The organism is Paramesorhizobium deserti (genome assembly GCF_001558695.1).
GTDB classification, from domain to species: domain Bacteria; phylum Pseudomonadota; class Alphaproteobacteria; order Rhizobiales; family Rhizobiaceae; genus Paramesorhizobium; species Paramesorhizobium deserti.
The window spans coordinates 57,672-515,012 of record NZ_LNTU01000012.1 but is presented as its reverse complement, the minus strand read 5'-3'; the positions used below and the strand labels follow the sequence as shown (position 1 = coordinate 515,012).

At 61.3% G+C, this 457,341-nt stretch carries 431 protein-coding genes, 7 tRNA genes, 5 pseudogenes and 1 other annotated feature (2 of these 444 running past the window's edge); of the genes and pseudogenes, 221 read left to right on the top strand and 222 right to left on the bottom strand.

The window, feature by feature from the left end:
• Nucleotides 1-623, top strand: partial view of a replication-associated recombination protein A gene (locus ATN84_RS11555; RefSeq protein WP_068881769.1) — the final stretch only. It extends 688 nt beyond the left edge of the window; only the last 623 of its 1,311 coding nucleotides appear in the window; its start codon lies off the left edge, out of view; its stop codon occupies nt 621-623.
• Between the two features lie 49 nt (nt 624-672).
• On the opposite strand, the gene ATN84_RS11550 is transcribed toward ATN84_RS11555, so the two are convergent.
• On the bottom strand, nt 673-1,461 hold the full coding sequence (locus ATN84_RS11550; protein ID WP_068881768.1) for a phytanoyl-CoA dioxygenase family protein: 789 nt from the start codon (nt 1,459-1,461) through the stop codon (nt 673-675).
• Between the two features lie 267 nt (nt 1,462-1,728).
• Nucleotides 1,729-3,513, bottom strand: coding sequence for a glucan ABC transporter ATP-binding protein/ permease (locus tag ATN84_RS11545; RefSeq protein WP_068881767.1), 1,785 nt, complete (start codon nt 3,511-3,513; stop codon nt 1,729-1,731).
• A gap of 339 nt (nt 3,514-3,852) precedes the next feature.
• On the opposite strand from ATN84_RS11545, the gene ATN84_RS11540 reads away from it, so the two are divergent.
• The 4 genes from ATN84_RS11540 to ATN84_RS27240 all read left to right on the top strand — a co-directional run bounded on the left by ATN84_RS11540 (nt 3,853) and on the right by ATN84_RS27240 (nt 6,559).
• Nucleotides 3,853-4,836, top strand: a complete 984-nt coding sequence (locus ATN84_RS11540) for an RluA family pseudouridine synthase (RefSeq protein ID WP_068881766.1) — start codon at nt 3,853-3,855, stop codon at nt 4,834-4,836.
• Nucleotides 4,836-5,507, top strand: coding sequence for an HAD-IA family hydrolase (locus ATN84_RS11535; protein WP_068881765.1), 672 nt, complete (start codon nt 4,836-4,838; stop codon nt 5,505-5,507). Before ATN84_RS11540 ends, ATN84_RS11535 begins: the two co-directional genes overlap by 1 nt.
• Nucleotides 5,500-6,234, top strand: coding sequence for an ATP12 family chaperone protein (locus tag ATN84_RS11530; protein WP_342027679.1), 735 nt, complete (start codon nt 5,500-5,502; stop codon nt 6,232-6,234). The genes ATN84_RS11535 and ATN84_RS11530 overlap by 8 nt, the downstream gene beginning before the upstream one ends.
• A 172-nt stretch (nt 6,235-6,406) precedes the next feature.
• Nucleotides 6,407-6,559 (top strand): hypothetical protein, encoded by a 153-nt coding sequence (locus ATN84_RS27240; RefSeq protein WP_161939567.1) that lies wholly within the window; start codon nt 6,407-6,409, stop codon nt 6,557-6,559.
• Between the two features lie 100 nt (nt 6,560-6,659).
• Here ATN84_RS27240 and glnA read toward each other — a convergent pair whose 3' ends face one another.
• Both glnA and ATN84_RS11520 read right to left on the bottom strand, forming a co-directional pair.
• A complete protein-coding gene (gene glnA, locus ATN84_RS11525; RefSeq protein WP_068881764.1) occupies nt 6,660-8,069 on the bottom strand; it encodes a type I glutamate--ammonia ligase in 1,410 nt (469 codons plus the stop codon).
• Between the two features lie 53 nt (nt 8,070-8,122).
• A complete protein-coding gene (locus tag ATN84_RS11520; protein ID WP_068881763.1) occupies nt 8,123-8,461 on the bottom strand; it encodes a P-II family nitrogen regulator in 339 nt (112 codons plus the stop codon).
• 290 nt (nt 8,462-8,751) lie between these two features.
• Between ATN84_RS11520 and ATN84_RS11515 the strand changes: the two are divergent.
• Nucleotides 8,752-10,242 (top strand): annotated as a pseudogene (locus tag ATN84_RS11515) (NAD(P)H-hydrate dehydratase); the annotation flags it as partial.
• Between the two features lie 153 nt (nt 10,243-10,395).
• Here ATN84_RS11515 and ATN84_RS11510 read toward each other — a convergent pair.
• A complete protein-coding gene (locus ATN84_RS11510; protein WP_068881762.1) occupies nt 10,396-11,208 on the bottom strand; it encodes a DUF72 domain-containing protein in 813 nt (270 codons plus the stop codon).
• 224 nt (nt 11,209-11,432) lie between these two features.
• Nucleotides 11,433-14,354, bottom strand: a complete 2,922-nt coding sequence (gene uvrA, locus ATN84_RS11505; RefSeq protein WP_068881761.1) for an excinuclease ABC subunit UvrA — start codon at nt 14,352-14,354, stop codon at nt 11,433-11,435.
• Between the two features lie 882 nt (nt 14,355-15,236).
• On the opposite strand from uvrA, the gene ATN84_RS11500 reads away from it, so the two are divergent.
• Nucleotides 15,237-15,743: a single-stranded DNA-binding protein gene (locus tag ATN84_RS11500; protein WP_068881760.1), complete on the top strand. Its 507-nt coding sequence runs from the start codon at nt 15,237-15,239 to the stop codon at nt 15,741-15,743.
• A 387-nt stretch (nt 15,744-16,130) separates the two neighbouring features.
• On the opposite strand, the gene ATN84_RS11495 is transcribed toward ATN84_RS11500, so the two are convergent.
• Nucleotides 16,131-16,760: a MarC family protein gene (locus ATN84_RS11495; RefSeq protein WP_068881759.1), complete on the bottom strand. Its 630-nt coding sequence runs from the start codon at nt 16,758-16,760 to the stop codon at nt 16,131-16,133.
• A 334-nt stretch (nt 16,761-17,094) separates the two neighbouring features.
• On the opposite strand from ATN84_RS11495, the gene gyrA reads away from it, so the two are divergent.
• Entirely contained in the window at nt 17,095-19,890 is a 2,796-nt protein-coding gene (gene gyrA / locus ATN84_RS11490; protein ID WP_068881758.1) for a DNA gyrase subunit A, read from the top strand.
• A gap of 72 nt (nt 19,891-19,962) precedes the next feature.
• Here gyrA and ATN84_RS27465 read toward each other — a convergent pair whose 3' ends face one another.
• The gene (locus tag ATN84_RS27465) at nt 19,963-20,109 is read right to left on the bottom strand and encodes a hypothetical protein (protein ID WP_201026355.1); all 147 of its coding nucleotides are present in this window, start codon (nt 20,107-20,109) and stop codon (nt 19,963-19,965) included.
• A 194-nt stretch (nt 20,110-20,303) separates the two neighbouring features.
• Here ATN84_RS27465 and coaD point away from each other — a divergent pair, with 194 nt between their 5' ends.
• The 5 genes from coaD (at nt 20,304) to tgt (ending at nt 24,396) form a co-directional block, all read left to right on the top strand.
• Nucleotides 20,304-20,798, top strand: coding sequence for a pantetheine-phosphate adenylyltransferase (coaD, locus tag ATN84_RS11485; protein ID WP_068881757.1), 495 nt, complete (start codon nt 20,304-20,306; stop codon nt 20,796-20,798).
• Nucleotides 20,799-20,812: 14 nt separating this feature from the next.
• The gene (locus tag ATN84_RS11480) at nt 20,813-21,403 is read left to right on the top strand and encodes a peptidylprolyl isomerase (RefSeq protein WP_068881756.1); all 591 of its coding nucleotides are present in this window, start codon (nt 20,813-20,815) and stop codon (nt 21,401-21,403) included.
• A gap of 29 nt (nt 21,404-21,432) precedes the next feature.
• On the top strand, nt 21,433-21,945 hold the full coding sequence (locus ATN84_RS11475; protein WP_068881755.1) for a peptidylprolyl isomerase: 513 nt from the start codon (nt 21,433-21,435) through the stop codon (nt 21,943-21,945).
• A 244-nt stretch (nt 21,946-22,189) separates the two neighbouring features.
• The gene (gene queA, locus ATN84_RS11470) at nt 22,190-23,266 is read left to right on the top strand and encodes a tRNA preQ1(34) S-adenosylmethionine ribosyltransferase-isomerase QueA (protein WP_068881754.1); all 1,077 of its coding nucleotides are present in this window, start codon (nt 22,190-22,192) and stop codon (nt 23,264-23,266) included.
• Nucleotides 23,263-24,396 carry a tRNA guanosine(34) transglycosylase Tgt gene (gene tgt, locus ATN84_RS11465; protein ID WP_068881753.1) on the top strand — a complete coding sequence of 378 codons (1,134 nt, stop codon included), beginning with the start codon at nt 23,263-23,265 and terminating at the stop codon, nt 24,394-24,396. The genes queA and tgt overlap by 4 nt, the downstream gene beginning before the upstream one ends.
• A gap of 228 nt (nt 24,397-24,624) precedes the next feature.
• Here the strand turns inward: tgt and ATN84_RS11460 are convergent, their stop codons facing one another.
• Genes ATN84_RS11460 through ATN84_RS11450 form a run of 3 tightly spaced genes read right to left on the bottom strand, consistent with a single transcriptional unit; the run spans nt 24,625 to nt 28,051 of the window.
• The gene (locus ATN84_RS11460) at nt 24,625-26,211 is read right to left on the bottom strand and encodes a 5-guanidino-2-oxopentanoate decarboxylase (protein ID WP_068881752.1); all 1,587 of its coding nucleotides are present in this window, start codon (nt 26,209-26,211) and stop codon (nt 24,625-24,627) included.
• Nucleotides 26,208-27,395 carry a pyridoxal phosphate-dependent aminotransferase gene (locus tag ATN84_RS11455; RefSeq protein WP_068882005.1) on the bottom strand — a complete coding sequence of 396 codons (1,188 nt, stop codon included), beginning with the start codon at nt 27,393-27,395 and terminating at the stop codon, nt 26,208-26,210. The genes ATN84_RS11460 and ATN84_RS11455 overlap by 4 nt, the downstream gene beginning before the upstream one ends.
• The gene (locus tag ATN84_RS11450; protein ID WP_068881751.1) at nt 27,395-28,051 is read right to left on the bottom strand and encodes a TetR/AcrR family transcriptional regulator; all 657 of its coding nucleotides are present in this window, start codon (nt 28,049-28,051) and stop codon (nt 27,395-27,397) included. The genes ATN84_RS11455 and ATN84_RS11450 overlap by 1 nt, the downstream gene beginning before the upstream one ends.
• A 176-nt stretch (nt 28,052-28,227) precedes the next feature.
• Here ATN84_RS11450 and ATN84_RS11445 point away from each other — a divergent pair, with 176 nt between their 5' ends.
• The 4 genes from ATN84_RS11445 to ATN84_RS11430 are packed head-to-tail and all read left to right on the top strand — an operon-like array spanning nt 28,228 to nt 31,427.
• A complete protein-coding gene (locus ATN84_RS11445; protein WP_068881750.1) occupies nt 28,228-29,049 on the top strand; it encodes an ABC transporter ATP-binding protein in 822 nt (273 codons plus the stop codon).
• Between the two features lie 48 nt (nt 29,050-29,097).
• Nucleotides 29,098-29,880 (top strand): transporter substrate-binding domain-containing protein, encoded by a 783-nt coding sequence (locus tag ATN84_RS11440; RefSeq protein WP_068882004.1) that lies wholly within the window; start codon nt 29,098-29,100, stop codon nt 29,878-29,880.
• A 54-nt stretch (nt 29,881-29,934) separates the two neighbouring features.
• On the top strand, nt 29,935-30,597 hold the full coding sequence (locus ATN84_RS11435) for an ABC transporter permease (protein ID WP_201026363.1): 663 nt from the start codon (nt 29,935-29,937) through the stop codon (nt 30,595-30,597).
• Between the two features lie 2 nt (nt 30,598-30,599).
• On the top strand, nt 30,600-31,427 hold the full coding sequence (locus ATN84_RS11430) for an ABC transporter permease (protein ID WP_068881748.1): 828 nt from the start codon (nt 30,600-30,602) through the stop codon (nt 31,425-31,427).
• A gap of 25 nt (nt 31,428-31,452) precedes the next feature.
• Here ATN84_RS11430 and ATN84_RS11425 read toward each other — a convergent pair whose 3' ends face one another.
• The 7 genes from ATN84_RS11425 to ATN84_RS11395 all read right to left on the bottom strand — a co-directional run bounded on the left by ATN84_RS11425 (nt 31,453) and on the right by ATN84_RS11395 (nt 38,963).
• A complete protein-coding gene (locus tag ATN84_RS11425; protein WP_068881747.1) occupies nt 31,453-31,884 on the bottom strand; it encodes a nuclear transport factor 2 family protein in 432 nt (143 codons plus the stop codon).
• A gap of 119 nt (nt 31,885-32,003) precedes the next feature.
• Nucleotides 32,004-32,954 (bottom strand): alpha/beta hydrolase, encoded by a 951-nt coding sequence (locus ATN84_RS11420; protein ID WP_068881746.1) that lies wholly within the window; start codon nt 32,952-32,954, stop codon nt 32,004-32,006.
• A complete protein-coding gene (locus ATN84_RS11415; protein ID WP_068881745.1) occupies nt 32,951-33,733 on the bottom strand; it encodes a carnitinyl-CoA dehydratase in 783 nt (260 codons plus the stop codon). The genes ATN84_RS11420 and ATN84_RS11415 overlap by 4 nt, the downstream gene beginning before the upstream one ends.
• Nucleotides 33,730-35,805: an acetate--CoA ligase family protein gene (locus ATN84_RS11410; RefSeq protein ID WP_068881744.1), complete on the bottom strand. Its 2,076-nt coding sequence runs from the start codon at nt 35,803-35,805 to the stop codon at nt 33,730-33,732. Before ATN84_RS11410 ends, ATN84_RS11415 begins: the two co-directional genes overlap by 4 nt.
• 11 nt (nt 35,806-35,816) lie before the next feature.
• On the bottom strand, nt 35,817-36,980 hold the full coding sequence (locus ATN84_RS11405) for an acyl-CoA dehydrogenase family protein (RefSeq protein ID WP_068881743.1): 1,164 nt from the start codon (nt 36,978-36,980) through the stop codon (nt 35,817-35,819).
• 5 nt (nt 36,981-36,985) lie between these two features.
• Complete coding sequence (locus tag ATN84_RS11400) at nt 36,986-38,050, bottom strand: carnitine 3-dehydrogenase (RefSeq protein ID WP_068881742.1); 1,065 nt, start codon at nt 38,048-38,050, stop codon at nt 36,986-36,988.
• A gap of 7 nt (nt 38,051-38,057) precedes the next feature.
• Nucleotides 38,058-38,963 carry a beta-keto acid cleavage family enzyme gene (locus ATN84_RS11395; protein WP_068881741.1) on the bottom strand — a complete coding sequence of 302 codons (906 nt, stop codon included), beginning with the start codon at nt 38,961-38,963 and terminating at the stop codon, nt 38,058-38,060.
• A gap of 79 nt (nt 38,964-39,042) precedes the next feature.
• On the opposite strand from ATN84_RS11395, the gene ATN84_RS11390 reads away from it, so the two are divergent.
• Both ATN84_RS11390 and ATN84_RS11385 read left to right on the top strand, forming a co-directional pair.
• On the top strand, nt 39,043-40,029 hold the full coding sequence (locus ATN84_RS11390) for a GlxA family transcriptional regulator (protein ID WP_425287393.1): 987 nt from the start codon (nt 39,043-39,045) through the stop codon (nt 40,027-40,029).
• A gap of 30 nt (nt 40,030-40,059) precedes the next feature.
• Nucleotides 40,060-40,539, top strand: a complete 480-nt coding sequence (locus ATN84_RS11385) for a thioesterase family protein (RefSeq protein WP_068881739.1) — start codon at nt 40,060-40,062, stop codon at nt 40,537-40,539.
• Here the strand turns inward: ATN84_RS11385 and ATN84_RS11380 are convergent.
• The gene (locus ATN84_RS11380; RefSeq protein ID WP_082766236.1) at nt 40,526-41,437 is read right to left on the bottom strand and encodes a LysR substrate-binding domain-containing protein; all 912 of its coding nucleotides are present in this window, start codon (nt 41,435-41,437) and stop codon (nt 40,526-40,528) included. The genes ATN84_RS11385 and ATN84_RS11380 overlap by 14 nt on opposite strands.
• Before the next feature lie 158 nt (nt 41,438-41,595).
• Between ATN84_RS11380 and ATN84_RS11375 the strand changes: the two genes are divergently transcribed.
• From ATN84_RS11375 to ATN84_RS11365, 3 genes are all read left to right on the top strand, one after another.
• Nucleotides 41,596-42,825, top strand: a complete 1,230-nt coding sequence (locus tag ATN84_RS11375; protein ID WP_068881738.1) for an aromatic ring-hydroxylating oxygenase subunit alpha — start codon at nt 41,596-41,598, stop codon at nt 42,823-42,825.
• 120 nt (nt 42,826-42,945) lie between these two features.
• The gene (locus ATN84_RS11370) at nt 42,946-45,396 is read left to right on the top strand and encodes a GcvT family protein (RefSeq protein WP_068881737.1); all 2,451 of its coding nucleotides are present in this window, start codon (nt 42,946-42,948) and stop codon (nt 45,394-45,396) included.
• The gene (locus tag ATN84_RS11365) at nt 45,393-47,837 is read left to right on the top strand and encodes a GcvT family protein (RefSeq protein WP_068881736.1); all 2,445 of its coding nucleotides are present in this window, start codon (nt 45,393-45,395) and stop codon (nt 47,835-47,837) included. Before ATN84_RS11370 ends, ATN84_RS11365 begins: the two co-directional genes overlap by 4 nt.
• 304 nt (nt 47,838-48,141) lie before the next feature.
• Here ATN84_RS11365 and ATN84_RS11360 read toward each other — a convergent pair whose 3' ends face one another.
• Nucleotides 48,142-49,101: a LysR family transcriptional regulator gene (locus ATN84_RS11360; protein ID WP_068881735.1), complete on the bottom strand. Its 960-nt coding sequence runs from the start codon at nt 49,099-49,101 to the stop codon at nt 48,142-48,144.
• Nucleotides 49,102-49,221: 120 nt separating this feature from the next.
• Between ATN84_RS11360 and ATN84_RS11355 the strand changes: the two genes are divergently transcribed.
• Genes ATN84_RS11355 through ATN84_RS11315 form a run of 9 tightly spaced genes read left to right on the top strand, consistent with a single transcriptional unit; the run spans nt 49,222 to nt 58,427 of the window.
• Nucleotides 49,222-50,271 carry a class 1 fructose-bisphosphatase gene (locus ATN84_RS11355; protein ID WP_068881734.1) on the top strand — a complete coding sequence of 350 codons (1,050 nt, stop codon included), beginning with the start codon at nt 49,222-49,224 and terminating at the stop codon, nt 50,269-50,271.
• 15 nt (nt 50,272-50,286) lie between these two features.
• Entirely contained in the window at nt 50,287-51,159 is an 873-nt protein-coding gene (locus ATN84_RS11350; RefSeq protein ID WP_068881733.1) for a phosphoribulokinase, read from the top strand.
• Between the two features lie 10 nt (nt 51,160-51,169).
• Nucleotides 51,170-53,182, top strand: coding sequence for a transketolase (gene tkt, locus ATN84_RS11345; RefSeq protein ID WP_068881732.1), 2,013 nt, complete (start codon nt 51,170-51,172; stop codon nt 53,180-53,182).
• A gap of 60 nt (nt 53,183-53,242) precedes the next feature.
• Complete coding sequence (fba, locus tag ATN84_RS11340) at nt 53,243-54,322, top strand: class II fructose-bisphosphate aldolase (protein WP_068881731.1); 1,080 nt, start codon at nt 53,243-53,245, stop codon at nt 54,320-54,322.
• 35 nt (nt 54,323-54,357) lie between these two features.
• The gene (locus ATN84_RS11335; RefSeq protein ID WP_068881730.1) at nt 54,358-55,815 is read left to right on the top strand and encodes a form I ribulose bisphosphate carboxylase large subunit; all 1,458 of its coding nucleotides are present in this window, start codon (nt 54,358-54,360) and stop codon (nt 55,813-55,815) included.
• A gap of 10 nt (nt 55,816-55,825) precedes the next feature.
• Complete coding sequence (locus ATN84_RS11330; protein ID WP_068881729.1) at nt 55,826-56,245, top strand: ribulose bisphosphate carboxylase small subunit; 420 nt, start codon at nt 55,826-55,828, stop codon at nt 56,243-56,245.
• Nucleotides 56,238-57,170, top strand: a complete 933-nt coding sequence (gene cbbX / locus ATN84_RS11325; protein WP_068881728.1) for a CbbX protein — start codon at nt 56,238-56,240, stop codon at nt 57,168-57,170. The genes ATN84_RS11330 and cbbX overlap by 8 nt, the downstream gene beginning before the upstream one ends.
• Nucleotides 57,167-57,850, top strand: a complete 684-nt coding sequence (rpe, locus tag ATN84_RS11320; protein ID WP_068881727.1) for a ribulose-phosphate 3-epimerase — start codon at nt 57,167-57,169, stop codon at nt 57,848-57,850. Before cbbX ends, rpe (ATN84_RS11320) begins: the two co-directional genes overlap by 4 nt.
• Nucleotides 57,851-57,869: 19 nt before the next feature.
• On the top strand, nt 57,870-58,427 hold the full coding sequence (locus ATN84_RS11315) for a thioredoxin family protein (RefSeq protein WP_068881726.1): 558 nt from the start codon (nt 57,870-57,872) through the stop codon (nt 58,425-58,427).
• Nucleotides 58,428-58,501: 74 nt separating this feature from the next.
• On the opposite strand, the gene ATN84_RS11310 is transcribed toward ATN84_RS11315, so the two are convergent.
• Nucleotides 58,502-58,888: a c-type cytochrome gene (locus ATN84_RS11310; RefSeq protein WP_068881725.1), complete on the bottom strand. Its 387-nt coding sequence runs from the start codon at nt 58,886-58,888 to the stop codon at nt 58,502-58,504.
• Nucleotides 58,889-59,257: 369 nt separating this feature from the next.
• Here ATN84_RS11310 and ATN84_RS11305 point away from each other — a divergent pair, with 369 nt between their 5' ends.
• The 6 genes from ATN84_RS11305 (at nt 59,258) to ATN84_RS11280 (ending at nt 63,913) form a co-directional block, all read left to right on the top strand.
• A complete protein-coding gene (locus ATN84_RS11305) occupies nt 59,258-59,467 on the top strand; it encodes a hypothetical protein (RefSeq protein ID WP_068881724.1) in 210 nt (69 codons plus the stop codon).
• Nucleotides 59,468-59,497: 30 nt separating this feature from the next.
• Entirely contained in the window at nt 59,498-60,484 is a 987-nt protein-coding gene (locus ATN84_RS11300; RefSeq protein WP_068881723.1) for an ABC transporter substrate-binding protein, read from the top strand.
• A 56-nt stretch (nt 60,485-60,540) separates the two neighbouring features.
• Complete coding sequence (locus ATN84_RS11295) at nt 60,541-61,287, top strand: ABC transporter permease (protein WP_068882002.1); 747 nt, start codon at nt 60,541-60,543, stop codon at nt 61,285-61,287.
• Nucleotides 61,253-61,999, top strand: coding sequence for an ABC transporter ATP-binding protein (locus ATN84_RS11290; protein ID WP_068881722.1), 747 nt, complete (start codon nt 61,253-61,255; stop codon nt 61,997-61,999). The genes ATN84_RS11295 and ATN84_RS11290 overlap by 35 nt, the downstream gene beginning before the upstream one ends.
• Before the next feature lie 2 nt (nt 62,000-62,001).
• A complete protein-coding gene (locus tag ATN84_RS11285; RefSeq protein WP_068881721.1) occupies nt 62,002-62,967 on the top strand; it encodes a quinoprotein relay system zinc metallohydrolase 2 in 966 nt (321 codons plus the stop codon).
• Nucleotides 62,968-63,049: 82 nt separating this feature from the next.
• A complete protein-coding gene (locus ATN84_RS11280; protein WP_082766256.1) occupies nt 63,050-63,913 on the top strand; it encodes a quinoprotein dehydrogenase-associated SoxYZ-like carrier in 864 nt (287 codons plus the stop codon).
• A 253-nt stretch (nt 63,914-64,166) separates the two neighbouring features.
• Here the strand turns inward: ATN84_RS11280 and ATN84_RS11275 are convergent, their stop codons facing one another.
• Nucleotides 64,167-64,511 (bottom strand): hypothetical protein, encoded by a 345-nt coding sequence (locus tag ATN84_RS11275; protein WP_068881720.1) that lies wholly within the window; start codon nt 64,509-64,511, stop codon nt 64,167-64,169.
• A 454-nt stretch (nt 64,512-64,965) separates the two neighbouring features.
• On the opposite strand from ATN84_RS11275, the gene xoxF5 reads away from it, so the two are divergent.
• The 8 genes from xoxF5 (at nt 64,966) to pqqE (ending at nt 72,373) form a co-directional block, all read left to right on the top strand.
• Complete coding sequence (gene xoxF5, locus ATN84_RS11270; protein WP_068881719.1) at nt 64,966-66,798, top strand: lanthanide-dependent methanol dehydrogenase XoxF5; 1,833 nt, start codon at nt 64,966-64,968, stop codon at nt 66,796-66,798.
• A 189-nt stretch (nt 66,799-66,987) separates the two neighbouring features.
• Nucleotides 66,988-67,500 carry a c-type cytochrome, methanol metabolism-related gene (locus ATN84_RS11265; RefSeq protein ID WP_153020189.1) on the top strand — a complete coding sequence of 171 codons (513 nt, stop codon included), beginning with the start codon at nt 66,988-66,990 and terminating at the stop codon, nt 67,498-67,500.
• A 25-nt stretch (nt 67,501-67,525) separates the two neighbouring features.
• The gene (locus tag ATN84_RS11260) at nt 67,526-68,362 is read left to right on the top strand and encodes a substrate-binding domain-containing protein (RefSeq protein ID WP_153020209.1); all 837 of its coding nucleotides are present in this window, start codon (nt 67,526-67,528) and stop codon (nt 68,360-68,362) included.
• A 25-nt stretch (nt 68,363-68,387) separates the two neighbouring features.
• A complete protein-coding gene (locus tag ATN84_RS11255) occupies nt 68,388-68,942 on the top strand; it encodes a PQQ-dependent catabolism-associated CXXCW motif protein (RefSeq protein WP_068881717.1) in 555 nt (184 codons plus the stop codon).
• A 275-nt stretch (nt 68,943-69,217) separates the two neighbouring features.
• Nucleotides 69,218-70,156 (top strand): pyrroloquinoline quinone biosynthesis protein PqqB, encoded by a 939-nt coding sequence (gene pqqB, locus ATN84_RS11250; protein ID WP_068881716.1) that lies wholly within the window; start codon nt 69,218-69,220, stop codon nt 70,154-70,156.
• Nucleotides 70,153-70,908, top strand: a complete 756-nt coding sequence (pqqC, locus tag ATN84_RS11245) for a pyrroloquinoline-quinone synthase PqqC (protein ID WP_082766234.1) — start codon at nt 70,153-70,155, stop codon at nt 70,906-70,908. Before pqqB ends, pqqC begins: the two co-directional genes overlap by 4 nt.
• Nucleotides 70,908-71,261, top strand: coding sequence for a pyrroloquinoline quinone biosynthesis peptide chaperone PqqD (gene pqqD, locus ATN84_RS11240; RefSeq protein ID WP_068881715.1), 354 nt, complete (start codon nt 70,908-70,910; stop codon nt 71,259-71,261). The genes pqqC and pqqD overlap by 1 nt, the downstream gene beginning before the upstream one ends.
• Entirely contained in the window at nt 71,258-72,373 is a 1,116-nt protein-coding gene (gene pqqE / locus ATN84_RS11235; RefSeq protein ID WP_068881714.1) for a pyrroloquinoline quinone biosynthesis protein PqqE, read from the top strand. The genes pqqD and pqqE overlap by 4 nt, the downstream gene beginning before the upstream one ends.
• Before the next feature lie 106 nt (nt 72,374-72,479).
• On the opposite strand, the gene ATN84_RS11230 is transcribed toward pqqE, so the two are convergent.
• The 6 genes from ATN84_RS11230 to ATN84_RS11205 form a co-directional block, all read right to left on the bottom strand.
• Complete coding sequence (locus ATN84_RS11230) at nt 72,480-73,115, bottom strand: hypothetical protein (protein WP_068881713.1); 636 nt, start codon at nt 73,113-73,115, stop codon at nt 72,480-72,482.
• Nucleotides 73,112-73,981, bottom strand: a complete 870-nt coding sequence (locus ATN84_RS11225) for an ABC transporter permease (protein ID WP_153020188.1) — start codon at nt 73,979-73,981, stop codon at nt 73,112-73,114. The genes ATN84_RS11230 and ATN84_RS11225 overlap by 4 nt, the downstream gene beginning before the upstream one ends.
• Nucleotides 73,978-74,781, bottom strand: a complete 804-nt coding sequence (locus ATN84_RS11220) for an ABC transporter ATP-binding protein (protein WP_244491061.1) — start codon at nt 74,779-74,781, stop codon at nt 73,978-73,980. Before ATN84_RS11220 ends, ATN84_RS11225 begins: the two co-directional genes overlap by 4 nt.
• Before the next feature lie 225 nt (nt 74,782-75,006).
• Nucleotides 75,007-75,492: a cupredoxin domain-containing protein gene (locus tag ATN84_RS11215; RefSeq protein WP_068881712.1), complete on the bottom strand. Its 486-nt coding sequence runs from the start codon at nt 75,490-75,492 to the stop codon at nt 75,007-75,009.
• Nucleotides 75,493-75,522: 30 nt separating this feature from the next.
• On the bottom strand, nt 75,523-76,485 hold the full coding sequence (locus ATN84_RS11210) for a YVTN family beta-propeller repeat protein (RefSeq protein ID WP_153020187.1): 963 nt from the start codon (nt 76,483-76,485) through the stop codon (nt 75,523-75,525).
• A 37-nt stretch (nt 76,486-76,522) separates the two neighbouring features.
• A complete protein-coding gene (locus ATN84_RS11205; RefSeq protein WP_244491060.1) occupies nt 76,523-77,740 on the bottom strand; it encodes an ABC transporter substrate-binding protein in 1,218 nt (405 codons plus the stop codon).
• A gap of 156 nt (nt 77,741-77,896) precedes the next feature.
• Between ATN84_RS11205 and ATN84_RS11200 the strand changes: the two genes are divergently transcribed.
• The 5 genes from ATN84_RS11200 to ATN84_RS11180 are packed head-to-tail and all read left to right on the top strand — an operon-like array spanning nt 77,897 to nt 82,244.
• Entirely contained in the window at nt 77,897-79,087 is a 1,191-nt protein-coding gene (locus ATN84_RS11200; RefSeq protein WP_068881710.1) for a (5-formylfuran-3-yl)methyl phosphate synthase, read from the top strand.
• Nucleotides 79,084-79,725, top strand: a complete 642-nt coding sequence (locus tag ATN84_RS11195; protein WP_068881709.1) for an amino acid kinase family protein — start codon at nt 79,084-79,086, stop codon at nt 79,723-79,725. The genes ATN84_RS11200 and ATN84_RS11195 overlap by 4 nt, the downstream gene beginning before the upstream one ends.
• Entirely contained in the window at nt 79,722-80,273 is a 552-nt protein-coding gene (locus tag ATN84_RS11190) for a flavoprotein (protein ID WP_068881708.1), read from the top strand. The genes ATN84_RS11195 and ATN84_RS11190 overlap by 4 nt, the downstream gene beginning before the upstream one ends.
• Nucleotides 80,266-81,663: a DUF6513 domain-containing protein gene (locus tag ATN84_RS11185; RefSeq protein WP_068881707.1), complete on the top strand. Its 1,398-nt coding sequence runs from the start codon at nt 80,266-80,268 to the stop codon at nt 81,661-81,663. The genes ATN84_RS11190 and ATN84_RS11185 overlap by 8 nt, the downstream gene beginning before the upstream one ends.
• Nucleotides 81,660-82,244, top strand: coding sequence for a DUF447 domain-containing protein (locus ATN84_RS11180; protein ID WP_068881706.1), 585 nt, complete (start codon nt 81,660-81,662; stop codon nt 82,242-82,244). The genes ATN84_RS11185 and ATN84_RS11180 overlap by 4 nt, the downstream gene beginning before the upstream one ends.
• Before the next feature lie 186 nt (nt 82,245-82,430).
• Here ATN84_RS11180 and ATN84_RS11175 read toward each other — a convergent pair whose 3' ends face one another.
• A complete protein-coding gene (locus ATN84_RS11175) occupies nt 82,431-83,492 on the bottom strand; it encodes a hydantoinase/oxoprolinase family protein (RefSeq protein WP_068881995.1) in 1,062 nt (353 codons plus the stop codon).
• A gap of 34 nt (nt 83,493-83,526) precedes the next feature.
• On the opposite strand from ATN84_RS11175, the gene ATN84_RS11170 reads away from it, so the two are divergent.
• Nucleotides 83,527-84,282 carry a HisA/HisF-related TIM barrel protein gene (locus ATN84_RS11170; RefSeq protein WP_082766233.1) on the top strand — a complete coding sequence of 252 codons (756 nt, stop codon included), beginning with the start codon at nt 83,527-83,529 and terminating at the stop codon, nt 84,280-84,282.
• Nucleotides 84,283-84,309: 27 nt separating this feature from the next.
• Here the strand turns inward: ATN84_RS11170 and ATN84_RS11165 are convergent, their stop codons facing one another.
• The 8 genes from ATN84_RS11165 to ATN84_RS11130 all read right to left on the bottom strand — a co-directional run bounded on the left by ATN84_RS11165 (nt 84,310) and on the right by ATN84_RS11130 (nt 91,903).
• Nucleotides 84,310-85,200, bottom strand: a complete 891-nt coding sequence (locus tag ATN84_RS11165; RefSeq protein WP_068881705.1) for an alpha/beta hydrolase — start codon at nt 85,198-85,200, stop codon at nt 84,310-84,312.
• Between the two features lie 270 nt (nt 85,201-85,470).
• Nucleotides 85,471-85,977 (bottom strand): formaldehyde-activating enzyme, encoded by a 507-nt coding sequence (gene fae / locus ATN84_RS11160; protein WP_068881704.1) that lies wholly within the window; start codon nt 85,975-85,977, stop codon nt 85,471-85,473.
• Nucleotides 85,978-86,138: 161 nt separating this feature from the next.
• On the bottom strand, nt 86,139-87,005 hold the full coding sequence (locus tag ATN84_RS11155) for a triphosphoribosyl-dephospho-CoA synthase (RefSeq protein WP_068881703.1): 867 nt from the start codon (nt 87,003-87,005) through the stop codon (nt 86,139-86,141).
• Nucleotides 87,002-87,916 (bottom strand): ATP-grasp domain-containing protein, encoded by a 915-nt coding sequence (locus ATN84_RS11150; RefSeq protein WP_068881702.1) that lies wholly within the window; start codon nt 87,914-87,916, stop codon nt 87,002-87,004. Before ATN84_RS11150 ends, ATN84_RS11155 begins: the two co-directional genes overlap by 4 nt.
• A gap of 1 nt (nt 87,917) precedes the next feature.
• Nucleotides 87,918-88,892, bottom strand: a complete 975-nt coding sequence (gene mch / locus ATN84_RS11145; RefSeq protein ID WP_068881701.1) for a methenyltetrahydromethanopterin cyclohydrolase — start codon at nt 88,890-88,892, stop codon at nt 87,918-87,920.
• Nucleotides 88,889-90,016, bottom strand: a complete 1,128-nt coding sequence (locus ATN84_RS11140) for an ATP-grasp domain-containing protein (RefSeq protein ID WP_068881700.1) — start codon at nt 90,014-90,016, stop codon at nt 88,889-88,891. The genes mch and ATN84_RS11140 overlap by 4 nt, the downstream gene beginning before the upstream one ends.
• Nucleotides 89,994-90,866, bottom strand: coding sequence for an NAD(P)-dependent methylenetetrahydromethanopterin dehydrogenase (locus tag ATN84_RS11135; protein WP_201026362.1), 873 nt, complete (start codon nt 90,864-90,866; stop codon nt 89,994-89,996). The genes ATN84_RS11140 and ATN84_RS11135 overlap by 23 nt, the downstream gene beginning before the upstream one ends.
• 74 nt (nt 90,867-90,940) lie before the next feature.
• Nucleotides 90,941-91,903 (bottom strand): beta-ribofuranosylaminobenzene 5'-phosphate synthase family protein, encoded by a 963-nt coding sequence (locus tag ATN84_RS11130; protein WP_068881698.1) that lies wholly within the window; start codon nt 91,901-91,903, stop codon nt 90,941-90,943.
• 112 nt (nt 91,904-92,015) lie between these two features.
• Between ATN84_RS11130 and ATN84_RS11125 the strand changes: the two genes are divergently transcribed.
• The 5 genes from ATN84_RS11125 to ATN84_RS11105 all read left to right on the top strand — a co-directional run bounded on the left by ATN84_RS11125 (nt 92,016) and on the right by ATN84_RS11105 (nt 96,933).
• Nucleotides 92,016-92,414, top strand: coding sequence for a 4a-hydroxytetrahydrobiopterin dehydratase (locus ATN84_RS11125; RefSeq protein WP_068881697.1), 399 nt, complete (start codon nt 92,016-92,018; stop codon nt 92,412-92,414).
• 196 nt (nt 92,415-92,610) lie between these two features.
• Complete coding sequence (locus ATN84_RS11120) at nt 92,611-93,588, top strand: molybdopterin-binding domain-containing protein (protein WP_068881696.1); 978 nt, start codon at nt 92,611-92,613, stop codon at nt 93,586-93,588.
• Entirely contained in the window at nt 93,582-95,225 is a 1,644-nt protein-coding gene (locus tag ATN84_RS11115) for a formylmethanofuran dehydrogenase subunit A (RefSeq protein WP_068881695.1), read from the top strand. The genes ATN84_RS11120 and ATN84_RS11115 overlap by 7 nt, the downstream gene beginning before the upstream one ends.
• On the top strand, nt 95,213-96,121 hold the full coding sequence (gene fhcD, locus ATN84_RS11110; protein ID WP_068881694.1) for a formylmethanofuran--tetrahydromethanopterin N-formyltransferase: 909 nt from the start codon (nt 95,213-95,215) through the stop codon (nt 96,119-96,121). The genes ATN84_RS11115 and fhcD overlap by 13 nt, the downstream gene beginning before the upstream one ends.
• Complete coding sequence (locus ATN84_RS11105) at nt 96,118-96,933, top strand: formylmethanofuran dehydrogenase subunit C (RefSeq protein ID WP_068881693.1); 816 nt, start codon at nt 96,118-96,120, stop codon at nt 96,931-96,933. Before fhcD ends, ATN84_RS11105 begins: the two co-directional genes overlap by 4 nt.
• Before the next feature lie 106 nt (nt 96,934-97,039).
• Here ATN84_RS11105 and ATN84_RS11100 read toward each other — a convergent pair whose 3' ends face one another.
• The 3 genes from ATN84_RS11100 to ATN84_RS11090 are packed head-to-tail and all read right to left on the bottom strand — an operon-like array spanning nt 97,040 to nt 100,814.
• Nucleotides 97,040-99,331: a xanthine dehydrogenase family protein molybdopterin-binding subunit gene (locus tag ATN84_RS11100; RefSeq protein ID WP_068881692.1), complete on the bottom strand. Its 2,292-nt coding sequence runs from the start codon at nt 99,329-99,331 to the stop codon at nt 97,040-97,042.
• Nucleotides 99,328-100,311, bottom strand: coding sequence for an FAD binding domain-containing protein (locus ATN84_RS11095; RefSeq protein ID WP_068881691.1), 984 nt, complete (start codon nt 100,309-100,311; stop codon nt 99,328-99,330). Before ATN84_RS11095 ends, ATN84_RS11100 begins: the two co-directional genes overlap by 4 nt.
• A 5-nt stretch (nt 100,312-100,316) precedes the next feature.
• Complete coding sequence (locus tag ATN84_RS11090) at nt 100,317-100,814, bottom strand: (2Fe-2S)-binding protein (protein WP_068881690.1); 498 nt, start codon at nt 100,812-100,814, stop codon at nt 100,317-100,319.
• A gap of 272 nt (nt 100,815-101,086) precedes the next feature.
• On the opposite strand from ATN84_RS11090, the gene ATN84_RS11085 reads away from it, so the two are divergent.
• Complete coding sequence (locus tag ATN84_RS11085; protein ID WP_068881689.1) at nt 101,087-101,722, top strand: TetR/AcrR family transcriptional regulator; 636 nt, start codon at nt 101,087-101,089, stop codon at nt 101,720-101,722.
• A 130-nt stretch (nt 101,723-101,852) separates the two neighbouring features.
• On the top strand, nt 101,853-102,209 hold the full coding sequence (locus ATN84_RS11080) for a hypothetical protein (RefSeq protein ID WP_244491059.1): 357 nt from the start codon (nt 101,853-101,855) through the stop codon (nt 102,207-102,209).
• 22 nt (nt 102,210-102,231) lie between these two features.
• On the opposite strand, the gene ATN84_RS11075 is transcribed toward ATN84_RS11080, so the two are convergent.
• Nucleotides 102,232-102,942: an SDR family oxidoreductase gene (locus tag ATN84_RS11075; RefSeq protein ID WP_068881687.1), complete on the bottom strand. Its 711-nt coding sequence runs from the start codon at nt 102,940-102,942 to the stop codon at nt 102,232-102,234.
• Between the two features lie 194 nt (nt 102,943-103,136).
• Here ATN84_RS11075 and ATN84_RS11070 point away from each other — a divergent pair, with 194 nt between their 5' ends.
• From ATN84_RS11070 to alaS, 4 genes are all read left to right on the top strand, one after another.
• A complete protein-coding gene (locus tag ATN84_RS11070) occupies nt 103,137-103,805 on the top strand; it encodes a YiaD family glycine zipper/OmpA-like lipoprotein (RefSeq protein ID WP_068881686.1) in 669 nt (222 codons plus the stop codon).
• A gap of 12 nt (nt 103,806-103,817) precedes the next feature.
• Nucleotides 103,818-104,123, top strand: coding sequence for a hypothetical protein (locus ATN84_RS26835; RefSeq protein WP_153020186.1), 306 nt, complete (start codon nt 103,818-103,820; stop codon nt 104,121-104,123).
• Nucleotides 104,124-104,129: 6 nt separating this feature from the next.
• A complete protein-coding gene (gene recA / locus ATN84_RS11065) occupies nt 104,130-105,221 on the top strand; it encodes a recombinase RecA (protein ID WP_068881685.1) in 1,092 nt (363 codons plus the stop codon).
• A 307-nt stretch (nt 105,222-105,528) separates the two neighbouring features.
• A complete protein-coding gene (alaS, locus tag ATN84_RS11060; RefSeq protein WP_068881994.1) occupies nt 105,529-108,186 on the top strand; it encodes an alanine--tRNA ligase in 2,658 nt (885 codons plus the stop codon).
• A gap of 58 nt (nt 108,187-108,244) precedes the next feature.
• Here the strand turns inward: alaS and ATN84_RS11055 are convergent, their stop codons facing one another.
• Complete coding sequence (locus ATN84_RS11055; protein WP_068881684.1) at nt 108,245-108,682, bottom strand: winged helix-turn-helix transcriptional regulator; 438 nt, start codon at nt 108,680-108,682, stop codon at nt 108,245-108,247.
• A gap of 86 nt (nt 108,683-108,768) precedes the next feature.
• On the opposite strand from ATN84_RS11055, the gene ATN84_RS11050 reads away from it, so the two are divergent.
• Nucleotides 108,769-109,581 carry an oxidoreductase gene (locus ATN84_RS11050; RefSeq protein ID WP_068881683.1) on the top strand — a complete coding sequence of 271 codons (813 nt, stop codon included), beginning with the start codon at nt 108,769-108,771 and terminating at the stop codon, nt 109,579-109,581.
• A 39-nt stretch (nt 109,582-109,620) separates the two neighbouring features.
• Here the strand turns inward: ATN84_RS11050 and ATN84_RS11045 are convergent, their stop codons facing one another.
• Together ATN84_RS11045 and ATN84_RS11040 are read right to left on the bottom strand one after the other, a co-directional pair.
• A complete protein-coding gene (locus ATN84_RS11045; RefSeq protein ID WP_068881682.1) occupies nt 109,621-109,971 on the bottom strand; it encodes an antibiotic biosynthesis monooxygenase family protein in 351 nt (116 codons plus the stop codon).
• Nucleotides 109,968-110,297, bottom strand: coding sequence for an NIPSNAP family protein (locus ATN84_RS11040; protein WP_068881681.1), 330 nt, complete (start codon nt 110,295-110,297; stop codon nt 109,968-109,970). The genes ATN84_RS11045 and ATN84_RS11040 overlap by 4 nt, the downstream gene beginning before the upstream one ends.
• 80 nt (nt 110,298-110,377) lie before the next feature.
• Here ATN84_RS11040 and ATN84_RS11035 point away from each other — a divergent pair, with 80 nt between their 5' ends.
• Entirely contained in the window at nt 110,378-111,055 is a 678-nt protein-coding gene (locus ATN84_RS11035; protein WP_068881680.1) for an ArsR/SmtB family transcription factor, read from the top strand.
• Between the two features lie 12 nt (nt 111,056-111,067).
• Here ATN84_RS11035 and ATN84_RS11030 read toward each other — a convergent pair whose 3' ends face one another.
• The 4 genes from ATN84_RS11030 to ATN84_RS11015 form a co-directional block, all read right to left on the bottom strand.
• Nucleotides 111,068-111,697 carry a glutathione S-transferase family protein gene (locus ATN84_RS11030; protein WP_068881679.1) on the bottom strand — a complete coding sequence of 210 codons (630 nt, stop codon included), beginning with the start codon at nt 111,695-111,697 and terminating at the stop codon, nt 111,068-111,070.
• A gap of 114 nt (nt 111,698-111,811) precedes the next feature.
• Nucleotides 111,812-113,029, bottom strand: coding sequence for an NADP-dependent isocitrate dehydrogenase (locus ATN84_RS11025; protein WP_068881678.1), 1,218 nt, complete (start codon nt 113,027-113,029; stop codon nt 111,812-111,814).
• A gap of 315 nt (nt 113,030-113,344) precedes the next feature.
• The gene (locus tag ATN84_RS11020) at nt 113,345-113,734 is read right to left on the bottom strand and encodes a ribbon-helix-helix domain-containing protein (RefSeq protein ID WP_068881677.1); all 390 of its coding nucleotides are present in this window, start codon (nt 113,732-113,734) and stop codon (nt 113,345-113,347) included.
• Between the two features lie 73 nt (nt 113,735-113,807).
• Nucleotides 113,808-114,416: a DJ-1/PfpI family protein gene (locus tag ATN84_RS11015; RefSeq protein ID WP_068881676.1), complete on the bottom strand. Its 609-nt coding sequence runs from the start codon at nt 114,414-114,416 to the stop codon at nt 113,808-113,810.
• Nucleotides 114,417-114,602: 186 nt separating this feature from the next.
• Here ATN84_RS11015 and ATN84_RS11010 point away from each other — a divergent pair, with 186 nt between their 5' ends.
• Together ATN84_RS11010 and murI are read left to right on the top strand one after the other, a co-directional pair.
• Entirely contained in the window at nt 114,603-115,457 is an 855-nt protein-coding gene (locus tag ATN84_RS11010; RefSeq protein ID WP_068881675.1) for an RNA methyltransferase, read from the top strand.
• Between the two features lie 14 nt (nt 115,458-115,471).
• The gene (murI, locus tag ATN84_RS11005) at nt 115,472-116,323 is read left to right on the top strand and encodes a glutamate racemase (RefSeq protein WP_068881993.1); all 852 of its coding nucleotides are present in this window, start codon (nt 115,472-115,474) and stop codon (nt 116,321-116,323) included.
• A gap of 27 nt (nt 116,324-116,350) precedes the next feature.
• On the opposite strand, the gene ATN84_RS11000 is transcribed toward murI, so the two are convergent.
• On the bottom strand, nt 116,351-117,388 hold the full coding sequence (locus ATN84_RS11000; RefSeq protein WP_068881992.1) for an LLM class flavin-dependent oxidoreductase: 1,038 nt from the start codon (nt 117,386-117,388) through the stop codon (nt 116,351-116,353).
• Nucleotides 117,389-117,734: 346 nt separating this feature from the next.
• Nucleotides 117,735-118,379: an NAD(P)-dependent oxidoreductase gene (locus tag ATN84_RS10995; RefSeq protein WP_068881991.1), complete on the bottom strand. Its 645-nt coding sequence runs from the start codon at nt 118,377-118,379 to the stop codon at nt 117,735-117,737.
• Nucleotides 118,380-118,563: 184 nt separating this feature from the next.
• Here ATN84_RS10995 and ATN84_RS10990 point away from each other — a divergent pair, with 184 nt between their 5' ends.
• The gene (locus ATN84_RS10990; protein ID WP_068881674.1) at nt 118,564-118,974 is read left to right on the top strand and encodes a winged helix-turn-helix transcriptional regulator; all 411 of its coding nucleotides are present in this window, start codon (nt 118,564-118,566) and stop codon (nt 118,972-118,974) included.
• Nucleotides 118,975-118,998: 24 nt separating this feature from the next.
• Here ATN84_RS10990 and bspC read toward each other — a convergent pair whose 3' ends face one another.
• Both bspC and ATN84_RS10980 read right to left on the bottom strand, forming a co-directional pair.
• A complete protein-coding gene (bspC, locus tag ATN84_RS10985) occupies nt 118,999-119,424 on the bottom strand; it encodes a type IV secretion system effector BspC (protein ID WP_068881673.1) in 426 nt (141 codons plus the stop codon).
• Nucleotides 119,425-119,505: 81 nt separating this feature from the next.
• Entirely contained in the window at nt 119,506-120,531 is a 1,026-nt protein-coding gene (locus ATN84_RS10980; protein WP_244491058.1) for an extensin family protein, read from the bottom strand.
• 318 nt (nt 120,532-120,849) lie between these two features.
• Here ATN84_RS10980 and rpsD point away from each other — a divergent pair, with 318 nt between their 5' ends.
• From rpsD to ATN84_RS10960, 4 genes are all read left to right on the top strand, one after another.
• Entirely contained in the window at nt 120,850-121,467 is a 618-nt protein-coding gene (gene rpsD / locus ATN84_RS10975; protein ID WP_068881672.1) for a 30S ribosomal protein S4, read from the top strand.
• A 77-nt stretch (nt 121,468-121,544) separates the two neighbouring features.
• Nucleotides 121,545-122,474 (top strand): glutaminase, encoded by a 930-nt coding sequence (locus tag ATN84_RS10970; RefSeq protein ID WP_068881671.1) that lies wholly within the window; start codon nt 121,545-121,547, stop codon nt 122,472-122,474.
• A 176-nt stretch (nt 122,475-122,650) separates the two neighbouring features.
• Nucleotides 122,651-123,523, top strand: coding sequence for a tRNA 2-thiocytidine(32) synthetase TtcA (gene ttcA / locus ATN84_RS10965; RefSeq protein ID WP_068881989.1), 873 nt, complete (start codon nt 122,651-122,653; stop codon nt 123,521-123,523).
• 6 nt (nt 123,524-123,529) lie between these two features.
• Complete coding sequence (locus tag ATN84_RS10960) at nt 123,530-124,357, top strand: inositol monophosphatase family protein (protein ID WP_068881670.1); 828 nt, start codon at nt 123,530-123,532, stop codon at nt 124,355-124,357.
• Between the two features lie 126 nt (nt 124,358-124,483).
• Here the strand turns inward: ATN84_RS10960 and ATN84_RS10955 are convergent, their stop codons facing one another.
• From ATN84_RS10955 to ATN84_RS10930, 6 genes are all read right to left on the bottom strand, one after another.
• Entirely contained in the window at nt 124,484-125,758 is a 1,275-nt protein-coding gene (locus ATN84_RS10955; RefSeq protein WP_068881669.1) for a multidrug effflux MFS transporter, read from the bottom strand.
• A gap of 236 nt (nt 125,759-125,994) precedes the next feature.
• The gene (gene grxD, locus ATN84_RS10950) at nt 125,995-126,327 is read right to left on the bottom strand and encodes a Grx4 family monothiol glutaredoxin (RefSeq protein WP_068881668.1); all 333 of its coding nucleotides are present in this window, start codon (nt 126,325-126,327) and stop codon (nt 125,995-125,997) included.
• A gap of 218 nt (nt 126,328-126,545) precedes the next feature.
• On the bottom strand, nt 126,546-126,779 hold the full coding sequence (locus tag ATN84_RS10945; RefSeq protein ID WP_068881667.1) for a BolA/IbaG family iron-sulfur metabolism protein: 234 nt from the start codon (nt 126,777-126,779) through the stop codon (nt 126,546-126,548).
• Nucleotides 126,780-126,920: 141 nt separating this feature from the next.
• Complete coding sequence (locus ATN84_RS10940; protein ID WP_068881666.1) at nt 126,921-127,655, bottom strand: hypothetical protein; 735 nt, start codon at nt 127,653-127,655, stop codon at nt 126,921-126,923.
• A gap of 154 nt (nt 127,656-127,809) precedes the next feature.
• Complete coding sequence (purL, locus tag ATN84_RS10935) at nt 127,810-130,026, bottom strand: phosphoribosylformylglycinamidine synthase subunit PurL (protein ID WP_068881665.1); 2,217 nt, start codon at nt 130,024-130,026, stop codon at nt 127,810-127,812.
• A 157-nt stretch (nt 130,027-130,183) separates the two neighbouring features.
• On the bottom strand, nt 130,184-131,602 hold the full coding sequence (locus ATN84_RS10930; protein ID WP_068881664.1) for an aminotransferase-like domain-containing protein: 1,419 nt from the start codon (nt 131,600-131,602) through the stop codon (nt 130,184-130,186).
• Between the two features lie 83 nt (nt 131,603-131,685).
• Here ATN84_RS10930 and ATN84_RS28135 point away from each other — a divergent pair, with 83 nt between their 5' ends.
• Nucleotides 131,686-131,958 carry a DUF1127 domain-containing protein gene (locus ATN84_RS28135; protein WP_068881663.1) on the top strand — a complete coding sequence of 91 codons (273 nt, stop codon included), beginning with the start codon at nt 131,686-131,688 and terminating at the stop codon, nt 131,956-131,958.
• 29 nt (nt 131,959-131,987) lie between these two features.
• Here the strand turns inward: ATN84_RS28135 and ATN84_RS10920 are convergent, their stop codons facing one another.
• The 6 genes from ATN84_RS10920 to purC all read right to left on the bottom strand — a co-directional run bounded on the left by ATN84_RS10920 (nt 131,988) and on the right by purC (nt 135,216).
• Nucleotides 131,988-132,404 (bottom strand): hypothetical protein, encoded by a 417-nt coding sequence (locus ATN84_RS10920; protein ID WP_068881662.1) that lies wholly within the window; start codon nt 132,402-132,404, stop codon nt 131,988-131,990.
• A 40-nt stretch (nt 132,405-132,444) separates the two neighbouring features.
• Nucleotides 132,445-133,098: a glutathione S-transferase family protein gene (locus tag ATN84_RS10915; RefSeq protein ID WP_068881661.1), complete on the bottom strand. Its 654-nt coding sequence runs from the start codon at nt 133,096-133,098 to the stop codon at nt 132,445-132,447.
• A gap of 145 nt (nt 133,099-133,243) precedes the next feature.
• On the bottom strand, nt 133,244-133,912 hold the full coding sequence (gene purQ, locus ATN84_RS10910) for a phosphoribosylformylglycinamidine synthase subunit PurQ (RefSeq protein WP_068881660.1): 669 nt from the start codon (nt 133,910-133,912) through the stop codon (nt 133,244-133,246).
• Nucleotides 133,909-134,112: a hypothetical protein gene (locus ATN84_RS10905; protein ID WP_068881659.1), complete on the bottom strand. Its 204-nt coding sequence runs from the start codon at nt 134,110-134,112 to the stop codon at nt 133,909-133,911. The genes purQ and ATN84_RS10905 overlap by 4 nt, the downstream gene beginning before the upstream one ends.
• A gap of 21 nt (nt 134,113-134,133) precedes the next feature.
• Nucleotides 134,134-134,376 carry a phosphoribosylformylglycinamidine synthase subunit PurS gene (gene purS / locus ATN84_RS10900; RefSeq protein ID WP_068881658.1) on the bottom strand — a complete coding sequence of 81 codons (243 nt, stop codon included), beginning with the start codon at nt 134,374-134,376 and terminating at the stop codon, nt 134,134-134,136.
• Between the two features lie 75 nt (nt 134,377-134,451).
• Nucleotides 134,452-135,216, bottom strand: a complete 765-nt coding sequence (purC, locus tag ATN84_RS10895) for a phosphoribosylaminoimidazolesuccinocarboxamide synthase (RefSeq protein ID WP_068881657.1) — start codon at nt 135,214-135,216, stop codon at nt 134,452-134,454.
• 270 nt (nt 135,217-135,486) lie between these two features.
• Here purC and ATN84_RS10890 point away from each other — a divergent pair, with 270 nt between their 5' ends.
• Together ATN84_RS10890 and ATN84_RS10885 are read left to right on the top strand one after the other, a co-directional pair.
• Nucleotides 135,487-135,810 carry a DUF1476 domain-containing protein gene (locus ATN84_RS10890; RefSeq protein ID WP_201026354.1) on the top strand — a complete coding sequence of 108 codons (324 nt, stop codon included), beginning with the start codon at nt 135,487-135,489 and terminating at the stop codon, nt 135,808-135,810.
• A 115-nt stretch (nt 135,811-135,925) separates the two neighbouring features.
• Nucleotides 135,926-136,687, top strand: coding sequence for an HpcH/HpaI aldolase family protein (locus ATN84_RS10885; protein ID WP_068881656.1), 762 nt, complete (start codon nt 135,926-135,928; stop codon nt 136,685-136,687).
• A 5-nt stretch (nt 136,688-136,692) separates the two neighbouring features.
• Here the strand turns inward: ATN84_RS10885 and ATN84_RS10880 are convergent, their stop codons facing one another.
• Nucleotides 136,693-137,241 carry an RBBP9/YdeN family alpha/beta hydrolase gene (locus ATN84_RS10880; protein WP_068881987.1) on the bottom strand — a complete coding sequence of 183 codons (549 nt, stop codon included), beginning with the start codon at nt 137,239-137,241 and terminating at the stop codon, nt 136,693-136,695.
• A 144-nt stretch (nt 137,242-137,385) separates the two neighbouring features.
• On the opposite strand from ATN84_RS10880, the gene ATN84_RS10875 reads away from it, so the two are divergent.
• Nucleotides 137,386-138,192, top strand: coding sequence for a VOC family protein (locus ATN84_RS10875; protein ID WP_425287392.1), 807 nt, complete (start codon nt 137,386-137,388; stop codon nt 138,190-138,192).
• A gap of 13 nt (nt 138,193-138,205) precedes the next feature.
• Here ATN84_RS10875 and ATN84_RS10870 read toward each other — a convergent pair whose 3' ends face one another.
• From ATN84_RS10870 to rpe (ATN84_RS10855), 4 genes are all read right to left on the bottom strand, one after another.
• Nucleotides 138,206-139,072: an EamA family transporter gene (locus ATN84_RS10870; protein WP_068881654.1), complete on the bottom strand. Its 867-nt coding sequence runs from the start codon at nt 139,070-139,072 to the stop codon at nt 138,206-138,208.
• Nucleotides 139,073-139,087: 15 nt separating this feature from the next.
• On the bottom strand, nt 139,088-140,389 hold the full coding sequence (gene purB, locus ATN84_RS10865; RefSeq protein ID WP_068881653.1) for an adenylosuccinate lyase: 1,302 nt from the start codon (nt 140,387-140,389) through the stop codon (nt 139,088-139,090).
• A 96-nt stretch (nt 140,390-140,485) separates the two neighbouring features.
• Nucleotides 140,486-141,208 carry a DUF2259 domain-containing protein gene (locus tag ATN84_RS10860; RefSeq protein ID WP_068881986.1) on the bottom strand — a complete coding sequence of 241 codons (723 nt, stop codon included), beginning with the start codon at nt 141,206-141,208 and terminating at the stop codon, nt 140,486-140,488.
• Between the two features lie 5 nt (nt 141,209-141,213).
• Nucleotides 141,214-141,894, bottom strand: coding sequence for a ribulose-phosphate 3-epimerase (gene rpe, locus ATN84_RS10855; protein WP_068881652.1), 681 nt, complete (start codon nt 141,892-141,894; stop codon nt 141,214-141,216).
• Between the two features lie 442 nt (nt 141,895-142,336).
• On the opposite strand from rpe (ATN84_RS10855), the gene ATN84_RS10850 reads away from it, so the two are divergent.
• Nucleotides 142,337-143,542 (top strand): multidrug effflux MFS transporter, encoded by a 1,206-nt coding sequence (locus tag ATN84_RS10850; RefSeq protein WP_082766232.1) that lies wholly within the window; start codon nt 142,337-142,339, stop codon nt 143,540-143,542.
• Nucleotides 143,543-143,680: 138 nt separating this feature from the next.
• On the opposite strand, the gene ATN84_RS10845 is transcribed toward ATN84_RS10850, so the two are convergent.
• Nucleotides 143,681-144,688: a P1 family peptidase gene (locus ATN84_RS10845; protein WP_068881651.1), complete on the bottom strand. Its 1,008-nt coding sequence runs from the start codon at nt 144,686-144,688 to the stop codon at nt 143,681-143,683.
• A 5-nt stretch (nt 144,689-144,693) separates the two neighbouring features.
• Entirely contained in the window at nt 144,694-145,791 is a 1,098-nt protein-coding gene (locus tag ATN84_RS10840) for a branched-chain amino acid ABC transporter substrate-binding protein (protein ID WP_068881650.1), read from the bottom strand.
• 237 nt (nt 145,792-146,028) lie between these two features.
• Here ATN84_RS10840 and ATN84_RS10835 point away from each other — a divergent pair, with 237 nt between their 5' ends.
• From ATN84_RS10835 to ATN84_RS10825, 3 genes are all read left to right on the top strand, one after another.
• A complete protein-coding gene (locus ATN84_RS10835) occupies nt 146,029-146,484 on the top strand; it encodes a flavin reductase family protein (RefSeq protein WP_082766254.1) in 456 nt (151 codons plus the stop codon).
• Between the two features lie 71 nt (nt 146,485-146,555).
• A complete protein-coding gene (locus tag ATN84_RS10830; protein ID WP_068881649.1) occupies nt 146,556-147,440 on the top strand; it encodes an alpha/beta hydrolase in 885 nt (294 codons plus the stop codon).
• Nucleotides 147,441-147,607: 167 nt separating this feature from the next.
• Nucleotides 147,608-148,054: a hypothetical protein gene (locus ATN84_RS10825; protein WP_068881648.1), complete on the top strand. Its 447-nt coding sequence runs from the start codon at nt 147,608-147,610 to the stop codon at nt 148,052-148,054.
• A 58-nt stretch (nt 148,055-148,112) separates the two neighbouring features.
• Here ATN84_RS10825 and cobJ read toward each other — a convergent pair whose 3' ends face one another.
• The 4 genes from cobJ to ATN84_RS10805 are packed head-to-tail and all read right to left on the bottom strand — an operon-like array spanning nt 148,113 to nt 152,482.
• Nucleotides 148,113-149,570 (bottom strand): precorrin-3B C(17)-methyltransferase, encoded by a 1,458-nt coding sequence (gene cobJ, locus ATN84_RS10820; RefSeq protein ID WP_068881647.1) that lies wholly within the window; start codon nt 149,568-149,570, stop codon nt 148,113-148,115.
• Nucleotides 149,570-150,301, bottom strand: coding sequence for a precorrin-2 C(20)-methyltransferase (locus ATN84_RS10815; protein ID WP_068881646.1), 732 nt, complete (start codon nt 150,299-150,301; stop codon nt 149,570-149,572). The genes cobJ and ATN84_RS10815 overlap by 1 nt, the downstream gene beginning before the upstream one ends.
• Nucleotides 150,301-150,927: a precorrin-8X methylmutase gene (locus ATN84_RS10810; protein ID WP_068881645.1), complete on the bottom strand. Its 627-nt coding sequence runs from the start codon at nt 150,925-150,927 to the stop codon at nt 150,301-150,303. Before ATN84_RS10810 ends, ATN84_RS10815 begins: the two co-directional genes overlap by 1 nt.
• Nucleotides 150,920-152,482, bottom strand: coding sequence for a hypothetical protein (locus tag ATN84_RS10805; RefSeq protein WP_153020185.1), 1,563 nt, complete (start codon nt 152,480-152,482; stop codon nt 150,920-150,922). The genes ATN84_RS10810 and ATN84_RS10805 overlap by 8 nt, the downstream gene beginning before the upstream one ends.
• A gap of 201 nt (nt 152,483-152,683) precedes the next feature.
• On the opposite strand from ATN84_RS10805, the gene ATN84_RS10800 reads away from it, so the two are divergent.
• From ATN84_RS10800 to ATN84_RS10790, 3 genes are all read left to right on the top strand, one after another.
• The gene (locus ATN84_RS10800; RefSeq protein WP_068881643.1) at nt 152,684-153,895 is read left to right on the top strand and encodes a bifunctional cobalt-precorrin-7 (C(5))-methyltransferase/cobalt-precorrin-6B (C(15))-methyltransferase; all 1,212 of its coding nucleotides are present in this window, start codon (nt 152,684-152,686) and stop codon (nt 153,893-153,895) included.
• Nucleotides 153,896-154,359: 464 nt separating this feature from the next.
• Nucleotides 154,360-155,463, top strand: a complete 1,104-nt coding sequence (locus ATN84_RS10795; RefSeq protein WP_068881642.1) for a siderophore-interacting protein — start codon at nt 154,360-154,362, stop codon at nt 155,461-155,463.
• A gap of 40 nt (nt 155,464-155,503) precedes the next feature.
• Nucleotides 155,504-157,228, top strand: coding sequence for an ABC transporter ATP-binding protein (locus ATN84_RS10790; protein ID WP_068881641.1), 1,725 nt, complete (start codon nt 155,504-155,506; stop codon nt 157,226-157,228).
• A 103-nt stretch (nt 157,229-157,331) separates the two neighbouring features.
• On the opposite strand, the gene ATN84_RS10785 is transcribed toward ATN84_RS10790, so the two are convergent.
• The 8 genes and pseudogenes from ATN84_RS10785 to ATN84_RS10750 form a co-directional block, all read right to left on the bottom strand.
• Nucleotides 157,332-158,096: an ABC transporter ATP-binding protein gene (locus ATN84_RS10785; protein WP_068881640.1), complete on the bottom strand. Its 765-nt coding sequence runs from the start codon at nt 158,094-158,096 to the stop codon at nt 157,332-157,334.
• The gene (locus ATN84_RS10780) at nt 158,093-158,923 is read right to left on the bottom strand and encodes an ABC transporter ATP-binding protein (protein WP_068881639.1); all 831 of its coding nucleotides are present in this window, start codon (nt 158,921-158,923) and stop codon (nt 158,093-158,095) included. The genes ATN84_RS10785 and ATN84_RS10780 overlap by 4 nt, the downstream gene beginning before the upstream one ends.
• Nucleotides 158,920-159,849 (bottom strand): nickel transporter permease, encoded by a 930-nt coding sequence (gene nikC / locus ATN84_RS10775; RefSeq protein ID WP_068881638.1) that lies wholly within the window; start codon nt 159,847-159,849, stop codon nt 158,920-158,922. The genes ATN84_RS10780 and nikC overlap by 4 nt, the downstream gene beginning before the upstream one ends.
• Entirely contained in the window at nt 159,846-160,892 is a 1,047-nt protein-coding gene (locus ATN84_RS10770; protein ID WP_153020204.1) for an ABC transporter permease, read from the bottom strand. The genes nikC and ATN84_RS10770 overlap by 4 nt, the downstream gene beginning before the upstream one ends.
• Nucleotides 160,893-161,218: 326 nt before the next feature.
• On the bottom strand, nt 161,219-162,823 hold the full coding sequence (locus ATN84_RS10765; RefSeq protein WP_425287398.1) for an ABC transporter substrate-binding protein: 1,605 nt from the start codon (nt 162,821-162,823) through the stop codon (nt 161,219-161,221).
• Between the two features lie 106 nt (nt 162,824-162,929).
• A complete protein-coding gene (locus ATN84_RS10760; RefSeq protein WP_068881635.1) occupies nt 162,930-163,985 on the bottom strand; it encodes a dipeptidase in 1,056 nt (351 codons plus the stop codon).
• A 393-nt stretch (nt 163,986-164,378) separates the two neighbouring features.
• Complete coding sequence (locus tag ATN84_RS10755; protein ID WP_068881634.1) at nt 164,379-165,017, bottom strand: outer membrane protein; 639 nt, start codon at nt 165,015-165,017, stop codon at nt 164,379-164,381.
• A 29-nt stretch (nt 165,018-165,046) separates the two neighbouring features.
• Nucleotides 165,047-166,096 (bottom strand): annotated as a pseudogene (locus tag ATN84_RS10750) (SLC13 family permease); the annotation flags it as partial.
• A 213-nt stretch (nt 166,097-166,309) separates the two neighbouring features.
• Here ATN84_RS10750 and ATN84_RS10745 point away from each other — a divergent pair.
• A complete protein-coding gene (locus ATN84_RS10745) occupies nt 166,310-166,831 on the top strand; it encodes a hypothetical protein (RefSeq protein ID WP_068881633.1) in 522 nt (173 codons plus the stop codon).
• Between the two features lie 90 nt (nt 166,832-166,921).
• Here the strand turns inward: ATN84_RS10745 and ATN84_RS10740 are convergent, their stop codons facing one another.
• Together ATN84_RS10740 and ATN84_RS10735 are read right to left on the bottom strand one after the other, a co-directional pair.
• The gene (locus ATN84_RS10740; RefSeq protein ID WP_201026352.1) at nt 166,922-167,131 is read right to left on the bottom strand and encodes a hypothetical protein; all 210 of its coding nucleotides are present in this window, start codon (nt 167,129-167,131) and stop codon (nt 166,922-166,924) included.
• Between the two features lie 408 nt (nt 167,132-167,539).
• On the bottom strand, nt 167,540-167,965 hold the full coding sequence (locus tag ATN84_RS10735; RefSeq protein ID WP_068881632.1) for a MerR family transcriptional regulator: 426 nt from the start codon (nt 167,963-167,965) through the stop codon (nt 167,540-167,542).
• Nucleotides 167,966-168,031: 66 nt separating this feature from the next.
• On the opposite strand from ATN84_RS10735, the gene ATN84_RS10730 reads away from it, so the two are divergent.
• From ATN84_RS10730 to ATN84_RS10720, 3 genes are all read left to right on the top strand, one after another.
• Nucleotides 168,032-168,769 (top strand): cation efflux transmembrane domain-containing protein, encoded by a 738-nt coding sequence (locus tag ATN84_RS10730; RefSeq protein WP_068881631.1) that lies wholly within the window; start codon nt 168,032-168,034, stop codon nt 168,767-168,769.
• Between the two features lie 124 nt (nt 168,770-168,893).
• The gene (locus tag ATN84_RS10725; protein ID WP_068881630.1) at nt 168,894-169,307 is read left to right on the top strand and encodes a hypothetical protein; all 414 of its coding nucleotides are present in this window, start codon (nt 168,894-168,896) and stop codon (nt 169,305-169,307) included.
• Between the two features lie 50 nt (nt 169,308-169,357).
• Nucleotides 169,358-169,413 (top strand) — a sequence feature (sul1 is cis-regulatory element that is thought to sense ions involved in sulfur or methionine metabolism; They are found in Alphaproteobacteria).
• A gap of 62 nt (nt 169,414-169,475) precedes the next feature.
• On the top strand, nt 169,476-170,960 hold the full coding sequence (locus tag ATN84_RS10720) for a SulP family inorganic anion transporter (protein WP_068881629.1): 1,485 nt from the start codon (nt 169,476-169,478) through the stop codon (nt 170,958-170,960).
• Between the two features lie 49 nt (nt 170,961-171,009).
• Here ATN84_RS10720 and ATN84_RS10715 read toward each other — a convergent pair whose 3' ends face one another.
• The 5 genes from ATN84_RS10715 to ATN84_RS10700 all read right to left on the bottom strand — a co-directional run bounded on the left by ATN84_RS10715 (nt 171,010) and on the right by ATN84_RS10700 (nt 176,455).
• Nucleotides 171,010-173,379 (bottom strand): heavy metal translocating P-type ATPase, encoded by a 2,370-nt coding sequence (locus ATN84_RS10715; protein ID WP_068881628.1) that lies wholly within the window; start codon nt 173,377-173,379, stop codon nt 171,010-171,012.
• 190 nt (nt 173,380-173,569) lie between these two features.
• Nucleotides 173,570-173,854: an acylphosphatase gene (locus ATN84_RS10710; RefSeq protein ID WP_068881627.1), complete on the bottom strand. Its 285-nt coding sequence runs from the start codon at nt 173,852-173,854 to the stop codon at nt 173,570-173,572.
• 24 nt (nt 173,855-173,878) lie between these two features.
• Entirely contained in the window at nt 173,879-174,025 is a 147-nt protein-coding gene (locus ATN84_RS25995; protein ID WP_082766228.1) for a DUF2474 domain-containing protein, read from the bottom strand.
• Complete coding sequence (gene cydB, locus ATN84_RS10705) at nt 174,025-175,032, bottom strand: cytochrome d ubiquinol oxidase subunit II (RefSeq protein ID WP_068881626.1); 1,008 nt, start codon at nt 175,030-175,032, stop codon at nt 174,025-174,027. The genes ATN84_RS25995 and cydB overlap by 1 nt, the downstream gene beginning before the upstream one ends.
• A gap of 4 nt (nt 175,033-175,036) precedes the next feature.
• Nucleotides 175,037-176,455, bottom strand: coding sequence for a cytochrome ubiquinol oxidase subunit I (locus ATN84_RS10700; protein WP_068881625.1), 1,419 nt, complete (start codon nt 176,453-176,455; stop codon nt 175,037-175,039).
• Nucleotides 176,456-176,908: 453 nt separating this feature from the next.
• On the opposite strand from ATN84_RS10700, the gene ATN84_RS10690 reads away from it, so the two are divergent.
• On the top strand, nt 176,909-177,451 hold the full coding sequence (locus tag ATN84_RS10690) for a GNAT family N-acetyltransferase (RefSeq protein ID WP_068881623.1): 543 nt from the start codon (nt 176,909-176,911) through the stop codon (nt 177,449-177,451).
• Between the two features lie 11 nt (nt 177,452-177,462).
• Here ATN84_RS10690 and ATN84_RS10685 read toward each other — a convergent pair whose 3' ends face one another.
• From ATN84_RS10685 to ATN84_RS10660, 6 genes are all read right to left on the bottom strand, one after another.
• The gene (locus ATN84_RS10685) at nt 177,463-177,933 is read right to left on the bottom strand and encodes a GNAT family N-acetyltransferase (RefSeq protein ID WP_068881622.1); all 471 of its coding nucleotides are present in this window, start codon (nt 177,931-177,933) and stop codon (nt 177,463-177,465) included.
• On the bottom strand, nt 177,933-179,246 hold the full coding sequence (gene rimO / locus ATN84_RS10680; protein ID WP_068881621.1) for a 30S ribosomal protein S12 methylthiotransferase RimO: 1,314 nt from the start codon (nt 179,244-179,246) through the stop codon (nt 177,933-177,935). The genes ATN84_RS10685 and rimO overlap by 1 nt, the downstream gene beginning before the upstream one ends.
• A 155-nt stretch (nt 179,247-179,401) precedes the next feature.
• The gene (gene bfr / locus ATN84_RS10675) at nt 179,402-179,887 is read right to left on the bottom strand and encodes a bacterioferritin (protein ID WP_068881620.1); all 486 of its coding nucleotides are present in this window, start codon (nt 179,885-179,887) and stop codon (nt 179,402-179,404) included.
• Entirely contained in the window at nt 179,853-180,164 is a 312-nt protein-coding gene (locus ATN84_RS25990; RefSeq protein ID WP_082766227.1) for a (2Fe-2S)-binding protein, read from the bottom strand. The genes bfr and ATN84_RS25990 overlap by 35 nt, the downstream gene beginning before the upstream one ends.
• Nucleotides 180,165-180,643: 479 nt before the next feature.
• Nucleotides 180,644-180,958 carry a heme-degrading protein HmuQ gene (hmuQ, locus tag ATN84_RS10665; protein WP_068881618.1) on the bottom strand — a complete coding sequence of 105 codons (315 nt, stop codon included), beginning with the start codon at nt 180,956-180,958 and terminating at the stop codon, nt 180,644-180,646.
• Nucleotides 180,959-180,971: 13 nt separating this feature from the next.
• Nucleotides 180,972-181,604 carry a hypothetical protein gene (locus ATN84_RS10660; RefSeq protein WP_342027678.1) on the bottom strand — a complete coding sequence of 211 codons (633 nt, stop codon included), beginning with the start codon at nt 181,602-181,604 and terminating at the stop codon, nt 180,972-180,974.
• A 37-nt stretch (nt 181,605-181,641) separates the two neighbouring features.
• Here ATN84_RS10660 and ATN84_RS10655 point away from each other — a divergent pair, with 37 nt between their 5' ends.
• The 6 genes from ATN84_RS10655 (at nt 181,642) to ATN84_RS10630 (ending at nt 188,365) form a co-directional block, all read left to right on the top strand.
• Nucleotides 181,642-183,834: a TonB-dependent hemoglobin/transferrin/lactoferrin family receptor gene (locus ATN84_RS10655; protein WP_068881616.1), complete on the top strand. Its 2,193-nt coding sequence runs from the start codon at nt 181,642-181,644 to the stop codon at nt 183,832-183,834.
• Nucleotides 183,835-184,025: 191 nt separating this feature from the next.
• The gene (hemP, locus tag ATN84_RS10650) at nt 184,026-184,262 is read left to right on the top strand and encodes a hemin uptake protein HemP (RefSeq protein ID WP_068881982.1); all 237 of its coding nucleotides are present in this window, start codon (nt 184,026-184,028) and stop codon (nt 184,260-184,262) included.
• A gap of 10 nt (nt 184,263-184,272) precedes the next feature.
• Nucleotides 184,273-185,331: a hemin-degrading factor gene (locus tag ATN84_RS10645; RefSeq protein ID WP_068881615.1), complete on the top strand. Its 1,059-nt coding sequence runs from the start codon at nt 184,273-184,275 to the stop codon at nt 185,329-185,331.
• A 10-nt stretch (nt 185,332-185,341) separates the two neighbouring features.
• A complete protein-coding gene (locus ATN84_RS10640) occupies nt 185,342-186,250 on the top strand; it encodes a heme/hemin ABC transporter substrate-binding protein (protein ID WP_425287391.1) in 909 nt (302 codons plus the stop codon).
• A 233-nt stretch (nt 186,251-186,483) separates the two neighbouring features.
• Nucleotides 186,484-187,569: a FecCD family ABC transporter permease gene (locus ATN84_RS10635; protein WP_068881980.1), complete on the top strand. Its 1,086-nt coding sequence runs from the start codon at nt 186,484-186,486 to the stop codon at nt 187,567-187,569.
• A 7-nt stretch (nt 187,570-187,576) separates the two neighbouring features.
• Complete coding sequence (locus ATN84_RS10630) at nt 187,577-188,365, top strand: heme ABC transporter ATP-binding protein (protein WP_068881614.1); 789 nt, start codon at nt 187,577-187,579, stop codon at nt 188,363-188,365.
• A gap of 96 nt (nt 188,366-188,461) precedes the next feature.
• On the opposite strand, the gene rirA is transcribed toward ATN84_RS10630, so the two are convergent.
• Complete coding sequence (rirA, locus tag ATN84_RS10625) at nt 188,462-188,923, bottom strand: iron-responsive transcriptional regulator RirA (protein WP_068881613.1); 462 nt, start codon at nt 188,921-188,923, stop codon at nt 188,462-188,464.
• 295 nt (nt 188,924-189,218) lie between these two features.
• Between rirA and ugpB the strand changes: the two genes are divergently transcribed.
• From ugpB to ATN84_RS10605, 4 genes are all read left to right on the top strand, one after another.
• Nucleotides 189,219-190,532, top strand: coding sequence for a sn-glycerol-3-phosphate ABC transporter substrate-binding protein UgpB (ugpB, locus tag ATN84_RS10620; protein ID WP_068881612.1), 1,314 nt, complete (start codon nt 189,219-189,221; stop codon nt 190,530-190,532).
• A gap of 265 nt (nt 190,533-190,797) precedes the next feature.
• Nucleotides 190,798-191,712, top strand: a complete 915-nt coding sequence (ugpA, locus tag ATN84_RS10615; RefSeq protein WP_068881611.1) for a sn-glycerol-3-phosphate ABC transporter permease UgpA — start codon at nt 190,798-190,800, stop codon at nt 191,710-191,712.
• An 11-nt stretch (nt 191,713-191,723) separates the two neighbouring features.
• Nucleotides 191,724-192,572 (top strand): sn-glycerol-3-phosphate ABC transporter permease UgpE, encoded by an 849-nt coding sequence (ugpE, locus tag ATN84_RS10610; RefSeq protein WP_068881610.1) that lies wholly within the window; start codon nt 191,724-191,726, stop codon nt 192,570-192,572.
• Nucleotides 192,572-193,645: a sn-glycerol-3-phosphate import ATP-binding protein UgpC gene (locus tag ATN84_RS10605; protein WP_068881609.1), complete on the top strand. Its 1,074-nt coding sequence runs from the start codon at nt 192,572-192,574 to the stop codon at nt 193,643-193,645. Before ugpE ends, ATN84_RS10605 begins: the two co-directional genes overlap by 1 nt.
• Before the next feature lie 28 nt (nt 193,646-193,673).
• On the opposite strand, the gene ATN84_RS10600 is transcribed toward ATN84_RS10605, so the two are convergent.
• Together ATN84_RS10600 and ATN84_RS28015 are read right to left on the bottom strand one after the other, a co-directional pair.
• A complete protein-coding gene (locus tag ATN84_RS10600; RefSeq protein ID WP_068881979.1) occupies nt 193,674-193,979 on the bottom strand; it encodes a hypothetical protein in 306 nt (101 codons plus the stop codon).
• Between the two features lie 143 nt (nt 193,980-194,122).
• Nucleotides 194,123-194,245 (bottom strand): hypothetical protein, encoded by a 123-nt coding sequence (locus ATN84_RS28015; RefSeq protein WP_280139608.1) that lies wholly within the window; start codon nt 194,243-194,245, stop codon nt 194,123-194,125.
• Nucleotides 194,246-194,525: 280 nt separating this feature from the next.
• Here ATN84_RS28015 and ATN84_RS10595 point away from each other — a divergent pair, with 280 nt between their 5' ends.
• From ATN84_RS10595 to ATN84_RS10570, 6 genes are all read left to right on the top strand, one after another.
• Entirely contained in the window at nt 194,526-195,065 is a 540-nt protein-coding gene (locus ATN84_RS10595; protein ID WP_082766226.1) for a BA14K family protein, read from the top strand.
• 263 nt (nt 195,066-195,328) lie between these two features.
• Nucleotides 195,329-195,404: transfer RNA gene (locus tag ATN84_RS10590), tRNA-Lys, on the top strand.
• Nucleotides 195,405-195,641: 237 nt separating this feature from the next.
• The gene (locus ATN84_RS10585; protein ID WP_425287390.1) at nt 195,642-196,382 is read left to right on the top strand and encodes a cytochrome c biogenesis CcdA family protein; all 741 of its coding nucleotides are present in this window, start codon (nt 195,642-195,644) and stop codon (nt 196,380-196,382) included.
• Between the two features lie 99 nt (nt 196,383-196,481).
• Nucleotides 196,482-197,846, top strand: coding sequence for a bifunctional UDP-N-acetylglucosamine diphosphorylase/glucosamine-1-phosphate N-acetyltransferase GlmU (glmU, locus tag ATN84_RS10580; protein ID WP_068881978.1), 1,365 nt, complete (start codon nt 196,482-196,484; stop codon nt 197,844-197,846).
• Between the two features lie 156 nt (nt 197,847-198,002).
• Nucleotides 198,003-199,826, top strand: a complete 1,824-nt coding sequence (gene glmS / locus ATN84_RS10575; protein WP_068881606.1) for a glutamine--fructose-6-phosphate transaminase (isomerizing) — start codon at nt 198,003-198,005, stop codon at nt 199,824-199,826.
• 186 nt (nt 199,827-200,012) lie between these two features.
• Complete coding sequence (locus ATN84_RS10570) at nt 200,013-200,684, top strand: DUF502 domain-containing protein (RefSeq protein WP_068881605.1); 672 nt, start codon at nt 200,013-200,015, stop codon at nt 200,682-200,684.
• A gap of 1 nt (nt 200,685) precedes the next feature.
• Here ATN84_RS10570 and recG read toward each other — a convergent pair whose 3' ends face one another.
• Nucleotides 200,686-202,797 carry an ATP-dependent DNA helicase RecG gene (recG, locus tag ATN84_RS10565; protein WP_068881977.1) on the bottom strand — a complete coding sequence of 704 codons (2,112 nt, stop codon included), beginning with the start codon at nt 202,795-202,797 and terminating at the stop codon, nt 200,686-200,688.
• Nucleotides 202,798-202,920: 123 nt separating this feature from the next.
• On the opposite strand from recG, the gene ATN84_RS10560 reads away from it, so the two are divergent.
• The gene (locus ATN84_RS10560; RefSeq protein WP_068881604.1) at nt 202,921-203,214 is read left to right on the top strand and encodes an FAD assembly factor SdhE; all 294 of its coding nucleotides are present in this window, start codon (nt 202,921-202,923) and stop codon (nt 203,212-203,214) included.
• A gap of 55 nt (nt 203,215-203,269) precedes the next feature.
• Complete coding sequence (gene mfd, locus ATN84_RS10555) at nt 203,270-206,773, top strand: transcription-repair coupling factor (protein WP_068881603.1); 3,504 nt, start codon at nt 203,270-203,272, stop codon at nt 206,771-206,773.
• A gap of 39 nt (nt 206,774-206,812) precedes the next feature.
• Here mfd and ATN84_RS10550 read toward each other — a convergent pair whose 3' ends face one another.
• Together ATN84_RS10550 and ATN84_RS10545 are read right to left on the bottom strand one after the other, a co-directional pair.
• Nucleotides 206,813-207,487, bottom strand: a complete 675-nt coding sequence (locus ATN84_RS10550; RefSeq protein WP_153020202.1) for a DsbA family oxidoreductase — start codon at nt 207,485-207,487, stop codon at nt 206,813-206,815.
• Nucleotides 207,488-207,524: 37 nt separating this feature from the next.
• Nucleotides 207,525-209,348, bottom strand: coding sequence for an extracellular solute-binding protein (locus ATN84_RS10545; protein ID WP_068881601.1), 1,824 nt, complete (start codon nt 209,346-209,348; stop codon nt 207,525-207,527).
• 323 nt (nt 209,349-209,671) lie between these two features.
• Here ATN84_RS10545 and ATN84_RS10540 point away from each other — a divergent pair, with 323 nt between their 5' ends.
• Entirely contained in the window at nt 209,672-210,286 is a 615-nt protein-coding gene (locus ATN84_RS10540) for an invasion associated locus B family protein (protein WP_068881600.1), read from the top strand.
• A gap of 80 nt (nt 210,287-210,366) precedes the next feature.
• Here the strand turns inward: ATN84_RS10540 and hspQ are convergent, their stop codons facing one another.
• The gene (gene hspQ, locus ATN84_RS10535; protein ID WP_068881976.1) at nt 210,367-210,705 is read right to left on the bottom strand and encodes a heat shock protein HspQ; all 339 of its coding nucleotides are present in this window, start codon (nt 210,703-210,705) and stop codon (nt 210,367-210,369) included.
• Nucleotides 210,706-210,805: 100 nt separating this feature from the next.
• Here hspQ and ATN84_RS10530 point away from each other — a divergent pair, with 100 nt between their 5' ends.
• The gene (locus tag ATN84_RS10530) at nt 210,806-211,774 is read left to right on the top strand and encodes an AEC family transporter (RefSeq protein ID WP_068881599.1); all 969 of its coding nucleotides are present in this window, start codon (nt 210,806-210,808) and stop codon (nt 211,772-211,774) included.
• On the opposite strand, the gene ATN84_RS10525 is transcribed toward ATN84_RS10530, so the two are convergent.
• A complete protein-coding gene (locus ATN84_RS10525; protein ID WP_068881598.1) occupies nt 211,742-212,956 on the bottom strand; it encodes a UbiH/UbiF family hydroxylase in 1,215 nt (404 codons plus the stop codon). The two genes, ATN84_RS10530 and ATN84_RS10525, sit on opposite strands and share 33 nt — an antisense overlap.
• Nucleotides 212,957-213,181: 225 nt before the next feature.
• Here ATN84_RS10525 and pcsA point away from each other — a divergent pair, with 225 nt between their 5' ends.
• The 6 genes from pcsA to ATN84_RS10495 all read left to right on the top strand — a co-directional run bounded on the left by pcsA (nt 213,182) and on the right by ATN84_RS10495 (nt 219,763).
• Nucleotides 213,182-213,949, top strand: coding sequence for a phosphatidylcholine synthase (gene pcsA / locus ATN84_RS10520; RefSeq protein WP_068881597.1), 768 nt, complete (start codon nt 213,182-213,184; stop codon nt 213,947-213,949).
• On the top strand, nt 213,946-214,920 hold the full coding sequence (locus ATN84_RS10515) for a quinone oxidoreductase family protein (protein ID WP_068881596.1): 975 nt from the start codon (nt 213,946-213,948) through the stop codon (nt 214,918-214,920). Before pcsA ends, ATN84_RS10515 begins: the two co-directional genes overlap by 4 nt.
• A 114-nt stretch (nt 214,921-215,034) precedes the next feature.
• Nucleotides 215,035-216,603, top strand: coding sequence for an ABC transporter ATP-binding protein (locus tag ATN84_RS10510; protein WP_068881595.1), 1,569 nt, complete (start codon nt 215,035-215,037; stop codon nt 216,601-216,603).
• A complete protein-coding gene (locus tag ATN84_RS10505) occupies nt 216,603-217,706 on the top strand; it encodes an ABC transporter permease (protein ID WP_068881594.1) in 1,104 nt (367 codons plus the stop codon). The genes ATN84_RS10510 and ATN84_RS10505 overlap by 1 nt, the downstream gene beginning before the upstream one ends.
• A 2-nt stretch (nt 217,707-217,708) precedes the next feature.
• Nucleotides 217,709-218,629: an ABC transporter permease gene (locus tag ATN84_RS10500; protein ID WP_068881593.1), complete on the top strand. Its 921-nt coding sequence runs from the start codon at nt 217,709-217,711 to the stop codon at nt 218,627-218,629.
• Nucleotides 218,630-218,692: 63 nt separating this feature from the next.
• Complete coding sequence (locus ATN84_RS10495) at nt 218,693-219,763, top strand: BMP family ABC transporter substrate-binding protein (protein WP_068881592.1); 1,071 nt, start codon at nt 218,693-218,695, stop codon at nt 219,761-219,763.
• Between the two features lie 286 nt (nt 219,764-220,049).
• Here ATN84_RS10495 and parE read toward each other — a convergent pair whose 3' ends face one another.
• The gene (gene parE, locus ATN84_RS10490) at nt 220,050-222,158 is read right to left on the bottom strand and encodes a DNA topoisomerase IV subunit B (RefSeq protein ID WP_068881591.1); all 2,109 of its coding nucleotides are present in this window, start codon (nt 222,156-222,158) and stop codon (nt 220,050-220,052) included.
• Nucleotides 222,159-222,430: 272 nt separating this feature from the next.
• Between parE and ATN84_RS10485 the strand changes: the two genes are divergently transcribed.
• Together ATN84_RS10485 and ATN84_RS10480 are read left to right on the top strand one after the other, a co-directional pair.
• A complete protein-coding gene (locus tag ATN84_RS10485; RefSeq protein WP_244491057.1) occupies nt 222,431-223,378 on the top strand; it encodes a DMT family transporter in 948 nt (315 codons plus the stop codon).
• Between the two features lie 60 nt (nt 223,379-223,438).
• Nucleotides 223,439-225,448: an acetyl-CoA carboxylase biotin carboxylase subunit gene (locus tag ATN84_RS10480; protein WP_068881590.1), complete on the top strand. Its 2,010-nt coding sequence runs from the start codon at nt 223,439-223,441 to the stop codon at nt 225,446-225,448.
• Here ATN84_RS10480 and lipB read toward each other — a convergent pair whose 3' ends face one another.
• The 5 genes from lipB to folE form a co-directional block, all read right to left on the bottom strand.
• The gene (gene lipB, locus ATN84_RS10475; RefSeq protein ID WP_068881589.1) at nt 225,449-226,276 is read right to left on the bottom strand and encodes a lipoyl(octanoyl) transferase LipB; all 828 of its coding nucleotides are present in this window, start codon (nt 226,274-226,276) and stop codon (nt 225,449-225,451) included.
• 82 nt (nt 226,277-226,358) lie between these two features.
• A tRNA-Leu gene (locus tag ATN84_RS10470) sits at nt 226,359-226,443 on the bottom strand.
• 301 nt (nt 226,444-226,744) lie between these two features.
• Nucleotides 226,745-227,641: a patatin family protein gene (locus tag ATN84_RS10465; protein WP_425287397.1), complete on the bottom strand. Its 897-nt coding sequence runs from the start codon at nt 227,639-227,641 to the stop codon at nt 226,745-226,747.
• Nucleotides 227,642-227,911: 270 nt separating this feature from the next.
• Nucleotides 227,912-228,319: a phosphoribosyl-AMP cyclohydrolase gene (gene hisI, locus ATN84_RS10460; protein ID WP_068881588.1), complete on the bottom strand. Its 408-nt coding sequence runs from the start codon at nt 228,317-228,319 to the stop codon at nt 227,912-227,914.
• Between the two features lie 101 nt (nt 228,320-228,420).
• Nucleotides 228,421-229,047: a GTP cyclohydrolase I FolE gene (gene folE, locus ATN84_RS10455; RefSeq protein ID WP_068881587.1), complete on the bottom strand. Its 627-nt coding sequence runs from the start codon at nt 229,045-229,047 to the stop codon at nt 228,421-228,423.
• Nucleotides 229,048-229,297: 250 nt separating this feature from the next.
• On the opposite strand from folE, the gene ATN84_RS10450 reads away from it, so the two are divergent.
• The 4 genes from ATN84_RS10450 to thrS all read left to right on the top strand — a co-directional run bounded on the left by ATN84_RS10450 (nt 229,298) and on the right by thrS (nt 233,621).
• Entirely contained in the window at nt 229,298-229,741 is a 444-nt protein-coding gene (locus ATN84_RS10450) for an iron-sulfur cluster assembly scaffold protein (RefSeq protein ID WP_068881586.1), read from the top strand.
• Between the two features lie 3 nt (nt 229,742-229,744).
• Entirely contained in the window at nt 229,745-230,110 is a 366-nt protein-coding gene (gene yidD, locus ATN84_RS10445) for a membrane protein insertion efficiency factor YidD (RefSeq protein ID WP_068881585.1), read from the top strand.
• Nucleotides 230,111-230,271: 161 nt separating this feature from the next.
• Entirely contained in the window at nt 230,272-231,480 is a 1,209-nt protein-coding gene (locus ATN84_RS10440; RefSeq protein ID WP_068881584.1) for a D-alanyl-D-alanine carboxypeptidase, read from the top strand.
• Nucleotides 231,481-231,629: 149 nt separating this feature from the next.
• Nucleotides 231,630-233,621: a threonine--tRNA ligase gene (gene thrS, locus ATN84_RS10435; protein ID WP_068881583.1), complete on the top strand. Its 1,992-nt coding sequence runs from the start codon at nt 231,630-231,632 to the stop codon at nt 233,619-233,621.
• Nucleotides 233,622-233,682: 61 nt separating this feature from the next.
• Here the strand turns inward: thrS and ATN84_RS10430 are convergent, their stop codons facing one another.
• Nucleotides 233,683-234,678 carry a hypothetical protein gene (locus tag ATN84_RS10430; protein WP_082766224.1) on the bottom strand — a complete coding sequence of 332 codons (996 nt, stop codon included), beginning with the start codon at nt 234,676-234,678 and terminating at the stop codon, nt 233,683-233,685.
• Nucleotides 234,679-234,805: 127 nt separating this feature from the next.
• Here ATN84_RS10430 and ATN84_RS10425 point away from each other — a divergent pair, with 127 nt between their 5' ends.
• On the top strand, nt 234,806-235,396 hold the full coding sequence (locus tag ATN84_RS10425; RefSeq protein ID WP_068881582.1) for a nitroreductase family protein: 591 nt from the start codon (nt 234,806-234,808) through the stop codon (nt 235,394-235,396).
• A gap of 1 nt (nt 235,397) precedes the next feature.
• The gene (locus ATN84_RS10420) at nt 235,398-236,012 is read left to right on the top strand and encodes a flavin reductase family protein (RefSeq protein WP_068881581.1); all 615 of its coding nucleotides are present in this window, start codon (nt 235,398-235,400) and stop codon (nt 236,010-236,012) included.
• Here ATN84_RS10420 and ATN84_RS10415 read toward each other — a convergent pair.
• Both ATN84_RS10415 and ATN84_RS10410 read right to left on the bottom strand, forming a co-directional pair.
• Nucleotides 236,001-236,867, bottom strand: a complete 867-nt coding sequence (locus ATN84_RS10415) for an HpcH/HpaI aldolase/citrate lyase family protein (RefSeq protein ID WP_068881580.1) — start codon at nt 236,865-236,867, stop codon at nt 236,001-236,003. The genes ATN84_RS10420 and ATN84_RS10415 overlap by 12 nt on opposite strands.
• On the bottom strand, nt 236,867-237,319 hold the full coding sequence (locus ATN84_RS10410) for a MaoC family dehydratase (protein ID WP_068881579.1): 453 nt from the start codon (nt 237,317-237,319) through the stop codon (nt 236,867-236,869). Before ATN84_RS10410 ends, ATN84_RS10415 begins: the two co-directional genes overlap by 1 nt.
• 135 nt (nt 237,320-237,454) lie before the next feature.
• On the opposite strand from ATN84_RS10410, the gene ATN84_RS10405 reads away from it, so the two are divergent.
• Complete coding sequence (locus ATN84_RS10405; protein ID WP_068881578.1) at nt 237,455-238,594, top strand: DUF2336 domain-containing protein; 1,140 nt, start codon at nt 237,455-237,457, stop codon at nt 238,592-238,594.
• Between the two features lie 12 nt (nt 238,595-238,606).
• On the opposite strand, the gene ATN84_RS10400 is transcribed toward ATN84_RS10405, so the two are convergent.
• The 4 genes from ATN84_RS10400 to ATN84_RS10385 form a co-directional block, all read right to left on the bottom strand.
• A complete protein-coding gene (locus ATN84_RS10400; protein WP_068881577.1) occupies nt 238,607-239,305 on the bottom strand; it encodes a polysaccharide deacetylase family protein in 699 nt (232 codons plus the stop codon).
• A 19-nt stretch (nt 239,306-239,324) separates the two neighbouring features.
• The gene (locus tag ATN84_RS10395) at nt 239,325-240,059 is read right to left on the bottom strand and encodes a glycosyltransferase family 25 protein (protein ID WP_068881576.1); all 735 of its coding nucleotides are present in this window, start codon (nt 240,057-240,059) and stop codon (nt 239,325-239,327) included.
• A 132-nt stretch (nt 240,060-240,191) separates the two neighbouring features.
• Nucleotides 240,192-240,545 (bottom strand): VanZ family protein, encoded by a 354-nt coding sequence (locus ATN84_RS10390; protein WP_068881575.1) that lies wholly within the window; start codon nt 240,543-240,545, stop codon nt 240,192-240,194.
• Nucleotides 240,546-240,552: 7 nt separating this feature from the next.
• Nucleotides 240,553-240,903 (bottom strand): hypothetical protein, encoded by a 351-nt coding sequence (locus ATN84_RS10385; protein ID WP_068881574.1) that lies wholly within the window; start codon nt 240,901-240,903, stop codon nt 240,553-240,555.
• A gap of 318 nt (nt 240,904-241,221) precedes the next feature.
• Between ATN84_RS10385 and mgtE the strand changes: the two genes are divergently transcribed.
• Together mgtE and ATN84_RS10375 are read left to right on the top strand one after the other, a co-directional pair.
• Complete coding sequence (mgtE, locus tag ATN84_RS10380) at nt 241,222-242,640, top strand: magnesium transporter (protein WP_068881573.1); 1,419 nt, start codon at nt 241,222-241,224, stop codon at nt 242,638-242,640.
• An 84-nt stretch (nt 242,641-242,724) separates the two neighbouring features.
• Complete coding sequence (locus ATN84_RS10375; RefSeq protein WP_068881572.1) at nt 242,725-243,111, top strand: MerR family transcriptional regulator; 387 nt, start codon at nt 242,725-242,727, stop codon at nt 243,109-243,111.
• A gap of 18 nt (nt 243,112-243,129) precedes the next feature.
• Here ATN84_RS10375 and ATN84_RS10370 read toward each other — a convergent pair whose 3' ends face one another.
• Nucleotides 243,130-244,125, bottom strand: a complete 996-nt coding sequence (locus tag ATN84_RS10370; RefSeq protein ID WP_068881571.1) for a heparan-alpha-glucosaminide N-acetyltransferase — start codon at nt 244,123-244,125, stop codon at nt 243,130-243,132.
• Between the two features lie 221 nt (nt 244,126-244,346).
• Between ATN84_RS10370 and ATN84_RS10365 the strand changes: the two genes are divergently transcribed.
• The 3 genes from ATN84_RS10365 to ATN84_RS10355 all read left to right on the top strand — a co-directional run bounded on the left by ATN84_RS10365 (nt 244,347) and on the right by ATN84_RS10355 (nt 247,632).
• Nucleotides 244,347-245,150: a YdcF family protein gene (locus ATN84_RS10365; protein WP_068881570.1), complete on the top strand. Its 804-nt coding sequence runs from the start codon at nt 244,347-244,349 to the stop codon at nt 245,148-245,150.
• A 555-nt stretch (nt 245,151-245,705) separates the two neighbouring features.
• On the top strand, nt 245,706-247,109 hold the full coding sequence (locus ATN84_RS10360; protein WP_068881569.1) for an L-serine ammonia-lyase: 1,404 nt from the start codon (nt 245,706-245,708) through the stop codon (nt 247,107-247,109).
• Nucleotides 247,110-247,194: 85 nt separating this feature from the next.
• Nucleotides 247,195-247,632 (top strand): DUF1489 family protein, encoded by a 438-nt coding sequence (locus ATN84_RS10355; RefSeq protein ID WP_068881568.1) that lies wholly within the window; start codon nt 247,195-247,197, stop codon nt 247,630-247,632.
• A gap of 35 nt (nt 247,633-247,667) precedes the next feature.
• On the opposite strand, the gene ATN84_RS10350 is transcribed toward ATN84_RS10355, so the two are convergent.
• On the bottom strand, nt 247,668-247,937 hold the full coding sequence (locus ATN84_RS10350) for a hypothetical protein (protein ID WP_068881567.1): 270 nt from the start codon (nt 247,935-247,937) through the stop codon (nt 247,668-247,670).
• A 78-nt stretch (nt 247,938-248,015) separates the two neighbouring features.
• The gene (locus tag ATN84_RS10345; RefSeq protein ID WP_068881566.1) at nt 248,016-249,389 is read right to left on the bottom strand and encodes a D-alanyl-D-alanine carboxypeptidase family protein; all 1,374 of its coding nucleotides are present in this window, start codon (nt 249,387-249,389) and stop codon (nt 248,016-248,018) included.
• 507 nt (nt 249,390-249,896) lie between these two features.
• Here ATN84_RS10345 and clpS point away from each other — a divergent pair.
• From clpS to ATN84_RS10325, 4 genes are all read left to right on the top strand, one after another.
• Nucleotides 249,897-250,250 (top strand): ATP-dependent Clp protease adapter ClpS, encoded by a 354-nt coding sequence (gene clpS, locus ATN84_RS10340; protein WP_068881973.1) that lies wholly within the window; start codon nt 249,897-249,899, stop codon nt 250,248-250,250.
• Between the two features lie 6 nt (nt 250,251-250,256).
• Nucleotides 250,257-252,707, top strand: a complete 2,451-nt coding sequence (gene clpA / locus ATN84_RS10335) for an ATP-dependent Clp protease ATP-binding subunit ClpA (RefSeq protein ID WP_068881565.1) — start codon at nt 250,257-250,259, stop codon at nt 252,705-252,707.
• A 215-nt stretch (nt 252,708-252,922) separates the two neighbouring features.
• Nucleotides 252,923-253,570, top strand: coding sequence for an AzlC family ABC transporter permease (locus tag ATN84_RS10330; RefSeq protein ID WP_068881972.1), 648 nt, complete (start codon nt 252,923-252,925; stop codon nt 253,568-253,570).
• Nucleotides 253,567-253,914, top strand: coding sequence for an AzlD domain-containing protein (locus tag ATN84_RS10325; RefSeq protein ID WP_068881564.1), 348 nt, complete (start codon nt 253,567-253,569; stop codon nt 253,912-253,914). Before ATN84_RS10330 ends, ATN84_RS10325 begins: the two co-directional genes overlap by 4 nt.
• Before the next feature lie 67 nt (nt 253,915-253,981).
• On the opposite strand, the gene ATN84_RS10320 is transcribed toward ATN84_RS10325, so the two are convergent.
• From ATN84_RS10320 to ATN84_RS10305, 4 genes are all read right to left on the bottom strand, one after another.
• Nucleotides 253,982-254,404, bottom strand: coding sequence for an HIT family protein (locus tag ATN84_RS10320; protein WP_068881563.1), 423 nt, complete (start codon nt 254,402-254,404; stop codon nt 253,982-253,984).
• A gap of 62 nt (nt 254,405-254,466) precedes the next feature.
• The gene (locus ATN84_RS10315; protein ID WP_068881562.1) at nt 254,467-255,657 is read right to left on the bottom strand and encodes a GNAT family N-acetyltransferase; all 1,191 of its coding nucleotides are present in this window, start codon (nt 255,655-255,657) and stop codon (nt 254,467-254,469) included.
• A gap of 99 nt (nt 255,658-255,756) precedes the next feature.
• Entirely contained in the window at nt 255,757-256,482 is a 726-nt protein-coding gene (locus ATN84_RS10310) for a glycerophosphodiester phosphodiesterase (RefSeq protein WP_068881561.1), read from the bottom strand.
• Between the two features lie 2 nt (nt 256,483-256,484).
• On the bottom strand, nt 256,485-256,949 hold the full coding sequence (locus ATN84_RS10305) for a RidA family protein (protein ID WP_068881560.1): 465 nt from the start codon (nt 256,947-256,949) through the stop codon (nt 256,485-256,487).
• A 124-nt stretch (nt 256,950-257,073) separates the two neighbouring features.
• Between ATN84_RS10305 and ATN84_RS10300 the strand changes: the two genes are divergently transcribed.
• The 14 genes from ATN84_RS10300 to lpxB all read left to right on the top strand — a co-directional run bounded on the left by ATN84_RS10300 (nt 257,074) and on the right by lpxB (nt 271,410).
• Nucleotides 257,074-257,913 (top strand): cell envelope integrity EipB family protein, encoded by an 840-nt coding sequence (locus tag ATN84_RS10300; protein ID WP_068881559.1) that lies wholly within the window; start codon nt 257,074-257,076, stop codon nt 257,911-257,913.
• A 179-nt stretch (nt 257,914-258,092) separates the two neighbouring features.
• Nucleotides 258,093-258,878 carry a 30S ribosomal protein S2 gene (gene rpsB, locus ATN84_RS10295; protein WP_068881558.1) on the top strand — a complete coding sequence of 262 codons (786 nt, stop codon included), beginning with the start codon at nt 258,093-258,095 and terminating at the stop codon, nt 258,876-258,878.
• Between the two features lie 114 nt (nt 258,879-258,992).
• Entirely contained in the window at nt 258,993-259,916 is a 924-nt protein-coding gene (tsf, locus tag ATN84_RS10290; RefSeq protein WP_068881557.1) for a translation elongation factor Ts, read from the top strand.
• A gap of 203 nt (nt 259,917-260,119) precedes the next feature.
• Complete coding sequence (gene pyrH / locus ATN84_RS10285; protein ID WP_068881556.1) at nt 260,120-260,842, top strand: UMP kinase; 723 nt, start codon at nt 260,120-260,122, stop codon at nt 260,840-260,842.
• Nucleotides 260,843-260,865: 23 nt separating this feature from the next.
• Nucleotides 260,866-261,426: a ribosome recycling factor gene (gene frr, locus ATN84_RS10280; RefSeq protein ID WP_068881555.1), complete on the top strand. Its 561-nt coding sequence runs from the start codon at nt 260,866-260,868 to the stop codon at nt 261,424-261,426.
• A 46-nt stretch (nt 261,427-261,472) separates the two neighbouring features.
• Nucleotides 261,473-262,210 carry an isoprenyl transferase gene (locus ATN84_RS10275; protein ID WP_068881554.1) on the top strand — a complete coding sequence of 246 codons (738 nt, stop codon included), beginning with the start codon at nt 261,473-261,475 and terminating at the stop codon, nt 262,208-262,210.
• Nucleotides 262,211-262,249: 39 nt separating this feature from the next.
• Entirely contained in the window at nt 262,250-263,062 is an 813-nt protein-coding gene (locus ATN84_RS10270) for a phosphatidate cytidylyltransferase (protein ID WP_068881553.1), read from the top strand.
• Nucleotides 263,063-263,092: 30 nt separating this feature from the next.
• On the top strand, nt 263,093-264,259 hold the full coding sequence (gene rseP / locus ATN84_RS10265; protein WP_425287396.1) for an RIP metalloprotease RseP: 1,167 nt from the start codon (nt 263,093-263,095) through the stop codon (nt 264,257-264,259).
• Nucleotides 264,260-264,491: 232 nt separating this feature from the next.
• Nucleotides 264,492-266,876 carry an outer membrane protein assembly factor BamA gene (bamA, locus tag ATN84_RS10260; RefSeq protein ID WP_068881552.1) on the top strand — a complete coding sequence of 795 codons (2,385 nt, stop codon included), beginning with the start codon at nt 264,492-264,494 and terminating at the stop codon, nt 266,874-266,876.
• Nucleotides 266,877-266,926: 50 nt separating this feature from the next.
• Nucleotides 266,927-267,982: a UDP-3-O-(3-hydroxymyristoyl)glucosamine N-acyltransferase gene (lpxD, locus tag ATN84_RS10255; RefSeq protein ID WP_068881551.1), complete on the top strand. Its 1,056-nt coding sequence runs from the start codon at nt 266,927-266,929 to the stop codon at nt 267,980-267,982.
• Nucleotides 267,975-268,451, top strand: coding sequence for a 3-hydroxyacyl-ACP dehydratase FabZ (gene fabZ / locus ATN84_RS10250; protein WP_068881550.1), 477 nt, complete (start codon nt 267,975-267,977; stop codon nt 268,449-268,451). The genes lpxD and fabZ overlap by 8 nt, the downstream gene beginning before the upstream one ends.
• A 7-nt stretch (nt 268,452-268,458) precedes the next feature.
• The gene (gene lpxA / locus ATN84_RS10245; protein WP_068881549.1) at nt 268,459-269,289 is read left to right on the top strand and encodes an acyl-ACP--UDP-N-acetylglucosamine O-acyltransferase; all 831 of its coding nucleotides are present in this window, start codon (nt 268,459-268,461) and stop codon (nt 269,287-269,289) included.
• Nucleotides 269,273-270,154, top strand: coding sequence for an LpxI family protein (locus ATN84_RS10240; RefSeq protein ID WP_068881970.1), 882 nt, complete (start codon nt 269,273-269,275; stop codon nt 270,152-270,154). Before lpxA ends, ATN84_RS10240 begins: the two co-directional genes overlap by 17 nt.
• A 71-nt stretch (nt 270,155-270,225) precedes the next feature.
• Nucleotides 270,226-271,410 carry a lipid-A-disaccharide synthase gene (gene lpxB, locus ATN84_RS10235; RefSeq protein WP_068881548.1) on the top strand — a complete coding sequence of 395 codons (1,185 nt, stop codon included), beginning with the start codon at nt 270,226-270,228 and terminating at the stop codon, nt 271,408-271,410.
• Nucleotides 271,411-271,480: 70 nt separating this feature from the next.
• Here lpxB and gltA read toward each other — a convergent pair whose 3' ends face one another.
• Nucleotides 271,481-272,773, bottom strand: a complete 1,293-nt coding sequence (gene gltA / locus ATN84_RS10230; protein ID WP_068881969.1) for a citrate synthase — start codon at nt 272,771-272,773, stop codon at nt 271,481-271,483.
• A gap of 195 nt (nt 272,774-272,968) precedes the next feature.
• Nucleotides 272,969-274,390, bottom strand: coding sequence for a glutamate--tRNA ligase (gene gltX, locus ATN84_RS10225; RefSeq protein ID WP_068881547.1), 1,422 nt, complete (start codon nt 274,388-274,390; stop codon nt 272,969-272,971).
• Between the two features lie 112 nt (nt 274,391-274,502).
• Between gltX and ATN84_RS10220 the strand changes: the two genes are divergently transcribed.
• Nucleotides 274,503-277,124, top strand: coding sequence for a ComEC/Rec2 family competence protein (locus ATN84_RS10220; RefSeq protein WP_082766223.1), 2,622 nt, complete (start codon nt 274,503-274,505; stop codon nt 277,122-277,124).
• On the opposite strand, the gene lexA is transcribed toward ATN84_RS10220, so the two are convergent.
• From lexA to ATN84_RS10185, 7 genes are all read right to left on the bottom strand, one after another.
• Entirely contained in the window at nt 277,118-277,837 is a 720-nt protein-coding gene (gene lexA / locus ATN84_RS10215; RefSeq protein WP_068881545.1) for a transcriptional repressor LexA, read from the bottom strand. The two genes, ATN84_RS10220 and lexA, sit on opposite strands and share 7 nt — an antisense overlap.
• A gap of 140 nt (nt 277,838-277,977) precedes the next feature.
• Nucleotides 277,978-278,832, bottom strand: coding sequence for a D-amino-acid transaminase (locus ATN84_RS10210; protein ID WP_068881968.1), 855 nt, complete (start codon nt 278,830-278,832; stop codon nt 277,978-277,980).
• A gap of 85 nt (nt 278,833-278,917) precedes the next feature.
• Entirely contained in the window at nt 278,918-280,126 is a 1,209-nt protein-coding gene (locus ATN84_RS10205; RefSeq protein ID WP_068881544.1) for a molybdopterin molybdotransferase MoeA, read from the bottom strand.
• A 3-nt stretch (nt 280,127-280,129) separates the two neighbouring features.
• Nucleotides 280,130-280,624 carry a cyclic pyranopterin monophosphate synthase MoaC gene (moaC, locus tag ATN84_RS10200; RefSeq protein WP_068881543.1) on the bottom strand — a complete coding sequence of 165 codons (495 nt, stop codon included), beginning with the start codon at nt 280,622-280,624 and terminating at the stop codon, nt 280,130-280,132.
• A gap of 5 nt (nt 280,625-280,629) precedes the next feature.
• A complete protein-coding gene (gene trpC, locus ATN84_RS10195) occupies nt 280,630-281,448 on the bottom strand; it encodes an indole-3-glycerol phosphate synthase TrpC (protein WP_068881542.1) in 819 nt (272 codons plus the stop codon).
• A gap of 3 nt (nt 281,449-281,451) precedes the next feature.
• Nucleotides 281,452-282,471: an anthranilate phosphoribosyltransferase gene (gene trpD, locus ATN84_RS10190; RefSeq protein WP_068881541.1), complete on the bottom strand. Its 1,020-nt coding sequence runs from the start codon at nt 282,469-282,471 to the stop codon at nt 281,452-281,454.
• 8 nt (nt 282,472-282,479) lie between these two features.
• On the bottom strand, nt 282,480-284,369 hold the full coding sequence (locus ATN84_RS10185; RefSeq protein ID WP_068881540.1) for a peptidyl-prolyl cis-trans isomerase: 1,890 nt from the start codon (nt 284,367-284,369) through the stop codon (nt 282,480-282,482).
• 170 nt (nt 284,370-284,539) lie between these two features.
• Between ATN84_RS10185 and tpiA the strand changes: the two genes are divergently transcribed.
• The 18 genes from tpiA to ATN84_RS10095 all read left to right on the top strand — a co-directional run bounded on the left by tpiA (nt 284,540) and on the right by ATN84_RS10095 (nt 301,369).
• Nucleotides 284,540-285,304: a triose-phosphate isomerase gene (gene tpiA, locus ATN84_RS10180; RefSeq protein WP_068881539.1), complete on the top strand. Its 765-nt coding sequence runs from the start codon at nt 284,540-284,542 to the stop codon at nt 285,302-285,304.
• Between the two features lie 118 nt (nt 285,305-285,422).
• A complete protein-coding gene (gene secG / locus ATN84_RS10175; protein ID WP_068881538.1) occupies nt 285,423-285,848 on the top strand; it encodes a preprotein translocase subunit SecG in 426 nt (141 codons plus the stop codon).
• 262 nt (nt 285,849-286,110) lie between these two features.
• The gene (locus tag ATN84_RS10170) at nt 286,111-286,803 is read left to right on the top strand and encodes a L,D-transpeptidase (protein ID WP_068881537.1); all 693 of its coding nucleotides are present in this window, start codon (nt 286,111-286,113) and stop codon (nt 286,801-286,803) included.
• A gap of 174 nt (nt 286,804-286,977) precedes the next feature.
• On the top strand, nt 286,978-288,606 hold the full coding sequence (locus tag ATN84_RS10165; protein ID WP_068881536.1) for a CTP synthase: 1,629 nt from the start codon (nt 286,978-286,980) through the stop codon (nt 288,604-288,606).
• Between the two features lie 4 nt (nt 288,607-288,610).
• Nucleotides 288,611-289,504 carry a VOC family protein gene (locus tag ATN84_RS10160; RefSeq protein WP_068881535.1) on the top strand — a complete coding sequence of 298 codons (894 nt, stop codon included), beginning with the start codon at nt 288,611-288,613 and terminating at the stop codon, nt 289,502-289,504.
• 5 nt (nt 289,505-289,509) lie between these two features.
• On the top strand, nt 289,510-290,343 hold the full coding sequence (kdsA, locus tag ATN84_RS10155) for a 3-deoxy-8-phosphooctulonate synthase (RefSeq protein WP_068881534.1): 834 nt from the start codon (nt 289,510-289,512) through the stop codon (nt 290,341-290,343).
• A 91-nt stretch (nt 290,344-290,434) separates the two neighbouring features.
• A complete protein-coding gene (locus tag ATN84_RS10150) occupies nt 290,435-290,797 on the top strand; it encodes a PRC-barrel domain-containing protein (RefSeq protein ID WP_068881533.1) in 363 nt (120 codons plus the stop codon).
• Between the two features lie 218 nt (nt 290,798-291,015).
• Entirely contained in the window at nt 291,016-292,293 is a 1,278-nt protein-coding gene (gene eno, locus ATN84_RS10145; protein ID WP_068881532.1) for a phosphopyruvate hydratase, read from the top strand.
• 150 nt (nt 292,294-292,443) lie between these two features.
• Nucleotides 292,444-292,758 carry an FtsB family cell division protein gene (locus tag ATN84_RS10140; RefSeq protein WP_068881531.1) on the top strand — a complete coding sequence of 105 codons (315 nt, stop codon included), beginning with the start codon at nt 292,444-292,446 and terminating at the stop codon, nt 292,756-292,758.
• Nucleotides 292,759-292,906: 148 nt separating this feature from the next.
• Nucleotides 292,907-293,947 carry a pyruvate dehydrogenase (acetyl-transferring) E1 component subunit alpha gene (gene pdhA, locus ATN84_RS10135; protein ID WP_068881530.1) on the top strand — a complete coding sequence of 347 codons (1,041 nt, stop codon included), beginning with the start codon at nt 292,907-292,909 and terminating at the stop codon, nt 293,945-293,947.
• 14 nt (nt 293,948-293,961) lie between these two features.
• On the top strand, nt 293,962-295,380 hold the full coding sequence (locus ATN84_RS10130; protein ID WP_068881529.1) for a pyruvate dehydrogenase complex E1 component subunit beta: 1,419 nt from the start codon (nt 293,962-293,964) through the stop codon (nt 295,378-295,380).
• A 15-nt stretch (nt 295,381-295,395) separates the two neighbouring features.
• Complete coding sequence (locus ATN84_RS10125; RefSeq protein ID WP_068881528.1) at nt 295,396-296,748, top strand: pyruvate dehydrogenase complex dihydrolipoamide acetyltransferase; 1,353 nt, start codon at nt 295,396-295,398, stop codon at nt 296,746-296,748.
• Nucleotides 296,749-296,764: 16 nt separating this feature from the next.
• Entirely contained in the window at nt 296,765-297,403 is a 639-nt protein-coding gene (locus ATN84_RS10120; protein WP_068881527.1) for an SGNH/GDSL hydrolase family protein, read from the top strand.
• Between the two features lie 2 nt (nt 297,404-297,405).
• On the top strand, nt 297,406-297,987 hold the full coding sequence (locus ATN84_RS10115; protein WP_068881526.1) for a GNAT family N-acetyltransferase: 582 nt from the start codon (nt 297,406-297,408) through the stop codon (nt 297,985-297,987).
• A 15-nt stretch (nt 297,988-298,002) separates the two neighbouring features.
• The gene (lpdA, locus tag ATN84_RS10110; protein ID WP_068881525.1) at nt 298,003-299,448 is read left to right on the top strand and encodes a dihydrolipoyl dehydrogenase; all 1,446 of its coding nucleotides are present in this window, start codon (nt 298,003-298,005) and stop codon (nt 299,446-299,448) included.
• A gap of 154 nt (nt 299,449-299,602) precedes the next feature.
• Nucleotides 299,603-299,842 (top strand): GlsB/YeaQ/YmgE family stress response membrane protein, encoded by a 240-nt coding sequence (locus tag ATN84_RS10105; RefSeq protein WP_068881524.1) that lies wholly within the window; start codon nt 299,603-299,605, stop codon nt 299,840-299,842.
• 81 nt (nt 299,843-299,923) lie between these two features.
• Entirely contained in the window at nt 299,924-300,892 is a 969-nt protein-coding gene (lipA, locus tag ATN84_RS10100; protein WP_068881523.1) for a lipoyl synthase, read from the top strand.
• 6 nt (nt 300,893-300,898) lie between these two features.
• A complete protein-coding gene (locus ATN84_RS10095) occupies nt 300,899-301,369 on the top strand; it encodes a type II toxin-antitoxin system RatA family toxin (RefSeq protein ID WP_068881522.1) in 471 nt (156 codons plus the stop codon).
• A gap of 117 nt (nt 301,370-301,486) precedes the next feature.
• On the opposite strand, the gene ATN84_RS10090 is transcribed toward ATN84_RS10095, so the two are convergent.
• A complete protein-coding gene (locus ATN84_RS10090) occupies nt 301,487-302,020 on the bottom strand; it encodes a CinA family protein (protein ID WP_068881521.1) in 534 nt (177 codons plus the stop codon).
• On the bottom strand, nt 302,017-303,210 hold the full coding sequence (locus ATN84_RS10085) for a bifunctional 2-C-methyl-D-erythritol 4-phosphate cytidylyltransferase/2-C-methyl-D-erythritol 2,4-cyclodiphosphate synthase (RefSeq protein ID WP_068881520.1): 1,194 nt from the start codon (nt 303,208-303,210) through the stop codon (nt 302,017-302,019). The genes ATN84_RS10090 and ATN84_RS10085 overlap by 4 nt, the downstream gene beginning before the upstream one ends.
• A gap of 172 nt (nt 303,211-303,382) precedes the next feature.
• Between ATN84_RS10085 and dusB the strand changes: the two genes are divergently transcribed.
• The 8 genes from dusB (at nt 303,383) to hflX (ending at nt 314,194) form a co-directional block, all read left to right on the top strand.
• The gene (gene dusB, locus ATN84_RS10080; protein WP_068881519.1) at nt 303,383-304,387 is read left to right on the top strand and encodes a tRNA dihydrouridine synthase DusB; all 1,005 of its coding nucleotides are present in this window, start codon (nt 303,383-303,385) and stop codon (nt 304,385-304,387) included.
• Nucleotides 304,388-305,545 carry a two-component system sensor histidine kinase NtrB gene (locus ATN84_RS10075; protein ID WP_068881518.1) on the top strand — a complete coding sequence of 386 codons (1,158 nt, stop codon included), beginning with the start codon at nt 304,388-304,390 and terminating at the stop codon, nt 305,543-305,545.
• On the top strand, nt 305,542-306,996 hold the full coding sequence (gene ntrC / locus ATN84_RS10070) for a nitrogen regulation protein NR(I) (protein ID WP_068881517.1): 1,455 nt from the start codon (nt 305,542-305,544) through the stop codon (nt 306,994-306,996). The genes ATN84_RS10075 and ntrC overlap by 4 nt, the downstream gene beginning before the upstream one ends.
• 54 nt (nt 306,997-307,050) lie before the next feature.
• Nucleotides 307,051-309,348: a sensor histidine kinase NtrY-like gene (locus tag ATN84_RS10065; RefSeq protein WP_068881516.1), complete on the top strand. Its 2,298-nt coding sequence runs from the start codon at nt 307,051-307,053 to the stop codon at nt 309,346-309,348.
• Nucleotides 309,348-310,709 (top strand): nitrogen assimilation response regulator NtrX, encoded by a 1,362-nt coding sequence (gene ntrX / locus ATN84_RS10060; protein ID WP_068881515.1) that lies wholly within the window; start codon nt 309,348-309,350, stop codon nt 310,707-310,709. The genes ATN84_RS10065 and ntrX overlap by 1 nt, the downstream gene beginning before the upstream one ends.
• A gap of 1 nt (nt 310,710) precedes the next feature.
• Entirely contained in the window at nt 310,711-312,087 is a 1,377-nt protein-coding gene (gene trkA / locus ATN84_RS10055) for a Trk system potassium transporter TrkA (RefSeq protein ID WP_068881514.1), read from the top strand.
• Between the two features lie 417 nt (nt 312,088-312,504).
• Complete coding sequence (gene hfq, locus ATN84_RS10050) at nt 312,505-312,744, top strand: RNA chaperone Hfq (protein WP_068881513.1); 240 nt, start codon at nt 312,505-312,507, stop codon at nt 312,742-312,744.
• Between the two features lie 55 nt (nt 312,745-312,799).
• Nucleotides 312,800-314,194 (top strand): GTPase HflX, encoded by a 1,395-nt coding sequence (gene hflX / locus ATN84_RS10045; RefSeq protein ID WP_068881512.1) that lies wholly within the window; start codon nt 312,800-312,802, stop codon nt 314,192-314,194.
• A gap of 5 nt (nt 314,195-314,199) precedes the next feature.
• Here hflX and mazG read toward each other — a convergent pair whose 3' ends face one another.
• Entirely contained in the window at nt 314,200-315,024 is an 825-nt protein-coding gene (gene mazG, locus ATN84_RS10040) for a nucleoside triphosphate pyrophosphohydrolase (protein WP_068881511.1), read from the bottom strand.
• Nucleotides 315,025-315,164: 140 nt separating this feature from the next.
• Between mazG and galE the strand changes: the two genes are divergently transcribed.
• Genes galE through ATN84_RS10025 form a run of 3 tightly spaced genes read left to right on the top strand, consistent with a single transcriptional unit; the run spans nt 315,165 to nt 318,034 of the window.
• Complete coding sequence (galE, locus tag ATN84_RS10035; RefSeq protein ID WP_068881510.1) at nt 315,165-316,172, top strand: UDP-glucose 4-epimerase GalE; 1,008 nt, start codon at nt 315,165-315,167, stop codon at nt 316,170-316,172.
• Nucleotides 316,173-316,201: 29 nt separating this feature from the next.
• A complete protein-coding gene (locus ATN84_RS10030; protein ID WP_068881509.1) occupies nt 316,202-317,197 on the top strand; it encodes a bile acid:sodium symporter family protein in 996 nt (331 codons plus the stop codon).
• 15 nt (nt 317,198-317,212) lie between these two features.
• Complete coding sequence (locus tag ATN84_RS10025) at nt 317,213-318,034, top strand: class I SAM-dependent DNA methyltransferase (protein WP_068881508.1); 822 nt, start codon at nt 317,213-317,215, stop codon at nt 318,032-318,034.
• 7 nt (nt 318,035-318,041) lie between these two features.
• Here ATN84_RS10025 and ATN84_RS10020 read toward each other — a convergent pair whose 3' ends face one another.
• Nucleotides 318,042-318,437 carry a DUF983 domain-containing protein gene (locus tag ATN84_RS10020; protein ID WP_068881507.1) on the bottom strand — a complete coding sequence of 132 codons (396 nt, stop codon included), beginning with the start codon at nt 318,435-318,437 and terminating at the stop codon, nt 318,042-318,044.
• Nucleotides 318,438-318,578: 141 nt separating this feature from the next.
• Here ATN84_RS10020 and ATN84_RS10015 point away from each other — a divergent pair, with 141 nt between their 5' ends.
• The gene (locus ATN84_RS10015) at nt 318,579-319,955 is read left to right on the top strand and encodes an aminotransferase-like domain-containing protein (RefSeq protein ID WP_068881506.1); all 1,377 of its coding nucleotides are present in this window, start codon (nt 318,579-318,581) and stop codon (nt 319,953-319,955) included.
• Nucleotides 319,956-320,008: 53 nt separating this feature from the next.
• Nucleotides 320,009-321,949, top strand: a complete 1,941-nt coding sequence (locus tag ATN84_RS10010; protein ID WP_082766221.1) for a S9 family peptidase — start codon at nt 320,009-320,011, stop codon at nt 321,947-321,949.
• A gap of 28 nt (nt 321,950-321,977) precedes the next feature.
• Here ATN84_RS10010 and ATN84_RS10005 read toward each other — a convergent pair whose 3' ends face one another.
• From ATN84_RS10005 to ATN84_RS09965, 9 genes are all read right to left on the bottom strand, one after another.
• The gene (locus ATN84_RS10005) at nt 321,978-322,898 is read right to left on the bottom strand and encodes a DUF930 domain-containing protein (RefSeq protein ID WP_068881505.1); all 921 of its coding nucleotides are present in this window, start codon (nt 322,896-322,898) and stop codon (nt 321,978-321,980) included.
• Between the two features lie 340 nt (nt 322,899-323,238).
• Nucleotides 323,239-323,538 (bottom strand): DUF3850 domain-containing protein, encoded by a 300-nt coding sequence (locus ATN84_RS10000; protein ID WP_244491069.1) that lies wholly within the window; start codon nt 323,536-323,538, stop codon nt 323,239-323,241.
• A gap of 403 nt (nt 323,539-323,941) precedes the next feature.
• Nucleotides 323,942-324,769, bottom strand: a complete 828-nt coding sequence (locus tag ATN84_RS09995; protein WP_068881503.1) for an MBL fold metallo-hydrolase — start codon at nt 324,767-324,769, stop codon at nt 323,942-323,944.
• The gene (locus ATN84_RS09990; RefSeq protein WP_068881966.1) at nt 324,762-325,559 is read right to left on the bottom strand and encodes a TatD family hydrolase; all 798 of its coding nucleotides are present in this window, start codon (nt 325,557-325,559) and stop codon (nt 324,762-324,764) included. Before ATN84_RS09990 ends, ATN84_RS09995 begins: the two co-directional genes overlap by 8 nt.
• Before the next feature lie 11 nt (nt 325,560-325,570).
• Entirely contained in the window at nt 325,571-327,115 is a 1,545-nt protein-coding gene (metG, locus tag ATN84_RS09985) for a methionine--tRNA ligase (RefSeq protein WP_068881502.1), read from the bottom strand.
• A 100-nt stretch (nt 327,116-327,215) separates the two neighbouring features.
• Nucleotides 327,216-328,289: a DNA polymerase III subunit delta' gene (locus tag ATN84_RS09980; protein WP_068881501.1), complete on the bottom strand. Its 1,074-nt coding sequence runs from the start codon at nt 328,287-328,289 to the stop codon at nt 327,216-327,218.
• Nucleotides 328,286-328,966, bottom strand: coding sequence for a dTMP kinase (gene tmk / locus ATN84_RS09975; RefSeq protein ID WP_068881500.1), 681 nt, complete (start codon nt 328,964-328,966; stop codon nt 328,286-328,288). The genes ATN84_RS09980 and tmk overlap by 4 nt, the downstream gene beginning before the upstream one ends.
• A 110-nt stretch (nt 328,967-329,076) precedes the next feature.
• Nucleotides 329,077-330,249, bottom strand: coding sequence for a D-alanyl-D-alanine carboxypeptidase family protein (locus ATN84_RS09970; protein WP_068881499.1), 1,173 nt, complete (start codon nt 330,247-330,249; stop codon nt 329,077-329,079).
• 178 nt (nt 330,250-330,427) lie between these two features.
• Complete coding sequence (locus ATN84_RS09965) at nt 330,428-331,726, bottom strand: septal ring lytic transglycosylase RlpA family protein (RefSeq protein WP_068881498.1); 1,299 nt, start codon at nt 331,724-331,726, stop codon at nt 330,428-330,430.
• A gap of 347 nt (nt 331,727-332,073) precedes the next feature.
• Here ATN84_RS09965 and ATN84_RS09960 point away from each other — a divergent pair, with 347 nt between their 5' ends.
• The 6 genes from ATN84_RS09960 (at nt 332,074) to ATN84_RS09935 (ending at nt 336,822) form a co-directional block, all read left to right on the top strand.
• Nucleotides 332,074-333,468 (top strand): sensor domain-containing diguanylate cyclase, encoded by a 1,395-nt coding sequence (locus tag ATN84_RS09960; protein WP_068881497.1) that lies wholly within the window; start codon nt 332,074-332,076, stop codon nt 333,466-333,468.
• Between the two features lie 107 nt (nt 333,469-333,575).
• Nucleotides 333,576-333,651, top strand: a tRNA-Thr gene (locus tag ATN84_RS09955).
• A gap of 11 nt (nt 333,652-333,662) precedes the next feature.
• Nucleotides 333,663-333,752, top strand: a tRNA-Ser gene (locus tag ATN84_RS09950).
• Between the two features lie 122 nt (nt 333,753-333,874).
• Complete coding sequence (locus ATN84_RS09945) at nt 333,875-334,648, top strand: NAD kinase (protein WP_068881496.1); 774 nt, start codon at nt 333,875-333,877, stop codon at nt 334,646-334,648.
• A gap of 267 nt (nt 334,649-334,915) precedes the next feature.
• On the top strand, nt 334,916-336,400 hold the full coding sequence (locus tag ATN84_RS09940) for a DEAD/DEAH box helicase (RefSeq protein WP_068881495.1): 1,485 nt from the start codon (nt 334,916-334,918) through the stop codon (nt 336,398-336,400).
• Between the two features lie 14 nt (nt 336,401-336,414).
• Entirely contained in the window at nt 336,415-336,822 is a 408-nt protein-coding gene (locus ATN84_RS09935; RefSeq protein ID WP_068881494.1) for an NUDIX domain-containing protein, read from the top strand.
• A gap of 48 nt (nt 336,823-336,870) precedes the next feature.
• Here the strand turns inward: ATN84_RS09935 and ATN84_RS09930 are convergent, their stop codons facing one another.
• A complete protein-coding gene (locus ATN84_RS09930; protein ID WP_068881493.1) occupies nt 336,871-337,833 on the bottom strand; it encodes an alpha/beta fold hydrolase in 963 nt (320 codons plus the stop codon).
• A 79-nt stretch (nt 337,834-337,912) separates the two neighbouring features.
• On the opposite strand from ATN84_RS09930, the gene ATN84_RS09925 reads away from it, so the two are divergent.
• Nucleotides 337,913-338,551, top strand: coding sequence for a TetR/AcrR family transcriptional regulator (locus ATN84_RS09925; RefSeq protein WP_068881492.1), 639 nt, complete (start codon nt 337,913-337,915; stop codon nt 338,549-338,551).
• Here the strand turns inward: ATN84_RS09925 and ATN84_RS09920 are convergent, their stop codons facing one another.
• The gene (locus tag ATN84_RS09920) at nt 338,552-338,875 is read right to left on the bottom strand and encodes a TfoX/Sxy family protein (RefSeq protein WP_068881491.1); all 324 of its coding nucleotides are present in this window, start codon (nt 338,873-338,875) and stop codon (nt 338,552-338,554) included.
• A gap of 25 nt (nt 338,876-338,900) precedes the next feature.
• The gene (gene sufA, locus ATN84_RS09915; protein ID WP_068881965.1) at nt 338,901-339,281 is read right to left on the bottom strand and encodes a Fe-S cluster assembly scaffold SufA; all 381 of its coding nucleotides are present in this window, start codon (nt 339,279-339,281) and stop codon (nt 338,901-338,903) included.
• Between the two features lie 125 nt (nt 339,282-339,406).
• Between sufA and ATN84_RS09910 the strand changes: the two genes are divergently transcribed.
• Nucleotides 339,407-339,985: a hypothetical protein gene (locus tag ATN84_RS09910; protein ID WP_082766216.1), complete on the top strand. Its 579-nt coding sequence runs from the start codon at nt 339,407-339,409 to the stop codon at nt 339,983-339,985.
• Here ATN84_RS09910 and ATN84_RS09905 read toward each other — a convergent pair whose 3' ends face one another.
• The 6 genes from ATN84_RS09905 to ATN84_RS09880 form a co-directional block, all read right to left on the bottom strand.
• Entirely contained in the window at nt 339,986-340,375 is a 390-nt protein-coding gene (locus ATN84_RS09905) for an SUF system Fe-S cluster assembly protein (protein WP_425287395.1), read from the bottom strand.
• Nucleotides 340,376-340,413: 38 nt separating this feature from the next.
• Nucleotides 340,414-341,658 carry a cysteine desulfurase gene (locus ATN84_RS09900; protein ID WP_068881489.1) on the bottom strand — a complete coding sequence of 415 codons (1,245 nt, stop codon included), beginning with the start codon at nt 341,656-341,658 and terminating at the stop codon, nt 340,414-340,416.
• 135 nt (nt 341,659-341,793) lie between these two features.
• Complete coding sequence (gene sufD, locus ATN84_RS09895; protein ID WP_068881488.1) at nt 341,794-343,065, bottom strand: Fe-S cluster assembly protein SufD; 1,272 nt, start codon at nt 343,063-343,065, stop codon at nt 341,794-341,796.
• Between the two features lie 11 nt (nt 343,066-343,076).
• A complete protein-coding gene (sufC, locus tag ATN84_RS09890; RefSeq protein WP_068881487.1) occupies nt 343,077-343,832 on the bottom strand; it encodes a Fe-S cluster assembly ATPase SufC in 756 nt (251 codons plus the stop codon).
• 83 nt (nt 343,833-343,915) lie between these two features.
• On the bottom strand, nt 343,916-345,454 hold the full coding sequence (sufB, locus tag ATN84_RS09885; protein ID WP_068881486.1) for a Fe-S cluster assembly protein SufB: 1,539 nt from the start codon (nt 345,452-345,454) through the stop codon (nt 343,916-343,918).
• 155 nt (nt 345,455-345,609) lie between these two features.
• On the bottom strand, nt 345,610-346,785 hold the full coding sequence (locus tag ATN84_RS09880) for a cysteine desulfurase family protein (RefSeq protein ID WP_068881485.1): 1,176 nt from the start codon (nt 346,783-346,785) through the stop codon (nt 345,610-345,612).
• 216 nt (nt 346,786-347,001) lie between these two features.
• Between ATN84_RS09880 and ATN84_RS09875 the strand changes: the two genes are divergently transcribed.
• Nucleotides 347,002-347,676: an alpha/beta hydrolase gene (locus ATN84_RS09875; protein WP_068881484.1), complete on the top strand. Its 675-nt coding sequence runs from the start codon at nt 347,002-347,004 to the stop codon at nt 347,674-347,676.
• A 142-nt stretch (nt 347,677-347,818) separates the two neighbouring features.
• Here the strand turns inward: ATN84_RS09875 and ATN84_RS09870 are convergent, their stop codons facing one another.
• Nucleotides 347,819-348,943: an anhydro-N-acetylmuramic acid kinase gene (locus tag ATN84_RS09870; RefSeq protein WP_068881483.1), complete on the bottom strand. Its 1,125-nt coding sequence runs from the start codon at nt 348,941-348,943 to the stop codon at nt 347,819-347,821.
• A gap of 109 nt (nt 348,944-349,052) precedes the next feature.
• On the opposite strand from ATN84_RS09870, the gene tyrS reads away from it, so the two are divergent.
• Nucleotides 349,053-350,306, top strand: coding sequence for a tyrosine--tRNA ligase (gene tyrS / locus ATN84_RS09865; protein ID WP_068881482.1), 1,254 nt, complete (start codon nt 349,053-349,055; stop codon nt 350,304-350,306).
• 240 nt (nt 350,307-350,546) lie between these two features.
• Here the strand turns inward: tyrS and ATN84_RS09860 are convergent, their stop codons facing one another.
• Nucleotides 350,547-353,978 (bottom strand): YhdP family protein, encoded by a 3,432-nt coding sequence (locus ATN84_RS09860; protein WP_068881481.1) that lies wholly within the window; start codon nt 353,976-353,978, stop codon nt 350,547-350,549.
• Between the two features lie 250 nt (nt 353,979-354,228).
• On the opposite strand from ATN84_RS09860, the gene ATN84_RS09855 reads away from it, so the two are divergent.
• The 3 genes from ATN84_RS09855 to ATN84_RS09845 all read left to right on the top strand — a co-directional run bounded on the left by ATN84_RS09855 (nt 354,229) and on the right by ATN84_RS09845 (nt 356,952).
• On the top strand, nt 354,229-354,696 hold the full coding sequence (locus ATN84_RS09855) for a peroxiredoxin (protein ID WP_068881480.1): 468 nt from the start codon (nt 354,229-354,231) through the stop codon (nt 354,694-354,696).
• 5 nt (nt 354,697-354,701) lie between these two features.
• Nucleotides 354,702-355,532, top strand: a complete 831-nt coding sequence (locus ATN84_RS09850; RefSeq protein WP_068881479.1) for a ferritin-like domain-containing protein — start codon at nt 354,702-354,704, stop codon at nt 355,530-355,532.
• Nucleotides 355,533-355,641: 109 nt separating this feature from the next.
• Entirely contained in the window at nt 355,642-356,952 is a 1,311-nt protein-coding gene (locus ATN84_RS09845; RefSeq protein ID WP_244491056.1) for a M23 family metallopeptidase, read from the top strand.
• Between the two features lie 216 nt (nt 356,953-357,168).
• Here ATN84_RS09845 and prfB read toward each other — a convergent pair.
• The 3 genes from prfB to ATN84_RS09830 form a co-directional block, all read right to left on the bottom strand.
• Nucleotides 357,169-358,297, bottom strand: a protein-coding gene (prfB, locus tag ATN84_RS09840) for a peptide chain release factor 2 (protein ID WP_153020184.1) whose coding sequence is annotated in 2 segments (ribosomal slippage) — nt 357,169-358,227 and nt 358,229-358,297 — 1,128 coding nt in all. Because the reading frame shifts where the segments join, the coding sequence is not laid out codon by codon here.
• An 88-nt stretch (nt 358,298-358,385) separates the two neighbouring features.
• On the bottom strand, nt 358,386-360,851 hold the full coding sequence (locus tag ATN84_RS09835) for a penicillin-binding protein 1A (RefSeq protein ID WP_068881477.1): 2,466 nt from the start codon (nt 360,849-360,851) through the stop codon (nt 358,386-358,388).
• Between the two features lie 256 nt (nt 360,852-361,107).
• A complete protein-coding gene (locus ATN84_RS09830) occupies nt 361,108-362,331 on the bottom strand; it encodes an N-acetylmuramoyl-L-alanine amidase (RefSeq protein ID WP_244491055.1) in 1,224 nt (407 codons plus the stop codon).
• Nucleotides 362,332-362,981: 650 nt separating this feature from the next.
• Between ATN84_RS09830 and ATN84_RS09825 the strand changes: the two genes are divergently transcribed.
• Nucleotides 362,982-365,831: an Rne/Rng family ribonuclease gene (locus ATN84_RS09825; protein WP_068881475.1), complete on the top strand. Its 2,850-nt coding sequence runs from the start codon at nt 362,982-362,984 to the stop codon at nt 365,829-365,831.
• Nucleotides 365,832-365,897: 66 nt separating this feature from the next.
• Here the strand turns inward: ATN84_RS09825 and ATN84_RS09820 are convergent, their stop codons facing one another.
• Complete coding sequence (locus ATN84_RS09820) at nt 365,898-367,049, bottom strand: pyridoxal phosphate-dependent aminotransferase (protein ID WP_068881474.1); 1,152 nt, start codon at nt 367,047-367,049, stop codon at nt 365,898-365,900.
• Nucleotides 367,050-367,186: 137 nt separating this feature from the next.
• Here ATN84_RS09820 and ATN84_RS09815 point away from each other — a divergent pair, with 137 nt between their 5' ends.
• The 6 genes and pseudogenes from ATN84_RS09815 to aat all read left to right on the top strand — a co-directional run bounded on the left by ATN84_RS09815 (nt 367,187) and on the right by aat (nt 372,654).
• Nucleotides 367,187-368,587, top strand: coding sequence for a M48 family metalloprotease (locus ATN84_RS09815; RefSeq protein WP_068881473.1), 1,401 nt, complete (start codon nt 367,187-367,189; stop codon nt 368,585-368,587).
• A 152-nt stretch (nt 368,588-368,739) separates the two neighbouring features.
• Complete coding sequence (locus ATN84_RS09810) at nt 368,740-369,540, top strand: DsbA family protein (RefSeq protein WP_068881472.1); 801 nt, start codon at nt 368,740-368,742, stop codon at nt 369,538-369,540.
• Between the two features lie 165 nt (nt 369,541-369,705).
• Nucleotides 369,706-370,177, top strand: a pseudogene (gene aroQ / locus ATN84_RS09805) (type II 3-dehydroquinate dehydratase); the annotation flags it as partial.
• A gap of 6 nt (nt 370,178-370,183) precedes the next feature.
• Nucleotides 370,184-370,654, top strand: coding sequence for an acetyl-CoA carboxylase biotin carboxyl carrier protein (gene accB, locus ATN84_RS09800; RefSeq protein WP_068881470.1), 471 nt, complete (start codon nt 370,184-370,186; stop codon nt 370,652-370,654).
• An 18-nt stretch (nt 370,655-370,672) separates the two neighbouring features.
• The gene (accC, locus tag ATN84_RS09795) at nt 370,673-372,034 is read left to right on the top strand and encodes an acetyl-CoA carboxylase biotin carboxylase subunit (RefSeq protein ID WP_068881469.1); all 1,362 of its coding nucleotides are present in this window, start codon (nt 370,673-370,675) and stop codon (nt 372,032-372,034) included.
• Between the two features lie 5 nt (nt 372,035-372,039).
• The gene (gene aat / locus ATN84_RS09790; protein ID WP_082766214.1) at nt 372,040-372,654 is read left to right on the top strand and encodes a leucyl/phenylalanyl-tRNA--protein transferase; all 615 of its coding nucleotides are present in this window, start codon (nt 372,040-372,042) and stop codon (nt 372,652-372,654) included.
• Nucleotides 372,655-372,666: 12 nt separating this feature from the next.
• On the opposite strand, the gene ATN84_RS09785 is transcribed toward aat, so the two are convergent.
• The 8 genes from ATN84_RS09785 to ATN84_RS09750 form a co-directional block, all read right to left on the bottom strand.
• Nucleotides 372,667-373,104: a DUF2155 domain-containing protein gene (locus tag ATN84_RS09785; protein ID WP_068881962.1), complete on the bottom strand. Its 438-nt coding sequence runs from the start codon at nt 373,102-373,104 to the stop codon at nt 372,667-372,669.
• A gap of 143 nt (nt 373,105-373,247) precedes the next feature.
• Entirely contained in the window at nt 373,248-373,646 is a 399-nt protein-coding gene (locus ATN84_RS09780; RefSeq protein WP_068881468.1) for an NADH:ubiquinone oxidoreductase subunit NDUFA12, read from the bottom strand.
• 130 nt (nt 373,647-373,776) lie between these two features.
• Nucleotides 373,777-374,277, bottom strand: a complete 501-nt coding sequence (locus ATN84_RS09775) for a GNAT family N-acetyltransferase (protein ID WP_068881467.1) — start codon at nt 374,275-374,277, stop codon at nt 373,777-373,779.
• A gap of 59 nt (nt 374,278-374,336) precedes the next feature.
• Entirely contained in the window at nt 374,337-375,839 is a 1,503-nt protein-coding gene (gene gatB, locus ATN84_RS09770) for an Asp-tRNA(Asn)/Glu-tRNA(Gln) amidotransferase subunit GatB (RefSeq protein WP_068881466.1), read from the bottom strand.
• A gap of 190 nt (nt 375,840-376,029) precedes the next feature.
• On the bottom strand, nt 376,030-377,445 hold the full coding sequence (gene tig / locus ATN84_RS09765; RefSeq protein WP_068881465.1) for a trigger factor: 1,416 nt from the start codon (nt 377,443-377,445) through the stop codon (nt 376,030-376,032).
• A gap of 94 nt (nt 377,446-377,539) precedes the next feature.
• Nucleotides 377,540-377,622, bottom strand: a tRNA-Leu gene (locus ATN84_RS09760).
• A 130-nt stretch (nt 377,623-377,752) separates the two neighbouring features.
• On the bottom strand, nt 377,753-378,328 hold the full coding sequence (locus ATN84_RS09755) for a GDYXXLXY domain-containing protein (RefSeq protein ID WP_068881464.1): 576 nt from the start codon (nt 378,326-378,328) through the stop codon (nt 377,753-377,755).
• Nucleotides 378,325-379,440, bottom strand: a complete 1,116-nt coding sequence (locus ATN84_RS09750) for a DUF2157 domain-containing protein (RefSeq protein WP_068881463.1) — start codon at nt 379,438-379,440, stop codon at nt 378,325-378,327. The genes ATN84_RS09755 and ATN84_RS09750 overlap by 4 nt, the downstream gene beginning before the upstream one ends.
• 263 nt (nt 379,441-379,703) lie before the next feature.
• Between ATN84_RS09750 and ATN84_RS25980 the strand changes: the two genes are divergently transcribed.
• Nucleotides 379,704-379,850, top strand: coding sequence for a DUF1127 domain-containing protein (locus ATN84_RS25980; protein WP_082766213.1), 147 nt, complete (start codon nt 379,704-379,706; stop codon nt 379,848-379,850).
• A gap of 413 nt (nt 379,851-380,263) precedes the next feature.
• Here the strand turns inward: ATN84_RS25980 and ATN84_RS09745 are convergent, their stop codons facing one another.
• Nucleotides 380,264-380,692, bottom strand: a complete 429-nt coding sequence (locus tag ATN84_RS09745; RefSeq protein WP_244491053.1) for a hypothetical protein — start codon at nt 380,690-380,692, stop codon at nt 380,264-380,266.
• 221 nt (nt 380,693-380,913) lie between these two features.
• Between ATN84_RS09745 and trmFO the strand changes: the two genes are divergently transcribed.
• Complete coding sequence (trmFO, locus tag ATN84_RS09740) at nt 380,914-382,335, top strand: methylenetetrahydrofolate--tRNA-(uracil(54)-C(5))-methyltransferase (FADH(2)-oxidizing) TrmFO (RefSeq protein WP_068881461.1); 1,422 nt, start codon at nt 380,914-380,916, stop codon at nt 382,333-382,335.
• A gap of 5 nt (nt 382,336-382,340) precedes the next feature.
• Here the strand turns inward: trmFO and ATN84_RS09735 are convergent, their stop codons facing one another.
• The 4 genes from ATN84_RS09735 to yajC form a co-directional block, all read right to left on the bottom strand.
• On the bottom strand, nt 382,341-383,183 hold the full coding sequence (locus tag ATN84_RS09735; RefSeq protein WP_068881460.1) for a phytoene/squalene synthase family protein: 843 nt from the start codon (nt 383,181-383,183) through the stop codon (nt 382,341-382,343).
• A 12-nt stretch (nt 383,184-383,195) separates the two neighbouring features.
• On the bottom strand, nt 383,196-383,585 hold the full coding sequence (locus tag ATN84_RS09730) for an Mth938-like domain-containing protein (protein WP_068881459.1): 390 nt from the start codon (nt 383,583-383,585) through the stop codon (nt 383,196-383,198).
• Nucleotides 383,586-383,588: 3 nt separating this feature from the next.
• Complete coding sequence (locus ATN84_RS09725; RefSeq protein ID WP_068881458.1) at nt 383,589-385,844, bottom strand: protein translocase subunit SecDF; 2,256 nt, start codon at nt 385,842-385,844, stop codon at nt 383,589-383,591.
• An 80-nt stretch (nt 385,845-385,924) separates the two neighbouring features.
• Nucleotides 385,925-386,260: a preprotein translocase subunit YajC gene (gene yajC / locus ATN84_RS09720; protein WP_068881457.1), complete on the bottom strand. Its 336-nt coding sequence runs from the start codon at nt 386,258-386,260 to the stop codon at nt 385,925-385,927.
• Between the two features lie 194 nt (nt 386,261-386,454).
• Here yajC and ATN84_RS09715 point away from each other — a divergent pair, with 194 nt between their 5' ends.
• On the top strand, nt 386,455-387,318 hold the full coding sequence (locus tag ATN84_RS09715) for an ATP-binding protein (protein ID WP_068881961.1): 864 nt from the start codon (nt 386,455-386,457) through the stop codon (nt 387,316-387,318).
• A 20-nt stretch (nt 387,319-387,338) separates the two neighbouring features.
• On the opposite strand, the gene urtE is transcribed toward ATN84_RS09715, so the two are convergent.
• The 5 genes from urtE to urtA all read right to left on the bottom strand — a co-directional run bounded on the left by urtE (nt 387,339) and on the right by urtA (nt 392,976).
• Entirely contained in the window at nt 387,339-388,034 is a 696-nt protein-coding gene (gene urtE, locus ATN84_RS09710; protein WP_068881456.1) for an urea ABC transporter ATP-binding subunit UrtE, read from the bottom strand.
• Between the two features lie 14 nt (nt 388,035-388,048).
• Nucleotides 388,049-388,807: an urea ABC transporter ATP-binding protein UrtD gene (gene urtD, locus ATN84_RS09705; protein ID WP_068881455.1), complete on the bottom strand. Its 759-nt coding sequence runs from the start codon at nt 388,805-388,807 to the stop codon at nt 388,049-388,051.
• Between the two features lie 3 nt (nt 388,808-388,810).
• On the bottom strand, nt 388,811-389,971 hold the full coding sequence (gene urtC, locus ATN84_RS09700) for an urea ABC transporter permease subunit UrtC (RefSeq protein ID WP_068881454.1): 1,161 nt from the start codon (nt 389,969-389,971) through the stop codon (nt 388,811-388,813).
• On the bottom strand, nt 389,968-391,584 hold the full coding sequence (gene urtB, locus ATN84_RS09695) for an urea ABC transporter permease subunit UrtB (RefSeq protein WP_068881453.1): 1,617 nt from the start codon (nt 391,582-391,584) through the stop codon (nt 389,968-389,970). Before urtB ends, urtC begins: the two co-directional genes overlap by 4 nt.
• Before the next feature lie 90 nt (nt 391,585-391,674).
• Nucleotides 391,675-392,976, bottom strand: coding sequence for an urea ABC transporter substrate-binding protein (urtA, locus tag ATN84_RS09690; protein WP_153020182.1), 1,302 nt, complete (start codon nt 392,974-392,976; stop codon nt 391,675-391,677).
• A 350-nt stretch (nt 392,977-393,326) separates the two neighbouring features.
• Here urtA and ATN84_RS09685 point away from each other — a divergent pair, with 350 nt between their 5' ends.
• Nucleotides 393,327-394,097: a GGDEF domain-containing protein gene (locus ATN84_RS09685; protein WP_425287394.1), complete on the top strand. Its 771-nt coding sequence runs from the start codon at nt 393,327-393,329 to the stop codon at nt 394,095-394,097.
• 66 nt (nt 394,098-394,163) lie between these two features.
• Here ATN84_RS09685 and map read toward each other — a convergent pair whose 3' ends face one another.
• The 11 genes from map to ATN84_RS09630 form a co-directional block, all read right to left on the bottom strand.
• On the bottom strand, nt 394,164-394,961 hold the full coding sequence (gene map / locus ATN84_RS09680; RefSeq protein WP_068881450.1) for a type I methionyl aminopeptidase: 798 nt from the start codon (nt 394,959-394,961) through the stop codon (nt 394,164-394,166).
• Nucleotides 394,958-395,170, bottom strand: a complete 213-nt coding sequence (locus tag ATN84_RS09675) for a ParD-like family protein (protein WP_068881960.1) — start codon at nt 395,168-395,170, stop codon at nt 394,958-394,960. The genes map and ATN84_RS09675 overlap by 4 nt, the downstream gene beginning before the upstream one ends.
• Nucleotides 395,171-395,276: 106 nt before the next feature.
• Nucleotides 395,277-395,807 (bottom strand): GNAT family N-acetyltransferase, encoded by a 531-nt coding sequence (locus tag ATN84_RS09670; RefSeq protein ID WP_068881449.1) that lies wholly within the window; start codon nt 395,805-395,807, stop codon nt 395,277-395,279.
• Nucleotides 395,808-395,809: 2 nt separating this feature from the next.
• Nucleotides 395,810-396,664: a 3-mercaptopyruvate sulfurtransferase gene (gene sseA, locus ATN84_RS09665; protein WP_068881448.1), complete on the bottom strand. Its 855-nt coding sequence runs from the start codon at nt 396,662-396,664 to the stop codon at nt 395,810-395,812.
• A 4-nt stretch (nt 396,665-396,668) separates the two neighbouring features.
• Complete coding sequence (locus ATN84_RS09660; protein ID WP_068881447.1) at nt 396,669-397,415, bottom strand: alanyl-tRNA editing protein; 747 nt, start codon at nt 397,413-397,415, stop codon at nt 396,669-396,671.
• Between the two features lie 3 nt (nt 397,416-397,418).
• Nucleotides 397,419-398,450, bottom strand: coding sequence for a cysteine synthase A (locus ATN84_RS09655; RefSeq protein ID WP_068881446.1), 1,032 nt, complete (start codon nt 398,448-398,450; stop codon nt 397,419-397,421).
• Nucleotides 398,451-398,622: 172 nt separating this feature from the next.
• The gene (locus ATN84_RS09650) at nt 398,623-400,023 is read right to left on the bottom strand and encodes a DEAD/DEAH box helicase (RefSeq protein WP_068881445.1); all 1,401 of its coding nucleotides are present in this window, start codon (nt 400,021-400,023) and stop codon (nt 398,623-398,625) included.
• A 388-nt stretch (nt 400,024-400,411) separates the two neighbouring features.
• Nucleotides 400,412-400,951: a DUF1697 domain-containing protein gene (locus ATN84_RS09645; protein WP_068881444.1), complete on the bottom strand. Its 540-nt coding sequence runs from the start codon at nt 400,949-400,951 to the stop codon at nt 400,412-400,414.
• Nucleotides 400,952-400,963: 12 nt separating this feature from the next.
• Nucleotides 400,964-402,220 (bottom strand): threonine ammonia-lyase IlvA, encoded by a 1,257-nt coding sequence (gene ilvA / locus ATN84_RS09640; RefSeq protein ID WP_068881443.1) that lies wholly within the window; start codon nt 402,218-402,220, stop codon nt 400,964-400,966.
• Nucleotides 402,217-403,956 carry an adenine deaminase gene (gene ade, locus ATN84_RS09635; protein WP_153020199.1) on the bottom strand — a complete coding sequence of 580 codons (1,740 nt, stop codon included), beginning with the start codon at nt 403,954-403,956 and terminating at the stop codon, nt 402,217-402,219. Before ade ends, ilvA begins: the two co-directional genes overlap by 4 nt.
• A gap of 817 nt (nt 403,957-404,773) precedes the next feature.
• On the bottom strand, nt 404,774-405,664 hold the full coding sequence (locus ATN84_RS09630) for a LysR family transcriptional regulator (protein ID WP_068881441.1): 891 nt from the start codon (nt 405,662-405,664) through the stop codon (nt 404,774-404,776).
• A gap of 120 nt (nt 405,665-405,784) precedes the next feature.
• Between ATN84_RS09630 and ATN84_RS09625 the strand changes: the two genes are divergently transcribed.
• Together ATN84_RS09625 and ATN84_RS09620 are read left to right on the top strand one after the other, a co-directional pair.
• The gene (locus ATN84_RS09625) at nt 405,785-406,525 is read left to right on the top strand and encodes an SDR family oxidoreductase (protein ID WP_068881959.1); all 741 of its coding nucleotides are present in this window, start codon (nt 405,785-405,787) and stop codon (nt 406,523-406,525) included.
• 42 nt (nt 406,526-406,567) lie between these two features.
• A complete protein-coding gene (locus ATN84_RS09620) occupies nt 406,568-407,470 on the top strand; it encodes an SDR family oxidoreductase (protein ID WP_068881440.1) in 903 nt (300 codons plus the stop codon).
• A gap of 1,186 nt (nt 407,471-408,656) precedes the next feature.
• Here the strand turns inward: ATN84_RS09620 and ATN84_RS09610 are convergent.
• Both ATN84_RS09610 and ATN84_RS09605 read right to left on the bottom strand, forming a co-directional pair.
• Nucleotides 408,657-409,099: pseudogene (locus ATN84_RS09610) on the bottom strand (DoxX family protein).
• A 117-nt stretch (nt 409,100-409,216) separates the two neighbouring features.
• The gene (locus tag ATN84_RS09605; protein WP_068881438.1) at nt 409,217-409,834 is read right to left on the bottom strand and encodes an isochorismatase family protein; all 618 of its coding nucleotides are present in this window, start codon (nt 409,832-409,834) and stop codon (nt 409,217-409,219) included.
• A 212-nt stretch (nt 409,835-410,046) separates the two neighbouring features.
• On the opposite strand from ATN84_RS09605, the gene ATN84_RS09600 reads away from it, so the two are divergent.
• The 5 genes from ATN84_RS09600 to ATN84_RS09580 all read left to right on the top strand — a co-directional run bounded on the left by ATN84_RS09600 (nt 410,047) and on the right by ATN84_RS09580 (nt 415,192).
• A complete protein-coding gene (locus tag ATN84_RS09600) occupies nt 410,047-410,958 on the top strand; it encodes a LysR substrate-binding domain-containing protein (protein WP_068881437.1) in 912 nt (303 codons plus the stop codon).
• Between the two features lie 415 nt (nt 410,959-411,373).
• Nucleotides 411,374-412,009, top strand: coding sequence for an NAD(P)H:quinone oxidoreductase (wrbA, locus tag ATN84_RS09595; RefSeq protein ID WP_068881436.1), 636 nt, complete (start codon nt 411,374-411,376; stop codon nt 412,007-412,009).
• A 37-nt stretch (nt 412,010-412,046) separates the two neighbouring features.
• The gene (locus ATN84_RS09590; RefSeq protein ID WP_068881435.1) at nt 412,047-413,162 is read left to right on the top strand and encodes an NAD(P)-dependent alcohol dehydrogenase; all 1,116 of its coding nucleotides are present in this window, start codon (nt 412,047-412,049) and stop codon (nt 413,160-413,162) included.
• A gap of 172 nt (nt 413,163-413,334) precedes the next feature.
• Nucleotides 413,335-414,213 carry a pirin family protein gene (locus ATN84_RS09585; protein WP_068881434.1) on the top strand — a complete coding sequence of 293 codons (879 nt, stop codon included), beginning with the start codon at nt 413,335-413,337 and terminating at the stop codon, nt 414,211-414,213.
• A gap of 37 nt (nt 414,214-414,250) precedes the next feature.
• On the top strand, nt 414,251-415,192 hold the full coding sequence (locus ATN84_RS09580) for an alpha/beta hydrolase (RefSeq protein ID WP_068881433.1): 942 nt from the start codon (nt 414,251-414,253) through the stop codon (nt 415,190-415,192).
• Nucleotides 415,193-415,267: 75 nt separating this feature from the next.
• Here ATN84_RS09580 and ATN84_RS09575 read toward each other — a convergent pair whose 3' ends face one another.
• Nucleotides 415,268-415,816, bottom strand: coding sequence for a LysR substrate-binding domain-containing protein (locus tag ATN84_RS09575; protein WP_068881432.1), 549 nt, complete (start codon nt 415,814-415,816; stop codon nt 415,268-415,270).
• On the opposite strand from ATN84_RS09575, the gene ATN84_RS09570 reads away from it, so the two are divergent.
• Both ATN84_RS09570 and ATN84_RS25975 read left to right on the top strand, forming a co-directional pair.
• Nucleotides 415,816-416,109 carry an SDR family oxidoreductase gene (locus ATN84_RS09570; protein ID WP_082766211.1) on the top strand — a complete coding sequence of 98 codons (294 nt, stop codon included), beginning with the start codon at nt 415,816-415,818 and terminating at the stop codon, nt 416,107-416,109. The two genes, ATN84_RS09575 and ATN84_RS09570, sit on opposite strands and share 1 nt — an antisense overlap.
• A gap of 62 nt (nt 416,110-416,171) precedes the next feature.
• Entirely contained in the window at nt 416,172-416,627 is a 456-nt protein-coding gene (locus tag ATN84_RS25975) for a LysR family transcriptional regulator (protein ID WP_082766210.1), read from the top strand.
• A gap of 54 nt (nt 416,628-416,681) precedes the next feature.
• On the opposite strand, the gene ATN84_RS09560 is transcribed toward ATN84_RS25975, so the two are convergent.
• Nucleotides 416,682-417,587 carry a LysR family transcriptional regulator gene (locus tag ATN84_RS09560; RefSeq protein ID WP_068881429.1) on the bottom strand — a complete coding sequence of 302 codons (906 nt, stop codon included), beginning with the start codon at nt 417,585-417,587 and terminating at the stop codon, nt 416,682-416,684.
• Between the two features lie 115 nt (nt 417,588-417,702).
• Between ATN84_RS09560 and ATN84_RS09555 the strand changes: the two genes are divergently transcribed.
• The 3 genes from ATN84_RS09555 to ATN84_RS09545 all read left to right on the top strand — a co-directional run bounded on the left by ATN84_RS09555 (nt 417,703) and on the right by ATN84_RS09545 (nt 421,125).
• Complete coding sequence (locus ATN84_RS09555; RefSeq protein WP_068881958.1) at nt 417,703-419,055, top strand: amidohydrolase family protein; 1,353 nt, start codon at nt 417,703-417,705, stop codon at nt 419,053-419,055.
• A gap of 70 nt (nt 419,056-419,125) precedes the next feature.
• Entirely contained in the window at nt 419,126-420,325 is a 1,200-nt protein-coding gene (locus tag ATN84_RS09550; protein WP_082766251.1) for an arabinose transporter, read from the top strand.
• Nucleotides 420,326-420,354: 29 nt separating this feature from the next.
• Nucleotides 420,355-421,125 (top strand): SDR family NAD(P)-dependent oxidoreductase, encoded by a 771-nt coding sequence (locus ATN84_RS09545; RefSeq protein WP_068881427.1) that lies wholly within the window; start codon nt 420,355-420,357, stop codon nt 421,123-421,125.
• Between the two features lie 79 nt (nt 421,126-421,204).
• Here ATN84_RS09545 and ATN84_RS25970 read toward each other — a convergent pair.
• A pseudogene (locus tag ATN84_RS25970) lies at nt 421,205-421,471 on the bottom strand (Arm DNA-binding domain-containing protein); the annotation flags it as partial.
• Nucleotides 421,472-422,314: 843 nt separating this feature from the next.
• Here ATN84_RS25970 and ATN84_RS09530 point away from each other — a divergent pair.
• Together ATN84_RS09530 and ATN84_RS09525 are read left to right on the top strand one after the other, a co-directional pair.
• Nucleotides 422,315-423,031, top strand: a complete 717-nt coding sequence (locus ATN84_RS09530; RefSeq protein WP_068881957.1) for a class I SAM-dependent methyltransferase — start codon at nt 422,315-422,317, stop codon at nt 423,029-423,031.
• 334 nt (nt 423,032-423,365) lie between these two features.
• Nucleotides 423,366-424,469 carry a pentapeptide repeat-containing protein gene (locus ATN84_RS09525; RefSeq protein ID WP_068881424.1) on the top strand — a complete coding sequence of 368 codons (1,104 nt, stop codon included), beginning with the start codon at nt 423,366-423,368 and terminating at the stop codon, nt 424,467-424,469.
• Nucleotides 424,470-424,508: 39 nt separating this feature from the next.
• On the opposite strand, the gene wrbA (ATN84_RS09520) is transcribed toward ATN84_RS09525, so the two are convergent.
• Entirely contained in the window at nt 424,509-425,108 is a 600-nt protein-coding gene (gene wrbA / locus ATN84_RS09520; protein ID WP_068881423.1) for an NAD(P)H:quinone oxidoreductase, read from the bottom strand.
• Between the two features lie 196 nt (nt 425,109-425,304).
• Here wrbA (ATN84_RS09520) and ATN84_RS09515 point away from each other — a divergent pair, with 196 nt between their 5' ends.
• The gene (locus ATN84_RS09515; RefSeq protein ID WP_068881422.1) at nt 425,305-426,066 is read left to right on the top strand and encodes a competence/damage-inducible protein A; all 762 of its coding nucleotides are present in this window, start codon (nt 425,305-425,307) and stop codon (nt 426,064-426,066) included.
• 175 nt (nt 426,067-426,241) lie between these two features.
• On the top strand, nt 426,242-427,084 hold the full coding sequence (locus ATN84_RS09510; RefSeq protein WP_068881421.1) for a universal stress protein: 843 nt from the start codon (nt 426,242-426,244) through the stop codon (nt 427,082-427,084).
• Nucleotides 427,085-427,150: 66 nt separating this feature from the next.
• On the opposite strand, the gene ATN84_RS09505 is transcribed toward ATN84_RS09510, so the two are convergent.
• The 13 genes from ATN84_RS09505 to ATN84_RS09445 all read right to left on the bottom strand — a co-directional run bounded on the left by ATN84_RS09505 (nt 427,151) and on the right by ATN84_RS09445 (nt 441,983).
• The gene (locus ATN84_RS09505) at nt 427,151-428,683 is read right to left on the bottom strand and encodes a peptidoglycan DD-metalloendopeptidase family protein (RefSeq protein WP_082766250.1); all 1,533 of its coding nucleotides are present in this window, start codon (nt 428,681-428,683) and stop codon (nt 427,151-427,153) included.
• Nucleotides 428,684-428,804: 121 nt separating this feature from the next.
• Nucleotides 428,805-429,458, bottom strand: a complete 654-nt coding sequence (locus ATN84_RS09500; protein WP_068881419.1) for a protein-L-isoaspartate(D-aspartate) O-methyltransferase — start codon at nt 429,456-429,458, stop codon at nt 428,805-428,807.
• Nucleotides 429,455-430,225 (bottom strand): 5'/3'-nucleotidase SurE, encoded by a 771-nt coding sequence (gene surE, locus ATN84_RS09495; protein ID WP_068881418.1) that lies wholly within the window; start codon nt 430,223-430,225, stop codon nt 429,455-429,457. Before surE ends, ATN84_RS09500 begins: the two co-directional genes overlap by 4 nt.
• A gap of 34 nt (nt 430,226-430,259) precedes the next feature.
• Complete coding sequence (serS, locus tag ATN84_RS09490) at nt 430,260-431,543, bottom strand: serine--tRNA ligase (protein WP_068881956.1); 1,284 nt, start codon at nt 431,541-431,543, stop codon at nt 430,260-430,262.
• Nucleotides 431,544-431,624: 81 nt separating this feature from the next.
• Nucleotides 431,625-432,452 carry a twin-arginine translocase subunit TatC gene (tatC, locus tag ATN84_RS09485; RefSeq protein ID WP_068881417.1) on the bottom strand — a complete coding sequence of 276 codons (828 nt, stop codon included), beginning with the start codon at nt 432,450-432,452 and terminating at the stop codon, nt 431,625-431,627.
• Nucleotides 432,449-433,000, bottom strand: a complete 552-nt coding sequence (gene tatB, locus ATN84_RS09480; RefSeq protein ID WP_068881416.1) for a Sec-independent protein translocase protein TatB — start codon at nt 432,998-433,000, stop codon at nt 432,449-432,451. The genes tatC and tatB overlap by 4 nt, the downstream gene beginning before the upstream one ends.
• A 59-nt stretch (nt 433,001-433,059) precedes the next feature.
• Nucleotides 433,060-433,281: a twin-arginine translocase TatA/TatE family subunit gene (locus ATN84_RS09475; RefSeq protein ID WP_068881415.1), complete on the bottom strand. Its 222-nt coding sequence runs from the start codon at nt 433,279-433,281 to the stop codon at nt 433,060-433,062.
• Nucleotides 433,282-433,440: 159 nt separating this feature from the next.
• Nucleotides 433,441-434,172: an SMC-Scp complex subunit ScpB gene (gene scpB / locus ATN84_RS09470; protein WP_068881414.1), complete on the bottom strand. Its 732-nt coding sequence runs from the start codon at nt 434,170-434,172 to the stop codon at nt 433,441-433,443.
• Complete coding sequence (locus tag ATN84_RS09465; protein ID WP_068881955.1) at nt 434,165-434,971, bottom strand: segregation and condensation protein A; 807 nt, start codon at nt 434,969-434,971, stop codon at nt 434,165-434,167. The genes scpB and ATN84_RS09465 overlap by 8 nt, the downstream gene beginning before the upstream one ends.
• 70 nt (nt 434,972-435,041) lie before the next feature.
• The gene (nagZ, locus tag ATN84_RS09460) at nt 435,042-436,061 is read right to left on the bottom strand and encodes a beta-N-acetylhexosaminidase (protein ID WP_068881954.1); all 1,020 of its coding nucleotides are present in this window, start codon (nt 436,059-436,061) and stop codon (nt 435,042-435,044) included.
• A 121-nt stretch (nt 436,062-436,182) separates the two neighbouring features.
• A complete protein-coding gene (locus tag ATN84_RS09455; protein ID WP_068881413.1) occupies nt 436,183-438,798 on the bottom strand; it encodes an SPOR domain-containing protein in 2,616 nt (871 codons plus the stop codon).
• 194 nt (nt 438,799-438,992) lie between these two features.
• Entirely contained in the window at nt 438,993-440,750 is a 1,758-nt protein-coding gene (argS, locus tag ATN84_RS09450; protein ID WP_068881412.1) for an arginine--tRNA ligase, read from the bottom strand.
• 30 nt (nt 440,751-440,780) lie between these two features.
• Nucleotides 440,781-441,983: a deoxyguanosinetriphosphate triphosphohydrolase gene (locus ATN84_RS09445; protein ID WP_068881411.1), complete on the bottom strand. Its 1,203-nt coding sequence runs from the start codon at nt 441,981-441,983 to the stop codon at nt 440,781-440,783.
• 145 nt (nt 441,984-442,128) lie between these two features.
• Here ATN84_RS09445 and erpA point away from each other — a divergent pair, with 145 nt between their 5' ends.
• Nucleotides 442,129-442,455 carry an iron-sulfur cluster insertion protein ErpA gene (erpA, locus tag ATN84_RS09440; RefSeq protein ID WP_153020197.1) on the top strand — a complete coding sequence of 109 codons (327 nt, stop codon included), beginning with the start codon at nt 442,129-442,131 and terminating at the stop codon, nt 442,453-442,455.
• A gap of 66 nt (nt 442,456-442,521) precedes the next feature.
• Complete coding sequence (xth, locus tag ATN84_RS09435; RefSeq protein WP_068881952.1) at nt 442,522-443,304, top strand: exodeoxyribonuclease III; 783 nt, start codon at nt 442,522-442,524, stop codon at nt 443,302-443,304.
• Nucleotides 443,305-443,585: 281 nt separating this feature from the next.
• Here xth and ATN84_RS09430 read toward each other — a convergent pair whose 3' ends face one another.
• The 9 genes from ATN84_RS09430 to ATN84_RS09395 all read right to left on the bottom strand — a co-directional run bounded on the left by ATN84_RS09430 (nt 443,586) and on the right by ATN84_RS09395 (nt 453,402).
• The gene (locus ATN84_RS09430) at nt 443,586-444,380 is read right to left on the bottom strand and encodes a tetratricopeptide repeat protein (RefSeq protein WP_068881410.1); all 795 of its coding nucleotides are present in this window, start codon (nt 444,378-444,380) and stop codon (nt 443,586-443,588) included.
• Nucleotides 444,380-444,610: a hypothetical protein gene (locus ATN84_RS26830; RefSeq protein WP_153020181.1), complete on the bottom strand. Its 231-nt coding sequence runs from the start codon at nt 444,608-444,610 to the stop codon at nt 444,380-444,382. The genes ATN84_RS09430 and ATN84_RS26830 overlap by 1 nt, the downstream gene beginning before the upstream one ends.
• A gap of 299 nt (nt 444,611-444,909) precedes the next feature.
• Entirely contained in the window at nt 444,910-446,286 is a 1,377-nt protein-coding gene (locus ATN84_RS09425; RefSeq protein ID WP_425287389.1) for an OmpP1/FadL family transporter, read from the bottom strand.
• Between the two features lie 221 nt (nt 446,287-446,507).
• On the bottom strand, nt 446,508-449,240 hold the full coding sequence (locus ATN84_RS09420) for a valine--tRNA ligase (RefSeq protein WP_068881409.1): 2,733 nt from the start codon (nt 449,238-449,240) through the stop codon (nt 446,508-446,510).
• A gap of 230 nt (nt 449,241-449,470) precedes the next feature.
• Nucleotides 449,471-450,322 carry a PopZ family protein gene (locus tag ATN84_RS28010; RefSeq protein ID WP_425287388.1) on the bottom strand — a complete coding sequence of 284 codons (852 nt, stop codon included), beginning with the start codon at nt 450,320-450,322 and terminating at the stop codon, nt 449,471-449,473.
• Nucleotides 450,323-450,636: 314 nt separating this feature from the next.
• The gene (locus ATN84_RS09410; protein ID WP_068881950.1) at nt 450,637-452,013 is read right to left on the bottom strand and encodes a TolC family outer membrane protein; all 1,377 of its coding nucleotides are present in this window, start codon (nt 452,011-452,013) and stop codon (nt 450,637-450,639) included.
• Nucleotides 452,014-452,159: 146 nt separating this feature from the next.
• A complete protein-coding gene (locus ATN84_RS09405; RefSeq protein ID WP_068881407.1) occupies nt 452,160-452,837 on the bottom strand; it encodes a protein-L-isoaspartate O-methyltransferase family protein in 678 nt (225 codons plus the stop codon).
• Between the two features lie 81 nt (nt 452,838-452,918).
• Nucleotides 452,919-452,992: transfer RNA gene (locus ATN84_RS09400), tRNA-Cys, on the bottom strand.
• A gap of 158 nt (nt 452,993-453,150) precedes the next feature.
• Nucleotides 453,151-453,402 carry a hypothetical protein gene (locus tag ATN84_RS09395; RefSeq protein WP_068881949.1) on the bottom strand — a complete coding sequence of 84 codons (252 nt, stop codon included), beginning with the start codon at nt 453,400-453,402 and terminating at the stop codon, nt 453,151-453,153.
• A 194-nt stretch (nt 453,403-453,596) separates the two neighbouring features.
• Here ATN84_RS09395 and ATN84_RS09390 point away from each other — a divergent pair.
• Together ATN84_RS09390 and ATN84_RS09380 are read left to right on the top strand one after the other, a co-directional pair.
• Nucleotides 453,597-453,671 (top strand) — tRNA-Asn (locus tag ATN84_RS09390).
• A 478-nt stretch (nt 453,672-454,149) separates the two neighbouring features.
• Entirely contained in the window at nt 454,150-454,596 is a 447-nt protein-coding gene (locus tag ATN84_RS09380; protein ID WP_068881405.1) for a hypothetical protein, read from the top strand.
• Between the two features lie 4 nt (nt 454,597-454,600).
• On the opposite strand, the gene ATN84_RS09375 is transcribed toward ATN84_RS09380, so the two are convergent.
• From ATN84_RS09375 to ATN84_RS09360, 4 genes are all read right to left on the bottom strand, one after another.
• A complete protein-coding gene (locus tag ATN84_RS09375) occupies nt 454,601-455,782 on the bottom strand; it encodes a lipase family protein (RefSeq protein WP_068881404.1) in 1,182 nt (393 codons plus the stop codon).
• A 98-nt stretch (nt 455,783-455,880) separates the two neighbouring features.
• A complete protein-coding gene (locus ATN84_RS09370; RefSeq protein WP_068881403.1) occupies nt 455,881-456,198 on the bottom strand; it encodes a GMC family oxidoreductase in 318 nt (105 codons plus the stop codon).
• A gap of 81 nt (nt 456,199-456,279) precedes the next feature.
• Nucleotides 456,280-456,774, bottom strand: a complete 495-nt coding sequence (locus ATN84_RS09365) for a hypothetical protein (RefSeq protein WP_068881402.1) — start codon at nt 456,772-456,774, stop codon at nt 456,280-456,282.
• A gap of 89 nt (nt 456,775-456,863) precedes the next feature.
• Nucleotides 456,864-457,341, bottom strand: partial view of a YciE/YciF ferroxidase family protein gene (locus ATN84_RS09360; RefSeq protein ID WP_068881401.1) — the 3' portion only. Its footprint extends 26 nt past the window's final position; the window shows 478 of its 504 coding nt (coding positions 27-504); its start codon lies beyond the right edge, outside the window; its stop codon occupies nt 456,864-456,866.

The window sequence follows — 457,341 nt, the reverse complement described above, 5'->3', positions numbered from 1 at the left end:
AATTGCAGGAGATCGTGCAGCGCCGCGCGCCGGTCTATGACAAGAGCCAGGACGGCCATTACAATCTGATTTCGGCGCTGCATAAATCCGTGCGCGGATCGGACCCGGATGCAGCGCTCTATTATCTCTGCCGCATGTTCGACGCGGGCGAGGATCCGCTCTATCTCGGCCGCCGGCTGGTGCGCATGGCTTCGGAGGATATCGGCCTTGCCGATCCGCAGGCCCTTGTCATCGCCAATGCCGCCAAGGACGCCTATGATTATCTCGGTTCCCCGGAAGGTGAGCTGGCCCTGGCGGAGGCCTGCGTTTATCTGGCGACAGCGCCGAAATCGAATGCCGTCTACACCGCCTATAAGGCGGCGATGCGCGCGGCCAAGGAAAACGGCTCGCTCGTTCCGCCCAAGCATATCCTCAATGCGCCGACCAAGCTGATGAAAGGTGAGGGCTATGGCGCGGGCTACGCCTATGATCATGACCAGCCCGACGCATTCTCGGGCCAGGACTATTTCCCCGAGGCGATGGGCCGCCAGAACTTCTACGATCCGCCGGAGCGCGGTTTTGAAAGGGAAATCCGCAAACGGCTGGATTATTGGACCAAGCTGCGGCGCGAGCGGCAGGGGTAATCCATAGGGGAGAGCTCGGGGTCGTTTGGCGGCCCCGAACGATATCGGCTTAAAATTTCAGCCCACATGCCCGTCGAATGGCGATCTGCACCGGCGAGGGCGGTAGTGCCGGGTCGAACTCGGCCTTGGGCAAGAGCGGTGGCTGCGCCATGAAGCGGGGTTCTTTTCCACGGTGCGGCTGTGCGGCGTGGACGAGAAATGGATGGCACAGATAGACCGAGCCTGCCGCTCCGGTCGCCAGTTCCACTGCGCAGTCTTCCGTCGAGGCGTAACCATCGGCCGATAGCTGCCGGAGCGTCGCACCCCTCTCGCCGAATGGAAGCAGCTCCCGCGCAATGGTCAAATGCGAGCCTTTCCTTATCCGCGTGGGTGCGTCATCGGTCCCGATGTCGGAGAACAGGAAAAGCATCAGCAAGGCGCGCCCGCTGCTTTTCACATTGACGCGCCATTCCATGAAATCGGGGCTGTCGCCGAAGCTCATATCCACATGCCAGCCATCATCGCCGGGAGCGTCCGGCGAGGGAAAGCGGATAGGGAAGGTGCCAAGGCCCTTGGGCTGAAGCCAGCGCCCCTCGCCAGCGAGCTGATCATAAGCCTTGTGCAGAAGCGGCGTGTTGGCCGCCTCGATGAAGGGCGGGGTAGACATGAAGCCGACCCGGATGACCGGGTCTCTCCAACCCTCAGGCTCGTCCGGGGAAAGCCCGATCTCGCGCCAAAGTTCGTCCCTGCATTGCCTTGCAAGGTCGGCACTGAAGGCATTTTCGATTTTGACGAAACCGGTATCGATGAAATCCTGCACCTGACGGGCGGTCAGGCCATTGTCTTGAATTTTCGGCATTTAAACATTCTCCGCAGCGGCCCACGCATAAGCGCGACCGTGTTGATCTCTCATGGAACAGCTTGAGAAGCCGTTCAGATCAGCGGGAAGAATGTGGACATGAACATCATGGGCGGAAACTACGGCCTGTGCTGAATGAAATCAAGAGCCTGCTGCCGCTATGCGCGCCCATAGGTTCAGCCAATTGGGCGGATATATGAACCTGTCATCTTTACAAAAAGCCCGGCATTGCTGCCGGGCTTTTCCGCATCTCAAGCCGATAGGCGTTTACGCAGCCGCACCTTTGAGCGGGAAGGGCGTGACGTTGCCCTTGTCCTTTTCCGCATCCTCGGCGATGAGGCCGCCGGCCCTGAGAAGGGCTGCAAACCGGCCGTTCTGGCTGGCAAGCTCGTCGAACCTGCCTGATTCAACCAGATGCCCCTTGTCGAGGAACAGGACGAGATCGGCATTGCGCACGGTCGACAGACGGTGAGCGATGATGAAGGTCGTGCGGTTGTCGCTGAGCTCGTCGATCGCATCCTTCACCTGCGCCTCGGTCTCGACGTCGAGCGCGCTCGTTGCCTCGTCGAGAACCAGGATAGGCGCGTTCTTCAGCACCGCGCGGGCGATCGCCAGACGCTGCCTCTCGCCGCCCGAAAGCTGCGATCCGCGTTCGCCGACGACCGTATCGTAACCGGCGCTCTTGGAGAGGATGAAGTCGTGCGCGGCGGCGGCGCGGGCCGCGGCATGCACCTCCTCGTTGGAGGCGTCCGCCCGACCGATGCGGATATTGTCCTCGATCGAGCGGTTGAACATGCCCGCATCCTGGAAGACGGTCGCAATCGCATGACGCAGCGAATGGCGGCTCACTTCGCGCGTATCCACGCCGTCGATGAGGATACGACCATGCTGCGGATCGTAGACGCGCTGCAGGAGATTGATCAGCGTCGTCTTGCCGGCGCCCGTCGGACCGACGATCGCCACAGTCTGGCCGGCCTTCGCCTCGAAGGAAACGTCATAGACGCCCTGGCCGGAATTGGCGAACTCGTAGGTCACGTTGTCGAAGATGATATTGCCCTCGACATGATCGAGCGAGCGGGCGGAAGCCGGCTCCTGGCGTTCGGCGGTCGAATCCTCCATCTGGAAGAATTCTTCCAGCTTGGCGCGCGCCGTCACCGTCTGGTTGACGAAATTGCTGATCTGGTCGAGACGGCCGATCATCAGCTGTGCGAAGCCGATGAAGGCGACCACCTGGCCGACGCGCAACTCGCCCTTGGCGACGAGATAGGCGCCGAGAAGCAGGACGATGACCATGGAAATGGTGGAGGCCATGCGGTTCAGACCGCTCGCCAGCGCCCACCAGTTGAGAACCGGGTTCTGCGCCTGAAGAAGGCGGTCAGCAAATTGCTGCAGCGACTTGGCTTCCTCGCTGATGCGATTGTAACTTTGCAGCACGGCGACATTGCTGATCGAATCGCTGACATGCTCGAAGACCTTGTGGTGGTGGCGCTCGACGGCGGCCTGGCCGCCCTTGGTCTTACGCGTCACCAACTGGCCGATCATCACATAGATGACGCCGAGGATGACGAGAACCAGCGACAGCCGCATATCCATCTGCATCGCGGTCGGCACGAGAATGGCGAGCCCCACCACGGTGGAAAAGTGGTTGCGCAGAAATTCGAGCCAGAGTGTGAAGAGCGATTCCGTCGCACGCAACAGCGTATGCAGCGCGTTCGAGGTGCCGCGCGTATGATGCCAGGAGAGTGGCATGGTGATGACACGCTCGAAAGAGCTTGAGAGCACGCTGAGGCGCAGCTTATGCGCCAGCCTGTCCGCTCCGCGCGCCACCAGCACGACAGCGACGACGTTGAACACGCCGAGACCCGCCCACATCGCCAGCGTCGGCAGGGTCGCGCCCTTGTCGGAGATGGAATCGATCACCCGGCCGAACAGAACGGGTTCAGCAACGGTTACACCCGCCAGCACGATATTCGCCGCGCATAGAAGGATGGTTGACCACTTGTCGGCTCCCAGATATCGCAGTGATCTCCAGTAAATGCTCAGCAAGGACAATTTGCCACTCCAAGGGTTCGAGACATTTCAGACGCCAGCTAGATAGTGCGTGGTGCGTGCGCCGCAATAACCCATGCAGTCAGGTAGTGGCGGTTCCGTGACTATTGAAACCATAATTTGCAACGGCCTGTAACTGGCCGTGATCAAAGAGCTTTTTGCATCTGGATGACACGTTACGTCAATGTTTTTTATATCGCGTGAGGATACGCGCCTTCGCTTTGATAAGCTTGGGCGTTTTTCGAAGGCGGCATGCGTTCCAGTGTGCACCTGCGAATTGTGGCTCGCATGAGAAGCCGGCTGATGGTAGAGCAGGCCAATTCAGAACTGGGTTAAGGAAATATGGCGGGTGTAGAACAAAAAACGGTTGATGCGGGCGAGGCGGGCATGCGGCTCGACCGCTGGTTCAAGGTGCATTATCCCGGTCTCGGCTTCGGCCATCTCCAGAAGCTGCTGCGCTCGGGCCAGGTCCGTGTCGACGGCGGCCGCGCCAAGGCCGATACCCGCGTCCAGCCCGGCCAGACCATCCGCGTTCCGCCGTTGGGCGTCGACGAGAAATCCGCCGGGCCGCTGACCGGCCGCACCATCCGCAACCAGGGCGATGCCGACGTTCTGGCCCAGATGCTGCTTTATGAAGATCCCAAGGTTTATGTCTTCAACAAACCTGCCGGATTGGCTGTGCAGGGCGGATCGGGCGTCTCGCGCCATGTCGACGCCATGCTGGAGGCCTGGCGCAACAAGAAGGGCGAGAAGCCCCGGCTGGTGCATCGTCTCGACCGGGATACGTCAGGCGTACTGGTTGTCGCAAAGACGCGCGGCGCCGCCCAGGCGCTCACCGCCGCCTTCCGCGAGCGCGATACCAAGAAGACCTATTGGGCGCTGGTGAAAGGCGTGCCGCGCAAGCGCGAGGACAAGATTTCCACCTGGCTCGTCAAGGAGGCGACGCCCGATGGCGACAGGATGCGCGTGTGCGAGCATGGCGAGCCGGATTCCGATCACGCAGTTTCCTATTACCGCGTCGTCGAGACGGCCGGCCGCAACCTCGCCTGGCTGGAGATGGAGCCCTATACCGGACGCACCCACCAATTGCGCGTCCACGCCGCCCATATCAGCCACCCCATCATCGGCGATCCCAAATATTTCGAGGCCGACCAGAACTGGGAATTTCCCGGCGGTCTGCAGAAGCGCCTGCATCTCCATGCCCGCCGCATCCGCATTCCCAATCCCGGCGGCGGCATCATCGATGTGACCGCGCCGCTGCCGCCGCATATGGTGCAAAGCTGGAACCTTCTCGGTTTCGACGAGGCGCTGGCGGAGGCGGATTGATGAAACTCGTCCTCTTCGATTGCGACGGCACGCTGGTCGACAGCGCCGGCGTCATCCACCGCTGCATGGCGCGCACCTTTGCCGAGGCCGGCCTGGCCGAGCTTCAAGAAGCGGACACTCGCTCGATCATAGGCCTCTCGCTCGATCATGCGATCGCCAGGCTCTTGAAATGCGAGATCGATGAGGGTGTTCAGAGGCTGGCGCAGCGCTACAAGGATCATTTCATCATGATGCGAGATGAGCCCGATTTTGCCGAACCGGTCTTCCCCGGTATTCCTCAACTCATCGCCGATCTTGGACGCCGCGACGATATCATTATCGGCATGGTCACCGGCAAGTCGCGGCGCGGCGTCCGCCGGGTTCTGGAGACGCATGGCCTGGGCAAACATTTCTTCGTCGTGCGCACCGCCGACGATTGCCCCTCGAAGCCGCATCCGGCCATGGTGCTGGAAGCCTGCGCTGAAACGGGCTTCGATCCGGCTGAGGCCCTTGTCGTCGGCGATGCCATCTACGATATGGAGATGGCGCGGGCGGCCGGCGCGACGGCCGTGGGGGTCTCATGGGGCTATCATACGCCGGAGGCATTGCATGCGAGCGGAGCGGACCATGTGCTCGATGCGCCTGCCGACCTGCTGACGCTGCTTGGAAGAAGTGAATTGCTCGATGCCTGATATGAAGCAGATGAAGACGCCACTGCCGAAAAAATTCTATGAGACCGTCACCGTGGCCGAAGGCGAGAGCGGCTACAGCGTCCATCTCGATGGCAAGCCGGTGCGCACGCCCGGACGGCGCGCGCTTATCCTGCCGACCGCCGCCGCGGCGCAGATCGTTGCCGATGAATTTGCAGACCAGAAGGATGTCATCGACCCCGCCCGCATGCCGGCGACCCGTCTGGCCAACACGGCGATCGACGGTGTCGCGGAGGAGCCCCAGGCAGTGGCGGAGGATCTGCTGCGCTTCGCCGCCTCCGACATGCTGTTCTACCGGGCGGAGGGGCCGGAGGCTCTCGTCCGGCGGCAGACCGATCGCTGGGATCCGCTGATCGACTGGGCGTCGTCCGCGCTCGGTGCACATTTCATCCTGGCCGAAGGGGTGATGCATGTCGCCCAACCGCGCGAGGCGATTGCCGCCTTCGGCGTTCACATATCGGCCATCCGCGAACCGGTCGCGCTCGCCGCGCTCCACACCATGACCACTTTGACCGGCTCCGCCATCTTGGCGCTCGCCATCGCCAAGGGCGAGATCAGTGTGAAGGAAGGCTGGAAGCTCGCCCATCTCGACGAGGACTGGACCATCGAGCACTGGGGCGAGGACGCGGAGGCCAAGGCGCTGCGCGACCATCGCGAGGAAGAGATGATGGCGGCCGCCGCGATGTTTGCCGCAACCAGATCATCGTAACGTCCATATTTTGCCCGTTTTAGTTGCTGATATCGGAGCCGTATAACTTGCAGGCGCATTCCGTGCGTCTTTCAGGAGCGCACAAAGGACGTGTTGTAAGTTATTGAATCTGTGCGTCGTCTTTTCCGAAGATAGATCTCGGTTTTGGTCGACGTGAAGGAGGAATTGTCCGATGTCGCGTCTCTCCATTTATCTGGCGTTGTCCATCGCGATTGTGCTGCTGGTTAGAGCAGCGCATCCCGGTAAGTCTCTGGATGACGAGGAGCTGATTTCCACAACACCCGAAGAAATCACAACAGGCTCGATTTCCCGGGATAAGAATTAAAATGCCAGAGGCGGAAAACGCCTTTCTCCAGGAGATGGGAAGCACCCAAACAAAAACCCCGGCAAAAGCCGGGGTTTTCTTTTCGCAGGGCCGGCCGTGATCAGACCGAGTAGTACATGTCGTATTCGACCGGATGCGGCGTCGTTTCGTAACGCAGCGTCTCGGCCATCTTCAGCTCGATGAAGGCGTCGATCTGGTCGTCGTCGAACACGCCGCCGGCCTTCAGGAAGCCGCGATCCTTGTCGAGGCTCTGCAGCGCTTCACGCAATGAGCCGCAGACGGTCGGGATCTTCTTCAGCTCCTTCGCCGGCAGGTCGTAGAGATCCTTGTCCATGGCCTGGCCCGGATGGATCTTGTTCTTGATGCCGTCGAGGCCGGCCATCAGCAGGGCGGCGAAGCCGAGATAGGGGTTCGCCGACGGATCGGGGAAGCGGATCTCGACGCGCTTCGACTTCGGCGAGGTGCCGAACGGAATGCGGCAGGAAGCCGAGCGGTTGCGCGCGGAATAGGCGAGCAGCACCGGCGCCTCATAGCCCGGGACCAGACGCTTGTAGGCGTTGGTCGACGGGTTGGTGAAGGCGTTGATCGCCTTGGCATGTTTGATGATGCCGCCGATGAAAAACAGGCAGGCTTCGGAAAGGCCGGCATACTCGTTTCCGGCGAAGGTCGGCTTGCCGTCCTTCCAGATCGACATGTGCACGTGCATGCCCGAGCCGTTGTCGCCGAACACCGGCTTCGGCATGAAGGTCGCCGTCTTGCCATAGGCATTGGCCACCTGATGCACGACATACTTGTAGATCTGCATCTTGTCGGCGTTGCGCACCAGCGTGTCGAATTTCAGGCCGAGTTCGTGCTGCGCGGCCGCCACTTCGTGGTGGTGCTTTTCGACCGTCACGCCCATTTCGGTCAGCACGGTGAGCATTTCCGAACGCATGTCCTGGGCGCTGTCGACCGGCGGAACCGGGAAGTAGCCGCCCTTGATGCGCGGACGGTGGCCGAGATTGCCCGTCTCGTAGTCGGTGTCGTCATTCGACGGCAGTTCGGTCGAGTCGAGCTTGAAGCCGGTATTGTACGGATCGGCCTTGTATTTGACGTCGTCGAAGACGAAGAACTCGGCTTCCGGGCCGACGAAGATGGTGTCGCCGATGCCGAGCGACTTGAGGTATGCCTCTGCCTTCTTGGCCGTGCCGCGCGGATCGCGGTTATAGGCCTCGCCGGAGATCGGATCGAGGATGTCGCACATCACGACCATCGTCGACTGAGCGAAGAACGGATCGATATGGGCGGTCTCGACATCGGGCATCAGCACCATGTCGGATTCGTTGATGGCCTTCCAGCCGGCGATCGAGGAACCGTCGAACATCACGCCGTCGGCAAACATGTCTTCGTCGACAACGCCGACGTCCATCGTCACATGTTGCAGCTTGCCCTTCGGATCCGTGAAGCGGAGATCAACGAACTTTACGTCATTGTCCTTGATCTGTTTGAGGATGTCATTTGCAGTCGTCATATTGTTTTTCCCTATTACACGACGATGGATGGTCTGCGTGAGGCGTGGCCAAGTCAGATCGCATCGATACCGGATTCACCGGTACGGATGCGGACGACTTCTTCAATGTTGGAAACAAAGATCTTTCCGTCGCCGATCCGGCCGGTCTGCGCGGCTTTGCGGATGGCTTCGATTGCCTGTTCGACGGATTCGTCGCCCAGGACGACTTCCACCTTCACCTTCGGCAGGAAGTCCACGACATATTCAGCCCCGCGATAAAGTTCCGTATGGCCTTTTTGCCGCCCGAAGCCCTTGGCTTCGGTGACCGTGATGCCCTGAAGCCCGACTTCCTGAAGTGCTTCCTTCACTTCATCGAGCTTGAATGGTTTGATGATGGCTTCGATCTTTTTCATCAGAGAACGGACTCCGCTTTCCCTTAAGGAAACGGACCTCGCGCCCGTTTCGCCCTGTTGTAAGCACGAACCATGCCAAGTCAGGAAGATTTTCCGGGTATGGCGATTTCTCTGTGCCGGAGCCGAAAAACGGGTAGAAATGCGCCATGCCGCCGGGGACACTTCCGGTCCTTAAGCATGTCCTGGAGCGGAGGATAGCGTCAAAATGGGCAAATAATGTGCAAAATGCATAATTAATGATCATTACTGCCGCTCATCTCGGCGGCATCGGCAACAAAAGGCAAGAACGCATGCATGAGCTTCTGACACCGGAGGAAATGGGAGAGGCGGACAGGCTGACCATCGCGGCAGGCCCGTGCGACGGCTACGCCTTGATGAAAAACGCCGGTGCTTCGATCGCCCGCGCCGTTCTCAAGCGTTTTCCGGATGCCGGCCGCATCGCCGTTCTCTGCGGTCCGGGAAACAATGGCGGAGATGGCTATGTCGTCGCACAGCTTCTCGGCGAAGCCGGACTGGCGGTGACCTGTTTCCGCAGCCATGCGCCCCGCGAGGGGAGCGACGCCTTTCTGGCCGAGGCCGATTATCGGGGCCTGGTTCGCCCCCTTGAGGATTTCACCATCGAGGATTGCGACCTCATTGTCGACGCCTTCTATGGCGCCGGTCTGGCGCGCCCGATCGAAGGCATCGAGAAATCAATCATCGAGGCGGTCAATGCGAGTGGCCTGCCGGCGGTGGCCGTCGATCTGCCGAGCGGCGTTTCCGGCGCGAGCGGCGGCGTGTTGGGAGCGGCCTTCGAAGCCACGTTGAGCATCACTTTCTTCCGCAAGAAACCTGGCCATGTCCTGCTGCCGGGCCGGGATCTCTGTGGCGAGATACTGGTGACCGATATCGGCATCAGGGAAGACGTGCTCGACAGAATTGCGCCGCGATGCTTTGAGAATACACCCGATCTCTGGCAGGCGGCATTCCCGCGCCTGTCGGACGATACGCACAAATACCGGCGCGGGCATGCGGTGGTCTTTTCCGGCGGAGCGACGGCGACAGGCGCAGCAAGGCTTTCCGCAAGGGCGGCGGCGCGCATCGGGGCAGGGGCCGTCACCATGCTCTCGCCGCCGGCTGCACTGCTCGTCCATGCTGTGCATCTGACCAGCATCATGCTGCGAAAGACGGAAGATGTTGCCGATGCCGTGGATTTCATCAGGGACCGCAAGGTGTTTTCCGCCGTGCTCGGTCCGGGCTTCGGCAATGCGGCGCGGATTCGCGAACTCGTCCCGGCGCTGCTGGATGAGCGCCGGACCGGGGAGGGCTTCAACGGGCTGGTACTGGACGCCGACGGCTTGACCGCGTTCGAAGACAATCCGGATGAATTATTCGGCGCAACCGGAAAAGCATCCGGTGCGCTGGTGCTGACTCCGCATGAGGGCGAGTTCCATCGCCTGTTCGGTTCGATCGGAGCGGATCGGACACTTTCGAAGCTGGAGAAGGCGAGGGCTGCATCAAAGCGCGCCAATGCGATCGTCATCTACAAGGGGCCGGATACGGTGATTGCCGCGCCCGATGGCCGGGCGGCGATCAACACCAACGGCACCCCGCTACTGGCAACCGCCGGTTCGGGCGACGTGCTGGCCGGCATGGTCGCCGGTTTGTTGGCACAGGGCATGCCGGCGTTCGAAGCCGCAACGGCCGCCGTATGGCTCCACGCGAATGCGGCGAAGCGGTTCGGTCCGGGTCTTATCGCGGAAGATCTGCCCGAGATGCTGCCGGAGGTGTTGGAGAATTTATGCCCGCGCCGTGGAGGGGCATTGGATCCCAGTGCTTGTCACTGGGACCCATGCCTCAACATTTCCACCAACACAACAGGTAAGAAATTACCCGTAAAACAATGGTTTAATCTCATCCTTTGAATCAATTACAGAGAAACTTCGTGCGCGACCTCAACCAGCAGTATCAACCCGCTCCATCAGCGCTCGCGCCGCATTCGGCGCCCGCACCTTGCCCTCGTGGATGAAATAGACGAACACGTCGCGCGGTTCCTTCGGCGCTTTATTCTCCGGATCGGCATAGGACAGATCGTCCGGGCTGCCGCCCTCGGCCCAGAGCCGCGCATGTGAAGCTTGAGTCTCGAGCGCCTCCGCGGGATAGCCGGTCTCGATCTCGTCCTTGCCCTTCTGCAGCCTGGCATAGACGAAATCGGCGGTGATGTCGGCGATTTCAGGATATTCGAAATGCTCGGCATAGGTGATCGCCACGCCATGCTTGCGGGCGAGCGCGATAAATTCCGGCACCGCGAATGAGGGATGGCGGACCTCGACGGTGTGGCGCAGCTTCAGCCCATCCTGCTTCTCCGGCAGAAGCTTGAGGAACGCCTCGAAATCCTCCGGATCGAACTTCTTCGTCGGCGCGAACTGCCAGAGGATCGGCCCGAGATGGGGACCGAGCTCCGTGATGCCCTGCGTCACGAAGCGCTCGATCGATTCCCCCGCTTCCGCCAGCACCCGGCGGTTGGTGACGAAGCGGTTGCCTTTCAGCGAGAAGACGAAGCCCTCCGGTACCTCGGCAGCCCATTTGGCGAAGGTTGCCGGCTTCTGCGAACCGTAATAGGTGCCATTGATCTCGATTGTCGTGAGCTGCCGGCTGGCATATTCAAGCTGCCGCTTCTTGGGCAGGTCGTCCGGATAGAACGTCCCCTCCCAAGGTTCGAAAATCCAGCCGCCGATGCCTGCTCGGATCGTGCCTGCTTTTGTCATGCCGACCGCCTTTCTGTTGTAAGAGCATCTTCTATCATCGTCATCCTCGGGCTTGACCCGAGGATCCACGGCAAGGAGGCATAAACGATACTATCATCCGCAATGGGATTATGAATCCTCCGCCGGATATCCCACGCTGGATTGCGTCGGTGCGACGCAACTGTCAGTGTCCCCTCCGCCGTGGATCCTCGGGTCAAGCCCGAGGATGACGATAGGAGAGCGGGCTATTCCGCTGCTTCCGCCTTGCGCTTCGGCCGCCGCTCCAGGAGCTCTCTCAGGAACTGCCCGGTATAGGAACGCGGCTCCTTCACGATATCCTCCGGCCTGCCGACGGCGACGATCTCGCCGCCGCCATCCCCGCCCTCGGGACCGAGGTCGATCACCCAGTCGGCGGTCTTGATCACTTCGAGGTTGTGCTCGATGACGACAACCGTGTTGCCCTGTTCGACCAGCTCATGCAGCACTTCAAGAAGTTTGGCCACGTCGTGGAAATGCAGGCCGGTTGTCGGCTCGTCGAGGATATAGAGCGTGCGGCCGGTCGCACGGCGCGACAGTTCCTTGGCAAGCTTGACGCGCTGGGCCTCGCCGCCTGAAAGCGTCGTCGCCTGCTGGCCGACCTTGATATAGCCGAGGCCAACCTTGTTGAGCGTTTCCAGCTTGTCGCGCACGGCGGGAACGGCAGAGAAGAACTCAGCGCCTTCCTCCACCGTCATGTCGAGCACGTCGGCGATCGACTTGCCCTTGAACAGCACCTCCAGCGTTTCGCGATTGTAGCGCTTGCCGTGGCAAACGTCGCAGGTCACGTAGACATCCGGCAGGAAGTGCATCTCGATCTTGATGACGCCGTCGCCTTGGCAGGCCTCGCAGCGTCCGCCCTTGACGTTGAAGGAGAAGCGCCCCGGCTGGTAGCCGCGCGCCTTTGCCTCCGGCAGGCCGGCGAACCAGTCGCGGATCGGCGTGAATGCACCGGTATAGGTGGCCGGGTTCGAGCGCGGCGTGCGCCCGATCGGCGACTGGTCGATGTCGATCACCTTGTCGAGATATTCCAGCCCGTCGATCCGGTCGTGCTCGGCCGGGTGCTCGCGCGAACCCATGATGCGGCGCGAGGCCGCCTTGAACAGCGTCTCGATCAGGAAGGTCGACTTGCCGCCGCCCGAAACGCCTGTTACGGCGGTAAAGGTGCCGAGCGGGATTTCGGCCGAGACGTTCTTCAGATTATTGCCGCGCGCGCCGACCACCTTGATGCGCTTCGATTTGGAGATCGGTCGCCGCTCACCCGGAACAGCGACTTCCATCGCGCCCGAGAGATATTGCCCGGTCAGCGATTTCGGGCTGGCCATGACTTCGTCGGGCGTGCCCTCGGCGATGATCTGCCCGCCATGAATGCCGGCAGCCGGGCCGATGTCGACCACATAGTCCGCCGTCAGGATCGCATCCTCGTCATGCTCGACAACGATGACCGTGTTGCCGAGGTCGCGCAGATGGCGCAGCGTATCGAGAAGCCGCGCATTGTCGCGCTGATGCAGGCCGATGGACGGTTCGTCCAGGACATAGAGAACGCCGGTCAGGCCTGAGCCGATCTGCGAGGCAAGCCGGATGCGCTGGCTCTCGCCGCCCGAGAGCGTGCCGGAATTGCGCGAAAGCGTCAGGTAATCGAGGCCGACATCATTGAGAAAGCGCAGGCGCTCGCGGATTTCCTTGAGAATGCGCGCCGCGATTTCCCGATGCTTCTCGTTGAACGTCGCGTCGATGTCGCGATACCACGCATCCGCCTTGCGGATCGACATTTCCGTGATCTGGCCGATATGCAGCCCGCCGATCTTGACGGCGAGCGCCTCGGGTTTCAGCCGGTAGCCGTTGCAGGCGGGGCAGGGCGTCGAGGACATGAAGCGCTCGATCTCCTCGCGCGACCATGCCGAGTCAGTTTCCTTCCAGCGCCGCTCCAGATTGGGGATCACGCCCTCGAAGGTCTTGGTGGTCTTGTAGGAGCGCAGGCCGTCGTCATAGGCGAAGGTGATTTCCTTCGCGCCGGTGCCGTGCAGGATGGCGCGCTGCGCCTCTTCCGACAGGTCGCGCCAGCGGTCGCCGATCTTGAAGCCGTAGGTCGCCCCCAGCGCTTCCAGCGTCTGGTTGTAATAGGGCGACGACGACCGCGCCCATGGCGCGATGGCGCCCTCGCGCAACGTCACGCTCTCGTCCGGGATGATCAGATTGGGGTCGATCGCCTGCTGCGTGCCGAGACCGTCGCAGGTCGGGCAAGCGCCGAAGGGATTGTTGAAGGAGAACAGCCGCGGCTCGATCTCCGAAATCGTGAAACCCGAGACAGGACAGGCGAATTTTTCTGAGAAGAGCAGCCGCTCATGCGTCTCGTTCTTCGATTTGTTGGCGGATTCGCTCGCCGTCTCGCCAGCCGGAAGCGGCTTGTCGGCAAATTCGGCGATCGCCAGCCCATCAGCGAGCCGCAGGCAGGTTTCCAGGCTGTCGGCCAGACGCGAGGCGAGATCGGGCCGCACCACCACGCGGTCAACCACCACGTCGATATCGTGCTTGTATTTCTTGTCGAGCGCCGGCACCTCGCCGATCTCGTAGAAGGTGCCGTCCACCTTGACGCGCTGGAAGCCCTTTTTCTGCAGCTCGGCCAGCTCTTTCTTATATTCGCCCTTGCGCCCGCGCACCATCGGCGCGGTGATGTAGAGCCTTGTGCCTTCCTCAAGCGCCATCACCCGATCCACCATCTGGCTCACCGTCTGGCTCTCGATCGGCAGCCCGGTCGCCGGCGAATAAGGCACGCCGACGCGCGCGAAGAGCAGGCGCATATAGTCGTAGATCTCGGTGACAGTGCCGACCGTCGAGCGCGGATTGCGGCTCGTCGTCTTCTGCTCGATGGAGATGGCGGGGGAAAGCCCGTCGATCTGGTCGACATCGGGCTTCTGCATCATTTCCAGGAACTGGCGCGCATAGGCCGAAAGGCTCTCGACATAGCGGCGCTGTCCCTCGGCATAGATCGTGTCGAAGGCGAGCGACGACTTGCCGGAACCGGACAGGCCCGTCATGACGATGAGCTTGTCGCGGGGCAGGTCGAGATCGACATTCTTCAGATTGTGTTCGCGCGCACCGCGTATGGAGATATATTTCTGATCGCTCATTCGCGCCCTGCCATCCTGTCATCCGCGAAAATCAACCGCAGCATCCGGTCCTGCAAGACCAGCGCCACCATGCATTGAGGCACGATCCGGAAGGCCGGAGAGGCGTTCCTCCCGAAATCATGCATGAGATGTAATTATCGCAACGCCCATATGCCATTCGCACATGGCGTCTTGGTGAAATCGTCTCCCCGAATGAAACCGGCGGCTTCCACTCAGAAGATAGAGCTTTATTAGCACCGGAACAAACATCGAACAACCGTTCGTTCAGATAAGCCATGCGAAATGTGATGACAAGATCGTTGACGAAGCCTCCTGACAAGAGCAGTATTTTCCTGTCGGTCGCAGGCAACGATTGATGATTGTATGGACGAGCAATCATTGAGGAATGTGTCGGGCGGCCGTTCGCAACGCAGACTGACAGGAGGAAGAGGAGATGAGTCCGCCTGATAGTTGCCCCGAGGCTTCGTCCTGAGACGGAGCCACAACCGGTGAGCCTGCGCCATCCGTGACGCGGCGCGAGCCGATTGCCGAAAATCTATTTCATGCAAGGGAAACGGAATGCGAGACGTTTCCTTCAGAGCCTGTCGGTGAATCACTACCGGCAAGAAGGGTGATCCCCAAAATCGAGCCCCGCGCGCCAGAGACAGAGAGCGGCGGGGCTATTTCGTGCGGTTGTTCTGCGGAAAATCGTGCGACTTTTGCCGGAAATCCCGTTATATCCGTCGGAGAACACGATATTCTGCTTGCAATTCAGGTGGTTTTAACTAGAACAAAAAGAGAACGATAACTCTTGTGGATAGTTCCGGCTAATTTCCATACGGTTGGCACTCAAGTGCCTCGCTCCTGTATGGTGTCGGCAACACGGTAATTGGAGTAGGTTTCATGGCAGGTAGCGTCAACAAGGTCATTCTGGTCGGCAATCTCGGGGCGGATCCGGAGATCCGGCGCCTGAACTCCGGCGATCCGGTGGTCAATCTGCGCATCGCCACCTCCGAAACCTGGCGCGACAAGCAGACCGGCGAGCGCAAGGAAAAGACCGAGTGGCACAGCGTCGTCATCTTCAACGACAATCTGGCAAAGGTCGCCGAGCAATATCTGAAGAAGGGCGCCAAGGTTTACATCGAGGGCTCGCTGCAGACCCGCAAATGGCAGGACCAGACCGGCAATGACCGGTATACGACGGAAATCGTGCTGCAGAAGTTCCGTGGCGAATTGCAGATGCTCGATTCCCGCGGTGAAGGCGCTGGCGGCGGCCGTTTCGAGAGCGGCGGACGCGGCAACCAGATGTCCGATTATTCTGACAACAGTTCGGATTTCGGCCGCTCCAGCCCGTCGCAGGGCGGCGGCGGTGGTTTCTCCCGCGACCTGGATGATGAGATCCCGTTCTGAGGCGGCGGATCGCAGCTTCGATTCATCTCGCATTGGACCATCAGCCCCATGTTGAAGATCCGGCTTGCTGGAACGCGCCGACATTTGGCGTAGGGGGTTAGTGCCGCCTTGCCGTGGATCCTCGGGTCAAGCCCGAGGATGACGGTGGGAGGGAGGGTGCCGCTAACCTTCGGCGTATCGCCAGCCATCTGCAAATCAGTCGGCCGCCACGCTTGTGATGTTGGCATTGCCGCATCATCCTACAGCCGTCATCCTCGGGCTTGACCCGAGGATCCACGGCAAGGCGGCAGGAACCCTGCTGTCACCCGCGACGGAATAGTGGTGCGGTGAGGGGGATATCTGGCGACACAGAAGGATTGAAATGGGTACGTAGCGATCGTGCCACACTCACCCCGCCACCAGCGCCTTGACGCCATCCGCCACAAACTGCACCGCCAGCGCCGCTAGGATGACGCCGAGGAGCCTTGTCAGGATGGAGCGGCCGGTTTCGCCGAGGAAGCCGTCGACCCGTTCGGCGAGCAGGAACACCAGATAGGAAAGCACGATACAGGCGAGGATGATCAGGATCAGCACCAGCCGCGACGCCGTATCGTAGAACGAGCCGCCGAGCAGGATCGTCGCCGAAATCGCGCCGGGGCCGGCGATCAGCGGAATTGCCAGCGGAAAGGCCGCGATATTGCGGATATGGTCGCGGGTGATCGCCACCTTCGCGCTTTTTTCATGCCGCTCCTGGCGACGCTCGAAAATCATCTCGAACGCGATCCAGAAGAGCAGGAGGCCGCCGGCGACGCGGAAGGCGCCGATGGTGATGCCGAACACGCCGAGGATCTGCGCGCCGGCGACGGCGAAGAGCGTCAGCACGCCGAATGCGATAATGCTGGAGCGCATCGCCACCTGGCCGCGTTCCTGCCGATCCATGCCGGTCGTCAGCGCCAGGAACAGCGGTGCGAGCCCCGGCGGGTCGATGGTCACGAGCAGCGTGACGAAGGCGCTGAAGAGATTGTCGTAAAAGCCCATCGGATGCGGTTTTCCTGTTCCGGTTGCGTGATTGTAGCCGAAGTCGGCTGCACAATTTCTTAAGACTGGCCTGTTGGGAAATCGTGCAGGAATTGTCGGCGCTGGCGAGGTTCTTGCAGTCGCCACCGCGGAGGTGTTCCACAGGCGACCGTGGTGTGCGTCACGGCAATCGTGGCGCGATTGTGGCCGATGATTCGGCGGCTTCGTTAAGATATTTCTATCACATTGAAATATAAGGGTAATTATCCCCTGTTAAAACACTCGGAAATTGGTGTTTCCAGGCGTTTTCCGCTATAAGGGCAACATCGATTCTCGCATGAAAGACCTTTGAACAGTGTCAGATCAAACTCCGCCGCCCGGTCCGCAGGATCCCAACGGTATCGAGCCGATTTCCATTGTCGAGGAAATGCAGAGCTCCTATCTCGCTTACGCGATGAGCGTGATCGTGAGCCGCGCGCTTCCCGACGTGCGCGATGGCCTCAAGCCGGTTCACCGGCGCATCATGCACGCCATGAACGAGATGGGGCTCGCCTGGAACCGTCCTTATCGCAAGTCCGCCGGTGTCGTCGGCGAGGTGATGGGTAAGTTCCATCCGCATGGCGACGCCTCGATCTATGATGCGCTCGTGCGCATGGCGCAGGACTTCTCGCTGCGTGATCCGCTGGTCGACGGGCAGGGCAATTTCGGTTCCATCGACGGTGATCCGCCGGCGGCCATGCGTTACACCGAGTGCCGCCTGGAAAAGCTTTCCGAGACGTTGCTCGAGGATATCGACAAGGAAACGGTCGATTTCCAGGATAATTATGACGGCCGCGAGCAGGAGCCGACTGTTCTGCCGGCGCGGTTCCCGAACCTTCTGGTCAATGGCTCCGGCGGCATCGCCGTCGGCATGGCGACCAATATTCCGCCGCATAATCTGAGCGAGGTCATCAACGGCTGTATCGCCCTGATCGACAATCCGGCGATCGAGCTGCCGGAGATGATGGAGATCATACCGGGGCCGGACTTCCCGACCGGCGGCATCATTCTCGGCCGTTCCGGCATCCATTCGGCCTATTCGACCGGGCGCGGCTCGATCGTCATGCGCGGCCGTGTCCAGATCGAGAGCATGCGCGGCGACCGCGAGGCCATCGTCATCACCGAGGTGCCTTACCAGGTGAACAAGGCGACGATGATCGAGAAGATGGCCGAGCTGGTGCGCGACAAGCGCATCGAGGGCATTTCCGACCTGCGCGACGAATCCGACCGCGAGGGCTACCGCGTCGTGGTCGAATTGAAGCGCGATACGGTCGCCGATGTCGTGCTCAACCAGCTTTACCGCTATACGCCGCTTCAGAGCTCGTTCGGCGTCAACATGGTGGCGCTCAATGGCGGCAAGCCGGAGCAGATGACGCTGCTCGACATGCTGCGCGCCTTCGTCTCCTTCCGCGAGGAAGTGGTCAGCCGCCGCACCAAATATCTTTTGCGCAAGGCGCGCGAGCGCGCGCATGTGTTGGTCGGCCTGGCGATCGCCGTCGCCAATATCGACGAGGTGATCAACCTGATCCGCCGCGCCCCCGATCCGGCGACCGCGCGCGAGCAGTTAATGGAGCGCCGCTGGCCGGCGATGGACGTGGCGCCGCTGATCGCGCTGATTGACGATCCGCGCCATAAGCTGAATGAGGACAACACCTATTATCTCTCCGAGGAACAGGCGCGCGCCATCCTCGACCTGCGCCTGCAGCGTTTGACCGCGCTCGGACGTGACGAGATCGCCGACGAATTGAACAAGATCGGCGAGGAAATCCGCGATTATCTCGATATTTTGGGATCGCGCATCCGGATTATGAACATCGTCAAGGAAGAGCTCGCCGCCATCCGCGACGAGTTCGGCACGCCCCGCCGCACCGAGTTGGGCGAGGGCGGCCCGGAGATGGACGACGAGGACCTGATCGCCCGCGAGGACATGGTCGTCACCGTCAGCCATGCCGGCTACATCAAGCGCGTGCCGCTTGCCACCTATCGCGCCCAGCGGCGCGGCGGCAAGGGCCGCTCCGGCATGGCGACGCGTGAAGAGGATTTCGTCACGCGGCTGTTCGTGGCCAACACGCACACGCCGGTCCTGTTCTTCTCCTCGCGCGGCATTGTTTATAAGGAAAAGGTCTGGCGCCTGCCCATCGGCACGCCGCAGTCGCGCGGCAAGGCCCTCATCAACATGCTGCCGCTCGAGCAGGGTGAGCGCATCACCACCATCATGCCATTGCCGGAGGACGAGGCAAGCTGGGCGCAGCTCGACGTCATGTTCTCCACGACGCGCGGAACGGTGCGCCGCAACAAGCTCTCCGATTTCGTCCAGGTCAACCGCAACGGCAAGATCGCGATGAAGCTCGAGGAGGAGGGCGACGAGATCCTCTCCGTCGACACATGCACCGAGTTCGATGATGTGTTGCTTACCGCGGCCGGTGGACAGTGCATCCGCTTCCCTGTGACGGATGTGCGCGTCTTCGCCGGGCGCAACTCGATCGGCGTGCGCGGCATCAATCTCGCCGAGGGCGACCGCATCATCTCCATGGCGATCCTTGGTCATGTGGATGCAACGCCCGCCGAGCGCGCTGCCTATCTCAAGCGCTCCATCGCCGAACGGCGCATGCAGGGCGGCGAGGATGCCGAGGATATCACCGTGGTCGGTGAGGAAGTCGGAGCGGAAGCCGAACTGCCGGAAGATCGCTATCAGGAGCTGAAGGCGCGGGAGCAGACGGTTCTGACCGTCAGCGAATATGGCTATGGCAAGCGCTCGTCTTCTTATGAGTTCCGTATTTCCGGCCGCGGCGGCAAGGGCATCCGCGCTACCGATACGTCCAAGACAGACGAGATCGGCAAGCTCGTCTCGCTCTTCCCCGTTGAGCCGAAGGACCAGATCCTGCTGGTTTCGAACGGTGGTCAGCTGATCCGTGTGCCCGTCGACGGCATCCGCATTGCCGGCCGCTCCACCAAGGGCGTGACGATCTTCAACACCGCCGATGGCGAGAAGGTCGTCTCCGTCGAGCGTATCTCCGAATCCGAGAATGAAGAGGTCGGGGAAGAGAACGGGCTTGAGGAAAACGGTCAGATCGACGGCTCGGCGCCTGACGAAACAGCTACCGAAGAATGATCGGAAAATGAAAAGGCGGTGCACGACGGCACCGCCTTTCAGCCTTGCTGGAGGTCAGGCTTGAAACTTGTGTCAGCGGTGGGGCAGGTGGCGCACGCTGTTGATGTTGAAGACCGGCTCCGCAATCCTCTGCCGTGTGGCGTTTTCCTCTACCAGCAGAATGACGGCTGAAACCGCCATGGCGATCATCATGGACAGCGCGAGAAGAAAGATCAGCATCGGTACGTCCTTTCGCTTTCGCAAGTAACTACGCCTGAGCGCCGAAAAGGTTGCGTCGTTTCTGCATACTGTTGGATGCGCGCTGAATTCCTCCTGAAGCCGCCGTTCATCTTGAGTTCATAAAATCTGTCCCATGAATTGCGGCGCCGCTACTTACCATTGAAACCCTCCTTCAAACACGTTACGGCAGACATATGACTATCGCTCTCTATGCCGGATCCTTCGATCCCGTGACCAACGGCCATATCGACGTTCTGAAAGGGGCGCTGCGCCTTGCGGATGAAGTCGTCGTGGCCATCGGCATTCATCCCGGCAAGAAGCCGCTGTTTTCCTTCGAGGAGCGCGTCGAGCTGATCGGCAAGGTCGGCAAGACGATCTTCGGCGCCGATGCGAAGCGCATCAGCGTGGCGTCGTTCGACAGGCTCGTCATCGATGCGGCGAGGGAAAATGGCGCCTCGCTCATGGTTCGCGGCTTGCGCGACGGAACGGATCTCGATTACGAGATGCAGATGGCCGGCATGAACGGCACCATGGCGCCGGAGCTGCAGACGGTGTTCCTGCCGGCGGACCCGGCCGTGCGCACTATCACCGCCACGCTGGTTCGCCAGATCGCGTCGATGGGCGGCGACACCAGTCCTTTCGTTCCGGCTGTCGTTGCCGAGGCGCTGAAATCCAAATTCAAATCCTGAGTGGAGAACCTTCCATGTCTATGTTCCGTACGGCTGTCGCCGTTGCCGCTTTTTTCGCGTTTTCGCTGATGGCGTCCCTTTCCGCCCGCGCCGCCGATCCGGAGAACACGCTGGTCCTGACCTTGAAGGACGGCGATGTGGTGATCGCGCTGCGCCCGGACCTCGCGCCCAAGCATGTCGCGCAGATCAAGGAACTGGTGCGCGAGGGCGCCTATGATCATGTCGCCTTCCACCGCGTCATCGATGGCTTCATGGCGCAGACCGGCGATGTCCAGTACGGCAATTCTGCGAAGGGCTTCGATGCGTCACGCGTCGGCACCGGCGGATCGAGCAAGCCGGACCTGCCCGCCGAGTTCTCGAAGGAACCCTTCGTTCGCGGCACCGTCGGCATGGCCCGTTCGGCCAATCCGAATTCCGCCAATTCGCAGTTCTTCATCATGTTCGGCGACGGCGCGTTCCTGAACGGCCAGTATACCGTGGTCGGTCAGGTCGTCAGCGGCATGGATGTCGTCGACAAGATCAAGAAGGGCGATCAGGCCAGCAACGGCTCGGTCACCGGTCCCGACGAGATCGTCAAGGCCACCATTCAGGCCGACAAGAAATAAAACCCGTACCAACGAGAAGGAGGCCCGAGATGGCTTACAAAGACCCCGAAAACACGCTCGTCCTGGAGACCACCAAGGGCAAGGTCGTCATCGAACTCTATCCCGATCTCGCTCCCGCCCATGTCGCCCGCATCAAGGAGCTGGCCCGCGAGAACGCGTATGACGGCGTCGTCTTCCACCGCGTCATCGACGGCTTCATGGCGCAGACCGGCGACGTGCAGTATGGCAAATCGGGCGGCGAAAGCTTCAATCCGGCCCGCGCCGGCATGGGCGGTTCCGAGAAGCCGGACTTGAAGGCGGAATTCTCCAATGTGAACCACAAGCGCGGCACCTGCTCGATGGCGCGCAGCCAGAACCCGAATTCGGCCAATTCGCAGTTCTTCATCTGCTTTGCCGATGCGCCGTGGCTTGACCGGCAATATTCCGTCTGGGGCCAGGTGATCGAAGGCATGGAGAATGTCGACAACATCAAGAAGGGCGAGCCGGTGCGCGACCCCGATTCGATCGTCTCGGCGCGCGTTGCCGCGGATATCGCGGCTTAACTGGAAAGGCTGGGAGCGCTCCGGGTTAGGCTGTATTGCTACCTCTCCTGTCGTCATCCTCGGGCTCGCCCCGAGGATCCACGGCAAAGCGGCACTGACCTTCCCACCGCTCGGCGCGTTCCAGCGAGCGGAAACGATCAATACTCCACACTGGTGATTATGATCGCGTCGTGGGCAATAGTGTCGTTTTCGCTCCTTTGCGGTGGATCCTCGGGGCGAGCCCGAGGATGACGATAGGAAGAAAATGCGCGTAGACCTCTTCGATTTCGATCTTCCGGAAGAGCGGATCGCGCTCCGTCCCATGGAGCCGCGCGACCATGCGCGGCTTCTGGTCGTCCAGCCCGGTTCGCCATTCGCCGACCGGCGTGTCGATAATCTGCCTGATCTTCTGCAGCCCGGCGACGCGCTCGTTTTCAACGATACGAAGGTCATCCCGGCGCAGTTGGAGGGCATCCGCGAACGCGACGGTACGGTCGCGCAGATCAGCGCCACCTTGCACATGCGCGTTGGGCCGGATCGCTGGAAGGCGTTCCTGCGGCCGGGAAAACGGGTGAAGGAGGGGGAGCGCATCCGCTTCGGCCATGGCGGATCGAGCTGCTTCCTGGGCACGCTCGACGCAACCGTTGCCGAGAAGGGCGAGGCCGGCGAGGCGTTGCTCGTCTTCGATTTGAGCGGCGCCATGCTGGATGAGGCGGTTGCGGCGGCGGGGCACATCCCTCTACCCCCCTATATCGCCTCGAAACGCCCCGATGACCAGCGTGACAGGACCGACTACCAGACCGTCTATGCCCGCGAGGAGGGCGCTGTCGCCGCGCCCACCGCCGGCCTGCACTTCACCCCTTCGCTACTCGAAACGCTGAAACAGCGGGGCATCGAGGAGCATTTCGTCACCCTGCATGTGGGTGCCGGAACGTTCCTGCCGGTCAAGGCCGACGATACGAGCGAGCACAAGATGCATGCCGAGATCGGCCATGTTTCCGAGGAGACGGCACAAGCGCTCAACCGCGTGCGGGAACGCGGCGGACGCATCGTCTGTGTCGGCACGACCTCGCTGCGTCTTCTGGAAAGCGCGGCGGACGAGAATGGCGTGATCCAGCCCTGGTCGGGCGCGACCGATATCTTCATCACACCAGGTTATCGCTTCCGCGCGGTGGACCTGCTGATGACCAATTTCCATCTCCCGCGCTCGACGCTGTTCATGCTCGTCTCGGCCTTCAGCGGCATGGATACCATGCGTGCTGCCTATGAACACGCGATCCGCGAAGACTATCGCTTCTATTCCTATGGCGACGCAAGTCTGCTATTGCGCGCACCATCATGACGAGCACGAATTTCCAATTCAAAGTTCTGGCCACCGACGGCGCGGCAAGGCGCGGTGAGATCACCATGCCTCGCGGTACCGTCCGCACGCCCGCCTTCATGCCGGTCGGCACCGGCGGCACCGTCAAGGCGATGTATATGGACCAGGTGCGCGACCTCGGCTCCGACATCATCCTCGGCAACACCTATCACCTGATGCTGCGGCCAGGGGCGGAGCGCGTGGCAAAGCTCGGCGGCTTGCACGAGTTCGCCCGCTGGCCGGGCCCGATCCTGACCGATTCCGGCGGTTTCCAGGTCATGTCGCTGGCGCAGCTGCGCAAGCTCAATGAAAACGGCGTGACCTTCCAGTCGCATATCGACGGGCGCGCCTATGAGATGACGCCTGAGCGTTCCATCGAAATCCAGGGCCTTCTCGATTCGGATATCCAGATGCAGCTCGACGAATGCGTCGCCCTGCCGTCTGAGGAGCGCGATATCGAGCGGGCGATGGAGCTCTCACTGCGCTGGGCCGAGCGCTGCAAGGCGGCCTTCGGCGATCAACCGGGCAAGGCGATGTACGGCATCGTGCAGGGCGGCGACAATGCCCGCCTGCGCGCGCGTTCGGCGGAAGCGCTGAAGGCGATGGGCTTGAAGGGCTATTCGATCGGCGGTCTGGCCGTGGGCGAACCACAGGAAATCATGCTCGACATGCTGGAGGTGGTCTGCCCGATCCTGCCGACCGAAAAGCCGCGCTATCTCATGGGCGTCGGCACGCCGGACGATATATTGAAATCCGTGGCGCGGGGCGTCGACATGTTTGATTGCGTCATGCCGACTCGCGCCGGCCGTCATGGCCTTGCCTTCACCCGCCATGGCAAGATCAATTTGCGCAACGCTCGCCACGCCGAGGATCACCGGCCTCTGGATGAGGAATCGAACTGCCCCGCCGCCCGCGACTATAGCCGCGCCTATCTGCACCATCTGGTGAAATCGGGCGAGTTTCTGGGCGCCATGCTGCTCACCTGGAACAATCTCGCCTATTATCAAAGCCTGATGCAGGGATGCCGCGACGCCATAGAGGCCGGAAAATTCCAGGATTTTGCCGGTGTGACCCAGGAAAACTGGGCGCGGGGCGATCTTCCGGTGTTGTAGAGCCGTTCACTTTTGATGGAAACGCCGGCGGGACAGTGCCCCCTCTGGGCTGTCTTGAGCATGATGCCAAACCTTGCGAAGCGGTTTTCCGTTTTGACCGTTCAGGAATGGATCCTCGGGCTTAACCCGAGGATCCATTCCAGAGCATCGCCGCTCCACCAGCGGTCGGACATCAAAGCCATTGCTATCTAAAGCAACCCGATTCCGTCAAAACGGAAACCCCAACCATCAACCGACCAGTTCCTCATCGATTTCAATGAGATAGGGCTTGCCGTTTGCCCTTGCCCGCAGGAGGGCGGCGGGGAGTTCATCGAGCTTTGCCAGACGCTCGGCCGGGACACCATAGGCTTCGGCGATCTTGAGATAGTTGGGCGGCGTCGGGCGCACGCCAACGGGATCAACGGCGGCATCGTGCATGGCGCGCTCGATCTCCTGATAGCCGCGATTGTTCCAGACGATGAAGATGACGGGCGCTTTCTCATCCATCGCCGCGCCGAGTTCCCCCAGCACGAACTGAAAGCCGCCATCGCCGGCGATGCAGATGGTGGGGCCGTGCGGCGCACCGAGCGCCGCGCCGATCGCAGCGGGCGGGCCGAAGCCCAGTGCGCCGAAACCAGTGGCGGCATTGAACCAGCCGCCGGGGCGGTCATGATCATAATAGAGATTGCCGGAATAAATGGCCTGGGTGGAATCGCCGACGACCAATGCATTTGGCAGCGTGTCGCGCAGCATGTCGAGAAAGCGCACATGGCTTTGCGTTCTCGGTCCGATTGCCGCCCATGCGGCTTCTCTCGCCGTCCGGGCGCGCTCCGAGCCGGAGCCGGCGTTGCGCCGTTCAGGAAGCCGGGCGGCAAGCGCGGCCACCGCTTCTTTTGCCGATGCCTGGATAGGCAGAAAGGCAGCATGGCGGGCGAGCTGATCCGCATCGATGTCGATGCGGACGAGCCGCTGCAATTCGGGAAAACGGCCATCGCCATACATGTCGTAGTCGGTCGGCCCCATCTCGGTGCCGATCGCGATCACCAGATCGCTTTCGCCAAGCAGCCTGCGCACCGGTTGAAGGCTGGGGCTGGCCGGCACGAGCAGGGGATGCGCGTGCAGGATGCCGCGCGCATTGGTCGTCGCCACCACGGGCGCATCGAGCTTTTCGGCAAGATCCTTCAGATCCGCAGCGGCACCCTTTGCGCCGCCGCCGATCAGGATGACTGGCCGTTCGGCCGTAAGACAGAGCTGCGTCAGTTCCTCCAGTGTTTCCGCCGATAGCCGGGGAGGCGATGCGGTATCCGGCAAGCGGCGTGCATCGGCAAGCGGCTCGCCCATCACGTCGATCGGGATCTCGATATGCACCGGCCCCGGCCGGCTGGAGGCGAAGAGGGCGAACGCCCGCGCCAGAACCGCCGGCAATTCCTCCGCCATCTCGATCCGGTGCGAGAACATGGCGACCGTCCGCAGCATGGCGCGCTGGTCCGGCAATTCGTGCAGGTGGCCCATGCCCCTGCCGAGCGTATCGCGTTCATTGACGCCCGAGATGACCAGCATCGGAACGGAATCGGCGCGCGCCTGGCCCATGGCCGTGATGGTGTTGGCGATGCCTGGTCCGGTGATGACGAAGGCGATGCCCGGCTTTCCCGTGGCGCGGGCATAGCCATCGGCCATGAAGCCCGCGCCCTGCTCATGGCGCGGCGTCACATGCCGGATCTTCGAGGCGGCTAGGCCGCGGTAAAGCTCGATCGTATGGACGCCGGGGATGCCGAAAACGGTATCGACATCATAGGCCTCGAGCAGATGGACGAGGGATTCGCCTGTCGTGGTCATGCGTATTTCCGTGGCTGGAGACGGGATGCGAGGCGGATGATGCCGGCGCAGGCCGCATCGATCTTGTCGTCGGCGACACTCAGGCTGAGACGTAGATAGCCCGACAGATTGTCGCCGAAGGATTCGCCCGGCATCACCGCGACATGCTCCTCTTCGAGCAGCCGCATGGCGAATTCGTCGCCGCTCAAGCCCGTCGAACGGATATCGGCGAGAATGAACATACCCGCCTGCGGCACCTTGCTGACGATGCCTGCCACGCCGTCCAGCCGCTCGGAAATGCGCTCCGCCCGACGCAGATAATTCTCCCGCATGGCGGCGGCGACCGCAGATGGCCGGCCGAGGGCGTAGGCCGTCATGTCTGCGATGAAGGGCTGCACGCCGAACAGCATGGATTCCGAAAGCGGCAGCAGCCGCTGCGTGAATTCTTTCGGACCCACGCACCAGCCGCTGCGGAAACCTGGCGCGGCGTGGGATTTGGAGATCGAGGAGACGACCACCGTGCGCTCGGCCAGATCAGGAAGGTCGAGCGGGGAGGTGAACTTGCCGTCGAAGACCAGAAGCTCGTAGACCTCGTCCGAGACGATCCAGAGATTGTGTTTGCGGCAGACCTCGCCGATCTCAGCCAGTTCCCTTTCGTTGAGCATGGCGCCGGTCGGATTATGCGGGGTGTTGAGCAGCAGGACGCGCGCTTTCGGCGTGATGACCTTTTCGAGATCGGCGGCCTGCATGCGGAAGCCTTTTTCCGGGTGCAGCGGCACGGATACGCGTGTGGCGCCGGTGGCGCGGATCACGCCGTCATAGGTGGCATAAAGGGGATCGCCGGTGATGACCTCGTCACCATCTTCCGCGAGGCCCAGCATGACGACCGACAGGGCCGTCTGCGTTCCGGGAAAACACAGGACGTTCTCGGACGTGATCGGCCGGCCGGTCCGCTCGCCATATTTGGCGGCGAGCGCTGCAAGGACGCCGGGCTCGCCGCGCCCGTTGGAATAGCCGGTTCGGCCGGCGCGCATCGCCTTGTCGGCCACATCGATCATGTCCTGCGGCGTCGGAATATCGGGCTCGCCGATCGTCAGTTCGATGATCTCCGTTCCGGCTTTCCGCATCTGGCGTGCGCGGGTGTGGACGGCCCATTTCTCCGAGCCCAGCCCGGCCAGCCGGCCGGTAACGGACGCATAGCGCATCATACCGCGCCTCCTTCGATTTGCAGTGAGATTCCAAGAACCGCTTCTATGGCAGAAACGCCGGTTTCCGCCAATTCGCCTTCGGCGAACATATCGCCGGCAAGGCAGCCTTCCAGCCACAGGCCGTCGATGATCGCGTTGATGGCGATGGCATGGCGGCGGGTGTGATGCGGTTCGGCCGGTCTGCCGGCGGCAAGCAGCGCCTCGCGAATGAGGATTTCCAGTTCGTCGCGAAAGCCCAGATAGCCGTCGCGATGCGCGGCCGCCATGATGGGATCGGCGTGGACGAGGGCGATGAAACCCGCCCAGAGCGAGAGATTGTTCGGGTCCATGATGGGCTGGCCGAGATTGGCGGTGACGAATGCCGAAAGCCGCGCGCGTGCATCGTCGGGGGCGTTCTCCAGGGCTGCGCCCGCCTGAACCGTCATGCGGTCCATCACGGCGCGATAGGCGGCGCCGATGAGATCGTCCTTCGTGGGAAAATAATAGCGGATAAGGCCGGGCGTCACATCGGCGCGCAGGGCGATCTCGCGCACCGTCGCCCCGGCAAGCCCGCGCTCGGCGACGCATGCAAGCGTCGCGGCGATCAAATCCTCGCGCCGCTTGTCCTCGCCCTCCCGGCGGAAGCTCTTGCGTGTGGCGGTCTGCTCGGTCATGCCGCGTGTGCTCACCCGAAAAAATTACGGTACGCTGTATTTATACGCTTGCATAAATACAGCGCAAGTGTTGTGATGAAGCTAAATTGGGCAGCCAAGACCCATGATGAGAAAAGAGGCGGATCGAGTGACGTCATGATCAGACATGCGCAACCGTTACATATGGATGGCGTGGAATGACGGCGCCCCAAGCGGCAGTCATTGCGAAACCTCCCCATCCGGCAACGGCGGAACGGGCCGAAGCCATCCATATCTGGAACCTGCACAAGCGGTTCGGCGAGCTCGAAGTCCTCAAGGGCGTTTCCCTGACCGCGCGGGACGGCGATGTCGTTGCCCTGATTGGCGGCAGCGGTTCGGGGAAATCCACGTTCCTGCGCTGCATCAACTTCCTCGAAAATCCGACGAGCGGCGTCATCCGCATCAATGGCGAGAACGTGCGGATGGTGAGCGATGGCGAGGGCGGGCAATATCCGGCCGACCGGCGCCAGATCGAGCGCATCCGCAGCCGCCTCGGCATGGTTTTCCAGAATTTCAATCTCTGGCATCACATGACGCTTCTCCAGAACGTCGTCGAGGTGCCGATCCATGTGCTGGGCATGAAGCGCGACGAGGCCGTCGCCCTCGGTGAGCAATTGCTGGAGCGGGTGGGGCTTTCGGAAAAGCGGGATGTCTATCCGGCCTATCTCTCCGGCGGGCAGCAGCAGCGCGGCGCGATCGCCCGGGCGCTCGCTATCCGGCCGCGTGTCATGCTCTTCGACGAACCCACGTCAGCGCTCGATCCCGAGCTAGTCGGCGAAGTGCTCAAGGTCATTGCCGACCTCGCGAAAGAAGGGCGGACGATGCTGCTCGTCACCCATGAGATGAAGTTCGCCCGCGAGGTGGCGAGCCATGTGATCTACCTGCACAACGGCGTCATCGAGGAAGAGGGGCCACCGGAAACGCTGTTCGGCGCGCCGAAATCCAACCGTTTGAAGCAGTTTATTCGCACCGTTTCGTGAAAAAAACCGGGAAAAACCCGAGGGGAACGAAGGGAAATGGAGATGAAAATGAAGGCTTTTCTGAAAACAGCCGTAACCGCCGGTACGCTGATCGTGGCCGCAATGGGAGCCGCGGGCGCCGAAACGATCAAGGTCGGCATCGCCGCTGAACCCTATCCGCCATTCGCCTCCCCCGATGCGTCGGGCAAATGGCAGGGCTGGGAGGTGGAAATGGCCATGGCGATATGCGAGGAGGCGAAGCTCGATTGCGTCATCACGCCGGTCGCCTGGGACGGCATCATCCCGGCGCTCCTGACGAAGAAGATCGACATGATCACGGCGTCCATGTCGATCACCGAGGACCGCAAGAAGACGATCGATTTCTCCGACAAATATTACAACACGCCGACGGTGGTGCTCGGCTCCAGGGATGTGGAAATGGATGCGACGCCGGAGGGCATGAAGGGCAAGGTGCTCGGCGTGCAGGTTTCGACCGTTCATCAGGTCTATGCGAAGAAGCATTTCGCCGATACGGCGGCCGAGATCAAGGAATACCAGACCCAGGACGAAGCCAATCAGGACCTTGCCGCCGGGCGCATCGACGCGACGCAGGCGGATTCGATCGCCATGGAAACCTTTGCCGCCTCGGATACCGGCAAGGCCTGCTGCGAGATCAAGGGGAAGGTGGCGGATGATATCGAGGTCCTCGGGCCGGGTGTCGGCGTCGGCCTTCGCAAGGACGATACCGAGCTGAAGGAAAAGATCAACACCGCCATCAAGGGCATCCGCGAGAACGGCAAATATGACGCGATATCGAAGGAATATTTCAACTTCGACATCTATGGCGGCTGAGGCCGCATGCTGGAGCTCCTATCCCCGGTGCCGCCCGGCTGGGGCGGCAATCTCCTGCGCGGGCTGGCCCATTCCCTGCAGATCGCCTTCGGCGCGTTCAGTCTTGGGCTGGTGATCGGCACGTTCGGCGCCTATGGCAAGCTCTATGGCGGGCCTGTTATCCGCGACATAACGGCGATCTACACCACCATCGTGCGCGCCGTTCCCGAGCTCGTGCTGATCCTGATCATCTATTATGCGGGAACCGATCTCATCAATCACATCCTCGAAGCCATGGGCTATGCGCGGATCGACATAAGCGGCCTTGTCGCGGGCATCGTCGTGCTCGGCTTCGTGCAGGGCGCCTATGCGACGGAGGTGCTGCGCGGCGCGATCAAGTCAATCCCGCAGGGGGAGATCGAGGCCGCGCGCGCCTTCGGCATGTCGCCCGGTGTGATGATGCGGCGCATCACCTTGCCCGCCATGCTTCCTCATGCTTTGCCGGGGCTCGCCAATCTCTGGCTGATCGCGACCAAGGACACGGCGCTCCTCGCCGTCGTCGGCTTCAGCGAACTGACGCTCGAGACAAGGCAGGCGGCAGGCGCGACCAAGGCCTATTTCCTGTTCTATATGGCGGCGGGCTTGCTCTATCTCTTGGTGACCCTCACATCCAGCGCGATCATAGGCCGGGTGGAGCGATGGGCGCGGCGCGGCATGCCTTCGGTGAAGGAGGCGTGAGAATGGCCGAAACGGCGGTTCAGACTTTCCGCATCACGCCGGAAAAGAACGGCGCCACGCAAACCCGCCGTCTGGCGCCGCACCGCATCGTGCTGGCGCTGATCGGTCTCGGTCTCGTCGCCGCCGCGATCTATTTCCTGCGATGGGACTGGTTGCCCGATTATTACGACCTGATCCTGCAGGGCCTGTGGCGCACGATCTGGATCCTCGTGGTGACATGCATCCTCGGCTTCCTGTTGGCGGTGCCGCTCGGCCTGGCGCAGGCGGCGGGGCCGAAGATCGTCGCTGTGCCGGCGCGCATCTTCTGCACCGTCATTCGTGGCACGCCGCTCCTGTTGCAGCTCTGGCTGCTCTATTACGGGCTCGGTTCGCTGTTTCCGCAATATCCCTGGATCCGGGGCTCCGAACTCTGGCCCTATCTGCGCCAGGCGTGGCCCTATGCCGTGCTGGCGCTGACGCTTTCCTATGCCGGATATGAGGGCGAAGTGATGCGGGGCGCCTTTGCCGGCGTGCCGAAGGGGCAGCTGGAGGCGGCGCGCGCCTTCGGCATGCGGCGTTTCACCATTTTCCGCCGCATCTGGCTGCCGCAGGCGATCCACCGCGCCTTGCCAACCCTGGCGGGCGAGGCGGTGCTGCAATTGAAGGCGACGCCGCTCGTCGCCACCATCACGGTGGTCGATCTCTATGCGGTGGCCTCGCGCGTCCGGCAAGATACCTTCATTACCTATGAACCGCTTTTGCTGCTTGCGGCGGGCTATCTCGTCATCACCGGCGTCATTGTCTTCCTCTTCCGCCGCCTGGAAGGTCTCATCCCGTCGAAACTGGGGTAGATGGAAACGTCGGTGCTTCACGGTTCTAGATGATGCCGTGCTTCCTTAGAAGCGCCTGCTCGTCGCCCGATACCCAGCCGAAGACCTTCGGCTCCCCGTCCAACGTCTGAACGAAGTAGTGAACGTCGAAATCTATCGCTATGTCGGGCTGACCCTTGCGGGCATAAATTGCCGTCCAGGCAACATTGGCCACGCAATGATGTTCGTCTATCGGGGAGACGCCGACATTGCGTATCCGCATCTCCTTGGTCCCCATCGCCCGATAGCGCGCATAGCCTTGCACCATGGCCTGCTTCAGTTGATCGTCGTTCTTGCCACTCATGACCCCGGCAGGCGAGGCCGCTATGAAATCGGAGGCATACAGCGATGCCACCTCATCCATATCCATGTTGCCACCGAGGGATTGGTTGAAAAGGGATGCGTATCGCTCAAAGAATTTCCTTACGCTGGTCTCCATCGTTTCGTCTCCAGGCACAGCTTTCGCCGTGCGGGTTCAAAGCGACCGCGCATCGTCTTGCTGCAATGGCGGCAGCGGGTCGAATGTCAAACTGAGACATTACCCGACTTTGGACTTGCTTATAAGGAAACAGGCCAGCCGTTCAGTCCAAGCGCCTGAACCGCCTTGCAGATGCGGCGGAAGCTTGCGCCGGCGCGTCCCACGCTGTGGCGGGCGCGGAGATAGCCGTGCACGAGGCCCGGCTCGTTCCGCCAGGATGCCTTGCCGCCGGCGGCCATGATCCGCTCGCAATAGCACCGTCCGTCATCGGAAAGCGGATCGCATTCGGCCGATATGACGATCGTTGCGGGAAGCGCCGAAAAATCGCTGTCCGAGAGCGGCGCGAAACGCGGATCGCGCGACCAGTCTCGGTCGCCGCTTCTGACCTCGGCATAATAGTGCACGTCGCGGGTGGTGAGCATCGGCGCTCGCGCGTGGATGAGATAGGAGCCTTCGTCCGCCTTGCCGCCCAGCGCGGGATAGATGAGGACCTGACCGATTGGAGCGTGTTCGTGGCCGCGCAGATGATGCGCGATGGCAGCGGCGAGATTGCCGCCGGCGCTGTCGCCGCAGAGAACGATCGGCAGATCGGATGCTTCCGCGATATGCTCGAACACGAAAAGGCAATCCTCGAAGGCAGCGGGATGCGCGTGTTCCGGCGCCAGCCGGTAATCGACCGACATGACGTGAAAGCCGGTCGCCTCGCACAGTTCAGCGCAGACGTCGTCATGGCTGTCGAGGCCTCCGACGACAAAACCGCCGCCATGGAAATAGAGACAGATAGCCTTGGGCTCGCTGCCTTTCTTCAGATAGACCCTGATGGGAATCCGATGCGCATCGGTTTCAATGGACGTATCGGCGGAAGAAATGCCCGCGGGATAGCCGGCGTGAAATGCCCGGCACATGCTGACATACACGTCGCGCTGCTCTTCGATCGTCAGGTCGACCGCATCGGGCGGGTAGAAATCATTGGTGCGCTCGATGAACGTCCAAGTCTGTTTGTCGATCAGCACGGAATAGTCGGTGTTCATCTGCCTTTCCATACGGGATCGCGCTTCTCGGCGAAAGCCCTGAAACCCTCCTGCCCATCCTCCGAGGCGTAGAGGGTGTCCACCGTGCGGAACTTGCGCTTGGTGATCATGTTCATGGCCTGCTGGAAGCTCATGTTCTCCGCCTCCCGCGCCACCTCCTTGATAGCGGCGAAGACCAGCGGTGGGCCGCTCTCGAGCAGGCGGGCGATTTCCCAGACGCGCTCCATCAGTCTCTCCTTCGGCAGGGTCTCGTTGACGAGCCCCCAGCGATGCGCCTCGGCGGCATCCATCCAGCGGCCGGTCAGGAGCAAATCCATGGCGACGTGATATGGGATGCGCTTGGGCAGCTTCACCGTTGCAGCGTCGGCCAGCGTTCCCGCGCGGATCTCCGGCAGGGCGAAGCTGGAATGGTCGGCGGCATAGATTAGATCGCAGGAGAGGGCGAGCTCGAAACCGCCGCCGACGGCCATGCCGTTGACCGCGGCGATCACCGGCTTGTTGAGATCACGCAATTCCTGCAATCCGCCGAAGCCGCCAACGCCATAATCGCCATCGACCGCATCGCCGCCTGCCGCGGCCTTCAAATCCCATCCGGCGCAGAAGAACTTGTCGCCCGCCGTCTGGACGATGGCGACGCGCAAATCCGGATCGTCACGGAAGGCCTGGAAGGTCTCGCCCATCAGCCGGCTCGTCTTGAGATCGATGGCATTGGCCTTGGGCCGGTCCAGCGTGACCTCGAGAATGCCGCCTTCGCGGCGCGTCCTGATCACGTCGCTCATTTCAGCTCTCCTTTCGTGACGAGCAGGGCATCGGCAACCCATGCACCTTTTCCCTCACCGCAGACAAGCAGCGGGTTGATATCCAGTTCGGCAATCCGCCCGGCATGATCCACGGCGAAGGTAGCGATGGCGTAAATGGCGTTGATTGCGGCCTTGAGATCGGCTTTCGGCCGGCCGCGATAGCCGTCGAGTAGCGCAAACATCCTGAGGGAGCGCAGCGCGGCTTCGATATCGTCATGGCTCGCGGGCAGGAGCATGGTCACGCTGTCCTGCAAAAGTTCCACGAGAACACCGCCGGTCCCGAACGTCATGACCGGCCCGAATTGCGGATCGTCGACGATGCCGATCAGCAGCTCGCCGACGGCTCCAGTCACCATGCGTTCGACATAGAGGCCCGATCCGAGATGCGTGAGTTCATCGGCTGCCGATTTGACCGCCCCAGCTTCACTGAGATTAAGACGCACGGCATTCATTTCGGATTTATGAGCAATGCCCAATGCTTTCAGCGCGACGGGATAACCGAGCCTTTCGGCGGCCGCCACGGCTTCATCGGCACAAGTGCAGCGGTTGCCCACTGGTACAGGCAACCCATGCCGGCGTAGAAGGGCTTTCGCCTGCGCTTCGTCCAGTTCGACGATGTCGGCACCAGCCTTTGCCCTGGGGCAGGCGACGGGAGGTGCAAGTGGGGTCTTCCAGGCCTTGCCGATGAAGGCGGCCGCTTCCGCTGCATCGAACGCTTCGGTGATGCCACAGAGGGGGGCGATGCCGCGTGCCATCAGCTCCGCAATGTACTCCTCCGGGATGTTCTCCGGCAGGGAGGCGATCATTGCGCCCTTGGCCTTGTTGGCCTTCAGCGCCGCCTCGAAGCCGTGCACCGTCGTCCACCAGTCGATATCCGAGCAGCGGTCCTTGCGCGGAAAATCGATAACGAGGCAGTTAAGCGAGAAGCCGCCGGAAACCATGGCTGTGAATGTCCGGCTCAGCGCCGGCTCGTCGTTCCAGATGAAGGTGTGGTAGTCGAGCGGGTTGGCGACGGCCACCAGCGGCCCGAGCGTCGATTTGACCTCTGCGCGATGCTCCGGCGTCAGCGGCGGAAACTCCACCGCCCTTCCTTCCGCCGCATCGGCCATGACGGATGCCTCGCCGCCGGAACAGCTCATGGAGGAGAGCGTGTTGCCGTCGAGCGGCCCATGCACATGGAGAAGCTTCAGCGTTTCGAGGAACGACGCGATCGAATTCACGCGGGCGATGCCGAGCCTTTTCAGAAAAGCGTCGGATGCCGCATCCGATCCCGCCAGCGAGGCCGTGTGCGAGACGGTCGCCGCGCGCGCCTGGGCGGAGCGGCCGACCTTCATGGCGACGATGGGCTTTCGCAGTTCGCGCGCGCGCTTTGCCAGTGCCTCGAAACCCGCCGCCGACTGGAACGCCTCGATGTGGAGGCCGAGCGCCGTCACCCGCTCATCCTCGATCAGGGCGATGGCCATGTCGGGCAGGCCGGTCTGCGCCTGATTGCCCGCCGTCATCACATGGGCGATCGGCAGGCCGCGTTTCTGCATCGTCATGTTGATGGCGATGTTGGAGGATTGGGTGATGATGGCGACGCCGCGCTCATCAGGGGCGAGCCGTCGCCCGCCATGCTGGTCGGGCCAGAGCAGGGCGCCGTCACAATAATTGACGAGGCCATAGCAGTTAGGCCCGATGATCGGCATGTCGCCGGCGGCCGCTATCAATTCCTGCTGCAGCCTTGCGCCATCCGCATCGTCGGCGCCGGCTTCCAGGAAGCCCGAGGCATAGCAGACGGCGACACCCGCGCCGGCCTTACGCAGGTCGCGCACGATATCGAGCGTGAGGAAGCGGTTGACGCCGATGAAGGCCGCGTCGGGACTGCCCGGTAGGTCGGCGACGGAGCGATAGGCTTTCAGGCCCTGCACTTCGTCGTGTCTGGGGTGCACGGGCCAGATCTCGCCCGCGAAACCCATTTTCTGCGATTGCCGGATGACCTCGACGGCCTGCAGGCCGCCGAAGACGGCGATGGTTTTCGGGCGAAGCAGCCGGTCGAGCTTGTGGGCCATGCCGTGCCTCGTCATGCACCGAAGGGGCGCAGCAGGGCACGGGAGATGATGTGCCGCTGGATTTCCGACGTGCCTTCCCAGATGCGTTCGACGCGGGCGTCGCGCCAGATGCGCTCCAGCGGCAGATCGTCCATCAGCCCCATGCCGCCATGGATCTGGATCGCCTCATCGGCGACAAAGGCGAGGACTTCCGTCGCCTTGAGCTTGGCCATGGCCATGTCGGCATCGGTCACCGTGCCCTGGTCGAATTTCCAACCGGCCTCGAAGGTCAGAAGGTCGGCGGCCTTCAATTCGGTCGCCATATCGGCCAGTTTGAAGGAAATCCCCTGGAATTTGCCGATCTTCTGCCCGAATTGCTCGCGCTGCGCGGCATATTCGATGGCATGCGACAGTGCACGTTCGGCCCGGCCGAGGCAGGTGGCGGCTACTTGCAGGCGCGTCGCGCCGAGCCAGCTATTGGCCACCTCGAAGCCTTTGTGCACTTCTCCGAGAATGGCCTCATTGGGCAGGCGGCAATCGTCGAACTCGATGATGGCGTTGGAATAGCCGCGATGCGAGACGTTGCGATAGCCTTCACGGATCGTCATCCCGGGATGACCCTTGTCGACGAAGAAGGCGGTGATTTTCTTCTTCTTGCCGCGCGGCGTGTCTTCCTCGCCGGAAGCGACGAAAAGGATGACGAAATCCGCCTCCATCGCATGGCTGATGAAATGCTTGGTGCCGTTGATCACCCAGTCACCGCCCTTTTGGACGGCCGTCGCCTTCATGCCGCGCAGATCGGAGCCGGCGCCGGGCTCGGTCATGGCGAGGCAATCGGATTTCTCGCCGCGAATGCAGGGATGAAGATATTTTTCCTTCTGCGCGTCCGTGCCGGCGAGGAGGATGTTGGAGGGCCGTGCGACGCAGGTCCAGTGCAGCGCGTAATTGGCGCGGCCAAGCTCCTTTTCGTAAAGCAGCCAGGAGACCGTATCGAGCCCCGCGCCGCCGACTGTTTCAGGCATGTTGGCGGCGTAAAGGCCGGCTTCGATGGCCTTCTGCTTGATCTCCTCGACCAGTTCCCTGCGCAGGACGCCGGTGCGCTCGACCTCCGCCTCATGCGGGTAGAGCTCGTTTTCGACAAAGGCCTGCGTCGTCTCGACGATCAGCCTCTGCTCCTCGGTCAGACCGAAATCCATGGGCGTCAGCCTTTCTTTTTCCGGGCTTTGCCGGCCTTGGCCTTTTCGGCCGCTTTCGAGATCGCCGGTTTCTGCGCGAGTTTCGACAGGCGTTTCGTGTAGTCCTTGTAAAGCGCGCCGGCGCCCCAGCCCTTGCCCCTGTTCTGGCGCGACAGCGCTTCCATGATGGCGACCAGATTGTCGTCGCGGATGCGCTCGAGTTCGCGGATGGAGAGGCCATGCGCCTGCTCGTCGGACTGGCTGGCGATCTTGTCCACCAGCTCGTCAGTCAGTTCCGGCACGTCCATCAGCTTGGTCCACGGCCAGGAGAGGCAGGGGCCGAACTGGGCCATGAAATGGCGCATGCCGGCTTCGCCGCCGGCGACGCGATAGACCTGGAACATGCCCATCTGCGCCCAGCGGATGCCGAAGGAATAGCGCATGATATCATCGAGTTCCTCGACCGTGGTGATGTCGTCCTTGATCAGCCACAGCGCCTCGCGCCATACCGCTTCCAGCAGCCGGTCGCCGACGAAGGCCTCGATCTCCTTGCGGATCACCACTGGTTTCATGCCGATAGAAGCATAGAGCGCCCGGGCCTTCTCAACGGCTTCGGCGGAGGTCTGCTTGCCGCCGACGATCTCGACCAGCGGCAGGAGATAGACCGGGTTATAGGGATGGCCGACGACCAGCCGTTCGGGATGCTGCATCGCCGTCTGCATCTCGGACGGGAGGATGCCAGAGGTGGAAGAGCCGACAATCGCATCCGCCGCCGCATGGGCGTCGATTTCGGCCAGCACCTTGTGCTTGAGGTCGAGCCGCTCCGGCACGCTTTCCTGAATGAAATCGGCGCCTGTCACTGCCTCGGCAATGGTTTTGGCGAAGGTGAGTTTTCCTTCCTTAGGTAACCCGTTCGGCAGCATGGCCTTGTAAGCGCGGCGGGCGTTTTTCATCACCTCGCTGACCTTGCGCTCCGCTTCCGGATCGGGGTCGAAGATCGAGACCTCGATGCCGTTGAGGAGAAGCCGGGCGACCCAGCCGGCCCCGATGACCCCGCCGCCTATCGCCGCGGCCTTGCGAATTCTCGTCATGACGGTCTCACCAGCGCTTCGTCAGTTTCATGCGGGCGCGGACCTCGTCCGGTCCAAGGATTTTCGCGCCCATGCCCTCGGCGATCTTGACCGCCCGCTCGACCAGCGGGCCGTTGGTGGCGAGAACGCCCTTGTCGAGCCAGAGATTGTCCTCCAGCCCGACACGGACATTGCCGCCGGCAAGCACGGCCATCGCCACATAGGGCAATTGGTTGCGGCCGATGGAAAAGGCGGAGAACGTCCAATTCGACGGCAGATTGTTGGTCAGCGCCAGGAGCGTTGCCATATCGTCCGGCGCGCCCCAGGGAATGCCCATGCAGAGCTGCACCATAACCGGGTCATCCAGCAGGCCCTGGTCATAGAGCCATTTGGCGAGGAGCAGATGGCCGGTGTCGAAAATCTCGACCTCGGGGCGCACGCCCAATGCCTTAATCTGCGCCGCCATGGCCTTCAGCATGGCGGGCGTGTTGGTCATGACGTAATCGCCTTCGCCGAAATTCATCGTGCCGCAATCGAGCGTGCAGATCTCCGGCAGGAGCTTCGCCACATGCGCCAGCCTTTCAGTAGCGCCTGCCATATCGGTGCCGTCGGGCGAGGGCGGCAGGGGCTTTTCCACATTGCCGAGCGTCAGGTCACCGCCCATGCCGGCGGTGAGGTTCAAGACCATGTCGACGCCGGATGCCTTGATATGCTCGACCACCTCCGCATAGAGCGCCACGTCGCGCGCCGCCTTGCCGGTCTTGGGATCACGGACATGGATATGCGCGATCGCCGCGCCGGCATTGGCGGCGGCTATACATTCATCGGCTATCTGGCGCGGCGTTACCGGAACCTTGTCCGAACGACCGGTCGTATCGCCCGCGCCGGTGACGGCGCAGGTGATGAATACCTCGCGATTGGGGGACAATCCCATTGCGTGTTCTCCCTTTGATTTTTGTTGCGTTGATCATGCCGCGATTGCCAGAAACTGTTTTGCGATATACGAATTGAAATTGATGAATAGCGAAACATCGCCACTCTTTCTCCCTGACCCGAAAGCGCTCGACGTGACCGTGCTGGTCTTCTCGGGCGCCTCATTGATGTGCGTCGCCTCGACCATCGATCCGATGCGCGCGGCCAACCGCGTTTCCGGCAGCACGCTTTTCAAATGGCGGATCGTCTCGCTCGACGGCCAGCCGGCAATCACCACCTGCGGCTTGCCGATCGCCGTTTCAGCTTCGTTCGATGCTTCAGAAAAAGCCGACATGCTGTTGGTTATCGGTGGTTTTGGTGCAGCCGATATCGCGCGCACCACCTTCACCGCCAATCTGCGCCGTGCCGTTCACAATTACCGGATGATCGGCGGCATCGAGGCGGGCTCCTGGCTGCTCGGCCGCGCCGGGCTTCTCTCGGGGCGGCGGGCGACGACCCATTGGGAGGACATGGAGGAATTCACCGCTGCGTTTCCAGATACTGACGTGCGGCCAGACCGCTATGTCATCGACGGGCCGGTCTTCACCAGCGGTGGCGCCTCGCCGACTTTCGACCTGATGCTGCACTTGATCCGCTCGCGCTTCGGCATGTCGGTGGCGCTCGATGTGGCGAGCGTCTTCATCTATGACGAGGCTCATGCCTCCAGCGATGCGCAGCCGCTGGTCTCGCTCGGGCGGCTCGACGACGTGCACCCGAAGCTGGCGGAGGCGATCCGACTGATGGAACGCCATATCGATGCGCCGCTCACCGTTGGAGCCATTGCCAAGCGTTGCGGGCTCAGTGCGCGGAGTCTCGAAAAGATCTTCCTCAAAGCCGTCGGCGAGGGGCCGGGGCGCTATTATCTGCGCCTGCGGCTGAAAGTGGCGCGGCGGCTTGTCACCGATACGCGGTCACCGCTCGCCGATATCGCGGCGAGGACCGGATTTTCCTCCGCTGCCGCCTTCACGCGCACGTTCAGGCATTTCGAGGGCAGACCGCCCAGCGCGATCAGGGCCGCCCATCGCTAGTTCAACGAAAAATCCAACAAGGAGCACAGCATGCCAGAGGGTGAATTGTACCGTTCCGCGCCGATCGCCATAGAGAAGGAATGGATCGACTATAACGGCCATCTGAACATGGCTTATTACAACGTCATCTTCGATCGTGGCGGCGACGAGTTCCTGGCCAAGCTCGGCTTCGGGCCGGCCTATGCGGCTGAACGCAAGCTGACGATCTACACGGCCGAGGTCCACATCTGCTATGTCAGGGAATTGCATCTGGACGACGCCGTGACTGTGACGAGCCAGCTCATCGATTTCGACGAAAAGCGCCTGCACACCTATAACGAGATCATACATCGGGATGGCTGGGTGGCGGCGACGGCGGAGGTCCTGTCGCTGCATGTCGACATGAGCGGACCGAAGGTCGGCCCGTTCCCGGCGGATATTCTGCCTGGGCTGGAACTGTACAAGCAGGCGCATTCCAGATTACCGATGCCGGCGCGCGTCGGCCGGGCGATCGGGATCAAGCGGAAATAGCCGTCTCTGAAAACTGCTCGACCAGCCACCGCTCGAACTGCTTGATCCTCGTCTCGTTGACGCGTTCCTTGCGGCAGATCAGGTACCATGCGCCGGGCTGGGGAACTCTTGAGGCAAAAGGTGCAACCAGCCGGCCGGCCCGCAGATCATCCGCAACGAGAAAATCGGGCGCGACAGCGAGGCCGTGGCCGTCGAGGGCGGCCTGCAGCGCTGCCAGATAGGTGTCGAATTTCAAGGTGATCGACCGGCCAGAATCGGCAGTGCCAGTGCCTTCCAGCCATGTGCTCCAGTCCTCCGGTGCGGTGTAGAGGGCAAGACGCGGCACCTTGGCAAGTGCTGAGGTGCCGGTTTCTCCGCCCATGCGCGCCGCCATCGAGGGGCTGCAGACGGGGAACATGTCTGGTTTGATGAGCAGCCGGTAGTGCAGGTTGAGGCGTTCCGGGCGCGTGGTGTGGATGATCCCGATATCGGACCGGTCGATGTTGAGTTCCCAGTCCAGCTGGCTTGTGCCTATACGGATGGCGAGGTTGGGATTGATGCGTCGGAAATCCGAGAGCCGCGGGATCAGCCAGCGCATGGCGAATGTCGCATAGGTCTCGAGCGCCAGATCGTCCGATGTGCCGATCCTGTTGATCAGCGCAGTGCCTCTTGCGATTTTTTCGAAGGCCTCCTGCATATAGGGATAATACAGCGTACCGGCATCGGTCAGCGATACGCCGCGCGGCAGGCGCTCGAAGAGCTTGACGCCCAGAATGCTCTCCAGTTCGGCGATGCGATGGCTGATGGCCGATTGCGTCACGCCCAATTCCTCGCCGGCGAGGCGGAAGCTCAGGAGCCGGGCCGATGCCTCGAAGGCCCTCAGCGAGCCGAGCGGCGGTATGCGGTGCCTAGACATCATGGGGGCCAAATCCTGCTGATAACATAGGCTTGAGAATAATTCATGCCTTGTTGAATAACCATCGCTTGAATGCGGCAAAATGCGAAATCATTCTCATCTTCGCCGCGGGAGATGAACGATAAGCGGCCGGGAACACACTCTATCAGCAAGAGGCGAGAATGAGAGCGGAACAGGCCTTAGCCGACATCGCACCGGTTCCGGACAGGATCGACCAACTCGTCGCCGTCCATCGTCCGGGTCTCGGGCTTGCCCGGGTTTTCTACACGGATCCCGATATCTATGCCCGTGACATGGAGCGGGTGTTCCGCCGCCACTGGCACTGTATCGGCCATGCGAGCATCATTCCCAATGCAGGCGATTTCGAGCTCTTCAAGATCGACAGCGAGGCGATCATCATCTCGCGCACCGAGGATGGATCGATCCACGCCTTCCTCAATGTCTGCCGGCATCGCGGCGCCGAGGTCTGCACCAAGCAGAAGGGCAATGCCCGCTTCTTCGTTTGCCCCTATCACGCCTGGACCTATGCCAATGACGGCAGGCTGCATGCGGCGCGGCTGATGCCGAAGGAATTCGACCGCAGCGCGCATGGCCTGAAAAAGCTGCATGTACGGGTGGCGGAAGGGCTGATCTTCATCTCTTTCGCCGAGGAGCCGCTTGATTTCTCGACCGTGGAGCAGTCGCTGCGCACCACCTGCGGCCAATATGGCTGGGCCGAGGCGAAGGTGGCGCATCGCGAGACTTATCAGATCGATGCCAACTGGAAGCTCGCCGTCGAAAATTATGTGGAGTGCTATCATTGCGGCCCGGCGCATCCGGAATATTCGCAGACCCATGCGCTGGAACAGCCGCTTGAAAAGATCGCTGAACTGAACGCCAGAATGGAGCAGCGCACCTGCGCGCTCGGCATCGATATCGCCACCGGCGATCATTGGCAGAATTCGGCCGAGGGGCGCGAGGCGATCCACACCTTCCGCTACGCGCTCTATGACGGCGTTTCGAGCGGCAGCGAGGACGGTTCGCCGGTCGCGCCGCTGATGGGCCGGTTCCAGGCGTTCGATGGCGGGGTGACCTCCATTCATTTGGGCGGCACGAGCTTCCTCGTCTGTTACCCCGATCACGGCATGATCTACCGCTTCATCCCGAAGACGGTCGATAGCTGCGAGATGGAGCTGGTCTGGCTGGTGCGCGGAGACTCGGAGGAGGGCAGGGACTATGATCTGGAAAAACTGACCTGGCTGTGGAAGGTCACCACCGCCGAGGACAAGGCCATCATCGAGCACACGGCCCGCGGCGTCCGCTCACACTACTTTGTGCCGGGTCCGATAGCGCCGATGGAGCACAATGAGCTGCGATACATAAAATGGTACCTTGATGAAATCGGCCGGTGATTAAAGCGGCCCGGGCTTGACCCGAGGACCCATTCCGGAACGTTCCAAACGGAAAGCTGCTTCGCAGCGTCTTGAACTGGACCGCTCTAGTTAAAAAAGAAAACATGAGGGGAACTATGAATGTCTGATTTTCCAACGTCGGCGCGCGTCGTCATCATCGGTGGCGGGGCAGTCGGCGTTTCATCGCTTTATCACCTTGCCAAGGCCGGCTGGACGGATTGCGTCCTCATTGAGAAGAACGAGCTGACCTCCGGCTCCACCTGGCATGCGGCCGGCAATGTGCCGACCTTCTCAGCCTCCTGGTCGGTGATGAACATGCAGCGCTATTCGGCCGAGCTCTATCGCAGGCTCGCGGCGGAAGTGGACTACCCCATGAATTATCATGTCACCGGATCGCTGCGGCTTGCCCATGGCAGGGAGCGGATGCGCGAGTTCCAGCGGGTCAAGGGTATGGGCCGTTATCAGGGCATGGAGATCGACGTCCTCGGTGTCGACGAGATCAAGGGCTACTATCCATTTCTCGATACGCATGATCTGATGGGCGCACTTTATGATCCCAATGACGGCGATATCGATCCGGCGCAGTTGACGCAGGCGCTTGCCAAGGGCGCGCGCGACCTGGGCGCCAGGATCATCCGGTTTTGTCCCGTCACCGGCGCACGGCGCGAGAACGGCGAATGGGTGATCTCCACGCCGCAGGGCGAAATCCGCTGCGAATATGTGGTCAACGCTGCTGGATATCGCGCACAGGAAATCGGCAGTCTGTTTGGGCGAACCGTGCCGATGATGGTGATGAGCCATCAATACCTCCTCTTCGAGGACATCCCGGAAATCGCCGCCTGGTCACAGGAACAGGGGCACAAGCTGCCGCTGCTGCGCGATGTCGATTCCTCCTATTATCTCAGGCAGGAAAAGAACGGCATGAATCTCGGCCCCTATGAGCGCAATTGCCGGGCTCATTGGGCGACCGCCGACGATCCGATGCCGGAGGATTTCTCCTTTCAGCTTTTCCCTGACGATCTTGAACGTCTCGAATGGTATCTGAACGATGCCATCGCCCGTGTGCCTGTTCTCGGCACGGCAGGGCTTTCCAAGGTCATCAACGGGCCGATCCCCTATGCGCCCGACGGCAATCCGCTGATCGGGCCGATGCCGGGCGTCCCCAACGCCTTCGAGGCCTGTGTCTTCACCTTCGGCATCGCGCAGGCGGGCGGCGCGGGCAAGGTGCTCGGTGAATGGGTGACGGAAGGGGCGACCGAATGGGACATGTGGTCCTGCGATCCGCGCCGCTTCACCGCCTTTGCCGCGGACCATGATTACTGCGTGGCCAAGGGCATGGAGGTCTATGGCCACGAATATGCCATCCATTTTCCCCGCCACACCTGGCCGACCGGGCGTAACAGGAAGCTTTCGCCTGTTCATGACCGCATCGCGGCGCTCGGTGCGCAGTTTGGTGCCTATAATGGCTGGGAACGGGCCAATTGGTATGCCAAGCTTGGCGACGACATCTCGGAAGAGGCGACGCAGACCTTTTCCCGCAGCGGCCCCTGGTATCAGCGCATCCGCGAGGAGTGCCATGCCGTGCGCGACGCGGTTGGCATTCTCGACCTGCCCGGTTTCTCGCGTTTCCGGGTGGAGGGCGAAGGCGCGCGCGAGTGGCTGGATGGCTTGATCACCGGCATCGTGCCGAAGCCGGGCCGCATCGGCCTTGCCTATTTCGCCGACGGCAAGGGGCGCGTCGTCACTGAGATGTCCATCATGGCGGTCGAGGAGAACCTGTTTTACCTGACCACCGCAGGCGTCGCCGAATGGCACGATCTTGAATGGCTGCGGAAACACCTGCCGGCAGGCGGCGCGATCAGCATCAGCAACGTCACCGACCGGTTCTCATGCCAGATCGTCACCGGTCCCCGGGCGCGGGACCTCTTCCGCGAAATCTGCGATGCCGATCTCGAAAAGCCATGGCTTTCGCACCAGGCAACGCGGATTGCGGGCCGCGATTGCCGGCTGGTGCGGGTGTCCTTTGCCGGGGAGCTCGGCTGGGAGATCCACAGCGCCAATGCCGATACGGCTGATATTTTCGATGCGGTGTGGGCGGCGGGGCAGACATACGGCCTCAAACCCTTCGGCATGTTCGCGCTCGATTCGCTGAGGCTCGAAAAAGGCTATCGCGCCTGGAAGGGCGATCTCTCCACCGACTACACGCCGCTGCAAAGCGGTCTAGAGCGCTTCGTCAAATGGGAAAAGCCTGACTTTCTCGGCAAATCGGCGCTGGAGCGCGAAAAGCAGCAGGGCGTGACGAAGCGTTTCGTCACGCTGACGGTCGAGGCCGGCGATTGCGACGCGCCTTATATGTCGACGCTCTGGCATGAGGGCGACATCGTCGGCGAGACCACATCGGGCGGCTGGGGGCACCGGGTCGACAGGTCGATCGCGCTCGGCATGCTGAAGACGGAGCTGGCGGAACCGGGCATGGAGATCGAGGTCGAGATATTCGGCGAGCGTTTCAAGGCGACGGTGCATCCCGATCAGCCGCTGTGGGACCCGAAGAACGAAAGAATCCGCGCATGATCTCCATTCCGGCAAAAGCCAGGGCCGTCATCATAGGGGGCGGCGTTTCCGGCTGTTCCGTTGCCTATCATCTCGCCAGGCTCGGCTGGACGGATATTGTCCTTCTGGAGCGCAAGCAGCTCACATCAGGCACCACCTGGCACGCGGCGGGGCTGATCGGCCAGCTGCGCGCCTCGCAGAATATGACGCGGCTCGCCAAATATTCCGCCGATCTCTACGTCAAGCTGGAAGCTGAAACCGGTGTCGCCACCGGCATGCGGCAGGTGGGGTCGATCACCGTGGCGCTGACCGAGGAGCGCAAGCACGAGATTTATCGGCAGGCCTCCCTGGCGCGGGCCTTCGATGTCGATGTCAGGGAGATATCGCCTAAAGAAGTCAACGAGATGTACCCGCATCTTGATGTGGATGGTGTAGTCGGCGCCGTGCATCTGCCGCTCGATGGCCAGTGCGACCCCGCCAATATCGCCATGGCCTTGGCGAAAGGTGCGCGCCAGCGCGGCGCGACTATTGCCGAAGGCGTCAAGGTGACGGATGTTCTGAAGAAGAACGGGCGTGTTACGGGGGTTTCCTGGTCGAAAGGCGGGGAGCAAGGCACGATCGAGACGGATGTCGTGGTCAACTGCGCGGGCATGTGGGCACGCGATCTGGCCGCCATGTCGGGTGTCGCGGTGCCGCTACACGCCTGCGAGCATTTCTATCTCGTGACGGAAGCAATCGAGGGGCTCACGCGCCTTCCGGTGCTGCGGGTGCCGGACGAATGCGCATACTACAAGGAGGATGCCGGCAAGATGATGCTCGGCGCCTTCGAGCCGGTGGCCAAGCCCTGGGGCATGAACGGCATTTCCGAGGATTTCTGCTTCGACCAGTTGCCGGAGGATTTCGAGCATTTCGAGCCCATTCTCGAAATGGCGGTCAAGCGTATGCCGATGCTCGCCACCGCCGGCATCCACACCTTCTTCAATGGTCCGGAGAGTTTTACGCCTGACGATCGCTATTATCTCGGCGAAGCGCCTGAGCTCGGCGGCTACTGGGTCGCGGCCGGCTATAATTCCATCGGCATCGTTTCATCCGGCGGCGCCGGCATGGCGCTGGCGCAATGGATTCATGACGGCGAGGCGCCTTTCGATCTTTGGGAGGTCGATATCCGCCGCGCCCAGCCATTCCAGAAGAACCGACTTTATCTCAAGGAGCGCGTCTCCGAGACGCTGGGCCTGCTCTATGCCGATCATTTTCCCTACCGGCAGATGGCGACCTCGCGCAATATCCGCCGCTCGCCGCTGCATGAGCATCTGAAAGCGCGCGGCGCAGTGTTCGGCGAAGTCGCGGGATGGGAACGGGCCAACTGGTTCGCGAAAGAGGAGCAGGAGCGCGAATATCGCTATTCCTGGCAGCGGCAGAACTGGTTCGCCAATCAGCGCGACGAGCATCTTGCCGTGCGCAACGGCCTCGGCCTGTTCGACATGACCTCCTTCGGCAAGATCCGCATCGAGGGGCGCGACGCGGCTTCATTCCTGCAAAAGCTCTGCGCAAACCAGATCGATCTCGAGCCGGGGCGTATCGTCTACACGCAGATGCTGAACTATCGCGGCGGGATCGAGAGCGACCTGACCGTCACGCGCTTGTCGGAAACCGCGTTTCTCGCCGTCGTCCCCGGCGCAACGCTGCAGCGCGATCTCGCCTGGATGCGTCGGCATCTGAGGGATGAATTCGTCGTCATCACCGACGTGACGGCGGCGGAAGCCGTGCTCTGCCTGATGGGGCCGAAATCCCGCGAGCTGATCCGGAAGATCAGCCCGAACGATTTTTCCAACGAGGCGCATCCTTTCGGTACCGTGCGTGAGATCGAAATCGGCATGGGACTGGCGCGGGCGCATCGCGTGACCTATGTCGGTGAGCTCGGCTGGGAGCTCTATGTCTCCACCGACCAGGCGGCGCATGTCTTTGAGACCATCGAGGCCGCGGGACACGATATCGGGCTGAAGCTGTGCGGCCTGCACACGCTCGACTCCTGCCGTATCGAGAAGGCTTTCCGGCATTTCGGTCACGATATTACCGATGAGGATCATGTCCTCGAAGCCGGTCTGGGCTTTGCGGTGAAAACCGACAAGGGCGATTTCATCGGTCGCAACGCGGTGCTGAAGAAGAAGGAAACGGGGCTTGAGCGGCGGCTCGTGCAATTCCGCCTGACCGATCCGGAGCCGCTGCTCTTCCACAATGAAGCGATCGTGCGCGACGGCAGGATCGTCGGGACGATCACGTCGGGCAATTACGGCCATCATCTCGGCGGCGCAATTGGCCTCGGCTACGTGCCTTGCAAGGGAGAAATTGCGGAAGAGGTGCTGGCGTCGGATTATGAGATCGAGATCGCTGGAAACCGGGTGAAGGCAGAGGCTTCGCTGAGGCCGATGTATGATCCGAGGGCCGAGCGGGTGAGGGCGTAGTCGCATCGACGTTGGAGAGATTCTGGTAAAATCGCTGTACGCTGCACCATTCTGCACTGTCGAGACAGCCGGACGGGAGAGGAATGGATCCCAGTGACGAGCACTGGGATGACGGGGTGGAGGTGCTTTCGCCCCCAACAACAACCGTCCCTTCGGGCAGAAACGTTGGAGATTAGCCTCAACAGCCAACCCATCCCAGTGCTCGTCACTGGGATCCATTACTCGATGGTGCCGTCCCCGCTGCGGTTGAAATAGGGCTGTACCGGCAGGATGAGCGTTGTCGCTCCGTCTGAAACAATAAGCCTTATGACGGCGGATGATATGCCATGGCAGCGGATTCGGGATATAGCCTGTCAAAGAAGGGTAGACACTGCGCGCCTTTGACCGTCAGGAATTCCTGAAAAGCTTTCATCGCGGGGGAGATGGTACGATCCGTCCTGATGACGGAGAACCATTGCCGGCGGATCGGCATGCCGGCGACGTCGAGAATGACGAGTCGCCCCATTTCCAGTTCCATCGCGATCGTATGGGCGGAGATGAAGGCGATGCCGAGGCCTGCCATGACCGCCTGCTTGATGGTTTCGTTGGACGACATCTCGGTTCCGAGATCGTCCAGCCTTCCCGGCAGCTCGCTCAGGAATATCTCCAGCGAAATACGGGTGCCTGAACCCGGCTCCCTTACCAGAAAGTGTTCCTGCGCGATGCGTTCCTTGCTGATGTCGCGGCATTTCGCCAGCGGATGGTCGGGCGCGGCGATCATGACCAGCGGGTGGTCGCCGAAGACGGCCGAGCGCAGCGGGATGTCCTTGGGCGGACGCCCCATCAGCGCCATGTCCACCTCGTGGTTCCTGAGGCTTGCGATCGTCTCCGCCCGATTGCCGATGGCAAGCCTGATCTCGATATCGGGATGGTCCTTGCGGAAGGTCGCCATCATCCGCGGCGCGAAATATTTTGCCGTCGAGACGACGCCCAGTCTCAGACTGCCGACCCTCAGTCCCTTGATCGCGTCGATTTCATCGTCAAGCAGGCGCAATCTCTCCTGGATCATCTGGCTCGCATCGACGAAGGCGAGACCCGCCGCCGTCGGCTTCAGGCCTTCATTCGTCCTGTCGAACAAGATGATGCCGGCATCCTCCTCCACCTGTTTCAACTGAAGCGTGACGGCCGGCGGGGTCAGGCCCAGTTCGCTGGCAGCGCCGGCGATGGTGCCGTGCCGCAGGATGGCTTCGGTGGCTCTCAGCTGTCTCAAGGTCAGATTACGCATGCCAGTAGTTTAGGAAAATTTACTGAGTACGTAAATATAATAAATTTTACTTAAAGAACCCCATCTGGTTCCATCCCCTCATAAGGCCCGGCGAGGAAGACGGGCACGGGGAGGACGGAGATGACCACGGCGACTTTAGACGCCTTTCTGGTTTCTTATGCGGGCGATGCGGAAGGTTTGCGGGCAGCGGTCGCTTCGACCATACGGCACCTGTCGATGACCGCCGTCAAGATCCGCAATACGATCAATCAGGGCGCGCTAGGCAGAGCCTTCAACGGCAGCCACAACAGCCGGAACGCCGATGGTGACGCCCAGAAGGATCTCGACGTCTTCGCCGACGACATGTTCCTTGACGCGATGCGGCATGCGCCGCTTGCACTCTACGGTTCGGAGGAGCTGGACCAGCCTGTCGTCCTTGATCCACGCGCGCCGCTCGCCATCGCCATCGACCCTTTGGACGGGTCTTCGAATATCGATACGAATGTCTCGCTAGGGACGATCTTCTCCATCCTCCCAGTGGCTGGAGAACCGGTCGGCGAGCCTGTTGCCTCCTTCTTCCAGGAGGGGCGGCGTCAGCTCGCGGCCGGTTTTTTCATCTACGGGCCGCAGCTCGCGCTGGTGCTGACGGTCGGCAGCGGCACCCACATTTTCGTTTTCTCGACACGGCTCGGCACCTTCGTTCAGGCCTATTCGGGGATCGCCATTGCGCCGAGGACGCAGGAATTCGCTATCAATGCCGCCAACTACCGGCAATGGGACGAGGCGGTCAGGCTCTATATCGACGATTGCATGCAAGGCACCGAAGGCCCGAGAGCCAAGGATTTCAACATGCGTTGGATCGCCTCGCTGGTGGCCGAGGCCTACCGGATCCTGGTGCGCGGCGGCGTGTTTCTCTATCCCGGCGACAAGCGCAAGGGCTACGGTTCGGGCCGGATCAGGCTCGTCTATGAGGCCAATCCGATCGCTTTCCTCATCGAGCAGGCCGGTGGTGCCGCGACCGATACGGTCAACCCCATCCTCGATCTCATCCCGCAGAACATGCATCAGCGCGTTCCCCTGGTCTTCGGTTCGGCACGGGAAGTCCAGCGGATCGGGCGGTACCACACGGAGCCGAGCAATATCGGCGAGCGCGCGCCGCTCTTCAGCAATCGCGGCCTGTTCAGGGCATAAGGGGGAGCGAGCAACATGTCGATAAAGCACCCCATCATTTCGATCACCGGCTCGTCGGGCGCGGGCACGACATCGGTCAAGCGGATATTCGAACAGATTTTCCGGCGTGAGCACATCGAGGCGGCGTTTATCGAGGGCGATGCGTTCCATCGCTATGACCGTGAGGCGATGAAGAAGAAGGTCTCCGAGGAGGAGAAGAACGGCAATCCGAACTTCACGCATTTCCATGTCGATGCCAACGAGCTGGAGACGCTCGATGCTGTCTTCGAGGAATATGGCCGCCGCGGTACGGGAAAAACCCGCACTTATGTTCACGACGAGGAAGAGGCCAGGGAATATGGAGTTCCTCCAGGCTCGTTTTCGCAATGGCGGGAATTTCCGCAGAGCCAGCTCCTGTTCTACGAGGGCCTGCATGGCTGCGCGGTGACGGAGAAGGTCAATCTGGCCCGGCATGCGGATTTGAAGATCGGGGTCGTTCCAGTCATCAATCTCGAATGGATCCAGAAGATCCATCGCGATCGCTCGACGCGGGGCTATTCGACCGAAGCGGTCATGGACGTGATCTTGCGGCGCATGCCGGACTATGTGCGCTACATCACGCCGCAATTCACGCTGACCGACATCAATTTCCAGCGCGTGCCGATCGTCGATACCTCCAACCCTTTTATCGCGCGCTGGATACCAACGCCGGATGAATCGATGCTGGTGATCCGCTTCGCCAGGCCGCGCGGTATCGATTTTCCCTACCTCCTGTCGATGATCCACGACTCCTTCATGTCGCGGGCCAATTCCATTGTCGTGCCGGGCAACAAGCTCGACCTGGCCATGCAGCTCATCCTGACGCCGCTGATCATGCAGTTGATCGAGCGCAAGAACCGTGCCTCGTGAGGAGAAGACGATGAACACGCAAGCCCTGCTGCAAACCGAGACAGATCCGTTGCTGGCCAGCGAGGCAGACATGGCCAATGCCATCCGCGCTCTTGCCATGGATGCCGTGCAGAAGGCCAATTCCGGGCACCCCGGCATGCCGATGGGCATGGCCGATGTCGCGGCGGTCCTCTTCAACCGCTTCATCAAGCTCGACCCCCTGCATCCGCAATGGCCGGACCGCGACCGGTTCGTGCTTTCGGCCGGCCATGGCTCGATGCTGCAATATGCGCTGCATTATCTGATCGGCTATCCCGACATGGGAATCGAGGAGTTGCAGCGTTTCCGCCAGCTCGGCGCGCGGACGGCCGGGCATCCCGAATATGGCCATGCGCAGGGCATCGAGACGACGACGGGCCCGCTGGGGCAGGGGATCGCAACGGCGGTCGGCATGGCGCTTGCCGAACGGCTGCTGCGCGAGCGCTTCGGCAGGGATATCGTCGACCACTTCACCTATGTGATCGCCGGCGACGGTTGCCTGCAGGAGGGCATCAGCCATGAGGCGATCGACTTGGCGGGTCATCTCGGCCTGTCGCGCCTGATCGTGCTGTGGGACGACAATTCCATCTCGATCGACGGGCCGACCTCGCTTTCCACATCGATGAACCAGCCGGCCCGCTTCAGGGCGGCGGGTTTCGATGTCCAGGAGGTTGGCGGCCATGATTTCGAGGCGATCGCCGATGCGATTGAGCGGGCGCGGGAAACGGACAAGCCGTCGCTGATCGCCTGCCGGACGGTCATCGGCAAGGGCGCGCCCAATCTGCAGGGTACCGAAAAGACCCATGGCGCACCGCTCGGCGAGGCGGAGATCGCGGCGGCGCGGGCGACGATCGGATGGCCGCATGCGCCCTTCGAGGTGCCCGAAGCCATCGTGGAAACTTGGCGGAACGTCGCCCGACGCGGCGCGGACCAACGGCGCGATTGGTGCGCCCGGCTAGCGGCATCGCCCGATGCTGATGTCTTCAAGGCGGCGATTGCCAGGGAATTGCCCGAGACGCTCTTTGACGAGCTCAGCGCTTTCCGCCGTGAGCATGTGGAAAAGGCGACCAAGGTCGCCACCCGCAAGGCATCCGAAATGGTGCTTGGCGTCATCAACAAGGCGACGGCGCTTACCGTCGGCGGCTCCGCCGATCTCACCCATTCCAATTTGACGCTGACTGCTGATATGGGCAGCATTTCGGCGCGCAGCTTCAACGGGCGCTACATCCATTACGGCATCCGCGAGCATGCGATGGCGGCGGCGATGAACGGCATCGCGCTGCATGGCGGTTTCATCCCCTATGGCGGCACGTTTCTCGCATTTGCCGACTATGCCAGGGGCGCGATCCGCCTCTCGGCCCTCATGGGCCAGCAGGTGATCTATGTCATGACGCATGACTCGATCGGCCTTGGCGAGGACGGGCCGACGCACCAGCCGATCGAGCATCTGGCTATGCTGCGGGCGACCCCCGGCATCGATGTCTACCGGCCGGCCGATATCATCGAGACGGCTGAATGCTGGGAGCTGGCGCTGAAAAACAGGGACCGGCCCAGCGTCCTCGTCCTGTCGCGTCAGAACCTGCCCATGCTGCGCACGACGCACAGCAATGAGAACCGGTCGGGCCGCGGCGCCTATGTGCTGCGCGAGACCGCCGGACCACGGGCTGTGACGCTGATCGCAACCGGCTCGGAGGTCGAGATCGCCTGTGCCGCCGCCGATATCTTGCGCGCCCAGTACGGTATCGCCGCAGCGGTCGTCTCCATGCCGTGCTGGGAGCTCTTCGAAAGGCAGACGCCGGCCTATCGCCGCTCCATTCTGGCGGCCGCGCCCCGCATCGCCATCGAGGCCGCCGCGCGGCAGGGATGGGACCGCTGGATCGGCGAGAATGGCGATTTCATAGGCATGAACGGTTTCGGCGCCAGCGCGCCGGCGGCAGATCTCTACCGGCATTTCGGCATCACGCCGGAAGCTGTCGTCGAGAGCGCAAGAAAACTGATCGGTTGAGATGAAACGAAACAAAAACAGGGCACTACGACAATTCGCTAAGGGAAAGGAGCATGGATCATGGCTCGCATTACGTTACGTCAGCTGCTCGATCATGCCGCAGAACATGGTTACGGCGTTCCCGCCTTCAACATCAACAATATGGAGCAGGGCCTCGCCGTGATGGAGGCGGCCGTGGCCTGCGATGCGCCGGTCATCCTCCAGGCGTCGCGCGGGGCACGCTCCTATGCCCGCGACATCATGCTGGCGCGGATGATTGACGCGCTTGTCGATCTCTATCCCGGCATTCCCGTCTGCGTGCACCAGGACCACGGCAACAACGAGGCCACATGCCTGACGGCGATCCGCCACGGCTTCACCTCGGTGATGATGGATGGCTCACTCGAGGCGGATGCGAAGACGCCGGCGAGCTATGAGTATAACGTGGCGATCACCGAACGGGTGGCGCGCATGGCACACTGGGTCGGCGCCTCGGTGGAAGGCGAGCTCGGCGTGCTCGGTTCGCTGGAAACGGGGCAGAGCGAGGCCGAGGACGGGCATGGCGCCGAGGGTGTGCTGTCGCATGACCAGCTCCTTACCGACCCTGATCAGGCGGTTGATTTCGTCATGCGGACGAAAGTGGACGCGCTCGCCATCGCCTGCGGCACCTCCCACGGCGCATATAAGTTCACCCGCCAGCCGGACGGCAATATTCTGGCGATGGGAGTGATCGAGGAAATCCATCGCAAGCTGCCCGACACACATCTTGTCATGCACGGCTCCTCGTCCGTGCCGCAGGCGCTGCAGGATGTGATCAACAGGTTCGGCGGTTCGATGCCGCAGACCTATGGCGTCCCTGTCGAGGAAATCGAACGCGGCATCCGCCACGGCGTGCGCAAGGTCAACATCGACACGGATTGCCGGATGGCGATGACCGGACAGTTCCGCCGGATCGCCGTGGAGCATCCCGAGGAATTCGATCCGCGAAAATTCCTGAAACCGGCAATGGACGCGTTGCGCGATCTTTGCCGTGACCGCTTCGAGCGGTTCGGCACGGCCGGCAATGCCTCCAGGATCAAAACCGTCCCTCTGGACGAGATGGCAAGGCGCTATGCCGCCGGCCAGCTCGACCCGCAGACAGCAACAGCCAAGGCCGCCTGACAGGCAAGCGACCGGAATTAGAAAGGACAAGTGTCATGGTTGAAAATATGACAGTCACCGGAGCCGAGCGCTACAAGGCCGGCGTGATGGAATACAGGAAGATGGGCTATTGGGAGCCCGATTACGAGCCGAAGGACACCGACATCATCGCGCTCTTCCGGATCACGCCGCAGGATGGCGTCGACCCGGTTGAGGCGGCGGCGGCGGTCGCGGGCGAGAGCTCGACGGCTACCTGGACGGTGGTCTGGACCGACCGTCTGACGGCTTGCGAGAAATATCGTGCCAAGGCCTACCGGGTCGATCCCGTGCCCAATGCCGAGGGACAGTATTTCGCCTATATCGCCTATGATCTCGACCTGTTCGAACCAGGCTCGATCGCCAATCTCACGGCGTCGATCATCGGCAATGTCTTCGGCTTCAAGCCCCTGAAGGCGCTGAGGCTCGAGGACATGCGGCTTCCTGTTGCTTACGTTAAGACGTTCCAGGGCCCCGCCACGGGCATCGTGGTCGAGCGCGAGAGGCTCGATAAGTTCGGACGGCCGTTGCTCGGCGCGACGGTCAAGCCGAAGCTGGGCCTCTCGGGCCGCAACTATGGCCGCGTCGTCTATGAGGCGCTGAAGGGCGGGCTGGACTTCACCAAGGATGACGAGAATATCAACTCGCAGCCCTTCATGCATTGGCGCGACCGCTTTCTCTACTGCATGGAGGCCGTCAACAAGGCGCAGGCCGAGACGGGCGAGGTGAAGGGCACCTATCTCAACGTCACCGCGGCGACGATGGAGGACATGTATGAGCGGGCGGATCTCGCCAAGGAGCTCGGCTCCAACATCGTCATGATCGACCTGGTGATCGGCTATACGGCCATCCAGTCGATGGCGAAATGGGCGCGCAGGAACGACATGATCCTGCATCTCCATCGCGCCGGCCACTCGACCTATACCAGGCAGAAGAGCCATGGCGTCTCGTTTCGCGTCATCGCCAAATGGATGCGGCTTGCCGGCGTCGACCATATCCATGCGGGCACCGTGGTCGGCAAGCTGGAGGGCGATCCCGCCACGACGAAGGGCTATTACGATGTCTGCCGCGAGGAGTTCAACCCGATGCGGCTGGAGAACGGCATCTTCTTCGATCAGGACTGGGCCTCGCTCAACCGGCTGATGCCGGTCGCCTCGGGCGGCATCCATGCCGGACAGATGCACCAGCTGCTCGATCTTCTGGGTGAGGACGTCGTGCTGCAGTTCGGCGGCGGTACCATCGGCCATCCGATGGGGATCGCCGCCGGCGCCACCGCCAACCGCGTCGCGCTGGAATGCATGGTGCTCGCCCGCAATGAGGGGCGCGATATCGTCCACGAAGGACCGGAGATCCTGCAGGCCGCGGCGCGCCATTGCCAGCCGCTGCAGCAGGCGCTCGATACCTGGAAGGACGTCACCTTCAACTACACCTCGACCGATGCGCCGGACTTCGTTCCGACGGCAACGGCGGCTGAATAGGAGAGAATCCATGCGCATTACCCAGGGAGCATTCTCGTTTCTGCCCGATCTGACCGACGAGCAGATCACCAAACAGGTGCAATATTGCATCGACAATAGCTGGGCGGTGAGCCTGGAGTTCACCGACGACCCACATCCCCGCAACACCTACTGGGAAATGTGGGGGCATCCGATGTTCGACAATCCGGATGCGGCGGCGCTGATGATGGAGTTGAAGGAGTGCCGGAAGGTCTATGGCGACCGCTATATCCGCGTCGTCGCCTTCGACGCGAGTCATGGCTGGGAGTCGGTGAAGCTCTCCTTCATCGTCAACCGTCCGGCGAACGAGCCGGGCTTCCACCTGCAGCGGCAGGAGGCGGCCGGCCGGGTCATCCGCTATACGACGCGGCCCTATGCCGCCGACAAGCCGGCGGGAGAACGCTATGGCTGAGGCTGCAGTCAAGGAGCTTGAAGATGGCGGCGATATCCCCGCCGCCATCGATCTGCGGGCGGAATATGCCGAGTCCGGTGTCAAGGACGTGCTTGAAGAACTCGACCGCGAGCTGATCGGCCTGAAGCCGGTCAAGCAGCGTATCCGCGAAACGGCGGCGCTGCTGCTGGTCGAGCGGGCGCGGCGGCGGCTTGGGCTCGCCCATGAGACGCCGACGCTGCATATGAGCTTCAGCGGCAATCCCGGAACCGGCAAGACGACCGTCGCACTGCGCATGGCGGATTTGCTGCACCGCCTCGGCTATATCCGCAAGGGCCATCTCGTCTCAGTGACGCGGGACGATCTGGTCGGCCAATATATCGGCCATACCGCACCGAAGACCAAGGAGATCCTCAAGAAAGCGATGGGCGGCGTGCTCTTCATCGACGAGGCCTATTATCTCTACCGTCAGGAGAACGAGCGCGATTATGGCCAGGAGGCGATCGAGATCCTGCTCCAGGTGATGGAGAACCAGCGCGACGATCTCGTCGTGATTCTCGCGGGTTACGCTGACAAGATGGAGAAGTTCTTCACCAGCAATCCTGGTTTTCGTTCCCGTATCGCCCATCATATCGATTTTCCGGATTACACGGATGACGAGCTCCTGCAGATTGCCGAAATCATGCTGTCGAAGCAGAACTATCATTTCGACGAGAAGGCGCGTGCGGTGATGGCCGATTATATCGCGACTCGCCGCCGGCAGCCGCATTTCGCCAATGCCCGTTCCATCCGCAACGCGCTCGACAGGGCGCGACTGCGGCAGGCGAACCGGCTGTTCGAAACCGCGCCGGGGCCGGTCGATGCCGAGGCGCTCTCCACGATCGGCGCGGAGGACCTGCGTGTCAGCCGGGTTTTTTCCAAGGCGAAGGAGGAGCAGGCTTCATGACTAGAACAATTATTGCGCCATCTGTACTTTCGGCAGATTTTTCCCGGCTGGGCGAGGAGGTGGAGGCTGTTGTTGCAGCCGGTGCCGACTGGATCCATCTCGACGTGATGGACGGGCATTTCGTGCCGAACATCACCTTCGGCCCGCCGGTGATCAAGGCGATCCGCAATCGAACGAACGCGTTCTTCGATTGCCATCTGATGATCACGCCAGCCGATCCCTATCTCTCAGCCTTTGCGGAGGCCGGCTGCGATCTCATCACCGTGCATGCCGAAGCGGGCCCGCATCTCGACCGTTCGCTGCAGGCCGTCCGCAATCTCGGCAAGAAGGCTGGTGTCTCGCTCAACCCTTCGACGCCTGAAAATGTGATCGAATATGTGCTCGACCGCCTTGACCTCGTCCTCCTGATGACGGTCAATCCGGGTTTCGGCGGCCAGGCGTTTATTCCCTCGGTTGTCGAGAAGGTTCGGCGGATCAAGGCGATGATCGGCGCGCGCCCGATCCATATCGAGATCGATGGCGGCGTGACGCCGGAGACGGCGCCGCTCGTCGCCGCCGCCGGCGCGGATGTGCTGGTCGCCGGCTCGGCGATCTTCAAGGGCGATGGTCAGGCCGTCTATGCCGCGAACATCGCCGCGATACGCGATGCCGCCGATAGTGCGATGCGCAGGGCGGCCTGATAATGAAAGGAGACATGAAATGGCTTCCATGCCGCCGATTTGCGATTTCGGCTGGAAGGCGGTGGATGCGACGCTGATCAGCGTCGACGGCAAACATCATTCCATCCTCGGCGAAGCCGGTCCGCGCGGGCTGGTCGTCGCCTTCATCTGCAATCACTGTCCCTATGTGAAGGCGGTGATCGGGCGCATCGTCCGCGATGCTCGCGATTTGAAGGAGCTTGGCATTGGCTTCGTCGCCATCAATTCCAATGATGCCGGGGCTTATCCCGCCGATTCCTATGAGAATATGAAGGTGTTCGCGCGGGAAAACGCCTTCCCGTTCGCTTATCTCCATGATGCAGACCAGGTGGTGGCACGCGCCTATGGCGCGGCCTGCACGCCGGATTTCTTCGGCTTCAACGCTGACCACGAATTGCAGTATCGTGGCCGCCTCGATGCCTCGCGCAAGGAGGAGGGCGCGACCGACCTGCGTCGCGATCTTTTCGAGGCGATGCGGCAGGTGGCGGAAACCGGGGAGGGGCCTCGCGAGCAGATCGCCTCCATCGGCTGCTCGATCAAATGGCGCGAGCCCGTCTGAACCGTGATCGATGCTAAAAGCGCCGCGTGTCGGGAACACGCGGCGCTATCAGGGGCCTGGGGCTTCTAAATGGCCTATTGGCTGTTCTCTTTGAGATAGGCAAGGAGATTGGTGATGTCCGCGTCGTCCTTCAGCCCGGCAAAGGCCATTTTCGTGCCTTTCACCTTGGCTTTCGGGCTGTGCAGATAATCACGTAGGGAGGCATCGTCCCAGACGAGGCCTTCTTCTCCCGCCTTCACCATCGCCGGCGAATATTTGAAGCCGGGATGCGTGCCGGCCGTCCGGCCGATAATGCCCTGCAGTGATGGGCCGACCTTGTTCTTGTCGGAATCCACGACATGGCAGGCCGTGCATTTCTTGAAAACCGTTGCTCCTGCCGTTGCATCCCCCTCCTGGGCGCGGGCTCCCGCCGCGCCGAGAATTGCAACTGATACACCGACCAGAAGGACTGAATACCGCATGGCATCTCCTCATTTTTCGCCAAGGGTGCCCTGGACGAAGCCGCCGCCGGTTCCATGCGCCGGGGGCCGCTATATTGGATCTTCCAGCAGCAGCCTTTCAGCCGCTAGAGGTCGATCGCCGGAAAAGTTACGTGTTGGGAGCAATAAGTCAATGTTCCCTGGAGGATTTCTATTCAGAGATGTGTGTCGTGACCGTTTCGCGAATGCCGGGACAATTCGGGAATGCCCGGATTGACGTCGTTGACGCGTGATCGTAGGTTTGAAGAACAGTTTCTCATCCGGGCACCTTGAGAAATCCCACGCTGCAACCACCATATCGCCGCTCAATTGATGCGATGTGGATGAAGTCAGCGGATTGAAGGTGCCGACATGGATATTATCGATCTCGTCCTGACCATCTGCCTGATATCGAACCCGTCGAACTGCCGGGAAGAACGGCTGCATTTCCAAAACCGCGGCAGCCTCAACAGCTGCATGTACACCGCCCCGACCGAAATCGCCAAATGGGCGCAGGAGCATCCCAATCTTCGTATCGTGCGCTGGAAATGCGCTTATCCCAGCGAAGAGCGGACGCTTTGAGAGATGATTTGACGTGGTGGGGAGGAGGCTGTGGTTCGTTCGCGAAAATACCGATTGTTGTTGACGCTGGTGATCGCTGCGCTGGCCGGTATTCTGACATCCGCAACCCTAGCCGCGGAAAGGATGCACGTCGGTGTCTTGAAATTCGGCACGGTGAGCTGGGAACTCGATACGATCAAGACGCACGGTTTGGACGAGAAGAACGGCGTCGAGATCGATATTCGCTTTTTCGCCAGCGAGGATGCGACCAATGTGGCGCTGATGGCCGGCGACATCGATGTGATGGTATCTGACTGGCTCTGGGTGTCGCGCCAGCGCAGCGCGGGCGAGGACCTGACCTTCTTTCCCTATTCGACATCGGTCGGCGCCATGATGGTTCCCGCTGCCTCACCGATCAAAAGCCTGACGGACCTGAAGGCCAAGAAGATCGGCGTCGCCGGCGGCCCGCTCGACAAGAGCTGGCTGTTCATCCAGGGGTTGGCGCGGGACAGGTTCGGGATCGATCTTGCGGACGAAAACGAGATCGTCTACGGCGCGCCGCCATTGCTGGCCGAAAAGGCGCGGCAGGGCGAACTCGATGCGGTGCTGAATTTCTGGCACTACTGCGCGCGGCTGGAAGCGGACGGCTTTCGCCGGCTGGTCAGCGCCAATGAGGCGGCGAGGGCGCTCGGCGCTACAGGCGATGTTTCGGCGATCGGCTATATCTTCCACGAGAAATGGGCGCGAAGCCATCCCGAGGCGATAGAAGGTTTCCTCAAGGCGAGCGGTGAAGCCAAGGCGCTGCTGAACCGTTCGGACGAGGAATGGCCGCGGCTGGAACCCGTCGTAAGGGCGGAGGGACGCGAGCTGGACGTCCTGAGGGATCGATATCGCGAGGGCATTCCGAACCGCACCGTCGAAGAGGAGGAAGAGGACGCGGCAAGACTTTATACGGTTCTGATGAGGCTTGGCGGAGAGCGGCTCGTCGGCCCTGGAAAGACCCTGGCGCCCGGAACCTTCTGGAGGGTGCGCGAATGACGCTGATGTCTTCCGATAAGACCGCATCCGGCGGCGCGGCCGAGCAGCGCAAGGTGATGCCGGTCGTCACGGTGCTGTCTTCATTTGCCGCCCTTCTCCTCGTCTGGCAGGTTTCGGCCGGTCTGTGGCCGAGCCGCTCCTTCCCGGCGCCTTTTGCCGTTTTCCAGACCTTCCTTGCCGAATCCGCCAGCGGCGATCTGCCCTATCATCTCGGCATCACGCTCTGGCGCGTCGCTGCCGCTTTCTTCGTTGCCATGATCATCGGCTCGGTGATCGGCATTCTCCTGGGGAGCCGGCAGAATCTCGATCGATTCTTCAATCCGTGGGTGACGCTTTTTCTCAACATCCCGGCCCTTGTCGTCATCGTTCTCGCCTATATCTGGTTCGGCCTCAACGAAGCGGCGGCGATCGGCGCGGTGGCGGTCAACAAGATCCCGAACGTGATCGTCACCATGCGCGAGGGCGCGCGGGCGATCGATCCGCGCTATTCGGAAATGGCCTCCGTCTACCGGTTCGGCGCGCTCGACCGGCTGCGGCATATCCTTTTGCCGCAATTGCAGCCCTATTTCGCCGCCGCCTCGCGCTCCGGCATTTCGCTGATCTGGAAGATCGTCCTCGTCGTTGAACTGCTCGGCCGGTCGAACGGCGTCGGTTTCCAGATCAATCTGTTCTTCCAACTCTTCGATGTCGCGGCGATCCTGGCCTACACGCTGGCTTTCGTCGCGGTGATTCTGCTCATCGAATTTACCGTGGTACAGCCCCTTGAACATGCATCCACACGCTGGCGCCGCCGCGCGGCTTAAGGTCGATATTGCGAGGAAATCGTTCCGCGCGTCGAGCGGCGACGCGCTCGACGTGCTGCGCGATTTGCATTTCGAGGTGGGTGAGAACGAATTCGCCTGCATTCTCGGGCCGTCCGGCTGCGGCAAGACGACCACGCTGCGCATCCTGCTCGGGCTCGATACGGATTATGAGGGATCGTTCCAGTTGCCGGGGCTGGGCAATGGACGACGGATCGGCGCGGTATTCCAGGAGCCGCTGCTTCTGCCCTGGCGCACGGTCGAGCAGAATGTCCGGCAGGCCCTGCCGCACGGCTTGCGCGACCGCAATCTCGACAGCCTCTTCGGCAGCCTCGGCCTGAAGGAGATGCGGAACTTCTATCCCGGGGAATTGTCGCTTGGTCTTGCCCGCCGGGCCGCGATCGCGCGGGCGATCGCCATTGATCCCGATATCCTGCTGCTCGACGAGCCTTTCGTCTCACTGGACGAGCCGACCGCCCAGCAATTGCGGCATCTGCTCCTGGCGGTCTGGTCGGAGCGTCCGACGACGGCGCTGATGGTGACGCACAATCTGCGCGAGGCGATCATGCTCTCGGACAGGATTATCGTTTTGTCGGAGCGGCCGGCCCATGTGATCGGAACGTTCGATATCAAGCTGCCGCGCCAATATCGCAGCGATCAGGTGAAACTGGATCTGCTGCGCTCGTTCAACCGGAAATTCCCGGACCGGATATAGCCATGGCGCAATCCCCCTCACGGCGAACGGTCCTGAAGTGCGGCACGGCACTTGCCGCAGCCGGGCTTTTGCCCATCAGCATTCCGGTGCGGCCTGCATTCGCTGCCGAAGAGGCCTTGCCTGTTGAGGAGATCGCCGACGGAATATTCGCCTTTGCCGGCGTGGACGCGCTGATGACGAAAGCAAATCGCGGCGAGATCTGCAATGTGGGGTTCATCATTGGCGAGGAGGCTGTCGCCGTCGTCGACAGCGGCGGCAGCGTCGCCGAGGGAAGGGCGCTGATCGCCGCGATCCGCGCCGTCACCGATAAACCGATCCGTTATCTCATCAACACCCACATGCATCCCGACCACTGCTTCGGCAATGCCGCCTTCGCTGATACGGGTGCCGTCATCGTCGGGCACCGCAATTTGCCGCGAGCGCTGGTGAGCCGGGGCGAGTTCTATCTCTCCAGCTATCGCGAAAGCATGGGCGAGGCGCTGATGCGGGAGATCAGGATCGTCCCGCCGACAAAGCTGGTCGAGGGCGAGGAAATGCTCGACCTGGGCGGCAGGACCATTCGGCTGAAGGCCTGGAAACCGGCCCATACGGATAATGACCTGACGGCTTTCGACGAAAAAACCGGCGTTCTTTTTACCGGCGACCTCTGTTTTCTCCGCCATCTGCCGACATTGGACGGGTCGCTCACCGGCTGGATAGAGCAGTTGGACGTGTTGAAAGCCGTCAGGGCGAACCGCGCCATTCCCGGACACGGTCCGATCCCGGCCGATTGGCCCGGTGCGCTCGAACCGGAGCAGCGTTATTTCGAGGCGCTGACGCGCGATATCCGCGCGGCGATCGCCGCCGGCGTTCCCCTGGCCGATGCCGTCAAGACCGCGGCGCAGAGCGAGCGCGGCAACTGGCATCTCTTCGACGAGTACAATGCCCGCAACGCCACCGCCGCCTTTGCGGAGCTCGAATGGGAGTAGGCGGTTTGATTTGCCAGGCCATCACGGGCGGTGGTATGATGATTTTTGGCCGGGCACCGCCAATCATATGGTGGAGGCAAAGATGAATCCTCACCCGCATCGAACGCGCAATGCGCGCGATTGCCTGAGTCTGGTCTTGTTCACGGTTCTGCTTGGCGCGTTTCCGATATCGCCTGGTCAGGCGGAGGAGACGAGTGTTCCCGAGAGCGCGACATGGAGCAGCCTCAAGCCCGACGTCTTTGGCAACAGGGGCATAGAGGCCGCGAGCGGCATCATCGCCATCGACGCACCGAAACGCGCCGAAGACGCCGCGATCGTCCCGGTCGATCTTAAATTCAACCCTGGCAAGGCGGCGGGGCGAATCAAGGTCGTCACGCTGATCGTCGACGAAAATCCGTCTCCGGTTGCTGCCGTCTTCAAATTCGGGCCGGATGCCGGTGTGACACATCTGGCCACAAGGCTGCGCGTTAACGCCTATTCCTATGTTCGGGCGATTGCCGAGACGGAGGACGGCAAGCTCCACATGACGCAGACCTTCGTCAAGGCCTCCGGCGGCTGCTCCGCGCCCGCCATGAAGAACCAGGACGAGGCGATGGCCTCGCTCGGCAAGATGAAATTACGGGTGTTTCCGCCGAATGCGCCGGGCACGGAGGCGATGAACCGGGCGACCGAAATGCAGCTGATGATCCGCCATCCCAACAATTCCGGGCTGCAGATGGATCAGCTCACGCGCTATTACATCCCCGCCCATTTCATTCGGGGGCTGACGATCTCGCAGGGCAACCGGCTGATCATGACGATGGAAGGCGGTATCTCGATCTCGGAAGACCCGAATTTCCGATTCGAATTCGATTCAAAACAGGGCGAGGAGATAAAGGTCGAGGCGGTCGATACCGAAGGCATGAAGTTCGAGAACGAATGGCCTTCGGAACCATCGGCACTTTGATTCTGCTGACGATACCCATTGAACCGTTCTGGATCGATGAGGCTGAGGAGAGGGCGCGGAATGGGTGCTCGGGCTTGACCCGAGGATGACGGACTGGAGAGGTTTGCGCCCAGTATCAACGTTGCCGATTAGCGGAAAACATCCCTGTAATGTCATCCTCGGGCTTAACCCGAGGATCCATTCCTCAACGATTCTGCAGTCGCTACGGTGGTGAGATAAGAAGCGCCGCTTCTATCCAGGCGCGAAAAGTTTTCTAAAAACAGCGGACATCCGCTTCGGCCTGGGCGCGCTTCAGGTCGGTTACGGCCGCTTTTGCCGGTGCGCTCTGGCGGAAGATAACGCCCTTTTCTCCGGGAACGAGTCCCATTCCCTTGAAAGTCTCCGCGGTGACATAGCGGTCGTAGGGAAGAACGGAGGCGATCACGTCGATCGAACAGGAACACCGCTGAAGGTTGTCGCGGTTTTCGCCATTGGCTTTCATGCAGCCATAGACATATTCGGCCAATACCTCCGTCGGATAATCCGATGCCGCCTTCGCAGGTGCACAAAAGGCTACCATGGCCGCGGCGGCGAAAACGATCCTCGTAAATCCTGTCATAATCCCCGGCCTCCCTGCCGGTTTACCTGCTTCCGAATACAGTTTTTCAGGTACATAACAAAAATATGTCAATTGGAAGAAGAATTCAGCAGTGGCTGAATAGCTTGGTCCGCTCGGACAAATGTATTTCAAACATTAATCCATGATTAACGCATGTTGCGATGCGAAAATTACAGTGCAATGCAGCATATATTAATTGATAAAGATGCTTGCACAAAGCATTTCAATCTCATATCGTTTATTTGTTTCCGGCTTCAAGGACGTTACCGTCAAGGGAGTGGTGACAGTCTTCGCAGGCCAAGCGGGGTGGGTGGTAACGGTGCCCTCCGCACGCCTTGGCTTCGGTCGTGACACGCTGCCGGAAATACTTCCCCATTTGCATGAGCTGATGGATCGGGATGCTGAGGAGGCATTCCGCCGAGGTTCATCGAGAGGATCTAAGGGAGGATTTCAAATGCGTGTACACAAGCATTGCATAACAGTTGCATTGGCTACGACAGCCTTGTCGCTTTCTCTGGCGGCGGGCGCGGTGGCCAATGACGATCTCCAAAGCATGGCCTCGGATGCTAAAAACTGGGTCATGCCGACGGGCGATTATGCCAACACCCGTTATTCCAAGCTGAACAAGATCAACAAGGACAACGTCAAGAACCTCCAGGTCGCCTGGACGTTCTCGACCGGCGTCCTGCGTGGCCATGAAGGCGGTCCGCTGATCATCGGCGACGTCATGTATGTCCATGCGCCGTTTCCGAACACGGTCTATGCGCTCGATCTGAACAATGACGGCAAGATCCTCTGGAAATATGAACCGAAACAGGATCCAAATGTCATCGGGATCATGTGCTGCGATACGGTTAATCGTGGCGTCGCCTATGGTGACGGCAAGATCTTCCTCTACCAGGCCGACACGACGCTCGTCGCGCTCGATGCCAAGACCGGCGAAGTCGCCTGGTCCGTGAAGAACGGCAGCACGGTGGATGGCAGCACGGGTGAATCGGGAACCTCCGCGCCCATGGTCGTCAAGGACAAGGTCATCGTCGGCATATCCGGCGGCGAGTTCGGCGTCCGCGGTCATCTGACCGCTTACAATGTCTCAGACGGCAAGCAGGCCTGGCGGGCCTATTCCATGGGGTCGGACGAGGAAATGCTGATCGATCCGGAGAAGACGACCCATCTCGGCAAGCCGGTCGGCACTGATTCGAGCACCAAGACCTGGGAAGGCGATCAATGGAAGATCGGCGGCGGAACGACCTGGGGCTGGTATTCCTACGATCCGGAGCTGAACCTGATCTATTACGGCACGGGTAACCCGTCGACGTGGAACCCGAGCCAGCGGCCGGGCGATAATCGCTGGTCCATGACCATCATGGCCCGCGACGCCGATACCGGCATGGCGAAGTGGCTCTACCAGATGACCCCGCATGACGAGTGGGATTATGACGGCGTCAACGAGATGATCCTTGCTGACGGCATCGAGATCGAAGGGCAGCCGCGCGACGTGCTGGTGCATTTCGACCGCAACGGCTTTGCCTATACGCTGGATCGTGACACGGGCGAGCTTCTGGTCGCCAAGAAATATGATCCGGCCGTCAACTGGGCGACGGAAGTCGTCATGGACAAGAACAGCGATCAGTATGGCCGGCCTCAGGTGGTCGACAAATATTCGACCGACAAGAATGGCGAAGACGTGAATACGACGGGCGTATGCCCGGCGGCGCTCGGCACGAAAGATCAGCAACCGGCCGCCTATTCGCCAAAGACCAAGCTCTTCTATGTTCCGACGAACCATGTCTGCATGGATTACGAGCCATACCGGGTCAGCTATACGGCGGGTCAGCTCTATGTCGGCGCGACCTTGTCGATGTATCCGGCGCCGGATAGCCATGGCGGCATGGGCAATTTCATTGCCTGGGATGCGGCCAAGGGTGAGATCGTCTGGTCCAAGCCGGAGCAGTTCTCCGTCTGGTCGGGCGCGCTCGCGACCGATGGCGATATCGTGTTCTACGGTACGCTGGAAGGCTATCTGAAGGCGATCGATAAGGACGGCAATGAACTTTACAAGTTCAAGACGCCATCCGGCATTATCGGCAATGTCACGACCTACGAGCATGACGGCAAGCAGTATGTGGCTGTTCTGTCGGGTGTGGGTGGTTGGGCAGGCATCGGCCTTGCGGCCGGTCTGACTAAGAGCACGGAAGGTCTGGGTGCGGTCGGCGGCTATGCGAGCCTGTCCGATTATACCGCACTTGGCGGCCAGCTGACCGTCTTCACGGTTCCCGACCAATAAGGGAACGAAGCTGGAAGGCTGAGCCTTGCCTTTGCAGGCTTTGATAAGGGAGCCCGGGTCCTGTCGGATGACCGGGCCCGGGCTCCCTTTGCCGTCCACCCCTCATGAACATGAACAACGCCACGGCGGGAGCAGCATGAGTGCATGTTGTTTCGAGTTTGGCATGCGAGGTCATGAATGCCCGTTCGGATGAAAGAACTTTGTGTCGCAATCGTTTTCGGCCTGCTCGCAGGTACGATCAATTCCCATGCCGATGACAAGGAGACGGCCGCCGCTGTTTCCGATGAAGACGGCAAATATTTCGACAAGGATGGAACGCCCACTTTCAATATCAAGGAAGACGGGACTGTGGATTGGTACACCTATAGCGGCTATCGCCGTTTCAATTCGGAATGCCATGTCTGCCATGGCGCCGATGGTGCCGGCTCCACATTTGCCCCCGCTCTCGCCAATTCGCTCAAGACGATGAGCTATGCCGATTTTCTTCAGACTGTTGCGGAAGGCCGGCAAAATGTTGGAAGCGGCAAGGAAAACGTGATGCCGTCCTTCGGCGATAACAAGAACGTCTATTGTTATCTAGACGATATCTACATCTATCTGCGCGCGCGCGCCGTCGGCGACCTGCCGCGCGGCCGTCCGGCGAAAAAGGACGACAAGCCCGAGACGGCAAAAGAGCAGGAAGCCTCCTGCATGGGTGGATGACATGGCAAAGGGCAAGAGAAGGTGGATGGGATTGATGGCGGCGCTGGTCATGGTCGCGCCGCTGGCGCCATCCTCCGCCCTTGCGCAGGGCGCTGGGCTCGGAGCCGCCGGCGAGCTAGTGGATCCGGATGTCCTGCGTGTCTGCGCCGATCCGTCGAACATGCCGTTCTCAGACCAGAATGGCCAGGGTTTCGAGAACAAGCTTGCGGAACTGGTCGCCGCCAAGACGGGGCGCAAATCCGTTTCCTATACCTGGTTTCCAACCGTGACTGGCTTCGTGCGCAATACGCTGGGGGCCAAGCGCTGCGACATCATCATGGGTTATCCGCAGGGTGACGAATTGGTCCAGAACACCAACGCCTATTTCCGTTCGACTCACGTCATGATCTACAAGAAGGGAAGCGGCCTCGACGGGGTCGAAACGATCGAGGACCCCCGGCTGGCGACGAAGAAGATCGGCGTCGTCGCGCGCACGCCGCCGGCCACCAATCTGGCCAATGCCGGCTATATGCACAATGTCAAACCCTATCCGCTGATGGTCGATACGCGTCTTACGCCGTCCATGGCCGAGGTCATGCTGAAGGATCTTCAGAAAGGCGTCATAGATGTCGCACTCCTGTGGGGGCCGATGGGCGGATATTATGTGCATGAAATCGACCCTGATCTCGCCGTCATTCCTCTGGTGAAGGAAAAGACGGGCCGGATGTCCTTCCGCATTACGATGGGCGTCAGGCCCTCCGACCAGGAATGGAAGCGGACGCTGAACAGGGTCATCAAGGAAAACCAGAAGGAGATCAACAGGATATTGCTCGATTATCACGTTCCGCTGATAGACGAGCAGGACAGGCCGATAACGCAGTAGAGGTTGAGGCCGGGAGAAGAAGGAGATGCCGGCAAGCCGGTGGGGTGCAGCAATCGTTTCGGCACTGGTCCTCTGGGCCGTGGCGCAGGCTTTTGCCGGAACCGTTCCGGAACCCGATGATTATCGGATGGAGAATTATCGTGCGGCCGTTCCGGCGACTTTGAAGGGCGCCAGGGTCGTTTTGACCGAGGAGGTCATCGAACTCTGGAAGAACAAGCAGGCCCTTTTCGTCGACGTTCTCCCGTATGATCCGAAACCGAAAAACCTTCCCGCGGGAACCATTTGGAAGGAAAAGATAAGGCAGGATATCCCTGATAGCATCTGGCTGGCGAATGTCGGCTACGGCGTGCTCAACAAGGAAATGGAAACCTATTTTCGCGATGGGCTCAAGTCCCGGCTGGGTGAGGACAGGGATCGTCTGGTATTGTTTTATTGCCAGAAAGACTGCTGGATGTCCTGGAATGCCGCCAAGCGGGCGGTGGAATGGGGATATCGCGCAGTGCTCTGGTACCCGCTGGGCACGGATGGCTGGGTGGCTGCAGGGCAGCCGACGCAACGAAACGTGCCTTTGGGGTTCTGAATCGTACGCGATGAGCGTATGATAAACGAAGATCAGCTATCTGATCTAACGAAAAGGAGACGAGCATGAAGAAGACATGGACCAAGCCGACCATGTGCCAGGTCGCTGCAGGAATGGAAATGTCACGCTATCTTTCCGCAGAACTGAAGGCAAAGAAGTAAAATGGTCGATCCGCTCCGCGCGAATATTCGCGCGGAGCGGATATATCCTTTGATCGAACTGGTGCCGGGCGCAATGCTGCATTGCGCCGCGGGCAGGGTGGGGTTGTGCACGTAATGCATTTGAAGATCATCGGCTCTGCGGCGGGTGGCGGCTTTCCCCAGTGGAACTGCAATTACCGTCTGAGCCGGGCGGTGAGGGAAGACCAGCCGGGTTTCCAGCCGCGCACGCAATCCAGCCTCGCCGCCAGCGCCAATGGTACGGATTGGGTGCTGTTCAACGCATCCCCTGATATACGCCAGCAGATCGCCGCGACGCCGCAATTGCAGCCACGGCCGGATGGCCCGCTGCGCGCGACGCCGATCCGGGCGGTGGTGCTCACCAATGCCGATGTCGATCACATCGTCGGCCTCCTGAGCCTGCGCGAGCGGCAGTCCTTCGCGATCTATGCGACGGACCGGGTGCTGGAGGTTCTCGAAACCAATTCGATTTTCAACGTGCTGGACCGCTCCATCGTCGAGCGGCGCAGGCTTCCCTTGGGCGAGCGCACCGATATCCGGGATGCCGGCGGCAAACCGACGGGCATCACCATCGAGACCTTCGCCGTTCCGGGCAAGGTAGCGCTTTTCCTGGAAGACGAGGCGAAGGCGGCCGAGGGTTTCGGCACTGAGGAGGGCGATACCATCGGCCTGCGCATCGGGTCGGAAAGCACCGCTGAAACGGCGTTCTACATCCCTGGCTGCGCTCGCATCGATACCGCCCTGAAGGAGCGGATATCAGGCGTCGCCTGCCTGTTCTTCGACGGCACGGTCTATCACGACGACGAAATGATACGGGCAGGCGTCGGCGCCAAGACAGGCGCCCGCATGGGGCATCTGCATATCGCAGGTGAGGCGGGATCGATGAAGCTGCTCGGGGACCTTCCCATCGGGCGGCGCATCTATATCCATATCAACAACACCAATCCCATTCTCGACGATGCCTCAGCGGAACATGCCGCGGTCAGGGCTGCGGGATGGGAAGTCGGCTATGACGGAATGGAGATCCGGCTTTGAAAGATTTTGCCAGCGCCGCAAGGGATGGGCTGACACCAGCACAGTTGGAAGGCGTGCTGCGGGAGGTGGGGGCCGCGCGCTACCACAATCTCCATCCCCTCCATCATCAGATGGTGAGCGGCGCGCTGACCAGGACGCAGATGCAGGCCTGGGCGCTCAACCGCTATTGCTACCAGGCGGTCATTCCGCGCAAGGACGCGATGATCCTGGCGCGGGCGGAAGATCCGGCCTTTCGCGCGGAATGGCGCAAGCGCATCGAAGACCATGACGGCGATGACGGTTGGAGCGGCGGCATCGCCCGCTGGCTGAAGCTGGCGACAGGGCTCGGCCTTGACGCCGATGCGGTCAAAAGCGAGCGCCTGGCGCTCCCCGCCACCCGTTTCGCCGTCGGCGCCTATCTCTCTTTCTGCACCAACCGCAGCCTGCTCGAGGCGGTCGCCTCGTCGCTGACGGAGCTGTTCTCGCCCGTCATTATCGGCGAGCGCGTGCCGGCCATGCTGGCAAAATATGATTATGTGACGGAGGACATTCTCGCCTATTTCAAGCCGCGTCCGGTCCAGGCCTCGCGCGACGCCGATTTCGCGCTCGCCTATGTGCTGGAACATGCGACCACGCCCGAAAAACAGCAGGCGGTGATCGATGCGCTAGTTTTCAAATGTGATATCCTCTGGGCCATGCTCGATGCGCTCGATTATGCCTATGGCGGCAAGGGCCATGTGCCGCCCGGCGCTTTTAATCCAGAGGAGAGGTGATGGAAGGCGTCCGCACCCGTGCTATAGTGTCGTCGCGGTCCAGACCGAAGCTGAGGCGACATGCGCGGCTGCAATATGATCCGGTGCGGGATGCATGGGCGCTTCTCTCGCCCGAGCGGATATTCTGGCCCAATGAGGTCAGCCTCGACATCCTGCGGCTTTGCGACGGAACCCACGATGTTGCGGAAATGATCGCAACGCTCGCCGAAGAATACGGCGCGGATGAAGCTGACATAGCCGACGACGTGACGGCATTCCTGCAGGAATGGTCGGACAGATTTCTGGTGACGCTGGAGCAGGTCCAGGAAAAGGACGAAGCAGTTCTCCGTCCGGATTTGCGTGGAGACCAATGACAGAAACCATTCTACCACCCATCGCCATGCTGGCGGAGCTGACGCATCGTTGCCCGCTGCAGTGCGCCTATTGCTCCAACCCGGTCGAGCTTCTGAAAGCCAACCGGGAGATGGGAACGCAAGGCTGGCTCGCGCTTTTCGAAGAGGCGGCGGATCTGGGCGTGTTGCAGGTCCATCTCTCGGGCGGCGAGCCGACGCTGCGCAGTGATCTCGCGGAACTCATTGCCTGTCTGGCCAGACGTGGTGTCTACACCAATCTGATCACCGCCGGTGTCGGCATCGCGGAGGGGCGGATCGAGGCATTCGCCGCGGCAGGGCTCGACCATGTGCAACTGAGCTTCCAGGGCGCAAAGCCCGAGACGACGGAGAAGATCGGCAATCACCGTGGTGCGCATGAGAAAAAGATCGAGACGGCAAGGCGCGTGCGGGAAGCTGGCCTGCCGCTGACGATCAACGCGCCGATCCATCGCCACAACATGCATGAGGTGCCGGATTTCATCGAGATGGCGCTGTCGCTAGGTGCCGAACGGCTGGAAATCGCCAATGTGCAATATGCCGGCTGGGCGCTTCTTAACCGCGACGCGCTGATGCCCGACCGGGAATCGGTCGAGCGCCAGGTGCAGATCGTCGAGGAGGCGCAGGAGCGGCTTACCGGCATCATGACGATCGATTTCGTCGCGCCGGACTATTTCGCCCTTTATCCCAAGCCCTGCATGGGCGGCTGGGCGCGCGATGCCTTCATGGTGGCGCCTGATGGAAGGGTCTTGCCCTGCCATGCCGCGCACACCATCAAATCCCTGCATTTCGAGCAGTTCGGTGACTGGAGCCTTGCCGACATTTGGCGCGATTCCCCGGCTTTCAACGCTTTCCGGGGAACGGGATGGATGGCGGAACCGTGCCGCAGTTGCGAGCGGCAGGAGATCGATTGGGGCGGCTGCCGTTGCCAGGCGATGGCCATCGCCGGCGATGCGGCGGCGACGGACCCTGCTTGCATCAAATCGCCCCTACATGCCCGCATGGGCGCGCTGATCGAAGAAGCGGCGAAGACAGCGGGGAGCGCTGATAGTTTTCAGTATCGGCGGATCGGGAAGGTTGTGGAGCCTGCGTCTTAGATGACGGTTCGGAGCCGTTGGTTTACACCTCCCTCTGGCCGGCAGCCAGAGGGAGGTGAAGAAGCACCACAGCCGAACGCTTCCATTCACCAGAAGCGCACCATCCTCACTCCTTGATCATCGCCTGGCTGATAAGCTGTGCTAGCTTGTAGAGCCGTTGTTCGATGATCGTCGGCACCTCGCAGATATAGGTCAGCGACTGCGTCCGCTCTTCGAAAATGCGGGTTTCCCAGGTCACCCGGTCGTTGAGCCTGGCCAGTTCCGCTTGGTCGGCATCGGGTTTTGCCCGCAGCGTATCGAGTTTCTGCGCTTCCTTGCGAAGATCAGCCGCCATATCGCGCTGCTTGGCCGCATAGCGTGAAATCCCCGACATGACCTGCCCGCGCTCGGCATTGAGCCTGTCGAACAGGCCCTGGAAAACCTGCATCAGTCTGTCGTTGACCGCTTCCCGGGAAATGTTGGCGACATAACCCGCCAGCATCTTCTGCGCCTCCTCGATCGTGTTGCGCCGTGCGGCCATCTCGGTGACGAGCCCGGTTATTTGTGGATCCTTGTCCCAGTCCGCAGCGCTTTCGGGCAAATCGGGCCCGGTCCAAACCTGTGCGATCGAAAGCTGCGGGACCTTGCGCTGGATGCAGGGCCAATCGGGATCGGTATTGGCAGCGGCGAAGACCGGAGCCGGCGATGCGACGGCGAGCAGCAGGGCAGTGAACCCGCGAAATAGAAGCGTTGAGCGTCTCAACTGTTTCCTCCCGTATCCTGTTTGCGGATGATGAGACCTCTTGACGGGTCATAGGCAAGAATGGCGCCGCCGAGAAAGACCAGCGTAAAGGCTGCGACGACGGCGAGCGATGTCCATTCGATCTGGCCGTAAAAGGCAAAACGGATCAGTTCGACCGCATAGGTGAAGGGATTGAGCAGGCAGATCTTGTGCAGAAGCGGGCTCGCCTCCTGGACCCGCCAGAGCGGGTAGAGGGCGGAGGAGGCGAAATACATCGGGAAGATCACGAAATTCATGATCCCGGCGAAATTCTCCAGCTGCTTGATCATCGATGAAAGGAACATGCCGAGCGCGCCGAGCATCAGCCCGGCAAGGAACAATGCCGGCAAAATGAGGAGATAGCCGATGAGTGGCGCCTTGACCTCCCAGAACCAGGCAATGGCGAGAAACACATAGACCTGGATGATCGAGACGGCGACGCCGGCGAGCAGTTTCGATACCAGCAGGAACCAGCGCGGGAAGGGGCTGACGAGCAGCGTGCGCATATTGCCCATCTCCCGGTCATAGACCATGGAGAGGGATGACTGCATGCCGCTGAAAAGAAGGATCATGCCGCAGAGACCGGGCGTGATGTACACCTCGTAAAGCACATAGGTCTGGTAGGGCGGGATGATCGAAACGCCCAGCACCTGCCGAAAGCCGGCGGCGAAGATGAAGAGCCAGAGCAGGGGGCGCACCAGCGAGGAAATAAAGCGCTCCCGCTGGTTGAGATAGCGCAGGCCCTCGCGCACTAGAATACCCTTCAGGCAGATCAGATATTGAGCGAGGCCGAAGCGGCTGCGTCCCGCTATGGCTTCATTGGGGGCAGGGTGGACCATATCCGTCATGGCTGTTCCTCCGGCGGCGGAGGCGGCGGCGAGCCGATGAGATGGGCGAATGCATCGCTGATCGTCCTGGCGCCGGTCGCCGCGACCACATCCTCGACGCCGCCATCGGCCATCAGCTTGCCTTTGTCGAGAATGATCACCTGATCGGCATCGCTTACCTCGTCGATCAGATGCGTCGCCCAGAGAACGCTGATGCCTTCTTCTTCAACGAGCTTGCGGATATCGGCGAGGATGGTGGCGCGGGATTTGACGTCGAGACCGACGGTCGCCTCGTCGAGCAGCAGGAGCGAGGGGCGGTGCAGGAGCGCGCGGATGATCTCGACGCGCCGCATCTGCCCGCCCGAGAGGTTGCGCGCCTTGTCGTTCAGGCGATCGCTCATGTCGATGGATTCCAGGAGAGCTCCAATACGCCGGCGCGTCTCGCGGGGGCCGATGCCATGCAGGGCGGCGTGGTAGGAGAGATTCTGGCGCACGGTGAGGTCGAGGTCGAGCGTACGCGCCTGGAAGACGATGCCGAGGCGGCGCAGGGCATCGCCTGGCTTGCGGCCGATATCGTAACCGAAAATGCGTATCTGGCCGCCGCGCGTTGCAAACAGATGGCTGACGAGCGAGAACAGCGTCGTCTTTCCCGCGCCGTTCAATCCGAGCAGCACGGCGAAGCGCCCGGGCTGAATAGTGAAGGAAACCCCGTCAAGCGCCTTTCGCGCGCCGTAGGTATGGCTGACGGAGATCAGCTCCAGCGCCGGAACCGGCGGCGTTTCCTGCCGCATCTTGATGCTCCGTCCAACATTGAGGTTCATCAGGCTGCCTCCGGGCGATAGCAGTATTGTCGCTCATGAATGCCCCTCATCTGCCTGCCGGCATCTTCTCCCCGCAGGCGGGGGAGAAGAATGAGGCGGGAACGTAGGTGCCTCCTTCTCCCCGCTTGCGGGGAGAGGGTAGGGGTGAGGGGCATTCGTACGAGCGCGCCTGCAGCGATCAGGATAGAGCGGTTTCGGCTTCATGGGTATTGGAAACCGATCGGCCTATTTGATGATGATCTTGCCCGACATACCCTTGTCCGCCAGATCAGGCACGGACCACGTATATTCACCGGGCCTGACGGTGGTGAACCGCACGTTGATCGTGCCTTCGGAATCGAATTCCAGCCATGCCGGCGCGCCGTTCATGTGCACTTCCAGATCGTTGATGACGATCTGGTTCATCCAGACATTGCGGAAGAGATCGGTGACGAATTTATATTCGAGCCCCGCGGCGGAGGTGATTTTCCAGCGGTAGCCCTGGCCGGCGATCAGTTCGAAATCCTTCTGATTGACCGCGAAATTGTCGTCCTTCGACCCGAGGATCAGTTCGGGAACGTTTTGGCTGGAGCGGGTGACCTTCGGTTGCTCCTGCGTTTGCGCCTGTGGTGCATCGTCATCGTCGTCATCATCCGCTTGCGCGAAGGTGGCCGGCGTGGCGACGGCGAGCCCGATGAGTGCGGCAAAGGCGATAAGGCTGAATTTCAGCATGGTTTCCTCCCGTTTGTTGCTTGAGAAAGATCAGTTCGGCGCCACTACGACACCCCAGGGCAGCGCCCCGACCGTCACCGATTTGACCGGTTCGTCCGTCTCCGTGTCGATGAAAGTGATGTCGTTCGACAGACCGTTGGTGCTGATGATGGATTTGCCATCCGGCGTGAAGGCGAGCTGCCACACCCGTTGGCCGACGAGGATATATTTCTCGACCTCATAGGTCTCGGCGTTAACCACCGCCACGCGGTTGGCGGGGCCGAGCGCGACATAGGCCTTTTTGCTGTCGGCGGATATGCGCACGCCGACGGGCTGGATCGCCTCCGACCGCAGCCCCTGGATTTCGAAGGTGATCTTGTGCTTCACCTCGCGCGTCTCGTTGTCGATGACCGAGACGGTGCCGCCGATCTCCGCCGAAATCCAGACTTCCGATCCGTCTGGCTTGAATTCGGCGAAGCGAGGCCGCGAATCCACCAGCACATTGTTGGTGATCTCATGCGTCGATGTATCGATGAAATGCGCCATGTTTGTCGTCTCGGAGGTGTTGACCATGGTCTTGCCATCGGGGCTGATGCCCATGCCCTCCGGCTCGACGCCGACGGGGATTTCCGCAATGACATTCTTCCCCTCCACGTTGATGACGGTGACGAGATTGTCGTCCTCATTGGCGACGTAGAGCGTCTTGCCGTCGGGTGAGAGCACGAAGAGCTCGGGATCGGGGCCGGACGGCAGCGTGCCGACGATCTCGTGTGTGGCCGTATCGATGATTTCGACCGTGTCGTCGTCGCTGGCGCAGACGTAAAGGAATTTTCCGTCATGCGAGATGGTGATACCGCGCGGCCGCTGGCCGACATCGATGGTCTTGACCACCTCCATCGTCCCGGAATCGACGATCGTGACCGTGTTGTCCTTTTCGTTCGAGACATAGACCATATTGGCCCAAGCGGATTGCGCGGCAAATTGCAGTGCCACCGTTACCGCGAGCATACTCATGTGGCTTCGCATTCATGTCCTCCCATTTATTCGATACTTACATCCTGCATTTTCTCTCCGGCCTGTCGATCCCCAGCGTGTCGAGTTCGCTGTGCTGATGCAGAAAGCCCTCCTGCGGCGAGGTGGAGATGACGCCGCGACCGTCGCCAAGCAGAATCGGCTGGCGCAACTGCCAGTTCCAGTCGCGGAAGGTGACTTTCTGGCCCTTGAAGGCGGCAAGCGAGAAATCGTCCGCCTTGATGAAGGCCTCGATCTTGGCGGGATCGTCGCCATTGGTGCGCGTTGCCGCTTCGCCGAGGATGCGCACGGCCGTCCAGGCCTGCATGTCCTTGGAGAGCATCCGGCGCTTGGTCGCCTTGAAGAAGCGGTTCTGGATCTGCGATCCGCCCCATTGCTCGCTTGCCGGATGCCAGCTCGATGCGATGAGGCCGGCAGTGCCTGCGACCGGGCGCGGCGTCCAGGTGCGATAGGGCACATAGCTGCCGAACACCTCGCTTTCATCGGCCACGATGACGACGTCGTGTTCCGGCAGGTTCTGCGTGAAGACCGGCATCTGCTTCTGCACCTGGATGACGCCGCTATCGGTGCGCCGCGCGGTGCCGCGATCCTCGTAAAGACGTTCCTCGACGATATCAGCGCCAAAACGTGTCGCCGCGCGGCGGATCGCATCGGCATAGAGCTGGTCGCGCTCATGCGAGCCGTAGAGCAGCACCCATTTGCGCCATTGCTTCCAGACCAGATATTGGGCGAGTCCGTCAGCCAGCATGCTGCGAGTGGGCGCGGTATGGAAGATATTGGGTCGGCAGTTTTCCTCGCGCAGGCTGTCATCGGTGGCGCCGACATTGAAGATGAGGACGCCGTTGTCCCGCGCGAGATCGGCGATCGACATCAGTTGCGCGGCCGATATGTCGGTCAGGATGAAGCGGTCTCCACGCTCCACCATCTCCTTGAAGGCGGGCACGACATCGGCATCGAATTTCGTCTCTTTGACGTCGAGCGTGAAGCTCTGGCCTAGGAATCGCCCCGTCGTGTTGTTGTCGTTGATGGCGACATCCGCGCCCGCCACGCCTTCGTCGCGCGGCGGAATATCGAGGACCGACAGAGCCAGTTGCGGCTCATAGGCGCGCAAATAGCCGATCCTGATATCGACGGTCGGCTTTCCAGCCTTTTCCGTCGAAGATTGCTGGGCCTGAACTTCGGGTGCGTTGACGCAGAAGAAAAAAAGGCCGAATAAAAACACAAGAGTGTTTGGCACCACGCTCTTCATGATCATACCATATAGACTTGCCGTCACCGATGCGGTGGCGGTTGCATTCAGATCAAAGGTGCCCACTATGGTTTTAAACAACCTGGCTACAATCTCAAGTCAAAAGCTCATCTTTTCCCGGAATGAGCGCCGGGAGGCGCTGTCATGACGAAGATGCTGGCAAGCGTTCGCGACCGCCGGGAAGCGGAAATCGTCCTGAAAGGTGGGGCCGACATCATCGATCTGAAGGATCCCGAAAACGGGGCGCTTGGCGCGGTGGCGCCTGAAACGATCAGGGAAGTGGTTGATTTCGTTGCGGGTGTGAGGCCCGTGAGCGCCGCCTGCGGCGACCTGCCCATGGAGCCGGAAACCATTGAGCGTCAGGTCGAGGCGATCGCCGCGACAGGCGTTGACTATATCAAGATCGGCTTTTTCCCGTCGGATCGTCTGGCTCAGTGCATCGAGGCGCTGGCCGGACTTGCCGAACACAAGAAATTGATCGCCGTTCTCTTTGCCGACCATGCCTATCCCGACGATCTGCCTGCGGCCTTCGCCGCGGCCAGCTTCCATGGCGTCATGATCGATACGGCTGACAAGTCGCGTGGGCGGCTCCTCGATCATCTCGCCCCCGGCCGGATAGGCGATTTCGTCAAGGCCGCGCACGACCAATCGCTGATATCGGGCGTGGCTGGCTCGCTGGAGGCGCCGGATATACCGAGACTGCTGGTTTTTTCGCCCGATTTTCTAGGGTTTCGCGGCGCATTATGCGAAAACCAGAAGCGAAATGCGGAAATCGACGAGGCGGCGACGGTCAGGATCAGGGCGCTCATCCCGGAGGAGGAGATGCCAGATACCGGTGCCTCACGCATCGATTACAAGCTGCTGGCGGCGAGGGGATATTTCCCCAATCCGGAAGATTCCAAGCTCGGTACCGACAAGATCTTCGTGCGCGACTTCGTCCTGCCGGTCCAGATCGGCGCCTATAGTTTCGAGCATGGCAAGGCGCAGAAGGTGCGTTTCGACGTGACCGCCGATGTCCTGCGCGTGACGCCAAACCCCGAGGATATGCGCCACGTTGTTTCTTACGACCTGATCATGGACGGAATCAGGACCATCGTCGCGCGCGGCCATATCGAGTTGGCCGAAACGCTGGCGGAGCAGGTGGCCGCCTTCGTGCTGGAGCATCCCCGCGTCACCCGTGTGGTGGTGCGTGCCGAAAAGCTGGAACTGGGGCCGGGCGGCGTCGGCGTCGAGATCGAGCGCAAGCGGGAGACGCAGAGCGCATCGAAGCCGCGCAGTTCTACAAACCCCGGAACGATAGATGCCCATGGAGGCAGAAAAGGTATCCGGTCATGAAGGCTGCGGTCGTGAAGCTGGGAGGAAGCACGGCTGGGCATGAAGAACTGCAGCGGTGGGTGGATGTTCTTGCAATGGCACGGTTCCCGCTGGTCATCGTGCCGGGCGGTGGGCCTTTTGCCGATAAGGTGCGCGCCTTGCAGGACCCTCTGGCCTATACGGACGATGCAGCCCACGACATGGCGATCCTCGCCATGGACCAGTTCGGTCTTGTGATCGCCGAGCGCCATCAGCGGCTGCGCCCGTGCCGTTCCTGGCCGGCGATCCGGCACACGCTGAAGGTGGGCGGCATCCCCGTCTGGCTGCCGTCCCAGATGACATGGGATGCACCCGACATTCCCCGTTCATGGGACGTCACCTCGGATTCGCTTGCCGCCTGGTTCTGCGGGAAATGGGGTGCGGAGCGGCTGCTTCTCATCAAGCAGACCAATGGTTTTCTACAGCATATCAACCTTGCCGGCCTTGTCAGATCGGGCATTGTCGACCCGCTGCTGCCTGAAATGCTGCGGTCTGAGATTGTTCTCCACATCGCGGGGCCGCAGACGCTTGGCAATATCGCCGGGAATTTGCCTCTGGCGGATATTCCGGGGGTAATCATGCACAACGAAATGGCCGATGAGGGGATATTCGGGCAATGACAAAATTGCAGACGCCGCGCTGGGCGTGGGTTCTGACCGGCTCGGGCCATTTCTTCGTCGAAAGTTTCGAACTGATCCGCACGCTTGAGCATTGCGACATCTTCGTTTCGAAGGCGGCCAATGAAGTGCTGCGCATGTACAAGCTGAAGCTCGATTTTCCCGATACCATGCGCGTTCTGCACGACAAGACGGCGAGCGCCGTGCCGGTCGGCGGCTTCTATCACGGCATCTATCACACGGTGGTCATTGCCCCCGCCACGTCGAACACGGTGGCGAAATGCGTCGTCGGCATCTCCGATACGCTCGCCACCAATGTCTATGCCCAGGCGGGCAAATGCCTGGTGCCCTCCATCGTCTTTGCTTGCGATACGGCGCCGGAGCTTGAAACCATGGCGCCCAGCGGGCTGGTCAAAGTCTATCCCAGGCCGATCGATCTCCAGAATACGGCACGCCTCAAGGAATTCGAGCGGACCCACGTCGTGGAATCTCTGGCGGAGTTGCAGGAAGCGGTGGAGCGGCGGAAGAAGGAGCTTTCGGGCGATGGCTGAGCGGCTCCTCTTCCTGACGGGACATCTCGCCCATGCGCGGCTGCAGCGGGTGCTCGCCGATCTGGGGCAGACATCCTTTTCCCATGAGATTGTCGATATCGGCGTGAAGGTCGCGGCACTGATGACGGAGGAGATCATCGTCCGCCGCCTGAAACAGCCCGTGGCGGCCGACCGGGTCGTGCTGCCAGGCCGCTTCAGGGGCAATCTCGAACGCTTGAGCGGCTTTTTCGGCGTGCCGTTCGAGCGCGGCCCGGACGAACTGGCCGATCTGCCCGTCTATCTAGGGCGGCAGGGAAAGCCCGTAGATCTCTCCCAGCACGAGCTGCGCATCTTCGCGGAGATCGTCGATGCTTCGATGATGAGCGTCGACGCGATCGTCGAACAGGCTTCACAACTCGCTGCCGCCGGCGCTGATGTGATCGATCTCGGCTGCCTGCCGGAAACGCCGTTCCCGCATCTGGCCGATGCCGTCAAGGCGCTGAAGGCGCACGGCCTGGCGGTGAGTGTCGATTCCGCCAATGTCGAGGAGCTCGAAATCGGGGCCAGGACAGGGGCGGATTTTCTCCTGAGCCTCACCGAGGAAACGATCGGCCTTGCCTATGATCACGGCGCCATACCGATCCTGATCCCGGCAAATCCGGGCGACCTCGATTCGCTTGGATGCGCCATCGATGCGGCGCAGGCCGCGGGGATATCGTTTATCGCGGATCCGGTTCTTGACCCGATCCATTTCGGCTTCGCCGCTTCGCTCGGCCGCTTCCTCGAAGCCCGCCGCCGCTGGCCGGAGGTCGAGATGATGATGGGAACTGGCAATCTGACCGAGCTGACGGATGCCGATACGTCGGGGATAACGGCGGTGCTTTCCGGCATCTGCTCCGAGCTCATGATCCGTAACGTGCTGGTGGTCCATGTCAGCCCACATACGGTGCGCACCGTCGAGGAGCATGACATCGCCCGCCGCATCATGTTTGCCGCCAAGCGGGATCACGCATTGCCGCGCGGCTACGATGCCGGGCTCCTGCAGGTGCACGACCGCAAGCCCTATCCCAACAGCAAGGAGGATATCGATGCCCTGGCGCAGGCGGTGCGTGACGCCAATTACCGCATCATGACCGCGCCTGACGGTATCCATATCTTCAATAAGAACGGCCACCGGGTGGCGCAGGATGCGTTCGAGCTTTTTCCCGGCCTCGATGTCGAGAATGACGGCGCGCATGCCTTCTATCTCGGCGCCGAGCTGACCAAGGCCGAACTCGCCTGGAAACTCGGCAAACGGTATATTCAGGACGAGCCGCTCTCCTGGGGCGTGGCGGCGCCCCGGCCGGAGGAGGACAGGACACGGCTTGCGAAAGCCGGGCATACGCTGCGTGCGAAGAAGGATATGTCGTGAGCTATATCAGGGAAACCATCGTGACAACAGTCGATGCCGATGGCCTCGTGCATATCGCGCCGCTCGGCATTATTGAGGAGGGGGAGGGCTGGGTCATCGCGCCGTTCCGCCCTTCGAAGACGCTGGATAATCTCACCGCCGTTCCCTATGCCGTCGCCAATTATACGGACGACATGCTCGTCTTCGCTGGCTGCCTGACCGGGCGAAAGGACTGGCCGGTGGTGCCGGTCGAGGAGTCTCCCGTCCCCCGCCTCAAATCGGCATTGAGCCATTCCCTCCTCAAGGTGATATCCGTCGCGGATGACGGGTTGCGCCCGCGTTTCTCCTGCGAAGTGGTGTCGGAGGGAATGCACGCGCCTTTCACCGGCATGAACCGCGCCAAGGCGGCCGTGCTGGAACTGGCGATCCTAGTGAGCCGGCTCAACATGCTGCCTCAGGAGAAGATCGACGCGGAACTCGCCTATCTCAACATTGCGATGGAAAAGACAGCCGGCCCGGACGAGTGCCTCGCCTGGTCCTGGCTGATGCAGCGCGTTGAGGACCACCGCGATGCCGCTGATATGAAAGGCAAATCTGTATAGAGCGTCTCCTGCTTGACAGAAACGCTTTCTATTTGCCCCTCACCCTTACCCTCTCCCCGTAAAAACGGGGAGAGGGGGCATCGGCGTTGCCGCTTCCTCCTTCTCCCCGCTTGCGGGGAGAAGGTGCCGGCAGGCGGATGAGGGGCATCCAGCTACCCCGGCGCTTCCGATTGAATGTGAATCGCTCTAAACGAGATGCCGGGCGCCGAGCAGCGCTACGGCCGTTGCCGGCGCGGCCTTGCTGGCGTCATTGCGGGCATCCTCGCTAGCCGGGATCAGCGCGCCGAAATCCACATAGGGCCGTTCGAGGCGTTCGGCGAGGCGCCTGATCTGCGGACGGCCGATGCCGGCGCCGACGACAGGTGCTTTCGGGTCCGCTGAGAGCAGCGTCGCCACGCGGAATGCCCCGTCATGGATCATGCGCAGCTGGTGCTCGCTGAACCAGCGGGCGATGTCGATCCATTCCCGCTCATCAAGGTCGCCGCTGTCGCGACCGACCATGCGCGCGATCCGCTCGACCGAGCCCGCAAAAGTCTTGGGGCCATGATCTGCCGCCCTGTACTGGTCGTCGGCCTCGTCGAGCGTACCGAGAATGCGGCCGAGATCGGCTGTGTTGGCGAAATATTCGTTCATCAGCGGCGTCATGCGGCCTCGCACTGGAACGAGCGCCGCGATGCCGATCAGCGCGCTGCGCGCTGCGCCGGTATAGACAAGTTCGCCGGTCAGCAGGCGTTCGGCATCGGAATAACCCTGATGAATGACGGCTCCATCCTTCATGGCCAGAATATCAGTCGTGGTCGAACCCATGTCGACAAAGATGCCGTTGCCCACCAGCCTCGCGCTGAGCGATGCCGTTGCATGCCAGTTGGCCGAGGCTATATCGCCGCCAAGCTGGCGCGCGGCGGCGAGGTCCACCAGCCCCGAGCGGCCGGCATAGATCAGCGTTCCATCCGTGCCGAACGCCTCCTCGATAAGATCGAGAAGGGTGGCGACCCCGACATCGCGCGAGGGGAAGGCGTCGGAGAGCTCGCCCGTCATGGTGAAGACATTACTGCCACCTTCGGCGCGTAGGTCTGCGAGGCTTTTCAGCGCTTCCTTCAGCCGGTCGGTGCCGAGCCACATCGGCGTCATCATAGTGCGGGCCATGAGGACCTCACCGTCCAGGCACCGGGCAAGTTTGAGATGCGCGCCGCCGATGTCCCACCCCGTGACGAGGCTCTTTCCTTCAGTTCCGTTTCGGGCTTTCATGGCGGGCATCATCCTCAAACCTCGGTTTTTCTAAGTGCTTATCATTCCCGTTCTCGACATCAAAGGCGGACTTATCGTGCGTGCCCGCAAGGGCGAACGCGACAGCTACCGACCGATCGAAACGCCGCTCAGCCCAACGGCTGAAATCGGCGATATCGCAGCCGGATTGGAGAGGATTTTTCCGTTCCCCGCCTTCTATGTAGCCGATCTCGACCGGATCGAGGGACGGACGGAAGGCACCGGCGACTTCAATCATTTGACGCCCTTGCTCGCACGATCCTCCGTATGGCTCGATGCCGGGTTCTGCCGAAAGGGCGATCTCGAAGCAGCGCTCGCCCTGGAAGGCGTCGTGCCGGTGCTTGGCTCCGAATCCCAATCCGATACGGCGATGCTGCAGGCGTTTCACGAGCACCCGCAACTCGCCTTGTCGCTGGATTTTCGCGGCGATGATTTTCTGGGGCCATCCGCCATTCTCGCCGATGAGACGCTGTGGCCTTCACGCGTGATCGTCATGACGCTCGCAAGGGTCGGGGCAGGGGCGGGGCCCGATTTCGAACGGCTGGAGGCGATCAAAAAGCGTGCAGGGAACCGCGCGGTCATCGCCGCAGGCGGTGTCCGCCACGACCGCGATCTGGAGCGGCTCGAGGAGATGGGCATAGCCGGCGCGCTGGTGGCGACCGCACTGCATGACGGCACGCTCACGCCGGAGACGGTCGCGGATTTCATAGGGTCATTTGCGGGAGAGGCGGAATCCGACGCTAAGGCTTTGGCCAACGACATTCGTCCGTAAGGTTGACATGTTCTCGGCGAACAGAGCCTATCGTGGCGTCGCCCTACCGAGCACGGCGGTGATGGCCCAGGTTAAGCCGGGGGGAAAGACTTTGCGGTGGTTTTTGCCCGGCACGACCAGAGAGTTGATCGTCAGGCTTTGGTAGCCACGCTGCTGAAGCCGTGACTCGAACGCCCTCATATCGCCAACCATATCTTGGGTATTACCACCACGACCAGGGTCGTAGCGACTGACTTCGTCTCCACCGACAAAGAGCAGGACGTCCGCCTTCAAGTCTCTGTTGGCTTTGGCATAGTCGGCCTCGAACCGTAGAATGGCGTGGTTCGCAAACCAGATGGATGGGCTGCCAAGTATGTAGGTGTGGAAGAGGTCGGGTTCGGTTAGCAGGATGCGCGCGCCCAGAAGCCCCCCATAGGAATGCCCCAAATAGATGCGCCGATCGGGATTGGCGCGATAGCGGCTTTCGACAAAGGGAATCACGGTTCGACGAAGATAGCGCTGATAGGCCTCAGCTCCGCCATAGGCGGTGTCGCCGGGTTTGCGAGGAACGGGGGTGTAGTCGCGCTTGCGGCTCACGTCCAAGTTCTCGCCTTTCGCGTATGACAAGCCTACCAGGACGGGTTCCTCCGCGAGAGTTCCCTTTTCATAAAGCTCCCTGATCTGACAGGCGACAGGCCGTGTCCCGCGATCGCCATCAGCCAGATATATTATGGGATAACGTGTCGATGCATCGTGGTCGTAGCCGGACGGCAGGCTTATCTCGACGTTATAAGACCGCCCCGAAACCGGATCCGGCACGGAGAGGGACTGGATACCGCCGGGATCGCAGTCACTCCACTTGACGCGCTTGGCTTCGGCAGCCCCTGATGCGAACAGTGAAAAAGCAAAGGCGGCAATGGCGACATCAAATAGGTGCATGAAAAGCGATGAATTCCATAGGTTTCTGCGGCAGTCGCGGACTTAATCAAGTGAGCCGCTTTCGTTGGTTAGCTGCCTGCCGGCCAAGTGGAGGGTGAGATGGAGTGGGCCGACGAAGGAGAAAATCCCGGCTCGGCCTATGCTAATACCAAAAGGAGGGATTTCTCCCTCCTTTTCTCATTATCGTTGAAAGCCCAGGAGTTTGGCCAACCGGCGCATCAGGCCATCCGATTTCACAGAGGGCGTGCTCTGTGCGGGGTTGTCTCTTGTCTAGGCTCCGAACGGATGCTTGACCGTGTCGCGCTGGGCGGTTGCCTCGGCGGCGGTCGGCTTGCCCGTCACCGCACGCTCGATCGCTTCCTTCGTCGCGCGATAGTTGAAATCCTGGATCTTGGCGTCGTCCTCGGCTTCCCAGTGGATGAAGACGCCGACGCAGATGAAGAGATCGTCGGCCTCGTCCGCGGGGATGATGCCCTCGGCAACGCTGTCCTGCACCGCTTTCGCAACTCCGTGCTGGGCGGGGCCGAACATCTGGACCGCCTGCTTGGCGCCCTTGATGGTGACCTTGTTGAACATCACCGTGTTCGGCTTGCAGGGCAGATTGGGCGCGATAACCGCGAGGAGGGAAGTGAACCCATCCTTGTTGTTGGTCAAAGCATTGCAGAAAGCGGATTCCACGGCGCTGCCGCGTGGTCCGATGAGAAGATCGATATGGGCAACTTCATTGCCGTCACCGATCAGAGACTCGCCAACCATTACCTTAGTGATTTTCGCCACAGCCTAATTCCTCCCTAAACCGTTTCCAAAAATGCATTTGTCCAAAGATGCCGTCGTCGAGAGACTCGGGTCCTCGATGGACAGCTATCCTTGTTCACAGCACCCTTGAGGCGGGTCGGTTGGCCAGATAGCAGCGGAAGAAAATTCCCGCCGACCAAAATTCAACCACTTACCTCGCGATTATGCAAGACCAAGTTGATGATGTTCTTTGCAAAAAGCGTTGCTACCGTCAGGTCGGCGGAGGTTCCGGGGTTGATGCCATCAGCCTTCAGCCGCGTGTCGAAGGACAGCAGCCGTTTTTCCCGCTCCGTGCCGTCCTCCATGTCCAGAACACGTGCCCGTATCGCCTCCGCCTCGGCCCGCACATTTTCAGCAATCGCTGTGCCATGCTTGCGCACCACATGGCTGTCGGGAAAGCGAGAGAGGAAATCGAGATAGACGAAGACAATAGGCCACATGCCATCTTCACCGCGTGCAAGCGCCGCCGCATGGGCCGAAAGCCCCGTGTCGAAGATATCGGCGAAGCCGGTGACATATTGCCGGGCGATCATGTCGCGATGCGCCGCCTCCTGCATGGCTTCTTTGAGTCCGACCTGCGGCTCTTGCGAAACGTCGTGCTTTTCCGCGGAGCCAAGCCCACCGGGCTGCGCCAGCATGATGGCCGCGAAGACGTCACGCGCGTCGTCGTGGTCGAGCCCGTCGAGCACCCGTGACGTATCGAGGCGGAGATCGGGGCTAGGATATTCTGCCGCCCTGGCGAGCGGCGCTGAGAGAAGCAGGATGCCGAGATTGGTGTTGGTGCCGATATGCGCGCGCGTTGCCGCAACCGCGTCGCGGATCCGTCGTCCGACGCGCAAGGCGGGATCGGTCAGCGGGCCGGCGGAAATTGCCGCGCTGTCGAGGAACTGCGTCGCCGTCATGCGGTGGCCGTCGGCGAAGCGGTGCACATTGCCGGGCTTCAGCGCCTGGATTTCTCCAAGGCAGGCCGCGATATAAGCCTCTCTGATCTGGTCGCGTGTCAGTGTCACGCCGCCGGTCTTTCGCCCAAATGCGGGAAAACGCGGGCGGCAAGCGCTCCAGCAATGCAATCGGCGACGCGCACCGGCACGACCGATTGCAACCCGCTCCAGGCTGGCATGCTGTTGACCTCGAGAACAAGCAGCCCCCCGTCCGCCGCGGGGATGATGTCAATGCCGGCGAAATCGGTGCCGATCGCTTTCGATGCGGCGAGCGCAAGCGCCTCGAGCTTTACCTGTAGCGGGCCGGTGACCGCTTCTGCTTTCGCGCCCTTGGCGATGTTGGTGATCCATCCGTCGGCGCAGCGCGCCATTTGGCCCAGAACCTCGCCGTTCGAGGTGAAGACGCGATAGTCGCGGAAGGGCGGGCCGGCGCGTGCCACGAAACGCTGGAGATAATAGACGTCGTCCACTTCCTCCGTCACCGGCAGGTCCTCCGGCCCGTTGATCAGGCGGATGCCGCGCCCCTGCGATCCGAACAGCGGCTTGAGCACCAGCGACCCCTTGCCGATCTCGCGTTCGACGATCGCCCGCGCATTCTGCAAATTCTCCACCGCGAATGTTTCCGGCGTCGGCAGGCCGGCCTGCGCCAGCAGGAAAGTGGTGGTGGATTTATCAACGCAGCGCTCGATGGCCTTGGCAGAATTCCAGACCGGAATGCCGAGATGGGCGAAGGCGTGCAGGATGCCGAGCCGGCGCGTGATCGCCTCGAACGTGCCTGACGAGACGGAACGCACGACGACAGCTGCGGGCAGGGCGCCCTCGAGGCCGGGAACGGCGATGCCCGAGGGATACCGGCTATCGAAGCCGATATCGGCGAGATGCATCGACAATGTCTTGATGCCGAGCTTGTGGAAGGAAGAGGAGAGCTGCTTCACCTGGCCGTCCGGCCGGTCCGACAAAATCAGTATTACATCAGTCATTTCAGCCAAGGGATTGCTCCAGCATTGCATGATCAGGTCCGCCGCTGCGAAAAGTCTCGCCGCTTTCGACCGCCGTGACGCTCACCTCGGCCGGGCTGAAGAGATGCGGGTCGATGGCGTAGAAATCGCCCTTGAATGCCTTGAAGATGTCGGCGAAGGGCTGGCCGTAATCGCGTGACGTCCGACTGGGGAGCTTTTCGGCAAGCGCGCGCGCATCGCTCGCCGGGCCGCGCACGAAGAGCTGCACCAGTCCGCCATAGATGATGGCGTCGTTTGTCCGGCCCATGGCCTTGAGGAAATCCGGGTGGGGGGCGGGCAGCGGCGCACAGCCGGCGCCGTCGACGATCGCATCGAGCGGGAATTTCAAATCATGCGCCTTGTGCAGCGCCACTTCCAGCACGCGGCCGACGATCTGCACCGAGCCCGTGAGGCTCTGCGTCGGCGCATAGATGAAGGTGAGCGCCTCGGCCCTCAGGCCCGTCGCCCGCGAGACCTTCTCCACCACCTCCGGCGGCGGCGGAGAGGCGGCTTCCAGTACGATCACCGACGATCGCGCATTCGGCTCCTGATAGGGGATTTCCTCGAAGAGCGGCTCGGTACGGGCGAGCGCCCTGACCGGCCCTGAGCCCATGGCGAAATATTTGCCATGAGAGAGGTTCCAGCCGGCATATTGACTGCCAAGACAGGCAAGGACGGGCTGCGACGAGCGAACGTTGATGCCGAGCGGCCATCGTCCGCCGCTCCGGTCGAGTTGCGCGGAAACCGTGCCGAGGCCGCCCATGCAGATCTCGACGACACGTAGGCCGGCATCGATGCCGCCTGGTGCATTCGCCCCCGCATCGATCAGATGCTCCCCCATGCGGCCACGGCTGTGCGCGACGCCGAGCCGTTCGGCGTTCTCGAGCATCTCGTCGACGATACGCTGAGCGTTGCGGTTCAGGAATGCCTGTCCATTCGTTATCTCTGCGGTTCTCATGGGGAACCTTCTTTCCAATGAGCTGCCAGTGCCCTGATACGGCTTTTGACGGCCCGTTCGGCTGATGCGGCCGAGCGGGCGCTGGCAAAGACGGTGCAGACGGGATCACCGGCATCAAGCACGGAGCCTGGAGGCTGGTGATCGGCCGTCATATCGGGCCATTCAATTGGCGGGAAAAGCTGGATGGGATGGGAGGTGTAGGCGATCGCCGAGGCGACCGATCCGGCATAGGCAGGACGCTTCACGGTGGTGCCCCGCACGGCGTTGAGATGCTCGCGTAGCAGTGGCGTTTCCTTGCTGTCAAAGATATCCAGCGTCGCGCCGGGGCGCGGGTTTATCTCGATCAGCCAGAGGCCGGACGGACCGTCGATGAAATCGGCCGAGCATAGCCCGACAAGGCCGGTCCGCGCCGTCAGCATCGTCAGCCATGCGCCGATCTGGGCGCGCTTGCGTTTATGGTAGCGCAGAAGCCGCACCGCGCCGCCATAACGGTAGGGGGAGGTTTCCGACGGTGCCGACCACTGGCGGCTAAAGCCGATGAGACGTACTTCCTTCCCGTCGGCGATGAAGAGCGCGGAAATGTTCCTCCCCTCAACGAAACGTTGGAAATAACGGTCCGGCTTGTCTGCGCCGGCGCCGGCAAGCGTCACATGCGAGCCGCCGGCGCCGCCGGCAAGCTTCATCAGCCAGCCATCGAGGCGTTCAGGCCGGTCCATACGGATTTCCGGGTGCGGGATTCCGAGCGAAGTGCAGAGAGCGGCAAGGCTCGCCGGATCCTTGACGGCGCGCATGGTCCGGGCGCTGTTGCCGGCGACGAAGAAGTGCCGGGCGATCGCGTCCACCATCTCAGGCGTCCGCTCGAAGCCCGAACCATAGATCACGGCCTGCGGAACGTCGCCGTCGGCAAGTGCTGCCAGCCGCTCCACGAGCCCGTCGGGCTCGATGCCCGTCTGCAGGTTGCCCGGCAGTCTGATCGCGCGTTCGGCAAGCCGCAGCGTGTCGGAGTCGTTGAACAAGTCGGCGACAAATGGCCTGAAGCCCGCGCGGCACGCAGCGGCGGCAAGCGAACGGCCGGAGATCGCGGCGATCAGGACCGGGGAATTATTTTGCAAGGTCGCGGGCAAGGGTAAAGGCGTCCCGAAAATCGAAGATAACAGGCTTTTTCGCCTCGATCATGCGGACGAACAGGCCGGATTGCGTCTTGTATTTCACATTACCGATGGAGAGCGGGCCGATGCCGATGGCTTTTGTGCCGTCGAGCTGCTCGCCATTGGCGTTGACCTTCAGCCCCTCGATGCCGGCGGGTGGCACGGCATTGACATCGGCTGCGACCAGAAGATCGGGCGCATTCTGCAACTGCGCCGTGGAGATGACCTGCACGCCGGCTTTTGCTGCGGCCAGCAGCACGTTCGCGCCCTTGACGATCTCGCTCTTCTTTTCCTCGCTCGATCCGTCGACCGGCGTCACCGTCACGCCGAAACGATCCTTGATCGACGCCGCGATCTCCTCGACACGGCGCAACCCGTCATGGCCGACGATCTTCACATCGGCGCCCTCGCTGGCCGCGATCACCGCCGTGCAATAGCCGACGACGCCCGTCGCACCGAAGATCGCCACCGAAACGTCGGCAAGCCTCCGCTCATGGTGCTTGGCAAGGGCCTTCTCCACCTTGGCGACCATCGCCGCGGCGGTGGTGAAGGAACCCGCCGGATCGGCGAAGACCGAGATTTCGAACGGCGGCACCATGGCCTTTTTCGCGGCGTCGAGCATATCGAGCCCCGTCGGGGCGTCCTTGCCTGCGAGGAAAATCCCGGTCGCTACACCGGCGTCGGGTGGGCGCGAGAAGATCGCATCCTGGACGAGATTGCCGACATCTGACAGGCCGACATCGGTATAGGGGACGACCGCGTCATAGCCGGCGTCGATCGCGATGTTCACGTCGAACGGGCTCATCTGCCGCAAGGGCGTCAGCATGTGGAGAATGGTCTTGCGGGTCACGTCTTCCGCTTCCTTTCGATGGTTGTGGCGCCCATCGGTTCTGTTGCCGTTTACATCGAGACGAGGTCGAGGGTGCTGCGGATGATCTCCGCTCCCCCGTTCCTGCCGGGGACGATCCGGATGGAGACCGCATCCGGCTCGCCGATCGCATCGACGATCCGCCTCGCTTCGGCCTGTGACCGTGCGAAGGCAAAGCCGGTCGGTCCCCATGAGCTCTGGCCGATGCCGATCGCACCGGCGGATTTGAGTTTCGCCAGGGTCGCGCCGACCGCCTTGCTGGTGAAGGCGCCGCCCTGGGCGGGGGAGAAATAGGCGCCGATTTCCGTCTGCACGGCCTCGACAGCTTTGCCGAAGGCGGCGATATCCTGTTCGATGAGCGCCGGTATGACCCCCATCAGCACCTGCCGGCAGATCGCGGCGGAACTGGCGTCGGGAAAGGCGGGCAGGGTACGGAAGGCCTCGATCTCCGCCTCGCCGTGAATGCCTTGCGTCCTCTCGTCGAGAACGAGGATGACGCGCCAATCCTCGGGGAAGGGGATGTGGGTGATAACCGTCGGCGGCTGGCTCTGGTGGAACCGGCCGGCATCGACGATCAGCCCGCCTTTTTCAAAGGCCGCGATGCCGATGCCCGATCGGGTGCCGCGGCCGAGCAGCAGCGCGTCGTTGCGGCTGTCGAGCGGCAGCCGGTGCAGGGTGCGCAGCGCCGCGGCGACCGCCAGCGCGATCTGCGTGCCCGAGCCGAGCCCCGCATGACGCGGAATGGTCCTGTGGATGACGATACGATGCTGCCCCCGAAGGCCGAGCTGCTCGCACAGCCGGATGAGGTGATCGGTGACGCGGTCGCGTTCTTCGCCTTCGACCGATGTTTCGCGGGCGCGGGAAATCGTCAGTTCCGTTGCAATATCTTCAAGCGGCAGGCCGATGCTGCCGAAACGGCCGCCATCCTTCCTCGGCATGTCGAGAAAACCAAGATGCAGACGGGCAGGGACTTTTATGGAGACGGAGTCCGACATTCGTTCTCGTATACGTTTGAACGCATTTTTCAGAAATCGGGCCCTGACTTATGATATCGTCTTTCGATCAGGACGCAAGCCGGATGCACAGAATTGCAGGAGGATTTCCGCGATGGCCGATCAGAGCAGCGAGACGAAGCCCAAGGCAAAAACCTATTCGGAGGAGGAGATCGTTGCGCGGCTGCAGAAGGAACTGCCGCACTGGCGTTACGAGAACGGCTGGATCCGCCGCAAATACAAGACGCATGGCTGGAAGGGGACGCTGATGGTCATCAATACGGTGGGCCATCTGGCGGAGGCCGCCTGGCACCACCCCGATTTAAAGGCGTCCTATGCCTGGGTCGAGGTCATTTTGATGTCGCATGATGCGAAGGGCATCACGGACAGGGATTTCGAGCTGGCGCGAAAGATCGAAGAGGTGGTCCAGTGGCAGCCCGGAAAAGAGGGCGCCGCACTCGAGGGTACGCCTGCCACCGACCAGCGCTTCGCCTATGTGAAATATGACGATTAAACGCGCGATATTTCACATGGCAGAGGGTTCACATTTGCCGAAAATTGACTAAGCTTTGTAGCGGCACCAGAAAGTCGCGGGATTTATGTCGGTTGCATGGGTCGGCAGCCAGGTAGTATCTTTATCAGACGCAATTCAGCATGCTGCAAAGCTTCTGGCGTCCAGCCACTGCCCGGTTATTTCATTTGATGCGGATGTGCATGGCACCCGCAGCGTCATTGCTTTGGCCGAAAAGCTTGGCGCAGCCTATGATCACATCAGGGGCAGGGATCTCGTTAACGAGATTACGCTCTTCACCTCTTATGGCGGCATGTTCACCACGCCGGGCGAGGTGCGTCGGCGCGCCGATCTTGTCGTCCTCGTCGGTGATATTCCCGCCGAGCATCACGATCTGATCCTGTCATGGGCGTCCGCGCCGGCCGATCTTGCCGCCAAGGACGCGCGGCGCTGGTTTCATCTGAAGGCAAACCGGCCGGCTCCCGACAATACCGGAATGAATAGCCTCTCCCGAAAGGTCAAGGCAGTCGCCCTTTCCGCTGAAGGGGCTTCGCTCGGCTCGGCCGTGGCGCTGTTGCGTGCCGAACTTGCGGACAGGCCGACTGTCACTTCCCTTACCAATCTCGACAAGCTCAAGAAGGCGCTGGCGGAAGCCGCCTTTCCCGTCTTCGTCTTCTCAGGCAATACCGATGAGCCGATGAGCCTCGCCATGCTGCAGGGCCTGGTTGCCGATCTCAACAAGGCGAAGCGCGCCAGCAGCCTTTTCCTGCCGACGGACGATGCCGCCTGGGGCGCGGTGCTGACCTGCGTCTGGGCGACGGGCTTTCCGCCGCGCACCGGCTTTCCCAACGGCGCGCCGGTTTATGATCCCCGGCGTTGGGATATAGAGCGGATGCTGCGGGAGAAGGAAGCGGATCTGCATCTCTGGATATCGGCGCGCGACAGCGCATCGCCGGCGAGACGGGGCGGGATTCCGTTCATTGCGCTCGTGCGCACCATAAGCCCGGTGCCGGGTGCCGCTGTCACCATTGCGGTCGCCAGGCCCGGTGTCGATCATGACAGCGTGACCTATTCGAGCCGCATCGGGACATTTCGGGCGGAGCGCGCCAGCGCTCCGTCGGACCAGCCGGAAGTCGCCGACATTGTCCGGGAACTGGCGGAGGCGCTGCCATGCTGATCCGGCTGAAAGGCGGCGAGATCATCGATCCCGTCAATGATGCGAGAGGGGGCGCCAGCGCCAGACGGGACCTGTGGATCGAGAATGGCTTCATTATCGAAGCACCGGAGGGCAGGCGCGCCGATCGGACCTATGATGCTTCCGGCTGCATCGTCATGGCGGGCGCGATCGACATCCATTCCCATATCGGCGGCGGCAATGTGAACACCGCCCGGCTGCTCCTGCCGGAGCACCATTCCGCGCATCTGCCGCGCCCCGCAGACACACCGCTCGCCAATGCGGGCTGGTCGACCTTCACTACCGGCTGCCTCTATGCGCAGATGGGTTTCACCACCGTGGTCGAGCCGGCCATGTCCCCCTACAGTGCCCTGCACACCCATCTGGAACTCGCCGATATCCCCATCATCGACAAGGCGACCCTCACCATTCTCGGCAATGACGATTTCCTGCTGTCACTGATCCGCGATGGAAAATCGGCCGATATGGTGGATGATTATGTCGCCTGGACGCTCGCCGCGACGAATTCGCTGGGCGTGAAGGTGATCAATGCCGGGGCGGCCGCCGCCTTCAAGGAGAATGTCCGCTCCTTCTCCTTCGACGACATCGTGCCCGCCTACGGCGTGAGCTCACGCCAGATCGTCAAGACGCTGCAGTCCTCGGTCAACCGGCTCGGCGTGCCGCATCCGCTCCATGTCCACGCGAACAATCTCGGTCTTGCTGGCAGCGCCGACACCGCGTCTGTCACCATTGACGCCACCGAAGGCATGCCGCTGCATCTGGCCCACCTTCAGTTCTATGGCTATGGCACTGAAGGAAAACGGAAATTCTCTTCCGAAGCCGCGCGGCTGGCGGAGCAGGTGAACAGCAATCCCGATGTCACCATCGATGTCGGCCAGGTGATGTTCGGCCAGACGGTGACGATCTCGTCCGACGTCACAAGGCAGTTCCTGGCGATCGGCAATGCCAGCCCGAAAAAGACAATCATCATCGACGGCGACGGCAATGGCGGCGGCATCGTGCCTTATCGTTACAAGGAGAATTATTACGGTTCGCTGCAATGGGCGGTGGGGCTGGAACTCTTTCTGCTGATCAACGATCCCTGGCGCGTGTTCTTCACCACCGACCACCCGAACGGTGCACCTTTCACCGCCTACCCCGATCTGTTCGAGCTTTTGATGAGCCGCGAGGCCCGCGACCGGCAGGTGGCGGAACTCAACGCTGCGGCTCTGGAACTGACAACGCTCCCCTCGATCAGCCGCGAATATACGCTTGAGGAAATCGCCATCATGACGCGCGCCGCGCCGGCAAAGCTGCTGGGGTTGAAGGACCGCGGCCATCTCGGCCCGGGCGCCATCGCCGATATCGCCGTCTACCGCAGGGGCAGGGACATCGCGGCCATGTTCCGCGAGGCGGCCCTTGTCTTCAAGGATGGCGATCTCGTGGTCGAGAACGGCAAGGTCGTCAATTTCCGCTGGGGCAGGGCGCTGCGGCTCAGGCCGGAACCCGACAAGACCATGGTGCGGCGGATGCAGGCCTATCACGAGGAACGTTATGGCCTGTCGCTCGACTGGTTCACCTTTCCCGACAGCGCGCTCAGGCGGGACGAGCCCTTCGCGGAGGTGCCATGCAACCGCTGACCCGCAACGGCATCGTAATCGACGACACGTTTGCCGAGGCTTTCGGCATGCGCGCCACGGCCATCATTATCACCGCGCCGACGCTGAAATGGGCCCGCCAGGCGGCAACGACCATGACCGGCTATGCAACCTCCGTCATCGGCTGCGGCTGCGAGGCGGCGATCGATCTCGATCTGCCGCCGTCGAAGACGCCCGATGGCCGGCCGGGTTGCCGGGTCATGCTCTTCGCCGTCAGCACGGATGAATTGCAGCGCCAGCTCCGGAACCGGGTCGGCCAGTGCGTGCTGACCTCGCCGGGCAGCGCCTGTTTCGCCGGGATGGAGGGTGGAACGCCGCTCAATCTGGGTAGCTCGCTGCGCTATTTCGGCGATGGCTGGCAGATATCGAAGAAATTCGGCGGCAGGCATTACTGGCGCATCCCTGTTATGGACGGGGAGTTCCTCTGCGAGGCGACAACGGGGATGACCAAGGAAGCCGTCGGCGGCGGCAATTTCCTGCTGCTTGCGGCGGATGCTGAAAAGGCGCTCCTTGCGGCCGAGCGCGCCGTGGCGGCCATCGGCAAAATCCCCGGCACTATCATGCCGTTCCCAGGCGGTATCGTGCGCTCCGGGTCGAAAATCGGCGCCAAATACAAGGGAATGACCGCCTCCACCAACGATGCCTTCGCGCCGACGCTGCGCGGCGTGGTGAAGAGCGAACTCAGCCCCGAGATCAATGCCGTGCTGGAGATTGTCATCGACGGGGAGACGAATGAGGCGGTGTCGGCGGCCATGCGTGCCGGGCTGAAGGCCGTGATTGATCTCGGGCCGAAGCGTGGCGCATTGCGCATCAGCGCCGGCAATTATGGCGGCAAGCTCGGCAAGTTCCATTATCACCTGAAGGACCTGCTGCCATGAAAGGGCTGACCTTCACGCTGCGCGCCGAGCCGGAGGAACGGCTCGACCTTTCCGCGCTCACTCCCGACCGGCTCGATGGCATGAGCGTTGCGGAGATCGCGAAGCTGCGCGTCGGCATCAGCCGGCGGCCGGCGCTCGTCGGCGACATCTTCAGGATCACCGGTAAGGACGTCTCGCAAATCGCCTTTGATGGCGGCAGCTCACGCTTCGACGGCATTGGCACCGGCATGAGTGGCGGTACGCTCTACGTCTCGGGCGATGTCGGTGCACAAGCCGGGCGAAAGATGACGGGCGGGACGATCGTCATCGAAGGCAGTTGCGGAATCCATGCCGGTTCTGGAATGATCGGCGGGAAGCTGGAAATTCACGGCCATGCCGGGGATTATCTCGGCGGGCCGCTCGCCGGCGAAATGCTCGGCATGGAGGGCGGCGTGCTGGTCGTGCGCGGCCGGGCGGGGCACTATGCCGGCGACCGGATGCGCCGTGGCGTCATCGCCATTCTCAAAGGCTGCGGCGACTATGCCGGCAGCCGCATGATCGCCGGCAGCATCGCCGTCAAGGGCAGGGTCGGCGCTATGCCGGGCTATATGATGAAGCGCGGCTCGCTGCTCTTCGACCGGCGGCCGGAGACACTCTCACCGACCTTCATCGATTGCGGCCGGGTGGATATCGCCTTTTCCGGCCTCTTCGACCGTTATCTGATCGAGGAGGGGATTCTGGATAAACCGCTTTTGGGCCGGAAGCCTGGAAAATATGGCGGTGATACTGCAGTCCTGGGGAAGGGGGAGATCCTGTTCCGCCTGGGGCGGTGAGTTGATCTGGATTCAGCCGTCGCTTGTGAATTTCACCCCCCTCTGGCCTGCCGGCCAGAGGGGGGTAGAAGTGCTTCGCACTCTCCTCCGTTTTCACGCTCATTTCCTAAATCAGCTTCTCCAGCGTGATCGGCAGATCGCGCACCCGCTTGCCCGTCGCGTGGAAGACGGCGTTGGCGATTGCCGGGGCGACGCCGACGATGCCGACTTCGCCGACACCCTTGCCGCCCAGCACGGAGGCATGCGGGTCGGGTACGCCGACCGAGATCACCTCGATATCGGGAATGTCGGCATTGGTGGCCACGAGATAATCACCGAGATTGTTGTTGACGACGCGGGCGCGGCGCGGATCGATCAGACCTTCCTCGAGAAGCGCCTGGCCGATGCCCATAATGATGCCGCCCTTCCACTGGCTCTCGACCAACTTCGGGTTATAGAGCCGGCCGCAATCGAAGGCCGAGACTACGCGCGAGACACGCACCGTGCCGAAATCCTCATCGACTTTCACCTCGACGAAATGGGCGCACCAGCTGTGCATCGAATAATCGCCATCGGTCGGCGCGCGCATGAGCGACATGGTCGTCCAGGCCTTCATGCGCCCCACGTCATTGGCAAGCGCCTCGGGCAGCGTGTCCCGCTTCACCTCGATCCGGTCGCGGCCGATCCGCGCCATCAGTTCGGCGATGGAGATAGCCGGCCCGTCGCCGCGCGGCGTTGCGATCTGGCCGTTGGCTATCGCCAGCGTGTTAGCGCCGCTCTCCCTGAACGGGGAGTTCGGGTCGTTGAGCGCCAGCGCGATCAGTTCCTCCCGCGCCGCCGATGCCGCCTTGTGGACGGCGCCGGTCATGACGCCGGCGAGCATCGAGCCGCCGGCGACCGCCGCGCCGGGCAATGATGAATCGCCTAACCGCACCTCCACTTGATCGACCGGCACGCCGAGCGCTTCGGCCGCCGTCTGGGCGAGGATCGTATAGGTGCCTTGGCCCATGTCGATCGCGCCGCTGATCACCTCCACCTTGCCGTCCTTGCGGATGGCGATAAGCGCCTCGCCATAGGCGCGGATGACGGGGAAGGTGCCGATCGCCACGCCCCAGCCGATGAGCGTGTGGCCGTCGCGCATGGAGCGCGGCTCGGGGCTGCGCCTTGACCAGCCGAAGGCCTCGGCCCCCGCCGTCAGCGCCTCGCGGAGCTGCCGCGTCGACCAGGGCTTGCCCGATTGCGGATCCCTCTCGGCATGGTTTTTCAGCCTGAGCTCGACCGGGTCGATGCCGAGCGCATGGGCCAGCTCGTCCATGGCGCTTTCGATGCCGAAGGCGCTGGGGTTCTTGCCCGGCGCGCGCAGTGCCCCCGGCGTGACCGTGTTGACCGGCACCAGCCGGTTCTCGGACGAGAAATTCGGGACGGCGTAGAGGAGCGGCGTTGCGGCGCCTGTGTTCTCCACCCAAGTCCCGACCATCGAGGTCTCGTTGGCACCCCGATGGATGAGCGCCTGGAGCATGCCGTCCTCGCTTGCGCCGAGTGCTATCTTCTGGCGCGTCGCCGCGCGGCCGCCATAGGCGGTGAAAGTCTGCGGCCGGGTGATGGCGAGTTTCACCGGGCGGCCGAGCTTCTTCGCCGAAGCGGCGGCGAGCGCGCCGTAGAAGGATGCGGTCGCCTTGGAGCCGAAGCCGCCGCCGATGAAGGGCGAGATCAGCGTCACATTCTCGTAAGGCAGCCCGAACCATTCGGCGTAGGAGCGCGCCATGCCGTGCGTCCACTGGCTCGGCTCGAAGATGGTGAGGCGGTCGCCTTCCCAGGTGGCGGTGAGGCCATGTGGCTCGATCGTCACATGATATTCGCGCGGCGTGCGGTATTCGCCTTCGACCTTGACCGGCACGGCGGCAAGTGCTGCCTCGGCCTCGCCCCAACTCACGGTCAGATTGTCGACAAGATTGCCTTCACCGGCCCTGGGATCGTCGAGGCCGGCGATCGCCTGTGTCTCCTCAGAGGTTACCTTGACAAGGGATGCCGCTGCGGTCGCCTGTTCGAGCGTTTCCGCGATCACCACCGCAACGGCCTGGCCGTTGAAGGTGATCTCGGGAATGAGCGGACGATAGCTGCCCTCGGCGCGATTGCCGAACCAGTCGGAGGCGGTGGCGAGGCCGAGGTCGTCATCGGGCGTGAGCACGAGGAGCACGCCGGGCGCGGCTTCGGCAGCCTTTGTGTCGATCGCCGTCATCCGGCCAGCCGCGATCGTGCTCGGCACCAGCACGGCATAGGTGAGGTTTTCGAGCCGGTGCTCCAGGGCATAGGTGGCTCCGCCGGTGATCTTGAGGCGGCCATCGATGCGCGAATGGCGTCCGCCGACGCCGCTGCCGTCGGAGGCTTCGCCACGCTGTCTGGTCTCGATAACATTCATGCCGCACCTCCTGCATTCAAAATGGCGCGCGCGACGATGCGCGGCGCAAGTTCGATCTTGTAATGATTGCCGCCATGATTGGCCGCGCCTTCGACGGCGAGCAGGCTGGCGCGCCTTACCGCTTCCGGCTCCAGCGCCTTGCCCTTCAGCGCGTCTTCCACGGCGCGGGCGCGCCATGGCTTGGTGGCTACGCCGCCAAGCGCCACGCGCAGGTCGCGGATCGTTCGGCCGTCCGTCTCCAGTTCGATGCCCACTGCGGCACTCGCCGCCGCGAACTCGTAGGATTGCCGGTCGCGCACCTTCAGATAGGTGGAGCGCCGCGCGGCGGGCGAGGCGGGAATGGTGATCGCGGTGATCATCTCGCCCGGCTCGATCGCATGTTCCTTCTCGGGCGTGCCGCCCGGCAGGAGAAAGAAGTCGTCTATCGCTACACTGCGCTCGCCCAGATGGACCATGGCGTCTAAGGCTGTCAGCGCCACGGCGAGATCGCCGGGATAGGTGGCGATGCAGGCGCCGCTGGTGCCGAGGATCGCGTGATTGCGGTTGACACCGCCGATCGCCGAGCAGCCCGAGCCCGGCGCGCGCTTGTTGCAGGCGGGAAAGGTCGCCGGATCGCGGAAATAGGCGCAGCGCGTGCGCTGCATCAGATTGCCGCCAATCGTCGCCATATTGCGGATCTGCTGCGAGGCCGCCTGCCAGAGCGCTTCCGAGACGGCGGGGAATTGGCCGCGGATGCCGGCGTCATCGGCGACATGGCTCATCCGGGCGAGCGCGCCGATATAGGCGCCCTCGGCATCGACGCGAATATCGTCGAGGCCCTTCAGGTGGCTGATATCGATGACCTGCTCAGGCTCCGTCACACCGCATTTGGCGAGGTCGAGAAGGGTAGTGCCGCCGGCAAGCAGCATGGCGGCGGGGAGGGTGGCGGCGCGGCGCGCTTCGTCCGCCGAGCCGGCGCGATGATAGGAAAAGTCTCTCATGATATTTACTCCGCAGCCTGTTTTTGCGCTGTCAGCTCTTCCGCGGCCTGGCGGACGGCGGCGACGATGTGCGGGTAAGCGCCGCAGCGGCAGAGATTGCCCGACATATATTCGCGGATCTCCTCGTCCGATCCGGCATGGCCCTCGCGGATGCAGGCGACGGCGGACATGATCTGACCCGGCGTGCAATAGCCGCACTGGAAAGCGTCATATTCGAGAAAGGCCGCCTGCACCGGGTGCAATTCGCCATTCGGCCCGGCGAGACCCTCGATGGTGGTGACCGCCCGGCCTTCCGCCTGCGCGGCCAGCGTCAGGCAGGCAAGCACGCGCTCGCCGTCGACATGCACCGTGCATGCGCCGCACTGGCCGTGGGCGCAGCCCTTCTTGGTGCCGGTAAGGCCCAGATGCTCGCGTAGCGCGTCGAGCAGCGTGACGCGCGGCTCGATGTCGAGCGCCTCAGCGCGCCCGTTGATTTCCAGATGAACGGTCGTTCGATCAGTCATTTCCGTTCTCTCCATTGGTGGCGTGACGTCCGCCAGGTCCGATGCGGCGGTAAGGCAGAGGGCGTCAGGCCTGTTGTCAAATTTGTCAGGAGGATCGATGCTCGTCGGGGCTGCGGGGCCGGGAAGCCCTTGCAAGCGCAAAAGACATGGCATACTCGATCCCGGATGGAATAGTTGTACGAGGCACTCCAGATAAGTGGAGGAGCCTCCGTTTATGATCTTAGAGGCTTGCCGCTTGCGGTCAAGTCCTAAATTGCTGTTGGAGCTGAATATTGACGACGAAGCCGCCGGCTGGATCCGGAGAAGGCAAGCCTGAAGCGCCGGAAAAGCGCTTGCGGGCCGATGCCCGGCGCAATCGCGACAAGCTTCTGGAAGTCGCCCGCGCGGCCTTTGCCGAGCATGGCGTCGACACCTCGCTTGAAGAGATCGCGCGACGCGCCGGCGTCGGCATCGGCACGCTCTACCGGCATTTTCCCACCAGGGAACATCTGGTCGAGGTGATTTACCGTCGGGAGGTGGAGGCGCTGTGCGCGGCGGCCGGCGATCTGGCGCGGGATTATCCGCCGGATGTTGCGCTGGCGGAGTGGATGCAGCGCTTTGTCGATTATATCGCGACGAAGCGCGGCCTGGCGGGCAGCCTGCGCATCCTGCTGACGACCAATTGCGATCTTTTCTCCGATGTATCCAGTATGATCATGCAGGCGCTGCGCAGCCTGGTCGAGGCCGCGGTCGCCGATGGCTCCATTCGGGACGATGTGGAAAGCTCGGACGTGCTGCTGGCGCTTTCAGGCATCTATTCGGCACCCGATACGCCGGACTGGCGCGACCGCTCCCGCAGGCTGGTCTCGCTGCTGATGGACGGGTTGCGCTGGGGCGCTCCGAAGGCGGAAGCGAAGCGGAAATCCTGAAACCGCGGTTCACGGCCCGATCACCAAAGTTTGTTTGCTGTTCACATTAGTGGTACGGTTGTGTATTTTGTAATATGCAATTTTATGTTGTATTTTTAAAGAGGTTTGACCGGATATGAAATTTTCCCGAATGCACATCCTTATCTCCGGGGCTATTCTGGCCTCAAGCACGGTCTGTGCCGCCGCCGATCAGCTCAAGACGATGGACGAAGTCGGCAAGGCGATCCAAGGCTGCTGGGTTGCGCCCGCCGGCATGGACATGGAGGGGTCCTTCGTTACGCTGAGTTTCAGTTTCCGGCGTGACGGAACGCTGTTCGGGCAGCCAAGGACAACGGCCATTCATGTGAAAGGCGATGACCAGGCGCGCAAGGCGTTCATCGATGCGGCCGTCGGAGCCATCGAGCGTTGCGCGCCGTTCGATTTTGCGCCGACGCTGGCCGCAGGGATCGGCGGGCGGGTATTTACCATACAGTTCACCTTGCCCTGAGCTTGTGGGCGGCGATCCTCGCTCACACGTGCCGCGTGATGCCGCCGTCGACGCGGATGTTCTGCCCGGTGATGTAGCCCGCATCGTCGGAGAGCAGGAAGGCTGCGGTCCTAGCGATCTCCTCAACCGTTCCGACCCGCTTCATCGGCACCGCATCGGCCGTTTCCGGCTTGTGGTCGAGGCTGTCGATATAGCCGGGAAGAAGGGCGTTCATGCGGATGTTGTCGGCGGCATAGCGGTCCGCATAGAGCTTGGTGTAGGCGCCGACCGCAGCGCGATAGGCGCAGGAGACGGGAAATTTCAGCGACGGCTCGAAGGCGGCGAAGGTGGTGATGTTGACCCAGGCGCCCTTGCCTTGCCTGAGCATGAGCGGCGTCACCAGCCGCGCCATGCGCACCACGTTCAGCACCATCATCTCGTTGCCGAGCACCCAGCCTTCGTCGGTGATGTCGAGAAGGTCGCCCTTCGGCGGGTGGCCGGTATGGTTGACCACGGCATCGATTCGGCCATAGCGGCTGACGGCTGCATCGACCAGCGCTTCGAGATCGGCCAGATTCTGCGCCGATCCCTTGAGGCCGACGCCGCCGAGCTCGTCCGCCAGTTCGGCGGCGCTTCCCGAAGGCGACATCAGCGCCAGGCGATAGCCCCGTTCGGCCAGCTCCCTTGCGATTGCAGCGCCCATGCCGCGCCCGCCGCCCGTTATCACCGCCACTGGCTTTTCGTTTTCCGCCATTATCCGCTTCTCCTCTCGCGCCTCATTTTCACGGCGGACGATAGCCAGCCGCGGCGTGCTTGGCCAGAGGGGAGGCGGCGGCATTGCCCGACGGCGGTTGCGGTGAGGCGGAGAGTGCGTTAACCAAGCCTTCACCTTATTGCCGCAATCGCTATTATCATCCGCGACGCATTCCAACCGGGGACCATCATCTCATGATCAAGAAGTTTTCCATTGCTGCCCTGGCGGCGACGTTTCTCGCAGGCTGCACCACCGATCCCTATACCGGGCAGCAGAAGATCTCGAATACGGCCGGCGGAGCGGCCATCGGCGCAGGTCTTGGCGCGCTGGGCGGCCTGGCCGTCGGCGGCTCGAGCCGTGCGCAGCGCAATGCCGTGCTGATCGGCGCGGGCATCGGCGCGCTCACCGGCGGCGCCATCGGCAATTATATGGACCGTCAGGAAGCCGAGCTGCGCGCCCAGCTCCAGGGCACGGGCGTTTCAGTCACCCGCAATGGCGACAACATCGTCCTGAACATGCCGTCGAACATCACCTTCGACACCGATCAGGATGCGGTGAAGAGCCAGTTCTATTCGACGCTCAATTCGGTGGCGATCGTGCTGCGCAAGTTCAACCAGTCGCTGGTCGACATCTACGGCCATACCGATTCGACCGGCAGCGCCAGTTATAACCAGCAGCTTTCGCAGCGTCGCGCCCAGTCGGTCGCCAATTATCTGGGCAGCCAGGGCATCGATCAGCGCCGTTTCGCCGTCATCGGCTATGGCGACACGCAGCCGATTGCTTCGAACTCTAGCGAAGCCGGCCGTGCACAGAACCGCCGCGTCGAGATCCAGATTTCGCCGCTTACCGGCGCTCAGGGGTAAAATCCGCCGGATATGGCAGATGCAGAAGCGCGGTCCTTCGGGGCCGCGCTTTTTTTATTGTCTGTCTTTTCCGATGGGCACGGCATGCCAAATCCAGCGCCCAAGCCGAATCGCATCATGAAGATGCTGGTCCCGGGCAGCGCATGGATCGCCTTTTTCGGGAAGCGAGATTGGCCGTCTACTCAAGAACATAGATGGAACATTTTTGGATTGTCTTTTGATTTCAAAGCGTTGATCGTCTTGCCAAATGAGAACAAAACAGATACAAATAGTTTTCAAGAACGGATCGTCCGGGCTTCATGCACCACACAGGGGTAGTGTAACATGTCTCAGAATTCGTTGCGGCTTGTTGAGGATAATTCAGTGGACAAGACAAAGGCTCTGGACGCGGCGCTGTCTCAGATCGAGCGGGCGTTCGGCAAGGGATCGATCATGCGGCTCGGCCAGAACGAGCAGGTGGTCGAGATAGAAACGGTTTCGACCGGATCGCTTTCACTCGATATCGCGCTTGGCGTGGGCGGTCTGCCCAAGGGGCGCATCATCGAGATCTACGGCCCGGAAAGCTCGGGCAAGACGACGCTGGCGCTGCATACGATCGCCGAGGCGCAGAAGAAGGGCGGCATCTGCGCCTTCGTCGATGCCGAGCATGCGCTCGATCCCGTTTATGCCCGCAAGCTGGGCGTCGATCTTGAAAACCTCCTGATCTCGCAGCCCGATACGGGTGAGCAGGCGCTGGAGATCACGGATACGCTGGTGCGCTCCGGCGCGATCGACGTGCTGGTGGTCGATTCCGTCGCTGCGCTCACGCCGCGCGCCGAGATCGAGGGTGAGATGGGCGATTCCCTGCCGGGCCTGCAGGCACGCCTGATGAGCCAGGCGCTGCGCAAGCTGACGGCATCCATCTCGCGATCCAATTGCATGGTCATCTTCATCAACCAGATCCGCATGAAGATCGGCGTCATGTTCGGCTCGCCGGAGACGACGACGGGCGGCAATGCGCTGAAATTCTATGCCTCCGTCCGCCTCGACATCCGTCGCATCGGCGCGGTCAAGGAGCGTGACGAGGTGGTCGGCAACCAGACCCGCGTGAAGGTGGTCAAGAACAAGCTCGCGCCGCCCTTCAAGCAGGTGGAGTTCGACATCATGTATGGCGCCGGCGTCTCCAAGACGGGCGAATTGGTCGATCTCGGCGTCAAGGCCGGCGTGGTCGAGAAATCAGGCGCATGGTTCTCCTATAATTCGCAGCGTCTGGGGCAGGGGCGCGAGAACGCCAAGCTGTTCCTGAAAGACAATCCGGAAATGGCGCGCGAGATCGAGCTGACACTGCGCCAGAATGCCGGCCTCATCGCCGAGCAATTGCTCGATGACGGCCCGGGCGAGCAGGATGATGACGGTCCTGCCTCGGCGGAGATGTAGAAGAAGCGCTGATTTCCGGAATTCGGTGATCGGCTCATATATTCAGGATGCGGCCCGCGCTTTCCCTCTCATGGAGGAAACAGCGCGGGCTTTTGCTTTTGTCCGGCGACATTCCGGCGGAATTTTCTCGCTGCTTTTCAGCTGCCGGATTATCTGGACAGGGGTGCGCGGCATCGCTAAAAGCGGGCGGTCCGGGCGCTGCCCGAATTTTGCGTCAAGAGCAGATGTCCGGGCTGAGATCAATTCAGAAGGCGAAGCCGGTCGGCCAGCGCATACCCGGCACGGCAAGAGCCCAAAGGTTTGGAACATGAGTGGCGTCAACGAGATACGGTCGATATTTCTCGATTATTTCAAGAAGAACGGACATGAGATCGTGCCGTCGAGCCCGCTCGTGCCGCGCAACGATCCGACATTGATGTTCACCAATGCGGGCATGGTGCAGTTCAAGAATGTCTTCACCGGCCTCGAGCAGCGTTCGTACAGCCGGGCGACCACCTCGCAGAAATGCGTGCGCGCCGGCGGCAAGCACAACGACCTCGACAATGTCGGCTATACCGCGCGCCATCACACCTTTTTCGAGATGCTCGGCAATTTCTCCTTCGGCGATTATTTCAAGGAGGAGGCGATCAGCCTCGCCTGGAACCTGATCACGAAGGAATTCGGCCTGGCGAAGGACAAGCTGCTCGTCACCGTCTACCACACCGATGACGACGCGGCGAATTTCTGGAAGAAGATTGCCGGCCTTTCCGATGACCGCATCATCCGCATCGCGACATCAGACAATTTCTGGGCGATGGGCGATATCGGCCCCTGCGGTCCCTGCTCGGAAATCTTCTATGACCATGGAGAGGATATCTGGGGCGGCCCTCCCGGAAGCGCGGAAGAGGATGGCGACCGTTTCATCGAGATATGGAACCTCGTCTTCATGCAGTTTGAGCAGCTGACGAAGGAGGAGCGCGTCGAACTTCCGCGTCCCTCCATCGACACCGGCATGGGGCTGGAGCGCATCGCGGCCGTTCTGCAGGGTGTCCACGACAATTACGATATCGATCTTTTCAAGGCGCTGATCCGCGCTTCGGAGGAGGCGACCGGCGTCAAGGCAGAGGGCAAGGCCCGCGCCAGCCACCGGGTAATCGCCGATCATTTGCGTGCGTCGAGCTTCCTGATCGCCGATGGCGTGCTGCCCTCCAATGAAGGGCGCGGCTATGTGCTCCGCCGCATCATGCGCCGGGCCATGCGCCATGCTGAGTTGCTTGGCGCGCGCGAACCGCTGATGTGGCGGCTCCTTCCGGCGCTGATCCGCGAGATGGGCCAGGCTTATCCCGAACTGATCCGTGCCGAGGCGCTGATCTCGGAGACGCTGAAGCTTGAGGAAACCCGCTTCCGCAAGACGCTGGAGCGCGGGCTCGGCCTGCTCGGCGAGGCGACGGAGAATCTGGGCGAGGGCGGCCGGCTCGACGGCGAGACGGCCTTCAAGCTCTATGACACCTATGGCTTCCCGCTCGATCTGACGCAGGATGCGCTGCGCCAGCGCGGCATCGGCGTCGATGTCGAGGGTTTCAACGCGGCCATGGAGCGCCAGAAGGCCGAGGCGCGCGCCAATTGGGCGGGCTCGGGCGAGGCGGCGACGGAAACCGTGTGGTTCTCCGTGCATGACAAGGTCGGTGCCACCGAGTTCCTGGGCTACGAGACGGAAGAGGCGGAAGGCATCATCACCGCGCTGGTGCGCGATGGCGCCGTCGTCGACAGCGTCGGGGAGGGCGAGACGGTTGCCGTCGTTGTCAACCAGACGCCGTTCTATGGTGAGTCCGGCGGCCAGGTGGGCGATGCCGGGACGATTTCCGGCGAGGATTTCATCATCGAAATCTCCGACACGCAGAAGAAGGGCGACGGAGTTTTCGTTCATATCGGCCGCGTGACGAAGGGCGAGGCGAAGACCGGCGCTGTCGTGGAGCTTGCCGTAAATTCGGCGCGCCGCACCCGCATCCGTTCCAACCATTCCGCGACCCATCTGCTGCACGAGGCGCTGCGCGAGATGCTCGGCACTCATGTCGCGCAGAAAGGTTCGCTGGTGGCGCCTGACCGCCTGCGTTTCGATTTCTCGCATCCCAAGCCGATTTTGGCGGAGGAATTGAAGCAGATCGAGGATATCGCCAACGCGATCGTGCTGCAGAACGCGCCCGTCACCACGCGGCTGATGGCCGTCGACGACGCCATTGCCGAAGGCGCGATGGCGCTTTTCGGCGAGAAATATGGCGACGAGGTGCGTGTCGTCTCGATGGGCACGGCGACGCAGGGGGCGAAGGCCGGCAAGTCCTATTCCACCGAGCTCTGCGGCGGCACCCATGTGCGCCGGACTGGCGATATCGGGCTTATCCGGGTCGTCTCGGAAGGCGCGGTCGCCGCTGGCGTTCGCCGCATCGAAGCGCTGACGGGCGAGGCGGCGCGGCGCTATCTCGAAGAGCAGGACGAGCGGGTGAAGGCGCTGGCGGCCACGTTGAAGACGACGCCCGCCGAAGCGCTCGACCGCGTCACCAGCCTCCTTGAGGAACGCCGCAAGCTTGAGCGCGAGCTGACCGAGGCACGCAAGAAGCTGGCGCTCGGCGGTGATGGAGCGCAGGCTGCCGCCGAAAACGAAACCGTCAATGGCGTGAATTTCATCGGCAAGGTGGTGTCGGGCGTTTCGCCGCGCGATCTGAAACCGCTTGCCGATGAGGGCAAGAAGCAGCTCGGCTCCGGCGTGGTCGCCTTCATCGGCGTCGGCGAGGATGGCAAGGCGAGCGCCGTCGTCGGCGTCACCGACGATCTGACCGCGCGCATCAGCGCCGTCGATCTCGTCCGTGCGGCTTCGGCCGCGCTCGGCGGTTCGGGTGGTGGTGGCCGTCCCGATATGGCCCAGGCGGGCGGTCCGGAAGGCGCCAAGGCATCGGAGGCGATCGCAGCGGTCAGGGCCGCGCTTCAATAGTCCCGCCAGGAAATAGGTCGATCCGCCTTCATCGCCTTCCGATGAAGGCGGATCGTCGTCATTCCGGCTTAACGATGCGTATCGCGCGCGTCCCAATCCTTGCACCGGTGACGTTATCCACGGCGACAGGCTCGATGTCCGTTCCCGTTTCGGCATCCAGGAAGCGCGTTAACCTGCCGCCGCCGCGATGCTTGCCGCCCCAGGCGCCGATCATGAAGAGCACCGGCAGAAAATCGTGGCCGGCAGCCGTCAGCACATATTCATCACGCGGCGGCCGCTCCGAGTAGCGCCGCTTTTCCAAAAGGCCTTCCTCCGTCAGAACCGCGAGACGACGCGTGAGCATTGTCGGCGCGATGCCGAGATTTTTGCGGAAATCGTCGAAACGCGTGAGGCCGGCATTCGCATCCCGCAATATCAACATGCTCCACGCGTCGCCGAAGAGTGTCAGGCTGCGCGCGATCGGGCATGGCTCGTCGAAAAGATTCTTGTTGTTCATATCATTTTGATAGTGACTTACATTCAAAATGATACTAACTTCCTCGGTGAAGTTAGTCCAGCCTTCAACAGGAGAATTGAGATCAGATGATCAGGACGGATGATCGCGTGGCCGTGGTCACAGGCGCATCCTCGGGCATTGGCCTTGCAACGGCCAAGGCCCTCGGGCGCGCCGGCTATCGTGTGTTTGGAACCAGCAGGAAAGCGGTGGGCGAGGCGGACGGTATCGAGATGCTGGTCTGTGACGTAACCGATGATGCGTCTGTGGAGAAGATGGTGGATGAGGTTCTGCGCAAGGCGGGGCGTATCGATCTGCTTGTCAACAATGCCGGCATAGGGTTGCTTGGCGGCGGCGAGGAATCCTCTGCCGCGCAGGCTCAGGCTTTATTCGACGTGAACGTCTTCGGCGTCCTCCGGGTGACGAATGCGGTATTGCCGATCATGCGGCGGCAGCGGACGGGCAGGATCGTCAACATCAGTTCCATTCTGGGGCTGATCCCGTCTCCCTATAATGCGCTTTACGCATCCACCAAACATGCGGTCGAAGGCTATTCGGAATCACTCGATCACGAACTTCGCACCTTCGGCATTCGGGTGGTTCTCGTTGAGCCGGGCCTCACGCGCACATCGTTTGAAGAAAATACGACGCGTCCCGATCGGCCGCTGCCCATCTACGACCAGATCCGCGCTCAGATGGAGGAGCAGATGCGCAGCGGCGTGCTGGCGGGTGATGCCCCCGAAGTCGTGGCGGAAGCCGTCGTGAAGGCTGCCGCCGAAGCGCAGCCGAAACGACGCTACACCGCCGGGAAACTGGCTGGGCAGGTCCGGTTCATGCGCCGCTTCCTGCCTGAATCCACGGTGGACAGAACTTTGCGGAAATTCAGCAAGTTGCCGGCTTGAGACGCGAACTGGCGGGCGGGAAACTCCCGCCCCCGAGCCTCAGATATCGTGAATTCCCCGGCTGTCTTCCGGCGCCTCGTCGCGGTCGTCGAGCCCGTAATCGCGCAGGACGTGGGCGACGCGCAGCCGGTAATCCTCGAAGACGCTGGCGCGGCCCTTCGCCTGGGCGACTCGGTGTGCCGGCAGGGTGCGCCACGCTTTCACCGCCTCCTCGTCACGCCAGAAGGAAAGCGACAGGAGCTTTCCCGGCTCGTTCAGGCTCTGAAACCGCTCGATGGAGATGAACCCGTCGATCGTCAGCAACTTGTCACGCAAATCGGCGGCGATGTCGAGATATTGCGCCCGGCGCTCCTCATCCGCCGGCCACACTTCGAAGATCACTGCGATCATGGCCGGATCAGCTCCGCATGCGGGGTAGAGACGAGCTTCAGGAACATTCGGTCCTCCTTCAGGATGAAACGCTCGCGCTTGGCGAACTCATAATTGGCGCGCCCCAGCGGATTGTCGGCCAGACGCGCGCGGTAGGCTTCGTAAGCGGCCAGGTTTTCGATATTGTAGACGCCAAAGGCGGTGGTGGCCGAGCCCTCATGCGGCCCGAAATAGCCGATCAGGTCGGCGCCGCAGCGCGGAATGGCCTGGCCCCAGTTGCGCGCATATTCGGCAAAAGCGTCCTTCCTGAACGGGTCGATCTCATAGCGGATGAAGCAGGTGATCATCGGTTCTCCTGAAAAGTCTCGTTTTCGATGAACACAATCTACCGCTTGAACAAAAGTCATGCTTCGGTTAGCATCGAACTATGAAAGACGGTCCTGTCATTGCAAAGATCGCGGCGCTGCTCGGAGATCCGGCACGGGCCAATATGCTGACGGCGTTGATGGACGGCCGCGCGCTGACGGCGAGCGAGCTTGCCGGGCTTGCCGGCGTCACTTTGCAGACGGCGAGCGGGCATCTGGCCAAGCTCAGCGAGGCCAATCTCATCGATGTGGAAAAGCAGGGGCGGCATCGCTATTTCCGCCTGTCCGGGTCGGATGTGGCGGAAGTGCTGGAGCGGCTGATGGGGCTTGCCCAGCGCACAGGCGCGGTGCGCGTCCGCACGGGGCCGAAGGACCAGGCGCTGCGCACGGCGCGCATCTGCTATGATCATCTGGCTGGAGAACGCGGCGTCGAGATGCTCGACGCGGCGCGCCGGCTTCACCTCGTTGCCGAGGACGCCGATCTGGCGCTGACGACCAAGGGCCGGGATTTCTTCATCGGTCTCGGTGTCGATATTGATCGGCTGGAGAAGGGCAAGCGGCCCCTCTGCCGCGCCTGCCTCGACTGGAGCGAGCGGCGCAACCATCTGGGCGGCGCGCTGGGGGCCGCCCTTCTCGACAGTTTTATTGAACGGGGTTGGGCGCGGCGGCTCGAGGGCCGCGTCATTTCTTTTACCCCCACCGGCGCGCAGGCGTTTCGTTCCGCATTTTCGATCGAGTAAGTGCCGCCGCCGTCAGGCGTTTGCCTTTTTCATGCTCTCCGCAGCAGCGTCATCCAGTTGAAAGGCGCGTTTCTGGGCCTCGCGATCCCTTAGCCGGTCCGAATAGGCGGCGAAAGCAGGGCGCGTTGGAAGCGTGCCGAACTGCATGCCCCAGGAGACATGCGAGCCGACATAGACATCGGCGGCGGTGAAACGGTCGCCGGCGATATAGGGGTGACGCGACACGGCTTTCTCCAGCGTATCGACGACGGTCTCGAAGCTGCCGTAGCCGACCATGGTGCTCCGATCTGCCGGCGGCTCCAGCCCCAGCGCATGGTTGGTCAATGCCGCCTCGACCGGGCCGGCGGCGAAGAACATCCAGCGATAATAGTTCGCGCGCTCGTCGGGGCGGGGCGCCAGTCCGGCCTGCGGAAAGGTCTCGGCAAGATAGGCGCAGATCGCGGCCGCCTCGGTCACGACGGACGAGCCATGGCGCAGCGCCGGAACCTTGCCCATGGGGTTGATTGCGCAATAGTCGTCATTCTTCATCGGTGGGCCGAAATCGAGAATTTCCACATCATAGGGCTCGCCGATTTCCTCCAGCATCCAGCGGGCGATGCGGCCGCGCGACATCGGGTTGGTGTAGAGCGTGAGTTCGGCCATGACGGCGCCTCCTTATGCGTTATTCCTCCGGTAGCCGCAGCATGCATCAGCTTCATGAAAAGAAAAACCCGGCCTTGCGGCCGGGTTTGAAATTTATGTGTCTGTAGCGGCCGCTCAGGCGGTAGCCATCGCCTTCTGCAGGTTCTCGTCGATCTTGTCGAGGAAGCCGGTGGTCGAGAGCCAGGGCTGATCCGGGCCGATCAGCAGCGCCAGATCCTTGGTCATGAAGCCCGATTCGACGGTGTCGACGCAGACCTTCTCCAGCGTGTCGGCAAAGCGCTTCAGTTCGGCATTGTCGTCGAGCTTGGCGCGGTGCGCAAGGCCACGCGTCCAGGCGAAGATCGAGGCGATCGAGTTGGTCGAGGTCTCCTGACCCTTCTGGTGCTGGCGGTAGTGGCGGGTGACGGTGCCGTGTGCGGCTTCCGCCTCGACCGTCTTGCCGTCCGGCGTCATCAGAACGGAGGTCATCAGGCCGAGCGAGCCGAAGCCCTGCGCCACGATATCCGACTGCACGTCGCCATCATAGTTCTTGCAGGCCCAGACATAGCCGCCCGACCATTTGAGCGCCGAGGCGACCATGTCGTCGATCAGGCGATGCTCGTACCAGATCTTCTTCTTTTCGAATTCCGCCTTGAACTCGGCCTCGTAGATCTCCTGGAAGATATCCTTGAAGCGGCCGTCATAGGCTTTCAGGATCGTGTTCTTGGTCGAGAGATAGACGGGATAGCCGCGCTGCAGCCCATAATTGAGCGAGGCGCGGGCAAATTCCTTGATCGATTCGTCGAGATTGTACATGGCGAGTGCCACGCCAGAGCCAGGCGCATCATAGACCTCGTGCTCGATCACCTTGCCGTCGTCGCCGACGAACTTGATGGAGAGCTTGCCCTTGCCGGGGAACTTGAAATCGGTCGCCCGGTACTGGTCGCCAAAGGCATGGCGGCCGACGATGATCGGCTGCGTCCAGCCGGGCACCAGGCGCGGCACGTTCTTGCAGATGATCGGCTCGCGGAAGATCACGCCGCCCAGAATGTTGCGGATGGTGCCGTTGGGCGACTTCCACATCTTCTTGAGCTTGAATTCCTCGACGCGGGCCTCGTCCGGCGTGATGGTCGCGCATTTGACGCCGACGCCATGCTCCTTGATCGCATTGGCGGCGTCGATCGTGACCTGATCATTGGTGGCATCGCGGTTCTCGACCGAAAGATCGTAATATTTCAGATCGATATCCAGATAGGGATGGATGAGCTTGTCCTTGATGAACTGCCAGATGATGCGCGTCATCTCGTCGCCATCGAGCTCGACAACCGGGTTCGCAACCTTGATCTTCGCCATTGAAAAAGCCTCTTTCTTGATGGGTCGCGCCCCTATAGCACCGGCTCGCGCCAAGGCAAAGCTCTATGGCGTTTTTCTCTCTAAGGGTTGATGGGAGTGACGCCGTTCTGTGCCGTCGCGCCCGGCTTGGATGGCGAGGCATGGATTCCAGTGACAAGCACTGGAATGACGGAAGTGGAGATGTCTCGCCTTTGCTGAAACGGCCTTGCCGGTGGAGGCGTTAACGATTGGCCGTCAACAGCCAAACTGCCGTCATCCAGTGCTTGTCACTGGGATCCATGCCTCAACGCCCCCCGCTGAACACCTGCTCAACAATCAATGCCTCGCCGCCAAGCCGAAATGGCGCACTTTGCTTCCCGCATAGCGGCGCTCCTCGCGCGCCAGCACGCTATCGGCGTCGAGCGAGGCGATGGCCGTATCCTTGTCCGTGGGAATCGAGCCGTCGAGTTGCAGAGCGAGGTAGCGGCCGCAACAGACACGCAGGAACGAGGCGAAATTGTCGAGATCGTGCCCGGCTTGCAGCGATTCATTATAGAGCCGGCCAATCAGCTGGCTGAGGGTCAGCCGGTCGCGGGCGGCGATATCCTCCAGTGCATACCAGAAGAAGCTCTCGAGCCGCACGCTGGTGACGACGCCATCGATCCGCATGGAACGGGTGACACTTTGCCAGAGCGCCGGATTAGCGCCGATGAAGAGCTTGCACATCGGGTCCTCCCAGCGATGTATTGGCTTCAGTGTCACCCGAAGTCATGATCATTGCAACCGGCAACGTCGCCGCTCAGGCCGCCGATTTGACGCTGCTCGCGCCGTGGCTGATCTCCGTGCCAAGCACCGCAAAGAACTGCGACAGCCAGACCGGATGGGCCGGCCATGCCGGTGCGGTGACGAGGTTCCGGTCGGTGATCGCCTGATCGACGGGTATGTCGGCATAAGAGCCGCCGGCGAGCTCGACTTCCGGCCGGCAGGCGGGATAGGCCGAGCAGGTGCGGTCCTTCAACACTTTGGCGGCGGCGAGCAACTGCGCGCCATGGCAAATGGCGGCAACCGGTTTGTCGGCATCGAAGAAATGGCGGACCATCGAGATGACCGTATCGTTCAGCCGGAGGTATTCCGGCGCCCGGCCGCCGGGAATGACCAGCGCGTCATAGCTCTCCGGCTTGATGTCGGCGAAGCTGGCATTGAGCGTGAAATTATGGCCGCGCTTCTCCGAATAGGTCTGGTCGCCTTCGAAATCGTGGATGGCGGTGGCAATGCTGTCGCCGGCCTTTTTGTCGGGGCAGACGGCATGGACGGTATGGCCGACGGCGAGCAGCGCCTGGAACGGCACCATGGTTTCATAGTCCTCGCCGAAATCGCCGCAGATCATCAGAATGCGTTTTCCTCGCATATCAACCTCCCTGATCAATCATGAACCGGCACAAGCTTGACACAGGATCACGACGCAGGGGTGTTATCCCGCTACTACATAGAGGCGTTATCGGAGCCGCCTTGAACATCACCGCGCCGTAATTCTTTGAGTTTTGGATCGCGTTGTGCCAGTGAGGGCGCATTTCAATCGCATATCGAGAATAGCATGGCAGGAACGGACAGACATCGCCCTTTTATCACGGAAGGACCGGCCATCATCCTGGTCGAGCCGCAATTGCCGGAAAATATCGGCATGGTGGCGCGCGCCATGGCGAATTTCGGCTTGAGCGAATTGCGCCTCGTCAATCCGCGCGAAGAGTTCCCGAACGAAAAGGCGAGGGCTGCGGCGAGCAAGGCCGATCACGTGATCGACGGCGCGAAGGTCTATGACGATCTTCCCTCTGCCATCGAGGATCTCAATTTCGTCTTCGCCACCACGGCGCGCGAGCGCGACGGCTTCAAGAAGGTGGCAGGCCCGGTTGAGGCGGGCAGGGCGCTTCGCCAGCGTTTTTCGGCGGGGCAGAAGACGGGCATTCTCTTCGGCCGCGAGCGCTTCGGCTTGAGCAATGAGGAAGTGAGCCTTGCCGACGAGCTGGTGACATTCCCGGTCAATCCTGCCTTTGCCTCGCTCAATATCGCCCAGGCCGTGCTCCTGATGTCCTATGAATGGATGAAATCCGGCATGGAAAGCGAGACTGACACCGCCTTTCGCGGGCCGGAACTGGCGCCGGCGCGCAAGGAAACGCTTCACGGTTTCTTCAATCATCTGGAGGAAGCTCTGGATGTCCGCGGTTATTTCCGTCCCGCGGCGCGCAAGGAGATCATGGTGCACAATCTGCGCTCCGTCCTGACCCGCGCCAGCTTCGCCGAAGCTGAGGTCAAGCTGTTGCGCGGCATCGTCTCCTCGCTCGATTATTTCACCCGCAAGAACCCGCGTGGCTCCGGCGCGCCGGAGGGCCGTGAAAAGCCGAAGCCCTTGGCCGGCGCGAAGAAGGCGAAAAGCGAAGACGTAGAGGAATGATGCTGGAGGAACCGATGGGGCAGGACGCGGCGGTACTTCTTGAAAGGCAGGAGGCTGACGCGGCGGCGTCCCGTCCCATCCTCGTCTTCGACAGCGGCATCGGCGGGCTGACGGTGCTGCGCGAGGCGCGGGTGCTGATGCCGGATCGCCGCTTCGTCTATATTGCCGACGATGCCGGCTTTCCCTATGGCGGCTGGGATGAGGTCGCACTTCGCGAGCGCATCGTCACGCTTTTCCGTGAATTTCTCACCCAGCACGATCCGGAAATCGCTATCATCGCCTGCAACACGGCATCGACGCTGGTGCTGGACGATCTGCGCGGTGCCTATCCCGGAACGCCCTTTGTCGGCACCGTGCCGGCGATCAAGCCTGCGGCGGAGCGCACGCGCTCCGGCCTCGTCTCGGTATTGGCGACACCAGGCACGGTCAGGCGCGCCTATACGCGCGAATTGATCCAGTCCTTCGCCACGCAATGCCATGTGCGGCTGATCGGCAGCGAAAATCTCGCCCGTATGGCGGAGGCCCATATCCGGGGCGAGACGGTGGACGACGATGCCGTGCGCGCCGAAATCGAACCCTGCTTCATCGAGACTGATCGCGGACGCACGGATATCGTCGTGCTCGCCTGCACGCATTACCCCTTTATGGCCAATGTCTTCCGCCGGCTGGCACCGTGGCCGGTCGACTGGCTCGACCCGGCGGAGGCGATTGCGCGGCGCGCCCGTTCGCTCCTCTCAGGCAGCGACGCGCAGCCGGAACATGGCGACGACATCGCCATCTTCACCTCCGGCCAGCCGGATTTCTCGACAAGGCGGCTGATGCAGGGGTTTGGATTGGGGAATAGTGAGATAGGGAATAAGGAATAGGATTACTATCTCACTATTCCCTATTCCCTACTCACTCCTGAGTGCTTTCCTCACCTCAGGCGCCACGCGTGTCCCGAACAGCTCGATCGTCTTCATCATCTTGTCGTGCGGCAGGTTGCCGAGACCTGATTGCATCAGGAAGCGGTCGTGCTTGAAATAGGAATGTTCGAGCAGGATCTTGTCGATGACTTCCTCAGGGCTTCCTACCAGAAGCGAGCCATGGGGGCCGCGCATGGCGTCGAACTGGGCGCGGGTGGTCGGCGGCCAACCCCGCTCGCGGCCGATCTGGCTCATGACATGGGCGTAGGGCGGGAAGAATTCGTCGGCGGCGGCCTGCGAATCCCCGGCGATGTAGCCATGGGAGTTGATGCCGACGCGTAAGGCGTCCGGCGCATGGCCGCCTTTGGCGCCGGCCTCGCGATAGAGCTCAACCAGCGGCGCGAAACGCTCGGGATCGCCGCCGATGATGGCAATTGCAAGCGGCAGGCCGAGCAGCCCGGCGCGCACCACCGATTGCGGCGTGCCGCCGACTGCGATCCACACCGGCAGCGGGTCCTGCAGAGGGCGCGGATAGATCCCGCGATCGTTGATCGGGGCCCGCAATTCTCCCGACCAGGTGACCCGCTCGCTCTTTCGCAGGGCCAGAAGCAGATCGAGCTTTTCGGCAAAAAGCTTGTCGTAGTCGTTCAAATCATAGCCGAAAAGCGGATAGGATTCGATGAAGGAGCCACGCCCGGCCATGATCTCGGCCCGGCCGCCGGAGATGAGGTCCAGGGTGGAAAAGCTCTGGAATACGCGGATCGGATCGTCGGAGGAGAGCACGGTCACCGCGCTGGTCAGCCGGATATTCTTCGTCCGCGTGGCGGCCGCGGCAAGCACCACGGCGGGAGCGGAGACGGCATATTCCGGGCGGTGATGCTCGCCCACGCCGAAGACGTCGAGCCCGACCTGGTCGGCCAGCTCGATCTCCTCGATGAGGTTCTTGAGCCGCTCAGTGGGCGCCATCGGCCGTCCGGTCTTCGGGTCCGGTCCCATATCCGCGAATGTGTAGATGCCGAGTTCCATGGCCATGAGCCTTTCGGTGAGGAATGATCCCGAAAAGTTGCAGACTTTTCGGACAAGATCATGCGTGGAAAAAGAACGATCCCGGCAGCAGATAAGGTGCGCCCCGTCTGTTGTTAAGGACGCACCTTTTCGTGTTCAAGTCACCCGGAGGAAACCGGGGTGGGCATTTTTCCTGAGTGGTTCACTCCTTGATGGAAACGATGCCTATTTTCTACGATGCAGCCACTGCACCGTAGAGGCATGGATTCCAGTGCTTGTCACTGGGATCCATGCCTCGACCTTTCAATCACTACAACGATTCAGAAGAGAATTTCGCTGAAGCGATTCCATCAACATAAGAGCCGCCTCAATAAGCAGCGGTAAAGCGCTTGCGGATGTGCTTGCCCTGTTCGGCTTCGTCGAGGATGGCGACAGCCAGATCGGCGGCCGAGATCTTGCTCTCGCCCTTGTCGTCGAAGACCGGCTGGTCGCCGCCGAGGCGATATTTGCCGGTGCGCTCGCCGGGCTCCAGATGGATGGCGGGGGATACGAAGGTCCAGTCGAGCCCGTTTTCTGTACGCAGCTCATTGAGCGCATCGCGGGCACCGAGCGCGCCTTCCTTCCACTGGGCGGGAAATTCGGGAGTGTCGACAAGCTGGACGCCGGGGGCGACTTCCAGGCTGCCGGCGCCACCGACGACGATCAGCCGCTTGACGCCGGCTTTCTTCGCCGCCTCATTGATGGAGCGGCTGCCCTTCACATGGGTCGCGCGGATTTCAGGATCGCCCCAGCCCGGATTATAGGCTGATATGACGATATCGTGCCCGGCAAGCTGCTTGGCAAGCGCATCGGTGTCGAGAACGTCGGCCTTGGCGGCGGTAACGTTCGCCAGCTTTTCCACTTTCTCAGGATGACGGACGAGGGCGGTGACGGCATGGCCGCGCGCGGCTGCTTCTTTCAGGAGCTGCGCGCCGACGAAGCCGGTGGCGCCGATGAGGGCGATCTTTGCCATGAGATGCGTTCCTTTCATTTCCGGGATAATTAAGGTATTTTGGGTGATCAGGTTATCAATGATAACTACTTATAAAGCGCATCGCGGTTTGTGAAGAACGCACTTTTTTCTATTCAGGGCACATGGATGTAACCGCGCCCGCGAATGGAAGGAGCGTTCGCCCGGGCTGCAAAGGATTTGGAAGATGACGATTTCGACAAAGCCGCAAGACGGCGCGCCGCTTCTTTCCACATCGCCGGGCTTTGCGTCGGACGGCGATGGAGGCTGCCCGATCCGCGAGGTGCTTGACCGGGTGGGGGATACGTGGAGCATCCTGGTGATATTCAATCTGCAGCAGGGGCCATTGCGCTTCAACGCACTCCGCCGCTCGATCGAGGGCATATCGCAGCGCATGCTGACGGTGACGCTCCGGTCGCTGGAGCGCGATGGGCTGGTGGCGCGGCGGGTCAGGCCTGTCTCGCCGCCGGAAGTCGAATATTCGCTAACCGATCTCGGCCACTCGCTCGCAGGACCGATCGATACGCTCGGCCAGTGGGCGGCCCAAAATCGTGCCGCCCTGCGCGCGGCCCGCGCGGCTTTCGATGCGGAGAACTGAGGAGTTGTTCAGGCGAAACGCGGTTCAATCCGCAGAGGTCTTGATCTCGATCGCCTTGACCTTGCCTTTTTTGCTGATGCCGCAGCGCAGCGTGATATCGGCCCAGTTGGTGGAATCCGTGCGTGGGCGAGCCTCGCCCGAAACGGCGATGACGGTCGACACCTTCGTGTGATCCCTGGCGCTGAACTTGCCAGGTTTCCGATCGACCTTGGCCTTGCCGATATCCTCCTGCGTGAAGCCGAGGCGGTCGAACTTCTTGCTTTTCTTCACGAGATCATAGCCGGTCGCGATGCACTCGGCCATCTCAGGCGAGGCGTGCTGGTCCTTTACCAGCGTTTCGTAATTGCCTCTGAAATCCCGTGATTTCTTCGGCGGCGTCTCGGCATGTGCGGCGCCGGTTGCGATAAGGGATGTGAACATGATCATCATGAATGATTTACAGAATTTCATCACTCTATTTCCTCGTATTTATAGCCGTAATTAAAAGTCATGCTGAAATTCAATTGTTTCTAACTCGTTAAATCCTTTCTTTTACTGGCAAATGCGTGAAGTACAGTTACCGCCATGGCAACCCTGGTCGAGATGAAGATTAGTCTTGTGGGCGGCGTCGCCATCGGGGCCGATGACGGTCATGAACATATCGCAGCTTGTCTTGTGGACGGCGCGCCAGAATTCCTTCTCTTCCGGCGTGCCATCCCAGCCGGTCGCAAGCTCGGTCGTCCGGCCGTTCTTGAGACGGAAGGACATGATGTCCAACGCATTGGCGAAGGCGTGCTCTGAGGTGCGGCCGGAGGAGGCGCCATTGACCTTGCGGCATTGATAGTCCGAGCCGGTGCCGATTGCCTCGATTTCCGAACCGAAGGATTTCAGCGCTGCCGCACGCACGCCCGATGACCATTGAGCCAGCGTGACGGCCATCGCGCAGTTGGTGATGATCGGAGAGGCGAAAGGCAGGGAGGGTTCCTTGCCGATGGCGGTAAGCGACAGCGGCGAGCGTTCTCCGCATATGCCGTCGGACAAAGGCGCGACGAGCTTGCCCTGGACGTCGCCATTCATCAGCGCCGGGCAGGCGGCCTGATAGACGCGTTCATCCTTCTCCTCGACCGTCTTCTCATCATGCGGTGCCGCATCGTCGGTCTTCGCCGGGGGTGTAGCCGGGACAGGCGGCGTTCCCTGCGGTTCGGCTTGGGGTTTTTCCTCCGGCGTGGGAGCAGGTCCTTTCTGCTCCGTCTGGGGCTGCTTCTCCGCCGGTTTCGCTTCTTCCGATCCGGGTTTCGGCTGCGGAACCGGGACCGCGCCCAGGGCCGGGGCGGCCTTGGTCCCGGCGCTTGTGGACGACCTGCGGGGGCGTTGGCTCTGTTTGCGCTGCGCCGTCCGTCTGGTTCGCGTCGTTCTTTTCCGCGTTGTCTTCGGTTTGAAGACATCGAGAATGTTTTCGGCCTTCGCCTGGCCTGAAATGGTTGGCATATCCATGTCGGGAGCAATGAAGAGGCATAGCGCCGCGGCTATTATCGTGAAAAGGCCGTTGCGGCACAGGCGCGGGAGGGATAGGTTCACGGGCAGCCTTTCTGCTGTTTCAGCTTCCCCCATATTGCCACATGGAAGCCACGCATCACGTCACGCTTGGTGACAAAGCGTATCATGCCCGTTCGGCCGATAGCCGTCATTGCGGCTTGACATCCGGCCCCCCTCTGTCTAGAAGCCAGCCAGCGCAGGGCTTTGCGGCCCTGCGTTTCATTTGACGTGTCCCGTGGACGGTTGCCGCAAAGCGTGCGCGCATCGTCCTGTCAGTCCTCGCAAACGGAGGGCAGAGGAGGGCGCGTTTCCTGGATCGAAGTGCTGAGCTTCGATCGTCAACGTTTGAAGGGAAATGCGATGAGCAAGCGCGAATCCGCAAAATACAAGATTGACCGCCGTCTCGGCGAAAATATCTGGGGCCGTCCGAAGTCCCCGGTCAACCGCCGTGAATATGGCCCCGGCCAGCATGGTCAGCGCCGCAAGGGCAAGCTCTCCGATTTCGGCGTGCAGCTGCGCGCCAAGCAGAAGCTCAAGGGCTATTACGGCGATATTTCGGAAAAGCAGTTCCGCAAGGTCTATGAGGAAGCTTCCCGCCGCAAGGGTGATACGGGTGAGCACCTGATCGGCATTCTGGAGTCCCGTCTCGACGCCGTCGTCTACCGCGCCAAGTTCGTCCCGACGATCTTCGCCGCGCGCCAGTTCGTCAATCACGGCCATATCAATGTCAATGGCCGTCGCGTCAACATCCAGTCCTACCGCTGCAAGGCGGGCGACGTGATCGAGGTGCGCGAGAAGTCGAAGCAGCTCGCCCTGGTGCTGGAAGCGACCCAGCTAGCCGAACGCGACGTGCCTGACTATATCGAGGTCGATCACAACAAGATGACCGCCAAGTTCGCCCGTGTCCCGGCCTTCTCCGATGTGCCCTATGCGGTGCAGATGGAACCGAACCTGGTCGTCGAATTCTATTCGCGCTAAGGTTTCCGGCAGTTTAGAGAAAGAGCCGCCCTGGGCATCCCGGGCGGCTTTTTTTATATCCAAGGGCGGAGAGGCGGATGAGCGAATTGCAGGAACTGGTCGACGGCGTCTATCGCGATCTGAAAAGCCATATCGGCGAGGGCAAGGTCGCAGACTATATCCCCGAGCTCGCCAAGGTCGATCCGAAGCAGTTCGGCATCGCTGTGGCCACGCTCGATGGTAGCTTCCATATCGCCGGCGATGCCGACGCGCCTTTCTCCATCCAGAGCATTTCCAAGGTCTTCACCTTGACGCTTGCGCTCGGCATGGCGGGCGATACGCTATGGACGCGCGTCGGGCGCGAACCCTCGGGTACGGCCTTCAATTCCATCGTGCAGCTCGAATATGAGAAGGGGCGGCCGCGCAATCCCTTCATCAATGCCGGCGCCATTGCCGTGGCGGATATGATTCTGGCGGGGCATCAGCCGCGCGAAGCGATTGGCGAGATTGTCCATTTCGTCCGCTTCGTTTCCGGCGATGATAGCATCGCCATCGATCATGAGGTGGCGAAATCGGAGACCGGGACCGGATATCGCAATTTCGCACTCGCCAATTTCATGCGCTCCTTCGGCCGGCTCAATCATCCGGTGGAGCATGTTCTCGGCGTCTATTTCCACCATTGCGCGCTGGCCATGTCCTGCCGCCAGCTTGCAAGGGCTGGGCTCTATCTCGCCGCCGGCGGGCGCAATCCGGTGCTCGACAGCCGCGTCGTCTCGCGGGAGAGGGCGCGGCGCATCAATGCGCTGATGCTGATGTGCGGCCATTATGACGCCTCGGGCGATTTCGCCTATCGGGTCGGCCTGCCGGGCAAGAGCGGTGTCGGCGGCGGCATCCTGGCGGTGGCGCCGGGCAAGGCGTCGATAGCGGTCTGGTCGCCGGGGCTCAACGAGTATGGCAATTCACTGGTCGGCACCGCGGCGCTCGAGCTTCTGGCGCAGCGCACGGGCTGGTCGGTTTTCGGGACCTGACGGCCTTCAGTATGCAACAATACCCCCTCATCCGGCCCTTCGGGCCACCTTCTCCCCGCTGGGGAGAAGAGGGTGGCTCGCGCAGCGAGCCGGGTGAGGGGACTTCCATAGCCGTTATGGGTAGTGGTCCCATTCATGTTTTGCCTTTGTCGCATCTGCCGGATAAAGGAATGGCCATGACCGTTCACGACCCCGACCTTTCCTCTGATGCCGGCGAAGCCGACAGCTGCCATCCGCTGTTCCGCGATGTGCCGTCGTCGGTTGCCTTCAACAAATTGCGCAAGCGCCTCTTGCGCCAGACGCGGCAGGCGATCGAGGAATTCGCCATGGTCCAGCCCGGCGAGCGCTGGCTGGTTGGCCTCTCCGGCGGCAAGGATTCCTACGGGCTCCTGGCGCTGCTGCTCGATTTGAAATGGCGCGGGCTTCTCCCCGTCGAGCTCATCGCCTGCAATCTCGACCAGGGCCAGCCGAACTTTCCCAAGCATATCCTGCCGGAGTTCCTGAAGCTCTACGGCATTCCGCACCGCATCGAATATAAGGACACCTATTCGGTGGTGACCGAGAAGGTGCCTGAGAACCAGACCTATTGCTCGCTCTGCTCGCGGCTCAGGCGCGGCAATCTCTACCGCGTGGCGCGGGAGGAGGGCTGTTCGGCACTGGTGCTCGGCCACCACCGCGAGGATATTCTGGAAACCTTCTTCATGAATCTCTTCCATGGCGGAAGGCTCGCGGCGATGCCGCCGAAGCTCATCAATGACGAGGGCGACGTGATGGTGCTGCGTCCGCTGGCCTATGCGGCGGAGGATGATCTGGAAAAATTCGCCGCCGCCATGCGCTTTCCCATCATCCCCTGCGATCTCTGCGGCAGCCAGGATGGGCTGCAGCGCAATGCGATGAAGGCGATGCTCGCCGATATTGAAAAGCGCATGCCGGGACGCAAGGAAACCATGATCCGGGCGCTCGCCCATGTCAGGCCGAGCCATCTGCTCGATCGCCAGCTGTTCGATTTTGCCGGGCTCAATCTGCCGGCGGAAACCCAGGAAATTTGAGGACCGATGATGTTCGATGAAAAGCATGTGGAATGGCTCGCCGATCTTCTGGCGGAGACGGCGGGAGCGGAAATCATGCCGCGCTTCCGGCGATTGGGCGAGGGCGATATCCGGCAGAAAACCTCGGCCTCCGATCTCGTCACCGAGGCGGATGTCAACGCCGAACGGGTGATCACCAAAGCGCTGCGCGAGCGCTATCCTGATGCGGTGGTAATCGGCGAGGAGGCGTGCAGCGAAAATCCCGCCATCCTCGAAGGGCTTGGCGATGCCCGGCTCGCCTTCGTCATCGATCCGGTCGACGGCACGTATAATTTCGCTTCCGACGTGCCGCTCTTTGGCGTCATGCTCTCCGTCGTGGTCAATGGCGAGACCGTCGCCGGCATCATTCATGATCCCGTCGGCAAGGATTGGCTCATCGGCATGCGCGGCGCGGGGAGCCATATTCGCCGTCCCGACAATTCGCTCGACAAGGTGCGGGTGGCCGATCCGGTTCCCGTCTCCGGCATGACAGGGTCCATCTCCTGGCCCTATCTGCCCGAGCCGGAGCGCTCGCGCCTGGCGCGCAACCATGCCAAGTGCTTGGCGCAGATCGGTTATCGCTGCGCGGCGCACGAATATCGGGTGATCGCCAGCGGCTACGCGCATTTCGCCGTCTTTGGCAAGCTGATGCCGTGGGACCATCTGGCCGGCGTGCTCATCCATACCGAGGCCGGCGGCCACGCCGCGCGTTTCGACGGCAGCGCCTATCTGCCCTCGCATGTCGGCGGTGGCCTGATGGTGGCCCCTGACAAGGAGAGCTGGAAGGAACTGCGCGAAACGCTCTGGGCGGAATAACTCGGGGGTAGTTCGGCTTATATTTATATCCCGCCAGCCATTGATTTAAAGCGACCTGATCACATCAGACCGGGAATCCCGCTATCGGATATCCGTTATCTGATAGCGGATTAACTCAGCGGTAACCTACTCCCCCTGCACCACATGGGGCGCCGGCGCGTTGTGCGGCTGGAACAGCTTGCCGCGCTCGGCGAAGAGCACGCAGACGAGGGCGATGGCGCCGAGCACGAAATAGCCGGCAGCAATGGGCGTCGTTGTTCCGTTGAAGGACTGGCCGATAATGGCCCCGATCGTCGCGCCGATCAGCGTCTGGGTGAAGCCCAGCACCGACGAGGCCGTCCCCGCTACATTGCCGAGCGGCTCCATGGCGAGCGAATTGAAATTCGCGCCGATCGAGCCAAAGCAGAACATGACGGCGGCGAACATCGCCAGGAAAAGCGGGAAGGGCACCGGGCCGCTGCCCCGCATCGACAGTATGAGCCAGATCAGGCTGACGATGATGAAGATCAGCAGCATGGTGTGCGAGATGCGACGCATGCCGAAGCGCCCGACCAGTCGCGAATTGAGGAAGGACGACAGCGACATCGTTGCCGCGACTGCGGCAAAGGCGAGCGGGAACAACTCGTCCAGATGGTAGATGCCGACATAGATCTGCTGGGCCGAATTGATGAAGCCGAAGAGCGAGCCCAGGATGAAGGACGTGGCGAGCGTGTAGCAGAGCGCGGCGCGATTGCCGAGCACGATGCCGAAGCCGCGGGCCACCGAGCCCGCCGTGAAGGGCCGGCGGTTTTCCGGATGCAGCGTCTCGGGCAGGCGGAAGAACGACCACAGCGTGACGGCAAGCGCCATCAGGGCCATGAAGGCGAAGATCAGGTGCCATTCGCCGAACAGCATGATGAGCTGGCCGGTCGCCGGTGCAATCACCGGGATGACCATGAACACCATCATGACGAGCGACATGACTTCGGCCATCTGCCGTCCGCCGAACGTATCGCGCACGATGGAGACGGCGATGACGCGCGTCGCGGCCGCGCCCACGCCCTGCAGGACGCGGAAGCCCAAAAGCATGGCGAAGCTGGGCGATAGCGCGGCGCCGATGGCGGAGAGGACATAGATCAAAAGGCCGATCAGGAGCGGCGCGCGCCGGCCGAAGCGGTCGCTGATCGGTCCATAGGCGAGCTGGGAAAAGCCGAAGCCGAAGAGATAGGCGGAGATGACATATTGCCGGTGGTTTTCCGTCGTCACGCCGAGGCTGGCGCCGATCTCCTGCAATCCGGGCAGCATGATATCGATGGCCAGCGCGTTGATCGCCATCAGTGCCGCGATCAGGGCGATGAATTCGATGCGTCCAAGCTGCGCCTTCGGCTCTTGGAGCTCCTTCGTCTGAAAGTCAGTCGTCATGGTCCGCTTATCGTCTAATAGGACAAGTCCGAAAATGGGACTGGGTTTCCCGGGAAAGCAGAGGTTGCATTCCATCGGACTTGCATAAAAACAAAGGATTGGAGCGAGTTCCCTATTCACAATCGGAAACCGGTCCAGCGATTGAAACAACGAGAAAGGCGTCGGAATGCCGACGCCTTTGGAACAACTTTCAAACAGAACTTCCGAAACGCCTGGAAGTTTCTGAAATATTCCGCTCAGGCAGCCTTGGTGGCGATGCCCTTGCCGGAAAACAGCGCCTGGAGTTCTCCGGCCTGGAACATTTCACGGATGATGTCGCAACCGCCGACGAACTCACCCTTCACATAAAGCTGCGGGATGGTCGGCCAGTTGGAATATTCCTTGATGCCCTGGCGCAGTTCGTCAGAGGAAAGGACGTTGACGCCCTTATAGTCGACGCCGACATAGTCGAGGATCTGCACGACCTGGCCGGAGAAGCCGCATTGCGGAAAGCCGGGCGTGCCCTTCATGAAGAGCACGACGTCGTTGCTCTTGACCTCATTGTCGATGAATTCGTTGATGCCGCTCATTTCGGATCCTTTCCATGCCGCCGGTGTCGAAATTCTGTCGCTACCGGCGATTAACTGCAAATCCCGAGGGAATCTGTTCCGCTACTCCAAGGATTTGCTTGACCTGATTTCATTCTAAAAAGCATGCAATCGGTATCGAAGCAAGTCACGCATGATTGAAAACGGCCGTTTCGCCGAATGATCGCACTGCTTCGACCGGTTTTACAGCTCCGTTTCTTCTATTCGGGAGCGCTCGTCTGGAGCGCCAGTGCATGAAGCACGCCACCCATATTGCCCTTCAGCGCATCATAGACCATCTGATGCTGCTGAACGCGGGATTTGCCCCGAAAGCTCTCGGCGACAACCTCGGCAGCGTAGTGATCGCCATCGCCGGCGAGATCGCGGATCGTCACCTTAGCGTCCGGAATTGCGTCCTCGATCATCTTCTGAATGTCGCGCGCGTCCATCGCCATTTGCAGTCTCCCTGTGCAAGGCGGCTGCCGCATCCTTCCAACACGAATCGTCGAGTCGCGGGATGCCAACCTGTTCCCATTTATATGGAGACAATGCCCGGCAGCGTCAATCGTGACAAGCCGGGGATTGCCCGGCAATCTTCAGGCCGCCAACAGTTTAGGCAGGGAATGTTCTTCCGTAAGGCCCAACCCGGTTTTCTGCGCTTCATTCAGCGGAAAAGGCCGTCCGGCCTTTGCGGCATCCTGCCACCATTGCGGGATATCGTCCGAGCCGAATTCCTTGGATTCACCCGGCTTACGGGACCGGCGGCTTTCCTGGGCATGGAAGAACGCTGCCCGGGTGAGACGCCTGCGCAGCCATGTCTTGAGCGATTGCCGCGAAGCCTTGCTAAAAATGTTCTCATCGAGCCAGATGGAATTCATATCCCTAGCAAGCGACAGGTCCCACCAGGCATAGCCGAGGCTGACCTGATCCCAGATGAGGGGATAGTCCGAACAATAGGCGGCCCATCGGTCAATCAGCTGTTCGGCAGCTTCGCTTTTGCCGAAGAATATCTGGCCACCATAGAAGTTCCAGCCTTCCCGCTTCACCACAGCAAAATCGCTTTGAATGTCGGCTAACTCATGTGGAAGGCGCAGGAGTTCAGCATCGGCATCGACCCAGCAGATAGGCCGCTCCGAGCGCCGCCACACGTCTTTGATGAAATTGGCTTTCACCGCGCAGTTCTCAACCCAGCTCGATCGCGGAAGCCTCGGTTCAATGATCGTGTCCAGCCCCAGCCTCTCGGCGGATTTCCGCAGCTTCGCGGCCAGTACCTCGTAGGTGGTGTTTGCCGTGTAATAGGAGACGATGACGGGCATCGCGGTCTTCGACATGGGGATGGCCTTGTGAGGAGAGCTTGCGGGGATCGGAAGGAGAGATGTGAGAAGAGAACCTGCGTGAAAATGGAGCACAACGGCTACGATCAGCCGTTGTGTTTCAAGCAGGCATTATGGCCGATAAACGTGTCCGCTTTTCGGCCTTTTCTTGTCAATCCAGCACGATGCCGGTCATATAGGCCGGGAACCAGCCCTCATGGGCGTTCGTCAGATCGCCGACCGGAACGCTGAGGACGCCATCCACGACGAGCGACGAGCCGCCGACCGTGCCGAGCGTGCGGAAGGGAACGCCGGCGCCTTCGGCGTTGAGGGTGATGAGCTTGGCCATCTCCGGTTTCGCGGCGACGAGATAGCGGGCCTGGTCCTCGCCGAAAAGCAAGGCATGCCTTGGGCCGTCGCCGATATCGACCGTCGCGCCCTTGCCCGACTTGATGCACATTTCGGCGAGCGCTATCGCCAAGCCGCCATCGGAGAGATCGTGGCAGGCGGTCACCTGCCCGTTGCGGATCGCCGAGCGGACGAAATCGCCATTGCGCTTCTCGATCGCGAGTTCTACCGGCGGCGGCGGGCCGTCGGCGCGGTCGAGCAGATCGCGCATATAGATCGACTGGCCGAGATGCGCGCCGTCGCCGCCAAGCAGCACCAGCACGTCGCCCTCCTGCATGCCGCCGATCTTCGCTGTTGCGTTCCAGTCGGGGATTAGGCCGACGCCGGCGATCGTCGGGGTCGGCAGGATCGCCTCGCCATTGGTCTCGTTATAGAGCGAGACATTGCCCGAGACGATGGGGAAGGAGAGGGCGCGGCAGGCCTCGCCGATGCCGCCGATCGCCTTGACGAGCTGGCCCATGATCTCCGGCTTCTCCGGATTGCCGAAATTGAGATTGTCGGTGGAGGCGAGCGGCTCCGCGCCGACGGCGGTCAGGTTCCGCCAGCATTCGGCGACGGCCTGCTTGCCGCCCTCGAAGGGATCGGCCTCGACATAGCGCGGCGTCACGTCGGAGGAGAAGGCGAGGGCCTTGGTTTCATGGCCTTCGACGCGCACGACGCCGGCATCGCCGCCGGGGATCTGCAGCGAATTGCCCTGGATCAGCGTGTCATACTGCTCATAGACCCAGCGGCGCGACGAGAGATCGGGCGAGCCGACGAGCTTGAGCAGGGCCGCGCCATAATCCTCGACCCCCGGAACATTTTCAGCAGGCAGCGGCGCATGGCGGCCGGGCTCCATCCATGGGCGGTCATATTCCGGCGCCTCGTCGCCCAGTTCCTTGATCGGCAGGTTGGCGACTTCTTCGCCCTGATGCAGGACACGGAAGCGCAGATCGTCGGTGGTCTTGCCGACGATGGCGAAGTCGAGGCCCCATTTGCGGAAGATCGCCTCGGCTTCCGCTTCCTTCTCGGGCTTCAGCACCATGAGCATGCGCTCCTGGCTTTCCGAGAGCATCATCTCATAGGCGCTCATGCGCTCCTCGCGCACCGGCACCTTGTCGAGATCAAGCTCGATGCCGAGATCGCCCTTGGCGCCCATTTCGACGGCCGAGCAGGTGAGGCCGGCCGCACCCATATCCTGAATGGCGATGACAGCGCCCGAAGCCATCAGCTCAAGGCAGGCCTCAAGCAGGCACTTCTCGGTGAAGGGATCGCCGACCTGCACGGTCGGGCGCTTCTCTTCGATCGACTCATCGAATTCGGCCGACGCCATCGTCGCGCCGCCGACGCCGTCGCGGCCCGTCTTGGCGCCGAGATAGACGACCGGCAGGCCGACGCCTTCGGCTTTCGAATAGAAGATGCCGTCGGTTTTCGCGAGGCCCGCCGCAAAGGCGTTGACCAGGATATTGCCGTTATAGCGCTTGTCGAAATTCACTTCGCCGCCGACCGTCGGCACGCCGAAGGAATTGCCGTAGCCGCCGACGCCGGCGACCACGCCGGAAACCAGATGCCGGGTCTTGGGATGCTCGGGCTCGCCGAAGCGCAGCGCGTTCATCGCCGCCACCGGACGGGCGCCCATGGTGAAGACATCGCGCAAAATGCCGCCGACGCCGGTCGCAGCACCCTGATAGGGCTCGATATAGGAGGGGTGGTTGTGGCTCTCCATCTTGAAGACCACGCAGTCGCCATCGCCGATATCGACGACGCCGGCGTTCTCGCCCGGCCCCTGGATCACCTGCGGTCCTGATGTCGGCAGCGTGCGCAGCCATTTCTTCGAGCTCTTGTAGGAGCAGTGCTCGTTCCACATGGCCGAGAAGATGCCGAGCTCGGTAAAGCTCGGCTCGCGGCCGATGAGATCGAGAATGCGCTGATACTCGTCCGGCTTCAGGCCATGAGCGGCGATCAGGTCAGGCGTGATGGCGATGTCGTTGCGAATGGTCATTCTGTCCAATTTCTTTGATTACGGGCGCTGCCGATTATGTCCAGGAGAACCGCATGGATTGTTCACGTGGGCTATAGCCGAATTCCTGCCCGCCAAGAAAGGGAAACGGATGGGATTCCGTGAAAAAATCGCGATTTTTTCGTTTTGCGTTCTGAGCCTATTCCATGCCGTCATAGCCGGCGGAGGCATTGTCGAGAAGCTGGCGCAGCGTTTCGAAGCCGTACCGCACGCCCTTGCGATCCTCGATCGCCGAAAATGCGATGCGCACCCGGTGGCAGACCCGGTCGACCTGCCCGACCTTGAACACATCGGCCTCGTCGATGACGATGCCGCGTTCGAGCGCCGCCTTCTTATATGTGCCGGGAAGCCAGGGATCGGGAAGCTCCAGCCAGATATAGGCGCAGTGCGGATCACTTGCAAAGGTATGGCCGGCCATGACCTCCCGGGCGATCGCCTCGCGGGCGCGGGTCTCCTGCAGGACGGCAGCCTTCAGCCTGGCGGCCTCGCCACTCAGGACAAGACGTGCCGTAGCCTCCGTCATCGCGTATGAGATGCCGCCGGTCATCAGCTTCTTGGCGTTGATGACGCGGCTGGCGAAATTTGGCGGGCAGGAGGCCCAGCCGGCGCGCAGGCCCGCACTCAGCGTCTTCGAGACGCCGCTCAGGTGGAACGTCTGCTCCGGCATGATCGCGGCGAAGGGGGGAGGGACGTCGTCGAGCGCATTGCCGTAGATATTGTCCTCGATGATCCACACATTGTGACGATGCGCGATCTCGGCGATGCGCCTGCGGTTTTCCTCCGGCATCACCGTCATCGTCGGGTTGTTGAGAGTGGGGATCAGGACGAGCGCCTTCGGATGCTCGCGTGCGCAGACATTTTCGAAATCGTCCGGGTCTAGCCCGGCATCGCCGCCGCGCACCTTGATCGAACGACGCCCGATCAGCGTCGCGCCGCGCGCTATGGCGCTGTAGGTCAGTTCCTCGAAGGCGATCTTGTCTCCCGGCGCCGTTATGGCGGCGATCACGCTCCCGATTCCGCTTAGCACCCCGGGAATGGGAACGATGAAATCGAGAGGAGGGCGCCAGCCGCCGGTGGCGAGCCAGGCGCTGCCTGCCTCCCGCCACTCGTCCGATATCGCGCGCGTATAATCGTTGGCGCACCGCGGCTCGTCCGCGAAGACCTCCGCCACCAACTGGCCGATGACCGCCGACTGGCCGACATCGGCGGCGGCGGTCGAATCCATGCGCATCGCATTTGCGATGTGCGAGCCGTCGAGGCTTGCGGCCTTGGTTTCCGCCGCATGCCAGGCCGCCGATTTGGCGCCGATTTCGATGCGGTCCAGCACATAGGTGCCGCGGCCGATCTCGCCGGCGACGAGGCCGCGTTCGGCGGCAAGCGCATAGGCGCGGCTGATTGTCCCGATTGTCACCTTAAGCGCATAGGCCAATTCACGCTGCGGCGGTAGGCGTGCGCCGGGTTTCAGGATGCCGGAACCGACGTCCCTGTCCATCGCATCGGCGATCGCAATGTATTTCGGCGCGTTAAAGTCCGCGAGATCGGGAATCCAATTTGTCATGGTGACAATATTTAGCTTGAAACGAAAATGGAGTCAATGGATGGTGACAATCCGGCGGTTAACGCAGTTGCTGGAGAGATATAATGGATACAATGAGGACAATTGTCCCCCGGATAAGGGCGGAATATCCATCATTGGAGCAGCGTTCGGATCGGCATGAGCGGAAAAGGCCCCCAACCCTGGGGCAGTGGATTGCCTGGATCCTGCAGGGTTTCAAAGTACAGCGTACGCGCAGGGCGCTACGGCAGCTGACGGATGATGAGTTGCGGGATATCGGGCTGCGACCCGACGAGGCGGCACGGGAAGCCAAGCGCCCGATCTGGGACCGGAACACACCCTTTGACCGGTGGGGCTGAAAGGCCAGAAGCCCAGATGATGGGCGCGATCAGCCCGCGCCGCTGCAGCCGCTGCCACCCGCCGACCAGCGGCGGATATCCGATGCGATCCGGTTGCCGCCCGACTGGTGCATCAGCGGCCCGAAGGCTTCGACCTTGGCCGGATGGCCCTCCGCCTGGACGACGAGCAACGGGCGATCTCCCGGATTTCTGGCAGGCACGACAAGAATGCGCGGGCGGCCCGAGAAGGAGTTCAGCTCCGGCGCCAGCCGGTAGGGACGGAAGGTGGGGTCCTTCGACTTGAACCAACATGAATTGGCTGATAGCGCCACGCGCTCCATGGTGGCGAGCGCAGTGTTCTCGCTCGACAGAGCCAGGGCGCCGGGGCCCGGCTTGCTGTCGGATTGACAGGCCACAAGCGGGACAAGCATTGCAAGCGCTGCAATCACGAGAGAGGCTCTTTTCATGCGTGGAACTCCGCAGGGGTGAGGAGAGAAGAGGAAGATTTCAGACCAGATCGGGCTGGAATGCTTTGAGCCCGTCGCTCATTTCATCCCATACCCGCGTGAGCGGAGGATGCTGAACGGCATTGTGTGCATAGGCCTCGAATTTCGGATAGGGATCGAGCAGATCGTCAAGGCCGGTCATCTTGCGCAGCGGATTGAAGATGAAGCGGATCGGCGTCAGCCAGGCATCTGCAAAACTCATTTGCCGGCCAAAGGCGAACGGCCCATTCGACAGCCTTTCCTCAACGATCGAGAGGCCTTGCCTGAGCCTGGCGAGTTCTGCGGCAATCGCCGCCTCATCCCGCTCCGGCCTGCTGTGGAGGATGAAAAGCTCCGTCGCGGGCGTCAATATGTCGAGTTCAGCGATGCGCGCAATGAGGCGCACCCGCGCCCGGTCCTTCGGATCGGCGGGCAGGAGAGGCGGTTCGGGGAAGTGCTCTTCCAGATATTCCGCGATGACGGAGGCTTCGAAGAGCGTCTCGCCCGATCCGGTGATCAGCACCGGAATGCGTTTCGTCGGCGATATCGCGCGAAATTCCTCGGGGATCGGCACGCCGGGCGGCGGGGCGATGAGCTTTACCGGCAGGTCCTTGGCGTAGACGATGCCGCGAATGATGGAGGAATAGGGAGAAAGCGGCCGCGAATAAAGTTTCAAGGCTGCTGCCCTCCCTTAGAGCATTTCCAGCAAAAGTGCGAAGCGGTTTTGCGTCCGGAAATGCGTAAAAACAAACGGATAGAGCGGTTCCATCGTTTCTGTTTCAATCGGAACCGCTCTAGATCAATACCAGAATGCCATTCGATCAAGCCGCGATGCCGAGAACGCCCGAGAAGAGGGCGCGGCCGTCAGTGCCGCCATGCGCGGCCTCGATCAGATTTTCGGGATGCGGCATCATGCCGAGCACATTGCCGCGCTCGCTGACGATGCCGGCGATGTCGTTGATCGAGCCGTTCGGATTGGTGCCCTCGGCATAGCGGAAAGCGACCTGGCCTTCGCCCTCAAGGCGCTTCAGCGTCTCCTCGTCGGCAAAGAAATTGCCGTCATGATGGGCGACCGGGCAGCGGATGATCTGGCCGGGAGCGTAGCCCCGGGTGAAGGCGGTGTTGGCGTTGCTCACTTCGAGCTTCACCTCGCGGCAGACGAATTTGAGCGATGCATTGCGCATCAGCGCGCCGGGCAGCAGGCCAGCCTCGAGCAGAATCTGGAAGCCGTTGCAGACGCCCATGACCATGACGCCCTTTTCCGCCTTCTCGCGGATGGCGTTCATGATTGGCATGCGGGCCGCGATGGCGCCGCAGCGCAGGTAATCACCATAGGAGAAGCCGCCGGGAATGACGATCAGATCGACATCGGGGATTTCCGTGTCGGTCTGCCAGACGGTCTCGGGCGCCTTGCCGGAAATCTTGGTGAGCGCCGCGATCATGTCGCGGTCGCGGTTGAGGCCGGGGAGAAGGACGACAGCTGATTTCATGGGTGCGGTTCAAACCTTGCTTGTGCTTCGGCGAGCGAGAGTTTTTTCAGCTTCTCGATGCGCTCGCGACCTTCGGCTATTTGTCTGTTGGTTTCTTTCGAAGTGGCCACCAGATCATGCATGGAATCCACAAGGACATCCATTCGGCGCTCGAGTTCGAGCAGCTCTTTCAAAAGCCATTCCCGATCGATTTCAGCCATGCATCTCTCCGGTTGCAACCGTTACGCGATCTCCACGCTATAGTCTTCAATCACGGTGTTGGCGAGAAGCTTGTCGCACATCGCCTTGAGATGGCTTTCCGCCTGCGCCTTGTCCTTCGTGTCGAGCTCGACATCGAAGACCTTGCCCTGGCGCACGGAGTTGACGCCCTCGAAGCCGAGGCTGTCGAGCGCGCCGACGATGGCCTTGCCCTGCGGGTCGAGAACGCCGTTTTTCAATGTAACGGTGACGCGTGCCTTGATCACTGTTCTATCCTGCTGGAATCGTGCTGCGATTGAAATTGCTGGCCCCGGATGCATCGGCGTCCGGGGCTCAACGCCTTACTTGACCAGAACCGGCCCGGACGGACGGGGCGGCTCGTTCTCGTTCATGATGCCGAGGCGGCGCGCCACTTCCTGATAGGCCTCGACGAGCCCACCCATGTCGCGGCGGAAGCGGTCCTTGTCCAGCTTGTCATTGGTCTGGATGTCCCACAGGCGCGCGGAGTCCGGTGAAATCTCGTCAGCGACGACAATGCGCATCATGTCGCTTTCCCAGAGCCGGCCGCATTCGATCTTGAAATCGACGAGCTGGATGCCGACGCCGAGGAACAGGCCGGAGAGGAAGTCATTGACGCGGATGGCAAGCGCCATGATGTCGTCGATCTCCTGCGGGCTCGCCCAGCCGAAGGCGGTGATGTGCTCTTCTGACACCATCGGGTCGTCGAGCGCATCGGCCTTGTAGTAGAATTCGATGATCGAGCGCGGCAGGACGGTGCCTTCCTCGATGCCGAGACGCTTGGCGAGCGAGCCGGCGGCGATGTTGCGCACGACGACTTCGAGCGGGATGATCTCGACTTCCTTGATCAGCTGCTCGCGCATGTTCAGGCGACGGATGAAGTGGGTCGGGATGCCCATCCGGTTCAGCTGCGTGAAGATATGCTCGGAAATGCGGTTGTTGAGTACGCCTTTCCCGTCGACCACTTCATGCTTCTTCTTGTTGAAGGCGGTGGCGTCGTCCTTGAAGAACTGGATCAGGGTGCCGGGCTCAGGCCCTTCGTAAAGGATCTTGGCCTTGCCCTCGTAAATACGGCGGCGACGATTCATGGATTTTCCCAGATGTCTGACTTGATCGATCGGTCTTCCTGACCGCAGTGTTCGCGCGCTACCTATAGCAAACGGTCGCTTTTCACAATCATGCTTTGTGCCGCTCCCTTCGTTTTTCGTTCGCAAGCCCCAATTCGCAAGCCCCAAATGGACTCTGAGTCGCCCTTGCGGCATTCTCCGATTGATCTTGCGCGCCTCTTTTGATTTAGACAAGGCGACACCATATCGAACGCGGATTCGCGAACGAGAAACACCAGCGCTTGGAGTTAGATGATGACCGGGATGGACGATCGCAAGGACGCTTTCGAAAAGAAATTCGCCCACGATGCGGAATTGAAGTTCAAGGCGGAGGCGCGTCGCAACAAGCTGCTCGGCCTGTGGGCTGCGGAAAAACTGGGCAAAACCGGCGAAGATGCCGATGCCTATGCCAAGGAAGTGGTTGTGGCCGATTTTGAGGAAGCGGGCGACGAGGACGTGTTCCGCAAGATCCGCGCCGATTTCGATGCGGCCGGTGTTCAGCAGTCAGATCACCAGATCCGTCGCACCATGGAAGAATTCCTTGCGGAAGCGGTTCGTCAGATCCAGGAAAGCTGAGCTCAGCGCCATGGATTTCAGGAAAACCGCCCTTCATGGGCGGTTTTTTGTTGGATTGCAGCGCTGATGTTGTAGTTTCTCCCGGACCTTCGTCGATTTTTCCAGGATTTGCAGCATGTCCCTCGCTTCCCGCCTTCGCTCCGGTGAAACGCTTCTGTCGGCCTGGTCGGCCCTACCCGAGCCGCTGACGATCGAGGCGGTGGCGCGCACGGCGTTCGACGCCGTCACACTCGACATGCAGCATGGCGGCCATGACGAGCAAAGCGTACTGTACGGTCTCGGCCTCATCCTGGCGCTCGGCAAGCCGCCCGTGGTGCGCATTCCGGTGGGCCGCTTCGACATGGCGAGCCGGGCGCTCGATTTCGGCGCCGAAGCCGTCATCGCCCCGATGATCAACTCGGTCGAGGATGCGGAGCGTTTCGCGGCCGCGATGAAATATCCGCCGGTCGGTGAACGATCCTGGGGGCCGTTCCGGAGCAATGCCGGCTATGGCGAGCGCGGATCGAACGATTATCTGACCAATGCCAACCGCGAGACGCTTGCCTTCGCCATGATCGAGACACGGGCGGCATTCGAGGCGCTGGACGGCATATTGGGCGTGCGCGGCATAGACGGCGTGTTCGTCGGGCCGGGTGATTTCTCGATCGCCTGGAGCAATGGCCGCGAATCTAACCCGGCTTCGGATGCGCTGGTCGAGCCGCTGACGGAAATCGCCCGCAAGGCTTCAGCCGTCGGCAAGCTCGCCGGCATCTACGCGCCAAATCCCGATTTCGCGCGGCGCTATAACCCGCTCGGCTACCGTTTCATCACGGTTTCGCACGACACGAGCTATATCCAGCTCGGCGCAAAGGCGCTGGTCGACGCGATCAAAGCTTAAAAAAGCTAAAGTCTCGACAGGAACTGCGCGAAGACCATCGAGCCTTCCGGCCAGGGGCCATGGCCGGACTCGGCGTTGATGTGACCGGCTTCGCCCGCATCGATGAAGAACGATCCCCAGGCCGAGGCGATTTCGTCGGCCACCTCGTAGCGGCAGAAGGGATCGTTGCGGCTGGCGATGGTGATCGAGGGAAAGGGCAGGGGATCGCGCGGGTAGGGGCCGAATGTCATCAAATGGCGCGGCCTGACCGTGGGATCGGCCACATCGGGCGGCGCGACGAAGAACGCGCCCTTCACCTTGTCCTTGATTGCGGGCAGGGCGTGGATCGCGGTCGCCACGCCGAGCGAATGGGCGACGAGGACGATGGGCCGCGTCGCCTGGCTCGCCGCCTTGACGAGTTCGGCCACCCAGTCCTCGCGCACCGGCTTTGACCATTCCGCCTGCTCGACCCGTCGCGCGGTCGAAAGCTTCGCCTGCCATCGGCTCTGCCAATGGTCGGGGCCTGAATTGGTGTAACCTGGGATGATCAGGATATCGGCGTCTTTGACTTTCATCGCCCCCATTTAGATCGCGAGCCGCTGCTCTTCAAGACGGCCAGGGAAGCATTTGAGTGTGTTCGGTGAACAGCCTGTTCGCTGAAACGCGGCTTGCCCGGCATGGTGATTGTGGCGATCTATCTCTCAGAAATGGAGAAAGAAATGAGCGACGTACCTTTTGCAGTCACGACGCCGGTCCGCGTTGCCAGGGTGGGTTTGAAGGCCAGGGACGCAGAAAGTCTCGCCGCCTATTATCAGGATATCATTGGCCTGAAGGAAATAGCGCGTCGCGGCAGCGCCATCGTCCTTGGCGCCGGCGACCGGGAGTTGCTGGAAATCGAGCAGTTTTCCGCGGCAAGGCCCGACGATCCCCGTAGTGCCGGGCTTTACCACACTGCGTTCCTTCTGCCGTCGCGCGGTGATCTGGCACTCTGGGCGCGCCAGGCGATCGACCGGCATATCCCGATCGCCGGCGCATCCGATCATCTCGTCAGCGAGGCCATCTACCTGACCGACCCGGAAGGCAACGGCATCGAGATCTATGCCGACCGCCCGCATGAGACTTGGCAGTGGAACGGCCCGAAGGTCGCCATGGCGACCGAGCGGCTCGATGTCGCCGACCTCCTGGGCGAACTGGCGGAAACCAAGCGGATTTGGGACGGGGCGCCGGAGAATACCGTCATCGGCCATGTGCATCTGCGTGTCGGCAACGCCGGAGAGGCGGAAGACTGGTGGCATCGCGAGCTCGGCTTCGACACGGTGCAGACCTATGGCGACAAGGCTGTGTTCCTTTCCACCGGCGGCTATCACCATCATATCGCCGCCAATTCCTGGCAGAGTCCGGGCGCCGGCCGGCGCGAGAAGGGCCGTGCGGGTCTCGCATGGGTCGAACTTGAAGATACGCGCGGCGGGAAGTCGAAATCCCTGGAGGATCCGTGGGGCACCGTTATCAGAACGGTCGCGGCCTAGCGCATATCAAATGTCAAATTCGCCGCACTAGCCTCGGCCCGAATATGTTGATCATCAGGCCGAAGAAGATCAGCAACGAACCAAGCGCCGCCTGAGCATCAAGTCGTTCGCCAAAGGCGACCGCTGTCGATCCCATGCCGAAGACCGGGATCAGAAGCGCGAACGGGGTGACGACAGCCGCCGGATGCTTGCGCAGCAGGAAGACCCAGGCGGTGAAGGCAAACACGGTCGTCGGCCAGGCGAGAAAGGCGATCGAGCCAAAGCCGACGAGCGAGGGCATATGCGGCGGCAGGCCGAATGTCGTGCCTTCGAAGACCGCCGACAGGACGAACAGCGGCACGGGTGCGGCGAGCGACGACCAGAGCACGAACGGCAGCATTTTCTGGGGCTTGGCCGCCTTGGCGATGATATTGGCAATTCCCCACGCGGCTGCCGAGACAAGCACGAGCAGGAAAGGCATCAGCGGCGCGTCCTCGGCCCGCGACCAGCCGATAAGGCCGATGCCGGCGAGCGCAACCGCAGCGCCGGCAATCTGCGTCGGGCCAGGCCGTTCGCCGAAGAGAACTGCCGAAATGACAATGGTGAAGAACACCTGCATCTGCACGACGATCGAGGCAAGTCCCGCCGGCATGCCGAGAGAGATCGCCATGAACAGGAGCCCGAACATCACCACGCCCTGCATGACGCCATAGGCGATCAGCCAGCGCGCGCCCACATCCGGACGCCCGGCGAAGAACACCAGCGGCACGGCGGCGAAGAAGAAGCGATAGCCTGTCAGGAGCAGCGGCGGTATCTCGGCGACGCCCGCCTTGATGGCGACGAAGGCGAAGCCATAGGCGGCGGCGGCGAGGATCGCCAGCAGGACATGCTTCAACGGCATCGGGTAAGCGTCCGTTTAGCCGAACACCCTTCGGAAGATCGTATCGACATGCTTGGTGTGATAGCCGAGATCGAACTTCTCGCGGATCTGCTCCTCCGATAGCGCGGCGCGCACGTCCTGGTCGGCCAGCAGTTCCTCGAGGAAATCCTTGCCCTGTTCCCAGACCTTCATGGCATTGCGCTGGACGAGGCGATAGGCGTCCTCGCGGCTGACGCCGGCCTGCGTCAGCGCCAGAAGCACGCGCTGCGAGTGGATGAGCCCGCGGAACTTGTTCATGTTGGCGATCATGTTCTCGGGGTAGATCACCAGTTTCTCGATCACGCCTGCGAGGCGACTGAGCGCGAAATCGAGCGTGATGGTTGTATCAGGCCCGATGGCGCGCTCGACGCTCGAATGCGAGATGTCGCGCTCGTGCCAGAGCGCCACATTCTCCATCGCCGGCGTCACCGACATGCGCACCAGGCGGGCGAGGCCGGTCAGGTTCTCGGTCAGCACCGGGTTGCGCTTGTGCGGCATGGCCGAGGAGCCCTTCTGGCCGGGCGAGAAGAACTCTTCCGCCTCCAGCACCTCGGTGCGCTGCATATGGCGGATTTCGATGGCGATGTTCTCCATCGATGAGGCGATGACGCCCAGCGTGGCGAAGAACATGGCGTGACGGTCGCGCGGGATGACCTGCGTGGAAACCGGCTCCGGCTGAAGGCCGAGCTTGGCGCAGACGTGCTCCTCGACGCGCGGGTCGATATTGGCGAAGGTGCCGACCGCGCCGGAGATGGCGCCGGTGGCGATTTCGGCCCGCGCGGCGACGAGGCGGGCGCGGCCCCGCGCCATCTCTGCATAAAAGCGCGCGAAGGTCAGGCCCATCGTGGTCGGCTCGGCATGGATGCCGTGGCTGCGGCCGATCCGCACCGTGTCCTTGTGCTCGAAAGCGCGCTTTTTCAGCGCCGCGAGCACCTGGTCGAGATCGGCGATCAGAATATCGGCGGCGCGCACGAGCTGGATGTTGAAGGTCGTATCGAGCACGTCCGACGAGGTCATGCCCTGATGCACGAAACGCGAATCCGGGCCGATGAATTCGGCGAGATGGGTCAGGAAGGCGATGACGTCGTGCTTGGTGACGGCCTCGATCTCATCGATCCGCGCAACGTTGAATTTCGCCGCGCCGCCCTTTTCCCAAATCGTCTTCGCCGCTTCCTTGGGAATAACGCCCAGTTCGGCCAGCGCGTCGCAGGCATGGGCCTCGATCTCGAACCAGATGCGGAATTTCGTTTCGGGGGACCAGATGGCGACCATTTCCGGCCGCGAATAGCGCGGGATCATGTTTTCATCCTGTTACGGGAGCCTGTCTGCCGTGGGCAATAACAGACGCAAGCCTATCACTCAACGTATGTTTTGGGCACGGTTTCCCGCCGGCCGCTATCGTCTGGTAACGGCGAGCCAGCGATGGTCGGGGCCTTCGAAGCCGACGCTGCGCACCGCAATCAGGATCGCGCTGACGGGCCGCCCCTCCACGTCATGGGAGATCTGCACGGCGCCGATGCGATAGCCGAGCGGGCAGGCGCGGCTTGCCGGAATGCTCTTGTCTTCATGCAGCAGCCTGGTCATGCCATCAGGCGTCGGGTTGATTTCCACGAGGCGGAAACCTTTCATCTCGCCCAGATCCCTGCAATCTGCGGGCGGAGGCGGCGCGATTTCGGTCAGACGGAATTCTATTGGCGTGTCGATGGCCGGAAAAACGGGGCGGGGATTAACGACGATACGGAACGGATCGGCCGAAAGTTCGGTCACCGGATTGAAGGCGACGGTCTCTCCGGCATGGGCGCGAAGCGCGTCGTCGGGGACATGCGCCGCGGCTTCGCCCTTCAAGCGGGCTTCCCTGCGCGCCTCGTCGATTGTCGCGCCGTCGCGGTCGAGCCGTATCCGGATCGGCGTTCCGGGCAGGAAGCGGTCGTCTTCGGTCGAGATATAGAAGCGATTGGCATAGGGAAAGCCGGAGCCGTCCTGCACACCATATTCCTCGAAGGCGAAGATTCCGCCGTCTTTCGAAAAGCCGATGATATCAAGGCGTGCCGCATCTCCGGCATGAGCGGCAAAGGCCGCCGATAGGAAAAGAAAGATTGCCGCGAGAACGGTCCGCATCTGCATCATCCCTTTCGCACGCCCAGCGCCGCCGAGCGGATGGCGTCGATACTGGCGCGGTAAGCGTCGACCGAACCGCCCCTGTAGATGGCCGAGCCGGCGACGAGGGCATTGGCGCCCGCCATGCCGACGTCGGCCGCTGTTTCCACGGTGATGCCGCCATCCACTTCGATATCGATCGGACGATCGCCGATCATTGCCTTGACGCGGCGGATCTTTTCAAGCGTGGCCGGGATGAATTTCTGGCCGCCGAAACCGGGATTGACCGTCATGACCAGGATCAGGTCGACATCGTCAAGCACATATTCCAGCACCGTCTCCGGTGTCGCCGGATTGAGCGAGACGCCGGCCTTCTTGCCGAGCGCGCGGATCGTCTGCAATGAGCGGTGGAGATGCGGGCCGGCCTCGGCATGGACGGTGATGATGTCGGAGCCCGCCTTGGCGAAGGCTTCGAGATAGGGATCGCAGGGCGCGATCATCAGATGCGTGTCGAACACCGCCTCGGTGAGCGGTCTTATCGCCTTCACCACATCCGGGCCGAAGGTGATGTTCGGCACGAAATGCCCGTCCATGACATCGATATGAATCCAGTCCGCGCCCGCATCGAGGACATCGGTGACTTCCTGGCCGAGCTTCGCGAAATCGGAAGCGAGGATCGATGGCGAAATGACGAGCGGACGGGGCATGGCGGTCTCCGTGGAAAACTAGAGCGCCGTTAGCACGGAGAGGCGAGGCGGGGAAGCCTTATCGCCGACTCAAGACCGGAAAGGGGCACGCGCGGCAGGTTCCGCCGCACCGGTGCCGCGCGATGGCGCAGGCCCGGTGCAGACATCGGTTGAGATTCTATTGAACAGGCTTTCATGCCCAATTCGCAATCACGATCGCGTCGGCTGCTCAGGAATTCTGCACCATTCCGGGCAGTTGCTTTCGACCTCTTTGCAGACGTTGACCCCACGTCAATTCCCCTCTAACTATCTCACCATGAATGTTGAAATGATCTTTGTCGTAGTAGGAACGCGCATGGGCAAGGCGGCATAGCCGCCAGGCGAAGCACCCATGCGCGGTACTTAGGCCCCGGACGGGGCTTTTTTTATGCCCAGAATTCACCATCCCCGGGACTTCACCCCAATGGCCATGCCAAAATTACCACACCCTCCACACCTATCCACGCTGATTCTGCTGTCGGCGCTCGGTATTCTTCCCGTCAACATCTTTCTTCCTTCTTTGACGAACATGGCAGCGGAGTTCGGTGTGGATTACGGCGTCGTCGGGCTTACGATCGCCGTCTACGCTGCTGCTTCGGCATGCCTCCAGATTGTGATGGGGCCGCTGTCGGACAGGTTTGGGCGTCGTCCTGTGATCCTTTGGGGGCTGGCGGTCTTTGTGATCGCCACGATCGGATGTGTTGTTGCCCCTGATGTCCGGACCTTTCTCGCCTGCAGGATGATCCAGGCTGTTATTGCGCCGACCTATGCGGTGTCGATGGCTGTCATTCGGGATACGGCCAGCAAGGAACAGGCTGCCAGCAAGATCGGCTATGTCGCGGCGGCGTGGGCCGTGGCGCCTATGCTTGGCCCGAGCTTTGGCGGTCTGCTTGACGAGGCGTTCGGGTGGCGGGCCAGCTTTTGGTTTCTCGCCATCTTCGGGATCGCTGTGTTTGCCTTATGTTGGATCGATCTGCATGAGACGAACCGCAGCCCGTCGAACACGATTGCCGAGCAATTGCGTGCCTATCCTGAATTACTCGGATCGAGACGTTTCTGGGCCTATGCGTTGTGTATGGCCTTTTCGGTCGGCGCTTTCTATGCGTTTTTGGCCGGCGCACCTCTCGTCGCCAGTTCCGCCTTTGACCTGTCTCCGGCGACGCTCGGCATCTATATGGGCTCGATAACCGGAGGTTTCATGTTCGGAAGCTTTCTTTCCGGGCGTTTCGCGTGTCGATTCCAGTTGACCACCACGCTGATCGCGGGACGGGTGATCGCCTGCGCCGGTCTTCTGCTCGGCCTGATCCTGCATTTCATGGGAATCGACCATGTAATGGCACTGTTTGGCCCGTGCATGTTTGTTGGAGTGTCAAACGGCCTGACAATGCCGAGTGCAAACGCAGGCGCGATTTCAGTTCGCCCGAAGCTCACTGGAAGCGCTGCGGGTCTGGCGAGCGCGATTGCAGTCACAGGTGGCGCCGCGATGTCATCGATCGCGGGCGCCGTTCTGACAGATGAGAACGCCCGTTATACGCTTCTTCTCGTCATGCTGAGCTCTGCGACGATTGCACTCGCAGCAGCTCTGAGTACACACTATCTGGAACGTGCTTCATTGGACGACAGCCGCTAATCAGTCGAGTTTGCGACCGACTACTCTCGCAGCGGCCGCGCACGCAAGCCGCAGCGTGAGACCCGCTTCCCCCCGACTCCGACGCTGCAAAAACCAACCTTCAAGACCGGCCCTGAATACCCCACCATCGCCCGGCGCTTACGGCCCGGAACGCGCTTTCCAGACCGGAAATGGATCATTCTCCGCAGGTTGCGCCGCATGGACGCCGCGGGCGATGGCGCGGGCCATGGTGGAGGCGGCTGCGGCGCAGAGATCGATGAAATCCTCGATCTGCGGCGCGGCGCCGCCTGTCCCCGTCGCCAGCGCGAAAACCAGATCGCCGTCAAACGGCGTGTGCGCCGGCCAGATGGCGCGGGCGAAGCCGTCATGAGCCGCTGTGGCGAGGCGTTTTGCCTGCGCCTTGGTGAGGATCGCATCGGTGGCGATGACGGCGATGGTGGTGTTTTCGAGCGGCGCGGGGTCTCGGAATTTCAGCCTGATGTCGGTCGCATCGGCGGGCAGGGGATGCGGCAGGCCGAGGCCGCCGAATTCCGCGCCGATTTCGAAGGGCGCCGCCCAGAAATGCCGGCTTTGACCAATTGTGACCGAGCCCATCGCATTGGCGGCGGCGAGCGCGCCGATGGTGATGCCATTGTCGAGAACGGTCGAGGCGGAGCCGAGCCCGCCCTTCAGGCCGCTGACCAGCGCGCCGGTGCCCGCGCCCGCCGTGCCGATAGCGAAATCCTGCGTGGCGTTCTCCACGGCCTGATAGCCGAGCTCGCGATAGGGCGGATAGCGGCCCCAATCCTTGTCCCCGCCATTCCTGAGATCGAAGAGGATGGCGGCGGGCACGATGGGGACACGATATCCGCCGACCTCGAAGCCGATGCCCCGCTCGCGCAGCGCCGCCTGCACGCCGGAGGCGGCATCGAGGCCGAAGGCCGAGCCGCCTGACAGAACCAGCGCATTGACCGCCTCCACCGTGTTGTGCGGCTCCAGAAGGTCGGTCTCGCGGGTGCCGGGAGCGCCGCCCATGACGTGTACGGCGGCGGTGGCGGGATTATCGCAGAGGATTGCGGTGACGCCGCTCTTGATGCGCACATCCAAGGCATTGCCGACACGCAGGCCGCCCACATCGGTCAGGAGATTGCGGGGCCCGTGTTTCAATGCCGTCACTCCGCCGCGGGGACGAATTGGCTGCCGTCATAGCGGAACAGCCGGTAGGGATTATCGCTGCGATAGCCGCTTTCGTCGAAACGGATGGTGCCGAGCGCTGTGTCGAATGTCTTGGTGCGCAGCGTGGCAAGTACCGGCTGCTTCTCGGTCTCCGCCGCCGTCGCCGCCTGAATGGCAATCTGCAGCATCGCATATCCCGGCACGGCATAGCCCTCGGCGGGTCTTTCCGCCGCGCGCAGCGCTGCCACGGCGGGTGCGGCGGCGGGCAGGGTTTCGGCTTCCGGCGCGGCGATCATCAATGTATCGGGCGCAAGGTCCACGGCGCCGGGGGCGGCGCGCAGCGCTTCGTCGCCGACGATCGTCAGGGGATAGTTGAGCTGGGCAGCGGCAGCGGCGATCGCCGCCGCATCGTCGCGCTCGCCGCCGATGAAGACCTCTGTGGCCCCGGCGCGGCGCAACAGCGCGACGAGCGCGCCCTGATTGTCCAGTCCGGGCCGGTAAGTCTCGGTCAGGACCGGTTTCAACCCCTTTTCCTCGATCTGGGTGCGGACGGCATGCGCCAACTCCCGGCCGCGGATCGTGCCGTCGTCGATGATGGCGAAGGCCTTGTCATGCCACAAATTCGCGAGAATATCGCCCGCCGCGACGGCTTCCCGATCCCTTGGAAGGAGAAGGCGGAAGACGGGCAGGGGCTCCTTCGCCCGCCTTTCGATGAGACCCGCCTCGCGGATGGCCGGTGTGACCACGGGAATGTTCTTCTCGCCCAAGAGCGGCAGGGCCGCCTCCAGCGCCTCGGTGCACAGAAAACCGGTGACGATCCGCACGCCCGCCTTGATGAATGTCTCCGCCGCTTCGGCCCCGCCCTCGGCCGAGCATTTGTCGTCGATGATGATAGGGGTGGTTGCCTCCCCGGTAGGCGCCGTTGTCGTCGCCAGATGCGCGCCATCGGTCAGTTGTTGGCCCAGAAGCGCGAAGGGACCAGTGAGCGGTGCCGCAACGCCGATGCGCATCTCGGCCCCGGCGGCGGGTATTGCTGCCGCAAATGGCACCGCGAGGCTCAAAAACATCGTTCGGAGAAGCGATAAATGCTTCATTCTGCTTTGTTGATCCTAGAATGTCACACTATGTAAGCGGGTAGCGGTTTCCGTCCGGCTGCGCAATGGCGCTTATCACTTCCATAAGCGGGTGCGTGTACAAACGGTCATAAATCCTTATGTTCAGGGCAGCAATGACGGCATAAGCCCGCAGACCATGAAAGTGAAAACGTGCTTTACGTGAAAGACGATACGCAGAAGACGCCCATCATCGATCCGCTTTCCTACCGCAATGCCATGAGCCATTTCGCCGGCGCGGTGCATGTCGCGACGACGGACGGGCCGGCCGGGCGGCGCGGCGTGACGATTTCCGCCACCTGCTCGGTTTCGGACGATCCGGCGACGGTGCTGATCTGCCTTTTGCGCGAACATGAACAAAACAGGCTTTTCATCGAGAACGGCGTCTTTGCCATCAACACGCTGGCGGCCAAGCACCGCCCGCTCTCGGAAGCGTTTTCGGGACGGCTGGCGCTATCGCCGGAGGAGCGCTTCGCGCTCGGCGAATGGGAGACGCTTGAGACCGGCGCGCCAATCCTGAAGGATGCGCTCGCCGTTTTCGACTGCCGCATCGTCAGCCAGCAGGACTACGCGACGCATTATGTGCTGTTCGGCCAGGTCGTCGATCTCCGGATGGGAGAACAGGACCAGGCGCTGGTCTATCTCAACCGCCGCTATCACGCGCTGGATCTGTGATCCTAGAGGCTGTGACGATCGGGGAAAAGCTGTTTCAAGCTAGTTCTGACAGACACTAGTCCGGGGGAGCCATGGGGATCGGATATCGGATATTTCTGGCGGCGTTTTGCCTTCTAAGCCTGCCCGCCGCCGCTCAGGCGCAACTTGCACCTTACAAGGACGATTATTTCGCCTATCCTGGCATTCTGAAAGAAGCCGATAACGGCGATTATCTCGTCATCGACTATTCCGAGATGCGCGATATCAATGGGCGCGATGCGACGCCGGAGCGCCGCGTTAGGGATGCCTATGTCTCCTTGAAGCCCCGGCGCTCGCTGAAGGATCTGACCGTTGCAACACCGGCGGGATCGGTGAAGACGCTGGCCGTCGGCGATATTCCGGGCAACGCGTCCGTCATCGTCATCTATCTGCACGGGCAGGGCGGCAATCGTCTCCAGGGCATGAACGACTATACGTTTGGCGGCAATTTCAACCGGCTGAAGAATTTGATGGCGCGCAATGGCGGGCTCTATCTCTCGCCCGATTTCAGCGATTTCGATAAAAAGGGCGAGGCGCAGATATCCGGATTGATCGCCCAGGCGAAGGCAGCCTCGCCGCGCGCGCCCGTCATCGTCGCCTGCGGTTCGGCTGGCGGGATGCTGTGCTGGCGGCTCGCAAATGACCCAGAGGCTGCAAAAATGCTTTCAGGCCTCGTCCTTCTCGGGTCGCTCTGGGACGAGGATTTCCTGACCTCGCCCGCCTTCAAGCGGCGCGTGCCGGTGTTCTTCGGCCATGGCAGCCGCGATCCGGTTTTCCCGGTTGAAAAGCAGGAGGCCTTTTACCGCGCCATCCGCAAGGCCGCTCCCGGCTACCCCGTGCGCTTCCACCGCTTCGAAACCGGAAACCACGGCACGCCGATCCGCATGACCGACTGGCGTGGGGCGCTCAACTGGATGCTCGCGGTTCAACCTAAATAGGGCATGATCCCGGAAAGTTGCAGACTTCTAGGTAAGATCATGCGGCTCAATAGATTGTGGAGTGATTCGAAATTCTCTTGATGTGGCCGCCGTGCCACTCGACAATTCGGCAAAACCGAATAGTTTCCGGGCTATATCAACAGCCACCGCTCATGAGGTTTTACGCCATGCACGCCTGCGTCCGGACCGGGACACGTATTCTCCTGTTAACCATGCTGGCGCCGCTGGCAGCCTGCGCGATCACTTCGGGAGAGCCGTCTTCCAGACCGGCCGGCAATCCGCTGCCGCGCATCCTGCCGCAGCCACTGCGCGCCAATGTCGACCCTGCGCTCGCCCAGCCCTGCATCGCGGCGGCGGCGGACAAATATTTCCTGCCCGAGAGCGTCATCTCCGCGGTCGATTCCCGTTCCGCCGCCGGCGGCAACACAGCGGTCGTGCTGAAGGTCGATCTCCGCGATGCGCTCTGCACGGTCAGCTCCAGCGGCACGGTGCGTTCGGTGGTCGATACCTCGCCCAAGAGCGCCGACCAGATCGCCGCCGAGGAAGCCGCCCGCAAGCGCGATGCGGCCCAGCCAGCCAAGCCGGCTGCGAAAAGCAAGAAAAAGAGCGGCTGAGACGGGGATTTTCCCGGCGAAAACGCGAAAAAGGCGGGGGGGAAATCCCGCCTTTTTGTCATTTATGGGGGTGTTTTTCAGCCTTTTCGGGTGGTTTTGCCGTACCCGCGGGTACGGTTCCATACCAGCGCGGCGTATAGACCCATTCGCCGCCGTCACGCCTCGCAAAGCGCTGCGTGGTCGAGGAGCCGATGATGACGACCGTGCGCATATCGACCTCGCCCGGCGTCAGCGCGCCCAGAGTGGTGACGGAGACCTTTTCGCCAGGCCGTCCGACATCGCGGCCGAGCACAACCGGCGTCTGCGGTTCACGGCGTTTGCGAAGCAGGCCGAGCGCTTCCCCAAGCTGCCAGGGACGCGCCTTCGAGATCGGGTTATAGAGGGCGATGGCGAAATCGGCCTGCGCGGCATGGTCGAGGCGCTGAATGATTGTGTCCCAGGGCTTCAGATTGTCGGAAAGCGACAGGATGCAGAAATCATGGCCGAGCGGCGCGCCGATGCGGGCCGCCGCCGCCATGGCCGCCGAGATGCCGGGAAGGACGACCAGCTCGACGCCATGCCAGGCCGGATCGTCGGATTCGTGCAGCGCCTCAAGAACCGCCGCCGCCATGGCGAAGATGCCGGGATCGCCCGACGAGACCATGACGACCGAGCGGCCGGTCGCGGCAAGCGCGAAGGCATGGCGGGCGCGCTGCATCTCCTCGCGATTGTCGGTCATGTGCTGCACCTGATCGGCCCGGAAGGGACCGGCCATGCGCACATAGGTCTCATAGCCCAGAATATCCTGCGCTTGGCTCAATTCCTGCCGGACGGCGGGTGCCATCAGCTTGGGATCGCCGGGACCCAGGCCCACGACGGCAAGCCGCCCGCGCTTATGTTCGACGGGCGCAAGATAAAGAAGCTCGCCCGCTTCCGGCTCGCGGCTTTCGGTCGTCACGGTGATGGTCAGCCGGCCCGCCGGATCGAACGGTAGCCGCGCTTGCGACAGCCACGGGGCATTGCCTGCAAGCTTCACCTTTTCGCCGGCCAGAAGGTCGGAGATGAATGTCTTGCCGGCTTCCGGATTGAGAAGCGTATAGCCCGCCGGCGGATGCAGCAGGTTGACGCCGAAGCGCAGCTCGCCCGTGGTGGTGATCGCTGGAGCGACATTGAAGGCGGCGGCAATCCGCCGCGCCAGATCGTTGACGCCGGAGAGGCCCCCCAGCAGCGGCACCACGGCGCTGCCATCCTCCGCCACGGCCAGCACCGGCGGTTCCGCCCGCTTGTTTTCGAGGAGGCTTGCCAGTGCCCGGATGATGATGCCGGCGGCGCAGATGGCGATGATCGGCCGTCCGGCTTCATAGAGGTCCCGCAGCGTGCCGCCGAAATCGGAGAAGGGGATATCGGCCTGTTTGACACGGGGGTCGAGCCCGTAAATATCCCCGTCGCCGAGCGCGAGACGGATATGCTTCGCCGTTTCAAGGCTCAATTCCCCCAGTACCAGGATGGCGGGGCGAGCGGTTTCTTCGCTGCTCATCAGCCGTTCCACTTCTGACCGGGCACGAGGATCAGTGAGAAATAGGGCGATTTCTCCGGCTCGACTTCAGCGAGCGGCAGGATGCGCTGCGCCGCCATCGTGGCCCGCTCGACATAGAGCGCGCGGTCCATCAGCCCGAGTTCTTCGAGAACGCCGCGTACTTTGGCGAGATTCTGGCCGAGCTTCATGATCACCGCGGCCTCTGTATCTGCCAGGCGGCGCTTCAACTCGCGGGCGTCAAGAACGCCTGAAAGGATGGTGAGCGTCTGGTTGCGATAGGCGACGGGCGCGCCCAGCACCGAGGCGGCGCCCAAGAACGAGCAGACACCCGGCACGACTTCCGTCTCGTATCGATGCGCCAGCCGGTCATGGATATACATGAACGAGCCGTAAAAGAGGGGGTCGCCCTCGGCGATCACGGCGACATCGCGGCCGGCATCGAGATGGGCGGCAAGCGTGCCGGTGATCTCGGCGTAGAAATCGCTGACGATCTCCTCGTAATTCATGTGGGAGGGGAGCTTCTCCGTCGTCACGGGATAGACCAGCGGCACCAGTAGCTGATCCGGCGAGAGATAGTCCTCGACGATCGAAAGGGCATTGCCTTTCTTGCCCTTGGCGGCGTGATAGGCCACGACGGGCGTGGCTTTCAGGCGCTTCAACGCCTTCAATGTGATGAGTTCGGGGTCGCCGGGGCCGACGCCCAGGCCGAAAAGCCGTCCGGGTTTAGCCATCATTCGCGCTCCGTGGCGAGCGCATTGACCGCAGCCGCCGCCATGGCGCTGCCGCCGCGCCGCCCGCGGATGATGACGAAGGGCACGCCGCGGCTATTCTCGGCAAGCGCGTCCTTCGATTCCGCGGCACCCACGAAGCCGACGGGGAAGCCGAGGATCAGCGCCGGCTTCGGCGCACCCTCGTCGAGCATTTCGAGGAGCCGGAAGAGCGCCGTCGGCGCATTGCCGATGGCCACCACGCTGCCCGCGAGATAGGGCCGCCACAGTTCCATTGCGGCAGCGGAGCGGGTGTTGCCGAGCTCCTTCGCCAGTTCCGGCACGGACGGGTCGGAAAGCGTGCAGATCACCTTGTTATCGGCGGGCAAGCGCGAGCGGGTCACGCCGTCGGCCACCATGCGGGCATCGCAAAGAACAGGCGCGCCGGAGGCCAGCGCCTTGCGGCCGGCTTCACCCGCGCCCTCGGAAAAGGCCAGATCGCCCACCACATCCACCATGCCGCTGGCATGCGCCACCCGCACGGCGAGCTTTTCCAGATCGGCGGGGATGCGGGTCAGGTCCGCCTCGGCGCGGATGATGGAGAAGGAACGGTCATAGATCTGCTGGCCGTCTTTGATGTAGTCAAGCATCGGTCATTTCCTGGCGGTATGCGTTGAGAAGCCGCGCTGCTTCCTCGATTGTGACGTTGGCCGCCAATAGCCGCCCGAAGCGCGTTGGTCCAGTCGGCTTACGCAAAAAGAGGTCGTAACGTCCGGGTTCTTTTGCCACGAGCGTGGCCGGGGCCGGGCGGATGGAAGCGCAGGATTTGGCGCAGCCGGTCAGGTGGACGGGCATTGCCTCGCTGTTCTTCAGCAGTTGCGCGAGTTTCGCACCGTCTCCTTGCGTATCGGCCAGCGCCGAAGCGCAGCCGGTCGAGCCGGAGCAGGCGATCATCGAGGCGAGGGGATCGCCCGGATCGTCAGCAAAGCCGATGGCGCGCATGCGTTCGAGAATGCCGGCCGCGCGGCCTGTGGCGATATCCGGCAGGAGCACGCTTTGCCACGGCGTCAGCCGGATCTGCCCGCCATTGGCCTGCGCCGCGATCTCGGCAAGCGCCCGCATGTCCTGTGGTGTGAGACGGCCGAGCGGCACGGCGGCGCCGGCATAGGAAAATTCCCGCTGCCGTTGGCTATGGGTACCCAGATGCGCGAAAGAACGGGGGGCAGCTCGCCGCCATTCGGAAGCGGCTTCGATGGTGAAGGCGAGGCGAGGGCGCAGCCGTTCGAGAATGTCCGACGCGGGCATTGCGGCAAGAAGGTGCTTCATGCGGACGATGCCCGGATATTCCGCGCTAATCTCAAGGAAGAGGTCGAGAAGGTTGGTGATGAGCGCGTGGGCATTCTCGGCCGCGACGATGCCGAGGGCGCGCAATTCTTCCCGTATTTCGGCGGGAGGTGGATTTGAGGGCTCCCTCACCGGTTCGCATAGCCTGTCCTCGGGCTTGCCGGAGGCAAGACCCGTGGGCTCACCACCTCTCCCCAAGGAGAGAGGAGTCGCTGCGTTGCCGTCCGCCCCCTCTTCTCCCCATCGGGGAGAAGGTGGCCCGAAGGGCCGGATGAGGGGGCCGCACGCCATATCCGATTTCGGCGCCACTGGCGGGCACGATGCAAAACCGAAGGCGAAGGCCTTGCCGTCCTCGGTCGCCGCGAGCCAGATATCGCTCGTATGCCGGACCATGGCGCAGGCTTCGCCGCCATCGAGCAGGATAGAGAATTTCGGCGAAAGGGCATGATAGGCCGGCGTCGTCTGCAGCGTTTCAAGCAGGCGTTCCGCAAGAGGCAGGGTGTCGAAGGCAAGCGCTTCGTCGATGCCGGCGGTCGGGTTGACCATCACATTGCGGATATCGTCGCCTTCGGGAACGAGAGGACCGAGACCGGCCTGGGTCAGTGCCAGAATCAGATGATCGGCGTCGGCCCCATCAATCCCACGCAATTGCAGATTGGCGCGATTGGTCAGTTCGATGATGCCGTTGCCATATCTATCCGCGACATCGGCGACCACGCGCGCCTGTTCCTTGGTGAGGCGGCCGCAGGAGAGTTTTACACGACATATGCTGCCATCACGCGCGGGCGTCATGCGGAACAGGCCGGGGCAGGCGGACCGCCTTTCCACCCTGTCACCTTCGATGACACCAAGTTTTCGCACGATGTTCTCTCCGTTCCCGATTCTTAATACCAACCAAGGCAGGCGGTTTTCCGGAACGGTCCAAACTGGAAAACCGCTTCATCCCGACATTCAACGCACTGTTCTCCCCGCGTTATACGCCGCCCTGCTTGCCCTCGCCACAGGCAAACCGTATCAACTCAACTATCGGAAAATGGGCAACGGGCAAGGTCTGGAAGCGACATGGCGCCATGGCTGACGATTATCGGCATCGGGGAAGACGGTGTGGAGGGTTTGGGCCGCGCCGCGCGTGAGGCGCTGACGAGCGCCGAAATCGTCTTCGGCGGCAAACGGCATCTCGATTTTCTCGATAACGATATCAGGGGAGAGCGGATCACATGGCCGACGCCGTTTTCCGCTGCCACCGACATGATCCTTTCGCACTGGGGCAAGGCGGTCGTGGTGCTGGCGAGCGGCGATCCGATGTTCTACGGCATGGGCGCGACGCTTTCGCGTCATATCCCGCCGGAGGAGATGCATATCCTGCCGTTCCCGTCCTCCTTCTCGCTTGCGGCGGCGCGCATGGCCTGGCCGCTGCAGGACGCGACGCTCCTGAGCGTGCATGGCAGGCCGCTGGAGATCATCCATGCCCATCTCCAGCCCGGCAACCGCCTGCTGATCCTCAGCAATGACGGGCAAACGCCCGATGCGGTGGCAAAGCTTCTGGAGGCGCGCGATTTCGGCGAAAGCCGGCTCACCGTGCTCGAACATCTGGGCGGACCGAAGGAACGTCGCATCGATGGCAGCGCGAGCGGCTGGGCGCATGGGCGCGCCGCCGACCTGAACGTTCTCGCCGTCGAGTGCCGGGGAGGGGCTGAGGCCATGGCCTATTCCCCGGTGGCGGGATTGCCCGATGCCGCCTTCGAGAATGACGGACAGCTGACCAAGCGGGATGTCCGCGCCGTCACGCTCGCGCACCTCGCGCCGATGCCGGGGGAACTGCTCTGGGATGTGGGAGCGGGGTGCGGCTCGATCGGCATCGAGTGGATGCGGGCGCACCCCACCTGCCGCGCCATCGCCATCGAGGCGCATGAAGGGCGGCAGGGGATGATCGAGCGCAATCGCCTGGCGCTCGGCGTGCCCGGCCTTGAGCTTGTCAAGGGCGAGGCACCGGCGGCCCTTGCCGGCCTTGAAGCGCCGGACGCGATCTTCATCGGCGGCGGCTTTACCGACGATGGCGTGGCGGAAGCCTGCTGGCAAAGCTTGAAGCCCGGCGGCCGCCTTGTCGCCAATGCGGTGACGATCCAGAGCGAAATGATGCTCGTTCAATGGCAGAAACGGGTAGGCGGCGAGCTGACGCGTCTCGCGGTCGCGCATGCCGCTCCCCTGGGCGGCTTTGACGTCTGGCGCCAGGCCCTGCCGGTGACGATACTCTCGGCGGTGAAGTTGGTGTGAGATAACCGTATTGGGGCGGTTGCTGTTTTGATCGAAACGGGTTGCTTTGAATAGCAAGGCGTTAATAGCCGGCCGCTGGAGTAGTGGCGATGTTCTGGAATGGATCCTCGGGTCAAGCCCGAGGATGACGATTGCAGGGATGTTTTGCGCCAATCGCCAACGTTGGGACTGGGCACAAGCCTCTCCAGCCCGTCATCCTCGCCAGTCCGTCATTCTCTCAAGTTCGTCATCCTCGGGCTTGACCCGAGGATCCATTCCGGGACAGTCCCAATGGAAAACCACCTTACAGTTCCGGCTTCAGTCTCCAAGATGCTTCGCGAAAACGTCCGTCTCAAAGCGAACCACTCCAGCGGCGCTCACGGCCCAAAATGCTTCTTCAAAAAAACATGACTTGAAATGTCATATTACTCTCGGCTAATCCTTGCGCATCATAGCCCATTGGATTTTCTCCGGGAGTTTTGGAAATGCAGCACAGCCTTTTGAGTGCGACCGCGCGCGTGACGCTTTCGCAGCCGGATGTCATCCTGGGCAGGCTTATCGAGCATTTTTCGGAATATGCCGATATCTCCACGGCGGAGCGGCGGGGCGAAATCGCGCTTTCCTATGGCCGCGCGATCGTCGAGGCTGACGATGAGAGCCTGACTTTCCGTGCCGAAGGCGAAGACGATACCGGGCTTGCCTATATGAAGCATGCCGTGGCCGAGCATATCCTTGAATTCGCCGACGGCCAGCAGCCGAAGATCGTCTGGGTCGGGGATGGCGTGGCCGGCGCGCCGCTGCCCTATTTCCGCGAAATGCGGGTCGTCTCCGCCCATAATATGACGCCGCATATGCGCCGCGTGCGGCTCAAGGGCCGCAATCTCGGGCGTTTCGCCTATGGCGGGCTGCATATCCGCCTGCTTTTTCCGCCGAAGGGCGTGGCCGAGCCGCAATGGCCTGTCACAGGAGAAGACGGACGACCTGTCTGGCCGGACGGCGAGATGAAGCTTGTCCATCGCGTCTATACGATCCGCAATATCGATGTGGAGAAGGGCGAGGTCGATATCGACATCGTCATCCACGAGGGCGACGACACGCCCGGCTCCTCCTGGGCGCTGAACGCCAAAGAGGGCGATCTGGTCGGCATGACCGGGCCTGGCGGCGGCAGCGCGGGCGAGGCCGACTGGTATCTCCTTGCCGGCGACGAGACGGCGCTTCCGGCCATCGGTCGCATTCTGGAGGGGCTGCCGGCCCACGCCAAGGCCGTGGTGCGCATCGAGGTGGACGGCGTCGCCGAGGAGCAGGCTCTGCGCTCGGCCGCCGATGTCGATCTCGTCTGGCTGCATCGCAACGGCCGGGAGGCGGGCACGACCACATTGCTTCAGGATGCCGTCCGCGCGGTGGAATTTCCCGGCGATGGGACGCGTCTGTTCGCCTGGGCGGCCTGCGAGTTCGCGGCGTTCCGTGCCATCCGCACCTATCTGCGCAAGGAACGCAAGCTCGACCGGCAGGATCATCTGGTCGTTGCCTACTGGCGTCGCGGCTTTGATGGCGATAATGCAAGGCGTGAAAAAGATGAAAGCAATTGATATCCGGCAGAGCAGGGCCGGATAAATTCAGGTCAGGCACATGCTGCGGCGGTTTTTCTCCTATTACAGGCCCTATAAGGGCCTTTTTCTTCTCGATTTCGGCTGTGCGGTGCTGTCGGGCCTTCTCGAGCTCGCCTTTCCCATGGCCATCAAGGCCTTTGTCGACCATCTCCTGCCGGGGCAGAACTGGGCGCTGATTCTGCTGGCCTCCGCCGGGCTGCTCATGGTCTATCTCGTCAATACCGGGCTGATGGCGGTCGTGACCTATTGGGGTCACATGCTGGGGATCAACATCGAGACGGAGATGCGGCGCAAGCTCTTCGACCATCTGCAGAAACTCTCCTTCCGCTTCTACGACAACAACAAGACCGGGCACCTGATAGCCCGCGTCACCAAGGATCTGGAGGAGGTGGGCGAGGTCGCGCATCACGGGCCGGAGGACCTCTTCATCGCCGTCATGACCTTTCTCGGCGCCTTCGCGCTGATGTTCTCGATCAATGTGCATCTGGCGCTGATCACGGCGGCCGTGGTGCCGCTGATGGCGTGGCTGACGAGCCGCTATGGCGGGCGGATGACGCGCAACTGGCAGGTGCTCTATGGCCGCGTCGGCGATTTCAACGTGCGGATCGAGGAGAATGTCGGCGGCATGCGTGTCGTGCAGGCCTTCGCCAACGAGGACCATGAACGCAGGCTCTTCGCGCGCGACAACAGCCGTTATCGCGAGACCAAGCTCGACGCCTACCGCATCATGGCGGCGAGCACTTCGCTCTCCTACATGTCCATGCGGCTGACGCAGCTCGTCGTCATGCTGGCGGGAACCTGGTTCGTGCTGCACGGGCAGCTGACCAATGGCGGCTTCATCAGTTTCCTGCTCCTGGTCGGGGTGTTCATCCGCCCGATCGAGAAGATCAATTCGGTCATCGAGACTTATCCGAAGGGCATCGCCGGCTTCCGCCGCTATACCGAGCTTCTGGATACCGAGCCCGATGTCGTCGATGCACCGGAGGCGGTCGCGGTATCGCATCTCAAGGGCGATATCAGCTATCGCGGCGTCAGTTTCGGCTATAGCGCGGAGAAGAAGGTGCTGCGCGACATCGATCTCGAAATCCGCGCCGGCGAGACGGTGGCCTTCGTCGGGCCGTCTGGCGCGGGGAAGACGACGCTCTGCTCGCTGCTGCCGCGCTTCTACGAGACCGATGCGGGCCAGATCACGATCGACGGCTTGGACATCCGCAGGATGACGCTCGCCTCGCTGCGCGAGCAAATCGGCATCGTGCAGCAGGACGTGTTCCTGTTCGGCGGCTCGATCCGTGAGAACATCGCCTATGGCCGGCTCGGCGCGAGCGACGGCGAGATCGAGGCGGCGGCGCGGCGCGCACGGCTCGATGCGATGATCGCGAGCCTGCCGGACGGCTACGACACCATCATCGGCGAGCGCGGCGTGAAGCTCTCGGGCGGGCAGAAGCAGCGCCTGGCGATCGCGCGCATGTTCCTAAAGAACCCGCCGATCCTCATCCTCGACGAGGCGACTTCGGCGCTCGACACCGAAACCGAGCGGGCGATCCAGCAATCCCTGGCCGAACTTTCGGCGGGACGCACCACGCTCGTCATCGCGCATCGGCTGGCGACGATCCGCAACGCCGACCGTATCGTCGTGGTGGATGAGACCGGCGTGGCCGAGCAGGGCCGGCATGGGGAGCTGATCGCTGCCGGTGGCATCTATCGGCGGCTGCACGATGCGCAGTTCGAGATGGTGGGGAGCTGAAGCGGTTCCGTTTAAGACGGAAACCTTGGCGCTTCTGTTTATACGCCGCTGGTGGGATGGCGGTTCCGGAATCACTCAAAAATCTCTATGCAAACCTTTGATTTCAAGCACTCTTCCGCCTGAAGCCCTCGCTAGCCCGCATCAGGTTGCGGGTATAATCCTCCCCGGCATTTCCCCTGGCGAGATCGGCGGCGGTGAGCTGTTCGACGATATCGCCGTTCTGCATCACTGCCAGCCGCTCGCACATGTGGGTGATAACGGCGAGGTCGTGGCTGACCATGACGAAGGTCAGCTTGCGGTCGCGGCGGATCTGTTCGAGCAGGTTCAGGACTTCCGCCTGCACCGAGGCATCGAGCGCCGAGGTCGGCTCATCGAGAAGTAGGATCGACGGCTCGACGATCAGCGCGCGGGCGATGGCGATGCGCTGGCGCTGGCCGCCGGAGAGCTGGTGCGGATAGCGGAAGCGGAAGCCGGAGCCGAGCCCCACCTCGTCGAGCGCGCGGACGATGCGCTGCTCGCTGTCGGCGAAACCGTGGATGGCGAGCGGTTCGAGCAGCAGCCGGTCGACCGTCTGGCGGGGGTGCAGCGAGCCGTAGGGATCCTGGAACACCATCTGCACCGTGCGGTAGAAGGCTTTGCCGCGTGGCGTCGTGACCGGTTCGCCATTGATCAGGATTTCTCCTGATGTGACCGGCGCGAGGCCGGCGACAGCGCGCAGCAGCGTCGATTTGCCGGAGCCGGATTCGCCGACAAGACCGAAGGATTCGGCTTGGCGTACATCGATGCTGACGCCCTTCAACGCCCGGAAATCATCGAAGACGACTTCGAGGTTCCGGACCGAGAGCGCGGATGCCGTGGCGTCCTTCATCGCGACCACTCCGCCTGGCGCTGCAGGGTGGGCAGGGGATGGCGGTCGGCGCCGATCTTCGGCATGCAGTCGAGCAGCCCGCGCGTATAGGGATGCCTGGCATTGGCAAGGTCGCTCGCTGCGATCTCCTCGACGATGCGGCCCGCATACATGACGATGACGCGGTCGCAGAAGGAGGAGACAAGGCGCAGATCGTGGCTGATGAAGATCAGCCCCATGCCGCGCTCCGCCACCAGGCGATCGAGAATATCAATCACTTCGAGCTGCACCGTGACGTCGAGCGCCGAGGTCGGCTCGTCCGCGATCAGCAGTTCCGGTCCGGCGATCAGCATCATGGCGATCATGGCGCGCTGGCCCATGCCGCCGGAGACCTCATGCGGATAAAGACCGAAAACGCGCTCTGGATCGCGGATCTGCACCGCCTCCAGCATTTCGAGCGTGCGCCGCTTCGCTTCATTTTGGCCGACATCCTCATGCGTGCGCAGCGTCTCGACGATCTGCCGGCCGATGGTCATGACAGGATTGAGCGAATATTTCGGGTCCTGCAGCACCATGGCGATGCGGCCGCCGCGCAAGTGGCGGCGCTCGCGTGGCGAGGCATTCAGGAGATCGATACCGTCGAATTCGAGACGCTTGGCGGTGACTTCCGCATGCGGCGTCAGCCCCATGATGGCGCGGCCCGTCTGCGATTTGCCGGAACCGGACTCTCCCACGATGCCGAGACGTTCGCGTCCGAGCGAGAAGGAGACGCCGCGCACCGCCTCGACCACACCGGTGCGGGTGGGGAAACGCACGCGCAGATCCTCGACATTCAGCAGCGTGCTCATTGGCCGCTCCCCCTGGGGTCGAGCGCGTCGCGCAGACCGTCGCCCAGCAGGTTGAAGCCAAGGCTGACGATGAGGATCGCGAGTCCCGGCATGGCGGCGACCCACCATTGGTCGAGGATGAAGCGGCGGCCGGAGGCGATCATCGCGCCCCATTCCGGCAGGGGCGGCTGCGCGCCGAGACCGAGGAAGCCGAGGCCGGCGGCGGTCAGGATGATGCCGGCCATGTCGAGCGTCACGCGCACGATGAGTGAAGAGAGGCAGAGCGGCATGATGTGGCGGATGACGATGCGGGCAGGGGAGGCGCCCATCAGCTGCACGGCGGCGATGTAATCGGAATTGCGCACCGTCAGCGTTTCGGCCCGGGCGATGCGGGCATAGGGCGGCCAGGAGGTGATGGCGATGGCGATGACGGCATTCTCGATGCCCGGCCCGAGCGCGGCGACGAAGGCGAGCGCCAGGATGAGCTTGGGAAAGGCGAGAAAGATGTCTGTGATGCGCATCAGCACCGCATCGATCCATCCGCCGGCATAGCCGGCGACGGTACCGACCAGAAGGCCGACGGGCGCGGCGATGATGGCGACGAGCAGGACAACATAGAGTGTCAGCCGCGAGCCGTAGATCAGCCGCGAGAGGATATCGCGGCCCTGGTCGTCGGTACCGAGCAGAAATTCGCCGCCGGGCGGCAGGAGCCGCGTGGTGCGCAGGTCGCCGACGGTGGGCGAATGTGGCGCTAGCAGGTCCGCGAAGGCGGCGACGAAGATGAGCCCCAGGATGATGAGAAGGCCGATGACGGCGAGCCTGTTGGCGGTGAAACGCCGCCAGGTCACATAGAAACGGCCGAGCCGCGCCTGCATGCGCGATTGCGGCCGGTCGGAGAGGAGCCATTCGCGGCGGCTCTGCCGGGTTGTGTTTGCAATATCGCTCATCGTGCGCGCGTCCGGGGATCGAGTGTCCGATAGAGAAGATCGGAAAAGAGATTGAGGGCGATGAAGACGGAGCCGATGACGATGGTGCCGCCGAGAACGGCGTTCATGTCGGCGTTCTGCAACGAGTTGGTGATGTATTGGCCAAGACCCGGCCAGGCGAAGACGGTTTCGGTCAGGACCGAGCCTTCCAGCAGGCCCGCATAGGAAAGCGCGATCACGGTCACCAGCGGCACGGCGGCATTGCGCAAGGCATGGCCCCAGATGATGCGCCGCTCCGACAGGCCCTTGGCGCGCGCGGCGACGATATATTCCTGCTCCAGCTCGTTCAGCATGAAGGAGCGGGTCATGCGGCTGATATAGGCGAGCGAATAATAGCCGAGCAGGCAGGCCGGCAGCACGATATGGGCGAGGATATCGCGCAGCGCATCCCATTGGCGCTGAATGATGGCATCGATGATGTAGAAGCCGGTGATCGGCGTGAAGGTGTACTCGAAAACGACATCGATGCGCCCCGGTCCCGCCGTCCAGCCGAGACGGGCATAGAAGACCAGAAGCGCCATCATGCCCAGCCAGAAGATCGGCACCGAATAGCCGAAGAGGCCGATGACGCGGACCGTCTGGTCGATGAAGCTGCCGCGCCGGACGGCGGCGAGCACGCCGAGCGGAACCCCGATCAGCGAGCCGATGAGCGTGCCGAGCGTCGCCAGCTCCATCGTAGCGGGAAAGACGCGGCGGATATCGGTCATGACGGGATTGGTGGTCAGCACCGACGTGCCGAAATCGCCGTGCAGCACCTTCGAGACATAGATATAGAACTGCACATAGAGCGGTTCGTTCAACCCCAGCTCCTGGCGCGCGCGCTCGATAGTGCTTGCCGGCGCCCGATCGCCGACGATGGCGAGAACCGGATCGATCGGAATGACGCGGCCGATGAAGAAGGTCACGGCGAGAAGGCCGAGATAGGTGGTGGCCACGATCACCAGGAATGTGCCGATCGACATGGCCAGTCGGCTGGCGGGGGAATGCCGGGCTGTTGGCGTCATGCTGAGTGTTGTCATGAGATGGGTGCCGCTTTTGACGGAAATAATGGCGGGACAACACCCCCCTCTGCCCTGCCGGGTTGCGGCGCTTCGCTATGGCTCCGCGCGTTCGTTGCTGAAAAAGCCAAATCGTTGGCTTTTCCTCGGCCTTCGGCCGAATGCTCCTCACCCCCCACAAGGGGGGAGATTGGCTGACAGCACCCTCCGCCTTCATTCTGCAACGTTGGCGATTGGCGCAAAACGCCTAGGAAGACATAATCTCCCCCCTTGTGGGGGAGATGGCCGGCAGGCCAGAGGGGGGTGTCATAGAGCACCAGCCTGCTGGCCGCCTATTTCTTCGAAACGTTGAACACGTAATTGGTGGAGAAGGATGGGCCGAGCTTGTAATCCACCACATTGTCGCGCACGCCGGCCACTTCGGTCTGCTGGTAGAGCAGGATGAAGGGGCCGGTGTCGAGGACCTTCTTCTGGAGGTCGCGATACATTTCGGCGCGTTTTTCGGTATCGCGTTCGAGCACTGCTTCCTTGGTCTCCTTGGTCAACTCAGGAATTTCCCAGGAATTGCGCCAGGCGAGCGTCTTCGACGAGGCGTCGTCGCTGTTGTCAGGGTTGGACGAGAACGTATCGGCGTTGCTGTGCGGATCCCAATAATCGACACCCCACTGGCCATAATAGATATCGTGGTTGCGGGCGCGATATTTGGTCAGGGTCTGCTTGCCGTCGCCCTGGATGATCTCCAGCTTGACGCCGGCCTTGGCGAAGGTCTGCTGGACGGATTCCGCGATGCCGGAATCGGGCTGAATGCTGCGGATATCGGCGGTGACGGAGAAGCCGTCCTTGAGGCCGGCCTTTTCCAGGAGCTCCTTGGCCTTGTCGACATCGAGGTTATACGGCTTTTCGTCGAGCTCACCGAGCATGCCCTTGGGAAGGAAGGTCTGGTGGATTTCACCCAGGCCCTTGATGAGGGTGGCGCCGATCGCGTCGTAATCGATGAGATATTTCAGCGCCTCGCGCACCTCCGGCTTGGCCAGCGTCTCATTCTTCTGGTTCAGGCCGAAATAGTAGATGGTGCCCTTCGGTTTGCTGGTCAGCGACATACCCTCTTCCTTCGACACGGCTTCCATGTCGCCGGGATTGAGGTTGCGGGCCACGTCGACGTCGCCCTTTTCGAGCAGCAGGCGCTGTGTCGCGCTTTCCTTGACGTGGCGGTAGATGACGCGGGTGAGCTTTGCCTTGTCGTCGTAATAACTGTCATTGCGCTCCAGGACGAGGATTTCGTTGGCGCGCCAGTCGCGGATCTTCATCGGGCCGGAGCCGGCATAATGGGTCTTCAGCCATGCATTGCCGTAGTCATTGTCGACGACGTTCTCCATCACCAGCTTCTTGTCCACCACCGAGCCGACGTCGGCCGTCAGGCAGTTGATGACGAAGCTTGGCGCATAGGACTGGTCGACGGTGAGCACGAAGGTGGCGGGATCGGTAGCCTTGGCCTTCTCGTCCACATTATCCGGGGTAAGGCCGAACTGGGTGAGGATGAAGGCCGGGCTCTTGTCGAGCTTTACCGCGCGCTGGATGGAGAAGGCCACGTCCTCGGCCGTGACCGGATTGCCGGAGGCGAATTTGAGATCCGGCTTGATCTTGAACGTATAGGTCAGGCCGTCGTCGGAAACGGTCCAGCTTTCGGCAATGTCGTTGACGACTTTCGACGTATCGTTGATGTCGAGACGGACCAGCCGGTCATAGCCATTGCCGAGGATCTCGCCGGTGCTGAGTTCGAAGGATTCGGCCGGGTCGAGCGTGATGATGTCGTCGAACGCCCATGCAATCACCAGCGTGTCCTGTGGCGTCGCGGTCCAGGCGGGCCCCGTGGCCATCATGATTGCGGAGATCGCCGCGCCCGCGGCCAGAATGCGAAACCGTCCGAAATTCATCATCATTCTCATCGTTCCCTTTATTTAACATCAGTCCGGCGCGCGTCAGCCTGCGGATAGTCTTTCAATCGCATGATCTTATCCGAAAAGTCTGCAACTTTATCGGCGATCATGCTTCGTGCCAGGCGGAGCGCAGGACCCTAAGCCAGTTCTCGCGGCATATTTTAGCGAGGTCGTCTTCACCATATCCGGCCCTGCGCAAGGCCACAATCAGGTTTTGCGTGCCTGCGGCATCGCCGATCTCCCTGGGGATCAGGGCACCATCGAAATCCGAGCCAAGCGCCACGCAATCGATGCCGACGCGGGAAACCATGTAGTCGATGTGGCGGACCATGTCCTCAACAGGCGTGTCGGCGTTTTCGCGGCCGTCGGCGCGCAGCATGGTGACGGCATAGTTGAGACCGGCGAGGCCCTTGCTTTCCCGGATCGCATCGAGCTGGCGATCGGTGAGGTTGCGGGCGACGGGCGTCAGCGCATGGACATTGGAATGGCTGGCGATGAGCGGCTGATCGCTCAGCTTCGCCACGTCCCAGAAGCCCTTTTCGGTCATATGGGCAAGGTCGATCAGGATGCCGAGGCCGTTGCAGGCCTTGACGAGCTCGCGGCCGGCATCTGTCAGTCCCGGCCCGGTGTCGGGGCTCATCGGGTAGGAGAAGGGCACGCCGTGGCCGAAGATGTTGTTGCGGCTCCAGACGGGGCCGAGCGAGCGCAGACCCGCGGCATAGAAGACTTCGAGCGCCGACAGATCCTTGTCGATCGCCTCGCAGCCCTCCATGTGCAGCACGGCGGCGAAGCGGTTCTGCGCGATTGCATTGTCGATATCGGCGCCTGTGCGGCACAGGCTCCAGCCGCCGGCGCGCTCGACCTTATGGGCGATTGCCGCGAGTTCCAGCGCTATGTCGAGGGAGCGGGGACGCTCGAGCGGCGCGGAAAGCGGCGTCTCATAATGGCCGTTCGCATCGGGCGCTTTCAGGGAGAGCCCCTGTTCGGATGGGATATAGATGGCGCAGAGCCCGCCGATGACGCCGCCCTTCTTCGCGCGCGGCAGGTCGAGATGGCCGCGGTCGGTGCCGTCGATGAATTCCCGCGCGGGATCGGAGCCTCTGCGGGCATTCCTCCACAATCTCAAAAGCACATCATTGTGACCGTCGAAAACGGCTTGCATCGCATGATCCTCGGTTGATGGAGTGGCGGGAAGCGGTGTGGAGAAGAATTTAGACGAGAAGCTGTGACGAGTCGCCTTCTTCATACAAGAAAATTCGCGTTCAGCAGAGGTTCTAAGTATAGACGCTGCGGCTTGACTCTATGATTTTGCAATACTTTTCATCGATAGATGTGGATAAGTATAATAATATATAGGCTCCATTTAATTGGGGTTTCGCTTGGCCGAATTCTGGTGCACGATACTTCTGCTGGCAACCCACCCAGCCTTGAGACCCGGTGCTCCCAAGCCCGCTAGCCCCGGATAACCGGGTCTCTTCTTTCTTTCCTCCTCCCCATGGAAAAGCCGCCCCGAAAGGCGGCTTTTCTCTTTGCCGACAGGAAATGGCGGAAGGCGTCAGAACCTGTAATTGACGCCTGCCTTGATCGCGTGATTTTTCAGATTGTCGCGCTGGCTGCGGCCCGCGACCTCCGTCTTCACGTCGCCGAAACGCATGTAGTCATATTCGGCCTTGAGCGAGAGCGGACCGGAGAGCTTCTGTTCGATGCCGGCGCCGAGGAGGACGCCGCCCTCCCAATCGCTGCCCGAGGTGACGGTGCCCTTCGGCTTGAACTTGGTGACGCCGTAGCCGAACGTGCCATAGACGAGCGTCTTGTCCATCGCGACGCCGGCGCGCGCCTTGGCGGCGCCGGTCCAGGACTGCTGCAGGGTGCCGCCGCGTCCCAGGCGATGTTCGGCTTCCGAGAAATTGGCCTCGACCTCACCGCCGTAGACGAACTTGCCGTTCTGGAAATTCTTGCCCGCGACGACGCCGCCGAGCGCGCCGGTGCGGTTGGAGAACGGGCTCGGGAATTGCGAGGAGGATGCGCCGATCTGGGCGCCGACATAATTGCCGGCCCAGTCCTGCGGCATGTCGAGCGGGGCCGGATCGGAATAGTAGTCGCCGGCTCCCAGATCGGCTGCGAATGCCGCCGGTGCGGCGAGGGTGGCTGCAAGCCCGGCGAGGGCGGCGAGATGAAGGTTGCGCCTCAACATGAATTGAACTCCGATATGCAATGCGCCGGCTCCTTGATGCGCTCGCCCTGACGGCTGACGGCGAGAAGATTGACGTCATAGCGGTCGAACAGCGCCAATTGCCTGGCGGAAAGGCCGACGAGCGGCGAACCGTCGACGATCACCGCCTCGATGGCGTCGATCTCGGCCGAACGCTCGTCGGCGGAAGGCTTGCGCTCGGCCGAAAGGACCAGCTTGCCCTGGGTGATGATCTGGTCGAGCGCCTTCGGATCGCCTTCGATCAGGAGAACGTCACCTTCTCGCAGGAGGGCGTCGGGCAGCGGCGGCATGTGGCGGTCGCCGCGCACGATCGAGGTCACCATGGCGTCGCCCTCGGCGGATTTCACGAGCTGGCCCACCGTCTTGCCGAGAGCGGAGGAATCCTTCGAGACGGTCGCCTCCGAGACATAGTTCTTGATCTCGATCGCCTCGTCCATCGAGGCCGTCTCGCGCGTGCGGGGCGGAACGAGCCAGTAGAACAGCACGAGAAAGACGATGCCGACGGCGGCGAGCGTGGCGCCGACCGGCGTGAAATCGAACATCGTGAAGCTCTCGCCGGTCATCTCGGCGCGGATGCGAGAGACGACGATGTTGGGCGAGGTGCCGATCTGGGTCATCAGGCCGCCGAGCAGCGAGCCGAAGGCCATCGGCATCAGGAATACGGATGGCGAGACATTGGAGCGTCGGGCGAACTGGAAGGCAATGGGGATCATGATCGCCAGCGCGCCGATATTCTTGACGAAGGCGGCCAGCACGGTGACGGTTATAACCAGGACCGCGAGTTGCCCCCGCACCGAGGTCAGTCTCGGCGTCATGCGCTGGACCACCGTTTCCATCAGCCCGGATCGCGCCACGCCGGCACTGACGATAAGCGCGCTCGCAACGATGATGACGATTTCGTCGCTGAACCCCTGGAAGGCGGCGTCGAAGGGCACTACGCCTACGGCGACCGCGACGAGAAGCGAACACGCGGCCACGACATCGTAACGGAATCGCCCCCAGATGAATGCCGCCATCATCAGCACGATGACAATGATCGCCAATATCTGCTGGTTTGTCATGGGGCCGTCTTCACTCCGGCTGAAACACGCGACTCGTCCCAATTACCATCCGGCCCCGTGCAAAGAAAGCAGGTTCAAAGTTGCTTGAAGGGAGAGGGCGGGGCGGAGGGCGCTACCGATGCTTTGGAACACAGGCAAGAATGCTGTAAGTTATCCTGCTTAAGTCTTCATTTTTCCGGGAATCTCGGTTTTGAGACAAGGAGACCGCAAGCATTGAAGATCGTTTTCGGTTCATGGCCGATCCGCTTTTTCGCGAGCATACCCTTTCACAATTTCCTGGCGCTCGTGAACGAGGCCGGAGAACCCGTGCGCGAGCTCAATGGCGGCGCGCGCAAGGCGGACGGCACCTACAATTACCAGGCGCTCCACGGGCCGCTGACGGTCGTCGAAACCGATTATTCGAGACGCGATCCCCTCTATTTCCCGGAATTCCACATCCGCCCGTCCTCCCGTTTTCTCACTCTGTTCGAGGGAAATGCGGGAGAAAGCGAGGAGCGCTGGGCCGACGCACTAGCCGCCGCACGCGCGATCGAGTGCATGGAACTACGCTACTCGCTCCTGCGCCGCAACAGCAATTCTGTCGCCGCGGCGCTGGTCAGGGCCATGGGATTGACGCTGCCCAGAGCGGCATGCAGCCGCATCCGCGCGCCAGGCGGACGATGCGTATTGCCGCCCGTTACAATCGGACGTGAAACGATCGTCAACGGCCACGCATTACCTGATCGGCCACATTGACCGCCTCAGGAAGGCTTCCCGGAAAAATTTGGTATCACCCTGCTGGCTGACTGGCCGGCTGAGGATTGATTATCGCGCCCGCCCTGAACGTTATGCCGGCGGCAGGTTCAGGATGTATATGCCCACTCCGTACAAGACCGGCATGAAGAGAAGGCAGGCAAAGGCGGCCAGTTGATATGCGCGAGAGCCCCGTGCGGCCCTCGAAAGACCCATCAGGGCGACGGCCAGCGATATCAGCGCCATTGTCCCGAACAGATCACTGTCGGCAAGAACAGCCAGATAGCCTGCCATCTCGTCCATGGATTACCTCGATATTTCAATCGCAACCATCCGCCTAAAACAGTTCCTGTTTTGATGGAATCGGATTGCTTTAGATAATGATGGCCTTGATACCCGTCCGCTGGTGGAGTGGCGATGTTCTGGAATGGATCCTCGGGTCAAGCCCGAGGATGACGAAGGGAGGGATGGAAACACTCATCTTCTGCCACAGTGCCTGCCAAACAGGCTGACAAAATGTCGGTCACAACGTCTGCCATTAGCCGCCTCCGTCCCCACACTCGTCATCATCGGGCTTGCCCCGATGATCCATTCCGGAACGGTCAAAACGGAAAACCGCTTTGCAGTTTCGGCATCATGCTCGAAAACACTTCATATAAATAGCAGCAGCCCAGAGGGGCGCGCTGCGATTCCATCAAAACATGAGCCGCTTCACCCCTCGGCCAGCCGGCCATGGCTATGGCTTGTATCGGCAAGGGTTTCGATGACGCGGCATTCGGCAACCCGGCCGCAGGCGCATTCATCGATCATCCGGCGCAATTCCGTCCGCAATGCGGTGAGGGCGGCGATGCGCCGTTCGACTTCGACGAGACGGTCCTTGGCGATTGTGTCTGCCGCCGCGCAGGACTGATCCGGATTGTCCTGCAGCGAGAGAAGCGCGCGGATGGCATCGAGCTCGAAGCCCAGTTCGCGTGCATGGCGGATGAAGGCGAGCCGCGACACGGCATCCTTGCCATAGCGCCGCTGCTGGCCTTCGGTGCGCGGCGGCGAAGGCAACAGCCCGATCTGCTCGTAATAGCGGATGGTCGGCACTTTTACCCCGGTGCGGCGGGAAAGTTCACCAATCGAGAAATCCATCGAAAAAACCTCTTGAACCTATAGTCACTATAGGAAGTAGGGTCCCTTCATTAAAGGAGACCATTCATGAATGATCAGTGCTGCGACCACAAAAAAGACAGAATCTGCGCCCCGCCGGCGCTTGTCCTGCCCGGTAAGAAAGCCGCGGCGCATCACCATGCCGGGGATGCCTGCTGTTCTGGCGGCGTGCCGGTTTTCGACGGCATGGACATGCGCTACAAGCGGATTTTATGGACCGTCATCGCCATTAACGGGGCGATGTTCCTGACCGAGATGGTGGCGGGCCAGCTGGCGGGCTCGCAGGCGCTGAAAGCCGATGCGCTCGATTTCCTCGCCGACACGATCACCTATGGCCTCAGCCTTGCCGTCATCGGTGCCTCCCTGCGCACGCGGGCGACGGCGGCATTGTTCAAGGGGCTGTCGCTCTCGCTCATGGCCCTATGGGTCTTCGGCTCGACCGTCTATCACACGCTTGTCCTGGGGCTCCCCAGCGCGGAGGTGATGGGCGTGATCGGCTTCATGGCGCTCGCCGCCAATCTCGGCTCCGTCCTGTTGCTGCGGCCCTATAAGGACGGCGACGCCAATGTCCGCTCGGTCTGGCTCTGCTCGCGCAACGACGCGATCGGCAATGTGGTGGTGATGGCGGCCGCGCTCGGCGTCTGGGGCACGAAGACCGCTTGGCCGGACCTGGCGGTGGCCGCGCTGATGGCTGGCATATTCCTGACCTCCTCCATCCAGATCCTGCGGCAGGCATGGAGCGAGTACCGTGAGGAGCAGCGCGTTCATCCGGCCGCGGCCGAGTGAGGAAACGGCGATTATCTGCTCTCCGCCCGTTGTCCGGGGCCGATGCAGGGTTGCAGCAACGGTTCTTGATCATACACAATGGGCGGAGAAGCGGGATATCTGGCAGGCTCCTGGAATGGCTCGAATGGCGGCATTCGCGATCAAGGCCGAGATAAGCAATCCAGAGGCGGAAACACTCATGTTCACCGCTCAAAAGACGATGTATGGCGGCAAGCATATCGCCAGAGGCGATACCATTTTCCTGTTTGTGAGCGAGAACGAGGGCGGGCACGGGCTTGTCGCTCGCGGCGTTGTCACCTCCGCCGACGGGGTTGCCAAGAAACCCGGCATCGCCCGGCAAACGCCGCGTGTCACGCTCGCTATCCGGCGCACCGCCCTGGCGAAGCAGCCGCTGGGGCGCAACGAGCTCAAACATCTCACCGAGTGGAATGACGGCCAGCCCGGAACCGAACTCAATTTCAAATTCTACCGCCAGGCGACCAACAAGATCGTCGGCATTTCCGATGAAGCGGCAGCGTATCTCGGCACGTTCTTCTGAGGCAGGACCATGTTGCATCGCAGCGATCCTCTGCTATAGAAGGGCATTCGATTGGACCCGGTGCGACTCCGGGTGGCTCTTCCGGCCGCCAACCCGCCGGACAACCTGCAAAGCTGACAGCAAGTTCGCCCGTTATGCGACGTGGCCTTGCTATGCATTTCGGATCTCATGTCTTCAATTGATAGTTTTCGCCGTGACTGGCTTTTCAATATACGGGGCGACGTTCTGGCGGGGATCGTTGTCGCCCTGGCGCTGATTCCCGAGGCGATCGGGTTTTCCATCATCGCCGGTGTCGATCCCAAGGTGGGGCTCTATGCTTCGTTCTCCATCGCCGTGATCATCTCGATCACCGGCGGCCGTCCCGGGATGATTTCCGCTGCGACGGCCGCAACCGCCGTGCTCATGGTGTCGCTCGTGCGCGATCATGGGCTGCAATATCTGCTGGCGGCGACGATTCTGGCAGGTGTGCTGCAGGTTCTCGCGGGATTTGCCCGGTTGGGATATGTCATGCGCTTCGTGTCCCGCTCGGTTCTCACGGGATTCGTCAACGCGCTCGCCATTCTCATCTTCATGGCGCAACTCCCTGAATTGATGGGCAAATCCTGGGAAACTTATGCGATGATCGCGGCGGGGCTGGCGATCATCTATCTTTTTCCGCGGCTTACCACGGCCGTTCCTTCCCCGCTGGTCTGCATCGTGGTGCTGACCATCGCGTCGCTGGCGCTTGGGGTTGATGTGCGCACTGTCGGCGATCTCGGTGAACTGCCGTCGAGCCTGCCGACATTCCTTATCCCCGACGTGCCGTACACGCTGGAAACGCTCTGGATCATTTTCCCCTATTCGGTGGGCGTGGCCGCGGTCGGACTGCTGGAAAGCCTGCTCACGGCTTCCATAGTCGATCAGATGACCGACACCAGGAGCGACAAGAATCGCGAATGCGTCGGCCAGGGCATCGCCAATTTCTGCACCGGTTTCCTGGGCGGCATGGCGGGCTGCGCCATGATCGGACAGTCGGTGATCAACGTGAAGTCGGGGGGACGCGGAAGGCTTTCGGCCTTTGTCGCGGGGGCCTTCCTCCTGGTTCTGCTTCTGCTTCTCAATGATTGGGTGCGGATCATCCCGATGCCGGCCCTCGTGGCCATCATGATCATGGTGTCGATCGGCACGTTCTCCTGGTCGTCGCTCAATGATCTGCGCAAACATCCCCGCCGCTCCAGCATCGTCATGCTGGCGACCGTGATCACCGTGGTCGGCACGCACAATCTGGCGCTCGGCGTTGGTGTCGGGGTGCTGCTCTCGGGCATCTTCTTTGCCTGGAAGGTGGCGCAGATTTTCGGGATGCGCTCGGAGCTCTCGGAAGATGGCCGCACGCGGACCTATACCGTCCTTGGACAGCTCTTCTTTGCCACGGCGGACGATTTCCTCAATTCCCTCGATTTCCGCGAGGATCTGGATCGCGTGCGCATCGACGTCACGCACGCCCATATATGGGACCTGACCGGAGTGGGAGCGATCGATCGGGCGGTTCTGAAATTCCGGAAAGAGGATGTCGAGGTCGAGGTGGTCGGGATGAACGAGGCAAGCGCCACCATCATGGACAAGCTCGCCGTCCACAACGATCCCGCCGCGCTGGAGCGTGCATTCGGTCACTGAATATCCGCCCGAAAGCCTGCTCCGGCTTCCGGGCGGTCACTCTTCGTATTCAGAGTTTCACGGTGCGAAGCCGCAGGGCGTTGCTGATCACCGAGACGGATGACAGGCTCATCGCCGCCGCCGCGATCACCGGCGAGAGCAGGGTGCCGAAGACAGGATAGAGCAGGCCCGCCGCAACAGGCACGCCGAGCGCATTGTAGATGAAGGCAAAGAATAGGTTCTGCTTGATGTTGCGGATCGTCGCTTCCGCCAGGTGGCGAGCGCGGACGATGCCGGTGAGATCGCCCTTCACCAGCGTGATCCCCGCGCTTTCCATGGCGACATCGGCGCCGGTGCCCATGGCGATGCCGACATGGGCGGCCGCAAGCGCCGGGGCGTCGTTGACGCCGTCACCGGCCATCGCGACCTTCGCGCCCTTTGCTTGCAGGTCGTCGATGAGCGCCTTCTTGCCTTCCGGCAGGACGCCGGCCCGCACCTCGTCGATGCCGAGCTTGGCAGCGACGGCCTTTGCCGTGCGCTCCTCGTCGCCGGTCGCCATGATGATCTTCAGGCCGCGAGCGTGCAACTGACGGATCGCATCCGCCGCGTTTTCCTTGATCGGATCGGCGACGGCGACAAGGCCGGCCACCTTGCCGTCGACGGCGACATACATCGCCGTCTTGCCCGCCGAGCGCAGTTCATCGGCTTTATCTTTCAGGGCAGCGACGGAGAGGCTCAAGCCCTCCATCATCGCGGCATTGCCGAGCGCCACTGCCTTACCTGAGATTTCGCCCTGAACGCCCTTGCCCGTGACCGCATCGAAATTCTTCGTGTCCATCAGCTTGGCGCCACGGGCCTGCGCGCCATCAACGATCGCTTCGGCGAGCGGGTGTTCCGAGCCGCGCTCAAGGCTCGCGGCGAGGACAAGCAGCTCATCCTCCGCAAAGCCTGGCACAGCGATGACATCGGTCAGCTTCGGCTTGCCCTCGGTGAGCGTGCCCGTCTTGTCGACGATGATGGTGTCAACCCTGGCGAAGCGCTCCAGCGCCTCGGCGTCCTTGGCGAGGACGCCGGCCTGCGCACCGCGTCCGGTGGCGGTCATCACCGACATCGGCGTGGCGAGCCCGAGGGCGCAGGGGCAGGCGATGATCAGCACCGAGACGGCGGAGACGATGGCATAGATCATCCGCGGCTCGGGCCCGATCGTCGCCCAGACGGCGAAGGCGATGATGGCGATCAACACCACTGCCGGCACGAAATAGAAGGAGACCGCATCGGCAAGGCCCTGGATGGGCGCGCGCGAGCGCTGCGCCTTGGCCACCATCTCGACGATCTGCGACAGCATGGTCTCTGCGCCGATCTTCTCGGCACGGATGATGAGGGAGCCGTTCTTGTTGAGCGTGCCGCCGGTGACTTTTTCGCCTTCCACCTTTTCGACGGGGACGGGTTCGCCGGTGATCATCGATTCGTCGATCGAGGAGCGGCCTTCGGTGACGACGCCGTCGACCGGGACGGAATCGCCTGGGCGGATGCGCAGCCGGTCGCCGACATGCACCTGGTCGAGCGGCACATCCGTCTCTGATCCATCTTCAGTGATGCGGCGGGCGGTCTTGGGGGCGAGGTCGAGGAGGGCGCGGATCGACGATCCCGTGCGCTCGCGCGCCTTCAACTCCAGCACCTGGCCGAGGAAGACGAGCGCGACGATGACGGCCGCCGCCTCGAAATAGACGGGCACCGAGCCGCCATGGCCGCGGAAGGAATGGGGGAACATGTCGGGGAAGAGCGTCGCCACGACGCTGTAGCCATAGGCGGTGCCGACGCCGATCGAGATCAGCGTCCACATATTGGGGCTGCGGTTGAGAATGGAATCCCAGCCGCGTTTGAAGAAGGGCAGGGCTGCCCAGAGGATGACGGGGGTGGCCAGGACGAGCTCCAGCCAGGCCGACGTTCGCTCGCCGAACCACTCACGGACGGGCAGGCCGAACATCGGCCCCATGGTGAGGATGAGCAGCGGGATGGAGCAGGCGGCACTTATCCAGAAGCGGCGGGTGAAATCGATGAGCTCCGGGTTTGGACCCTCGTCACCGGTGGGGACGCCCATCGGCTCGAGCGCCATGCCGCAGATCGGGCAGGAGCCGGGCTTGTCCCGGATGATCTCGGGATGCATCGGGCAGGTATAGAGGGCGCCTGGCTTGGCTGGTTCCTGTTGCACCGGCTCGCCGCTTGCATAGCGCGCCGGATCGGCGTGGAACTTCGTCTTGCAGCCGGCGGAGCAGAAATGAAACACCTGCCCCTCATATTCGGCGGTCGGCTTTCCGGCATTGGGATCGACCGTCATTCCGCAAACGGGATCGCGGACGAGGCCATCATCCGAATGCGCCGCTCCGTGCTTGTGATGCTCGTGCCCCTTATGCCCATGATCGTGACAGCACTCAGCCATGATTCACCCTTTCATTTTCTCAAGTGAGTGCAAGATAGGGTTTCCAATCGTGGGAAGGTCAAGGGGTGAACTGCTGGGCCGTTCTGCGCCGTTGAGGCAGTGGAAAGGGTGAGGAATGGATCCCAGTGCTTGTCACTCGGATCCATTCCTCGTCTTTACAGCAACACCAACGGTGCAGAAGATTTATAGCCTACCCCGTAATGCTGAAGGTCTCCGGCCATTCGTCGGGATCGGCCTTCTCGGAGACGACACCGGAGACGGAGGCGCCCGGTGGCCCCTGGCGAAGCCGCTTCAGCATGGTCGATACAGCCTCTTCCGGCCCGGCGATCAGGGCCTTCACCGAACCATCCTTCTCGTTGCGCACCCAGCCGGTCAGACCCAGCTTCATGGCTTCGGCGCGTGCCCACATGCGGAAGCTCACGCCCTGCACCTTTCCGGTGATCCGTGCCAGCACTGCCGTTTTATTACGATCCATCCGTTTTTCTCCCTCCCGCCGATATCACAAGGTCAGCCCAGCAAGCCCCATGAAGACGCGGAACAGCCATGCCACCAGGCCAAGCGCCGCCACGCTTAAACTCCATATGAGCACCAGCCAGCCCAAACGGCGCAGCCACAGGCGTTTGGTGATCGTCGGGCTCTGCGGCATCAGTGATAACCCTCGCCGGCCCTGACCTTGCCGCGGAAGACATAATAGGACCATGCCGTATAGGCGAGAATGAAGGGAATGATGAACAGCGCGCCGACCAGGGTGAAGCCCATGCTCTGCGGCGGCGCCGCCGCATCCCAGATGGAGATAGAAGGCGGGATGATGTTCGGCCACAGGCTGATGGCGAGGCCGCTATAGCCTAGAAACAGAAGCAGCAGCGTCAGAAGGAACGGTGAGGCATGCGGCTCGCCCTTGAGCAGGCGGAGCATCGCCCATGTCACGGCGATCACCAGCACGGGGACGGGGGCGAAATAGAACATGTTTGGCAAGGAGAACCAGCGGGCGGCAACGGCTGGATGGGCGAGCGGCGTCCATATGCTGACGATGCCGATCATCACGAGCAGCGCCAGCACGCCGGGCTTTGCCAGCTTTCGCATTTCCTGCTGCAGCGGTCCCTCGGTCTTCATGATCAGCCAGGTGCAGCCGAGAAGCGCATAGGCGACGACGAGGGCAACGCCAGTGAACAGGCTGAACGGGCTTATCCAGTCGAGCGCGCCGCCGCGATAGGCGCCGTCGACCACCTCGAAGCCGTTGATGAAGGAACCCAGGATCATGCCCTGCGAGATGGTGGCGATATAGGAGCCCCAGGCGAAGGCCTTGTCCCAGAAGGGCTTGTGCGCCTCGTCCGACTTGAAGCGGAACTCGAAGGCGACGCCGCGCCAGATCAGGCCGGCGAGCATCAGCACCGCCGGCAGGTAGAGCGCGGAGAGGACGACGGAATAGGCGAGCGGAAAGGCCGCCAGCAGCCCCGCGCCGCCCATGGCGAGCCATGTCTCGTTGCCGTCCCAGACGGGGGCGACGGTATTGACCATGGTGTCCCGGTCGGTGCGGTCGGGGATGAAGGGAAAGATAATGCCGATCCCGAGATCGAACCCGTCCATGATGACATACATCATCAGCCCGAAGGCGATGATGATGGCCCAGATAAGCGGAAGATCGATGCCCATGATGTTAATCCCCAGTTCTGTCAGGAGCAGGATCGATGTCGTCGGGCGCGGCGGAGAGCGGCCGCGCGGCGCGCTCGGTCTGGCCCTGTTCGCGGGTATCCACGAAGGTGTCCGGCCCCTTCGCCACCAGCTTCAGCATATAGCTGACGCCCGTTCCGAAGACAGCGAAGTACATCACGATGAACAGGCCGAGCGTGGCGGACATGGCGAGCACCGAATGGTCGGAGACGGCGTCCTTGGTGCGCATGATGCCGTAGACCACCCAGGGCTGACGGCCAATCTCGGTGGTGTACCATCCCGCCAGTATGGCGATCAGGCCGGAAGGCCCCATGGCCAGGGCGAAACGCAGGAACGGCTTCGACTGATAAAGCTGGTTCCTGTAGCGCAGCCACAGGCTGATCAGGCCGAGGAACAGCATGAGAAAGCCCAGCCCTACCATGATGCGGAAGGTCCAGAACACGATGGTGGAATTCGGCCTGTCCTCGGGTGCGAATTCCTTGAGGCCCGGAATCGTGCCGCCCCATTCATGCGTCAGGATGAGGCTGCCGAGTTCGGGGATCTCGATGGCATAACGGGTCGTCTCGGCCTCCATGTCAGGCCAGCCGAAAAGAATGAGCGGCACCGATTCGCCTGGCTTGTTCTCCCAATGGCCCTCGACGGCGGCGATCTTGGCCGGCTGGTGCTTGAGCGTGTTGAGCCCGTGGGCATCGCCGATGGCGATCTGGATGGGTGCGACGATTGCGATCATCCACATGGCCATGGAGAGCATGGTGCGGGTCGCGCGCGTGTCGTCGCGGCGCAAAAGGTGCCAGGCGCCGGAAGCGCCGACGAAAAGCGCGGTGGCGAGATAGGCGGCGACCGTCATATGCGCCAGCCGGAAGGGGAAGGACGGGTTGAAGATGACCTTCAGCCAGTCGACGGGCACCACCCGGCCATCAATGATCTCGAAGCCCTGCGGCGTCTGCATCCAGCTGTTGGAAGCGAGGATCCAGAAGGTGGAGATGATCGTCCCGCCCGCCACCATGATGGTGGCGAACCAGTGCAGGCCGGGGCCGACCTTGTTCCAGCCGAAGAGCATGACGCCGAGGAAGCCTGCCTCGAGGAAAAAGGCGGTCAGCACCTCATAGGTGAGAAGCGGCCCGGTGATGCTGCCGGCGAAGGCCGAGAAATAACTCCAGTTGGTGCCGAACTGATAGGCCATGACGAGGCCCGAGACGACGCCCATGGCGAAGTTGATGGCGAAAACCTTCAGCCAGAAATGATAGAGGTCGCGATAGACCTCGTCGCGCTTCCACAGCCACAGGCCTTCCAGCACCACCAGATAGCTGGCAAGACCGATGGTGATGGCTGGAAAGATGATGTGGAAGGAGATGGTGAAGCCGAACTGGATGCGCGCCAGTTCCAGTGCGGTCAGCCCGAACATGCCGATTGCCCCTCCGCTCGGTTGGAAGACAGGGTGGCGCTCGTCGGGCTTTCAGGCATGGGATACTCCAAGAATCTGGCCGGGCTTGATAGGATCGAGGTCTGGCTACGCACTTCCGGAGATTGCCTCCTTCGGAATCATCCAAAGGGGCAAATGTTCCTCAAGAATGCCTGTCCATGGCGGCTAGGTCGAGAAAAAATGCGTCGGAGGGGGGAGGGGTTGGTGATGCGCAGTGCAAGCGAAGGCGCAATGGCGGAGATTGCATGGCGCGCCTGAGTGGTATAACGCATCCTATGGTAGTGCGAATTTCAATAATGACCTTTATAACCATGCTTCGGAAAGGGGGAGCAGGATTCGTGTCGTATTAGCCGCGCGTCCATAGCCCTGTGAACCCTGCCAAGGCCGAGCAGGGTCATGCCCCGCCGCTCTCCTTGGCTGAATTGGAGAGCGAAAATGATTTCTGAAGACGATCCTGCGAACCGCAACATTCGGCCCCATGCCGGCGCCGTGAATCTTTCCCTGCGTGCGGCACGAGCCGAGGACTGCGAGGCCCTGACCGCGCTCATCAACCTGCCGAGGTTCCGGGCAGGGACGTTGCGGCTACCGTACCACTCCGTCGAATGGACCCGGAAATGGCTGGAAAACCAGGGTGTGGATGGGCTCAGCATCGTTGCTGAGCTTGACGGCTGCCTCGTCGGATATGCAAGCCTTAACCGGTATCCCGGGCGCCGTTCTCACGCCGCCTGGGTCGCCATAGGCGTGCATGATGATTATCAGGGCAGGGGGATCGGGACGGCCCTGCTGGGGGCGCTCACCGATGCGGCCGACAACTGGCTGGCGCTGAAACGCCTTGAACTCAACGTATATGTCGATAATGAACCGGCGATCCGCCTCTATGAGAAGTTCGGCTTCGAACAGGAAGGCGTTAGCCGTGCTTTTGCGTTCAAAGCCGGCCGATATGTCGACGCGCTGAACATGGCCCGGCTCCGTCTGTAAGCGCTTCTCATCTAAAGCGTCAGCTTCATGCCCTCATGGCTGTCGATGAAGCCCAGGGATTTGTAGAAGCGGTGGGCATCCAGGCGCAATTTGTCTGTCGTCAGCTGGACTGTACCGCAATTGCGCGCCCGGCACTGCTCGATCGCCCAGGTGATCATCTTGCGGCCGATGCCGCCGCCGCGGAAATCGCGCGAGATGCGCACGCTTTCGATCTGGCCGCGCCAGAGGCCGATCCGCGACAGGCCGGGAATGAAGGTGATCTGCAGGCAGCCGACAACCTTGCCTCCCGCTTCCGCAACGGCGAGAAACTGGTTGGGATCCTGATTGATGGCTTCGAATGCCTTGAGATATTCCGCGCGCAAGGGGAGGGTCGTGTCCTCCCGCCTGGCGCCTAGCTCATCGTCGGCCAGCATCGCCACGATTTCGGGCAGGTCGCTGAAGACGGCTTTCCTGAATGTCAGTGAAGCCTGATCTTCCTGCATCAGACGGCCATCCCGTGCAGATCGTAGGCATCGCTCTGCTCGATCTTGACGGTGACGATATCGCCGACGCGCAAGGGACGCCGCGACTGGATATGCACGGAACCGTCGATCTCCGGCGCGTCATAACGCGTGCGGCCTTTGGCAACAGTGCCGTTGGCCTCGTCGATGATCACGGGCAGGCGCTTGCCGACCTTCTTCTTCAGGAGATTTGCCGAAATCTGCTGCTGCTTGGCCATGAAGCGATGCCAGCGGCTTTCCTTGACCTCCTCCGGCACCATCTCCAGGCCGAGATCATTGGCCTTCGCACCCTTCACCGCCTCATATTTGAAGCAGCCGGCGCGGTCGATCTTCGCCTCGTCGAGCCAGTCGAGCAGCATTTCGAAATCCTCCTCCGTCTCGCCGGGGAAACCGACGATGAAGGTGGAGCGGACGGCGAGGTCCGGACAGGTCTCGCGCCAGGCCTGAATGCGGCGCGAAGTCTTCTCCTGATGCGCCGGGCGGCGCATGGATTTCAGCACTTGAGGAGAGGCGTGCTGGAAGGGAATGTCGAGATAGGGCAGGATCTTGCCTTCCGCCATCAGCGGAATGACCTCGTCCACATGCGGGTAGGGGTAGACGTAGTGCATCCGCACCCAAGCGCCCATCTCGCCCAGCTCGCGCGCCAGATCGATGAACTTGGCGCGCACCTGACGGTCCTGCCAGACGCTTTCCTGATATTTGATATCGACGCCATAGGCGCTGGTATCCTGCGAGATAACGAGGATTTCCTTGACGCCGGCCTTCACAAGCCGCTCCGCTTCGCGCAGCACGTCCGCGGCAGGACGGGACACCAGATCGCCGCGCAGCGCCGGAATGATGCAGAAGGAGCAGCGATTGGAGCAGCCTTCCGAAATCTTGAGATAGGCATAATGGCGCGGCGTCAGCTTGACGCCCTGCGGCGGCACCAGATCGACGAACGGATCATGCACGGGCGGGGCGGCCTCGTGTACCGCCGTCATGACGCTCTCATAGGCCTGCGGTCCGGTGATCGCCAGCACGTTGGGATGCTTTTCGCGGATGACATCGGGCTCTGCACCAAGGCAGCCGGTGACGATGACCTTGCCGTTTTCATTGAGCGCCAGACCGATCGCTTCGAGCGATTCATCGCGCGCGGAATCGAGAAAGCCACATGTATTGACGATCACGAGGTCGGCGCCGTCATGCTTGCGCGAAATCTCGTAGCCCTCGGAGCGGAGGCTGGTGATGATACGTTCGGAATCGACAAGTGCCTTCGGGCAGCCGAGAGAAACGAAGCTGACGCGCGGAGCGCTCATATATGGGAACCCTGCATTAAAATTTGGCGCGCATTAGCACATAGCTGGCCATTTCGTAAATGCCGCCATTTCAATCCTCTCGCCGTGGATCCTCGGGTCAAGCCCGAGGATAACGGTGGGAGGTGAGGGCTGTGCCCCAACACTCTGTCTTGAAATTACTCCGCGGAATCTGCCGGAGCCGCATTGAGCTGCCCGTAACGCTCCTCGCCGATCTTGGCGAGCAGGTCGAGCTGGGTTTCGAGGAAGTCGATATGGCCCTCCTCGTCCTTCAAAAGCTCGTCGAAGAGCTGCTTGGTGACGTAATCGCCGAGTTCGTCGCAGATTTCACGGGATTTCTTGTAGGAGGTGCGGGCGTCGTATTCGCCCTTGAGATCCGCCTCCAGCACTTCCTTGACGTTCTGGCCGATGCGCAGTGGTGCGACGGTCTGCAGGTTCGGATGGCCTTCGAGGAAGATGATGCGCTCGATGATGCGATCCGCGTGATGCATCTCTTCGATGGATTCGGCCCGCTCCTTGTTGGCGAGGCGCTTGAAACCCCAGTCGTCGAGGAGCCGGTAGTGCAGCCAGTATTGGTTGACCGCGCCCAGCTCGAGGAACAACGCCTCGTTAAGCCGCTCGATGACCTTTATTTCGCCTTTCATGCTGTATGCTCCCGTATTGCTGACGTAGCGAACGAACACGGTCCATGAACGATATGACGTCGCTATCGTTAGGGTCGTGCCGAAGATGATATTCTTCGGTCACTTTTATGATCGTTTCGACAACGTTTGGGAAGCATCCACAGCAGCGCCCGCGCTTCTGCAGGGCATGGTAGACCTTGGCCGGAACAATAAGTTGCCAGCAATCTTCGTCGAGGAGCCCGATGATGGTGTCCTCGATCTCTTTCTGGGTAATAATATTGCAGTGGCAGACAAGCATCAGAACGCAAAACCCATGCGATGCAAAGAAATGATGTTCCGTGAATAAGTCGTCGGCAAGAAAGCGTCAGAATGCAGGCGCATTTTCAACGCAAAATATCTTTGCCTATTCCAGGGATATGTCGCCGTTTTACTTGACGGCCATGCTGAACCGACCACAGGTTCCTCCAATCGAAAGGGTTAAAGGCCCAAACATCAAAGGGTTGCACTTGATAAGCGCCCTCTCATATGGGGGAGGGACGGTCCGTATGTCAAATTCTATCTTCTGGAATAGTTCTAGATATCAAGAGGTTAGAATAATTCTAAACTTGAGTGGAAGTGCCAGCTTTAAGTAAGGAATTTGTTTCGGCAATGGAAAAAAAAGCGCTGCGCGGCGGCCGGCTCCGAATGTGCGTCAAATCGCCTCATGGGGGGAATCCCCAGGGGATTCGCATCCCCCAGGGCCGGAATTGCCGACGTTGGCAAATCGAAGGAGCGGAATCACGCGCCTTCGACGACATTGAATCCTTCGAACTGCGGCGGCCCGAGATAAAGCACCTTGTTGTTGCCGGCATTCTTGTGCGCGTTGCGGAAATGCTCGGATTTGGTCCAGGCGATGAAGTCGTCCTGGCTGCGCCAGACGGTATGCGAGGCATAGAGCGTATAGTTCTCATCAGCATTGTGCGGGCCGCGCAGCAGATGGAACTCAACGAACCCCGGCAATTCCTTCAGGCTCGAATCGCGGTTTTTCCAGACGTTCTCGAATGCTTCCTCGGAACCGTCCTGAACCCTAAACCTGTTCATGGCGATATACATGCATGCATTCCTTTCAAATACCGAAGCGGACGGACGATTTGGAGCTCGTCTTCAACTGCTTGATGCACGTGCCCTCGGCAACGCCTTCGCCCGCACATTCCGTCGCGTCGTTGATCAATATACGGCTGATGCTGTCGCACGCGATATTGGCAAGATCGAAACGGCGCACCTTGGTCTTGCCGGCCGGCAATGTCTTGAAGTCGAGGAGGGCCAGACGCTCCACTCGTTCCTCAGTATTGAAGAGAACCATCTCGAAGGTCACCTTGTCGAGCTGGGCGTTCAGCTGATTGGCGGCGACGAAAGTCAGGCGGCATCCCTTGTCAGACGTGTCGAGCGCGTTGAGCTCCAGGTTTAGGGCAGGCGCCGACCCGGTTTCCTGGGCCGGCGCCCGCCCGGCGGCACCCAGTGAAAAAGCCAACACCGCGGTCAGAAATCGGCATGTCTTCATCGGGTGCTGCATCTCGTCTCCCCTGCTTGCGAACCATTGTTTCCAAAAGGCTATTTCAAAGCGGGATTGCTCGCAACTATTATCTTGACTAAAAATATCATATTTTGTAGGCCGATGCTGCTCGTCGGGGATGATGGTTCGAAAACGGCCGGTCCGAAACAAGCATAGCCAGCTAAGGCCGCAGCCTGCGCCAGCCACATCGTTTTCTCAAAATTGAAGCGGGTTAGGTGGGGCTATGAGCAACATTTCAAGAAGATTCTGGCTAAGCTGCGCGGCAGTCGGCGCCCTGAACGTATCGTTCATGGGAAGCGCGGGCGCGCAGGATGCGGACAAGCAGGACGCGATCGAGCTCAAGCCGATCGTGGTCGAGGGGCAGGAAAGGGGCATCAACGCGCCCACCGTCCTGACGGAGCGGAAAACAGCCAGGGACATGCAGGAACGACAGGTCGACCGCATCGACGATATCGGCCGCCTCGATCCCGGCATTAACTACAACCGCACCAGCGACAGCATCAACATCCGCGGCCTCGGCGAAAACCGTGTCCTGACGACGGTCGACGGCATCAGGATTCCATGGCTCGATGATGGCGCGCGCGGCGTGCAGGGTGGCATTTCGACCGTCGATTTCGATACGCTGTCGACGCTCGATATCGTCCGGGGTGCGGATTCCAGCCTGTTCGGCTCGGGCGCGCTGGGCGGCGTCATCTCGCTGCGCACGCTTAACCCGGAAGATCTGCTGACCGAAGGCAAGAGCTGGGGCAGCCTGACCAAGGGCTCCTATGACTCGTCTGATCGCAGTTGGAACATCAATCAGGCATTGGCCGCGCGGGCGAACAACACCTATATCCTGCTGCAGGGTGGCTACCGCACCGGCCATGAACGCGAAAACATGGGCGATATCGGCGGCTATGGCGTCACCCGCACAGAGAAGAACCCGGCCGAATACGACCAGAACAATCTGCTGTTCAAGCTGCATCAGCATGTTGATGGCGGGCACCGCTTCGGCTTTACGGCGGAGCGCTTCTATCTGAACAACGATGTCCACAAGCTCGACTCCTCCACGACGACTTATGTGCCCGGTTCGTTCTGGGAAGACAAAACCCGCAAGCGCGAGCGGATTTCGGCCAGTTACGATTATGACGGCAGTGGCGATGCCTGGCTCGATCAGGCCTCCGTCATTCTCTACTGGCAGCGCCTCACTGAGGGCGATGACACGAGCGCCGTGCGCCGTTCTCCGCCGGTTGGCGATTACCGTCGCGACAACACGATCGAGGAAACCGATGTCGGCATCAACGCCATCGGCCTGAAGGCGGTCGAGTTCGGCGGCTACACTCACACTTTCAAGTTCGGCGTCGACGGCTATGTGAGCACGGTCAAGCAGCAGGCGCTCGGCGAGGATAATTGTACGCCTGCGATTTTCAGCTGTGCTTTCCTCCACACCAACCAGGCCGAGATGCCTGAGGTGGACGGCGGAACGCTGGGCCTGTTCGTGGAAGACCAGATCGCCCTTTACGACAACCGGCTGCGCATCACGCCGGGGCTGCGTTTCGACTGGTATGAGCGCAATCCGCAGGAAACGCCGCTCTATGAGAAGAACCCCGCGTTTGACGGATATCCGGCGGATTCGAGCGACTCGAAATTCTCGCCCAAGCTGCGCGCGGAATGGGACGCTGCCGAGAATGTCGTGCTCTACGCCCAATGGGCCCAGGCGTTCCGTGCGCCTTCCTCGACCGAACTCTATATGACCTATGGCGGGCCGGGAACCTATCTTCGGATCGGCAATCCGGATCTGGAGCCTGAAACCAGCAATGGTTTCGACGTCGGTGCGAGGTTCGGCGACGATCGCTTCGGCGGGTCCGTCAGCATCTACAACAATTACTACAAGAACTTCATCGACGCCGTCAGCGTAAGTGCGGCCGAAGCCGGTGTGCCGCCCGGCATGTTCCCAATGGGCATCACCGAATATGTCAACCGGGCTCATGTGCAGATCTATGGCGCCGAAGCCAAGGCGCATTATGCCTTCTCGAACGGCTGGAAGACCTGGGGCGGCATCGCATTTGCGGTCGGAAAGGACACGGACGAGGATGTCTATCTGAACTCTGTCCCCGCGCTGAAGGGCGTCGTGGGTGTCGGCTATGCGACCGAGACTTGGGGAACCGATTTTATGATGACCGCCGTTGCCAGGCGCAACAAGGTCGAGAATCCCGACTCCGACTATAACAAGACGCCCGGCTATGCGACCTTCGACGCCACGGGCTGGTGGGAGCCGGAGCAGTTCAAGGGGCTGCGCATCCAGGCGGGCGTCTACAACATCTTTGACAAGAAATACTGGAACGCGCTCGATATCCCGGACAGCGGCTCCGTCCCGAAGGATTATTACACCGAGCCGGGCCGCACCTTCAAAATCTCCATGACGCAGCGGTTCTAGGCCAGTTCGCACCGGCATCTCACCTCCAGCGATGCCGGCGCGCCTGCATCATCCGAAACGGCGCTTCACATAAGTTGAGTTATATACTCCTCTATTGCGCGCGCGGAAAAAGATGATAATTTTAGTCAACAAAAGCGATGGGCGCGCCGGACGATATGTCATGCGCCCATCCGGATGGAAAGGGATGCGCAATGAACAGACGCAGTTTCATCGACATGAAGGTTCAATTGCCGCGCGCGGCCGGATCGTCCTCCGGTTCGCTTGCATCCGCGCCGTATGTCGAACCGCGCAAACGGGTGCAGCATCCACTGAAAACCTATGGCAGCAGCGAGCTCTTCGACGGCTCCACCGAAGTCGGCATCGAGCATGCCGGTTCGCTCTACCGCCTCAAGATCACCCGTCAGGGCAAACTCATCCTGAATAAATAGGCAATATCACATGACCGGCACTTCCAAGCCTTCTCCCGAGGAAATCTTGCGCGCGCGCGCTGAAAACCCGAAGCTGCGCGAGCGCGAATTCGCTCAAGCTTTGAACATTTCGGAGGCCGATTATGTCGCCGCGCAATGCGGTGACGCGGTCATCCGCATCAGGCCGGATGTCGATACGCTGCTGGGCGGCATAGGCGCCGTCGGCGAGGTGATGGCGCTGACCCGCAACGAAAGCGCCGTGCACGAGAAGATCGGCGTCTATGACAAGGTCGTCCAGGGACAGCGGGCGGCGCTGGTGTTGGGCAAGGAAATCGACCTGCGCATTTTCCCCAAAGCCTGGGCGCACGGGTTTGCGGTGGAAAAGCGTGTTGGCGACGATGTGCGCCGCAGCCTGCAGTTCTTCGACGAGGCGGGCGAGGCCGTTCACAAGATCCATTTGCGCACGCAGTCCGATCTCGACGCCTATCACGCTCTCGTCGAGACGATGCGGTCCGATGACCAGTCGAAAACCATCGAGACGGTAGCGCAGGGCGCGAAGAAGGCGCGCGGTGGTATCGAGGAGCTTGACCGTGACGATTTCCGCCACCGCTGGAGCCAGATGACCGATGTGCACCAGTTCGCCGGGCTGTTGCGCGATTTCAAGCTGGACAGGCATCAGGCGATCAACGTGATCGGCGAGGAATATGCCTGGCCGCTCGACAGCCAGACGGTCGGCGCCATGATGAGCCATGCCGCGCAGATCGCGCTGCCGATCATGTGCTTCGTGGGAAACCGCGGCTGCATCCAGATCCATTCCGGCCCAGTCAGCGAGATGAAGACGATGGGACCGTGGCTGAACGTGCTCGACCCGACTTTCCATCTCCATTTGCGCACCGACCATATCCAAGAGGTCTGGGCCGTCCGCAAGCCGACCAGGGACGGCCATGTGACGTCGCTGGAAGCCTATAACGCGAATGGCGAGATGATCATCCAGTTTTTCGGCAAGAGGCATGAGGGCGAGGGCGAGCGGCAGGACTGGCGCTTCCTCATCGAGAATTTGCCGCGCGTGCGTCAATCGACTGCCGCCTGAAAGGAATGAGATGATGCACAAGGGATTCCGTCGCCTGTTGGGCAAATCCGTGCGGGCAGGGCTGCTTGCCATGGCTGTTTCTTGCGCCGGGGCCACAATCGCGCCAGCGGAAGAGACCACGCATATCGAAGATAGTTCGAGACTGGTCTCCATCGGCGGCTCGCTGACGGAGATCATCTATGCGCTTGGCGAGGAGAAACGCCTCGTCGCGGTCGACTCGACGAGCATCTTCCCGCCGGAAGCGAAGGAGCTTCCCGATGTCGGCTATATGCGCGCCCTGTCGCCGGAGGGTGTCCTTTCGGTCAACCCGTCGGGAATCGTCCTTCTGGAGGGCAGCGGGCCGCGCGAGGCGCTCGATGTGCTGAAAAAGGCTTCCATTCCCCTCGTCATCGTGCCGGAGCATTTCACGCGCGAAGGCGTACTCGAAAAGATCCATGCCGTCGGCAAGGCGCTGGGGGTCGAGGAAAAGGCCGAGAAGCTTGCCGCGTCGGCGGATGCTGATCTGGCGGCGGCCGAAAAGGCGGCATCCTCCGTCAAGGAGCGCAAGCGCGTCCTGTTCATCCTGTCGATGCAGGGGGGCCGGATCATGGCCTCCGGGAGAAACACCGCCGCGAACGGCATCATCGAGCTTGCGGGCGGCGTTAACGCCATCGATGGCTATGATGGCTACAAACAATTGACCGATGAGGCGATCGGCGAGGCCGCGCCCGACGTGATCCTGATGATGGACCGCACCGGCAACCATGCGGCCAGCGACGAGGAAATCTTCGGCAATCCGGCTTTCGCCGGCACACCTGCCGCCGCGAACAAGAAGCTCATCCGCATGGATGCCCTCTATCTCCTGGGCTTCGGCCCGCGAACGGCCAGCGCCGCGCATGACCTTTCGGTCGCGCTCTATGGCGACGCGGCACGGCATTGAGCGGTTCGCGCTGAAATGGAAACACTGGTTGTAGACACCCCCTTCTGTCCTGCCGGACATCTCTCCCTCAAGGGGGGAGATTGGCTGACACGACTCTCCACTTTCCTTCTGCAAGCTGTGCGATTGGTGCCGAATGTCGATGACAGCATGATCTCCCCCCTTGAGGGGGAGATGTCCGGCAGGACAGAGGGGGGTACTATCCCGCCCGCGTACCCGGTAATATCGCCATGCTGATGCGAACGGAATTCGTCCGCACCATCGCCGATGGGGCAGGACCCCAGCACGGCGACCGCTCCGGCATGGCCCGGGGCGTGATTGCCCTGCTCGCCGTCCTGCTCATCGCAACCGCGCTGTTCAGCCTCACCGCCGGTGCATCGGACGCTTCCGCCTGGGGCCTCGTCAAGTACTGGCTGTTTTCGACGGAGCTATCCCAGCGCGACCGTCTCATCGTCATGGATATCCGCCTGCCACGCATCTTCATGGGCGTGCTGATCGGCTCCGCTCTCGCCGTCTCGGGAGCGGTCATGCAGGGACTTTTCCGCAATCCGCTCGCCGACCCCGGCCTTGTCGGGGTTTCGTCAGGCGCTAGTGTCGGAGCGCTTGCCACCATCATTTTCGGCGGCACGGTCCTCGCCCCGGCAGCGGCGGTTTTGGGCATTTATACCCTGCCGGTCATGGCTTTCCTGACCAGTCTTGTTACCACCTTCCTGCTTTACGGCATAGCCACGCGGCGCGGCCAGACATCCGTTGCCACCATGCTGCTGGCCGGAATTGCCCTGGCTGCGCTGGGAGTGGCGCTGACCGGCGCGCTCATCTACATCGCCGACGACCGGCAATTACGGGATTTGATGTTCTGGCAGATGGGCTCGCTTGCGGGCGCGACCTGGACCAAGATCGCGGCCTCCGGGCCTATTATCCTGCTCTCTCTCATTGCCGCGCCGTTTCTGGGGCGTGGCCTCAATGGGCTGGCACTGGGTGAGGCATCGGCTCACCATCTTGGCATACCCGTGCAGCGGCTGAAGAATGTCGCCATCGTCACCGTCGCGGCGGCAGTCGGCGCGTCCGTCGCGATGAGCGGAGGCATCGGTTTTGTCGGCATTATCGTGCCGCATCTGTTGCGCCTCGTGATTGGTCCGGACCACCGCTACCTCCTGCCCGCATCGGCACTGCTGGGCTCGATCCTGTTGCTTCTCGCCGATGCGGTGAGCCGCACCATCGTCGCCCCGGCGGAACTGCCCATCGGCATCGTCACCGCGCTGGCTGGCGCACCGTTCTTCCTCTGGATTCTCCTGCGCCGGCGCGGGATCGTCGATTTGTGAGACAGCCATGATCGAAGCCAGAAACCTGTCAGTCGCTATCGGCCGCAAACGGATCATCGAGAACATCGATTTTCAGGCCCGGCCGGGCGAGTTGACGGCAATCGTCGGGCCGAACGGCTCCGGCAAGACCACGCTGCTGCGCGCTCTCTCGGGCGATCTGCCCTTCACGGGGCAGGCGTCGATCAACAGCAGGCCGTTCGAAACACTGAAACCGTGGCAGATGGCGAACATACGCGCCGTGCTGCCGCAGGCGACTTCGCTGGCCTTCCCCTATACGGTGCGGGAAATCGTTCGTCTGGGTCTCACCAGCGGCTATTCCGGGGCAGGCTCGCACGACATCGAAACCCTGCCGGACCGGGCGCTCGCCATGGTCGATCTCGAAGGTTTTTCCGGGCGCTTCTATCAGGAGCTTTCCGGCGGCGAGCAGCAGCGAGTGCAATTGGCCCGCGTGCTCTGCCAGGTCTGGCAGCCCGTTCTCGACGGCGAGCCGCGCTATCTCTTTCTCGACGAGCCGGTGTCGAGCCTCGATATCAAACATCAGCTCATCATCATGCGCATCGCGAAAAGCTTTGCCGAAGAGGGCGGGGGCGTCATCGCCATCCTGCATGATCTTAATCTCACGGCGATGTTCGCCGACCGGATTGTCATGATGCATCGCGGGCGGGTCGATGCGGCTGGAGAGCCTCGCGATATGCTGTCGGACGACCGCATCCTGCGCGTCTATGAATGCGCTTTGAAGGTCGGCGTCCTGCCCGGTAGCGGCGCGCCTTTCGTCCTGCCGCAATCGGCGGTGTAGAGGCTATCCTAATTTAAGGAACTGCTGGCGGGACCACGCTCCTGACTCGTCGTCATTCTCGGGCTTGTCCCGAGAATGACGGCCAGAGGGGCTCCTTTAACCCGCAGCCAGTTGCGGCCGCAACTCATCCAGTCCCAGGAGCGAGCGGACGTTCGGCCGCGCCTTGACGAGATCGGCTATCGAATATTTCGCCAGCACCTCGAAGAAGGCGCCAAGCGCTTCGCGCAGCGCCGAGTTGAGCGCGCAGCTGTCGACGAGGGGGCATTCGGCCGCGTCGTTCTCGAAGCATTCCGCCATGGCGAAGCTCTCTTCCGTCACGCGCACCACATCGAAAATCGTGATCTGCGAGGCCGGCTTGCCCAGCCGCACGCCGCCATTGCGGCCGCGCACCGTCTCGACCAGCCCGTTTTCCACGAGCGGCTGCAGGATCTTGAAGAGAAACAGTTCCGAAACGGAATAGGCCCTGGCGATATCCGGAACGCGACTGAGGCTGCCTTCGTTGGCCGCGCAATACATCAGCATCCGGATTGCATAATTGGTCTGGCGAGTAAGCCGCATGGGATGATCCTTTTCTTTCGGAGCCGTCCGAAGGGGGCACCAAATAGCGAGCAGTTTAGAACTATTCTGAAAATATATGAAGCCCTTTGTCATCTTTAAAGAGAAATTAATTTCGTCTTTTTCGGGGCTGCCGGCCAAGGCGGCAAGCCGGCGGAATTGTGCCGCGGCGATTGGGCTGGGGATAGCGGTCGCAACTGTTCACAAAACTGCAAATAAACTGTTGTTCAACTGTCACATAGAACAGATACTGGCCACAAGCGGCGCGCTCATGACGCCAGCAATAAGGGAGACCATTATGAAATCCAGGGGTATTTCCACCGGCCTTGCTGCCGCCGTGACGTTGTTGATGTCCTCGACATCCTCCTTCGCCGTCACCGAGATCAGTTGGTGGCACGCCATGACCGGCGCCAACAACGAAGTCGTCGAGACCCTCTCTAAGGAATTCAACGAGAGCCAGAGCGATTACAAGGTCGTTCCGGTCTTCAAGGGAACCTATCCGGAAACGCTGAATGCCGGCATCGCCGCGTTCCGCGCCAAGCAGGCGCCCGACATCATCCAGGTATTCGACGTCGGAACCGGCGTCATGATGGCGGCCGAAGGTGCGGTCAAGCCGGTGGCGGAAGTGCTGTCGGAAGGCGGCGCCACCTTCGACAAGAGCCAGTATCTGCCGGGGATCGTCGCCTATTATTCGAAGCCTGATGGCACCATGCTGTCCTTCCCCTATAACAGCTCGTCGCCCATTCTTTATTATAACAAGGATATCTTCCAGAAGGCCGGTCTCGATGTCGATAACCCGCCGAAGACCTGGCCCGAGGTATGGGAAGCCGCCAAGAAGATCAAGACCAGTGGCGCAGCACCTTGCGGCTATACCTCGACCTGGCTGACCTGGATCCATCTGGAGAATTTCGCCGCCTGGAACAATCTTCCTTACGGCACCAATGAAAATGGCCTTGCGGGGCTGGACGTTAACCTGGAGATCAATGCGCCGCTTTATGTGAAGCATTTCCAGGAGATCGCCGATCTCGCCAAGGAGGGCGTGTTCCGTTATGGCGGCCGCACCTCGGAGGCCAAGCAGATCTTCCTCGCCGGCGAATGCGGCATCCTGACCGAATCATCGGGCGGCCTCGGCGATATCGTCAAGTCGGGCATGAATTACGGCATCGGGCAACTGCCCTACGAGCCGGAGGCGGAAGGCGCACCGCAGAACACCATTCCAGGCGGTGCGAGCCTGTGGGTGTTCGGCGGAAAGTCGGACGAGAAGTACAAGGGCATCGCGGCCTTCTTCAATTTCCTCTCCAGCCCCGAGATCCAGGCGCGGCTCCATCAGGTATCGGGTTATCTGCCCGTCACGCTGAAAGCCTATGAGGAAACCAAGGCGTCCGGCTTCTACGAGAAGAATCCCGGTCGCGAGACGCCGATCACCCAGATGATGGGCAAGGCGCCGACCGAGAATTCGCGCGGCGTCCGTCTCGTAAACCTGCCTCAGGTCCGCGATATCGAGAACGAGGAGTTCGAGAAGATGCTGGCCGGGCAACAGACGGCGCAGCAGGCTCTCGACAGTGCGGTCTCTCGCGGCAATGCCGCGATCAAGCAGGCGATCGGCCAGTAATCTTGCCCCGCATCCGTACCTCTCCCCGCAAGCAGGGGAGAGGGAGGCGTTAACGTCGCCGCTTCCTTCTTCTCCCCGTGTGGGGATAGTCCGAAGAACGCAGGCGGATGAGGAGCAATCTGATACACCCGGACCGAACATCATCCTCGGGCTTGTCCCGAGGATCGCCCACAAGAAAACGGAAACGGCGCTGCCATTCATGACAGTGCCTGCAACCGTCCTGATCTATGTTTCTCTGTCGTAGATCCTCGGGAAAAGTCCGGGGATGACGAAGGTAGGCGGCCAGAAGGACCACCCAGTGCCCCGCGCAATCTTCCCCAACAAAGTCCTGCCATATCTGCTTCTGGCGCCGCAGCTCGCGATTACGGCCATATTCTTCTATTGGCCCGCGTCGCAGGCGCTTTATCAATCCATGCTCAGGGAAGACCCGTTCGGTCTCTCGACGCAATTCGTCGGGCTGGCCAATTTCAGGCATGTGCTGGCCGATCCCAATTACCTGCATTCCTTCCAGGTCACCATCATCTTCGCCGTCGCCACGGCCGTGTTCGCCATGGTTCCCGCGCTTTATCTGGCTGTTATGGCCGACAAGGTGGTGCGGGGGCGCGGCATCTATCGCACATTGCTGATCTGGCCCTATGCGGTCGCCCCGGCCATCGCCGGCATGCTGTGGCTGTTCCTGTTCAATCCGTCGATTGGCACGATTGCCGTCATGCTCCGCTCGCTGGGGATCAGCTGGGATCCGCTTCTCAATGGCCCGCAGGCGATGATCCTCGTCGTCGCGGCAGCCGCCTGGAAGCAGATCAGCTATAATTTCCTGTTCTTCGTCGCCGGCCTGCAGGCGATACCGAAATCACTGGTCGAGGCGGCAAGCATCGACGGGGCGGGCGAGACGAAACGGTTCTGGACCATCATCTTCCCGCTGCTGGCGCCGACGAGCTTCTTCCTTCTGGTCATCAACACCGTCTACGCCTTCTTCGATACCTTCGGCATCATCCATGCCGTGACGGGCGGCGGTCCGGGCAAGGCCACGGAGACGCTCGTCTACAAGGTCTATAATGATGGCTTCGTCAATCTGATCCTGGGCGAATCTGCCGCCCAGTCGGTCATCCTGATGGTGATCGTCATCGCGCTGACGGCGGTTCAATTCCGCTATGTCGAGCGCCGCGTGCATTACGGGTGACGGGGAATCAGATGATCGACAACAGACCCTCGCGCCGTATCATTGCTCACACCGTTCTGCTCATCGGCGTCTTCATCATCGCCTTTCCGATCTATTACACCTTCGTCGCCTCGACCCATTCGCTGCAGACGATCCTCAGGCCGCCCCTGCCGCTGATCCCGGGCGGTCATTTTCTCGAGAATTACACAACGGCGCTCTTCGGCGGCATCGGGCGCATCGGCGGCGTCGGCGTCGACCGGCTCCTCTGGAACAGCACCATCGTCGCGGTGCTGATCGCGGTCGGTAAGATCTTCATTTCCATCCTGTCGGCCTATGCGGTGGTCTTCTTCCGCTTTCCGCTGCGCATGACCTTCTTCTGGCTGATCTTCATCACATTGATGCTGCCCGTCGAGGTCCGCATCCTGCCGACCTACAAGGTGATGGTCGATTTCGGGCTGATCGATACCTATGCGGGATTGACCCTACCGCTGATGGCCTCCGCCACCGCGACCCTTCTGTTTCGCCAGTTCTTCATGACCATCCCTGGCGAACTGGTCGAGGCGGCGCGTGTCGACGGGGCTGGGCCGTGGCGCTTTTTCAAGGACATTCTGCTGCCCTTGTCGAAAACCAACATAGCCGCGCTTTTCGTCATCCAGTTCATCTATGGCTGGACGCAATATCTCTGGCCGCTGCTCGTTACCAACCGCAATGACATGGGAACGATCGTCATCGCGCTGCGCAAGATGATCTCCTTCGCCGATGCCGATACCGAATGGCACCTGGTGATGGTGACCTGCATTCTCGCCATCCTGCCGCCGATCCTCGTCGTCGTCCTCATGCAGCGCTGGTTTGTCCGCGGTCTCGTCGAAACGGAGAAATAATGGCCACCCTCGATTTGAAAAATGTCCGCAAGGTCTATGCCGGCGCCGTCGAAGCCGTGAAGAAAGTGGACCTGGCGATACCTGACGGCGCGCTCTGCGTGCTGGTCGGGCCGTCCGGCTGCGGAAAATCGACACTTCTGCGCATGATCGCGGGCCTGGAATCGATCACCGAGGGCGAGATCGTCATCGACGGGCGAGTGGTCAACGATCTCGGGCCTGCCGAGCGCGACATCGCCATGGTGTTCCAGAATTACGCGCTCTATCCGCATATGAGCGTCTATGACAACATGGCCTATGGCCTGCGCAACCGCCGCATGGCGAAGCCCGAAATCGACAGGCGCGTCCGCGAGGCGGCCGCGACGCTCGAACTCGCGCATCTTCTGGCGCGCCGGCCGCGCGAGCTCTCGGGCGGCCAGCGTCAGCGCGTCGCCATGGGCCGCGCCATCGTCCGCAACCCGAAGGTCTTCCTGTTCGACGAGCCGCTCTCCAATCTCGATGCCAAGCTGCGCGGCCAGATGCGCGTCGAGATCAAGAATTTGCAGCGTTCGCTGGGTGTCACCAGCGTCTATGTCACCCACGACCAGCTCGAGGCGATGACGCTCGCCGACATTCTCGTCGTCATGAACGGCGGCAATGTCGAGCAGATCGGCGCGCCACTCGAAATCTACGAGAAGCCGGCGAGCCTGTTTGTGGCGAGCTTCATCGGCGCACCGCCGATGAACCTCCTGGCCCTTAAGCCGGGCGAGGGGCGGCCAGTGCTTGTCGACGGCACCACGATCGGCGGCGAGGGCCTGTCATTTTCGAAGGAAGCGGCAACGCTCGGCATCCGCCCGGAAAACCTGTTCCTCGTGACCGGCGACAGTAACGGCAGCCGGCCGGACGCGACGCTCGACATCGTCGTGCAGGCGATCGAGCCTGTCGGTGCGGAGAGCTTCATCTATGGCGATGCGGGAAAGGAGCGCCTCGTCATCAGGGTGGCTGGCAAGACGGTTGTGGAGCCGGGGGCGAAGATACGCGTTGGCGCAAACGCTGCCGACCTGCATATCTTCGACGAGGCAGGAAAGCGGATATGAGCTGCGCTGCCGCCTGCGGAAATCCAGGCTATATCTGATCGTTATAGGGGCGCTTCGTTTCACCCACCAGCTTGGCGAGATGCGAGAACGACCACGGCGTGTCGGCGCCGGCATTATTGGCAAGCTGCAGCAGCCGGATGGGAAAGCAGACCGCATCCCGGTTGGCAGGCGACAGCTGCCCGGTAATGCGTTCGTCTCCGACGATGGCCGCTTCGGCCTTGCGCAGGGCAGTGTCTATCTCACCCTGCGAGAGTAGTCCCTTGGAAACCAGCAGATGGTTGACCGAGGCGACGGCAAGGCAGAGCCCTTCGAGTTGAAGGTTGGCGGTGTTCATGGCGCATTCCTTCCTTTGGCGATACCGACCTGTCAGCTTACCATGCGCAAGCGTGCCCTCCAAAGACAGGAGCAGATCAGGAAATGAAAAGCCGGAAGCGCGGGCGGCTTCCGGCGATGCTTTGTAGGCCAATCGGCCAGGGATTATTTCTTCTGCGTATCCTGCGGCTGCGGCGGTGGCTGGGAGCCGGCGAGGGATTTCCGTAATATCTGCCATTCTCTCTCATGGCGTTGATAGATATCTGCGGGAATCGTCTGATTGGTCATGAAAACCTCCGGACTGTTAAATGCGGCTTTTAACGCCCGCCCCGTGATCCTGGTTCCATGATAATGATGGCGGAAGCGGGATCGTGAGGATCACGGTTTGAGACAGGCCGTAAGGATTGGCGGGGTATTTCTGCATGTGACCTGATTACCCAATCAATTCAGTATATTCTAGACAAAGTATATACTGGATAAAGACAATGGAATAGTGCATGTTCATCATGTGTTCATGAATATATGTGCAGTTTATTTTCAAGGGACGGATTTATCAACGGGAGTTGTTATGAAGAAACTCTTATCAGCATTTTTGGCAGGGGCGCTTGGCATGAGCATTGCGTTCACATCTGCCATTCCGGTGAGCGCGGCTCCGCTGTTGCCGACAGGCATCGAGACCGGCTCGAATGTCGAACAGATCCAGCACCGTCGGCAGGTCCGCGAGCGTTGGGGCCATCGAGGCGGCGGCCGCCGCGGTGGCTGGGGCCACGGGCCAAGCAGGCCAGGTTGGGGCCATGGACCCAGCAGGCCAGGTTGGGGGCATCACGGGAGATACCGTCCCGGATATTGGGGTGGTCACCGCGGCTATCGGCATTACCGCCATGGATACCGGCGTCACCGTGATGGATGGTGGTATCCTCTGGCGGCTTTCGGCGCCGGCGCGATCATCGGCGGTGCCATCACCAATCAGCCGACCCGGGTTGCGCCGGGCTACAGCAGCGCGCATGTCCAGTGGTGTGCCAACAGGTATCGCTCCTATCGGGCCTATGATAACACCTATCAGCCCTATAACGGCCCGCGCCGCCAGTGTTATTCGCCTTATAGCTGAGTGCGGATCACTACATTCTCTCTGCAAAAGACGGCCCTCCGGGGCCGCCTTTTTATTGCAGGAGAGGGACAGGGCTGATTCCGACGTATGAGCCAGCCATTTATGCATTTCCTGCAAGCCGGTGGACGATGAAGCCGATCGCGGAACCGGATTGGCCTGAAAAAAGCATTTTCAACAGGCAAAACAGGGCAGAATGCTGTTGACCCGCGCTGTCCGCGCACTTATGTTCCGCCGCACTTCCGGGGACGAACCGTTCCCTTCGGGAGCGCGTAGCTCAGCCGGTAGAGCAACTGACTTTTAATCAGTAGGTCCAGGGTTCGAATCCCTGCGCGCTCACCAGTCTCCGTTTTTTCCAACATTACTCGCATTCCGGATCTGGCCCAGGTCTATTCAAGCGTCAAGAACGCGATGCAATGCCCGTCACGGCGAGGCAGACGCGCCGGAATCATTCAGGCAGCGCCGAAGACCGGGACGTTCCGTCGCAAGCGGCTATGTCATTGATAGCATCAATTTTACTAGGTTTTACCGTTCGGAGAGACTAAATCAGGCGATCGGACAGCCGATGGAGTGATGCGCGTGGCGCTTGATGTTTCTTACGTGACGGCAGTTGGCGCGGGTGCGCTTTCCTTCCTTTCGCCCTGCGTGCTGCCGCTCGTCCCGCCCTATCTCTGCTATATGGCCGGCGTCAGCGTCGAGGAATTCCGGGCGGAGAACCCTGCCGACGCGTCGGGCAGGCGGGCGCTGTTCGCCTCCTCCTTCGCCTTCGTCCTCGGCTTTACCACCGTCTTTGTCGCGCTGGGAGCCGGCGCATCGTCGATCGGTGCGTTCCTGCGGGCCTGGCAGCAGGAGATCGCCATCGTCGCGGGCCTCGTCATCATCGTGATGGGATTGAATTTCCTTGGTGTTCTCAGGCTGTCGATCCTCTCGCGCGAGGCCCGCTTCCAGGCCAAGGGTGCGCCGGCCACGCCTGTCGGCGCCTATGTCATGGGGCTTGCCTTCGCCTTCGGATGGACGCCATGCATCGGCCCGGTACTGGGGCCGATCCTGACGCTTGCGGGCGCCAAGAGCACCGTGGGCGAGGGCGCGGCGCTTCTTGCCACCTATTCGCTGGGCCTCGGCATTCCCTTCATCGTGGCGGCGCTGTTCTCCGGCGCCTTCATGCGCTTTCTCGCGAAGTTCCGCGTGCATCTGGGCAAGGTCGAGAAGGTGATGGGCGGTCTTCTGGTTGCCGCCGGGCTGCTCTTCCTTACCGGCGGCATGCAGTCCTTCTCCTTCTGGCTGCTTGAAACCTTTCCCGCACTTGGCCGATTGGGATAGTCCTGGCGTGACATTGGCGTAAGCCTATTTATACGCTTTCGTGATTAGGCTTCGGGTCTATATATGACCTGCCTCAAGCAACCACCGGATATCCATCTCATGACAAGCCGAACCTGCCTCTCGATCATCCTTGCCGCCGGAGAAGGGACACGGATGAAATCCGCCCTGCCCAAGGTGCTGCACCGGATCGCGGGGCTACCCCTCATATGCCATGTCGCCAATGCCGTCCGCGGCGCGGGCGAGGGCGATATAGCCCTCGTCGTCGGCAGGGGCGCGGATGAGGTGAAGGCGGCAGTCGAGAAGGTTTCGCCTGATGTTTCCGCCTATGAGCAGAAGGAACGACTCGGCACCGCCCATGCCGTTCTGGCGGCGCGCGAGGCGATTGCGCGCGGCTATGACGATCTGCTGATCGTCTTCGGCGACACGCCGCTGATCGAGGAGGGCGCACTGACAGAGGCACGCTCGAAGCTCGCCGAAGGATTCGACATCGTGGTCATGGGCTTCCGCCCGGCGGACCCCGCGGGTTACGGACGATTGATAGAGAAGGAAGGACGGCTCGTTGCGATACGTGAGGAAAAGGACGCAACAGCCGAAGAAAAAAGCATAAATTTCTGCAATGGCGGCCTGATGGCGCTGCGCGGCGAACTTGCGCTGGCGCTGCTCGATGCAGTGCGCAACGATAACGCCAAGGGCGAGTTCTATCTGACTGATATCGTTGAAATTGCACATGCCCAGGGACGGAAGGTGACGACCATCGAGGTGCCGGTGGATAATGTGATCGGCATCAACACGCGTGTCGAGCTGGCCGAGGCCGAAGCCATCTGGCAGGCGCGCAAGCGTCGCTCCGTCATGCTCTCAGGCGTCACCATGATCGCGCCGGAAACGGTGTTCTTCTCGCATGATACGCTGGTGGAGGCCGACGCAATCATCGAGCCCAACGTCTTCTTCGGCCCCGGCGTGCATGTCGCATCCGGCGCGCTGATCCATTCCTTCTGCCATCTGGAGGAGGCACGTGTCGGGCCCAATGCGGAGATCGGCCCGTTCGCGCGGCTGCGGCCGGGCGCCGATCTTGGCGAGAAATCGAAGGTCGGCAATTTCTGCGAGGTCAAGAACGCCACCGTCGCCAAGGGCGCGAAGGTCAATCATCTCTCCTATATCGGCGATGCTACGGTTGGCGCCGGCGCCAATATCGGCGCGGGAACCATCACCTGCAATTATGACGGCTACAACAAATGGCGAACCGAGATCGGCGAGGGCGCTTTCGTCGGCTCCAACACATCTCTGGTCGCCCCGGTTTCGATCGGCAGCAATGCCTATATCGCGTCCGGCAGCGTGATCACCGAGAACGTGCCCGACAGCGCGCTCGCCTTCGGACGGGCAAGGCAGGTGACGAAAGAGGGACGCGCGACCGCTCTGCGGGAGCAATATGCGGCGATCAAAGCGGCGAAGAAGGCGGAGAAATGATGAATTTCTTACCGCTTTTGGTGAATTCCATCGCGAAAGAAACTGAAATCTATTGTGAATATCCGAAGCGGTAATCGGCGGTTAGAGCATGTGCGAAAAGATCGGAACACGTTCCGGTCGCGCGGCTGATTTGGGTCAAGGGAAGGGATTGCTTTCATGTGTGGCATTATCGGCATTGTCGGAACAAGGCCCGTTGCACCGCTTCTGGTCGATGCGCTGAAGCGTCTTGAATATCGCGGCTATGATTCGGCCGGTGTCGCCACGCTGGAGGAAGGCGCGCTGGCCCGCCGCCGCGCCGAGGGCAAGCTGGTCAATCTGGAAAAGCGGCTCGCGTCGGACCCGCTCGACGGGATGATCGGCATCGGCCATACCCGCTGGGCCACCCATGGCGCGCCGACGGAGCGGAACGCTCATCCACATGCGACCGAGAAGCTCGCCGTCGTCCATAACGGGATCATCGAGAACTTCGCCGAATTGCGCGCGATGCTCGAATCCGACGGCTATCACTTCCAGACCGAGACCGATACCGAGGCCGTGGCGCAGTTGGTGACACGCGAGATGGACAACGGCAAGACGCCGGTTGAAGCCGTGCGCGAAAGCCTGTCGCAGCTCAAGGGCGCCTTCGCGCTGGCGATCCTCTTCACCGACGAGGACGATCTCCTGATCGCCGCCCGCAAGGGCTCGCCGCTCGCCATCGGCTATGGCGACGGCGAGATGTTCCTGGGTTCCGATGCCATCGCGCTTGCTCCCTTCACCGACACCGTCTCCTATCTCGACGACGGGGATTGGGCGGTCCTGACGCGCAACAGCGCGACCATCTATGATGAGAATGGCGCGGTGGTTTCCCGCGCGATCCAGAAATCCGCCGGCACGGCCTTTCTGGTCAACAAGGGCAACCACCGCCATTTCATGGAAAAGGAAATCCATGAGCAGCCGGAGGTCATCTCCCATACGCTCGCGCATTATCTGGATTTCACCAGCGGCAAGGCCAGGCCGGAGAGTGTCTCGGTCGATTTCTCCAAGATCGACCGGCTGGCGATCTCCGCCTGCGGCACCGCCTTCTACGCCGCTTCGATCGGCAAATACTGGTTCGAGCAGATCGCGCGCATGCCGGTCGATATCGATATCGCCTCGGAATTCCGCTATCGCGAAATGCCGCTGTCGAAGGACAGCCTCGCACTCTTCGTCTCGCAATCGGGCGAAACCGCCGACACGCTGGCGAGCCTGCGCTATTGCAAGAGCCAGGGCCTGAAGATCGCTGCAATCGTCAACGTGAAGGAATCGACCATCGCCCGGGAATCCGACGTGGTGTTCCCGACGCTCGCGGGGCCAGAGATCGGCGTCGCTTCGACCAAGGCTTTCACCTGCCAGCTCTCCGTTCTGGCTTCTCTCGCCATCAAGGCCGGCCGGGACCGCGGCACGATCGATGAAAAGGAAGAGCAGCGTCTCATCCGCCATCTCTCGGTCGCGCCGCGCTTCGCCAATGAGGTGCTGCGCCTTTCGCCGCAGATCGAGGCCGTCTGCCGCGAGCTTATGCTGGTCAAGCACGCGCTTTATCTCGGTCGCGGAACCAGCTTCCCGCTCGCCATGGAAGGCGCGCTGAAGCTGAAGGAGATCTCCTATATCCATGCCGAGGGCTATGCGGCCGGCGAATTGAAGCATGGGCCGATCGCGCTGATCGACGAGACCATGCCCGTCATCGTCATCGCGCCATATGACAAGCTCTATGAGAAGACCGTCTCCAATATGCAGGAGGTGGCGGCGCGCGGCGGGCGCATCATCCTGATCACCGATGCCAAGGGCGCGGCGCATGCCAATGTGAAGACGCTGGATACCATCGTCCTGCCTGACGTGCCGGAGATCATCGCGCCGTTGATCTACGCCCTGCCGATCCAGATGCTCGCCTATTACACCGCCGTTTTCATGGGCACGGATGTCGATCAGCCGCGCAATCTGGCGAAATCGGTCACCGTCGAATAGGACCCGGCCGTTTTCCCGCGATCCCGCCTGCGCCTTCGCATGTCCATCTGGACGTGCGGGCGCGGCATGGCTATTTGAATTGATGCTGGCCATCCGAAAACCGATTCCCGTTTTCCAGCCGATGTTGTAGATCAATTCCGATAATTTTCATGGGGCAGGGCCGATGCAATTGCTGGAGATAACGACATGATGCGGCTCAGGAACTATTTCCTGACCGGAATCGTCGTCACCGCCCCGGTCGCGATAACGGCCTATCTGGTATGGGCCTTTGTCGGATGGGTCGATGGCTGGGTAAAGCCGCTCATCCCGCACGCCTACAACCCGGATAATTATCTGCCGTTCACGGTGCCCGGCTTCGGGCTGATCGTCGCCGTTGTCCTGCTCACTCTCGTGGGCTTCCTGACCGCGAGCATTGTCGGCAGGGCTGTCATCCGGCTTGGCGAATATGTGCTCGACCGGATGCCGCTGGTGCGCAGCGTCTATCGCGGGCTGAAGCAGATCTTCGAAACCGTGCTTTCGGGAAAATCCAATACGTTCAAGCGCGTCGGCCTTATCGAATATCCGCGCAAGGGCATGTGGGCGATCGTGTTCCTCTCCACCGATGCCGAGGGCGAGGTTGCCGATACGCTGGAAGACAGAGCCGGGGAGACGACCGCCGTCTTCCTCCCGACCACACCCAACCCCACCTCGGGATTTCTGCTTTACGTCCCGAAATCCGACATCATCAATCTGTCGATGTCAGTGGAAGATGGCGCCAAGCTGGTCATCTCCGCCGGACTCGTCTCGCCCGAATTCCAGGCAAGGACCAAGGCGCTGGCGAAAGAGGCGGGTGCGGTTGTGGAAACGGAAGAGAGCTAAGCTAACCCGCCCGCAAAAGCCGTACCGCCTCATCTCGCCCGAAGAGATAGAGCAGGAGCCGCAACGCTGTGCCGCGCTCGCTCGCGAGATCCGGGTCGCGTTCGAGGATAAGCCGTGCATCCTTGCGGGCGACTTCCAGAAGATCGCCATGCGCCTCGATGGAGGCCAGACGGAAGCCGGGCGTTCCCGATTGGCGCGTACCCAAGAGTTCGCCTTCGCCGCGTAATTTGAGGTCCTCTTCCGCGATGCGGAAGCCGTCTTCCGTTTCGCGCATGACCTGCAATCTGGCGCGGGACACCTCGCCAAGCGGGCCTTTATAGAGCAAAAGACAGGTGGATGGCTTGTCGCCGCGCCCGACGCGACCGCGTAACTGGTGCAATTGCGCCAGCCCGAACCGTTCCGCATGCTCGATGACGATGACGGTGGCGTCGGGCACATCCACCCCCACCTCGATGACGGTCGTGGCGATGAGGATGCGCGTTTCGCCATTCTTGAAAGCACGCATCGCCTCGTCCTTCTCCGCGCCGCTCATGCGCCCGTGGATGAGGCCGATCTGCTCACCGAAAATGGGCTGCAGCGACTGGAAACGCTCTTCCGCCGAGGTGAGTTCGACGAGCTCCGATTCCTCCACCAGCGGGCAGATCCAGTAGATCTTCTGGCCGTCGGCGATTGCTCCGCGCATCCGCTCCACCAGCTCGTCCATCCGCTCCATGGGAATGGTGGCGGTGGTGATGGGGCGGCGTCCGGCCGGTTTTTCCGTAAGCTTCGAGACGTCCATATCGCCGAAGGCGGTCAGCACCAGCGTGCGTGGGATAGGCGTAGCGGTCATCACCAGCATGTCGGGTGCCGTGCCCTTGGCCGTCAGCTGCAGGCGCTGATGCACCCCGAAACGGTGCTGCTCGTCGATGATGGTGAGCACCAGATCGTGATATTCCACCTTTTCCTGGAAAAGCGCATGCGTGCCGATGATGATGTGGATATCGCCGCTTTTCAGGTCATCGAGGATCTGCTGGCGCTCGCGTCCTTTCTCGCGTCCCGTCAACAGCGCGGCCCTAAGTCCCGCTTTCTCGGCAATGGGCGCGATGGTGGCGTAATGCTGACGCGCCAGCACTTCCGTCGGCGCCATCAATGCTGATTGGCCGCCGGCCTCCGCCGCATGCGCCATGGCGAGGAGGCCGACCACGGTCTTGCCCGATCCGACATCGCCTTGCAGAAGCCGCAGCATGCGTTCCGGCTGCTTCAAATCGGTGATGATATCCTCGACCGCCTTTTGCTGGCTGTGGGTCAGCGAATAGGGCAGGGCCTCCAGCACTTGGTTGACCAAGCGCCCGTCACCGTCGAGCGGCCTACCGGAGAGTTTGCGCGTCTTGAGCCGCACCAGCGCCAGCGCAAGCTGGCCGGCCAGAAACTCGTCATAGGCGAGCCGGCGTCTCGCCGGGCTTTCCGGCGCGATGTCGGCGGGCTCTTCCGGCTGATGCAGCGTTCGGAGTGCCTCTTCATGGCTGAGAAACCGTTCACGCGTCAGAAGCGCCGGCTCGACCCACTCGGGCAGCGGTGGAATGCGCGTCAGCGCCTCGCGGATGGCGCGCGTCAGTGTCTTCGGCGAAAGGCCTGATGTCAGCGGATAGATGGGTTCGACCAGTGGCAGTGACGCCGCATCCTCGATGCTGGCGATATGATCGGGGTGCACCATGGAGGCGCGCCCGTTGAACCATTCCATCCGGCCGGAGACGATAACCGTCTCGCCCACCGGCATGGTTCTCTCCAGCCAGGGCTGCTGCGCGTGAAAGAAGACGAGCGCAATTTCGCCGGTATCGTCATGGCAGAAGACGCGGTGCGGGACATTGCTGCGCCCGCGCGGCGCCGGCTGGTGGCGGTCGACGCGCACTTCCAGCGTGACGATGGCACCTTCCTGCGCAAAGGCGATGCCGGGACGGTTGCGCCGGTCGATGACGCTGTGCGGCGGCAGGAAGAGAAGCTGGCCGACACGCGGCTCGGATGCCCCGGGTCCCTCCGTTCCAAGCAGCTTCGCCAGCAGGACTGCCACTTTCGGGCCGACGCCGGAAAGCGAACGGACCGAGGCGAAGAAGGGATCGAGCAGGGACGGACGCATGACATGGAGCTTTAACGCGTTCGTTTCGCCTTGCAAGGCTGACACGCGCTTCATCCCGCGCTATATGCACCGCAGCACCTTTTCCGCTTCGATGGTTGAGCGGCAATCCGGAGACATAACGGTATGACGGGCAGCACGCGCACGAGCGCTGATCTCGACCCAAGGCGACGCAAGCTCCTGTTCCGCTCCTGGCACAGGGGCATGCGCGAGATGGACCTCATTCTCGGCCAATATGCCGATGAATATATCGCGCAAATGGCGCAAGCCGATCTCGATGAATATGAGCGGCTGATGGAGGTGCTCGACCGCGATCTCCTGAAATGGGTGACGGGCGAGGCCGCCACGCCCGGAGAATACGACACGCCGCTCTTCCGCGACATCATCGCTTTCCGCCAAAAACATTTCCAGCAAGAATGAGAAGCGGTTTCGCGTTCGGAACTGCGTGAAACAAGTGAAATTCTGAAATAAAACCATGCCTGTCTTTTCGAAAATCGGACTGAAACCCGGCCTCGCGCGCCACATCGTCATCGATGGCGTGGCGGATGGGTATGAGGCGTTCGCGCTCGCGCGCATCGTCGAGGAAATGGGCGAGGGCGGTCCGGTCCTCTTCATCGTGCGCGATGGCCAGCGCGCCGCCGATATCGAGCAGGTGCTGGGCTTCGTTCGCCCCGAGCTTCCAATCCTAAATTTCCCGGCCTGGGACTGCCTGCCCTATGACCGCGTGTCTCCGGGCGCTGATGCCGCTGCCCGCCGGCTGGCGGCGATGGCAGGCATGGCCGCGCTTGCCTCAAAGAAGCATCCCGGCATCATCCTGGCGACCGCCAATGCCGTACTGCAGAAGCTGCCGCCGCGCGACGCCATCGCGGGGCAAGTCTTCGTGGCGCGCCCCGGCAACCGGGTCGACATGAACGAACTGGTGCAACGCCTTGAAAGAAATGGCTTCGAGCGTGTTCCGACGGTGCGCGATGTCGGCGAATTCGCCGTGCGCGGCGGCATTCTCGATCTCTATGCGCCGGGCGCGGAGGAGCCGCTGCGCCTCGATTTCTTCGGCGACACGCTGGAATCGATTCGCGCCTTCGATCCGGCGTCGCAACGCACCACCGGCACAGCCAAGGAATTCTCCCTCCAGCCGATGAGCGAGGTGACTTTGTCACCCGATGCGATCAGCCGATTCCGCACCAATTATGTTCAGGCCTTCGGTGCGCCCTTGCGTGACGATGCGCTCTATCAGGCGATCAGCGAGGGTCGGCGCTTTGCCGGCATGGAGCACTGGCTGCCGCTCTTCTACGATGAGCTGGAAACGATCTTCGACCACGCCGGCGAAATGCCCATCGTATTCGATCATCTGGCGCATGAGGCGCTGGCCGAACGCCACAAGATGGTGCTTGACCACTATGAGGCGCGCAAGCGCCAGGGGGAGGGCAAGGAGCCGGGCGATGCCGTGCCCTACAAGCCGGTCGCGCCATCGACGCTCTATCTCTCGCCCGAGGCCATAGAGCGCGCCGCCGCGGAAGCCGGACCCCGCATCGATCTGACGCCCTTCGGCCAGCCGGATATGGCTGGACGTCTCGTCATCCATGCCGATGTGCATAAGGGCCGCAACTTCGCCGAGGAACGCGCCGCCAAGGACACAAACCTCTTCGAAAGCGTCGTCAGCTATATCGGAACTCTGCGCGCCGACGGCAAGAAGGTGCTGCTGGCAGCCTGGAGCGAAGGCTCGCTCGACCGCCTGACGCAGGTCCTGGACGAGCATGGGCTCGAAAAGATCGAAACGGTTGAGAACCTCGGCACAGTCAAGGCGCTGTCGCGCGACAAGATCACGGCCACGGTTCTCTTCATCGAAAGCGGCTTCGACGCCGGCGATCTCGTCGTGGTCGCCGAACAGGATATCCTTGGCGACCGGCTGGTGCGCCATTCGAAGCGCCGCAAGCGTGACCGCGATTTCATCAGCGAGGTCGGCGCGCTTGCCGCGGGCGATATCGTCGTCCATGTCGATCATGGCATCGGCCGATTCGTCGGTCTGCGCACCATCACAGCCGCCGGCGCGCCGCATGACTGTCTGGAACTGCATTATGCGGGCGACGACCGGCTGTTTCTGCCGGTCGAAAATATCGAGCTTCTTTCCCGCTATGGTTCGGAAGGCTCGGAAGCGGTGCTCGACAAGCTCGGCGGCGGCGCATGGCAGGCGCGTAAAGCACGGCTCAAGAAGCGGCTTCTCGAGATCGCCGGCCATCTGATCCGTATCGCCGCAGAACGCCAGATGCGCGGCGCGCCGGTGTTGACCCCACCAGACGGCGTCTATGGCGAATTCGCCGCGCGCTTCCCCTATGACGAGACCGAGGACCAGCAGACCGCGATCGACGCCGTATTCGAGGATTTGGCCGAGGGCAAGCCGATGGACCGCTTGATCTGCGGCGATGTCGGCTTCGGCAAGACGGAAGTGGCGCTACGCGCCGCCTTCATCGCGGCGCTTAACGGCTATCAGGTGGCGGTGGTCGTGCCGACGACGCTTCTGTCCCGCCAGCACTACAAGACGTTCTCGTCGCGTTTCCACGGGCTGCCCATCCGCGTCGCCCAGGCTTCGCGCCTCGTAGGCAGCAAAGAACTCGCCCAGGTCAAGAAAGAGACCGCCGAAGGCAAGATCGATATCGTCGTCGGCACTCATGCGCTGCTGGGGCAGGGCATCAAGTTCAACAATCTCGGGCTTCTCATCATCGACGAGGAGCAGCATTTCGGCGTCAAGCACAAGGAGCGGCTGAAGGAGCTGAAATCCGACATCCACGTGCTGACGCTTTCGGCAACGCCGATCCCGCGCACCCTCCAACTGGCGCTGACCGGCGTGCGCGAACTCTCGCTCATCACCACGCCGCCGGTCGACCGTATGGCGGTGCGCACCTTCGTCTCACCCTTCGATCCGCTGGTCATCCGCGAGACGCTGCTGCGCGAGCGCTATCGCGGCGGCCAGAGCTTCTATGTCTGCCCGCGCATCTCGGATTTGACCGAGGTGAAGGAGTTCCTCGACGCCCATGTGCCGGAGCTGAAAGTCGCCGTCGCCCATGGCCAGATGCCGCCGGGCGAGCTCGACGACATCATGAACGCCTTCTACGACGGCCAGTATGACGTGCTGCTCTCGACCACGATCGTCGAATCGGGTCTCGATATCCCGACCGCCAACACCATGATCATTCATCGTGCCGACATGTTCGGCCTGGCGCAGCTTTATCAGCTACGCGGCCGTGTCGGGCGTTCCAAGCAGCGCGCTTTCGCGCTCTTCACCCTGCCGCCCAATAAGATGCTGACGCCGAACGCCGAGCGCCGACTGAAAGTGCTGCAGTCGCTCGACACACTGGGTGCTGGCTTCCAACTGGCGAGCCACGACATGGATATCCGCGGCGCAGGCAATCTCCTGGGCGAGGAGCAATCCGGCCATATCAAGGAAGTCGGCTTCGAGCTTTACCAGCAGATGCTGGAGGAGGCCGTGGCCGAGCTCAAGGGTACGGGCGAGGTCGAGGACGCGCACTGGTCGCCGCAGATTTCCATCGGCACGGCCGTCATGATCCCCGAGAGCTACGTGCCGGACCTGCAATTGCGCCTAGGCCTCTATCGCCGTCTCGCTGATCTGGAGGAGCCGCAGGAGATCGACGGCTTCGGCGCGGAATTGATCGACCGCTTCGGCCCGCTGCCGGACGAGGTCCAGCATCTCCTGAAGATCGTCTTCATCAAGGCACTGTGCCGCAAGGCGAATGTCGAGAAGCTTGACGCAGGGCCGAAGGGCGCCGTCATCCAGTTCCGCAACAAGACGTTCCCGAATCCGGCAGCGCTGGTGAAGATGATCGGCGAGCAGGGCTCGATGGCGAAGATCCGCCCGGATCAGGGTGTCGTCTTCATCCGCGACTGGCCGACACCGGAAAAGCGCCTCAACGGCGCGGCGGTGATCATGACGCAGTTGGCGAAGATCAGTGAGATAGGGAAATAGCGAGTAGTGAGATAGTGAAGGGTGTATCTTCTACCTCACTCAACGATCCTCAGCCAGCCCCGGCTCGAACCCGTCGGCCGCCTGACGGATGGCATCGGCGAGCACATCGGCCGGTTGCGCGCCCATAACTGCATATTTCTGGTCGATGATGAAGCAGGGGACGCCGCGCACGCCGATGCGCTGGGCGGTTTCGATCTCCTGCCTGACGCTTTCGCGGTCGGCGTCGGTCGCGAGCAGGGACGCCACGACCTGGCCATCCATTCCTGATGCGGAAGCTGCATCAACCAGCACCTCGTGATCGCCGATATTGAGCCCCTGTTCGAAGTAGAACGAGAAAAGCTTGCCCACCAGCTGGTCCTGTGTTCCGGGCCCGGCCTGCGACGCCCATTGGATGACGCGATGCGCGTCGAGCGTGTTAGGAGATACCTCTATGGCGTCGAAATCGAACTCGATGCCTTCTTTTTCGCCGATCTTTATCAACTGGTCGTGCATCTCGTCGGATCGCGACGTGCTGCCGAACTTGTCCTTGAGATAGGCCTTGCGGTCCTTGCCGCCGGGCGGAATGGTGGGATCGAGCTGGAACGGCCGCCAGCGGACGATCACCTCGATCTCGGGCAGGAGATCGAGCGCGCTCTCCAGCCGCTTGCGGCCGACGAAGCACCATGGGCACACCACGTCGGAAACGACGTCGATGGTGATCTGCTTGTTCATTATTTGCCGCTCTCCAATGTGATTGCTGCTCCCCTGCCGCCTATGTGGGGTCATGCCACCATGTTGGCAACTGGAATCCATAGAGAGACGGGTTTTCCGGATGCTTTATCCGCGACCATCGCGCGATCCATTGCTTCGGCAGATGGTAGAGCGGGATATAATAGCTGCCGGAGATGAGGACGCGGTCGAGCGCGCGCACCGCGCTGACGAAATCTTCCTGGCTGCGGGCTTCCAGCAGCGCCTCGATCATCGCATCGACGGCGGGATCCGCGACGCCCGCATAGTTGAAGCTCCCCTGGGCATTGCGCGAGGCCGAACCCCAGCGCGCCCATTGCTCGTCACCCGGCGAAAGCGATGCCGTCAAGGCGCCGAGGATCATATCGTAATCGAAGGTCTGCAGACGTTGCTGGTACTGTGCGTCGTCAACCGTGCGGATCGTGGTGGCAATGCCGAGCCGCTGCAGCGTGCGGGCATAGGAGAGGCTGACCTTCTCCTCCTCCGTCGTCCGCGTCATGATCTCGAAGGTGAACGGATTGCCTGATGGATCGAACGCTGTGCCGTCGTGAAAGGTGAAGCCGGCCTGCTTGAGCAGCTCATAGGCTTTCTTGGCCGTCTCGCGGTCGCGGCCGCTGCCGTCGGTCGTCGGTGGGCGATAGGTGCCGTTCATGACGTCGGGCAGCACATTGCCGGGGAATTCCGCCAGAAGGGCCTTTTCCCGCGCATCCGCCGGGTGGCCGATCGAGGAAAGAACTGAACCGTCCCAGAAGCCGGCGGTCCGCTCGTAAAGGCCGGCGAAAAGATTGCGATTGGCCCATTCGAAATCGAACAGCTCGGAAAGCGCCCGCCTGACACGGGCGTCGGCGAATTTCTCCCGCCGCGTGTTGAAGACGAAACCAAGCATGTTGGCCGGCGTCCCCTTGGAAAAGCTGTCCTTGACGACGCGTCCCTGCGCGACGGCCGGAAAATCGTAGGATTTCTCCCAGCGGATCGGGTCGCCCTCGATCAGGATATCGACAATGCCTTTCTTGAACGCCTCGAAAAGGGCGGTCTCGTTGCGGAAATATTCGACCGTGATCGTATCGTAATTGTCGAAGCCGCGCTTGGAAGGCAGGTCCTTGCCCCAATAGTCCGGATTGCGCTTGTAGACGATGCGCTCGCCCGGCTGCACCCTATCAACGAGATAGGGGCCGCTGCCGATCGGGGCCTTGAGCGAGGCGTTGCCGAACGTGTCAGGGTCGATGGCATGTTTGGGCAGAACCGGCATCGTCGAGGCAACGAGCAGCGGAAACTCGCGATTCGACTTGTCGTTGAAGGTGAAACGGACACCGTGTTCGCCGACTTTTTCGATGCTGGCGATTCGGTCCATGCGGTTGTTGAAGGGCGGGCGGCCTTTCTCCGTCAGCAGCTGATAGGTGAATATGAGGTCGTCCACCGTGATCGGTTGGCCATCGGACCACCTGGCTTGTGGATTGAGCCCGAACTCGATCCATTTGCGGTCGGGATCCATCTCCACCTTTTCGGCGATCAGACCGTAGAGCGTGAAAGCTTCGTCGCGCGAGCGCTGCATCAGCGGCTCGAAGACCAGGTTCCCATATTCCTGATCGAGGAAGAGGCCGCGTGCCGTGGTGCGCATGCTTTTCAGCACGAACGGATTGAGGCTGTCGAAGGTGCCGACGACGCCATAGGTCATGCTGCCGCCTTTTGGCGCATCGGGATTGGCGGAGGGAAAATGGCTGAAATCGGCGGGCAGGGCCGGCTCACCATGCATGGCGATGCCGTAGGTCGGCTCGGCCTGGGCCGATACCGGGCCAGCGAGGCCGATTGCCGTGGCGATGAATATGTTTCGGATAAATCTGCCGAGCATTTCGGTGTTTCCAGTTCCCGCAACCTGCCTTGGCCGCTGATTCGCGGCCAAAACTAACATGGCTCTTATAAGAGGAAATATGGTAGGTTGTTGGTAGACGCGAATATGGCACGCTCTTGGTCCAGGCGCCGGTTTCCTCCCAAAAGGGGCTCACGTCGGATAAAACGACGCTGGATTTGCTGGAGCAAGCAGTGTAACACCGCCTGCGAGTTGGGTCCTGAACCTAAAGGTCACGCTGTTGCCGCATTTGGGCACCACTGACTGGCCAAACTGCGACCATCAATGGAAACCGAGATCAGAGTGTTGAAAGGAACCTGTTGATCATGTCCATGACGAAGACATACGCTGCCGCCTCTGCCGTTGCTGGCGCGTTCGCCTTGCTTGCAACCGCGACCCTTCCGGCGTCTGCGCAGCAGCCTCCGCAGGGATGGTTCAAGGTTTGCTCGAAGCAGGAAGACAATGACATCTGCAACACGCAGAATATCGTCACCGCCGATTCCGGCCAGCTGCTGACAGCGGTCAACCTGATCGAGATCAAGGGCAAGATCAACCGCAAGATCTTCCAGGTTTCCGTTCCCACCGGCCGTCTGATCCAGGCGGGCGTCGGCTTGCAGATCGATGCCAACAAGACGCAGAAGATCGATTACGGCATCTGCTTCCCGGACCGCTGCATCGCCGAAGTCGCTCTGTCCGACGATCTGGTCAATGCACTGAAGAAGGGCGGCAAGCTCACCCTGACCTCCGTCAATTTCCAGAACAAGCCGAACCCGATCAGCGTTTCGCTCACCGGTTTCTCGCAGGCGTTGACTGGTCCGGGCCTGCAGCAGCCGGAACTGGAAGCCCGCCAGAAAGAGCTCCAGGAAGCGGTTCAGAAACGCCAGAAGGAATTCGAGGCCAAGATGAAGGCGGAGCAGGAAAAGGCCAAGGCCGGCAACTGATCTGACCAAGCCTCAACGAATGGAAAAGGGACGCCGTGAGCGTCCCTTTTTATTTGTGATGAGGCCCGCGCGAGCAGTCCTCAATGCGCGTGCTGCGCCTTGACCCTGTAGACACCATTTTCCACTTTCTCGAACAGATCCTTTATCTGTGGATGGCGCAGCGGCTCGCCGCTGTTGTCCGGCAGGAGATTCTGTTCCGAGACATAGGCGATATATTCGCTTTCCGCGTTTTCGGCGAGCAGATGGTAGAAAGGCTGATCGCGGCGCGGCCGCACGTCTTCGGGGATCGATTGATACCATTCTTCGGTATTGGCAAATTCCGGATCGACATCGAATATGACGCCGCGAAAGGGAAAGAGCCGATGCTTCACAACCTGCCCGATCTGAAATTTTGCATGCTTGATCTGTGTTATGCCCATCGTCTTTGATATCACAACCATATGCTGAGCCCAGGTTGATCCAGACCTATCAGTCATTAGCACATTTGTATCCATTAAAAATCAACGGTTTGCTTAACTGATGGTCAGCATCCTCAACCTTGTTCTACCTTTCTTCGGATTGATATTCATCGGTTTTGTCGTTGCCCGCATCACCCGGCAGCCTGTCGAGGCGCTGGGCTGGATGAACACCTTTATTATCTATGTGGCGTTGCCGGCTCTGTTTTTCCAGCTTTTGTCGAAAACGCCGGTAGCCGAGCTCACACAGTGGCGGTTCGTCGTCGGGACCACTCTATCGACCTTCGCCATATTCCTGCTGATGTTCGCAATCGCCATGGTGCGGTCGCGACGCGATATTGCGAGCAGCACCATCGAAGGGCTTGCCGCCGCCTATGGCAATATCGGCTATATGGGGCCGGGCTTGGCGCTGCTTGCCTTCGGGCCGGTCGCTGCCGTTCCAGTCGCCATGATCTTCTGCTTTGACAACATGCTGCATTTCACCGTCGCGCCGCTGATGATGGCGCTTGCCGGCGATGAGAAGCGCGGGCCTCTGGCGCTGATGCGCGACGTGGTGCTGAAGATCGTCACCCATCCGTTCATCATCGCCACCATCGTCAGCATCACCGCCGCAGCCTTTCAACTGCAGCCCCCGGCCGCCGTGGCACGCATGATCGAGTTTCTCGCCGGCGCCGCCGCGCCCTGTGCGCTGTTCGCCATGGGCGTTTCCCTGGCCTTGCGGCCGGTGAAGCGTGTGCCGAAGGAGCTTTACCTGATCGTGCCGATCAAGCTGATCCTGCATCCGCTGATCGTCTATGTCGCGCTCAATCTCATAGGCAGTTTCCCGCCCGTCTGGGTATTCTCGGCCATGCTGATGGCGGCGCTGCCGACGGCTACCAATGTGTTCGTCATCGCCCAGCAATATGGCGTCTGGGTCGAGCGCGCCTCTACCAGTATCCTGGCGACCACCGTCATCTCGGTGGTCACGCTGACGGCGCTGCTTTATTGCATCAAGGAAGGGCTATTGCCGCCCGACTTTCTGATCGCCCGATGAGAAGATGCTGCCGAAGCCGCTGCCGGGGCGCATGCCCTCGCGCATGAAGAAGCCGCGCAGCGGCGCAAACGAGCGCAGGAGCTCCAGCCCCAGGCTGCGCGCGACCTGCGCCGGCAGGAAACCCGTCAGCAGCGAGCGGTTCAGCGCGTCGACCGAGCCCGTGCGCGCCAGGACATCAGGCCGCCGCAGCCGGTCATAGGCACGGGTGACGTGGTCCGATCCCGCATCGTCCGGATCGGCCTTCAATGCCTTCAGAAGCGTTTCGACATCGCGGATGCCGAGATTGAGTCCCTGAGCGCCGATCGGCGGGAAGACATGCGCGGCCTCGCCGACGAGAATGGTGCGGTTGGCGGCGAAGGCGGTCGGCACCAGCCCCGAGAGCGGCCAGGCCTGCTGCTTAGTTTCGACCGTGACCTTGCCGAGCATGGAGCTCATCCGCTCCTCGACATGGTCCGCCAGCGCGTCCGGCTCGAGCGCCATCAGCCTGTCGGCAAGCGCCGGATTGGCGACCCAGACGAGGCTGGACCTGCGGCTGGGCAGGGGAACCTGGGTGAACGGACCATCTTCCGTATGGAATTCGGTCGAGATATTCTCGTGCCCAAGCGCATGGGCGAAGGAGAGCACGACCGCCGTCTGCGGATAATTCCAGCGCCGGGTGCGGATGCCGGCCGCTTCCCGGGCCAGCGAGGCGCGCCCGTCGCAGGCGACGAGAAGTTGCGTGGAGAGCTTCTCCCCGTCTTCCGTTTCGATGACCACTTGGTCGGCCGCATGGCTGTAGGTGGCCGCCGGCGAAAGGACGCGCCTGATCCGCGGCTCGGCGTCGACGGCATCGGCAAGAACCTTGTTCAGGACCGTGTTCGGCATATTGTAGCCGAATGCCGTCTCGCCGATCTCGCCGGCGTGGAAGGTCACGGTGGGGCTCCGGATCAGCCGGCGGGTGGCGTCGACGATCCGCATCGTGGCAAGCGGCGCCGCTTCCGGTGAAATCGCGTTCCAGACGCCCAATTGCTCCAGAAACGCGATCGCCGGCATCATCAGTGCCGTGGTGCGCTGATCATTTTCGCTTACCGCCGGGCCGACGAGCGCCACTGCATGCCCTTTGGCTGCAAGCGCCAGGGCCGCGATCATTCCCGCCGGACCACCGCCCGCAACAACGATTTCCTTCTCAATCCTGCCGACCATCTTCACTTCCTCGCGCCTCGATCCGTCCGAAACTGGCACTATCCTCTCGCCGCATCATCTATGTCCGGACGAGGCAAAAGACACGGAAAAAATCGCCATGGGGTCATCTTCCATGGGAAGAAATGCGTTTTATGGGATAACTCGCTTGCTCTTTGAGCATTATTGGCGAAAAGCTGACCGCAAGGGTACGTCTCCGGGACAGGGCAGAAGGAATCGGCAAAACACGTGAAAGCGAAATTGTCTGGAAAAATCAGGACCAAGAAAGTCACCGCGCCGCAGGCCCGCGCCTTTTCGGTTCATCTGCTGACGGCGTCCGGCTCATTTCTGGCGTTTCTCTCGATCGTTGCGGCGAGCGAGGAGCGCTGGACCGCCATGTTCTGGTGGCTGGGCCTTGCCCTGTTCGTTGACGGCATAGACGGACCGATCGCCCGCAAGCTGGACGTGAAGGATGTCCTGCCCACCTGGTCCGGCGAACTCCTCGACAATATCATCGACTATGTCACTTACGTGCTGATCCCCGCCTTCGCCCTCTACCAGAGCGGCTTCATGGGCGAGGGGCTTTCATTCCTGTCGGGCGCGATCATCGTCATGTCGAGCGCCATCTATTATGCCGACACGAGCATGAAGACGAAGGAGAACTTCTTCAAAGGGTTCCCCGTCGTTTGGAATATGGTGGTCTTCACCCTGTTCATCGTCCAGCCGGGCGAGTGGATCGCCTTCGCGACGGTGGTCATCTCCGCCATCCTGTCCTTCCTGCCCATCAATTTCCTGCATCCCGTGCGGGTCATCCGGCTGCGCCCGCTCAATCTCACCATTTTCCTTCTCTGGTGCCTCCTCGGCGCGGTAGCGCTGCTCTATGCGCTGGAAGCGCCGCTATGGGTGCGCATCGGCATCTCCGTCACTGGCATCTATCTCTATTGCATCGGCGCCATCATGCAGTTCTTCCCGCAATTGGGGCACAAGGGCCCCACCGATAATGGAGTGCAACCATGATCCAAGCCATACGCGTTCATGAGATCGGCGGCCCCGAGGTGCTTATCCATGAAACGATGGAGCTCGGTGAGCCGGGGCCGGGCGAGGCAAAAGTCCGGCATGAGGCCATCGGCCTCAATTTCATCGACGTCTATTTCCGCACCGGCCTCTACAAGGCGCCGTCGCTGCCCTTCATTCCCGGCAGCGAAGGCGCCGGCATAGTCATCTCCGTCGGGCCGGGCGTTACGCATGTGAAGCCGGGCGATCGCGTGGCCTATGTCACCACGCCGGGATCCTATGCCGAAGAGCGCATCGTTGCCGCCGATCGCCTGGTGATCGTGCCGGATGCCATCGATCTCAGGACCGCCGCCTCCATCATGCTGAAGGGCATGACGGCCCAATATCTCCTGCGCCGCACCTATCCAGTGAAGAAAGGCGACACGATCCTCTTTCACGCGGCGGCGGGCGGCGTCGGTCTCATCGCCGGGCAATGGGCGAAACATCTGGGCGCGACCGTGATCGGCACCGCCGGCTCGCCGGAAAAGGTCGAGCTCGCCAAGGCCAATGGCTATGATCACGTCATCAATTACCGCACCGAGAACTTTGCCGAGCGGGTGAAGGAGCTGACCGGCGGGCAGGGCGTCGAGGTGGTCTATGATTCGGTCGGCAAGGATACCTTCCCGGCTTCGCTCGACGTGTTGAAGCCGCTCGGCATGTTCGTCTGCTTCGGTCAGTCTTCCGGCCCGATCCCGCCATTCGACATGGGGCTCCTGGCGCAGAAGGGATCGCTCTTCGCCACGCGGCCGTCGATCTTTGCCTATATCGCCAAGCGGCAGGACCTCGAAGCCTCAGCGAAGGACCTCTTCTCCGTCATCGAAAGCGGCGCTGTGTCGGTGAAGATCAACCAGACCTATGCGCTGAAGGACGTCGCCAAGGCCCATTCGGATCTCGAAAGCCGCAAAACGACGGGCGCGACCGTGCTCATTCCGTAAGCGGTTGAGCCTGCTGCATCTTTGATGTGCGAAATTCGCCGGCCGCGAGCTTTTCCACTTCCCAATATTGCGGGGGCTGCATAAGATTGCCCGCAATAAGCCTTTTGGGGAACTATGTCACTCACCTCAACCGACCAGCCGCTTCTGGATGCTCGCCGGATCACCAAGACGTTCGGTAGTCTCGTAGCCTGTGACGCGATCGATCTCGTCATTCAGCCGGGCGAGATTCACGCGCTGCTCGGCGAAAACGGCGCGGGAAAATCCACCTTCGTGAAGATGCTGTTCGGCTCGCTGCAGCCGGTTTCGGGCGAGATCTTCTGGAAAGGCCGGCCGGTCAGCATTTCAAGTCCCGCCGTCGCGCGCTCGCTCGGCATCGGCATGGTTTTTCAGCATTTTTCGCTGTTCGATTCGCTGACGGCCGCCGAAAACATCGCGCTATCGCTCGATAAATCCATTCCGCTGTCGGATATCGCGAGCCGCGCGCGCGACATAGGCGAGGCTTACGGGCTGCCGCTCGATCCGGACGCTCTGGTCGGCGATCTCTCGGTAGGCGAGCGTCAGCGCATCGAGATCATCCGCTGCCTTCTGCAGGAACCGGATCTGATCATCCTCGACGAGCCGACATCGGTGCTGACCCCGCAGGAAGCCGACCGCCTGTTCGTGACGCTCGAACGGCTTCGCGCCGAAGGAAAGTCGATCCTCTATATCAGCCACCGGCTGGAGGAGGTGAAACGGCTCTGCGACCGGGCGACCGTGCTGCGCCATGGCAAGGTCGTGGCCCATTGCGACCCCCGCAAGGAGACCGCCGCATCCCTGGCGCGCATGATGGTCGGCACCGACATCCGGATCGTTCATCGTAACCCGCCGAAGGGCGGGGACGGCGAGGCCAGGCCGCTCCTCGAAATCGCCGGGCTGAGCCAGCCGCCGCGCGGACCCTTTTCCACGGCGCTGCGCGACATGCAGCTGGTCCTGCATGCCGGCGAGATTGTCGGGATTGCCGGCGTCGCCGGTAACGGGCAGGGCGAATTCTTCGAGGCTGTGTCGGGCGAAGTGCTGCAGATCGCGCCCGACATCGTTCGCATTGGCGGGATCGCCGCCGGGCGGGCGGGCATTTCACGGCGCAGGGAACTCGGCGCGGCATTCGTTCCCGAAGAGCGTCTGGGGCACGGCGCCGTGCCGGAATTGCCGCTGACGGATAATCTCTTTCTCTCCCGATACGCGACCGACAGCGGGACATTTCTGCGCGGCGGAGCACTGAAAGTTCTGGCGCAGAACGCATTGCAATCCGCCGTAAAGCGCATCGCCAAGACGATGGATGTGCGCAAGAGCGGTGAAAATCCCGATGCATCTGCCTTGTCAGGCGGGAATTTACAGAAATTCATCATCGGGCGGGAACTCGATCGCAAGCCCGCCGTCCTGGTGGTCAACCAGCCGACATGGGGTGTCGATGCCGGAGCCTCGGCCCATATCCGGCAGGCGCTGATCGATCTGGCGCGCAGCGGATCCGCCGTCTTGATCATCAGCCAGGATCTGGATGAATTGCTGGAAATCTGCGACAGGATAGCGGTGATGAATCACGGCACCCTTTCCGAAGCGCTCCCTATAGGCGAGGTGACGCTGGAGAAGATCGGTCTGATGATGGGCGGTGCCGATGCGGGGCATGAGATTGCGGGCGGAATGTAATGCGTATCGAACTGGTCAAACGGCCGCAACATTCGGTTCTGTTCAGCGCGCTTTCCCCGGTGATCGCCCTGCTGCTGACGCTCGTCGCCGGCATGGTGCTTTTCGCACTGCTCGGCAAGCCCCCGCTCGGCTCGCTCTACGTCTATTTCGTCGAGCCGCTTCTGGAAGTCTGGTCGCTGCATGAACTTCTGGTCAAGGCGGCGCCGCTGATCCTCATCGCGGTTGGCCTTTCCCTCTGCTATCTCTCCAACAACTGGAACATTGGCGCCGAGGGGCAGTTCATTGCCGGCGCCATCGCCGGATCGATCCTGCCCGTCATGTTTCCCGATTTCCAGTCCTGGATCGTGCTGCCGCTGATGCTCCTGATGGGTATAGCGGGAGGTGCCGCTTATGCCGCCATTCCAGCTTTCCTGAAGGTCCGCTTCAACACCAATGAAATCCTGACGAGCCTGATGCTCGTCTATGTCGCGCAATTCTTTCTCGACTGGCTGGTGCGCGGGCCCTGGCGCAACCCGGAGGGCTATAATTTCCCCGAAACCAGGCAGTTCAACGATGCCGCCATCCTGCCTGAGATATGGACAGCATCCGGCCGCGCTCATTGGGGCATGGTTCTGGCGCTTGCCGCCGCGGTCGCGCTCTGGTTTCTCCTGTCGCGCACCATGAAGGGTTTCGAGGTCAAGGTGTTGGGCAGCAGCCAGCGGGCAGGGCGCTTCGCCGGCTTCAGCCCTGCCAGAATGACTTTCTTCGTCTTTCTTGTTTCCGGTGCATGCGCCGGCCTTGCCGGCATTGCCGAAGTCTCCGGCGCGATTGGTCAGCTCAGGCCCAGCATTTCACCAGGCTACGGCTTCACGGCCATCATCGTCGCCTTTCTCGGGCGGCTCAATCCGCTGGGCATCGTCGCCGCAGGGCTCGTTCTCGCCTTGTCTTATCTCGGCGGCGAGGCCGCGCAGGTCTCTATCGGCATTTCGGAAAAATCGGCCCGCGTCTTCCAGGGCATGATCCTGTTCTTCGTCCTGGCGAGCGATACCTTGATCCATTACCGCATCCGGTTCGTCCCCACGCCCGGCGCAACGGTTGCGGCCAAGCCGGCTGGGGAGGGATGACCATGGAAATGACGCAGGCCATCCTCCTGACAGTCGCCACCGCCGCCACGCCGCTGCTCATTGCCGCGATCGGCGAGCTGGTGGTGGAGCGCTCCGGCGTTCTCAATCTCGGCGTCGAGGGCATGATGATCATGGGTGCGGTGACGGCATTCGCCGTTGCGCAATTAACCGGCTCCGCATGGCTCGGCATGTTCGCGGCCATTCTGGCGGGCGCCGCCTTCTCGGCCCTCTTCGGCTTCCTGACCCTGACGCTGGTGACCAATCAGGTGGCGAGCGGGCTCGCGCTCACCATCCTGGGCCTTGGCGCCTCCGCCATGATCGGCGAGAGCTTCGTCGGCCTGCCGGGCGTTCGGCTGGAGCCCATCCATATCCCCTATCTTACGGAGCTGCCGCTGGTCGGCCGGTTCCTGTTCGGCCAGGACCCTATCTTCTATCTCTCGATCCTCCTCGTCGCAGGCGTCGCCTGGTTCCTCTTCCGCACCCGGGCCGGATTGACGCTGCGCGCGATCGGCGACAATCACGGTTCGGCTCATGCGCTGGGCGTCCATGTGATCCGCACCCGCTATCTCGCCGTGCTCTTCGGCGGTGCCTGCGCCGGGCTTGCCGGGGCGCAGCTCTCGCTCGTCTATGTACCGCAATGGGTGGAGAACATGACGGCCGGCCGCGGCTGGATCGCGCTCGCGCTGGTCGTCTTCGCGTCATGGCGGCCTTGGCGGGTCCTGATCGGGGCCTATCTCTTCGGTGCGGTGACGATCGGCCAGTTGCACACGCAGGCGCTCGGCTTCGGCCTGCCGTCGCAGTTTCTTTCTTCGCTGCCCTATCTGGCAACCATACTGGTTCTTGTCTTAATCTCGCGGAACCGGCGCCTGACGATGATGAACACTCCGACCTCGCTCGGGAAGCCATTCGTCCCGGACCGCTAAACGAGAAATGCAAGGGAACATTCCTGTCTTTCAGGATGGGTATTTAACAGGAGAACAGGCAATATGAAAAAGATGCTTCTGGCGCTGGCCGCCGTGGCGAGCTTCGCTTTGAGCGGCGCCGCCCACGCTCAAGAGGAGAAGCTCAAGGTGGGCTTCATCTATATCGGCCCTCCCGGCGATTTCGGCTGGACCTATCAGCACGACCAGGGCCGCAAGGCGCTCGAGGCCGCGCTCGGCGACAAGGTCGAAACGACCTATCTGGAAAACGTGCCGGAAGGCTCGGATGCGGAACGCTCCATCGAGCGTCTGGCGCGCGCCGGCAACAAGCTGATCTTCACGACGTCCTTCGGCTATATGGATGCCACAATCAAGGTCGCCAAGAAATTCCCGGATGTGAAGTTCGAGCACGCCACCGGCTACAAGACCGCCGAGAATGTCTCGGTCTATAATTCGCGGTTCTATGAGGGCCGTTACATCCAGGGCCAGATCGCCGCCAAGATGTCGAAGGCGGGCGTTGCCGGCTATATCGGTTCTGTTCCGATCCCCGAAGTGGTGCAGGGCATCAACTCCTTCATGCTCGGCGCCCAGTCGGTCAATCCGGATTTCAAGGTGAAGATCATCTGGGTCAATTCCTGGTTCGATCCGGGCAAGGAAGCCGATACCGCCAAGGCGCTGATCGACCAGGGCGTCGACATCATCACCCAGCATACCGATTCCACCGCGGCGATGCAGGTGGCGGCGGAGCGCGGCATCAAGGCCTTCGGTCAGGCTTCGGACATGATCAAGTTCGGCCCTGAAACGCAGCTGACCTCCATCGTCGATGAATGGGGCCCTTATTATATCGAGCGCGCCAAGGCCGTTCTCGACGGCACGTGGAAATCGCAGAACATCTTCCACGGCATGCACGAAGGCCTCGTCGTCATGGCGCCTTACACCAACATGCCCGACGACGTGAAAAAGATGGCCGAGGAAACCCAAGCCAAGATCACCTCGGGCGAGTTCAAGCCCTTCACCGGCCCGATCAAGAAACAGGACGGCTCGGAATGGCTCAAGGAAGGCGAAACCGCCGATGACAAGGCCATCCTCGGCATGAATTTCTATATCGCCGGTATCGACGACAAGCTGCCGAAGTAAGGCGGCGCGATAGCGGTAGGAGAAGAGGGGCGCCGGGAAAGCGGCGCCCTTTTTTGTTTCGTCTGGAGCGGTTTTCGCTTTGATGGATTGGGGGCTTTTTAGATAGCGATGGCCTTAATGTCCCATCACTGGTGAAGTGGCGTTGTTCCGGAATGGATCCTCGGGTCAAGCCCGAGGATCCATGCCTGAACAGTCCAAACGGACACCGCTTCGCAGTTTAGGCACCCTGCGAAGACACTTCATACAAATGAAAACGTCAATGTTTCCGACTTAAAGACGAACTGCCCTAAATATCCAGCTCCTCGACGAATGCCGCGCGCTCCTGGATGAAGCGGAAGCGGGCGTCCGGCTTGGTGCCCATCAGATCGTCGACGGCGGCTTTGGTTTCCGGCGCCGTCTCCTCGGCGATCTCGACCTGGAGCAGCATCCGCTTGCGCGGGTCCATTGTTGTTTCCTTCAATTGCTCGGCGCGCATTTCGCCGAGGCCCTTGAAACGCCCGATCTCGATCTTGCCCTTGCCGGTAAATACGGTTTTCAGCAGTTCGTCCTTATGCGCGTCGTCGCGGGCATAGGCCGTCTTGCCGCCCTGGCTGATGCGATAAAGCGGTGGAACAGCCAGATAGAGATGCCCGCCACGGATCAGGTCAGGCATTTCCTGATAGAAGAAGGTGATCAGCAGCGAGGCGATATGCGCGCCGTCCACGTCAGCATCGGTCATGACGATGACGCGGTCGTAGCGCAGATCCTCCTCGCGATATTTGGACCGCGTGCCGCAGCCGAGCGCCTGGATCAGATCGGCGATCTGCTGGTTGGCGGAGAGCTTGTCGCGTCCTGCACTCGCCACGTTCAGGATCTTGCCGCGCAAGGGCAGCACGGCCTGGCTCGCACGGTCGCGCGCCTGCTTGGCGGAGCCGCCGGCCGAATCACCTTCGACGATGAAGAGCTCCGCGCCCGCGGCCGCATTCTGCGTGCAATCGGCAAGCTTGCCGGGCAGGCGCAATTTGCGCACGGCGGTTTTGCGGCTGACTTCCTTCTCCTGGCGCCGGCGCACGCGCTCCTCGGCGCGCTCCACCACCCAGTCCAGGAGCTTGGAGGCTTCCTGCGGAGAGGCTGCGAGCCAATGGTCGAAAGGGTCGCGAATGGCGTTCTCGACGATGCGCTGGGCTTCCGTCGTCGCCAGCCGGTCCTTGGTCTGGCCGACGAATTCCGGCTCGCGGATGAAGACCGAGAGCATTGCGGCGGCCGAGATCATCACGTCGTCGGTGGTGATGATCGAAGCGCGCTTGTTGTTGGTCAGCTCCGCATAGGCCTTCAGCCCGCGCGTGATGGCGAGGCGGAAGCCCGCCTCGTGCGTGCCGCCTTCCGCCGTCGGAATGGTATTGCAGTAGGAATTGACGAAACCGTCGCCGCCATGCCAAGTGATGGCCCATTCCACGGCGCCATGTCCGCCCTGTTTTTCGGTCTTGCCGGCGAAAATCTCGCGCGTGACCTGATATTCCTTGCCGAGCGACGCCGCGAGATAGTCCTTCAGCCCACCGGGGAAATGGAACACCGCCTTATCCGGCGTGTCTTTCTTGGGGTCAAGCAGCGAAGGATCGCAGCTCCAGCGGATTTCGACGCCGCCGAAGAGATAGGCCTTGGACCGCGCCATGCGGTAGAGCCGCGCCGGATCGAATTTGGCATGCTTGCCGAAAATCTCATGATCCGGGTGGAATCGTACACGTGTACCGCGCCGGTTATGCACCTCGCCCAATTCCTCAAGGCCGCCTTGTGGAATGCCGCGCGAGAAGCGCTGGCGGTAGAGCTTGCGCCCGCGCGCCACTTCCACTTCCAGGAAATCCGAAAGCGCGTTGACGACGGAAACGCCGACGCCGTGCAGGCCGCCGGACGTCTCATAAGCCTTGCCGTCGAATTTGCCGCCGGCATGGAGCTTGGTCATGATGACTTCGAGCGTCGATTTGCCCGGCACCTGTGGATGGTTTTCGACGGGAATGCCGCGGCCATTATCCGTGACCGTCAGGAAACCTTCGGCATCGAGATTGACCTCGATGAAATTGGCGTGGCCCGCCACCGCCTCGTCCATGGAGTTGTCGATGACTTCGGCGAAGAGATGGTGCAGCGCCTTCTCGTCCGTGCCGCCGATATACATGCCCGGGCGCAGGCGCACCGGCTCCAGTCCTTCCAGAACGCGGATGGCGGAGGCATTGTACTCGTCATTGTCGCCGCGCAGGGGTGTGCTGCGCGGTGCAGATGGCGCTGTGACCGGCTGAACGGGCGAGGGCGCCTTGCCCGTCGTCAGCGGCACGACGACTGCCGGCTCGGCGCTATGCTGCGCCGCCTGGCGTTCCCGCGCATTCTCCACAACCCTCGAGAAGAGATCGTTACTGTCATCCATATGGTTGGACCGGCCCCGTTTCAGTCATTCACTCAGAAATCGAATCACCCGGATAGTGCCATGCTTCGCCGCTAAAGGCGACCGAGGTTCGCCTTCCGTTCCCATGATGCCTCATCATATCCGGGGATTGTTTTCCAATTCTTAACCACGGTTTGCGGCAAAAAGGTGAGAAGCCGCTTCCCCCATGTCGATAAACGCCCATGGCGCGGCGTTCGGCAATGGCGTATGGGAATCTCCACGCTTCCTTTGCCGCAGCCTATGCAGGTCCCCCGATGCAGGAAAAAACGCAAGCCCCGGTCATGCAGCCCCATGTCAAGGGCATGATCGTCATGACCAGCGCGATGCTGTTCCTGCCGCTCCTCGACGCGATCGGCAAATGGCTCGCCACCGTCGATAGCCTGCCGCCGGCAACCATCAGTTTCTCCCGCTTCTTCGTCCAGTCGCTGTTGACGCTGGTCATTCTTCTGGGGATCGGCGGAGTAAAGGTGCTGAAAACCCGCAATCTCATGGGGAACCTGATCCGCGGCGCGCTGATGGGGCTCGGCAGCCTCTGCTTCTTCACGGCGGTCAAATACATGCCGCTCGCCGATGCGATCGCGATCTTCTTCGTCGAGCCGCTGCTCCTCACGCTGCTTTCGGCGCTCATCCTCAAGGAGGAGGTGGGCTGGCGGCGCCTGACGGCGGTCGTGGTCGGCTTCATCGGCACGCTGATCGTCATCCAGCCGAGCTTCGAGCTTTTCGGCTGGGTCGCGCTCCTGCCGCTCGGCACGGCGGCGTGCTTCGCGGTCTATCTGATCCTCAACCGCAGATATGCCGTCGCCGACAGTCCGCTGGTCATGCAGTTCTATGCCGGCATCGGCGGGGCGGCATTTTCGGCGCTGGTGCTCGGTGTCGGCGAGACGTTCGGCCATGCCGATATGGGGTTCGGCCTGCCCACGGTGACGCTCTCATGGTGGCTGCTGGTGGCGATGGGCGCGATTGCCACCATCGGTCATCTCTTGGTGGTGCAGGCCTTCCGCCTCGCGCCGGCATCGATGCTGGCGCCGTTCCAGTATTTCGAGATCGTCATGGCCGTATTTGTGGGGCTCGTCGTCTTCGGCGAGTTTCCGACACCGTCAAAATGGCTCGGCATCCTCATCATCATCGGATCCGGCATTTATGTCTTCATGCGCGAGCGCAGCAGGAAGGCCGCGGAGGAGGTGCCGGAAGCGCTTGTCTGATGCTCTTCCGGTATCGCATGTCTTTGTTGTAGAACTTTGCGCGAGGGAGGAAAAAGCCGGATGTTCAAGAAGATACTGATCGCAAACCGCGGTGAGATCGCCTGCCGTGTCATCAAGACGGCGCGCCGGATGGGCATTGCGACAGTTGCCGTTTTTTCGGATGCCGATCGCGACGCGTTGCATGTGGAAATGGCCGATGAGGCCGTGCATATCGGCCCGTCCGCTGCTGCCGAGAGCTATCTCGTCGCCGAAAAGATCATCGAGGCCTGCAAGCAGACCGGTGCAGAGGCCGTGCATCCCGGCTACGGCTTCCTTTCCGAGCGCGCCTCCTTTTGCGAAGCGCTGGAAAATGCCGGCATCGTCTTTATCGGCCCAAAGTCGAAAGCCATCGTGGCGATGGGCGACAAGATCGAATCGAAGAAATTCGCCAACGCAGCTAAGGTGAACACCGTTCCGGGTTTCCTCGATGTCATCACCGATGCGGCCCATGCCGAGCGGATCGCCGGCGAGATCGGCTATCCCGTCATGATCAAGGCTTCGGCAGGCGGCGGCGGCAAGGGCATGCGCATTGCGTGGAATGCGGCCGAGGTGCGCGACGGTTTCGAGCGCGCGCGCTCGGAGGCGAAGAGTTCCTTCGGCGACGATCGCGTCTTCATCGAGAAATTCATCGTCGAGCCGCGCCATATCGAGATCCAGGTGCTGGCGGATGCCCATGGCAATTGCCTTTATCTAGGCGAGCGCGAATGTTCGATCCAGCGGCGCAACCAGAAGGTCGTAGAGGAAGCGCCGTCGCCTTTCCTCGATGAAGCGACGCGGCTCGCCATGGGCGAGCAGGCCGTGGCGCTGGCCCAGGCGGTGGATTACCAGAGCGCCGGCACCGTCGAGTTCATCGTCGACAAGGACCGCAATTTCTATTTCCTCGAAATGAACACGCGGCTGCAGGTCGAGCATCCCGTGACGGAACTCGTCACGGGCATCGATCTCGTCGAAGCGATGATCCGCATTGCCAGCGGGGAGAAGCTCAAGCTGCGGCAGGAGGATATCAAGCTCAATGGCTGGGCGATCGAAAGCCGCCTCTATGCCGAGGACCCTTACCGCAATTTCCTGCCCTCCATTGGCCGGCTGACACGCTATCGCCCGCCCGCCGAGGGACCTTCCGGCAATGCCGTCATCCGTAACGATACGGGCGTGGTAGAAGGCGCTGAAATCTCGATGTTCTACGACCCGATGGTCGCCAAGCTCTGTACCTGGGCGCCGACGCGTATCGAGGCGATCGACGCCATGGCTGATGCGCTCGATACCTTCGTGGTCGATGGCATCGCACATAATATCCCGTTCCTCTCGGCGCTGATGCAGCATCCGCGTTGGCGTGAGGGGCGGCTTTCGACCGGGTTCATCGCGGAAGAGTTTCCAGAGGGCTTTCAGCCGATCGCTCCTGATGAGACCGATCTGAAGATTTTGGCCGCAGTAACGCTGGCTGTCGAACTTGTCCGCAAGGAGCGCCTCGATCATTTCGCCGATCGGCTGCGCCCGCATTCCGGCCGGATCAATCCGAACTGGGAAGTGAGGATCGGAGAGCGCTATTTCCCGATCGAGCTTGCGGAGGCAAATGCCGTACCGCCCGTTACGCTTGTCCTGACCATCTGCGGCGAAAACGTTCGGCTGCACAGCCCATGGAAGCCGGGCGAAATCATCTGGCGCGGGGAGATCGGCGGGCATTTCGTCAATGCGCAGGTCCGGCCGGTGCTCAATGGCGTGCGGATCGATTGGAAAGGCATGTCGGTCACATCGCGCGCCATGTCGCCGCGGATCGCCGAGCTCGACCGGCTGATGCCGGTAAAAACGCCGCCGGACACCTCCAAAATGCTGCTTTGCCCAATGCCCGGGCTGGTGGTCTCCATCAATGTGGAGACGGGGCAGGAGGTGAAGACCGGCGAGACACTGGCCGTGGTCGAGGCGATGAAGATGGAAAACGTGCTGCGCGCCGAGCGTGATCTGATCATATCCGCGATCAATGCGAAGAAGGGCGACAGCCTCGCCGTCGACGCCGTGATCATGGAGTTCGAATGATCAGCGATTCGCGGCGATAGAACCGAAAACGCTTCCAAATGCCTTGGCGAGCGCCAGGTCGAGGTCCTGCATGGTTAGCGGCAGTCCGAGATCGACGAGGCTTGTCACGCCGTGCTCGGTTACGCCGCAGGGCACGATGCCGCCGAAATTGGCAAGCTCCGGCTCGACATTGATGGCAATGCCGTGGAAGCTCACCCAGCGGCGCAGGCGGATGCCGATCGCTGCGATCTTGTCTTCCGCAAACGATCCATCGGCAAGCCGCGGCTTTTCCGGCCGTGTGACCCAGACGCCGATACGGTCCTCGCGCCGTTCGCCCTTGACGTTGAATTCGGCAAGCGTCCGGATAATCCAGTCCTCGAGCGCTGTAACGAAGGCGCGCACATCCTCGCGGCGACGCTTCAGATCGAGCATTACATAGGCAACACGCTGGCCAGGGCCGTGATAGGTATATTCGCCGCCGCGCCCGGTCTGGTAGACGGGAAACCGGTCGGGGGCGAGCAGGTCGCTCTCCCTGGCACTGGTGCCGGCGGTATAGAGCGGCGGGTGCTCGACAAGCCAGACGAGCTCCGGCGCGGTTCCTTCGCGAATCGCCGCAACGCGTGATTCCATGAAGGCGAGGGCGGCGGAATAGTCGGTCAGCCCCTCGGCGACGAGCCACTCCACCGGCGGTGAACCGTCAGTGGGGAGAAAGGTGGCTGGGAGGGCCGAACGCTCTCTGCGCCGACCCGTTTCGGAGCTTTGTAGCTCGCCTTGAATGGAAGAAATGGGATCATCTGTCGTCATGATGGTCCCATATGGACTTTTTGACGCCGAACTTCCAGACGGCATCTCATGCCGATAACAAGGTTGTCATCGGGCAAACTCGCGAAACTTGCGGGAAAACATCAACTTCTTCCCTCTAAGAGAAGAATGGTGCGGTCGAGAAGACTCGAACTTCCACGGGTTGCCCCACAGCGACCTCAACGCTGCGCGTCTACCAATTCCGCCACGACCGCATCGTGGTAGGGCCGAACTCATCGGCTCGCGGCATGTAGCAAATCGATCTGGGGGAAACAAGCCCAATATCGGCTTTGAAGCGTCTTTTTTCAAAGCCCTGGAAGAAGGGCATGTGAACGGCCGCATACCTCTGGGAAAATCCACTGACCGGCAAATTCCCGACCGTGGTTGCAGTGGAGCGGTTGAGGCATGGATTACAGTGACAAGCACTGGAATGACGGCAATTTGGCTGCTGAATCCTGATGTTCAACGTTCCCGCCTGCCCGGCGGGTTTCGGATGGGCGAAATCATCTCCACGCCCTAAACGAGAACCTTCTGCAGCCGCTTGATATCGTTGAGATGCTTCATCGTCTCTTCATAGCCGATGCTGATGGCCTCGTCGGCGCGATGGAATTCGGTGAGGCCGATATGGCCGACTGTCGGCATAAGCGAAATATCAGGTGGATCGCCGGCCATGCGGGCGCGCGAGATGCGATCCTGGATGATGTTGAAGGCTTCCATCATCACGCCGGTGATTCCAAGGCGCGTCTCGCGCTCCATCCGGCCGTCATTGCGATGACCGGGTATTTCCGCCTCGAGCAGCTGCTCCTGCTGCTGGCTGACATGCTTGACCACCGCAGCCCGGCCGAACTGATCATAGTGCAGGTTGACGGCGAGGACGAGCGGCTGTTCGTTCGCCCGGCATACAGAGACGGGGACCGGATTGACCAAGGCGCCGTCGACCAGCAAGCGACTGCCCAAACGCACCGGCTCGAACACGCCGGGCAGGGCATAGGACGCCCGCATCGCCGTCACCAGCGGACCATTGGAAAGCCATATCTCGTGACCGGTGCGCAATTCGGTGCAAACGGCCGTGAACGGCTTCCGGAGATCCGCGAAGGTCACGCCTTCCAGATGCTCGCGCAGCCGCCCGTCAAGCTTCATGCCGCCGAACAGGCCGCTGCCGCGAAGGGTGATATCGAGCAGATTGAACATACGCCGCCGCGTCAGCCCGCGTGCGAATTCCTCGAGCTCGTCGAGCTTTCCCGCCAGATAACAGCCGCCGACCAGGGCGCCGATGGAGGTGCCGGCGATCATCGATATCTCGATGCCTGCTTCCTCCAGGGCTCTCAGGACGCCGATATGCGTCCAGCCGCGAGCAGCACCCCCGCCGAGCGCCAGCGCGATCGGTGTCTTGTGCTCCCTGGGCCGGTTCACCGGCTCATCGGGCTGTTCGGGCTGCTGGAGGAGCGTGTTCTTCACATCGCTGCTCGCCGCACCGTTCCCCGCGCCGCCATTTTCCGAAGCCTGGCGATTTTTCCGTGAAACCCATTCGAGCACACCAATCACTCCTCATCGAACCGTGATGATTTTAGAAAGGATAGGTATCCAATGAATAAATATCGCAGAAAAATGGCGGCGTGTATCGCTACACAGGCTTTTGATGGGACGGGCGGGGCTGAAGGATCGTTCGATCGCAGGACGGGACTAATCCTTGGTAAGTACGGCCGCGCCATCTTTCGCCGAAATCGTGCGATAGAAGCAGGAGCGCCGGCCCGTATGGCAGGTGGGCCCGTCGCCCGCCACCTTAACCTTGAGCCACAGGGCGTCCTGGTCGCAATCGGTGCGGATTTCGGTGACCGTCTGCAGGTTTCCCGACGTTTCGCCCTTCTTCCACAGCGTCTTGCGCGAGCGCGACCAGTAATGGGCTATGCCGGTCTCAAGCGTCAGCCGCAGCGCCTCCTCGTTCATATGGGCGACCATCAGCAGCATGCCGTCGCCCGCATCGGTAACAACGGCGGTGATGAGGCCAGCGGCATCGAAACGCGGCGCGAAGATCGCGCCTTCTTCATTCTCGGCCTTGTCGGTGTTGGGTTCTGGAAAGTGGGAGGTCATGGTGCACCCGGGGACTGGCTGTCTGCGGCTCTTAAGCGAAAGCGGCCGGGCAGGGGATCGCAATCCACCTCGCCCAAGCCGTATGGGTAAGCAATGCGCGGTCAGCCGTGCCGCACCATCGTCATGAAGCGCACCTGCTCGTTGACGTCCTCGTGATACGTCCCCTTGAAGGTGGTGGTGATGGTGGTCGATCCCTGCTTGCGGATGCCGCGCATCGCCATGCACATATGGTCGGCCTCGATCATCACGGCGACGCCGCGCGGCTGCAGGATCGTGTCCATGGCGTCGGCGATCTGGGCGGTGATGCTCTCCTGCGTCTGCAGACGACGGCCGAAAATATCCACCAGCCGCGCGATCTTGGAAAGGCCGACGACCCGGCCGGCCGGCAGATAGGCGATATGCGCCTTGCCGATGATCGGCAGCATGTGGTGCTCGCAGTGCGAGTGGAAATTGATATCCTTCACCAGGACCGGATCGGCGTAGCCGGCGACTTCCTCGAAGGTGGTTCCGAGCACCTCCTCGGGCGATTCCTCATAGCCGGAGAAGAGCTCCTTATAGGATTTCACCACGCGCTTCGGCGTCTCGAGCAGGCCTTCGCGGTCCGGATTGTCACCGGCCCAGAGCAAAAGGGTACGCACGGCGGCTTCGGCTTCCTGCTGCGTCGGGCGTGTCACAGTTTTCTTTCCCTGGCGCGCGGAGCTCTCGCGGAGGTTCAAAATAGCGTCCATCAGTATCTCCCGTAGTCTCCTTCGAGGAGGAGACGAGTTAAACGGACAATACAACGATGCGCTGTCATGAGCGGGACGGTGTATTGATAGGCGGACGGGCCGTTTCGGCTCCCATCCTCTTCTCTGCGAGGCGCGATATGGCGGTTCGGCCTTGGCGCTCGCAGGTCACCCATATTATATAGATTGAAATTTGCATATTCAAAGAGCACCGCAGCGACAATATTTAGCGCTGGCGCGAAGGACGGCGACTATGATCGATGAAATTTATAACGCACGCATATTGGAATTTGCCGGAAACATTCCGCGGATCGGGCGCCTCGATGCACCGGATGCCAGCGCCACGGCCCATTCCAAGCTATGCGGATCGACCGTCACTGTCGATCTCAGGATGCGGGACGGCGTCGTTACCGATTTCGCCCATGACGTGAAGGCATGCGCGCTCGGGCAGGCGTCCTCTTCCATCATGGCGCGTCAGGTGATCGGCGCCACGACGGAAGAGCTGAAGGCCGTGCGCGAAACCATGCTGCGGATGCTGAAGGAAAACGGGGCGCCGCCGCAAGGACGTTTCGAGGACCTGAAATTCCTGGAGCCGATACGCGATTACAAGGCGCGCCACGCCTCGACCATGCTGACCTTCGATGCGGTTGTCGATTGCATCGAACAGATCGAGAAAAAGAGCGCTGCCGCGGCCTGAGTGATGTGCCATTCCCATCCGCATGATCCGGCGACCGCCCGTCCAAAGCGCTATAGCCGCAATTTCGATGGCTCCTGGCATAAGACGCCGGACCGTCTCGTCGGAACGGCGCTGGTGCGGCTCTACCAGCTGACCCTGTCGGGCTTCATCGGCAATTCCTGCCGTCATCTGCCGACCTGCTCGGAATATGCCTATGAGGCCATCGCCCGCCATGGTCTCTGGGCCGGCGGCTGGATGGGGCTGTTCCGCGTCATGCGCTGCGGGCCGGGGGGCACGCATGGGCTCGACCCCGTGCCGGAAACGCTGGATCCGGAATTTGCCTGGTATCTGCCCTGGCGCTACTGGCGCTGCTCGGCTTGCAAAAACTGAAAGGTGGCTCGGTGTTTTTAGCCGCATGATCTTGTCCAAAGTTAAGCGACTTTTCGAGATCATGCTTTAGCTCCTTGAAATACAAGGTGGCATCGCGTCTTTTTTGAGCCGCAATTTGCCTGCATTTCCCTCCCCGGACGTTCACATTCCAGCGAGCCATCATGCTTAAATTGTCGAGCCGTTCTTCGCGGCTTATCGCATCCCTTATGCTTGGCCTTGGTGTTCTTTATGCGCCTGCCGCCACGGCAAACTCCTCCTGGGTCGTATTCGATGCCGGTAGCGGGCAGATTCTCGGCCAGGACGACGCGCATATGCAGCGGGCCCCTGCCTCGCTCGCAAAGATGATGACGCTGTATCTCGCCTTCGAGGCCCTGAAGACCGGCAGGCTGAAATGGGACGAGGCCATGCCGATTTCGAAAAATGCGGCCGCCAAGGTTCGCATGAAGCTCTATCTGAAGCCGGGCGAGACGATTACGGTGCGTGATGCCATCAATGGCATGATCATCGTTTCGGCAAACGATGCGGCAACAGTTCTGGGCGAGTATATGGCGGGATCGGAAGCGGGGTTCGGCCGTCTGATGACGGCACGCGCCCGCCAGCTAGGCATGAAGAGCACATTCTTCGTCAATCCCTCCGGCCTCACGGCGAAGATGACGCAACTTACCACCGCCCGCGACATGGCCGTGCTCGGCATGGCACTGCGCCATGATTTTCCGGAGGAATTCGCGCTATTCTCGCAGCGGTCGTTCACCTTCCGCAATCGGGTGCTGAACGGCCACAACAATCTGATGTACCGTTATCAGGGCGTTGACGGCATCAAGACCGGCTATACCGCTGTATCGGGATACAACCTCGTTTCGTCCGCCGTCATCAACAACAAGCATCTGGTCGGCGTGGTGCTCGGCGCGACGTCGGCCCGGCAGCGGGACGACCAGATGGCGAAGCTGCTGACACGCTATGGCGAGGAGAATGCGGAGACCGGGAAGGAACTCATGGCGGCGGCGAAGTCGCAACCTGCCATTGAGGTGGCTGCCGCCGCGCCGAAAACGGACCCGGTCGCTGATTTGATCGAGGATTCTCGTGTCGAACAGGGTGATGGCGGCGCTGAAATCACGTCTACTTCTGACAGGATATGGGCGATTCAGCTCGGTGCGCCACCGACTCTCGCGGGCGCTGAAAGGCTGCAGGCGGAGTTGCGCGCCGCGGTAGATAAAGTGGCTCCTGGGTTGAAGGCGGTCATTTCGCCAGCCGAAAAACGCCGCAAGGTCTATCGTGTGCGTTTTGCCGGGTTCCGGGATTCGGCTGCTGCGGGCAAGGCTTGCGGGCAGTTGAAGCGCCAGCGGATCGACTGCCTTCCGATCCAGAATTGATGTTCCCATCGCCAGATGAGCGACCGCAACCCGGCTTGTGTCGCGGCCGGGTTGTCATGCTTTACTGGTTTAGCAAATGGGGTTAGAAGCCAGGCGTCTTTTATGTTGAACCACCCGCATTCGTTGGCGGGACTGGATAGGATATACCGATGAGCAACCTCGTTTCCCTAGAATTCCCCGATGGCTCTAGGCGCGAATACGACGCCGCGATGACCGGCGCCGAACTGGCGGAATCCATCTCCAAATCGCTGGCCAAGAAGGCAGTTGCCTATGCCATCGACGGCACGGTGCGCGATCTCTCGGACCCGCTGACGGCATCCGGCAAGGTGGAAATTCTCACCCGCGAGGACCCGCGCGCGCTGGAACTGATCCGCCACGACGCGGCGCATGTGCTGGCGGAGGCGGTTCAGGAGCTGTGGCCGGGAACGCAGGTGACGATCGGACCCGTCATCGAGAACGGTTTCTACTACGATTTCGCCAAGAACGAGCCTTTCACGCCCGAAGACCTGCCGGTGATCGAGAAGAAGATGCGCGAGATCATCGCGCGCAACAAGCCGTTCACCAAGGAAGTCTGGTCGCGCGAAAAGGCCAGGCAGGTTTTTGCCGAGAAGGGCGAGGCCTACAAGGTCGAGCTGGTCGATGCGATCCCCGAAGGACAGGACCTCAAGATCTATCATCAGGGCGACTGGTTCGACCTCTGCCGCGGGCCGCATATGGCCTCCACGGGCCAGATCGGCAATTCGTTCAAGCTGATGAAGGTGGCCGGCGCCTATTGGCGCGGCGACGCCAACAATCCGATGCTGTCGCGCATTTACGGCACCGCGTTTGCAAACGACAACGATCTCAATGCCTATCTCCATATGCTGGAGGAGGCGGAGAAGCGCGATCATCGCCGCCTTGGACGCGAGATGGACCTCTTCCATTTCCAGGAGGAAGGGCCGGGTGTCGTCTTCTGGCATTCCAAGGGTTGGCGCATGTTCCAGAACCTTGTCTCTTATATGCGCCGCCGTCTCGACGGCGCTTACGAGGAGGTGAACGCGCCGCAGGTGCTCGATTCCTCGCTCTGGCAGGCCTCGGGCCACTGGGGCTGGTACAAGGAGAACATGTTCAAGGTCGAGTGCGCCGACGACGAAGCCGAGGACAAGCGCGTCTTTGCGCTGAAGCCGATGAACTGTCCCGGTCACGTGCAGATATTCAAGCATGGCTTGAAGTCCTACCGCGATCTGCCTATCCGGCTTGCTGAATTCGGCGCCGTCCACCGCTACGAACCCTCGGGCGCCCTGCACGGGCTGATGCGCGTGCGCGGCTTTACACAGGACGATGCGCATATCTTCTGCACCGAGGAGCAGCTTGCCGAGGAATGCCTGAAGATCAACGATTTGATTCTCTCCACCTATGCCGATTTCGGCTTCGAGGAGATCCAGGTCTTCTTCTCGACGCGGCCTGAAAAACGCGTCGGCTCCGATGCGCTCTGGGATCACGCGGAAGAGATCATGGGCGGCGTTCTGAAGCAGATCGCTGAACGCTCGGGCGGTCGTATCAAGACGGCGATCAATCCCGGCGACGGCGCCTTCTACGGCCCAAAATTCGATTACGTGCTGAAGGACGCCATCGGCCGCGAATGGCAGTGCGGCACGACGCAGGTCGATTTCAACCTGCCGGAGCGCTTCGGCGCCTTCTATATCGACAAGGATTCGGAGAAAAAGCAGCCGGTGATGGTGCATCGCGCCATCTGCGGCTCGATGGAGCGCTTCCTCGGCATCCTGATCGAGAATTATGCCGGCCATTTTCCGCTGTGGTTCGCGCCCGTCCAGGTGGTGGTCGCCACCATCACCTCCGATGCCGACGATTATGCGCGGGATGTGGTGCGTCGCCTGAAAGCGGCGGGGCTGATCGCCGAGACCGATCTTCGCAACGAGAAGATCAATTACAAGGTGCGCGAGCATTCGCTCGCCAAGGTGCCTGTCATTCTCGTCTGCGGCAAGCGCGAAGCGGAAGAGCGCACGGTCAACATGCGTCGCCTCGGCTCGCGCGACCAGGAGCAGCTAACGCTCGATGAGGCGATCGCACGGCTTGCCGATGAGGCGACCCCGCCCGATATCCGGCGGCGGAATGAGGCGCTGGAGAAGGCAGACGCATAAAACAGGAAAGCCGTGGAAGAAATTCCGCGGCTTTCTTCATTCAGATTGTGAATAGTTCCGGCTAATCCAGCGAATCGCCGCCAGTCGGCTCATAATCGCTGTTGGCGAGAACCTCGACCTCTTCGTTCTGGCCCGAAACCACCTTGAAATCGCGCTGATAGATGCGGTCCTTGTTCTTGGCGATGGCAACATATTCGCCTTCGGCAAGAACCATAGAGGCATAGGCGCCGACGCTTTCGCGCACGGGATCGCCCGATGCGTTGACGATCGACCAGGAGGTGTCGGCCATGGCCTCGCCGCCGCGCTCGCGCACCAGCTTCATCGTCACCTGGGCGGCGCGGTGTTCCACCGTCGCCTCGGTCAGCTTGCCCGCTTCGACGCGGATGTCGGCCCGGATGATGGCGTTGGCGGATCCGTAATTGGAAACGACGTGATAGGTTCCGGTGTTGAGACGCACGACGCTGTCCGGCTTGACGTTGGGAATGATCAGCGAGCGGTCGCTGGCATTGTCTTCATCGCCTTCATAGATCGAGAAACGCAAAAGCTTTTCCGGAATTTTGCCGCCGTCAGGCAGCACGGCATTGAGCTTCAGCCCGCCCGCATCAAGGACCATGCTCTCGTGCCGCGTGCCCTTCTCCATGGTAATGCGCTTGGTGGCTCCGGCGCGGCCGTAGGCGACATGCACCAGATAGCTGCCCGCGGGCAGATGAAACGAGGTCGTGCCGCCTTTCGAACTGGCGATCAGCAGCAGCTTGTCGTCGTCACCCGGCTCCGGCGAGAAGATACGCCAGACGAGGCCCCGCTCGATATCCGGATCGCCGTTCTTCAGCTTCGCTTCCAGGATGAGCTCGGACGTGTTGGCGAGCGGCCTGTTCTCCGGCGCCTCGGGATTTGCATATTCGCTGAGGCCGGGAAGATTGAAATTCGGCGCGGCCAGCTTTTCCTGCGCCAGCACCTGCGGCGCAAAGGCAAAAGCACTCGCCCCCGCGATCAGTGGAAGCAGCGTGGCCCGGTATCCGAGGCATCGTATCGAGGAAAATACGCGGAGGAGTCCCATGTAAAGTTTTTGAGACCAAACCAGTGGCAATTTCAAGGCTGAAAATTTTGCCGCCTGTCTTTACACAGGGGCTTCCAACGCCGAAATAAGGGGCTACCCTCCAGCCGTTCATTCACAGGACAAAATCTTGACATCTCCCGTTCTCGATTTCCTGCTGCAGCGCAGCTCGACACCCATTTCGGCCATTGGCGAGCCAGCGCCCGGCGATGAGGATATCCGGACGATGCTGCGCGCCGCCACCCGCGTGCCCGATCATGGGCGGCTGACGCCATGGCGCTTCATCATCTATCGGGGCGTGGCGCGCGAGGAGGTGGGGCAATATCTCGCCGCACTCGCCGAGGAGCGGGAAGGCCCATTGCCGGAGGCGCGGCGCGAACAGGAGCTGAAACGCTTTGCCCGCGCGCCGCTCGTCATCGGCGTGATCTCCTCGCCGGTCGCGCATGAGCGCATCCCCGAGTGGGAGCAATTCCTGTCGGCGGCCGCGGCGGCGATGAACCTTTGCATCGCGGCCAATGCGCTCGGCTATGCGACGAACTGGATAACCAACTGGTATTCTTCCGACGAGAAGGGACGGATGCTGCTCGGGCTCGCCCCGCATGAGCGGGTTGCCGGCTTCGTCCATATCGGGACATGCGACGTGAAGGTACCCGAGCGCCCGCGCGCCGAACTTTCCGAGATCATCTCCGAATATGCCGGCCCCTGGCGGGAGGTGGATTGACATGTTCTATGAACCGCAAAATGGGCACGGCCTGCCGCACGATCCCTTCAAGGCCATTGTCGTGCCGCGGCCGATCGGCTGGATTTCGACGCGCTCGAAATCGGGCGCAATCAATCTCTCCCCCTATTCCTATTTCAACGCCATTTCCGATAACCCGCATCTAGTGATGTTCTCATCGAGCGGACACAAGGACAGCGTTACCTTCGTCGAGGAAACCGGCGAATTTGCCGCCAATCTGGTGAGCCACGACCTCCGTGAGAAGATGAATGCGAGTTCGGTGAACGCACCGCGCGGAGTGAGCGAATTCGATTATGCCGGGCTGACGCCCGCGCCCTGCAAGCTGATCGGCGCGCCGCGCGTCGCCGAAGCCTATGCGACGCTCGAATGCGTCGTCACCGACATTCGTGTTCCGACGGACCGACATGGCAAGCCCTCGGGAAATTTTCTGGTGATGGGCGAAGTGGTCGGCATCCATATCGATGAGACCATTCTGACGGACGGGCTGATCGATGTGCAAAAAGCACAGCCCGTTTCGCGTCTCGGCTATATGGATTATGCGACGGTCAGCGACGTCTATCAGATGTGGCGGCCGCGCTGGGGCGAATCAAAGGGCTAAGTCCGCGCGTGCCAGCAGCCGCTCGGCGCGCTTGAGGTGAGGGCGGTCGACCATCTCCCCGTCGAGCACCACGACGCCGGTTTCCGGCGCTTCGGCAAAGGCGGCAACAATGCGCCGCGCCTTGTCTATCGCCTCGGGAGAAGGCGTGAACGCCGCGTTGATGATGGGGATTTGCGCGGGATGGATGGCGAGCTTGCCGGTGAAGCCGTCGCGCTCGGCGGCGGCGCATTCCCTTTTCAGCCCCGCTTCGTCCTTTAGGTTGATGTAAACGGTGTCGATGGCGGCGACATCGGCTGCTGCCGCACCGAAAAGCGTCAGCGCGCGCGCCAGGCGGAACGGATCGGTATAGTTCCCGTCCTCGTCGCGCGCCGTCCTTGCGCCGATCGCGGCTGACAGGTCCTCCGCGCCCCAGCTCAGTCCGGCAAGTCGCGGCGTGGCGTTGCGATAGCTCGCCAGGGAGAGGGTGCCGATCGCCGTTTCGGTGGCAATCGCGATGATCCCGGTCGTGCCTTCCGCGAGCCCCGCTTCCGCTTCATGGACGTTCAGCCGCGCCGAGAGCTGCACGACGTCCGGTCCGCCGTTGGATTTCGGCAAAATGATGCCTCGCGGTCCGGCGCGGACAATGGCCGCCAAGTCGTCTTCGGCAAAGTCGCTGGCGAGATCGTTGATCCGCACATAAAGCAGTGGGCCGTCGGGGACGGATTGCAGGAACGCGGCGACGAGTTCGCGCGCCGCCTCTTTGCGTGGAAGGCTGACGGAATCCTCCAGATCGAGAATCAGCGCGTCGGCGCTGCTGGCAAGCGCCTTTTCCAGCTTTCTTTCCGAATCGCCGGGAACGAACAGCAGCGAACGCATCAGGTGGCCTGCGACTTCATCATCGCCTGGCGCCGGCAGCGCGCGACCAGGATATCATCCTGGTTATAGGCGCGGTGCTCGAACTCGACAATGCCGCGATCGGGTTTCGATCGGGAGGGCCTTGCCGAGATCACCTCCGTTTCCACCCGCAGCGTATCGCCGTGAAAGACCGGGGCTGGGAAGACGACCTCGCTCATGCCGAGATTGGCGATCGTCGTGCCGAGGGTGGTGTCATGCACCGAAATGCCGATCATCAGGCCGAGCGTGAAGAGCGAATTGACGAGTGGCTTGCCCCATTCGGTCTTGGCGGCGAAGTCGAAATCGATGTGCAATGGCTGCGGATTGAGCGTCATCGTCGAGAACAGCATATTGTCGCTCTCGGTGATCGTCTTGCGCAGCGCGTGACGGAAGACCTGACCCGGCTCGAATTGTTCCAGATACAGTCCCTGCATGGCCGCCCTTCCTCCTGATGACGGGTGAAGATTACGGTCCGGCGTGGCTGCGGGCAAGCAGCAAGAAACATGGTGAACGATCCGTAAACCTTTTTTCCTTAGGTTCGTTTCCGGGAACATGGGGCGGCTAGCGGAATGATCATCCGGCATTTCTTGAAATGGATCGACGGTGCGCCCGTCGGGCAGCGTTGTGCGGCGGCGAGCGCTCTGGCGCGCTCCTATCTGCAATCCAAACTGCCGCTTGACGAACGCTGCGCGGCGGAAGCGGCGCTGACGCTGCTGCTCGACGATCCCTCGCCGAAAGTGCGCGCGGCAATCGCCGAGGCCTTTTCCATCAGCCGTGATGCGCCGCTGCAGATTGTCACGGCACTCGCCAGTGAACACGTGGAGATCTCTGGCTTCATCCTGGCGCGTTCGCCGCTTTTGACCGATATCGACCTGATAGACCGGGTTGCGATGGGCGGCGAGGCAGTGCAAAGGCTGATCGCCATGCGACCGCAGGTGTCGCTTGCCCTGTCGGCGGCAATTGCCGAGGTCGCCGCACCGGCGGCCTGCGCCGATCTGCTGCACAACAGCGGAGCACGGATAGCCGCGGTCAGTTTCCGCCGCATGGCGGACCGGCTCGGTCATGATGCGCAGCTGCGTGCCGCCTTGCTCGAACGTAAAGATCTGCCGGCCGAATGTCGTCATATGCTGGCCGTCAAGGTGGGCGAAACGCTCGCCGGGATGGATATTGTCCGGGCCATGATGGGCAAGGCGCGGGCGGAGCGGGTGACGCGCGATGCCTGCATGAAGGTTTCGCTCGATATTGCCGACGGCACCGGCCCGCAGGAACATCCGGCGCTGGTCGAGCATCTCAGGTTGCGCGGCGATCTGACCACGGCTTTCATCATCCGCACGGTCGCTTATGGCAGGATTGATTTCTTCGGCGCGATCCTGGTGGCATTGTCCGGTCAGCCGGAACGCCGCGTAAGGGCGATACTGGCCGAAGGGCGCGAGGGCGCGCTGACGGCATTGTTGCGCAACGCCGGTCTTGCAGACAAAACCCTTCCATCGCTGCTCGCCGCCCTTCACGCCTGGCGCAGGATCGCGAACGGAAAGCTGATCGCCGGCCCGCAGGAGGTGTCCCGCATGATGCTTGCGGCGGCCGGCCAGGGCGGAACAGCCCATCGCATCGCTGCCAATGACGATCTCGCTGCCCTGCTGCGCGGCATCCATCTCGAAATGATGCGTGAAAATGCACGCGGCCATGCGCGCGCGATCGCCGCGGCCTGATCTGACGCGACGTTACATCAGGCACTTCTTGAGGAAGTGCAGCCAGGTATCGTTACGTCGGATCGTCAGGCGCGGCAGGCCGAGATCGTCGTCGACGGGCCGCGCCTTGCGGCGTTCCGTCGTCGTCGCATGGGTATACCCCGCCTCCCGCACCACGGTGCGTATATTCGTGTTCTCGTCGCCATAGGGATAGGCAAACGATGTCACCGGCATCCCGAGCATATCCTGCAGCATATCCCGCGACTGGCCGATCTGTCGTCTGGCCTCCTTCGGCGGGACATCCGGCAGATGGACGTGATCGAGCGTATGCGATCCGACCTCATGGCCAAGGGCGGCCCATTCGCGCATCTGCGATGCCGACATGCACGGCGCCGGCGCGACGCCTATGGGAATGTCCCAGGCGTTCTGCCCGCCAATCTGGCCGGCGACAAAGAAATTGGTGGCAGTGAAACCATATTCCTGCAGAACGGGCAGGGCATTCTCATAGACGTCGCGAAAGCCGTCATCGAATGTGATGACGGCCACCTTGCCGGTCTTGCTGCCCTCGATATAGGGAAGGGCGTCGCGCAGCGACAATCCCCTGTAGCCGAGCCGCTTCAGCCATGCCATCTGCCGGCGGAACGCGTCGGGATGCACGATCATGCTGCGAAACGGCACCCGCTTCGCAGGCGGAACGTCGATCTGGTGATAGAGCAGGATCGGGACGGGCATGACCGGCTTTCCGCTTTCCTCAATTCTGTTTGCGGGAATTGCGTTTCACACGCATACGGTAAAGCGGGCGCAGAATTTCACGAGACAGCCCGTCGAGGAACGACCGTCTCTGCTTGATCGTGCTGCCGCCGAGATTGGCTGAAACTTCCTGCACGCCGCCGGGATGGACCGACAGGGGAGTGACATCGGTCACCCATGTCATTTGTGCCGTGGTATCCACCGGCCGGTCAAATTGCTCGGTGGCCGCGAGTAGCCGCTTTGCCGCATCGCGGCCGACAAGCTGCGCCACCATGCCTAGCCCGACCGGTGTCGGCCGGATGATGCGGGCATTCTCGATCTTGAAAAGCTCCGGGCCCTGTTCCCGCTCAGGTCGGAACGGCAGGCGGATGAAACGGTCCGGTTGAATATAAGCCTGCGCGGCGGTCCAGGCGGCGGAAAATTCGTCGTTCAACGCCACATCGTCCTCGATGACGAGGCCGGCCTCGACCCCCTGATCGACGATGGCCTGCCATGCCTTGCGGTGCGACAGGAAGCAGGCGATCTCGCTGACACTGAGCTGGAAGGGATAATGCGGCTTGTGCAGATGACGACGATAGACGCGGTCGATCTCCGCCTTGCGGAGCTTACGCCCATCGATAGCGTCGACAATCTCGGTGGGGACGGGCAACTGGCGGGCCAGCTTCTCCACCTGGCTGCGGCGGTCTCTCGCGCGTTCAAGATGGATGATGAAGGCCTTTGTTGTTTTCGGACACATTTTACTTCAAATGAACCAGGTAATACAACTTACAGACGAAACCATATCAAAGCGCCGGAAGCCCCTCAACAACAAAGAAGCCAATCCAAAGGTTTAGGTGGGGCGGCGGAAATCTCTCCGCCGGCGGAAGCTCTATTTCTTCGCTTTGCCGGTCAAGCCTGGCATGCGTCTGGCGGCTGAACCGATAAGGACGCCGGCAAAGCCGCCGGCCGCCTTGATCATGAAATCGGCGGCCTCGCCGTGGCGTCCCGGCGCAATGCGCTGCAGAAGTTCGAACAATGCGGCCGAACCCACGACGAGCGTCAGCACGGAAAGCCAATGCTTGGGGTAGGCGAGGGCAAACAACGTGCCGACGATGAAGAACGCCAGAAATCGTTCGAGATCGACCGGCTCGCCCGTAACTGGACGAAAGTTGATAGGACCGACGGTGACGACCAGAATGGCGATCAGCACGAGCCAGGCGGCGCAGCGCAAATAGAAATTCATTTAGTCATTATTCTTCTGTTGTATCGCTGCTCGGGTCGCCGCAGGGAATATACATCGCGTTGGTCAGGACTGTCTTCATTGCGTTGCCGAAAGCCAGTTTCTGGTGCGCGATGGAATCGACCCCCATACACCACTGCACCATTTGCGGGGAAAGGCCAAACTCCGTGCCGAGATAATCGGTGGCATAGGCCATGCCTTCCTCGCATCCGTCTGTCTTGCAGAAGCCGCCTTCCTTGGCAAGGTTATAAACTGCCCTGTGACCCCTTGCCATCGTCCATTGCTGTATCACCAGCCCCGCAACCAGAAGGCCGACGATCACCGTAAATCCTGCAATCATGATCTTTTTCGGGCGGTTCATTGAATAGGAGGCGTTTCTGGAGGCGGTGGTGCGGGCGGAGGAGCCAAATTATCATACCATGCCTGGACTTTCATAGCTCAGGATTGAAAAAGCCTTTGGCTTGGCCTTTTCAGGTCCAACCGGCCGAAGGTTTCAGAGCCTTCATCCGCCCCAACTATCATCCCGTCATAATCCTGCTCTATGGCGGTGCATCTCTTCCGGCGGCACGAGCATTTGGGCCCTTGCAAAAATTGTCGGCAACCCGATTTCGATTTGCCGAATTATGCAGTAGTGCTCGGCGCTGGAGTGAGATGCGACACTGAATCTGATCGGGACCCGATGGCTGAATCCGAAACGCAGACCAGACAAGAAGTGACGGACAGCCGCGAAGCCGGTATCTATGATGAGGACGGCGCCGTCCGCTCGTCCTTTCTCGCCAGTGTCGGTGCGGCCATCGCTGACCGTGACGTGCTTTTCCTGCGCGCTCATGTCGGCGGTCTCCACCCGTCTGAACTCGGCCATGTTCTCGAAGCCCTGCAGCCGGAGCAACGCCAGGCTCTGGTGCAGCTTCTCGGCGAGGATTTCAATTTCGCCGCCCTGACGGAGGTGGACGAGGCGATCCGTCTCGAAATCGTCGACGCGCTGCCCAACGAGCAGATCGCCGAAGGCGTCCAGGAACTCGATTCCGACGACGCGGTCTATATTCTCGAGGATCTCGACCAGGAGGATCAGGAAGAGATCCTCGCCAAGCTGCCTTTCACCGAGCGCATCAGGCTGCGCCGCTCGCTCGAATATCCGGAGGAAAGCGCCGGCCGGCGCATGCAGACGGAATTCGTCGCCGTTCCTCCATTCTGGACCATCGGTCAGACCATCGACTACATGCGCGAGGACAATGATCTGCCGGATCGTTTTTCCCAGGTATTCGTCATCGACCCGACCTTTCATCTGCTTGGCGCCATCGACCTCGACCGGATTCTGCGGACGGGCCGCAGCGTCAAGGTCGAAGACATCATGCATGAGACCCGTCACGCCATTCCGGCAACGATGGATCAGGAAGAAGCGGCGCAGATCTTCGAGCAATACGACCTCTTGTCCGCCGCCGTCGTCGACGAGAACGAACGGCTGGTCGGCGTTCTCACGATCGACGATGTGGTCGACGTCATCCAGGCCGAGGCCGAAGAGGACATCATGCGCATGGGCGGCGTCGGCGACGAGGAACTGTCGGACTCCGTCTTCGACATCTCCCGCTCGCGCGCACCCTGGCTGCTCGTCAATCTCCTTACGGCGTTTCTCTCCGCTTCCGTCATCGGCCTGTTCGACGCGACGATCGAACAGATGGTGGCGCTCGCCGTTCTCATGCCGATCGTCGCGTCGATGGGCGGCAACGCAGCCACGCAGACGATGACGGTCACGGTGCGCGCCATCGCGACGCGCGACATCGATATTTATAATGCCAGTCGCGTGATCAGACGCGAAACCATCATAGGGCTGCTCAACGGCATGATCTTTGCCGTGCTGATCGGCCTCGTCGCGGGGCTATGGTTTCACAATCCGCATCTGGGCGGCATCATTGCCGCGGCGATGGTCATCAACATGCTGGCGGCTGCGCTCGGTGGCATTCTCATTCCGCTGCTCCTGCACCGGTTCGGTGCCGATCCGGCCATAGCATCCTCGGTATTCGTAACGATGGTGACCGATGTCACCGGGTTTTTCGCGTTTCTCGGCTTGGCGAGCTGGTGGTTCGGCCTCAGCCATTAGGAGGTGGTAGCGCTTTGCACGATTGACTTTTACGTAAAGCGTGGACACAACAAAGTGTTGATGAAATTTTAGTCGGGGAAAGAAATGCGCGAGTACTACACGATTACCGAGCTCACCCGCGAGTTTGGGATTTCGACGAGGACCCTGCGCTTTTACGAGGATGAGGGTCTGATCCATCCCGTGCGGCGTGGACGCACGCGTCTTTTCCGTCCCTCCGACCGCCATCTGCTCAAACAGATCCTGCGCGGCAAACGTCTCGGCTTTTCCATCGCCGAGATCCACGAGATCATCCAGATGTACCGCGAGCCGCCGGGCGAGGCGGGGCAGTTGCGGCTCCTGATGAAGCGTGTCGAGGAAAAACGCGGCAATCTGCGCCAGAAGCGCCGCGACATCGAGGAAACGCTGAACGAGCTCGACCAGATCGAGGAAGCCTGCATCGAGCGGCTTGCGGAGCTGGGCGTCAACACCTGATCCGGACCCCGGCCGAGCTCAGTTTCCCGGCAGCTTGCTTTTGCTTGTGCACGATCCCGCTATGCCCAGGACGGTCGGATCGCTTTGCGTGTCGATCCTGCCCGCGATAACGTCGTCGAACATCGCCGCCTTTTCCAGTTCCCCGATCACGCATGAACAGAAGCGCTGACAGAATTGCGCGTCGTTTGCGGCCGCGCAGCTCTGCTCGCACGACCTGGCGAATAACGCCTCAGGCGGCGCGACCGCCGGCGGGAAAAGCTGCGAGACAAGGAGCACGCAGCCGATCAGCACAGGCTGATGGACAAGATAGAAGGCGAGGCTGTGTGTTCCGATGAACCGTAGCGGCCGGTCGAGGAAAAGCAGCCCCGTGCCGTTCTGCAACAGCGGCATCAGACGAAAGCGCTGGAAAAGGCGTGCCAGCGCCATGCCGCCCAGCACCGCGCCGAACCAGGGAAAGAGCGGCACATAGTCGTTGGAGCGAGGATTGAAGGTCGACAGCCCGACCCACCACAGGACCGGATGATCGAACAAGGCCGATCGCAGATAGAAGGGTGCGGCGATTACTGCCGCGGCGGCGAGCAGGAGCACCGGGATTGGAAGCTGGAGGAACAGCAGGCCAAGGCAGCTTGCCAGCGCGATTTGATGCAATATGCCGAAAAAGACAAAGCTGTCCGGAGTGATGAACCAGGTGACGAGGCTGATGGCGAGAGCAGCGGCGGTGATCTGCGCCAGCCGGGTGCCGAACGGCCTCCAGCGGATGCCCTGCAGATGCGCCAGCACCAGGCTGAAGCCGACGAGGATCAGGAAGCTCGACGCGATCATGCGGGCAAAGAGCTTCCAGCCGCCATGCGCCGTGGTGCCGGGGGCGAGATAGCCGAAGAACTCGAAATCCCACCCGGTGTGATAGATCGCCATCGCGATCAGGGCGACGCCCCGTGCAATATCGATGCGGGCGAGGCGCGGCTTGCTCCGGGTCTGGGGAAGGGCCTCCGTGGCGGTCTGCTCAAGCTGCATGGATAAAGCCGTTCTGCCTTGAATGGAATCGCTCGATCACTCGAACTCCCTATTCTATGCAGATCAAGGCGGAAAAGCAGTTCCCGTATTTCCCGGGAAAAGTAGTTGCATTTTCGGGGAAACGGCTTGACTTTTTCTGGACTCGCTCCGGCACAGGGGCCATGCTGCAAGCCTATCATTACATGGAGATTTTGACGGCCGAAAGCGGCTGGAGGACGTAGTTGTTTTTTGCGATATCGAAAATTATCTGGCTGCTGGTCCAGCCAATCACGCTGCTTCTTGTCGGTATCCTGGCATCGATGCTGGCAATCGCCTTTTCGCGAAGGCGCCTGGCGCTGACCTTCTCGGCGATTACGGTCACCCTGTTCCTGCTGGTCAGTTTTACGACATTGGGAAACCTCTTGCTGCTGCCGCTGGAAGAGCGTTTTCCCGCCAAGCCCGCCTTGCCGGACCATATCGACGGTATCGTGGTTCTCGGCGGATTCATGGAAGGCGAAGTCAACGCCTCGCGCGGCGGCCATGAGATCAACGGCGCGGGCGACCGGATCATCGAGACGATGCGCCTGGCCCAGCTCTATCCCGAGGCGCGTATCGTCATTTCAGGCGGCGAGGGCACCTATTTCGCCGATTCCGTTCCCGATGCCGTCAGCACGCGCCAGCTTTTCAGCGATTTCGGACTGACCGGCGACCGGCTGTCGTTCGAGGCAGAATCACGCAACACCTATGAGAACGCCGTTTATTCCCGCGAGATCGCCAAACCGCGCGAGGGTGAAACCTGGTTGCTCATCACCTCGGCGTTCCATATGCCGCGTGCCGTGGGATGCTTCCGGCAAGCGGATTTTCCGGTAACGGCCTGGCCTGTCGATTACCTCACGCGCAGGGACAGCGGCTTCTCCATTGACCTTCAGGACCCGATAGGTGGGTTGGCGCGCACCAGCATCGCCGTGCGGGAATGGCTCGGCCTCCAATCCTACTGGCTGACTGGAAAGACCGGCAGGCCGCTTCCGGCGCCTTCCGAACCGTGAAAACGTCTGATTCCCGCCGAAGACATGAAGAAATATTGAAATGTGAATTTAACTTCACTGCATTGAAAAATAACGATTTTTCTTATGCCGATTGACATCCATCAGGCAATGCGCCACATTTGCGCCGTATTTTGCAGTTGCGAACAGGCATCAATATCCCTATAGAGCGCACCTCACGAGGCAGTCGGACTGCCTCCGCCGAATAACAAGGTAGTTGATATCAAAATGGACGAAACCGTCGGAAAATCATGCTGGGGAGTCACTCTCCGGGCAATTTGCGGTCTGGCCTGCATCATTCTGATAGCCTATTTCTTCGCCGGAGCCTAAGGCCGGCAATCCCGGTCAGTGATTGCGCTGGCCGGTCTGATTTCATGGCGATATGCAAAAAAGCGCGGTGACTGCCGCGCTTTTTCTGTTTCCGGCGTTTATGGAATCTGTCGTAGAGGGATAAGCGCAGGTCGGCGTCAAGCTTCGTATTTTCGCCGGTGTGGTTCATCATTCGCGATAACGATGGCAAGAGACGCCCTGACAGGCTCTCTGGTGGAATAGGTCGGCATGTTTCTGTCTGTATTCGATCTCTACAAGATTGGGATTGGCCCCTCGAGCTCCCACACCATGGGGCCGATGACGGCGGCGAGCATGTTTCTGGCCGAATTGAAGGACGGACAATGGCCGCGTCCGACCGGCGTCAAGGTATTCCGCCTGAAGGCGCGGCTTCACGGCTCGCTGGCTTTCACCGGCATCGGCCATGCGACGGATCGCGCCGTCATTCTGGGATTGTGCGGTCACCTGCCGGACCAGATCGATCCTGACCGCATGGCGGCGATCATCGAAACGGTGCGCGCTGAAAGGCGCATCCAGCCCGAAGGTCATCCGGCCTATCATTTCGATCCCGATGCCGACCTGATCATGGATCGCAAGGCCGCGCTGCCCGGCCACGCCAACGGTCTGGCCTTCGAGGCCTATGATGCCGATGAACGGTTGCTGCTGCGTCGCGTCTATTATTCCATCGGCGGCGGCTTCGTCGTCACCGAGGAGGAGCTGAACCGGGCAAAAACCAGTGGCGCTAAGCCGGCCGCCGTTGCGGAGGTGCCCTATCCCTTCGCCACCGCCGCCGAGATGCTGGCGATGGCGAAAGCCAGCGGCCTTTCCATCGCGGAGATGAAGCGGGCCAACGAAGAGACCCGCATGAGCCGCGCTGCCCTGGACGAGGGGCTCGACCGCGTATGGGACGCGATGCGGTCCTGCATCGAGCGCGGGCTGACCCAGGAAGGCATCATGCCGGGCGGGCTGAAGGTGCGCCGGCGCGCGCGCAATCTGCACGATCGTCTCCAGGAGGAATGGCGGCAGAACCGGCGCAACCCGCTTCTCGCCAATGACTGGCTGTCGGTCTATGCGATGGCCGTCAATGAGGAGAATGCCGCCGGCGGTCGCGTCGTCACCGCGCCGACCAACGGTGCGGCGGGTGTCGTGCCGGCGGTCCTGCGCTATTATCTGCATTTCCACGAGGATGCCGACCAGAAGGGCATCCGTGATTTTCTCCTGACGTCGGCGGCGGTCGGCGGCGTCATCAAGCACAATGCCTCGATCTCGGGGGCTGAGGTCGGCTGCCAGGGGGAGGTGGGCTCAGCCTCGGCCATGGCTGCGGCGGGACTTGCCGCCGTACTGGGCGGTACGCCCGAGCAGATCGAGAACGCCGCTGAGATCGCCCTGGAACATCACCTCGGCATGACCTGCGATCCCGTTGGCGGGCTGGTGCAGGTTCCCTGCATCGAGCGCAACGCGCTGGGCGCGGTCAAGGCGGTCACCGCCGCCTCGCTGGCGGTCAAGGGGGACGGCACCCATTTCGTGCCGCTCGACGCCTGCATCGAGACCATGCGCCAGACCGGGCTCGACATGAACGAGCGCTACAAGGAGACCAGCCAGGGCGGGCTGGCCGTCAATGTGGTGGAGTGCTGAAAGTAAAAAAGGGAATAGGGAAATATGTTGCTTACCTGACATATTCCCCTATTCCCTTATTTCCCTACTCCCTTTAATTGGTTCCATGGCTCTCCATATCGTAAAGCTCTGCGTGGGATGCGACAGCATCGAGGATCTCGCCGCCTGGATCGATTTCCGGCTGGAGGAGAAGCGCGCCGCGGGAGAACTGCCCGAGCAGTTCCATACGACGCGTATGGTACCCAAGCGTGTCGACGAGATCCTGGACGGCGGCTCGCTCTATTGGGTGATCAAGGGCAACATACAGTGCCGGCAGAGGCTCCTCGACATCCGGCCCTTTACGGATTCGGAAGGCATTCACCGCTGCCATCTGGTGTTGGAGCCGAAGCTGGTGCCGACCCTGTGGCAGCCGCGCCGCGCCTTTCAGGGCTGGCGCTATCTCAAGCCGGAAGAAGCGCCGGCCGACGAAGCCAATGGCGGGAAGGGAAGGGCGGCGCTGCCCGCCGAACTGCGCCAGGAACTGGCCGCTTTAGGTTTGCTTTGAGCAACGCCGCACTCTGAGCGGCTTCACTCCCTGATTTAATGAAAATTCAGCCGGATCGCAGACTTGCCGAACGGATCGGAAGCATTGAGATGAACGGGCGCGAAGGGCATTGAGGCGCGCCTGCTCCGCGCCGCATGGCAGATCAGCAGCGCCACAAGGTCCCGTGTATTGAGCGACGATCCGGCGCGCCTGAGATCGGCCAGGCGAACTGCGGCTTGCTGCAGCGCATGAATATTGAGTAAGGACGGTCTCTCCGTCTTGCTGCGGATGACCGGCATCTCGAGAATCTTCTGTTTGCTCGACATGATGAAAACCCTTCTACGAACAACTATTCGGGTTTCGAGTAGACAAGGGCCGGGCGGGCTCCGCCCGGCCCTTGGGATTTATTGCGCGATCGCGTAGCAGCCGAAATTCTTCTTCTTCAGGACGGCGCAGGCGTTCCATGCGGCGGTCTTGGTTTCGAAGCCCACGAAGCGGGCGCGATAGAAGACGGTCGAATTCTTGTGGAAGGTCTCCGTACGCGCGGTTACGGCACCGAGCGTCGATCCGGCCTGGGTCGCCGCCTTGGCAAGCATCGCCTGCGCCTGATCCGATGTCGGCAGCGAGCCGATCTGGATGGCCCAGCCGCTATTCGACTTGGCGGAAGCGGTGGTTACCGGATCGACCTCCTCAGGCACCGCGGCCTTAGGCGTGGGCACGATAGAAGCGGCGGCCACCGCTGCGGCGGGACGCGGCGCCGGCGCGGCAAGCGCCATCTCCACCTCGTCGGAATCGCCCTGGCCGAACCCTCCCTCGATGTCGGCGCGCGCGATCGGAACCGGCGCATTGTCCGCATCCGGTAGATCGACCGGCGTGATCGGGGCCGGCGCCATATCGCGAGCTGCGATGAGCGCACCGTTTCCACTGCCACGCGAGGCGCGCGGCAGGTGTTTCGCGATCAGCGAAGCCATATGCGCATCGCGGGCAGCGCCGGTCTTGCCGCCCATCACAACGGCAACGACCTTGCGGCCATCGACTTTGACCGAGGAAACGAGATTATAGCCAGAGTCGCGCGTATATCCGGTTTTGATACCGTCAACCCCCTCGATACGACCGAGCAGGCGGTTGTGCCCCCGGATCGTGCGCCCCTTGTAGACGAAGCTCCGGGTCGAGAAATAAGCGAATTCACGCGGAAAATGCTCGCGGAGCGCAATGCCGAGGATGGCCATGTCACGCGCCGTGGAGTGCTGCGCCCGATTGGGAAGGCCATCGGCATTGCGGAAAACGGTGTTCTTCATGCCCAGCCGGCGCGCCTTGACGGTCATCATCTGGGCAAAGCGCGCTTCCGAGCCGCCGAGATATTCGCCGACTGCGGTTGCCGCGTCGTTTGCGGACCTGGTGATGAGACCGAGGATCGCGTCCTCCGCCCGGACCGTCTGGCCCGCCTTGAGACCGAGCTTCGTCGGCGGACGCGAGGCGGCATAGGCGGAAACCGGTATCTGCGTATTCTTATTGACGCGTCCGGTATGCATCGCCTCGAACAGCATGTAGAGCGTCATCATCTTGGTCAGCGAAGCTGGGTAGCGGCTGGCATCCGCATTGGCGGAGAACAGTGTCTTGCCCGTGTTCGCATCGACGACAATGGCGGCATACTTGTTCGACTCGGCAAAGGCGGGCGGAACATTTGTAGTGGAGCAGCCGGTAATGATTGTCAGCGCCAAGAGGGCTTGTGCCGCTTTTGTAAAAGTGGATGCGGCTTGACGGAATGCGATACGCACGATGACTACCTACCTGAAATGCGAACTGATTGAACTGCGGTGCACCCGACGTCCCGCAGCCGGTTTTGGTGATCCTATTGGCCTCAGCGTTACCAATCCGTTTATGGTAACCGCTTTGTTCATCTTTTCTCGCTGATTTCAGAAAAAATTTATTAAGATTTCAACCGCCGGCCCGTTTCTGCGCGTGATTTGATCCCGAGATCATCATTCTCCGTGGCCTTGATGGCGGCTGTTGGCCCGCGCCGAAGTCAATCAAGGTAAGGGTGCGGAACAGAAAAACGGAGACATGGTGAGAAGGCACTGGAAAATAGTTAATCACGATCCCATATGCCGCACTCACCCTCTTTTCTTGCAACAGTCTTTCAGCGATTCTGTGTTATGGTTGAATTCTCGCGAGAGGATTGGAACTGATGTTGCAAGCACGAAATGAGGGCTTAAAATTAGGGCGGAGCACCCTACATTACGTAGCAGCGCTTGAGCCAGAGGGCAGGTGGGTGTTTGTTTGAGATGATCCGTTTCGATTTGGTCATGCAGGACGAGAATGGAAGCAGCGGCAACGGCGTTGGCCGGGGCACCGCCGTCATCACCCGCACGAAGCCGAAGACAAAGAAGCCGAGCCTTTACCGGGTTCTGCTCATAAACGATGACTACACGCCCATGGAATTCGTGGTCCATGTGCTGGAGCGGTTTTTCCAGAAGAACAGGGAAGACGCCACCCGCATCATGCTCCATGTTCACAATCACGGTGTCGGCGAATGTGGGGTCTTTACGTATGAGGTCGCAGAGACCAAAGTAACCCAAGTTATGGATTTCGCCCGCCAGCACCAGCATCCGCTGCAATGCGTGATGGAGAAAAAGTGAGGTCTCATGCCATCATTCTCCCCAAGCCTTGAAAGGGCACTCCATCAAGCCCTGACAATCGCAAACGAGCGGCATCATGAATATGCCACGCTCGAGCATCTGCTCCTGGCCCTGATCGACGATCAGGATGCCGGTGCGGTGATGCGCGCCTGCAATGTTGACCTGGAACATCTGAGGCGCACGGTCACGGATTACGTCGACCGGGAGCTCGATAATCTCGTGACGGGCTATGACGAGGATTCGAAGCCGACGGCTGCGTTCCAGCGCGTTATCCAGCGCGCGGTCATCCATGTCCAGTCCTCCAACCGCGAGGAAGTGACGGGCGCCAATGTGCTCGTGGCCATTTTCGCCGAGCGCGAAAGCCATGCGGCCTACTTCCTCCAGGAACAGCAGATGACCCGCTATGACGCGGTCAACTATATCTCGCACGGCATTTCCAAGCGTCCGGGCGCCGCGGAAACGCGCATTCCGCGTGGCGCGGAAGGCAGTGGCGAGGATCATCAGGCGCCCGAGCAGGAAGAGGGTGCCAAGAAGAAGCAGGACGCTTTGACGGCCTATTGCGTCAATCTCAATGAAAAGGCGAAAGCAGGCCGCATCGATCCGCTGATCGGGCGCGACGCCGAAATCAGCCGCACCATCCAGGTGCTCTGCCGCCGTTCCAAGAATAACCCGCTCTATGTGGGCGATCCCGGCGTCGGCAAGACGGCCATCGCCGAAGGGCTCGCCAAGCGCATCGTCGAAGGCGATGTGCCGAACGTTCTCCTGAACGCGACGATCTTCGCACTTGATATGGGGACGCTTCTCGCCGGTACGCGTTATCGCGGCGATTTCGAAGAGCGGCTGAAGCAGGTCGTCAAGGAGCTCGAGGAATATCCGGGCGCCGTCCTCTTCATCGACGAGATCCACACCGTCATCGGTGCCGGAGCGACCTCGGGCGGGGCGATGGACGCCTCCAACCTGCTCAAGCCCGCTCTGTCGTCCGGCGCGATCCGCTGCATCGGCTCTACCACCTATAAGGAGTTCCGCCAGTTCTTCGAGAAGGACCGGGCGCTCGTTCGCCGCTTCCAGAAGATCGACGTCAATGAGCCGTCGATCCCCGATGCGATCGAGATCATGAAGGGGCTGAAGCCCTATTTCGAGGATTTCCACAAAGTGAGATACACCGTGGAAGCGATCAAGACGGCGGTGGAGCTTTCGGCCCGCTATATCAACGACCGTAAGCTGCCCGACAAGGCGATTGACGTCATCGATGAGACGGGCGCGAGCCAGATGCTCCTACCCGCGACAAAGCGCAAGAAGACCATCGGCGTCAAGGAGATCGAGGCGACGATCGCCACCATGGCGCGCATCCCGCCGAAATCCGTCTCCAAGGACGACGAGGCGGTTCTGTCCAACCTCGATGCCGAGCTGAAGCGCGTCGTCTACGGTCAGGATCTGGCCATCGAAGCGCTGTCTGCCTCGATCAAGCTGGCCCGTGCGGGCCTGCGCGAGCCTGACAAGCCGATCGGCAGCTATCTGTTCTCCGGCCCGACCGGCGTCGGCAAGACGGAAGTGGCCAAGCAGCTTGCAAGCTCGCTCGGCGTCGAGCTTCTGCGCTTCGACATGTCGGAATATATGGAGCGTCACACCGTTTCGCGGCTGATCGGCGCGCCTCCCGGCTATGTCGGCTTCGATCAGGGCGGCCTTCTGACGGATGGCGTCGACCAGCATCCGCACTGCGTGCTGCTGCTCGACGAAATCGAGAAGGCGCATCCGGACCTCTTCAACATCCTGTTGCAGGTCATGGATCACGGCAAGCTGACCGACCACAACGGCAAGCAGATCGATTTCCGCAACGTCATCCTGATCATGACGACCAATGCGGGCGCGGCTGATCTGGCCAAGGCGGCGATCGGCTTCGGCTCCTCGCGGCGCGAGGGCGACGATATGGAAGCGATCAACCGGCTGTTCACGCCGGAGTTCCGCAACCGTCTCGACGCGATCATTCCGTTCAGCGCTCTGCCGGTTCCGGTCATCCATCAGGTCGTGCAGAAATTCGTTCTGCAGCTCGAGGCGCAACTCGCCGATCGCGGCGTGACCTTCGAACTGACCGAGGATGCGATCGCCTGGCTCGCCGACAAGGGCTATGACGAGCGCATGGGCGCGCGGCCTCTTGCCCGCGTGATCCAGGAGCATATCAAGAAGCCGTTGGCCGACGAGGTGCTGTTCGGCAAGCTCAAGAAGGGCGGTACGGTCCGCGTGAGCGTCGGCGAGAAACCCGACGGCGGCACCCATCTCGTGCTGGAATCCGTTGCCGACGAGGTGCCGGTGAAACCCAAGAAGGACATCCCGGCCGAAAAGAAACCCGCCGCAAAGAAGCGCGCCCCTGCCAAAAGGGCCGAACCGGAAAAGGTGACCGCCGGCAAGGGCAGCGGACGGGCCAAGGCCTCCGTGCCCAAGGTGCCCAGGAAGAACTGACCCGCATCACGAAGGGTTGATATCAAAAGCCGCCTCGATCGAGGCGGCTTTTTCTTGCTGATGGCGGTGCGCTGGTCTACTGCGGATTCATGCGCGACGACCGATCTCTCGAATCCTCCTCTGTCTCCGATAGCGGCGCCCACGATTTCGCGACGCATCTGCGTTGGTTCCTGCATGGCACGTCCCGCATATTCAGCGTGCCGGCGATCTTGCTGATGAGCTCATTCGTCGGATTTGCCGGGCTCGCCATCGAGAGCGGCATGACGATGGTGCAAACCGTCTTCATGACGCTTGTCATCTGGGCATTGCCCGCCAAGGTGGTGCTGATCGGCGCGGCGACATCGGGCGCCACCTTGCCCGCGGCGGCCCTCTCGGTTGCCCTGTCGTCGGTGCGCCTGATGCCGATGGTCGTGTCGCTCCTGCCCGAGCTGAAGGGGCCGCGCACCAGTCGCGTCACGCTACTCTTCCTCTCGCATTTCGTCGCAGTGACCGCCTGGGTGATGGCGATGGAAGAGATGCACGCCATACCGCGCAATCTCAGAACCAGCTATTTCGCCGGTGTCGGCATGGTTCTCGTCGGAACCAATGCGCTGGTCGTCGTCGCGGTCTATCTGCTGTCGGCATCCTTCCCGCCGATCGTCTTTGCCGCGCTGTTCATGCTGACGCCGATGTATTTCCTGACCTCGCTCTGGCGCTCGGCGCGCGAAAGGGCGGGGCAGGTCGCCATGATCGCCGGGCTCGTACTCTTTCCGGTCTTCCACAGGCTGGCGCCGGGTTATGATCTGCTGCTGACAGGCGTGATCGGCGGCGCCGGCGCATTCATCTTCCACCGTATCGACCGCAACCGACTGGAGGCGAAATGACCTGGACGAGTCTGCCCGACTGGTGGTGGCCATTCCTATTCATCCTGCTTGCCGGATGGTTGGCGACCGATGTCTGGCGTTTTCTCGGCGTGTTCGTCGGCGGGCGGATCCGCGAGGATTCCGAGGCGCTGGTGCTGGTACGCTGCATCGCTACGGCGCTTGTCGCCGCCGTCATCGCCCAGTTGATCCTTTATCCGACCGGAGAGTTGGCGAGCTCTCCGATCTGGCTTCGGGTGGGAGCGGCAGCCGGCGGTTTCGCCGTCTACCTCGCTACCGGAAAGCGCGTACTCATCGGCGTCGCGGTGGCGGAAGCGCTGCTCGTCATCGGGCTTCTGGTTTTGTAAGCCTTTTCCGTCGTAGATCCTCGGGACAAGCCCGAGGATGACGTGTGGAGGAAGGGATGACGGTGGGTTATAGCGCCGCCTTGATCTTCTCCGCATTCTGCTTAAGCACTTCAGGATCTTCCATCTTGCCGCTGTGCGGCTTGAGCGCCACGCCCTCGAAGCGCGGGATCACATGGAAATGCAGATGAAACACCGACTGGCCGGAAGCCGGCTCGTTGAACTGCATGATGGTGACGCCGTCGGCGGCAAAGGCCTTTTTCACTGCCCCAGCGATCTTCTGCACGGCGGCAATCGACGGCCCAAGCGTTTCCGGCGCGGCGTCGAGCAGGTTGCGTGACGGAGCTCTGGGGACGACGAGCGTATGGCCTTCGCCCTGCGGCATCACATCCATGAAAGCGATGACGTGATCATCCTCATAGACGCGGGTCGAAGGGATTTCGCCGCGCAGAATCCTGGCGAAGATGTTGCTGTCGTCATAGGTCTCGTTCATTCCCGGAATCTCCCGTCTGGTTTCACGTCAAGCCATAGGCGATGGGACGCAGAAGGAAAAGATCATGCTTCCGTCTTCCGGAACGGCGTGTGGTCCTGCAGGGCCTCGTTCAGCCGGACGATCTCACGGCGCTCACGCGTCAGATAGTCCTCGACCGCCCGGCGGAAACCCTCATGCACGATGTAATGGGCGGAATGCGTGGTCACCGGCACATAGCCGCGCGCCAGCTTGTGCTCGCCCTGAGCGCCGGCCTCGACGATCTTCAGCCCCTTCGAAATGGCGAAATCGATCGCCTGATGGTAGCAGACCTCGAAATGCAGATAGGGATGATCTTCGATGCATCCCCAATGGCGCCCGAAAAGCCGGTCCGAGCCTATGAAGTTGATCGCGCCGGCGATATAGCGGCCGTCGCGCTTCGCCATGACGAGGAGGATGTCGTTCGCCATCCGCTCACCGACCAGTGAATAGAATTCGCGGTTGAGATACGGACGACCCCATTTGCGGCTGCCGGTATCCATATAGAAGGCAAAGAACTGGTCCCAGACGGCCTCAGTCAGGTCGCGTCCCGTCAGCCAGTCAATGCTGATGCCAGAGCCGAGCGCCTCGCGCCGTTCCTTCCTCAGAGCCTTGCGCTTGCGCGAGGCGAGCGTTTCCAAAAAATCATCATAGCCGCCATAGCCATCATTGATGAAGTGGAACTGCTGGTCCATGCGGTGAAGGAAGCCCATATCAGTCAGGGCGGGAAGCTCGGCCTCGGGCAGAAAGGTGACATGGGCGGAGGAAACGCCGCGCTGCTCAGTCAATTGCCGCAGCCCGGCGGCAAGCGCCTGCCGAATTCCCTCCGGGCGCAGGGACCTGTCGTGGAGAAGGCGAGGGCCGGTGGCCGGCGTGAAGGGCACCGACGCCTGATATTTCGGATAATAACTGCCGCCAGCGCGCTCGAAGGCATCCGCCCAGCCATGGTCGAAGACATATTCACCCTGGCTGTGGCTCTTCAGATAGCAGGGAGCGGCGCCCAAGAGCCTGCCGTCCGCATCCTCCAGCCGCAAATGCTGTGGCAGCCAGCCCGTCTTGCGCGAGACGCAGTCGGACTCTTCCAATGAAGCAAGAAAATTGTATGAAATAAATGGGTTATAGTCTTTCCCTTTACTATCAGTTCTGGAAAGACTACCCCATTCATCCGGCGTGAAGGCCGAAAGGCTGTCGCAAACGCGCAAGACAAAACTGCACTCGCTTTGCTCCTGTCTGTTCACGCGCCAATCCCTGATATCCGATCCCTGTCACCCGATCATATCGTGAGGAGGCCAGCCTATGGCAAGGAGAAAGCCGGGCGCAAGCCTTTCAAATCCCCGTCACGCCAGCATCGCACCCGGGTTGAAGCCCTCGAAGGTGATCTGGTCGGCGAAGAGATCGCTCTGCGTCCTCGCCGTTTGGTCCCTGACGGTCCAGGTGATGACAGGCATGTTCAACCTTTCGCGCACAAAGGTGACGAACGGGTTGGGCAGGTGATGGACATTGTAGGAAACGAAGGCAAGTTCATGCGCCAGCATGGAAAAATGCGCTTCAATGTCGCTGTTCTTCACCCCCTCCGCCGTCAGCCCGCCGGGAATGCCCGGCGCCTCGACCGGAAAGCGCCTGACGAGATGATGGTCGAACGACATGATGGCGGCATGGCCATCATAGCCCTTGAGCTCGTTCGCCACCGCTGCGACCAGACCGTCATCGCGGCCTGCGATGCCCTTGAGCTCGATGATGACAGGGACACGGCCGTTTATAAGCGCCAATGCTTCACGCAGCGTCGGCACACGATCCTCTGTCCCGCCGACATGGAGGGCGGTGGCCCCGGCTGCGGTGAGCTGATCAATCTGCCCCTCCTTGCCGGTCAGCCGCTTCAGATCCTCGTCATGAAAAACGATCGCCACGCCATCCGCCGACAGATGCACGTCGCATTCGATGGAAAAACCTGCCTTGGCCGCGGCATCGAAGGCCGCAAGCGTATTTTCCCAGCGCTTGTCGTTGAGATCATGCAGGCCGCGATGGGCGATCGGGCGCTTGGTGAGCCAGTTGAGCTGCATCATGATCAGGCGACCTCGATGATCGCTTCGATCTCGACCGGCGCGTTGAAGGGCAGGGAGGCCGTGCCCACCGCCGAGCGCGCATGCCGCCCGGCATCGCCGAGGACGGCGACGAAGAGATCCGAGCCGCCATTGGCGACGAGGTGCTGTTCGGTGAAGGCAGGCGTCGAAGCGACGAAGACCGTGATCTTGACGATGCGCTTGATGCGATTGAGATCGCCGAGCGCGGCCTTGGCCTGCGCCAGGACATTGATGGCGGCAGCGCGCGCGGCTTCCTGCCCCTGTTCAACCGTCACCTCGCCGCCGAGAAGGCCGGCATGGACCAGCTTGCCGCCGGCAAGCGGCAATTGTCCGGAGGTGAAGAGAAGCGTGCCGCTCTGCGCATAGGGCACATAATTGGCCGCAGGCGCCGCTGCTTCGGGAATGGTGATGCCCAGATCGGCAAGGCGCGTCTCGATAATCTCGCTCATGATGAAATCTCCTTGGCGAACGATGTCACAGAATCGACGGAAGTTTGATGAAGGTTGCGATTTTTGCCTCGCTTCCGCCACGAGTTTTTTTATGATGAGGCTACAACGAAACGGAGAGTCCTAGATGCGTTCTATGAGTGTTCTGGCTGCCAGCGCCAGTTTTGCCGGCCTTGCGTTTGCTTCGTTTCCGGCGCTCGCTGCCAGTATGCCTGCGCTCGTTCCCCATCGCGCCGTCTATGATCTTCAGCTCGAGAACGCCGATGACAAATCAGGCATCACGGGACTGACCGGCCGCATGGTCTACGAGTTCAACGGCTCGGCCTGCGATGGCTACACCACCAATTTCCGCTTCGTCACGCGGATCGACATGGACGAGGCGCCGCAGCGGATCACCGACCAGCAGACCACGACTTTCGAATCAGGCGACGGCAACCAGTTCCGCTTCGTCAACAAGACCTTTGTCGACAAGGAACTGACCAAGGAGGTGCGCGGCGATGCCAAGCTGACGCCGAAGGAAACCGAGGTCACCATCACCAAGCCGGAAGCCAAGAAGCTCGATCTCGCCCGCTCGCAGTTTCCCACCCGTCATATGGAAGAGCTGATCGCCAAGGCGGAAGCCGGCGAGGTATTCTACCAGACGTCGCTCTTCGACGGTTCGGAGGATGCCGACCGCATCATGGCGACGACTGTCGTCGTCGGCAAGGAAGAGGCGTCTGCCCAGGACGATGAGACCAAGACCATGGGCAGGCTTGCCGCCGACAAGATATGGCCGGTGACCATCGCCTATTTCGATGACAAGGAGAACCAGGAAGGCCTCCCCGTCTATCGCATCAATTTCAAGCTCTACCGCAACGGCATCACCCGTGACCTGACGATGGACTATGGCGATTTCTCCATGAAGGGAAAGCTCGTCAACCTCCAGGTGTTCGATCAGCCAAAGGCCGTGACCGACTGCAAGAAGTGATCGGGGCGCCCCGTTCCCGATTCGAATGACGGGGCTTGCAATCTGGCGGTTTATCGGTTAACAGCCGCACCATTCCACACACGGGCTTGGGCTGGTATCGGGAGAAATCCGGTACGGCCTCCGGTGGCGGGCAACCGCCTCATCCCGTGGAGGTTCAACCGGAAAAGGAAAATTAAGCAATGGCATTGCCTGACTTCAGCATGCGCCAGCTTCTGGAAGCTGGCGTTCACTTCGGACACCAGACGCATCGCTGGAACCCGAAAATGGCGCCTTATATCTATGGCGACCGTAACAATATCCACATCATCGATCTGACCCAGACCGTTCCGCTGCTGCACCAGGCGCTGAAGGTCGTTTCCGATACCGTCGCCCGCGGTGGACGCGTTCTGTTCGTCGGCACCAAGCGCCAGGCTTCGGAGATCATCGCCGATGCAGCCCAGCGCTCGGCCCAGTATTATGTGAACGCCCGCTGGCTCGGCGGCATGATGACGAACTGGAAGACCATCTCCAATTCGATCCAGCGTCTGCGCAAGCTCGACGAGCTGCTCGGCGGCGAAGCCCAGGGCTTCACCAAGAAGGAGCGCCTGAACCTCGATCGCGAACGCGAAAAGCTCAATCGCGCGCTCGGCGGTATCCGTGACATGGGCTCGGTTCCGGATCTGATGTTCATCATCGACACCAACAAGGAAGCGATCGCCATCCAGGAAGCCAAGCGTCTCGGCATCCCGGTTGTCGCCATCATCGATTCCAATTGCGATCCCGACCAGATCGATTATCCGATCCCGGGCAATGACGACGCCGCCCGCGCGATCTCGCTCTATTGCGATCTCATTGCCAAGGCAGCGCTCGACGGCATTGCCCGTCAGCAGGGCGCGCTGGGCATGGATATCGGCGCCCAGGCGGAAGCGCCCGTCGAGCCTGCGCTCGAAACCCCGGCAACCGAAGGGGATGAAGCCTCCGCGTGAGGCTTCATACACCCGTTGTGACGGGTGGATAAGTTCAATTCGATCCGATGCGCGACGCATCGGCAATGTGGGCATGCCGGTAACGGTGTGCCTTCGCTTTCACGAGAGGCGACAATGAGCATTTCAGCATCCCAGGTAAAAGAACTCCGCGAACTCACCGGCGCAGGCATGATGGACTGCAAGGCCGCGCTGGCCGAAACCAATGGCGACATGGAAGCCGCCGTTGACTGGCTGCGCAAGAAGGGCATTTCCAAGGCCGACAAGAAGGCTGGCCGCACCGCTGCCGAGGGCCTGGTCGGCGTTGCCTCGGCCGGCGCCAAGGCCGTGGTGGTCGAGGTCAATTCGGAAACCGATTTCGTTGCCCGTAACGACGCGTTCCAGGAGATCGTCCGCAATGTGGCCACTGCGGCGCTTGGCACCGACGGTTCGACGGAAGCCGTTGCCGCGGCGACCTATCCGGGTTCGTCCAAATCCGTGACCGAGACGATCAAGGATGCTGTCGCCACGATCGGCGAAAACCTCAACTTCCGCCGTTCGGCGGCGCTGACCGTCCCGCAGGGCGTGGTCGCCACCTACGTGCATAACGGCGTCTCCGACGGTCTCGGCAAGATGGGCGTTCTCGTTGCCATCGAGACGTCAGGCAATGCCGATGCCGCCCAGGCCTTCGGCCGCCAGGTCGCGATGCATGTCGCGGCGACCAATCCGCTGGCCCTGACCTCGGCTGAACTCGATCCCGCCGCCGTCGAGCGTGAAAGGGCGATCTTTGCCGATCAGGCGCGTCAGTCCGGCAAGCCGGAAAACATCATCGAGAAGATGGTGGAAGGCCGCCTGCGCAAGTTCTACGAGGAAGTCGTCCTTCTCTCGCAGGCTTTCGTCATCAATCCGGACCTGACGGTCGAGGCCGCGTTGAAGGAAGCCGAGAAGACGATCGGCGCCCCGGCCAAGATCACCGGCTTCGTCCGCTTCGCGCTCGGCGAGGGCATCGAGAAGGAAGAGAGCGACTTTGCGGCAGAAGTGGCCGCAGCCGTCAAGAAGTAAGGTCTGGAAAGACTGTCGAATTTAAGGGCATCGCGTGACATCGCGGTGCCCTTCGTGTATCCGGAACCGGAATTATGCCTGCTGCATGATCCTCAGACCGGTACCGGTTGAAGACATCATGCAATTGAAGTGCTGGCGCGTTCAGTTCCGTCCGTCGGACGAATGGCGCTCCAGAAGAAGTCTGTGCGATACGAGGGGATCTCATGTCCGGTGCGCCCATCTATAAACGTGTTCTGTTGAAAGCCTCGGGCGAGGCGTTGATGGGGAATCAGGGCTTCGGGATCGATGTCTCGGTGGCCGACCGCATCGCGGCCGATATCGCCGAGGCGAGGGCGCTCGGCGTCGAGGTAGGCGTGGTGATCGGCGGCGGTAACATCTTCCGCGGCGTCGCCGTGGCGTCCAAGGGCGGCGACCGCGTCACCGGCGATCATATGGGCATGTTGGCGACCGTCATCAACTCGCTGGCGCTGCGCACGTCGCTCTCCAAGATCGGCGTCGATACGGTCGTGCTGTCGGCCATCGCCATGCCGGAAATCTGCGAGAGCTTCTCGCAGCGCCAGGCGACGGCCTATATGGACCAGGGCAAGGTGGTCATCTTCGCCGGCGGAACGGGAAATCCCTTCTTCACCACCGATTCCGCCGCGGCGCTACGCGCGGCCGAGATCGGCGCGGATGCGCTTTTCAAGGGAACACAGGTGGACGGCATCTATTCCGCCGATCCGAAATTGCATGCCGATGCCAAGCGCTATGACCGGCTGACCCACAAGGAAGTGCTTGATCAGGGGCTCGCAGTAATGGATACCACCGCAGTTGCCCTTGCGCGGGAGAACAACATTCCGATAATTGTCTATTCCATTCATGAAAAAGGCGGTTTTGCCGAAATCTTGCTTGGCAAGGGACATTGCACAACGGTTTCCGACGCGTAGGAGCGGACTAAAGGAGAAAAAGCATGAGTGACGCTCTGGACCTCAATGATATCAAGCGCCGCATGGAAGGCGCGATCCAGGCTTTCAAGCACGATCTTGGCGGACTGCGGACGGGCCGTGCATCGGCAAGCCTGCTGGAGCCGATCACCATCGAGGCCTATGGTTCGGAAATGCCGATCAACCAGGTGGCCAATATCTCGGTCCCCGAGCCGCGCATGCTTTCCGTCTCCGTCTGGGACAAGTCGATGGTCGGCGCTGTGGAGCGGGCGATCCGCGATTCCGGCCTCGGCCTCAACCCGATCACCGACGGCACGACCCTGCGCGTTCCGCTGCCTGAGTTGAACGAGCAGCGCCGCAAGGAACTGGTCAAGATCGCGCATCAATATGCCGAGCAGGCGCGCATCGCGGTGCGTCATGTGCGTCGCGACGGTATGGACCAGCTGAAAAAGCTGGAGAAGGACAGCGTTATCAGTCAGGATGACAGCCGCGTCCTTTCCGAGAAGGTGCAGAAGCTGACCGACGAGACCATTTCGGAAGTGGACAAGATGCTGGCGGTCAAGGAATCGGAGATCATGCAGGTTTAGGCCTGCAGGCTCCGGCTTCTGTCCATACGGTCACAACGGGGGATCAATGCCCATATCCAATCCGCGCCACATCGCCATCATCATGGATGGCAATGGCCGCTGGGCGAAGGCGAGAGGGCTGCCGCGTACCGCCGGACACAAGGCGGGCGTGGAAACCCTGCGCGAGATCGTTCACAAGGCGGGTGAGCTTGAAATCGGCTGGCTGACCCTCTTTGCGTTTTCGTCCGAGAACTGGTCGCGCCCGCGCAGCGAGGTCAGCGATCTCATGGGGCTCCTGAAGCTCTTCATCCGCCGCGACCTTGCCGAGTTGCACCGCAAGAATGTGCGGGTCAGGATCATCGGCGAGCGCGAAGGGCTCGCGAACGACATCCGAAATCTTCTTGCAGAGGCGGAAGCGCTGACATCGGGCAACACCGGGCTCAATCTCGTCATCGCCTTCAACTATGGCGCACGCGACGAGATCGCCCGGGCCATGCGCGCGCTTGGGCGGGAGATCGCGGCTGGCAGGCTCGACCCGGCGGCCATAACGCCCGAAGCCATAACAGCACGTCTCGATACGGCGGATATTCCCGATCCCGATCTCATCATCCGCACCAGCGGCGAAATGCGTCTTTCCAATTTCCTGCTCTGGCAGGCTGCCTATTCGGAATTTCTGTTCGTGCCGTGTTTCTGGCCGGATTTCAAAGCAGCCAATCTGGTCGATGCGATAGAGACGTTCCAGATGCGGGAACGCCGCTTTGGCGGCGTCGAGGCGCAGGTGCACGCTCAGGATATCGCATTGTAAGTTTTGGCGCAGCCGCGGCGCGTATCGGGAAAGGTCCGCATGTCCAATCTTCAGACCCGCATTGTGACAGCGATCGTCCTGGGCGCCGTTACGCTCCTGCTGACATGGTTCGGCGGGACGAGCTTCACGCTGCTCGCCATCGTCATGGGGGCGGCGGTTTTCCATGAATGGGTGGCGCTGACGGCACCCCGCCAGACGACGTTCTCGCGTATCTTCGGTTGGGTATGGTTCGCGCTCACGGCGGCGCTTCTCCTATGGGGTGCAAGCGCTTCGGTGACGATCGGCGTTCTCGTCTTCGGCGCGGCCTTCCTGGCGCCTCTCACCTGGAGCGCCTGCAAGGGATGGTCGGTAGCCGGCCTGCTTTATGCTGGCCTGCCGATGATTTCGCTTTCGCTCTTGCGCGGCGACGAGCCTTTCGGCTTCACGGCCATCATCTTCCTCTTCGCCGTGGTGTGGGCGACCGACATCGCCGCCTATTTCAACGGCCGCGCCATGGGCGGGCCGAAGCTTGCGCCGCGCTTTTCCCCCAACAAGACGTGGTCGGGGGCGATCGGAGGTGCCGCGGCGGCCATAGCGGCCGGTGTTCTGGTCGCATCGCTGGCCACGCCACCGGGAAATTTCATCGTGCCGGTGCTCGCCCTTCTCCTTTCGGTGATCGCTCAAGTGGGCGATCTGGCCGAATCCTGGGTCAAGCGGGTATTCGGAGCCAAGGACTCAGGCAGGCTCTTGCCGGGACACGGCGGTGTCATGGATCGTGTCGATGGGCTTGTGGCGGCCGCCGTGCTGCTGTACCTCATTGGCGCGATCTTCGCCGAACCGGATGTGCCTTCCGCCATCTTCTTCGGCATGTGATGTGATAGAATTATCTGGTCGCCCCGTTTGATGCGGGGCGCCGCGCAGGAGCGAACCGTGGGTGACCTCGTCTCATATCTTTTCGGCAGCAACAGCCTGCTTGTTGGAACGATCGTGCCGTTCCTCTTCGTGCTGACGGTTGTCGTTTTCGTCCATGAAATGGGCCACTACCTTATCGGCCGCTGGTGCGGCATCGGCGTGAAGGCGTTTTCGGTCGGCTTCGGCCCTGAGCTGATCGGCTTCACCGATCGCAGCGGAACGCGCTGGAAGCTTTCGGCCATTCCGCTCGGCGGCTACGTGAAGTTTGTCGGCGATGAAAGCGTAGCAAGCACGCCGTCGCAAGGCGCGGAGGAGGGGCTGAGCGCGGCCGAAAAGGCTGTCGCCTTCCACCTTCAGCCGGTCTGGAAACGTGCCGCCACGGTCTTTGCCGGCCCGGCCTTCAACATTCTTCTGACCATCGCCATCCTTGCCGTGTTCTTCGCGCTTTACGGGCGCATGGTCGCCGATCCCATGGTGGCCGAGGTGCGCCCGGACAGCCCCGCCGCAATCGCCGGCTTCGAGCCGGGAGACCGTTTCCTCACCGTTGACGGGGAGAAGGTGGCGACCTTCTCCGATGTGCAGCGCTACGTCTCAGGCCGGGCAGGCGATCCGATTCGCTTCACCGTGGAGCGCAACGGTCACGAAGTTGCGCTGACCGCCACGCCCGAACTGCTCGAGCAGACCGATCCCCTGGGCAACAAGGTCAAGATCGCCGTCATCGGCGTCGTCAACAACGAGGCGGTCGGCAAGTTCAGGACCATCGAATACGGTCCGCTCGAATCGGTGCATCAGGCCGTGCTGGAAACCGGCTACATCGTCGGCCGCACCGGCGAATTCTTCGGCAGGTTCTTCGCCGGACGTGAGGACAAGTGCCAGCTCGGCGGTCCCGTCAAGATCGCCAATATGGCCGGACAGGCCGCGAGCAGGGGCTTTTCGTGGCTGGTCCAGCTGACCGCCATGCTCTCGATCGGCATCGGCCTTCTCAATCTTTTTCCGCTTCCGCCTCTTGATGGTGGCCATCTGGTCTTCTATGCCGCAGAGGCGATCCTTCGCCGGCCGGTGCCGGTCGCCGTGCAGGAAATCTTCTTCCGCGTCGGCTTCATCACGGTGATGGGATTCATGGCGTTTGTGCTCTTCAACGACATATTCGCCTGCTGAACAGGTGCTAACCAAAGGTAAAAAATAGGGACGATTTCAGGAAAACGGTGAAAAGCGTTTACCATGCCGTGGGATTGGCGTGGCATGGATGTCACGGTTCGAAGCGAAGTAAACAGAATTTAACCGTGGCGCTTGCTTGTATGAAAAAACCAGCTATTACGGTGCTTTGAGACAAGCGCTTTTTCTGGGATCTCGCCCCGGGGACAACGAGAAACGAAGGTTCAGAAAGCCTATGACGGCAAGTTCGAAATTCTTTGGCGCCGCGTCCGCGATCGCCATGTCAGTGGCTCTTGCGGCCTCCGGTACAGTTGCTGTTTCTCTGGCTACGGTCAGTGCCGCCGAGGCAGCCGTGGTCAGCCGAATCGAGGTTCGCGGCAACAAGCGCGTCGATGCCACGACGATTCGTGACAATATCGGCATCACGCCCGGCAAGTCCTTTTCGAACAATGATATCGACGAGGCGGTGAAGCGCCTTTTCGCCATGGGCCTGTTCTCGGATGTCCGGATCAACCAGGTCGGCAACGCGCTCGTCGTCAACGTCAGTGAATATTCCGTGGTCAACCAGGTCCTGTTCCAGGGCAACAAGAAGATCAAGGATCCCGACCTTGCCCGTGCGGTGCAGCTGAAGGCGCGCGAGTCGTTCGATCCCGCCAAGCTTGAGGCGGACAAGCAGGCCGTCCAGGAAGCCTATCGCCGCATCGGCCGCAGCGACGCCATCGTCAATGCACGCACCATCGATCTCGGCGAGGGTCGCGTCAACGTGGTCTTCGAGATCAATGAAGGCGGTCGCACCAAGATCTCCGCCATCAATTTCGTCGGCAATCAGGCCTTTGGCGATCGCCGTCTGCGCGATGTCATCTCCACCAAGCGGACCAACCCGCTTTCCTGGCTGACGCGCGGCGACATCTATGACGAAGACAAGCTGCGTGCGGACGAGGAGGCCCTGCGCCGCTTCTATTACAATCGCGGCTATGCCGATTTCCAGGTGGTTTCGTCCAACGCCGTCCTCGATGAGGCGACGAACGAATACACCGTCACCATCACCGTCGAAGAGGGGCAGAAATACACCTTCGGCGATATTCAGGTCGAAAGCACGGTTCCCGGCATCGATACGGAATCCGTTCGTGGTGAGATCAAGACGCAGTCCGGCTCCGTCTACAGCGCCAAGAACATCGAAAGCTCCGTCATCGACATCACGGAACGGGTTGCCGCCAATGGCTATCCCTTCGCCAAGGTCGAGCCGCGCGGCGACCGCGATTTCGAGAACCATACGATCTCGGTGGTCTACAGCATCGATGAGGGCGTGCGCGCCTATGTCGAGCGCATCGAAATCCGCGGCAACGAAAAGACGCGCGACTATGTCATTCGCCGTGAGTTCGATGTCAGCGAAGGCGATGCGTTCAATCAGGTGATGATCCAGCGCGCCAAGCGCCGCCTGGATGCGCTCGATTTCTTCCAGACGGTCAATATCTCGACCGTGCCCGGTTCCGAGCCGGACCAGGTCATTCTGGTCGTCGACGTGGTGGAGAAGCCCACGGGTGAGTTCTCGATCGGCGGTGGCTATACCACGGGTGGTGAAACGCCGGGCGCGTCGGTGGAAGCATCGATCACGGAGCGTAACTTCCTCGGTCGCGGCCAGTATGTCCGTATCGGCGCCGGCGGCGGTCAGGACAACTCCCGCAACTATTCCTTCTCCTTCACCGAGCCCTATTTCCTCGGCCAGCGCATCTCGGCGGGCTTCGATGTCTTCCGCAAGACATACTCGCTGAAGGATCGCTATGACGTCGAGCAGACGGGCGGAACGATCCGCTTCGGCCTGCCGATCACCGACAATTTCTCCGCAGGCGTGGCCTATAATTACGTGCAGGAGAAATATGAACTCGATGATTACGTCCTGAACGACGACGGTACGCCAAACTTCGACCGCGTTGCTCCTGCCATTGTCGAGGCTGCGGAAGAAAGCCCGTGGATCAAGTCGTCGCTCAGCTATTCGCTGACCTATAATTCGATCGACGACGTCAAGAACCCGCATGACGGTATTTTCGCACGCTTCACGCAGGAATATGCCGGTGTCGGCGGCGACGCGAAATACCTGAAGTCGACCTTCAAGGCCAGCTACTACAAGACAATTTCCGAAGAAGCCGATATCGTCGGCCTTCTCGGTGTCGGCGGCGGCTATATCCATGCCTTAGAGGACGATGGCGCGCGCATATTCGATATGTTCAAGAACAATTCGGATATGATCCGCGGATTCAAATATAACGGTATCGGCGCTTTCCAGCGGTCGAACAATGGCGAGCGCTACTATCTCGGCGGCACGACCTATATGAGCGCCACCGCGGAAGTGCAGTTCCCGATGCCGGCCGTTCCCGAAAGCCTCGGTATTCGCGGCGCGGTTTTTGCCGATGCGGCGACGCTCTATGGAACCGAGTATGATCCGGGTCCGGGCCAAAATCCGGTTGAAGGCGATGGCAGCGCTGTGCGTGCGTCGGCTGGTATCAGCCTGATGTGGGCTTCGCCCTTCGGTCCGCTGCGTTTCGATTATGCTTGGCCGATCAAGAAAGAAGACACGGACAAGGTGCAGAACTTCAACTTCGGCATTTCGAGCAAGTTCTGATAGATTTGCCTTCTCCCGGGGCTAATGGTTCCGGGAGAGAAAGTGCTTTGATGGCAGATCCCATTTTTTTCACGCCGTCGCGTCAATTGACAATCGGCGACATCGCCGAATTTACGGGTGCGAAGCTCCGCGATGCGGAGCTCGCGTCGCGTGCTGTTATGCGCCTAGCCTCACTTTCCGATTCCGATCCCGATGCCCTGGTGTTTCTGGAAGGCAAGAAGAATGCGGGCAATCTCGCCAATCTGAAAGCGGCGGGCGTGCTTTGTACCGAGGAACTGCAGGGCAGCATCCCTTCCGGCGTCGCCGTCCTTCTGACGCGCAAGCCTCACCGGGATTTCTCCGCCGTCGGCAGAATGCTGTTTCCTGCCTCGGCCCGCCCTGAGCCCTGGCTTGGTGAAACGGGCGTTTCGAAGAAGGCAAGCATCCATCCCACGGCCGAGATCGAGCCGGGCGCCACGGTGGAAGCGGGCGCGGTCATCGGCAAGGGCGTGGCGATCGGGGCGGGCACCGTTATTTCGGCCACCGCCGTCATCGGGGCAAATTGCCAGATCGGACGCGACAGCTTTGTCGGCCCCGGCGTTTCCATTCAATATGCCTTTATCGGCAACCGCGTTTATCTGCATCCCGGTGCGCGTATCGGGCAGGACGGCTTCGGCTACATTCCAGGTGCCGCCGGCATGGAGAAGGTGCCGCAGCTCGGCCGCGTTATCATCCAGGACGATGTCGAGATCGGCGCCAACACCACCGTGGACCGCGGATCGCTCGCCGATACGATCATCGGCGAGGGCACCAAGATCGACAATCTCGTGCAGATCGCCCACAATGTGCATATCGGCCGACATTGCGTCATCGCCGCCCATTGCGGCATTTCAGGCAGCGTCACGATCGGGGACATGACCATGCTCGGCGGTCGCGTCGGTCTGGCGGATCATCTGACAATCGGTTCACGCGTGCAGATCGCGGCGGCGAGCGGCGTGATGAACGACATTCCGGACGGTGAGAAATGGGGCGGTCTGCCCGCGCGTCCGTTCAAGCAATGGTTCCGGGAAGTCGCGGCACTTCGCAGCATCGGACAGCCAAAGAGGGAGAAGTCTTCGGATGAATGAGACCGGGCGGGCCAATTTGAACGCAGCCGACATTCAGAGGCTGCTGGCGACGTTGCCGCATCGCTATCCCTTTCTGCTGATCGATCGCATCGTCGATATCGATGGCGACCAGTCGGCGACTGGCATCAAGAACGTCACCATCAACGAGCCGCATTTCACCGGACATTTCCCGGATAATCCCATCATGCCGGGTGTTCTCATCATCGAGGCGATGGCCCAGACGGCGGGGGCGATCTCGCTCCTGCAGCGCGGCGCCGACAAGCCCGGCATCGTTTATTTCCTCACCATCGACAATGCGAAATTCCGGCGCCCCGTCGTCCCCGGCGACCGTCTGATGATCCACGTCAAGAAACTCAAGCAGCGTGCCAATATATCGAGGTTCGAATGCATCGCGGAAGTCGACGGCGTCCGCGTGGCCGAAGCCGAAGTGGCCGCGATGATCGGCACTGCCGAAGACAGCCAAGCGTGAATCTCTTATGAGCGAAACTTTCATTCATCCGACAGCCCTGGTTGAAAAAGGCGCTGAGCTGGGCGCCGGCGTCTCGGTCGGGCCTTTCTGCCATGTTCAGGCGGGCGCGGTGCTTGGCGACGGCGTCCAGCTGATGAGCCATGTCGTGATTACGGATGCCACCACGCTCGGCGCCGGATCGAAGGTCTATCCCCATGCGATCCTCGGCTGCGACCCACAGAACGGCAAGCACAAGGGTGGTCCGACGACGCTCACGGTCGGTGTCAACTGCACCATCCGCGAAGGCGTCACCATGCATCGCGGATCTGATTCAAGCCGCGGCCACACCTCCGTCGGCGACAATTGCTCTTTTCTCGCCTATGCCCATGTCGCTCATGACAGCGATGTCGGCAATCACGTGACCTTTTCCAACAACGTGATGATCGGCGGCCATTGCGTCATTGGCGATCATGTCATCATCGGCGGCGGCGCGGGCATACACCAGTTCTGCCGCGTCGGCCATCATGCCTTCGTCGGCGGCCTTGCCGCGCTTGTCCATGATCTCATTCCCTATGGGATGGCGATCGGCGTCCAGGCGCATCTGGGCGGCCTCAATATCGTGGGCATGAAGCGCTCCGGCATGCCGCGCGCCGAGATCCACAATATCCGCCGCGCCTCGCGCATGCTGTTCGACCGCACCAAGCCGATCAGGGCGCGCGCAGAGGACGTTCTGAAAGCCATGCCGGGTTCGCCCGCCGTTGCCGATCTGATCTCTTTCATCACCGTCGATACCAAGCGTGCCTATTGTACCCCGCTGTTTGATGCCGCCGACCATGGCGGGCATGACGACGAGAGCTGAGGCTGGAGCCGTGGCGCCCGGAGCCGACGCCGCAGGCCGCACGGCTATTATCGCCGGTAATGGCCTTCTGCCACTGAAAGTGGCTGAAAGCCTTGAGAAGCAGGGTAGGGCTCCTTTCATCGTCGCGATGCGGGACGAAGCCGATCCTGCGCTTTACCGTTATGATCATGCGGAAATCTCCGTGGTGGAGTTCCGCAAGCTGATTGGTTCGATGAAGACCGCCGGCGTGCGCAATGTGATATTGGCTGGCGGCGTGCGCAGCCGCCCGCATTTTTCCGATCTGAGGCTCGATGGCCCGACGCTTGCCGCGATACCGCGAATGATCGGGGCGCTGGGCCGGGGCGACGATGCGCTGCTGCGCGCCTTCATCGATCTTGTCGAATCCTATGGTTTCAAAGTTGTCGGCGCCCATGAAATCGTGCCCGACCTGCTGGCGCCGCCCGCCACCCGCTTGACGACCAGGAAACCGGACGGGGAGGATGAGCGCAATATTGCCATCGCCCGCGAGGCGGCGCGAATGATCGGCGTTCTCGATATCGGGCAGGGGACGGTTGCCGTCGGCGGCCGCGTCGTGGCGCTGGAGGGCGCCGAGGGCACCGATGCCATGCTGGAGCGTGTCGCGCAACTCCGCAATGCCAGGCGCATCCCGCCGAAAGGCGGCGTTCTTGTCAAATGCGCCAAGCCGACGCAGGATGAGCGCGCCGACCTGCCGGCGATCGGCCTGTCAACGGTCGAGAATGCGGCGCGGGCCGGGCTCTCCGGCATCGCGATCGAGGCCGGGAAGACATTTATCCTGGGGTTCGGGGAAACCGTGGCGGCAGCCAACAACAAAGGCGTTTTCATAGAGACGTTCGACTCGGATTAGAGCATGATCCCGAAAAGTTGCAGATTTTTCGGACAGGATCATGCGGCTGAATAAACACCGGAGGAAAGCCGATGGCGCGGAAAATGCCGCTGAAGATCGCGATCATCGCCGGGGAGGAATCCGGTGATCTGCTCGGCGCGGATCTGATTGATGCGCTGCGCGGGCAGACGGACCGCCTGGTCAATCTCGTCGGCGTCGGTGGCACGCATCTGCAGGAGCGCGGCCTGAAAAGCCTGTTCGATCCGGGCGAGATCGCACTGATGGGCTTGAGCGCGGTGCTCCAGAACCTGCCCAGGCTGGTTCTGCGCATTTCGCAGGCGGCGAAGGCCGTCGTCGCGGCCAAGCCCGACTGCCTCATCATCATCGATAGTCCGGACTTCACCCATCGTGTGGCCCGCAAGGTTCGGGCTGCCGATCCCACCATTCCGATCGTCAAATATATCGCTCCCACCGTCTGGGCATGGCGTCCGCAGCGCGCCAAGGCCATGCGCGCCTATGTCGACCATATCCTGACCATCCTGCCTTTCGAGGTGGATGTGCTGAAACGGCTGAGCGGACCGCCGGCGACCTATGCCGGACACCGTCTGGCAAGCTACAAGCCGATCCTGGATGTGAGAGCGGCGCGCATGGAACGCGAGACATCGCGGATGGATGATAAAGAGCGGACGCTGCTCGTGCTGCCGGGATCACGGCGCTCGGAGATCAAGACGCTGATGGAGCCCTTCGGCAAGGCTGTGGCCGAACTCTCCGGGCGGATCGAGACACTGCACGTCGTGCTTCCGACCCTTGCCGCCATCGAACCGATGGTGCGGGCGCTCTCCGCCGAATGGCTTGTAAAGCCACTGATCGTGACGAGCGAGGAGGACAAATGGAAGGCGTTCGGGCAGGCGGACGCAGCCCTTGCCGCCTCGGGTACCGTCTCGCTTGAACTGGCGCTGACCCATGTCCCCACCGTTCTCGCCTACAAGGTCGACTGGTTCGCCAAGCAGTTCCTGATGCCGCGCATTACCACCTGGAGCGCGGCGCTGCCCAATATCATCGCCGATGAAGCCATCATCCCCGAGCATTTCAACGAATTCGTCCGGCCAGGACTGCTGGCCCGCCAACTTGACCGGCTGATGCGGCCAGGTCCCGCGCGAGAAGCTCAGATCTCAGGGTTCAGGCACATCGCCGACCTCATGACGACGGACAGACCGGCGGGGGAAATCGCGGCCAAGACCGTACTCGATCTGGTCGACACCGCAAAATCCCGATAAAGCCCGATTATTCTGTTCATAAAAAAAGGCGCCCCAAGCGCCTTTTTTTGTCGTTTCTGGCCGTTTTGCGTTATTTCCGCTTGGCCAGCGGCACGAAATCGCGCAGCGGCTCGCCAGTGTAAAGCTGGCGCGGACGGCCGATCTTCTGCTGCGGATCCTCGATCATCTCCTTCCACTGGGCGATCCAGCCGACAGTACGGGCGACGGCGAAGAGCACCGTGAACATCTCTGTCGGGAAGCCCAGCGCCTTCAGCGTGATGCCCGAATAGAAGTCGATATTCGGATAGAGCTTCTTTTCGATGAAATACTCGTCGGTGAGGGCGATCTTTTCCAATTCCATCGCCACGTCGAGCAGCGGATCGTCCTTGATGCCGAGCTCGCCGAGAACCTCATGCGTCGTCTTCTGCATGATCTTGGCGCGTGGATCGTAGTTCTTGTAGACGCGGTGGCCGAAGCCCATGAGACGGAACGGATCGTTCTTGTCCTTCGCCTTGGCGATGAATTCGGGAATGCGGTCGACCGTGCCGATCTCCGAAAGCATGTTGAGGGCGGCCTCATTGGCGCCGCCATGCGCCGGGCCCCAGAGGCAGGCGACGCCCGCTGCAATGCAGGCGAAGGGATTGGCGCCGGAAGAGCCGGCCAGACGCACGGTAGAGGTGGAGGCGTTCTGCTCGTGGTCGGCGTGCAGGATGAAGATGCGGTCCATGGCGCGCGCCAACACCGGATTGACCTTGTATTCCTCGCAAGGCACAGCGAAGCACATGCGCAGGAAATTCGAGGCGAGATCCAGGTCGTTCTTCGGATAAACGAAGGGCTGGCCGACATGGTATTTATAGGCCATCGCGGCAAGCGTCGGCATCTTGGCGATCAGCCGGATCGAGGCGACCATGCGCTGATGCGGATCGGTGATGTCGGTCGAGTCGTGATAGAAGGCGGACATGGCGCCGACGCAGCCGACCATGACGGCCATCGGATGCGCATCGCGGCGGAACCCGGTGAAGAAGCGGGTCATCTGCTCGTGCACCATGGTGTGGTGTGTCACGCGATAATCGAAATCCGCCTTCTGCGCCTTGGTCGGCAGCTCACCGTAAAGCAGGAGATAGCAGGTCTCCAGGAAATCGCCATGCTCGGCGAGCTGATCGATCGGATAGCCACGGTAAAGAAGCATGCCCTCGTCGCCATCGATATAGGTGATCTTCGATTCGCACGAGGCCGTCGAGGTGAAGCCGGGATCGTAGGTAAAGGCGTGGGCATTCTTGTAGAGCGGGCCGATGTCGACGACGTCTGGTCCAACAGTGCCCTTGCGGACAGGCAGATCGAAGGTATTGCCGTCAAGGGTGATACTCGCTGTATTAGTAGACATAATCGTTCCTTTCAAATCCTCCGTCACCGCCATTCACGCGGTGAGATCGAAATAGCCCTTATCTTTTTTCGTGCTGAACCATCCCGAGATTTCGCACGTCAAACTATCCCAAACCTCCAATGTTGCAATGCGGAATTTCACCTCCGGGGCCAGCTTTTGTAACGACCCCGTGATGCACCTTGAGTCGCCCCGGATTTAATCGATCTGATCCCTAATTCTTGCGAGAGATTCCTCTCTGCCGAGAACAGCCAGCACATCGAATACGCCAGGAGAGGTTACGCGGCCCGTCAGGGCGGCACGCAACGGCTGCGCGATCTTGCCGAGCTTCAGGCCGACCGATTCCGCATAGGCGCGAATGGCGGCGTCAAGGCTTTCCGGCGTCCAGTCGCTTGCCTGCTCCAGCGCCGGCAACGCGCCCTTGAGGATTGCCCGGCCCTCATCGCCAAGCAGCGAAGCAGCTTTCTCGTCCAGGGTCAGCGGACGCGCGGCGAAGATGAATTTCGCGCCATCGGCGAGCTCGACAAGCGTCTTGGCGCGCTCCTTCAAACCCGGCATGGCGGCAAGAAGCTGGCCGCGACGCCCGCCATCGAGAGATGCAAGCAATTCCGGCCCGCCGTCGATTTCCGGCAGTACGGCAATGAGCGCGTCGAGAAGCGCGTGGTCGTCGCTTGAACGCATGTAATGGCCGTTGATTGCCTCCAGCTTCTGGAAGTCGAAACGCGCCGCGCCCTTATTGATGCCGCTGACATCGAACCATTCGATCATCTCATCGGTCGACATGATCTCGTCGTCGCCATGGCTCCAGCCGAGGCGGACGAGATAATTGCGCAGCGCCGCCGGCAGATAGCCCATGGCGCGATAGGCCTCGACACCGAGCGCGCCGTGCCGCTTGGAAAGCTTCGCGCCATCGGGACCATGGATCAGCGGGATGTGAGACATCAAGGGTACCGGCCAGCCCATGGCGTCATAGATAATCGTCTGGCGCGCGGCATTGGTCAGGTGATCGTCGCCGCGAATGATATGCGTCACGCCCATGTCGTGATCGTCGACCACGACGGCATGCATATAGGTCGGGTTGCCGTCGGAGCGCAGGATGATGAAATCGTCGAGATCCTTGTTCGGAAAGCGGACCTCGCCCTGTACCTCGTCATGCACCACAGTCTCGCCGCTCTGCGGCGCCTTGATGCGAATGACCGGCTTCACGCCCGCCGGCGCCTCGGATTGATCGCGGTCGCGCCAACGCCCGTCGTAGCGGGGAGGGCGGCCCTCGGCGCGGGCCTTTTCGCGCATCTCGTCGAGCTCCTGGGGCGTCGCATAGCAATAATAGGCCTTGCCCTTGGCAACGAGCTCTTCCGCGACCTCGCGATGACGCGGCGCGCGCTCATATTGCGAGATCGCATCGCCGTCCCAATCAAGGCCGAGCCAACGCAAGCCGTCGAGAATGGCCCTGACCGCGGCCTCAGACGAGCGCTCCCGGTCTGTATCCTCGATGCGCAGCAGCATCTTGCCGCCGGTATGTTTCGCATAGAGCCAGTTGAAGAGCGCCGTGCGCGCGCCGCCGATATGCAGAAAGCCGGTGGGCGAGGGCGCAAAGCGGGTAATCACGGGTGAGGACATGACAACTCCGGTGAGTGCGGGGCCTGGTTGAAGACCCCACTCGATTTCGGTTGGCGTTCATGTAGCATAGGTGGCTGACGGTGCAAGTGTGCTGGCACCGCAGCGGGGGCCAATGAGGGGAGTGCACGACACGGACGAGGTCGATGAACGGCTGCTTCTGAAGCGGCCGGGCTTTGCCGTGCCGCCTGCCGAAGCATTGCCGGAGCGGATACAGGCCACCACATTTCTGCCCGAGCGCCGCGAGGCACTGTTCCCAGCGCGTCAGCATATAGTTGCTCGCGTCCAGTCGTTCGGCGGATCTGTTGCCAGGCTCCTTTCGGAGGAGCAGGAACACGGCACCTATTTCCTCTTCCTGCCGGTCTTTGCGGCCATAGGCGCAATTCTCTATTTCTCGCTTCCCTCCGAACCGCGATGGCAACCCCTGCTTTCCGGTCTGACCGTGCTCATCACGATCCGCATTCTCGCGCACAGGCGTCAGCTCATGGCCATGGCGCTGACATTCGCGATCGCCGTCCTGGCGGGCATGCTGACGGCAAAAACGGAAACGATGCGGCTTTCGACGCCGATGCTCGGCGGTGACATAACCACGCGCGTCACCGGGCGCATCCTCGCCATGGAGCAGAACGACAAGGGCGGATGGCGCGTGACGCTGGAGGTGCTTTCGACCGTGCGGCCGACGCTTCGCTATGCGCCCGATCGCATCCGCGTTTCGGCCCGCGATCTTCCAGCTTCCGCCGATATCGGCTCGGGCTTGTCCGGTCTGGTGCGCCTGCGCGCCCAATCCGGCCCCGTCCGGCCCGCAAACTACGATTTTGCCTTCCATGGCTATTTCAACGGCATCGGCGCGAATGGTTTTTTCCTGGGAACGCCCCAGAGCGTTGCGGTTTCTCCGCCGGACGAAATCGGCACGCGTCTCATGTTGTGGATCGCCAACCTCAGGCAGGGCATTACCGAGAGCATCGCATCGAGCCTCGAAGGGGAGAAAGGCGCGATCGCCGCGGCACTCATCACCGGGCACAGGGAAGGGATCAGCGAGGAAACGAATGAAGCACTACGCCTGAGTGGCCTTGCGCATATTCTTTCCATATCCGGCCTTCACATGGCGCTCGCCGGCGGGCTCGTCATGCTGGTGGTGCGTGCGCTGATCGCCCTGTTCCCCGGCTTCGCCATGCGCCATCCCGTAAAGAAATATGCGGCAGGGGCGGCTCTGCTGGGGTCGGCCTTCTATCTCATGCTGTCGGGTTCCGCGATCGCGGCTCAGCGCAGCTTCATCATGCTCGCGGTGATGCTCATCGCCGTCATGATGGATCGCGCCGCCATCACCATGCGCAATCTCGCTCTGGCCGCACTGATCGCCATCATTCTTGTTCCGCATGAGCTGCTTGGCCCCAGCTTCCAGATGTCCTTTTCCGCGACGGCCGCGCTGATAGCGGCTTTCGCCTGGTGGACGGGCAGGAAGCGCAGTCGCTACGAACAGGGACTGGTTCCCGCGTCCGCGGCGAAAGGCTTTGTCGGCAAAATCGTCATGTCGGTCGGGGCAACGGCCGCCACAGCGGTGATCGCCGGAACGGCGAGCGGCATTTTTGCACTCTATCATTTCAACAACACCGCGCCGCTCGGCCTTCTTGGAAATGTGCTTGCGGTTCCGGTCATTTCGATCTGCGTCATGCCTTTTGCCGTCCTCAGCCTGTTGATGATGCCTTTGGATCTCGAATGGCTGCCCCTGCAGGTGATGGGGACGGGCATCGAAATGGTCAAATGGGTGGCCCGCGAAGTGGCCGCGATCTCGCCGAACACCAATCCGGGCATCATGCCCATTGCGACGCTGCTGTTGTGGTCCGCGGGATTGGTGCTTGTCATCTTCCTGAAGACCTGGCTGCGCGCCGTTTCGCTCCTGTTCTTTGCGACAGGCCTGATCCTTTTCATCCGCGAAGGCGGTCCGGATCTGATCATATCGGAAGATGGCCGGCTGGTGGCGATGCGCATCGGGGATGGCGCGCTGGCGGTCAACCGAAGCCGCCCCTCGCGCTTCACCATCGAGAACTGGCAGAAGGCCTATAATGCACCTGATATCATCAAACCGCAGGCCGGTCAGGATAACGAGCAAAAAGGCTTCATTTGCGAGGAAGGCATCTGCCTTGCCGAAATGCGCGACGAGCGGATGCTGGCTTATACCGACGTCGCGGAAGGCCGAAGCGCCGCCTGTGCGATAGGCGACATGGTCATCCTTGCATTTCCCGGCAAGAACCTCTCCTGTGGTCGGGACGAGAAAATCGTGATCACCCTGCGCGATCTGGCGGTAAAGGGAGCGCTTGAAGTAAGGCTTGGCGAAGCAGGGCAGGCCGCACCAGCCCCTCGTGCTCGTGCGGGACTGGTTCAGGAAGAACCGGCTTATCCGAATGAAGCGGAAACTGATTTTTCCCTGGATGGGAGCGGAGAGCCGGAGCCGCCGCCCGGCCTCGTGAGAATAGCCACCGCTCCCCAGGCTCAGGCGAGCGGAGGCACTGAAGATCAGCAAAATGCTTCTGATGGCGCGCCAAGCGCGCAACAGGCGATCCTGACTTATGCAATCGGTCCGCCGGAGCGACCGTGGAACCAGCATCGGCTCTTCTCACGCGCCGCCCGCGGCCTGCCGGAGAAAACCCGGCCGAACAACAGTTCCAAAGCCGGGCAGAAACAACCCAGAAAATGGGCCGCCAAACCGGCCAAAACGCATCCGCACGTCGATCAATAGCGGCGGATGAGCCCGACCAGCTTGCCTTGCACGCGAACCCGGTCCGGCCCGAAGATGCGCGTTTCATAGGCCGGATTGGCCGCTTCAAGCGCAATCGAGGCGCCCTTGCGACGGAAGCGCTTGAGCGTTGCCTCTTCGTCATCGACGAGCGCTACCACGATTTCGCCGGGATTGGCCGTTTCGCCACGCTTGATGACAACCGTATCGCCGTCGAATATGCCGGCCTCGATCATCGAATCGCCTTTGACTTCAAGCGCATAATGGTCGCCCGGCCCGATCATCTCCGGCGGCAGGCTGATCATATGCGTCTGGTTCTGGATGGCGGCGATCGGAACACCGGCCGCGATGCGTCCCATTACCGGCACGCTGACAGGAGCCACCGCATCGTCATCATTGGCGACCCGGGGGCGGGACGAAACCGGCGCCACATTCCGTCCCAGGCTGCCCTCGATGACGCTCGGGGCGAATTTCTTCTGCGCATTCAGCCCCGGCGCGATGGAATCGGGAAGGCGCACCACCTCGAGCGCGCGGGCCCGGTTCGGCAGGCGGCGGATGAAGCCGCGCTCTTCCAGCGCCGTGATCAGCCGGTGGATGCCCGATTTCGAAGCCAGATCAAGCGCTTCCTTCATTTCATCGAAAGAAGGGGGGATTCCGGTTTCCTTCAACCGCTCGTGGATGAAAAGCAGAAGCTCATGTTGCTTACGCGTCAGCATGGCAGGTTCCTTCGCGGGAATCGGAACAAAAACAAAACCAGAACGAACACTATATGTTCCAGTCTTGTTCTGCAACTGTTTTAATTTCGTTAACGATGTTACAGTTCTGACGTATTTCCTGCCGGAAGCCTGCACGCAGCTCAGATGGCGCCGGAGAGCCTGTCCTCGATATAGGCGGCCCGAAGCCGCTGTGTAACCGGGCCGGGCAGGCCGTCGCCGACAGGCCCGTCGTCGATCCGCGTTACCGGCATCACGAAGCTTGAGGCAGATGTGATGAAGGCTTCCGCTGCATTCTTCGCTTCCTCGGGAGTGAATGCCCGTTCCTCGACCGTCACGCCGACGCTGCGCGCGAGATCCAGCACAGAGGCGCGTGTGATGCCATGCAGGATGGCGCTGCTGAGGCTGCGGGTTACGAGCTTGCCTTCGGTGGTGACGATATGGGCGTTGGCAGAGCTGGCTTCGGTGATGAAACCATCCTCCACCAGCCAGGCATCGTCGGCGTTGCGGCGCATGGCTTCCATCTTCGCAATGGAGGGATAGAGAAGTTGCACCGTCTTGATGTCGCGCCGCGCCCAGCGCAGATCAGGTATCGTGATGACGGAAATGCCGGTTTCCACCTTCGGATTGGCCAGAATGGCCTTCGCCTGGGTGAAAAGCACGATGGTGGGAGCGGGATTTTTCGGAAAAGCGAAATCGCGGTCGGCCGGGCCGCGCGATATCTGGAGGTAGATCAGCCCTTCGTCGAGATTGTTGCGGGCGACGATCTCACGATGGATTTCGAGCAGGCTGTCGGGATCGGTCGGAGAGGGGATTCGCAGTTCGCCCAGCGAGCGTTTCAGCCGCGCGGCATGGCCGGCATAATCGATGAGCTTTCCGCCGATGACGGCAGTGACTTCATAAACGGCGTCGGCAAAGAGAAAGCCGCGGTCGAAGACGGAAACCTTGGCCTCGCTTTCAGGAAGCCACTCGCCATTGACATAGACAATGCGCTGCATATTCAAATCCTTGCCGCCAAAACGAAAATGAGATGCCGACATACAAATGGCTGATGGCGAAATTGCAAGTGCTTTCCGCCCGCAATCAGCGCAGCATCAACACCTCGCATGGATCTCCCGCGCGCGCCGGCTCCGCATGCGGCTCACGAATGATGAGCCCGTTCGCGCGGGCGAGCGCGCTCAGCATGGAGGAATCCTGCAGGGGCAGGGGGGTGGCGATGAGTTCGCCATGCTCATTGGGGTGGATTTCCGCGCGGATATGATCGCGCCTCTGATCATTGGCCGGCATGTCGGCGCCGAGGCGCGCTCTGCGGATATCCGGTCGATAGGGCCTGCCCGCCAGCGCCGAGACGAGCGGGGCCAGAAAAAGGTGGCCGCATACCAGGCTCGACACCGGATTGCCCGGCAGCCCGAGAACGCACAAGCCTTGCAGTCTTCCGAACATCAGTGGCTTGCCTGGCCGCATGGCGATCTTCCAGAAATCGAGTTCCATGCCGCGCCGGGTCAGTGCCGCATGAACCAGATCGTGATCGCCGACCGAAGCGCCGCCGAGCGTGACCAGAACATCCGCGCCCTTCTCGATCGCCGTGGCGATGGCCGCCTCGATATGTTCGATGCGGTCGCCGACGATGCCGAGATCGAGCACCTCGCCGCCACGGATGCGGATGATCTCGGCGATGCCGAGATCGTTGGAGGAGATGATCTGGTCGGGACCCGGCACTTCGCCCGGAGCGACCAATTCGTCACCGGTGGCGATGATCGCTACTTTGGGCCGGCGCACGACATGAAGCGCGGCGTTGTTCGCGGCCGCTGCGAGCGAAAGCGCGGCCGGATCGAGAACGCGGCCCGGCTGGAGAAGGACGTCGCTCTTGCTGAAATCGAGACCGGCGCGGCGGATATTCCGACCCTTTGAAACGGTCTGCAGGACGCGGACCGCGCCATCCTCGAGCCGCTCTGTGTTTTCCTGAATTAGCACCGTATCCGCGCCTGGCGGAACCGGAGCGCCGGTGAAGATACGCACGGCTTCTCCGGCTGCAACGGCCCCGGCAAAGCGGCGGCCGGCGGCTGATTCGCCGATAACCTTCAATTGGGCCGGCACAGAAAGGACATCGTCCGCACGGATCGCATAGCCATCCATCGCCGAGGCATCGAAGGGCGGCTGGGTGTGATATGCTTCGACGGGCCGGGCAAGTACCCGACGGCCGGCCTGGGCGATGGGCAGGATTTCCTCGCCAAGCGGCTCCGCGCCGGCCAAAAGCCGCGCCAGCGCTTCATCCACGGGCAACAGCGCCATATGTCAGACCTTCCCCTGCAGTGGTGCGGTCCAATCCCCCGACTTGCCGCCACTCTTCGAAAGAAGCCGGATATTGCCGATGACCATGGCTTTGTCTGCGGCCTTCGCCATGTCGTATATGGTGAGGCAGGCAATGGACACGGCGGTCAACGCCTCCATCTCCACACCGGTCTTACCTGTCAATTTGGCTGTCGCCTGCACCCGCAGACCGGGCAGCGCGTCATCCGCCTCGATCTCGACGGAGACATTGGTCAGCATCAGCGGGTGGCAGAGCGGTATCAGTTCGGCTGTTTTCTTGGCAGCCATGATGCCGGCGATGCGCGCGGCGCCGATCACATCGCCCTTGGCGGCATTGCCTTCAAGGATACGTTGCAAGGTTTCGGGAAGCATGGTCACGAAACCTTCGGCGACGGCGACGCGCTCGGTCTCGCCCTTCGCCCCGACATCGACCATATGGGCCGCACCGGTCTCGTCGAGATGGGTAAGCTTGCCGGTCATGACGCTCAGCCTGTCGCGCGGCGCGTTTCCACGTCGCCATGAAGAAGCGCCCGGGTGGCCGCGGCGACATCCTCCTGCCGCATCAGGCTTTCGCCGATGAGAAAAGTGCCGATCCCCGATTTCTGCAGTCGCAGGCAGTCCGCATGCGTGAAGATGCCGCTTTCGCCGACCAGCAGCCGGTCGTCGGGCACCATTGTGGCGAGCCGTTCGGCGACAGCGAGATCCACCTCGAAGGTCCGCAGATTGCGGTTGTTGATGCCAAGGAGAGGAGAGGAGAGCTTCAGCGCGCGCTCCATTTCCGCCTCGTCATGGACTTCGACCAGCGCATCCATGCCAAGCGAAAGGGCGGTCTCCTCCAGATCACGGGCGAGATCATCGCTGACGCTCGCCATGATGATCAGGATGCAGTCCGCGCCCCAGCTGCGGGCCTCATGAACCTGATAGGTGTCGAACAGGAAATCCTTGCGCAATGCGGGCAGGGAACATGCTGCGCGGGCCGCCACGAGGAATTCCGGCGCGCCCTGAAAGGAGGGTGTGTCGGTCAGCACCGAAAGGCAGGCTGCGCCGCCGAGCTCGTAGGCCTTCGCCAGCGCCGGCGGGTCGAAATCCGGCCGGATCAGCCCCTTGGAGGGGCTGGCCTTCTTGATCTCGGCGATCAGCGCGAAATCGCCCTCGGCACGTTTGCTCTCCAAGGCTTTGAGGAAGCCGCGAGGCGGCGGCTGATCCGCTGCTCGAGCCTTGATTTCGGCAAGCGGCAGACGCGCCTTGGCATCAGCGATTTCCTCGCGCTTGTAGGCTTCGATCTTCTTGAGAATATCGGCCATGGCTTAGACGCTTTCGCGATTGGAAACAACGATAAGCTTCTTCAATACCGCATCTGCGGCACCGCTGTCGATCGAATGGGCGGCAAGTGCAATCCCTTCGTCAAGATTTGCTGCCTTGCCGGCGATGACCAGCGCCGCGCCTGAATTGAGCACCGTGATATCGCGGAAGGCGCCCTTGACGCCGTCGAGCACGCCACGCAGAGCCTCGGCATTATACATGGCGTCGCCACCCTTCAGTTCGCCCGGATCGGCCCGCCTCAAGCCCACGCTTTCCGGCGTCACCTCGAATGTGCGTATCTCGCCATTTTCGAGTGCTGCGACATGGGTCGTGCCCGCCGTCGTCATCTCGTCAAGCCCGTCGCCATGCACGACCCAGACCGATTCCGACCCCAGTTCCTTCAGCACATGCGCGATCGGCTCCACCCACTGGCGCGCGAAGACGCCGACGAGCTGACGCTTCACCCCTGCCGGATTGGAGAGCGGACCAAGCAGGTTGAAAATCGTGCGCGTGCCGAGCTCGACGCGGCTGGGGCCGACATGGCGCATCGCCGAATGATGCGAGGGGGCGAACATGAAGCCCAGCCCTGTCTCCCGGATGCATTCGGAGATCAGCTCGGGGCCAGCCTCGATATTGATGCCGAGAGCGGCAAGTGTATCGGCCGCGCCTGATTTCGATGAAAGCGCCCGGTTGCCGTGCTTGGCCACCGGAACGCCGGCGCCCGCCACCACAAAGGCGGAGCAGGTCGAGACATTGTAGGAGCCGGACTGGTCGCCGCCGGTGCCGACGATATCGATGGCATCGGCCGGCGCCTCCACCGGCAGCATCTTGGCGCGCATCGATGCGACGGCGCCGGCGATCTCGTCCACCGTTTCGCCCCGCACCCTGAGCGCCATCAGGAAGCCGCCGATCTGCGACGGCGTCGCCTCGCCCGACATCATGATGCCAAAGGCCTCCTCGGCTTCCGTCCGCGAAAGCGGAACGCCGGAAGCAGCCTTGCCTATATGGGTTTTCAAATCAGCCATGACGTTTCTCAATAAGCCAGCGCCTGATCGATGGCGGCCTGATTGACGGTGACGGGGAACTCGGTCTGCAATTTCGCAACGAGCTGATCCAGCAGATCGTCGGAAAGGCGCGCGGCAAAGCCCTGGCGCTGATCCTCGGGGATCGTATCGGGCCCCACGCCGGCCGGCTCAACCGATTCGACCACTTTGAAAACGATCTGCGCATTATCGGAAGCCGCGGGCGCAATGCCCGACATGCCGTCCGGACCGCCGAAAACCTGCGCAACGGCCTGGGCCGACAGTTCGGTATCGGTGCTGCTGCGGGTGATGCCGCGCTTGGTCTGTTTGTCGAGAGAGAGCTCGGAGGCAAGCGCATCCAGCGTCGTACCATCGTCTAGGCGCTTTTTCAGTTCTTCGGCCTTGGCCATGAGCCGCTTTTGCGCTTCCTCCGCCTTCCATTGCTCCACGACCTTGTCCTTGACCTCGTCGAGCGTGCGATCGCGGGCAGGGGTCACACCGTCGACCTGATACCAGAGATAGCCGTTGGTGCCGATCGGCAGGGGATCGTTGTCGAGACCGGGATCCGTCTGGAAGGCGGCCGGCAGGAGCCGCGCCTGATCGGGGATGTCGGCAACGGGTTTTCCATCCGGACCATTGCCGCTGCTGTCCACGGCATCCACGGTAACGGCTTTGAGCTTCAGCTTGGCCGCAGCTTCCGCCATCGTCGCGCCGGACGAGCGCTCGTCCTCGTAATTATCGTGAACGCCGAGAACCGCGCTTGCCGCCTGGGTGACGGCGATGGTTTTGCGGATTTCCGCCTCCACCTCGGAAAGCGGCTTGACCGTCCGCGGCGTAATGGCCGTGACACGCAGGATGACTGGCCCGAATGCGCCATTCACCACGTCGCTCACCCCGCCTTGCGCCAGAGCGAACGCGGCATCGGCGATCGGCTGGTCGAGAAGGCTGCCCTTCTCCAACGTACCAAGCTTGACGTCATCGAGCGTCTTGCCCTGTTCCTTGACGATATCGTCAAAGGAGCTTCCGGCAAGGATCTTCTCATGCGCCGCCTTCGCGGCATCCGCGTCGGGGAAGCTCAGCTGCTCCACGGCCCGGGTTTCCTGCGTGGTGTAGCGCGAAATGTTCTTGTCGTAATAGTCCTTGATCTCTTCCGGGGTAACGGAGGAGAGATCGGCGATATCCTCCGGCTCGAGCTTCACATAGGTGATCTTGCGATATTCCGGCGCCTTGTACTCGGCCAGATGAGCGTCGAAATAGGCCTTGAGATCGCTGTCGGACGGGTTGGGGATCTCGCCGGCGCTGGAAAGCGGCAGGGTGATATAATCGATGGTTCGGCTTTCGCCTTGATAGAGCGCCAGTGCTTTGAGGAGCGTATCGGGCGCCTTGATGCCATCCGTCACGGCTTCGACGATCTGCTGGCGACGGGCGACCTGGGCACGGTTCTGCAGATAATCCTGTGGGCGCATGCCGACCTGGCGCAAGACGTCGCTGAACCGGGACGGATTGAAACGGCCGCTGGCGTCGTGGAAGGCCGGGTCCTCCGCGGTCAGACGCGCGAGCCGATCCTTGGAGAGCCCAAGGTTCATATGCCGTGCCTCCTCGTCGAGGACGACCCCGGCTACCAGCTGGGAGAGAACCTGATTGGTGATCCCGAGCGCTTGCGCCTGTTCGCGCGTAAGCCGCTGGTTGAACCGCTGCGAGAGGAACTGCAATTGCCGGTCATAGGCGAGACGGAATTCCGTCGTCGAGACCTCGGAACGCCCGGCGGATAGAACGGCATTGCTGCTGAGCCCGCCTCTGAAGACATCCGCGATCCCCCAGACGGCGAAACTCAGCACCAGAACGCCGAGGAGGAGTTTGGCAACCCATGAACGGGCGGCATCACGCAAACTGTCGAGCATAGGAATTCCGTCGTTGAGCAAGGTTTCTCTTTTAGAAACCGGGGATAGCCTCAAGCAGGGGCGGGATGCAAGGATTCATTGCGGTCGCGGCGTTTGCTTTACAATCCGGATTTGCTAGTCAGGGGCGAATTGACCGGCCACGCGGCCGGCAAACAGACGAGGAGCAGAAGATGACCCCAGCTATCCGTCCATTGGTCGCAGGCAACTGGAAAATGAACGGCATGGGGGAATCCCTTGCCGAATTGCGGGCGATCGCCACCGGCCTGAGTTCCGATCTCGGGCAAAAACTGGACGCGGTGATCTGTGTTCCCGCGACACTGCTTTCCCGCGCTGCCGAAACGCTGGTCTCCGAAACGGTCCGTCTTGGTGGGCAGGATTGCCATGTGAAGGAAATAGGCGCCCATACCGGCGATATCTCCGCCGCCATGCTGAAGGAAGCCGGTGCGGATTATGTGATCCTTGGTCATTCGGAACGCCGAACCGATCATCATGAAACCGACGAACTCGTCAGAGCGAAGACGGAAGCCGCTTGGAAAGCCGGCCTTGCGGCCATTATCTGCGTCGGCGAGACGGCGACGGAACGGCAGGAAGGGCGGACGCTCGATGTGATCGGCAGGCAATTGCTGGGCTCGCTCCCGGACAATGTGAAGAGTGATACGACGATTATCGCCTATGAACCCGTATGGGCCATCGGCACGGGCCAGACACCAACGGCCGAAGACGTCGAGAAGGCGCATGCCTTCATGCGCAGCGAGCTGATCGCCCGTTTCGGTTCGGAAGGGGCAAAGCTGCGCCTGCTCTATGGCGGGTCGGTGAAGTCCGCGAATGCTGTCGAGCTTCTCGGCATCTCTAACGTGGATGGAGCGCTTGTCGGTGGCGCGAGCTTGAAAGCGACCGACTTCCTCGCCATCTGTGAGGCTTACAGAACCCTGTAAAGCTGCCAATACGCTGCATTGCTGCGGCTAAGTGGATTTTCCATGCGCCGCCGACTTGGATTATGGCGCAATAGGGTGTAAAGAGCCGCGTCCAAAGCTAGAAAGCAGACCAGAATCCATGCAAACCGTTCTCATCGTCGTTCATCTCCTGATCGTCCTCGCCCTGGTTGGCGTGGTGCTTATTCAGCGCTCCGAAGGTGGTGGCCTCGGTATCGGCGGCGGTTCCGGTTTCATGACGGCGCGTGGTGCGGCAAACGCTCTGACCCGGACGACGGCAATCCTGGCGGCGGCCTTTTTCGCCACTTCGATCGCGCTCACCATCCTGGCGCGCTACGGCGAACGGCCGACCGATATCCTGAACCGCATCCCGGCCGCGACCGGCACGCAGACACAGACCCCCGGCTCGGGTGGCGTGCTCAACCAGCTCGGCGGTTCGTCATCGCAGAAACCGCCGGCAGAGACGGCGCCTGCGGAAACCACCCCGCAACAGCCGGAGCAGACCGCGCCCGCTGCACCTGCCAGCCCGGTTCCGAATTCGCAGTAAAACGGCAAGTTTCGGCTTATCGATTGCAAGCATCCAAAGCTCTCCATTCCATTGGAGAGCTTTGTTGTCGTGGCTTGATATTGCTTTTTTCGGCGCTGCAGAAAGTGTTGCAACAGAGCAATACATCGAATCGATTTCCTTTCACTCGCAATATTGTGCGTTGAGCGGAAATCAGGTTTCGCGTATCTGAAATGAAAGGGCCGGAGCTTGGATTTGGCGATCCGCACCGGCATACGAGGATCTACTTTTCGGGGACAAACCCATGTTTTCACGCCGTATTCTTCTCGCCAGCGTTGCGGGGCTGTATCTGACCGTTCCAGTATCGGCGCAATCCGCCGCCCAGGGCGCCGCCTCGATTTCCGACGCCGATGCCCGGGTCCAGCAGGTCTCGCTCGTGACCGAGAGCAAGAAATCGCCGACCAAGCAGCAGGCGAGCAAGAAGACGGTCACGAAAAAGCAGACGGCTCAAAGGCACAACAAATACAATATCGACCCCAAATATATGCCGCAGGACGTCGCATTCTCGGGCTATAAGCCCGGCACGATCGTGATCGATCCGAAGCAGCGCTTCCTCTATTTGGTCGAGACGCCGACCACCGCGCGCCGCTATGGCATCGCCGTCGGCAAGGAAGGGCTGGAATGGAAGGGCACCGCGACGATCGGAACCAAGCGTGAATGGCCGCGCTGGATTCCGACCAAGGAGATGATCCAGCGTGAGCCGGTCAAGTATGGCCGCTACAAAGACGGCATGGACGGCGGCCCCGGCAATCCGCTCGGCGCCCGCGCGCTCTATCTCTCCCAGGGCAACAAGGATACCTATATCCGTATCCACGGTACCACGCAGCCCTGGACCATCGGCAGCTCCGCATCGAACGGCTGCTTCCGCATGGTCAACGAGCACGTGATGGATCTCTACAACCGCGTCAGCGTCGGCACGGAAGTCGTCGTTCGCTGATCCGCAGCATATCAAATCGGTGAAAAAGCCGGGTTCAGCCCGGCTTTTTTGCTGCGCCTTGGCGCATTGAACAAACAATTCAAACCCAATCCGCAGGATCGGTTGGGGGAAAATTCCCCCGGCCCCGATTTTTTTGTGGCGGAATCAATCAGGAGGGTCTAACGACGTAAGCCCATGGCGCGATATGTATTCATCACAGGCGGCGTGGTTTCCTCTCTCGGAAAAGGCATCGCTGCCGCAGCACTTGCGGCTCTCCTGCAGGCACGTGGTTACCGCGTGCGCATCAGGAAGCTTGACCCTTATCTCAATGTCGATCCCGGCACGATGTCGCCTTACCAGCATGGTGAGGTGTTCGTCACGGATGACGGGGCGGAGACCGACCTCGATCTCGGACATTACGAACGGTTCACCGGCCGTCCTGCCAACAAGCAGGACAACATCACCACGGGCCGCATCTACCGCAACATCATCGAGAAGGAACGCCGCGGCGATTATCTCGGCGCGACCGTGCAGGTAATCCCGCACGTCACCGATGAGATCAAAAGCTTCATTGTCGAAGGCAATGAGGACTATGATTTCGTGCTCTGCGAGATCGGCGGCACCGTCGGCGATATCGAGGCGATGCCGTTCCTCGAGGCGATCCGCCAGCTTGGCAACGAGCTGCCGCGCGGCAGCGCCGTCTATATCCACCTGACGCTGATGCCCTACATCCCGGCCGCGGGGGAACTCAAGACCAAGCCGACGCAGCATTCGGTCAAGGAATTGCGCTCCATCGGCATCGCGCCGGATATCCTTCTGGTGCGCGCCGACCGGGAAATCCCGGAATCGGAACGCCGCAAGCTGTCGCTCTTCTGCAATGTACGTCCGTCAGCGGTTATCCAGGCGCTCGATGTCGCCACGATTTACGACGTGCCGATCGCCTATCACAGGGAGGGGCTCGATTCGGAAGTGCTAGCCGCCTTCGGTATCGATCCGGCGCCAAAGCCGCGCATGGAGCGCTGGCAGGAGGTCTCTAACCGCATCCACAGCCCGGAAGGCGAGGTGACCATCGCCATCGTCGGCAAATATACCGGCCTCAAGGATGCCTATAAGTCGTTGATCGAGGCGCTGCACCATGGCGGCATCGCCAATCGGGTGAAAGTCAATCTCGACTGGATCGAATCGGAGGTCTTCGAGCAGGAGGATCCCGCGCCGCATCTCGAAAAAGTGCACGGCATTCTGGTGCCGGGCGGCTTCGGCGAGCGCGGCTCGGAAGGCAAGATCCTGGCGGCGAAATTCGCCCGTGAGCGCAAGGTGCCTTATTTCGGTATCTGCTTCGGCATGCAGATGGCCTGCATCGAGGCTGCCCGCAACCTGGCAGGCATCGAGAACGCATCCTCGACGGAGTTCGGTCCCACGAACGAGCCTGTCGTCGGCCTGATGACGGAATGGCTGAAGGGCAACATGCTGGAAAAGCGCAGTAAATCGGGCGATCTCGGCGGCACGATGCGGCTCGGCGCTTATGAAGCGATGCTCAAGAGCGGCACGCGGATTGCCGAGATCTACGGCTCAACCGACATTTTCGAGCGTCACCGCCATCGCTATGAAGTCAATATCGACTACAAAGAGCGTCTGGAGGAATGCGGGCTGGTATTTTCGGGCATGTCGCCGGATGGCGTTCTCCCCGAAACCATCGAATATCCCGATCATCCCTGGTTCATCGGCGTTCAGTATCATCCCGAGCTGAAATCGCGGCCCTTTGAGCCTCATCCGCTGTTTGCCTCCTTCATCGAGGCGGCCGTCGAACAGAGCCGGCTCGTCTGACGCGATGCCGGCCTCCGTCTCCCCGCGTCAGGCGCGTCCGGTCGACCATCTGGTGCTGCCGACAGCGAGCCTCGACGCGGCGCGGGAGCGGCTGCGGAAGCTGGGCTTCACCGTCGCGCCGGAGGGCAAACACCCGTTCGGGACGGTCAATGTCTGCACCTATCTGGCCGATGGGACGTTTCTCGAAGCATTGGCTATCGGACAGCGCGAGACCTGCGAGCACGCCGCGATCAGGGGCAATGTCTTCGTCACCCGTGACCAGGCATACCGTTTCCGTAACGGTGAAGAGGGCTTTTCCGCATTGGTTATGGGCACGGAGGATGCGAAGGCTGATCACTCGGCCTTCGTCAAGGCAGGCATATCCGCCGGCAAAATCCTGAATTTCTCGCGTGCCTTCGTCACCCCGGATGGTACGCGGGATAAGGCCGCGTTCAGGCTCGCCTTTGCCGCGGACCTACGCGCGCCGGATGTCTTTTTTTTCGCCGTTCAGCGCGTCCGTGTGCCTGCCGTCGACCGCAGCGCATTGCAGCGTCATGAAAACGGCGCGATCGCCATTCGCGAAGTGGTGCTGAGCGAGACGAATCCGACCGATTTTCAGTATCTCATGCAGGAAATCGTCAACGAGCGGGACGTGAACGCGCATTCCTTCGGTATGGATATTCGCGCCGCCAACGCCAATATAGCGGTTCTGACTCCTGCGGGCCTCAAAGCATTTTTGGGTGCAGAAGCTCCGCAAGGACGCGGATTGCGCCTGCAGGGCGTTGTCTTTGCCGTGCACGATCTGGAAAAGGTCGAAGGGCTGCTTTCCGCCAATGGCGTCGCATTTGAAAAACGCAGCGCGCGCATCATCGTCCATCCCGCCGAAGGGCAGGGCGCAACATTCGCATTCGAGGCTTGAACAACATGACACTCAACTCCACAGTTTCCGCAGGCTCGGTCTCGTTTTCGAATTCCGGTCCCCTGTCTCTCATCGCGGGCCCATGCCAGATGGAAAGCCGGCAGCATGCCTTCGACATGGCGGGAGCGCTGAAGGAGCTGACGGAAAAGCTCGGCATCGGCCTCGTCTACAAGTCCAGCTTCGACAAGGCCAACCGCACCTCATTGACCGGCAAGCGCGGCATGGGGCTGGAAGCCTCGCTCGAGGTTTTCGCTGATCTGAAAAATGAGTTCGGCCTGCCAATGCTGACCGATATCCATACCGAAGAGCAATGCGCCATCGTCGGCGAGGTGGTCGACATCCTGCAGATCCCGGCTTTCCTCTGTCGCCAGACCGATCTTTTGATCGCGGCGGCGAAGACCGGGCGGGTCATCAACATCAAGAAGGGCCAGTTCCTCGCGCCCTGGGACATGAAGAACGTCATCGCCAAGGTGACGGAGAGCGGCAATCCGAACGTGCTGGCGACCGAGCGCGGCGTCTCCTTCGGCTATAACACGCTCGTCTCCGACATGCGCGCTCTGCCGATCATGGCCGGCTTCGGCGCACCTGTTGTCTTCGATGCGACCCATTCGGTGCAGCAGCCGGGCGGGCAGGGCGCCTCATCCGGCGGACAGCGCGAGTTTGTCGAAACCCTGGCGCGCGCCGCGGTTGCCGTCGGCGTCGCTGGCGTGTTCATCGAAACCCATGAGGATCCGGACAACGCGCCTTCCGACGGGCCGAATATGGTTCCGCTCGATCAAATGCCGCGCCTTCTCGAGACGCTCATGGCCTTCGACCGCATCACCAAGGCCAAAGCCTGATCGCATATTGTCATCAGGTTTGTTCCAGCTAGGGAACCTCTGCCGCATTCGCCCATTGAGTTGAAAATTAAACCAATGAGGAGGTCGCGTCATGCCAACAGCTTCCGGTCACACCACAGCCATTCGGGCCAGCCGCGTTATCGGAACCAATGTCTATAACAGGGAAGGCGAGAAGATCGGTGAAATCGAGGATCTGATGCTCGATAAACTCTCCGATCACATCATGTTCGCCGTGATCGGCTTTGGCGGCGTGTTCAGCGTTGGCGAGAAATTCCACGCCATTCCCTGGTCCGTTCTCGACTATGTTCCCGAACAGGGCGGTTACGTCGTTCCCTATACGCGCGAGCAGCTCGAAGCCGCCCCGGTAAACTCCATCAGTGAACTGTCCGAAGACGATGGCCAGAAAGCCCGGAACCTGTCCTTCGACTATTACAAGGTTCCGAAATACTGGTGATCGGCATCTGCCGAAAGAGGCGAAAGCGGCTCCGGATACGGAGCCGTTTTTCTTTGTGACAGCGATTTCACGGGGATGGGGATTTTCCTCGCCCCTTCCTTTCGCTATGGAAGGCGCGAAAGCTATCTCGCGCTTTTTCTTCGTCGCATGATCTTACCTGGAAGTCTGCAACTTTTCGGGATCGTGCTTGTGCTCCGGGAAATGGAAGGAAATCCCCCATGACTGCTATTATCGACATCGTCGGTCGTGAAATTCTCGACAGCCGCGGCAATCCGACCGTGGAAGTCGATGTGCGGCTGGAAGACGGTTCTTTCGGCCGGGCGGCGGTGCCGTCGGGTGCGTCCACTGGCGCACATGAAGCGGTGGAATTGCGCGACGGCGGTACCCGTTATCTCGGCAAGGGTGTGGAAAAGGCCGTCGATGCGGTCAATGGCGAGATCTTCGACGCGCTTGGCGGCATGGACGCCGAGAACCAGATCCATATCGACCAGACAATGATCGACCTCGACGGCACGCCGAACAAGGGCCGTCTCGGCGCCAATGCCATCCTCGGCGTCTCGCTCGCTGTCGCCAAGGCTGCGGCTGAGGCCTCGGGCCTGCCGCTCTACCGCTATCTCGGCGGTCCGAACGCGCATCTCCTTCCCGTGCCTATGATGAATATCATCAATGGCGGCGCCCATGCCGACAACCCGATCGATTTCCAGGAGTTCATGGTCCTTCCGGTCGGCGCCTCCTCGATACGGGAAGCCGTCCGCTACGGTTCGGAAGTGTTCCACACGCTGAAGAAGCGCCTGAAAGACGCCGGGCACAACACCAATGTCGGCGACGAGGGCGGTTTCGCCCCGAACCTGAAGAGCGCGCAAGCGGCGCTGGACTTCATCGTCGAGTCGATCGAGAAGGCGGGTTTCAAGCCGGGCGAGGAGATCGCCATCGGGCTCGATTGCGCCGCGACCGAATTCTTCAAGGATGGCAACTATGTCTATGAGGGCGAAAGGAAGACGCGCGACGCCAAGGCACAGGCGAAATATCTGGCGAAGCTTGCCGCCGATTACCCGATCGTGACGATCGAGGACGGCATGGCCGAGGATGATTGGGAAGGCTGGAAATATCTGACCGATCTGATTGGCGACAAATGCCAGCTCGTCGGCGACGATCTCTTCGTCACCAATTCGGCACGCCTGCGCGACGGCATCAAGATGGGCGTGGCAAATTCGATCCTCGTCAAGGTCAACCAGATCGGCTCGCTGACCGAAACCCTCGACGCTGTCGAGACGGCGCACAGGGCCGGCTATACCGCCGTCATGTCGCATCGCTCGGGCGAAACCGAGGACGCAACAATCGCCGATCTCTCCGTCGCCACCAATTGCGGGCAGATCAAGACGGGCTCGCTCGCCCGCTCGGACAGGCTTGCCAAGTACAACCAGCTCATCCGCATCGAGGAGGAACTGGGCCCGCAGGCACGCTATGCCGGCCATTCGGCCTTCAAGCGCGTCTGATATCTGCTTTCTTCTGCTTCGCCGCGCGTCCGGATTGGGCGCGCGGCTTCTTTTTTCTCCAATGCCTCGTCAAACTTCCATCAGGCATTGCGAATGTAAGCCTCTGTTAAGCAAAACAATGTTTCTGTTGGTTTCCAAGGTTCTGGAATCATGTGGACAAAACAGAAACGCAAATCCATTCGCGGGCGATTGATCGTGCCGGCTCTCGCCGCCGCATTCCTCTCCTATTTCGGCTTTCATGCCTATCATGGTGAATATGGGCTCTATTCCCGCATGAGGCTTGAGGAACAGGTGAAGGAGATGGACGATCAGCTTGCCGCGCTCACCAGGCAACGCATCGCATTGGAACGCGAGGTTGCACTGGTGCGGGACGGTTCAATCGAAAAGGATATGCTTGACGAGCAGGCGCGCCAGGCGTTGAATCTCTCCCGTCCGGATGAAGTGACGATTATGTTATCGCGTTAGCCGACGAAGATTAATCGGATTCCGGTTAATATCGTTTTTATCGAGCGTTTTTAAGAACTTATTCTCATAGCAGCTATGCTCCTCGTGCATATTGTATCTTGCGCGACGCGCGTCTATCCTTGCACCCAACCATAACAGGGAGTGAGATATGGCACCGAGGGCAAAAAAAGCCCCTGCGTCCAAAACGCAGGCGGCTTCATCAGGCGCACCCAAGGCACCCAAGCCGGCCGACTTCACCAAGGACCAGGAACTCGAAGCCTATCGCGAAATGCTGCTGATCCGGCGTTTCGAGGAAAAGGCGGGACAGCTCTACGGCATGGGCCTGATCGGCGGTTTCTGCCATCTTTACATCGGCCAGGAAGCCGTCGTCGTCGGCATGCAGCTTGCGCTGAAGCCGGGTGATGAGGTCATCACAGGCTATCGTGACCATGGCCATATGCTGGCCACCGGCATGAGCGCGCGCGGCGTCATGGCGGAGCTGACCGGACGGCGCGGCGGCCTTTCCAAGGGAAAGGGCGGCTCGATGCACATGTTCTCCAAAGAGAAGCACTTCTATGGCGGTCATGGCATCGTCGGCGCGCAGGTTCCGCTCGGCACCGGCCTTGCTTTCGCCAATAAATACCGCGGCAACGATAATATCTCGCTCACCTATTTCGGCGACGGTGCGGCCAATCAGGGTCAGGTCTACGAGAGCTTCAATATGGCTTCGCTGTGGAAGCTGCCGGTCGTCTATATCATCGAGAACAATCGTTATGCGATGGGCACCTCGGTTTCGCGCGCTTCCGCCGAGACGGATTTCTCGCGTCGCGGCCTTTCCTTCAACATCCCCGGCATTCAGGTCGACGGCATGGATGTGCGCGCGGTGAAGGCCGCGGGTGACGAGGCGGCCGAATGGGCGCGCTCCGGCAAGGGCCCGATCATCCTGGAAATGCTGACCTATCGCTATCGCGGTCACTCCATGTCCGATCCGGCGAAATACCGCACGAAGGACGAAGTGCAGAAGATGCGTTCCGAGCACGACCCGATCGAGCAGGTGAAGAACCGGTTGATCGAAAAGGGCTGGTCGAGCGAGGATGAATTGAAGGCCATCGATAAGGAGGTTCGCGATATCGTCGCCGATTCGGCGGATTTTGCTCAATCGGATCCGGAGCCGGATCCGTCCGAACTTTATACCGATATCTTGCTCTAAGGGAGGGTGTGGACATGCCTGTAGAGATTCTCATGCCTGCGCTCTCGCCGACGATGGAAGAGGGCAAACTGTCGAAATGGCTGAAGAAGGAAGGGGACGCGGTCACTTCCGGTGATGTGATTGCCGAGATCGAGACCGACAAGGCGACCATGGAAGTGGAAGCCGTCGACGAGGGCACCCTCGGCAAGATCCTGGTGGCCGAAGGCACCGACAATGTGAAGGTGAACACGCCGATTGCCGTGCTCGTTGCCGATGGCGAGAGTGCTGATTCCATCGCCTCCTCTTCCGGACCGAAGGCGGATGCAGACACGCCTGCCGCCACATCCGATGCTGCAGGCGGCAAGGCCCGTCAGTCGAGCGAAGAGCTATCAGCTGCCACCGATAGCAAAATCCCGGCTCAGCCGAAGGTGGATGTCGCTTCCGATCCGGACATCCCCGCAGGTACGGAGATGGTCAAGACCACGGTCCGCGAAGCACTGCGCGACGCTATGGCCGAGGAAATGCGCCGCGATCCCGATGTCTTCGTCATGGGTGAGGAAGTCGCCGAATATCAGGGCGCCTACAAGATCACGCAGGGGCTGCTGGACGAATTCGGCCCGCGCCGCGTGGTCGACACGCCGATCACCGAGCACGGTTTTGCCGGCGTCGGCGTCGGCGCGGCAATGGCGGGCCTGCGCCCCATCGTCGAATTCATGACCTTCAATTTCGCCATGCAGGCGATCGACCAGATCATCAACTCGGCCGCGAAGACGCTTTATATGTCGGGCGGCCAGATGGGCGCGCCGATCGTGTTCCGTGGCCCGAGCGGCGCTGCGGCGCGCGTCGCGGCCCAGCACTCACAGTGCTATGCCGCGTGGTACAGCCACATTCCAGGCCTCAAGGTGGTGATGCCTTACACCGCCGCGGACGCCAAGGGGCTGCTCAAGGCCGCGATCCGCGATCCAAACCCGGTCATTTTCCTCGAAAACGAGATCCTTTACGGTCATTCCTTCGATGTGCCGAATCTCGATGATTTCGTCCTGCCGATCGGCAAGGCGCGTATTCACAAGACAGGCAAGGACGTCACGCTCGTTTCCTTCGGCATCGGCATGACCTATGCGGTCAAGGCGGCCGAGGAACTCGCCGGCCTCGGCATCGACGCCGAGATCATCGATCTCCGGACGATCCGCCCGATGGATCTGCCGACGATCATCGAATCTGTTAAAAAGACAGGACGTTGCGTGACGGTCGAGGAAGGCTACCCGCAGTCTTCCGTCGGAACCGAGATCGCGACGCGCGTCATGCAGCAGGCGTTCGATTATCTCGATGCTCCGGTGATCACGGTGGCGGGCAAGGACGTGCCGATGCCCTATGCCGCCAATCTCGAAAAGCTGGCGCTGCCGAGCGTGGCGGAAGTCGTCGAGGCGGTGAAAGCCGTAACCTACACCGCCTAAGGGGAGGATCAGGACATGCCGATCAATATCACCATGCCGGCCCTTTCCCCGACGATGGAGGAGGGCAATCTTGCCAAATGGCTGGTCAAGGAGGGCGATAAAGTCGCCCCCGGCGATGTGATCGCCGAGATCGAAACCGATAAGGCGACGATGGAAGTCGAAGCCGTGGACGAGGGCACAGTCGCCAAGATCGTCGTCCCCGCCGGTACGGAAGGGGTGAAGGTCAATGCGCTGATCGCTGTCCTGGCCGAAGAGGGCGAGGACGTTGCGGCCGCCGCCAAGGGCGATGGCGCGGCTCCGGCTGGAGCCGAAGCGCCGAAGGCAGAGGAGGAGCCGGCACCGGCAGCCGAGGCAAAAGCTGCCGAACCTGCGAAGCAGGAGCAACCCGAGGCCGCTCCCGCGCCCGCTGCGCAGGCAAATGGCGCGCGCGTCTTTTCATCACCGCTTGCCCGTCGTCTGGCGAAGGAAGCCGGCCTCGACATTTCCGCCGTCACCGGCTCCGGCCCGCATGGCCGTGTCGTGAAGGCCGATATCGAGAAAGCTATCGCTTCCGGCACCGGCAAGGCCGCTCCGCAGGCTGCACCTGCTGGTGCTCCGGCACCGGCCATGGCCAAGGGGCCGTCGGACGATACCGTCCTCAAGCTGTTCGAGGAAGGCTCCTACGAACTCCTGCCGCATGACGGCATGCGCAAGACGATCGCCGCCCGCCTGACCGAATCGCACCAGACCGTCCCGTCCTATTTCGTCTCCATGGATTGCGAGATCGACGCACTTCTGAAGCTGCGCGCCGAGATCAATGCCTCCGCACCGGTGACGAAAACGGAGAAGGGCGAGGTTCCGGCCTTCAAGCTGTCGGTCAACGACTTCGTCATCAAGGCGATGGCGCTGGCGCTCCGCGATGTGCCGATGGCGAACGCCTCCTGGACCTCGACCGCCCGCGTGCTCCACAAGCATTCGGATATCGGCGTCGCCGTGGCGATCCCCGACGGCCTGATCACCCCGATCATTCGGCATGCGGAAACGAAGACGCTCTCGGTCATCTCCACCGAGATGAAGGACCTTGCCAAGCGCGCCCGTGACAAGAAGTTAAAGCCCGCCGAATATCAGGGCGGCACCACGGCTGTCTCGAATCTCGGCATGTTCGGCGTCTCGAACTTCACTTCGATCATCAATCCGCCGCACGCCTCCATCGTTTCCATCGGAGCAGGCATCGAGAAGCCGGTGGTGAAGAATGGCGAACTCAAGGTTGGCACGGTGATGACGGCGACCTTCGCCTTCGACCACCGCGTCATCGACGGCGCGCTCGGCGCGGAACTGGCCTCCGCCTTCAAGCGCTACATCGAAAACCCGATGGCGATGCTGGTCTAAGCCGGAGGACGGTTGCATGAAAACCGTTCTCTGCTACGGCGATTCGCTTACCTGGGGCTATAACCCGGAAGGGCCCGCGCGCCACGCCTTCGAGGACCGCTGGCCAAGCGTTCTCGCGGCGGCCTTGGGTCCTGAGGTGACAGTTATCGCCGATGGCTTGAACGGCCGCACGACCGCCTATGACGATCATCTCGCCGATTGCGACCGCAATGGCGTGAAGACCCTGCCGACTGCGCTGCACACCCACATGCCGCTTGATCTGGTGATCATCATGCTCGGCTCCAACGACATGAAGCCCGCCATCGCCGGCACGGCAAATGCGGCGCGCGGCGGGATGCAGCGGCTCGCCGGGCTTATTCACCGGCACGATTACTCTTTTGATTACGAGGCCCCGGAAGTCCTGATCGTCTCGCCGCCGCCGCTTTGCGAGACGGCCGATCCGGTCTTTTCGGCGACCTTTCAAGGGGGCATCGAGCAATCCTCGATGCTCGCTCCGCTCTATCGCGACCTGGCGGACGATCTCGGCTGCGGTTTCTACAATGCCGGGTCGGTGGCCAGGACGAGCCCGATCGACGGGGTGCATCTGACGGCTGAAAACACCCGTGCCATCGGACGGGGGCTCGAACCCATCGTCCGGGTGATGCTGGGGCTGTAGCGATGGTGGAAGGCATCCGGCTGCGGCCGGCGGAGCGGAAAGACGCGGCCGAACTGGCGATCCTGCTCGAGATCGCTTCGCACGGCCTGTCTTCCTGGAACTGGTATATCGGCGTGCTCCGCGACGAGACGGACACGGCGTTCGAATACGGGCTCCTCCAGATGCTCGACGAAAGTCATCTGGGCGGATGGAAGGAATCGATCATCGCGGAGAAGGACGGCGAAATCGCCGGGCTCTCCATGGGCTGGCCGATCGTGCCGTCCACCCTCGAAGAAGAGCCGGCGCATCCGGTTTACGAACCGCTCCTAGTGCTGCAGAAGCAGGTGATCGGGAATTGGTTCATCGACAGCCTCGGCGTCTATCGCCGCTTCCGCGGCCTCGGCATAGGCCGCCGGCTTCTGGAGAATGAAATAGCCCGTGGCGGCGACAGGCCCGTCAGCCTGATCACGGAGAGCTATAACGAGCGGGCCCAGGCGCTGTATAAGGGCGCAGGATTTAGGGAAGTGGCGCGGCGCGAAGCCGTACCGCTTCATGAGAACGGAACAAGACACGAATGGGTGCTGTTCACCCGTGAGGTCGGCTAAGAAGGCAGGAAAGCAATGGCTCAATCCTACGACGTCATCGTTATCGGCTCCGGTCCCGGAGGCTATATCGCCGCCATCCGCGCCGCTCAACTTGGACTAAAGGTGGCGGTCGTTGAGCGCGAGCACTTGGCCGGCATCTGCTCCAACTGGGGCTGCATCCCGACCAAGGCGCTGTTGCGCTCGGCCGATGTGCTGCACACGGCCCAGCACGGCAAGGATTACGGCCTTACGCTGGAAGGCTCGATCACGCCCGATATCAAGGCAATCGTCGCCCGTTCCCGCGGCATCGCGCACCGCATGAACAATGGCGTCGGCTTCCTGTTCAAGAAGAACAAGGTCGATATCATCTGGGGCGAGGCGAAGATCACGAAACCCGGCGAGATCGTTGTCGGAAAACCCTCCAAGAAGCCGGTCGAGCCGATGGGACCGGTGCCGAAGAACACGCTGGGCGAGGGCACCTACACCGCCAAGCACATCATCATCGCCACCGGTGCCCGCCCGCGCGCGCTGCCGGGCATCGAGCCGGATGGCAAGCTGATCTGGACTTATTTCGAGGCGATGAAACCGGAAGAAATGCCGAAATCGCTTCTCGTCATGGGATCGGGCGCGATCGGCATCGAATTCGCCAGCTTCTACCGCGCCATGGGCGTCGAGGTCACCGTTGTCGAGATCATGAGCCAGGTGATGCCTGTTGAGGATGCCGAGATTTCTGCTCTCGCCAAGAAGCAGTTCGAGAAGCAGGGCATGAATATCCATCTGGAGGCCAAGGTCGCCAAGGTGGAGAAGGGCGCCAATTCCATCACCGCCACCATCGAGAAGAAGGACGGCACGAGCGAGAAAATCACCGCCGACCGGATGATCTCGGCCGTCGGCGTGCAGGCCAATGTCGAGGGCATCGGGCTGGAGGCGGTGGGGGTGAAGACCGATCGCGGCTTCATCGTCATCGACGGCTACGGCAAAACCAACGTGCCGGGCATCTACGCCATCGGCGACGTGGCCGGCCCGCCGCTGCTCGCACACAAGGCGGAGCATGAGGCGGTCATCTGCGTGGAAAAGATCGCCGGCCTGCCGAATGTTCACCCGATGGACAAGCTGAAGATCCCAGGCTGCACCTATTGCAACCCGCAGGTCGCCTCGGTCGGTCTGACCGAAGCCAAGGCCAAGGAGCAGGGGCGTGACATCCGCGTCGGCCGTTTCCCGTTCTCGGCCAATGGCAAGGCCGTCGCGCTGGGCGAGGATCAAGGTCTGGTCAAGACCATCTTCGACAAGAAGACCGGCGAGCTCATCGGCGCCCATATGGTGGGCGCGGAAGTCACCGAATTGATCCAGGGCTTCGTCATCGCCATGAATCTGGAAACGACGGAAGAAGAGCTGATCCACACGATCTTCCCGCACCCAACGCTTTCGGAGATGATGAAGGAGAGCGTGCTGGATGCGTATGGGCGGGTGTTGAACGCTTAAGGTGTTTACTCCCACCAGCCGTCATCCTCGGGCTTGACCCGAGGATCCATGGCAAGGGGGCGGAAAGGCGGGGACGCTGCCTTCCATGAAGCATTGCCAACGGGCGCATAACCGCCCATATCTTTCGTAACATTCATTCGGGCGAGGTATTCAAATGGGTTGGATTGCAACGATCATCGTTGGTGGCCTGGCAGGCTGGCTCGCCGGTATCCTGATGGACCTCCGCTTCGGCGTCTTCATGAACATCGTGATCGGCATCATTGGCGCCATGCTCGCCAATGCCATCTTCGATGCCGCCAATATCCATGTCGCGGCCGGATGGCTCGGCTATCTGGTGCAGGGTTTCGTGGGCTCCTGCATTTTGCTATTCATCGCCAAACTCGTCCGGAGCTAATGGTTTCAATCGCATGATCTTATCCAAAAAGCCTTCAATTTTTTGGGATCATGCTTAGCTCCGGCGGAAAGCAGGTTTTTGATGGTCACCATTCTCGACAGGACGATCCTTCCCGCTGAAAAGCGCCTTCGCCACCCCGAAAAGGCGCACCGGCCGGATTCCGAAATCCTGAAGAAGCCGGACTGGATCCGGGTGAAGGCGCCGACCTCCAAGGGCTATAGCGAGACGCGCGAGATCGTGCGCTCGAACAAGCTCGTCACCGTCTGCGAGGAGGCCGGCTGCCCCAATATCGGCGAGTGCTGGGACAAGAAGCACGCCACCTTCATGATCATGGGCGAGATCTGCACCCGCGCCTGCGCCTTCTGCAATGTCGCAACCGGCATTCCGACGGCGCTCGACCCGAACGAGCCGGAGAATGTCGCGAAGGCGGTGAAGCAGATGGGCCTCACCCATGTGGTCATCACCTCCGTCGACCGCGATGATCTCGACGATGGCGGCGCGCAGCATTTCGCCGACGTCATCCATGCGATCCGCGCGACATCGCCGGCGACGACGATCGAAATCCTGACGCCCGATTTCCTGCGCAAGGACGGCGCGCTCGAAATCGTGGTCAAGGCGAAGCCTGACGTGTTCAACCACAATCTGGAAACCGTGCCGTCGAACTATCTGAAGGTTCGCCCGGGCGCGCGCTATTTCCATTCCATCCGGCTGTTGCAGCGGGTCAAGGAACTCGATCCGACGATCTTCACCAAATCAGGCATCATGCTGGGCCTTGGCGAAGAGCGCAACGAAGTGCTGCAGCTTATGGATGACCTGCGCTCGGCCGAAGTGGATTTCATGACCATCGGCCAATATCTCCAGCCCTCGCGCAAGCATCACCCCGTCATCCGCTTCGTCCCGCCGGATGAATTCAAGTCCTATGAAACAATCGGGCGGACCAAGGGTTTCCTCCTGGTGGCGTCGAGCCCGCTGACCCGTTCCTCGCATCACGCGGGCGAGGATTTCGCAAGGCTCAGGGCGGCACGCGAAGCGCAGATCTCGGGACGCTGATACCGCATGCCTCAGTTCACCACGACACGGCAGGTCCGACACCGGGCAGAGGAAATGTTCGCGCTCGTTGCCGATGTCGAGAAATATCCGGAATTCCTGCCCATGTGCGAGGCCCTCACCGTGCGCTCGCGCAAGGAACGTGGCGATAGGACCCTGCTCGTCGCCGACATGACCGTCGGTTACAAGCTCATCCGGGAAACTTTCACCAGCCAGGTCTTTCTCAACCCGGAAGAGAGCATCATCGACGTCAAATATATCAACGGCCCGTTCCGCTATCTCGACAATCGCTGGGGTTTCCGGCCTGTCGGTGACGGCTCGTCCTGCGAGATCGAGTTCTTCATCGATTATGAGTTCAAGAGCCGCACGCTCAGCCTGCTGATGGGCACGATGTTCGACATCGCGTTTCGCAAGTTCTCGGAAGCGTTTGAGCGGCGGGCGGATGAGATTTATTCACCCGACAGTCATCCTGGGGCTTGACCCGAGGATCCATGGCAAGGGGGCACAAACGCTCTTATCATCAACAACAGGTTCGTGAATCTTCACACTGGATATTGATGGTTTTGCTTGCTGGAATGCGTTGATGCGGTGAAAAGGTCAGCGCTCCTCAGCCGTGGATCCTCGGGTCAAGCCCGAGGATGACGCTGGGAGGGATTTCAGCACAAGCTCCAGCGCCGCCAACACTGTCGCATGGCGGATGCCGTCGCGCCCGATATCCCCAAACCGGCATTCGCGGTGAAGTGTCGCGCCATCCTTCCGCATCGCCGCGATGTGGACGAGGCCTACCGGCTTTTCCTCAGAGCCGCCGCCCGGCCCGGCGATGCCGGTGACCGCGACCGAAACCCCCGCGCGCGAATGCGCAAGTGCCCCCTCGGCCATGGCGAGCGCCACTTCTTTCGACACCGCGCCAACCCTGGCGATGAGCAGGGCAGGGACGCCGATCATCTCCTGCTTCGCCTCGTTGGAATAGGTGACGAAGCCGCGATCGACCACGTCGGACGATCCCGCTATGTCAGTCAGCGCCGCCGCGATCAGGCCGCCGGTGCAGGATTCGGCAGTGGTGAGCATGATGCCCGCCCGGCGGCAGGCGTCGAGCACGGCGGTCGCCTTCTCCTCCGCTATCATGCTCATTCCGGCACCTCGCCGGGATAGATGACGGTGGCTGTGGCGATTGCGGCAATGCCTTCACCACGCCCGACGAAGCCCAGCTTCTCGTTCGTCGTCGCCTTGATCGAGACGCGATCCAGAGCGATGCCCAGCATATCCGACAGGGCGGCGGTCATCGCCTCGCGATGCGGACCGATCTTCGGCGCTTCGCAGATCAGCGTGATGTCCGCATTGGCAATGCGGCCACCCGCCTCCCGGACGAGTTTAACCGCATGCTCGACGAAAATGCGGGAGGGCGCCCCTTTCCATTGCGGGTCTGAGGGAGGGAAATGCGTGCCAATATCCCCGGCGCCCCGCGTCGCGAGCAGCGCGTCGGTCAACGCGTGCAATCCCACATCGGCGTCCGAATGGCCGGAGAGTTTCAGCGTATACGGTATTTCCACGCCGCACAGCGTCACATGATCGCCCGGTTCGAAGGCGTGGACGTCATAGCCGTTGCCGGTCCTGATGTCGGGAAAGCCGCCTGAACCCTGAGCAAAACGCTTGTCGGCCATTTCGATATCCTTCGCCCAGGTGAGTTTGGTGTTGTCAGCGGACCCTTCCACGACGCGCACGGCGAGACCGTGCCATTCGGCGATCGCCGCGTCATCGGTGAAATCCGAGCGGCCGGCGCGGAAGGCGGCCTCATGCGCATGGAGAATCGGGGCGAACGGAAAGGCCTGCGGCGTCTGCGCCGCATAAAGACCCGCGCGCGGCACGGTGGCGGTCACATGCGCATCCGGTCCTGCCTGCTTCAGCGTATCGGAAACGGCGAGCGCCGGAAGCACGCCGATGGCCGGATGCAGCGTGTGGACGATGCGCTGCAGAAGCTCCTGCGCGATGAACGGACGCACGCCGTCATGGATCATGACGTAATCGGGTTCGTGCTCGATCAACGCCAGCAGGCCGAGCCTGGTCGATTCCTGCCTGGTAGGACCGCCGATGACGGTGATCGTCTTCGCGCCCAGCGCGCCAGTCGCCTGTTCATAGAGATGCCGGTCTTCCGGATGGATCACCGAGACGATCCGGTCGATATGCGGACAATCGAGAAACGCCCGCAGCGTGCGCGAGAGCACGGCTTCGCCGCCGATCCGCCGATATTGCTTCGGCCCCTCGGTGCTCTGTCCCGCCCGTTCCCCGCGGCCGGCTGCGACAATTACGGCTGCTACTTTTATGGTTTTACTGCCTTCTGTGTCATATTTTCCGCTCTAAAGCCTGTCACGTCCAAACGCCAGACGGGAATCAATATCCTTCATTGATAACGCTGCTTTTCCTTGCGGAAAGACCTCATCCTGTCTAAAGACTGTGCGACGGGAAAAATGCACATGAAACAGGCATACCACTAGCGTGACTATACTAGGCGAGGCTTTATACGTAGGTGATGTCCGTTTGCGCAACCGGGTGTTTCTGGCGCCGATGTCCGGCGTCTCCGATCTGCCGTTTCGCAAGCTGGCATGGGCTGCCGGCGCTGGCATGGTAGTTTCCGAAATGGTGGCGAGCGCGGAGCTATGTTCGCGCGATCGCGAAAGCCTGATGCGTATGAAAGGCGAGGGGCTTGAAACCCATGTGGTGCAGCTCGCCGGGCGCGACGCCCGCTGGATGGGCGAGGCCGCCCGCATTGCCGAAGCCGAGGGTGCGCATATCATCGATATCAACATGGGCTGCCCCGCCAAGAAGGTGACCGGCGGCTATTCCGGATCGGCGCTGATGCGCGATCTCGACCACGCGATGGCGCTGATCGAAGCGACAGTCGCGGCGGTTGACGTACCCGTCACCCTGAAGATGCGGCTCGGCTGGGACGAGCACAGCATCAACGCGCCGGAACTGGCGCGCCGCGCCGAAGAGGCAGGCGTACGCATGGTTACGGTGCATGGCCGCACGCGCTGCCAGTTCTATGAAGGCAAGGCCGATTGGGATGCCATCCGCGCCGTGCGTGAGGCGGTCAACATTCCGCTCGTCGCCAATGGCGATGTCCTCTCGTCAGAGGATGCCGAAGAGATCCTTCGCCGCTCCGGCGCGGATGCCGTGATGATTGGTCGCGGCTGCTACGGCCAGCCCTGGCTCCCCGGCATGATTGCCTGTGGATTGACTGAACACACCGCAAGACCGGACATAATCTGCGATTATGTGATCGCGCATTATGAAGCGATGCTGGAGCATTATGGCCCATCCACCGGCACCCGCCATGCGCGCAAGCATCTTGGCTGGTATCTCGACCGCCATGCCGGCGATCTCCCGGCGGAGACGCGGGCCGCGATCATGACCGAAACCGATCCGGCCATTGTCATCAAGAAACTGCGGCAGGCCCTTTCCGGTGGCTCGCAGACAACCGAACTGAAGAAGGTGGCGTGAATGAACGCACGTGAAAACTCCGTGCTGCCCGAGACGATGGCTTCGATCGTCCTCAACACGATCAGCCATCCCGTCATCATGGTCGACGCGCAAGGCTATATCTCCTTCGCCAATGCGGATGCGGAGCAGTTCTTCCGGTCGAGCTCCAACATTCTGGCGCGCAACAAGCTGGAGTCTTTCCTGCCGTTCGGCAGCCCGCTTCAGGCGCTCGTCGAGCAGGTGAGGGCGCATCCCTCGCCGGTGAACGAATATCGCGTCGACATTTCCTCGCCGCGGCTCGGAAATGACCGTGTCGTCGATATCTATGTCACGCCGGTGAGCGAATTTCCCGGGTCGGTCGTCATCCTCTTCAAGGAAAAGTCGATGGCGGAAAAGCTCGACCGGCAGATGACCCATCGCGGCGCCGCACGTTCGGTCACCGGGCTTGCCTCGATGCTGGCGCATGAGATCAAGAACCCGCTCTCCGGCATCCGGGGTGCGGCGCAGCTTCTCGAAACCGTCGTTGGCGACGAGGATCGTTCACTGACGCGACTTATCACCGACGAGACGGACAGGATCGTTTCGCTCGTCGACCGCATGGAGGTCTTTTCCGACGAAAGGCCGATCGACCGCGAGGCGGTCAACATCCATGTCGTTCTCGACCATGTGAAGGCCATCGCCCGCAACGGCTTCGCCAGCCGCATCAAGTTCAACGAGGATTACGATCCATCGCTGCCGCCGGTCTTTGCCAACCGGGACCAGCTGGTTCAGATATTTCTTAACCTGGTGAAAAATGCGGCCGAATCCATCGGCCACGAGGAGCCAGGCGAGATCACGCTCTCCACCGCCTACCGCCCCGGCATCCGGCTTTCCGTGCCGGGGGTGCGCGACCGGGTGGCGCTGCCGCTCGAATTCTGCGTGCATGACACCGGACCGGGCGTGCCATCCGATATATTACCGCATCTGTTCGATCCGTTCGTCACCACCAAGCCCAATGGTTCCGGCCTGGGTCTCGCCCTCGTCGCCAAGATCGTCGGCGACCATGGCGGTGTGATCGAGTGTGATTCGCAGCCCCGGCGCACCACCTTTCGCATACTCATGCCGGCATGGCGCGGCCAGGAATCCGAGAACGATACCGCAGCGTTTCCTTCCCTCAACACGACAGGAACTGATGAATGAGCCTTGGCAGCATACTTGTCGCCGATGACGATGCCGCAATCCGCACGGTGTTGAACCAGGCGCTGTCGCGCGCCGGCTACGATGTTCGTGTCACCTCCAATGCGGCGACGCTCTGGCGGTGGATTTCCGGCGGCGATGGCGATCTGGTCATCACCGACGTGGTGATGCCGGATGAAAACGCTTTCGATCTCCTGCCGCGAATCAAGAAATCGCGGCCCGATCTGCCCGTCGTCGTCATGAGCGCGCAGAACACCTTTATGACCGCGATCAAGGCTTCCGAAGCCGGCGCTTACGAATATCTGCCCAAGCCCTTCGACCTGACGGAGCTGGTCAGCATCGTCGGCAGGGCCCTGGCCGAGCCCAAGAAGAAGCCCGAAGCGCGCGGGGAAGAGCAGGCAGAGAATATGCCGCTCGTCGGCCGCTCGCCTGCGATGCAGGACATCTATCGTGTCCTGGCGCGGATGATGCAGACGGATCTGACCGTGATGATCACCGGCGAGTCCGGTACCGGCAAGGAGCTCGTCGCCCGCGCGCTGCATGAATATGGCCGCCGCCGCAAGGGACCGTTCGTCGCCATCAACATGGCGGCAATCCCGCGCGATCTGATCGAATCGGAGCTCTTCGGCCATGAGAAGGGCGCCTTCACCGGCGCGCAGAACCGGTCGAGCGGGCGATTCGAGCAGGCGGATGGCGGCACGCTGTTTCTCGATGAGATCGGCGATATGCCGATGGAAGCCCAGACGCGACTCCTGCGCGTACTCCAGCAGGGTGAGTACATGACCGTTGGCGGGCGCACGCCGATCAAGACCGATGTGCGTATCGTAGCGGCGACCAATAAGGACCTGCGCATCCTGATCAATCAGGGGCTGTTCCGCGAAGACCTCTATTACCGTTTGAACGTGGTGCCGCTCCGACTGCCGCCGCTGCGCGAGCGCAGCGAGGATATCCCGGATCTCGTCCGCCATTTCTTCAAGCAGGCGGTGAAGGACGGCCTGCCGGAGAAACGCATAACAGCGGCGGGGCTCGACCTCATGCGCCGATACCCCTGGCCCGGCAATGTCCGAGAACTGGAGAACATGGTGCGCCGTCTGGCGGCGCTTTATCCGCAGGAAGAGATCACGCCGGAAGTGATCGAAGCCGAACTGAAATCCGACCTGCACAGTCCCGACCCGGTCGGCGGATCGCTTGTCTCGGAGGATCTGACGATCGCCCAGGCCGTCGAACTCAACATGCAGCGCTATTTCACCTCTTTCGGCTCCGACCTGCCGCCTCCCGGCCTTTACCAGCGCGTGCTGACCGAAGTGGAATATCCGCTGATTCTGGCCTGCCTCACCGCAACGCGCGGCAATCAGATCAAGGCAGCCGATCTTCTGGGCTTGAACCGCAATACGTTGCGCAAGAAAATCCGCGAGCTTGGCGTGAATATCTATCGCGGTTCGAAGGCCAGCTAGATTTCAACTGTGAAAAAGGCCTGACGCCGCCAACAGCGTTGCATTTTCGCCACAATACGTTGCATCAGTGCAACGCATTCGTTTAGCGTGGTGATCATGGCGATATTGAACCCGGTGAGTCTCTTCGGACAATCGAGCGGGGCCTCGCAGAATGGCGAGGGGCGTCGGCTGCTTGCCCTGCCGGGCATCATTACCGTTGTCACGGCGCTGGTAACAGCCGCCGTCTCTTTTGTGATCCTTATCGGCCTCACGCCGATCACGCCCGACCGCAACGTCACGCTGGTGCTGACCACCATCAACATAGCGTTGATCCTGTTCATGATTCTCCTGATCTGCCGGGAGATCTACCGCATCGTCCAGGCGAGGCGGCACGGCAGGGCCGCGGCGCGGCTGCATGTGCGCATCGTCGCCCTTTTCTGCCTCATTGCCGCTGTGCCGGCCATCATCGTGGCGATCGTTGCATCCGTCACGCTCAATCTCGGCCTCGACCGCTGGTTTGAGACGAATACCAGGACGATCGTCAATTCCTCCATCAGCCTCGCCCAGGCCTATATCAACGAGACGGCGCGCAACCTGCAGGGCACGACCTATTCGATGTTGCAGGATCTTGACGCGCAGCGCACGCTCTACAGCCTCGACCGCACGGGCTTTGTCAGGCTGATGTCGCTACAGGCACGCGGACGTGATCTGCTCGGCGCTTTTCTCGTGCGTGACAATGGCGATATCATCCTGAAAAGCGATCTCGGCACCGAGAGCACGCTGCCGTCGCCGCCGCAAGAAGCATTGGATACGGCGCAAGACGGAAAACCCGTGGTAATTCCACCTGGCAACAGTCATTTCGTTGGTGCCATCATCAAGTTGCGCCAGATACCCGACGCCTATCTCTATACCGTCCGGGCGGTCGAGCCCAATATCCTCGATTCCATGCGGCTGATGGAAGCCAATACGAAACGTTATCAGGATATGGAAGCGAACCGCGTGCCGACGCAGATCGCCTTCGCATTGCTCTACTTCGGCCTGACGCTGGTCGTGCTCCTTTCCGCAATCTGGACCGGCATCGCCGTTGCCGACAGGCTGGTGCGTCCCATCCGCCTGCTGATCGGAGCCGCCGATGACGTGGCTTCGGGCAATCTTGATGCATCTGTGCCGGTGAGAAGCTCCGATGGCGATGTCGGCGCCCTGTCCGGCACGTTCAACAACATGGTGGCGGAGCTTAAGAGCCAGCGAAACGAGCTGATCGCCGCGAAGGACCAGATCGATGAACGCCGCCGGTTCTCCGAAGCCGTTCTCTCCGGCGTCACCGCCGGCGTTATCGGCATCGATACGGACGGGCTGGTCAGCATCGTCAACCGCTCCGCAGAGCATATGTTCGGCATCGATCCGAACCAGACCATCGGCAAGAATTTGACCGGGGTGGTACCGGAGATCGGACAGGTCTTCGAGATCGCGCGCGCAACGCGGCGTCCAGTCCATCGTGAGCAGGTCACGATGACGCGCGGCGGCGCCTCGCGTACATTCAACGTTCAGACCACCGTGGAAGATGCTGAATCAGATGAACATTCCTACGTCGTGACGGTGGACGACATCACCGATCTCGTCCAGGCGCAGCGTTCCTCCGCCTGGGCGGACGTAGCGCGACGCATCGCCCACGAGATCAAGAACCCGCTGACACCGATCCAGCTTTCTGCGGAGCGCATACGCCGGCGTTACGGCAAGGTCATCACCGAGGATCGCGAGGTGTTCGATCAGTGCACCGACACCATCATCCGCCAGGTGGGCGACATAGGCCGCATGGTCGATGAATTCTCGGCATTCGCGCGCATGCCGAAGCCTGAGATAAAATCGATGGATCTGCGCGAGGCGCTACGCGAGGCATCCTTCCTGATAGAGGTGAGCCGCAACGATATCCGTTTCGAGCACGCATTCAGCAACGAGCCACTGATCGGCGATTTCGACAGCCGCCTGCTGGGGCAGGCATTCGGCAATGTCATCAAGAACGCCAGCGAGGCGATCGATGCCGTGCCGAAGGAGGAGAGGGGCGACGGCCACATCCTCGTCCGCACATTCCGCGAAGGTGATTCGCTTGTTGTCGACGTGATCGACAACGGCAAGGGCTTGCCGGGAGAGAACCGGCAGCGGCTTCTCGAACCCTATATGACGACGCGCGAAAAAGGGACCGGGCTCGGCCTCGCCATCGTCAAGAAGATCGTCGAGGAGCATGGCGGCCACATGGAATTGCACGACGCACCGTCAGATTTTCATGGCGGCAAGGGAGCAATGATCCGCATGATCTTCCCCGCGGCGGAAGAGAGCGGTGAGAAACCCCATACGAAGGTAGGGCAGGTGAACTGATGGCGGCTGATATTCTGGTAGTGGACGATGAAGCTGATATACGCGAACTCGTTGCCGGTATCTTGAGCGACGAGGGCCATGAGGCGCGAACGGCTCATGACGCGGACAGTGCCCTGGCCGCGATCGGCGACCGGGTGCCACGACTGGTTTTTCTCGACATATGGATGCAGGGCAGTCGGCTCGATGGCCTGGCGCTGCTCGACGAGATCAAGAGCCGCCATCCGGAACTTCCGGTGGTGATGATTTCCGGTCACGGCAATATCGAGACAGCCGTTTCCGCCATCCGGCGCGGCGCCTATGATTTCATCGAAAAGCCGTTCAAAGCCGACCGCCTGATCCTCATCGCCGAAAGGGCGCTCGAGAATTCGAAGTTGAGGCGCGAGGTCTCGGACCTGCGCAAGCGCAGCGGCGACAGCCTCGAGCTGCATGGCAATTCGCTTGCCATGAACCATCTGCGTCAGACCATTGAACGTGTGGCTCCCACCAACAGCCGTATCATGATCACAGGCCCGTCCGGCTCCGGCAAGGAACTGGTCGCGCGCGCCATCCACGCCCTTTCGAGCCGTGCACACGGCCCCTTCGTCACGCTGAACGCGGCGACGATCACGCCGGAGCGCATGGAGATTGAGCTGTTCGGCACCGAGATGGATGGCGGCGAACGCAAGGTCGGGGCGTTGGAGGAGGCGCATGGCGGCATCCTTTATCTCGATGAAGTGGCCGATATGCCGCGCGAGACGCAGAACAAAATCCTGCGCGTTCTCGTTGATCAGCAGTTCGAACGCGTCGGCGGGACGAAACGGGTCAAGGTCGATGTGAGAATCATCTCGTCGACGGCCCAGAACCTGGAAGCCATGATCGCCGAAGGCCGTTTCCGCGAAGACCTTTTCCATCGCCTTGCCGTCGTTCCGGTCCTGGTTCCCGCGCTTGCCTCGCGGCGCGAGGATGTTCCGGTGCTTGTCGAGGTCTTCATGCAGCAGATCGCCGCCCAGGCCGGCATCAAGCCGCGCAAGATCGGCCCCGATGCAATGGCCGTCCTGCAGGCGCACAGCTGGCCGGGCAATGTGCGCCAGCTGCGCAACAATGTGGAGCGCCTGATGATTCTGGCGCGCGGCGACGATCCCGATGCCGTCGTCACCGCCGACCTTCTGCCGGCTGAAATCGGCGACGCGCTGCCGCGGGCGCCGACAGAATCCGATCAGCACATCATGGCGCTTCCCTTGCGCGAAGCGCGGGAACTCTTTGAAAAGGAATATCTGATCGCGCAGATAAACCGCTTCGGAGGAAATATCTCGCGTACCGCGGAATTCGTTGGTATGGAACGCTCCGCATTGCATCGGAAGCTCAAATCCCTCGGGGTATGATATGCGCGTTATCATCTGCGGCGCGGGCCAGGTCGGCTACGGCATTGCCGAACGTCTGGCCGCGGAGCACAACAACGTCTCCGTGATCGACACCTCGGCCGATCTCGTTCAGCGGATCCACGACACGCTCGACGTGCGCGGCTTCGTCGGCCATGGCTCGCAGCCGGACGTGCTGGCCGCAGCGGGCGCCGACGAGGCGGATATGATCATCGCCGTCACGCTCTATGACGAGGTCAATATGGTGGCCTGTCAGGTGGCGCATTCGCTGTTCAACGTGCCGACCAAGATCGCCCGCATCCGCGCCCAGTCCTATCTCCAGCCGCACTACCAGGACCTGTTCTCGCGCGAGCACATGCCGATCGACGTCGTCATCTCGCCGGAGCTCGAAGTGGGCGAGATGGTGCTGCGCCGCATCGCGCTGCCCGGCGCGATGGACGTTCTGCGCTTTGCCGATGACAAGGTGGTGGTGCTTGCCATCGAATGTCTGGAGGAATGCCCCGTCATCAACACGCCTCTGGCGCAGTTGAGTGATCTTTTTCCGGACCTGCCGTCAACGGTCGTCGGCGTGGTCCGCAACGAGCAGCTCTTCATCCCGCATTCGACAGATCAGCTTATCGCGGGCGATCTCGCCTATGTGGTGACGACGCGCGAGCAGGTGCGCCGTACATTGGCGCTGTTCGGTCATGAAAAGCCGGAGGCAACCCGTATCCTGATCGCCGGCGGCGGCAATATCGGCCTTTATGTCGCCAAGGCCATCGAGGAACGTCAGCCGCGCACCAAGATGAAAATCATCGAGGCCGACCGCAGCCGCGCCATGGCCATCGCCGATCAGCTCAATCGCACGATGGTGCTGCATGGCAGCGCGCTCGATCAGACCATCCTGCGGGAAGCGGATGTTCAGGATGCCGATCTGATGGTCACGCTCACCAATCAGGATCAGGTCAATATTCTGGCGAGCATCATGGCCAAGCGCCTCGGCTGCAAGGCTAATCTGGCGCTCATCAACGATCCCGCCTATCAGGGTTTCACCCGCACCGTCGGCATCGACGCCCATATCAACCCGCGCACGGTGACGATCTCGCGCGTTCTGCAGCATGTCCGCCGCGGACGAATCCGTGCGGTGCAAAGCGTACATCGCGGTCTTGCGGAGGTCATCGAGGCGGAAGCTCTGGAAACGTCGCCGCTTGTCGGGCCGCCGATGCGTGAGCTCGATCTGCCTGACGGCCTGAGGATCGGGGCGATATACCGCGACGGCAAGGTGCTGAAACCCGACGGGTCGATGCGGATCAAGCCGAAGGACCGGGTGGTTATCCTGGCCACCTCAGAAGCCGTGCGGCACGTCGAGCAGATGTTCCGGGTGAGCCTGGAGTTCTTCTGACAAGCCCTGCATGCCGCTCCGGGAAGGTGTCTGCTCTATGGGTGACCAGCCCAGGCGGTCATCACCCGAATTGCATAGGTTTCCATATTCACAAGAAGCATTCCGTCGTTCTTGTCGCGGGAGGGGGATGTTTCTACGATTGGGCGGTGAAGGGCATTCCAAATCCCGCGGTCACCTGCATGAACCGCGCAGCCTGGAGAACGTGGCGTTGCTTTCAGATTGGCGGTATTCGGCAGCACTTTCGCTGCACAAGACATTTTTGCGATTGCAGAAAAAACGCCATCCTGTTAACCGGAATAATTGAAGGTTAGATTTGGCTTCCGCATCTTTTGCCACTAGCCGGTTCGACTGTTCGTCGGGGCGCTTGATTTTGATCAGGTGCTGTGAGTTGCTGATCGAATTAAAGGAATAAAAACAATGGCTGAGCGATCGCAAAATCTTCAGGATCTTTTCCTTAATTCCGTCCGGAAGCAAAAGATTTCATTGACGATCTTTCTCATCAACGGCGTCAAACTGACCGGAATTGTAACCTCCTTCGACAATTTCTGCGTGTTGCTCAGGCGGGATGGTCATTCGCAGCTGGTCTATAAGCACGCGATCTCGACCATCATGCCAAGCCAGCCGGTGCAGATGTTCGAAGGCGAAGAAGGGCAATAATCCGCCTCGCATGCGCATTTCCTCGCATGGTGACGGTTGCCCCAAGGATTGAATATTGAGCAGATCAAAAGGGCGCACGACGCATGAGGGGGATGCGGATGCCGGCTTTGGCACCTCCGCGAAAGGCCCGACGCGCGCCGTCGTCATCGTTCCGATATTGCCCGAGCGCCTGCAGGATGCGGGTCAAGCGGACGATGTCTATCGCCCGCAATTCCGCCGCAGCAACGAGGCCCGGCTCGAAGAAGCCATAGGGTTGGCGCGCGCGATCGATCTCGATCTCGTTTATTGCGATGTCGTCACGGTGGCCAATCCGCGGCCCGCAACCCTGATCGGTTCGGGCAAGGTCGAGGCCATCGCCGAGATCATCAAGAGGGAAGAAGCCGAGCTCGTCATCGTCGATCATGCGCTCACGCCGGTGCAGCAGCGCAATCTCGAAAAGGAATGGAACGCGAAGGTCATCGACCGGACCGGATTGATTCTCGAGATATTCGGCCGTCGCGCCCAGACGAAGGAAGGCGCGCTGCAGGTCGAACTGGCGCATCTGAACTATCAGAAAGGCCGTCTAGTCAGAAGCTGGACGCACCTTGAGCGCCAGCGCGGCGGCGGCGGGTTCCTCGGTGGTCCCGGTGAAACGCAGATCGAGGCCGACCGGCGCATCCTGCAGGAGAAGATTCTGCGCATCCGCCGCGAGCTTGAAACGGTGGTGCGCACCCGCACGCTGCACCGCCAGAAGCGCAGGAAGGTGCCGCATCCGATCGTTGCCCTCGTCGGCTACACCAATGCCGGAAAATCGACCCTGTTCAACCGCCTGACCGGTTCGGACGTGCTCGCCGAGGATATGCTCTTCGCCACGCTCGATCCGACCTTGCGACGAATCCGCCTGCCGCATGGCGAGACGGTGATCCTGTCGGATACCGTCGGTTTCATTTCCAACCTGCCGACCCATCTCGTGGCCGCCTTCCGGGCGACGCTGGAAGAAGTGGTGGAAGCGGACCTGATCCTCCATGTGCGCGATATTTCGGACCCTGACAATGCCGCGCAGGCCGAGGATGTCGAAAGCATCCTCGAGAGCCTCGACATCGAGCGCGGCGACGTCAGGCGGATATTGGAGGTCTGGAACAAGATCGACCTGCTCGACGAAGCGGGACGCGAGGCGGCCCTGCGCTTAAGCGCGGCTGCGCCGGAAGATGCACGCCCGATTGCCATTTCGGCGGCGACGGGGGAGGGCGTAGACCATCTCCTGTCCGTCATCGAAAGCCGCATTTCCGGCGCTCTCGAACATGTCGAACTTGAGCTCGCGCCGAACGATCTGCACTTGCTCGACTGGATCTACCAGCACGCTAGCAATATCCGCCGCAATGATCTAGAGGATGGATCCCTGCGAATCAAAGCTGACATGACCGTTTCGGCGCGCAAGACCCTTCGCGAGCGGATGAAGAACGAGAAATAAAAGCTTTATTTTCTTGGCTTTTTGGCTTTCTGCCAGAGTTCTTCCATCTCCTCCAGCGAAGCCTCATCGAGCGAGCGCTTTTGCTCATTCAACGATTTCTCGATGAAGTGGAAACGCGAGCGGAACTTTTCGTTCGTCGCCCGCAGCGCGCTTTCCGGCTCGATGTCGAGATGGCGGCCGAGATTGACGATGGCGAAGAGGAGATCGCCATATTCTTCGGCGATTTCTGATTTCCGGCCGCTTTGCAGCGCCTCTCGCAGTTCCACCGTCTCTTCGGCGATCTTGTCCAGGATGGGCTCGGCTTCCGACCAGTCGAAACCGACCTTGGCCGCCTTCTGCTGCAATTTCAGAGCCCGCATCAGCGCCGGCAGCGCCTGCGGCACGTCATCGAGGAAGCTGTTCTTCTCGCCACCGCCTAGCCCCAGTTCCGCCCGGCGTTTTGCCCGCTCGGCCTTTTCCTCGGCCTTGATGCGGTTCCAGGCGCCTTTCGCCATGCCCGCCTCGCGCGCATCCTCATCGCCAAAGACGTGCGGGTGACGGCGGATCATCTTCGTCGTGATGGCATCCACGACATCGCCGAAGTCGAAGGCTCGCCTCTCCTCGGCCATCCGGGCATGAAACACGACCTGCAGGAGCAGATCGCCCAATTCTTCCCTGAGATCGTCCAGATCATCGCGCTCGATCGCATCGATGACCTCGAAAGCCTCTTCAAGCGTATAGGGCGCGATGGAGCGGAAATCCTGCTCCAGATCCCATGGGCATCCGGTGACCGGCGTCCTGAGGGCAGCCATGATCTCGAGCAGGCGGTCGATGTCGCGGGAAGGCTTCATGGCGGAAATCCGTGATTGGAGGAATGTGAAATGCTAGCTGATTCTCGGATATGCTGCAGTGCAGGCTTGCGGCGCGCGGGACATTTTGCATAAGTCCCCACAGCGGGTGGATGTTGCATTGCAGCGAAAGGCAGAACCCAATGACCATTCTCGTGACCGGCGGCGCCGGCTATATCGGCTCCCATACCTGTGTCGAACTGCTGCAGGCCGGCCATGATGTAGTCGTTGTCGACAATTTCGACAACAGCCATCCGGAAGCTTTGAACCGCATTACGAAAATTGCGGGGAGAGCACCGGCGAGCGAATCGGGCGACATACGCGATCAGGCCTTTCTCGAAGACATCCTGCGACGCCATGGCTGCACCTCGGTCATCCATTTCGCGGGGCTGAAAGCCGTCGGCGAATCCGGCGAGAAGCCGCTTACCTATTATGATTGTAACGTGGTCGGCACCCTGCGCCTCTTGCAGGCCATGCAGGCTGTCGGCGTGCGCAAGCTCGTCTTCTCGTCCTCCGCCACTGTTTATGGCGAGCCGCAGAAACTGCCGCTCGAAGAAGACCACCCGCTCTCGGCCACCAATCCCTACGGCCGGACAAAGCTGGTGATCGAGGACATGCTGCGCGATTTCCATAACAGCGATCCCACCTGGCACATCGCCATCCTGCGCTATTTCAATCCGGTAGGCGCTCATGAAAGCGGCCTCATCGGAGAGGACCCGAAAGGCATTCCCAACAATCTGATGCCGATCATCGCACAGGTTGCCAGCGGACGCCGCGAAAAGCTCAATGTCTGGGGCAATGACTACCCCACACCCGACGGCACCGGCATCCGCGACTATATCCATGTGGTCGATCTCGCCCAGGGACATCTGAAGGCGTTGGAAAAACTGGACCAGCCGCAATGCTTCGCGGTTAACCTCGGAACAGGGCAGGGCTATAGCGTCATGGAGGTGATCAGGGCTTTCGAGCATGTCTCGAACCGCAAGATCACCTATGAGGTAGCGCCGCGCCGCGCCGGCGATGTGGCCGTCTGTTATTCCGATCCCTCGCATGCGAGGGAATTTCTAGGCTGGTCGGCCGGCAGAAATCTGCGTGACATGTGCCAGGATATGTGGAACTGGCAGGTGAAGAACCCGAATGGCTACGAATAGCCACCTCGTTTCCCGTAACTGAGCATCCCATGCGGTTTTTCCTCGACAAATTCACCATCGCGCTCATCGTTGCGATCCTCATCGCCTCGGTCCTGCCGGTGCAGGGGCAATATGCCGATTGGTTCGGCATCGCCACCAAAATAGCGGTGGGGCTCCTGTTCTTCCTGCATGGCGCGCGCCTGTCGCGCGAGGCGGTGGTGGCGGGGCTGGTGCATTGGCGGCTGCATATCTTCGTCCTTGCCTCGACTTTCGTTCTTTTCCCGCTGCTGGGACTAGCGGCGGGTTGGGTCGTGCCGGGGCTGAAGGAATCCGTCTTCTACACCGGCATCCTGTTCCTGTGCGTTCTGCCCTCGACCGTGCAGTCCTCCATCGCATTCACCTCGATCGCGGGCGGCAATGTTTCGGCCGCCGTCGTCTCGGCTTCCGCTTCAAACATTCTCGGCATGTTCCTGACGCCGGCTCTGGTCGGCCTTCTCTTCGCCGTGCGCGGCAATGGCATATCGTTCCATGCGCTGGAATCGATCCTCCTGCAATTGCTGGCGCCCTTCGTGCTCGGGCAATTGCTGCAGCCGTTAATCGGCAATTTCATGCGTCGCCATCACAAGGCGCTCGGCCTCGTCGACAGGGGTTCCATCCTGATGGTGGTCTATCTCGCCTTCAGCGAGGCGGTCGTTGCCGGATTGTGGCATACCGTCTCGTGGAGCGACCTCGCCGTCATGACGGGTGTCGACATGGTTCTGCTGGCGCTGGTCCTGCTGATCACCGCCTATGGCAGCAAATGGCTCGGCTTTTCGCGCGAGGATCAGATCACCATCATGTTCTGCGGATCGAAGAAGAGCCTCGCCAGCGGCGCGCCCATGGCGAATGCCATTTTCGCGGGCCAGAATGTCGGTGGCATCGTCCTGCCATTGATGCTGTTCCACCAGATCCAGCTGATGGTCTGCGCGGTTCTGGCGCGAAGATATGCCGAGAAAAAGCGCCAATTCGAAAAGAATGAAGCCGCAAAAGCGCCAGTAAAGGTTTGATCAGGCGGAACATGAATGACTGAATTCGATGAGAAAGCGCTGGCGAAGGCCTATAACCGCGCATTGAAGCTGGAAAAGGCCGGTGATCTCGATGGCGCCGCGAAGGCCTATGCGGAGGTGCTGCGGATCGACCCCGACGATCATGGCGGCGCGGCGGTCCGGCTCGCCAGCATCGGCCGCGGCCAGGTGCCGCCGAAAGCGCCGGACGCCTATGTGCAGACGCTCTTCGACCAGCACGCCGAAATGTTCGACACCATTCTTGTCGACCAGCTGGGCTATGACGTGCCGCTGCAATTGCGCGACATGCTGCTTGAGCACGATCCTTCTGTGCATTTCACGCGCATGCTTGATCTCGGCTGCGGCACGGGGCTTTCGGCCGACGCGCTGCACGACATGGCCGATCACAAAACCGGCGTCGATATCTCGGAGAACATGGTCGAGATCGCCTATGAAAAGGGTGATTATGACGCCCTCTTCGTCGGTGAGGCCGTCCGCTTCCTGGAGACGGCGGAGGGGCCAGCCTGGGACCTGATCGTGGCGACGGACGTCTTGCCCTATATGGGCGAGCTCGATGCGTTCTTCGCGGGCGTCGCCCGGCATCTCACATCAGGCGGAACATTCGCATTCTCGAGCGAAACGCTCAGCGATGAGGCTTTCAACGGTAGGCCGTTCATTGTCGGCCCCTATCAGCGCTTTGCGCATTCGGCGGCTTATATCAGCCAGATGCTTGAAAAGAACGGCATGGAACGTCTCGAATGCGCGGATATCGTCGTGCGTCAGGAGCAGGGCCAGCCGGTGCCGGGGCATCTGATGCTCGCCGTCAAAAGAGCGCTGTAACACCTTGTTAATCCGCTGTTTTGCTTCCTGGCCGGTCGAGCTTTCCTTCCTCGGCCTTGAAGTAGAACTGGCTGGCCACCAGCCATCCCTTCAGCGGGCGCAGCGGCAGGATGCAAGTCAGGAGCACGAGCGGCAGGGACACGAACACGTGCCACCAGACCGATGGCTCAAAGGTGACTTCCATCCATACGGCGAACAGAACGGAGGGAACACAGGCGAAGCAGATCACGAAAAACGCCGGCCCATCAGCCGGATCGGCGAATGAATAGTCGAGCCTGCAAACATCGCACCGGGGCGCAAGCTTCAGGAAACCGTCAAAGAGTTTGCCCTGGCCGCAGCGCGGGCATTTTCCATGAATGCCGACACGCCAGGGCTCAAGAGGCGGCCACGCGTTGTCGTCCATCTGATTTCGTCCTTCCTGACCAGCCCGCCAGTGTCGGATAACGCTGCTTCACAGCCCTTCGGTCCTGCAGGCTTTGCATTTCTATTCATTTCAATGTATCCATACATATCTCTTTAATGTATGCATACACAAGGGGAGAGCATGGGCGATAGTGCCGCACCCGAATGGGCCGCAAACATTCGAACCCGTACGGGACCGATCTATCTCAGCATCGTCGATGCGCTTGCCGAGGCAAGGGCTGCGGGCACCCTTCAGCCCGGCGATCGCCTGCCGGCCCAACGCGATCTGGCGCAGCAACTCGGTGTCGACCTGACGACCGTGACCCGCGCCTTCTCCGAGGCGCGCCGCCGCAACCTGATCGATGCGGCGCCGGGACGCGGCTCTTTCGTCACATCGGGCGGAGCGGAGGAGCCCATTCTGGACCTCGGCATGATCATTCCGCCATCACCGGCGGGGGTGAACCTGCCCGGCCTCATCCGCAGCGGCATCGACGGCCTGCTGCGGCGTTCGAGCGCCGATGCGCTTCTGTCCTATCATCCCGACCCCGGCTCGCCGGCCGAAAGGGCGGCGGGAGCCGAATGGCTGGGCGGGGAGGGGGATCGCCTGCCCGTCGGGCGGGTCGCCGTCGGCCCCGGCGCCCAGGCCTTGCTATGCGCGGTGATGATGACCATGAGCGCGCCGGAAGACGTAGTGCTGGCCGACAGCCTCACCTATCCGGGCTTCATTTCCCTGGCGGCAACGCTCCAGCGCAGGATCGCCGGCGTGGCGGCGGACGGGGAGGGGATGCGCCCGGATGCTCTCGAGGCGCTTGCAGGCGCCACCGGCGCCCGTCTCGTCTACCTCAATCCGACGCTGCACAACCCGACGACGCTGATCATGCCGGCTCGCCGCCGCCGGGAGCTGATCGATGTGGCGCGGCGTCGAAATCTCGTCATCATCGAGGACGATCCCTATAGCCGGCTCCTGCCGTCAGGCGAGCCGACATTCCTAGCCCTGGCGCCGGACCTCACATTTCACGTGGCGACGTTGGCGAAATGCATCTCGCCATTCCTACGGACAGCGTTCCTCGCGGCGCCCGACGCAGAAGGCATCGATGCGGTCGCGCAGAGACTGCGCAGCATCGCCCTGATGGCTCCGCCGCTGATGACCGGACTGGCGGCCGATTGGATCCGCAACGGAACCGCCGCGGAGGTCGTCGGGGGAATCCGGCAGGAGATGGAAGCCCGCCATGCCCTTGCCGCCGGAATCCTCCCGCCTCAGGCGCAGGGGCATCCGTGCGGCCTGCACGTCTGGCTGCCGTTGCAGCACGATCAGAAAGCCGCGCCTATCGTTCATGCCGCCCGCCGACGCGGCCTTGCGGTCAGTGCGGGAACGGACTTCGCCGTCTCCGACGATGCGCCGGATGGCATCAGGATCGCGCTCGGCGCGGTGGCGACGCGAAGCAGGCTGGAGGAGGCCCTGCGCAGCTTCATGACCACGCTGCAAGCGCCAACCACACCGACAACCGCACTTGTCTGAGAATTGACGTTCCGCCATCATAGTTTGCTCTTTCCCAGCCAAGGAGACCAATGATGAGCCGACCTGTGCAGAGCAAGCTGCTGCCCCGAAGGCTTCTCTTCGATCCACCGGAGAAACGGCTGGTGCGGATCAGTCCCGACGGCAGGCGGATCGCTTTTCAGGCGCCGATCGACGGGGTTCTTAATCTCTGGATTGCTCCTGTCGACGAACCGGAGAAGGCGCGGCCACTCACCAGCGACAGAGATCGCAATATCGGTCCGGCGCTCATATGGGCTTACGACAACCGCCACATCCTGATCATCCGCGACAATGCCGGGGATGAAAACTGGTGCGTCTGGAGCATCGACATCGAGACTGGAGAGGAGAGGGCACTCACGCCCAAAAGCGGCGTGCAGGCCTACATTCAGCAGACCTCGCAGCATTTTCCGGAAGAGGTTCTGATCGCGCATAACGAGCGCGATAAGCGTTATTTCGATATCTACCGCATCAATATCGCCACTGGCACGGGTTTCTTGCTGGAGAGGAATGACTGTTTCTTCGGCTTCTTCACCGACCAACAATTCCAGGTGCGTCAGGCGAAGCGATATGCCGACGACGGTGCAATAGAACATCTCGGCCGCGACGAGGAAGGGGCTTGGTCAAAAGTCTTTACCCGCATTTCGGCCGAAGATAATCTGACGACATGGCCAATCGAATATAGCGACGATGGAAAAGAGTTGTTCTGGATGGACAGCCGTGACCGCAACACCGCGGCCTTGATGGCTGAAGATCTAAGAACGGGAGCGGTCCGCATCCTTGCCGAAGACATCCGGTCGGATATCACTTCGGTATTTTTCGGCCCCGTAACGATGCGCCCGATCGCTGCAGCCAGCTATTTCGATCGCACACGATGGGACGTCCTGGATCCCGATTACCAGAAGGATTTTGATACGCTTGCCGCGGTCTTTCCCGGTGATATAGCCTTCACGGGTATGTCGGACGACCGGCGCAAGATCATCATCGCCCATCTGCAGGATACACATCCGCTCGAATATTTCTGCTACGACCGAACAACACGGCAATCCAGAAGGCTCTTTTCTGCGCAGCCAAGGCTTGAGAATGTGCCATTGGTGCCAATGGAGCCCGTAGTTATACGCACACGCGACGGACTCAGCCTTCTCTGTTATCTCTCACGCCCGGCAGAGAGCGAAAAAGGGCCAGTACCCATGGTGCTTGTCGTTCATGGAGGCCCGTGGGGAAGGGACATGTGGGGCCTCAATCCGGTTCACCAATGGCTCGCCAATCGCGGATATGCCGTCTTGAACGTCAATTTCCGCGGCTCGACCGGCTTCGGAAAAGCGTTCATCAACGCCGCCAACAGAGAATGGGGCGGCAAGATGCATGACGATCTCATCGACGCCGTGGACTGGGCGATTTCCCAAGGCATTGCTGATCCCGGTCGTGTGGCGATCATGGGCGGGAGCTATGGCGGCTATGCCGCGCTGGTCGGCCTCACATTCACGCCCCAGAAGTTTGCCTGTGCCGTCGATCTGGTCGGCATCTCCAACCTCGTGACATTCATCAACACAATTCCGGAATACTGGCGCACCTGGCAGTCGCAATGGAAGGTTCGCATGGGCGACTTCACCACAGAGGAGGGGAAGCGCTTCCTTGAGGAGCGCTCGCCCCTGAACTATATCGACCGGATCGTGCGGCCACTCCTCATCACGCAGGGAGCCAATGACGTCCGGGTGAAGGTTTCGGAGTCGGATCAGATCGTCGCTGCCATGCAGGGGCACGGTATCCCGGTGACATACATCTTGTATCCGGACGAAGGACACGGCGTTGAACGTGCAGAGAACCGGCGTTCCTATTTTGCCGTCGTGGAGGCATTCCTGGCCGCGCATCTTGGCGGCCGATGCGAGCCCGTTGGAGACGATTTCGCTGACTCATCGATAGAATTCAAGGCGGGTCGCGAGCTGATCACCGGCCTGAACAACAGTTCGCCGACATAGCGATTTATGCGATCCTTCGGCAAAAATCCTATTCCGAAGGCAGCCCGCGGCGCTGCCATTCGCTGCGCGGGACCGGCTCTCCGACCTGGAAGGCGAAAGCTATGACTTTCGTCACGTCTGGATCGACCGCGCAGCGATAGCTCAGATTGTACCACTGCCGGCTGGCGCGGAAGGCCGTTCGGGTGATCTCGATGACGGTGCCGTCTTCCAGCCGATGGGAAGGCAGGAGCTCTGGGAAATAAGGGGGCAGGGCGTGAAGCAATTGTTCGCGCAACTCCGTTACGCATAGGCGCCCCGCTCGCACGTCGCGCGGCACGTCGTCCATCGCGGTTGCCGACGTCGGATCCCCGGTGGCTCTTTGCGAAAACAACACCGTCGCTTCCTGAAGCTCTTCCTCGGATTCTTGCGCTTTGGCGGTATCCGCCGGTTCGACCGCCGGCGTTTCGGATGCCCGTGGCTGCCGGCCTTCGTTCGACGGCTCGGCCGCCGCCAAGGCCTGCGGTTCCGCAAGGTCTTGCTTGTCTGGATCATGTCGTGCCGTCGGTGCGGCCGATCCGTCTTCCGCACTGTTGCCGCGCGGAGCCTCCCGTGGTCCCATATCCGTCTCGCCGAACTGGAAGACGGGCCTCAACGCAGGCAAGGATGCCTGCCGCCCGGCATCATTGCGCGCCGGCGGCGTCTCGACTTCCGGTTCCGGCGGTTTTTCGGATTTCGGCTCTTCGGCAGGTGGCGGAGGTTCAGCTTCGGCTTGCTCCGGCGGTTCGGGCGGCACGAGATCCACCGCTATGGCCTGTTCCTCCTTGGGCTGCGGCAGCGATATCGACAAGTCGAATATTATAAAAGCGGCAAGAGCCGAATGCAGGACAAGGGAGACAGGCAAAGCCGCTCCGAACATCCAGCGGTGATCGCGTATGTCATCCTTCATGGCGGCCAATGTGGAATGAAACATCGATGGCATCAAGCGCTATGAGGCTTCTGAGAAAACGCATAGGCATGCCGGAGCCTACAGTCATCGCAAAACCCGCCAATTCCAACCGAGCGGTCGACCTGCAAATCTTCAGGGCCATTGACCAAAAGCGTCATTAGCGACGAAATCAACGGGAAACCCCGCAAATCCGGCCAAATTTCCATAGACCTTAGTTCCATAACCTATCTTATGTGATCAACTGGTCGAGACCATGAGCGGTCGGAGTCGTCTCCATCGGCTGCGGCCGAGCAATCGACGCCATAGCGAGGAGTTTCGCAATGCGGCGCTGGATCTGATCCGCCTAATGATGAGCAAACGCTGCTTATCGTTTGTCGCCGGATCTAGGCGGCGCGCTGTGTGGAAGCAATGAGATAGCTTGTAGACCGTGCTGCTTAATCTGCTCCGGCTTCCAATACATTTCTAGGTCGGCGTCGGTCCATTTACCGACATGCCCCACAGTCCGCTCCAGGATACGTCCGGTGTAAGCGGCGGTAGTGGGGTCCCACTCTTTCAGCACCAATACGTCTCCCTCTGCGATATCAAAATCACCGAGGCGGAGTTCATATGTTTTTACACCGTCCAGAACTCTCTGAAACCCGTCCGGCCAAAGGCGTTTTTCCACGCGACGCAAGTGGCGTTCTCCCTCAGTTTGCTCCAAAAAAAGCATAGCATCGCTCGGGCAATCGTGAGCAAGCCAATTCTCTTAGCCAAGGCCCGCGCCCGTCCAGGCTGCGCAACCCTGACCAGCTCCGCCTGGCCGGGCGCTCCTCTGTGCCAGCCGAACATCCACTGTCGTATTTCTAACTGGCCAGACCCGCACATCTCTATCCAGCTTTGACAAATGATATAGCCGGAATGGGTTCAAGGATGAAGTGCGACTTGCGAATGATACCAACGGGTTTATCACTCGCAAGGAGCCCCAATGAAACGCCCCTGCTCCCATACCGTCTTTGCCTGGTCTGAGTGGCATCGATCGACACTCCTTGTTCGGGTCAAGGTGGATAGCCCTGGCGAATTCCGGCCAGTCAGCCGATCGTATTCTTCGGCACACCCACCTCGAAGCGCATGCCGTCATAGGCCGGCTCCACATGTTCCGGCGTTTCGCGCCTGACTGTCTCGTAATCGAGCGGCACGTGCATGTGCGTCAGGATTGCGCGTCCCGGCTTCAGCCGTTCGATCCATTCCAGCGCCTCGCCGATCGAGAAATGGCTCGGATGCGGGCGATATTGCAGCGCGTCGATGATGAGCACATCGAGGTCCTGGAGCCGCTCGACGGTCTTCTCCGGAAAAGCACTGACATCGGAGCAGTAAGCGACATTGCCGATGCGGTAGCCGAGAGACATGATGTCGCCATGCACCTGCGGCAGCGGCAGGAACGGGATCGGCCCGCCGGCGCCGTCGATCTTGAACGGCGTATCCTCGTCGATCTGGTGCGCCTGCACGATCGGCGGATATTTCGATCCGGGCGGCGTCTCGAAGCAATAGGCAAAGGCATCATCGAGCCGTGCCAGCGTCACGCGATCGGCATAGATATCCATCAGCCGCCGCTTTTCGACCACATAGGTGCGCAGATCGTCCAGGCCGTGAATATGGTCGGCATGGGGATGGGTATAGACCGCCGCATCGAGCAGCCCTGCCCCGGCATCGATCATCTGCGCCCGAAAATCCGGACCCGTATCGATGACGACGGTCGTCGTCGCCCCGTTTTCCGCAATGCGCTCGACCAGCATCGCCGCGCGACGGCGGCGGTTCCTTGGATTCTTCGGGTCGCAATTGCCCCAGTCGCCATTGATGCGCGGCACGCCGGGCGAAGAACCGCAGCCGAGAATCGTGAAGCGGAAGCGGTCAGCCAATTTCGGCCTCCGCCGGCTTCGGCATCTTGGAGAACAGCCGGAAGACATTCCGCGTCGTGATATCAGCCAGCTCCGCCTCGTCGAGGCCGATGGTTTCGGCCAGAACCGCAGCCGTATGGCGAACGAAGCACGGCTCGTTGCGCTTTCCGCGATAAGGCACCGGTGCCAGATATGGCGCGTCGGTCTCGACGAGCAGCCGATCATGCGGCACGATCCGTGCGATATCGCGCAGCTCGGTCGAGTTCTTGAAAGTCAGAATGCCGGAGAAGGAGACATACCCGCCAAGCGCGATGCCCGTTTCGGCAAGTGCTCGCCCGGAGGAAAAGCAATGCAGGATGAAGGGGAAGGCCCCCTTCCCCGTTTCCTCCGTCAGGATATCAGCCATATCCGCATCGGCGCTGCGCGCATGGATGACCAGCGGCAATCTCGTCTGGCGCGCCGCCTCGATATGTGCACGGAAACTTTTCGCCTGCACCTCCGGCGGCGCGTAATCATAGTGATAGTCGAGACCGGCCTCGCCGATCGCCACCACTTTCGGGTGCTCCGAAAACCGGATCAGTTCGTCGGGCGTAACGTCCGGTTCTTCATGCGCATTGTTGGGATGCGTGCCGACGGAGCAATAGACCTCGTCGTAGCTTTCGGCGATTTCGCGGATCTGGTCGAAGCGGCGCACGCGGGTGGAGATCGTCACCATGCGGCGAACCCCGGCGTCGAGGGCGCGCTTGACGATCGCATCGCGCTCCTCGGCGAAATCCGGAAAATCCAGATGGCAGTGGCTGTCGACAAGCATCGTCATGCGTTTCAGCCCTGCTTGTCGGCTTCCACATAGCGCGGGAAGACCGGCTGCGGCGCCGGCAGCGGCGCGCCGCCCTGCAGTTCGCCGCCGCTCAGATCGGCGAAATTGCGTCGATCTGCCGGAACCGCCAGAATATCGAGCAGCTTGGCGGCAGAGCCCGGAATGAAGGGCTGCGCGAGGATGGCGACGCGGCGCAGCACCTCGGCCGTAACGTAGAGTACGGTTGCCATACGCTCCGGATCTGTCTTGCGCAGCGCCCACGGCTCCTGGGCCGCGAAATAGCGGTTCGCCTCGGCAACGACCGCGAAGATCGCGGCAAGCGCATGGTGCAGCGCCTGCTCGCTCATCGCCTTGCGCGCCGTCGTGAGCGCCGCATTGGCCTGGTCGAGGATGGCTTTGTCGGCATCGGTGAAGGTGCCGGGCTGCGGCACCTTGCCGTCGCAATTCTTGGCGATCATCGAGAGCGAGCGCTGCGCCAGATTGCCGAGATCATTGGCGAGATCGGCATTGGTGCGGTTGACTATCGCGTCATGGCTGTAGCTGCCGTCCTGGCCGAACGGAACCTCGCGCAGGAAGAAATAGCGCACCTGATCGAGCCCGTAATGATCAACCATAGTGAAGGGATCGATCACATTGCCGACCGATTTCGACATCTTCTCGCCGCGGTTGAAGAGAAAGCCATGCGCGAAGACGCGGCACGGCAGTTCAATGCCCGCCGACATCAGGAAAGCCGGCCAGTAGACGGCATGGAAGCGTACGATATCCTTGCCGATAATGTGCGTTGCGGGCCAATAGCCCCATTTTTCGGCATTCGCATCGGGATAGCCGGCGGCGGTCAGATAGTTGGTGAGCGCATCGACCCACACATACATCACATGCTTCTCATTGCCGGGAACCGGAACGCCCCAATCGAAGGTCGTGCGCGAGATCGAGAGATCGCGCAGGCCCGACTTCACGAAGCTGATGACCTCGTTGCGCCGCTCGGCCGGGCCGATAAACTCGGGATTGCTCTCATAGAGCGCTAGCAGCTTTTCCTGATAGGCGGAAAGGCGGAAGAAATAGCTCTCCTCCTCGTTCCACTCGACAGGAGAACCCAGGGGTTCGCGGCGCACGCCATCCTCGCCGACCGTCGTCTCGCTCTCGTCGAAATAGGCTTCCTGGCGCACCGAATACCAGCCGGCATAGCGGTCGAGATAGATGTCGCCATTCTCGGCCATGCGCTGCCAGATGGCCTGACAGGCCTTGTAGTGGCGCTCTTCGGTCGTGCGGATGAAATCGTCGTTCGAGCAGTCGAGCGTCTCGAGCATGGTCCGGAATATCGCCGAATTGCGGTCGGCCAGCGCTTTGGGAGTAACCCCTTCCTTCTCGGCCGTCTGCTGCATCTTCAGGCCATGCTCGTCCGTGCCCGACAGGAAGAAGACATCTTTTCCGTCCAGCCGCTGGAAACGGGCGAGCGCATCCGTGGCGATGGCCGTATAGGCATGGCCAATATGCGGCTGCCCGTTGGGATAGAAGATCGGCGTGGTGATATAGAATTTTTCGCGGCTCATGCGTGACCTGACTTTAAGTCGAATTTCCGTTCGAGCGGTGACATACCCCATGTCGGTGGCGAAAGCTACGGGCGTACGGAATTGTGAGGGCGTTCGCCTATCACCGAATGCCGTTCTGGAAAGCGCGCTGGGTTTTCTCCAGAAGAATAAGAACCGCCTGCTTCTTGTCGAGATTGAAAGCCTGCGTCTCGATCGCCTCCCGGCGGACCCTGTCCCAGAAGGCCGACCAGGCATTGGCAAGCACTACTGCCCCCTCGCCCGCATGACGGCGCGCGCGATCGGCGATGCGCTGGAGAACATGATCGAAAAAGAGGTCGTACTGGATCTCCGCCTCGCGCCCGCCTATGGCCGCGGCGAGCGCCTGCGCCTTCGGCAGATCGAAATGCGCCGTCTCCAGGATCGCATCCGTGGTTTGCGCTATTTCGAGGCCGCCATGGGCGATCAGCAGCGCCGCCTTGCGCACGCTGCCTTCCGAGCGCTCGATCAGGGCCGCCGCCCCCTCCCCGTCGCTCGTATCGAAGCCGATACCCGGACCGATCGCAGCCAACGCCCTTTGCATCGCCGCTCTTTCCAGCGGCTTGAACTGCAGCGTCTGGCAGCGCGAGCGGATCGTCGGTAGCAAACGCCCGGCCGAATGCGAGATCAGGATGAAAAGCGCGCGCGCCGGCGGTTCCTCCAGCGTTTTCAGAAGCGCGTTGGCCGCATTGCGGTTCATGTCGTCGGCCGGGTCGACAATAACGATCCGCCAGGCACCGTCATGCGAGGTGCGGGTCAGGAAATGCGTCACCCGGCGGATTTCCTCCACCGTGATGCCGGTCTTGAACTTTCCGGATTTCTGATCAAGTGGGCGGTCGACATGCAGGATGGCCGGATGCGTGCCGCCGGCGATCTGCCGAAAAAGCGGCTTTCCGAAATCCGGAGAGGCTATGTCCGCCGGTGCCTGGGCGCTGTCGGCATGGCTGAGCATATGGCCGGCCAGATGGAACGCCAGCGTCGCCTTGCCTACACCGCGCGGTCCCTCGAACAGCAGCGCATGATGCATCTTCCCCGTGCGATAGGCACGGGCGAGAAAAGCGCGGATATCCTCATGCCCCGCGAGAAAGGCGTTCGCCGATGGCGTCGGAGCGCCGTCAATCGCGTCATGGGTTTCCTGCGTCGCCAGTTCGCCGATCATGCTGGTTTGGCCAATTTCTTCTCGGTTTTTTCTGGAGTTTTTGATTGATCTTTGATCGGTTTCCCGACGATTTCGATGATTTCCGCGCTCACTTCTTCCATCGGCCGGTCCGCATTGACAACCCTGCAGCGCCCAGGCTCCGCCGCGGCGATCGCGAGAAACGCCTCGCGCCGCGCTTGGTGGACGACAAGCGTCTCCTTCTCGAATCGGTCTGCGGCCTCCTCCCCTCGCCTGTGCAGGGCGCGCGCCAGCCCCTTTTCCGCCGGCAGGTCCAGGATGATGGTCAAATCCGGCATCATCCCGTCGATCGCCACGCGTTCGAGCGCGCTTATCAAGGATGGATCAAGGCCGCCGGTCACCCCCTGGTAGACCCGGCTCGAATCGATGAAACGGTCGCAGAGCACGGTCTTGCCGGCCGCGATCGCCGGCCGGATCAACTGTTCCACATGATCATTGCGGGCGGCGGCGAAAAGCACGGCTTCCATCGCCGGACCATAGGCTTCGGCTGCGCCGCTCAGAATGACATGGCGCACCGCTTCAGCGCCCGGAGAACCGCCCGGTTCGCGGGTGACCAGCACGTCCATTCCTTCCTCCGCCAGATGCGCGGCAAGACGCTTGATCTGGGTGGACTTGCCGGCCCCCTCACCGCCTTCGAACGTGATGAACAATCCTGCCACGGAACGCGCTTTCTCCTACATGAAGCATGGCTTTTAGAACAATCGGCAGTGAATAGTGAGTAGCGAATAGAGCATTTCCATTCACTATTCACCATTCGCCATTCACTCTTTCAGCGATATTGTCTGATCCAGCCGGTGGAGAGCTCGACCGCAGCGTCGAACGCCTTCTTGCCGATCCCCCCCTCCTTGACCGTCTCGGCGGTGAAGACCGGCTTTTCCTGGACCAGATCGTCGCCCATCCAGATCCTCAGCGATCCCACCTGCTTGCCGGCCTCGACCGGCGCCAGCAACGGGCCATTATAGACGATGCGAGCCTTGAGCGGCGGGCGATCCCGCTTCGGCAGCAGCAATTCGACCGCCTCCCCCGTCACAAGTCTGACGTGGGACTGTTCGCCGCCATAGACGCTCGCCTCGCCCACATTCTCGTTTTTGGGAAACAGCAGCACGTCCTCGAAATTATCCATGCCCCATTCGATAAGCCTGCGGGCTTCCTCGGCGCGCTCCTTGTCGCTGGCGAGGCCGCTCATGCCGAGAAACAACCTGCGCCCATTGCGTTCGGCCGACGCGATCAGCGCATATCCCGATTCCTGCGTATAGCCGGTGCCGAGCCCATCCGCGCCGATATTGAGCCGCAGCAGCGGATTGCGGTTGCGCTGCAGGATGTTGTTCCAGGTGAAGCTCTCCTGCGCGTAATATCTGTAGAATTGCGGATATGCCCGGTGGATGTGCCGGGCAAGGCTCACCAGTTCCGCGATCGACACCTTCTGGCCCGGCGCGGGCAATCCGGTCGAATTGACGAAGACGGATTTTTCGAGACCGAGCGTTCGGGCCCGCTCCGTCATGCGCCGCGCGAACTGGTCCTCGCTCCCCGCCATGCCTTCAGCAAGAACGATGCAGCCGTCATTGGCCGACTGGACGATCACCCCTTGTATGAGATCTTCCACCCGCAGCGTCGATTTGATCTTGGCGAACATGGTGGAGGTGCCCGACGGCGCGCCGCCCGTACGCCAGGCATATTCGCTGACCGGAAATGTCTGATCGAGCGACAATTCGCCCTTCGACAGTGCGGCGAAAACAACTTCCATCGTCATCAGCTTCGCCAATGAGGCGGGTGGAATGAAATCGTCGGCATTCTTGGCAAAAAGCACGGTGCCGGTCGCCTCATCGAGCAGCAGCGCCTGCTGGGCCCTGGTTTCGAAAGGCTGAGCCAGGCAAACAGATGCGGCAATCACCGCTCCGATCAGCCCGCATAGCATACCCACCGTATATCTGATCGACGGCATGTCAGCCCCGGCCCCTCGCCTGCCCATGATCCCGGTTTCAATTGTTCGACGTATGAATCATGCGCCAATATCGCTGAACAGCATAGAGCTACCGCGGATCAATTTTAACCTGAATAAGATCGACCACCAATACACTGCGCAGCAGCGCCGGTCGTTACCACATTGTGAAACAGCTATCTTATTCCGCACGCACCACGAAGGCGTCGGTAGCGCCCGCCGCCCATGCCGCTTCCAGAAGAGCGTCGCTGCTGCCGGCAACCGTGACGCCATAGAGCTCGCCGTTCTCGGTCGGCACATTGCTGCGCTGAACCTTGCCGTAAGGAGCGAGCGCGGCGGCGATGCGATCAGCTTCCTGCCTGTCGCTGAAGAAGCCGGCATCGACATATTCGCCGATCCCGCCATTCGCCTTTTCCACACCGATCTTCTTCCAGGCATCGGAAATGGCCGAAGATGTCAGCACGCTCGCATAGGCGCTGGCTTCGATATCGCTATTGGCCGCGGCGACGCGTTCGTCCGCATATCCGGCGAGCGCGGAGGAAACCGCTGCACCTGGCGCATGGGCGATGCCCATGAGGATAGCGGGTTTTTCGATCACGATCGGTCCGACGGCAGGCAGGACCGGATCACCCGGAGATGCCAGGGATCCGGGCGGAGACGGCGGCTGCAGCATGCCTTCTCCAGGCATGTCCGGCATCGGCATCGGCGCCGGTGGCAGAGGCTGCGCCGCGGCGGCGCTCGCCATGGCGGGCATTGGAAGTGCATCGGGCATCGGCGCGGTGGGCGTGGGCCCGTTCATCGCGATCATGACGCCGCTTGCCGGCTGACCGACCGGATCGGAGCCGCTGCGGAAGGAAGCCATCAGGAAGGCGTCGTCGCGCCCCTCCAGCGGCGCGCGGCCGACATATTCCACCTTCACATCCGCGGTCCCGTGATGCTGATAGTCGAGCAGCTTGGCGGCGCGTTGCGAAAGATCGATGACGCGGTCGTGCGCATAAGGGCCGCGATCATTGACGCGGACGATGACGGAATTGCCGTTTGCCAGATTGGTGACGCGCGCATAGCTTGGCAGCGGCATGGTTGGATGGGCGGCGGAGAGATGGGTCATGTCATAGACTTCGCCATTCGCCGTCAGCCGCCCATGGAAGGCGGAACCGTACCACGAAGCCTTACCCGTCCGTGTATAGCCCGGCTCTTCCTTGGGATAGTACCACTTGCCCTTCACCTTATAGGGCTTGCCCAACTGGTCCCGCCCGCCGCCGCGCGGCATCTTCGACACGCTGCCGGAAATCACCCGCGGACTGGCCTTCACGCCATATTCGGATTCGGCAAAATATTCCTTGGAGCGATGCTTGGCTTTCTGCTTGGGTTGCGGCGAGGCGCAAGCCGCGACCAAAGCGCCAAGGATGACGACACCGGCGATGCGTAGATCGAAACGCCTCGACCAGTATCTGACCAACGAATAATTTTCAGCCGCCAATTGGCCGTCCCCGTCTCAAATTCATTTCAGTACCGCTTTCCACCCAATGCAGCGCCCAGCGCGGCAATCAGTGGCACGGAATGAGCCCACTCAAAACTCTTGCCATCGATTCGTTGACACGACATTAAAAGAATGTGACGCTCCGGCGGCAAAAAGAAGACGCTGGCTGACGGGCAGTTTTGTATGACCAGCAGCGGCTTTGCAAGACCCGGACCGCACTTTTCATGAAATGGTTGGAACACCCCTTCCCCCTCATCGTGACAAACGGCCTCTATTAACAGGCGTGTAACAGGCATGCGCTCTGCTTTATTTCGATTGATGCATGAGGTGTACAGGGCGGGCTGGTAATGATTACCCACACATCACGCAATGACCTCTTCGCGGAGCAGGCTGGAGCCGGAGAAAAGCGCCTGCTGCAGATCGAGGCGATATATGACAGGGTTCCGGTCGGGCTGTGCTTCGTCAATCGCAGCGGTATCGTGCTCAACGCCAATGACTGCCTGTGCGAGATTTTCGGCGGTGAAATAAAGGGCATCGATCGTGCGAGCATCGAGGGCCGCAGGATGGACAGCCTCCTGCCCGTCGACCTTCTTCCGCTCGATGAGCTTTTCGCCCTGGCCGACAAGGGCGAAGCCCTTCCCGACCGGGAAATATGGTGTCCGACATCCGGTCGCTGTCATCTCATTTCGGGTGCGCCGGTTACCAATGATCTCGGCGAAATCGCCGGCCTCTCCTTCGTCTTTGTGGACATAACCGACAAGAAACGCGTCACCGCAACGCTCGGCCAGAGCGAGTTGCGCGCCAATTACGTCCTGGAAAACGCCGGCCAGTGGCTATGGGATTACAACATCGTCGAGAACCGCGTCTGGCGTTCGCCGCAATATTACAGGATCGTGGGGCGGGAGCACGAAGCTCAGGGATATCGCGAGGGCTGGGACATCGTCCATCCCGACGACAAGGCTCGGGTTATCGCCGATTTCAATGAAGTCGTCAGCGGGCGCAGGGATAGGTTCGAATCCGTCTACCGGGTACCTAAAGACGATGGCAGCGACCTCTGGATCATGAGCCGTGGCAAGATCGTCGAATACACAGCCGACGGCTCGCCTCTGCGCCTCTTGGCGACAAGCGTCGATATAACCGCGCAGAAGACGATCGAAGACGAGCTTTTGACCACCATCCGCAAGCAGACGGAGCTGGAGCGGCAATTGCTGGAATCCAATCGCCGGCTGCGCGAACTTTCCGAAAAGGACCCGTTGACCGGGCTGCCGAACCGCCGGAAGTTCGATGATCTCTTGGACCAGGCCTTTGCCCGGGCGCGGCCGAGCGGCCGTCCCCTTACTGTGATGATGATCGACGTCGATCATTTCAAGGCCTTCAACGATCTCTATGGACATCTCGAAGGCGACGCTTGCCTCTGCAGGATCGCCGCGGCCATCAGGGAGACGCTCACGCCTTCCGACGAATTCGTCGCCCGCTATGGCGGCGAGGAATTTGCGGTGATCGCCTGTGATCTCGACCATGACGGTGCGCAGCGGCTTGCCGGCCGGATTCTCACCGCCACCCGCTCATGCGAACTCGATCATGCCGGCAGTCCGCACGGGAAGATATCCGTCAGCATCGGCTTCTCGGTTCTGTCGGGAGACAAGCTCGCATCCGCCGGCGGCCTGCTGAAACTTGCCGACAAGGCGCTCTACCGTTCCAAGCAGCAGGGACGCAACACGATCTGCTGTGAACTGCCCTGAAGAATGATTTGTAGCCGAAGTTCAACTTCGACCTTGTCGAGCTATCCCCCTCTCTCTTACGAATTTTCATTTTACAGATCGATTGATTGTGCTAACTCGGCATCAATGCCCTTGTAGCTCAGTTGGTAGAGCACCTGATTTGTAATCAGGGGGTCGGCGGTTCGAGTCCGTCCGGGGGCACCATTTCTTTGGCTGGAGGGGTGGCCGAGCGGTTTAAGGCACCGGTCTTGAAAACCGGCGTGCGAGAGATCGTACCGTGGGTTCGAATCCCACCCCCTCCGCCATTTGCACAAAACTGCGAAGTTGCCATTAGAAAACCTCATTTTCCCAAAGGCGCATAAAGGACTTCGCATATCGTGGCTCTCTGTGATAGCCATTGGCTCCGCCAACCTGCCCATGGAAGACCATGAACCGGAAGATCAATTCCTTTTCCTTCATATCGTCGGATGCAGAGGAATCGGTGGAGGCGGCGCACCGGTTGGCGGCGCTTTATGGCCAGGAACGTCCCGAGGATGCGGATGTGATCGTGGCGCTCGGCGGCGACGGCCTCATGCTGCAGACCCTGCACGATTTCATGAATTCCGGAAAGCCGATCTACGGGATGAACCGTGGCTCCGTCGGTTTCCTCATGAACGCCTACCATGAGGAAGGCCTGCGCGAGCGCATCGAAGCAGCCCATGCGGAAACCATCCGGCCATTGATGATGCGGGCGGAATCAGAGCTTTGGGGCACCGTCATGGCCCTGGCGATCAACGAAGTGTCGCTCCTGCGCCAATCCTATCAGGCAGCGAAGATAAGGATCAGCATAGACGATACGGTCCGCCTCGAGGAACTGATCTGCGATGGCGTGATGGTGGCGACCCCCGCCGGATCGACGGCTTATAACCTCTCCGCGCAGGGACCCATCCTGCCGCTCGATTCGCCGCTTCTGGCGCTGACGCCGGTCAGCCCCTTCCGGCCCCGACGCTGGCGCGGCGCGCTCCTGCCGAAGGACGTGACGGTGCGCTTCGACATTCTTGAAGGTGACAAGCGGCCGGTCAACGCCGTCGCCGACCACACCGAAGTCAAATCCGTTACCTCCGTCATCGTCAGCGAGGCACCCGATAAAACGGCCACGATCCTCTTCGACAAGGACCATTCCTGGAACGAGCGGATTCTGACAGAGCAATTCCTCTATTGACGCGCGAAAACATTTCGACAATGGAATGTTTCCAAACTGGAACCGCGCTTTTACAACTTGTTCGCCAACGGCCCGTATTTCGCGGGATTTTTGCCCTATTTTGGTTGACTTTTGCGCCTCTGCGACGTAACGCGTTCCTGCAAGTAAACGCTGAGCGTATTGATTGGCGCTTTTCTTGTCTTTGCAGCAGCTCTGTCACTGCTTTTGACGTTGTCGCCTTGACAGGATTGGCGTGATAAAACTTCCAACGAGAGAGCTACGCCTCCATTGACCACCTTTGCCGATCTCGGGTTGTCTCCGAAAGTGCTCGCCGCTGTCGAAGCCGCGGGCTATACCACACCGACCCCCATTCAGGCCGGCGCCATCCCCCACGCCCTGGAGCGCAAGGACGTCCTCGGCATCGCCCAGACGGGAACCGGCAAGACCGCTTCCTTCGTCCTGCCGATGCTGACGCGTCTGGAAAAGGGCCGTGCCCGCGCCCGCATGCCGCGCACGCTCATCCTTGAACCGACGCGCGAGCTCGCCGCGCAGGTCGAGGAAAATTTCACCAAATACGGCAAAAACCATCGCCTCAACGTGGCGCTCCTCATTGGCGGCGTCTCCTTCGAGGACCAGGAGCGCAAGCTGGAGCGCGGCGCCGATGTGCTGATCGCCACGCCGGGCCGCCTGCTCGACCATTTCGAGCGCGGCAAGCTGCTTCTGACCGGTGTCGAGATCCTCGTCATCGATGAGGCGGACCGCATGCTCGACATGGGCTTCATTCCCGACATCGAGCGCATCTGCAAGCTGATCCCCTTCACCCGCCAGACATTGTTCTTCTCGGCCACCATGCCGCCGGAGATCACCAAGCTGACGGAACAGTTCCTGCATTCGCCCGTCCGCATCGAAGTGGCGAAAGCAGCGTCGACGGCGACGACCGTGACCCAGCGCCTGGTCAAATCGGGCAAGAAGGATTGGGAGAAGCGCGCAGTGCTGCGCGATCTCGTTCGCGCCGAGAACGATGAGTTGAAGAACGCCATCATCTTCTGCAACCGCAAGAAGGATGTCGCGGATCTCTTCCGCTCGCTGGTGAAACACGAGTTCGATGCCGGCGCGCTGCATGGCGACATGGATCAGCGCGCCCGCATGGCGATGCTGGCCAACTTCCGGGAAGGCAAGCTGAGATTGCTGGTGGCCTCCGATGTCGCCGCGCGCGGCCTCGACATCCCTGATGTGAGCCATGTCTTCAATTTCGACGTGCCGATCCATTCGGAGGACTATGTTCACCGGATCGGTCGCACGGGCCGCGCCGGGCGCTCCGGCAAGGCGTTCACCATCGTCACTCCCGCCGACGTCAAATATCTCGCATCGATCGAGAAGCTGATCGGCAATGATATCGAGTGGCTCGACGGGGATCTTTCCACCCTCGCCCCCTCGACCGAGACCGATGAAGCACCGCGCCGTGGCCGCACGGCGCGCGGCAAGGGCGCCGACCGCAAGGAAAAAAGCAGTCGGGCCCGCAAGCCCAGCCAGCAGGACGATGAGACGCTGCCCCAAGTGGAAGCCCCGAGCATCTCCGAAGAGGAGGCGCCGGCGCACCGCACGGAAAAGCCCCATCGCGAAGCGATCAAGAAGAGCAATGAAGAACGCCGCGGCAAGCCGCAGCACGAACAGGACCGCCGCAAGCGTGATCGTGACCGCGACGACGAGCCGGCGCCCGTCGGCTTCGGCGATGATATCCCCGCCTTCATGCTGATCGACGCCAAGATTTAAGGACCGGCCTGCCCATGCAGCGGCCCGGAGTCGGATGCGGCGTCGTCTTCCTGAAGGAAGGCTGCATCCTCCTGCTCCAGCGCAAGAAATCTCCGGAGGCCGGTGCCTGGGGTATCCCTGGCGGCAAGGTCGATCTTCTGGAGGCAACGGAAGTGGCTGCCCGTCGCGAGGCGCTGGAGGAAACCGGCCTCGACGCCATTTCGCTCTCCCTCATAGGGACGAGCGAACAGCTCTTCCACAAAGAGCAGCAGCACTGGTTCTCACCCATATTCCATGCGGATCGCTTCACCGGCACGCCGCAATTGCTCGAACCCCAAAAACATGGCGGCATAGGCTGGTTCAGCCTGTCAGACCTGCCGGAACGCTTGACGCTGCCGACGCATCACGCCGTCAAGCTCCTGTCCGAGCGCGGTATCCGGTAGATCCCCGCCGTCATCTCCCTGCCTTGGGATACGGCGGCAATCTTCTTATCACCTATTTGCAACCGTCACGAATTCGGCAAGCTCCCGCCCATAGCGAACCGGCTCCTCGTAAAATGGGCTATGCCCGCTCTCGGAGAAAAGCGAAAGGCGGCTGTTCGGATGAATGGCCTTGATCCGCTCTGACATCGCGACGCGGACGAGCCGATCATGAACGCCATGCGTCAGCAGGATCGGCCCATCATAGGTCTTGAAAGCTGGTTCGAGATCGGTCGTTTTCGTCGCCACGAAACCCTCGTTCACCACGCGCGCCGTCATGCCGTTGACGACCAGCATGCGCTGCATCTCCTCATCTGACGGCAAGCGATGAAAACAGGCGGCGAGGAAGTCAGCCGTGGCCGCAGTACGCTCCGCCAGATCATGCGAGGTGGTGGTGCGGGTGAACTCTGCCGCTTCCCCGGTCAGAAGATCGGCGGAGAGCTTCGTAACGGCATCGACCAGGTTGACGCCGGCGATATCCGAGCCGCCATATTTGCGTAAATACGCGCCCGCCACATAACCGCCGAGAGACCAGCCCACCAGCACCGGCCGACGAAGTTTTGCCGCCCTGATCACAGCCGCCACGTCGTCCGCCCAATTATCGGCGTCGGAATAGGCATCGGGCGAAGCCGGCTTGTCGGAATCGCCATGGCCGCGCAGATCGAAGCTGACGATCCGGAAGCCTTTGAGCGCAGGATCGTCGAATTGCTTCTCCCAGCTCAGGCGGCTCTGGCGCAGGCCGTGAATGAACAGGATTTCGGGAGCCGCAGGATCGCCCTGTGCCTCTCCGACCAGCATTGTGCCGTCGCTTGAGTGGACGGAGAATGTTTCCCGGGCAACGCCCTTCTCTTTCAAAACTGTTTCCGCAGTCGCGGCCGGGGCCGCGCGGACCTGCGGCGCTACGGAGGCCGTTCCGATAGCGAGAGCGACAAAGCCGGCGATTCCGGAGAGGAATGTTCGTCGTGAGTGATGCATATGCTTGCTCCATGTTGTTTAGTGATCACTATTCAACCTTCCCTTGACTTCGCTTGTCAAGGGTTGTTTAGTGATCGCTATGAAACGAGAGACAAACCCACGCGGCGGGCGGCCCTGGACCTTCGATCGGGAGAAGGCGATCGAGACGGCGATGCGGCTGTTCTGGCGCAACGGCTATGAAGGCGTATCGGTCGGCGACCTGACCCGGGAAATCGGCATTGCACCGCCGAGCCTCTACGCCGCTTTCGGCAGCAAGGCGGGCCTCTATAAGGAAGCGCTCGATCTTTATGAGGAGAAGTTCGGTTCGCTGGATCTTGCCTCGGTCGACAAGACCGCTTCGTTGGCCGAGGCCGTACGGGCGCTATTGGAGGGAGCGGTTCGGGCCGTAACCCACCCAGACCGTGAACCGGGCTGCATGATCTCCAGCGGCATGACGGAATGCAACCCCGATCATGCGACGCTTGCCCGCGATGCGGCCGAGCGGCGCGATGCCATGCGGGACCGGATTGCGGAAGCGCTTCGGCCGTTCGCAAGCACAGGTGAGGTTCAGCGCCTCGCACGCCATCTGTCCGCGGTCATGCAGGGGATTTCGATCCAGGCGCGGGATGGCGCAACGCGGGCGGAGCTGCAGGAAATCGTGGAAGATGTGGTTTCAGGTGTGAAAGCGCGGGGCTTCGAAGAATGGGCGCGGACGGGCCTGACCACCTCCCGGAGCTGACTATTTCCGGGTTCTCACCGCCGCCTCATAGGCGCGGCGCGCCCATTCGGCCATGATGTCGGGGTCGTCGAGCGCGTCGCCGGGGATGCTCCAATAGGGCATGGCGACCGGCTTGGACGGATTCTTTCCCGCATAGGTCCACTGCGTGCATCCCGCCTTTTCGAAGAAGGGCGCGGTGATTTCGTCGGCTTTCAGGAGTATCTCGTCGCGGTATTCGATGGCGATGATAAGGCCGTCATGATAGATGCCCTTGCCGCCGAAAAGCCGCTTGATGACAATGGGACCAAGCGACGAGAAGAGGTCGCGGATATCGTCATTGTCCATGGGAGACGCGGGCCTTGGGCAAGCGTCAGGCTGCGTTCTGCGCCTGCCGCAGGGCATCGGGCGATGCCGGCCTCAGTTCCACCGATTCGCCGCAGCCGCAGGCCGACGTCTGGTTCGGATTGTTGAAGACGAAGCCGGTGCGCAGCGTCGTCACCTCGAAATCCATTTGCGTGCCAAGCAGGAAAAGTGCAGCCTCCGGCGCGACGAACACCCTCGCCCCATCCTTTTCGACGACGTCATCACCCGGCTTGGCCTCGGTCACCAGATCGATCGTATATTCCATGCCGGCGCAGCCGCCCTTTTTCACGCCGACGCGGATACCCTGCGCACCCTCGCGGCCCTCGACGATCTCGCGCACGCGAGCGGCGGCTGCATCGGAAACGGTGATGACTGCAAAACGGCCCATATCTGCCTCGTCCATTGTCCTGAAGCGGTGATCGCGAAAAGACCACCACCTCGCCTTGAATTATAGGTAGTGTTGTAACACCATCCCCGCAATAGACCAACCACACGGTTGTTCCGGAGGAAGAAATGGCACAACGCATCGATGTCGGCATTTCGCGGATACCAGCCTTGGGATCCGCCGCCATTCTGCTGATAATCCTGCAGGGCCCGGCCCTGGCGCAGGAAACGCCGCAGCCCAGCCCTGAGAAGCAGGATACGGCGGTTCCTGAACAGCCTGCCGGACCGCTTGCCGGCTATCTCGATGATCGCAGCTCGCCGCAAGCGCTGATCCGCTCCTATTACAACGCCGTCAACCGCCAAGAATATGCCCGCGCCTACAGCTATTATTCGGAAGAAGGCCGCGAGCCTGACTTCGAAAAATACGCCAAGGGCTACGAGAACACCAAATCCGTCACCATCGCCCTCGGCAAGACGGAGCCCGAAGGCGCCGCCGGCTCGATCTACTGGAGCCTGCCGCTCGCCGTGAAATCGGTTTCCAACGATGGCAAGGAAGAGGTGTTCACCGGCTGCTACACGATCCGGATCGCCAATCCCGCCATGCAGGAAGCCCCGCCCTTTCAGCCCATGTCGATCATGACCGGCTCGCTGACCCCATCGGAAAAGTCGCTGGAGGAAAGCGTCCCGGAACAGTGCGACACGCCGTAATCAATACCAGCCGACGGCGATCTGCGCCTCTTCCGACATCCGGTCCGGCGTCCATGGCGGATCGAAGGTCATGTTGACCTCGACATGCGACACGCCCTCGACGGTGCCCACGGCATTCTGCACCCATCCCGGCATTTCGCCGGCGACCGGACAGCCCGGCGCGGTCAGCGTCATGTCGATCTTGACGGTCCGGTCGTCCTCGATGTCGATCTTGTAGACGAGCCCGAGCTCATAGATATCGGCCGGAATCTCCGGGTCGTACACCGTCTTCAGCGCCGCGATGATATCGTCGGTCAGCCGCGCCAGCTCATCCTGCGGGATGGCCGAAGCGGAAAAGACCGAATCCACGTTGCTTGCTGCTTCCGTGGCCTGTGCGTCGGCCGCAACCATGTCAGGCTCTGTCGTCACGGGCTTGTTTTCCATGTCAGTCATCCGAAAAACTTCCTCGCCTTTTCCAGCGCTTCGGCAAGCGCATCCACCTCGGCCTTCGTATTATACATGGCGAAGGAGGCGCGGCATGTCGAGGTGACGCCGAACCGTTTCAAGAGCGGCTGCGCGCAATGGGTGCCGGCGCGCACCGCCACCCCTGCCCTGTCGATCACCATCGACACGTCATGGGCATGGATGCCTTCCAGCTCGAAGGAGATGATCGCCCCCTTGTCCGGCGCATTGCCGAAAATGCGCAGGCTATTGATCTTGCGAAGCTGCTCATGGGCATAGTCGCGTAGGGATTCCTCATGCGTAAGGATCGCCTGCCGCCCGATGTGCTCCATATATTCCAGCGCCGCGCCGAGACCGATCGCCTGGACGATCGGCGGCGTGCCGGCCTCGAAGCGATGCGGTGGGTGATTGTAGGTGACGTTCTCCTCCGTCACCTCCTCGATCATCTCGCCGCCGCCCTGGAACGGCCGCATCTTTTCCAGCATTTCGGCGCGTCCATAGAGAACGCCGATCCCCGAGGGCCCATAGACTTTGTGGCCGGTGAAGACATACCAGTCGCAGCCGATTTCCTGCACATCGACGGGCAGATGCACCGCGCCCTGGCTGCCGTCGACCAGCACCGGAATGCCTCGCGCATGGGCGATCTCGACGATCCGTTTGATCGGCGTCACCGTGCCCAGCATGTTCGACATATGGGTGATGGCGACGAGTTTCGTGCGATCCGTCAACCGCTTCTCGAATTCCTCGATATGGAATACGCCCTCGTCGTCTACCGGCGAGAAGACGAGCTTCGCCCCCTGCCGCTCGCGGATGAAATGCCACGGCACGATATTGGAATGGTGCTCCATGATCGAAAGAACTATCTCGTCGCCCTCGCCGATATTGGGCATGCCATAGCCATAAGCGACCGTATTGATCGCCTCGGTCGCCGATTTGGTGAAGACGATCTCATCCACCGAAGCAGCATTTAAGAACCGGCGTACGATGCCCCGCGCTTTTTCATAGGCATCCGTCGTCGCATTCGAGAGAAAATGCAGACCGCGATGGACATTGGCATATTCGTTGGAATAGGCGTAGGTCACCGCATCGATGACGGCCTGCGGCTTCTGCGCCGACGCACCATTGTCGAGATAGACGAGCGGCTTGCCGTGGACTTCCCGCGAGAGAATGGGGAAGTCACTGCGAATTGCTTCGATGTCGTAGGCCGGAGCCGTGTGTGTTTTCTGGTCCATGTTTTCCAACCAATGCCTCACTCCGTCATCCTCGGGCTTGTCCCGAGGATCTACGGCAATGGAGCGCTTGACCCGACCTAACCTCATCCGCTGTAGATCCTTGGGACAAACCCGAGGATGACGGCGATGGGACAGTCACCCGTGCGCCGAAAGCCAATCTTCCAATATGGCTTCAAGCGCCTCGACCAGCGGCTCGTCTTCCAGCTCCTCGATGATCTCGGCCACGAAGGCCTTCACCAGAAGCCCGCGAGCCTCCTTTTCGGGGATGCCGCGCGCCATCAGGTAGAAGAGATGGTCTTGGTCGATTTCCGTCACCGTCGCGCCATGGCCGCAGGCCACATCATCCGCGAAGATCTCAAGCTCTGGCTTGGCGTCGAACTCCGCATCATCGGAGAGAAGCAGCGAGTTGCAGGCCATGCGGGCATCGGTCTTCTGCGCGATCTTGGCCACGCGGATCATACCCTGGAAGACGCCGCGCGCCCGGCCGGTGACGACATTGCGCACGATCTCGGTCGAGGTGGTGTTTTCCACCAAATGACCGACGGTCATGGTGACGTCGGTATGGCTCTCGCCGCCGAGCAAATTGATGCCGCGAAGCTGGAAATCCGAGCCCTCGCCCTTCGCCAGCACATGCACTTCCTGGCGCACCAGCTTGCCGCCGGCATTGACGACGAAAAGCGTGAGCTTCGCATCCTTGCCGAGCCAGGCGTTGAACTGGCAGAACTGAACCGACGTGTCGCCATGCTGGCGCAGGATGATCCAGACGATTTCAGCGCCGTCGGCCACCGTCAGCTGACTGATGGAGGAGGAGAATGCCTCACCCTCGCCGCCATATTGGCGCTCGATGATGGTCGCCTTGGCGCCCTTGCCGACGCGGACGGGAAAGCGCACATGGCTCTGGCCCGACTTCTGCAGATTCTGCAATTCGAGAGGCGTTTCGAGTTCCGCGCCCTCGGCAATATCGACATGCCAGCCATCGGTCACGTAAGCCGCATTGATCTGGCCGATCAGATCGTCGGTGCTGCGCGTTGCGAGCGCCGGCGCAAAAGTACCGTCGGCAAGCTTTTCGCTCAACTTCTCGAACGTGACGCCATCGACCTGGCCGGCCGAAATGGTCGCGCCGTTGGAAACCGCTGCTACCGTCGAGCCTGCAATCAGCGGCGCAATCGGCTGCGAGCCGGCGGCTGCATCAAAAGGCGCGACCGACCGCAGCTGCGTACGGATATCGGTGTAGTGCCAGCTTTCGATGCGCCGCGACGGCAGCCCCTGGATCTTCAGCGCTTCGAGCGCGGTATCGCGAGCGACGGCGACATCGGCATTGCCCGGCAGATCACCGACACGCTCGCTGAACGCGTCGATCAGCGCCGTTTCCGCCGGTGTCCTGGATTGTGAGGTGTGAACGTTCATCGCCGCTCCCCTCAAGCCGCTTCGCCGATGATTTCGGCGTAACCGTTTTCTTCCAGCTGCCGCGCCAGCGTCTTGTCGCCTGACTTGATGACACGCCCCTTGTAGAGCACATGAACGCTATCCGGCACGATATAGTCGAGAAGGCGCTGATAGTGGGTGATCACGACTATGGCGCGGTCGGGCGATCGCAGCGCGTTGACGCCTTCCGAAACGATCTTCAGCGCATCGATGTCAAGGCCGGAATCGGTCTCGTCCAGCACGCAGAGCTTCGGTTCCAGCAGCTTCATCTGCAGGATCTCGGCGCGCTTCTTCTCGCCACCGGAGAAGCCGACATTGAGAGGACGCTTCAGCATGCCCATATCCATCGACAGGAGACCGGCGGCATCCTTCACACGCTTCATGAATTCCGGAATCTTGAGTTCTTCTTCGCCGCGCGCCTTGCGCTGCTCATTCATGGCGACCTTCAGGAATTCCATCGTGGCGACGCCCGGTATCTCCATCGGATACTGGAACGCAAGGAAGATGCCCTTGGCAGCGCGCTCCGCCGGGTCGAGATCGAGGATCGACTCGCCGTTATAGAGAATGTCGCCCTCCGTCACCTCATAGTCCTCGCGGCCGGCGAGAATATAGGAGAGGGTCGATTTGCCCGAGCCGTTCGGGCCCATGATCGCGGCGACTTCGCCCGCCTTCACGGTCAGGTTCAGGCCGCGGATGATCTCGGTGCCGTCTTCGGCGATGCGGGCGTGCAGATTCTTGATTTCTAGCATTTCATTCAACCTTGTTTACGAACCGAAGCACACCGGCTTCGAGAAAGGGAAAATCATCTGACAGCGGTAGGAGGCGCCGGCGATCAGCCGACGCTCCCTTCAAGGCTGATGCCGATCAGCTTCTGCGCCTCGACGGCGAATTCCATCGGCAGTTCCTGAATGACTTCCTTGACGAAGCCGTTGACGATCAGCGCAATCGCCTCTTCTTCCGGAATGCCGCGCTGCATCACGTAGAACAGCGCATCCTCGGATATCTTCGACGTCGTCGCCTCGTGCTCGAATTGCGCGGTCGCGTTCTTCGCCTCGATGTAAGGCACCGTATGCGCGCCGCAATCATTGCCGATCAGAAGCGAGTCGCACTGGGTGAAGTTGCGCGCATTCGTCGCCTTGCGGTGTGCCGAGACCTGGCCGCGATAGGTATTGTTGGAATGACCCGCCGAAATACCCTTCGAGATGATGCGGCTCGACGTGTTCTTGCCGAGATGAATCATCTTGGTGCCGGAATCGATCTGCTGGTGCCCGTTCGACACGGCGATTGAATAGAACTCGCCGCGCGAATTATCGCCGCGCAGGATGCAGGACGGATATTTCCAGGTGATGGCCGAGCCGGTCTCCACCTGCGTCCACGAGATCTTCGAGTTCTTGCCCCGGCAATCGCCGCGCTTGGTGACGAAGTTGTAGATGCCGCCCTTGCCGTCCTTGTCGCCCGGATACCAGTTCTGGACGGTGGAATATTTGATCTCGGCATCATCGAGCGCCACCAGCTCTACCACGGCGGCATGCAGTTGGTTTTCGTCGCGCTGCGGCGCGGTGCAGCCTTCGAGATAGGAGACATAGGCCCCCTCTTCGGCGATGATCAGCGTGCGCTCGAACTGGCCGGTGTTCTTCTCGTTGATGCGGAAATAGGTGGAAAGCTCCATAGGGCAGCGCACGCCCTTCGGCACATAGACGAACGAACCGTCGGTGAAGACGGCGGAGTTGAGCGTCGCATAGAAATTGTCCGAGGTCGGCACCACCGAGCCCAGATATTTCTTCACCAGCTCCGGATGCTCACGGATCGCTTCGGAAATCGAGCAGAAGATGACGCCGGCCTTGGCCAGTTCCTTCTTGAAGGTCGTGACGACGGACACACTGTCGAACACAGCATCGACGGCGACGCGGCCCGAATTATAGACACTGTCCGAAACTTCGCCGTCCACAGCCTCGTCCCCGGACGGGCTGAGCTCGCCCGCCTTGCGCACGCCGGCCAGGATTTCCTGCTCCTTCAGCGGGATGCCGAGCTTCTCATAGGTCTTGAGCAGTTCGGGATCGACTTCATCAAGCGATTTCGGGCCTGCCTGGTTCTTCGGCGCTGCGTAATAGTAGATATCCTGGAAGTCGATCTTCGGATAATTGACGCGCGCCCAGGTCGGCTCTTCGAGCGTCAGCCAACGGCGATAAGCTTCGAGACGCCACTCCAGCATCCATTCCGGCTCGTTTTTCTTCGCCGAAATGAAACGAATGATGTCTTCATTGAGGCCTTTGGGAGCCTTGTCGGTCTCGATAAGGGTTTCAAAACCGTATTTATACTGGTCCACATCGATATTGCGGACCTGCTCGATCGTTTCCTGCACAGCAGGCATTGGCGTTCTCCATCCAAGTCGGGGTCAAGGCCCGACGGTTCAAAACGTCAAGACAGCAATTTACTGCCTATATGTAGTACGCTTTTGCGCGTTTAAAACCGGACGAACCGGAATTTCAAGCTAGCCGCATGGTTTTCCCTGCGGCATGCCTCATTTCATGCGGCGTCGGCTGCCTTCACTTTCGCGCGATCCCGCCGCTCGACGATCTTGCGCAGCACGTCCAGGAAGCGGCTGACGGCATCTGCGTCCGCCTCCGGCCCCGTCGAAACCCGCAACGCGCCGACATTTTCCTCATGTCCCATGGCGGCCAGCACATGGCTCGCCCCCACCTTCCCCGAGGAGCAGGCGGAGCCGGCCGAAAGGGCTATCCCCGCGAGGTCGAAGGCGATCTGCACCGTCTCCGCCTTCATGCCCGTTAGCGAGAAAAAGGTTGTATTGGGCAATCTCGCAGCATCGGCGCCGTATATGATCGCATCGGGAGCGATGCCCCTGATGCCGGCCTCGATCGCGTCCCTCGCCTCGGCGGGCCAGCCGCCGGCATCGAGCCGTTCGCGCGCCACCTTCGCCGCCGCGCCGAAGCCGGCGATCAGCGGCAAGGCCTCCGTGCCGGCCCGATGCCCCTTCTCCTGCCCGCCGCCGCGGATCAGCGCCCGGGGCATCACCAGGTCGGATTGGGCAATGATTGCCCCGACGCCCTTCGGGCCGCCGATCTTGTGCGATGAAAGAATGAGATAATCGCCGCAACCATTTGTAATATCGAGTAGAATGCGCCCCACTGCCTGCACCGCGTCGACCAGGAGCAGACCACCCGCTTCCTTGACGATGGCAGCCACTTCGGCGATCGGCTGAATGACGCCGGTTTCATTATTGGCCGCCTGCACGGCAACGAGCGGCAGTCCTTCCGACTTGTCATGCGCCGAAAGCAGGGCCTTCAGTGCTGCGAGATCCAGAAGCCCGTTGGTGTCGACAGGCACGGTGGAGATACGCTCCGCCGGGAACTGGCCGCCCGAGAGAACACAGGGATGTTCCGTTGCCCCGACATAAGCCCGGGAAAGCCGCAACGCGGCCCGCCCCATCATATAATGGGGCGTCAGCAGCGTCGATGCCGCCTCGGTGGCACCGGAGGTAAAGAACACATGATCCGGTCGGGCATTGATCAGTGCAGCGACGTCCCTGCGCGCCGCCTCGATAAGCGCCCGTGCTGCCCGCCCCTCCTGGTGCACCGAGGACGGGTTCCCGGTAACGGAGAGAGCAGCCACCATCGCATCGCGCGCCTCTTCGGTCAGCGGCGCGCTGGCGTTGTAGTCAAGATAGATGCGGCTGGCGCTCATATCCTGCAGCTCTTTCTCTCGTTTCCCTGTTAACACGCCATGATAAGCGCAATTTTCTTGAAATTCGAACCCGGAACAGCCTATTTAACCGCTCCTGCACTGGACATCATGCCCAGTTTTGAAGAGTTCTAAAGTCAAGATTTACGAGCAATGCGCCGACCCGTCAAGGCCGCATGCTCAGAATCTCCCGACCATGCGGCGAAGAGTGGAGTACACATGCCTGAAGTCATTTTCAACGGACCAGCCGGACGCCTCGAGGGCCGCTATCAGCCATCGAAAGAGAAGAATGCGCCGATCGCGATCGTCCTTCATCCGCATCCGCAGTTCGGCGGCACGATGAACAACAAGATCGTCTACGATCTGTTCTATATGTTCCAGCAACGCGGCTTCACGACGCTGCGCTTCAATTTCCGTGGCATCGGCCGCAGCCAGGGCGAGTTCGACCATGGCTCGGGCGAATTGTCGGATGCGGCGGGCGCGCTCGACTGGGTGCAGTCGCTGCATCCCGATTCCAAAACCTGCTGGGTCGCGGGCTATTCCTTCGGCGCCTGGATCGGCATGCAGCTCCTGATGCGCCGCCCGGAGATCGAGGGCTTCATCTCGGTCGCGCCGCAGCCCAACACCTATGATTTCTCCTTCCTCGCCCCCTGCCCGTCTTCCGGCCTCATCATCCATGGCGACCAGGACAAGGTGGCGCCGCCGAAGGATGTTCAAGGGCTGGTGGACAAGCTCAAGACCCAGAAGGGCATCACCATCACGCAGAAGACTCTGCCCGGCGCCAATCATTTCTTCACCGGCATGGTCGACGACCTCATCACCGAATGCGCCGATTATCTGGACCGTCGCCTGAACGGAGAGCTGGTCGAGGCGAAGCCGAAGCGGCTGCGGTGACCCCAAGCGTACTCGTCATCCTCGGGCTTGTCCCGAGGATCTACAACAGAGGAGCAATATCCGCCTTTGTTGATTGATGGTCGCTTTGAGATGAACAGCTCTGAAAACCCACGGCGATGGAGATGCGGGAAGCCCAAACAGGTTATTCCGACCTCGCCAGAACACCCCCGCTCACAGGCACATTACACCCCGTCGTCGTGGGCCAGGTGAGCGGCAAGCCTTTGAGCGAACGTACGGCGAGATAGGCCCAGGCCTCCGCTTCCATCGAATCGCCGTCGAGCCCCAGACTATCCGCACTCACCACGCTTGCGCGCTGCCCGGCGGCCAGTTCCTCCAGAGCCCGCATGATGGCGGCGTTCTTGCGCCCGCCGCCGCTCACCACATAGGTCTTCGGCCTCTGCGGCAGGTGCGAGGCGGATTTCAGGATTGCGGCGGCGCTAACGAAGGCAAGCGTCCGCGCCCCGTCGGCGAGCGAAACCTCCCCCTTTTCCGGCGGCACGAAATCGCCCCGATCGAGCGAACGGCGGATATTGCCGGTGAAGAAGGCATGCGAGAGATATCGCCCGGCAAGCGCCTCATCCACCGCACCGCTCGCGGCAATCTCCCCGTCGGCGTCGAAGGCTGCTCCCGTATGCGCCTCCACCCATTGGTCGATCAACATGTTGCCGGGACCGCTGTCGAAGGCGGCAAGCGCTCCGTCCGCTCCCACATAGGTAAGATTGGAAATGCCGCCGATATTGACGAAAACCACCGGCGCCTCGCATTGCTCCGCCAGCCCGGCGGCAAGCGCCGCGTGATAGGCCGGGATCAAAGGCGCCCCCTGCCCGCCATGCGCCATGTCGTTGGCGCGCATATCATAGACGACCGGGATGCCGGTTTCAGCGGCGAGAAGCCGGCCATCGCCGATCTGCACCGTCAACCCTTCATTGGGACGGTGCAGCACCGTCTGGCCATGAAAACCGATGATATCGATGCCATCCCGCTCGATCCCGTGCATATGCAGGAAATCATTGACGGCGATGGCATGGTGCAGCGTCAGGTCCCGCTCAAGCAGCGCCAAGATGCCCGGACGCTCGTCGCGCAAACGAATGGCGCGAGCATCGACAAGCCCCTGTTTCAAGCGAGCACGAAAGCCGTCCGAATAGCTGACGCTTGCCGACGGCCCTCTTTCGACGAAGAAGCGTCCGTCTGTCCTGACCAGCGCGATGTCGATTCCGTCCATCGACGTGCCGCTCATCAGTCCGATCGCCTGTTTTATATCTGTCACGACGCTGCTTTCTTGTGATTCGACCCTGAATGATGTTAAAGCCCGCCCTCTATTAATACAGCTTGCGCAAACCAAACGCGCATTTCAGACAAGACAGGAAAAAGGGACGATGTCCGGCTTCAAATCCGATTTTCTTCGCACGCTTTCCGAGCGCGGTTTCATTCATCAGATTTCGGATGAAACCGGCCTCGACACGCTGTTCCAGAAGGAAATCGTGACGGGCTATATCGGCTTCGACCCCACGGCCTCCAGCCTCCATGCCGGCGGCCTGATCCAGATCATGCTGCTCTATTGGATGCAGCAGACCGGACACCGGCCGATTGCCCTGATGGGCGGCGGCACCGGCATGGTCGGCGATCCGTCCTTCAAGGATGAAGCGCGCAAGCTGATGACGGAAGAAACCATCGCCAGCAATATGGAAGGTATCAGACAAGTCTTCAGCAATTACCTCACCTTCGGCGAAGGCAAGACCGACGCGGTCATGGTCAATAATGCCGACTGGTTGTGCGATCTGAACTATCTCGAATTCCTGCGCGATGTCGGCCGCCATTTCTCGGTCAACCGGATGCTGTCCTTTGATTCGGTGAAACTCCGGCTTGAGCGCGAGCAGTCGCTTTCCTTCCTCGAATTCAACTACATGATCCTCCAAGCCTATGATTTCGTGGAACTCCACAAGCGCTACGGCGTGAAGCTGCAAATGGGCGGCTCGGATCAATGGGGCAATATCATCAACGGCGTCGATCTCGGCCACCGCATGCTCGACACCCAGTTCTATGCGCTGACCTCGCCGCTGCTGACCACCTCCTCGGGCGCCAAGATGGGTAAATCCCTGTCGGGCGCGGTCTGGCTCAACGCCGATATGCTCAGCCCCTATGATTTCTGGCAGTACTGGCGCAACACCGAGGATGCCGATGTCGAGCGCTTCCTGAAGCTCTACACCACCTTGCCCCTCGACGAGATCGCGCGGCTCGCGAGCCTCGGCGGGTCGGAAATCAACGAGACGAAGAAGATCCTGGCCACGGAAGTGACAGCGCTTCTGCACGGGCGGAAGGCTGCGGAAGAAGCGGCCGAAACGGCCCGCAAGACCTTCGAGGAAGGCGCGCTCGCCGAAAACCTTCCGTCAGTCGAAATCCCCCGCGACACGCTCCAGGCCGGCATGGGCGTTCAGGCGCTGCTCGTCACGGCGGGCCTGGCGAACTCGAATGGCGAAGCCCGCCGCCACATCCAGGGCGGCGCCGTCCGCATCAACGACGAGGCGGTAAAGGACGAACGCGCGACGGTCGGCGCGGATAAGCTGACCGGCGAAGGGGTGATCAAGCTGTCTCTGGGCAGGAAGAAGCATATTCTGGTGCGGGCGATTTAAGACCTTTTTGGTGGGACAGCGCCCCCTCTGGGCTTGCCGCCCATCCCCTCCAGTTGTCATCCTCGGGCTTGACCCGAGGATCCACTGCTGAGGAGCGCTGACTGCTACGCCGTATCGACGCATTCCACTGAGCGGATACGGACAATATCAACAGAGTTGATGACAGATGACGGAGACTGAGGAGATGTCCGGCAGGACAGAGGGGCGCTATCCGGCAAACCTGTCCATTCAGCCAACAAATCACTGAAACTCAAAAATCGACCTGAAAATGCCCGGCGCCATGACGGAGATCGGGTTGACGACGACTTGCGGCTGCTTGGCGCTGCCGGTGAGCTTGTAAGTGATGCCGATCAGGCCACGGTCGCGCCCGTTGCCAAGCAGCGCGCCCAGGATGGGCAATTCGCCGAAGAGCCGGTTAAGGCCGTAGGCGGGCATGAATGTTCCTGTAATCGACATATTGCCGTTCTGGTCGTAGAGCATACCCTGAAACGTCGTTCCGATCAGCGGCCCGCGAACCACGCCGCGTTTCAACGAGACATAGCCATTGCCCTTTTCGATCTGCACAAAACCGCGGTCGAACTGGACGCGCGAGACGTCAATGTCCTTGCGAACTGCCTCGTTGAGGCTGGTGCCGCCGGTTGACGGGGGACTTGAGACGATCTTGGAAAGGCGCGGCTCGTCGACGATGGCGAAATCCCGCGCCGCGACCTGTCCGCGCGGCGGTCCGTCACCCTGCGCCGTCAGGTTCACGCTGATCGCTCCGCCCTGCATCTTGTCGTAATAGTCGAAGAAGCGCAGCACCGCCCCCGCATCCGAGGACTGGAGCGAGACGGATTTGGCGCCGCTCTGGGTGCTGGTCGTCGCGGTGAAGGCTTTGCCAGAAGATGTCTTTGCGTTGATGGAAAGGCTCGAAACAGCCGAGCCTGCGCCTTCATAGGATATCGAGACATCCCGCAGCGTCTCGGAATTGAAACCGGTGACCTGGTCGATCTCGGCATTGACCACAAGCCTGGTCTTGCTGCTTCCGCCTCCTCCCGTGGTGCTTCCGCTTGCGGTAATCTGCTTGAGAAGCGCGCGTGCATCGAAGGAGGAACCGGTAATGTCGGCGCGATAACCGCCGCTGATGCGGCTGAACTTGACCGTCATGTCATCCGTCCGGTTCAAGCGGACCTGCTTGAACGTCGCGGAGCGCAGATCGCCATTTGAAACCGTGAGATCACCCTGCAGGCGGAAGGCATCGCCGGAGAGATCGAGATCCTTGATTTCGAAATTGCTGTTGTCCAGACGGTTCGACGCAAGCGTCAGCCTGGCCTTGGCCGGGACACCTGCGCCTTTCTTCCATCCGATCCAGGGAATGTTGATTTCCGTTTTGGTCAGGTCGGCAGTGACGGAGCGCTCATTGCCGACGGCCATCCCCATATCGACGATCATGGCCCCCGAAAAGATGCCGCTCAGCCCCGGAAGCACCTTCGCCCGCACCTTGTCGTCCAGCTCCAGCTTGATCGTCTGCTGCTTCTTGACGGCGGAATCACCGATCGGCTGGGTGATGTCCAGTGTCGCCGGAATGCCGTCCAGCCTGGCATCCGCCTTGATCTGCGCGACATCGGGCGTGATTTGCAAGGTGCCGGTTGCCCCCGTCACCTGCTGATCATCTATCGGCTTTGAGATGTCGAGGTCGGAAAAATCGAGATCCGCGTTCCATTTGAGGCTGCCCTTGGGCGCATCTTTGGTCACCGGAAATGTCACGAAGATGCGCGACGAGACATCGCCGGCCACTTCCTCCGGCGTGAATGGCGCATGCTTCAGCGCATCGATCGGCTTATAACTGATGATCTCGGCGATCGCCGCCGCATCGCCCTTCACGGTGATGTCGAGATCGGCCAGCACCGGCCGCTGCGGCCCCCAGGGAATGATGAGCGTGCCCTTGGAAACATCCGCCCTACGGTTGCTGGGGGTATAGGCCGTGCCCTCCTCGAGCGTCACGGTCGTGTGCGCTCCGCGCACGGTCACGGCGCCGGTCGCATCACGCACCGGCGGCAGATCGCCGACCACGTCGAAACGCGTATCCGAAATCTGGAAATCAGCCTTTATCTCGTCCGCGGTCAGCGGCGGCGGCCGCCCTGGGCCGTTGAACCGCCCGGCGGGAAAGGCGATGTCGATCTGGCTGTTCGCCAGCTTTCCGCCATAGAGATTGGTGAGCACCCAAAGGCGAGCGCCATCTGCCACGTCGATCGGCCAGAGCTGCTTCGCGTGAGCCACCGGCATTTCGGGAATGCGCAAGAGGAAGATCGTCTCCGGCGTCCCGTTGCCGAAGGTCATGCTGCCCTGGCCGTAGAGTTCGCCGCCCGAGGTCTTGACGCTCAAGTCGTTGAAATCGAGCTGGTCCTTTTCGTTGAGATATCGCCCCGCGATGCGCACGGCGAAAGGCAATGCCGGTTCCGTTGATTCTTTGGGCGCGGAAACCGCGGAACGGGTGACGATCTCGAAGCGATAGGCCGGATCCGCGGTGTCTTCCTCGGGTTCCGGCCCGATGGCGCCGTCGAACTGCGCCTCCATGCCACCGAGCGTCAAAGTCGAGGGTTGAAGCTCGATCTTTCCGCTGCCCACCACCTGTTCGAAATTCAGAACCACCGCTGCGGGAACATCCGCATTGCGGCCGAGATCCATCTTGCCTTCCGCGACGCTCAGCTGCCCCGTGATTTGCGCCGGCTTCTCGGCGGCAGCCGCCTTGCCGGTGAGCCGCAGATTGGCATCGCCGCGAAGCCGGAAATGCGCCGGATTGACCCGCCCATCGGCGATCTCCTCCGTGATCTCCGGCGGAGGATCGATGTTGACCGGAATACCGTCGACGCTGATGTCGAAGGCAGACACCCCGGCATCACCGCCGCGCTCCACCTCGCCGGTCATGGCGATTGTCTTGCCTTCCCAGTTGAAGGTTCCTTCCAGCGCGATCTTGCCGTTCTTCTCAGCCAGGCTCGCCTTGCGAACCTCCAGCGTTTTTTCCTCATCCATCAGCTTGAACCGGATCGAAGTGTTCAGCACCACGATCGAACGGGTCGAGCGCTGATCGAGAAGCGCGACACGCTGAGCGATCGCGTCGAACAGCAACTGCGAAACGGCACCGAAATCGATCAATCCCTTGGAATCACGCGGCAGCGAAGCCAACAGTCCCTGGGTTTCCCCCGTCTCGGACAACTTCATATCCGCGCCGTCGACCTCCACCCGCGCGATTCGCACCTCGCCCGCGAGAAGCGCCAGCGGCGCGAGACCGAGCTTGACCGACCGAATCCCATCGACCGAAAAGCCGTCCTTCGGATCCGAAACGGAAACGTCCTCGGCTTCGAGCGCGATATGGTATCTCTGGTCAAGGGAAACGCGGGCGCCGGAAAGCGAGGTCACCGCGTCGCTGCCGGCCACCGACTGCAGCGCGTTGCGCGCCTCTCGCGTCAGCGCCTCGCCGCTTATGCCGCCGCGCAGGACCACAAAAGCCGCAACCGCGACAATGCTGAAGAGAATCCCGATGGAGAGCAGACTGCGGCAGGTCAGCCAGACAAGCGAGCGCCTGCGCGGGCAGTGAACAGGAGGCGCTGCCTGCTCACAAGCCGAGGGATAAAGATGTAGTTCTCTTATATCGCGCTTTCGGAAGCGGATTTTTTCGGGCTTCGCAGTCAAATTCCCACGCCGATAGATCAGAACCTCGTCGGGACGCCATGGACGATTCCCGTAATCATCATTATTGCACTAGAACCTAAAAGTACCGGTGTCCTTTCGATTCTGAAACTCATCAATGAAGCCGACATTCGAATAGTATCGGATTTCAGAATCAAAATAACACCGGATTCGGAAGATGGAGCCTGGCACCCCACCACCCGACGGAACATCATCCAACAAGCACGCACATCCACAAAAGAAAGGCATTGATATGGCTGCTCCGGATATTGGCGACATCGCGCCGGATTTCTCCCTCCCTCGCGACGGCGGCGGAACGCTTTCTCTCTCCGCGCTCCGGGGCAAGCCGGTCATTCTCTATTTCTACCCCAAGGACGATACCAGTGGTTGTACGCAGGAGGCCATAGAATTCTCTGGATTGAAAGGCGATTTCGACAGGATCGGTGCGACCGTCATCGGCATGTCGCCCGACAGCGTCAAGAAGCACGACAAGTTCAAGGCAAAGCACGATCTGAACGTCGAGCTCGCCGCGGATGAGGAAAAGGGCGTTCTTCAAGCCTATGGCGTATGGGTGGAGAAAAGCATGTATGGGCGCAAATATATGGGCGTCGAGCGCACTACCTTCCTGATCGGCCCGGATGGCAGGATCATCCGCGTCTGGCGCAAGGTCAAGGTTCCCGGCCACGCCGCCGAAGTGCTGGAAGCCGCAAAGGCTCTCTGATCCCTATGACGCCTGGGATAACAACTGGCGAGACAAGTCTGCGTGGCGGCGCCATACGGGCAATCCTCACGGACGATCTCGACCTCAAGGTCCGCCTGACGCGCGAATCGGCTGCCCGCTGGTTCGCGCGCACGCTTTCGGTGCGCAGCCCCCTCGACCCGCCGATCCCAGACCGGCCGGGTCGGCCGGAGAAGCCGGAACTCGTGCCGCCGCGCATGCTCAAGAAGCGCTCGCTCAACACCGAGGCCGGCCGCATCGCGCTCATGCACGCGCTGGCCCACATCGAGCTGAACGCCATCGATCTGGCGCTCGACATCGTCGCACGTTTCGCGGCGCAGCCCGTGCCGCGCAGCTTCTTCGACGGGTGGATGAAGGTGGCCGATGACGAGGCCCGTCATTTCACGCTGCTGCGCAACCGCCTGCGCGCGCTCAATGCGGATTATGGCGACCTGCCGGCTCATGACGGGCTGTGGCAGGCGGCGCATCAGACGAGGAATGATCTGCAGGCCCGGCTGGCCGTCGTGCCGCTCATTCTGGAGGCCCGCGGCCTAGACGTTACGCCCTCGCTGATCGAGAAGATGCTGGAGACCGGCGATACCGAGACCGCCGCCATTCTCGATATCATCTACAATGACGAGAAGCGGCACGTCGCCGTCGGCGCCAAATGGTTCCGCTTCTTCTGCGCGCGCAACAGGATCGATCCCGTCGCGCGATTCCAGGAACTCGTGCGCCTCAATTTCCGCGGAGAGCTGAAACCGCCCTTCAACGATCTCGCCCGCGCCGAAGCCGGCCTGACGCCCTCCTTCTATCGCGCGCTTTCTCCTCTTTCCACCTGATATGGCCCGTGTTCGGGGGCGATCGCACCCCTTTTCAATGCTTTGTTAACCCTAACAGAGTGTAATCAAAACACAGATTATTGTCGTCCAATGTCGAATGGCCAAGCCCGTGACCAATGAAAGCCGCCCTTCCCTTTTCGGAAAGCGAAAAGAGCCGCATACGATCATCATAGCGCGCGGCGATGCGGTCAGCCATTTCACCATCCGCCCCTGGATGCTGGCCATTGGCGGCTCCGTCTGCGCCGCCGCCGCAATTGGCTACCTGCTGGCGACATCCTATCTTGTCATGCGCGACGACCTGATCGGCGCGAGCATCGCCCGCCAAGCGCGGATGCAACAGCTCTATGAAGACCGGATATCAGCATTACGCGCCCAAGTGGACAGAATCACTAGCCGTCAATTGCTCGACCAGCGGGTGATGGAGGACAAGGTCGCCGAGCTGATCGAACGGCAGAAGACCTTGAGCCGACGCAGCGGCCGCCTCGCCCCTCTCCTGAAGCGCGCAACTGGCGGCGTTCCCATTCCGGAAGCCCGGCCGGAAACCTTGGAGCAGCAGACACAGCTCTTGTCGGCGGATGATCCTGCCGACGGGATATTTGTCGGCATCGACCCCATCATCACTGGACCGGTTCCTGCCCAGGCCAAGCCAGAGAAGGCCGGACGGGATGCGCTGCGTCCCTCGGAGGGGCTTTCAGGCCAATCGGCGACTGAAAAAGCCGAAGAGATCTTCCAGACGATCAACCATTCGCTGCAACTGCTTGAGACGGAGCAGTTCCACAAGGTGCGTGATCTGACCGAAAGCGCCTTCGAAACCGCCGACAATATTTCCGAAACGCTCAATGCAGCCGGGCTGAAGATCGAGAGCCAGGATGGCGAGACGGGCATGGGCGGTCCACTCATCACCACCGATTCGCCGGCGGAAAGCGTCGCCAGTTTCGATATGCAGCTGCAGGACCTCGACACGGCGCTCGACCGGCTCGACCGGCTCAAGAAGGCTGTACGCACCCTTCCGATCGCCAATCCCGCGCCCGGAATGCCCGTCACCAGCCTTTTCGGCGTGCGGCGCGATCCACTGCTCGGCACTCCAGCTTTTCATGCCGGCATCGATTTTCGTGCCCATAGGGGACAGAACGTGACAGCAACCGCCGGCGGCATCGTGACAAAAGCTGGCCGTAATGGCGGGTACGGCAATATGGTGGAGATCGATCATGGCAACGGGTTCACCAGCCGCTACGCCCATCTGAGCCGTGTCCTGGTGAGTGAAAATGAGAAAGTCTCATTCGGCGCCGTTATCGGCGAGGCTGGCAGCACCGGGCGCTCCACCGGCCCGCATTTGCATTATGAGGTTCGCCGCAACGGTAAGGCCGTCAATCCCGCAAACTTCCTGAAAACCGGCCGCCAGATCGAAAAGCTGCTCTAAGAGCATTTCACTTTTAGGCGGAAACGGTCGTGTCTTCTTCATCGTTGTGGCAACGGCCACCGTAGAGGCCTGGATCCCAGTGCTTGTCACTGGGATCCAGGCCTCTACGTCGTCATCGCCCCAACGGTCCGGATTCGGATTCAAACGTTTCTCTCAAACCGTGAATGGGCCTAGACCGGAATAAAAAAGCCCGGCTTCCACCGGGCTTTTTCTTTATCAGGCGATGTCTTCGACCTGAACATCCCCGCCATGAACACGGTGCGCAAGCGCCGCCTCCATGAACGGATCGAGCTCGCCATCGAGAACGTCCTGCGGGCTGGTGCTTTCCATGCCCGTGCGCAAATCCTTCACCAACTGATAGGGCTGCAGCACATAAGAGCGGATCTGATGTCCCCAGCCGATATCCGTCTTGGAGGCGGCAACGGCATCGGCGGCCTCCTCGCGCTTCTTCAGCTCTTCCTCATAGAGGCGCGCCCGCAGCATCGCCCAGGCCGTTGCCCGGTTCTTGTGCTGCGACCGCTCGGCCTGGCACTGCACGACGATGCCCGTCGCGATATGCGTGATGCGCACCGCCGAATCGGTCGTGTTGACGTGCTGGCCGCCGGCGCCGGAAGCCCGGTAGGTATCGATGCGCACATCCGATTCCGTTACGGCCACCTCGATATTTTCATCGATGACCGGATAGATCCAGATGCTGGCGAACGACGTGTGACGCCGCGCATTCGAATCATAGGGCGAGATGCGCACGAGCCTGTGTACGCCCGATTCGGTCTTCAGCATGCCATAGGCATTGTGCCCCTTGACCAGGATGGTCGCGGATTTGATGCCCGCCTCTTCGCCGTCATGCACTTCGAGCACTTCGACCTTCATGCCGCTGCGCTCGGCCCAGCGCGTATACATGCGCAAGAGCATCGACGCCCAGTCCTGGCTCTCGGTGCCGCCAGCGCCGGCATGCACTTCGAGATAGGTGTCGTTGGCATCGGCCTCGCCCGAAAGCAGGGTATCAATCTGTCGCTTGTCGATGTCGCGCTTCAGCTCGCGGATGGTTTCCTCGGCATCCTCGATGATGGATTTGTCGCCCTCCTCCTCGCCAAGGGCGATGAGTTCGACGCTGTCATCGAGCGACTGCGAGAGACGGCGGATTTCCGCGATGCTGTCCTCGAGCTGCTGGCGCTCACGCATCAGCTTCTGAGCTTCCTGCGCGTCATTCCACAGATTGGGGTCTTCGGCTTGCTGGTTGAGATAGTCCAACCTTTTCAGTGACTGATCCCAGTCAAAGATGCCTCCTCAGCAGGCCTACGCCCTGCTTGATTTCGTCGACAAGCGTCTCGATTTCGGCTCGCATTCGCTATCCGTTCCTTCAAGTCATATTTGCGGATTTTAAGTGCGGCGGAACATAGTGACAGCCCCGCCGCGTGTAAAGGCGAAACCTGCTAATAAAGTCCGCCGGAACCCGAGGTGATGGCGCGCGTCGCCTGCGGCGATTGCGGCCTTATCGGAGCACCCTCGCGGAAACTGTCCATACCGATGACCGAATAGGAATCGGCGGGACCGGTCCCGGGCTTGAACGCCTCCATGATGACATCAGGCCCGCCCGGTTCGGCGCGCATGCCGCTGCGGCGGTTGATGGCGATCAGCTTCATGCCCTCCGGCACGCGGAAATCGGTCTTCGGCTTGCCGACCAGCGCCTGATCCATGAAATCCTTGAACACCGGCGCGGCAAGCCCGCCGCCCGTAAAGCCATGGCCGAGCGGCGTCGGCGTATCGAATCCCATGAAGACACCGACCACCAGATCCGGCGTAAAGCCGACGAACCACGCGTCCTTTTCGTCATTGGTGGTGCCGGTCTTGCCGGCGAGCGGCCGGTCGAGGCTTTTCAAGATCTGCGCCGTGCCGCGCTGGACCACTCCCTCCATCATCGAGGTGATCTGATAGGCGGTCATCGGATCGAGAACCTGATCGCGGTCGTCGATGAGCTCCGGCTCCGGTTGGTTGACCCAGGCGGTGGCGGTGCAACCGTCGCATTTGCGCTGATCGTGCTTGAAGATGGTCTTGCCGTAACGGTCCTGGATACGGTCGATCATCGAGGGCACGATGCTGCGGCCGCCATTGGCGATGATCGAATAGGCCGTGACCATGCGCAGCACCGTCGTCTCGCCCGAGCCGAGCGACATGGCGAGAACCGGCAGCATCTTGTCGTAGATACCGAACCGCTCCGCATATTCGGCCACGAGCTTCATGCCCATGTCCTTGGCAAGGCGCACGGTCATCAGGTTGCGCGACTGCTCGATGCCGTAGCGCAGGGTCGACGGACCGGCGAACTTGCCGGAATAGTTCTTCGGCGCCCATATGCCGAGCGAGCCTCCCTGGTCCACCTCTATCGGGCCGTCCAGCACCACCGATGCGGGTGTATAGCCATTGTCGAGCGCGGCCGCATAGACGAACGGCTTGAAGGACGAACCGGGCTGGCGATAGGCCTGCGTGGCGCGATTGAACTCCGATTCCGCATAGGAGAAGCCGCCGACCATCGACAGAACACGGCCCGTATGCGGATCCATGGCCACCATCGCACCTTCGACCTTCGGCGGTTGGCGCAGAACATAGGCGCTGTCGCTTCCCTCCTTCTTCTCGACATAAACGACGTCGCCGACATTCAGCACGCCCTCGGGCGATTTGGCGGTGGTCCGATTGTCATCTTTGTCGAGAAGCCGCATGGCCCATTTCATGTCGGCGGCGGCGATGAAGCCTTTCTTGCGCTCCTTGCTGCGCGCACCGGAAATCTCACGCGGCGGCTGCAGGCCGATATCCGCGCCTTCCTTGCTTACGTCGAGCACAACCGCGAGCTGCCATTCCGGCACATCGGAAAAGGCTTCGATCTCGCCCAGCGGCACGCCCCAGTCGCTGCCGGGTTCGATATGCTTCACCGGACCACGATATCCCTTGGCCTGGTCGTATTTGATAAGGCCCTTCTGCAGCGCACTGCGCGCCATCACCTGGAGCTTGGGATCGAGCGTCGTGCGCACTGACAGGCCACCCTCATAGAGCGCGTCCGTGCCGTATTTGGCGATGATCTGGCGACGCACTTCCTCGGTGAAATATTCCGAAGCGAAGAGATAATTACCATTGGCGCGCGGCGTGACGCCGAGCGGCTCCGCCTTTGCCGCGGTCCCTTCCTCCTCGGTCACATAACCGTTCTCCACCATGCGGTCGATAACCCAGTTGCGGCGCTCGATGGCGCGCTCGGTCTGGCGGAAGGGATGATAGTTCGACGGCCCTTTCGGCAGGGCGGCGAGATAAGCCGCTTGGGCGACGCTGAGTTCGGTCACCGATTTGTCGAAATAGGTAAGCGCCGCACCGGCCACGCCATAGGCGCCGAGACCGAAGAATATCTCGTTGAGGTAGAGTTCAAGGATGCGGTCTTTCGAATAGGCCTGCTCGATCCGCAGCGCCAGAATGGCTTCCTTGATCTTGCGGTCGTAGGTCTGCTTCGATGAAAGCAGGAAGTTCTTCGCCACCTGCTGGGTGATCGTCGAGGCGCCGACCGGGCGCTTGCCCGTGCCCATATTCCTCAGATTGGTGACCACCGCACGGGCAAGCCCGCTGACGTCAACGCCGGGATGCTCGTAGAAATTCTTGTCTTCAGCGGAAATGAAGGCTGCTTTGACGCGATCCGGAATGACCTGAATCGGCACATAGAGGCGCCGCTCCCTGGCAAATTCGGCCATCAGGCTGCCGTTGGAAGCGTGAATACGGGTCGTCACCGGCGGTTCATATTGCGCAAGCACCTCATAATTCGGCAGTTCCTTGCTGAGATTGCCGACATAGAGAGCTATTCCGCCTGCGACCAGGAGAAACAGCACTGCGCCGATTCCGAAGAAATATCCGATGAGTCTTACCATATGTATTCGGATTCCTGCCTTCAGATTACCCGTGTGTCAAATCGCGCGCCGAAACGATAACCGTTGCAGCATGTAAACAGGAGCGTCTTCCACGAAACAACGCCATATGCCGCCGCGCATATCGCCTCCCCCGCATCATGAAGGCTACTGACCAGCAAATGCGACAAAGGCAAGGTCATTTCGCCATAATTCAGGATTTAAGCACGATAACAAGGGATTCGCCATGCTAAATAGGTAACTGTGTTGCAGAGTAACCTCACCCTTTGGTGAAAGTACGACCAGTCTTTAAGGTGGAAAATCGCTTGATCGCCTCCGCCAGCCGGTCTGCGACACGCGCCCGCCAGGCAGGATCGGTCATCAGCTTTTCATCCTCGGCATTCGAGAGATAGCCGATCTCCACCAGCACAGACGGCACATCGGGCGCCCGCAGGACCTGGAATCCGGCGTAGCGATGCGGATTGTTGATGAGATTCGTCTCGCCTTCCAGCGCCTGGACCACCTTGCTGGCGAAATTGAGCGAGAAGGCGTGGGTTTCCCGGCGCGTCAGATCCATGAGGATGTCGGTAACCTCCGGCGGCTCCTCATGCGCAATCCCGGCAATAGCGTCCGACTTGTTCTCGCGCTCCGCCATGGCGCGGGCCATGTTATCCGAGGCCTTGTCGGAAATGGTGTAGACGGTCGCGCCGCGGATATTGCGCAGATTGATCTTGTCGGCATGGACGGAGATGAAGAGATCGGCTTCATGCTGCCGCGCGATGCGTACCCGTTCGTTGAGCCGCAGGAACGTGTCGTCGTCGCGGGTCATCATCACCCGCATGTTCGCATTCCCGGCAAGAGCGTCGCGCAACGCCTGCGCGAAGGCCAGCGTCACATCCTTCTCCCTGACGCCGCTGGAGCTCTCGGCTCCTGCATCGATGCCGCCATGGCCGGGATCGATCATCACGGTAAAGATGTGCGGCGGAACGGGATCCTCATTCTTGCCGATGCGGTCGCCCTTCGGCTCCAGCTTCGTCGAGCCCGTGCTGGCGTTCTGCGCCTTGATCGCCTCGGCAAATTCACGATCCGATGTCGCCACCATGTCGGCCACCAGGCGATAGCCCGGTGCATTCTCGTTTTTCAGGACGCGCAGCCCCTCGACCTTGAAAGGCCCGCGCAGCGTCAGGATCATCCGCGACCGGTCCTGGCCCATCAGGCCATAGCGCACATCGGTGACGAGCCCGCGCGGCTCCAGCGATTTCTTGTCGAAGCCGAAGCTCGCCCTCGGCAGATCGATCACCAGCCGGTTCGGATGCTGCAGGAGAAGCGTCGACAGTTCCGGCTCACGGTCGAACATGACGACGACGCGCGTGCGCAATTCATCGCCCGCCATGCGAAATGTGAGGGCGGAAAGCGCGTCGCCTGCCTGTGCGACGGTCGCCAGGGCAAGCAGAAAGAGGGAAAAGCAGGCCAGCAAATGCCCGATGCGGCTAGAGATGTTCATTTTCTCCAATGTCATGGAAAATGCCGATATGGTTTTTGCTACCCGGAACGCCTACATCCTACGCAATCGTAAACGAGAAGTAACGACCCAGGGTTAACGAAGCGTTTCGCGACCGATTGAGCTCGGCTCTCCGTTCCCGCCTCTGCAACATTGTGTCTTGTCATTGCACAAGTCAGGCCATAAAAGCAAAGTCGGGTTACAAATTTGCCGTCGGAATCAATTCCGGCAACGCCCGAAGGATCGGGACTGGTTGCAGAGGTTTTGCGAAGGAGCGGCAAGGACGGTCTGAAAACCGTCCGGTAGCCAGCACAGAATTTGGCGGAAGGTGAATCACTTCATTTCCGCTCAGTAAAAGGATGAAGAGCGCCGATCAGACGCCTTCATCTGCTCCATGCGAGCACAAAGGTCGGTCCGGCTTTTCCGGACCATGTATGAGGTCGTTTCGTTTGGAACAGATATGGGTCATGCAGAATTGACCAGAACCAGCCTGAATATCGCGATCGCCAGCAGGCAGTTGCGCGTGAAGGCTGACCTAGCTGTCCCAGCGAACCCAAGATTATCCGGCAAGCGCAGAGTTACGCGGTCGAACGCTATGGAAGCGTCCCCCCGACCGTTCGTCATGCGCCCTGACGCCGGAGGGAAAAACAATAATGTCAAACAAAATGCTTATCGATGCCTCCCACCAGGAGGAGACCCGGGTCGTCGTGGTTCGGGGCAACCGAATTGAAGAATTCGACTTCGAATCGGAACACAAGAAGCAGCTGAAGGGAAACATCTATCTCGCGCGCGTAACGCGTGTCGAACCCTCGCTGCAGGCTGCCTTCGTCGAGTATGGCGGCAATCGCCACGGATTTCTCGCTTTCAGCGAAATCCATCCCGACTATTACCAGATACCCGTTGCCGATCGCATCGCCCTCCTCGAAGCCGAGGCGCAGGCTGCCAGCGAAGAGGACGAGGATGACGAAACCAACGGCCGCGGCGAGCGCAGCGAAAAGCCGCGTCGTGGCAAGCGTGCTCGGCCCGAAGACGAAAGTGTAAAGGCCGAAAGTGGTGAAGAGGAAACCGTCGCGGACGAACAGGCCGACGACGACGAGCAGAATGGCGGTTCCGAAGGCCCGGCTATGGCCGCCGCGATTGAAGGCGACGTCATTTCCGAGGATATCGCGCAGACGGCCGATTCCGCCGAGGAAGAGGCGGATGCTGCCGATGAAGGTGCGAAAAGACGCCCGTCCTCGAAAAGGCGCCGGAAGGATGCCGATGACGATAATGACGGCGCGCAGGACGAAGCCGATATCGTCGAATCGGTCGGCGCGGAGGATGCGCTGGAGGAAGTGCCGACGCATCAGCGCTTCCAGCGCCGCCAGTACAAGATCCAGGAAGTCATCAAGCGTCGCCAGATATTGCTGGTTCAGGTGGTCAAGGAAGAGCGCGGCAACAAAGGCGCTGCGCTGACGACCTATCTCTCGCTCGCAGGCCGCTACTCGGTGTTGATGCCCAATACGGCTCGCGGTGGCGGCATCTCCCGCAAGATCACCAATCCGGCCGACCGCAAGCGCCTGAAGGAGATCGTCAAGGAGCTCGAAGTGCCGAAGGGCATGGGCGTGATCCTGCGTACCGCCGGCGCCAACCGCACCAAGGCCGAGGTCAAGCGCGACTATGAATATCTCATGCGGCTTTGGGAGAATGTCCGCACGCTGACGCTGCAATCGACGGCCCCCGCCCTCGTCTATGAGGAGGGCAGCCTGATCAAGCGCTCCATTCGCGATCTCTACAACAAGGACATCGGCGAGATCCTCGTTGCCGGCGAAGAGGGCTATCGCGAGGCCAAGGATTTCATGCGCATGCTCATGCCGAGCCATGCCAAGGCGGTGCAACCCTATCGCGATCAGGTGCCGATCTTCGCCCGCAACGGCATCGAGGCGCAGCTCGACCGTATGCTGCAGCCGCAGGTGACGCTGAAATCCGGCGGCTACATCATCATCAACCAGACGGAAGCGCTGGTCGCCATCGACGTCAATTCCGGCCGTTCCACCCGCGAGCACTCCATCGAGGACACCGCGCTCCAGACCAATCTCGAAGCGGCGGAGGAAGTAGCACGGCAATTGCGTCTGCGCGATCTCGCCGGGCTGATCGTCATCGACTTCATCGACATGGAGGAGAAGCGCAACAACCGCGCCGTCGAAAAGCGGATGAAGGATTGCCTGAAGGACGACCGCGCACGCATCCAGGTCGGGCGCATCTCGCATTTCGGCCTGCTCGAAATGTCGCGTCAACGCATCCGGGCATCGGTTCTCGAAAGCACGATGCAGGTCTGCTCGCATTGCGGTGGAACTGGCTATATCCGCTCGGCTTCCTCCGTGGCGCTGCACGTCATGCGCTCCATCGAGGAATATCTGCTGCGCCACTCGCAGCACAATATCATCGTGCGGACGCCTGTCACGACCGCGCTCTATGTGCTCAACCACAAGCGCAAGAATCTCGCCGATCTCGAAGCCCGCTTCGGCCTGACGATCGATATCGAAGCTGATGACAGCATCGGCTCGCAGCATCTCGCCATCGACAAGGGAACACCGGCGCTCGGGCCGGTTACCCCTGCCCCCGTCTCGCCGCCCTCTCTCGATTTCATCATCGAGGAGGAACCGGACGAGGTGGAATTCCCCTCAGAGGATGATGAGGCAGAGACGGACGGCGTCTCCGCCGCCAGGGAGGAGCGTTCCGATGAAGGCGGCCGCAAGCGCCGCCGTCGCCGGCGTCGCCGTGGCGGACGCGACCGTGACGGCCAGGAAGCCGCAGTCGCCGCCGAGGTTTCGTCGGATGATCTCGTCGCCGAAACCGGAGACGCCTCCGAGGAAGACGGCGAGTTTGCCGAAGCATCGGCAGAGGCCGAGACCAGTGAGGAGGAGCGCCGGAAGAAGCGCCGCCGCGGCCGCCGGGGCGGACGCAAGAACCGCCGCAACGAGGATGAGGCAAACGGCAACGTCGAAGCCGCTTCCGGCGAAGAAGTAGCCGGTGATGCAGATGGAGGCGAAGCTGCTCCCGTTGCGGAATTGAGCACGACGCCGGAGGAAATACCGGCCGAGGCCGCTGCTCCCGTCCCGGAAGACGCCGAGGCTGCCGCAAGCGTCGAAGCCAAGCCCGCGAAGAAGCCGGCGCGCCGCCGCACGGCCAAGGCGAAGCTGGTGGAAGAAGCGGTTGCCGAAGCCGTCCAGGATCTCGATGCCCCGCCTGCCGAAGAAGCCGCCCCACAGGAAAAGCCGGCCAAGCCCGCCCGCAAGAGCCGGAAGAAGGTTGCCCCCGCAGCTGAGACGGCCGAAGTAGAAGTGAAGGCGGAAACGCCACCCGCCGCCGAAGAGAAGGCGGAGGAGACCCCGGCTTCGGAAAAATCGGTCGCCGTGCCGCCGGAAGCGAGCAAGCCCGTCGTCACGTCAAGCTCGTCTGACCAGGACAGCCAGCCCAAGCGGAAGCGCGCCGGCTGGTGGCAGAAGAAGGGTTTCTTCTGAAAATGATTGCGTAAATAGGAAATGCAAAAACCGGCGGAAACGCCGGTTTTTGTTTGGTTTTTACGCTCAGGACAACCAGTCGGCCAGTCGTTCCACGGCCTCTTCGATGTCCTCGACCTTGCCGGCATAGGAAAACCGCATCGTGCGATGACCTTCGATCGGATCGAAATCATGGCCGGGCGTCGCCGCGACATTCGTCTCCGCTATCATGCGATGGGCGAAATCCATGCTGTCATTGGTGAAGCGTGAGATATCGCAATAGGCGTAGAAGGCGCCGTCCATCGGCGCGGCTAGCGCCAGGCCGATCTCGGGCAGGCGCCGCATCAATATTTCCCTGCTGCGGCGATAGCGCGATTTGACCGCCTCCAGTTCCGCCGTCGCCCCGAAGGCCTCAACCGCCGCGATCTGGGAGAGCTCGGGCGCTGAGATATAGAGGCTTTGCGCGACACGCTCGATCGGCCGCACCGCTTCTTTCGGCAGCACCATCCAGCCAATGCGCCAACCCGTCATGCAATAATATTTCGAGAAGGAATTGATGACGGTGACGTCGGCGGCGAATGAAAGCGCCGTGACATCCTCATGCTCATAGGAAAGCCGGTGATAGATCTCGTCGGAAATCACCCGGATGCCGAGTTCCTGTGCGGTTTCGATGATATCACGCAGCGCAGCGGGCGCGATGACTGCTCCCGTCGGATTGGCAGGACTGGCGAAGAGCACCCCCTTCAACGGTTTTTCCGCATGCGCGGCGCGCAACGCATCCGCCGTCAGCGAAGCCTCGGCGCCGCCCCCGGTGGCGATTTCCACGACCTCCAAGCCAAGCGCGCGCAGGATGTTGCGGTAGGCGGGATAGCCCGGACGGGTGATCGCCACCCGGTCTCCCGGATCGAAATATACGAGGAACGCCAGGTTGAAGGCCGCCGAAGATCCCGTCGTGACGGCAATGCGCGCGGGATCGACGCTCACATCATAGTGATCGTGATAGTGGGCGGCGATCGCCTCGCGCAAGGCTTTAAGCCCGAGTGCGTCCGTATAGCTGATCCGCCCGTCGCGCAGCGCGCGCTCGGCCGCCCCGCGCACTGCCAGAGGCGCCGGGTCGGCCGGCTGGCCCACCGCCATCGAGATCACGGGATGGCCGGCTGCGCGCCTGCGGTTGGCTTCCGCCAGAACATCCATTGCATGGAACGGCTCGACGGCGCTGCGACCTGAGAAAACAGTCAAAAACCTACCTCCCGAAACGGGCGAATCCTCGCCCGACAATCTGCGCGGCACAATTGCCTGATTATTTTGGGCTTCACAATATTTCACGCTATAAGTTGATCCATCCGACTCTGTGATCTGAACTGGTAATCAGCGCTATGGGCCTTGCAGCTATTTTTCCACGTCTCGCTCATCGACTGCCGCGAAAGCTCGTCGCCGCCGTGACCGCCGTGACCATTGGGTTGTCGCCGGTCGTGCAGGCTTCCGCACAGTCCCGATCAGTGCCGATCGTCCGTGATGCCGAGATCGAGGCGCTCGTTTCCGATTATGCGACGCCGATCTTCAAGGCTGCGGGGCTCGGCAGTCGCGGTATCCGCATCGTCCTTGTCAACAACAACAGTTTCAACGCCTTCGTCGACGGCAGGCGCATCTTCATCAACACCGGCACGCTGCTGCAGGCGGAGACACCCAACGAGGTCATCGGCGTCATCGCGCATGAATCGGGTCATCTGGCCGGCGCGCACCAGCAGCGCCTGCGCGAACAGCTGCGGCGCGCCCAGACCATGGCCGTCATCGGCATGCTGTTGGGCATGGGCGCCACGGCGGCGGGTGCGGCATCCGGAAACAGCTCCGTTGCCGGCGCCGGCGGCGGCCTCGCGCTCGGCGGTGCCGAAATGGCGATGCGCAACCTTCTGAGCTATCAGCGCACGGAAGAAATCACGGCCGACCGCTCAGCCGTCACCTATCTGGAGCGGACCGGCCAGTCGGCCAAGGGCATGCTGACGACATTCGAGCGCTTCGCCAATGCGCTCTCGCTCACCGGAACCCGTGTCGATCCCTATCGCATCAGCCATCCCATGCCGCGCGAGCGTATCGCCAACCTGGAAACGCTTGCGCACAAGAGCCCCTATTTCGACAAGAAGGATCCGGAATCGCTGCAACTGCGTCATGACATGATGCGGGCGAAGATTGCTGCCTATACAGGCGCTTCCGGGGGCGCCATGCGCATCTTCCGCAACAACCCACGTGGCACCGCGGCGCGTTATGGCGATGCGATCTCCACCTATCTCAACGGTTCCCCCAAATCCGCCCTGGCCAAGATGGATGCGCTCATCAAGGAACAGCCGAAGAATCCGTACTTTCAGGAGATCCGCGGCGAAATCCTGCTGAAAGCCAACGATCCTGCCGGAGCAGCCAAGGCTTTTCAGCGCGCCGCCGCGCTCGATCCGAACAAATCCAGCCTGATCCGGATGAGCTACGGCCGCGCGCTTATGCTGACCGGCTCCAGGGACAATATGCCCGCCGCCATCCGCGAGCTCAAGGCCGGCATCGTTCGCGATCCCGAGTTCCCGGCCGGTTACGGCTATCTCGCCCAGGCTTATGGCCAGATGGGCGACATCGGAGAGGCCGAACTCGCTACGGCTGACATGCACTATTATTCTGGTAACATACAGGAGGCCAGAATCTTCGCCACAAGGGCGCAACAGAAGCTCAAGCGCGGCTCGCCGGAATGGGTTCGCGCCCAGGATATCATCAACAGCAAAAAGCCACGTTCGTGAGTTCCTAGTGTCCTTTCGATTCTGAAATTCGTCACAAGACTGATATCGAATGATATGAATTCCGGAATCGGACCACTAAAGCATCGGACCACGCCCACTCAATCAATCAACAGGCGGTATTTCCCACGAAATCGGCCCTGAACGGAAAGACGATGAAAAACGCTATCACCATAACCATCGCCAGCTGTGCAGTCGGACTTGCCGCCCTTTTCCTGGGCTACCAAGCGGGAACCACCCGCACCTCCTCGGAGACCTCCGTCGCCCCGGTGCAGACGGCCGGCGCTGCCCCCGACCGCTCCGCAATCGAGGCGATCGTCAAGGATTACCTGATCAGCAATCCGGAAATCATGCTCGATGTGCAGAATGCGCTCGAGACCAAGCAGGCCGCGGCCGCCCGGGTCGGCCAGCGCGAGGCGATTGCCGCCAATGCCGACAAGCTGTTTAAATCGCCGGGAGATGCGGTGTTCGGCAATCCGAACGGCGATATCACCATCGTCGAGTTCTTCGATTACAATTGCGGCTACTGCAAGCATGCCCTGTCCGACATGGATGCGCTCCTGAAGAGCGATCCCAACATCCGCTTCGTCATGAAGGAATTCCCGATCCTCGGTCCGGATTCGGTCCGCGCCCATGTCGTCGCGCAAGCCTTCAAGTCGCTGATGCCGGACAAATATCTCGAGTTCCATCGCGCGCTTCTCGGCCAGCAGGGCCGCGCCACGGAACAATCGGCCGTCGACGTGGCGGTGAAGCTCGGTGCTGACGAGACGCAGCTGCGCGAAAAGATGAAGGCGCCGGAGATAACGACGGCGTTCCAGGACAATTACCAGGCCGCCAATTCGCTCAACATCACGGGAACACCGTCCTACATCGTCGGCGACGAAGTCGTTCCCGGCGCGATCGGGCTGGATGGCCTGGCCCAGAAAATCGCCGCCCAACGCGACGCCAATGGATGAGGCTACTGAAAATTCGGTGGAGAAATCGGCCCGAAACCCGCTTTCTCCGCCATTTTCAGGCTTTTACCTTGCCTGCATCCCCTCTATATGGAATGCGCATCCTCACTCGACATCCCGGAATGCTGGAAATCCTTCAAGGACAGATCAGGCGTACAGTAACCACGAATGACACAGACGATTTTTGTCCTCAACGGCCCCAATCTCAACATGCTCGGAAAGCGTGAGCCTGGGATCTATGGGGCTTCGACGCTTGCCGATATCGAGGCCGCCTGCCGCCGCGAAGCGGAGACGCTTGGCTTCGCCATAGAGTTCCGGCAGTCGAACCATGAGGGCGATCTCGTCACCTGGATACAGGAGGCCGGAGAACGCGGCGCTCTGGTCCTGATCAATCCCGCCGCCTATACGCATACGTCGGTGGCGCTTCAGGATGCGATCCGCGCCGCCAAGGTCACGGTCGTCGAGGTTCATCTTTCAAACATTCATGCACGGGAAGCCTTCCGTCACCATTCGTTCGTCTCGCCTGTCGCAAAGGGCGTTCTCTGCGGCTTCGGCGCGGACGGATATGTGATGGGGCTGCGCGCGCTTGCGGCATTCACCGGGCATGACAAACAGTAACGGGCAAAGCGGTAAAGGGGCCAGCAAGATGGCAAACAGAAACGCAGGTATCGACAAGGAGATCATCCGTGATCTTGCGGAGATACTGAACCAGACAGACCTGACCGACATCGAAATCGAGCAGGGCGATCTGCGCATTCGCGTTTCGCGGCAGGTCACCGTCCATGCAACGGTTCCGCAAGCGCCGATGGCCGCCGCCGCTCCGGCGCCTGCGGCAGCTCCGGTTTCGGCCGCTGCAGAGGCAGCCAAGCCCGCCGATGTCTCGAAGAATGCCGTCCCCTCGCCCATGGTCGGCACGGCCTATCTGGCCCCCGCGCCAGGCGCCCGGGCCTTCATCGAAGTCGGCCAGAAGGTCAAGGAAGGCCAGACGCTGATGATCATCGAGGCGATGAAGACGATGAACCAGATCCCGGCGCCCCGCGCGGGCACCGTGACGGCCATCCTTATCGAAGACGCCCAGCCCGTCGAATATGGCGAGCCGCTGGTTGTCATCGAATAAGGGTGGATAGGACGCACGATGTTTCAAAAAATCCTCATCGCCAATCGCGGCGAAATCGCACTGCGAGTGCTCAGGGCTTGCAAGGAGCTGGGCATCAAGACGGTGGCCGTGCATTCCACCGCCGATGCCGACGCGATGCATGTGCGCCTTGCCGATGAAAGCGTTTGCATCGGCCCCCCGCCCTCTCGCGACAGCTATCTGAACATCCACCAGATCGTCGCCGCCTGCGAGATCACCGGCGCGGACGCCGTCCATCCGGGCTATGGGTTCCTGTCGGAGAACGCCAAGTTCGCTGACATTCTGGAAGCGCACGGCATCACCTTCATCGGCCCGACGGCGGAGCATATCCGCCTGATGGGCGACAAGATCACCGCCAAGACCACCGCGCAGGAACTCGGCATCCCGGTCGTTCCCGGCTCTGACGGCGAAGTGAAAACCGAAGCGGAGGCGCTGAAGACGGCAGCCTCGATCGGATACCCGGTGCTGATCAAGGCGACGGCCGGCGGCGGCGGACGCGGCATGAAGGTCGCCAAATCAGAGGAAGATCTGATCGAAGCCTGGACGACGGCGCGCACGGAGGCTGCTGCGGCCTTCGGCAACGAAGCCGTCTACATGGAAAAATATCTCGCCAAGCCGCGCCATATCGAAATCCAGGTGTTCGGCGATGGCGAAGGCAATGCAGTTCATCTGGGCGAGCGTGACTGTTCGCTGCAGCGCCGCCACCAGAAGGTCTGGGAAGAAGCGAATTCCCCTGCCCTTAATGTCGAGCAGCGCATGAAAATCGGCCAGATCTGCGCCGATGCCATGAAGAAGCTCAAATATCGTGGCGCCGGCACGATCGAGTTCCTCTACGAGAATGGCGAGTTCTATTTCATCGAAATGAACACGCGCCTGCAGGTCGAGCATCCCGTGACCGAGGCGATCACCGGCATCGATCTCGTGCATGAGCAGATCCGCGTTGCCTCCGGCGCCGGCCTGTCCGTGACGCAGGACGATATCCGTTTCTCCGGCCATGCCATCGAGTGCCGCATCAACGCCGAGGACCCGCGCACCTTCACCCCCTCGCCCGGCACCATCACCCATTTCCATACGCCGGGCGGTCTCGGTATCCGCGTCGATTCAGGCGTCTATAGCGGCTACAAGATCCCGCCCTATTACGACAGCCTGATCGGCAAGCTGATCGTGCATGGCCGCAACCGCGTCGAATGCATGATGCGGCTGCGCCGCGCGCTGGATGAGTTCGTGGTGGACGGAATCAAGACGACACTGCCGCTCTTCCAGGATCTGATCAGCAATCCTGATATCGCCAATGGCGATTACGACATCCACTGGCTGGAGAAATATCTCGCCAGCAAGTCCGCGGACAATTTGGGAGACTGAGCAGGGTGACGCAAGGAAGCCAGGCGGATGATCATCATATTTCGCCTGATCTTCTTTTGCGCGCCTATGCTTCAGGCGTCTTCCCCATGGCGGAGGATGCCGATGACCCGGAGGTCTTCTGGGTCAGGCCGCAGAAGCGTGGCGTCATTCCGCTCGACCGTTACCACGTTCCACGCAGTCTGAAGAAGGTCATTCGGCAGCACCGTTTCGAGATCAGGTATGACACGGATTTCGAAGGCGTCATCGAGGGCTGTGCAACCGGCACGGGCAAGCGCGCCCGCACCTGGATCAACGAGCCGATCCGCGAGGTCTATGCGACCCTCTTCCAGCACGGGCACTGCCATACCGTCGAAGCCTGGCGTGAGGGCCGGCTGGTCGGAGGCCTCTATGGCGTCACGCTCGGCCGGGCCTTTTTCGGGGAAAGCATGTTTTCCAGGGAACCTGACGCGTCGAAAGTTTGCCTGATCCATTTGATCGAGCATCTGATCGAGCGCAACTTCATTCTGCTCGACACACAGTTCACCACGCCGCATCTCGAGCGATTCGGCGCGATCGAAGTGCCACGAAAGCGCTATGAGCGGATGCTGGAGGAAGCGCTTATCGGTCTGGCGCGGTTTTGACTGATCTAACGTTCAGTTCGTGTCATCTGGCGCAGGCACATTCGATGACTGCTTGCAGTCTTTCAGCCAGACGTCATAGACCGGGTGCTCGATGGCGTTGAGACCGGGACTGTCGGCGAATACCCAACCCGAGAAGATTCGCTGTATTTTCCTGTTCAGGGTGATCTCATCGACTTCGATGAAGCTGTCGGTCTTCGGCGCCTCGTCGTCGGTGCGCGAATAGCAGACCCGCGGCGTCACCTGCAAAGCGCCGAACTGAACCGTCTCATTGATATAGACGTCGAAGGTGGTTATCCGTCCGGTGATCTTGTCGAGGCCGGAAAATTCGGCGATCGGGTTCGATATGCGTTCGGCGGCGGCTGGAACAGCAAGGGAAACCAGAATGCACAAGGCAGCGACGGGACGGGCGAGAAACCGGCGGTCGAAGCTTCGCGTCGCTTGGCTGATCATCGTCAAATCGGCTTCCGTATCATCTCGATTGGCCGGCCCTGGGAAGCCGGTCGCAACACTTCATTGAACCAGACCACATTCATAACCGACGAATGTGGTTGATCAAGGCAGCCGGCCAACAAAATCTTGCCACTCCGCCGAAATCAGCTGCCGGGCGACCAGGCATCGTAATCACCGGTCACCTTCGGACGCTCGCCCAGATTGGCGATCGAGCCCTTGGGCCGATAGGCATAAGGAGTTCCGGTCAGGTTGGGCTGGAACGGCTTCTGCCACTCGCGCGGCTTATAATTCTCATCACTCGGCGGCGTATCGACCCGGTGGTGCATCCAGCCGTGCCAGCCCGCCGGAATGGCCGATGCTTCGGCATAGCCGTTGTAGATCACCCAGCGGCGCGTACGGCCTTCGGAGTCGGTCCCGCCCTGATAATAGACATTGCCGAATTCGTCCTCGCCCACACGCTGGCCCTTGCGCCATGTATGAAAGCGCGTCCCGAGCGTCTGGCTGTTCCACCAGGTGAAAATCTGAAGCAGTAAACTCTTCATGGCATTCCTAGGTCCCGGCCGTATCTCCCGAGAAATCATGCGAATTCCCGGAAGATCGATGAATAGATACCTGCTTATGGCCGTATCGTCCGGCCAAGGCAAGGGTCAAGTTGACGCTGACACCGACATACTACAGCGACCAGTCGGCGAGCGCCTTTTCCAGCGTCAGCACCGCGATACCCGAATCGGGCTCGCCCCAGTTTTCGTTGCGGGCCGTGCGGGCATATCCCTTGGATTCGTAGAATCGCACCGCCTTGCCATTCTTCTCGATCACGTCGAGCCGCAACCGGCGGACATTCGGGAACGCGCTTTCGATTTCCACGAGCAGCAGCGTGCCCACACCCTGCGCCTGTTTCTCCGGCCGTACATAGAGCTGGTGCAGATTGGCGAGCGTCTGGTCGTTCTGGCTCGCAAAAGCCATTCCATGGAGATCTGACCCGTCATCGGCGAGAACGAACTCCGAATAGGGCTTGGCCAGTTGCTTCTTCAAGGCATCGACAGAATGCCATTTATTGGTAATGGCATTCACCGTCTCGACACCTAGAACATCATCGAAGGTCGCATGCCAGGTCTCAACCAGAAGCTCCCGAACGGCGGGAATATCGTCCTTGGTAGCAGTCCTCAGCCACATCTTGTGAGACTCTTTGTTTGCCACATGATCTTATCCAAAAAGTCTTCAACTTTTTGGGATCATGCTTCGATACCCAGCTTCGCCTTCACTAGCTCGTTTACCGCCTGCGGATTGGCCTTGCCGCCGGTTGCCTTCATCACCTGCCCGACGAACCAGCCGGCGAGCGTCGGCTTGGCCTTGGCCTGCTCCACCTTGTCAGGGTTGGCGGCAATCACCTCGTCCACGGCCTTCTCGATAGCACCGGTGTCGGTCACCTGCTTCATGCCGCGCTCTTCCACGAGCTTCTTCGGATCACCGCCCTCGTTCCAGACGATTTCGAACAGATCCTTGGCGATCTTGCCGGAAATGGTGCCTTCCCTAATCAAGTCGATGATCGCACCGAGCTGATCCGGCGATACGGGCGATTCCTCGATATCCTTGCCGGCCTTGTTGAGCGCGCCGAGAAGATCGTTGATGACCCAATTGGCCGCAGCCTTTCCGTCGCGCCCCTTGGCGACCGCTTCATAATAATCGGCGATCGCCTTCTCGGTCACGAGGATGGAGGCGTCATAGGCCGAGAGCCCCTGCGCCTTGATCAGCCGCTCCTTCTTGTCGTCAGGCAGTTCCGGCAGTTCCGCGGCGAGCGCATCGACGAAAGCCTGGTCGAATTCGAGCGGAAGCAGGTCCGGATCGGGGAAATAGCGGTAGTCATGCGCTTCTTCCTTGGAGCGCATCGATCGCGTCTCGCCCTTTACCGGATCGAACAGGCGGGTTTCCTGCTCGATCGTGCCACCGTCCTCCAGAATGGCGATCTGCCGGCGCGCCTCGTATTCGATCGCCTGACCGACGAAGCGGATGGAATTGACGTTCTTGATCTCGCAGCGCGTACCGAAGGGTTCGCCCGGACGGCGCACCGAGACGTTGACGTCGGCGCGCATCGAGCCTTCGTCCATATTGCCGTCGCAGGTGCCGAGATAGCGCACGATGGTGCGCAGCTTGGTCAGATACGCCCTCGCCTCCTCCGATGAACGGATATCCGGCTTCGAGACGATCTCCATCAGCGCCACGCCGGAACGGTTCAGATCGACATAGGACATGGTGGGATGCTGGTCATGCATCGACTTGCCGGCATCCTGCTCCAGATGCAGCCGTTCAATGCCCACTTCGATATCCTCGAACTGCCCCTTCGAATCCGGCCCGACGGAAACCGTGACGACGCCCTCGCCGACGATCGGCTGCTTGAACTGCGATATCTGATAGCCCTGCGGCAGATCGGGATAGAAATAGTTCTTCCGATCAAAGACCGATTTCAGATTGATCTGCGCCTTGAGGCCGATTCCCGTGCGGACCGCCTGCTTGACGCACTCCATGTTGATGACAGGCAGCATGCCGGGCATCGCCGCGTCAACGAGCGACACGTTGGAATTGGGCTCCGCGCCGAATGATGTCGAGGCGCCGGAGAACAGCTTCGAGTTCGACGTCACCTGGGCATGGACCTCCATGCCGACAATCACCTCCCATTCGCCGGTCGCGCCGGAAATGAGACGTTTGGGTTCAGGCGTGCGGGTATCGATGATGGTCATGCTGCTCGTCACTTTATGGAGTCCAAGTCCTTATTCGCTAGTGCAAAGCACGAAGCGAGGCAAGAGCGGAAACGGTCGTGGGGCTCATCTTACGCCCTGCCGCGTCATCCTCGGGCTTGTCCCGAGGATGACGAATAGCAAAAAGGCCGCGCGGGAGGCACGGCCTTTTCAATTAACTTATGTGAGCCGATCAAGCCTCTTCGGACTTATCTTCGTCAGCCTTTTTCTTCGGCGCGGCCTTCTTGGCGGGCTTTGCCGCCGTCTCGCCCGCCTCGTCCTCGGCCATCAGCTCTTCCTTGCTGACCTTCTTATCGGCAACCTTGATCGATCCGAGCAGATGATCGACAACCTTCTCCTCGAAGATCGGCGCGCGCAGATTGGCGACTGCATCCGGCGTGCGGCGGAAGAATTCGTAGATCTGCTGCTCCTGGCCGGGATAGCGGCGAACCTGGTCGTATAGGGCACGCTGCAGTTCGTCCTCGGTCACCTCAACACCGGCCTTTTCGCCGATCTCGGAGAGCACAAGGCCAAGGCGCACGCGACGCTCGGCGAGCTTGCGGTATTCCTCGCGGGCGGCTTCCTCGGTCGTCTCTTCGTCCTCGAAGGTACGGCCGGCTTCCTGCAGATCGTTGTTGATCTGCGCCCAGATGTTGTTGAACTCCGCATCGACCAGCTTCTGCGGCGCCTCGAACTGATACTGGCCGTCCAGCGCGTCGAGTATCTGCCGCTTCACCTTCTGCCGGGTGAAGGAGCCGTACTGGCTCTCGATCTGCTCGCGGATCACCTGACGCAGGCGGTCCATCGATTCGATTCCGAGCTTCTTGGCGGTCTCGTCATTGAGTTCCAGTTCGCCCGGCTTCGCCACTTCCTTGACGGTGATGTCGAAGGTCGCTTCCTTGCCGGCCAGCTTCTCGGCACCGTAATTCTCAGGGAAGGTCACCGTGATCTGCTTTTCGTCGCCGGCCTTCACGCCGATGAGCTGCTCCTCGAAGCCCGGGATGAACTGGCCCGAACCCAGCACCAGCTGCGCATCCGTGTCCGCGCCGCCGTCAAAAGGCACGCCGTCGAGCTTGCCGAGATAATCGATGGTGACCTGGTCGCCATCCTCGGCCTTGCCCTTCTTTGGCTCGAAGCTGCGGGTGGACGAAGCAACGCGCTTGACCTGTTCATCGACCTCGTCGTCGGAAACGTCGACGATCTCGCGGGTCACGGCGATATCCGATACGTCCTTGACCTCGATCTTCGGCAGAACTTCGTAATTCAGCGAGAAGACGAAATCGGCCTGGCCCTCGAGCACTTTTTCGGCCTCTTTCTCGTCCTCGGTCATGACGATTTCAGGTTGCGTCGCCGATTTCTCATTGCGGTCCGACAGAACCGAACGGGGCGTTTCGCTCAGGATCTCGTTGACCACTTCGGCCATGAAGGACTTGCCGTAGACCTTGCGCAGATGGGCCGTCGGCACCTTGCCGGGACGGAAGCCATTGATGCGCACCCGCGACCGGGCATTCTCGAGGCGCTCGGAAAGCTTCGCTTCGAGATCCTTGGCCGGAACCACGACTTTGATCTCGCGCTTCAGCCCTTCATTGAGCGTTTCGGTAACCTGCATGTCCAAACCTTCACTTCGTTGTATTGTCCCCGCCGTCACCGGCCTGTCTGCCCTGGGTCAGCGGGAGAGAAACTGTTCCTTCGTGGCCTTTCGCTGGTGCGGATGGAGGGACTCGAACCCCCACGGTCTCCCGCCAGAACCTAAATCTGGTGCGTCTACCAATTTCGCCACATCCGCTTCTGGGCCTGAACCGCCCTGAAAGCGCGCGTCTCTATATCACCCAATTTTCGCCGTTCAAAGGAAAAAAGCCGACGATTTCGGCGAGAATGAACCCTCGCCTACCGTTTTTGGTCAAATGCGCGCGGTTTCAGTACAGCGGCTCTTCGTAAAGCGGTTTCCCGTTCTCCTTCAGCGCCTTGATCTGCGCTTCTCCGGAAGCGGAAACTGCGACGACCGCCTGAACATTCTGCTGCCGTTGCGCATCGTCAATGGCACCGCCTTTACCTTCCGGAACATAATAGCGCTCTATACCGTAATCAACGCTGACAAGCGCATCGGATTGCGTCGGAACGCTATACCGCGTCCGGCCCTTGAGCATGACCTCCTCCGCGGCGACATCTTCTATCGGCTGGAACGAAGCACGCGAAAATTGCCAATTGCCATCCGACCCAGCTTTCACCGTCACATAGATATCGGCATTTCCCGTCTTGTCGTCAGGGGTGCCGGTGATATCGGAACGTTTGATGGAAGAAATGGCATAGCCAAGCGTGACGTAATCGCCGCGCATAAGATCGCGCGGATCCACCGGCCGGGTCAGCAACACCACGTCCCTGCCGTCGCGCAGCACTGAAGCGCGCCTTTCAATGCTGGCATAGAGAATGCTTGATTGGAACAGCGCGACCAGCGTTGCCATGGCGAAAAGCCAGATAGCCTTATCTTTCATGCGCTTGCTCCCGCCTTCGGATTCTTTTCATGAAGACGCCGTTCCATGCGCGCCACGAAGGCTGCCAAAAGCAGCACCAGAATGCCCGCGGTGAGGAAAAAGCCTGACGTTCCAATCAACGTGCCGATGGTGACGAAGGCGAGATAGAGCACTTCCAGCGAGAACGCGACATAGGCGATCCAGCGCACCGACGGGTTTCCGCGCCCCGAAAGCGCCAGCGCGCCGATCGAAAGCCCGAGAATGACAATGCCGAACGTCACCCGCCCGCCCGTCTCCCGCATGATATCCTCGAACTGTATCACGGAGAGCGCCAACAGGCCCGCCGCCAGCCCGTAGGCTGCAAGGGTTGGCCCGAAGCTGCCGATGCGGCCCGACAGATCGGGGCGAAGGCCATCGGCCAGGAAAAGGGCAAGACCGACAAACGCAGCCAGCCAAAGCACCACCGGCCGGTCGATATCGAAATAGGCGACGAGGAAATAGGCGATCAGGAACAGCGCCGCGAGATGCGCCGCCGCGCGGCTTCTCGTATACCAGGCAAGCCCCGCCCCTATCACCGCCAGCAGCGGCGCGATCCAGAGATATTGCCTGCCGTCAGGGGAGAAGCCGTCGTTCAAAAAGGAAAAAAGGTAGAAAATGGCGATCGCCATGCTTGCGGCCGCCAATGCACCGGAGCGCAGCAAGGCGGCAGCAACCATAACGCCAGCCGTCCAGACAAGCGCTGCGGACGCCGCATCGCCGGAGAGATGGTACATCTGCCCGATCAGAGCTATCCCTGCGCCGAAAGCGATCGCCGCGATGATATAGAGCGCCTGCGAAAACGCCTTGTCGCCCAGGCTCTGCCGCCATGCGCCGCCGAGATAGCCGGCCCAGATCACCACGAAGATCAGCGCGACGCGTAAGAGGCGTGGCATCGCCTCCCAATTGGCGGCAATGAGCGTGACGATGGCAACGCCGAGAAGCACCGCCCCCAGAACGGCCAGCGTATTGCCGAGACCGAATCCGCTGCCCTGGCTCTTGAGATCGGAGAGAAGCGCTTCCGCTGTCTCGTCGTCGATAAGGCCCTTCTTTTGCCAGCGGGCGATATAGGCCCGGACCGGGATGGGAAATGCCACGCTGCGCTCCTGATTCTCTGCGGTACGGATGGTATCAGCCTACCCCAACTCTGCCGGATCAAAAACGCCCAAGAATCAGCGCATTGGGAACCATGGCGGATTTGTGCGGCGCAGCAAATAAAATCGATTAATGACGCATTGCAGCATTTGCAGATCAGCTATGCAAACTTGGGCCTGCAACGCCGGGAAAGCCTGGATTATATCAGGGTCAACGATCGAGATAGCGATCACCGAAACAATACACCGAATAGAGGTTGACTGAGATGAACCTGATCCGCTCTTACAACAACTGGCGCCGTTACCGTGAAACTGTCGGCGAGTTGAACCGCCTTTCGAACCGCGAGCTGAGCGACCTCGGCATTTCCCGCGCCGACATCCCTTACGTCGCTCGCCAGTCCGGCGCTCGCTAAGCAACGATCCCGAACCGAAGGTCAGCGTCAGCAAAAAGTGCAGACTTTTCGGATAAGATCATGCTCCAGAACAAAAAAAGCAGTGTGCCCGTCAGACCTCGTTGAAACGGGCCGCGCTTTTGAGGAACCAAAGGACGCGTGAAGCGTCTTAGCGAATGTCGCAAGAGCTTATCCTCCTCCCAAGCTCAAGCGATTGAAGGTTGGCTTTCTCCTCCCAAGCCGACCTTACTTAAAGGCACTCGCTGTACCTCCTCCCACAGCGAGTGCCGTTAGCTCCTGGGAATATCGCAAGAGCCTCTCCTCCTCCCGAGGCTTGAGCGATCAAAGGCTGACACTCCTCCTCCCGGTCAGCCTTTACCTAACGACACCCGCCGCTCCTCCTCCCGCGGCGGGTGTTGTTTTTTGAGCTCCGCTCAGCGCTCGCCGCCGACACCTCTCCGCTTCCACTCCGAAAGCCTCATCACGTCGGGCAAACCGCCGCCGGGCTCAAACCAGGAATCGACGGCCCACAGCACACCGTGATCATCCCTAAGGACTGCCGTCCAATGGGGATATCGTCCGTCGATGAAAAATCCTCGCGATGTCCTGCGCGCCACGCGGTGATGCTTGAGCCAGCCTTTGGTCTGCAGGAATTTCAGGAAGTGATCGGTGTTGGTGGATTCGTCGATGCAATCCATCTGCCCCTTGATGCGCGCCCTGCCGAATTCCATCCTCGGCTTGTCGCGTATTCCGATAGCGGCCGTGCTGCGTTCTTCGAATATCGCCACCGCGCGGCGCACCGCGGCGCGTTCGGCTTCCGCCGATTGCTGCCCCTGTGCCATCGCCGCGGCAATTCTGTTCAAGTCATCTGACGTAAGGAGCACGCGGGTTTGATAGTAGCAGCCATAGCCATGGCAGACCCTGAAGCTCTGCGCCTGCCCGAGATTCACACCGCCAGTGAAGAACGCCCCCACGGCAAAGAAGAGCCCGATCCATGCCCGTCCCGACAGTGTTCTCCTCCCCTCCAGAGCCGCATGAGCGGTTCACCGTTGAAGCCTGAGACATAAGAGGCTAAGTGAAGCCCATGTCGAACGCAAATTCAAAACAACCTGTCCACATCATTGGCGGTGGTCTCGCCGGCTCCGAAGCTGCCTGGCAGATCGCCCAATCAGGAATTTCCGTCATCCTGCATGAGATGCGGCCCGTGCGCGGAACGGATGCGCACAAGACGGACGGGCTGGCGGAGCTCGTCTGCTCCAACTCGTTCCGCTCCGATGATGCGGAGACCAATGCCGTTGGCGTGCTGCACGCCGAGATGCGGCTTGCCGGCTCGCTGATCATGGCGAGCGCCGATGCGCATCAGGTACCCGCTGGCGGCGCGCTGGCGGTGGACCGCGAGGGCTTTTCACAGGCCGTCACCGCCAGGCTCGAAGCCCATCCGCTCATCACCATCGAGCGTGGCGAAATCACCGGCCTGCCGCCCGCCGAATGGGGCGCCACCATCATCGCCACCGGCCCCCTCACTGCGCCTGCGCTGGCCGAGGCGATCCGGGCCGAGACCGACGCCGACGCCCTCGCCTTCTTCGACGCCATCGCGCCGATCGTCCATTTCGACAGCATCGACATGAATGTCTGCTGGTTCCAGTCGCGTTACGACAAGGTGGGGCCGGGCGGCACCGGCAAGGACTATATCAACTGCCCGATGACGAAGGATGAATACGAAACCTTCGTCCAGGCGCTCATCGACGGCGAAAAGACCGAGTTCAAGGAATGGGAAGGCACGCCCTATTTCGATGGCTGCCTGCCGATCGAGGTGATGGCCGAGCGTGGCCCCGAGACGCTGCGTCACGGGCCGATGAAGCCGATGGGACTCACCAACGCGCATAATCCCACGGTCAAGCCCTATGCCGTGGTGCAGCTGCGCCAGGACAATGCGCTGGGCACGCTCTATAACATGGTCGGCTTCCAGACGAAGCTGAAATACGGCGCGCAGACCGCCATCTTCCGGCTCATCCCCGGCCTGGAGAATGCCGAGTTCGCCAGGCTCGGCGGCCTGCACCGCAATACCTATCTGAACTCGCCGGTGCTCCTTGATCGGTCTCTGCAATTGAAATCGCGGCCGGGCCTGCGCTTTGCCGGGCAGATCACGGGATGCGAAGGCTATGTGGAATCGGCGGCTATCGGCCTCCTCGCTGGCCGCTTCGCCGTCGCCGAGCATCTGGGCGGGCAGCCTTCGCTGCCGCCCGCAACCACGGCGTTCGGTGCGCTGCTCGGCCATATCACCGGCGGTCATATCGTTTCCGAGGACGAGCCGGGCAAGCGCTCCTTCCAGCCGATGAACGTCAATTTCGGCCTGTTTCCGCCGATCGAGACGCCGAAAATTGAGGGAAAGCGCCTGCGCGGCAAGGAAAAGAGCAACGCCAAGAAGCGAGCCTTAAGCGCCCGCGCGCTGGCAGACTGCCGCGCCTGGCTCGGCCTGCCACCGGTCGCGGAAGCGGCGGAGTAGAGGAACTATAATCCGCCGAGTGCCGCCCGGAACACGATCCATTGGCGGCGCAGCGGTGAAACCTCCGCGACTTCGCTTGCTGCCTCCCCGCCTTTGCGCGCGACAGCCTTGAGATAGGCCGGCACCAGCACAATCGGCAGATAGGCGGGTTTCAGCGTAGCTGGCAGAACGCTCTTCGCCTTGTCGAAAGCGGCGAGATGCTCCCGCGCCAGCGCTGCCATCGCCGCGATAACCCGACCAAGAGCCTCCTCGTCGGTACCCGCCAATAGCGCCTCCCGGCTGACGCCGACCGCTTTCAGGATATCCGCCGGCACGAAGACCTGGCCCCGCCTGCGATGCAGCGGCAGGAGCCGTATGAGGCCAGTCACGCCCTGCGCTACACCCACATGGCCGGCGAGCTCGGCAAAGCGTGGCGCGGCCTCACCGTCGAGAACGAGGCTTGCAAGCTGGATCAGGGCCGATGCGGTCTCACCGCAATAGCCCTCCAGATCGTTGCGGCTCGGCATCGGATCGTCATAGAGATCGAATATCCGCGCCTCGCAATAATTGTCCAATGCCGTTCGCGGCAGGTGATACTGATCGATCGTCTTCAAAAGTGCCGCGGCGACCGGATGGCCCGCCACCGCGCCATGCTCGGTGCCGTTGATAAAATCGCGCCACCATTGCAGCCGAACCTCGCCGGGCAGCGGGTCGTGCACCAGATCGCGGATGCGCGCTACCTCGGCGTTGAAGGCATAAAGCGCCGCCAGCCCGCCCCGCTTCTCCTCCGGCGCATAAAGCACCGAGAGATAGCGGTCGCGGTCCGCACCGCGTAGGAAGTCCATGCAATGGGTTTCGTTGGCATCCATCGCAAGCCTGTCTTAATCGACAGCGATCAGGGCGGCGGCGACCGCCCGGTCTTCGGCGAGAAGCACGTTATAAGTGCGCACCGCCGCGCCCGTGCTCATCGGATCGGCCGAGATGCGGTGCTCGCGCAGCACCGCGCGCAGATTTTCCGGCAGCCGGCGCAGATCGGTGCCCGTTCCCACCAGAAGGATTTCGATCCCGTCCGCCTCTTCGATAACCCTGCCGATATCCTCGAGCGTCGGCAAGGGCGGCGTCTTCGGTTCCCAACCATAGATGCCGGACGGCAGGCAAAGGATCGAGCCGCGATGCGACATCTCGGCAAAGCGAAACCCACCATTGCCATAGGCATCGATGGGCGCACGGCCCGGAAAATGCGCATTGCGGATTTCGATGCCTTTGGCCATGGATCAGACTTTCGCGACCGGTTGCGCCGTACCGCTCGTCGGCCCGCTGCGCGTCTTCATGCCGAGGATGACCAGAAGCGGCCCTGCAATGAAGATAGACGAGTAGGTGGCAACGACAATGCCGATACCGAGCGTCAATGCCAGCGATCGCATGTCGGCGCTGCCGAAGACATAGAGCGCGATAAGCGCCAGGAGCGTCACGAGCGAGGTGAGAACCGTGCGCGACAGGGTCTGGTTGATCGAGGCATCGACAAGCGCCGTCCGCGACACCGCATTGTTCTGCCTCAGATTATCGCGCACGCGGTCATAAATCACGACCGTATCGTTGAGCGAATAGCCGATCACGATCAGGATCGCCGCGACGCTCCATAGATTGAATTCGAGCCCGAACAGGATGAATACGCCGGCGAGGAGAATGACGTCGTGGGTCGTCGCCAGCACCGCGCCGAGCGCGAACTGCCATTGGAAGCGCAGCCAGACATAAGCGAAGATCGCAAGCAGTGACAGAGCGATGGCAAGTGTTCCCGCCCGCGACAATTGCGATGAGACTGTCGGCCCGACCACGTCGACGCGCTGGAAGCTGTATTCGTCTTCCAGTTCGCCTCGCAGTTTCACGGCGACAGTCTGCTCCGCATCCTCGCCCCCCTCCTGGCTGCCGACGGTGATCAGGACAGAGCGGGGGTTCAGCGGCTCGACCTTGAAATCGCCGATATTGAGCTCCGCCAACCGGCTTTCGATATCGGGGACATCGGCATCGCCCTGCCGGGCCTGCAATTCGATCAGCGTCCCGCCACGAAAGTCGATCCCGTAATTCATGCCGAACACGGCGAAAAGCGCGATCACGGCGGCGCATGCCAGCGTCGAGACGCCGAGCGTCACGCGACGCAACCGCATGAAGGGAATGCTGGTGCGCGACGGCACCAGCCGCAGGAACCGGCCCGGTATCCGCGTCGGCCTTGCCGCCCGGATCCATTCCGAAACCATCAGGCGGGTAAAGGTGAACGTCGTGAAAATCGTCGTGACGATGCCGATGGTGACCGTCAGTGCGAAACCCTGAACGGCTCCGCTGCCGAGGATGAAGAGCACCAGCGCGGCGATCAGCGTCGTGAGATTGGCATCGACAATGGTGCCGATGGCACGGGAAAAACCGGACGATATCGCCTGCAGCGCGGGAGCGCCGTTGCGGCTGTCCTCGCGGATGCGCTCAAAGATCAATATGCTGGAATCGACCGCCATGCCGATGGTCAGCACGATGCCCGCAATGCCGGCCAAGCCGAGCGGCGCTCCGATGAGTGACAACGCCGCCACGATCAGCGCTACATTGACCAGAAGCGCGATATCGGCAATCAATCCAAGGAGACCGTAGGACAGCACCATGAACACGGCAACGAGCAGCGCCGCGATGATGATGGCGATCCTGCCGGTGCTGGCCTGGTTCTCGCCGAGCGAGGTGCCGATGGTGCGTTCTTCCAGAACCGTGACGGGAGCGGGAAGCGCGCCCGCGCGCAGCACCACCGCAAGATTGCTCGCGCCCTGCAGGTCGAACGCACCGGAGATCTGGTGTTGACTTCCGGTTATCCGCTCCCTGATGACGGGCGCCGTGATGACCTGATCGTCTATGACCAGAGCCAGAGGCTTGCCAACATTAGCCGCAGTCGCTTCAGCCAGACGCTGTGTGCCGGCGGCATCGAGCGTCAGCTTGATACTGGCGTCCGGTGTGCCGGTAACGACCCCTGCCCCCGCATCGATGATATTCTTGCTTGAAACGATCGGATCCGTCCGCACGAGATATCCGACCGGCGGATCATCGGCGGAATAGACGACCCTGGAGCCTTCCGGTGGCGTCCCGGCTATCGCCTCGTCGACAGGCATCGATTCATCCACCAGGCTGATGGATAAATTGCCTTCAATACTGAGGATGTCCTTGAGAAGCTGGGCGTCATAAAGTCCCGGTACCTCGACCTCGATCTTATTCCTGCCCTGCTTCTCGACCAGCGGATTGTCATAGCCGAGCTCGGCGAGGCGCCGCTTCATGATCGCGATGGCGGCGTCGGTCTTGGCAGTCTCTTCCGGGGGCAATTGCAGGAGCAAGCGCGATCCGCCGGCCAGATCGAGCCCCAGCGCCACCTGGCGCTTCGGCAGCCAGTCCGGCAGAGCGGCGAGCTGCTTCTGTGACAGCAGGTTGGGAAGCGCCAGAAGCACGCCCGCCCCCACGATCAACCAGATGAGAACCGACTTCCAGCGCGAGAAATAGAGCATCGGGTGCCAATCAGTTCGGCCATGCCGCATTCAGACAGTCTCACCTGAATGCGGGATGACCATCCAAGGAGAACGGGACGTTACTTCTTGTTGTCGGCGACGGGCTCACCCTTCACCCGCACGTCGGTCACCAGCCCGCGCAGCACGCGCACCTTCACGCCATCGGCGATTTCCACCTCGAGCTCGTTGTCGTCCACGACCTTCGTAACCTTGGCGACCATACCGCCGGCCACGATGGTGTCGCCGCGGCGGATCGCCTTCAGCATCTCCTCGCGCTTCTTCATCTGCGTGCGCTGCGGCCGGATGATGAGGAAATACATGATCACGAAGATCAGGATGAAGGGCAGGATGCTCATCAGCATATCCGGACCGAAGGGCGCGCCGCCGGGGGCCTGAGCGAAAGCCGGGGTAATCATGTGAAAACTCCTCTAGAAATCATCGTTCAAACATAGTTAGCCCAGCGCAATACAATGGTTATCTCATCAAAAGCAACCAGACAAAAAACTGCCTCACACTTTTCGCGTCCCACCCCGCATGATAAGCCATCGGCGCCGCAGGGCCGGACGGCTGGCGGAGGATAAGACCAGGGGCATTGATAAAGGGCATCGAGATGACGACTGAAGATCTGCTGTCGCAAAAGCTGGACCGGTTGATCGCCGTGCTGGAGCGCATGGCGCCGCCGGCAGCCAAGCCTGCCGATCTGACGGCTGCCGATTGCTTCGTCTGGGACCCGGCCCGCCTGACGCTCGATCCCGTTGCCAGGGTCAATCGCGTCGACATCTCGCTCATCCAAGGCGTCGACAATGTCCGCGATATCTTCCTCGACAACACCCGCCGCTTCGCCGACGGGCTTCCCGCCAACAATGTGCTCCTCTGGGGTGCGCGCGGCATGGGCAAATCATCCCTCGTGAAGGCCGTCCAGGCCGCCGTCAATGTGGAAAAGCCCGGCCGCCCACCGCTCAAGCTGATCGAGATCCACCGCGAGGACATCAACTCGCTTCCCACGCTGATGAACAGCATCAAGGATTCTGAATACCGTTTCATCCTGTTCTGCGACGATCTCTCCTTCGATCATGACGACACCTCCTACAAATCGCTGAAGGCGGCGCTGGAGGGCGGCGTTGAAGGACGGCCGGCGAATGTCATCTTCTACGCCACCTCCAACCGCCGCCATCTTCTGCCGCGAGACATGATCGAGAACGAGCGCTCGACGGCGATCAACCCGTCGGAGGCGGTGGAGGAAAAGGTCTCGCTTTCGGATCGTTTCGGCCTCTGGCTTGGCTTCCACAAATGCAGCCAGGACGATTATCTGACGATGGTCGATGGTTATGCCAGCTATTTCGGCCTCAACTATGATGAGCCGAAGCTGCATGCCGAGGCGCTGGAATGGGCGACGACGCGCGGCAACCGTTCCGGCCGCGTCGCCTGGCAGTTCATCCAGGACCTCGCCGGGCGACTAGGCAGGACCATTTAGGATCTACCCTGTGACGGCCTCTAAACCGTCAGGAAGCGCCGGACCTCAGGCTTGTCGAGGCTTGCCGCGTCACCCGAATGGACGATCTCGCCGCGATCCATGATATAGACGTGATCGGCGAGTTCACGGCAGAAATCGAGATATTGCTCCACCAGCAGGATGGCGAGACCGCTCTGGTCGCGCAAATAGCGGATTGCCCGGCCGATATCCTTGATGATGGAGGGCTGGATACCCTCAGTCGGCTCGTCGAGCACGAGCAGCTTCGGCCTCGCCACCAGCGCCCGCCCGATGGCGAGTTGTTGCTGCTGGCCGCCCGAGAGATCGCCGCCCCGACGGCCGAGCATGGATTTCAGCACCGGAAAGAGCTCGAACACCTCCGGCGGCACGTTGCGCTCGCGCGGCTTTACGGCAGCATAGCCCGTCGCCAGGTTTTCCTTCACCGACATCAACGGGAAGATCTCGCGCCCCTGCGGCACATAGGCGATGCCCGTCCTCGCCCTGTCATAGGCAGGCTTGCGGTCGAGCGCACTTCCCTCGAAGCGGATCGAGCCCGATGCGATCGGCTGATGACCGACGATGGCGCGCAGCATGCTCGACTTGCCGACGCCGTTGCGCCCGAGCACACAGGTCACGGCCTGCGGCTTCACCTCGATCGAGACACCGCGCAGCGCCTGCGCAGCGCCGTAATAAAGGGAGATGTTGTCGACATTCAGCATTCCCGATTTTCCCTTCACCGCCCCAGATAGACTTCGATAACGCGCTGGTCGCCGCTCACCTGATCGAGCGAACCTTCCGCCAGCACGCTGCCCTCATGCAGGCAGGTGACCTTCACGCCGAGATCGCGGACAAACTGCATGTCGTGCTCGACCACGATGACCGAGCGGGTCTGCGCGATCTCGCGCAAAAGCAGCGCCGTCTCCTCGGTCTCGGCATCGGTCATGCCCGCCACCGGCTCGTCCACCAGAAGCAGCTTCGGGTCCTGTGCCAGAAGCATGCCGATTTCCAGCCATTGCTTCTGGCCATGGCTGAGTGCGGCCGCCAGCTCGTTGCGCCGGGCGGTCAGCCTGATCGTCTGGAGTATCTCGTCGATGCGCTCGTGTTCGGCTTTCGTCTGGCGGTGGAACAAGGCCGGGATGGCTCTGCGCGGCCCCGCCAGCGCCAACACCAGATTGTCCTCCACCGTGTGGCTTTCGAAGACCGTCGGTTTCTGGAACTTGCGGCCGATGCCGAGCTGAGCGATTTCGGATTCGTCATGCTTGGTGAGGTCGACCTTGCCGTCGAAGAACACCTCGCCCGCATCCGGCCGGGTCTTGCCCGTGATGATATCCATCATCGTCGTCTTGCCGGCCCCGTTCGGGCCGATGATGGCGCGCATCTCGCCCGGTTCGAGCACCAGCGAGAGATTGTTGATGGCGCGGAAACCGTCGAAGGAGACCGAGACGCCGTCGAGATAGAGAATGCTTGTTGCCGTTGTTTCACCGATCGTCATGGGTCACTCCGCCGGGCTTTCGACCGGATTGCCGGTGCTGGCGGGCAGAATGGCCGCTATGCTGCGGCTCTCCCGCCTTTGCCTCCACCACGCCTCCCACATGCCGACGATTCCCTTGGGCAGGAACAGCGTCGTCGCGATGAAAAGCGCTCCGAGCGCGAAGAGCCAAAGCTCCGGCAGAGCGCCGGTGAACCAGCTTTTCCCGCCATTGACGAGAAGCGCGCCGATGATCGGGCCGATAATGGTGCCGCGACCGCCCACGGCCGTCCACACCACCACTTCGATGGAATTGGCGGGCGCGAACTCGCCGGGATTGATGATGCCGACCTGCGGCACATAGAGCGCGCCTGCAATGCCGGCCATGATGGCGGAAAGCGTAAAGGCGAAGAGCTTGATATTCTCCGGCCTGTAGCCGAGAAAACGCATCCGGCTTTCCGCATCGCGCGCCGCGATCAGGAGCTTGCCATATTTGGAGCGAACCAGCGCCGAGGTGACGAGAACGCCGAGCGCCAGCGCCAGAGCGCTTGCGGCAAAGAGCACCGAGCGCGTCGTATCCGCCTGGATGTTGAAGCCAAGGATATCCTTGAAGTCGGTGAGGCCGTTATTGCCGCCGAAGCCCATATTGTTGCGGAAGAAAGCGAGCATCAGCGCATAGGTCAGCGCCTGGGTGATGATCGAGAGATAGACGCCCGTGACGCGCGAGCGGAAGGCGAACCAGCCGAAGATGAAGGCGAGCAGCCCCGGCACCGCCATGACCATCAGCATGGCGAACCAGAAATGGTCGAAACCATACCAGAACCACGGCAGTTCCTTCCAGTTGAGGAAGACCATGAAATCCGGCAGGTCCGGATTGCCATAGACGCCGCGCGCCCCGATCTGGCGCATGAGATACATGCCCATAGCATAACCGCCGAGCGCGAAGAAGGCGGCATGGCCAAGCGAGAGGATACCGCAGAAGCCCCACACCAGATCGAGCGCCAGCGCCAGCAGCGCATAGGTGAGATATTTTCCCGTCAGCGCCACCGCATAGGTCGGCATATGCAGCGGGCTCGACGGCGGAACCATAAGATGCAGCACCGGCACCACTATGGCTGCGGCGATGAGAAGTGCCAGCACGATATTGATACGGCGCTCTAGACCGCCTGCCAGAAAATGGGTGATCATGCTTCCACCGCCCTTCCCCTAAGCGCGAACAGCCCGCGCGGCCGCTTCTGGATGAACAGGATGATGAGGATCAGGACGGCGATCTTGCCCAGCACCGCGCCCGCATAGGGCTCGAGGAACTTGTTGAGCACGCCGAGTGTGAAAGCGCCGACCAGCGTGCCCCAGAGATTGCCGACGCCACCGAACACCACCACCATGAAACTGTCGATGATATAGCCCTGCCCGAGATTGGGCGACACATTGTCGATCTGCGACAGCGCCACGCCGGCAACGCCGGCAATGCCGGAGCCGAGCGCGAACGTCATGGCATCCACCCATGGCGTGCGGATGCCCATAGACGAGGCCATGCGCCGGTTCTGCGTCACCGCCCGCATCTGCAAGCCGAGCGAAGTCCGGTTCAGCGCGTAAAGAAGCAGGGTGAAGACAACCAGTGCGAAAACGACGATCCACAGCCTGTTCCAGGTGATCGTCAGTTCGCCGAGTTGGAACGCGCCCGACATCCAGGACGGATTACCTACCTCGCGATTGGTCGGGCCGAAGATGCTGCGCACCGCCTGCTGCAGCACCAGCGACACGCCCCAGGTCGCCAGCAGCGTTTCCAGCGGCCGCCCATAGAGGAAGCGGATGATGCCGCGCTCAATGACGAGGCCAACGGCTGCCGAAACCAGGAAAGCGAGCGGCAGGGCAATGGGCAGCGACCAGTCGAACAGATCGGGGCTGTATTGGCGGATCAGGTCCTGCACTACGAAGGTGGTGTAGGCGCCGATCATCACCATTTCGCCATGCGCCATGTTGATGACACCCATCACGCCGAAGGTGATCGCCAAACCGACTGCCGCCAGAAGCAGCACCGAGCCGAGCGAAATCCCGTACCAGACGTTCTGTCCCGCAGCCCAGAGCGCCAGCGTCTGCTCGATTTTGGCGATTGCGGCCGCGGCGGCGTCTTTCAGCTCACCCTGCGCGCCGGCCTCATAGGATTTGATGAGCGATAGCGCATCGCGGTCGCCGCGCGCGGCGATGGTTTCCAGGGCAGCCGTCTTTTCCGCCACGGGCGCATCGGATTTGAGCACCGCCGAGGCACGCGCCTCCGTCAGCCGCTCTTTGACATTCGCATCGGTTTCCCGCGCGATTGCCGCGTCGAGTGCCGGAATGGCGTCCGGATCGCCGGATTTGAAGATGGTTTCGGCGGCGCTCAGCCGCGCGCGCGGATCGGAAGAGGCAAGCGTCAGCCCGCCGATCGCATCGCGCACCACCCGGCGCAGCGTGTTGTTCACCTTGATCTTCTCGACCTCGGCCCGTTTGGCCTCGCCGGCGTCCTCGCCGGTCAGCGGATCCGACAGGAGATAGCCGCCGCCCTTCCTCTTGCCGATGAAGACAGCCTTGTCCGCCTTACGAACATAGAGGTCGCCCGACGACAGCGCGTCGAGCGCCCGTTCCGCGTTGGGATCGCCCGTCGCCGCGATCTCGGCCACGGTCTTCTCGATGGCCGCGAAACTATTGGCATCGGCCAAGCCGTTGAGCAGCACCTTGAGCACCGCGTCATCGGCCCGCGCCGGCGTGGCCATAACCGCGATCAGAAGGAACATCAGGCGAAGAATTCGAAAAACGGGCATCAATCAGCCTTTTCGAGCTGGATGGTTATATGCATGACGACCAGAAGATCGCCCTCTCACCGTTACGGACGGCGAGAGGGCCAGCCAGCCTTAGTTGATGCCCTTGCCGCCGCACTTGCCGGTTGCGACATTGAAATTGCCGCAGGACATCGGCGCGCGCCAATCGGCGATCAGATCCTTGGATTCCGGCAGGTAATCGGACCATTCGTCACCCGGCACGAGGCCCGGTGTCTGCCAGACGGTTTCGAACTGCCCGTCTTCCTGGATCTCGCCGATCAGCACCGGCTTGGTGATGTGATGGTTCGGCATCATCGCGGAATAGCCGCCGGAAAGGTTCGGCACAGAGACGCCGATCATGGCGTCGATCACCTGGTCGGGCTCGGTCGTGCCGGCCTTCTCCACCGCCTTTACCCACATGTTGAAGCCGATGTAATGGGCTTCCATCGGGTCGTTGGTCACCCGCTTGTCGTTCTTGGTGAAAGCGCGCCATGTCTCGATGAACTCGGCATTGGCATCGGTATCGACGGACTGGAAATAGTTCCATGCCGCAAGATGGCCGACGAGCGGGCCGGTATCGAGGCCTGCAAGTTCTTCCTCACCCACCGAGAAGGCGATGACGGGGATATCCTCAGCCTTGATGCCCTGGTTCGCCAGTTCCTTGTAGAAAGGAACGTTGGCGTCACCGTTGATGGTCGACACAACGGCGGTTTTCTTGCCGGCCGAGCCGAAATTCTTGATGTCGGTGACGATCGTCTGCCAATCGGAATGACCGAATGGCGTGTAGTTGATCATGATGTCCTCGTCGGCCACGCCCTTGGATTTCAAATAGGCCTCGAGAATCTTGTTGGTGGTCTGGGGATAGACGTAGTCGGTACCGGCGAGCACCCAGCGCTTCACCGAACCGCCCTCCTCGCTCATCAGATAATCGACGGCGGGAATGGCCTGCTGGTTCGGCGCGGCACCCGTGTAGAAGACGTTGCGCTGGCTTTCCTCGCCCTCATATTGCACGGGGTAGAAAAGGATATTGTCAAGTTCCTCGAAGACCGGCAGCACCGATTTGCGCGACACGGAGGTCCAGCAGCCGAACACCGCCGCCACCTTGTCCTTGGAAATCAGGTCGCGGGCCTTTTCTGCAAAAAGCGGCCAGTCCGAAGCCGGATCGACGACGACCGCTTCGAGCTTCTTGCCGAGCACGCCGCCCTTCTTGTTCTGCTCGTCGATGAGCATCAGCATGGCGTCCTTCAGCGTCGTCTCGGAAATCGCCATGGTGCCGGAAAGCGAATGCAGGATGCCGATCTTGATCGTGTCGCCCTCGGCTTGCGCCAGCGACGGCCAGGCAAGGCCGGACGCTATGGCGGCAGCCGCCAGGGATTTCGTGAAACGTGCGGTCATGCCCCTCATGTTTTCCATCTCCAGTGGTTTGTTTGGACGTCAGTTGTCAAAGCAACTGTCGTGCCAAAGCCGTGGGAGGACCGCTTGTGCTTGTTTTCCAAGGCCTTTGGCGACCGACGCCGCAGGATGCGCGGTAAGCCGCGGCAGCATGTCGGTTTATTATGCGCCGCTCCCGCATATTGCCTAAAATTTGAACATGCCGAGACTTTAGCCAGTCACCGTTTTTAACACGCGCTGAACAAACTGTTTATTTCTCGTTCATGGAGGGTTCACCCAAGGGCTCCTATATCACCCCCGCATTGAAAATTCGGGGGTGAGGAAGCATGAGAACCGCTTTGCTGAAGGCATTTTTGACGACCTTGGCCGTCATTGTCTTTTGTGAGCTGGTTTGCTGTGCCGTGCTGTGGTGGATGGGCGCCGAGATCACCGCCTTTCCGCTCATTATGACGGCCACCCTTCCCGCCGTCACCGCCTTTCCCAATGCGCTTTACACCTATCTGCAGAACCACAAGCTGAAGGCGGCGCTGCAGGAATTGAAGCTGGCGCATCAGCAATTGCAGGCGAAGTCCCGCATTGACCACATGACGGGCCTGCTCAACCGGGGCTCCTTCTTCGACGCGATGAAGATCAGCCGCTCGCGGATCGAGACTGGCGCGGTCCTCGTCATCGACGCCGATCATTTCAAGAGCATCAACGATACCTACGGCCACGCGATCGGCGACCGCGCGCTCAAGATCATCGCATTCGCGCTGCAGAACGTTACCCGCAAGGGGGACATCGTCGGCCGGATCGGCGGAGAGGAGTTCAGCATCTTTCTGCCCTGCGCATCACCCGAAACCGCGTCGCGCCTGGCGGAGCGGATACGCACCGAGGTGGAGAACACGTCCTTCTATACGGCGGCGAACCAGATACACCCGCTGACCATCAGCATCGGCGGCGCCATGGCGCCCAAGCATGAATCGAACTCGCAGGTGCTGAGCAAGGCGGATAAATGCCTCTACCAGGCCAAGCAGCGCGGGCGCAATTGCGTGGTCTTCGACGAAAGCGATCAGTCCGCCACGGTCACGCCTCTGCATACGCGGCTGGCCGCCGCCAACGAGCGTGACTTGCCTGGGAGATAACCCGGACAGGGGTCATAGAGAGCCGGAAGATGACGGCGCCGCCGCCGCCTCGCGCCGCCGTCGGTTTCAACCAACCGCAGCGGCAAGCCGCTTATTTGGCTCCGAGGCTGTTTCGTCAGGACGCAACGTCAGAACCGACACGCCGGAAACCGTAACGGCAACGGTGTGCTCGAACTGTGCGGAAAGCGACCCGTCTTTCGTCACAACGGTCCAGCCGTCAGCCTCGGTTTTCACATTCCGCCGGCCTCGATTGAGCATCGGTTCGATCGTGAAGACCATGCCCTCACGAAGGACGAGGCCCGTTCCCGGCTTTCCGAAGTGCAGAACCTGTGGTTCCTCATGCATCTCCCGGCCAATGCCGTGACCGCAATATTCACGCACCACGGAATAGCCGTTTCGCTTGGCATGCCGTTCGATTGCCCAGCCGATATCTCCGAGCCGCGCGCCCGGGCGAACCGCCCGGATGCCCATCCACATGGCTTCATAGGTGGTCTGGACCAGTCTCCTGGCGGCTGGATTCACCTCGCCAACCAGATAAGTCTTGCTGGAATCCGCGATATAGCCGTTCTTCTCAAGCGTAATGTCGAAATTGACGATGTCGCCGTTCTGAAGCACGTCCGATTGCGATGGAATGCCGTGGCAGACCACATCGTTCACCGAAGAATTCAATACAAAACCATAGCCGTACTGGCCCTTGCTCGCGGGTCGAGCCTGGAGATCGTGAACGATGAAATGCTCGATCATGTCATTGACTTGAAGTGTCGACATACCCACGAGCGAGGTTCGATCCAGCAGCCCGAATACGGACGCCAGCAGCCGGCCGGATTCGGCCAGCAGCGCCAATTCCCGAGGTTGCTTCGTCATGCTTCGCTTAACGCCAGTGGCTGAGCCAAAACGCCTGCGGAACTAAGCTCACGCTCGATGATCTCGGCGAAGCTGAGTGTCGGATTGGTCTCGCACAGCATGCCGATCTTGATCCAGTAGACAGCCTGCGCGTTGATCGAACGACACGACACCTTGCTCGCCCTGCGTAGCTGATCGTGCAGATCATCATCTATGTTCACGATACCCATCGAGGGGGCTCCATATATAGTTCGTATATGGAACGTATATAGGCCATATATGAGAAAGCCAAGGGCAGTATCAGAAAGCACGCGCTTGCCCTGGCGGGTCAGGTGCTTAATCCCAGACCTCAACCTCCTCCTCCGACCAGCCGACAGGTGTGAAGCCCATCTTCTGGTAGAGCTGGAGCGCGCGCGGATTGTCGAGCGAATTGGTGTGGATCGTCACCTTCTGCGGCCCGTGCGACCAGGCGGCGGCAATCGCCTCGGAGAGGAAGAAGCTGCCAAGCCCTCGCCCCTGGAAATCCGGCACCAAGCCGAAATAGAGGATTTCCGCCTCTTCCGGCATCCGGGCGAGGTCGATTTCAGCAAAGCCCGCCGGACAGCCATCGGCATAGAGCACGTGGATTTCAGTGGTCTCGGCATTGATCACGGCCGAAACCTCGGCATCGCTCTGCCTTCGCCGCATCATCCAGTGATGCGGCCTGCCGACCTGCTCATAGAGATAGCGGTAATAATGCACCGGGATATCGGTCGCCCGCATGATCGCCAGCCTGATGCCGATCGGCGTCGGCACGGAAACCGTGCTGCGCTCGGCCATCTCCAGATGAGTGATCCTGGCGGTCAGTTTCCTGGGCTCGTTTGACATGCCTATTTTGCCTTGCCCGTTTCGACTGGTGTGTCGGCGCGGCTGCCCCATTCGCTCCACGAGCCATCATAGAGCAGATTGTCCTTATGGCCGAGGGACTGCAGCGCAAGCGTGATCACCGCCGCCGTCAAACCCGAACCGCAGGATGTCACCACGGGTTTCGCGAGATCGATGCCGGCCTGGCCGAAGACCTCCTTCAGCGCGTCCAGATCTTTCAATTCGCCGTTCTGCGAAAGGCTCATCACCGGAACATTGCGCGCGCCCGGCATATGGCCTGAGCGCATGCCAGCCCGCGGTTCCGGCTCCTCGCCGCTGAACCGGCCGGCGCTACGCGCATCGGCGATCTGCATCGAGCTGCTCTCAACGATCTCCCGCATCTTCTGGAAGCTCGCGACCTGTTCCATGTCGCGTTTGGCAATGAAGGTGGAGGGCGCGATCTTCGTCACTTCCGCAGTGACCGGTCGCCCCTCCGCCTTCCAGCGGTCGAACCCGCCATCAAGCACGAAGACCTGTCTGGCTCCCATGAGGCGGAACAGCCACCACACGCGCGGCGCGGTGAACATACCCGGCCCGTCATAGACGACGATCGTGTCGTCGGCGGTGATCCCCATCGAACTTGCTTCCTGCGCGAAATCCGTCTCTGACGGAATGGTGTGCGGCAGGCCGGAGGAATGATCGGCGACCTTGTCCTGATCGAAGAACACGGTGCCCGGAATGTGTGCGGCATCGTACTCCACGCGCGGATCGCGGTTCTGCGCCGGCAGATACCAGGAGGCATCAATGATGGAGAGGCCGGGCGTATGCAAACGCTTCTCCAGCCAATCGGCCGAAACGACGAAGGGGCTTTTCGCGCTCATATCATTATTCTCCTGCAGGCAAGCTGCCGAAGCGGATACGGAAACGCCGGTTTTCCTTACCCTTCTTCTCGATCTTGCCGATGTGGATTTCGCCCACTTCCTGCGTTTCCGACACATGCGTGCCGCCGCAGGGCTGTGAATCGACCGCCCCGTCCTCGCCGATCAGAACGAGCCTGATCTGGCCGTTACCCATTGGCGGACGGACATTCTTCGACTTCACCAGCCCCGGATTGGCCGAAAGTTCCTCATTGGTGATCCAGCGGGTGATAACAGGCGCATTGGCCCGAACCATCTCCATCAGCCGTTCAGTCACATTCTCCTTGGTATATGAAGGATCCGGCAGATCGAAATCGATCCGGCTTTCCTCCTCGCCCACCGCAGCACCGGTGATCGGGAACGGACAAGCGACGGAAAGCAGGTGACAGGCCGTATGCATCCGCATCAGGCGGTAGCGCCTGGGCCAGTCCACATGCAGCACCAGCTTTTCGCCGATCTCCGGCACGGCTTGCTCCTCCGTCGGAACATGGATGATCTCGTTCTTCGTCTCGCCCGTCACAGTGGCCGCGATCTGGATGCGCGAGCCGTCTGCGCGCTCGAAATGGCCGGTGTCGCCGGGCTGACCGCCCGACGTGGCATAGAAATTCGTCTGGTCGAGGATGATGCCGCCGCGATCGTTGATGGCGACCACCGCTCCCTCCGCAGTCGAGAGATAGGCATCGTCGCGGAAAAGTGCCTTTGTCTCATATGCCATGGTTCAAACAGCCTCATAGGGAATGGCGATATCGGCCTTTGTTTCCAGCCAGCCGGGGACCGGCAGGTCCTTCGCACGCAGGAAATCCGGATTGAACATCTTCGACTGGTAACGATTGCCGTAGTCGCAGAGCACCGTGACGATGGTATGGCCCGGCCCGAGATCACGCGCCAGCCGGATTGCCCCGGCGATATTGATGCCCGAGGAGCCGCCAAGGCAGAGCCCCTCCTCCGTCACCAGATCGAAAACGATCTCCAGCGCTTCCGCATCCGAGATCCGATAGGCGAAATCAGGTGTGAAATCTTCGAGATTTGCCGTGATGCGCCCCTGCCCGATTCCTTCGGTGATCGAGCTTCCCTCGGCCTTCAGATCGCCCCCCGTATACCAGGAATAAAGCGCCGCACCATAGGGATCGGCGAGGCCGATCTTGATCTTGTCATTCTTGGCCTTGAGCCCCATGCCGACACCGGCGAGCGTGCCGCCCGAGCCGACCGCGCAGATGAACCCATCAACCTTGCCGTCCGTGTCGCGCCATATCTCCTCGGCCGTTGTCTCGATATGCGCATCGCGGTTCGCCTGATTATCGAACTGGTTCGCCCAGATCGCGCCGGCAGGCTCGCTCTTTGCGAGCTGCTCGGCAAGGCGGCCCGACAGGCGCACGTAATTGTTCGGGTTCTTGTAGGGAACGGCCGGCACCTCGATCAGCTCCGCGCCGAGCAGACGCAGCGCATCCTTCTTTTCCTGGCTTTGCGTTTCAGGAATGACGATGACTGTGCGGTAGCCGAGCGCCTTGGCGACCATGGTGAGGCCGATGCCGGTATTGCCCGCCGTCCCCTCGACGATGACGCCGCCGGGCTTGAGCAATCCCTTCCGTTCCGCGTCGCGGATGATGTAGAGCGCAGCGCGATCCTTGACCGACTGGCCCGGATTGAGGAACTCCGCCTTGCCGTATATCTCGCAGCCGGTGATCTCCGACGCTTTTCTCAGCTTTATCAGCGGGGTGTTTCCGATCGCGTCGATCACCGTATCCAGCATCGCGAATATCCTTTTTGTGATTTTCCGCGAAACTATTGGCAGGAGCAGCCCTGTTCAAGCGCCGCGTGAACAAATTCTTGCGAATGCAGATGTTTCCCGGTTTCCACCCATGCGAAAAAAGCCCCGCTGCGGCTACGCAACGGGGCTTGATCATTGCTCTTGATGAAATTGATCAGGCAGCCTTGGCGCCCGCGCCGCGCCGCCTGCGGCGGAACGGCTTCTTCTTCTGCGGGGCCCGCTGATCACCGGATCCGTCATTGCTCCAGATCTTCTCGCGGTTTTCACGGCGCTCGCCATGCGGTCTTGCATGATCGCGATGACCGGGCTTCTGACCCGATTTTGGCCTGTTGCGGTTATCAGCCGGACGCTGGGCTGCCGCCTCCGTCTTTTCCGCCTTCGGCTTGACCGGAAGCGGACCGACCGGGGCCGGAGCCTCCTTGACCGGCAGCTTCATGCGGATCACCCGCTCCACCGCACGAAGTTTGGCATTTTCGGCCGCCGGATCGTAAAGCGTGATCGCGGCACCGGAAGCGCCGTTGCGGCCCGTGCGGCCGATACGGTGCACATAGCTTTCCGGCTCGTCCGGCAGGTCGTAATTGACGACATGGCTGATGCCCACCACGTCGATGCCGCGCGCGGCGATATCGGTCGCCACGAGGATGCGCACAGAGCCATCCTTGAAGCCGTTGAGGGCACGCTGGCGCGCGTTCTGCGATTTGTTGCCATGGATCGCGGCGACTTCGTAACCGTCACGCTCCAGATTGCGGGTCACGGCATCGGCGCCATGCTTGGTGCGGGTGAAGACGATGACCGACGCCATCGACTGATCCGTCAGCATGCCCGACAGCACCCGCTTCTTCTCCTTGGTCGGAACCGGATGCAGCACCTGCGTGATCTCGGCCGCGGTCGTGCCCTGCGGGGCAACCTCCACACGCACGGGATCGCGCAAGAGGCCGGCGGCGAGCGACGCCACTTCCTGCGGCATAGTGGCCGAGAACAGCGCGGTCTGACGATCCTTGCGCGTCGCCTTGGCGATGCGCTTCACATCGTTGATGAAGCCCATGTCGAGCATGCGGTCGGCCTCGTCGAGCACCAGCCAGTGCGTATCGGAAAGATCGATGCAATTCTCGCGCACCAGATCCGTCAGCCGGCCTGGCGTGGCGATAAGAACATCGACGCCGGGCTGCATCTTCTTGATCTGGGTGAGGCGCGACACGCCGCCCAGAACGAGTGCGGTGGAGACATGCGCACCTTTCGACAGCGTGCGGATCGTCTCTTCGATCTGCACAGCGAGTTCGCGCGTCGGAGCGAGTATCAGCGCGCGCGCCGTCTTGGCCCTGCGCTTGTCGCCAAGGCCGATGATCTTCGCCAAGATCGGCAGGCTGAACGCCGCCGTCTTGCCCGATCCGGTCTGCGCGATGCCGAGGATGTCGCGGCCTTCGATCTGCGCGGGGATTGCCTGCGTCTGGATCGGCTTCGGCTCGCTCATGCCGGCATTTTCCGTGGCCTTCAGAAGCACGCCGGTAATGCCCAATGCGGCAAAGCCGCTGTTTTCAATATTTTCCAATTCAATCTCTTTTCAAGCGGAAGCCGGCTATTCCGGTCCGCAAAACAACAGACGGCAGGCGCAACCTGCCGACAATTCTCTTTTTCGGTAAACGACGAAGCGCTGGAACTTGAAAAGCCCAAACGCGACTTGCGCTGCCGTGCCCGAAGCCTTTGCTTCGGAACCCTCGTCCGTCCACGGCTTATTCCGGGATGGACAAGTCAGACGCAACGAAGTCCTGCAGCGCACGGTCTCGAAAAATTACTGACTTTCCGAGGAGATCATGCGCACCAATGTGGGGAAAGCCGGATCGGTCCGGCCCAAGCGCCTGCCCGTCATATGGAGGCATTCGGCGCAAAAAGCAAATGAATATTGTGCAACGCAAAAATAACAGGACGAAAACGGCATGCGCCACTCACTCCGTGGCAGCCTTTTCCGCCATCTCCTGGAGCTTCATCATCGTATTCCAGTTGCGCGCGGTTGCAGGCACTTTCAGCAAGCGCTCCACGCTCTTCGCTAGCTTGGATATTCCCGCCCCGTCCGGCGTATGCAGATAGGCGACGGAGCCGATGACGGCGACCCGCTCCCCGTCTACCTGCCGGGATTCCAAAAGCTTCACCGCTTCCGGTGACGGCTCCGCCTCCAGCACAAAAACATGTAAGGTTGTGGGCTCACTCACCGCGTCCGGAAACGGATTGGCTGCGACGATCTCCGACCAATGCCGCGCGTTGCGTACGATGATCTTCTGCGGCCTACCGAAACGCTGCTCGACTATCTCGCCGACCTTCGCGACCACGGCTTCCTGGTCGAGATCGGATGTCAGGACCACATTTCCTGTCTGGATATAGGTGGCGACATTGCCGAAGCCGGCATCCAAAAGCGCCTCCTTCAACGGCTGCACCGAAAGCTGGTTGGCACCGCCGATAGCGCGGAAAAGCACGATGAACACCGTCATAGCCGGCTCTTCCTAGATGATGAAATCCGCCAGCACTTCATTATCCGTGATATCCTGATAGGACCAACCAGCTTCCTGAAAACGTTTGTTCAAGATGATGAAATTATTGCGGTTCTTTGTCTCGATGCCGATCAGCACCGAGCCGAAATTGCGCGCCGATTTCTTCAAGTATTCGAACCGCGCGATATCGTCCTCGGGGCCGAGCAGATCGAGAAACGAGCGCAGCGCGCCCGGCCGCTGCGGAAAGCGGAAGATGAAATATTTCTTCAGGCCCTCATAGCGCAGCGCCCTTTCCTTCACATCCGGCAACCGTTCGAAATCGAAATTGCCGCCGGAGACCACCAGGACGATGCGCTTGCCCTTCAGCTCGCTCTTCTTGAAATCCTTCAGCACATCAATCGCCAGCGCGCCCGCCGGCTCCAGCACGACGCCCTCGATATTGAGCATCTCGGTAATGGTGCCGCACAGCCGGTTTTCTGGAACCAGAAATACGGCATCCGCGTCGAAACCCCTAAGAAGCTTGAAGTTTTCCTTGCCGATCTCGGCAACGGCGGCGCCGTCGACGAAATTGTCGACATGGTTGAGCTTCACCCTCTTTCCCGCTTCGAGGCTGCGCTTGAGGCTCGGCGCGCCCTTCGGCTCCACGAAGCGGAAACGCGTCTTCCAGCCGAGTTCGGTCAGATAGCGGGTGACGCCCGCCGAAAGCCCGCCACCGCCGACCGGCAGGATCATCAGGTCGGGCGCTTTACCGTCGGGAAGCCGCACCGCGATCTCATGCGCCACCGTCGCCTGCCCCGCAATGATTTCGGCGTGATCGAAAGGCGGCACCATCATCCCGCCCTTCTCGGCGGCATAGGCCTGCGAAGCGGCATAGCACTCGTCGAAAATATCACCGACAAGCCGGATTTCGATGAAATCCCCGCCGAAAGCCCGCGTCTTGTCGATCTTCTGCTGCGGCGTCGTCACCGGCATGAACACCACGCCACGCCGCGCGAAATGCCGGCAGACAAAAGCAAAGCCCTGCGCATGATTGCCGGCCGAGGCGCAGACGAAAACCGTGTCGGGGGCGCAATTCTTGATCGCCGCAGAAATGAAATTGAACGCGCCCCTGATCTTGTAGGAGCGCACCGGCGACAAATCTTCACGCTTCAGCCAGATCTCAGCGCCATATTTGCGCGAGAGATAATCATTGATCTGCAATGGCGTCTCGGGAAAGAGCGCGCGCATCCTCTCGGTGGCGCGCTCGACGCTGCTCACGAATCCGGTCATATGAAGAGATCTACTTTCTCGAAGGTGCGGACATCGATGATGCCGATATCCGATATGCGCAATTCGGGGATGACCACCAGCGCCAGCAGCGAATGCTGCATATAGGCGTTGTTGAGCGTGCAGCCCATCGCCCGCATCGCCGCGACCAGCTTGTCGGCCTTGGCCGCGACCTTTTCGGCCCGCTCGTCCGACATGAGCCCGGCGATCGGCATCTCGACCAGCGCCAATTCGCGCCCCTTGGAGAAGAGCACGACCCCGCCGCCGACCTCGCCCAGCCGGTTGGCGGCTTTGGCCATATCGTCCTTGTTGGTGCCTACCACGATCATGTGATGGCTGTCATGCGCCACCGTCGAGGCGAGCGCGCAATCGAGCGTATAGCCGAAACCCGAGACGAAGCCGTTGGTGACAACACCTGTTCCCCTGTGCCTTTCGACGAGCGCGATCTGACAGACATCGTTGCGCCGGTCCATGCCGACGATGCCGTTGATCACCGGCAGCTCGGCTTCCAGCGCACGCGTCGGCGCCTGGTTCTCGATGACCCCGATGACCCGCGCAGTGACGGTCTTGCCCGGCTTTGGTGCTGCGATATCAAAGTCTTTCGCCGAAATCCTGCGGCCGAGCTTGACCGTATTCTTGGCGCTTTTTGGATAATTATATGCCGGTATGTCGGCGAGAAGCCTGCCCTTTTCGGCAAGCAGCACCCCGCGCCCATAGACCCGGTCGATCGTCAGCGCCGGCAGGTCGGATACAACAAGGAAATCGGCAAGCCGCCCCGGCGTGATCGAGCCGATCTCCCGCTCCAGCCGGAAGTGCTGCGCGGTATTGAGCGTCGCCATCTGGATCGTCGTCACCGGCTTCAGCCCCTGCGCGATGGCGTGGCGCACCACCCGGTCCATATGGCCTTCATGAACCAGCGTGCCGGAATGGCTGTCGTCGGTGCAAAGGATGAAATTTCTGGGATCAAGCCCCTGCTCCGTCACCGCCTTGATCTGGCTTGCCACGTCGTACCAGGCGGAGCCGAGCCTGAGCATCGCCCGCATCCCCTGGCGGACGCGCGCGATCGCATCCTCGACACGCGTGCCCTCATGATCATCCTCCGGCCCGCCGGCGATATAGCCATGGAAAGCGCGGCCAAGCTCCGGCGAGGCATAGTGCCCGCCCACCGTTTTGCCCGCCTTCGCGGTCGCGTCGATCACGCCGCGCATGGTGGCGTCATTGCCGGCGACGCCCGGAAAATTCATGACCTCGCCGAGCCCGATGATATTGGGCCAGGTCATCGCCTCAGCGACTTCCCCCGCCCCGATCGAAGCGCCTGCATTCTCCAGCCCCGGCGCCGACGGCACACAGCTCGGCATCTGCACCTTGACGTTGATGGGCATCGCCGATGCCTCGTCATGCATCAGCCGCACGCCTTCGAGCCCCAGCACGTTGGCGATCTCGTGCGGATCGATGAACATTGAGGTCGTGCCGTGCGGAATGACGGCGCGGGTGAACTCCGTCACCGTCACCATGCCGCTTTCGACATGCATATGCGCGTCGCAGAGCCCCGGCACGAGATAGCGTCCCTCCGCATCGACCACCTTTGTCGAAGGGCCAATGCAATGCGCCGCGTCATGGCCGACATAGGCGAAGCGCCCGGCGGCAACCGCAATGTCGATGCCGGCGATGATCTCGCCGGAATAGACGCTGACGAGCCGCCCATTGCGCACGACGAGGTCGGCATGCTTTCGTCCCATCGCCACATCGACGAGCAGTGGGGCGGTTTCGACCCAGGATTTCGGCTGCGATCTGGCCTTCTCGGCGGATGTTTTGCTGGCTGCGGGCAAGAGACGACTCCATGTTTCGCCGAGTTTGCCAATGTTGCACGCGCATTTCCAGTTCCGTTTGGGAAAATGCGCCCCAAACGCAGTATGGACGGCCAAGTTGCAAACATTGACTTGACCGAATCCCTCAGGTGATTGAAAGAAAAGGCGTGCGGACGTGGCGAAACTGGTAGACACAAGGGACTTAAAAAGTCTTTTTTCTACCATCCCGCAAAAAAGTTTTGAGGGCCAAAAACATAGGTTACTCAATGCCTTAGAGGCATGACAGTTTGGAGGGTGAAGAAGGTCGATTCGAAGCTAGGTGCAGAATAGGTGCAGAGAGCGAAGGAACGAATCGGCGGCAATAGGCGGACGTGGCGAAATCGGTAGACGCAGCAGACTTTAGAAATTGGAGTGCCCGCGGGGAAATCCGTGGAGTAGAACCGCTCAAAGTCGGGGAACGCTAACGGGCAGATGCCCTAGGCCAATCCCGAGCCAAGCCCTCTTCGAGGGAAGGTGTAGAGACTGGACGGGCGGCGCCTAAAGCTTTCGGGCCACGGTGAAGGGACAGTCCAGACCACGAACGCCGGAAGGCGGCGGCGAAAGTCGAAGTGGTACGAAAATCTGCTTCTCTATGAGAGTACGGGTTCGAGTCCCGTCGTCCGCACCATCACCTGCCGGAGTGTGACCTCTCGTCTCCGACGTGCTTTGCGGGGCCAGGTCGGCAAAGCGTTCCGAATCGGAGAGTCGATCATGCACTTTCCGCAAATAACCTGATCAGCCAGTCGATGAAGACGCGCACCCGTGGCGAAAGCTGCCGGCTGCGCGGATAAAGCAGGGAAACCGGCGTACTGGTCGGCGGAAAAGGCGAAAGCACCTCGACCAGCGTGCCGGCAGAAAGATCGTGCGTTGCGTGATAGCGGGGGATCTGGATCAGGCCGAGCCCCAGCCGAGCGGTTGAGATATAGCTCTCCGCCGCATTGACGGTTACCGTCGCGGGAATGGTGATATTGCGCACCGTCCCGTCCACCATGAACTCTAGCGGAAGAGCGGCGATGCTGCCGGTCGTGCGGAACCCGACCATTCGGTGGCCGTCGAGCTTTTCCGGATGCTCGGGCCGGCCGAATTTTTCGATATAGGCGGGCGAGGCAAGCGTGACCTCGTTCAACATGGCGACGCGTCGGGCGATCAGGTCGCTGTCCTGCGGTGTGCCGACCCGCAGCACGCAGTCTATGCCCTCGCGGACGAGATCGACCAGCCGGTCGCCCTCGCTCATGTAGAATTCGATCTCCGGATAAGTTTCCAGAAAGGACGGCAGGTTCGGCAGCACAAAATGCCGGGCGAGCGTGCCGTGCACATCCACGCGCAGTAGGCCCTTCGGTTTAATGCCGGCAAACGCGCCCTCGGCATCCTCGATATCGGCGAGAATCGCAAGACACCGCTGGTAATAGGCCTCGCCATCCAGCGTCGGGCTGACATGCCGCGTAGTCCTGAGCAGCAAGCGCACACCGAGGCGAGCCTCCAGATCCTTCACCGCATCGCTCACCGTCGAGCGTGGCAGCCCCGTGTCCTGAGCTGCCAGCGTGAAGCTGCGGCGTTCGACGACGCGGGCGAAGACATGCATGGCATCAAATCGGTCCATGAGTTTTGTTCGCAATATTCGGATAGTGATGCCGAAAAATGCCTGATTATCCGCAGATGGGGAAGCGCCATCTTCTCCTCATCGAAAACGCGCTGCGGCGCAAAACCGAAGGAGAAGAAAATGTCTGCCAATCAGAACAAGGTCGCCATCGTCACCGGCGCTTCGCGCGGCATTGGCGCAGCGATTGCCGAGCGTCTCGGCAAGGACGGGTTCACTGTCATAGTCAATTATGCTGGTAATGCCGCCGCGGCCGAAGACGTCATCCGCAAGATCGAGCAGGCTGGCGGCAAAGCCGTCACCGCTCAGGCCGACGTTGCCGATGCGGATGCCGTCCGCCACATGTTCGACGGTGCGCAGGCCACGTTTGGCGGCGTCGACGTCCTCGTCAACAACGCCGGTATTATGCGGCTGGCGACACTCGCAGACAGCGACGATGCGCTGTTCGATCAGCAAGTCGCTATCAACCTCAAGGGCAGCTTCAATACGCTGCGCGAGGCGGCGAAGCGGCTGCGCGAAGGCGGGCGGATCATCAATCTCTCGTCCAGCGTCGTCGGCCTCTACCAGCCGACCTATGCGGCCTATGCGGCGACGAAGGCGGGTGTCGAGGCGATCACGCACGTACTCTCCAAGGAACTGCGCGGCCGCAACATCACCGTCAACGCGATTGCTCCGGGACCGACCGCCACCGCGCTGTTCCTCGACAGCAAGCCCCAGGCCGTGATCGACAACCTCGCCAAGCTCGCGCCGCTCGAGCGCCTCGGCCAGCCCGAGGATATTGCCGCAGCGGTTTCCTTCCTCGCCGGGCCAGATGGCGGATGGATCAACGGCCAGGTTCTGCGCGCGAACGGCGGGATCATCTGATCCCGCCCGCCCAGTCAATATCGACATCGAAAGGAACTCATCATGAACAAGAAGATCATCCTCATCACCGGCGCATCGAGCGGATTCGGACGGCTGACGGCGGAGGCTTTGGCCCGCGCGGGACACACCGTTTACGCATCCATGCGTGACGTCACGGGAAAGAACGCGAAGAATGCGGCCGAAATGGCCGCCATCGCAGGGTCGGACATTCGCCCCATCGAGCTCGACGTGCAGTCGGAAGAGTCGGCGAACGCTGCCATAGAGAAGGTCATCGTCGATCACGGGCGCATCGACGTCGTGGTGCACAACGCGGGGCACATGATGTACGGGCCGGCCGAAGCCTTCACGCCGGAGCAGTTCGCCCAGCAGTACGATGTGAACGTGCTTGGGACCCAGCGCGTCAACCGCGCGGCGCTGCCGCACATGCGCAGGGCCAGGAACGGTCTTCTGGTGTGGGTGTCGAGCTCTAGCGTCGCCGGAGGAACGCCACCCTATCTCTCGCCCTATTTCGCGGCAAAGGCTGCGATGGACACGCTTGCGGTCCAATATGCCCGCGAGCTGGCCCGGTGGGGCATCGAGACTTCGATCATCGTGCCAGGCGCCTTCACCAAGGGCACCAATCACTTCTCGAATGCGGGGCACCCGGCCGATACTGCGCGACTTGGCGAGTATGAGAACGAGGGGCCATATCAGGGCTTCGGTGAGTATGTTCAGGAGGCTTTTGCCAAAATCGTTCCTGACGATGCAAACGTTCAGGGCGTTGCCGACGCGATCGTCGAGATCGTCGACACGCCGCTCGGCAAGCGTCCATTTCGTGTGACATACGATCCGACCCATGACGGGGCCGATGTGAGCTTCGCCGTGGTCGACAGGATCCGTGCCGAGATGCTGCATCGCGTCGGTCTATCCGACCTGCTGCATCCGGCCGTCCAAGAGAAGAATTAAGAAGCCATCTGAAATCGCAGGGCAGATCGGCTGGCCGGTGGCGAAGCGGTTGCTCGCCCCCGGCCAGTCGTTGCGGGCAACCGAGTTCAACGTGAAGATTGTGCTTGACACGTCGGATGCTGGTGCTCCGCACCGCGCTATGCGCGGTGACATTTCTCACAATTGATCAGATCAATCGGCGATTGTGATAATGATCTTGCCAAAGCCGTGCGAGCGGGATGTCAGGGCGCGCCTCGCCTCGCTCATCGTGGATTCGCCGAAATTCTCAATCGCGCCGCTCCTCCCTGCAGAAGGGGTCGGCCGAAACGAAGGTTCGGCTGCAGGCGAAGGCATTCTCCCCCTGCGTGCATACTTATTCGATATTTAGTATCTAAACTTACTCCAGGTTCATCCTTGAAGACTATTTTAGTCGCCCATACGCGGCTGCCAGGACGGGTTGGTGGTCAGTTGTTTTGCTCGAACTTGAAAACCGAATCTTACGATTGATTGCGAACGGATCCTCCTTGGAGGAGACGGCGCGCGAACTTTGTCTGGAAATGGAAGCGAGACTACCCGGAGTGATATGCTCCATTGTGAGCGTAGACTCCGCGGCAATGCTTCGCCAGCTTGCGGCACCAAGTCTGCCCGATCCTTTCAGCGCGGCCATCGACGGGGTTATGATCGGTCCGGACGTCGGCTCTTGCGGCGCGGCTGCCTACCTGCGGACCGCCGTTCTGGTCACACGGACATAGCCTCTGATCCGAAATGGACGATGTATCGCGATCATGTCCTGGGCCGGGGGCTGATGGCCTGTTGGTCCTCGCCCATCATGGGAGACGATGGGGAGCCGGTGGGTGCTCTAGCGCTCTATTTTCCAGAGATGCGTGGCGATCGAAGCCGAGGTTCAGGCAAGCCAGCTATACAATGGGCTGCAGGCTCGGTCAGGGTTACACCTTCTCGCATCCCGTCGATCGTGTCGCGATGCTGAAGCTCCTCCGTCAGCGCGCCCAGTGGCTTGAAGGGGCGACGCCACTTCGTGCTCAAGAGGCTCTTCGCAATCACGCACCACTTGGTCCAGGGTCGAGAATTGCTCGCACAGGGACAAATTGAGACTTTCAGTGTGATTGCGAGTGAACCCGCGAAAGGAAGCGGCTCGCCGTGGTTTCGCGGCGTGCCTTTCCCCGGAGAGGTACGCCGCTAGACTTGATCAACGCTTTGCGACAGTGGCGGTCAGGCTGGCAAGCGCTTCTCGCGGCCAGCGCGTGGGTGCCAACGCGAAAGCTCCGTCTCCGATCAGCGCCTGGACGATGAGCGCGATCGTCCAGAATGCCGGGTACTCCCAACCGCCATTGGGATTCGTGAAAAAGAACCCGGCCGGGCCGTGAACCAGGACGATCGTGCCGAGCATGACCGGCACCAGTGCTGCCGCCGCCACCCGCACATAAACGCCCAAAATCAAAGCAAGGCCGCCTGCAAGCTCTACCGCCATCGTGAGATAGGCGACTGCTGCCGGGAGCCCAGCCCCTCACAAAAGGCGACGAAGCCCGCTGGAGTGAACACGAAGATCTTCAGCCCGAGATGCGCGAGGAAGAGAACCCCAAGTGTCACGCGCAGAAGGGTCGCTGCATAATCACGATAGTCGTTGGTCATGGTCTGTCTCCTTCTCGGAACAACGGTCGGTGCGATATTCGTCGGAAGCCCGGCCTGGCCTGAGCGCTTGGTATCCACCGAGATCGGGCCTTGCCGGCCGCGAACCGAAATTCCGGTTTAATTCGAATAGGATGCAACGATTTGACCGACGAGCTTCGCCCAGGGCATATCGAGCGCGTCATAGACCGGCCCAGCTTCCGGACGGGCGTTGTCTTTCAGGATCTCGACCATGAGGGTCGCATAGTCGGAGAGGATGACACCGGCCTGGCTCATGCGCAGTAGGTTCACGTCGCGCTTGGTCCTGCTGAACGTGCCGCAGGCGTCGACGGCCACATAGGCGTGGTAGCCCCGCGCTACCGCCGTCATCGCGGGGAAGCCGGCGCAGACTTCGAGCGAAATACCGGCGAGGATCAGCTTCTTGCGGCCGGTCGCCTCGATTGCAGCGGCGACGCGCTCATCGTCAAAAACATTGACCGACGAACGGTCGATGATTTCGACGCCGTCCAGGGCCTGCACCAATTCGGGGAAAGTGGGTCCCCAGAGGGTGTCGCGCGCCGTGCTCGCGGCGACGATTGGAAGGCCGAGCGCCTTGGCGGCCCTGGTGAGCGCCACGACATTGTGTTTGAGCTCCCCCGTCTCGTAGTCGCGTACGCCGGTCATCAGGTTCACCTGATGATCGATGAGAACAAGGGCGGCGTTATCTTGGCTGAGGGGGTCGTAGGTGCGAGTGGTCATGTGATCCTCCAAATAAAAACCGGTGCCCGACTGCACATGTGCACATGCGCAAATACGCTTCGTGCGGTCGTCTGACTTCTTCAGAGACTGCCGATCGTCTCCGGTCACCAGAACTGTTCGTGACAGCTCAATTCCTAAGCGGTGGACAAGCGGCCCGGAAGTCGGCAAATTTACAACGTAGCGTCCAGCCTGATGGACGATTGAGGTGTCGGATGCTGGACCTGAATGACTTCTTCTATTTCGTGCAAGTCGTTGATCGCGGCGGGTTTACCGCTGCTGGGCGCACGTTGCGGGTGCCGAAATCAACGCTCAGCCATCGCATCCAGCAGCTTGAGGGCGAGCTTGGCGTTCGCTTGTTGAATCGAACCTCCCGCCGCTTCGGCATGACCGATGCAGGGCAAGACTTCTATCGACACGCCGTCGCCATGCTGCGCGAAGCCGAACTTGCCGAGACAACAATCCGTCACCGCCTGACCGAGCCGACCGGCACGGTAAGATGCACTGCAGGTTCTGCCACCATGCAGTTTGCCATGTCCGACATCATTGCTGATTTCCTCGTTCAATATCCGAAGGTGAACGTGGTCGCGCATGCGTCCGACCGGACTGTCGATATTGTCGGCGAAAACTACGACGTGGCTGTACGAGCGCATTCCGAGCCGCTCCCTGATTCCACCCTCGTCCAGCGCACGCTCGCGCCAGCGCCGTGGTTTCTGTTCGCAGGCAAGGAATATCTCCGTGAGCACGGGGCGCCACGCGGCCCGCAGGATCTTCAGAACCACCCATCGCTCTTCATGATGCGGACCGGCGTCGAGCCCGTTTGGCGTCTTCGCCACGTTCGGCAGAAACGCGACGAGATCGTCATGCCGCTGACCCCGCGGCTGCTCGGCGATGACATGGTCGGGCTTCAGAATGCGGCCATAAAAGGTCTCGGGATTGTTGCGCTTCCAGGCTATGTCTGCCGGGCGGCGGTTCGCTCTGGAGAACTGCAACGGGTGCTTCCCGATTGGCTGGCTGGCGATTCCACGCTCACGGCCCTGATACCTTACCGGCAGGGGCTGCTGCCCTCCGTACGGGCCTTTCTCGACCATCTGTCGGCTGAGTTTCCCAAGACCGTATTGCTGTGAATTCCCGGCAACACTGAAGCCCGCCCCAGTAAGCCCATGGGCTTCGGCTCTTCCGACAGATGAAGCGGCGGATGGAGGCGCCTCCTCCATTCGTCACGCTGTTGCGGCGCTGGAGGGCATGTCCGGGAGTCCGCTTCCTCCCAAACCGGCATGGCGCGAATATTAGCCACTCCACTTCAGCGTTCAGTCTGTTGGACGCTAAGTCCGAAAACTGGCCACTTCTCAGCCAATATGGGCGGCAACTACAGTATTCGACATAAAATGAACTGTGGAGCGAGGATATGAACACGAGGGGCAAAGTTCCCAGACGCATTTCGGCCTAGTTGCCTCGACTGTCCCCATTGTCCGGATTCTTAGCCACATCGCGCGGTGTCGCACTGCGCGAGAAGGTCAATTCTTGCCTGGAGCTTCTATCATGACGAGACCTAAAATTCTGATCGCATTCTACTCTCGCAATGGCTCGACCGAAGAGCTGGCGCTCGCGGTCGCCGAAGGCGCACGCGTCGCTGGCGCCGAAGTCCGCCTGCGGCGCGCGCGCGAGATGGTCGGTCCCGAGATCATGGCGATGGCGCCTGGCTGGGCCGAGGGCGCGGCGCTCATGAATGAAAAGTATGAAGCGCCGACCGCCGAGGACGCCGTATGGGCCGATGCGATCATTTTCGGTACGCCAACGCGCTTCGGCAGCATCGCTTCCGAACTCAAGGCCTACATCGATGGTCTGGGCGGCGTGTGGTTTCAGGGCCGCCTCAACGGCAAATTTGGCGGGGTCTTCGGATCCACTTCTACGAAGCACGGCGGCAACGAATCGACCCTGCTCTCGATCTACAATGTGATGGCCCATCTCGGGCTCATCATCGTACCCCTCGGCTATTCGCACCCGGCTCTGTTCAAGGCCGGCACGCCGTATGGCGCCACCTTCATCTCGCAGAACGACTCGCAGAAGCCTGGCGAAGATGACCTCGCTGTCGCCCGCTACCAGGGCGAACGCATCGCGCTGCTCGCCCGCAAGGTGGTCGATGCCGCAGACGAAAGCACCTCACTATCCGCATAATCAAAGCCATGGAACGATATAGCCAGGAGGAACGACGATGACGCGACATGTTACGGCGATGACCGTCTCCGAACCGAGGGCACGGTTCCTACGGAGCGAAGTCGAGATCGATGATCCCGGGGCGGATGAGGTCCTGGTCCGGATCGAAGCAGTCGGTATGTGCCACTCCGACCTCGCTGCGCGCGCGGGAGACTTTCCATTCCCTCTCCCGGGTGTACTCGGACACGAGGGCTCGGGCATCGTGGAGAGCGTCGGCACGGATGTCACGTCCGTGCGCGCCGGCGACCGGGTTATGCTGACTTTCGACTCCTGCGGACATTGCGGCAACTGCATTTCGGGCGCGCCTTCGCGGTGTCGGATATTCCTGGCCCACAACTTCACCAACGGCTCCCGGCCGGACGGGAAGCCGGCATTGTGGCAGGACGGCCAGGCGATTCACGGTAACTTCTTCGGCCAGTCCTCCTTCGCCACCTATGCGCTGGCGAGGGAACGCAATACCGTCGTTGTGCCCGAGCTGGCCGCGGACTTGGCACCGGAACTGCTCGCACCCCTTGGTTGCGGTATCCAGACCGGAGCGGGCGCGGTTCTCAACGTGCTCAAGCCTGGCGCGGCCAGTGCTGTTGCCGTGTTCGGCGCCGGCGCGGTGGGTCTGTCTGCGGTAATGGCCGCAGCTCTGCTGCCGCTGCGCGAACTGATTGTCGTGGACATCCAGGACTCCCGCCTCGACCTCGCGAAGCGACTCGGGGCGACCAAGGTTGTGAACTCCCGATCGGCTGATCCGGTCGAAGCGCTGAAGGAGTTGACAGGGGGCGGCCCGGACTTCGTCGTGGAGAGCAGTGGTGTGCCCGCCGTGCTGGCGCAGGCGATCAAAAGCCTGGGCAATGGTGGCACTGCTGGTGTGGTCGGAGTCCCGGCGTTCGGCACGACTGCCCCGGTGGATGTCGCCGACATCGTCAACGACAGCAAGCGCATAATGGGCATCGTCGAAGGGCGGAGCAACCCGCAGGTATTCCTCCCGCAACTGGCGGGCCTCGTGGCCTCCGGACGTCTTCCGGTCGGTGAACTTGTGAAGACCTTTCCGCTCGAGGAGATCGAGCGCGCCGCCGAGGCGATGAAATCAGGAGAGGCGATCAAGCCAGTCCTGCTCCCCTGAAATGCTGGAGAACCTATCGCTGACGGTAATGGTGATCAGGGATGAAAAGCATACGTCATTCCCTATTATCGTTCATTCTGTTGGACGTTAGGTCTGGAAATTGGCGACTTATCGGCCACTGGCGGCGGCGACTACAGTGTTCGACATGAAACGAACCTGTGGAGTGAAGGATATGGACAGCACGGCAGAGATCGCAATTACCGAGGTGGTCAATCGCAGGATTGGTGCCATCGTGTCGGGCAAGCCGCACGAGATCGGCGCTGGTTTCTCGGCCAACCACTTCTCGGAAGAGATGTTCGGCGGAAGAATGGATCCGTTGTTGATGGTGGACCACTTCGTGATGACCAGGCCGACCTTCGACCCGCATCTTCATGCCGGCATTTCGGCTGTCACGATGATGTTCGAGGATACGGAGGGCGTGTTCCACAATCGCGACACGCTGGGGCAAAACATCGACCTCAAGGCGGGCGACCTCTATTGGCTGGCGGCTGCAAGCGGCGCGGCGCACGAGGAAAAGCCGGCTGAAGGCGCGCGGATCCACGCGTTGCAGATTTTCGTTAATTTGCCTGGGCGGCTCAAGAAGTCTCCTGCACGCTCGCTGAAGGTCGAGGCCGCGAACGTTCCAATCATCGAGGGACGCGGCCATCGTGTCCGCGTCGTCCTGGGGGAAAGCGGCGATGTGACCGGCGCGACTGGGACGCCGGAGGAGATGACCGTCCTCGACGGCTATCTCGTGCTGCATGGATGCTTTACTCATACCTTGCCCGAAGGGTGGCAGGCCTGGGTATATGCCGTGTCCGGCACATTGACCGTTGCCTGTGGTGGCGAGGAGCGGGTCATCGAGGCGGGCATGGCCACCACAATCGACGCTGGGCCGTCTGCTGACATTTCGCTGAAGGCCAATGCGCCAGCGCACTTCGTGCTGCTGGCGGGAAAGCCGATCCGTGAAGCGTTCGTAAAGCACGGTCCTCTGGTGATGTCGACCGCAGCCGACGTTGAGCGGACGCTATCTGATTATGCCCTAGGCAAGTTCGGCCGCATTCCGGCCTAGACGCCCCGAACCCCAGGGCCAGGACTTGGAGCCATAAATGATCGACGTATCCCAGACCAACTCGCCGGCCGCAAAGACTGTCTACAAGCTTTCCGAAAGTGACCGCAGACGCGAGGCAGTCTTGCTGCAGCAATTCGCGGACTTCTGGGGTGCGTCGACGGGAGAGCCGCGAACAATCTACGACAAGTTCATCTCGGCCAGTCCGCTGACCGACAACGTCAAGCTCGAGATGGTCGACGCTCAGGGAGTTCGCGGCTGGTGGGTGCGCCCGCTCACATCCGCCTCCTCGCAGGCGATCCTTTACATCCATGGCGGCGGCTATGTCATGGGGTCTGCGATGGCCTATCGTGGGTTTGTCAGCCAGATCGTCAACCGCACCGGCGTCCCCGCGCTCGTCATCGATTACCCATTGGCGCCGGAGGCGAGCCTACCTGCAGCACCCGAAGCTGCGCTGCGGGCGTGGGATTATTTGGCCGAAAGCGGATACAATCGGATCGCCGTCGTGGGAGATTCGGCCGGCGGGGGGCTTTCCCTCGTCACGCTGTCGCAACTAGCTCGCCAACCGCGAGGTCCTGCGCCGATCGCCGGCGTGGTCTTCTCGCCATGGGCCGACCTGGCATTTTCCGGCAAGTCGATGACCGACCCGGCCGTGACCGACGCGCTGATTGGCTACGAATATCTTCAGGACTGCGCCAGCAAATATGTCGGCAGCTACGATCCAACCGATCCCTTGGCTTCGCCGCTGTACGACGACCTGAAGAGGCTTCCGCCGCTGCTGATCCAGGTCGGCACCGAGGAACGCCTGCTCGACGACTCCCGTCAGTTAGCCAGCCGCGCAGCGAAGGCCGGCGTGAAGGTCCAACTCGAAATCTGGGAGGGCATGCATCACGTCTTCCAGCTCGACGTTGTGCACCTCGAAAGCAGCCGCATGGCCCTCGACCATGCCGCCAATTTCCTGCGGGCCTCTTTCGAAGCCTAGTAGTGAAACATGAGATTCAATGCGAACCGGGTTAGCGGAGGCGATTGCCCGGCGCCTGTGAGCGCGCTGCTTTTGTCAGCCTTCGCCGGTTGTCATGCATGCCTGTTCGAGTTCATCTTGACTACGAACAGGAAGCTGGCGCTTGCAGTATTCAATAAATGCCCGGAATGCGGCGGACGGCAGCCGCTGACGAGGATAATAGAGTGCGAGCCCGTCTAGGGGCGGTGTCCGATCGTCCAGGACCTTGACGACTTTTCCGGCATCCAGCAGCGGTTGAGCTTCACGCGCCTCCACGTAGGCGAGGCCTGCTCCCGCGGCGGCGGCTCTTGCTGCTAGGAGCGTTGTGCCGACGATTAGCCGGCCGGATATGTCAACCACGTCCTGGTTCGCGCCCTTGCCGAGTTCCCAACGCATGATCGTGCCGCTCGGCAGGCGCGCCCGGATACACTCGTGCGTGAGCAGGTCACCGGGCGTCTGCGGCGTTCCACGTGAGGCCAAGTAGTCCGGCGACGCGACGATGAGGAGCATCTCCGGAATACCGAGCGGAAGCGCGATCATGTCCTGCGGCACCACCGATTCCTGACGCAGGCCAGCATCGAAGCCCTCGGCGATAATGTCGATCAATCGCAACCAAGGAAGGCGTCATCGGAATCTCAAAGGCTGCAGCAGTGGACTACGCGAAACAGGGCATTCGGGTGAACACGGTCATTCCTGGCCTCATTGAATCAGGAATGAGCCGCGAGGCGATCGAGTCCGGGTCCGATCTCGTGCAGAAGCTGGTCGCAGGTCATCCGATAGGGCGTTGGGGGGAGTCCAGCGAGATTGGTGAGGCGGTAGCTTGGCTTCTCTCCGATTCTGCTTCGTTCGTGACGGGTGTAGCACTGCCCGTCGACGGTGGATACTGCATAAGCAAGTGAGATGATGTGTGGCGAGCAGCTTCCTCCAACTGCTCGTCGCGCCGTCAACCTGAAGGTCTGGCGTGACTGATCTCTCGTTGGACCTCCGCTATCTTCGGTGCGCCCTATGGGTAGCGGAGTTCGGCAGTTTTCGCGGCGCCGCAAAAGCCCTTGAATTGCCCCAATCCACGGTGAGCCGGCGCATGCAATTGCTGAAGCATCGACTGGGATTTGCGTTGTTCGGCCGCAGCAGGTCCGGTGCAAAGCTTACCAATGCTGGAGATGACTTCCTCAGAGGCGCAGCCGCCGCTGCAAATCACCTTGATCGAGCCGCTCAGCTCGCCGCGGCGGTCGATCGCGGTGAGCGCGATCAACTCAGGCTGGCCTTCTTTGCCTCGTTATCGGCGGGATATCTTCACCGGTTACTTCGAACATTTCGGAAGCGGCATCCAAGTTTCGCCCAATCGTCGGCGAGACAAATAGCGTCCGTTCCAGTGCCGTTTGGTCGCCAGGCAGTGGCAATCTGGCGCTTCGGCTAATTGCTCGATCTTGCTATTCGCGTGGCCGAGTAGCCCGGTGCAGGGACGTTCTTTCTAAAGCTCCATCGTCACCTCGACGCAGAACTCGACGAACGCCCGCACCTTTGCGGGCGGGTGCTTGCGCGAAGGGTGGAACGCGAACAGGGGAAAACGCTCCCCGTGCCAATCCGGAAACAGATCGACCAGTTCCCCCGTCTCCAGGAGACGGCCGACACCCCAGCCGATCACTTGCGCGATCCCAGTACCCGCGACGCATTCCTCGAGCATCGATTTGGGGTCGGTGAACGTTAGCGGGCCGCTTGTGGGGACCTCGACCGATTCACCGTCGCGGATGAACTCCCATTCGAACGGCCGGCCCGTGTGCGGGTCGAGAAACTGCAGGCATCGGTGATCGGTAAGCTGGGAGGGGTGAGAGGGCTTCCCGTATCGTTCAAGGTAGCGCGGTGCAGCAACGGTCAGGATCGGCGCTTCAATCAGTTTCCGGGAAACCAGGCTCGCGAACCGTGGCTGGCCGAACCGAATGGCGAGGTCGATCCCCTCCGACACCAGGTCGCCGACGTGTTCGCTCGTCACGAACTCGATTGCGAGCTCTGGATAGCGCTCGCAGAAAGCGCCCAGACGACCGGCAAGCACCAAGGGCAGAAAGAACGGGTCGATGTCGACTCTGAGGCGCCCGCGTACCGCCGACGTAGCCCCAGCCGCGACGGTTGCTGCTTCCTCGATGGCGTCGAGATGCGGCTTCACTTCCTCATAAAAGCGACGCCCTTCATCGGTGAGAGTCACCGATCGGGTCGTGCGATCAAGCAGCCTGACCCCCAAGCGTCCTTCCAGGCGGCTGATCGCGCGGCTGACGCCGGAATCCGTGATGCCCACCAGGTTGGCCGCCTTCACGAAGCTCCCGCCTTCGACGACGGCCGCGAGCACGCTCACCCCAGACAGGATCCTTCCATCGAAGGCCATATCATCACTCCTGATATTTAGTCAGGAAGCATGTGATATAAGCGCACTTAAATCAAGGCCATCCTGGCGCGATAACGGTGGCGAACCCACTCACGCACCAGGAAAGGACTTGATCATGACCAGCAATGGATCGCCCCGAACCCTCTTCAAGGGTGGCACGATCATGACGATGGATCCCGGCACTTCCAACCTTGCGGCCGGAGACGTCCTGATCGAAGGAGACCGGATAGCCGCGGTCGGGATGAACCTGCAGGCCGATGGCGCCGAGGTGGTCGATGCGGCGGGCTGCATCGTCATGCCCGGCTTCGTCGACGCCCATCATCATATGTGGCTCTGCGCCATGCGGCGCTTGATGCCCGATGTCGACGATCTGTTCGCCTATATCGACGTCGTCGCCGAAACGCTCGGCGCGCACTATCGCCCGCTCGACATGTATCTCAGCACCAAGCTGACGGCGCTCGCTTCGATCGATGCGGGCATCACGACGATCATCGACGCCTGCCACAGCTCACGTTCGCCCGAGCACACCGACGCGGCGCTCGACGCGCTCGAGGACTCCGGAATCCGCGCCCTGCACATGGTTGGGGCTGCCATGGACAAGAAAGCGTCGGCCGCGCATCTGCCGGCCGACCTCAACCGCCTCGCGGCCAATTGGAACCAGGACGGTGGCCTGGTCCGTGTCGGTCTCTTCGGGCAGCTCAATCTCGACTGGTGGAGGGTTGCCCGCAGCCTCGACATGCGGATTCTGACCGAGTTCATCGGCGACCTGGCCAAGCTCGGCCCCGAGTTCGCCGAGCCGGGAATCCTCGGGTCCCACAACATCTTCAATCACTGCACGCGCGTTCCTGAAGAGACCTGGAAGCTGTTCGCCGACGCCGGGGTCAATGTCACCGTCAATCCGCGCTCGGATGCGTTGTTCGGCTTCGACGATGAGAGCTTTGCCTATCAGCAGGCCGTTGATCGCGGACTGAAGCCGGCCCTCGGGATTGATCTCGATACGGCCTTCGGCAGCGATCTCTTCGGTGAAATGCATGCCCTGTTCGGACAGCAGCGCTCGGCGATGCGCTATCGCCGCTTCCGGGGCGAAGAGAATGTGCCGGCACCGATCTCCGCCGAAGCTGTGCTTGAAGCGGCCACGGTGAATGGCGCGCGTGCGGCCGGTCTGGAAAGCGCCGTCGGCACGCTGACGCCCGGAAAGCAGGCCGACCTCATCATGGTGCGCACGGACGGCGTCGCCGTATTCCCGGTGACGAACGCCATCGGCACCATCGTCCAGGCGGTCGAGCGCTCGGATGTCGACACTGTCATGATCGCAGGCGAAGTCCGCAAGCGGGCCGGCAAGCTGGTCGGCGTGGATACGGCAAAGCTCGCCGCCGAGGTGAACGCGTCGCGCGACTATCTGCTCGAGACCAGCGGTTATCGTGCCGACCTCTTCCACGCTTCGGCTTCTGCGAAGACGGCCGGCTGAACTCGGGCCGCCGCCCGGCTCCGGGCGGCCCCGACACCCCTGATCCAACGAACATTGAATGGAGGCTGCCATGTCGGCACCCACGGTAAACGGCGTGCGTCCGTCGGAAGACGCACAAACCCATCTTTCTCGTCCAGCGCCTGGCATCATCGCGGCCCTGTTCTGCGGCTATCTCAGCGTCGGTCTGCCGCTGCCGGTCATCCCGCTCTTCCTCCACGACAGACTGGGCTTCAACAGCGTGGTTGTTGGACTGGTGATCGGCGTCCAGTTCCTCGCAACGGTGCTGACCCGCGGCTATGCCGGTCGTCTCACCGACCAATATGGCGGAAAGCGCTCGGCCCTTCAGGGCGCGGTGATCAGCGCCCTCGGCGGACTCCTCTATTTCGTTGCGGCCATGCCAGGCCTGTCACCTGGCGTCGGCCTCGCCATTATCGTCATCGGTCGTTTGGCCGCCGGCTTTGGTGAAAGCCAGTTCGTGACGGGGTGCGTTTCCTGGTCGATCGCTTCAGTCGGACCGCAACGCGCAGGCATGTCGATGTCATGGACCGGCATCGCGATGTTTGCGGCGCTCGCCATCGGCGCCCCGATCGGCATGTGGCTCTACCAGGCGTTCGGCCTGCAAGCGGCGATGCTCGCCTGTATCGTGGCGCCGGTCGTCTCCGCCATGATCGCTGCGCGCGAGACTTCCTACGCTTCACCGGCGGGGGAACGGATTCCCTTCTATCGCGTGATCGGACAGATCTGGCGCGAAGGTATCGGTCTGATGCTGCAAGGCGTGGGCTTGTCCGGCCTCACCGCATTCGCGTCGCTCTACTTCGCGGCTCGGAACTGGGGCAATGCAGGCCTCGTCATGACCGCTTTCGGTGTCGGCTTCATCTTTGTCCGGGTGGTGCTCGGCAGCCTTCCCGACAAGATGAGTGGCTATCGTGTCGCGCTCTGGTCGCTGGTGATCGAGGCGCTGGGGCAGGCCATGATCTGGAGCGCGCCACACGAGATCATCGCGCTCGCCGGCGCGCTCGTTACCGGCCTGGGCTGCGCGCTGGTGTTTCCCGCTCTCGGTGTAGAAGCGCTGAAGCGCGTGTCCCCAGCCAACCGCGGGAGCGCGATGGGCGCATTCGTCGCCTTCCTCGACATCGCCTACGGCATCTCGGGCCCGGTCGCGGGCGTCATCGCCGGGCAGTTCGGTTTCGCATCCGTTTATCTGTTCGGCGCCGCCTGCGCCCTCATCGGCGCGGTCCTGGCTGCGACCGCCCGCAGCGTGCAGTCGTAATCCCTTCAATCAGTAGCAGGAGAAAGCAAATGTCACGCATTTTCATTTCCGGCTCGTCGACCGGCCTCGGCCTGATGGCCGGCGAATTGCTCGCGAGCCAAGGCCACCGCATCGTTCTGCACGCCCGCAATGCCGCACGCGCCGACGACGCCCGCCGTAACCTGTCGAGCGCCGAGGCCGTCGTCATCGGCGACCTCGAGACCATCGCCGGCGCACGTAACGTCGCCGACCAAGTCAACGCGCTCGGCCATTTCGACGCCGTGATCCACAATGCGGCGGTCGGGTATCGCGAGGGGCATCGCCTCACGTCCGACGGCCTGCCGTATGTCTTCGCCATCAACACGCTGGCGGCCTACATCCTGACGGCGCTGATCGAGCGGCCCGAACGGCTCGTCTACCTGAGCTCCGGCATGCATCATCATGCCAACGCCAACCTCGACGACATTCTCTGGAAGAAGCGTCGCTGGAACGGCTCGACGGCTTATGCGGAGAGCAAGCTCCATGACGCGATGCTCGCCTTCGCCGTCGCCCGCCGCTGGCCGGACGTCTTTTCGAACGCGCTGGAGCCGGGGTGGGTGCCGACCAAGATGGGAGGTCCGGGTGCGCCCGATGACATGGACCAGGCCCATCTCACGCAAGTCTGGCTCGCGGCCGGTGAGGATCCGAAGGCTGATGTCACCGGCCAATATTTTTACCACCTGAAGCGTATGGAGCCGAACCCGGAGGCGCAGGATTACACGCTGCAGGATCGCCTCGTCGCGGTTTGCGCTGAGATTTCAGGGATCGGCCTTCCGGCGTGAGATAGATGAGTCGAGCCTGAAGGTTGAAGTGGTCGAAGAGTTCCTTGACCGTCGGCGCCTGACGGCTTGCTGTCCGTTCGGCACTAGGATCAGCGCCGCGCCGGACTTCGGCCAGCCAGTCTTGGGCAATTCCGCGTGCCTGTTCGACGGTGATCTCGCCGTAGCGACCGATTGCCGGTTTACGGCGCTGACCGTTGTTAGCGACATAGGCGATCATGAAAGTTTTTCGGCCGATCGGCGTGACCTTCACGAGAAAGCCGGGTATGAGCGTATCGCGTAGTTCGTATTCGCGTTCCTGCGGGGTTGCGGCGTCAACCGCTGTCTTGGTGAGCTTGATTTTCGGCATTCCTAACCTCCGTTGAGGCCGGATTTCAGGTGCAAAATAGGAGCACCAGGAAAGCCCGCCGTAGCGTCTGTCCGGTTAGGTATGGATGTATCGATAGCCGAAAAAATCTAGTGCTTACAGACGGTTATCGGGAAATCGGATACCCCCGGATAAACAAAGGATAGGCGATGTCCGTCCTCTTAAAATCCCTCGGGCTTGCCCGTGCGGGTTCGATTCCCGCCGTCCGCACCATCATTCGAAGCCTGCCAAGGTTGGAGGCAAGGATTCGATGCTCTTCCTCCTCGATTTCCTGAGACATAATTCTGCATTTCTGGGACACAGCAGCAACGCGAAGCGATTGAAACTGAAACGGAAGATGATCGAATAAAAGTGGTAGTGCCCTCCTCAAAGAAGGTAACCGAGGCATCGTTGCCTGACAGGAAAGGAGCTCTTATCTTCATTCAACGTTATGCGATCAGAGATTCCGCGCAGAAATGGTCTTCACCCGCATCATAATCATCGGCCCCGCCGTTTTCCTGTTTCCTTTCGCAGGATCATCGTTCCCGTCGCCCGTGCAGCCGAGCCATTCTCCGCACATCGACCTCGGACATCGCGCTGATGACAACAGGAATCCTGATGGCGAGACGTTGCATCATCATCAGACACCGGCCGTACCCAACATATTCGTCCGCGCATTCGAGAAGGACAAGGAAGCGTGGCTGGCGAGGACCGCCAAGCTAGCCGTCACGTCCCGATCGATATCGACCATCCTCTGACAACCGTTTCCACAGCCTGAAACGGCACATGGATGGCCCCGGCGCGCCGATTGCGCGGCGAAGCAAGGGTGTCAAATTAGGAGGCATTATGGACAAGATTGCCCCAATATCCGTGCAACGGACTTTCTGGAACGAATGGAACGCCTCGTATCGTGAGCATGATATTCAGGATGTTTGCGTCAGACAGGCTGAAGTGGTTGTCGGCTGGCTGAATGCGCTCGACCAAGGGGGTATCGATATTCTCGAAGTGGGCTGCGGTTCCGGCTGGTTCTGCCCGCAACTGGCAAGCTTCGGTCGTGTTACGGGAACCGATCTGTCCAACGAAGTATTGGCCCGTGCCCGGCAACGTTGGCCGCAAATCGCTTTTATCGCTGGCGATTTCATGAAGCTGGACTTTGGCGGGACCTTCGACGTCATTGTCACTCTGGAGGTCCTATCGCACATGCCTGACCAGAAAGCTTTCGTCGATAAGCTTTCCACGCATCTGCGGCCCGGAGGATATCTGATGCTGGCTACACAAAACCGCTTCGTGCTGGAACGGTTCAACCACATTCCGCCGCCCGCCCCCGGTCAACTCCGCCGTTGGGTCGACAAGCGCGAACTGCACAGCCTTCTCGAACCACGCTTCGAGATAACGGAAATCTTCTCCGTTTCACCGAAGGCCGATCGAGGGATCATGCGGCTGATCAACTCTCGCACGTTCAATCGGCCAATTCGGGCTTTGGTCGGCGACCGTGTCGAGCGCCTCAAAGAAGCCATGGGACTTGGCTGGACGCTGATGGCGCTGGCCCGTAAGCGGTGCTGACGGAACTCGAATTGCAAAGGTGGCCATCCAGGAAAGGTAAAGACCTCGTCTTGAACTTCTCTCACCGCAGTGGCCAGGTTTGATCTTACTTCTCGGTTCGATCCTGAATTGGCTTCTACGGGTGTGATCTGCTACCAGAACCGTCGATCTTGATGGCCTTGGGCTTGCCCCGTGGGGGTTCGAGTCCCTCCATCCGCACCAATTCTTCCCGGCTTTCTGCCGCCAGGCAAACCGATCGCATCTGAAACATTCGTTTCATGCTTCCTTCACGAGTGCTCCCATAACATCTCCACCCGTTTTGCGTTATTCCGCGATTCAGCAGAAAGGACGAGCGATGCAGCGCATTTTCCTTGTGGCGACCTCCCTGCTCTTCATGATCGGCAATGGCGCAGTTATGCCGGCGAGTGCGGCAAGCTTCGATTGCGCGCGCGCCAGCGCCCCCGACGAAAAGGCGGTCTGCGCCAATGGCGATCTTTCGAGCGCCGATGCAAACATAGCTTACAATTACGAGACCCTGCTCCGTTTGCTGAAAGGAGACGAGCGGCAGAAGGCGGTTGATGCTCAGCGCGCATGGCTGAAGGCAAGAGCGGACTGCGGCGGTGATATCTCCTGCCTGAAGGCGCTCTATGACAAGCAGAAGAACCGTCTCAATGCCGAGCTCACGGCCACCCAGAAACACGTTGCGATGGAGCTCTTCCGCCAGACCGGCCAGTGCTTCGGCTGCAACTTCCCCGGTGAGAACTTCTCCGGCATCAAGCCTGCCCAAACGGCCGATAACGGCCTCGTCAACTGCACCGCCAATGCAGTCGTCAACGGCACCTTCGACGGATCCAGGATCGATCACGCTAATTTTGTTACATGCCAGACGAAATATGATTCCGCGCTCGCCAGCATGAGCTGGAACAATGCGAGCCTGCGCAATGTCGATTTCACCGGAACGAATCTCGGCGGAAACAGCATGGATTACGCCGACCTCACCGGCGCCAACCTGACCGATGCCAGCCTTTATGAGATCAGCATGCACGGCACGATCTTGAAAGGCGCCAAGCTGGTGCGCGTGCGAAGCGATCCCGCATCGATGAGCGGCGCGTGCTCCGATTTCGGCCAGGCTGATTTCACCGACGCCGATCTCGAGAAAGCGGAAATATGCGGTGTGTTCATTGGAGCGAATTTCACCGGCGCCAATCTGCGCAACGCCAACATCACCGGCTATGCCGTGGGCGTCCGGCCGACCGATGCCACCGAGGACGCATATGGCCCCCCCAGACCTGTTCCGCAGGACACGCCGTTCGGCGGAAAGATCAATCTCACCGGCGCCAACCTGACCGGCGCCAGCATCTTCACGGAAACAACGCTGAAGTCAGGCGGATACGGCTTTGCCATCCTTTGCCGGACAACCCTGCCCGACGGCAAAATATCCAACCGCGACTGCAAATAATGGATGCGAAGGGGCGGTGCGCCCCTTTCGCATCGCGGCTCAGCCCTTCAGCTTGATGGCGATCCCGGCGAGCCGCCTGCCCTGGAATTTCGCGCCCTCCAGCTCCTGTTTCGAGGGGAAGCGCGAGCCATCGCTGTTGGTGGTTGTAGTCATGCCGTAAGGCGCGCCGCCGCGCACCATGTCGTTCCCCATCTGGTCCTGATAGGCATAGGAGAGCGGCACGATGATCATGCCGTGGTGCTGTAGCGCCAATTGTGCCGAGGCCAGCGCAATTTCCGCCCCGCCATGCTGCGTCGAGGTCGAGGACATGACCGTCGCCGGCTTATCGATAAGCTTGCCCTCGGCCCAGAGCGGCCCAGTCTGGTCGAGGAAATTCTTCATCTGCGCGGCCATCATGCCGTAGCGCGTCGACAGGCCGAAGATGAAACCGTCGTAATCGGCGAGTTCCAGCGGGTTTGCCACCGGTGCATCCTGGTCGAGCTTGTAGCCGGCCTTCTTCGCCACCTCCTCGGGCACCAGTTCCGGCGCGCGCTTGATCGTTACGTCAGCGCCCGCTTCGCGCGCGCCTTCGGCGGCCGCCTTCGCCATCTGCTCCATATGTCCCCAAGAGGAATAATAAAGAACGAGAATTTTCGCCATTTTCATCTCCATATCGGTGGATCGTCCGCCGCTCTGCCGCGCGGCACACATTTATGCCAGCCAATCCCAAGGAAATGGAACCACCCTGGTCGGCGACGGACTGTTCACACTCCCGGCACCTGCGGCATCACAGGCTTGCCGTCTCCCCGCCCGCGGGATTAAGTGCTAGGAAGCAGCGTCAACGGAGAAAAGCCTTATGTCGGACGGACAATCGGAAAAGCCGGTGACAGCGGCCATGCTGGCGATCGGCGATGAGCTTCTGTCGGGGCGCACCAAGGACAAGAATATCGGCCATCTCGCCGATATCATGACCGCCATCGGCGTCGACCTGAAGGAAGTCCGTATCGTTCCCGACGAGGAGGACCGCATCGTCGAGGCGCTCAATGCGCTGCGCGGCGGCTATGATTATGTCTTCACCTCCGGCGGCATTGGCCCGACCCATGACGATATCACCGCAGATGCGATTTCCAAGGCGTTCGGCGTGCCTTGCGAATATGACGAAAAGGCGACGCAGCTTCTGGCCGCCAACTATGCCGGGCGTGGCCTCGAGTTCACCGAATCACGCAAGCGAATGGCGCGTATGCCGCGCGGCGCGGTCCATATCGACAATCCTATCTCCGTCGCCCCCGGCTTCATGATCGGCAATGTCTATGTCATGGCGGGCGTTCCCTCCGTATTCGAAGCCATGCTCGACAATGTCGTGCCGCAGCTTCGCACCGGCAGAAAGCTCCTGTCCCGCACGGTGACGTGCCCCTTCGGCGAAGGCATCATCGGCGCGCCGCTGCGCGCCATCCAGGAAGCCCATCCCGATACGATCATCGGCTCCTATCCCCGCTATGAGGAAGGAAAATTCGCGACCGAACTGGTGGTGCGCGCCCGCGACGAGGAAAAGCTGGCGGCCGCAAGCGCTGCCGTGGAGGCAATGGTCGAGCGGCTGAAGGCGCAACAGGCCGCCTGACGCAGATGATTGAAGCGCAACGTGTTTTTTCGCGGATTTGCGCTGGCGCAAGGCCGGGCGAAGCGAAAGGGCGGATTAAGCAAGCATTGAAGGAATGCAACGTCATAGGGTCGTAGCGCGTATAATGCTATGGCCTGAGGACGGATCAGGCAGCAACTGACAGGAGGCTTGGACCATGGCATACCGGACCATCATTGCTTACGCGCGCAGCGCCATCGAACTGAAGCGGATCACCGACGCCGCCGCGCTGGTGGCCGCCAAGACCGACCGGGCGCATATCATCGGCATCTATGCGATCCCCTCTCCCGTCGTCTATGCCGATCCGAACGGCTTCGTCGATGCGACCGTGTTCGAGGCGCATGAGGCGCGCCACAAGGAAAACGCGACGAAGCTCAGGAACCTCTTCGAAACCGAGATGCGGCGGCAGGATCTGTCGCATGAGTTCCGCATCGTGCGCTCCAACACCGGCGCGGCCTCCGACGGCATCCTGCAGAGCGCCTTCCGCGCCGATCTCATCATCGCCGGCCAGCCCGATCCCGACGATCCCGACACGTCGAGCGATACGACCGAGGTGCTCGTCTTCGACAGCGGTCGCCCGGTGCTCCTCGTGCCCTACGCCCTCACCATGCCGTCGGATATCGCGAAAATTGTCGTCGCGTTCAACGGCAAGCGCGAAGCCGCTCGCGCCGCCTTCGACGCCCTGCCCTTGCTCGTCGCCGCGAAATCCGTCGAGATCGTCTGGGTCGATCCGCCGGAAACGGATGAAGAAGATAGCGATATGGCTGGTGCGGCGCTCGCCGAGGCGCTCGATCGTCATGGCGTCAAAGTCACCGTCAACCATCTGGCCTCACAGGGCCTTTCGACCCAGGAGACGATCCGCCAGCACATATTGACCAATGGGGTCGATCTTCTGGTGATGGGCGCCTACAGCCACTCGCGGCTGCGCGAACTGGTCTTCGGTGGCGTGACCCGGGCCATCCTAGCCGACATGCCGGGGCTGACGCTGCTCTCGCGCTAAATTTTGAGAGCATAAAACAAAAAAGCCCGCTCTTCAGCGGGCTTTCTTCATTATCGAGCGCTGGAACTACGATTCCAGATATTTCGTCGGATTGACCGGCGAAGAGTTCTTGCGCACCTCGAAGTGCAGCTTCGGCGATTTGGCGTTGCCGCTCATCCCCGAACGGGCGATCTCCTCGCCCCGGCGCACCTTCTGCCCGCGCTGGACGAGGATCTTGCTGTTGTGCCCATAGACGGTCACCAGCCCGTTTTCATGGCGCACCAGCACCGTATTGCCGAATTCCTTCAGCCCGTCGCCGGCATAGATGACGACGCCATTCTCGGCGGCCTTTACCGGCGTACCCTCGGGTACCATGATGTCGATGCCGTCATTGACGGAAGAACCCTCACGCTGGCCGAAGCTTGAGAGCACGCGGCCACGCGCCGGCCAGCGCATCTGCGAGATTCCGGTCGAGGACGGTGCTGTGGCCACATCCTTTTCCGCATCCTCGATGACCTTGTTGCTCGCCTGCGGCGGTGTATAGGGCTTGGCGCCCTCGGAAACGGGCTGCGTCACCGGAGGCGTCGAACCGGTGTTCACCTGATCGACCTTGGGAGCGCTGGCCACCTGCGTTGCGCCGCCTGCGGCACCCGGAATGATTAGCGACTGGCCGACGCGGATCGCGCCATTGGTCAGACCATTGGCCTTCTTGATCGCATCCACCGACGCTCCGGTCTTTTGCGAGATCGCGTAAAGCGAATCGCCGCTCTGCACCGTATAGCTGCCGCCGGTGACCGGCGGAGTAGCCGTGTTCGGCGTAGTTGCGGCAGTGGCCGTCGTTCCCGGCTGCTTTTCCCTGACCGTCGGCGTCTGCGGCAGAACCGCCACATCGCTGTTGGCCGGACGATTGCTCGGCGCCTGAGGCGTCTGCGGCAATTGCCCCAGCACCTTCTCCGGCTCGCCCCGGCCGGCAGCCTGCCCAGATGTCCTTACCCCATTGGCGGCGATAACCCCACCAGCGGCAGTGCCCTGCCCCGGGATTTTCAGTTTCTGCCCGGCCTGTATCCTGTTGGCATCGGTGATGCCGTTCGCCTGCATGAGCGCATTGGGCGAAACGCCGGTACGGCGCGCAATGCCGAAAAGCGATTCCCCCGGCTGAACGACGACTACGCTCTCGCTCGAAGCGGCGGCTGGCGCGGGGTTGACGGCCGCGACCTGCTGCCCGGTTGCGGCCGGCTGGACAACCCTGGGTGCCGCCGCGACGGGTGCTGCGGCCGGCTGAACCGGCTGCGTATTGGAAGCAGCGGCAACAGGCGCGGATGACACCGGCGGCAGAGTGCTGCGCTGGACGCCCGCGCTCTGGGTGACCGGCGTAACCGCGCCGCGATTGACGGAACCCGCATAGCCGCCATCCTGTGGGGCAGCGGCGACGGGCTGCGGATATGGCTGAGCTGCCGGCCTGCTGATCGTCTGCCGCTGATTGGATGTAGATCCTGTGTAGATACCATCGGTGAAACGCATCGTATCGGCGCTGCAGCCAGCCCCAAATCCCGCGATCATGATGATTGCGGCATTCCGCATAAGCCGCTGGGACGTCCGGTCCAAAACCTTGATACGCATGTTCAACCCGTCCATACTCGATACTCGAAGTATGTGAATTAAAGCGCGTTAATCTTACTTGCTGGTTAAAATGGTCGAAATTTATCGGGAAGATTCACCAAACGGATACCATAAGGCAAAATCACAGGACCGAAGCCACGCCTTCGATAAAGGGCTGGTAGCGCACGAGCATCAGATCCTCGCGTTCGAAACGGCTGCCGATCTTGGCCAGACGGCAAATCACCTGCTGCCCATCCGTCGGTCCGATCGGCGCGATCATCACGCCGTTGCTGGCAAGCAGATCGACGAAATGGCGCGGCATGCTCTCGAAAGCCGGCCAGACGATGATCCTGTCGAACGGCCCGCCGCCGGGTGGGCCATGCCGCCCGTCGGCCTGCAAGACGGTGACATTCTCGATCTTGAGCGCCTGCAGACGCTGCCGCGCCTGGTCGACGAGCGTGCGGTAGCGGTCGATCGTCGTCACACGGCCGCCGAGACGGCCCATGATGCAGGCGGTGAAGCCTGAGCCGGCGCCGATTTCCAGCACACGATGCCCCTCCTCGACATTGAGCGCCGAGATCATCCGGGCCTGATCGTCCAATCCTTCGATATATTCGCCGCAATCGAGCGGAATCGTGCGGTTCTTATAGGCGACATCCGCCCACAGGCCGTTGACGAAACCGCGCCGTGGCGTCGCCTCGATGGCGCTGAAAAGACGCGGATCGTTCATCCCGCGCCCACGCATCCTGAGCACGAAGGCGGCGAAATCCTCCCGCTCCGAGAGTTTTGGCGTCATAGGGCTTCAGCACCCAGCACGTCGGCGAGAGCCGCCCGGCTCCTGTGCGCGGTGAGATCGAGCTGCAGCGGCGTGACCGAGATGGCATCCGCTCGGATCGCCGCCACATCGCTATCGGCGGCGACATCCGCCTTGCCGCGACCGAAGCGCAGCCAGAAATAAGGAAAGCCGCGCGCGTCCCGGCGCTCGTCTATCGAGGCCTCATGCGAAAGCTTGCCCTGAACCGTCACCCGCGTCCCCGTCACCGCAGCCGGCGCGCAATTGGGGAAATTGACATTCAGGAGCACGCCTTTCGAAATATCCGCCTTGATCAATTGCCTGATGAGATCGGGCGCGCAGGTCTCGGCTGTTTCCCAAGGGACGATGCGGTTGCCGTCCTCGAACTCATATTCCTGGGAAAGCGCAATAGAGCGGATGCCGAGAAGCGTGCCCTCGATCGCGCCGGCCACCGTGCCGGAATAGGTCACGTCATCGGCGATATTGGCGCCGGAATTGACGCCGGACAGCACGAGGTCGGGCGGCTCGGGCAGGATCCTGCGCACGCCCATGATGACGCAATCGGTCGGCGTGCCGCGCAGCGCATAGTGACGATCATCGATCTTGCGCAGGCGCAGCGGCTCCGAAAGGGTCAGGGAATGCGCAAGCCCGCTCTGGTCCGTCTCCGGCGCGACCACCCAGATATCGTCCGAAAGCTGCCTTGCGATCCGCTCCAGGACCGCCAGCCCTTCCGCGTGAATTCCATCGTCATTGGTCAGGAGAATGCGCAAGTTTTCGTTCCTTCCTGTGGCGTTTACACGGCCTTCATTCAGGCTTTTCGATTTTGGTGAGACCGCCCATGTAAGGAAGAAGAACTTCAGGAATGGTTACGCTGCCGTCCTCCTCCTGATAGTTTTCGATGACGGCGATCAGCGCCCGCCCCACCGCCACGCCGGAGCCGTTGAGCGTGTGGACGAAGCGCGTCGCCTTGGAGCCTTCCGGGCGGTAGCGCGCATTCATGCGTCGTCCCTGGAAATCGCCACAGACCGAGCAGCTCGAAATCTCGCGATAGGTGTTCTGCCCCGGCAGCCAGACCTCGATGTCATAGGTCTTCTGCGCGCCGAAGCCCATGTCGCCGGTGCAAAGCACCACGGTGCGGAACGGCAGGCCGAGACGCTTCAGCACCTCTTCGGCGCAGGCGGTCATGCGCTCATGCTCGGCGAGCGAACTTTCGGCATCGGTGATCGACACCATCTCGACCTTCATGAACTGATGCTGGCGCAGCATGCCACGCGTATCCCGCCCGGCGGAGCCCGCTTCCGAGCGGAAGCACGGCGTCAGCGCCGTCATGCGGATCGGCAGGTCCTTCAGATCAAGGATTTCCTCGCGCACCAGATTGGTCAGCGGCACCTCGGCGGTGGGAATGAGCCAACGCCCGTCGGATGTGCGGAACAGATCGTCGGCGAATTTCGGCAATTGCCCCGTACCGAACATGGTGGCGTCATTGACGAGCAGCGGCGGCTGCACCTCCATATAGCCATGCTCCGACGTATGCAGGTCGAGCATGAACTGGCCGAGGGCGCGTTCGAGCCGCGCAAGCTGGCTCTTGAGCACCGTGAAGCGGCTGCCTGAAAGCTTGGCGGCGCGCTCGAAATCCATAAACCCAAGCGCTTCGCCGATCTCGAAATGCTCCTTCGGCTGGAAGCTGAAATTGCGCTGGTTGCCGACGCGCCTCGCCTCGACATTGTCAGCCTCGTCCTTGCCAACGGGCACATCATCGAGCGGCACGTTCGGGATGACGCCGAGCGCATCCGCCAGTTCCTTGTCAAGACGGCGCTCCTCGCCCTCCGCTTCCTGCAGGAAGGTCTTGAGCTCAGCCACCTCGGCCTTCAGCTTCTCGGCCGTGGCGGCATCCTTCTCGGCCATCGCCTTGCCGATTTCCTTCGAAGCCGCATTGCGGCGCTCCTGCGCCTCCTGCACCCGGCCGACATGCTGGCGCCGCTTTTCATCAAGCGCGATCAGCCCGGAAGACAAGGGCTCCATGCCGCGTTTGGCAAGGGCGTCGTCGAACGCTTCGGGGTTTTCGCGTATCCATTTGATGTCAAGCATGGGACTGGCCGTAGGAAATGAATTGAACATGGGACGGACGCCGACAAGCCGGCGCCCAAGACTGCGACAGCGGACGAAAAATCAGGACGCGGAGGAGATATTGCCCGCCGAGTTCTTCTCGGCTTCCGCAAGTGCCCGCTTCCGCTCGATCATCCGTGCCGCCCAGATGGAAATCTCGTAGAGAAGGATGGTCGGCAAGGCAAGACCGATCTGGCTAACCGGGTCGGGCGGCGTCAGCACCGCCGCCACGACAAAGGCGATGACGATGGCGTATTTGCGCTTCTCCTTCAGCGTTTCCGCGCTGAGAAGCCCTGCCCGTGCCAGAAGCGAGGTGACGACGGGAAGCTGGAAGACGAGCCCGAAGGCGAAGATCAGCGTCATCACCAGGCTCAGATATTCCGACACCTTCGGCAGCAGCGATATCTGCACCTCGCCAGCCCCGCCCGTTTGCTGCATGGCGAGGAAGAACCACATCACCATCGGCGTGAAGAAGCAGTAGACCAGCGCACCGCCCAGGAGGAACAGCAGCGGTGACGCAACCAGAAACGGCAGGAAGGCCATACGCTCGTGCTTGTAGAGCCCCGGCGCAACGAATTTATAGATCTGCGACGCGATCACGGGAAAAGCCAGGACCAGCCCGCCGAACATCGCGACCTTGACCTGCGTGAAGAAGAATTCCTGCGGAGCCGTATAGATGAGCTCGGCCTTGGAACGGTCCATACCGGCCCAGTCGAGCGCCCATTGATAGGGGATGACCAGAAAATTGAAGAGCTGCTTGGCGAAGGCGAAGCAAAGCACGAACGCGACGAAGAACGCCAGGATCGCCCAGATCAACCGGCGGCGCAATTCGATCAGATGGTCGAGCAGCGGTGCCGAGCTCTGCTCGATTTCGTCGTCTTCGCTGGTCACGCTTTCGATCCTGTATCGGCTGCTTTTGTCTTCGCTTTCACGCTTTTCGCCCGGGATTTTTCCGCCGGCTTGGCTGATGCTTTTGTCAAAGCACTGGAAGTTTTGACGGAATCAGACGCCTTTTTTGTCGTTCTTTTCGGCTTTTCCGTCACCGCTACGGCATTGGCCGCCATCTCGGCCGGCGCATCGACCGAGGGCACCGGCTCGGGCGGAGGCGGCGGAACGGGCGTCGCCGCCGCAGGCGTCACGGCGCTCTTGTTAAGGCTCGAGCGCAAATCCTCCCCGGCGGAGCGGAGCGGATCGAACACTTTCTTGATATCGCTTCGCGGATCGAGACGGCGGGCGTCGTCGACGATGTTCTTCACATCGTCGAGTTCGGCCTCCCTGAGCGCATCATCAAACTGACGGCGAAACTCGTTCGCCGTCTTGCGCATCCTGCTCGTTGCCTGACCGAACGCCCTGAGCATTCTCGGCAGGTCTTTCGGTCCGACGACCACGATCAGAATAACCGCGATCACCAGTATCTCGGACCAGCCGATATCAAGCATGATAGATGAACTCCATACGCATCAGATGCCTCGCGACATCCGCAGCAGCGGCATAAGCGTCAGGACTTCGAGGTCTTCTTTGCAGAAGAGACCGGCGTGTCCGGATTGTTGTCGATGGTCTTTGCCGCCTCGACCTGTTCCTCGTCGTCAGACATGCCCTTCTTGAAGTTCTTGATACCCTTGGCGACATCGCCCATCAGCTCGGGGATCTTGCCGCGGCCGAACAGCAGCAGCACCACGGCAAGCACGATCAGCCAGTGCCAGATTGAAAAACTACCCATAACTTTCCTCTTGTTGCCGGATCGCGAGAAGCGAGACCCAAACCCCTTTTGCGTGATTTAAGCGCTTTCTCCGCATCTTTCAAACGGAACTATACCCCGACCGGCAATATGCGGGAATTTTTTTCGGGACCTTGCGTCAGATTGCCCGGGGAGCGCGCCTCAATCCTGCTCCACCCGGGGCGTCAGCAGGCCCAGTTCCTCCAGATCGATATCAGTCAGCGGGTCCTCGTCCTCGGTCAGTTCGTCGGGATCAACCGAGGGCACGGGAATGGAGAAATGCGTCGGCATGCGTGCCGAAAGCAGCCCCGCCCCGCGCAACTCCTCCACGCCGGGCAGATCGCGGATATCGGGCAAGCCGAAATGGTCGAGGAAGCTTTCCGTCGTACCGTAGGTTACGGGACGGCCCGGCGTGCGACGACGGCCGCGCATCTTGATCCATCCCGTTTCCATCAGGACATCGATCGTGCCTTTCGACGTTTCCACGCCGCGAATGTCTTCGAGTTCCGCGCGGGTCACCGGCTGGTGATAGGCGATGATGGCAAGAACTTCCAGCGCCGCCCGCGACAGCTTCCTCTGTTGCACCGCCTCGCGGCTCATCAAGAAGGTCAGGTCCGCCGCCGTCCGGAAGGCCCAGGCATCGCCTGCGCGCACCAGATTGACGCCACGCCGCTGGTAGTCCACCTGCAGCGCCTTGAGCACCTCCGAGACATCGACATTGGACGGCAGCCGTTCGGCCAGCGCCCGCTCCGAGACGGGATCCGCCGATGCGAAAATCAGCGCCTCGGCCATCCGCATGGCCTCCCTCAGCGCCAGCCGCTCAGCAGAGCTCTCCCTGTCCCCGGCCTCGGCAGCGGGGAACGATACGATCCTGGCTTTGCCTGTTTCAGACATCGCTTGCTTCCTCTTCGACCGCCGGGGCATCGCCGCGCTTCGCGCGCATGTAAAGCGGCTTAAAGGGCGATTCCTGGCGGATTTCGAGCTTCCCTTCCCGCACGAGCTCGAGACTGGCGGCAAAGGAGCTGGCAAGAGCTGTCGCGCGGTCGCGCGGCGACGGAATGAAGGCGATCAGGAAATGATCGAGCGCGGTCCAGTCGCTCATGTCGCCCATCAGCCGCGTCAGGATAGAGCGCGCTTCCTTCAACGACCAGACGCTGCGCTGCGCGATCTCGACATGGCTGACGGCCTGCCGCTGGCGCTGCGTCGCATAGGCGGTCAGAAGATCGTAGAGCGAGGCGGAAAACTGGTTGGTCTTTTCCACCACCACCATTTCCGGCATGCCCCGGGAGAAAACGTCGCGTCCCAGCCGGTTGCGGTTGACGAGCTTGACCGCCGCATCCCGCATCGCCTCCAGCCGCTTCAGCCGAAATTGCAGGACCGCCGCCAGCTCCTCGCCCGTCTCGCCATCTTCTCCCGGCGATTTCGGGATCAGCAGCTTGGATTTGAGATAGGCGAGCCATGCCGCCATGACCAGATAATCCGCCGCTAGCTCCAACCGTAAGGCGCGGGCCTGCTCGATGAACAGAAGATATTGCTCGGCAAGCGCCAGAACCGATATACGCGCCAGGTCGACACGCTGATTGCGCGCCAGATGAAGCAGGAGATCGAGCGGGCCTTCGAAACCCTGCACGTCGATGACCAGCGCCGGTTCGCCGGCGGCACGCTCGGCATCGGTCTGCCAGAGCGCGTCCATCGGCGTCGCCGCATCATCCCTGTCAGTGATCTTCGCGCCCGTCGCTGCCAAACGCCATCATCCCTTGCACTTACGCCACCGCCTCGAAATAGCGCTGGAACTCCTCGCGTATCTCCGCCTCGTCCGAGAGATCAGGCTCACCGGCGAAAACCTCCGCTATCTCAGCCCGCTTCTTCGCCTTGTCCGCAAGGATGGGCGCATGCGCCGCCACCTTGGACAATTCGCCCATGACGCCATTGCAGTGAAGCACGACATCACAGCCTGCGGCAAAGATTGCATCGGTCAAATCCCCGAAATCCCCAGAAAGTGCCTTCATGGAGATGTCGTCGCTCATCAAGAGCCCGTCGAAGCCGATGAAGTCCCTTATGATCGTCTCCACCACGGTCGGCGACAGGGTTGCGGGGCGGGCTGGATCGATGGACGTGAAGACCACATGCGCCGTCATTGCCGCCGGCAGGTCCGAGAGCGCCTTGAACGGCAGGAAATCGCGTGTTTCGAGGTCGCAGAGCGGCGCATCGACCCTGGCCAGCTCCTTATGCGTATCGGCGAAGGCCCGGCCATGTCCGGGAATATGCTTCATGACAGGGAGGACGCCGCCGGAAAGCAGCCCCTCGGCGGCAGCGCGCCCCATTTCGGCGACAGTTTGCGGATCCTTGGCGTAGGCTCGCGTGCCGATCACGTCGTTCGCTCCCTCCACCGGAACATCGAGCACCGGCAGGCAGTCGGCGTTGATGCCGAGCTTCAGGAGATCGAAGGCATGGAGCCGCGACATCAGCCAGGCGGCGCGAAGCCCTGCCTCCCGATCCCTCGTGTAAAGCGCGCCGAGAGCCGATGCGGGCGGATAGTCGGGCGCAAGCGGCGGACGCAGGCGCTGCACACGCCCGCCCTCCTGGTCGATGAAGACGGGCGTCGTTGGACGCCCCGTCAGATCGCGCATATGCGCGTTGAGGTCCGAGACCTGCTCTGCTTCGCTGATATTGCGCGCAAACAGAATGAAGCCCCAAGGCCGCTCATTGCGGATGATGGCGATCTCGTCCGCCGTCAGAACCTGGCCGGATACGCCCGCAATCAGTGCTTTTGATTCGCTCATGATCAAACTCTAGTGGGAAAAATTTGGAATCGTAGGGTTTTCGTCACGTAAAGCTCCACCAAGTGGAACGGCAAAGGGCGGCTTATCCGCCGCCCTTTGCATTTCAGGAATGAAGCGCTCGTCACTGCGTCACGAAGCAGCTGCCGCCGGCCGCCTTATACCGGGTGCAGAGATCGACGGCATCACTCTTGGAGCCGGCATTGATGCGGACCCGGTAATAGGTGCCCTTGCCGGCGATGTCGGCGCGTCGGATATCGACACCATGCCCGCCAATGATATTGGCGTAGCGCCGGGCCAGATTGGTATAGCTCTGCTGGGCCGCTTCCGGCGAAGGCTGCGATGCGATCTGGATCGCGTAGCCGCCCGCCCCTGCCGCCGCCGTCGTTGCGGCATTCGCCGCCGATGCGACCTGCGTGTTCTGAGCGGATGCCTTGGGCGTGCTGTCGACGATCGTCACCGGCTGCTCGGCCGGACGGGACGGCACCACCGGCACATTCCGCGGCTTGGCGGGAACACTGTCCGGCGTGAACGTCTGCGTATTCACCACCCGCGCCGGTGCGTTTGCGGCAGGCTGCGTATTGGCGGACGGCGCCAAGGTCTCCTGCGCCGTGATCGCTCCCGTCTGTTCGGACGCGTCCGCTGCGGGAGGCCCAGCGGCATCCGCCGGCGCGGCCACCTGTGTTTCAGCCGCCGGTCGGACCTGCGGCGTCGCAACATCGCTGGTTGCCGGAGCAGCGGGCGACGGTGTCGACGCAACGATCGTGCCGTCAGGCCTGACAACCATCGTCTGCACGCGGCGCGGAACGATCGTCGGATTGGCCACCGAAGCGTCGGAGATCGCGGCCTCCACGGAAGAGGGTTCGATACGGTCGTTCACCGCCGTATCCACATCATCGACGCTGCCGCCGTCATCCTCTGCCATGCCGATATCGACGGGCTTTTCCTCGCTGGAGACGAGTGTCTTCTGCTCGGGGGCTTCCGGAGCCAGGCCCGCCACCCGGTCATAGACGGCCTTGTCCTGGTTCGGCACCGTGTTGCCACCAGGATTTTCCGGCTGCACCTTGATCGGCTGACTGTCGGCCTGGATGACGACGGGCGCCCCGTCTCCACCGCCGGACGAAAGCCCGTAATAGCCGAGGGCGCCGATCAGCACTGCTGCGCCGGCAGCCGATGCCAACATCAAGCTGCGCCGGTTGCGGGCAGGTTGGCGCTCGTCGGCATCCGCCGGTATGTCCAGTTCATCGGCCGATTGCGGATCATAGGCGAAATCCTCCGCCCTCTGCCCCGCATTGGCCCAGTGATTGTAATAATCGTTCTGCGTGCCTGAAGGCGTCGAACCGGAAGCCGGCTGCGACGCCATATAGCCGCCGATCGCCGCCGCAGCGGCTCCGGGTACATAGGCCGCGGGAGAAGCCGCCTGCGACTGCGCGCCATAGGCCGCATAAGAGTCGTTGAAAATATCGTCGAATGCGCTGTCGGACGAAGCACCGACCTCCGGCTGCACCGGCTGATCCTCCACCTCGATCGAGGCGAAGACTTCCGCAAACTCATTCTCAAGAGCGCTCAGGCCGCTGTTCGACGCAGGCTCGGAATCATATTCCACCTCCGGCAGGTCGAGCGCATCCGTTTGATCGACCCTGGATTCGGAGACCGTGACTGTTTCCACCTCCGGCGCTGGGCCGGCAGATTCGATTCTGTAACCCGAATGCCCTGAATAGACCGCCGCTTGCGCCGGCTGGGCGACAGCAATCTCGGGCGCGTCATCGACCTCGGCCTCGGCATACTGGCCGTCATCCTCGGCGCCGAAGAAATCCTCGTCGAGTTGCGGCTCCTCGCCATCCCAGGCATTGGGGGCAGCTTCAGCCACCGGCGCCGCAGGCTCCGCATAAGCGGCGGCTTGCACGGCCGGCTGAACCTCCCGTGCCCCGGCAGGGGAAGCAGGTGAAGAATAAAGCTGTGCCGGGTAATAAGGGTAACGAGCCACAGCGGGCTCCGCCTGGGCCGCCGCATATTGCGGCGAGGCATCCTGTTGTGGCGAAACATCCTGCGAAGGCCCGGAATCGTCGCCCCCACCGATGAGCAGCATCTCCAGCTCCTCTTCCAGGCTGGGCGCTGGAATATAGCTTGCCGCCTGCACCGGCTCCGGTTCGCTATCCACCGGCTCATAGGCAGGCTCATAGACGGTCGGATCGTAGCCGCCATTCCCCTGCGCATCCTGATCGCCGGGATATTCTTCGGGATCGAGCGCCGGCGCGGAGGCCAGGGCGTAGGGTTCACCCTCACCCGCGGAATGAGCGGCTTGCGGTGCCGGGTCAAAAGTATCGTCCAGGGAGAACTCTTCCGGGTCCTCCGCATCGCCCCCGTTTATCGACAGGGCCAGTTCGCTCTCCAGCGAAGCGGAAAAATCGAAATCGCCGTCATAAGGCTGGGCGTCGGAAGAGAACGTCTGCGCCTCCTCCGCCTGGGGCGGCACATCCCAGCCATGCGCTACTGCCGGCTGATAGCCGATCTGGGTTTCCGGCTGGGCTTCGGCCCGATCTTCGGAATGAAGCTCCGCCTCGAGACCGCCGATCAGTTCCTGTTCGAGATCGAAGGAAAGATCGTCCGCCGCCTGTTGCGAAGCAGCGTCCTCTACCGGCTCGTCGAAGCCGATGATCCGTGACAGCTCCATCAGCGGATCGTCTTCCTGCGAAGGACGACCTCCGTGATCACGGTATTTGAAATTGCTGTCCGTCATGGCGTGTTCCTGTACTCATACTCGGGGCGCCAGCCGACGTCACCCATCATTGGCGATTACCAGCGCAATGTGGGCAAAAGTTGACAGTAATTTCCAGCGCTTTTCAGAGCATGATCCCGAAAAGTAGCAGACTTTTCAGATAAGATCATGCGACCAAAATAACTTGGAACAGGATACTTGAAGATTGTCCTGTTCTAGCGCATTTCCGTCGGGGCGTCCGCTCCGATAATCGACAATCCGGACGCCAGGACATCGGAAACGACCTGCACCAGCCCTAGCCTGGCAAGAGACAAGTCTGGATCGTTAACCTTAATAAAACGTAAGTCCGGATTCTCGGTTCCCTTGTTCCACTGTGCATGGAAGGCGCTGGCTAGGTCGTAGAGGTAGAATGCGAGCCTGTGCGGCTCCTGATGCAGCGCCGCCGCCTCGATAAGGCGCGGATATTCCGCAAGCTTGCGCACGAGCGCGATTTCGCTCTCGTCGGTGAGCTTGTCCAGATGCCTGGCCAGCGTCTCCCGGTCGAGATCGGTGAACCCGCCCTGCTCCTTCGCCTGCCGGAAGACCGAATGGCAGCGCGCTGAGGCATATTGCACATAGAACACCGGATTGTCCTTGGAGTGCTCCGTCACCTTCGCGAAGTCGAAATCGAGTGGCGCGTCGTTCTTGCGGTAGAGCATCATGAAGCGGACGGGATCGCGCCCGACCTCGTCGACCACGTCGCGCAGCGTCACGAACTCGCCCGACCGTTTCGACATGCGCACCGGTTCCCCCGCCCGGAAGAGCCGGACGAGCTGGCACAGGATCGCCGTGAACTCCGCCTTGCCGCCCGAAACGGCCCGCGCCACGGCTTCCAGCCGCTTGACATAGCCGCCATGATCGGCGCCGAGCACATAGATCATCTCCTCGAAGCCGCGATCGTATTTGTTCTTGAAATAGGCGACATCGGCCGCGAAATAGGTGAACGAGCCGTCGGATTTCATCAGCGGACGGTCCATGTCGTCGCCCACATCGGTGGAGCGGAACAGGGTCTGTTCGCGATCTTCCCAATCGTCCGGCAACTGCCCCTTCGGCGGCGGCAGCTTGCCCTTGTAGACATGCCCCTTCAGCGTCAAATCATTGATCGCCGAGCGGATCGCCCGCGCATTCTCGGCATGCAGCGAACGCTCGGAGAAGAACACATCGTGATGCACGTTCAGCGCGTCGAGATCGGCCCGGATCATCGCCATCATGGCGTCGATGGTGCGGTCCTTGATGATGGCGAGCGCCTCTTCCTCGGGCATCTGCAGCAATTGCCGGCCATATTCGGACGCCAGCGCCTCGCCCACGGGAACGAGATAGTCGCCGGGATAAAGACCTGACGGGATTTCCCCGATCTCGTCACCCAGTGCCTCGCGATAACGCAGCATCACCGAGCGCGCCAGAACGTCGATCTGCGCCCCAGCGTCGTTGATGTAATATTCTTTGGTGACGTCGTAGCCCGCGAATTTCAGGAGATTGGCGAGCGCATCGCCCACCACGGCGCCCCGGCAATGGCCGACATGCATCGGTCCGGTCGGGTTGGCCGAGACATATTCGACATTGACCTTGCGTCCCGCCCCGAGCGCCGAGCGGCCGTAATCGGTGCCTGATTCAATCATTCCGGCCAGTTCCCGGTGCCAGTAGCTGTCCTTGAGCTGCAGGTTGATGAAGCCGGGACCAGCGACATTGACCGAGGCCACGTCCGCATCCGCCTCCAGCGCCGCGGCGATGCGCGCGGCGAGCTCGCGCGGCGCCTCGCCGACCGCCTTGGAAAGCACCATCGCCGCATTGGTCGCGATATCGCCGTGGGAGGGATCGCGGGGCGGCTCCACGCTGACACGTGACAAATCGGGCGCATCGCCGTCTTTTGTTTTCAAATCAATGCTCTGCAGCGTCTTTTTGATGCGCGCGTCGAAATCTGCGAAGATATTCATGATTATTCTCGGTTTGAAGTTGCGCCCGGCTTAATTCAATTCGGGTGTATGGTCAAACAGGCGCCTGTGCTCGCGGATGGCATAATTGTCGGTCATACCAGCGAGGAAGTCGGCGATGCGGCGGGCCTGGACCGCTATCCCGCATGCCTCAAGCCCCTCATGCCACTCCCCGGGCATGCTGCCGGGATCGTTCATATAGGCGTCGAAGAGGTCGCGCACGATCCGCTCCGCCGATTGCCTGACCACGATGACCTTTTCGTGAAAATAGAGGTTCTTGTAGAGAAAACGCTTCAGCGTTTTCTCAGCCTCGCGCATGGCGGGAGAAAATGTCACCATGGTCGCATCGGCCGCGCGCACTTCCTCGACCGAGGCCGGATGGATGGCGGCAATGTTGATCTGCGCCTGGGTGATGACATCTTCCACCATGATGGTGATCTGCCGGCGCACCAGTTCATGCCCGGTCCGCACGGGATCGAGCGACGGATAGCGGTGGCGAACCTCATCCAGCAATTGCCGCGTCAAGGGCACCTCATCCAGGATCGGCAGCGTCAGAAGGCCCGAGCGCAGCCCATCATCGATATCATGCGCGTTATAGGCGATATCATCGGCAATCGCCGCACATTGCGCCTCAAGGCTGGCGAAGCGCGCAAGTTCCAGATCATGCTGCGCACTGTAATCGAGGATCGGCTGCGGCACCGGCTCACCCTTCGATTTCGCGCCGGTCAGCGGACCATTGTGCTTGACCAGCCCCTCCAGCGTCTCCCAGGTGAGATTCAGGCCGTCGAATTCCGCATAGCGCCGTTCGAGCTTGGTGACGATGCGTAGCGATTGAGCATTGTGGTCGAAACCACAGAAATCCTTCATCTTTTCGTTAAGCGCATCCTCGCCGGTGTGGCCGAATGGCGTGTGCCCGAAATCGTGCACCAGCGCGATCGCCTCCGCCAGGTCCTCATCCAGCCGCAGGGCGCGTGCCAGCGCGCGGGCGATCTGCGCCACCTCGATCGTATGTGTCAGCCGTGTCCTGTAATGATCGCCCTCATGCGCGATGAAGACCTGGGTCTTGTGCTTGAGGCGACGAAAGGCGTTGGAATGGATGATGCGGTCGCGGTCGCGCTGGAAGGGTGTGCGTGTCGGGCTTTCGCTCTCGAGAAAGAGACGCCCGCGGCTTTTCGCGGGATCACAGGCATAGACCGCCCTCTCCCGGTAGCCGAAACCGATACCCTGCAACGTCATTGTATCACCGTAATATGATTACAAGCGCATCTCGGCCGCATTGACTTCGCGCCCGCCAATTCATAGCTATGCATTGAGCTAATTCATAGCCGGGGACAAGGTCTTTCCCGGCGGAATTGATCCAATGGATGCGATCATGAGCGAAATGACGGGCGTTACCGTATCCGATGCCGCTGCAAAGCGCATCGCTGCCATCCTGAAGTCCGAACCCGGCAAGACCGCGCTTCGCGTTTCGGTCGAGGGCGGCGGCTGCTCGGGTTTTTCCTATAAATATGATCTCGTCGAGACGGAAGCCGAGGACGATATCATCATCGAGAAGCATGGCGCACGTGTCCTCATCGATACCGTCTCCCTGCCCTATATGGACGGCTCCGAGATCGATTTCGTCGACGACCTGATGGGCCAGTCCTTCCAGATCAGGAATCCCCACGCGGTGGCTTCCTGCGGCTGCGGCACCAGCTTTTCCATCTGACATCAATCCGGGGACAGCGCCATCCGGCTCTTGCCCACGAGCGCCCGACGGCTTATGCCTGACGGCATGAAGATCGCCACCTGGAACATCAACGGCATCAAGGCCCGCATCGACAATCTTTTGCCCTGGCTGAAGGAGTCAGACCCGGATGTCGTCTGTCTCCAGGAGATCAAATCGGTCGATGAGCAGTTTCCACGGCTGGAGATCGAGGCGCTGGGCTATCATGTGGAGACCCACGGCCAGAAGGGCTTCAACGGCGTCGCCATCCTTTCCAAGAATACGCCCGATGACGTCTCGCGCGGTTTGCCCGGAGAGGAGACCGACGAGCAGGCCCGCTTCATCGAGGCCGTGTTTTCGCGCGCCACCGGCGTCGTCCGCGTCGTCTCGCTCTATCTGCCGAACGGCAATCCGGTAAACACGGAGAAATATCTCTATAAGCTTGCCTGGATGGAAAGGTTGGAACGCTGGACCGAGCGCCGCCTCGCGCTGGAAGAGCCGCTGGTGCTTGCAGGCGATTACAATGTGATCCCGCAGCCGGAAGACGCCAAGCAGCCCGAAAACTGGCTCAACGACGCTCTTTTCCTGCCCGCCACCCGGCAAGCATTCCGCAGGCTGGAAAATCTTGGGCTCAGCGACGCCATCCGCTCGGTTAGCGACGCGCCGGGCCTTTATTCGTTCTGGGACTATCAGGCGGGCGCCTGGCAGAAGAACAACGGCATTCGCATCGATCATCTGATGCTCTCGCCGGAAGCCGCCGGCCACCTCGTTTCCGCCAGTATCGAGAAACATGTGCGGGCCTGGGAAAAGCCGTCCGACCACGTGCCGGTGACGATCGAACTCGCGCTTTAGAGCGGTACATTTTGAGTTGGAACGCGACACTTTATTGAAGTGTCTTCGAGCATGATGCCGGAATTACGAAGTGTTTTTCCGTACGGACCGTTCAGGCATGGATCCCGGCGGCGAGCCCGAGGATGACGGGCTGGAGAGGTTTTTGCCTAATCCCAACGTTGACGATTGGCGGAGACATCCCTGCAATCGTCATTCCTGGGGCTCGACCCGAGGGTCCACTCCGGAACACTGCCACTCCGCCGGCCGTCGGATACTATCGGTTCCGCCAGGAGTGCCGTGGACTAAAAATCCCCCGTCCGCACGATATCGCCGGCCAGCGAAATCGCGGTGCGCCGGTCTGCCTCGCCGGCCACCGAGAAGGCCTGCTCCTGCAGATTGCGGATCCAGTCACAATCTTTATCCGAGCAACGCTTGAAAGCGGCGGTGAGCATCGCGAGCCCCCGCACGGTCTTGCCTGCCTGGAACAGCATGTTGCCGAGCATGGCCTGGGCGTTCACATTGCCCTTCTGGGCGGCGAGCCGGAACCAGCGAGCGGCCTGGACAGGGTTGCGCGCGCCGCCCTCGCCTTTCAGGAGCATCCTGCCCAACTCGTACTGTGCCGCAGGATCGCCGAAATTCGAGGCGGCCTGGACATAGAGATCGCGCGCGACATTCGGATTGGCTTGAACGGGCGATCCCGGAATGCCGCGCTTCACATAACCGGCCAGTGCGACGAGTGCGTCAGCGACATAGCTTTCGTTCTGCGAGCCGGGCTCGGCCCCGTCGCGTACGATCTTCTCGAAGATCTGATAAGCCTCGAAATCGTTCTCCTTAACGCCGTCGCCGTCGGCATACATGCGCGCAAGCTTCCATTTGGCGCCCGGATGCCCCATCTCCGCAGCGTAGCGCAAGGCTTTGAGCGCCTCGTCCTTATGACCGTTCTTATAGGCGGAAAAGCCGAACTTGAAGAGTTCGAAGGGGTTGCGGCTCCTCTCAGCATCGTCAGCCACGTCGAAGGCATAGGCATGTCCGCACATGACGGCCAGCGTCATGGCAAGCCCGAATACCGGATAGGTTATGTGCTTAACGACTCGCATCACGAAGCTATTTCTTTCACACCGGCAAATACCATTTCGGCCGAACGGGCACCGGTTCCCGAGGGTTGGCTGCCGCTTGAGAAAACATGCCCCGCATTTTCGGCAAGAGTACGGCTGAGACGAAGCCCCACTCCGCGCCCCGCGACGGCACCACGTCCCCACATCCGCCCGATCCGGATCGGATCAGGTCGAAACAACGGATTCTCCTTGGAAAGGACCAGCCTGTTCATTCCTGCTCCATGCCCCCACATACCAGTATATCTGCCGGCCAGGACCACTGTCCTTGCACCTATCGCGGCCGCGCTCTTCTCGGGTGCTCCGGGTTTGTGGCGGGAAATGGGCAAAATCAGCCGTGCACCCTGCTGTTCCATTTCATCGTGAAGAGACTGTTGCTGAATCGTCACAAAATTGGGAGCCCAATTTGATCCACAAATAATAGCGCATACCGGAAACTCCCCTTACCCAAGTGCCCCAAAAGAAAAGCCCAGCAAAAAGCCGGGCTCTTCCAGATCGATATCAGGAAACCGCCCTAGAATTTCAGCTTGGCCGAAATCGAAAGCGCGCCGACAAAATCATCGTCGAAATCGGCGACGTAACCGGCCAGACCACTGGTCCGCCTGTTGTCCATGGTACCCGACGTGAGCAAGCCGACGACTCCGGCAAGGCGGACCTCGAAGCGCTCATTCGGTGAATAAACGGTGCCGAGCCCGAGCGTCCAGACATCAGTCTGGGAAGTCAGGCCTGTCGTTGTGGCACGATCCCAGGTCAGGCTCGACGCCACCGACCATTGATCGTTGAGCTTGTGCGCCACGCCGCCGGAAATGGTCCATCCATCTTGATAATAGAGATCAAGGCCGGTAATCCGCGCGCCCACGGGGATCAGGCCCGCAGCCGTATTGTAAAACGGAATATCTTTCACAATTGACCAGTTGGTCCACTTGACCGAACCGAAAGCCAGCCAATTCGGAGCAATACCGGTCTGGAATTTGACTTCGACCGAATCTGGAACTTCCGCCTCGCCTTCGACAGGAATAACAGGGACCGTCTGTGAAAAAAGTCCCGTGATCGTTCCTTCCAGATTATATTTCACCCGAGACTGATAGACGACCGAAGCACGCAGTGCGTATTCCGGAATCTCGTACGCCGCACCAAGACGCCAGCCCCAGCTCTTGTCCTCGACATTGAGATAACCTGTGCGGAAGCCCTCTAGCCTTCCCAGCGGGTTGTCCGGAAACCCGCGCGGCAGGAAGCGGGACTGATAGCCCTCGACCTCCTGATAGGAAACGCCGCCCAGGATGCGGAAATAGCCCTTTTCGCCGGCCACGAACCGATAAGAACAGTTGAGACCATAATCGCGCGAGGTGATCTCCTGCTCGATCGCGACATACATCGCCGCCGTGTCCGTGCCGACATCCGTATGGATGCCGATCGGCTCGCGATATTGCGCGGCGCAGGCCAGATCGTCGTTCAGATCGACTTTGGCGGAGAATTTCGGAACCGCGTAGTCGACGGCTTCGTCGACGCTGGTTTTGTAAGGGCGGCCCGTCCTGGGATTGATGCCGCCGGTCGCGGTCCCCACCGCAGACCCGCGAATATTCCTCAGTTTGCGCTGCGGCATGACAAAGGTCACGCCCGATTCAATTCTGGTGCCTGGCTCGAACAAGATATCGAAATCCTGTGAGCTGCGCTCAAGTCCCCCGGCCTGCGCGCTTCCGATGGCCCCGGCCGCGATAAGAGCGGCCCCGACGATCGTTTTTGTTGTTCCCCTGATCATTTGTCCTCCCCAAATCAAGAATGGAATAAATTTTGACGCAAACGTAACATGAAAGTGATGTCCGACAAGTGCCCCGTGGATGTCCCGCCGATCGGCAGAAACGCGCCGGCCCGAAAATTGATCATTTTTCACTTAGCGTGATAATTTATAAGAGGATTCTGCAGCAAAGCGAGCGCGAAAACGGCCATTTTCAGAGGTTTTCAGCTAATAGAGAGCCTCTGTTGCCAAGGCGCAACAATGGCTAAAAATTGTCGAAACGGTGATCGGAGAAGTCTGCCGGTGCCATGAAAATTACGGCCCGACACATGGTCGGGCCGGCTTTCGGAAATTCGAATCAAGAAGCGGGATGATGATCATCCCGCGCTTTCGATACGCTTCAGCGCGACGGAGATTTTCTCCGCCGCCTCGCGGAATTCGTTCAGCTTTTCGCGCTCTGCCTCCACGACCTCCTCGCGCGCATTGGCGACGAATTTCTCGTTTGCGAGCTTTTTTTCGATGCGCTCGATCTCGCCGGCAATCTTGGCCGCCTCCTTGGTGAGCCTTGCCGCTTCTGCCTTGATATCGATCAAATTGCCCAGCGGCAGGCAGACCGTCGCCTCGCCAATGACGATCTGCGCCGATGCCTTCGGCGCTTCCGCGGCAAAGCCGATCGATTCCACCCGCGCCAAGCGCTTGATCGCCGCATCATGGCGTTCGAACCGGTCTCTCGTCGCATCATTGGCGTCGAGCACGGCGAGCGGCGCCAGCGCCGCAGGCGGCACGTTCATCTCCGCACGCACCGAGCGGATGCCGGTGACGAGCTCGATCAGCCAGTTGATATCGGCGGCCGCATCGCTGTCCTCGAAATCGAGTACCGGCCATTCGGCATGGGTGAGCAGCGTCGAACGTGTCTTCCTTTCGCCTGCCGTGTGCGCCCACAGCTCTTCCGTCATGAACGGCATGAAGGGATGAAGCAGCTTGTATATTTCGTCGAGGCAATAGGCAGCGCAGGCCTGCGCTTCCTTCTTGGCGGCCTCATCCTCACCCATGAAGATTGGTTTCAAGAGTTCCAGATACCAGTCGCAGAACTGATTCCAGACGAATCTGTAAGCCGCACCCGCCGCTTCGTTGAACTTATAGGCCGTGATGCCATCGGTGATGGCCCGCGCCGCTCGCGTCAGCTCCGTCAGGATCCAGCGGTTGACGGCAAGCTTCGCGTTCGCGGGATCAAAGCCGTCGTCGCGCGCCACGCCATTCATCTCGGCAAAACGCGTTGCGTTCCAGAGCTTGGTGCCGAAATTGCGATAGCCGGCGATGCGCGCCGGATCGAGCTTCACGTCGCGCCCCTGCGCCGCCATGATAGCGAGGGTGAAACGCAGCGCGTCCGCCCCATATTCGTCGATCAGGCCCAGAGGATCGATGACGTTGCCCTTTGACTTCGACATCTTGGCGCCGTTCTTGTCGCGCACCAGCGCATGGACATAAACGGTGTGGAACGGCTCCTCATCCATGAAGTGCAGCCCCATCATCATCATCCGGGCAACCCAGAAGAAGATGATGTCGAAACCGGTGACGAGGACGTCCGTCTGATAATAGGTGGCGAGTTCCGGCGTCTTGTCCGGCCAGCCAAGCGTCGAGAACGGCCACAGCGCCGAGGAGAACCAGGTGTCGAGCACATCGGGATCGCGCTGCAGTTCGGTCGGCTTGCCATAATGGGCAGCCGCGGCGGCAAGCGCTTTCTCCTCGCTCTTTTCGACAAAGATTGTGCCATCAGGCCCGTACCAAGCCGGAATTTGGTGCCCCCACCAGAGCTGGCGCGAGATGCACCAGGGCTGGATGTTCTCCATCCAGTCGAAATAGGTCTTCTCCCAGTTCTTCGGCACGAAATTCGTACGTCCCTCGCGAACGCTGGCGATCGCCGGCTTGGCGAGCTCGGCCGCGTTTACATACCACTGGTCTGTCAGGAAAGGCTCGATCGGGACACCGCCGCGATCGCCATGCGGCACCGTATGGGTGTGGTCCTCGATCTTTTCAAGATAGCCGCCCTCTTCCATCATCTCGACAATGCGCTTGCGCGCAGCGAAACGGTCGAGACCGTCGAGATCGTGGATCAGCTGATCGAGATGACTCGATTTCTCCAGACCTTCCAGGAAGTCCTTGTTATTCCTGAGGGTTATTGCCGCCTCAACGGTGAGGATATTGATCTGCGGAAGATCGTGGCGCCGGCCGACCTCGAAATCGTTGAAGTCGTGGGCGGGCGTGATCTTGACGGCGCCCGAACCGGCTTCCGGGTCGGCGTAATCGTCGGCGACGATCGGGATATGGCGGCTGACCAGCGGCAAAACGACATCATTGCCGACCAGCGCGTGGTAGCGCGGGTCGTTCGGATTGACCGCCACACCGCTATCGCCGAGCATGGTTTCAGGCCGGGTCGTGGCCACGACGATATAGGTGTGCGGATTCTCCGGGTCGAACGGCACGTTCTCCAGAGGATAACGGAAATGCCAGAGATGCCCCTTGATCTCGCGCTGCTCGACTTCAAGATCGGAAATCGCCGTGAGCAGCTTGGGATCCCAGTTCACAAGGCGCTTGTCCTTGTAGATCAGCCCTTCCTTGTAAAGCGTGACGAAGACCTCCAGAACCGCCTTCGACAACCCCTCATCCATGGTGAAGCGTTCGCGCGACCAGTCGCATGACGCGCCCAAGCGGCGAAGCTGGTTGGAGATCATACCACCGGATTCGGCTTTCCACTGCCAGATACGCTCGACGAATTTTTCGCGGCCCATGAGATGGCGGTTCGGCTCCTGCCGCTCCATGAGCTGGCGCTCGACCACCATCTGCGTGGCGATGCCGGCATGGTCCATGCCGGGTTGCCACAGGACATTCTTGCCCCGCATACGCTCGAACCGGACAAGAATGTCCTGAATTGTATTATTGAGCGCATGGCCCATATGCAGCGAACCGGTCACGTTCGGCGGCGGAATGACGATCGAGAACGGATCGGCGCCCGGCTTCGCTCCAGCTCCGGCCTTGAAGGCGCCTACCTTCTCCCAGAGTTCGGCGATCTTCGGCTCGGTGGCCGCGGCGTCGTATGTCTTCTCAAGCATGAAAATGTCCGTCAGGGCTGTTTAAGCGGGCGTTAACAATCACTTTAAAGGTGATGCAGGCCTCCTAAAATCATTTTTGCAGGGATTATGAAAGGGAAAATACGTCGAAAACGAAAGGGAGTAAGGGAATAGGGAAATAAGGGAGTATGCTTGCGAGCGAAACATACTCCCCTATTCACTTATTCCCTTACTCCCCCTCAGAGCGAAGCGAAGCAGAACGAATGGCGTGACTACTCCCGCCCGGCGCGCACCACGCGCTCGATTTCCTCGCGCACCAGTCGCTCGACGAGGCCGGGAAGATTGTTGTCGAGCCACTCCTGCAGCATGGGACGCAGCATTTCTTCCGCCATCTCGTCGAAGGAACGGCGCTGCTCGGCACGCATTACGGCCGAAAGATCCTCGAAGGCGGCGGCCACCTGCCGTCCTGTGGCCTGCGATATAATCGGACTTGCCGGCGCAACAGCCGGCCGTGGCGCATCGCCTCGCGCGGCATCCGGATTGCCAGTGACCGCATCGGGTTGAGGCGCCTGCGCCGTTGGATTCGCGGGCGCTTCGGCCGACACAGGCCCCACGTCATCCCCTGCAGTCTCATGCGCCCGGCCCGTTACAGCCGTTGCGGGCTGGAGATCGTCATTGCTGGCGTCGAGGATGGGCTCATAATCATCATCGGCATCGTCGGCCGCATCGCTGTCCGCACCAGCTGCCTCGAACCGGGGCTGAACGCCCGCCGGCGCGTCGGCGCGCTCATCTTTCGGCTGATGCACGGCATCGCGGCCCACGCTCGACGTCGCACCATCCCGGCCCTGCGGTTCGAGGGATCCGCGCAGGCCGATCCGCGCCGCAAGCGCCTGCATTGCGTCTTCCGCCTGGCGCGCACCACGGTCCTCCTGCGCCTTGTCAGCTTCGAGGCTGGATTTTGCCGGCTCCACCGGCTTCAGCACGGGCTCCGGATCGCGGCGGAATTCGGCGATCTCGCCGCGCACCGGCGCCGCATGGGGACGCTCAGGCTTGGGCGGCACGCTCTGCCGCACCACGTCACTGTCCTCGATGATCCGACGGATGGAAGCAAGGATCTCTTCCATGGAAGGCTCACGCGCCGCGCTCGATGTCTGTGCCATAGTCCTGTGCCGCTTGTCTTTCTCGCCGCCTCGCACGGCGAATCTTTGAAACAGGGTATCGGACGAAACCGCGTTTGAGAATCCCCGCCGGTTAGGTGGAAAAGCCAACCCACAGGATTATCGAATCATCCGCTGGAAAATGCGATTTGAGAGACGGAAATATCTGCGGCTTCAAACTGTTGCGGCACCTCTCGCCGCAATGATTCCGATCCGCTCAGCATGCACAACGAAAAACGGCACCCTGCGGTGCCGTTTCCTGGTTCCGATGAAGCGGAAGCTCAGCGCCCGTCGGGCGTGCGCAGGCCGATCCACTTGTCCTTCACGGCCTCGTAATGCTCTTCCGGCCTGTGCTCTGCAACCTGAAGGCCCAGATGGCCCGCCGTCAATCGGCCGACCGCCTGGAGCAGCGCATAGCTCGCAACCACCACATCGCGTTCCGCCTGCACAAGCGCAATCTGCACAGCCACCAGTTCGTTCTGCTGGTTCAAGACATCGAGCGTGGTGCGCTGGCCGACCTTGCGCTCCTCGATCACGCCCTCGAGAGCGAGTCTGGCTGCCGAGACGCCGTCGCGATTGGCTGAAACCGATGCTCGGGCGGCTTCGAGCTGCGACCATGCGGAGGCAACGGCTGCACGCACGGAGTCGCGCATCACATCGACCTCGATCCGCGCTTGCCCCAGTTGCTCCTTGGACTGGCGCACCTGCGCCGAAGCCCGCCCGCCCTGATAGATCGGAACCGAAAGCTGCACGCCGACAGAAGCCGAATTGCCGTCGCCCAAGCTCGTTTCACCGGCGAAGGTCTCGCTATGGCTGGCAGAGGCGCTGAGCCCGAGGGTCGGCAGCAATGTGCCTTCCCTGGCCTTGACGTTGTAGCCGGCGGCATCGACCGCATATTTCGTGGCAAGGATTGCCGGGTGAGCAGCCGCGGCGATCTGATAGGCCGTATCGATCGAGCGCGGCAGGGTCCTGGACGGGGCGGCTGCGGCCTGCAACTTGCCCGGCGGGGTGCCGATGACCTGACGATACACCGCCTCGGCCGATTTGACGTCGGCGCGCGCCTGGTTGAGCTGCGCGACAGCGATCGAGCGGCTGGCTTCCGCCTGCGCCACGTCGGTGCGGGTTCCCTCGCCCACGTCGAGGCGGGCGCGTGCGGCGCGCACCTGTTCGTTCAAGGCGGCAAGGTTCTGCTCGCGCAGAACCGCGATCTGGCGGTTCCGGTAGACATCCATATAGGCCTGGACCGCATCGAACAGCCTGTTCAGTTCCTCGTTGCGCAGGTTTTCGCGCTGCGCGTAGACCTGCGTTTCAGCGGCTGCGACATTGTTCTTGGTCTGAAACCCGTCGAAAAGCGTCTGATTGAGCTGGATGCCGACACTGCCCGTGGTGGCGGTTCTATTTGACTGGCCCGAACGGGCACGGCCGAAATCCCCCGTGGCGGTGATCGTCGGACGATAGCCGGATTTGGCAATCGCGACACCTTCATCCGTGACCCGAACGCCAGCACGCGAAGAGTTGAGCGTTGCATTGTTTTGATAGGCCTTGGCCAGCGCACCGGTAAGCGTCTCGGCCAAGGCTGGATTTCCCGTCAAAACCGTGCCCGAAAGTAATGCCGCCGCCAACCATCCCTTGCATACTTTGAACACAGTGAACCTCATATGAATCATTCGAATCTTTTTTGACCGAACCGAGCGGTTCGGGCACGCATTTAATAACCGGTAAATTTCTCCTTTTCTATCTGTGCCATAGGCGCATGCACAAACAAAGTCAGAAGCGTTGCAGATATGTAACCATTTCGGAAAAATCAGAATTCGAACTGCGGCGCACGCGCAAATCCAGGTAGAGGCTTCACCGCCAGGTTGAATGCCCGGCGGCCGGACGTGATACCGTCATCCTTGACGTAAAGCTTGGCAACCCCGGCATTTCCATACCCTTCGACGGCGACGAGGCGGCCACCATCCTTCAACTGGTCGAAAAGCGCGTCCGGAACGAAATCGACAGCGCCCTCGAGGATGATCACGTCATAAGGCGCCTCGGAGGGATAGCCCTCCGTCAATGGCGCTGTGACGATCACGACATTGTCATAGCCAAGTTCGGAGAGTTTTGCCGTCGCTTCGGCCGCCAGGTCGGAATCACTTTCGACTGCGATGATGGAGCTTGCCAGCCGCGACAGCACCGCCGCCGAATAGCCGGTTCCCGTGCCGATATCGAGGACCACGTCGCCGGGCTCGATGGCTGCGAGCTGCACCAGCTTGGCGAAAGGCGAAGGCTCCATGAGATAACGCGCCGCCTCGCCCACGGGCGATGCCGGTTTCACCAGGATATCTTCGTCGATATAGGCCAAGTCGCGCCGGGCCGATGGAACGAACTCTTCGCGCGGAACAGCCAGGAAGGCGTCGAGAACGGCGATGTTAGTCACATCCGTGGTTCGGATCTGATTATCGACCATTTTGGTACGGAGATCGTGGAAATCGGCAGTCATTGTCCCAAGCTTTCCTTTCGCGCAAAACGCGGGGTGGAACGCTTGTCGGATGATATGAACGCCCGCAGGAACCGGTTGCGCTGGAGGCCTCGCCCGGAATCGAACCGGGGTGCAAGGATTTGCAGTCCTCTGCGTAACCACTCCGCCACGAGGCCTTCCGCACAAGCGTTTGTGAGGCGTCAATAGGTTATGGCTTTTCGCCCGTCAAGCCGTTCCGATGGGATTGCAGGTGAATTCTCCGCGGCATTTCGCATCGTCAGGGAAACAACCGTCCACATTCGCGCTTTCCCGCGCTTTTGGTTTGATCCAGCCGTTATTTCTTCCGCCACTTGCGTCCATAGCGTACTTCCAGCTTTCGCCGCCAGCGGCGGATGATTGCAGAATCATGAGAAAGCACCAGAAGCCCGAGCGGCACCATCCAGAAGCCGAGCACGGGAAGAAAACCCAGGATGCCGCCGACTATGAGCACGATGCCGAGAATCCGCCGCATGAGGACGGATCGGGGAATCGGAATCCGCCGCCCCAGGACGTGCACGGCCTTCTTGCGCTGAAAGGAAGACTTCAATTCGTTTGGTTCATCCACGCTTTATGTTTCCGCCGATATAGGAGCGGCCCGCCTCCATGCGGACAGCAGACCTGGCCAGAATATATAGGTCGCCGTCATCTCCATGCCAAAAAGATGGAAAAAAACGGAATAGGCCCTTTGCAAAAGCGAAACCCTTTTGCTATAGGCCACATCGCTGACGAATGAGCGCCTGTTCCCCGGTAGCTCAGCGGTAGAGCAACCGGCTGTTAACCGGTTGGTCGCTGGTTCGAATCCGGCCCGGGGAGCCATTTCTTCCAAATATCGATATAATGAAACGCTGAATTTGCGGATGCTCTTTTGGTATCTCTCGCATGCAGCGAGGCGTGCGGCCAGTCCCGGCATATACGGATGATTGGTCTTCATCGTTAATTTCTTTCCTGGTGTCCGAAAACCCCGCCTCGACCATCAGCCGGCGGGTAGCTGGCGATGTGGGAACGAAAACCCCCAACAGCGCGTTGTGCTCCCATCGAAAAAAGGAGAGCAACATGCTTCGCGCGGCCATTTTATGGATGATGGGCGTCCCGCTCATCGTGGTGATACTGATTTGGTATTTCTTCTTCTGATCGCAGCCTGTTCGCCGCTCGTCCGGCCGCAATCGGTTTCCACCTGCCGCACCTCCCTATGCCGGCTCCTGTGGGAACACCCAAACGAATCCGGTGTTCGGATGAGGAACAAGAGACTGCGCTCAAGAAGATCGCGAGATAACGGCTCAGTGATATGCAAACCATGCGCTATGCCCTGTACTGCGGCACCCTGGCAGGCTTGACATCGACAATGGCGCTCATGCTGCTTGCCCGGCTTGAAGGCCACAGCCCATGGCAGCCGGCCAATGCGACCAGCCATTGGATCTGGGGCGACGATGCCGGATCGAGAGAGCGGGCCGACATGCGGCACACGCTGCTCGGCCTCCTGACCAATCAGTTGGCAGCCATGTTCTGGGGCATGCCTTTCGGCGCCTGGCTCGCTAGCCGCCCTTCCCGCGATGCCTCGGCCATGTTGCGCGATGCAACGCTGATGGCATCTGTCGCGGCGGCCGTCGATTATCTCCTGATGCCGAAGCGCCTGACACCGGGCTGGGAACTGGCATTACCGAAACGCTCGGTCGCCGCTGCCTTCGGCGCGATGGCGCTCGGTCTCGCGCTGGGCGGCCTCGCTGCCCAATCGCGACGTTGAATCCTTACTCCGCAGGCGTCGGACAATTACCGCCGGACGGTTTTCCGGAGAGCCTGTCCGCCATCCATTGGACAGCGATATCCGCGCCCAATGCCGCGACGGAGAGGTGATCCGCGTTCATCTCCACCAGCTCGACCGGCGCACCCGCCAGACAGAGGCCGCGGGCGAAGCCGCGCGTCACCGGAGGCAGGACAACCGAATCGCGGGTGCCCTGAAGGATGAGAACCGGCAGTCCCGGCTTGCCGCCGCTCGGCGTGTTCTCAGCAATGATACCGCTCCAGGGCGGCGCCTTGGTTGGGTCGGTCTTCAGAAATGTGCTGGGGAGGCCATGCAATGCCCAGCCGTCGATCAGGAGATCGAAGCGATTGGTCATGCATTCCTCGCCGATGATCCGTGCATTTGTCAGAGCTGCCGGTTCGATCACCGTTGCGGGATCCAGCCCGTAGACCTTCGACCAGGAGAGAAGCGCCAGCGCCGAAAAGGCTTTTCCGCCCGGCGTGTCGCGATCCTCCTCAAAAAGCGTGGCGAGACGAGTCGCGGGAGCTGCCGCGGCAATGCCGGCGGGCGTGAGCTCGGGCGCATATTCTGTCGCCAGTTGTCCGGCCCACAGCACCGCATGGCCGCCCTGCGAATGACCCCATACCGCGAATCGGCGACTCGTTTCAGTCAATTCTCCTGCCGTCCGCACCGAATCGAGCACGGAGTGGGCGGCGCTCCGCCCCACGAGATAGGGATGCGGCCCGGGAGTGCCGAGCCCGAGATAATCCGTCGCGGCGATGACAAAGCCCCTTTTCACCAATCCACTGAAGCCCGCGATCGTTGGTGCAATGCTCGTCCCCAGCGAGGGCGCGCATTTCTGCGCGATACCGGTGGTCGGATGCGCCCACGCGACAACGGGAAAGCCGCCAACGGGCGCATCGCCGGTCGGCACGACCACCACCCCGGACACGGCGACCGGCTCGCCATTCAGCCCGGTCGAGCGGTAGAGCACCCGCCAGGTCGTCGCCTCCTCGATGTCCGTATCCATGCGCTCGCTGCGGATGAGGCTTCCCGGCTTACCGGCCGCCAGATCGGCCGGGCTGGCATAATAGAAATCCTCCTGCCGTTCGACGATACCGATATAGAGCGCGACGATGAGGGCAACGAGGCCGATCAGGATGGCTGCTGTTCGTGTCCAGTTCTTCATTGATGACGCCGGCTTCAATGGACGAAACCATAGAAAAACCGCCAGTTCTGAAGATCTGGTTACATTCAATCTTAAGTATTGATATTGTCGATATTTGGCTACCTGCAGAACCGCTGAAGATGATCGCCCAGCCTGAGCGACAGGGCGACGGCGGGAAGCGTCGGATTTGCCTGTCCCGCCGTGGGAAAGACGGAACTGCCGGCGACAAACAGGTTGGAAACGTCATGCACGCGGCAATCGGGATCGACCACCCCATCCCTGCCGCTTTCCGACATCCGGGTGATCCCGAGTTGATGATAGCCGTCCAGTGCCTGGTCGAGCACATGCTGGTCGCAGCGGTCGGGCGTCTGGAGATATTCCAGCCGGCCGATCCCGCTGGCCTGCGGACCACGATCCAGCACTGCGTGCGACTTCATTCACCACCGAGGCGACATCCTCCCGCAGGAAACGGAAATCGACATCCAGCCGGGGGAGCGGCCGCCCATCCTGCTCGGCGCTCAGCCGCACCCTGCTTTCCGGATTCGGAGCCTGTTCGGCGTGATAGCGCTGCAGGAACAGGCCGGCCGGGTTGATGACGGCAAAATTTCGCTTCCGGACGGCTGCAGCATCAATTGCGGCAGGATGTCGATCACGCCGGCCAGCAATCGGGGATCGTTGCGGATATTGGCGATATGGGCCTCATAGGGATCGCCTCCGGGCGCGTCCGATAACGGCGCCAGGCCACGCCCCACCCGTGGAAAGAGGCCGGTGAGGGCAAGCATCACATAAACCAGTGAGAGCGCGCCGCTGCCATGCGCCGGATCCGCCACCGAAAGGCTTTCCAGCCAGAAGGCAGTGTTGAACACCTTATGCGCAGCCTGTGCCGCCGGCGTCAGCGCCAGCCGGCGGCGAACATAGGAGCCGTCCCTGTTCTTGCAGTACCAGAACGCCCTTGCGGCACCATGCTGTGCAAACCGGATAGCCGCGATATAGCCTGCCTCATCGACGTGCATACGAACGGTTCCCGCCCCTCACCAGGAAAAGCGGGAACCCCATCACGGCATGGGAACGGCTGGAGAGCGCAGCCTTCCTACAGCCGGGATCAGGCGGCTCTTCGGTTGACGTTGTCTTCCGCAAGCGCGGTGAGCTTCTGGTCGGTCGCCTTCTCCTCAGCCAGATTCTGCTCGAAAAGCGCCGCGCAATCCGAACGTCCCAGTTCGTTTGCCCAGGCGATCAGCGTGCCGTAGCGCGTGATCTCGTAATGCTCGACGGCCTGGGCGGCAGCGATGAGCGCGGCGTCCATCACGGTCGGATCGTCGACCTCCCCCGCGATCTCGTTGGTCTCCTCGATGATGCCGTCGATCGCCGGGCAATCGACGCCCTTGGCCTCGATGCCATAGAGTTCGAAAGCTTCCTCCAGCCGCCGCACATGGCCCTGCGTCTCGCCCAGATGCTTCTCGAAATTCATCTTCAGTTCCGGATTGGTGGTCTTTTCCATCATCTCCGGAAGCGCCTTGGTGATCTGTTTTTCCGCGTAGTAGATGTCCCGCATGGTATGAACGAAGAGGTCGTCCATCGAA

Coding starts and splice junctions, on each gene's coding strand:
- ATN84_RS10815 (WP_068881646.1), bottom strand. CDS start 150,301: ATGGCTAAACCCGGACGGCTTTTCGGCCTGGGCGTCGGCCCCGGCGAC.
- ATN84_RS09990 (WP_068881966.1), bottom strand. CDS start 325,559: ATGCTTGTCGACAGCCACTGCCATCTGGATTTTCCGGATTTCGCCGAG.
- ATN84_RS11100 (WP_068881692.1), bottom strand. CDS start 99,331: ATGAATGTTATCGAGACCAGACAGCGTGGCGAAGCCTCCGACGGCAGC.
- rpsD (WP_068881672.1), top strand. CDS start 120,850: ATGAGCAAGCGCGAATCCGCAAAATACAAGATTGACCGCCGTCTCGGC.
- ATN84_RS09930 (WP_068881493.1), bottom strand. CDS start 337,833: ATGCATCACTCACGACGAACATTCCTCTCCGGAATCGCCGGCTTTGTC.
- ATN84_RS11395 (WP_068881741.1), bottom strand. CDS start 38,963: ATGGGATTGTCCCCCAATCGCGAGGTATTCATCACCTGCGCCGTCACC.
- ATN84_RS10810 (WP_068881645.1), bottom strand. CDS start 150,927: ATGCTTGACTACATCAAAGACGGCCAGCAGATCTATGACCGTTCCTTC.
- ATN84_RS10595 (WP_082766226.1), top strand. CDS start 194,526: ATGAAGAAACTCTTATCAGCATTTTTGGCAGGGGCGCTTGGCATGAGC.
- ATN84_RS11090 (WP_068881690.1), bottom strand. CDS start 100,814: ATGACTGATCGAACGACCGTTCATCTGGAAATCAACGGGCGCGCTGAG.
- ATN84_RS10440 (WP_068881584.1), top strand. CDS start 230,272: ATGCTTAAATTGTCGAGCCGTTCTTCGCGGCTTATCGCATCCCTTATG.
- ATN84_RS11210 (WP_153020187.1), bottom strand. CDS start 76,485: ATGAGTATGCTCGCGGTAACGGTGGCACTGCAATTTGCCGCGCAATCC.
- ATN84_RS10020 (WP_068881507.1), bottom strand. CDS start 318,437: ATGGACGACAACGCGTGGCCGCCTCTTGAGCCCTGGCGTGTCGGCATT.
- lpxD (WP_068881551.1), top strand. CDS start 266,927: ATGGCAGATCCCATTTTTTTCACGCCGTCGCGTCAATTGACAATCGGC.
- ATN84_RS09500 (WP_068881419.1), bottom strand. CDS start 429,458: ATGACGCCAAAACTCTCGGAGCGGGAGGATTTCGCCGCCTTCGTGCTC.
- ATN84_RS09630 (WP_068881441.1), bottom strand. CDS start 405,664: ATGGACCGATTTGATGCCATGCATGTCTTCGCCCGCGTCGTCGAACGC.
- ATN84_RS09545 (WP_068881427.1), top strand. CDS start 420,355: ATGTCACGCATTTTCATTTCCGGCTCGTCGACCGGCCTCGGCCTGATG.
- ATN84_RS11015 (WP_068881676.1), bottom strand. CDS start 114,416: ATGCGAGGAAAACGCATTCTGATGATCTGCGGCGATTTCGGCGAGGAC.
- fhcD (WP_068881694.1), top strand. CDS start 95,213: ATGCAACCGCTGACCCGCAACGGCATCGTAATCGACGACACGTTTGCC.
- ATN84_RS11095 (WP_068881691.1), bottom strand. CDS start 100,311: ATGAGAGACTTTTCCTATCATCGCGCCGGCTCGGCGGACGAAGCGCGC.
- ATN84_RS09675 (WP_068881960.1), bottom strand. CDS start 395,170: ATGGGTATCGTGAACATAGATGATGATCTGCACGATCAGCTACGCAGG.
- ATN84_RS09715 (WP_068881961.1), top strand. CDS start 386,455: ATGACGACTGAAGATCTGCTGTCGCAAAAGCTGGACCGGTTGATCGCC.
- ATN84_RS10495 (WP_068881592.1), top strand. CDS start 218,693: ATGAAAAAGATGCTTCTGGCGCTGGCCGCCGTGGCGAGCTTCGCTTTG.
- ATN84_RS11480 (WP_068881756.1), top strand. CDS start 20,813: ATGTCTATGTTCCGTACGGCTGTCGCCGTTGCCGCTTTTTTCGCGTTT.
- ATN84_RS10030 (WP_068881509.1), top strand. CDS start 316,202: ATGCGGTTTTTCCTCGACAAATTCACCATCGCGCTCATCGTTGCGATC.
- ATN84_RS11530 (WP_342027679.1), top strand. CDS start 5,500: ATGCCTGATATGAAGCAGATGAAGACGCCACTGCCGAAAAAATTCTAT.
- urtC (WP_068881454.1), bottom strand. CDS start 389,971: ATGATCACCCATTTTCTGGCAGGCGGTCTAGAGCGCCGTATCAATATC.
- purC (WP_068881657.1), bottom strand. CDS start 135,216: ATGAATCGTCGCCGCCGTATTTACGAGGGCAAGGCCAAGATCCTTTAC.
- ATN84_RS09920 (WP_068881491.1), bottom strand. CDS start 338,875: ATGGACAATGACGATATCCGCGACCTCTTCTCGTCGCTTGGTCCCATT.
- ATN84_RS09880 (WP_068881485.1), bottom strand. CDS start 346,785: ATGAGCGCCAGCCGCATCTATCTTGACTACAACGCCAGCGCGCCGCTG.
- frr (WP_068881555.1), top strand. CDS start 260,866: ATGAGTGACGCTCTGGACCTCAATGATATCAAGCGCCGCATGGAAGGC.
- ATN84_RS11410 (WP_068881744.1), bottom strand. CDS start 35,805: ATGGCCCACAAGCTCGACCGGCTGCTTCGCCCGAAAACCATCGCCGTC.
- ATN84_RS11375 (WP_068881738.1), top strand. CDS start 41,596: ATGAGAGCGGAACAGGCCTTAGCCGACATCGCACCGGTTCCGGACAGG.
- recG (WP_068881977.1), bottom strand. CDS start 202,797: ATGCGTCCGTCCCTGCTCGATCCCTTCTTCGCCTCGGTCCGTTCGCTT.
- ATN84_RS09600 (WP_068881437.1), top strand. CDS start 410,047: ATGCTGGACCTGAATGACTTCTTCTATTTCGTGCAAGTCGTTGATCGC.
- ATN84_RS11075 (WP_068881687.1), bottom strand. CDS start 102,942: ATGGCGGAAAACGAAAAGCCAGTGGCGGTGATAACGGGCGGCGGGCGC.
- ATN84_RS11260 (WP_153020209.1), top strand. CDS start 67,526: ATGGGATTGATGGCGGCGCTGGTCATGGTCGCGCCGCTGGCGCCATCC.
- gltX (WP_068881547.1), bottom strand. CDS start 274,390: ATGTCCTCACCCGTGATTACCCGCTTTGCGCCCTCGCCCACCGGCTTT.
- ATN84_RS09755 (WP_068881464.1), bottom strand. CDS start 378,328: ATGAAAGATAAGGCTATCTGGCTTTTCGCCATGGCAACGCTGGTCGCG.
- ATN84_RS09735 (WP_068881460.1), bottom strand. CDS start 383,183: ATGGATGCCAACGAAACCCATTGCATGGACTTCCTACGCGGTGCGGAC.
- ATN84_RS11025 (WP_068881678.1), bottom strand. CDS start 113,029: ATGGCGAAGATCAAGGTTGCGAACCCGGTTGTCGAGCTCGATGGCGAC.
- wrbA (WP_068881436.1), top strand. CDS start 411,374: ATGACGAGACCTAAAATTCTGATCGCATTCTACTCTCGCAATGGCTCG.
- rpsB (WP_068881558.1), top strand. CDS start 258,093: ATGGCATTGCCTGACTTCAGCATGCGCCAGCTTCTGGAAGCTGGCGTT.
- ATN84_RS11040 (WP_068881681.1), bottom strand. CDS start 110,297: ATGATCACCTGCTTCATCCGCTATGAGATCGACCCGTTCAGGAAGGAC.
- ATN84_RS11135 (WP_201026362.1), bottom strand. CDS start 90,866: ATGCTGACGCCCTTGCGGCAGATGAGCCCGTTCGACGTGAACATCGCG.
- ATN84_RS10755 (WP_068881634.1), bottom strand. CDS start 165,017: ATGTTGAGGCGCAACCTTCATCTCGCCGCCCTCGCCGGGCTTGCAGCC.
- ATN84_RS10370 (WP_068881571.1), bottom strand. CDS start 244,125: ATGCAGCTTGAGCAGACCGCCACGGAGGCCCTTCCCCAGACCCGGAGC.
- ATN84_RS11520 (WP_068881763.1), bottom strand. CDS start 8,461: ATGAAAAAGATCGAAGCCATCATCAAACCATTCAAGCTCGATGAAGTG.
- ATN84_RS10920 (WP_068881662.1), bottom strand. CDS start 132,404: ATGAAAAGAGCCTCTCTCGTGATTGCAGCGCTTGCAATGCTTGTCCCG.
- ATN84_RS09775 (WP_068881467.1), bottom strand. CDS start 374,277: ATGTGGCTGAGGACTGCTACCAAGGACGATATTCCCGCCGTTCGGGAG.
- ATN84_RS09935 (WP_068881494.1), top strand. CDS start 336,415: ATGCAGCGGCCCGGAGTCGGATGCGGCGTCGTCTTCCTGAAGGAAGGC.
- ATN84_RS10360 (WP_068881569.1), top strand. CDS start 245,706: ATGTTTCTGTCTGTATTCGATCTCTACAAGATTGGGATTGGCCCCTCG.
- ATN84_RS09725 (WP_068881458.1), bottom strand. CDS start 385,844: ATGCTCTATTTCTCGCGCTGGAAGTCGGTTCTCATCTGGTTGATCGTG.
- ATN84_RS09365 (WP_068881402.1), bottom strand. CDS start 456,774: ATGCACGTCGATGAGGCAGGCTATATCGCGGCTATCCGGTTTGCACAG.
- ATN84_RS10715 (WP_068881628.1), bottom strand. CDS start 173,379: ATGGCTGAGTGCTGTCACGATCATGGGCATAAGGGGCACGAGCATCAC.
- hemP (WP_068881982.1), top strand. CDS start 184,026: ATGAACAGACGCAGTTTCATCGACATGAAGGTTCAATTGCCGCGCGCG.
- ATN84_RS11365 (WP_068881736.1), top strand. CDS start 45,393: ATGATCTCCATTCCGGCAAAAGCCAGGGCCGTCATCATAGGGGGCGGC.
- ATN84_RS11500 (WP_068881760.1), top strand. CDS start 15,237: ATGGCAGGTAGCGTCAACAAGGTCATTCTGGTCGGCAATCTCGGGGCG.
- ATN84_RS09945 (WP_068881496.1), top strand. CDS start 333,875: ATGAACCGGAAGATCAATTCCTTTTCCTTCATATCGTCGGATGCAGAG.
- ATN84_RS09810 (WP_068881472.1), top strand. CDS start 368,740: ATGAAAAACGCTATCACCATAACCATCGCCAGCTGTGCAGTCGGACTT.
- ATN84_RS11265 (WP_153020189.1), top strand. CDS start 66,988: ATGAAAGAACTTTGTGTCGCAATCGTTTTCGGCCTGCTCGCAGGTACG.
- ATN84_RS10800 (WP_068881643.1), top strand. CDS start 152,684: ATGGCGCCATGGCTGACGATTATCGGCATCGGGGAAGACGGTGTGGAG.
- ATN84_RS10690 (WP_068881623.1), top strand. CDS start 176,909: ATGATTTCTGAAGACGATCCTGCGAACCGCAACATTCGGCCCCATGCC.
- glmS (WP_068881606.1), top strand. CDS start 198,003: ATGTGTGGCATTATCGGCATTGTCGGAACAAGGCCCGTTGCACCGCTT.
- trkA (WP_068881514.1), top strand. CDS start 310,711: ATGCGCGTTATCATCTGCGGCGCGGGCCAGGTCGGCTACGGCATTGCC.
- eno (WP_068881532.1), top strand. CDS start 291,016: ATGACTGCTATTATCGACATCGTCGGTCGTGAAATTCTCGACAGCCGC.
- ATN84_RS11050 (WP_068881683.1), top strand. CDS start 108,769: ATGATCAGGACGGATGATCGCGTGGCCGTGGTCACAGGCGCATCCTCG.
- bfr (WP_068881620.1), bottom strand. CDS start 179,887: ATGAAAGGCGAAATAAAGGTCATCGAGCGGCTTAACGAGGCGTTGTTC.
- clpS (WP_068881973.1), top strand. CDS start 249,897: ATGATCCGTTTCGATTTGGTCATGCAGGACGAGAATGGAAGCAGCGGC.
- ATN84_RS11130 (WP_068881698.1), bottom strand. CDS start 91,903: ATGTCGGACTCCGTCTCCATAAAAGTCCCTGCCCGTCTGCATCTTGGT.
- ATN84_RS10010 (WP_082766221.1), top strand. CDS start 320,009: ATGAGCCGACCTGTGCAGAGCAAGCTGCTGCCCCGAAGGCTTCTCTTC.
- ATN84_RS11540 (WP_068881766.1), top strand. CDS start 3,853: ATGGCGGGTGTAGAACAAAAAACGGTTGATGCGGGCGAGGCGGGCATG.
- ATN84_RS11190 (WP_068881708.1), top strand. CDS start 79,722: ATGACAAAATTGCAGACGCCGCGCTGGGCGTGGGTTCTGACCGGCTCG.
- hisI (WP_068881588.1), bottom strand. CDS start 228,319: ATGACCTCCCACTTTCCAGAACCCAACACCGACAAGGCCGAGAATGAA.
- ATN84_RS09905 (WP_425287395.1), bottom strand. CDS start 340,375: ATGGTTGCGGCCGACGCACAGGCCACGGAAGCAGCAAGCAACGTGGAT.
- ATN84_RS09455 (WP_068881413.1), bottom strand. CDS start 438,798: ATGACGGACAGCAATTTCAAATACCGTGATCACGGAGGTCGTCCTTCG.
- ATN84_RS09900 (WP_068881489.1), bottom strand. CDS start 341,658: ATGGACCAGAAAACACACACGGCTCCGGCCTACGACATCGAAGCAATT.
- ATN84_RS10765 (WP_425287398.1), bottom strand. CDS start 162,823: ATGATGAATTTCGGACGGTTTCGCATTCTGGCCGCGGGCGCGGCGATC.
- ATN84_RS10600 (WP_068881979.1), bottom strand. CDS start 193,979: ATGAACACCGCCAACCTTCAACTCGAAGGGCTCTGCCTTGCCGTCGCC.
- rpe (WP_068881652.1), bottom strand. CDS start 141,894: ATGCCCCGTCCGCTCGTCATTTCGCCATCGATCCTCGCTTCCGATTTC.
- ATN84_RS09660 (WP_068881447.1), bottom strand. CDS start 397,415: ATGGCATATGAGACAAAGGCACTTTTCCGCGACGATGCCTATCTCTCG.
- gatB (WP_068881466.1), bottom strand. CDS start 375,839: ATGACCATCATCGATACCCGCACGCCTGAACCCAAACGTCTCATTTCC.
- ATN84_RS10125 (WP_068881528.1), top strand. CDS start 295,396: ATGCCGATCAATATCACCATGCCGGCCCTTTCCCCGACGATGGAGGAG.
- ATN84_RS11415 (WP_068881745.1), bottom strand. CDS start 33,733: ATGAGCGACGTGATCAGGACGCGCCGCGAAGGCGGCATTCTCGAGGTC.
- ATN84_RS10525 (WP_068881598.1), bottom strand. CDS start 212,956: ATGGTCGGCAGGATTGAGAAGGAAATCGTTGTTGCGGGCGGTGGTCCG.
- grxD (WP_068881668.1), bottom strand. CDS start 126,327: ATGAGCGGCATCAACGAATTCATCGACAATGAGGTCAAGAGCAACGAC.
- lexA (WP_068881545.1), bottom strand. CDS start 277,837: ATGCTGACGCGTAAGCAACATGAGCTTCTGCTTTTCATCCACGAGCGG.
- ATN84_RS11195 (WP_068881709.1), top strand. CDS start 79,084: ATGAAGGCTGCGGTCGTGAAGCTGGGAGGAAGCACGGCTGGGCATGAA.
- ATN84_RS11290 (WP_068881722.1), top strand. CDS start 61,253: ATGCATCCACACGCTGGCGCCGCCGCGCGGCTTAAGGTCGATATTGCG.
- ATN84_RS11280 (WP_082766256.1), top strand. CDS start 63,050: ATGAATCCTCACCCGCATCGAACGCGCAATGCGCGCGATTGCCTGAGT.
- wrbA (WP_068881423.1), bottom strand. CDS start 425,108: ATGGCGAAAATTCTCGTTCTTTATTATTCCTCTTGGGGACATATGGAG.
- ATN84_RS11430 (WP_068881748.1), top strand. CDS start 30,600: ATGGCCGAAACGGCGGTTCAGACTTTCCGCATCACGCCGGAAAAGAAC.
- ATN84_RS11285 (WP_068881721.1), top strand. CDS start 62,002: ATGGCGCAATCCCCCTCACGGCGAACGGTCCTGAAGTGCGGCACGGCA.
- ATN84_RS28135 (WP_068881663.1), top strand. CDS start 131,686: ATGGATACAATGAGGACAATTGTCCCCCGGATAAGGGCGGAATATCCA.
- ATN84_RS10005 (WP_068881505.1), bottom strand. CDS start 322,898: ATGTTTCATTCCACATTGGCCGCCATGAAGGATGACATACGCGATCAC.
- ATN84_RS10120 (WP_068881527.1), top strand. CDS start 296,765: ATGAAAACCGTTCTCTGCTACGGCGATTCGCTTACCTGGGGCTATAAC.
- ATN84_RS09475 (WP_068881415.1), bottom strand. CDS start 433,281: ATGGGTAGTTTTTCAATCTGGCACTGGCTGATCGTGCTTGCCGTGGTG.
- bspC (WP_068881673.1), bottom strand. CDS start 119,424: ATGAAATTCTGTAAATCATTCATGATGATCATGTTCACATCCCTTATC.
- ATN84_RS10885 (WP_068881656.1), top strand. CDS start 135,926: ATGTCCCTCGCTTCCCGCCTTCGCTCCGGTGAAACGCTTCTGTCGGCC.
- ugpA (WP_068881611.1), top strand. CDS start 190,798: ATGACGAAGGTAGGCGGCCAGAAGGACCACCCAGTGCCCCGCGCAATC.
- ATN84_RS10530 (WP_068881599.1), top strand. CDS start 210,806: ATGGTCAGCATCCTCAACCTTGTTCTACCTTTCTTCGGATTGATATTC.
- hfq (WP_068881513.1), top strand. CDS start 312,505: ATGGCTGAGCGATCGCAAAATCTTCAGGATCTTTTCCTTAATTCCGTC.
- ATN84_RS28015 (WP_280139608.1), bottom strand. CDS start 194,245: ATGACCAATCAGACGATTCCCGCAGATATCTATCAACGCCATGAGAGA.
- ATN84_RS10605 (WP_068881609.1), top strand. CDS start 192,572: ATGGCCACCCTCGATTTGAAAAATGTCCGCAAGGTCTATGCCGGCGCC.
- ATN84_RS10890 (WP_201026354.1), top strand. CDS start 135,487: ATGATGACCGGGATGGACGATCGCAAGGACGCTTTCGAAAAGAAATTC.
- ugpB (WP_068881612.1), top strand. CDS start 189,219: ATGAAATCCAGGGGTATTTCCACCGGCCTTGCTGCCGCCGTGACGTTG.
- ATN84_RS11420 (WP_068881746.1), bottom strand. CDS start 32,954: ATGAACACCGACTATTCCGTGCTGATCGACAAACAGACTTGGACGTTC.
- ATN84_RS11380 (WP_082766236.1), bottom strand. CDS start 41,437: ATGATGTCTAGGCACCGCATACCGCCGCTCGGCTCGCTGAGGGCCTTC.
- ATN84_RS09780 (WP_068881468.1), bottom strand. CDS start 373,646: ATGAAGAGTTTACTGCTTCAGATTTTCACCTGGTGGAACAGCCAGACG.
- mazG (WP_068881511.1), bottom strand. CDS start 315,024: ATGAAGCCTTCCCGCGACATCGACCGCCTGCTCGAGATCATGGCTGCC.
- bamA (WP_068881552.1), top strand. CDS start 264,492: ATGACGGCAAGTTCGAAATTCTTTGGCGCCGCGTCCGCGATCGCCATG.
- ATN84_RS10395 (WP_068881576.1), bottom strand. CDS start 240,059: ATGTGTCCGAAAACAACAAAGGCCTTCATCATCCATCTTGAACGCGCG.
- ATN84_RS09585 (WP_068881434.1), top strand. CDS start 413,335: ATGGACAGCACGGCAGAGATCGCAATTACCGAGGTGGTCAATCGCAGG.
- ATN84_RS09850 (WP_068881479.1), top strand. CDS start 354,702: ATGACGCCTGGGATAACAACTGGCGAGACAAGTCTGCGTGGCGGCGCC.
- ATN84_RS10090 (WP_068881521.1), bottom strand. CDS start 302,020: ATGAGCATGATAGCGGAGGAGAAGGCGACCGCCGTGCTCGACGCCTGC.
- ATN84_RS09625 (WP_068881959.1), top strand. CDS start 405,785: ATGTCTGCCAATCAGAACAAGGTCGCCATCGTCACCGGCGCTTCGCGC.
- ATN84_RS09825 (WP_068881475.1), top strand. CDS start 362,982: ATGTCAAACAAAATGCTTATCGATGCCTCCCACCAGGAGGAGACCCGG.
- ATN84_RS11275 (WP_068881720.1), bottom strand. CDS start 64,511: ATGACAGGATTTACGAGGATCGTTTTCGCCGCCGCGGCCATGGTAGCC.
- nikC (WP_068881638.1), bottom strand. CDS start 159,849: ATGAGCGATATTGCAAACACAACCCGGCAGAGCCGCCGCGAATGGCTC.
- purL (WP_068881665.1), bottom strand. CDS start 130,026: ATGACCATTCGCAACGACATCGCCATCACGCCTGACCTGATCGCCGCT.
- mch (WP_068881701.1), bottom strand. CDS start 88,892: ATGAGAACCGCAGAGATAACGAATGGACAGGCATTCCTGAACCGCAAC.
- urtA (WP_153020182.1), bottom strand. CDS start 392,976: ATGACCGCACGTTTCACGAAATCCCTGGCGGCTGCCGCCATAGCGTCC.
- ATN84_RS10995 (WP_068881991.1), bottom strand. CDS start 118,379: ATGGCAAAGATCGCCCTCATCGGCGCCACCGGCTTCGTCGGCGCGCAG.
- ATN84_RS09910 (WP_082766216.1), top strand. CDS start 339,407: ATGGCACAACGCATCGATGTCGGCATTTCGCGGATACCAGCCTTGGGA.
- lipB (WP_068881589.1), bottom strand. CDS start 226,276: ATGCCGTCTGGAAGTTCGGCGTCAAAAAGTCCATATGGGACCATCATG.
- ATN84_RS09560 (WP_068881429.1), bottom strand. CDS start 417,587: ATGGCCTTCGATGGAAGGATCCTGTCTGGGGTGAGCGTGCTCGCGGCC.
- ATN84_RS10185 (WP_068881540.1), bottom strand. CDS start 284,369: ATGCTCGACAGTTTGCGTGATGCCGCCCGTTCATGGGTTGCCAAACTC.
- tyrS (WP_068881482.1), top strand. CDS start 349,053: ATGTCCGGCTTCAAATCCGATTTTCTTCGCACGCTTTCCGAGCGCGGT.
- ATN84_RS09420 (WP_068881409.1), bottom strand. CDS start 449,240: ATGCTTGAGAAGACATACGACGCCGCGGCCACCGAGCCGAAGATCGCC.
- ATN84_RS11535 (WP_068881765.1), top strand. CDS start 4,836: ATGAAACTCGTCCTCTTCGATTGCGACGGCACGCTGGTCGACAGCGCC.
- ATN84_RS10835 (WP_082766254.1), top strand. CDS start 146,029: ATGAGCCATTTCGCCGGCGCGGTGCATGTCGCGACGACGGACGGGCCG.
- ATN84_RS10880 (WP_068881987.1), bottom strand. CDS start 137,241: ATGAAAGTCAAAGACGCCGATATCCTGATCATCCCAGGTTACACCAAT.
- alaS (WP_068881994.1), top strand. CDS start 105,529: ATGAGTGGCGTCAACGAGATACGGTCGATATTTCTCGATTATTTCAAG.
- ATN84_RS09960 (WP_068881497.1), top strand. CDS start 332,074: ATGATTACCCACACATCACGCAATGACCTCTTCGCGGAGCAGGCTGGA.
- cydB (WP_068881626.1), bottom strand. CDS start 175,032: ATGGGCATCGATCTTCCGCTTATCTGGGCCATCATCATCGCCTTCGGG.
- ATN84_RS09405 (WP_068881407.1), bottom strand. CDS start 452,837: ATGACTGCCGATTTCCACGATCTCCGTACCAAAATGGTCGATAATCAG.
- mfd (WP_068881603.1), top strand. CDS start 203,270: ATGCCTGTCTTTTCGAAAATCGGACTGAAACCCGGCCTCGCGCGCCAC.
- ATN84_RS10540 (WP_068881600.1), top strand. CDS start 209,672: ATGTCCATGACGAAGACATACGCTGCCGCCTCTGCCGTTGCTGGCGCG.
- ugpE (WP_068881610.1), top strand. CDS start 191,724: ATGATCGACAACAGACCCTCGCGCCGTATCATTGCTCACACCGTTCTG.
- ATN84_RS11020 (WP_068881677.1), bottom strand. CDS start 113,734: ATGTGCAAGCTCTTCATCGGCGCTAATCCGGCGCTCTGGCAAAGTGTC.
- xoxF5 (WP_068881719.1), top strand. CDS start 64,966: ATGCGTGTACACAAGCATTGCATAACAGTTGCATTGGCTACGACAGCC.
- ATN84_RS10330 (WP_068881972.1), top strand. CDS start 252,923: ATGAGCTCATTCGTCGGATTTGCCGGGCTCGCCATCGAGAGCGGCATG.
- ATN84_RS09645 (WP_068881444.1), bottom strand. CDS start 400,951: ATGACGGTGTTCATCGTGCTTTTCCGCGCTATCGGCGGTGCCAACCAG.
- ATN84_RS11215 (WP_068881712.1), bottom strand. CDS start 75,492: ATGCTGAAATTCAGCCTTATCGCCTTTGCCGCACTCATCGGGCTCGCC.
- tgt (WP_068881753.1), top strand. CDS start 23,263: ATGACGAGCACGAATTTCCAATTCAAAGTTCTGGCCACCGACGGCGCG.
- ATN84_RS10350 (WP_068881567.1), bottom strand. CDS start 247,937: ATGTCGAGCAAACAGAAGATTCTCGAGATGCCGGTCATCCGCAGCAAG.
- ATN84_RS11315 (WP_068881726.1), top strand. CDS start 57,870: ATGGCTTCCATGCCGCCGATTTGCGATTTCGGCTGGAAGGCGGTGGAT.
- ATN84_RS09550 (WP_082766251.1), top strand. CDS start 419,126: ATGTCGGCACCCACGGTAAACGGCGTGCGTCCGTCGGAAGACGCACAA.
- ATN84_RS11550 (WP_068881768.1), bottom strand. CDS start 1,461: ATGCCGAAAATTCAAGACAATGGCCTGACCGCCCGTCAGGTGCAGGAT.
- rpe (WP_068881727.1), top strand. CDS start 57,167: ATGACTAGAACAATTATTGCGCCATCTGTACTTTCGGCAGATTTTTCC.
- ATN84_RS10375 (WP_068881572.1), top strand. CDS start 242,725: ATGCGCGAGTACTACACGATTACCGAGCTCACCCGCGAGTTTGGGATT.
- fabZ (WP_068881550.1), top strand. CDS start 267,975: ATGAATGAGACCGGGCGGGCCAATTTGAACGCAGCCGACATTCAGAGG.
- ATN84_RS09465 (WP_068881955.1), bottom strand. CDS start 434,971: ATGGACGCGCTCTGGCAGACCGATGCCGAGCGTGCCGCCGGCGAACCG.
- ATN84_RS10960 (WP_068881670.1), top strand. CDS start 123,530: ATGATGTTCGATGAAAAGCATGTGGAATGGCTCGCCGATCTTCTGGCG.
- ATN84_RS09525 (WP_068881424.1), top strand. CDS start 423,366: ATGCAGCGCATTTTCCTTGTGGCGACCTCCCTGCTCTTCATGATCGGC.
- ATN84_RS10210 (WP_068881968.1), bottom strand. CDS start 278,832: ATGCAGCGCATTGTCTATGTCAATGGCGAGTGGCTTCCTGAAAGCGAG.
- ATN84_RS11070 (WP_068881686.1), top strand. CDS start 103,137: ATGATCAAGAAGTTTTCCATTGCTGCCCTGGCGGCGACGTTTCTCGCA.
- ATN84_RS10115 (WP_068881526.1), top strand. CDS start 297,406: ATGGTGGAAGGCATCCGGCTGCGGCCGGCGGAGCGGAAAGACGCGGCC.
- ntrC (WP_068881517.1), top strand. CDS start 305,542: ATGAGCCTTGGCAGCATACTTGTCGCCGATGACGATGCCGCAATCCGC.
- ATN84_RS10240 (WP_068881970.1), top strand. CDS start 269,273: ATGACGACGAGAGCTGAGGCTGGAGCCGTGGCGCCCGGAGCCGACGCC.
- kdsA (WP_068881534.1), top strand. CDS start 289,510: ATGACACTCAACTCCACAGTTTCCGCAGGCTCGGTCTCGTTTTCGAAT.
- nagZ (WP_068881954.1), bottom strand. CDS start 436,061: ATGAGCGAATCAAAAGCACTGATTGCGGGCGTATCCGGCCAGGTTCTG.
- recA (WP_068881685.1), top strand. CDS start 104,130: ATGTCTCAGAATTCGTTGCGGCTTGTTGAGGATAATTCAGTGGACAAG.
- cobJ (WP_068881647.1), bottom strand. CDS start 149,570: ATGAGCAGCGAAGAAACCGCTCGCCCCGCCATCCTGGTACTGGGGGAA.
- ATN84_RS10640 (WP_425287391.1), top strand. CDS start 185,342: ATGATGCACAAGGGATTCCGTCGCCTGTTGGGCAAATCCGTGCGGGCA.
- ATN84_RS11030 (WP_068881679.1), bottom strand. CDS start 111,697: ATGGCCGAACTCACGCTCTACACCAACCCGATGTCGCGCGGCCGCATC.
- ATN84_RS11370 (WP_068881737.1), top strand. CDS start 42,946: ATGTCTGATTTTCCAACGTCGGCGCGCGTCGTCATCATCGGTGGCGGG.
- ATN84_RS10450 (WP_068881586.1), top strand. CDS start 229,298: ATGATCGATGAAATTTATAACGCACGCATATTGGAATTTGCCGGAAAC.
- ATN84_RS11055 (WP_068881684.1), bottom strand. CDS start 108,682: ATGAACAACAAGAATCTTTTCGACGAGCCATGCCCGATCGCGCGCAGC.
- ATN84_RS10140 (WP_068881531.1), top strand. CDS start 292,444: ATGTGGACAAAACAGAAACGCAAATCCATTCGCGGGCGATTGATCGTG.
- ATN84_RS10510 (WP_068881595.1), top strand. CDS start 215,035: ATGTCACTCACCTCAACCGACCAGCCGCTTCTGGATGCTCGCCGGATC.
- murI (WP_068881993.1), top strand. CDS start 115,472: ATGGGGCAGGACGCGGCGGTACTTCTTGAAAGGCAGGAGGCTGACGCG.
- ATN84_RS10725 (WP_068881630.1), top strand. CDS start 168,894: ATGGCGGCATTCGCGATCAAGGCCGAGATAAGCAATCCAGAGGCGGAA.
- ATN84_RS09730 (WP_068881459.1), bottom strand. CDS start 383,585: ATGGCCAAAGGCATCGAAATCCGCAATGCGCATTTTCCGGGCCGTGCG.
- ATN84_RS10480 (WP_068881590.1), top strand. CDS start 223,439: ATGTTCAAGAAGATACTGATCGCAAACCGCGGTGAGATCGCCTGCCGT.
- ATN84_RS11460 (WP_068881752.1), bottom strand. CDS start 26,211: ATGACCACGACAGGCGAATCCCTCGTCCATCTGCTCGAGGCCTATGAT.
- ATN84_RS10785 (WP_068881640.1), bottom strand. CDS start 158,096: ATGAAGGACGCCACGGCATCCGCGCTCTCGGTCCGGAACCTCGAAGTC.
- ATN84_RS10025 (WP_068881508.1), top strand. CDS start 317,213: ATGACTGAATTCGATGAGAAAGCGCTGGCGAAGGCCTATAACCGCGCA.
- ATN84_RS09835 (WP_068881477.1), bottom strand. CDS start 360,851: ATGGTAAGACTCATCGGATATTTCTTCGGAATCGGCGCAGTGCTGTTT.
- ATN84_RS11010 (WP_068881675.1), top strand. CDS start 114,603: ATGGCAGGAACGGACAGACATCGCCCTTTTATCACGGAAGGACCGGCC.
- ATN84_RS10645 (WP_068881615.1), top strand. CDS start 184,273: ATGACCGGCACTTCCAAGCCTTCTCCCGAGGAAATCTTGCGCGCGCGC.
- ATN84_RS09925 (WP_068881492.1), top strand. CDS start 337,913: ATGAAACGAGAGACAAACCCACGCGGCGGGCGGCCCTGGACCTTCGAT.
- ATN84_RS09605 (WP_068881438.1), bottom strand. CDS start 409,834: ATGACCACTCGCACCTACGACCCCCTCAGCCAAGATAACGCCGCCCTT.
- ATN84_RS10570 (WP_068881605.1), top strand. CDS start 200,013: ATGATGCGGCTCAGGAACTATTTCCTGACCGGAATCGTCGTCACCGCC.
- ATN84_RS10780 (WP_068881639.1), bottom strand. CDS start 158,923: ATGAGCACGCTGCTGAATGTCGAGGATCTGCGCGTGCGTTTCCCCACC.
- ATN84_RS09875 (WP_068881484.1), top strand. CDS start 347,002: ATGCCTGAAGTCATTTTCAACGGACCAGCCGGACGCCTCGAGGGCCGC.
- ATN84_RS28010 (WP_425287388.1), bottom strand. CDS start 450,322: ATGGAAGAGATCCTTGCTTCCATCCGTCGGATCATCGAGGACAGTGAC.
- ATN84_RS10390 (WP_068881575.1), bottom strand. CDS start 240,545: ATGAATTTCTATTTGCGCTGCGCCGCCTGGCTCGTGCTGATCGCCATT.
- ATN84_RS09370 (WP_068881403.1), bottom strand. CDS start 456,198: ATGAAGTCGCACGCAGTGCTGGATCGTGGTCCGCAGGCCAGCGGGATC.
- ATN84_RS09510 (WP_068881421.1), top strand. CDS start 426,242: ATGGCATACCGGACCATCATTGCTTACGCGCGCAGCGCCATCGAACTG.
- secG (WP_068881538.1), top strand. CDS start 285,423: ATGCAAACCGTTCTCATCGTCGTTCATCTCCTGATCGTCCTCGCCCTG.
- folE (WP_068881587.1), bottom strand. CDS start 229,047: ATGGACGCTATTTTGAACCTCCGCGAGAGCTCCGCGCGCCAGGGAAAG.
- ATN84_RS10870 (WP_068881654.1), bottom strand. CDS start 139,072: ATGCCGTTGAAGCATGTCCTGCTGGCGATCCTCGCCGCCGCCGCCTAT.
- ATN84_RS10385 (WP_068881574.1), bottom strand. CDS start 240,903: ATGAACCGCCCGAAAAAGATCATGATTGCAGGATTTACGGTGATCGTC.
- ATN84_RS09970 (WP_068881499.1), bottom strand. CDS start 330,249: ATGCCGTCGATCAGATATACGGTGGGTATGCTATGCGGGCTGATCGGA.
- ATN84_RS10420 (WP_068881581.1), top strand. CDS start 235,398: ATGTTCTATGAACCGCAAAATGGGCACGGCCTGCCGCACGATCCCTTC.
- thrS (WP_068881583.1), top strand. CDS start 231,630: ATGAGCAACCTCGTTTCCCTAGAATTCCCCGATGGCTCTAGGCGCGAA.
- ATN84_RS11305 (WP_068881724.1), top strand. CDS start 59,258: ATGGATATTATCGATCTCGTCCTGACCATCTGCCTGATATCGAACCCG.
- ATN84_RS27240 (WP_161939567.1), top strand. CDS start 6,407: ATGTCGCGTCTCTCCATTTATCTGGCGTTGTCCATCGCGATTGTGCTG.
- sufB (WP_068881486.1), bottom strand. CDS start 345,454: ATGCCTGCTGTGCAGGAAACGATCGAGCAGGTCCGCAATATCGATGTG.
- urtD (WP_068881455.1), bottom strand. CDS start 388,807: ATGACGATCGGTGAAACAACGGCAACAAGCATTCTCTATCTCGACGGC.
- tig (WP_068881465.1), bottom strand. CDS start 377,445: ATGCAGGTTACCGAAACGCTCAATGAAGGGCTGAAGCGCGAGATCAAA.
- rimO (WP_068881621.1), bottom strand. CDS start 179,246: ATGAGCGCTCCGCGCGTCAGCTTCGTTTCTCTCGGCTGCCCGAAGGCA.
- galE (WP_068881510.1), top strand. CDS start 315,165: ATGACCATTCTCGTGACCGGCGGCGCCGGCTATATCGGCTCCCATACC.
- ATN84_RS09380 (WP_068881405.1), top strand. CDS start 454,150: ATGCGCTATGCCCTGTACTGCGGCACCCTGGCAGGCTTGACATCGACA.
- urtB (WP_068881453.1), bottom strand. CDS start 391,584: ATGCCCGTTTTTCGAATTCTTCGCCTGATGTTCCTTCTGATCGCGGTT.
- ATN84_RS10015 (WP_068881506.1), top strand. CDS start 318,579: ATGGGCGATAGTGCCGCACCCGAATGGGCCGCAAACATTCGAACCCGT.
- ATN84_RS11360 (WP_068881735.1), bottom strand. CDS start 49,101: ATGCGTAATCTGACCTTGAGACAGCTGAGAGCCACCGAAGCCATCCTG.
- ATN84_RS10310 (WP_068881561.1), bottom strand. CDS start 256,482: ATGATGCAGCTCAACTGGCTCACCAAGCGCCCGATCGCCCATCGCGGC.
- ATN84_RS26830 (WP_153020181.1), bottom strand. CDS start 444,610: ATGAACAGGCTGGTCCTTTCCAAGGAGAATCCGTTGTTTCGACCTGAT.
- argS (WP_068881412.1), bottom strand. CDS start 440,750: ATGAATATCTTCGCAGATTTCGACGCGCGCATCAAAAAGACGCTGCAG.
- coaD (WP_068881757.1), top strand. CDS start 20,304: ATGACTATCGCTCTCTATGCCGGATCCTTCGATCCCGTGACCAACGGC.
- accC (WP_068881469.1), top strand. CDS start 370,673: ATGTTTCAAAAAATCCTCATCGCCAATCGCGGCGAAATCGCACTGCGA.
- ilvA (WP_068881443.1), bottom strand. CDS start 402,220: ATGACCGGATTCGTGAGCAGCGTCGAGCGCGCCACCGAGAGGATGCGC.
- ade (WP_153020199.1), bottom strand. CDS start 403,956: ATGGGACGAAAGCATGCCGACCTCGTCGTGCGCAATGGGCGGCTCGTC.
- tatB (WP_068881416.1), bottom strand. CDS start 433,000: ATGCTTGATATCGGCTGGTCCGAGATACTGGTGATCGCGGTTATTCTG.
- pqqD (WP_068881715.1), top strand. CDS start 70,908: ATGGAAGGCGTCCGCACCCGTGCTATAGTGTCGTCGCGGTCCAGACCG.
- ATN84_RS11150 (WP_068881702.1), bottom strand. CDS start 87,916: ATGACTGATGTAATACTGATTTTGTCGGACCGGCCGGACGGCCAGGTG.
- xth (WP_068881952.1), top strand. CDS start 442,522: ATGAAGATCGCCACCTGGAACATCAACGGCATCAAGGCCCGCATCGAC.
- fba (WP_068881731.1), top strand. CDS start 53,243: ATGGCTCGCATTACGTTACGTCAGCTGCTCGATCATGCCGCAGAACAT.
- ATN84_RS10150 (WP_068881533.1), top strand. CDS start 290,435: ATGCCAACAGCTTCCGGTCACACCACAGCCATTCGGGCCAGCCGCGTT.
- ATN84_RS27465 (WP_201026355.1), bottom strand. CDS start 20,109: ATGCTGATCTTTCTTCTCGCGCTGTCCATGATGATCGCCATGGCGGTT.
- lpdA (WP_068881525.1), top strand. CDS start 298,003: ATGGCTCAATCCTACGACGTCATCGTTATCGGCTCCGGTCCCGGAGGC.
- ATN84_RS10560 (WP_068881604.1), top strand. CDS start 202,921: ATGACGGGCAGCACGCGCACGAGCGCTGATCTCGACCCAAGGCGACGC.
- yidD (WP_068881585.1), top strand. CDS start 229,745: ATGTGCCATTCCCATCCGCATGATCCGGCGACCGCCCGTCCAAAGCGC.
- ATN84_RS11115 (WP_068881695.1), top strand. CDS start 93,582: ATGCTGATCCGGCTGAAAGGCGGCGAGATCATCGATCCCGTCAATGAT.
- ATN84_RS10635 (WP_068881980.1), top strand. CDS start 186,484: ATGCGAACGGAATTCGTCCGCACCATCGCCGATGGGGCAGGACCCCAG.
- ATN84_RS10720 (WP_068881629.1), top strand. CDS start 169,476: ATGTCTTCAATTGATAGTTTTCGCCGTGACTGGCTTTTCAATATACGG.
- ATN84_RS10945 (WP_068881667.1), bottom strand. CDS start 126,779: ATGGCGATGGACGCGCGCGACATTCAGAAGATGATCGAGGACGCAATT.
- accB (WP_068881470.1), top strand. CDS start 370,184: ATGGCAAACAGAAACGCAGGTATCGACAAGGAGATCATCCGTGATCTT.
- ATN84_RS11385 (WP_068881739.1), top strand. CDS start 40,060: ATGCCAGAGGGTGAATTGTACCGTTCCGCGCCGATCGCCATAGAGAAG.
- ATN84_RS25980 (WP_082766213.1), top strand. CDS start 379,704: ATGAACCTGATCCGCTCTTACAACAACTGGCGCCGTTACCGTGAAACT.
- moaC (WP_068881543.1), bottom strand. CDS start 280,624: ATGACCGGCAAGCTTACCCATCTCGACGAGACCGGTGCGGCCCATATG.
- ntrX (WP_068881515.1), top strand. CDS start 309,348: ATGGCGGCTGATATTCTGGTAGTGGACGATGAAGCTGATATACGCGAA.
- rirA (WP_068881613.1), bottom strand. CDS start 188,923: ATGCGGCTTACTCGCCAGACCAATTATGCAATCCGGATGCTGATGTAT.
- ATN84_RS10770 (WP_153020204.1), bottom strand. CDS start 160,892: ATGACGCCAACAGCCCGGCATTCCCCCGCCAGCCGACTGGCCATGTCG.
- ATN84_RS10165 (WP_068881536.1), top strand. CDS start 286,978: ATGGCGCGATATGTATTCATCACAGGCGGCGTGGTTTCCTCTCTCGGA.
- ATN84_RS10105 (WP_068881524.1), top strand. CDS start 299,603: ATGGGTTGGATTGCAACGATCATCGTTGGTGGCCTGGCAGGCTGGCTC.
- ATN84_RS10795 (WP_068881642.1), top strand. CDS start 154,360: ATGCAGCACAGCCTTTTGAGTGCGACCGCGCGCGTGACGCTTTCGCAG.
- glnA (WP_068881764.1), bottom strand. CDS start 8,069: ATGACGACTGCAAATGACATCCTCAAACAGATCAAGGACAATGACGTA.
- ATN84_RS09375 (WP_068881404.1), bottom strand. CDS start 455,782: ATGAAGAACTGGACACGAACAGCAGCCATCCTGATCGGCCTCGTTGCC.
- ATN84_RS09580 (WP_068881433.1), top strand. CDS start 414,251: ATGATCGACGTATCCCAGACCAACTCGCCGGCCGCAAAGACTGTCTAC.
- ATN84_RS10205 (WP_068881544.1), bottom strand. CDS start 280,126: ATGGCGCTGTTGCCCGTGGATGAAGCGCTGGCGCGGCTTTTGGCCGGC.
- ATN84_RS10300 (WP_068881559.1), top strand. CDS start 257,074: ATGCGTTCTATGAGTGTTCTGGCTGCCAGCGCCAGTTTTGCCGGCCTT.
- cbbX (WP_068881728.1), top strand. CDS start 56,238: ATGGCTGAGGCTGCAGTCAAGGAGCTTGAAGATGGCGGCGATATCCCC.
- ATN84_RS10075 (WP_068881518.1), top strand. CDS start 304,388: ATGAACGCACGTGAAAACTCCGTGCTGCCCGAGACGATGGCTTCGATC.
- ATN84_RS09785 (WP_068881962.1), bottom strand. CDS start 373,104: ATGATCAGCCAAGCGACGCGAAGCTTCGACCGCCGGTTTCTCGCCCGT.
- ATN84_RS11125 (WP_068881697.1), top strand. CDS start 92,016: ATGGCCGATCAGAGCAGCGAGACGAAGCCCAAGGCAAAAACCTATTCG.
- purB (WP_068881653.1), bottom strand. CDS start 140,389: ATGATCCCGCGCTATTCGCGGCCGGAAATGGTCGCCATCTGGTCCCCC.
- ATN84_RS10955 (WP_068881669.1), bottom strand. CDS start 125,758: ATGACGACTGACTTTCAGACGAAGGAGCTCCAAGAGCCGAAGGCGCAG.
- ATN84_RS09670 (WP_068881449.1), bottom strand. CDS start 395,807: ATGTCAAACGAGCCCAGGAAACTGACCGCCAGGATCACTCATCTGGAG.
- ATN84_RS09410 (WP_068881950.1), bottom strand. CDS start 452,013: ATGAGGTTCACTGTGTTCAAAGTATGCAAGGGATGGTTGGCGGCGGCA.
- ATN84_RS11495 (WP_068881759.1), bottom strand. CDS start 16,760: ATGGGCTTTTACGACAATCTCTTCAGCGCCTTCGTCACGCTGCTCGTG.
- ATN84_RS10930 (WP_068881664.1), bottom strand. CDS start 131,602: ATGACAAATTGGATTCCCGATCTCGCGGACTTTAACGCGCCGAAATAC.
- ATN84_RS11225 (WP_153020188.1), bottom strand. CDS start 73,981: ATGACGGATATGGTCCACCCTGCCCCCAATGAAGCCATAGCGGGACGC.
- ATN84_RS10320 (WP_068881563.1), bottom strand. CDS start 254,404: ATGAACGAGACCTATGACGACAGCAACATCTTCGCCAGGATTCTGCGC.
- metG (WP_068881502.1), bottom strand. CDS start 327,115: ATGAGCCGCGAAAAATTCTATATCACCACGCCGATCTTCTATCCCAAC.
- ATN84_RS09830 (WP_244491055.1), bottom strand. CDS start 362,331: ATGAACATCTCTAGCCGCATCGGGCATTTGCTGGCCTGCTTTTCCCTC.
- ATN84_RS09430 (WP_068881410.1), bottom strand. CDS start 444,380: ATGCGAGTCGTTAAGCACATAACCTATCCGGTATTCGGGCTTGCCATG.
- ATN84_RS10710 (WP_068881627.1), bottom strand. CDS start 173,854: ATGGATCGTAATAAAACGGCAGTGCTGGCACGGATCACCGGAAAGGTG.
- ATN84_RS09655 (WP_068881446.1), bottom strand. CDS start 398,450: ATGCTGGATACGGTGATCGACGCGATCGGAAACACCCCGCTGATAAAG.
- ATN84_RS10940 (WP_068881666.1), bottom strand. CDS start 127,655: ATGTCGAAGACCGCGATGCCCGTCATCGTCTCCTATTACACGGCAAAC.
- ATN84_RS10500 (WP_068881593.1), top strand. CDS start 217,709: ATGGAAATGACGCAGGCCATCCTCCTGACAGTCGCCACCGCCGCCACG.
- ATN84_RS11295 (WP_068882002.1), top strand. CDS start 60,541: ATGCCGGTCGTCACGGTGCTGTCTTCATTTGCCGCCCTTCTCCTCGTC.
- ATN84_RS11440 (WP_068882004.1), top strand. CDS start 29,098: ATGAAGGCTTTTCTGAAAACAGCCGTAACCGCCGGTACGCTGATCGTG.
- ATN84_RS11105 (WP_068881693.1), top strand. CDS start 96,118: ATGAAAGGGCTGACCTTCACGCTGCGCGCCGAGCCGGAGGAACGGCTC.
- scpB (WP_068881414.1), bottom strand. CDS start 434,172: ATGTCTGAAACAGGCAAAGCCAGGATCGTATCGTTCCCCGCTGCCGAG.
- purQ (WP_068881660.1), bottom strand. CDS start 133,912: ATGAAATCAGCTGTCGTCCTTCTCCCCGGCCTCAACCGCGACCGCGAC.
- sufD (WP_068881488.1), bottom strand. CDS start 343,065: ATGAACGTTCACACCTCACAATCCAGGACACCGGCGGAAACGGCGCTG.
- ATN84_RS10630 (WP_068881614.1), top strand. CDS start 187,577: ATGATCGAAGCCAGAAACCTGTCAGTCGCTATCGGCCGCAAACGGATC.
- ATN84_RS10505 (WP_068881594.1), top strand. CDS start 216,603: ATGCGTATCGAACTGGTCAAACGGCCGCAACATTCGGTTCTGTTCAGC.
- ATN84_RS10220 (WP_082766223.1), top strand. CDS start 274,503: ATGAGGGGAGTGCACGACACGGACGAGGTCGATGAACGGCTGCTTCTG.
- trmFO (WP_068881461.1), top strand. CDS start 380,914: ATGTCGAACGCAAATTCAAAACAACCTGTCCACATCATTGGCGGTGGT.
- ATN84_RS10860 (WP_068881986.1), bottom strand. CDS start 141,208: ATGCGGACCGTTCTCGCGGCAATCTTTCTTTTCCTATCGGCGGCCTTT.
- ATN84_RS11185 (WP_068881707.1), top strand. CDS start 80,266: ATGGCTGAGCGGCTCCTCTTCCTGACGGGACATCTCGCCCATGCGCGG.
- ATN84_RS10485 (WP_244491057.1), top strand. CDS start 222,431: ATGCAGGAAAAAACGCAAGCCCCGGTCATGCAGCCCCATGTCAAGGGC.
- tpiA (WP_068881539.1), top strand. CDS start 284,540: ATGACCCCAGCTATCCGTCCATTGGTCGCAGGCAACTGGAAAATGAAC.
- ATN84_RS11455 (WP_068882005.1), bottom strand. CDS start 27,395: ATGCGCTATGCGTCCGTTACCGGCCGGCTGGCCGGGCTGGGCTCGGAG.
- ATN84_RS10270 (WP_068881553.1), top strand. CDS start 262,250: ATGTCCAATCTTCAGACCCGCATTGTGACAGCGATCGTCCTGGGCGCC.
- ATN84_RS10130 (WP_068881529.1), top strand. CDS start 293,962: ATGCCTGTAGAGATTCTCATGCCTGCGCTCTCGCCGACGATGGAAGAG.
- glmU (WP_068881978.1), top strand. CDS start 196,482: ATGACAAGCCGAACCTGCCTCTCGATCATCCTTGCCGCCGGAGAAGGG.
- ATN84_RS09505 (WP_082766250.1), bottom strand. CDS start 428,683: ATGCGTATCAAGGTTTTGGACCGGACGTCCCAGCGGCTTATGCGGAAT.
- ATN84_RS09530 (WP_068881957.1), top strand. CDS start 422,315: ATGGACAAGATTGCCCCAATATCCGTGCAACGGACTTTCTGGAACGAA.
- ATN84_RS09590 (WP_068881435.1), top strand. CDS start 412,047: ATGACGCGACATGTTACGGCGATGACCGTCTCCGAACCGAGGGCACGG.
- ATN84_RS10740 (WP_201026352.1), bottom strand. CDS start 167,131: ATGGACGAGATGGCAGGCTATCTGGCTGTTCTTGCCGACAGTGATCTG.
- pqqB (WP_068881716.1), top strand. CDS start 69,218: ATGCATTTGAAGATCATCGGCTCTGCGGCGGGTGGCGGCTTTCCCCAG.
- ATN84_RS10790 (WP_068881641.1), top strand. CDS start 155,504: ATGCTGCGGCGGTTTTTCTCCTATTACAGGCCCTATAAGGGCCTTTTT.
- serS (WP_068881956.1), bottom strand. CDS start 431,543: ATGCTTGACATCAAATGGATACGCGAAAACCCCGAAGCGTTCGACGAC.
- sufC (WP_068881487.1), bottom strand. CDS start 343,832: ATGCTAGAAATCAAGAATCTGCACGCCCGCATCGCCGAAGACGGCACC.
- hspQ (WP_068881976.1), bottom strand. CDS start 210,705: ATGGGCATAACACAGATCAAGCATGCAAAATTTCAGATCGGGCAGGTT.
- ATN84_RS09815 (WP_068881473.1), top strand. CDS start 367,187: ATGGGCCTTGCAGCTATTTTTCCACGTCTCGCTCATCGACTGCCGCGA.
- ATN84_RS11165 (WP_068881705.1), bottom strand. CDS start 85,200: ATGCACCTATTTGATGTCGCCATTGCCGCCTTTGCTTTTTCACTGTTC.
- lpxB (WP_068881548.1), top strand. CDS start 270,226: ATGGCGCGGAAAATGCCGCTGAAGATCGCGATCATCGCCGGGGAGGAA.
- ATN84_RS11200 (WP_068881710.1), top strand. CDS start 77,897: ATGACGAAGATGCTGGCAAGCGTTCGCGACCGCCGGGAAGCGGAAATC.
- ATN84_RS11400 (WP_068881742.1), bottom strand. CDS start 38,050: ATGACGAGAATTCGCAAGGCCGCGGCGATAGGCGGCGGGGTCATCGGG.
- lipA (WP_068881523.1), top strand. CDS start 299,924: ATGGTCACCATTCTCGACAGGACGATCCTTCCCGCTGAAAAGCGCCTT.
- ATN84_RS10305 (WP_068881560.1), bottom strand. CDS start 256,949: ATGAGCGAGATTATCGAGACGCGCCTTGCCGATCTGGGCATCACCATT.
- ATN84_RS11175 (WP_068881995.1), bottom strand. CDS start 83,492: ATGAAAGCCCGAAACGGAACTGAAGGAAAGAGCCTCGTCACGGGGTGG.
- gltA (WP_068881969.1), bottom strand. CDS start 272,773: ATGTCTACTAATACAGCGAGTATCACCCTTGACGGCAATACCTTCGAT.
- ATN84_RS10850 (WP_082766232.1), top strand. CDS start 142,337: ATGGCCATGCCAAAATTACCACACCCTCCACACCTATCCACGCTGATT.
- ATN84_RS09445 (WP_068881411.1), bottom strand. CDS start 441,983: ATGACGTTGCAGGGTATCGGTTTCGGCTACCGGGAGAGGGCGGTCTAT.
- ATN84_RS09620 (WP_068881440.1), top strand. CDS start 406,568: ATGAACAAGAAGATCATCCTCATCACCGGCGCATCGAGCGGATTCGGA.
- ATN84_RS11045 (WP_068881682.1), bottom strand. CDS start 109,971: ATGATCGCAGTGATCTTCGAAGTGTGGCCGGCGGATGAGGAGCGCCGG.
- ATN84_RS09555 (WP_068881958.1), top strand. CDS start 417,703: ATGACCAGCAATGGATCGCCCCGAACCCTCTTCAAGGGTGGCACGATC.
- ATN84_RS10970 (WP_068881671.1), top strand. CDS start 121,545: ATGAGCGAATTGCAGGAACTGGTCGACGGCGTCTATCGCGATCTGAAA.
- urtE (WP_068881456.1), bottom strand. CDS start 388,034: ATGCTGAATGTCGACAACATCTCCCTTTATTACGGCGCTGCGCAGGCG.
- ATN84_RS11255 (WP_068881717.1), top strand. CDS start 68,388: ATGCCGGCAAGCCGGTGGGGTGCAGCAATCGTTTCGGCACTGGTCCTC.
- rseP (WP_425287396.1), top strand. CDS start 263,093: ATGCGGGGCGCCGCGCAGGAGCGAACCGTGGGTGACCTCGTCTCATAT.
- trpC (WP_068881542.1), bottom strand. CDS start 281,448: ATGGCCGATATTCTCAAGAAGATCGAAGCCTACAAGCGCGAGGAAATC.
- ATN84_RS10405 (WP_068881578.1), top strand. CDS start 237,455: ATGATCATCCGGCATTTCTTGAAATGGATCGACGGTGCGCCCGTCGGG.
- tsf (WP_068881557.1), top strand. CDS start 258,993: ATGAGCATTTCAGCATCCCAGGTAAAAGAACTCCGCGAACTCACCGGC.
- ATN84_RS10760 (WP_068881635.1), bottom strand. CDS start 163,985: ATGCAAGCCGTTTTCGACGGTCACAATGATGTGCTTTTGAGATTGTGG.
- ATN84_RS11510 (WP_068881762.1), bottom strand. CDS start 11,208: ATGACAAAAGCAGGCACGATCCGAGCAGGCATCGGCGGCTGGATTTTC.
- uvrA (WP_068881761.1), bottom strand. CDS start 14,354: ATGAGCGATCAGAAATATATCTCCATACGCGGTGCGCGCGAACACAAT.
- ATN84_RS10730 (WP_068881631.1), top strand. CDS start 168,032: ATGAATGATCAGTGCTGCGACCACAAAAAAGACAGAATCTGCGCCCCG.
- ATN84_RS11035 (WP_068881680.1), top strand. CDS start 110,378: ATGAAAGACGGTCCTGTCATTGCAAAGATCGCGGCGCTGCTCGGAGAT.
- ATN84_RS11310 (WP_068881725.1), bottom strand. CDS start 58,888: ATGCGGTATTCAGTCCTTCTGGTCGGTGTATCAGTTGCAATTCTCGGC.
- ttcA (WP_068881989.1), top strand. CDS start 122,651: ATGACCGTTCACGACCCCGACCTTTCCTCTGATGCCGGCGAAGCCGAC.
- ATN84_RS25995 (WP_082766228.1), bottom strand. CDS start 174,025: ATGCCGCAGAGCCCGACGATCACCAAACGCCTGTGGCTGCGCCGTTTG.
- map (WP_068881450.1), bottom strand. CDS start 394,961: ATGACGAAGCAACCTCGGGAATTGGCGCTGCTGGCCGAATCCGGCCGG.
- ATN84_RS11000 (WP_068881992.1), bottom strand. CDS start 117,388: ATGGAACTCGGCATCTACACATTCGCGGATATGGGACCGGACCCGAAG.
- pdhA (WP_068881530.1), top strand. CDS start 292,907: ATGGCACCGAGGGCAAAAAAAGCCCCTGCGTCCAAAACGCAGGCGGCT.
- ATN84_RS11475 (WP_068881755.1), top strand. CDS start 21,433: ATGGCTTACAAAGACCCCGAAAACACGCTCGTCCTGGAGACCACCAAG.
- ATN84_RS10545 (WP_068881601.1), bottom strand. CDS start 209,348: ATGCTCGGCAGATTTATCCGAAACATATTCATCGCCACGGCAATCGGC.
- ATN84_RS09855 (WP_068881480.1), top strand. CDS start 354,229: ATGGCTGCTCCGGATATTGGCGACATCGCGCCGGATTTCTCCCTCCCT.
- ATN84_RS10430 (WP_082766224.1), bottom strand. CDS start 234,678: ATGGGACTCCTCCGCGTATTTTCCTCGATACGATGCCTCGGATACCGG.
- yajC (WP_068881457.1), bottom strand. CDS start 386,260: ATGATTACCCCGGCTTTCGCTCAGGCCCCCGGCGGCGCGCCCTTCGGT.
- ATN84_RS10825 (WP_068881648.1), top strand. CDS start 147,608: ATGCACGCCTGCGTCCGGACCGGGACACGTATTCTCCTGTTAACCATG.
- ATN84_RS10990 (WP_068881674.1), top strand. CDS start 118,564: ATGACGATTTCGACAAAGCCGCAAGACGGCGCGCCGCTTCTTTCCACA.
- pyrH (WP_068881556.1), top strand. CDS start 260,120: ATGTCCGGTGCGCCCATCTATAAACGTGTTCTGTTGAAAGCCTCGGGC.
- ATN84_RS10905 (WP_068881659.1), bottom strand. CDS start 134,112: ATGGCTGAAATCGATCGGGAATGGCTTTTGAAAGAGCTGCTCGAACTC.
- ATN84_RS10840 (WP_068881650.1), bottom strand. CDS start 145,791: ATGAAGCATTTATCGCTTCTCCGAACGATGTTTTTGAGCCTCGCGGTG.
- ATN84_RS10410 (WP_068881579.1), bottom strand. CDS start 237,319: ATGCAGGGACTGTATCTGGAACAATTCGAGCCGGGTCAGGTCTTCCGT.
- parE (WP_068881591.1), bottom strand. CDS start 222,158: ATGGATGACAGTAACGATCTCTTCTCGAGGGTTGTGGAGAATGCGCGG.
- ATN84_RS25990 (WP_082766227.1), bottom strand. CDS start 180,164: ATGCTTGTCTGCCACTGCAATATTATTACCCAGAAAGAGATCGAGGAC.
- ATN84_RS10685 (WP_068881622.1), bottom strand. CDS start 177,933: ATGCAGGAAGATCAGGCTTCACTGACATTCAGGAAAGCCGTCTTCAGC.
- clpA (WP_068881565.1), top strand. CDS start 250,257: ATGCCATCATTCTCCCCAAGCCTTGAAAGGGCACTCCATCAAGCCCTG.
- ATN84_RS11425 (WP_068881747.1), bottom strand. CDS start 31,884: ATGGAGACCAGCGTAAGGAAATTCTTTGAGCGATACGCATCCCTTTTC.
- ATN84_RS11330 (WP_068881729.1), top strand. CDS start 55,826: ATGCGCATTACCCAGGGAGCATTCTCGTTTCTGCCCGATCTGACCGAC.
- ATN84_RS11405 (WP_068881743.1), bottom strand. CDS start 36,980: ATGGATTTCGGTCTGACCGAGGAGCAGAGGCTGATCGTCGAGACGACG.
- queA (WP_068881754.1), top strand. CDS start 22,190: ATGCGCGTAGACCTCTTCGATTTCGATCTTCCGGAAGAGCGGATCGCG.
- ATN84_RS10355 (WP_068881568.1), top strand. CDS start 247,195: ATGGCTCTCCATATCGTAAAGCTCTGCGTGGGATGCGACAGCATCGAG.
- mgtE (WP_068881573.1), top strand. CDS start 241,222: ATGGCTGAATCCGAAACGCAGACCAGACAAGAAGTGACGGACAGCCGC.
- ATN84_RS11445 (WP_068881750.1), top strand. CDS start 28,228: ATGACGGCGCCCCAAGCGGCAGTCATTGCGAAACCTCCCCATCCGGCA.
- ATN84_RS09515 (WP_068881422.1), top strand. CDS start 425,305: ATGTCGGACGGACAATCGGAAAAGCCGGTGACAGCGGCCATGCTGGCG.
- sseA (WP_068881448.1), bottom strand. CDS start 396,664: ATGAGCGCGAAAAGCCCCTTCGTCGTTTCGGCCGATTGGCTGGAGAAG.
- ATN84_RS10700 (WP_068881625.1), bottom strand. CDS start 176,455: ATGTTCGGGCTGACCGCACTGGAACTGGCGCGCATCCAGTTCGGCTTC.
- ATN84_RS11350 (WP_068881733.1), top strand. CDS start 50,287: ATGTCGATAAAGCACCCCATCATTTCGATCACCGGCTCGTCGGGCGCG.
- ATN84_RS26835 (WP_153020186.1), top strand. CDS start 103,818: ATGGCAGATGCAGAAGCGCGGTCCTTCGGGGCCGCGCTTTTTTTATTG.
- ATN84_RS10325 (WP_068881564.1), top strand. CDS start 253,567: ATGACCTGGACGAGTCTGCCCGACTGGTGGTGGCCATTCCTATTCATC.
- ATN84_RS10275 (WP_068881554.1), top strand. CDS start 261,473: ATGCCCATATCCAATCCGCGCCACATCGCCATCATCATGGATGGCAAT.
- ATN84_RS10830 (WP_068881649.1), top strand. CDS start 146,556: ATGGGGATCGGATATCGGATATTTCTGGCGGCGTTTTGCCTTCTAAGC.
- ATN84_RS10515 (WP_068881596.1), top strand. CDS start 213,946: ATGATCCAAGCCATACGCGTTCATGAGATCGGCGGCCCCGAGGTGCTT.
- ATN84_RS11335 (WP_068881730.1), top strand. CDS start 54,358: ATGGTTGAAAATATGACAGTCACCGGAGCCGAGCGCTACAAGGCCGGC.
- erpA (WP_153020197.1), top strand. CDS start 442,129: ATGACGGGCGTTACCGTATCCGATGCCGCTGCAAAGCGCATCGCTGCC.
- trpD (WP_068881541.1), bottom strand. CDS start 282,471: ATGGCTGATTTGAAAACCCATATAGGCAAGGCTGCTTCCGGCGTTCCG.
- ATN84_RS10095 (WP_068881522.1), top strand. CDS start 300,899: ATGCCTCAGTTCACCACGACACGGCAGGTCCGACACCGGGCAGAGGAA.
- ATN84_RS10400 (WP_068881577.1), bottom strand. CDS start 239,305: ATGCCCGTCCCGATCCTGCTCTATCACCAGATCGACGTTCCGCCTGCG.
- ATN84_RS10875 (WP_425287392.1), top strand. CDS start 137,386: ATGAGCGACGTACCTTTTGCAGTCACGACGCCGGTCCGCGTTGCCAGG.
- ATN84_RS11450 (WP_068881751.1), bottom strand. CDS start 28,051: ATGACCGAGCAGACCGCCACACGCAAGAGCTTCCGCCGGGAGGGCGAG.
- ATN84_RS11355 (WP_068881734.1), top strand. CDS start 49,222: ATGACCACGGCGACTTTAGACGCCTTTCTGGTTTCTTATGCGGGCGAT.
- pqqE (WP_068881714.1), top strand. CDS start 71,258: ATGACAGAAACCATTCTACCACCCATCGCCATGCTGGCGGAGCTGACG.
- lpxA (WP_068881549.1), top strand. CDS start 268,459: ATGAGCGAAACTTTCATTCATCCGACAGCCCTGGTTGAAAAAGGCGCT.
- sufA (WP_068881965.1), bottom strand. CDS start 339,281: ATGGGCCGTTTTGCAGTCATCACCGTTTCCGATGCAGCCGCCGCTCGC.
- ATN84_RS10415 (WP_068881580.1), bottom strand. CDS start 236,867: ATGCGTTCGCTGCTGTTCGTTCCCGGCGATTCGGAAAGAAAGCTGGAA.
- ATN84_RS10170 (WP_068881537.1), top strand. CDS start 286,111: ATGTTTTCACGCCGTATTCTTCTCGCCAGCGTTGCGGGGCTGTATCTG.
- ATN84_RS10735 (WP_068881632.1), bottom strand. CDS start 167,965: ATGGATTTCTCGATTGGTGAACTTTCCCGCCGCACCGGGGTAAAAGTG.
- tkt (WP_068881732.1), top strand. CDS start 51,170: ATGAACACGCAAGCCCTGCTGCAAACCGAGACAGATCCGTTGCTGGCC.
- ATN84_RS10160 (WP_068881535.1), top strand. CDS start 288,611: ATGCCGGCCTCCGTCTCCCCGCGTCAGGCGCGTCCGGTCGACCATCTG.
- ATN84_RS10655 (WP_068881616.1), top strand. CDS start 181,642: ATGAGCAACATTTCAAGAAGATTCTGGCTAAGCTGCGCGGCAGTCGGC.
- hmuQ (WP_068881618.1), bottom strand. CDS start 180,958: ATGTATATCGCCATGAACAGGTTTAGGGTTCAGGACGGTTCCGAGGAA.
- ATN84_RS11080 (WP_244491059.1), top strand. CDS start 101,853: ATGCACATCCTTATCTCCGGGGCTATTCTGGCCTCAAGCACGGTCTGT.
- ATN84_RS09980 (WP_068881501.1), bottom strand. CDS start 328,289: ATGATCGGCGAACTGGCGACGCAGGAAACCCATGACGCGATTGACGGC.
- ATN84_RS11220 (WP_244491061.1), bottom strand. CDS start 74,781: ATGAACCTCAATGTTGGACGGAGCATCAAGATGCGGCAGGAAACGCCG.